We start from the raw sequence: 461373 nt of genomic DNA, 5'->3' as shown, positions 1-461373 counted from the left end.
TTCAGCAGCATTGCCCTTCTTTTTTATTCAATATGGTTTATCTTCAGCTATATTTGTACAGGCAATCGTTGCAGTTGTGGGTGGGATCATATTTCTACTTTTTTATAGAGATCGTAACTGCAATAAACAGTATGAAGAAAAGCATAGTTTTATGGAAAAGATAACAAAGATCAAAAACAACTTTGAGCTTTATCCTTTATTTTTTATTGGGTTTACGATGATTTCCTTACAAATGATCATCGTAGCGCATTTAATGAGTTATTTTACAAATACCTTGCAAGTATCGCTAAGTGCAGCAGGGGCATTTTTAAGTTTCGCTTTGGTAGGAGGTATGATAGGGAGGATTATTTTAGCTTGGATCAGTGATACGATTTTTAAAGGGAACCGTAGTAAACCTTTACAGTTAACCATATTGCTGACGGTATTTACTATAGTCTTCTTGATCTTCTTACCATCATACTTGCCAATGTGGGGTATCAGTCTTTTATCCTTTTTTATCGGTTTTCTAGGAGTAGGATGGTTTAGTTTATTCATTGTGCTTGTTTCTGAAAAATCTAACCCGAATTTCATTGGGTTAACGGTGAGCTTTGCCTTAACCGTAAATCAAATCGCAATCGTCATTTCACCTTCTTTATTTGGTTTACTAGTTGACTATTTTAAAAGTTATAACATCCCTCTTTTTTTACTGGCTTTATTTATATTTATCGGAGGAATATGGTTTACAATTACAGAGCGTAATAGCCACTATAAAGAGAGCAGAATGACAAATATTTCTCATAAACAATAAAAAGATCAAAAACTATTATTTTTGATTTCTAAATGTGGTAGAACCCAAATAATGAATCTTGGTTGTTCAACAATCGGGCGCGATTGTGGAGCAACACAGATAGAAAATGAACAAAATTTTTATAATAGAATAATTCAATTGAATATATTAAGAGCATGTTTTGATCAATCTTTTTTTCAAAACACGCTCTTTCTTTTTGTTCGTTTATAAAGTTTTTTAGAATTGATTTGATCAATCATTATTCCAAAGCTACAAAAGTTGGATGTGCAAAGTAGCACTTAAAATAAGCGCAAATTACCTCCTAAAGTGACAGGACTGGTAAGCAAATGTAAAATACTATGTTAGATTTCCTTACATTAGTAGTGACAAAGGGCAATAATATTTATATGATCAATTCAAGAACTAGAAGCAGCAGGTGAGTATGGGTGAATTCTTCTTTTAAAAAGCAGCTGTCGCAGTTATATAATGACGTCAACCAAGAAATTTATAGTGCGGGAGTTAGTAAGCAAAAAATTGACATCCAGGATAATCGCATTGTCATTTTTGCGCAGACGAAGCGCTCGCCTTTAATCTCAGTATTAAGTGAAAGGTATTCTGAGCTGACCTTATCCGTCGATGGGGCTTTAGCCATGGAATATAAACTTCGATTAAAAGAAAACTTTGAGAAGCGATTTGGAATGAAGGTCAACACCATATTTAAGGATTACGATTCTACAAGTGAGCATGCTTGTACGGTGATTTACCTAGAACAATCGCTTGGTATCTAACCAACCTTATTATTGGAGAAATTTTGATTTATCATTTTTTCTTCACGGACTTGTTTCAAGGATTCAGGAGCTTAAATTTCGTTATACGTGGTTTAGGAGCCGTAGATATAGGAGGAGACCCCTTCTATTTCTGCGGCTTTTTTTTATAAAGCAAATTAAGGGGGATTAAAGATGAATTCAAAAGTATTCTCGTTAGGATTCCAGCACGTCATGGCCATGTATGCTGGGTCGATTCTTGTTCCATTGCTTGTTGGGAGGGCATTAAACCTTACTCCGGAGCAATTGGCTTACTTGGTCGCCATTGATTTATTAACCTGCGGTATCGCTACCTTACTACAAGCGTGGAAAAACAAATATTTTGGTATTGGTCTACCCGTTGTATTGGGTGCTTCGTTTGTTGCCCTGTCGCCGATGATCGCTATCGGATCACAATATGGTATTCCTGCCATTTACGGATCCATTATAGTAGCAGGACTCTTCATTTTTTTATTTGCTCGCTATCTTGGAAAACTCGTAAAGTTCTTTCCACCTGTTGTCACGGGAACTGTCGTCGTGATCATTGGACTATCGTTAATTCCATCGGGAGTTAGAAATATGGCAGGCGGAGCAGGGAAGCCGGACTTCGGTAGCTTAGCTAACTTGATGTTGTCCATGGGTGTCATCGCTATTATTCTTATTATCAATCGTTTCTTTAAAGGGTATGTCCGCTCTCTTTCCGTGCTCTTAGGGATTGTCGCAGGTACAGCACTAGCAGCGATGATGGGGAAAGTAGATTTCCATGAGGTTTTAGAAGCTTCATGGTTCCGTATTCCTCAACCGTTCTATTTCGGTGCCCCATCCTTCGAGATCGGTCCAATACTGACGATGTTAATTGTAGGATTAGTCATTGTAGTTGAATCAACAGGTGTGTTTTTTGCCTTAGGGAAAATTTGTGATCGTCCTGTTACACAAGATGATCTCACTCGAGGATATCGAGCAGAAGGCTTGGCTATCACCTTAGGAGGGATCTTTAATGCCTTTCCCTACAACACCTTTGCGCAAAATGTAGGGTTGGTTCAACTATCTCAAAACAAATCAACGAACGTTGTGGTTGCAGCAGGTAGTATCCTAGTATTTCTTGGTTTAGTTCCTAAAATTGCGGCCCTTGCTACCATTATTCCTGCCCCCGTACTTGGCGGTGCTACGGTTGTGTTGTTTGGTATGGTCGTGTCTTCAGGAATTAAAATGCTAGGTTCAGTAGATTACAACAATCAACATAATGCACTTATTATTGCTTGCTCAATTTCGTTAGGACTAGGATCAACCGTCGTACCTGAGTTATTTAGTCAATTGCCTCCAGCCCTGCGAATCATCGTTAGCGATGGAGTGATTACCGGAAGCCTAACTGCTATCTTTATGAACCTATTTTTTAACTTCCGTACGGTTCTAGCTCCAGCATCCCTCCAGCATGAGGAAGCTAACGAAGCACATGTTTAATGAAAAAAAGATAAAGGGGTTATGATACATGATTACTTTGAATGCTTTAAATGAAATTCCATTGTCTGAGTTTGTGGAAAAGTTAAAGGACATATTTGAACACTCTCCTTGGGTAGCCCAAAGGGTAGGGGAGTTTCGTCCTTTTAGTTCCCGTGAGTCGCTTTATGAGAGGATGGTCAGCGTTGTCCAAACAGCGAGTGAGGGAGAAAAGCTGAACTTAATTCAGGCCCACCCCCATTTAGGAACACGAAAAACGATGAGTTCATTTTCCCAGAGTGAACAAAAAACTGCTGGATTGAGTCAACTATCAGAAGCAGAATATGAGCTTTTGCTGGATATGAATAAAGAGTATGTCCATCGATTTGGTTTTCCATTTATTTTAGCTGTTCGTGGAATAAACAAAGAAAAAATTCTTCAAGCGATGGAGGATAGATTGAAAAATTCAAAGGAACAAGAGTTTAACCAAGCCTTATCAGAAATCTATCAAATTGTTCGATTTAGAATAGAAGATCAAATTATTTAAATGAGGAAGTTGATTAGATGAAGGGACTTACTACACATATATTGGATCTAACACATGGCCAGCCTGCTTCAGAGGTAGACATCGAGCTCTATCGTTGGGAAGAATCTACAAGACGTTTGTTAAACACCGCAGCAACTAATTTGGATGGTCGATTAGATTATCCCCTTCTCGCTTTGAATAACATGCAATCAGGGGAATATGAACTACTGTTTTATATTGGGGACTATTTCAGGAAAAAGGGGCTGCAACTATCCGATCCTGCCTTTCTCGATAAGGTATCAGTGCGAATCGGCATCAATAACTCGTCGTCACACTATCATGTCCCGTTACTCGTTTCACCATGGGGTTATCAGGTCTATCGGGGAAGTTAAAATTCTAATGATTGGTTCGGCTGACAACAAGTAATATGTTGAGAGGAATGAAAAATCATGAGCTTAGAAGCTTTAAATGAACAAGTAAAAATTGATCTTTCTTATCTTGCGTTCGGTGGAGAGGACTGGGTACGTCCGACCCACCATCCTGAGGGTCATGTCTATGATGCAGTGATCATAGGCGGTGGCCAATGTGGCTTAGGTGCAGCCTTTGGCCTTTTGCGTGAACGAATATCTAATATCCTTATCATCGACGAAAACCGCGAAGGCTATGAAGGGCCGTGGGTAACCTATGCCCGTATGGTTACGTTGCGTACGCCCAAGCATTTGACCTCAATTGACCTTGGGGTTCCTTCTCTGACTTTCCGCTCCTGGTGGGAAGCGCAATTCGGACCAAAAGGTTGGGAGGCTGTGAATAAGATTTCACGGGACGATTGGATGAACTATCTGCGATGGTATCGGAAGGTTCTCAACTTGCCCGTGGTTAACGAGGTGAAGCTGAAGCTCGTCGAGCCTATAGAAGAAGGGATTCACCGGCTGCATATTGAAGGAGCGGGAGCACCTTCCAACGCATTACTGGCTCGCAAGGTTATTCTGGCCACTGGTATTCAGGGCGGCGGTGAATGGCATGTTCCACCTATGATTTCTAAAAAATTGCCTCGTAATCTCTATGCCCACACCTCTGAAGCTATCGATTTTGAGGCACTTAAGGGCAAGAAGGTTGCTATTTTGGGCGGCGGGGCCTCGGCTTTTGATAATGCCAATTTCGCATTATCGGAAGGTGTGGCCGAGGCTCATGTGTTTGTCCGCCGCAAGGAGATGCCGCGAATTAACCCAATCCGCCAAATGGAGGGTTCAGGCCTAATTGAGCGTTTCCATGTCCTATCTGACGCTGATAAATATGCAGTTATCGCCCATTTCTATAAGCATAATCAGCCGCCTACGAATGATACCTTTGAACGCGCAGCTTCATGGCTCGGTTTTAATCTGCACTTAGGAGCGCCATGGCTTGATGTGGAGGCCAAAGGTGAGGGAGCGGCGGTGGTGACCACCCCTCAGGGTAAATTTGCTTTTGATTTCCTAATCATCAGCACCGGTCTTATCACCGATCCGGCCTTGCGTCCGGAGCTGAAGCTTTTCGAAAGCCATATTGCTCGCTGGGGCGACCATTATAAGGCACCAGCTGAGGTATCTAATCATGTGCTCGATGCGCACCCTTACCTCAGCCCTGGCTTTGCTTTCACAAGCCGCGATGAAAAGGCTAAAAAGCGCCTGCATGGACTTTTTGCTTTTAACTATTCCGCTTTAATTAGCTGTGGTATCTCGGCCTCCGCGCTTTCAGGCATGAGATATGGAATACCAAAGCTCGTGTCAGCGGTGGCGGATCAGCTTTTCCTTGATGATCACGAAGAGATTCTGAAAAACTTCTTTTCATATAGTGAGGCTGAATTTGTTGGTGAATGGACGGAAAAGAGTACGGTAAAAGCTTAGGGACTTATATGCTCAATAACACATACGGGTGCCAGGGCAGAGGGTTCACCGCGAATTTTACACGGAAATGAGGTGCTGTTTGAAGGTACAATTATATAAAGGGAATTGGGTTTGAAAATAAATTCGCTGTTAGACCCGTTAAGGTGAACCGTATCACAAGTTAAGCATATGTATTACCTTGTTTTCAACAATCGGGCGCTTTGATGGAGTAACGAAAAAAGCCCAATTTCTCAATTTTCTTGCTGAGAGATTGGGTTTTTTATATAGGAATTTCCATAACGTTGTAAATCCGGATTTTCCTGAAGTAAGATAATCTTACAATAATATACAAATAATATCATAATTGCGTTAATGTTACTAAATTCCATAAATAATATTTTTAATAATAAAAATTCATATAAATTTCGATTGATTAATTCTAAACTCATTTTTTAAAAATTGAGAGGCGAAGAGTTTCTAAAGGACTATGTTTCTTTATTTATTCGCCCCTCCTGTTTTCTGAATTAGAAGACAGGAGGGGCTTTTGTTTTTTCTTATTAGTTATTTTTCTTTAAACATTTAATGTAGGTATTCCAATGAATACAACACGTTTACCAAGCTACATTACACTTAGCTTTTACCTATTTAATTTTTGGTCATATAGGTATTTTAGGAAGTCAAGATCATGCTGGAAATGTCGTACTTTAACGTTTTTAAAGAAGTTTCATTTATCAACTAGGTCCTACTTGAGGAAATGAAAGCGAAGAATCTAGGCATTATAGTTATGTAAGAGAAGTATTTATTCCTCCTTAAGAATTTTCCTGGATTTACAAGAAGAATTACATCATAAGTCGGATGTGTGTTCGATAGCTTATCATCGTTGGTTAAAAGAACTTGGAGTTAAGGTTTGATTAGCTTAAATCGTGATACCAGTTCTTATACTTTTTATCTAGTTATTCAAAAAATTGATGTTATTTATTAGAAAGGGTTGGTGTATTTGAAAAGCGAGAAATTAAGTATTGGGCAATTAATTATTCTAGGATTTCAGCATATGTGTGTCATGTATGGTGGTGCTATTGCAGTTCCATTAATTATTGCACCAGCTATCGGACTAACACAAGAACAACTTATTTATTTAGTTTCCTTTGATTTATTTGCTTGTGGAATTGCAACTCTCTAGCTGTATAGAAGACGTTTGATTACCCTGTTTCGACAGATATTTGAAGATTCGAAAGGAACTGTCTTTTCTTTGAGAAATGAGTCATGTAACTCATTAATCGTCTATTCAAGAGCTGCTACTGATTTTTCTAAACTTAGACTATCTTGACAGGCACTTGATTCTAAAATACTATATATTGGTTAATAGGAATAATTACGATTTGAGGTAGATAGAATCATAGGTAGCTCTAATCTAACTCATATTGATTCTATATTTCTAATAACAAATAATTGAGTAAGGGGAGGAATATTTGTATGAAACATATATGGAGTATTTTTATGGTCAGTTTGTTTTTAGTGTTGTCTGCTTGCAGCTCTGCTACTGAAACAAGTTTGAAGGGAGAGGTAGAATCTGGAAAAGGAAGATCGGTGACTGTTCTTGATGATACAGGAACTGAAATTAAATTTGAAAAAACACCTGAAAGAATCGGGTGTTTGACTGAAATTTGTGTAGATACCTTATATCAGCTAGGTCTAGAACCGATTGCCGTTTCACCAGGTGGTATTACGACAGAACCAGAATTTTTTGGTGATAAAGGAAAAGATTTTGCTTCTATTGGCGGTTCTTTCTTTGAGCCAAATATAGAGGATATTTATAGTAATGAACTTGACTTAGTAGTAGGTCTTGAGGGAGTGCATGATAGCCTCAGAGAGAGTTTAAAAGGATCAGTACCATTATATATTACATCTCCTACCACGTATGAAGAATCACTCAAATTCGTGCTGGAATTTGGAAAGATACTTGGAAAAGAAGATGAAGCAAAAAAAGTAACAAATGATTTTAGAGAAAAGCTAGAGAGCTATAAAGAACGTTCTCCAAAAGATAAGACTGCTTTAATTATGTATGGATCAGACACGAGTTTTGGAATAGATACTAGTAAATCTGTTATGGGATCATTATTAGGAGAATTGACTAAATATCCTTGGGAAGCACGTAAAGGATCCAATGAAGAGGGAGCTCAATTTTCGTTAGAAGAAGTTTTAAAACAAGATCCTAACGTTATTTTTGTGGAAACGTTTTCCTTTGGAGCAGAAAAGGGTCCCGCATTGTCTGAGCAGCTTGCAAAAAATCCGATTTGGAGGGAACTTAAAGCGGTAAAGAACGGAGAAGTTCATGAGGTTCGCACGAATATATGGGCTAGTGGAAGAGGCGTTGGATCACTTAACATTGTATTAGAGGATGCTATGTCTATACTGTATCCTGAAACAGTGAAGGAATAAGTAAATGGCACAGCCTTCTAAAAGAATGATGGATTTACCAAGAAAGGTTTTATGGATACTGTTATCTCTTTTTTTAGTGAGTTCTTCTTTATTTGTTGTTTCGTTAAGTATCGGAGAGCCTTTCATTTCGTTACACGACATATATATGAATCTTGTCCATCATCATCCTATGGACAAGATTCAACATTTAGTTAGCTACGAGATTCGAATGCCAAGGGCTGTTATTGCCGTAATGGCTGGAATTATGCTTGCTTTAACAGGAAGCCTTCTACAGGATGCCTTTCAAAATGACTTAGCAGGACCAGAATTAATCGGGGTGTCTGGTGGTGTGTCCTTTATGATTGCCATTTTAACGGTGTTTCATCTTTCCGTTCCATTCTCAATGTACCCACTCGTGGGAATGGTGGGAGGCGTTATTAGCGGGACGGTTGTCATTATAAGTGCTAAAGGAAGAATGGATAAAGGAAGTTTTATCCTAATTGGTACTGCAATAAGTGCATTTCTGAATTCCTTGGTTATCATTGTCATTACACTTGGAAGACAGAATGATATCTCCCTGTTGTTTTTTTATTTAACTGGGAGTTTGGCAGGAAGGAATTGGAGCCATGTCCAAAACCTCTTACCGTGGTTTCTCATTTTTGTTCCTATCGCTTTATTGTGTTCACGGATATTGAATGTTATGAAGTTGGGTGATGATGCTGCCAAAGGACGGGGTGTTCCTGTCGTCAATATGAGAGTGTTTTTGTTACTGATTGGTGTGGGATTAATTGCATCTGTAGTAGCTAACTGTGGACCAATTGGCTTCATTTCTTTACTGGCACCGCACATCACTAAAAAACTACTCAATTCTGAAAATGCTTATTTTGTATTACCTGTATCTGCTTTGATAGGTGGAGTTCTCTTGTTGAGTGCGGACTTTTTACTAAGAGTCATCTTCTATCCATACGAAATGCCCGTGGGGCTCTTGACGACCATAATTGGTGGAATTACTTTATTATTTTTCTTACGACAAAGGAGGAGAACAGTTTGATAACGACTGCTAAAGAGAAAAAATTTTATCTCCTGCTCTTCTCATTGTTCCTATTTACTATGGTCATTCTATTGATAAATATTATGACAGGAAAGGTAACTTTTTCTCCAGTGGAGTTATATCAAGCCCTTATAGGAGAGCCTATCTATCCTTATCATGAACAAGTTCTATGGGAATTAAGAATCCCTAGAGTTTTAATTGCTATATTAGCAGGAGCCATGTTGGGATTAGCTGGAGCGATTCTTCAGAGTGTCACAAGAAACCCTTTAGCAGAGCCTGGGATCATGGGTGTAACAGCAGGGAGTGTCTTTTTTGCTGTCTTGGGAATAACGTTAATCCCTCAAATTTATAAACTTTCCTATTTTTTGCCACTACTTGCATCGCTTGGAGGTATTTTAGTTACTCTTTGTGTATTATTCATCAGCGCTAGAACGAAACAAAATCATGTGCAAATTGCTCTTATTGGAGTGTTACTTTCTTCGATTACTCAAGCTTGTACGTCATTCATTCTTTTAAGTAACCAAGAAGCGATGGGAAGTATTCTTTTGTGGATTATCGGTTCTTTAAACGGCCGTGGATGGATTCATTTTGAAGCTCTTCTTCCAGTTGCCATTTTCACCCTCACCCTTGGATTACTGAGTGCAGGATTAGCAAATGGATTAAGGCTAGGTGACGCACAAGCAAGGTCATTAGGTATTGATGTTAAGAATGCTAGGTTCAGTCTCTTGCTTCTTGCTGCTTTACTTACTGCAGGGGCCGTTTCAACCATCGGTGCCATTAGCTTTATTGGCTTAATCGGACCTCATTTGGCTAAACAAATGATTGGAGAAGATGCTAGAAGGTTCTTTCCTGTCAGCATGTTGGTATCATCATTCCTTCTTCTTTTATCTGATACTGTTGCTCAGAATTTAATTATTTATCTTCCATTTGATTTCTTTAGTAGTGAATCCCAGGTTCCGGCAGGTGCAATTACAGCTTTATTGGGTGCCCCATTCTTTATCTATTTATTGAGAGCGACAACAAGGAAGGGGATACGATCGTGAAAGATGAAAAAATTAGCATAGATCAGCTAATGGTCTCTTTAAGTGGGAAGGTTATTCTAGAAGATATCACCTCACACATTAAAGAGGGGAAAATTACGGTTTTACTAGGAGTAAACGGGAGTGGTAAATCCACTCTTCTCAAAGCCATTTCGAATTTGATTCCTTCAAAATCCGGACATGTTTACTTAGACGGAAAAGCTATTTCCACTATGCCAACAAGAATGGTAGCCAAGAAAATGGCCATGCTCCCACAAACACATGATGCAAACTTGAACATGACTGTTTATGAATTGCTGGAACAAGGGAGGTTTCCCCATGTAGGTGCGTTAAAGATGTTGAGGAAACAAGATCACATGGCTATAGAACATGCACTGAAATTGACGAATTTATTCCTTTTTAAGGACCGTCCAATGGATGAACTATCTGGAGGCGAGAGACAAAGGGCCTGGCTTTCCCTGGCATTAGCCCAGTCGACTGATGTGTTATTACTTGATGAACCAACAACATTTTTAGATGTGCACCATCAAATTGTCTTATTAGATTTGATTAGACAATTGAACCGAGATGAGGGAAAGACAATTATTATGGTGTTACACGACATCAATCATGCTTTAAAGTATGCTGATGATGTACTCATTATTAAAGACAAACAAATATATGATAAGGGAGATCCTAAGGTTGTACTTAATGAAAGAACACTACAAGAGGTTTATGGGATAAAAGCTAGTCTTTTTGAAGATCGAGTGAGCAAAGAATGGGTTTGTGTTCCTTATGGTATAACTGATCACTAGACAAAGCATTATTGTCTAGGCTAGATCAAAATTGAAAATCTTTGTTAGGACCCAGTCCGGCACACTTCACAAAATGATAAGGAAAAGTACTTGAAAGCAGCTTAAATAAATAGACAATTTAACGAATCAGTTAGTCGCCTTTAGGCGGCTTTTATTTTTCTTAAAGATTCTTCCTTCAGAGGATTAATAACAAGACCAATATACATACAACATTTATAAAAAGTTACCTAAATCTTAGTTGCTTTGCTCTTTATAATAAATATATAGTATAATTTAAATCGAAACGATTACGTTTTGAATTAAGGAACGTGATTCAGGAGGTGCTAATGTTGTTGAACGAAAAATTAATGAATATCTTTACGCGTGATATTATTGCAAATCTTCCACATAAGAAAAAGAGTGTTTATCAATACATTGAAAGCATGGAGGATAAGTTGGCATCACAATGTGAAACAAAAGAGCAGTTTTTAACCCTCCTTGTAGAGAAGTCACCCTATCAGCAAGCAGCCACTCATTTTCATATGTCAGTGGATGAGATGTACAAACTTATGAAAGATATTGAAAATGAGATAAACACTAGACTCGACATGAAGATTGAGAAATACAGGTGGATTGACTATACAGAAAAAGTACAGGATGGTTTAAAACAGAACATGAAATTGTTCCTATTTGTCTCTTGAATTTGTGCTTAATCAAGACTTGTATACCCTGAAAAGAAACTTTGTAATAAATAAGGGGATTTTATAGTTAATACTTCTAAGAGTTAGAAGTTATTTTTATTTAACATTAGAGTATGAAACAAGAAAGTTTATTGGGAAGTGTCTATTTGTGTAAAACGATATTTTATGTTTAAATAGTAATCATTACGATTTGATGTAAATTTTTAAATACTTCAAATGAAAGGATGAGGATTGTGGCAAAAAAATCAAAAGTTGCAAAAGAAAAAAAGCGCCAAGAGATGGTTGGAAAATATAGAGAACTACGAATTGAGCTAAAAGAAAAAGGTGATTATGAAGCATTAAGAAGGCTCCCAAGAGACTCTTCTCCAACTCGATTAAAGAACAGATGCGCAATAACTGGTAGGCCAAGAGGCTATTTAAGAAAGTTTAAACTTTCGAGAATTGCTTTCCGTGAATATGCTCACAAGGGGCAGATTCCCGGCGTTAAGAAAGCTAGTTGGTAACGAATATCTGTCATGTGGATGAACCATAAAATAAAAATGCTTCATCCCTTTTTAGGAGGATTCTGTTCATAAGAGCTAGAGGATCGGTCCAGTTCCTGAAAAAAAGGTAATAAAAAGGAAAGAAATAAATAAGATGTATGTTAGGAGTGAACTCTATGTATGAATGGACCATTATTGGAGGGGGAGTGCAAGGAGTTACAATGGCTACCTTCCTCCTTCAGAGCAATAAAACGTCATCTGATAAGCTACGCATCATTGACCCCCATTCTGGCCCTCTTGAAAACTGGGAAAGGTGTACTCAAGCGATATCAATGCCATTTTTGAGATCTCCATCTGTTCATCATATTGAAATAAATCCGTTCGGTCTCGAGCGGTTTGCCAAACAGATTCAAGGTGAATCGTTTTATGGACGGTTTAAAAGACCATCATTGGCTGTATTTAAGCAACATTGTGATCTCTTATACAACGATCTAAATATGAAAGAATGTTGGATTCAAGGACGTGTTAAAGAGGTTCAAAAAATAGGTCAAGGTTGGGAAGTCGATTATGGAAACGGAAACATGATCACAACCAAAAATATTGTCATTGCTATTGGGGTTGGAGAGCAGCCTCATTGGCCTGATTGGGCTATAACGCTAAAAGACGATTCCTTTGACATTTATCATGTATTTGAGGATGATTTTAATATTGAAGCACTATCTGGCCCAATTGTAATCATTGGGGGAGGGATGACAGCAGCTCATCTCGTCAATAAAATGGCAAACATATTTCCTGGTGAAGTAACCATGGTAAAAAGGCACCCTTTCAGAGTCAAACTGTTTGATAGTGATCCAGGTTGGCTTGGACCGAAGAAGCAACGTTCATTTAGGGATGATCCAGATTATTCAAGCCGACGCTTGAAGATTATGAATGCCAGACATCGAGGATCAATTACTCAAGATCTTCACATGAAACTTCATCATTTAAAAAGACGCGGGCATATTGACTGGGTAGAGGAAGAAATTACAGCTTATAAGCAAATTGAAGATGGAACATTATTAATTACTAAAGACGGTAAAGAGATTTATGCTCAATCAGTTGTGCTGGCAACTGGTTTTCAGCCTACAACGCCAGGACAAGAATGGATTGCCCCCCTAATGAAAAGAGAACGACTGAGATGTGCCGATTGCGGTTATCCGATTGTAACAGACGGTCTTAAATGGGCTGAAGGTTTGTACGTAACCGGTGCTTTAGCTGAGCTTCAAATTGGCCCAATTGCCAGGAATATTTCTGGGGCGAGACAGGCTGCAGCACAAATCTTATCAGGCATTTAAAAGGTGAAAAAATATCAAATGTGATATTTGGTGTGAAACAATTGGGAGGTAGCTTGACTGTACTGTAATTAGAACTAGATGTTCAGCCTTTGTTAATAAAAAAATAAAAAAGCCAGGGGAACCCTGGCTACCAAGGATATAATCTCAAAACACCAAATTTTTGGGGTGCCTTTATGAAATTACTATACCATTTTGGAAAGTGAATTATTCATAATATGCTCTTTGATTTCTTATAATCCTTTGATGTGTGAAAGTTGATAATCATAGAATTTCAAAGCTAGGAACCAATATCAGGAAGAGTACATGCGTTCTTATCACCAAGGGCAATTAAGTATGCATTTTTAATTCACTGCTTGCTGCACTGTGTCGGTGTTGATGAATTTTTATATAGTTGGTTTAAAAATGTTCATCATACACTCGTTCAATTAAATGCACTCTCCTAATCCTTCTATCTTAAATCCTTCCGTATCTCCCTTACTACATGAGACATCTCAGGAATTATGATCTTTTCCATGGCTAGTTTTACTGCGCCACTCGATCCTGGCATCGAAAAAACAGCTGTATCATTAGCCACACCTGCAGTTGCTCTGCTTAAAATGGATGCAGATCCAATATCTTCTAAATAACTCAACATACGGAAGATTTCACCAAATCCTGGCAGCTGTTTTTCTACTAAACTCTGGATAACCTCAACTGTAACGTCACGTTTTGCTATACCTGTCCCTCCATTCAACAAAATAACATCAATTTCGTTGTTTAAACATCCTGTCATGATTGCTTTATAGATTTCTGCAAAGTCATCTATCACAATTTGATAATCAAGAATAGAATGTGAGGATTCTTGCAACATCTCGATAATTAAGCTGCCACTTTTATCTGTCTCTTTTGAGCGAGTGTCACTAACTGTGATAACCTTACAGTTCACGTTTTTAGGTGCTTCTTCTTTATGTTGCTTCACACTCATTTTAGTTCCTCTTTTCTTTAGAGATATAAATTTGCCAAACAATGTTTAACACAGTAGAAGTGGAATTATTAGCTATTCAATTAATCGAATTCTTTAAATTTCTTGTTCCTCTTTTGACTCAATTCTTCTGCGTCCTCATCAAGATAAATTTTGCTTTCCGTTGCTTTATTTTGCCCATTGTATTTGCCATTATAGGGGGTACTTTCTTGATCCAAGGAAGCTAATATTAATTGGCACAAGCGCCTTCCTGCCTTTAACTCAATGGGCACACAGTTCGCGTTGTAAAGTTCTAAAGTGATGTGTCCTTCAAAACCAGGATCAACCCATCCAGCGTTTTGAATAAACAACCCTAACCTTCCAATCGAACTTCTTCCTTCTACAAAGGCTGTCATAGTAGCAGGTAAGCGAATATATTCAATGGTTGTTCCTAACACGAAGGCTTTAGGCGGTATAATAATCTGCTCTTTGCAAATTTCTTTATACATAGGTGGTTTGTCCAGCGAAATGAGAGGGGTAGAATGCTCATCGATGGCCAAAAAGTGACCTCCTATACGTAAATCAATAGAAGCTGGTTGAAGCTGGGATGATAGAAGTGGTTCAATCATAATCTCTTTTTCTTTTATTTTCTTTAAGATCGTTTTACTAGACAGGATCATAACCGTGTACCTCCGGATCGCTATTTTCTACAATTATCTGTAACGGATACTTACAAGCTTTGCTGGCGCATTCTGCGCTTCATTTTTCTATTGAAAGTTAGTATTACCTTCTGACTGACAAACCCAATAAATAAGATGATGACCAATAATAAAGTAATGGTAGCGCCTGGGGGAGTGCCTAAGGTATAGGAAGAGGCTAACCCCGAAAAGATGCTAAACATGGCAATTAGAATAGCGGTCAAAATAACTACTAGAAACCCTTTTGCGAATCTGATTGCAAAAGCAGCCGGCAAAACCAATAGAGCTGAAACCAAAAGTACGCCAATCGTTGGTATAATGACTGAAATAGCTAAACCAACTAAAATACTAAAGGATAGGGACAATAGATTTGTATTGATGCCACTTGTAAAAGCTGTATCTTCATCGAATGTCATTAAGTATAATGGCCTCTTTAACATAAAGAAGTAAAGGAGTGTTAGTGCGGTGACTCCACCCATTACATAAAGTTGTTCCCAACTGATCGTGACAATTGATCCAAATAAATACTGCTCAATGCTGGGTGTCATTCCACCTTCACTTATACTAAGTAAGAATAAGGCGAAGGATAGACCTGCTGCCATTAAAATCGCAATTGAAACCTCTGAATAGCTTTGATAGGCACGCCTCATGTATTCAATACCTATTGCTCCTGCTATTACAACAAGAATGCTTGATAGGGTAATATCTGTATGAATAAAAAAACCAATGGCTACGCCAGCCAGAGATATATGGGACAACGTATCCGCCATTAAGGCTTGTCTTCTTAATACGAGGTATACGCCTAATATAGGCGCAAGAATGGCGATTAATCCGCCTGCCCAAAATGCTCGCTGCATGAATTCCAAGTTAAACATTTCCATCCACCTTTTTCACCCCTCTCTAAGCGAATCATTTTATCTAAATATTTCTGTGCTTCATTCTGTTCATGTGTGACCATCACAACGGTCCTACTATGTGTTTTCACCTGGTGGGACATAAAGTCATAAAACCCTTTTCTGCTCTCTGAATCCATTCCAGTTGTCGGTTCATCTAACACCAATAAATCCGGATCGGCAGCAAGGACTCTGGCAATAATTATTTTTTGCTTTTGGCCTCCAGATAAAGCACCAATTTTATGATGACGAAATTCCCACATCCCCACCATTTTCAAGGCATTTTCTATCTTTTCTTCATCTTCACGGTTTAATCTTTTAAACCATTTATACTTAGTAAATCTTCCTGAACGCACAAGTTCCAAAACTGTACTTGGAAAACCCGTGTTAAAAGAGGCAATTTGTTGGGGGACGTACCCAATAGAAAGGCGTTTTCCTTCGGCATTATTTTTACTTAGTGTTACCGTTCCTTCCCAAGGTTTTAGTAAACCTAGCATGACTCGTAGCAATGTTGATTTGGACGCTCCATTAGGACCGGTAACGCCAACAAATTCACCACTTTGAATTTCAAAGGACACTCCGTTTAATGATGGAGTATGGGAATATCCAAAAACGACATTAGACAAAGAAACAAGTTTCACTTTTTTATTCCTCTCTGAAATGATTAAAAAGTGTGGACCTTAAATAAAATTGGACGCACACTTTTTAAAGTTCATTAATTCTACTTCAATTTATTTAAACGACTTTTCAAGGGACTTTAAGTTATTCTTCATCACTTCAATATAACTGAGCCCTTTCTCCTGATCTTCTTTGCTTAAACCCTCTAATGTATTTAACACTTCGGTTTCAGCTCCTAATTCCCCAGCTAATGTTTGAGCTACTTTAGGAGAAGTTGTTTCTTCAAAGTAAATCACGTTTATCTGATGCTCCTTAGCAAATTCCTTGAGTTCAGCAAGTTTAGATGGACTTGGCTCTTCTGATGGAGATAACCCAGCGATTGGTACCTGTGTTAGGCCATACTCTTTTGCTAAATACCCGAAGGCAGCATGTTGGGTAATCATTTCCTTGCTAGAAGCATTTTGCAGTGTTGTTCGGAAAAGTTCATTTAGTTCTTTCAATTGTTGAATATACTCTTTACTATTTCTTTCATAAAATTCCTTGTTTTTTGGGTCTTGTTTTACTATAGATTCTGTAATCGTTTGTACCTCTTTTTGAGCAAGGACAGGGCTTAACCAGACGTGTGGATCCATTTGTTCACTGTCTTCTTCATGATTTTCATCCTCGTCATGATGGTCAGCCTCCTGATCATCGTGCTCTGACTCCTCGTCATGATGATGGCCATCTTCATCATGGTGATCGTGTTCGGTACCTTTCATTAAATTGATTCCCTCACTCGCTTCGACAAACAGGGGTTGTTCTTCATCCAAACTTTCTTGGATAGAGGAAATCCAGGTTTCCATAAAAGGACTGTTATAAACCAGTAGATCGGCCTTTTGAATGGCAGCCATATCTTTCGGAGTAGGTTCCCAATCATGTGGTTCAATATTGGAAGGGATTAAGAGGTCCACTTGAGCCTTATCTTTAGTAATGTTTTTAGTAAACTCATACATAGGATAAAAGGTCGTGACGACATGTAGTTTCTCCTCTGATTTTGTGGCTTCTTCATTTTGGCCTGACGTAACATCCTCTTTATTGCTACATCCCACCATGACTGTAAAACAAGCCATGGCTACTAACATTGCTTTTACGTTTAATCGATTCATATTTTCTCCTCATTTCTATCCATTTAAATATGTGTACTCCCTGATATTTTACAAATCGTAATAATTACGATTTAAGGATAACCATTGATAATTTACCACTTAATTTTAAAAAGAACAAGGGGAATCTTGGCATAGGGTAATAAAAAAATCTATCGTTTAGAACGATAGATCGGCTAAAATGGTAACATTCTTTTTATAAAATCTTTTTATAAAACTAGATTGTTACTCTTCACGTTAGAAATCATTGGGGAATGAAAGAAACAGATCTTTGGTCAAATCTTTTCCAATCAATACTAAAATAGGTTGTCTCTGATCACTTTTCTCTGTTGATGTATAACGTACCAGCTTATCTGCATACTGGATGTGTGTAAGATGTGAATCCCCCTTGAATTGTACGAGGCCTTTGACACGAATTACGTCTTTCGGTAGATTGTTTAGCCACTTGGTTAATAGCTGCTTGTCCATCACGGGCACTTTTTCCATTTTTATTGTCTTTATGGTACTGTGATGCGACTCAGGCTCATGGTGATGATCATTGGCTGTTGTTGGGGGCCTTGAATTTTTAGGTTCAAAGCGATTTTTCAAGATCTCCCTAAAATCGGTGTCACCATAGGAAGTCATCAATACGGGAACCTCATTCTTTTTTAACGAATCAACTTTCTTGTGAATTTTAGGGAGGAGCACGTCATCCACACAGTCTATTTTATTTAGTAGAACAATAGATGAATGTAGTACTTGCTCCTTCATTAGAGTTCGAATCTCTTTTGAACTTGAAAAAATACTTAGGTAATTTAAAAAATGACTGGCATCCACTATGCCGATGATTGATTTCAAATCAAACACTTCTTTCATGGAAGCAGGTGCAAATGCCTCTGCTATTTCAAGAGGATGGGCGACTCCCGTTCCTTCTATCAACAAAACATCAATGGGCTCGCTTTCATGCTGAATTATTAAAGATTGGAGTGTTTGGTGTAGATCATTTTGAATGGTGCAGCAAATGCATCCATTTAAAAGCTCAATTAATTGCTGGCCCTTAAACAAATGACCTTCAACATTAACTGCCCCTAATTCATTTAAGATAATAGCCACTTTCTTGTTTTCTTTTTTATATTGTTCTACCAACTTTAGCAACATGGTTGTTTTCCCACTGCCTAAAAAACCATTTATCACGTAAACGGATACCTTTTTCAATTCCATTCCTCCTCATAAATAATTCGTAATGAATACGATTTAATCCAATGATTTATGTCTATGTTTAAAAAAGATGACTATTCTTCAATTTTTCGCGTGAACCATACATTTATCGTTATTTGACCTAACATAACCTTATAGATTGGATAGCTTTTTATTCCATGAGAATGTTTTTGCATTTGCTAATAAAGAAAAGAAGAGATAAAATAACATTATAAATCGTAATTATTACGATTTGTAGTAATGATACATGTTAATCTGAACTTTAACAAGATGAATTTATTAAAGGTCTTCATTTCGAAAATAAAAGAGGCCTATTAATGGAGGGAAGTCATATATGGCGACATGGGATTTAAGCAATACAAAGCATCATATCCTTATTTGCAATGGCAGCAGTTGTAATCAGGTCGGAGCAGAAGAACTAACACAAGCTATTCGAAAGGAAATCTCAGAACGAGAGATGGACGATACCATCCACACAACGCGGACCCGTTGCAATGGAAGATGCCATGATAAATGCGTTGTCATCGATTATCCAAAAGGAACATGGTATAAGGGTTTGAAACCTGAAGATGCCTCTCCATTTGTTGATTCTCTTCTTGCCAATGAAGATTATCTAGAGAGAGTAAGCCATACATTTCATGGACATGGTTTTAATCGCGAAGAGGAAGTTGTCACTGGGATTCCAAAAGACACAGAAAAAGTTAAAAAAGTATCGAAAATATTGTAGATAAAGGAAGTGATGACGTTGATCAAATCAAATAAAATACCTGTTACTATATTAACGGGATATTTAGGTGCAGGGAAAACAACTCTTTTAAATCGGATCCTTACTGAAAAGCATAATCAAAAAATTGCCGTTATTGTTAATGAGTATGGAGAAGTAGGGATAGACAATCAACTAGTCGTTGATGCCGATGAAGAAATCTTAGAAATGAACAATGGCTGCATCTGTTGTACAGTACGAGGAGATTTAATTCGAATCTTACGGACTCTAGTTTTTTCAATGGACCAAGGAAACGTAAAATTTAATCGAGTTTTAATCGAAACAACGGGTTTAGCTGATCCAGCACCTGTTGCTCAAACCTTTTTTATGGATGAATTACTATCTGAAAAATTTGAAGTAGACAGTATAATCACCGTAGTTGACAGTAAGCACATCACCAAGCACTTAGATGGTCATGATGAAGCACAAGAGCAGATTGCATTTGCCGATGTGATTATTTTAAATAAAACAGACTTAGTAACAGAAGATAATCTAAACTTTTTAGAGCGAAGAATTTCCAAGATGAATCCAGCAGCTAAGAGAATGCATGCTCAAAATTGCAATATAGATCTAAAAGATATCCTAGGGATTCATACATTCGATCTCAACCGTAAACTTGAAATTGATCCTCATTTTTTGGAAGATCATCACCATCACCATCATGATGATAAGGTGTCATCGATTGCCTTTAGGGAAGAGAAACCACTAGACTTTGAAAAAGTAAATCGATGGATTAGCTACCTTGTTCGAGAGAAAGGAGAAGATCTCTTGCGTTATAAGGGGATTTTATATATCCAGGACAGTGAAGAGCGATTGGTTTTCCAAGGTCTGCATATGTTGTTTTCAGGGAGTCCGGATCGTAAGTGGAAAGATAATGAAACGAGGATCAGTGAACTTGTCTTTATCGGGAAAAATTTAGACAAAGAGGCGCTTGAGCAGCAATTTAAACATTGCATAGCAACCTAAACTAACCTAACCTCTATATCCTGGAAGAACGAAAACGATACTATCCAAACAGAAGAGCCATTTAATTTCGTTAAAGGAGATTTATGATTATGCTAGATAACCTGTACCGCCAAGTTATCATGGATCATTATCGATATAAAAGAAACTTCGAAGAGTTAACAGGAAAAAATGTGCGGAGTATCCATTATAAGAATCCTACGTGTGGGGATGTCATGACGTTATATTTAGATCTTGATTGCGATCTGGTCAAAAAAGCAACGTTCTTGGGTGAGGGGTGCAGCATAAGTATGGCATCTGCATCTATGATGACTGAGCTTATACAAAACAGGACTCTTAAAGAGATTTATATCTTTAGAAAAGCATTTGAGCAGTTAATAGTCCATGGAGAAGTAGTGGACGGAGTAGATCTAGGTGATAGTCTATCGCTTGAAGGTGTCCATCAATTAAAAGCAAGACACAATTGCGCGTTAATGACTTGGCAAGCACTAGACAAAATTTTAAACGATCAGGAGGCATACGATACCGTATAGTTCATAAAAAACATTTTAATATGGACTATAAATGGTTTCAAAGAATATAACATGAGCTCTACAATATTCCCTTTTCAACTAGGAACATTTAGGTTAATGGTACTATCAGATGGAGCCTTCCCAGTTACCAAGGACTTCTTTTTCGCGAATACGCCGGAGGACATCATTCATCACATTCCGACTGATTTTCATGTTCCACTAAATTTCATGCTTATAGATACGGGTGACAAAAACATTTTAATTGATGCAGGGTTTGGAAAGGATCATCTACCAACAGCAGGGAAGTTACTTGGCCAGTTAGAAACACAAGGGATCTATCCAGAGGATATCGACATTGTTATTATTACTCATGGGCATATGGACCATGTTGGAGGCCTCTCGTATGACGGATCACCGACTTTTCCAAATGCAGAATATATCATACGAAAAGATGAGTGGGACCTATGGGAAAGCAATCCTCAATCAAAGGAATTCAAAAAATTAGAGCCTTTAAGGAACCAGATGACCGTAATTACATCAGATATCGAGATAGTTCCTGGTGTTCATCTTCTTCTTGCACCTGGGCATACAACAGGTCATCTTTCCTTAACTCTCTATTCGGACGGGAACTATTTATTGGTGGCTTCGGATATTTTAAATGATCCGTTATCGTTGCAGCATCTTCCTTCTCATATTCGTGCAGAAATGTCACCTGATTTAGGGTTAAAAACACGAAAACGTTTTTTGCAGGATGCAATAGAGAAGGAAGCTTTATTGTTTGTGTGTCACTATCCTTTTCCAGGAGTGGGACGTGTTAAAAGGGAAGGTTCAACATGGGTGTGGGTGCCAGTAATGGAGAATACAAAATAACACACGAGATAGTGAAAGTCGTTCCTTGCCACCATCTGTAATAGTTGGCTTTAGTAGTAGAGATTAATCAATTGAATGAACATTCAGATTGAGATAATCGATTGGAGCTGAACAACTTGAATCTAGACGTATATCTAAAACATATAAAAGAAAATGGTTATAAATGTACTCCGCAGCGCTTGAAGATCCTTTCTTATTTTATTGAGCAGAAAAACCGACTAGTTTCAGCAAAGTCTGTAACAGAACATCTCCGTACTTTTATTGGAAATATTAGTGTTGATACTGTGTACCGAAACCTCTATTTATTTAAAGACATTGGTCTCATAGAGATTACGTTTAGGAATGGAGAACATCTATTTCATTTGAAAAATAATCTTTATAACCATCAGCATTTATTTATTTGTACGGAATGCCTAACGACAACCGAAATAGATGTATGCCCAATGAAAATGTTGGACGCTACTCTTACTAATTACAGAATAAATCATCATAAATTCGAAATATACGGTTTATGCCCAACATGTGTGTAGGAGACTCGTGTTTTTTGAACAGTCTACTTTATACAGCTTTTAATACCTTAAACTAGCAAATAAATGATAACAGAGAGAATTATGTTGAGTTTATCGAGGAGAGACCAACTTCCTACTAAAAAGAAACTCATATAAATGGCATAAAATTGCTATTAGTGTTCATAAAAAAACTGACCTGATAACAACAAAAAGGGTCAGCTTTTTTATGTAATATCTAAAAAAATGGAAACGTCCTAAGCACCGATCACTAGGGCAAGAATAATGGGTACTAGAAATAACGAGTATTGAAAAATCATTTTAAGTGAACTAGAAGAAGTATCACATACATCACAATCGCAATCCGCCCCACTCATATCACTATTTATTATCCTGAAACATCCAAAGATAAAAAGCGAGCCCATTGTAATTGAAAGTAAAGGTGATGTGAAGGAATCCAATAATATAGATAGATGAGATTTTATTTGCAGTTTCATAAGAACCAGACTTAATCCTATAAGCAAGATTCCTTGCAGTTCATTCTTCGTTTGCCAGAACGGTGTCTTGTTTTTTATAGGTCACCCCTCCATAAAAAATATTGCGAATGAAATAGACAAAACAAATATAGAGACTGTTACAGTTATGATGTAAAAAAAGATAAATCGTAGTCTGAAACAGGCGAACATAGCAAGGAAGTTTTTTAAATCCATAATGGGACCAAACACTAAAAACCCTAAAATAGCTTCTGGCCGGACCAGGTTGGAAAAAGAAGCTGCAATAAATGCATCTGCCTCGGAACAAATGGACATAAGGAAAGCGAGGCCCATCATAAACCCTGTCTCTGCAAGAGGATTCGCTACACCATTAAACACTTTAGAATCTGCCAGATAATACTGAGCGAGACTTGCCAAAAAAGCGCCGATAATAAAATATTTTCCCACCTGGAAAAATTCATGTGAAGTATGATGAATAATTGCCTTCCACTTCGATTGACCTTTCTTATTTTCATTGATCTTTTTTGTCGATATGAAGTCGTCTTTTTTCACTCTTAGAACGTTAGAGCGAAAGAAAATTAGATACATGACCCAGCCAGTAATGAGGGCTGTTATCAAACACAAAAATAATCTTCCTAGATAGATTTCAGGCTGATTGGGAAAAGCATAATAAGTGGAAGTGAATACAGTGATGTTCAAAATGGGTGCTCCTGTAAGGAGAACAGCCCCTGCATGAACAGGAACTCCTTTATGAATTAATCTTCGTACAACTGGAATAATGGCACATTCACAAATTGGAGTAAGAGCAGCTATGCATACAGATGCAATAATGGAAGCTAAGGGGTTTTTTGGAATAGATCTTAAAATCATTTGCTCACTAACAAATAACTGGATGACGGATGAAAAAAAAGCTCCAAGAATAATAAAAGGAAGCGCCTCTACTAAAATAGTAAGGAATGCAATAAAGATGGATTTTGCCTCTTCATCGAAAGAAAATGGTAAGGAGGTAAGCATATTCTCGTTTCCAAGGAAAAACAAATAAATGAGGAAGAGGAATAAAGTATATAAGAACAGGTCTTTCATTCGTGAAGAAACGGACATAAGAAGTACTCCTTTTAATGCGAAATGATTACGGTTTATTCCTAGGAGTGTATGCCTGTCTACAAAAATTCATTCTTATATTTCAATGAAAATAGAAATATTATTGGTAAAACGAATTTTCTGTGCGGTGTTTTTCAGAACATGACTTTATTTTTAGGCTTTGACGAGGAATGATTTTGTTTAGCTTTACATTTTGGTGTATCTATCATATATTTAAATCGTAACCATTACGATTTAAGGAGATGTTTTCTTTGACTAAAAAAATTCCTGTAACCGTGTTAAGCGGGTATCTAGGGGCCGGAAAAACTACGATACTAAACCATATTCTTCAAAATCGGGAGGGGTTAAGGGTTGCAGTCATAGTTAATGACATGAGCGAAATAAATATAGATGCCGAAACGATTAAGCAAGGAGGAGGCCTGAAGAGAACAGAAGAAAAATTAGTGGAGATGTCGAACGGGTGCATTTGCTGCACGCTACGTGAAGACCTGCTTGTTGAGGTTGAAAAGCTTGCTCTTGACGGCAATATAGATTACATCATCATTGAATCAACCGGGATAAGTGAACCAGTGCCGGTGGCTCAAACCTTTTCTTACATAGACGAGGAGCTGGGCATAGATCTTACTCGTTTTTGCAAGTTAGATACCATGGTCACAGTCGTAGACGCCAATCGCTTTTGGCATGATTTTAGATCAGGAGATAGTCTGATTGATCGAAAAGAAGCATTAAGTGATGAGGATGATCGTGAAATTGCTGACTTATTATTGGATCAGATTGAGTTTTGCGATGTGCTTATCTTAAACAAATGTGACCTTGTTAGTGAGGAAGCAATAAGTAAGCTTGAACAGGTTTTAAGAAAGCTTCAGCCAGAAGCACAAATCATTCGAACAATGAAAGGGCAAATCCATCCAAGTGAAATTCTTCAAACGGGTTTATTTGACTTTGAAAAGGCCAATGAATCTGCTGGATGGATAAAAGAGTTGAATGCTGGGCACCAAGAGCATCAGCCGGAAACCGAAGAGTATGGCATTACATCGTTTGTGTATAAGAGAAGACTTCCTTTTCACAGTAATCGATTCAACCAACTCATGCATTCTCTTTCAGAAAATGTTGTTCGGGTGAAAGGTATCGCTTGGTGTGCTACAAGAAATGAGTTCGCACTTTCTGTGTCTCAAGCAGGTCCTTCTATTTTAATCGAACCGGTTTCTTACTGGGTAGCAACATTGCCACACTTAGAGCGTGAAGCTATATTAAATGAAAACCCTCAAATTGAAGGAAATTGGGACCCTGAGTTTGGAGATCGAATGACCCAAATGGTGTTTATTGGCGTTGATATGAATGAGGGCGACGTAACGAAACAGCTAGATGCTTGTTTACTAACGAGTGAAGAATTTAATTTAGACTGGGAGAAGCTTGAGGATCCGTTTGAATGGGATATTCCTTCCATACATTAACAAAAGCCCTTTACAGGGTTTTTGTGTTATTACGGCTTATTGTAGGGCAATTTCTATTCTCAATATTCTAACCATCCACTGTGTTTACCATAAAAGCTAGTTGGACTTTACTTATATGAATATTGATTTTTCAACCAGAGAAACGAGAAAGAAGGAGTTATTATGCAGAAAAATGTTGAAGTCTATATCTTAGCTGGATTTTTAGGGAGTGGCAAATCTACTTTATTAAAGAACTTATTAATAGAAGAGAAAGAAAAAGGACGTAAAGTGGCTGTATTGATGAATGAACTAGGAGAGTACTCCGTTGATACAGGGATTATTGGCACAGATGTAACCCTTAGGGAACTTTTAAATGGTTGTATTTGCTGTACGATGAAGGATGAAGTGGAGATTCAACTTTTGATGTTGTATCAGCAAGAAGAGCCTGATGTTATTTATATTGAAGCTACAGGAGTGGCTCATCCTATAGAAATTTTAGATGCGTGTTTATCACCAGTTATTGCACCTCACGTAAATGTGAAATCCATTATTAGTGTTGTAGACTCGAAAAGATGGATGGATCGTAAACGATTAAGCAATCAGCTTCAAAAATTATTAGAAGAGCAAGTAAAGTATGGTGACCACATCTTAATAAATAAAGCAGACTTTGTGTCAGAGGAGGAACAAACCGATATTCGGGCGGAAATAGCAGATCTAAATCCAAGGGCTAAGCTTTTCACGACCACCTTTGCAGATATACCTTTAACTGAAATCAGGACAAGCCGAGAAGAGAAAAATGACCAAGACCAAGAAAAGCTGCATGTTCACAATCACCTACATATTCAATCGATGACCTATCAATTTCAAGGGGTGATACGCAGAGAGTCATTCGAGCGATGGCTTGAAACGATTACACCTACCATTTATCGGATAAAAGGATTTGTTCGTTTTGAAGGCGATGCTCGTACACATTTGATTCAATATTCATATGGAGTTCCGTATATGTTTGCTCAGTCAATCAAGTTCCCATCTAACATAGTGTTAATTGGAGATAGCTTGGATAAAGGCAAACTAAAACAGGGGCTACTGGCACTCGAACAATCATGAGCAAAGCAGTTGGCTTTTCCTTAGATTAGATCATTTAGCAAAGGGGTAATTCTCATGAGTGAAATGCTACGTAGGGCTGTGGAAAGGAGAAAGAAGTTACTTATCCATCATCTGTTGCAACATGAAACCTACAAAAAAGATGATAAGCAGCATATAAAGCTTTAGGGAAGCAAGCAAGTCAACCAATTGTAAAGAATAAGTCCAATATCGTGACTACTGCAAAAAAATATTTAAATGTACCCTATGTTTGGGGCGGAATGTCTCCAAAAGGGTTTGATTGTAGTGGATACTTAAATTATGTTTTTAATGAAAGTGAAGATAAAAAGCTTCCTAGAACAGTAGCAGATATTTATAAGCAGGGGGTTAAGGTTTCTTACCTCAGGTAGGAGATTTAGTATTCTTTGAGACATATAAGCCAGGGGCTTCTCACGCAGGTATATATTTAGGGAATAATCAATTCATTCATAGTTCTTCTTCTAAAGGTGTAAGTATTACTTCAATGAACAATTCCTATTGGTCTGAGAGATACTTAGGGGCTAAAAAATATTAAAATAGGCGAGATTTAGCTTTATCGAAATTGAATTATATATTAGGAAGTAATTTCTAATTCCCTTTAAATGCTAACTATCAATTGATGGTTAGCATTTTTGTATCTAATCTTAAACTGTGTGTTGCTTTTTTTTATCTTGAAAAAGGAAAAAGCATCTCCCTTGTATTTAATAAATATTACTAGTTAAATTCAAAGTTTACTTACTAACAAAGGACCGATTATCTTTCTAACTAAGAATACCTCCTTCTATTAATATTTTCTAAAACTCTATCATATAGTTTAGTGAAGGAGGTTGTCCATGAAAGAACTTAAAAATCAGGGTATATCTTTCGTTATTGGCGGAGTAATTACTATAATACTTATTTTCTTTTTTATAGGGTTTTTAGTTAACTCAGAGGTGAAATATAAAACTGGATTTATACAAAGTGTAATGGAAGGATTGGAATCCGAAGATATTTATACTCATTTTTTAAGAGCTGAAAATCATTACTTTTATCAGCCTCAGGAAAATGAAAAGGACTTGTTCTCAATGAGCCATATCTCTAAGGTTCTTTTTAAATTAGGAACAAATGTAGTACCAGAAGATGCTAGAACATTCCTAGGAAGAGAATTACCTGGACTTACTCTCTATGACACAAAAATTGTAATTGCTGGTGAAGGTACGAATTTGGCTACTCTACCATTTGAGTCTTCTCCTCCCACTGAAGTTTTATTAAAGGAAAGAGAGATAGTGGAGGAAAAAATAAAAGGGAGAGAAGAAGATACAACTTCATCTGAAGAACACAAAAAAGTAAATGACAAGAATAATCCCGTATATATTTATCAAACTCACAGCTGGGAATCATTCCTTCCCTTATTAAAAAACGCAAAGGTTCCAAATGATGCAATTAGTAATGATCAAAGGGTGAATGTTATTGCTCTGGGAAGCCGGCTATCGAATAAACTGATGGAAGAAGGTATTGCTGTAAAACACGATCAAACAAATATGACCCAAGAACTGCTTAAAAGAAAATGGAGCACGACAAAATCTTATAAGTTGTCTGGGGACATTATTCAGGCAAGTGTGAATGAGACTCAGGAATTAGAATACTACATTGACATACACCGTGATTCGGCTAGAAAGAAAATGACTACTAAAACGATTAATGGAAAAGAATATGCAAAGTTATATTTTGTTGTTGGGGAAGCAAATAAAAATTATGAACAAAACTTAAAGTTTGTAGAGAAGATTCATAATGAAATTGAAAAAAGGTATCCTGGATTAAGTCGGGGTGTTTTTCTAAAACCAAAAAGTATGGGCAACGGTGAATACAACCAAGGTATTTCTGATAAAGCGATTCTTATTGAAATAGGCGGAGTAGATAATGATTTCGATGAATTGGATCGAAGTGTTGATATTTTCTCAGAAGTCTTTTCAGATATCTATTGGGGGGAAAGTCAAGCTAAAGAGGTAAACGGAGATGGTTAAAAAGCTTTCTTCATCAATTAAATGGCTTATATTGACCTTTCTTACCACAACAATTAGTGTAGTAAGTATAGGAGTTTCTGCAATAACCATTTCATTTTTCGTTACTGGCCTTTTCTTTTCAGTAGCTTATTTATACAAAGAAGAGTTATCTAGAAAAATTTAAAGAGGCCAGATGCGGTTATCTAACGAATAACTAACTAAAAAAGACCAGTTTAGGTCTTTTTTAGTTGTGATTTATCCGTTGAGCATTAGTCACAAAACGTACTAGAATATATGGATTAGCAAGAAAAAAACGGATAGAATTAGTAACAAATACAACTCTACTAATAGTTTAACACATATTGAGGTGACATCTTATCCAAGAAGAATTAATTCAGATTTTTGAAAACCACTCCTCTATAGCAATTATAATAAGTATCCTTATAAATATTATGGTTTCAATTGCAGGTGTAGTGCCGAGCGTGTTTGTTACAGCTGCTAACCTTATTTTTTTTGGTTTTTGGCAAGGAACAATCATATCTTTTATTGGTGAAACAATAGGTGCTTTAATTGCCTTTTATTTATATCGTAAAGGATTTAAACGTATATATCATGAAAAGCTAAAAGGGCATCCCCGTGTTAACTCACTCATGCATCTTAACGGCAAAGATGCATTTTTACTGATCCTATCATTACGAATTATGCCTTTTATTCCATCGGGAATTGTTACCTTTTTTTCTGCGATTGGTAGTGTTTCTATAATTGTTTTTTTCCTTGGGAGCACAATAGGTAAATTACCAGCGATGCTTATGGAGTCCTATGCTGTTTATCAAGTCACAACTGTAAGTGTGCAAGGAAAAATAATCCTGAGTTTAGCTGCTTGTTATGGGATTTTTATTTGCTATAAAAAGATAAAGAAAATGAAGTGAGGACCTATAAAAAGAAGAGAACCCTCTGTTAAAAAGGTCCCACATTAAGAAAGTTGATCGATACATCTAATTAAACGTGCCATAAAAACAAGCACCTGAATGAATAAACAGGTGCTTTTGAAGTTGCAAGTATTTATTACGCTGCCATTTTCCGGCATTCTTCGGCACATTTATAACAAGCTTCGGCACATTTTTGACAATGATCATGGTCGTGTTTCTTACACTCATTCCCACATGCTTCACAAATCTCTGCACACAATTGGCATATTTGTTGAGCAAATTCGCTGTTTCTCATCATAGCTTAAGCTGCAAATGAACAAATATCAGCACATTCTCGATCAAGGCGAATGCATTCTTTCATCATGTTTACATCTTCTTCTGATAAGCATTTGTCGAAACAAACATTACAAGCCTCAACACATTCCAAACAGGCTTTAATACATTCATAATGGTTCTGCATGTTAACATCTCCTTTTAATTCGCTTACGCCTACTATATTTCCCATTCAAAGAGATATAAAACTTAAAATTGGTCCTAATGAAAAACTCCATTAATTCTGCACAATTACAATTCATAATAAGCTAATGAATGAATTGAAGGGAAGGGAGATTCTTTGAATTCAATTCTATTAATTGGAGAAGAAACATATAATCAAAACACTTATTACCGATTCTTGTAAAGAAAGGGTTTCGTGTTAAACAAACACTGGATTTACTTGAAACAACCGAGCTTCTTCATGAAGATGCCATAGACCTTATTTTATTAGATGTAAAAGAGGAAACTCAATATGGAACAGAATTTAGCCATAAAACAAGATCGATTTCAAATGTCCCTATCTTTTTAATATCTCCTAATAAGAATAAAAATGATATCTTGAATGCATATCACTCAGGAGTAGATGATTTTATTAGCAAACCATATGATATTGAATTACTATTGGCTAAAATAAACACAGTTTTAAGAAGAACATATAGAAATTCCGCTTTAAAATTTAAAGGCCTTGAATTAGACGATAAATCGTATGAAATTAAATATCAGGGTGAATTAATCTATACCACTAAAAAGGAATATTTCATTATAGTAAATTTTCTGCAGAATATTAACTAAGTTTTTTCTAGAGAGGAATTAATCATGCAATTCTGGGAATACAAGTATACCGATACTCGGACGGTTGATTCACATATGAGGAATATAAGAGAAAAGTTGCGAAGCGTTCAGTTTCCTGTAGACGAGCACTTGAAGACTGCAAGGGGAATCGGATATAAATGGATTGAATAATCCTAATATAAAAAATAGTATGAGGTCGATTGGGAGCTTTTAAAATTAATTTGTTATAAAGAATGCTGTTTGATCCTATTAATAGTTGTTCATGGTTATTTGAATAGCCAGTGAATATATGAATAATTATTGGGTTATAGCATCAGGAAGTAATTAGTACTTTCCTAATTTGGAGAGGATTTATGTTATCAAATGGGGAAACAGAGTATAGTGCTCTTTTTTGTATTGACCTGAGCGCACTCCACACTTTCTGCAAATCTTATTGTTATGATATTTATTAAACTATAAAGGAGGACATTTTAACATGCTGAAAAAAAGAATGAATAAATCCATGAGCTTATCATTATTTGCAGCCCTTTTCTTAATTTTGGGTGCCTGCTCAAATGATGATGAAAACACTGAAAAAAAAGAAAACACAGAAGAAAAAGAGAACATGGAAGGCATGGATCATAGTAATATGGACATGGACAGTTCCGGAGAGGTACCAGAAGGTTTGAAAGAAGCAGAAAATCCAACTTTTGAAGTTGGAAGTAAAGCGATTATTGAATCAGATCACATGGAAGGCATGAAGGGTGCTGAAGCAACAATTGTTGGTGCATATGATACCACTGTTTATACGATTTCATATACTCCAACAACTGGTGGAGAAAGAGTGGAAGATCATAAGTGGGTCATTCATGAAGAGATTAAAGATGCAGATGAGGAGCCTTTCGAACCAGGAGCAGAATCTACAATAGAGGCAAGCCATATGGAAGGTATGGATGGGGCTACAGCTGAAATTGATTCAGCCGAGAAAACGACAGTGTATATGGTTGATTTCACACCGACAACCGGTAAAGAAGAAGTTAAGAACCATAAATGGGTAACTGAGAGCGAATTATCTCCGGCTGACTAAAATTAAGTCAATGTATTTTTAAAAGAGCTTATTCCTAATATAGGATAAGCTCTTTTTATGTAAAGTATATTAGCAAATAGAAAAAAGAAAAATTGAAGAATATATTTAGAAAGTCCATAATTTCTTTAAATATACATTTTATATTAAGATTATTCAGGGGAGAAAATTCTTAATCTTAATCCTTTTTTTATCGGAGGAAGTCAATATTATTAGATAATCAATAAAATTCAGCAGATAAGTAAATTTCAATAGAGGAGACATTGATGAAAAAACTATTAATTGTAGATGATGAATGGAATATGAGAAATCTATTAAAGATATATCTCTCAGCTGATTTTTCAATCTTTGAAGCAAGTGATGGAGAGGAAGCTATAGACTTAATAAGGACTTCACAATTTGATCTTATCATTTTAGATATTATGCTGCCTGGTATGGATGGGTGGAAAGTTTGCAGTGAAATTAGGAAGATCAAATCAACGCCAATTCTTATGCTTACTGCAAGAAATGAGCTAAAAGATAAGGTTTATGGTCTGGAAATTGGTACGGATGATTACTTGATAAAGCCATTTGAGCCTGAAGAACTTTCTGCCAGGGTCAAAGCATTGATAAGAAGAACGGAAATGAATATTGAGGAGTCTCAAGCTGCTCTTTCCTTTGGGAATGGTTTTTTTACCCTTAATACAGACGGCCGTATAGTCACAGTAGCTGGAGATACATTAGATCTTACGCCAAAAGAATTTGAATTGCTGCATACAATTGCAGCAAATCCTAAACGAGTTTTTACAAGAGAAGTGTTATTAGATGTTCTTTGGGGTTATAACGACTACAGAGATACAAGAACGGTGGATTCTCATACCAAAAATATTCGTGTTAAGATTAGGGAAAAAGGCCAGGATTATAATCCGATTCAAACCATTTGGGATGTGGGATACAAATTTCAAGAGCCGGATGAATCTCTATGAAATTAAATAGTATTACCGTTAAGCTTGGCGGGATCATTATGATTCTTTTCTTGGCAGTTTTATTTCCGATGGTTTATACAATCGATCAGTTATTTAGAGGTTTTTACTATAATCAGAAACAAGAGGAAATTAATTATTTCGCCAGTAAATATACAGAAACAATTAAAGATGTTGAAGATGAAAGTTCCTATCATATGTTTGAAATGTTGTCTAATATCAGTAACTCGGATTTATTTGTTTTTAATAGAGAAGGTAAAATACTAAAAAGTACAGGAATTATGGATTTTAGAGAAGGAAATGAGGTAAAAGAAGAAATTTTGTCTCCTATATTAGATAAAAAGGATTTAAAAATGGAGTATAGCGATAGAAAGACGGACAATCGTTATTTAATAGCTGCTAAACCAATCATAATAAACAATGAGATAAATGGCGGATTAGTAGTTGTTTCGAATATGGAGAGCATTAATTCTTCTGTAGAGCAAGTACGTTCTTGGCTTTCAGTTTCGGTAATAGGGTCACTGCTAATAGCAGTAGGTTTTATATTTTTTCTATCGCGTAAATTATCAGCTCCTCTTTTACAAATGGAGCTTGCTACGCGAGAAATAGCAAAAGGAAAGTTAACGACTAAACTTATTCATTCTTCTCAAGATGAAATTGGTTCACTTGCTAAAGCCATTACAGAACTTGGGAATGAGTTAGAAGAGTATCGTACAAACAGAAGAGAATTTTTTGCGAATATCTCACATGAGCTGCGAACACCAATCCAATCTCTTATATAAAGGGATACGCACAAGTTATAAATAAAGGTTTATATAACGATGAGAAAGAAAAACAGCTTTATTTAGAAATTATTAGTGATGAAGCCACTCGTTTAACATCACTGATAAATGATTTATTTGAATTAGCAAAAATGGAAGAGGGTAAGCTGGATTTACATTTTGAATGGCTTGATTTATCCGATATTATCTCCAGTTCAGTTAACAAAGTACATTTAAAAGCAAAAGAAAAAGGGATAAAATTAGAAATGGATATTCCGCGTAATTGTCCACTGGTTTTTACGGATGGCAGGCGGTTAGAGCAGGCATCAACTGCATCTTCTAATTGATCAATTGTTATCGTGACATGTTTTAAATTCCCTTCAAGATCTACAAATTGCAAGTGCAGTAATTCTACATGTGTTTCTGCTATTTCTCTATGGATTTCTTCTAAAAGTTCAATCGCTGCTAACATAAGATCACCTCGATTTTTTTTATGAAACTAAATACATTTGTTTTAGAAATCGAAGTTTAGTATCGCTAGTATCATAGGGCTGCTGTCTTATCAGCAAACTCTATAATGATCGCACCTTCCTCTCTCCAACAACGCATACGGGGTTAGCTGACGGATTAGGACGGTTAGAGTCGCCCTGCCAGATATTACTTGGCTTCCCCCATGCAGCAAAAGCTATGCTGCTGATTGGTTTCCCCGCTCCAAAATAGGATTCTGCGATTTAGGAATAAAATTGTTCCTATCATATACTTGGAAATCTAAGCTTGTAAAGAGAGGGATTTAGCTTGTTTTTCTCCAAAATTCTTGTTTTTTCCATATTCTCTCTCTTTATCTCGCAATCTCTCTCTTTCTTGCAAAATAAGAAAATGAAAATAAAACTGTGTTTACATAAACTTTATAATTTGAAATTCTATGTATATTTAGAGAGATTAATTTATAATACATACGTATTCAGCAGTAAAATGATGAATTAGTTAGTGTGAGTCCTATTTACTCTGATTTTTGAATTTATTTGAGGATATTTACATATTTTTTGCGATTTTTCAAACTTTTTACGTTCTTTACAACCAGCATACACAGGAGTAATATTACTCTCATGAAATGCAAATCGCTTAATCCTGAATGGAGCGGGGGACCCAATGAAGTGTGATTTCATGCACGCGGGGTGAATCGATCGCAAACAGCGAAAGACGGGCAACTCTTATGCCCGAACCCGACAGCTAACCTCGTAAGCGTCATAAGAGAAGGGACGGTGTAAGAACCAACGATTTTATAAATTAAATTCTATAATCGCTTAATCCTATTAGTAGGAGCGGGGGACCCAAGTTTTTGTGACACATCGTCACTAGGGGTGAGTCCATTTGAATCTTCAAATGGTAGGGCTACTCTCAATGGCCCGAATCCGACAGCTAACTTCGTAAGCGTTCGAGAGAGGATACCTTTGTGAAGAACACTGCGTGTAAGCCTCAGTGTTCTTTTGTGCGCTTTGTTAATGTTAAAAAATTGAATAATTTCAAAAAATACCTAATCGCTTAATTTCTTTTGAAATCGGGGGACCCAATTTTGTGTGACGAATTGTCACTAGGGGTGAGTCCATTTTAAAAATGGTAGGGCTACTCTCATAGCCCGAATCCGACAGCTAACTCCGAAAGCGTTGTGAGGGAAAATCAAAATCGCAGTGGTAAAGCACGTTTATTTAGTGAAGCCTAAAGCCACGGAAGAGATCCCTCTTCCGTGGCTTTTTTGATGTTTCCGAAAGGGAAGGGAATGTGAATGTCGACAATGCTCATATGTATTCCAAGTTATTCAAGGATTGGGTGCTTGGAGGGAATTGATCCGGAAGTATCATCCCTGGCATTTATTACGGGTGATTATAGTGTACAAAGTCATTTGAAGAAGCGGGGATTTAAAGACATTTACTTTATTAAACAAAATGCTCAGTATCTTTTGATTCACTTACCGGTAACACGAGTTTTATTACTAGAGGATAAGATTGCTGATACGTGCAATCTAATTCAAATTCTTCAAGCGAGTATACGCGCTCCAATCACGGTGATTACTAGAAATTCTCACTATCCGACTAAGCTGTATGAGCTGATTGGAGCAAAACAAGTTCTATATTCAAAACAAGATCACTTGGGTTATTTTCTGAATCAATGAGAAATGGGGGAACCACTATGCTTGATGGAATCATGATCATCATATTTGCAACTCTTACACTGACAATGGCCGGGTTCGTTACATGGTCTAGTCATGTTGTTAAAGAAGGAAGTGAAGAGAAATGATGATCGTTTTAGCAGGCTGCATTGTAGCAGTAACCATTTATTTATTATATGCATTAGTAAATCCAGAAAAATTTTAACTTGCGGAGGGAAAGACGTTGAGCGTACTATCCATCATTTCTATCATTCTTACATTAACGGCAGCCGTGCTGCTGGCAAAACCAATGGGCCTCTATATTGCTCAGGCTTTTAACTACAATTCTACTAAACTGGATGCCGTATTTCATCCATTTGAAAAGGTAATTTATAAAATCAGCGGCATAAAAGAGAAAAATCAAACCTTTAAACAATATGCAATTGCACTCCTATTAACCAACATATTTATGATATTTATCGTTTATCTCGTATTTAGGTTTCAAGGAAGCTTGCCGCTTAATCCTAGTAAAATAGCAGGAATGGATCCAACTCTTGCTTTTAATACAGCCATCAGCTTTATGACTAACACAAATCTGCAGCATTACAGCGGAGAAAGCGGATTGTCTTATTTATCCCAAATGCTTGCGATCACCTTCATGATGTTTGTGGCACCGGCTACAGCATTTGCAGCTGCAATTGCTTTAATAAGAGGTCTTTCAGGAAATAGCCTTGGTAACTTTTTTGTTGATCTAATTCGATCGATCACTCGTGTTTTCTTGCCGATTGCTTTTGTGACAGCTCTTATATTCGTTTTCTTAGGGGTTCCGCAAACGCTTGATTCAAGTGTTACTGCAACAACAGTAGAGGGCGCTGAACAAACGATAGCACGGGGACCTGTTGCCTCCCTTTTGTCCATTAAAGAGGTTGGCAATAATGGCGGAGGATTTTTCGGAGTAAACTCAGCACATCCATTTGAAAATCCAAATGGGGTGAGTAACCTGCTGCAAATTCTATTGATGCTATTAATTCCAACATCCCTTCCGTTTACCTATGGAAAAATGGTTGGCAACGCTAAACAAGGGAAAATTCTTTTTGCGGCAATGGCGATGATTTTTGTGGTATTTCTTGGAACAGCGCTCCTTTCGGAATTCCAAGGCAATCCAAGATTATCAGAATTAGGTCTCGAGCAAACGGACGGAAGCATGGAAGGAAAAGAAGTTCGCTTCGGTACCGTACAGTCAACACTTTACGCGATTGTCACAACAGCATCAGAAACAGGGGCAGTCAATACGATGCATGATACCTTGTCGCCAATTACAGGGATGCTTACATTATCAAACATGCTGCTGAATACGATATTTGGCGGAGTTGGTGCAGGCTTTATGAACATCATCATGTATGCGATGATTGCAGTTTTCCTATCAGGATTGATGGTGGGGCGCACGCCAGAGTTTCTGGGCAAAAAAATAGAAGGAAGAGAAATGAAACTAATTGCAGTTACGCTGCTTATTCACCCATTTTTAATTCTGGCTTCTACTGCACTGGCTTTATATACACCTCTAGGATCAGGCGGGATTTCAAATCCGGGATTTCACGGCTTGTCTCAAGTGCTTTACGAGTATACATCTTCTGCAGCCAACAATGGTTCAGGATTTGAGGGACTCGGTGATGCGACTCCTTTTTGGAACATTTCAACCGGCATTGTCATGTTCATAGGCAGATATTTTGGAATCATTGCCATGCTTGCGGTTGGAGCATCATTGGCATCTAAAAAACTTGTACCAGAGACAACAGGCACATTCCGTACAGACACTAGTTTATTTGGAACGATCTTTGTCGGAGCCATTTTTATAGTATGCGCTTTGACATTCTTTCCAGTTTTAGTTCTTGGGCCTGTTGCTGAATTATTAACATTATAAAAATTTATTGGAGGATCCAAAATGAGCAAGCCATCCGTTTTGACTGAAGAAAAACTTGAACGTGTCATCCCTATAAAACCTGATCTGAATCATGATAAAAAGCCTGATAAAGAAAAATCTATGGATAAAGCGCTCATCACAAAAGCGATAAAAGATTCATTTTTTAAACTGGATCCGCGAATCATGGTAAAGAATCCGATTATGTTTATTGTTGAAATTGGGTTTGTGCTGACGCTGTTTCTGACTTTTTTACCGTCTGCCTTTGGGAATAGCGAAATAGATGTCTGGTTTAACCTGACCGTTTCAATGATTTTGCTTTTCACTGTGCTGTTTGCCAATTTTGCTGAAGCTCTTGCAGAAGGCAGGGGAATGGCTCAGGCGAATTCCCTTAAGAATTCGAAAAAAGAAATGAGAGCCAACAAAGTAAAACCAAATGGAGAAATTGAACAAACAGATTCAACCGAGTTGAGAAAAGGGGATGTAGTGATTGTTTCACAAGGGGAGTTTATACCAGGTGATGGAGAAGTCATCTCAGGGCTTGCGTCTGTCGACGAGTCAGCAATTACTGGAGAATCTGCACCAGTCATAAAAGAAGCTGGAGGAGATTTCAACTCAGTAACAGGCGGAACAAGAGTGGTGAGCGACCAGATCAAAGTAAGGATTACGAGTGATCCTGGTGAATCATTCCTTGATAAAATGATCTCCCTTGTTGAGGGAGCACAGCGTCAAAAAACACCGAACGAAATTGCGTTGAATACCGTTTTAACGAGCCTGACGCTTATTTTTATGATTGTCGTTGTAACATTGCCTTTTTTCACGAATTATTTAGGATTTCAGCTCGAAATTCCTGTTTTGATTGCCTTGCTCGTTTGTTTAATTCCAACAACAATAGGGGGCTTGCTTTCTGCAATTGGTATTGCCGGCATGGACAGGGTTACCCAGTTTAATGTGATTGCGATGTCAGGGAAAGCGGTAGAAGCAGCAGGAGACATTAATACCATTATCTTAGATAAAACAGGCACGATCACGTTTGGGAACCGGATGGCAAGTGAGTTTACTCCGGTCGGAAATCAAGCTATGCAGGATCTCGCCCAGTGGACGGCCATCAGCTCGTTAGAAGATGAAACGCCTGAAGGGCGTTCTGTTCTTGAACTGCTGAAAAAGAAACAGCTTTCCTATAAGACGGATATCGCGATAGGCGGAACATTTATCGAATTTAAGGCAGAAACGCGGATGAGCGGAATGGACCTGACTGATGGAAGAGTGGTCAGAAAGGGAGCAGTAGATGCCGTTAAGAAATGGGTGTCTTCTATAGGGGGTACGATCCCATCTGATTTAGATAATAAAACAGAGGAGATTTCAAAGGCAGGAGGCACACCGCTTGCGGTTGCAATGAACGATCAAATCTTTGGTTTAATTTATTTAAAAGATACTGTTAAACCTGGAATGAAAGAGCGTTTTGACCAGCTGCGGAGCATGGGGATTAAAACAGTCATGTGTACAGGAGACAATCCGCTGACAGCTGCGACCATTGCAAAGGAAGCGGGTGTTGATGAATTTATTGCGGAATGCAAGCCTGAAGACAAAATTGAAGTGATTAAATATGAACAGTCACAAGGAAAGCTTGTTGCCATGACTGGTGATGGAACAAATGATGCACCAGCTCTTGCACAAGCGGATGTAGGACTTGCGATGAATAGCGGAACAGCGGCAGCAAAGGAAGCTGCCAATATGGTTGATCTTGATTCCAATCCTACTAAAATTATTGAAGTCGTCTCAATCGGCAAGCAATTATTAATGACGCGCGGTGCGTTGACAACGTTCAGTATTGCAAATGACATTGCAAAGTATTTTGCGATCATCCCTGCCATGTTTATGCTTGCGATACCGGAAATGAATGTGCTTAATATTATGAGACTTGATTCCCCAATCTCAGCGATTCTTTCAGCTCTGATCTTTAATGCTGTTATTATTCCGATTCTGATTCCGCTCGCGATGAAAGGGGTAAGCTACAAGCCGATGAGCTCGAATGCATTATTAAGCAGAAACTTGCTGATATACGGGTTGGGTGGAGTGCTTGTGCCGTTTATTGGAATCAAAGTGATTGATTTAGCTCTTGCGCTTATTTTATAGACTGATATTTAAATAGGAAGAAAAGAGGTATTTTAAGATGGAAGAAAGACAATCAATTGTTGGTCCGATCATCCGTATGACCGTGTTTTTAATAGCGATATGCGGCATTCTTTACCCGCTCGCCGTAACAGGCATTGCTCAGGCTGTTGCACAGGCAAAAGCTGATGGAAGTTTGATTTATGATGAAAGTGATAAAGTAATAGGTTCAGAGCTTATAGGGCAATCATTTACTGGGAATGCCTATTTTCATGGCAGAGTTTCAAGCATTGAATATAACGGTGCAGGTTCGGGATCGAATAACTATGCGCCTTCAAATGAAGATATGATGAAACGGACGCAAGAATCAATTGATGAATGGAAGAAAAACAACTCTGAAACACCAATCAGCGATGTACCAAATGACCTTTTGACGAATTCAGGTTCTGGGCTGGATCCTCATATTAGCCCGGATGCTGCCTATGTTCAAATAAAGCGGATTTCTAAAGAAACAGGTATTGAGTCATCGAAACTAGAAGAATTAGTGAAGAAACATAGTCAGGGCAGAGAGCTTGGTCTTTTTGGAGAAGAGAAAGTGAATGTTCTTCAATTAAATTTAGATTTAAAAAACATGATAAATGAATGATGAGTGCACCTCAGCTAGATTCAGCTGAGGTTATTCATCTTCCTGAGGTGAGAGGGATGAGTAAAAAACATCCATACTTTAGAAGGAAAACTCCGCAAGAACTTTTAGATGAAATTGCTGAATCAAAACGGGGAAAGTTAAAGCTGTATGTAGGTGCGGCGCCTGGGGTTGGAAAATCATATAAAATGCTTCAGGATGCCCATGATTTAAAGATGGAGGGAAACGATGTTGTAATTGGTCTGATCGAATGCCACGGAAGAAAAGAAACAGAAGAACTGATTAAAGATATTAAAATGGTTCCTCTGAAAGAGATGAAGTATAAAGGAAGTATTTTTAGAGAGTTGAATGTAGAGGCCATTATACAAAGAAAACCAAAGGTTATTGTAATTGATGAGCTGGCCCATACCAACATTCCGGGCTCAAAAAATAAAAAGAGATACATGGATGTAGAAGAAATCTTAAATGCTGGCATTAATGTGATGTCTGCGGTAAATATTCAGCATTTAGAAAGCGTTCACGATATTGTACAGCAAATAACGGGAGTGGCAGTAAGAGAGAGGATACCGGATTTATTTGTTCAGGATGCCCATGAAGTTCAGCTCATTGATGTTACTCCTGAAACCCTTCGGAAGCGGCTGGAAGAAGGGAAAATCTATGCTTCAGAAAAAATTGAGCAGAGCCTTACTCATTTTTTTACAGTTACCAATTTATCATCTCTAAGAGAACTTGCCTTGAGAGAAGTAGCAGATGATGTAGACGAAAAAATGGAGCAGATCAGCGGGAATTTGATGAACGGCCCAATAGGTGTTCATGAAAAAATCCTGGTATGTGTAGGGTATGGACCAACTGCTGAGAAATTAATCAGAAGAGGATGGCGGATGGCGAACCGGCTAAAAGCACAGTTGTTTATTCTGAATGTAACGAAGAATTCCCCTGAGGCGTTTACACAGGAAAAACGGGAAAGAACGGAGCAATGGAAAATACTTGCCTCTCAATTTAATGCTGTATTTTTGCTGGAGCAGGAAGGCAGCCGCAAGCCTGCTCAGGTCATTATTGATATTGCAAAACAGTATCACATTACACAAATTCTTCTCGGGCAGTCAGCGAGAACAAGATGGGAAGAGATTAGAAAGGGTTCCATTGTGAATACCATTATGAGAAAGACTGAGAATATTGATATTCACATCGTGTCAGATGGACAATCTTAAAGGAGTTAAAATAAATTGAATATTGCTTTTTTCCTAATACCAAAAAAGGAAGTTGTTTATTTAAATATACATGCCACCATGAGACAGGCGCTTGAACGAATGGAATATCATCGCTATTCAGCCGTACCATTGCTTGATAATAAGGGGAAGTATATAACAACACTCACAGAAGGAGATTTATTATGGAAGCTTAAGAACACACCTGATTTAAATTTTCATAATACAGAAAAAATCCGGTTAACAGACATCCCGTTTCATCGTAAAAATGAACCTATTTTCATTGATGCTGAAATGGAAAATATCATTTCGAGAGTGATGGAACAGAATTTCGTACCTGTTGTGGATGATCAGGGAATCTTTATAGGGATCATTAGAAGAAGGGAAATCATAGAGTATTGCGCAGATAAGTTTTTTGCAGTGAAAAGGAAATAAAAAAGGCTGCATTAAACTAACAGGTTCGGTTGAAATAACAAGTAAAATAACTTAAGAATTAGCCTACCAATTAGCTTTATAATTGGTAGGCTTTTTTTGATTTATAAGGGATTTCAGACAATATTAGGTCATTTTTAACATTTAAATTAGCATAGTAATTAGCAAACATCTGCTGAATAGCAGATTCGGGCTATTTGCCTCGCTATTTATATCTAAGCGGTGTCACAGCCGGGTAACAAAAAAAGGGAACTCCGACTTGAAAATCCAGCTCGTGCATTAAGTGTATTAGATACAGGCGTCGAGCCTGTTATTATTTTTATTTTTATCCAATTAATATTTTTTCTTCAGCATATCGAATTTTTGCTTGATTATTTGACCGAATTGCAAGTGCAAATGCCATTGTTAATGGGCCGACTCTTCCGATGAACATCATGACAGTGATGAGTATTCGACCCATTGGACTTAACTCCGGTGTAAACCCTGCACTTAATCCAACAGTTCCAAAGGCAGAGACTGTTTCAAATGCCAGCTTAGACATATCAGCTCCTTCTTCTGTAATGGTGAGTAAGAAGAAAATAATAAAAATAAAGATAATGCCTGAAACAGCAATGGAAAAAGCTCTAAAAACAAGAGACTTTGGAATCCTGCGGTTATAGACATTTATATCATCCTTATTTCTTAATACTGACCAAAGTACAAAGAGCAATAAAGCAAAAGTTGTTACTTTAATTCCTCCTCCTGTAGAACCAGAAGAGGCTCCTATAAACATTAATCCAGTCATATAAACTTGTGAGCTTAGGCTTAATTGACTTATATCAACAGTATTAAAGCCAGCTGTACGCGGTACAACCCCCTGAAAATAAGCAGCCCACCATTTATCAGCCAATCCTAAATTTCCTAAAGTCGCTGGATTATTAAATTCTAATGCAAATATTATCAGTGTGCTTATTACATTAAGCAGGATGGTAAATATAAGAGTAATTTTCGTGTGGAGCGATAACTTCTTAAAATTCTTCTTTTCATAAATATCTGCTACTACAAAGAATCCGATACCGCCAAGAATAAATAATAAAGTAATGAAGATATTTACAGTTGGATCGCCTACCCATTTACTCAAACTGTCTGGTTCTAATCCAAATCCTGCATTATTAAAGGCAGAGATGGAATGGAATATTCCATAGTATATGGCTTTTTCCAAACTCATTTCCTGTGACCAGCGAATGGCAAGCGCTATTGCTCCAATTGCTTCTACGATTAAGGTAATAATAATGATGCGCTGAACTAATTTGATAATTCCTTGTATAGAAAAGGAATTTAGTGATTCCTGCAGTAATAGTCTTTGTTTCAGCCCAATTTTTTTCCCAAGAATAATAAACATAAGAATTCCACTGGTCATAAACCCCCAACCGCCTAATTGGATCAGCACCAGTAAAACTATTTCCCCGAAGATAGTAAACGTGGTGCCCGTATCAACAACAGCTAGCCCGGTGACACAAACAGCAGAGGTTGCTTCAAAAAGAGCATCAATGAAACTAAGATGATGCCGGTCACTCGTAGCAAAAGGAATCATTAACAAACAGGTTCCAAGTATTATTAATCCCATAAATCCAAGCAGCAATATATGTGCAGGATGCAATCGTATTGTTCTTCTTTGGTTTTGATTGGCTTTTAACATGATATCTCCTTTACTACATTTATTAGGTAAATATCTTATAATGGTTTATCTTTCACTTGCTTTAGGAGGTTTTAGAATTATCCCCAACTTCTTGGCTGCATATGGTGTTGTACTTGCTTGAATAAGAATAGTCACCAGTATAGCATAAATGTGACAGAAGAGATTTCGTTTGCATAATTTATGCCTGCAGCAACAATCATTGCCGAAAGCGCAGCCGGAATTACGCCTGTTTCACGAACCCAAAACATAAAAATGATCTCATTCCAACTCCAATTTGCCTTTTTATCTGGCAGGGTACAAATTAGTACGGAAAGTGGCCGTGCAATAAACATAAAAACAAATACGATAAGAACTCCCTGCATCCAGAATTTGCTTAATATATGGAAATTCACTTGGGTACCAAGCAACATAAAGATAAGTGTCCGTAATAGTAACGTTAAAGTTTCAGAAAATTGATATGTAGATAAATTAACTTCTTCTGAAGTACGAATTTGAAACAGATGAGAGTTACCAGTGACAAGTCCAGCAGTAAATGTTGCCATTAACCCACTAGCTTCTATTGTTCCTGCAAGTAAATAAGAACTAATCGCCACAACAATACTTACAACTGTACCGTGCTGCTGTAACAAACCCCATTTATGGTCTGCAGTTAAAAAGGATCCAATTAGGCCAATAAAAATTCCTATTAACCTGATACTCCTAGGTTGTACATCTTCAGTTAAAAAATTAATAAGTAAGCAAAAGAATATTTAGTGATTTAGGAAGAGAAATTAAAAAAGGATTCATTTCAACTTAAGCAATCTATGTTTATTGAAAGGTAAGGAGGAAAATAAAATTGAAGAAACAATTTGCAGTTCTAGGATTAGGCAGTTTCGGTGGTACCCTCATTGAAGAGCTCTCTCTTCTTGATGTTGAGATTATCGCTTTAGACAAGGATATGGAAGTTGTTAACAAATATGCTGACAAAGCCACTATTGTTGTGCAGGCAAATGGTATTAACGAAAGAGAGTTAGAATCTTTAGGGATAAGAAACGTCGATCAAGCCATTGTTTCTTTTGGAGATGAAGTAGAAAACAGCATTCTTGCTACGCTGGTATTAAAGGAAATGGGAATTAAACAAGTATGGGTTAAGGCATCTAATCTCTATCACAAGAAAGTGCTTAAGAAGATAGGTGCGGATCGTGTTATATTACCTGAACATGATATGGCAAGGCGAATTGCTCATTACATCGAATCAGAAAAGATTATTGATTATATTGAACTTTCCTCCGATTATAGTCTTGTTGAAATCAAAGCTACAAAAAAATTGAGTAATAGGAGCCTTCTTGATTTAGATGCTAGAGCGCGGTATGGTTGTACCATTATTGGAATTAAAAGAAATAATACAATGATTATTTCACCTTCGGCTAAGGAAATAATTTTAGAAAATGATATATTGTTTGTTATTGGTGATAATGAGGGTTTGACGCGTTTTGAGGAAAATGAGGTATAAACGTTAAATACCTAATTAGTATAGCGTACTAGGATAGATACATGCTTTAGTTACTACTGAGCACTATCTATTCTACTGTTTCCAATGGATAAGATCTAAGAATCAATTTATAAAAACAAATGCTTTTTTCTCTTTATCCCATTAATCAGTCACTTTATATACATAACCTATTTTTTTTGTTTTTTTCTTATACTAGAGCTTATCATTTCTATAAGAACATCATTTTTAAAAATCACTTCATCAGCACCTGCACATTTAGCTTTTTGTATATTTTCCCTTAGTAATATTTGAGCAAGGCAATGTGCCTTTTTATTCAAAATTCTTATTGATAAAAGATTAATAAGAGTTTGATTGTCTACTTCACGTTCAACTTTTTCAAATCCTGAAGTTACGACAATAAATTCTGCAGTATCTGCATTAGCATATCTGTCGGATCCCCTTGTATTAATTTCACAAAAGTCAGGGGATAATGATCAATTTCTGTATTTTTTAGTGTGATCTCGGCATTTTTATTTACAGTATGACCGAATTATACTCATTGAAACAGGAGACGGCTTTTTACTTAAAAAAGTTAATGAGCAAGTAGTGAATAAGATAATCGAAAAATAATGGAGGGGATAGAATTGCCATATTCACATGTACAGCTGCTGGATGGGAATGATCCGCGGTGTAATCATTGTGAAATAATCATAGGAGGAAGTAAAAGCTCCATAAAGAAAATCGGCTGTATCCAATGGGGATAGCTGGTTTTAAAAATATTTAGAAAATCCAGTTGACAGTCAATCTACTACGTGTTACGATATACCTGTAGTAGGTCACACTGGATACCGACACCACTGAATAGCGTGATTTCCCAAAATCTATTCAGTGAAAATTTTCCTTTAGTACTAAGTTATACTGAATATAAGTCAGACAAAATAGAGGAGGCTCTGAACATGGAAAATTTAACTGAAATGTTGAAGGGTTCGCTGGAAGGCTGCGTGCTGGAAATCATCAGCCGCCATGAAACCTATGGCTACGAGATTACCCGCCGCCTGAACGAGCTTGGGTTTACCGAAGTTGTGGAAGGAACGGTCTACACCATCCTCGTGCGATTAGAAAAGAAAAAACTGGTGAACATGGAAAAGAAACCGTCAGATATAGGGCCGCCCCGCAAGTTTTACTCACTTAATGAGGCTGGCCGCCAGGAACTTGAATTGTTTTGGAAAAAATGGGATTTTGTATCATCAAAAATCAACGTCTTGAAGTCAATCTAGCTTCATAAGATATTCCGTCAGATATTTTTGGAGTGTCTTGTTCAGCTTTATAAAAAAGGAGGAAAAATAACATGATGGAAATGTTCAAAAAAATGATTGGTGATAAAAAAGAGTACAAGATGATGATGGCACGGGTTGAAGCCCTGCCAGAGGACTACCAGTTTGTATTTAAGAAAATTCAAAACTACATGTGGAATTTCTCAGCAGGCAACGGGATGGATATGCTGCACATACAGTATGAATTAATCGAGTTGTTCGAAGCCGGTGCGGCGGAAGGCAGACAAGTGCTGGAAATCACTGGGAACGACGTGGCGTCCTTCGCCGACGAACTAGTGGCAAACGCTAAAACCTATGTCGCCAAGTATCGTGAAGATTTGAATCAGAGTATTATGAAGCGATTGGGAAAAAAGTAAATTCAATAGATAATACCGACTGAATAGCTGGTTACAAATGTGAATTGCCACCTTCGTTATTCAGTTATATTTTCAACCCGGTAATAAGTTATACAGATTATCAGTCAGACTAAATAGAAGGGTATAGGCAATCTAGCTCCGCAAGGCGCTTTTTATAAGGAGGAAAAAAGTATGAGCAATGCAGCGATTTCTGTAAAAGGGTTAAAAAAATCCTTTAAAGACAAGGAAGTCTTAAAGGGGGTGGATTTTGAGGTGCGGCGTGGCGAAATTTTCGCACTGCTGGGCTCAAATGGAGCGGGCAAGACGACGACGGTCAACATCCTCTCGACGCTGATGAAGCCCGATGGCGGCGAAGTAGGTATTTGCGGCTTTGACGTCCAGCGTCAACCGGATCATGTTCGCCAGAGCATCAGCCTGACAGGGCAGTTCGCAGCTTTAGACGGCATGCTCACCGGGCGGGAAAACCTGATGATGATCGCCAAGTTGCGGGGAGTTTCCAATCCCGCTCAAGTCGCCGACAATCTGCTTGCAAGATTCAGCCTGACCGATGCGGCCAACCGCCGGGCGGACAAATATTCCGGCGGGATGAAGCGCCGGCTTGACATCGCCATGAGCCTGATCGGAACGCCAGCAGTCATTTTTCTCGACGAACCGACGACAGGGCTTGACCCCGAAGCGCGGATTGAAGTCTGGGATACCGTCAAGGAGCTTGCCGGCGGCGGCACGACCATCTTGCTGACGACTCAGTACCTGGAGGAAGCCGAACAACTGGCGGACCGTATCGCCATCCTGCATGGCGGAAAAATCATCACGACCGGTACCCTTACCGAACTCAAAGAGATGTTCCCGCCAGCGAAAGTGGAGTACATCGAGAAGCAGCCGACATTGGAGGAAATTTTCCTCGCGATCATCGGCAAAAAGGAGAAGATGTAAATGAAAAGCAAAACAGGGGTATTACTAGGGCGTTTAATGCGCAACATCATGCGCAGCCCGGATACGATTATCACGGTGGCGATTACGCCGATTATGCTGCTGCTGCTGTTTGTCTACGTATTTGGCGGCGCCATAGAGACAGGCACGGACAACTACGTTAATTATTTATTGCCGGGAATCTTGCTGATGGCTATCGCATCCGGCGTCGCTTACACTTCCGTGCGGCTGTTTACGGATGTAAAGAGCGGGCTGATGGCGCGTTTCATTACCATGCCCATCAAGCGCTCGTCGGTATTGTGGGCTCACGTGTTGACCTCGCTTGTTTCCAATGCGCTTACTGTCGTGGTGGTTATCCTCGTCGCGCTCTTGATGGGCTTCCGTTCCAGCGCTGATATCCTGGATTGGCTCGCGGTAGCTGGGATACTCGGGCTGTTTACGCTGGCGCTGACATGGCTGGCGGTCATTCCCGGATTGACAGCGGGGTCTATGGAAGGGGCGACAGCCTACTCGTACCCGCTGATTTTCCTGCCGTTTATTAGTTCGGCCTTTGTCCCCACCGAAACCATGCCTAAAATTGTCCGTGCGTTCGCTGAGAACCAGCCCGTGACTTCAATCGTGAATGCGATTCGTGCCCTCTTGTATGAAGGGTCTGTTGGCAACGGTATCTGGATCGCGCTTGCCTGGTGCGTCGGCATCATGGTCATCGCTTACTTCTTCGCCAGTAAAGCATTTAAACGCCAGTTAGGGTAAGTACACCATCGGTTCGGTGTCTTGTGGCAACTAAATCTTCCGAAATAAAATATATGTTTGGAAAAGCACGGAAAAATTTTCCGTGCTTTAATTATTTGTCGTGTTCTCAGGGTGACTATTGTCGATATAACTCCTTCATGTTATTCAACAATCGGGCGCTTATCTGTAATAAGGTAAGTGTCCATTTTAATGGAATAAAAGATTGAGTTAATCACCTAATTTTGAAATAATTGGTATTAAGCAATCGGGCAGCATTCCTGTAATGAAGAAAAATGGGGTTTGAACAAAAAATAAACCTCTTGGTAAGATATGAGTGTCCAGTGCTTGCCGGCAAAAAGGACGAACTCAAATAACCAGGAGGCTGTTCAAATGAATTATAACCAAAATAAAAAGATTGCTCAAATAACTTCTCAAACACTAATTGTAGGTGTAGATATTGCGAAGTACAAGCATGTAGCTCGTGCTCAAGACTTTAGAGGCCTAGAGTTTGGTGCACCTTGTCATTTTGAAAATACCAAATCACATTTTAATCTTTTTTTAGGCTGGATAAAACATTTGATGGAACAACACGGCATGGATAAGGTGATTATTGGAATGGAGCCGACAGGTCATTATTGGCTCAACCTCGCTCATTTTCTTAAAGAAGAGGAGATAAAGTTTGTCGTGGTAAATCCTATGCATGTGAAGAAATCTAAAGAATTAGATGATAATTCTCCAACCAAAAATGATGTGAAGGACGCTAAAGTCATTGCACAGCTAGTCAAAGATGGGAGATATGCCGAACCTAATATTCCACAAGGAGTTTATGCAGAACTTCGTGTGGCAAGGAAAATACGCGATCTCTTATTTGTTGACTTACAAGCTGTGCAGGGGCAAATTCATAACTGGTTAGATCGATATTTTCCTGAATTCCTTACAGTGTTTAAGGATTGGGAAGGAAAAGCAGCATTACAATTATTAAAGTTAAACGTATTACCACATGAGTTAGAGATAGTCTCGGAACAAGAGATCCTCATTCACCTCAGAAAAGCTGTAAAACGTGCGGTTGGACTCAGTAAAATTCAAGAACTTAAACGAGTAGCCAAAGACTCTATCGGTATTCGTGAAGGTTCAAGGATGGCTAAATTAGAGCTTCGCACTTTACTAGACAAGTATGAGTTAATAAATGAAAAGTTCGAAGAACTAGAATCTGATATTGATGGACTCCTTGAACGGATACCAGGTGTTCAACAAATGTTGGCCATCACAGGAATCGGCAAGGACACTGTAGCTGGCTTCTTTTCTGAAGTAGGGAATTTAAGTTACTATTCTCACCCTCGACAAATCATCAAGTTAGCTGGGTTGAGTTTAAAGGAGAACACCTCTGGAAAGCACAAAGGGCATACGAAGATTACAAAGAGAGGCAGGAAGACACTAAGGGCTCTCCTCTTCCGAGTAGCGATGCCTTTAGTAGCTAAGAACACTGCTTTTAAAGCTTTACATGAGTATTTTACAACACGTAAAAATAATCCTCTAAAGAAAATGCAGTCTCTTATAGCGATATGTAATAAGCTTATACGTATTCTTTTTACGATTGGTACAAAACAATGTGAATTTAGTGAAGATAGAATGTTGAAGGATATTCCTCATATGGCTCCTTTACTGAAAGCAGCTTAGGGTTCATTAGTTAATATTCAAAAGGTTTTATTTAGATTATTATTTAGACATTTGAAGCACGGATTAGTCAGTAAAACAATTAAAGTAAGGACTTTGATCCTGTCGGGCAGCATCACTGACATCCACCTCATGGAAAGGTTGGACGAAGGAATTTTGGAGCGTAGACTCTGTGAGACATGGGAGGGTTGACCTCCATGAGACATGTGGACATCCACCAGTGCAACCATACTTTAACTAGATAACCACTTTTTGGATAGGAGTGGTTAGGCAGTTAAGGACTTTTTTTCTCTAACGCACCAAAAATATCCTTATTTTCAACTTACATCCATAACTTTGATGTCTAATTAAAATAAATCATAATGAAATCTTAAGAAAAAGCTAGAAATCCAGAGTTATTCCTTTCTTTATAGAGGGAGTTTAATGGAGGATCCGAAATTATTTTTTCTTCAGCAAACGGGCCATTTTCTTGAATAAGAGAAAGATCGGTGATTTTGGAAAATGTGGACTTATCGATTCCAAGGAAGTTTAGTTGAACAAAAGATAAAGTTGTTATGGGGTCTAATAAAACTTTATCCATAATACTTTTTTCAAAATGGATTCTTTTTATTTATTTTAAATATGGGCTTGCGAGGTATTTTTGATCAGACTTTATTTCAAAGCAACATTTACTGATTAAAAATAAAACAACATTATTGTTACTATACACAAAGTTTGTAAGCGTGCGGCAAACTCTCCATATAAGAAAATTGGGTATATACGAAAAAATGGCGGTTTGCTTCCTCATTTCACTGAAGAATTTGGAAGTATCCGCTCATTTCATTCGCACATGGACACTTTTCCTTATTTCGATTGCAGGAATTCGAGCACGGCGCTCAGGAATTCGGCTTGATACTCCACATTCGACAGGTGAACTGCGGGCAGCATGACGAGCTTCGCGTTCGGCACCGTCTCGGCGATCAATTCTCCGTGGCTGGGAAGCGTCACTATATCATACTGGCCAGCAATGACTAGTGTCGGGCTGCTGATAAGGGCGACAGTCCGGCGCATATCCATGTCACGGATCGCAGTCCAGCTTCCTGCAATTCCCTGAGCACGAGTAGCGAGCACCATCTTGCGAAACGACGTGACGAGCGCGTTCTTCGACTCCAGCATATGCGAAGGGAACCAGTTCTTCATGAACATATCGGCGAATTCGGTCAGGTTCTCTGGTTGCAGCACAGAGGCGATTAGGCCCTCCCATTGCTCGGCCGGCCCCAGGTAGGAGGAGGTATTGCTCAGAATCAGCCGATCGATCCGCTCGGGAGCGTAGATGCCGAGCCATTGTCCGATGGCACCGCCTAGCGACAGCCCGAGGAAATGCACACGGTCGATGTGAAGCGCGTCGATCAGTTCGATTACATCCCGTCCCAGTCTGTCGAACGAATACGGACCGGCGGGCGTATCCGAGTCGCCATGCCCCCGATAGTCGTAGCGAAGCACTCGGAAATGCCGAGAAAATTCAGCTAGCTGGCCATCCCACATGTTCATCGAGGTGGCGATGGAGTTCGCAAGCATCAATACCGGCTTACTGGCTGATCCATCGATTCGATAAGCAATCCGAACTCCATCACCGGTCGTTAAAAGTTTAACCCATCAGTCGCTCTGGTTTCGTTTAATGTCATTGTCATATTTCTCAATCTCCTTTAAGGTTTGTTATTGTCATTTTATTAGGGATAACGTACATTTTAAATAAGATTATTAAGGAGTATTGGACTTCAAAACTTAATTTTTTATTTCAGGCCAATAACTTTTAAAAATGAGGTGTCGTGTTTATGGATCAAATCGATTATAAAATCTTGGCCACGCTGCAGGATAACGCCCGGATTCCCATTTCCGAGATGAGCAGAATGATCGATGTCGCAGCCAGCTGTAACGGAAAGACTTCGGAAGCTGGAGGAGCGAGGGGTCATAACGGGCTATCGGGCAGAGCTTTCTCCACATAAGCTTGGCAAGCATACAATCGCATTCGTTTTGTTTAAAACGAATAACTGCAAGGATTTCGAAACTTTCGGTGAAGCGTCCCCTGAGATTATCGATCTTTACAGAACCAGCGGAGAGTATAATTATCTAATGAAGGTGTTAACAGAAACGAGTGAATCATTGGCAAGATTTCATGATGCTTGCAACGCATTTGGATTTTCAACGACCCTAATTGTTCTCTCAACGAGATTTGAGGATAAAAGTCTTGTAGGATGCGATGTTTTGAAAAAAGTTTAACCGTTTATATGTGGATTTTTGATAATGTAGGATTTTTTCTTATTAAGCAAAACCAGCTAATAGTTTGTCAACATTTTTCATTAAAAAACTATATTTCTTCGTGCTATACTAAAAATGTCATGACAAATAACCTTCCTTAATTTATACATTTGGAAGGTTTTTCATTTTATGTTTGGATGTAGTACTTAAACTATATCTTGGAAGGTTGATTTACTTTTTAATAGGGCATAGATCCAGTGTAAAAGCTTATTTACACAGGCAATGACGGCGACTCGAAAGGGTTTACCTTCATCGCGCTTTTTATCATAAAACTCTCGTAGTTTCTTATTTCTTGCGATAATGTCATCGGTCGTCTTTTGCTTTCTGGCATCACGAATTCCACACCGTACAGCCATATATAACGCTCGTCTTAATCGACTAGACCCTCGTTTGGTGATTTTGTTTTGAGTGGCGGTAAATCTGCCAGAAGAATAAACACTAGGATCTATTCCTGCAAATGCAACTAACTTTTTTGGGTGATTAAACTATCTCCCCAATTTCTGAGATGATTGTTGCTGCAATCTTCTCTCCGATACCAGGGATAGATTGGATAATCTCATTTTCTTTAATTTCTTTTGCGAGGGCATCTATTTCTGCTGCTAACTTTGATAGATGCTCTTCGTATTGAAGAACCATGTTAATTAATATTTTCAGATTAAAGATGTGACTATCATACATATGTTGTTGAAATGGGTTTCTTCTAGCCGCCTCAATAAGTTTATCAGTTTTTTCTTTTGCCCACTGATCCGATCGACTCTTACATAGTGACGAAATAATGTCGATTAAATCCAACTTGGGTACCTTTAAAACAGACTCTGAAGTAGGAAATTTTTCAAGCATTTTTAAAGAGACTTTGGAATATAAATTCCCAAAAACACCTCGATATTCAGGGAACACTTGATCCAATAGAGACTGCAATTGTAGTTTGGTTTGAGAAGAAACACTTGCAATAGCTTCCTGTTGCCTTGTTAGATTTCTCAGATTTAAAAGTTGTATTCCTCTTTTTCTATGTGGTGCTAACTCTTCCTTATAAAATAGTTCACAAAGTTGGTACGCATCTACTGGGTCTGTCTTTACTTTCCTCAAGTTGGTACTTCGTGAACGATGAGAAATAAGAGGGTTCACAATAATATACACATAGTCATGGTCATCTAAGAACTGCACGGCAGGTGAATGATAAGGACCAGTTGATTCTAAGATAACCGAAGGTTTAATTCCATCAGCTACTTTCGTAACCTTCCAAGTAATCTAGTAAGCTATCTAGCCCATCCAATGTATGCCTAATACTAAAGCTTTTCCGATAAGGTTTTCCTTTATCTAAAAAAGCTTGTACCTGACTTTCTCCTTTTGAAACATCCAGACCGATCACTGGATTCATCTATCAATCTCCTCCTAAAATGAAATTAGTCGGTAACCCCTAAGCTCCTTGTAATGTCATAGGTTCGCTTGTTTAAACGGGATCAGTGTCCCAACCAGCCAGAAACATGCTTTAAGCGAATAAATTTCCATGTCAAATACCTATTTTAAAACTTTTTATAAAAAACCCTTCACATACCATAGAGGGGTATGGTAATATGTATTTAAGGAGGTGAGGCAATGTCGATGAATTCAGAAAGTCTTGATAAAATTGTTGAAATCGATCAATGCTGCTCATCAGATGGTGAAAGAAAAAGCCACCACTCAGATAAAGTGAAAAATAATTTAACAACAAGATTAAATCGAATTGAAGGACAAATTCGAGGAATAAAAGGGTTAATTGAAAAAGATACGTACTGTGATGATGTTATTACTCAAATATCTGCTACTCAATCTGCTTTAAATAGTGTTGCCCGAATTTTGCTTGAAGGGCATATGAAGACATGTGTTCTAGAGAAAATTCAAGAAGGAGATACGGAGATTTTAGATGAGGTAATGGTAACAATTCAAAAACTAATGAAAAAATAAAAGGAGAATATGTGATATGGAAAAAATGACTCTAAACGTAAAAGGAATGTCATGTGGGCATTGTATTCATTCAATTGAAGGCAGTGTAGGGGAATTAACCGGAGTTACTAATGTTAAAGTAAACTTGGATTCAGGAACTGTTAGTGTCGAATTTAACCCAAATGAAGTTACCCTTGATAAGATCAAAGAAACAATTGATGATCAAGGTTATGATGTTCAATAAATTCGAATAAAGAACGTGCAAATAAGCACGATTTCTTTTTTAAATGAAATATACTATACCTAGGTATAGTAATATGAATATAAAAAGAGTAAGGGGAGTAAAGAATGGATAATGAAAAATTAGTAGTTAAAGGAATGTCATGTGGGCATTGTGTGAATTCAATTGAAGGAAACGTAGGAAAATTAAATGGTGTTCATTTTGTAAAGGTTCACTTAAATGAAGAAAAAGTAGATGTATCATTTGATTCAAAAGAAATTTCCTTAAAGGAAATTACTGACGTTATAGAAGATCAGGGTTATGATGTAGTGCTTAGTAAATCGCCTAAAGATCAAAGCTGTCATTAAGGAGAATAAAACGTGCTGTATAGGCGGCACGTTTTATTCTCCAAAAAATATACCCTACTATAGTATGTGGGGATAGGAGTGTAAGGTTATGAGCGATAAAAAAGAAACAACACTTCAAATAGCTGGCATGACATGTGCAGCTTGTGCAGTGAGAATAGAAAAAGGTCTCAAAAAAATAGATGGAGTAGAGGATGCGAGCGTAAATTTCGCATTAGAAAAATCAAAAGTAACATTTGATCCGTCTAAATCAAACGTAAATCAGCTTAAAGAAAAAGTGGAATCTTTAGGATACAAAGTAGTAAGTGAAAAAGCAGAATTTGATATAAGCGGAATGACATGTGCAGCGTGTGCTAATAAAATTGAAAAACGTTTAAATAAGTTAAATGGAGTACAAAATGCAACGGTAAATTTCGCCTTAGAATCTGCGTTAGTAGAATATAATCCGGATGAAATTTCTATCGTTGATATGAAAGAGGCCATTAAGAAATTGGGCTATAGCTTAGAACAAAAGCAAGAAACTACAGGCGAAAAGGTTGATCATAGACTGAAGGAAATTGAGAAACAAACAGGAAAATTCATTTTCTCTTCTATTTTGTCTATCCCTTTACTTTGGGCGATGGTCAGTCATTTTGAATTTACATCTTTTATTTGGCTGCCAGAGATGTTTATGAATCCATGGGTACAGCTCGCGCTTGCGACACCCGTTCAATTTTTAGTCGGCGGCCAATTTTACGTAGGCGCCTATAAAGCTTTAAGAAATAAAAGTGCAAACATGGATGTTTTGGTGGCGCTTGGCACCTCTGCAGCTTATTTCTACAGTATCTACCTAAGCATTCAAACAATAGGTTCTGATGCACATATGGCGGAATTATATTTTGAAACAAGTGCTGTGTTAATTACCCTTATTATATTAGGTAAACTGTTTGAGGCAAAAGCAAAGGGACGTTCATCTGAAGCCATTAAGAAGCTTATGGGCATGCAGGCGAAAACGGCCACAGTGTTTAGAGACGGCCAAGAATTGAATGTGCCAATTGAAGAGGTAATCGCTGGTGATATCGTATACGTGAAACCAGGTGAAAAGGTACCTGTTGATGGTGAGATTTTTGAAGGAAGATCTGCTCTTGATGAGTCAATGATTACAGGTGAAAGTATACCTGTCGATAAAACAGCTGGAGATGTAGTAATAGGATCAACGATTAACAAGAACGGATTTTTAAAGGTAAAAGCAACAAAGGTAGGAAAGGATACCGCCTTAGCTCAAATCATTAAAGTAGTCGAAGAAGCTCAAGGATCAAAAGCACCAATCCAACGTTTAGCTGATGTTATCTCAGGAATATTCGTCCCAATAGTAGTTGGGATAGCCATTGTAACATTTCTAGTTTGGTACTTTGTTGTAAGTCCTGGAGAGTTTGCAGTAGCTCTTGAAAAGTTAATTGCTGTATTAGTTATCGCTTGTCCATGTGCTCTAGGTCTAGCTACGCCTACGTCTATTATGGCAGGGTCGGGCCGTGCTGCTGAATATGGAATTTTGTTTAAAGGCGGAGAGCATCTTGAAACGACTCATCGATTGGATACAGTGATCCTAGATAAAACAGGAACTGTAACAAATGGAAAACCAACACTTACAGATGTTATTCTTTCAAATGGATTTGAGGAAAAGGAATTTTTAAAGGTAGTCGGTGCTGCAGAAAGAAATTCTGAACATCCGTTAGCTGAGGCAATTGTCCAAGGCATTAAAGAAAAAGGGATTGAACTAGGCAGCTCTGAACATTTCGAAGCAATTCCTGGTTTCGGAATCGAATCTAAAGTTGAAAGCAAATCCTTGCTTATCGGAACGCGCCGACTTATGGAGAAACATAACATTGATGTTGGGAACATATTACCTAAGATGGAAAACTTAGAAAAGCAAGGTAAGACCGCAATGCTAGTCGCAATTGATCATCAATTTGCCGGAGTGATTGCTGTTGCAGATACAATTAAAGAAACCTCTCAAAAAGCGATTGAAAGGTTAAAAAAGATGGGTCTAGAGGTTGTTATGATTACAGGAGATAACAAGCAGACAGCACAAGCCATTGCAAATGAAGTCGGAATTGACCATGTTATTGCAGAAGTTCTGCCAGAAGGAAAGGCAGAAGAAGTTAAAAAGCTTCAAAAAGCTGGAAAGAAAGTGGCGATGGTCGGTGACGGTATTAACGATGCACCAGCGTTAGCTACTGCAGATATAGGCATGGCAATCGGTACTGGTACTGATGTAGCAATGGAGGCTGCTGATATCACCTTAATCAGAGGAGACTTAAATAGTATTGCCGATGCCATCTATATGAGTAAAATGACGATTCGGAATATCAAGCAAAATCTATTTTGGGCCTTTGCTTATAATGCTTTAGGAGTTCCAATTGCAGCACTGGGCTTTCTGGCACCATGGCTTGCAGGAGTAGCAATGGCATTTAGTTCAGTTTCCGTTGTTTTAAACGCACTCAGATTACAAAGGATTAAGCTAAAAGGATAATTTATCTATTAAAAAGAGAGGAGTGTTTTTATGAAACAAAAAAATATTTTGACTTGGGCGATTTCAGCCATTGTTTATCTCGGGTTAGTAATTGGCGGATATACCGTATATGCAAGCATGAATCATAATAATGATCACACTGATACCCATTCGGCTGCATCAAATAGTAACGAGAAAAAAGAAACGAGTACTGAGGAAGAGCATAACGATGATCATACTAGTCAAAAAAGTGAGGGTACGGATTCAGAACATTCAGATCATGCGGCTCGTTCAGAAAGTGAAGTGGTCACAAACGTAAAATATGAGGAAGGCTTAATTACCATTGATTTAAAAGATAAAGATCAAAACTCACCTGAATTAGAAATTTCACACGAAAAAATAATGCATTTCATTATTGTAAGTGCCGACTTAGAAGATTATTATCATTTACATCCTGAGGAAAAAGGAAATGGCATGTATACTCTAAAATTCGACCTACCAGAAAACTCTTATAAAGCATTTGTTGATATTAAACCAAAAAACCTTGCCTATCAGGTTAGTCCGATAGAACTGAATGTGGGGAATGGTCATGGTGAACATGAGGATAATACACTAAAGGCTGATACAAACTTAACAAAAACAATCAATGAAAAGACAGTTGAATTAACAACTACAGAGCTAGTATCAAACAAAGATGTTACGTTAAGTTTTGATACGAAAGGGATTACTCCAGAGCCCTATCTAGGGGCTTTAGGCCATGTTGTTATTTTGGATGATAAGGGTGAGAAATTTGTACATGTGCACCCTGCATCAGAAGAAAAGACAGTATTTAAAACAAAATTTGATAAACCTGGGATCTACAAAGTGTGGGGAGAATTTAAATTTGATGGTAAAGTCAATATCTATCCATTTGTTATAAAGGTCAAATAAAAAGGAAGAACAAAGGGGAATTTTTATGAACTTAGATGGGGTTAGCAAACATCTATTAATCTGCAACGGGAAAACATGCACGAAAAATGGAGCTGAAGAAGTAACAGAGACCATTAGGGGAGAATTGAAAAACTTAGAGCTGCAAAAGGAGATTCACACAACAAAGACATTATGTAACGGCCAATGCAAACATGGTCCGATCGCTGTTTTATATCCACAAGGAACCTGGTATAAAGAAATGAATAAAACAAAAAGTGAAGAACTTGTTCGTCAATTGAAAGAAGAAGGAGATGTTCATTTAGGTTCTGAACTTTACTACCATAATGGGAAAACATTTAAGAATCATGAGGGTGAACGTTAACATCTTATATCTTTATCGAAAATGGCATTTCTGTACTAACAGGGCACTTTTCTATGTAATAAGTGTTGAATGACAATAAAGTCGATAACACATTCCTCATGTATCTATAAATCGTTCTTCTCAGGGAGAAGAAAAATCGTAATTATAATGGCCATGGAAACCCAATCGGGCTACCAAAATGGTCGAGACGTTTGATATAACAGTGGATCCAATAGAGAAGATAATTGACAGAATCCATTGTGAATAACTGGAATGGTTGAATAAGGGAACTCTCTAACTAATAAAATCTATTTTAGTCAAACTCCTTCAGGCGATAGAGGTATTTCTTGTACTTAAATCAGAAGGAAAGCTTGCAATTTGATTTAGCGAAATAGCTAGTCTGTCTCAGGTGGATTTAAAGAAGTACGGTTTTACCGATACATCCTCGAAAAAGTTAAAAGTTTACTAATAGGAACAGGGTACTATAGTACCCTTTTTGAATTATCTCTCATATACCATAGAGGGGTATCCTATAATATTTTAAGGAAGGAGGAAATGAGATAAAAGCTTATGCTGAAAATTAAACGATCTTACTAAAATTAACGGAGGGATGGATATGTCAAAAACAAAGTGGCATTTACAAGGAGAATGGTTTGATGTCTGCAGCTGTAAACTTCCTTGTCCTTGCACATTTGCACAAGAGCCTACACATGGTGATTGTCTCTTTACTTTGGTATGGAAAGTTCATAAGGGGTATTACAATAACATAAATTTGGATGGTTTTGGAGTGGTTGCTCTTGGTGAATTTGCAGGAAATATGTGGGTAGGCGATCCAAATGCGATGATGAAGTTGATGTTCTATATCGATGAGCGTGCTGATCAAGAACAGCGTTGGGCCCTTGAACAAATTTTCACTGGTAAGGTAGGCGGATGGGCCGGAGAATTTGGCAGTCTCATTGGAGAACTACGTGGAATAGAGTATGTACCAATCAAGTTTGAGGCTGCAGATGATTTAGCCTATTGGCGAGCGGAGATTCCAGGTAAGGTGTCTGTTGGTGCTGAAGCTCTAACAGGCCCAACAGCAGATCCGAATCGCCGAGTTCAGCTGCATAACCCACCTGGTTCTGAAACAGGTCCAGGACAAATTGCCACTTGGGGAGTCGTAATAGATGATAAAGCCATTGGATTTGATTTTTCTCATGAATATAAAGGGAAATCCAGTAAGCATATCCCTTTTGACTGGAAAGTTGAATTTTGATGAATACAGAGGTAAAACAATCTTTGATTGTTCGTTTGCTAAGTACACGGACGATCGGTAACATTCCACTAGCTGCGATTCTTTTGGGAATAACAATCATAGCGTGGATTATTACACTAGATCACTTTGGAAAAATGGATAGTGGTCCTGGAATGGAGCTTGGTACATTAGGTTGGTATGTAGGGATGTGGGTAACGATGACGGCAGCGATGATGCTGCCGTCTGTCACACCAATGGTATTGACATTTGCCAAAGTGTCGGCAAATCGTGCCCGAAGTCAGCAGATACCGATTGTACCAACATGGATCTTTCTGATGGGATATTTGATTGCCTGGATTGTATATGGTCTAATCGCCTATGGACTTTATTGGTTCATCGCCTCATTAGATCTTTCCTTTCTAGCATGGGATCAACAAGGACCGATCGTTGCCGGTCTCACTGTTGCTTTAGGAGGTCTTTACCAAATTACTCCTCTTAAACAAGCATGTTTACGTCATTGCCGTAATCCTCTTCACTATGTGTTAAATGGGTGGCGTGGGGGCCGGATGGGTGCGATTCGTATGGGAGTCGAACATGGATTTCATTGTGTGGGTTGCTGCTGGGGGCTGATGGTAATTTTGTTTGCAGTCGGTATGATGAATCTGTTCTGGATGGGAATTGTCACGCTGCTTACCTTCCTTGAGAAAACTCTACCTACAGGTGAACGTTTTTCAAAGGTGATCGGGATAGGTCTAGTTTTATTGGGAATATGGATAATGATAGATCCAGGTAGTGTACCATTCTTCGTAGAACCAGATACGAGTACTAATGTTCCATCACATAGTAAGCATAGTGAATAGTTTGAATTACTCCAGTCATTCGTATTTTTAACGGGGGTGTTAGTTGAATAAGAAATTGGTATACAACGCATAAATCCACGGATTTATCCGACATGTCCTGATTTATCACCCAGAAAAACACTGAGGGATAAATCGAACATGTCTTTCTTAGGCGTAATTCCGACTGGCGATACTCGGGATTAAATGGATTCAAAAACAATAGGATGTTCGAATATACTTCACGCATTGGGTTCAACCTTTCTATTTAAATTTAAGACTTGTTCAATTCATTGGATATGAATGGTAGTTGAGTAAATAACAATGAATCTAACATAATAGATATTTTGTTAAATTTATATGATCGCTCTAAAATCATTGGAATCCTTGTTGTTTAAGGGTTCTTTTCTTTTTGTTGAGAACCCTAAGAAAATGAATATAACGTTTTGTTCTAATAAGTTTTTTAAATAAAACGTAATGATGAATGAGGGGGTTATAAGAGCAAAAAGAACCGATAGCAATGCAATTCAACTAATTGGGGACAAAGAGTAATTCAGCACGTGAAAGAGGAAATCTTGCATAGTAACTAACGCATAGATTGCTAAAGATAACTTTTAATTTTATTCAGCAATCGGGCCAATTAATTTATGTTAACTAGCTTAGTATAGAATATTCATTTTTTTATACTATTTTCGGTACTGTTTTTTATTTTATTTTATTTTCAGTTTCGTTTTTAGTATTATTTGAAGTTTCATTTTCGATTTGTATAAGGAAAAGCCTAAATTCAATGTCACATAAATATATATACTATGGTGGTTATTTTATGGAGGTGAGTGTATGCACCAATGCCGTTGTTGTCACGGTGCAGGATGTTGTCGTTATTGTGGTGGGGCTGGTATGTGTTGTTGTTGTAGTGGACGTGGATGTCACCACTGTCAGGGAAGTGGATGTTGCCCTTGTTGTCACGGTGGCAGAAGATGTGGTTGTTGTGGTGGATCGGGTGTTCAACCAATGTAAAGCTTATATTTCTATTAAGACGGGAGCTTATCTAAGCTCTCGTTTCTTATGTTTGTTGTGTTAGAAACTATAAATTAACTTGATAATAAAACGATTAACGAAATACTAACCGTCAAAAACATTCTGTTTCCACTTTTCTTCGTGGTTCACCCACTAAACTATAAATATTATAGATTTTAAGTGTTAGTGAAAACAATGAACAATTTGTGACAGCCAATTTTATACGAAAGGGTAGAGTTATGTAGACTTTATATAAATAGAGTATACATTCACATATTTCTTTATTTCTTTTATACTTAAGTGGAATCATATAAGCTATTCCGAAAGTAGGATGAGTAAAATTGAATAACCCTGAAAATAAAGCATTATTAAAAATTCTAGGACCGCTGGAGCTTGAAGTAATGAAAGTAATCTGGTCTAGAAAAGAAGGAACGGTTCAACATGTGTTAATTGAATTAAATAAGCAAAATAGCTATGCCTATACTACTATTATGACAATCATGAATCGATTAGATAAAAAAGGAATTCTCACACGTAGTAAGTTGGGAAAAGGATATGAATATAAGCCTTGTTACAGTCCAAATGAACTCATTCAACAAAATTCCTCTGAACAAGTGGAACATCTCCTTCATCATTACGGAGATATTGCTATTACACAGTTTGTCGATGCTGTTGGTCATAACCCCGATCAACTTAATAAGCTGAAGGAACTAATCCAAAAATTAGAGCAGGATGAAAAATAATGTCTCGATTATTTCAACTTTCAAATGTATACGTTTTATGGATGGTTGGTGTAATTACTTTAGTTATCGGATTTTGCCTATTTTTACATTATCAAACGATGCCGGGGTATATGTATTGGATGTTGGAATGTTGTAACATTCAGCGTTATCAATTGCTTACATTTACCTTGATTACTTTTGGGATCCTCTTTGTATGTTCCGCTATGTACTTTTTATTTCTGTCTAAAAAGACGAAAAAATTTATTACTAAATTAAATTTATATAGAACAGATTGTTATGAATCAAATGAAATTGAGGTCTTTCAACAAAAATATTCTGTACAGGTTCAGGTTGTTGATTATACTCAACCTTTTGCTTTTACGTACGGATTTATTCATCCTAAAATTCTAGTTAGTACTACCTTAATCGACTTATTACAGCCATTTGAATTAGAGGCTGTATTGGAACATGAGTATTATCATTGTCAAAACAGAGATCCATTTAAATTATCAATTTGGTTTAGCTTAGCACGTGTATTTTCATTCTTACCCATCTCTCGAAAGTTGTATGAACGCTATATGATGGAAAAAGAAATAAAAGCAGATACTTTTGCGATTCATAAGGTAGGAATTAAAGCTGTTGCATCAGCATTATACAAATTAATGACAAATGTACCGTCTTCTTCATTTGCAACGGCACACTTTCAAAACCACTCTTTTCAAGATGCGAATACGAGGATTGAGGTTCTTATAACAGGAAAATATAAACGTCCACCTATTTCTCTGTTAGTGTGGATGAGGTCCATCATTCATATACTTTTCATTGCCTTCCTAATAGGATGTGTGTCACTTTTGTGAAAACGGACTCTCCTATGTATTTTTTAAATACTACAATCATGTAGTATGTTATTGACTGAATACAGACCATCTACTACAATTGTGTAGTAGATGGTCTGGTTACTATCTGTATGACAAGATGATGGAGGAGAGAAATCATGAAAAAGTTTATTTTCGGTGCATCATTTATTGCTTTAATGGCATTTGGCGCAACAGCTTTTGCTGCTAGTCCAACGGAACACAAAACGACAAGTCATGAAGATTGTATGACAATGAGTGAAGAAGATTGTGCGACAATGAGTATGAAGGACTGTATGAAGATGATGAAAGATTCTAAAGGTATAAGTATGAAAGACTGCATGAAAATGATGAAGAACATGCAAAAATAAATCAGAAAACAAGGGCTGGTTAATTGTTAACCAGCTTTTGTTTATATTTGTTTGTTTTATATCGCAAAGTTACGACAATCTTTTGCTCATTCTAAACATATATTTGATTTGTGATCCATATGTTTTAAACATTCGTTTCCACAAACTTCACATACATATGAACAAAGATGGCAGAGAGATTTTGCATCCATGCTATGACGGACCATATATTTCATACATAGGTCATAGATACATGGACTAATAATAATCCCGGTTATGACTAATAGAAGATACTCATTTATTCCAGGGCGCTTTTTTTAAATAAGAAAACATAAATTATCTTCCAAAATACCAGCTAATAAGGGCTTCTTGCTTATTCAAGAAAAGGGCGCGATTCTTAAGTAGTGCATCGGGTTTTGTGAAGTTTATTAAGGTAAAAAGATGGTTATGACATTCAAAACGTGCAACAACTATTCTAGGTTGTTTGCACGTTTCTTTCTAATTTCCACATATAATGTTGCTTTAGGCACACTAGTGAGTTTCACAATGTCTTTTACACTTAACCCATTCGTGTTTCTACTATTATATAGTCGTAAGGCTTCTTCTATATTCTTTCTCGGTTGTGAAGGACGACCCATGTGTTTTCCTCTCGATTTTGCTCTTTCTCTACCTTCAGATGTTCGTTCAACGATTATATCTCTTTCAAACTGCGCAAAAGAACCTAAAACATTGAATAATAAAGATTGTAGTGGGTTTGCTGTTTCAGTGACCTTAAATGATAAATTATCTTTGATAAAATAAATATCAACTTTTTTTTCTTGCAGTGTTTCTATAATTTTATTTAAATCAATAATCGATCTGGCCAAACGATCTATTTTTGTCACCATCACTGTATCTCCCGGTCTCACGTTTTCTAATAACTTTTTTAGCTCTTCTCTATTTTTAGTGGTCGTGCCAGTAATTTTTTCTACATAGATACGTTCGCAACCATTTTCTTTTAAGGTCTCTTCTTGTGATGCTAAATCTTGGCCAACAGTTCTGACTCTCGCATAACCAATTTTCATAATTAAGCTCCTTTTGTCTATAAATTAATAATCTTTTATACTTTAAATTATAGACTATCTTTTAGACTGATTTCTACTAAAAAATACATAAAAAATACCTTCTAAACATAAGTGTCTAGAAGTTACAACTTTTAGACAAACTATTTTGGTTTTAAATGGAAAATAAAAATTGATTTAAATTATTAATTTTAAAATAAATATTTCCAATGATATATCTAATGGAATTTACAAAGGGTAAATTTTACAAAAATTTTAAAAGAGGAATAGGAAAGAAAGTACAAAAGGAAAATAAACTGAAGGTTCGTAATTTATTTTGTTTTCATACGAGTAAGTAGCTCAGATCAAAATGAGGGAAGTCAACATCAAGCCATGCTGGAAAATGGTCTCAACGAACGAGATATCTTTTTGGATAAACAAAGTGGGAAAAATTTCAATCGAGAGCATATCAGCTGCTAAAACGGATGATCCGAAAAGGAGATATTCTTTACATTCATTCCCTGGATTGTTTTGGCCGGAACAAAGAAGAGATACTTCATGAATGGAATGACATTACTAAGAATATTCAAGCAGATATTGTAGTGATGGATATGCCGTTATTTGACACTACTCAATATAAAGATAACCTTGGTACATTTATCGCAGCTTGGTTTTACAAATACTTTCCTGGATAGTTCAGGAAGCGAGATCGTATTCGAAAACGTCAGCGTGAGGGAATAATGTTGCTTTAATGAATGGTGTAACGTTTGGGCGACCAAAAATACAGACTACAGATGACTTTAATTAAATCTATACCAGATGGAAGGCCGGAGAGATGACAGCTGTAAAAGCTATGAAAGAATTAGGTGAAAAAGACGACCATTTATTATTGGTTAATGAACATGAAAAAGGCTATAAAAAGTTTACTTTATAATAGTAGAAACTCGGCAAAAAACATAACCAATTTCCATTATGAGATGTTAAAAAGTCTACATTTTATAGGTTGGTTATGGAATACGAAAAGTCTTTTAGAAGTTCAAATATATAATAGGAGAAACTCGACATTAGAAGTTTAAAAGTACTCTTCTAACAACTTTTTATTTGTAGAAATAAAAATGTAGTCTATAGATGGTTATGGTACTATTTGCTAGAATAGGAATTAGTATACTTTATTTTATTAAATTTTGGGATTTCTTCAGAAAAAGGAGATTGAATGGATGGTAACATACAGAATTATGAGATGCTTATAACTGGAACAGTAGCTCCATTTATTGGCACTGGGCTATCAGAAGAATTTAAAGAAATATTATACTCGTTGGAAAGTAGGGGAGATGACAGTTGTTAAAGCCAAGCGAGAACTCAACGTAAAAAAGGAAACTTTGTATTAGTTAGTTAAGGAATGTGAACAAGTCGTAAATATTAGCGTTATATAATAGAAGAAACTCGGGTAACAAAAGACTTAATTTATTAAGAAATAGAAAATAAAAATATAAAATCAATACATATTATTGGTAATTAAATATGGTAAAAAAAACAATACATAAATTGCAATATAATCAACACAAATTAATATATGTTGAATTCTACCAAAAAAGTATATCATTATGAAACTAATTAATAACTAGGGGATAATAGTAATGAAAATAAAAGTAAATTTATTTGATAAAGGCTTATTAAAAAGTTTTTTTTCAATTTTATCAGTAATAAGTGTTTTAATTTCTTTTGTTTTAATTGTAATTGATATTCCTAGCAAATATAAACTTATTACAGGAATAGTGTTTTTTCTGTTGTTAATTATTACTTATCTCGTAATGTGGGTTCTGGCTAACCTCTCGAATAACGTTAAATTAAATATCAATAATTCAACAGTACGCGTTATGGTAGGAGATATTTTCGAAGAAAATGAATTAAAAGTGATTCCTTTCAATGAGTATTTTGATACATGTGTAGATAATAGAATTATTTCAGAAAGAACTATTAATGGCATGTATATAAATAATTTAGTAAATAACGTTGAAGAGCTGGATCTACTAATTGATTCTGATCAAAAATTAAATGAAAAAATCATTACCGTATCAAATGATAGACAGGCAGGGAAAAAGAAACAATATAGGCTTGGTACAATTTTTCAGCACGGAGATTACCTGCTAACTTCTTTTGCTAGATTTGACGAAAATAACAGAGCTTATTTATATATGAATGACTATATTAATTTCCTTATAAATTTATGGAATGAAATTGATATTGTTTATGGAGGGCGTACAGTGACAATACCTCTGATAGGTTCAGGAATAACAAGATTTAAAGAATATAATATGGTATCTGAACAAGAATTGCTCGAATTATTAATCTGGTCATTTAAAGTAAGTAGGATTAAGTTTACCCATCCTTCTCACGTTTCAATAGTAATACATGAATCCAAAAAGGATAAAATAAATTTTTATAGATTAAGGAGTGTAGAGAATGGCTTATAGAAATGGTGTTTATGCTGCATTTGATGGTCAGGGTACGGTGGGATCTTATTCGTATGAGAAAAGAAATTATTCAACAAGTCATGTTCATGCGATGCTCTCTGCAGCTTTAAGCTCAATGATAGATAAGTCTGAATGCTTGATTTTCCTAAATACCCCCAATTCAATCAATTATAAAGATGTAATACAACAGCAAACTAAGTCTCCTTGGATTTATTTGGAGATAGCTATGTCTCAAATAGTAAGAAAAAAGACACCGAATAGAAAAGTCTTTTCCAAATCATATTTTGAAGCTGCTGGGAAAGAACTAGCTATCAACTATAACCTGGATATGAGACATCTTCAGCCTCTAACATTACAAGACCTTACTAGATGGAAAGACGCCTACAATAATGCTACGAATATAATTCATCCATTAGATGTATTATACAAGCAACATAAGCTCACTGACGATTTTTCTTTAATTCCCGGTTAAAACCTGAATTTGAAGATTCAAATTATTTCACTAGTTGCTAAGAAAGAAATATTTCAGTCAAGGTATTGCCAAATTAAATATGTAGATGAATGATCTTTGAGGGATGAACTAATTTTAAATTTTAAGGAATTTGTGAACAGTGAAAAGTAGTAAAGGCGGACGAACTATATAAATTCTTGGATTAAAGTAACTGGCTACAGGGTAGGGAATCGTTTAACAAACGGATGTGCTATAACTTATCTTGGGAGGTTACATCAAAAATCCGGAACCCATTTTAATAATTATCGCTAGGACTTCCCCTAATGATTGGAAATTCGATACCTTTGTTTTCTACAGTAATCAAAAACATACATCGTTAAAGTGTATTGATGATAAATCTGGTGTTTCTTTATATACTGCAGTAAACCACTACGATATGATTTGCACTATTATGAGGCCTTGCCGGATTCGGTTTGTTCGTCAAAAAGGGTATTTTAACCATTTACCAGGGATAGTCTGTTCACGGGATAGAAAAAGAATGAAAAAATCAAAGAAGTCAATAAAACGTTCCAGCATGTGGTATAATTTATGTATTGAAAACCCTTTTTGGAGGCCGTATGAGTCAAACTAAGTCAAAAATATTTATAGGATCTGCTAGTGAATCACTTGAGTATGTAGATGCAATTCACGAAGGATTAGGTCGTATTGCAGAAGTTACACCTTGGTCCACAGGGGTATTCAGAGCACTTGAATATAGCATGGAAAGCCTAGAACGACAATTAGACCAAAATGATTTTGCTGTATTTGTATTTTCACCAGATGATATTGTAAATATTCGGGGGAATGTAACATATATCACCAGGGACAATACATTGTTTGAAATGGGATTGTTCTGGGGAAGACTAAGAAGAGGTAGAGTTTTTTATATAATTCCTAATCAGATCCCGTCAAGTGATGAGGCAAAAGGGGTTCGTTTACCAACTGATTTAGATGGAATCACTGTTTTGTCATATGAAATTCGAACAGATGATAATTATGATGCAGCTGTAAATTTAGCTTGCAGGGCTATTAAACGTACGATTGTAGAAAAAGGACCGTTCCAAGATCCAGCAAAACTTTTAGCTGAATCACAATCCGAAAGAGAACAAGACTACACACTAATTCGAGTTCTTCGAACCTTATCAAAGCGTTTGTTATCTGATCAGTCACAGAAATTTGAATTTCTTCAGGAAGCTGTTAGAAATGGTTATCAAGCACCTAATAACTACTTCGTTGAAGGAATTGGTGTCTGGAAACCAGAAGGTACAGATGGACTGAGGCAAATTGCCGGAAATGAAGGGCAAGGAAAATTTTATCCATTTAATATAAATGATGATATTGAATGGACGGACCGAATTGTTGTTATAGATTGTTTTCTGCAAAATGAAGAACTGGTTTTCGAAAAGAACACATCACCTTATGATAATACTTATGTGTTATGCTATCCGATAGAGGAAAAACTAGTATTGACTGTTGCAATAACAGGCAGACAGGGTTTAAATAAAGAAGAGATAGATCTAATCTTCTTAGATAATTACAATCTTTTGAATACTATTAATAATATTTACGGAGGTGCTTCTTTATGAAAAGAATAACAATTGGTCCTAGTCGTGATTCTTATAAGATTGGAGAAGTAGTAACAGGAAATAAAGCAGTTATTACCTCCAAAAATGGAAAAGAAGAGACTGGACGAGTAATATATAAGCGGAAAGCTGAATATAGAGATGATCCTTTCAGGAAAAGAGCATAAGATTTACAAGAGTGGAATTGGCCTCCACTCTTTTTTATTTCTTAAGATATATAAGTGATAATGGAAGGTGTCTTAAAAAAAACTTTTACCATGAAGGTTATTTTACCTTCACTTACATGAAACAGAAATGGCAATAGACTCTGTAATGCAGCTTGATGAATATATTACATGAAGATAAAAGAAAAATATTTAATGCTACCAGTATATTTACTTAAGAATTTCTGATGAAAAATGATTTTATAAATTTATAATGTTCTTGTTTACATAATACAGATTATAAACAGCAAATTAATTTTAAAAGAGCAGTGAGTACTGCTCTTTTTGTGGTGTTGAAAAGTCTGATGTCAGCTGTTGAACGACAATAAGATGTTTCATTACAAATAAGATTAAACTCCAGTTATTCAACAATCGGGCCATTTTATTGAATAAGAGAAGGTAAAAATAGAGTTGTGTATAAATATCCTGCAATTCGAATTTTAAACAAGTAGATAAGTTGGGTTAAAGAAAAGTTGAGAAGAGGAACTTCAAAATGATAAATATTATAAATTAACACCCCATAAATGGTTGAGTTTCAAATGTACCAGGCTCCAAAAAAATTTGAACCTATCTTTGAATCAATCTTGCATTGGTAAATCAAGGGTTAAAGAATATGGACCAAATTAATTCAATCTTCTAGAGGTTTTTCTAGTAGTTTTCCTTCAATTAAAACAACTTTATTGTTATACATTAGTCTTTAAATGCTCCCAAAGTTAATCATTCTCTCCCGATTTACAAGATACACCTCTTTAATGATGGACCTAACCTTCTCATACTCTCTACTTTCTATTGCTTCAAAAATCAGTTGATGTATTTCATTGGCAGAATAATGTTTTTGTGTTGGAGTTAGCTTCCAATTGACAATCCCCATTTGAATAATTTTGTCTTTTATTGAGTCATACATCTTTATCATTAAGTTATTTTTCGATGAAGAAACCATACTTTGAGTAAAAAGTATAGAATACTTCACATATTCATGATACTCGTCACGTACTTCTGCTTCTATTTGCTTTTCTAAATGACTGCTTAACTCTTCTAAATCAAAAACACATCTTTTTTCAATTACTGCATCTATGGAATAGGACTGCAAGAAAAAAAGCACCTCAACTGAATCTATTAACTCTTTCAAGGAAATTTCCTTAACTAATATTCCCCTTTTGGATAAAGAAGAAACAAATCCTTCAGATTCTAACCGTGAAATTGCTCCTCTAATGGGTGTACGGCTCATGTTGAGTTTTGCAGCGAGTTCATTCTCTGACAAGAGGGTGCCAGGCATATATTGAGCATTTATAATATCTTTACGGATCGTTTTATAAGCAATTTCTACAAGTGAAGTAGAGGACATGTTTTTCCAATTCCTTTCAAACTTTATATGTAACCATATTACAAGAACGATTATGCCCCTGCAAGGTTAATAGAGTGTGTAAAGAAAATTCTATGAACTCTATAATTTCTTATTATTAAATAAACTAATTCTTAATATTGTGTTTACATTCCTCAATTAAAATGAATTTTGTATTCATCTTGTATACAAGATTTAATTTACTCAACCTTAGGAGGAAAATCATGAAAAAGCTAATTTCTACTCTATTTATTGGTTTGTTAGTATTAGGAGTTTTATCAGCATGTTCTAACACAAGTTCATCAAAAGAAATGGACAAATTTGTTATTGCTTATTTACCTCAAGAAACAGATGAACAAATGCAAAAAACTTATGGTGATTTTGAAAAGAAATTATCAGAAAAACTAGGAATGGAAGTAGAAGCTTACCAAGCAAATAGTTACAATGCTGCGATTGAGGCGATGAAAAACAATAAAGCAGATTTAGCCATGTACGGTCCATTTTCTTATATTGTAGCTGAAGAAAGAGCGAATGCAGAAGTGATTGCAAGTCTTAGCTTACAAGCTTTAGAAGGTAAACCAGCTTCCGTTATTGTTGTACCAAAGGATTCAGATATCCAAACGATTGCTGATTTGGAAGGAAAAACGATGGGGTTTGCCGATCCGGTTTCTACAACTGGCCACTTATTACCGAAAGCTACGATTGTAAAAGAGTTAGGAATTGAGGCTGAGAAGCTTGAAAAAGATGGTGCATTTTTTAAGAGTGTTCAATTTGCGGGAGGTCATGATAAAGCACTTCTTGGCGTAGTTCGTGGACAATATGATGCAGCAGGTGTCTCGGCAATGATGCCTTCTATGTTAGAACAGAAAGGGATTATTGAAAAAGGATCATACAAAGTTATTGCTGAATCAGAATCGATTTCAGCAGGAGGTGCTTTTAGTATTAGAGGGAATATCGATAAAGAAGTAAAAGATATTGTAAAGGAGTTTTTATTAAGTTACAACGATCCTAACTATTTTAAAAGCATTGTAGGAACTGAGGATGCTAAATTTATTGAGTCTACTGATGCTGATTTTGATCAAATTCGAGATATTGCAAAATTAATGAATTTAAGTCCTGAACAATTACTTGAAAACTAGGGGAGTATTATCACATGAATACTACTAAAAATGCTTCAACAAAAGTTGAAATGAAAAAGATGAAACGTACATTCTCTTTCATATTATTCATTGTGTTATTTGCTTTTTCGATTTGGTTTGTGAAAATGAATCCTATTGAATTAGTACAAAGCTTACCAACATTTATACAGTTTTTATTTACTGATTTCTTTCCACCAAACATTTCGGACATTAAAACCTATATTGGGCCAGTAGTAGATACGATTATCTTTGCTGTCATTGCAACATGCTTTTCTTCCTTGTTTGGAATTGTTATTGGTTTCTTAATGGCACATAATACAACCCCTCACCCAGTCTTTCGCATCGTTTTTAGAGGTGGGATTTCCTTCCTAAGGAATATCCCTTTCCTTGTTTGGGCTTCTATATTGGTTGTGATTTTTGGTGTAGGAACTATGCCGGGTCTGTTTGCATTAGTGTTGTTCGGAACAAGCTTTTTATCCCGTGTATATGCTGAAGCTATTGAAGAGTTAGATAAAGAGGTCGGGGAAGCCTTGGATGCTTGTGGTGCGAGTTATCTTCAAAAATTAAAACATGCCATCATTCCACAGTTTCTCCCAAGCTTCTATTCTTGGTCACTATTCATGTTTGAAATCAATATCCGTGCATCTGCTATCCTTGGATTAGTAGGAGCAGGTGGTTTAGGCAGTATTATAAAACAGACGATGGACCTATTCCAATACAGTAAAACCTCTACGGCTATTGCGATCATGGTAGTCCTTATCTTAATGGTGGAATATGTTACACATCGGGTAAGGGAGAGATTAATCTAAATGTCAAAAAATCAAATTCCAATTTCCAATTCAATCGCTATTGATAAAAATCCTATGTATCAAAAGAAAAGAATTCCAATTGCTCATAAACAAACCCAGCGTCAGCAACGAATCTTTTTTTCTACAGTAATAGTTCTGTTCTTATTTTGTTTAACGCAACTGGATATAAGTATTATTCAATTTCAAGATGGTTTAAGTAGAATTCCAACAGTATTATCCCAAATGGCCCAAATCTCGTTTGTTAATTTTGCAGAATTATCAAGAGAAATGATTGTATCCCTTGTTGTGGCCTTTTTGAGTCTAGTATTTGGTGTAGTGATTTCAGTCGTACTAGCTTTTATAGCGGCACGAAATATGACACCGAACCGTTATATTGGAATGGTTTTGCGCTTTACTTTTATGATTATTCGGGCTATACCCTCTACAATTTGGGTATTAATCGCTGTAGCAAGTCTAGGATTTGGTTCAATGGCAGGTGTTTTAGGGCTTATTTTCCCTACTACCTCTTTCCTCGTTAAATCATTTTCTGCTCAAATCGAAGAAGTAGGAGAAGAAACGATTGAAGCTATGCAATCCGTTGGTGCTACATGGTGGCATATTGTTTTTAGAGGCTTAGTTCCAACATTGTTTACGAACTTTTTAGCAATAACAGCATTTCGTTTTGAAATGAATGTGGCCGAATCTGTCATCCTTGGAATGGTTGGCGCTGGGGGTATTGGTTTATTAATACAAGGATATATCTCATTTTATGATTTTAATCATTTAAGCTTAGGGATTCTGATTGTTTTTTCGACGATGATTTTAATGGAATTTACATCTAATCAAATCAGAAAACGTATATCTGTTTAATACGAATTTTATGGGAGGAAAAAAGATTGAAAACCATTCTGAAAGTTAATAATTTAGTAAAACAATATAATGGAGAAACGATTGCTTTGAACGGGATAAACTTAGAAGTGAAACAGGGAGAATTTATTGCTGTTATTGGTCCAAGTGGTGCAGGGAAATCAACACTTCTACGCTGCATCAATCGCCTTATCACTCCTTCAAAAGGAAGTATAGAATTTTTAGGACAAAGAGTAGACTCAGCTTCAAAAAAAGATCTTCGTAAAATCAGGGCAAATATGGGTATGATTTTTCAACATTATAATCTTGTATATAGATTAAGTGTATTAGAGAATGTTTTACATGGCAGATTAGGGTATATGGGTTCACTTGCAGGAGTTTTTAATAAATATAGTGAAGAGAATAAAATTGAAGCTATTGGTCTACTTAAGAAGGTAGGTCTAGAAAAAGAAATATATAAACGTGCTGATGAACTATCTGGTGGTCAAAAACAAAGAGTAGGAGTTTGTCGAGCTTTAGCCCAGAAGCCTGAACTAATTCTTGCTGATGAACCGATTGCTTCATTAGATCCGAAATCTTCTTCGATTGTAATGGATGCTATCTATCAAAACTGTACTCAACAAGGAATTGCTTGTTTAGTGAATCTTCACCAGGTGGATGTTGCAAAAAAATACGCGACAAGAATTGTTGCAATTAAAGCTGGAAAAGTAGTTTTCGATGGAAAAACGAGTGAGTTAACAGATGAGATGATTCAATATTTATATGAAGGTAAAGAGCACGAAATGTATCAAGTGGCAAGTAAGGCCAATTAAGAAGGATTATAAATTTTTTTAGATTAACTTGTACTCATCTTGTATACAAGATGAGTGAATTTATCAGTGGAGGGATAATAATGATAGTTGAAAATAGAAGTGCGAATAGTGAATCATCAAACCGAGTCATACCTTTTGAGGGTATCCGAAATTTCCGTGACATGGGAGGCTATAAGACAACTGATGGTAGAAGAGTAAAGCGTGGATTGTTTTATCGCTCCGCTGAGCTAACTGGCATAACTGAGAAAGATTTAGAGCTTTTTAAAACACTTGGGATTAAATACATTTTTGATTATCGTGATGAAAATGAGGCTAAATTAAATCCAGATCCTATTATTGCAAATGTACTAAATGAAAGAATTCCAGCAATCGAGGCAGAACAACTTGCGCCTGTCCTCTCAATAGAAGAACTAGTAAAAAGTGAATTTTTTAAGCAAATGAATGGGAATATGCTTACTGATTTCTATTCTAAGATGGCGATTAATAATGCTTCATATAAAAGACTAATGGACATTATACAAAATGCAGATCATTTAGGATTAGTGCACCATTGTGCAGCTGGAAAAGATCGTACAGGAGTTGGAGCAGCTTTAATTTTACTAACATTAGGTGTACCGAAAGAAACGGTTTTGGAAGATTATTTAATAACTAACGAAACATTAAAAGATTTCAATGAAGGAATCAAGATGAAGGTTTCAAATTTTTTATCAGCTGAAGATAATAAAAAATTTGAAGGAATGATGACAGCGAAAGAAGAATATTTAGAAGCTGTTTTTAAAAAAATTGAACAGATTTATGGGGGTTTGGACCGTTATTTACTTGAAGAATATAATCTTACATTTGATAAAAGAGAACAGCTTAAAAGTAATTGTCTAGAATAGTAACTTAAGTGGGGACGATTGTCCAGATAATAAAAAAGCCGAACTTTCCTTAGAGTAGGAAAATCGGCTTTTTTTATGTCGAATTTTGCTTAGCGTATGTTTTCCGTGTTTTGCTACCGGGACCCCAATAAGAAGGATCGCTTTTTTTGTTTTTGTAGCTAACTAGGTAGTTAGTTGAAGAAGGGAATTTTATCTTAAAGGTAATAAACAGTTCTTTTGTTCATATACATTCAAAGGAGTACAAGTCCAGGTATGTTGAAAGAGGTGGTTTTCCTTTGTCAAAGTGGTATGATCCTTATTACCAACAGCCCAGTGGTCAGTATTATCGTCAATATTATTTCAACGTGCCTCAACCCCAACCATTAAGGCAACCTTACGGAACATATTTCTCACAGTTTCGTCCAATCCGTCCTTCAACTAAGGACGAGTTGATTCTTCCAAAAGGGTACAAATACGATATTGTAGCCACTTGGGGTGAAGATTTAGGGAATGGAGAAAAGTTTGGGTATAACAATGATTTCACATGTTATTTTGGCAATAATCCGAATGAAGGTTTGTTATGGGTCAATCATGAATATATCGGTCATATGAGTATTTTCGTCACTGGTTATAAGGAAGAACCGGGAACTAAACGGACAGCAAAACAAATAGCCATTGAAAAATATAACCTAGGTGGATCTGTAATCCATATCCGAAAAGGTGCTGCGGGTAATTGGAGTATTGTCAAAGGTTCTAAATATAATAGACGAATTACAGGCAATACACCTATCAATTTAACAGGACCAGCCAAAGGGGATGCTGCAGTAGGTGGAGTTACCAAAGTAATCGGGACTTTTGCGAATTGTTCAGGTGGAAAGACACTTTGGAATACAGTTTTTTCAGGTGAAGAGAATTATGAGGGGATAGTAGAAGATTGGTCGGAAAGTCCTGAAGTTCCACCTTTAAACCCTACTCATTATGGATGGGTGGTTGAAGTTGATCCTAATGATCCAACCTCTATACCAAAAAAACATACAATGCTTGGTCGATTTGCACATGAGAATGCGGTTATGACACTTGGAAAAACAGGACGTTTGGTCGTTTACACTGGCGATGATGCGAACGATCAGTGTGTTTACAAATTTGTAAGTGATGGGGTGTATAAGCCCGAATTAGGAAAACAAAATGGTCATCTTCTTGAAAACGGAACTCTATATGTTGCAGATATGGGTTCAAATAAGTGGATTCCACTTGATCTTAATAAAACTCCTAAATTAAAGGACAACTATAAAACACAAGGGGAACTGTTAGTAAATACTCGTGAAGCAGCAAAACTAGCAGGCGGTACTCCTCTAGATAGGCCAGAGGATATAGAGATTCATCCACGGGACGGATCAGTATTTATTGCTTTTACAAACAATTTAAAGCACGGAAATTATTATGGTCAGATTTATCGCCTCGTAGAAGGAGACAATAATCATGAAAGTACCTCTTTCGTTTATGAAATTTTTGTATCAGGGGGACCGCAAAGTGGCTTTGCCTGTCCAGATAACTTGATGTTTGATCAGTCAGGAAATTTATGGGTATGCACGGATATCTCTTCTGATAAGACGAATCAAGGGGCTTACAGCCCATTCAAAAACAACGGGTTGTTCATGATTCCGACAGAAGGACCTAATCGAGGTAAAGCGATACAATTTGCTTCTGCACCCGTACAGGCGGAGCTAACAGGAACATGGCTGGCTCCAGGGGGGGAAACATTATTCATGTCAGTTCAGCATCCTGGAGAAGAGAGTAAAGATGTCAATAACCCGACAAGTCGATGGCCATACGGAGATATTCCAAGACCATCTGTTGTTGCGATTTCAAAGCAGTAAAAAACGAAAATAATAAACAGATGTAGGGTATATAGAGTAAGTCTCTGAAAAAGAAAAAACCTCAGAACAAACAAAGAAATGCTGAAGACTAACTTCAGCTTTTTATTATTCAGTCCAATGTTTGAATTATATTTAGGTTGAATAAGGTAAATGTATGAAAATAAAGGGACGTACATATTAGACATATCTAATATGTACGTCCCTTACTTTATTTCTTGCTGCACTAACGAGTTGAAGAAGATGGTTGAACGAATTACTATTAAACATTTTTGAATTGTTATAGAAAACGTATTGTAAAGTGACAGTAAAGTCATTTATTTTTAAAACCTCAAACACGCATAACCCCGTTCTAGTTTTAAAACGGGGTTAAAATAAAGTTTGGTTAATTTTTAATGTAAAATCTTCACGAGGAGAATTGTATTGAATGTGTTGATTACAGGTGGAAATCGAGGTTTAGGTTTAGAATTAGTGCGAGGTATTTCATGAAAAGGGTCATACAGTGTTTCCTGTTGTAAAAAGGAGAGAATCCCTAGTTTTCCTAAATGAAATGTTCACTGACAGATGTCACCCCATATTCTCAGATATAAGTAAAGATGAGAGTATTGCAGAACTAACTTCTCAAATTAGCTCTCACACAAATTATATTGACACTGTTATTAACAATGCCGGTATACCAGGAAAAACATACGAAATAGAGAAAGTAAGTACACAAGAGTTAATGGATTTATTTAATGTCCATTGTTTAGGAGTAGTTAGGACTGTACAAGGAACTTTAACGTATTTACGTAAATCTTCAAATCCTCGTATTATTAATCTATCATCTCGACTAGGTTCATTATCTAAGATGACCAGTGGTGAATTTGCAAAAGGAAAGTTTTCATATTCTTATCGGATTGCAAAAGCAGCACAAAATATGCTAACGCTGTGTTTAGATCAAGAATTGGAGGATATTCCTATTTCAGTTACAGCTATTCATCCAGGAAAGTTACAAACATCCATGGGAGCTTACGATGCAGATATGAGTCCGGGAGATGCAGCTACTGGCATATATTCTTGGCTTATAAATTCTAAACAAGATATATCCGGTAAGTTCTTTGAACCCTTAGTGACAGAAATAAGCTGAAAGGTGTATATATTATTTTCATTCCATATCCAGATTTTATAATAAAGGGATAACTCCGATAACTGTACTTATGTTAAAAAGGCAGAAAAAAATGCTTTTCTTATTCCACAATCTGACGCGCTTCTTAAGCAAGAAGGCGTTCTTTTTATTTTTTACAAAAAATTTATAAAAAATTAAAACCTTTTTTACATAGGAATGATAGATTAGTTGATGTCAAAAAACGTATGGAGGGGAAATAATGGCTAATCTTCGTAAAAAGATAATGGGATTAACATTAGCAGGAACGGTAACACTAGGTTCATTAGGTGTAGGAAGCATGATGAACAGCAAAGAGGCAAAAGCCGAACCGAAAACAGCAGGACAACAACCTAAAAATGTGATCATGATGGTCATGGATGGGACAAGCTCTACATCTACAACATTAGCTCGATGGTATAAAGGTGCACCTCTTGCCCTAGATCAAATTGTATCAGGCGGAGTTCGCACTTATTCGGCAGAATCAGCTATTACCGATTCAGCGCCGGCAGGAACAGCTTTAGCGACAGGAAATAAATCTAACTCCGGTTACGTTGGCGTATTACCTTCTGTTGTGAATTCACCTGGCGTAGAACCAATCAAAGAAGAAGACAAGTTTCGTCCGGTTGCCAACGTCTTAGAAGGTGCGGAACGTTCAGGACGCGCGACAGGAATAATTGCTACATCTGAAATTCAGCATGCAACACCGGCTGGTTTCTCGGCCCACCACGCTAACCGTAATAATTTTGAAGTGCTTGGTGAACAACAAGTCTATCAAAATATGGAAGTTGTATTGGGTGGAGGAAAGGGAGCGCTTCAGCCTGCGGCAAGCAACGGAATCCGTAAAGACAACGAAGATTTAGTGAAAGTTATTCAAGACAAAGGGTACGATTTTGTTGAAACAAAGGATACTTTATTAAACTCTAAATCCGATAAAATCTGGGGCTCTTTTTCCAATGCTGCTCTTGCATATGATATGGATCGTGAAGTAACCAATCCTGAACAGCCGACGCTCGCTCAGATGACAGACAAATCGATTCAAACTCTATCAAAAGATAAAGACGGTTTCTTCTTATTTGTAGAGGGAAGTAAGCCGGACTGGGCGGCACATTCAAACGACCCAATCGGGATAATCAGTGATGTATTAGCTTTTGATGCCGCGGTTGCAGAAGCACTAGAGTTTGCTAAAAAAGATGGGAACACTATGGTAATTGCTGTAGCTGACCATGGCAACAGCGGTATTTCCATCGGTAACAGTAATACCACAAAAGGATATGATACAACACCGGTATCAGCTTACATTGATCCTTTGAAAAAAGCAAAAATGACACTTGAAGGTGCTACAAGCAAACTAAATAATGATTTATCTAATTTAGAAGAGGTAGCGGCACTTTACGGCTTAGACAACTTAACAGCTGATGAAAAAGAAAAGTTAAAAGCCGCACAGAAGAAAACGGATGTAGGTCCAATCTTGGTTAAATTATTAGCCAATCGTGCAAACCTCGGCTTTACAACAGGTGGTCATACCGGTGAAGATGTATTCTTATACTCTTACGGTCCGCAAAAACCGTACGGTTTAGTCCAAAATACGGACATTGCGAAGACAATGGGCCAAGCAATGGGCTTTGATTTAAAGGCGTTAACTAATGAATTATTTGCAGACGCTGGACCTGCCTTCAAGAAAATTGGGGCAGACGTTACAATAGACAAGACAGATGCAGCAAACCCGGTGCTTGTAGTAAAACGCAATAAAGCGACAGCTCAATTGTTTGTTAATAAAAATATTATTCGTATCGACGGAAAAGATTATGAATTAGGAAGCGTCGTCGTAGAAAGTAACGGCAAATTCTATGTACCTGAAAAAGCAGTTCGTCTATTCACGAAGCATTCTCGCTAAAACTAAAGGAAACAAAGAGCTGATCCAAAAGATCAGCTCTTTTTATAGCTATGGCTACCCTTTTATAAGGAGGACTACACAGAGATACCATGGAGTAATTGATCATAATATAACAAAGCACTAATGCGTTAAAATGTAAATTTGATCTATTCCTTTCAATGATATATACACTTTTATTAACACAAAAAGAGTCCTTTTTCATCAAGGGCTCTTTAGCATTTTTTAAGTTCCTGTAAGAATGATTATGTAAAATAAGACAAAGAATTGTGTTTTTCTTATTCAACATATCAGCTAATAGAAGTATTGTTGATTATTCAAGTATCGGGCGCAATTCACAAATAGTGGATCGTGTCCTTTACTCAACAATCGAGGCCGATTGCTTAACAAAGTGTCGTCTCTTCTTATTAAAGTTAAGGGCAGGATTATGGAGGTTTTGAAATTATTCCTTCTTCCGCTATCGGGCCAGATTATGGAATAAGGGGTTGTTCCTAGAAAGAATGTTTGAAATAATTGTAAGTGAATTATTATATAAATATTTTCATATTTAAATTCAAGGGCTTGTAATCATAGTGATATAGGTTTCAACAAGTCAAAGTCAAAGTCATTTTGGAGGGATGGACATGAACCAAAACAACGCAACAAACAAAATCGCAACGCAAGTAAGTGAACGCGAGATTGTGATCACCCGCGTATTTGATGCTCCACGCGATCTTGTGTTTGATGCTTGGACGAAAGAGGAGCACCTGTCGAAGTGGTGGGGACCTCGAGGTTTTACGACGACTTTTCAGAAGTTTGATATGAAACCGGGCGGTACATGGCAGTTTATCATGCACGGTCCTGATGGCTTTGATTATCCCAACACCAACGTCTTTGTCGAGGTCGTTAAACCCGAGCGATCATTTTTACCCCATATTCCGGTTAAGCTAAGGAATGTCATAAGAAAAGCTTTATCAATTAGTCCTCAAGATAGATATGAAACTCTGCTTGACATGATTAATGACATTAGTTTAATTGACGAAAATTTAGATTGATCTTATAATAATATTACGAACGAACATTCGGAATTAGTTAAAATTGATGAGGATTCGTCTTTTACATTAAAAATTGTTCTTTCTAAGCATCATGATAAAAATAATTGGACTACAGAAGGAATAAAAATTAGAAATGCAGATGGTAAACAAACAAGAGTAACTAAATGGAACTCTGGAGAATATACTACTAAAGAAGTTGCATTCAAAGCCATAGAAAAGCTCATTATGATGTAAAATCTAAATGGAAAGGAGATATTGATTTATGGCTGCTAAATTTAAATTTAAAAAGTCAAAGAATAATCATTATCCATTTCCTCTAGAAACGCTAAATGAGAGGTATTTAAAAGAAAAAGCTACAAACCCTAAAACCCAGTATACTGTTGAAAAAAGTGAAGACGAATACTTTATATTTAAAACAGTTGATTCATTTAAAAAATAAGACCCTCACACTAACCAGTGGGGTCTTTTTCGTATGCAATAAAATAAAAATACCCATAATTTTACATAATAATAATTTTCTAATAGGGTTTCTTGCTTACTTGTTGAATATTAATTGATAAGGGAAGGAGGAATTGATATTAAAGAGTTTAATAGTATTAAAATGAATGGAACTCATTATAATGGATACGGATATATTGAGAAAGTTGACAAAGCAATTGTAATTGAATCAGCAGAGTTATTAAGCCTATTTGAAAATTTTGAAAGAAATGGGTATTTAATTAAAGAAGTAGACTTTATTAAGTCAGAGGAAATGGTGGATTCATTTAAAGGTGATTTTATAGTATACAGAATCAATAAATTCGAAATTATTATTTATCCATTTCCTTATTAATTTCACCTTAATTTAATTGTTGATGTTATCTTGAACTATTAAAGACACTCTAACTTATTACTCCGAGTAAGTCATATGGAATATATGGGTGAAGGGAGGGATGCATTATGGATAGGATCATAATTACATTTAATTTTGTAGATGGAAGTATTAAAAAATATGATTTAAGCATTGATGAATTTAAAAAGTTTGAAGAAGAAAATAACGAAATTCATTCAAATTGGTTAAAGTTAGAAGATGTCAGAATTAACTTAAATAATGTTTTATATTACAACTCAATTCTTTCTGAAGAAATTTAAAGTATTAACGCAACTGCATTTGATCGTATTTAATGCATCCTTTCGAGGGTGCTTTTATATTTAGAGGAGCGACAATTTGATCATTCTGTATTGGTGAAAGAAATAATGAAATTGAATGGCTTAGAAATGTGATTGTTTGGAAAATGACTAAATTATAGAAAATAAAGGAAATAAGTCACTTGATGTCGTAATGTATTGACAAAAGGTGGAGATGGATAAATGAGAAAAACGGAACTGATAATAAAAGAATTTCATGAGTGTATCGAAAATTTAGGTAGCATGCCATTTGATAAGGCTTTACCTCTAATGACTGAAGAAATGCAGAGGATTGGAGTCAAGTATAACACTACTGGAGAGGAAGTGTTCGCAAAATACATGTATTGGAAGTCTAGACAAAAAGTAACAAGCTAAAGCACCCTCAGTTGGTTCTTTTTTTTTGTCTAAAACAGGCTTTTAGAATTAACAAAGAACAACCATTACCGCATACAGTATACTAAAACTTATTGGTGGTGGATGTGATGAGCATGAAGGCAAGGGCTGGTCTGAGTTAGACATTTTTATTCGTATTGGCTTTTTAGCAGAAGAAACGGGCGAAGTTGCACGAGCTATAAGAGCCCTTGAAATTGGTAGGGATAGGCCTGATGAAGTTAAGGGATCTTATGAGGAAAATATACAAGAGTTAACTGAAGAATTAGGAGATGTATTAGGTAATTTAATTGTGATTGCAAACAAGTACAATATCCCTTTAGAAGAAGTGTTTCACTCACATAAAAAGAAACTGTCAGAACGTTATTCTAATGATTAGGCTAAAAAGCCTTTATTCAACAATCGGGCCATTTAATTGAATAAATCTAACCGTTTCTAGAGGAAACGATCAGATTGACGAGAGTAAGATTATTCACTCGTATTTCTTTAAAACAATAGCTGCATTGTGACCTCCGAAACCAAATGAGTTAGATAGACCCGTATTTATTTTCACTTGGCGAGCAACAGATGGTACATAATCTAGATCACATAATGGATCAGGATTTTCTAAGTTAATTGTTGGAGGAACTATCCCTTCCTTTAAGCTCATTGCTAAAGCAATTGCTTCAACTCCACCAGCTGCCCCTAACATATGACCAAGCATAGATTTATTAGCTGTTACTGGAATCTGATAAGCTTGTTTTCCAAACAGCTGCTTAATTGCCATCGTTTCAGAGATGTCACCCACTTTTGTACTTGTTGCATGGGCACTAATAACATCAATTTCTTCAGGCGATATATTGGAATTTTTTAAAGCTGATCTCATTGCAAGATAGGCACCTTTACCTTCCGGATGTGTAGCTACGATATGGTGTGCGTCTGAACTTGCACCATATCCAATGACTTCTGCATAAATCTTTGCCTCTCTACGTAAAGCATGAGATAAAGATTCTAAGATTAGAATTCCAGCTCCTTCTGACATGACAAATCCATCTCGATTTTCATCAAATGGACGACTAGCTTTAGTGGGATCATCGTTTCTTGTTGATAATGCTGTAGCATTACCAAAGCTTGCTATTGATAAGTCTGTTATAGCTGCCTCTGTTCCACCCGCAAACAAAACGTCAACTTCTCCAGAACGAATTAGTCTAAAGGCTTCTCCGATAGCTGTATTTCCAATTGCACAAGCAGAAACAGGCGACATAGAAGGTCCCATCGCGTTCCACTTGATACTAATTTGTGCTGCAGCAGCATTAGAAATCATGGCAGGGACTAGGGTCGGGCTGACTCTTCTTGGCCCCTTCTGCCTAAGCGCATCAATATTTTCAATCAAAGTTTCAATTCCTCCTATACCTGAACCTACGTATACGCCTAACCTTTCTACATCTATACGATCGAGGTCTAACTTAGAATCTGCCCATGCTTGTTCAGCTGCAGCCAAAGCAAATTGAGAAAAACGATCTAAACGTCCTGCTTCTTTCTTTCCTAAAACTTCATCTGCATCAAAATCTTGGACGATACCTGCAATTTTTGTCTTATGATTAGTAACATCAAATGTATCAATAGTGGATATACCAGATTCCCCGTTAATCAGATTGTTCCAAAATGTTTTGATGTTGTTTCCTATAGGAGAAACTACTCCCATACCGGTAATCACAACTCTTTCCACTTTTCATTCCTCCAAATCAATAATATACTTGTATTTTACAGACCTTTTATCCTATTACAAGGGATTGTTTATCCTGGTATAATTACTACTAGGTTAAATTGATATGATGAGGAGTTTTAAAAATGAATGATAAAACTAGGCTTGAAGCTTTGTCGACATTCTTAAAAGCTAAGCGTGCCCAAATTAAGCCAGAGTCTATTGGTTTGCCTGCCGGAACCCGGAGAAGGACACCTGGGTTACGAAGAGAAGAGGTTGCACAATTAGCAGGTGTAAGTACCACTTGGTATACATGGCTAGAGCAAGGAAGAGATATAAAAGTTTCTTCAATCGTACTTGATTGTATTTCTGCAGCTTTGCAATTAAATAATGATGAAACAGACTACTTATATGACCTGGCATTAGAAGCAAAATCGGAAATTACAAATCTAAATAAGGATCAATCAGAGATTAGCCCTTCTTTAAAGCGAATACTAGCTGAATTAACATATTGTCCGACTATCATTACGGATCGACATTGCCATATTGTGGGCTGGAATCCTGCAGCTGCTCATGTTTTTTTAGATTTTGAACAAATACCGAATGATCAAAGAAATTTGATTCGTTTAGTGTTCACTAGAAAAGAATTAAAAGCATTAGCCGTCAATTGGGAACATTTTGCGAAGGGTTTTCTTTCTATTTTCCGTGCTTATTATGGACACTATTTAGGCGATGAATGGTACAGCCAATTTATTAAAGAAATGAGTCATGCACATTCAGAATTCCAGGAATTATGGCAAGAAAGTCAAGTGAGTAAGGCTCCAGAAATGATAATTGAATTCAGACATGCTAAAGCAGGCAAAATGTTGTTTAATTTAACTTCTCTTCAAGTTCAAGGTGATATGGATTTACGGTGCAGTATCTATACACCAGTAGAGGAAACAGATACAGAAAATAAATTAAAGCGATTAATGAAGAGGGTTTCCATTGAAAATTAATAAAGTAATTTCATTACACTAGCGAAATGAAACTGATTACTGAACGAAGTCATTATTCCTTATAGGGGGTACCACCACATGCCCATCAAGCTAAGGCAAATCATTACCGCAAAAACGAAAAAAACGCTATTCTTTCTGTAATATCATGGAAAGGCTGGTGTTTTTTTATGTGTCGAGAGATTTCAGACGAAATCGCACCAGAAACGACTCAAATCTATTATTCACGTTCATCCTAATATTAAAAAACTTCCTAACTATTAGGAAAATGTATATGCTTGGTAAAGGTGAAGCGCTTACATTAAAATAAATGTGAGGAGGAAATCCTAATGAAAAAACGTTACATTAAGATATTAGAGCATTTAGAACAATCTGAGAATGACTTTGTAAGTGGAAGCGAACTTGCTAATCTATTTAATGTAACGACAAGAACAATTAGAAATGACATTAGGGAAATAAATGAAAATTATTTAGATAAAGTAATAATTACTGGTAATACTCAAAAAGGATATAAATTAGTTGGGGATTTATCAAATATTCATCAAAATGAAGATGATTACGAAGAACGAGCTTTTCACATAATAAAAACACTTTTATCTGAAACTGATTTTATAACTTATGATGAATTGGCAAAAAAACTTTATTTTTCTACTCAAACAATTAGGAAAGACGTACAAAAATTATTTCAAATAATCCAAGCCGAAAAACGGAACATTGAGGTTGAAGCAATTATTTTCCAAGGGATAAGGCTTAATGGAAGTGAAGTAGAAAAACGTCTATTACTAAAAAAATTAGTAACAACAAATTGTTTAAAGAGAATGTCGCTTGATGAAGCGCTGCAATACTATTTTGGTGATTGGTTTAGTCAGTCCTCAATTCAATTAGTATATTCTTGTATTGAAGAAGAAGTTACTAAGTATAATTTATTACTAAGCTCTCAAGAACTATTCTCAATATGTGTGAACATAATTATTAGTTTAAAACGAGTAGGCCTTGATCAAAAAATTGCTGAAAAAGACATGAGGTTAGATAATACTTGCTTTGAAGAATTAAAAATAGCAAAGTTAATCCTTACTCGTTTAGCTAAGGAAATGAATGTACAGTTTGACGAATATGAATATCAGTATTTATGCTACTTGTTAATCGTTTTACAAATATTACCGAAGAAAAATGAAGTAATTGAACATGAACACTCAGATGAAATAGAGGAAAAAGTAAAATCGGTTATAAAAAAAGTTGGGGCTCGATATGGTTTTTCAAGTCGAAAGAATGAAAAGTTATTTAATCTCCTATTGGAACATATTACAAAGTCATTATATCCATTAAAATATTACTTTCCTGTAGAGAATCCATTTATTTCTCAAATAAAGTCGGAATATATGAATGCTTATAATATTGCAGTGGTTTTAGCGAAAGAATTACAATTTTGCTTAAATATAAAGATACCAGAAAATGAAATCGGTTACTTGACACTTCATATTATGAATATTATCGAAAATTCCCAAGAAACAAGGAAAAGAATTGCAATTATTTATGGGAAAAATCCGTTAGTAGGTAAGCTATTAGAAAGAAAAATAAATTTATACTTCCCAAATATTAAAATTGATGGTTTATTTGCAAATCATGAAATCCATTCACTTCCTGAAGGGATAGAAACTATAGTAACTACTAGTGAAATCCTTGAGGAGCAGCACCTAAATGTGAAAAATTGTATTCGTGTTAGTGAAATGATCACAAATGAAGATATGAAGACTATTTATATTCAAATAAATCGTGGCTTACTGAAATACTATTTATCTCCGAATGATCTTTGTTTCTTAGATGAAGAGAATCAAAAAGATTTATTGAAAACCCTTACGAAGTTTGGCGATATTCAACATCTGTATACAAGCATTAATGAAAGAGAAAAGATGTCGAGTACTAATATTGGAAATTTAGTGGCGATGCCGCATCCATTTGATTGTGGAAATAACAAAAAATTACGAGTGTTAGTGGCAATAAATAAACAAAAAATTTTGTGGGGAGATAAAATGGCTCAGATTATCTTTCTATTTATCCCTCCAAAAAATCAAAAGGTGAATAATACAAAGTTTTTTGAAGAGATTCATGATGTGTTTAAGCAAACAAATATGACAGAAAAATTATTAAATGTAACCAATTATGATGAGTTTTTGGAAGTTTGGTCTTCCAAATAATATTAGGAGGAATAGAAATGTTAGTTAATATGAAAGATTTACTTCAAGTAGCTTATGAGAATAAATTTGCAGTCGGGTCATTTAATGTAGCCAATAGCGAATTTGTCAAAGTTGTAGTAAGTGCTGCAGAGGAGCAAAAATCTCCAGCTATACTTCAAATTCACCCGAATGAAATTAATTTAGTGACAGATGAATTTGTGGCATATGTACGAGAGGCGGCGTCAAAGTCTAAAGTTCCTTTTGTGATTCATTTAGATCACGGGGCAACAATCGAAGATATTACTCGATCTATTAGAAATGGCTATACGTCTGTGATGATGGATGCGTCACATTTACCATTTGAAGAAAATATGGCATTAACAAAAAAAGCAGTAGAACTTGCTCATATGGTAGGTGTGTCTGTAGAAGGTGAACTGGGTACTATTGGAAGTAATGAGGGTAGTTCAGAAGGCGGAGCAGATGAGATTTTATATACGAATCCTGATGAAGCAGCTATTTTCGTTGAAAAAACAGGAATTGATACCCTTGCTGTTGCTGTTGGAACTTCACATGGCTTATATCCAAAAACGAAAGATCACTCTATTAAAATTGATCGATTAATGAAGATTCATGAAAAAGTAAACATTCCTTTAGTTCTTCACGGTGGATCAGACAACCCAGATGAAGAAATAAGAGAAGCTGTGAAACATGGTATTGCCAAAATTAATTTATCAACAGATATGAAGAGAGCGTTTTATAACCAATTAAGAGCTACGCTGGATGAAAATCCAAATGCATATGAACCAGATCTATTAATGCCTGAAGCAACGAAGGCAGCTATTGAATTAGTAAAGAAAAAAATGGATCTATTTGGTTCAACTGGAAAAGCATCACTCTATAAATTAGGAGAAATTTAAGAGGAGGGATCATATATGAAGACTTCTAGTGTCTTAAGGCCAGAAAACATAATATTAGATCTAGTTGCTGAAACGAAAGAGGACTTAATTAATGAGCTTGCAGAAAAATTAAATAAAAACGGCTATTTACATGATCTTAAACAATTTAAACAGGATATTTGGGCTCGTGAAGATCAGGTTCCAACAGAAGTAGGGTTTGGTATTGCTATTCCACATGCAAAATCTGATGGAGTTAAATCGCCTGCTATTATTATGGGAAGATCTTTAAGTGGAATTAAGTATAGTTCAGAAAAATGTAATTTATTTTTCATGATAGCAGCCGGCAAAGATTCTTCAACTGAGCACTTAAAGACTTTATCTAAAATCTCCACTTTTCTAATGGATGAAACCTTTAGAGCTAAGCTTATTCTTGCCAAAGATAGTCATGAAGTTGTCCAGCTATTTGCAAATGCTGAAGAAAAAATGGGACAGGTAGATACGAATGATAAGAAGTATTTTGGTAAGAAATTGGTCGGAGTTACTGGATGCCCTACTGGAATAGCACATACATTTATGGCTGCAGAAGCATTAAAAAATGCTGCTGAGGAGCTTGGCGTTCAAATAAAAGTTCAAACCAATGGATCGACGGGTATACAGAACAGATTAACTCAAGAAGATATTGATGAAGCAGATGGCATAATTGTTGCTGCAGATGTTAAAGTGGACATGGATGTCTTTGGTGATCGTAAGGTTATTAAAACGTCTGTTAAAAATGGGATACATCATGCAAAGGATTTAATTGAAGATGCTATTTCTGGAAAAGGTACGGTTTTAAATCAGGGGAACAACAAGTTAAAGGAAGCAAAAGAAAAAACACGATTAAAACAACCTAAAATATACAGCCATATAATGAATGGGGTATCTTTTATGATTCCATTTGTTGTCGCTGGCGGTATATTAATCGCAATCTCCTTTATGTTTGGTATTCATGCTTCTGACCCGACTAGCTCAGAATATAATGCATTCGCTGCTTTTCTAGGTACAGCAGGTGGTAGCGCAGCCTTCGCACTAATGGTTCCAGTACTAGCAGGATATATTGCGTATAGTATTGCGGATCGTCCAGGTTTAGCACCAGGTATGATTGGTGGTATGATGGCAACCCTTGGTGGTTCAGGATTTTTAGGAGGTATGATTGCAGGTTTTATTGCTGGTTATACAATCTTAGGATTGAAAAAATTATTAAAAGGCATTCCAGATTCATTACAAAGTCTTTCACCGGTACTTATACTTCCTTTAATAGGTACGTTTGTAACAGCCTTTATTATGCACTTTGTAATTAATAGTCCGATGGCGTGGATTAATGAGTCGTTACAAGGTTGGTTAAATGGTTTAACTGGTTCGAATGCAATTTTATTAGGAGCGCTTTTGGCAGGAATGATGGCATCTGATATGGGCGGCCCTATCAATAAAACAGCATCAGCATTTGGCTTAGCGATGTTTGCAAATCATATTTACGAACCATCTGCTGCACTAATGGTTGGAGGGATGGTCCCTCCATTAGGGATTGCATTAGCAACAACACTATTTAAAAATAAATTCTCACTTGAAGAACGAAACGCAGGAAAAGCAGCTTATATTATGGGGGCATCTTTTATTACTGAAGCAGCAATTCCGTTTGCTGCAAGTGATCCATTAAGAATAATTCCAGCAAATATTGTTGGTTCAGCAATTGGTGGAGGGATTTGTATGGCATTAGGAATTTCTTTACAGGCTCCTCATGGTGGAATCTTTGTAATTCCTATTGCTGCAAGCAGTCCATTGCTATACATTGCATGTATTTTAATTGGTTCAATTATTACAGCTTGTATAATTGGAGTATTAAAAAAACCTGTTTACAGAACACAAGGTAATACTAGTGAGAAGTCAGGAAATATAACAGTAGCAATTAAAGCAGTATAATTTATACGAGTGAAAAATGACATCGGTACAGTACGGGGCTACTGAAAAGTCCCTGCACAAAACTAAAGGTAGATCCCTTGAAAATTCCCAAGGGATTCTACCTTATTTTGTTATACAATGAGGGATAATAGTCTGACTAGAGAGTATTATCACAGCCGCAACTACTCCCTCGATGTGATACGCATCTGATTTATTTCCAGCATCAATCAAAATATTTTCTCCCTTAGGTGTCTTGATATAGATAGCATCAGCACCACCTTGGCCAATATTAATGTTATGGACGGTTAGTTTGTTTGTTGCTGCATGAGTCCGCATTCCATATGGGTTCATACTTACAGTTGGCGGTACCCCGGTATCAAAACAAAAAGTCTCAATAGGGTAAACCCTATTGATACAAGAGTTTTTACCTTAACGTTGTAAAATGTCAAAATCCTGACGCTACCCCATACCCATCAAGCGAAGTTAAAATCATACCCTCAAAATGAAAAAACGCTATGCTTATCGTAAGAAGTTTACGAGAAAGGATGGCGTTTTTAATGAATCCTATCATTTCAAATGAACTGAATCTTTTCGCACAAGAACTACAATACTTTTTATCTCCAGTAGTCCTACAAGATATCGCCAAACAAGTTGGCTTTGTACAGCGATCTAGTAAGTATCAAGCAAACGAACTCATTGCCCTTTGCGTATGGCTTAGTCAAGAAATCGCTAGCACATCACTTACACAATTGTGCAGTCAGTTAGAAGCTTCCACTGGGGTACTGATGAGCTCAGAAGGACTGAATCAACGCTTTAATCCAGCAGCTGTCGCATTTCTTCGAGAAGTCTTTACTTCTCTTCTCACACAAAAACTCTGTTCAAATCAATCGCTTTCTGCACACATGATCTCTACTTTCAATCGTATCCGTATTTTAGATGCGACAGTGTTTCAACTGCCTGATCATTTCGCCACTGACTATCAAGGTTCAGGTGGGAGTAGTAATACGGCAGGCGTGAAAATCCAATTGGAATATGATTTACTTAGTGGTCAATTTCTTAACGTGCAGCTTGGACCAGGAAAGAATAATGATAAAACATACGGTACCATCTGCCTTGAAACCGTAGAGGCGGGCGATTTGTGTTTGCGTGATCTTGGTTACTTCGATTTAGGAGACTTACAAGCGATTCATGATAAAGAGGCTTACTATATCTCGCGGTTGAAGCTGAATACACGCATTTATATCAAGAACCCTGAGCCAGAATACTTCAACAATGGCACGTTAAAAAAGCAAACAGAATACATCCAGCTTGATATGACACAAATGATGTCTGGTCTAACCCCTGGTGAAACGATCGAAATCCCCGAGGCATACATTGGCCAAAATCAGAAGCTTCCAGCACGTGTCATTATCCATCGTTTAACAGATGATCAAACGCAAACACGCCTGAAAAACCAAGCGATACGTGAAAAGAAGAAAGGCATTGTCATGAAGGATAAAAGTAAACGTTTAATGGGCATGAATGTATATATCACGAACACGTCGCTAGAAGAAGTACTGACGAATTACGTCCATTCATTGTATTCACTTCGTTGGCAGATTGAGATTTTGTTTAAAACGTGGAAGTCATTCTTTGAAATTGATGAATGTAAAAATATTAAAAGAGAACGCCTAGAGTGCCATTTATATGGACAACTCATTGGCATTCTCCTCTGTTCTTCTACGATGTTTCAAATGCGACAGCTTCTGCTTGAAAAGAAAAAGCAGGAGCTGAGTGAATACAAAGCGATTTATATGATTAAAGATTACTTTCCGTTACTGTTTCAAGCGATAGCAGTTGGCACAGAAGAACTTTTGAAAATTCTGCATCGCCTTTATCAGCTGCTAAAAAAGAACGGTCGTAAATGTCATCGGTATAAGAAGATGACCGTCTTTGATATTCTAGGGGTTGTGTATGAAACGACGGTGAAGCATAGACAAGCTGCCTAGCGAAAAAATCGCGTTTTAATGGGCTTCTTTGGCATGCCTACTTTTCCATCACTCGCTAGTTTTGAAACAAGGATCATTTCGTATCTAGTAATTTACTTTGTTAGCTTGATGGGCATGGGGTACCACCAGCAAAACGCGAATTTACAACGCTAAGGAAAACTGAGTAAAAAAATAACCGGTTTTCACCACGATAAGGTGTAACCGGTCAAAAAGTGTCTCATTTTCTAGTACTACAATATCTGCGTTGTATTTTTCAAAATGGACCTTTCGAGGGATTGAGCAAAAACACCCAATTTACAAATAGTAGGGATAAATTTAGTTAAAATTGGTTAAAATTGGTTAAAATTGGTTAAAATTGGTTAAATTAATAAGAAGATTAATAAAGGATGATAAAATGATCGAAAACGATAAAATATCTGCACTTCAATTGATGATGTTAGTAGTTTTATTTAATATTGGTACAACGATTTTGATTGTACCATCTAGCCTTGCTCAAGAAGCGAAACAAGACGCTTGGATAGCAAGCATTGTTGGGTTAGGAATAGGCTTATTGTTTATTCCTTTATATAACGCCTTGGCGAAACTCTCCCCAAATTTGACGTTGTTTCAACTTAGTGAAAAAATTCTTGGAAAATGGTTAGGAAAAACGATTTCCGTATTGTATTTTACGTTTTTCTTTATTATATGTGCATTTTTGGTTAGGGTAATCGGGGATTTTATCACAACACAAATTATGCCTCAAACCCCCATACAAGCCATTATCATAATATTTCTCTCCATTGTCATCATGGGTATTCGCCATGGACTTGAAGTATTTTCACGATCCTCCGAGATTTTGATGCCTTTGGTTATCTTTCTTTTATTTATTGTTGTTCTAACTACTGCTCCTCAAATCGACTTTAAAAAAATACAGCCTATATTTGAAGCGGATATCAAAACTTTACTAAGAGCAAATGTTGTCCATATCGGAGTGCTGTTCTTAGAATTAATTGTGTTTTTAACCATTTTTCCTTATGTAAATGATCCGAAAAAAACAGGAAATGTCCTCTTGATAGGAACTCTAATCGGAGGAATCGTTACCATTTTGATTACATTTCTTTCAATTAGTATTATTGGAGCTTATCATACGGCAGGAATTCAGTATCCAACCTATATGTTAGCTAAAAAAATCAATATAGGTGAATTTCTGCAAAGGATAGAGGCAGTGATAGCTGTAATTTGGTTTATTTCTATCTTTTTTAAAATGACTATTTGTTTTTATGCTTCCGTTTTAGGACTTGCCCAAACATTAAATTTGAAGGAATATCGCTCGCTAACTTATCCTCTAGGGATGATAACCGTTGTATTATCCCTTGTCATAAGCCCTAACATTGTTTATTACGAATTCTTTACCGCCAAAATATGGACACCCTATGCTTTAACCTTTGGGTTTTTCTTTCCCTTGCTACTACTTGTAGTAGGAATATTACGAAAAAAGGTGTGCTAAATTCGTATTCAACTATCGGGAATCGAGAGTTGAAAAGACGATACTACTACACAATAAACGGGTCATAACTGGAAGTAAAATCCAGCTTATGACCCATTTTTACACGTATCTCGGCTTAACCCCGTTATGGTGCAAATTTCGAAAAAAAGCGAATCTTATGATGTTGAAATTACTGGGAATGCAGTCATGTTAAAGATTTCGATGTTTATTTAGAAGATGAATAAAGTTACTCAACGAACGGGTACTAATGCTATATAAGTACGTACCAATTCTAACAGATTTTGATCTTCCCAATACCAGCTTCTAAAAGCATATTAGTTATTCAAGAAAAGGGCGCGATTGTTGAATAATTAAATCCCAATGTCTCATTTATATCACTGAGACATTGGGATTTTTAATACTGGAATATCCTAAACGTTGTAAATCCGCGTTTTGCTGGTGAAACCCCTATAGGAAAAAGAGTTAACTTTACTGTTGCCCTCTTGTTCCACGGTCGGATGGCGTTAGTTGAAGAAAAATAAGCTAATTTGCATTCGTGTTTCTATTTTCGTTATTCCATTATAGGGCGCTATTCTTCGATAAGACAACATAAATGATCTTCAACAATCGGGGGCTTTAATTGAATAAGGATCATAGAAATGATCAAACTTTATTCTAAAGTAACATGCATAAACACCCTTTTTTTTATGCAGCCAACCGGCTTCTTCCGCAGTTGAAAACGTTGATCTATCAGCCTTGTATAAAAACGTGCATAAATGATAAATCCGGACAGTGAAAAACCCCTTGGTAATCAAGGGGTTTTCTTTTTTGCAACTTCCTCTAGGATTGATTATGTTAACTAGATTTGTATAGAGTATTCATTCGATCCTTTGGATCTTCTTCAACAACGGGTGCAGTTATGCCAAGACGTGACTTAAATATCACAATCTTTTCCGACGAACAATTCATAATGGTTTATCAGATACGCAGGTAATACCTTTATCACCAAATGGTATTTTAATATCTAAAAAAACTTGACTTTAACACTAGTGTCATACTTTATGATGAAATTAGTAATTTTAAAATAAGGGAGGTGGAGCTTTGAAAATAAGTCAAATAGCTAAAATGACCGGGATCAGTTCTCGATCCTTACGGCATTATGAGAAAAAAGGGTTGTTAACTGTTTCTCGTCTTAACAATAATTATCGTGAATTCGATTATCGAAGCTATTAATACGATCAAACTATATCTTAATTTAGGTCTAACAACCGACCAGATTAAAGATATTCTGCATTGCCCTGAAGATCAAGAGTACGACAAAAAAGACGAGTATTGTGAAGAATTGCTGCAAATATATGAAACCAAGTTGAATGAAGTGATACGGCAAAAAAAGGCATTGGATGAGGCGCAAGTCCGTTTGGAAAAGCAAATCAACCTAATGAAGGAAAACCGGGATAAGTGGGTACCCGTAGAGGAGGATGAACAATGACAATTTTAGTAACGGGAGCAACGGGGACAGTAGGCCGGCACGTCGTGGACCAACTGATTCGAAGGGGGCAAAAGGTACGAGCATTGACACGTAATCCACTGCAAGCCAATCTTCCTGCTGATGTGGAGGTTGTCGCCGGAGATTTAAGTGATCCGAGTACGCTAGTTTCTGCGTTGGTTGGCGTAAGCAGCATGCATTTGATTACAACAGGTGCAGAATATACCCCGTTGGAAACGGGACCGGAAATCGTAGAACTTGCTGTGAAGGCTGGAGTACGCAGAGTTACTGTTTTATGGAACGGCGAGAAGGGTTCTTTCGAGAGGGCAGTTGAAGCAAGCGATCTAGAGTGGACCCAACTTCAAGCCTTTGAGTTTATGGCAAATGCGCGGAAATGGGCAGACTCCATACGCTCTGAGGGGGTAGTTCGAGATCTGTTTGGGGGATCACGAATTGCTCCTGTTCATGAAGCCGATATTGGAAGAGTCGCAGCAGTCGGACTGACTGAGGACGGTCATGCAGGTAAAGTATATACATTAACAGGGCCTGAGAGTTTGTCCGTTCAAGATAAAGTTCGGATTATTCGTGAGGTCATCGGACGTGACATTCAATTTGTTGAGAGTTCTGAAGAAGAAGAACGTGAGCAGATGAGGAGGATGGGGGTTCAGGAGGACGCTATTGATTACGTAATTCGTTGGCACCTTAATCCGCCTAAATCGGCTTATACGGTGACTCCAACTGTCGAAGAGATTACTGGTCGGCCCGCACAAACCTTCACTCAGTGGGTCTCTGAACATGTGCAATATTTTTAAAAACCATAATTGAGGTGTTCCAAAGTAGCAACTAAAGATTGAGCTAACGAGTGCGATTGTTTAATAAGCAGCAAAAAGGATCTTCCAGTGAAGATCCTTTTTATGTACCGATAATTGCAATTATGTAAACTGAAATTGTATAGAGTATGCATGTTTAATATCTCGTTCAATAACCTATATTTCTGATGTTTTTCGTATTAACCTTAAATGCCAGGGTAACCAAAATCCAAAAATAACAAAACTTTATTACAACAACAACGAATAAACAGGTATAATCCTTCATTAAAAAACAAGAATAATATGTTAAAATTTTGAATGTTAGTTAAAAAAAGGAGGTTAAAGTATGAGGAAAATAAAGATTGGAGCATGGATTTTAACATTAATTATGATTGTCAGTTCCCCCTTTTCTGCTTTAGCAGCAGTAACAGCAGGAGAAGGAGATTGGGATAATCAAGGGAGCGATGAATTTACCAACCAAAGTGAAATCTTTCTATCAGGTGGAGGCGATTTTAAAATTTGTCTCAGTTCTGATAGTCAACCAGGTGATTATCAGTTATATGAAGAAGATCCGTATAATCCAGATGATAAAGTATATTCTAATGATGGTACTATAGGTCTCAACTTTAAAACACCAGGTAGTAATGATTTTCCAAATGGTTGTCATGTCTTTAAAAATATCAGTGGATATGTCGATGGTGATCAAGCCGAATTTTATCTTGCTAAATATTCTGGCGGAAATTCCACTGTAACAGCCTGGGATTGATTTATACTAGTCAAAGAGGATTAGGATAATTGGCCATTAGAATGCTTCCTAGAACGGTTGTTATAGTAACAACAAAAAGGATTGGGACCCTTTTGGATACCCAACCCTTTTTGTTGCCGATAATTTTGATTATGTTAACTAGATTTGTATAAAGTATTCATGTGATACTTTGACGTTTTGTTGAACTAAAGGGCATTGTTTCTATTCAACAATCGGGCCATATTCTTGAATAACGGATAACCCCAAGATATCTGTAATTTCTACATTTAAACCTTAGCGGAAATAATAAAATCCTTTTTTGTTAGAGGACATTAGAACCTTTAATTCCTGGTGTTAATGTCCTCTATCCTTTTTTATCGAGCATCAGAAAACCGTTGCTAAAAAATATTTTCAATATTCCTTGACAGGAATATTCCTTTTAAGGTATATTGAATTCATGAAAACAACTTTGAATGCTCTTGCTGAGCCTAACCGACTACACATTGTCGAACTCTTACGTAACGGCCCTCTCACGGTAGGGGAGATTGCCGATCGACTTGAGCTCAGTCAGCCACAAACTTCCAAACATCTTCGTGTACTTAGTAATGCAGGGCTCGTCGAGGTGAATGCAATCGCCAATCGACGGATCTACAAGCTGAGGGCCGAGCCGTTCAAAGAGCTTGATTCCTGGCTAGAGTCCTACCGCCACATTTGGAACGAGAGATTCGACCGCTTGGACGATTACCTGCAGGACCTACAAAGAAAGGATGTGAACCATGACGACAAGTAGGAGTCCTGCCAAAGATTATTAAAAAAACGATATTGGAGGAATGAGGTCATGGCAAACCTTTTGACGTCTGTAGAAGATCGGAAACTTATTAGGAATGACCAAACCAAAGAAGGAAATAAGGTATCTCTGAAGAAAATAACAATCGGATACTGGTTTTTTACGGGGCTGTTGATAGCATTAATGCTTTTAGGTTCTATTGGTGATATAATGTCCGCCCCTGAAGCAGTTGCTTTATTCAAACATTTAGGGTACCCCGCATACCTTCTTCCCTTTATTGGCGTTGCCAAATTGTTAGGTGTAATAGCGATACTGATGCCCGGCTTTCCGCGAATTAAGGAATGGGCGTATGCCGGATTTGTCATCGATTTGACGGGTGCCATGTATTCAACTATAGCAGTAGGCGATCCTTGGGTATTTTTCATTATTGGGTACATTTTGATTGCTGGATCCTATGTTTTCTACCATAGAAAACGAAAAGCCGTTTCATTAAGTCATGCGAAATAACTTAACAAAAATTGATTAGGAGGAATGGAAATGTCAAAGGAAACTGCAACAAACAGCATTACAATGAACACCGAGAAATGTGAATTGGTTATCACGCGTACCTTCAATGCACCACGCGAGCTTGTGTTCAAGGCGTGGACCGAGGCTGAGCATCTAAAGCACTGGTGGGGGCCGAAAGGCTTTACAATTACGGTTCAAGAAATAAATGTAAAGCCAGGCGGTGTATGGACTTACGTCATGCATGGACCCGATGGTGTCGATTATAACAATAAAATTGACTTCATAGAGGTCGTGAGTCCTGAGCGACTCGTTTACTCCCATGGCGACGGAAAGGAGGAACATTTTCGAGTAACGGTAACATTTTCCGATCAAGGAGATAAGACCGAACTCACTATGTGGATGCTCTTTAAGTCAGCAGAGGAACTTGACAAAGCGGTTAAGGAGTATGGAGCCATTGAGGGTGCAAAATCAACGCTTGATCGACTTGAGGAAGAATTAGCTAAGATTTGAGGGGCACAACATATACAAAAAGGAAATGGGAATGGACGGATGCAACTGCCGCGTCTGGGAAGAAAGATTCGACAACCTGATCGAATACTTGTAGGAACTGCAAAACAAAGAAAAATCTTAAGATCTATCATTTATCTGAGGAGGAATTAGAAATGTCCAACAACGCAATGATTTCGAGGGTAGAGAACGATCGGATACTCGTGCTGGAGCGTATTTTCGACGCGCCGCGCGACCTCGTGTTCAAGATGTTTAAAGAGCCCGAGCATCTCAAACACTGGTGGGGTCCCAAAGGGTGGGAGCTTCCAGTCTGCAACGTCGATTTCCGGCCGGGCGGCGTTTGGCACTACTGCATGAAGTGCGTCGACCAAAACCAAGGTGACTTTTACGGTATGGAATCTTGGGGCAAAGGGGTTTATAAGGAGATCATCGAGCCGGAGAAGATAGTATACGTCGATTTCTTCTCGGATGCTGAAGGAAATACGAATGACGCCATGCCATCGACTGATGTTACATTGGAATTCATTGATCTCGGCGGCAAGACGAAGCTGATTAACCGTGGTGAATATGCGTCAGCGGAGGGCCTCAAGACTGTCATGGATATGGGCATGCTGCAAGGAATCACCGAAACTTGGGACCGCCTAGAAGAAATTCTCAAGCAGCTGAACGTCAGTCAACATAAAAAAAGAGAATTCATAATGTCTTCCGAGGTTACGACAAATAATAATTCTGAAGCGATCTCAGACCGCGAGATCGTCAATACGCGCATCTTTAATGCGTCGCGTGAACACATGTTCAAAGCGTTCAGCGATCCGGATCACCTGGTGCATTGGTGGGGGCCTAAGGGCTTTACGAACACGTTTCATGAGTTCGATATGCGGCCGGAGGGTATCTGGCGCTACGTCATGCACGGACCCAATGGCGTCGACTACGAGAATAAGAGCGTATTTGTCGAGGTGGTGAAACCTGAACGGATCGTCCTCCGTCATCTGGAGCCGATCCACGAATTTTTGCTGACCGTCACCTTTACCGAGCTAGGAGGCAAGACCGAGCTTACTTGGCGCATGCTTCACGAGTCGGCCGCTGAATGCGACAAGGTGAGGAGATTCGCCGTCGAGGCAAACGAACAGAACTTCGATCGTCTTGAGGCGCAACTGGCAAAAATGGTCTGATACCTGAATTCTATCAATCATAAAATAAGATGAACATATGGGGGCTTTTCAGGAATAAAAGTACAGCCAACATACAGTAAAACGATCTTCCGCAATCGGGCGCATTTCTATAGGAAAGTTACTTTATACTTTTGGGTTATATTAAAATAAAGACCCTTCATTATTGATTAATTGTAAACCTCGTTGAATCTCAACGAGGTTTTTGACACTTTAGCTGTATTTGTTAATAAGCAATAATTTATGAGTTTACCGAATTTATTTTTCCCTTCCGTTTACCCCATGGCTTCAAAACAGAAATAACAATGACAAAAACCAATAATGAGGTCTGAATGGCGGCACTGATTATTAGCATATTTCGGTCATGAAGATATATTGGATCATCCAGCGCATTTAATCCTTTTTCAGTAGTAATTTTAATTGAACCTTGAACCCAGATATTTAAAATACTACCTATCCCTATAGTAATTAAAGTTATGATTTCTTTAGTAATAATCCAGTAATGTTTAAAAAATCCCCAGTGTGTCTTGAGGGACAGGAATATACCAGTAATAATAACTCCTAAAAGACCAGGTATTATCAATGATAGGTCCACAATATGCATTAGATGATGAGAAACCTTTAAAACATCAGGCGTAATTGTTGTTAAAGCTGAAATCAAAAGAAGCCATTGAGTAAAGCTGCCTCCAACAAATAGAACGGTTGAAATTAAATGAAAAATTAGTAACCAATTTCTTTGATTTAATTTGTTTTTCTTATTATTCCCTTTCAATATTTAATCACCCCATTAATTTAACACTGTTAAATTTTTGTTTAACAGTGTTAAGTTTAAGGCATAAATGTTAATATTGTCAATGGGTATAGGAGGTATACAAATGGCTAGAAAAAAACAAAATTCAGAATATGAATCGCTGGATCAAAGTAAAATTATTCAAACAGCGATCGACTTGATTAATAAAGATGGCTTAAAAAAACTGTCTATGAGAAATGTGGCGAATGCCCTTAATACAAGTGCTGCATCTCTATATTGGCACATCGAAAATAAATATGAATTATTACAGTTATTATCTGAGCAGATCTCTAAAAATATCTCATTTCCTGATTCGTCTAAAGAATGGTATGAGCAGCTCATTGAACTTGGGAATGAGTTTCGACAAGCATTGTTGTCTATTCGGGATTCAGTAGAAATAATGACCGAAACAGTACCAATGACTCCTGATCGACTTCAATTAATTGAGAATATATACCGAATTCTTATTAATGCTGGTTTTAGGTCAGAGGATGTTCCAGCTACGGCTAGTTTATTTAATAATTATGTTCTTTCATTTGTAAGAGATGAAATGATACAGGTTCAAATAGCTAAAATCCAAGGATTAGAGGTTAATGAAGCTTTTGAACAGGCAAGAAATATGTTTCAGTCTTTACCTGTTAGTAAATATCCGTCTTTAGTTGAACTTGCTGATTATTCAGTATCCATAAATAGTGACAAACAATTTGAATTTGGTCTTCAAGTTTTATTAGATGGACTTAATAAACGATTACAGCAATAGCTAATTGAAGCTCTTCTGTTATTCCAGAATAGGGCGCAATTCTGCAACTGGTATGCTCCCCTTATAGTAGACACATTTAAAAAAGCGCATTAATCTGTCTACTAGGAGGGGGTATTTTTTATGGAGAAAAAAGCAGAGACTTATGATATATCGTTTAAGAAAAAAGCGGTGGATTTATATCATCAAAAGAAGAATTATTCAGCTGTTTCCAGAGAATTAAACATTCATCGAAAAAACATACAACGGTGGGTTAAACAGTTTAGTGAAGATGGAATTGTTGGTCTTAGAGAGAAACGCGGAAGAAAAAGTGGGTCTGGTAAAGTCTCTCCATCTACTATTGAAAATCCTCAAAAGAAAATAAAGCGATTAGAAGCTGAGAACGAACTGTTAAAAAAGCTTTTAAAGATGTGAAAGGGGGAATTGATTTAGAACCTAGTAATCTATTTCAAATCATTGATGATTTATCTAATCATTCTATACAGCTACTTTGCCATCTGGCTAAAGTATCAAGAAGTGGATACTACAAGTGGGTAAAGCGTAAAGCATTACCTTCGGAAAAGCTGCGGACAACATCGGCCATCTCACCCACCTCCATGCACGAAACACGTCACTGGCTCTGATATCTCCATTTCCCAAGCTCCAACGCTACAAGGAACGTATGGGATGGAACATTCCTTGGTACTCCCCCTTCGATAGCGACTTTAACTATGACTTTCATGCTACGCTGGACGAATCCGTCGCTCCGATTCATACCTCCTTCTTTATATAGCTTTACTGCATAATTCATTCCTGCGTGATTTTTGTGATATTTCTTTAACCGACCTTTAAACTTTCCTTCCTTCTTGGCCAGCTCAATCCCTTCATGCTGTCGCATGCGGATAAGATCCCGTTCTAGCTGATTCACACCCGCCATAACTGTAATCGATGCAGCAATAGAATCAAATGACTTACCTAAAGAAGTAATGATTACTGGTGTGTTGGTCGGCACTTGCTCGAACAACCATTCTACTTTATTATCGAACATTCGAACACAACCACTACTAACGTATCCGCCAATTGAGTTCGGATTGTTATTGCCATGAATGGCATACGTTGTACAAGTATGTTCCCCTCGCATTTAATCCAAGCCAGCGGTTGCCAAGAGGATTTCGCGGATCACCACCTGGAATGTTGTCCTTGTAGTAAGGTCTGTTCACAATTTTATTCACAATCTTAAATTTCCCTTCAGGTGTAAGTGATTGACTTCTGCCTGTGCCCACCCTAAACACTTTTTTCAGCTGACTGTTTTCATAATATTCAAGCTGATTATTGCTCTTGTTGATGATTCCTGCTGCAGATGCAGAACTCAAATCTAAACTGAAAATCATAAGAAAAGATAACATAAAAAGAATAAACATTTTTTTAATCACAGTTACCATCCCCCTAATTCTAATTCACTCTGTATTCAACCTATATAACGAAGTTAATTTCAATATTATTCCATAAATTAACAATATTTTGAAAATAAAAAAGCACTAAGATTCTATTTCCTAGCGTTGATACTCATACCATCTATACTCTTTCCAAAAGTTCAGCAAAATCGATTAACGATTTATTGAACTAAAGGATCAAGTTACTTAAAAAAGGAAATATGATTCTTTTGAAGAATTATTTTGTTGATAAATTATTTGAAATTTGTAAATGGTTTAGTAATGAAAGGGGAATTAGGATATGAAAATGTTGCAAGCCATTCCAGCTTTACCAGTGAGAGATATTAAACGAAGCTTAGATTTTTATTGTGAAAAGCTTGGTTTTTCCCTGGGCTACCATGAGGGTGGTTTCGCGGTGCTTCTTTATAATGATGTTCGCCTAATCCATCTTTGGGAAGCCAGTGATGAAAGCTGGCGTACTCGCAGCAACTCAACACCGGTCGTTTCAGGTGCAGAATCGTTTATTGCAGGAACTGCCAGTTGTCGAATAGAAGTAGAGGGTGTTGATGAACTGTATCAACACATACAGCCGTTGGGTATTTTGCATTCAAATGCGAAACTAAGTGACCAGTGGTGGGGAGTACGTGATTTCGGTGTATCTGACCCCGACAATAATCTAATAGAATTTTTCGAAAATTTAAAAATTGATAAGTAACTCCACTTGTCATTGAATTAACAGGTGCATTTGTTGAATAAATTAATCCTAATTTCTCATTTATGAAACAGAGAGATTGGGATTTTTCTTGCTGTAATATCCTTAACGTTGTAAATTCACGGCATTCTACAACCAGCAGTTAGCGATAAAGATCCTTCTTTAATCATTGTTATTAATTGGCTATTGATTCAAGAGAAAAAGCGTCGTATATGATATAATAGAAGAAAGAATATTTTCAAAGAAAGAGCCTTAAACTATGATCTATAATATAAAAACTGGACATTTAGAAAATATTTGTTTTAAGATCCTTAATAAAACTGATGTTAGAAAGTACAGATTAAATCAAAGAAACGGCTGGTTTGATTGGGATACCATTATTAAACATGAAATAAATAAAGTGTTTGGATTGTTTGTTGAAGGGAAAGATGAAATACAAGGGGTTATCGCAATACAAGAGCAGACAGAGAACCAAATTATCCATATAGTACTAATGGAATCTGCACCTCACAATAAATTTCAATCTTCAAAACAAGTTTATAGCAGTGTTGGAAAGAATTTATTAGCATTTGCGATGTGTGTCAGTTTTTCTTATAAGGAATTTGAAGGATATGTAGGACTCTATGCGAAATTAAACTACAATGAACTTTACTATAGTAAGTTAAAAGCCAATTTAGCAAATTATCATCAAGGTAGGCCATATATGTATTTCGATACTGAAGCCTCACAAGAATTAGTTTCTAAGTACATGCCGGGAGGTTATAGACTATGCCAAAAGTAAAGGATTTTGTCTTTGTTAAAAGTCCAAGAGGTATAACGGCATTGAGGGAGGAACGAAAGATATTGAGAAATAAAAATCGTGTTGTAGATGATATGGATCAAGCCTTTCCAGATGGGATTTTTACCGATCCAACAGTAAAATTACCTAATATTCGTTTTAGAGATATGGACAAATACTGCAAGGCAACTGGAAAAAAGCCTGATGAACTATCAGAAGAAGAACTCGATAACTTTAGAATAAAATAAATAAAAAGAGCATGATCATAAGCGATTATGTTCTTTTTTGTTGTATCAGAATCTAAACTTATTTTAAAATCTTCCGCCCATATCTAACGTTCATAAAACCTCCCACTTCTTGAAAAGAACTTAATGGGATACCACCAGCAAAACGCGGAAAACGTACGTTAAGCAAATACGACACAAATCTACTATTTATAGGTAATTAATTAAAATTTTGTAAATATGTGTAGAAATATTAGTAAAAATGTTATATATTAGGAGGGTGCTAAATACATAGAAAGTTGGCGATGAGAATTGAAAAGAATTTATGGATTACTTGGCGTTGCTTTATTGGCTTCGACTATTGCAGGTGGTAATACCTATGCAGCTAGTAAAAGCTCAAGTGATGAGCTTAAATTTAATTGGGAAGAGGCTTGGGAAAATATAGAGAACGATCCTAATTATTATCCACAAACTGTTGATTTTGTAGAAGAAGACACTAGTGATTCTTCTGAAATGAGAACTGCAAGCTTTAGTAATTATGCTACTGGTACTACAAATTTAAGATTTAGTAATTACTATGTATATAGCAAGGGTGTAACAAACGGACAGCATCTTTGGACAACTACATCAGCACAAACAAATCTAAGAAATGTTGATGCTGGATATATTACTATTAAGGGTCCGAGAGATACAGCAGTTGCTTTCGGAGATGCAGTCTCTGAAGCTAAAAAGAAATATATTCCACTTGATGGAAATTTCTTTACTGGTATGACACTCCATACTGCAACAATGAATGGAGCAATATATGAAAAAGCTACTTCCGATAGCGATATATTTTAATAGGGGAATTTAAAAATTGTAGCGCTGTTATTTACAGCGCTACAATTTTTAATGAAAGGAATATATAATATATGAAAAAAGTTCATATGGTTATAACACTATTCTTATTATTAGTGTTAACATCTTGTAAAACTGATGAAGAGGCAGTTGATAGAAAAATGAATAATAAAGAAGACCTACTCTATCTTAATAAAGATAATGAGAGTGTTATCGTATCAAAAAAAATGGAAATGTTAAATGAATCTCATAAAGTTGCATCAACATCATCAGGTGATTTCACAAAAGTCTTAAGTTTTGTTCCAAATGATGAGTATATAAAAAAACAATCAGTACGTGGAGATGAAATTTCTTATTTAAAATTACCTATATCAAAGTCTACTATGTCAGGTAAATTAATTTATGAAAATAATACAAAAGACAATATCACTGTTCAGCCTATATTTCTACAAGGAAATGATAATATTTTAATAAAACCTTCAAGTTCTTCAAAATGGGTTCCTTCCATTTTATATGATGTTCCTCCTCATACATCAATTACTATTAATATTGATTTAAAATGGGGCAAAAATGGAATGCAAGAACTAACTTTTTTTCCTTTAGAAAAAACCAGTGACGTATATCGTTATAATGGCAGTATTCTTTCTAGCTATCGTTTCTTTGCACAAAGCGAAGATATTAATTTAACTAAAGAAATGCTACAAGATCAATCTTTTAGCTTAGAACAGAATAAAATGACTTCTGAACAAAATTACTTCCCAGAACCTGATTGGATTGGAGAAAATAATAACGCATTAGATTATTTAATTAAGAAAGATTCTCCCCTAACAAGTGATAAAATCAATGGTTTAAAATTTGATGCTGTTCCATATAATACGACTTTTGATTTATTGCTTGTTGACGAATTTGGGAACAGTAGTTTACTTAAAGAAGATGTTAAGATTAAGAAAAATAAGACAACGTATGTAGCTTTAGATCAAACCGATTTAAATAAAATGTATAAAAAATCTATAAGACAATTTATATTCATAATGAATAATCGGGAAGAAAAAATTATGGCTGATATAAAAGCTGTGGAATTAAACATAAAACCATTCCCTACCACCTATCAAAGAGTTATTGAATTTTACAAAAGTGATAAATGAAAATTTGAATTATTTATTAAAAATAAATACTCTTCAACACTTGAAACTTCCGTTCGAAAAAATTGACGGAGTTTTAAGTGTTTTTTGAAGTGGTGATTTTTTGTTAGTTATCTTCTTCAGTATGTAAAATAAATTTTATTGTAAGCTAATACAACACAATATTAATTGTGTTGTATTAGCTATATCTAAAGGTTATAGTTAAGTTGGTTAATGCAACACAATTGGTATCAAATATGTCTAATTCTAATGCAACACAATTATTCTTAGCGAGGTCAATGACTATGAACTTAATAGAGGGTTTCATTTTTTATCTGCAGCAAGAAAGAAAAAGTATAAATACGATTAAAGGCTACCTCTTAGATGTTCAACAATATCGTAAATGGTTTGAGGAATCGTATGGATTAGAATGCAGCGCATTATATCGACAAAATATCTTAGAATACATAAGTTTTTTAAAAAATGTTAAAGTCCAAAATGCTAGAACCATAAATCATAAGATTAGTAGCCTTTCAAAATTCAATACGTTTCTTATTGATCAAAATGTACAAGAGGAAAAAGTGATTTATAAAACGGATATGCTTAAAGTTCAAAAAGCTTATGCTTCTCCTACAAAAGTTACCGAGATAGAAGTAAAGCAGTTCCTGCAAACCATCTTGGAAAGCAAAAATAAACGAAACTACGCAATTGTTGTTCTGCTAGCATACAGCGGACTAAGGATCTCTGAAGCCTTATCCATAAAATTAAGAGACATGAACCTACAGACTGGGGAATGTATTATCAGAAATGGAAAGGGAGAAAAACAGCGTATCATCCTTTTAAATAGTAGGATTACTCATGCAGTAAGGGAGTATCTCAAAGAAAGGGATTGCTCCGTTGTTGCTCAGGAATCGCCTTACCTCTTTATTAGTAAAAAAAGAGCAATACTAGATCGCACGGTTGTTAACCGCCTTTTTAAAACGTATAGCTCAACTATTACACCCCACCAACTCCGTCACTTCTTTTGTACGAATGCAATTGAAAAGGGGTTTAGTATCCATGAGGTTGCCAATCAAGCAGGTCATTCGAATGTAAATACGACTCTTTTATATACAAATCCCGACCAAAAAAAATTAAAAGGTAAAATGGAATTGTTATAAGAGATAGGAGGATACGTATGAGGGGAAAAGAATTACTTACGCCGGAACAACGGGAAGAATTTTTGCGTCCATCCGATATTACAGAATGGGATCTAGCCACCTTTTACACCTTTTCCAACCATGATCTAGAAATAATCAACCGCCATCGAAGGAATCACAATCGTTTGGGGTTTGCTGTTCAATTATGTCTGCTTAGGTATCCCGGGTGGTCCTTAACCGATGTAAAAGAAGTAAATCCATTGATTTTATCTTATTTAGCAAAACAGCTAGATGTAAACCCTGATTCATTTTCATTGTACGCTCAAAGGGAGCCTACTAGGCGTGAACATCTTGAAGAAATTAGACAAGAATACGGATATCAAAACTTCTCATTAAGTGAGTATCGGTATCTCTCCCGTTATTTATTTCAACAGGCCATTGAAAATGGAAATACGTTGCATCTGATTCGTCAAGCTATTGAGAAGTTGCGTAAGAGAAAAGTTATTTTACCTGGTATGACTACCATTGAAAGGATTATTTGGGAGGCTCGAGATCGTGCAGAAAAATGGATTTTCAAAAAAATCAACAATGCACTTTCAACGAAACAAAAACAACAATTAGATTCTCTATTAGAACCTACAATGAAAAATGGAAAAACTCCATTAGCGTGGTTAAAAGAATATCCAGGCACTTCCTCACCTGATACATTCTTAAAGGTAATTAAACGATTAGAGCTTATTCGAGAACTCGAGTTAAAGATCAATACCCATGCTATTCATCCCAATCGCTTCCGCCAATTATCTCGATTAGGTGCTAGATATGAACCGTATGCTTTTCGTCGCTTTAAACCGGACAAGAAATACAGTGTATTAGTAACTTACATATTGGATTTGAGCCAAGACTTAATTGATCAGGCGATTGATATACATGATAAACAGATTGTTTCTCTTCAAAGCAAAGGTCGAAAAGCACAGGATGAAATGCAGAAGCAGAATGGAAAAACTGTAAATGAAAAATTAATTCATTTTACAAATTTAGGATTAGCTCTTATAAAGGCAAAAGACGAAGGTCTTGATCCTTTTGAAACGATTGAAACAGTTATGCCTTGGGAAGAAATGATTCAATCAGTTGAAGAAGCTAAGGAGCTTTCACGTCCGTCTAATTATGATTATCTTGACTTGTTAGAACAAAGGTTTTTTTATCTGAGAAAATATACACCAACTTTACTTAAATCTATAGAATTTCGTTCTACTGCGGCAGCTCAACCTTTGCTGAAGGCTCTGGATACAATACATGAAATGAATGAATCAGGAAAACGCAGGATACCAGAAGGCTCACCCTTAGGATTTGTTCCATGATGGGAGAAACATGTTTATGATGAAAACGGTACTATTAATCGACATTATTATGAAATGGCAGCATTAACAGAATTGAAAAATCACATTCGTTCCGGAGATATTTCAGTAGTTGGCAGTAGGCAACACAAGGACATTGAAGATTATTTTGTTACAAAAAAACAATGGCAAGATGATTACTCCAAAGGTATTAAACTGGCTGTACCGATCTCTGCCGAAAACTACTTAGCTGAGAGAGAAAAATCGTTGAATCAACGTCTTCATTGGCTATCAAAAAACAGTAATGACTTGGAAGGTATTAGTTTGGATAAGGGAAAACTACATATCCAACGACTAGAGAAAGATGTTCCTGAGGAAGCTAGAGATTTTAGTTTATCCCTCTACGCTATGCTTCCTAGAATTAAACTTCCTGATCTATTAACGGAAGTAACCAATTGGACTGACTTTGATGAGCAATTTATCCATGCTTCAACGGGACGAATTCCTGACAAAGATGAGAAGAGAATACTCCTGGCCACCTTAATGGCTATGGGCACCAATATTGGGTTAACTAAAATGGCTGAAGCCACTCCGGATGTATCTTATCGCCAAATGGCTAATACCTCTCAATGGAGAATGTACGAGGATGCGATGAATCGGGCTCAAGCGCACCTTGTCAATTTTCATCACAAACGGGCACTGTCATCCTATTGGGGTACTGGAACGACGTCATCTTCTGATGGTATGCGTGTCCAGGTAGGCGTTTCATCTTTACATGCTGAGGCTAATCCTCATTACGGAACAGGAAAAGGCGCTACAATCTATCGCTTTACAAGTGATCAATTCTCTTCCTTCTATAATAAGGTTATTAATACCAACGCTAGGGACGCTGTTCATGTAATAGATGGATTACTTCATCACGAATCAGATTTAAGCATTGAAGACCATTATACGGACACAGCAGGATACACCGACCAAATTTTTGGTTTAACCCATCTATTAGGTTTTCGGTTCGCTCCTCGACTTCGAGATATATCAGACTCAAAGCTATTTACAATGGATCCACCTAGTGCTTTCCCTGAACTTCAATCCCTTTTAAAAGGGAAGATTGACCGTAAAGTAATTCGTGAGAATTACGACGATGTATTACGCGTTGCCCATTCCATTCAAGTTGGAAAAGTATCAGGCGCTCTTATAATGGGAAAGTTGGGTTCCTATGCTCGGCAAAATAAGGTTGCAAAGGCTTTACGAGAAATGGGAAGAATAGAAAAAACCATATTTATTATGGATTATATTGCGGATGCCTCGATGCGACGGAGGATACAAAAGGGACTAAATAAGGGAGAAGCCATGAACGCATTAGCCCGAGCAATTTTCTTTGGCAAGCATGGAGAGCTTAGGGAACGTGCCTTACAAGATCAGCTTCAACGGGCTAGTGCATTAAACATCATCATTAATGCCATTTGTGTATGGAACACTGTCTATTTGGAAAAAGCTGTTGCCGTTTTAAGAGAAAAAGGAGAATTAAAAGAAGAACTATTGAATCATATTTCACCATTGGGGTGGGAGCATATTAACTTCCTTGGAGAGTATCGATTTGAATCTAAAGCTCGGACAACCGTCGATTTACTTCGCCCTTTAAATATGAAATAAAAAATAGCCGGTTTTCTTCTTAACGTACTGAAGATCGGCTATTTTCATGTCGAATTTTGCTTAGCGTACGTTTTCCGCGTTTTGCTGGTGGTACCCCGTATAGAGTCTGTTGTTTTAGTTGATCGAGTTGTTGTAGTATTTTCTATTTTCGGTACTGTTTTTATTTTATTTTCAGTTTCGTTTTCGGCTTGTAACGCCTAAATTCAATGTCACATAAATATATATACTATGTGTGGTATTTTATGGAGGTGAGTGTATGCACCAATGCAGTTGTTGTCACGGTGCAGGATGTTGTCGTTATTGTGGTGGGGCTGGTATGTGCTGTTGTTGTAGTGGACGTGGATGTCACCACTGTCAGGGAAGTGGATGTTGCCCTTGTTGTCACGGTGGCAGAAGATGTGGTTGTTGTGGTGGATCAGGTGTTCAACCAATGTAAAGAGAGATAAAAAATCAGCCAAGCGCTTTTTAAGAAAAGCCTTGGCTTTTTCTCATGTTTTCACTCATCGTATGAAAAGAACGTTTAATGTCACTTTGTAGGGATTTAAATAACTGTAGCATCAATACAAGAACATCCTACAGACAAGAAAAAGGCACTTGAGGAATATGAGTTCATCTATACTCTAAGCTTAGCTTGATAGGCATGTGGTGGTACCCCTTAAAGCGCTAAAATTGCAGTTGGAACGGATCGGTTCAACAAGTCGAGAGGATTATGATTTATTCAAGAATCCCAGCCAGCTATCAAGCAGTGCCATTTGTCGCCGGTTAGATATGAGCTGGCGCGATATAGTCGCACATATCGGCTTGAAACCGGCACGAGTGCTTTTGCCTAAAGAAGAATTATTAAAGGTATTGGAAGACGAATTTGAGCGTTTAGGAAGCTTTAAAAAGGAAGTATACCGAGAAAAACGCAATAAGAAGCAGTTTCCGGCTCAAGAGTTTTAACCAATCATTTGAAAATGTCGTGGGCAGAAATCATAAACCCGTGTGGTGCTTCAGAAATTAGGGAATATGTGGCTGATGATGTGAGTGATCAGGAATTAATAGATGAGTATAAAAAAATTAGCGCGGAAATCGGACAACCGGCTACCATCGAGGAATTGAAAAAAAGTACGGCGTATACAAATGAGATTTACAGACAGCATTTCGGAAGCCAATTACGAAAAGCTTGTGGATTTAAGGTGAAAACAAAGCGTGCAACCCCTGTTATTACGAAAGATGATTGTAAAAGAGAATTGTTAGGAATTTACCGTAAGTATGGCCGTGTTTCCTATAGTCAGGTAAAAGAGAAATCGACTATATCTATGTCAACAATCATCCGGAAATTTCATACGACCAAAATTAATGAAATATGGGAAAAAGTCTTAACAGATGAAAATAAGGAATAGACTTTTGCAAGTTGTGTTTTCACTTTCGCCGTGGTTTACGCGCATCTTGAAAGCTATGTTTCTTCCTATGTTTTCAATCAATAAAAGAGCGCTGAAGATGCCCTTCAGCGCTTTTATTGTGCTGTCCATTTCTCGAATGATGGGATCCGTAGATAGCCCTTTTTGGTGAGGTTGCGATATTTCACAACCCCTTTTAATTTTGAATCCAAATAAATAAAATCATCCGTTTCTGTCCGGATATGTTTTTTATATTCCGCATATAGTTTTTTTCGGTCTGCTGGTTTCATAAATTCCATTAAGCCAGCAGGTGATCCATCTTCAAAAGAGAGCAGCACACCAAATTCTTTTTTGCGCAAGCCAGTGATCAATATGTTTTCATACTGATAGTTGATTACTTTCAGCCATTGATCAGAGCGAGTACCAGGACGATACTTTGAATCAGCTTTCTTTAAAACGATCCCTTCAAGACCTTGTTCCTTGATCAAATCAAAGTATTGACTGCCGTGGCCTTCTATATGCTGCACATAAGCAATTCTATTGTCTGTAGGAAGAATGCTTTCCAGAAGCGTTTTTCGTTCAATTAAAGGCTTATTCATCATGTTTTCGTGCTTATAATATAAAATATCAAACACGCAATATTGAATGGCATGCAATGATTTTGAAGACTGAAATCGTTCCATCATTAGTTCCCAATTGGGCTTGCCTTCGTGATCCGTTACAATAATTTCACCATCGAGAATAGTACCGGAAGGAATATCGATCGTATGCAGCTCTTTGAATTTCGAGCTTACATCGTTTTTGTGCCGTGTATATAATTTCACCTTTCCATCGAATTTAGAAAGGGTTAATCTGATGCCATCAAGCTTTAGTTCCGTTAAAAACTTTAAATCAGAAAAAGCTTCATTCGATTTATGAAGCAACATAGGAGAAATATACAAATAAACCACCCCATTTTATTATAAAGGTTTAAAAGAACATAGTAATTAGTGGAGTTTTGGAATTGCAGGGGGAAGTTGATAAAAATACAGCTGTATCTAACCAACAATTTTGACCTTCAGGTCAATAGGGATAGTCTTTAGGCTTCGATCTTCGATCGAATTAAAAGCTGTCGGTGGTCCTGTTTGTCTGCCTTTCGTCGTCTAATCGTAGCATGGCAACGGGGCGAGTCAAGGCACGTAAAAAAATTTGATAACAATTTTTTCCTTTTCGCCTTGACTAGCCCCTTTCTGCCATGCTGTTATTCGTCTCTGACGAAAGGAGGTGACATGGAGATCATCTTCCAAGCAATCGCAACGATTGCCAGCTGTATCAGCGCGGCTTACGCGGTTCGGAACTTCCACCGGACGCACCCCAAGAAGAAGGGGAAGCACCGCAAGTAAAACAGGAGCCGGGGCGAGAGAAACCTTGCCCCGGCTTCAGTACGTTCTGTAAGCCATAGGTACAGGTATCCTACAAAACAATTAGTCAAAGATAATCGCAATTGTAAATTATATATTTTTACATTCATCTAATATGCACCTTTATTAATACTAATAAAGGGATTATCTGAAATGAAAATATTAAAATACATAGCATTACTGGTGCGGTTTCTATATCAACTAATGCGTCAGCAATTTCTTCAAGTTCTTCAGGTTCTAGTTCATAAATTTTTCTTTTGGGATATTTTTCCACTTATATCCTTTTCTTGAATTGTAAATAATTGGATGATGAGAAAAGACATAATAATGACTTTAATAATCAAAAGGAGTAATGCGCATGTCTAAAAAATTCTTAGATTTGCAGTGTGACATATTAGTTTTAATTGGAATATTCTTTGCTATTCGCTTTATCTACACAAAGGAAATATTTATACAGATAAACGGCTATACGATTAATACACTTGTTATGCTCATACATACAATTGTAGTTGTTGGACTATATAGAGTAAATAGAGTGCAAATAGAGCAAATGATAAGGAAACAAGCAAAGAAATAAATCAATAAAAAGAAGAGTATCTTGAACCTGTAACAGGGTAAGTGTCAGCATAGAACGTTTAAATGAGGGTTATCATTGCATATCTTAATTTCGTTATGGATTTTATTAGCTTCGTGGCGTTGGGGGGATTGGAAGAATTTTAATTTATACTATCCAACCATGTTATACATAGCATTATCGAATTTTTTATATCACTTTTTTGCAGATGAATATTTCCACCTATGGTCATTTGAACCGGATATGTTAATAAAGCATCCAGTTACATTTATTGTCCATTCGTTTATCATTAATCCTTTTTCGGCATTTCTTTTCTTATCAAATTACCCAAATAAAATTAAAAGCCAAATTCTTCATACATTAAAGTGGATTTTTCTATTTTTAATCGTCGAGTGGATAGGCTACAAATTAGGAAAAATAGTTTATTTTAACGATTGGAATTTTTGGTGGTCAGTATTATTTATAATTGTTATGTTTCCTATGCTACGGCTTCATTATGTTAAACCTTTATTGGCAATATTTTTGTCGGCATTATGTACACTTATTCATTTATGGATATTTGATTACATTTAAGTTTTAAGGTATTTAATCTAAAACAAAGACCTCTTAAAATAAGGGGATTTTGCAGTGTAGATAGACGTAATTTAGATGGTTTGCTCACTGATTTTAACCACCTAACTTTAATATATGATAAATAAATTCACGTGTAGCTTATTTAATACGGAAAATTGGCTTTATGTAAGCTGCTGGATCTTTTGTAAATTTATAGGTTATTATACTTTGGAAGGAGGTTAATAATTTGAAAGCAAATATAGGTGATGAAATAATATCTAAAGCAGGAATCAAAGGAATTGTAGAAAAAGTAAATGAAAACTCGGTGATTATCAATATTACAGAAAACCACTCGCAGCAAGAATTTGAAGGGAATAAAACGGTGGTTGCTCATAAAAATTACAAAATCCTAAATATCCATTAATAAAAAAACTAAAACGCCATTGGGGCGTTTTTTACTTGTTTACTGATCATAAAGGGAAAGGAAATTTCCTGACTGATTAACAATTTTTTTCGAGAAAAATAGTGAAAGCAATCCAACAATGAGAACACAAATACCGATATAAAATGAGTTTGCTTCAATAAAAGTCCAAAAGAATAAATAAATGCTAAAGACTAAGAAAAGCCATCCTATAATTAATAGGATGTTCGAATATACTTCACGCATTAGATTCAACCCTTCTATTTAATTGCTTTTTATTTCATCTTAACTATTATTCTATGAATTGGGAAGTATTTCTGTAAAACTTTTTGTTCATTTTGGGTATACCCTAGACGAACATTGGGAAATGGAGGTGATAAATAGATGTGAAAACATGTATATAGAAATGGCCATCTTATCCAAATCGATAAAAAGTTTTCTGCTTTAACCAAAAAGCAAAAAGAGTGGATTACAAAAGAATTGAAAGAAAGATACATCCAAGCGATGAAATATTCAGATGTAAAACTTCGTCCTAACAAAAGAGATCAAATCTTATATGATGTGTATGACATGATTGAAGAAAAAGACATATGGATACCCTTTGGTGAGGTACAAAGATACTACTACAGTAAAATTTCTTCCTTTATTCGTAGTCACCGAAAGCAACAAAATGAAGAAGAATAAAATGTATAGATGAAGATGAATTTATTTATACTCCCACCTATTTTTCCATTCTAATTGTTTTTTACTAACCAGCTAGCTTTATGCTAGCTTTTATTCTTCAGAAACAAAGACTTCAGGAATTTTAAGCTAGGGGAAAACCTGATTGAAAGTAAAAACATACGTTTACAAACCTTGATGTAAACCTTATTTAATTCCATGCAATATAGTACAGATGACCTCAAATGACTAAGTTCACAAATGAAAATTATAAATACCATTTCTCGTATAGGAGACGATGTTAAGTAACAATAAAGTCGTTTAAAAAACGCCAGTCATGCTATTCAACAATCGGGCCATATTGTTGAAGAAGAAATTAAGAGGATTCTGTTTTATGTTACAATTTGATATTGAGAATACATATCTATTGGAGGAAGAGCAATGAAAAAAGTTTTAGTTACTTTAACTTTGCTGGTGGGTTTAATTATTGCTGGGTGCAGTAATGATACAAAGGAGCAAACATCCGGTGAAACAGCTGACGTAAAAACAGAAAAGCCTAAGCAAGTTGAACCAATTGATGAAAAGGAATATGAGGAATTTTTAAAAACTTTTCAAAATGGGAATTTTACGGGATTCGCATTTATACTATACAGTTATGACATTAATGAACAAGGAATAGTCCCAGACGTCTTTAAAGAACCCTTTAAAAAAGCAAATGCAACGTTAACTTTTGTTGATTTGTATAAGGAACCAGATGAAGTGCGGCACAAATATGGTTCTGATGATTCTCATGACCCGATTCTTAATGATGTTTCTGATAATATTGTTTATATGAAGAATGGTGAACCTATTGCAAAGATTGAAGTAGAAGAACGTCTTGAGGGCATCATTGAGGAGAATGAATATAAAGCTGAAGTTCAGGAAGAATTAGAAATCTTTCAAAAGGAACTAAGAGCATTTATAGATAAATATAAGAACTACGAGTAACCAATACAAGTTGATATCAGTCCAAGTCTATTCCATTAACGGGCGCAATTGTTGAATAATTAAATCCCAATTTCTCATTTATATCACTGAGAGATTGGGATTTTTAATGCTGGAATATCCTTAACGTTGTAAATCCGCGTTTTGCTGGCGGTACCCCATGCCCATCAAGCTAACACATATGAATTCTTAGATAGAGCCGTTTCCACAGATCAACATTCTAAGCTACTGAATAATGACATGCAAAATAGGCCTAGTCACAGGGTTGCTGCTGTATTCCGTCAGATGTTTTACATAAAATGTATATCTTACTCTCGATCTTTGTTATCTGCTCCCTACATGTAGTACCAAAAACGATGTTCGATAGTAAAAATGTTACCTTGTTTTAGGGAATGAGTTTTGGTACTGCAAATTAGCATTAATAAACTATTTGTTGATTAAGTGATGGTAATGCCCATAAACGGTCATTTATGGTACCAAATCACTTGTTTCTTAACAGGAAAACAGCCATTTCATAGGTTTAAGACTCATGTGACGGATTAGAGCAGCAACCCTGTGATCAAGCCAGATACATGTAAAAATAGGACATAGCCTAGGAATTTTTACCAATAGGCTTAAAGGCAGCAGTGACATTGCTATACAATCCCAAAATTTTCGAGGAAACGATTTCCTATATTTAACAAAATATTACATATTATCTACGTTTTTTTGTGTATAATGACAAAGTTAATATCAATTTAAAAAAAGTGGAGGAATGCGAAATGAAAAGAATGAGTTTTTTGTTCTTTATCCTGTTAGGAGTGGTTATCGCTCCCTTATCGTCAGCTTTTGCAAATGAATCAAAAGAAGAAGTCACAGTAGATATCGTTCCGATAAATGAATTAAAAGCTAGTGGAGAAATAACAGCAATGGCAGGCAATGGAGGTTGGGACGATGTAGGATATTCGGCAATATTACAATATTCTTCCAATACTGGTTTTGATAACATCACTGATTACAAATATTCCACTGGTGGAGACTTTATGTTTTGTATTAACAACTCAGCATGGGATAAAAATCAAAGGATTGGATATCAATTGTTTGAGTATGACCCAAACAGTCTAACTTCTGTTGGAGGTGTAATAGATGTAAAAGAAGGATATTGCGCCATATATAGAGATATTAATTCTCGTGTTGATGGTAGTAATAAAAAAGCAGAATTTGCTGTAGGTCGAGAAAATCGTAAAAGTGAGAATTATAATCATGTTTATGTAAATATTGATTTTTATGATTAATCTCATCTAATCACGCCGAATAGTAGATATAATCTACTATCGAGTAGGGATCTAGGTTTCAGGTTGACCGATTGAGTTCTATGACGTTTTTTTCTTTGTTTAAATAACAAGTTCATAAGGTTTTTCACCCTGATTCCCCTTGCATAAGTGACACAGAATAATAGATCTACGCCACTTTATTACTTTGCGGTCTACAACATTTACCCAGCGAGAAATGAATGAGAGCAACAAGGATGCTCTTATTGAATCACTGAAACGGAAGGTCAAGAAATTAGAAGATGATAACAAACAACTTAGAGAGCAATTGAAAGTGGCTTACGCAGAGGTGTAAAAAAAGTTTTAGTATTGATTGGAGAAACAGTAAAATGCTATTAATCGAATAATAGGTTCCATAAACGGACGTTTATGGAACTTACAATTACTTTATCAGAAAACAACCTATTTGTATTAATTTATAGAACCAAAACTCATTCCCAAAAACAAAGTAACATTTTTAATATCTAGCACCGTTTTTGGTGCTAAAATAAGTTCACAAACAACTTTTAGCAGGTGATGTATGATGATTTTTGGTTATGCACGAGTGAGTACGGAGGAACAAAACTTAGATATGCAAGTTGATGCACTAACACAATTTGGAGTACAAAAGATTTATAAAGAAAAATTGACCGGAACAAGAAAAGATAGACCCCAACTAGAAGAACTTCTGAAAGTTTTACGAAGTGGCGACAAAATCAAAAAACATTGACGATTTAAACACGCAGATAACATCAAAAGATTAAAGAAAGACAGGTTTCAAAGAGAAACCTTGATATGATTTTTCGGGCAATGTATGCAGCGATTGATTCATCTACAAATGTATTAAATAAGGATGAGATACTAAGAGTTTTTAAGTACCTAGAACCTCTTGTGATTGTGTATAACCGAGATAAATTAGTTGAAGCTTATAGTGGAAAGTAGATAAAATAACCCTAATAATAGGTAGGGTATTCATTAATTTGTTATATGCAACAACACTGTTCTTTAATTTATTGCCACTGTATCTCTGCCCTAATAATTCTGTAAATCTACTTTTCAAATCAGGGGAGATTGGATCAGACAAAAATCCGTTGTCACTATGCCATTGACAGATTTTAAAGTGGTGAGTGCTATTCTTTTTTTGATTACAAAAAAACCTTCAGAAGTTAGTAAATGAATTTTATCCTTATCAATTTGTTGAAGCTGCCTCAATAACACAGTTAAATCTCATGAAGCATAAGTATAGTTATTCTCAATTTTGTTAACCATTCTTAAACCAGTAAGTAAGTTAGAATAATTGACCAAAATCTCGACCAAAAAATGACCAAAATAATTTAAAAAGATTAGATATATTTTGAAAACCTAAAAAAGTAATCTGCTGTTATTACAGCATTTTTGCCATATTTTAAAAAGAAATAAAAGGGAGAGATATGTTCCGTACTCAAGTTCACCCTTGGGAAAGAGAACAGTATATGTCTCAATATTAAAACCAGCAAACCCCTGATGCCATTGGTGTCAGGGGTTTTTTATAATTCTTAAAATTTATTTAAAATAGCGTTGACCACAAATCTGCCCACTTTTTGATCACCAAATTTTTATGAATGACTTTTTTAACAAAGACTATTCTTAAAGAAAATATTCAATTAGTAAAAGTTTAAAGTTTAAGTAGGAAGGAGCATGTAAAGCGAGTGAATATAGAGTAACATGATTGATTCCTCATTCATCTCGAAAAAAGCTAGGTATAATAACCTTCAGGTAGAAAAGTCTTTAAAGCAACTAGCCTGCGTTTTAATTCAAATAGAATCGTTTTTTAATGGCGTCCCATGATAGTATTGCTACGCTCACGTTTCATATTATTCGTAAAGTTTATTCATATATAATTCATATTTTTCCATAGATGATTGATCTATCTTCTTACTTACATGAGCATAAACATCTGATGTAATTTGAATGCTCCCGTGTCCAAGGCGATCTTGTACAAATTTCATGTCTGCACCTGATTCTGATTTTCCGTTTAACATAAAGGAAATAAGAGAAATTGAAAAAGTAAAGGCTTTCTTAGTAGAAGCATGTAAAAAAATCAATGGACTTTCAAGTTCCATTCTAAATATCAAGGATGGAATGAGGAAAATTTCAAGGATGAACATTTTCGGGATGCTTTTGTCTCAATATTAGTATCAATCGCTTATAAGAGGTGGAAAATCAAAAGATAAATCGGGAAGGGATGATTTCTTGAAAGTCGTTCTAGATCATGCTGGTCTATATTGGCTTCTTGATCATGAATCCCTCAATCAAAAACAAGGTATTAATATGGAAAAGCCACTTTCGGATGAAAGAGGCTAATCACGCATCATTGATTTCTTAGTTTAAAGTCAAGATATGAATTTCTATTATGATTTGAACTCCGGATCTTCATAAGAATGAGCAATCCAGCCCGAAGCATCAATAAACAAGCGAACGGCTACAACTTTACGATTTTCCATTAAAGTAAAGAAATGGGGGATATTTACCGGAACAGAAATCACATCTCCAGCAGATAATTCTACATCGAAATACCCGGAATCCCCCTTGATAGTAAAGATCCCATTTCCTGCTGTGATGGCACGAACTTCATCTTCGGTATGAACATGTACCTGTTCAAACTTCTTTAGGAGTTCGTCTAGATTAGGAGTTGCTTCGGACAATGCAACAATATCCCATTCTTTATAGCCACGTCGATTTGCAAGGGACCTAATTTCAGAATCAAAGATGTTAAGAATCTCTTCTTTATTCTCATCAGACAGTATAAATGTGTCACGTAAATTTTTGGATATTTTTTCCGTATTCCAATGTTCGTAAAGAACGCCCTGTTCATTCAAGAATCTTTTTACCTCTTGTTCTTCTGTTAGTCTTTCATTAGTATTTCGCATTCGAATGTTTGCCATAGTAAAATACCCCTTTTAAAAAGTTTATTAAGTTTGTTTATATTTTTTTAGAAAATACAAATTAGTTTGATATTCAAATAGAAATTCAAATGCCTCTAAATGTCGTTTGGCAGTAAAGTCACTATCTCCCCAAACATAGATTCCATGGTTGCGGATTAATACTCCCGGTACCTCGGGTTGGATTACACGAAGGATTTCTTCTGCTAATTTAGGGATACTGGAGTAATTTTCTATAATCGGAATGGTTATGGAAGCGTCTTCTTCCCAAATATCAAATGCTTTAATCAGTTCATGTTTTGTAAAGGTAATCTTTCTTTGATCACCGTAAAGATCCGAAATGAGATTATTAAAAATAGTATGGACATGAAAAACCGCTTTACAATTAGGAATCAATTGATAAATGGAGCTGTGAATTAAAGTTTCAGCAGAAGGTTTTAAATTGGTAGGAAATACAGGATTTCCATCTGAATTAACTACAAGAAAATCCTCAGGAGTATGAATCGATTTGTCTTTTCCACTAGAGCTTATGGCGATAATTGGCTGGTTATGCTCGAATGAAGAACCTTTTACAAGAACGGATATGTTCCCACTCGTTGCTGGAAACCACCCTCTTTCCGATAGGGTTCCTTTAACTTTTTGTAATGTTTTAAAAGCTTGTTGGATTGCTTCAAGGTTGATTTTTTCAAAATCATTTTTGGTTATAGGTCTTCACCACACTTATTGGAATTGGTTTAAAATGTTCATTACATCGAAAAATGAATTAAACTCTTTGTAAGGAAGAGATTGTTCTTTGCATTTTTGTAAAAGAAAATCTCTTGCAATGACAAGTTCAGCCATTTTAGCAATGGCCAAATCTGTGATGCTGTCTCCGATGACAATATTCATAGAATCGTTAGTCGATAGGGAACGGAGAATACTTGGTTTGCACATTCCACAATCATTGCTACATTGTGTATCACAAGAAAAAGGCCATAGAATTCTGATTTGTTTGCCGCTAAAATCACTGGCATTGCAAAAGATGTCATTTTTGGAGATATGGTATTGCGATAAAATAGGGTAAACGAAAAAGTCAATTCCTCCACTAGTAATAAGTAGACGGATATTGTGATTCTGACAATATTGAATAAATTTATCAAAACCCGCTCGAATCTTGGCTTGTTTTATAGCGCAATGAACGATTTCTTCTCGGTATGCTGTAGGTAATAATAAAAACATGTGCCCTACTCCTTCTCGGACGCTCATTTTTCCCGCTAATGTATCATTCTTAATCGTTTCCCATCCAGGCGGATTAAAATATTTCATAATATTGATAATGTTATCATTTATTGTAATTGTTCCATCAAAATCGCAAAATATAATCATTTTTTTGAATGTTTCCATGGTTTTAATGCACCCCATTTTTGAATCGCTGAACGAAGCTCAGGTGCGTTTTCTACGGCTTTCTCCAGAGAAAGGCCTGAAACGGCTGCTTTAATCGCATCAATAAAGGCTTTTCCTCCAGCTGAGGTGCCTTGAGGATGCCCATGAATTCCTCCCCCTGCATTAATAATGAAATTTTCACCTAAATCTTGATATAGTGCTGGAACGAGACCAGGATGAATTCCTGCAGAAGGTGTTGGAAAAGCGGGACGATGAATATTGTTAGGGCAATTTAATTGTTTTGCTATATTCAAAGCTTCATCCTTTGGTATTGCTACAGAACCGTAAGGAGATGGGTAGAGAACAATGTCGGCACCTGACAAACGCATTAATTTACCTAGAAGCAACGGAGCAGATAGACCATAGTATGGTGATGGATAAAACGAACCGGTAAAAGCAGGATGGGCGATAATCGGAATATTTACATCAGGATCTGCGGCTATTCGGTGGAGAACATCAAAACCATACGGAGCCACATTCAGTAACAAGCAAGATGCACCCACCTGACAAAAATGTTTGGCTTGTTCAACTAATTGAGTAACTGGTCCGGTTAGGTTAACTGCATAAAGTACTTTTTTACCAGTTTTATCCATTTGATGTTGGTTACGTTTTTCAAATGAATCTATTCGTTTCAAAGCGGGTGCATAATCATCCCGAAAGAAAATCTCGTCATCTTTTACAAGGTCCACTTTTCCATCGATCTGGTTTTGATATTCGTTTTCCAGTTCATGAAGAGGAAGCCCGATACATTGTTTGAAGATGCTCATTAGTAATGGACGATCGTTAACTCCTATCAGCCTTCTTATTCCATCGATACCAAAACGAGGACCTGGAAATTGCTTGAGAAGAGAATCTGGTATGTGCAAATCCATTAATTTAATCTGGCCGTCCATTGATAATTTGCCAAAGACTGTTGTGAGGATAGATGGAATATCCGGATTCATATTAACAAGCGGGTAACCGATCATTAATAGAGCCTTAGGTATTTCATCTGAATTGTCATTTAACACTTTTACTTCGATTACTTTCCCCAAATGCGGTCTCATTTGTTCTTTTTTTGCCTTTGGGAGCTGTGTCCAACTTCCGACAGTAAGTCCTACAGCGATTTCTTCTGCTTTTTTGTGAAAATCAAAATGACCATGAATTAAATAAGTAGCTATAACATAATCTTGGTCGGTTGTCACAAACATTTCACCTCCTGAATATAAAGGATGTAAAAAGATAAAAAAGATGGGGCTGTTATTAAGTATTGAAGATCAACTATGTTTTTTACTCATTCGTGTGAAACATCGTTGTACACTTAAAAATCAACACTTTAACAGAGCCTAAAAGATAGATAATTTAGAAATTCGCTGTACAGCTTCCCGAATTCGTTCCTCTTCTGTAAGAAGTCCTATTCGAACATAACCCTCTCCACATTTGCCAAAACCGATTCCTGGAGCCACAACAACTTTCGCTTTTTCTAATAACGTGTCAGCAAAATGGCTTGATGTGTATCCCTTTGGAATAGGCAGCCAGGCAAAGAAGGATCCGTTAGGAAGCGGCGCATTCCAGCCAAGTTTTTTTAGTTCTTCAAATAATACATTGCGCCGTATTTCGTAAGTGTCAACTAGTTCTCGGACACATTCTTGAGAGGAGGTTAAGGCTGTGATAGCAGCGTCTTGGATCCCTCCGAACAAGCTGACAAAATAGTGGTCTTGAATTTCATTGATTAAGCGAATCAGCTCTTGGTTACCAAGAGCGAATCCAACCCGCCATCCTGCCATATTATAGGTTTTTGACAACGTGTAAAATTCGATGCCAACATCCTTGGCACCCGGTCGGGACAAAAAACTAATTGGTTTTTGCCCGTCAAAGCCGATTGCTCCATAGGCAAAATCATGGGCTATGACAATATTGTTTTTCTCTGCGAAGCAAATGGCTTCATCAAAGAAGGAACTAGTCGCACAAGCGCCTGTCGGGTTTGATGGATAATTAAGAAACATTAATTTTGTGTGTTTGCATTGGTACGGTGAAAGTGTTGAAAAATCAGGGAAAAATCCTTTGGTAGAATGAAGCGGCATAGGGACCATTTCAGCACCGGCAATTGCGATTCCTGACCAATAATCAGGATAGCCTGGGTCAGGAACGAGAGCCATATCACCTGGATTCATCAAAATTTGTGATAGTTGTATGAGTCCGGTTTTTGTTCCAAACATTATAGCTACTTCCTTCTCAGGATCCAATGTAACCCCATGCTCGGTTTGATACCAAGTACATATAGCTTTCTTCAGTTCAATTTTTCCTGAAAACGGCGGATATTTATGATTGATTGGATTTTCCACAGCCTTTTGTAACGAGTGAACAATATGTGACGGTGTAGGAAGGTCTGGATTGCCTTGTCCGAGATTAATAACATCATATCCTGCACTGATAAACCCATTCACTTTCCAAACTAATGTGGAGAAAAATTGATTAGGTAGGCGATTCATTTGATTGGATGCTTTGATTATAAAGTTGTTATTTTCGATAATTAATCACCTCTCTTTTAAAAACAACATATGATGACATGACCTTTTTAGTGAGTAAACTTAAAAAAACAATTGTTTATCTATCTTTTAATAGCGTATGGTGCTATGACAAAGTTGTTTTTACTCGGGAAAAGGAACTTAAAAAGAGAAGAGAAGATTAATGTCAAATTCAAGTTACCGTCTGCTAAGTGAGTTAGAAACAATACAATATGTTAGAAAGTTTCCTGATTTATTTTCTGAAAATGCTCAACTAATTTGCAAGGAATTGGGGGATGGGAATCTAAATCTAGTATTCCATATTACTGAACAGGGTTCGTCAGGTAAAAGTATTATTATAAAACAAGCACTGCCTTATGCTCGCGTCGTTGGAGAGTCTTGGCCGTTAACATTGGACAGGGCACGTATTGAGAGTGAGGCGTTAATAATACAAAATAGTATTTGTCCAGGATCAGTTCCAAAAGTTTATCATTATGATAAAGAATTGGCATTAACTGTCATGGAAGACTTATCTACACATATCATAATGCGCAAAGGACTAATTACTCGTAATCGTTATCCTTATTTTGCAAAACACATTGGTACGTTTCTAGCTAGAACTCTGTTTTTAACTTCAGATTTAGCGTTAGATCCTCAAGATAAAAAACAGAAAGTAGTGCAATTTATAAATCCTGAAATGTGCAAAATTACTGAAGATCTTGTATTTACCGATCCATATTACGATGCAAAAACGAATCAATTTAACCCGCTAATTAAGGTAGTGATTGAAGAGATTTGGGGTCATGGAGATCTTAAACTTGAAATCACTAAGTTAAAGGAGAAATTCCTCACCCATGCTCAGGCACTTATTCATGGAGATCTTCATACAGGAAGTATTATGGTCTCAGAGAAGGATACAAAGGTATTTGATCCAGAGTTTGCCTTTTATGGGCCAATGGGTTTTGACATTGGAGCAGTGATTGCCAATCTATTACTCAATTTTTGCTCTCACGTGGGACATACTCTAGATCGAGAAGAACGGCATCAATACCAAGATTATCTGTTAAATACAGTAGAGGAAATTTGGACAGTCTTTGAAGAGGAATTTAGAATTTTGTGGCAGGGAAAAGCTAGTGAGCCTTATGCATCCATACAGGGATATGAAGATGATTATATGCTACGTTTGCTTCAAGATTCATTAGGATATGCGGGTTGTAAAATGATGCGTCGAGTGATCGGTTTAGCCCATGTTCCTGATTTGGAAAGCATTAAAGATCCCAAATTAAGAGCAAAAGGAGAAAGGTTAGCCCTCGCTATTGGACAACAATTGGTATTAAAAAGGGAAACAGCAAGGAAGATCGGTGATATCACATCTTTAGTCAGGTTTCTTAATAATCAGGAGGTAGATGAAGATTAGTAAGTTTATTCAATCCATTCAATGGAAAAAAGATCAATTAATTTTACTCGATCAGACCCTCCTTCCTGAAGAAACGGTGTTTCTGTCACTGTCTACTATAGGAGAGGTATGGGAAGCAATTCGATATCTGAAAGTACGTGGTGCACCTGCTATTGGGATGACAGCTGCCTATGGTCTCTATTTGGGAGTTCGATACGGCCAAGAAGAAAATGTGAGTGCCTTCATTGAAGATTTAGAAAAAAAATCGGATTATTTAGCAACAGCACGGCCGACAGCTGTGAACCTGTTCTGGGCATTAAAACGTTTAAAAGAGAGAGCTTATCAAGAACAAAAACAAGGATCAAATGTAGAGTTTATTAAGAAAATTCTTCTTAAAGAAGCTTTACAGATTCAAGAAGAAGATGAAAAAGTCTGTCGTAAGATTGGTGAACATGCTCTTAGTTTATTTCAAGACGGTATGGGAATTCTCACACATTGCAATGCGGGAAGTTTAGCGACTGCCAAGTATGGAACGGCAACATCTCCATTTTACATCGCTAAAGAACGAGGGTGGAATTTAAAGATATTTGCAGATGAAACTCGTCCTGTTCTTCAGGGTGCACGTCTTACTACTTGGGAATTGCAGCAGGCAGGAATTGATGTCACACTTATTTGTGATAATATGGCAGCAGTTGTTATGGCAAATCAATCAGTACAGGCTGTTATTGTTGGAACGGATCGGGTTGCTGCAAATGGTGATGTTGCTAACAAAATTGGAACTTATACAGTAGCTATCTTAGCAAAAGCGCATAGACTACCATTTTATGTGGCAGCTCCACTATCTTCTATTGATTTAAGTACACCAACCGGAGAAGAAATTCAAATAGAAGAACGTTCGGAAGATGAAATTATTGTTGGATTAGGAAAACGGATTGCACCGCATGGAATAAGAGTGTATAACCCTGCATTTGATATTACCCCTTCTTCACTTGTAACAGCCTTTGTGACCGAAAAAGGTATTGTTTATCCTGATAAAGCAGGACAGTATGCGAGTAAACTTCAAAATTTAAAATGAAAATTGATTATGGAAATTACAAACACGGATGATAGAATTATTAAAAAAGAGGCAGAAAAAATAATTACAGAGAATTGAAGGTTTTTAGACCACTTAGAAAGATATAAATATTGATACAAGGGTTCAACGTCCTGCAAAGAAGAACATTCAAGAGACTAATTAATTGAGCTGATGTTCCTGAAATCCGCTCTTACGATTTAAGACATACACACGCAATATTGCTTCTTACAAAGGGAATATATATAAAGGTCATATCTGAAAGATTAGGACACAGCAATATAAAAGTTACGCTTGATAAGTTTGCACACGTTCTTCCAACCATTTAAGAAGAAGTGGCTCGTAAATTAGATGAAATCATTAAATAATGAAGTTTATGACCAAAGTATTACCAGCGAGATGATTTTCACTTAAGTCAATCACGAACAAAAAGAAAAACCCTTGCTACACAAGGGTTTTCGGATATGGAGCATAACGGGATCGAACCGATGACCTCTACGCTGCCAGCGTGGGAAGTGAGATTTCCTGTAGTTTCTTTATATATCCGTAAATGGCTTTATATCAAGGTTTTTAGGGATATTAATATACTTAAAATGAACTATGATTTCCGGTGGTTTTCAGCTGTGTGTGACCACCATGTGACCAGAGCGTGACTAATATTTAATAAACTTGTATTAATGCAAATTAGTAAAAATTTTGAGATGTGATAGTATGCCGAATACTTATAGAAGAATAAAAACCGATTATATAAAGTATATCAAGAAGTAGTATTTTACGTTAATGACGTTAAGTATTGCTTCTTTTTTGTATCTTTAAGGGACAGGATAGTTTAATAAGTTTTTTCTTAAAAAGTTTATTTTTTATAGGTTATAAGACTTTCAATTTTTTGTTTAGGTTCACTCTAATCTACCTATGAAAATGACAAATTATGATAATTTTGCTACAATATATCTAGAACATAATAGAAAATTTATGCAGTATTGGGAACATACAAGTTCCATTACACAAAAAGAAAGAATTGGAAATTGTTGCATTTTGAAATTTGAATATGAGAACAAATTAAATTAGTAGAAATTATTAATCATGATTTTAGCAATCTAAGCGAAGTAATTCCAGTTTAATAGTTTTGTGAAGTAAGGTACTTAAACAAACAGGGCGTTCCTTTAAGAAGGGATTGTTTATTAAACAAACGGGGCAGTAAACACAATCCTTCACAAGAAAAAAGCCGACCTCCACATATGGAAAATCGACATTTCTTTCTAAATATTAACTTTTAATCGAGACTTTCGGCTAAGCATTTAACCTCTGTTCATGTTTCTCTCTAAGACGCTTCATATCTTCTATTGGCGGAAAACCGAACATGCGTGAATATTCACGGCTGAATTGCGATGGACTTTCATAGCCTACAAGATACGCCACAGCAGCGGCATCCGAATTATCGGAGTAAAGGAGTTAATACGAAAATTTAGAGGGGGCTCTGCCCCTTATTAAATAACTTTTATGAATTTTATCAAAAATCGTCTTGAATATTTGAATTTGTATAAATTTGGAATCAATTGTTAGACAGACTCACGTACGGTGGTGTGAGAGGGATAAATGGAGGTTAGTTGCCTCCTCCCATCTCAATTATCAAAGAACTAGGTGAATCTACTTAGAAACCTGAAATTCCAAAGACACAGATTCAGGCCGCTCACAGGTACTTTCCATCATATAGTGTTTACCATTTTCCGAGGAATCATGGAACCCATGCATAGCTTCTAACACATGATAAGCCAATTCACCATTTGCCCGGTATTTACTGCCCTCGAGGATTGCTTTTGCCATATCTGCAACACCAAGGCCTCTGCTGTTTTGGGAACTGTAAGATAGCGGAACCTCAGTAAATTCATTTTCGTCACGTTTTCTGAACCGTACAGGACTTCCAAACGTATTTGGATCAGGAACAAGCAAAGTACCTTCACTGCCATAGATTTCAATGGGAGGAAGGGAAGTGCCGCCAAAGGCATCGAAGCTTGTTGTAATGGTTCCAATTACCCCCGATGCAAAATCAATGACACCGGATATATGAGTTGGGGTAGAAACCTCAATTTTAGTGCCTGCTTTTGGTTTACTTAGCACGGTTCTTTCCGGATAACTTATACGAGTGGAGCCGGAAATTCGTTTAATCGGTCCAAGAAGTGCCACCAATGCCGTTAAATAATAAGGTCCCATATCAAACATTGGTCCGCCGCCAATATCATAATAGAAGGCAGGGTCTGGATGCCAATGTTCATGCCCCCGGCAAATCATGAAGGCAGACGCACCAATAGGTACTCCAATTGCACCTTGATCAATTAAATGGATAGCTGTTTGAATACCGGCCCCTAAGAAGGTATCTGGCGCACTGCCAACGAGGAGATTACATTTCGTGGCTGTTTCTAAAATTTGTTTTCCTTCCTCGCGTGTAACAGCTAGTGGTTTTTCCGTATAGATATGCTTTCCTGCTTCCAGTACCTGGATGCAGACAGAGGCATGAGCTTTTGGAATCGTTAAATTGATGACTAGTTCAATCTCAGGCTCTGATAACAGCTCTTCCACGGAACAAGCTTTAGGAACACCGAATTTTTCGGCCTGAGATTGTGCACGCTGTTCATCCAAGTCCGCACAGGCAACTAGTTCGAGGTGGTGGAACTTCTGACAATTTTCCATATAAATGGAACTAATGTTCCCGCAGCCAATGATACCGATTTTTAACTTTTTCACGATTAGGTCCTCCATTTTAATATACTTGTCACAGATCAGCTATCTTTATTGACTGTCACCCATACCTGTATAAACACGGCCATTTCCATAAAGAGCGGCTACATCCACTCCTGCAGCACGTTTCTTTCCTTCAGCAGCCCACAAAAATCCGCGGCGCATGATAAGAGAGACTTCTGGCATGGCGATAATGTTGGCATGATGTCCCAGTGAACTATAAAATATATTTCCGAGACCCCAGCGTTTTGTCCAAATAACAGGCATATCAACGGCTTTATTGGCTGCATGAGGACCATGTACCACCGGAAAGCGAGTAGTAGCTAACACTTCGACTGCTGGATCATAATGAAGGTAATACTGCTCACTGACAACTTTAAAATCATCGATGCCCTCTAATAGCGGACTAGTCGAATGCTTTATGTTAACCATGTACTCCACACCATCATTTCCAGGATGTGCAACCCAATTTCCACCCGTCATAAATTGCCAGTCCACATTGTTACGGAAGGAGTCACACATTCCGCCGTGGCAGCCAGCTAAACCGACACCTGACATAACCGCTTTGGAAATATTCAGGGCATATTTATTTTCAATTATTCCCATTGTCCAGTGGGGAACGATTAAGTCCAAAGATTTCAACTTTTCTATGTCTGCATAAGAATCTAGCGTACCGGAAACCTCTACATGGAAGTTTTCTTCCTCAAGGATGCCTTTAAAGATTTCAGCTACCAGGTCTGGCTGATGGCCGTCCCATCCGCCCCAAACGATCAATGCCTTTTTTTTCATCATTTATGCACTCCATTTCTTTTTTTATATTTTATACTTCAGAAATTTGGATCCATTGTCGTTTGTATATCGATAAAACAACCGCTTCCAAAACTTCTTGACACTTTACGCCATCGCGGAAGTTTGAAACAGGCTGACGATTCTCCCGGAAAGACTCCATAAGCTCCACTACTTCATGAATAAACGTATGTTCATAACCAATCGTATGTCCTGGCGGCCACCATGCTTCTGCAAATGCGTGGGCAGGGTCTATGGCTAATACGAGGCGGAAGCCTTGTACGTCGTCTCTGTCATCAGTGAAATAGACCTGCAGCTCATTCATGCGTTCAAAGTCGAAGATGACGCTGCCTTTACTGCCGTTGATTTCAAAGGAATTCTTACAGCGGTGCCCTGTGGCAAAACGTGAGGCTTCAAAGCTTAAAGCGCCGTTAGCGAAACGAGCTAAGAATAGGGTTGCATCATCAACCGTAACTTCGCCTTTTTCATCACTATCGCTGCCTTTCGCAGATAAACCAGTCATCTGCGTACGAAGTGGTCTATCCTTAATAAACGTATCGTTCATTCCAGTAACCTCTGTAATATCACCAATGAGATAGTGAGCCAAATCGATAAGATGGGCCCCAAGATCTCAATGAGAACCTGAACCAGTATTATCCTTCTGAAGTCTCCAGACATGGGGGAAGTTTGGATCGACGAGCCAGTCCTGTAAAAACCAAGCGCGGAAATGATAGACATGACCTAACTTACCTTCTTCAAGAAGCTTTTTAGCCAGCATCACAGCTGGTGCAAAGCGATAATTAAATCAACCATATGCTTAACCCCAGCAGTCTCAACCACTTCAAGCATTTCTCTGGAGTCCTTCAACGTAAGCGCTAACGGTTTTTCGCAAAAAACATGTTTTCTGCCTGTGCAGCAGCAATTGTAATTTCTTTATGTACATCACTCGGTGCATTGATATCGATTAAATCAATATCATCTCTTACTAAAAGACTTTTCCAGTCGGTCGTAATTCCTCCCAGCCGAATTGCTTGGCAGCAGCAGCCACACCATTTTGGTCACGGCCGCAAATAACCTTTATTTCAGGATGAAACGTATTTGAAAAAAAAGGAAATATCCCGGTAAGCATGACTTTGTGCTTTTCCCATAAATTTGTAGCCAATCATTCCAATTCTAACTGTTTCCATCGCTTATTTCCTTTGTCTATTTAAAAATGAAAAGAATTAGGCAGTACTAGTTTTAGATAGAAATCAATTGCCCGATATTCCAGGCATGGGAGTGTGTCTTATGCTAAAGTTTTGGGTGCTTGTACATAAGTTGTGAAGAGACTCGTTCAATAAAAGTAACGGACAATTGTACATTCGTTTGTTCTATGGCATCTTGAGAGATTAATTGGAGTACCTTTTCAGCCGCCAATTGGCCCATTTGAAAGAGGGGTACTCTCACTGTGCTAAGTGGAGGTGTTGTCATTCTAGCAATTTCAGAGTCATCATAACCAACGAGAGCGTAGTCGCGGCCAGCAAGATAGCCATGTTCACTTAATCCCTGCATAAGACCGATGGCCATTCGATCATTCGCGGCGAAAATAGCATTTATGTCTGACAGTAGGGGAGCAATCGATTCAGCTGCTTGAAAACCACTTTTCCGACTGTAATTCCCTTGAAACACTAATTTCGGGTTATAGGGAATTCCTGCCTTCATAAGGGCTTTTTCATATCCTCTAAAACGTTCAATACTATTGGAAAACTCCATCGGCCCATTTAAAAAGATCACCTGTTCATACCCCTTCATTAGAAGGGAGGAGACAGCTTGAAAACTCCCATTTACATGATCTGCACCAATGGAATGAAAGGAGGTGCCCGTAAAGGTTTGGTTCACAAGACAGTATGGAAGTTTTAACTGATGCATTTTTTCGAGAGCTTCCACTTCCCCTGAAACATCTTTTGATCCAAGGATGATGCATCCATCTACTTTCTGAGTACGAAAAAGCTGTACATAATCTTTTGGCTCATCAGGCGATTGAAATAAAAGGAGCAAACCGAATCCAAATTCACCAAGCTTTGAACCAATCCCACTTAATAGTTCAGAGAAATAATGCGTGCTCATCAAGTTAACCTTTTGCAAATAAGGAACAATGACGCCAATGTTGTTACTTTTACCCCGTGCAAAGCTTTGAGCAATGGCATTTGGGTGGTAGTTAAGTTGTTCGGCTGCTTGTAAAACCTTCTGTTTTGTTTCTTCACGCAAGGGAACAATATTATTAAAAACCCGTGAAACGGTGGCTTCAGATACACCGGCTAATTTTGCAACATCCTTCCTGTTAGCCATGATATTCACCTCCATGATTAAAAATGTACACGCGTTCATATTATTTACTTTTCTGATAATTGTCAATAATAAAAATTAAAAAAATATTCAAAAATGGATGTTGATATTCAAATATTTACAAAAGTCCTACATGATAATGATACAAGTGCCCCTGCTTCATCAGAAGCTTGTATTACCGATTTAACAATACCGCCATTTTCAGATAAATTAACAATGTTTCTTATGTCATTGTTAAGTTCAATTGGAATAGGTAACTATGCAACGGCAGCTTCTGTAAGTCAGCGAAGTGATTTAGCTTTGAATTACGAACGTTTCTCGCTTGAAATCGGTCAATATGCGAAAGATGGTGCTGATATTATGATTCAAATTGAATGGTTAGAACAGCCGCCTGGGACTATGGATAAAGAGCGACTTACAAAAAGTTAGAATCAAAATAGTTGAAATTCATCATAAGTTCTGGAAGGAGATCAGTTTGTCAACAGGAAATGAATGAATGTCAAGGAAAGGACGAATTTAGAAAGTCCTATGGAGTAAGAGCTTTATCTAGTAAGCCTCTTCAACTAACAGGCGAGATTGTGCAATAACACTAGATTTAATATACTTTATTGTTATATTTTTTAAGTGCATTGTTATACAACTTTATTTTAGACCTGCTCTAAAATCAGAAATGGTTATTGCATGTTAGAGGTTTTAATATTAAAAAATTTTATTGCAGCACATGGAAGAGCGGATTATGACCAAAGTAATTGCTTTTTATTGCAATTAGAAACATTTAGTCAGAACCTTGAACGATTGGAAGATATCTATAGCACTATTAAACAAGGTAATATTATCTTTGGACGATTAGAACGGAAAATCTCTGCATTTCAACGATTAACAGGATTTATGTTGATAACTCTAGGAATGAAATTAGCTTTTGAAAAGAGATAATTTAAGGTTATTTCTTCAACTAACAGGGGCTTTTCTTTAATAAGATATTAATAGAAGATCTTCAACAATCGGGCGCTTTAATGGAGGAAGCATCACAGAAATGATCAAACTTTTTTATAAAAGAATGATTCAATTGAATATATTAAGAGCGTGTTTTGATCAAACTTTTTTCTCAAAACACGCTTTTTTTGTTCGGTTATTAAGGTTATTATTACCAATTTGATCAAACTTTATTCTAAAGCTACAATGGAATGACCTGTTTCTATATGAATTTCACATTCATAAATCAAAATCCGATAAAAAAACCTTATATATATAAGTATTAACTAACGGTCGGACTTACATCCTTCTAAACTTATAAGGAAGCAATTGGAAGGTCTGCGCCATTCTTAAGAAACAATGGAATTCGCTCCAAGGGTGCCTCTATTGTTAACCGTTTCCCCCCTTCATGTATCTGGCCAGAATAAGGATTCGTCCATACTGCTCCCTTCGGTAAATATACACTACGGCTTCTCTCTCCTTCATTTAATACAGGTGCTACCAAAATATCTGGGCCAAACATGAATTGATCATCCACATCCCAAGCAGCCTTGTCCTCTGAAAAGTCATAGAATAGCGGCCTCATAGGAGGAGTCCCTTTTTCATGGGCTTCCTTCATCAGTTCCTTAATATAAGGGCGGAGTCGTTCCCGTAAATGTAAGTAATCCTTAAATATGTCATAAGCCTCCTCTCCATAACTCCATACCTCATTCGCAGCTCCACTATGACATTGCCCTCCACCAGTGGTTCCTATAGGTTTTTGCGTAGGCAATCTGTCACCATGGAGTCGGAATACTGGACAAAATACACCATACTGGAACCATCGAATAATACATTCCCGGAACAATGGATCATCTGGATTACCACCGTGGAAGCCTCCTATATCGGTTGTCCACCAAGGAATTCCTGCTATGGCCATATTTAATCCAGCTCGTACTTGTAGGCCTAATACCTCAAAGCTAGAATGAATATCGCCAGACCAAGCTAGAGCACCATAACGCTGACTACCAGCCCATGCGGCTCGGACTAGGTTGATAATATTGGTTTGACCTTCCGCAGCCATACCTTCGTAGAACGTCTGACTATATTTACTTGGATAAATATTTCCTACCTGTAAACTGGAGCCAAGGTAATAGCGATAAATGTCATGATCGTAAACAGTAAATTCCGGTTCTGCTTCATCTAGCCAGAACACTTTAATACCTTTGTCATAATAATTTTTCTTGATTTTTTTCCATAAGTATTCTCGTGCTTCAGGGTTAGTGGCATCGAATATGGCATTTTGCCCTAAGAACTGAAATTGGGTTCGAACCCCTCTATCTGATCTGACTAGATAACCTTTTTCAATCATTTCCTGATAATTTTCACTCTCTGTCTGAACAGTAGGCCATACTGAAATCATAAGTTCGATGCCCATTTCTTTTAATTCTTTAACCATACCTTCAGGATCAGGCCAATACTCCGGATCAAATTTCCAATCGCCTTGGTTTGTCCAGTGGAAGAAATCAATGACTATAACAGAAATCGGAAGGTCTCTTCTTTTGTACTCCCTTGCAACCTCTAACAACTCTTCTTGAGTTTGATATCTTAGTTTACATTGCCAAAAACCCATGCCATAGTCTGGCATCATAGGGACAGTACCGGTAACAGATGCATAAGATTCTTCAATCTCTGCAGGAGTATCTCCTGCTGTAATCCAATAATCTAGTTGCTTGGTGGAAGGTGCTGTCCATTCGGTTATATTAAGATTAAAGTTCACTCGACCAATTGCAGGGTTATGCCATAGAAATCCATAGCCTAAGCTAGACATAACGAAAGGAACACTGGACTGACTATTTCGGTGTGTAAGTACCAACATACATCCCTTCAGGTTAAGAAAAGGATGCTGGTACTGACCCATCCCAAAAAGTTTTTCTTTTGGATCTGACTCTAAGCGCAGTGACAAGCGATAGTCACTTCTTCCAGGATGAGGGATTAACTCTCTACCACCATACTTAAGCTGATAGGTGTTTTCTGTTTCTTTTAATAAAACTTCACCTTTCTGATTATAAATAGTCACTTGACCATTTCTCTTAACTTCTGCTTTTATTTTTCCATTAACAATAGTTGCTGCTCCCTCTTTAACAGTAATATCTGGTTTTATTTCCCGAACAGGCAAGAGTGCCCAATCGGTATCTTCTATTGTGGTGTACGATGCACGGACCCGTAGGGCATTCTCTCCCCAAGGTTCAATCCATAGTTTCTCCGAATCAAACTCCCTAATAAGTCGATTTCCTTCGATTTTAAACATAGTACTATTCTCCTCCTTTTAGATACTATCTTCATTTATCTTTATAGCCTTGTTGTAAGATGAAACTTATATTAATATCAAATATACTAAGTATATATGTTCCTTACCATATCGAGGATTAAGAAAATATCATACAATATTACGTTTTTTTAGGAGATTTAAAGATGGAAGAGCCACTTGAGCATACGTTTTTGAAAAAGGAACACACAGAAATCCCTGATCGTACTTTTCCAATAAATATCTTTTATATTCATTACCCTGAACCTAAAATAATTCCATTACATTGGCATGACCATCTAGAGTGGATTATTATCACAAGAGGATCCTATCGAGTTCAAGTAGGATCTGAGTTCCACGACTTATATGATGGAGACATGGTATTTGTAAATGCCAAACAAATACATTCCGCCTTTCCAGAATCAAAAGAAAGTGAGCTGTATGCCATAGTCTTTAATGAAGCTCTTCTTCGAAATAGCGGATTGGATAACACCGAAAAGAAATATATATTACCGTTACTTACCAATGACTTGCGAATTCCCACATATTACATAGCTAATCAACCTGTATCACTTATGATTCAAGAAAGTCTAAAAAAAATAATAACAAACTACGTAAATAAGCCATTAGGTTTCGAACTACTTGTAAAGTCACATCTGTTCGAATCTCTCGGCCATGCTTTTAAGCTAGCGGAGGTCACTTCCAATCAAAGGAATAAAAAGAATAAAGGAGTCATTGACCCTGTTCTTCTCCACTTGAGCAATCATTTTCATGAGCCACTTTCTATCGAACAAGCTGCAAAAATTTGTTGTATCAGTCCTAACTATTTTTGTAATGTTTTTAAAAAATCTACAGGAAAAACTTTAACCGAATACATCAATATGCTAAGGATTCATGAAGCTGAGCGTCTGCTACACACCAATAATTACAGTATCCAACAGATCGCTCATATGGTTGGGTACACAAACCTAACATATTTCGGACGAGTATTTAAAAAATTCAAAAATGCAACACCAAGCGAATTCATAAAGTAAATATAATATTAGCAGCGAAACAACTATTTCCCTTGAAGACTTAAATTAGGGAAGTATGTTCAAACGAGCAGGATTATCGAATAGGGAGTTGTTTTCTGAGGAAAATTCCGTAGATGTTCATTTTGTTTAGTATTGTTTTTGCTATGACAGTTTGTAAATCAGAAAAAACTATTAAAGAAGGATGGAAAGATAATAGTCCATACTTTATTACTGAGTATGGTGAAATTAAAATTCACGCAAATTATCGGTCAAAGTGACAATAAAAATCATCTCTTTTTTAGTTTTCTTAAAAACTATGGTTTTTGAGATGCAGCCTATTCCGTTCCGGGCGCTTTTATGGAATAACGAAATTCTTATTTTATCGTAGTAAGTCTTAATATTGTTGTAGTAAATGAGGTCAAAAGTAGTACAAAAAAGGAGAGATAAAGCTGATAAAGTTCTGCTTTTATCTATCCTTCTATTTTACCTTAAATACACAAACGTTTGTTCGTTTTTAGCGAGGTATGTGTTTCAGCCGATTGATAGTCTTTTTTTCATTTTAGTTGTGTTTTGACCAGCCAAAACATGTAGACTGTCTTTTTCTTTAGATAGAAAGGCTTTAATCGATTTTAGAACAACAGCATTCAGAGCATACTTTTGGCGGCAGCACTACGGCTTGATCAGAAAGGGAAGAGCATTTTTCTGTCAGTCCGTACATGTCGCTTCGGTATTAAATGGTCAGATACCCTACGAGTGTACGGCTAGCGCCAACATTCATTACGTTCCTGTTCCATTTGCTGCAAGCCGCCATACCGAACGAGCCGAAAACAAGAAGATGAAAAGAATTAAAAAAATAAGAGATCAAAAGGAGAGCAGCCATGAACTGCACCCCAAATGTTAGACACGACCTAACATTTGGAGGTGCAGTTTTTTTATGGCTAAATTTACAGAACAGGAAAAGGTAAATGCCGTTAAGCGATATCTTAATGGCATTGAAGGACACAAAGCGATCGCAAAATCCATAGGAGTAGCTCATGGGGTTTTTCACAGGTGGATCCAGCAGTATCAATATAACGGAGAAAATGCGTTTAAAAAACGATATACAACCTATTCTTTGGACGATAAACTAAAGGTACTTACCTATATGAACGAACACGGGACGTCCCTCAGTGAGACAGCTGCGATCTTTAAAATTCAATCTCCCTCTACGATTAATCGATGGAAGAGGTTATTCGACACACAAGGAGTGGACGGCCTTATTCCAAGGGAAAAGGGGCGGTCATCGATGAAAAAAGAAAACCCTAAAGTAAGCGAGATAAAAGAACCAGTGACAGGTTCTATTGAAGCTCTTCAGGCTGAAAATGAACGTTTACGTATGGAGCTTGCTTATGTAAAAAAGTTGAATGCCTTAGTTCAGAACAAAGAAAAATCACCAAACAAGACAAAGCGAAAGTAGTCTATGAATTGAGGCAGGAATTCCCGGTGAAATCACTCTTAAAGCTTGCGGGTATTCCTCGCAGTACCTATTACCATTTGACGAAGCAGCTTGAACGCCCAGATAAAGATGCTGAATTAAAAACGGCGATTAAAGACATTTTTCATGAACATAAAGGCCGATACGGGTACCGGCGTATTCGTGCTGAGCTAGCCAACCGAGGACTGCATGTTAATCATAAGAAAGTTTATCGACTTATGAGAGAACTAGGATTGAAGTGCCTAGTCCGCATAAAGAAATATCGGTCGTACAAAGGTGAAGCAGGCAAGGTTGCCGAAAATGTGCTAAATCGGAACTTCAAGGCGTCCAAGCCGAATGAGAAATGGGTAACCGATATTACCGAGTTCAAATTATTTGGAGAAAAACTGTATCTTTCACCTATGCTAGATTTATACAATGGCGAAATTCTCACCTATACGATTGGCTCTAGACCGACCTATTCCCTTGTATCGAGTATGTTAAATAAAGCCCTAAGAAAAATGCGCAAAGAAGATACGTTACTCATTCACTCGGATCAAGGATGGCACTATCAAATGAAGAAATACCGTCTGGCTTTGAAGAAAAAGGACATCACTCAAAGCATGTCTCGTAAAGGGAACTGTTACGACAATGCGGTCATTGAAAATTTCTTTGGCATTCTAAAATCAGAATTCCTTTTTTACCAAGACTTTAAAAATGTGGAACATTTTAAAGAAGAACTAAGGAAGTACATCCATTACTATAACCACAAACGAATTAAGACAAAATTAAAAGGCAAGAGCCCGGTACAATACCGGACTCTTGCCCAACAAGTAGCTTAACGAAATTATGTGTCTAACTTTTAGGGGTCACTTCACCACAGGGGCTGCTTTTTATTGTGCTTTTTTCCCTTTTGCAAGGTGGGTCAGAAGGACCCTATTAGCCCTAGATGGATATATAAGAAGAAGGTTAAGGGTAGCTTTTATTCATAAACATTTTCACAAAGAAAAGAGAAAAAGATGCGTAGTCTTTGGAATAATTGAATTAATCTGATTCCTGCATATTGGCTTTATTTAAACAAGGTATATGGTTACACAAAGGAACAGTATCTAAATGAGATAACCAGTAAAGCGAAAAGTGACTTATAGAATAGAATCAAACGTGCTAAAGCAAAAGGTGAGGAATATTATACTCCTCACCGACTCCAAAAGATGCAAAATGCCTAAAATGCATCCTCTTGATAAATATTGTAACATATGGAAAAATCGTATGACTTAATAGGGCATGTACGGTTTGATAAGGGGGTACCCTTGAGAAAAGTTACCCGATTATATTAAGATTAACTTTTATAAATCTGAGCATCCGAATGGCTGCTCTCCTTTCAATCTTTTATTCTAGAAAGACCCCTTCACAAAGGAGTTTCCAATCAATCATTTCATTTTTCTATGGTTACAATACTCTCTGCCATCTCTGGAAAATCAATAAATGGGTTCCGATTGCCTTGAAGTTCATGGATAGCTAGGTTACGATGCTTTTCATAGATGGATACCGGAAATGTTTGATGCCATTTTAGCAATAATGAGACATTCTCTAGTTCTTTTTTTATTGTGTTTGGATAGCGAATTAGGAAATAGAGTGTTGCTCTGGCAACGATTCCTTTGCCGTATTCTGGTTCGAATTTACTTTCTTCAGCCTTGCCGCAGCCATCTTTGATTCCTAGAATCCATCCTTCAGGGACATAATCGTGGAAATCATAGTAAGGATGGTTGCTGCGACTGCTATTGCAGGTGGGTTCGCAGGCAAATAGATGATGCAAGTCTCCTCTCATCGGTTCTTTTTTATCGAACCATGATTGAGGAACTACATGTTCACAGTTTAATAGGTCTTCCGAGAAGCTGCCAATTATCCCTTTTGCCTGCATTTCATGGAGCCGAACGTCCTCCTCTATGACAGAAAGTGGATTCATCCCTTTTCCAGAATAAAGGCTTTTTAATGAACCGTTTTCCTGCAAATCAACCCAAGGGTACACATATCGGTGCGGGCTGTAGTTTAACTGATCTGTATGTGTTTTTTCAAGCAATGTATGAAGGCTGTCTGACAGATTATCATCCGTGAATGAAATGCTTTGGTAATATTGGTCCTTGACTTCCTTATCTTTCTTTTCGTCATAATAGGGTCGATTTTCTTTATATTTTAAAAAGTCTGACTTGGCCGTTTCCCATTCACTGTATAGCAATTCTAGCTTTTCCATTATATTTTCAACTCCTGAGCAGATCTTTTTTGGTTGAACACATCCGATAAGTAGTCCTCTGCTGTTAAGTACAGCAATCCGTTGCCTTCGAGTTTTGGCGAGTTTCCTAGAGGAACCGTTCTCTTTATTAATTGTGCATACAGCTCAGGCTCTGTCAGATTTCGCTCAAAGTTTTTGTTGGCAATCTCTTTAATGAGCGCAAGTGAACCGGATATATGCGGTGCTGCCATCGAAGTTCCGCTTAGTTTTGCATACTTTCCGTTTAAATATGTTGAAAGGATTTCTTCACCAGGAGCTACTAAGTCGACTTCATTATTCGAATTTGAAAATTCAGAAGAACGGCGCTGCAGATTAATGGCTCCAACGCTGATGACTTCGTTGTAGCAGGCAGGATAGGCCAATTCATCTGAAGAATCCTGTCCATCTCCCTCATTTCCAGCAGCGCAAACTACTAGAATTTGCTTAGCGATTGCGTTTTGAATAGCTTGATGCAACTCAGATACATCCTCAGAACCACCGAGGCTCATGGAAATGATATCCGCCTTTTGTTCAACTGCATAGTTAATTCCATTTATGATCCAGTCGTATTGACCTGATCCATTTTTATCAAGCACCTTTAAAATCAGCAAACTTGTTTCAGGTGCAACCCCAACTACACCTGTATCGTTATGGACAGCAGCAATTGTGCCAGCCACATGGGTTCCATGGCCATTATAGTCAGTGTATACATCAGGATTTCCATTATCATCACCAGTGAAATTCCGTCCCCCGATAATCCGCTCACTCAAATCAGGATGGGTGACATCGCAGCCTGTGTCCAATATCGCAACCGTGATTCCCTTCCCTTTCGATTTCTCCCAGATTTTTGGAGCCGCAATAAGCTCAATACCTTTTGGCACCTCAGACACCGTTTCGACCACTGCATTCACTTGATACGGAATTAAATGTAATTTTCGCTCCATTTATATACCTCCTGACAGAATTAATTTTCTGTGTATTCTTGGTAGTTACTAATAGTTTAACAATTCAAAATCCATATAAACAGTTACAATAGATGTGTTTTTATCGAACTAATGTTCTTGTTTTCCGTTTGTCCCAGGTTATGAAAATCATGACTGACTTCTTAGATAAACACGTCATCTAGCTGGTTTAGATACAAGTTGGTTTAACCATGAAATAAAAACCAATAACACTGATATTTTTCCAACCTATGAGATTTAAAAACTTGAGGGGCTTTATCGAATTTTAACAGAAAAAGAAAATAGTATTAGTATCTATTAGTCAATCACGCATGACTAATTCTTCAACAATCGGGCGCATTAATTTAATAAAAGGAGAGCACATATTATACATGACTAATATGTGCTCTCTTTTATTTTTTAGGTTTTTTATAATTTAGGTCTTGATAACTTTTAGAGATAAGGTAGTAAATGGAAAGTATTTTTCTTTTATTAATGGAAGTTAACAGTTCATTTACAAATAGGTGAATATTGGATTAATCGACAAATTTTTAAGAATAACTTGATTATAATGACTTTACCTTTGAAGGAAGGGAGTTGGACCCCCATAATCAAATATCTGGGAGGATGACTTATTAAAAAAAAGAGGAAAAGCTTACCTAATCATCAATCTCTTATTAACTGCTCATCATCTAACAGTATGTTACTTACCAATCCTTCGTGAGCAGTTCATATCGATGATCATGCTGTGATCATCTGAATTGAGAGATAAGTTCTTTGGTCAACAAGTTCTAACAAATAGTGAAGCAAGGGATTGTATCAACCCTTGATTAACAAGATGAGAAGGGATCCGTGATCATGATGGAGGTTTTACCCTATCTAGGTATTTATCTCTCGGGTACCCTTGCTATTGTATGGCTGATTGCCATCGCTTTTGATCAATTATTTAAATAAGGAGCAAGGGAATCAAACATTTTTTGTAGAAGATGTTCAGGACCGATAATCAGAAACGGTTGGTCGGAAGGAGGAAAGGAAATGCATGATAATAGTAACATTCTGGAAGAAAAGGAGAGAAGATTAGCCCGATATTTTGAAGCATATACAACAGAGGAAGTGTTGAAAGATGCTCAGGAATACATTCCATCCCTTTGTTCTCATTTAGGTATTATCCGTAAGTTGAACGAAATGAAGTTATCACAACCAGTCATAAACACTCTCATTTATTACGTTCTTGCCACAAACAAACAAAAATTCGTAACTGATAAATTATTGAATTTAGCTAATTTATGCAGAAAATTCAACATAAAGAATGCTCAGGCAGCTATTACATTCTTTAAACAGTACTATTCATATCATACTCTTATAGGTCAAAAGGATAAACTCGTTTCCCTTAAACCGACTCTGTTCGGTGACTGAAGGATGGTGACTTTCCATGAAAAATCATGATATTAGAAGAAAAAAGAAACGTTACTTTTTATAGAATTATTTAAAAATTGGAAGCCTAATAAATCTGGTAAAGGACCTGCCTCCAACCATAAAGCGTCGGCATATCAGAAGGGCCACAAAACATGTCCACTTTCCTTTTCGTTAAATGTTTTTATGCTATTCCAATTAATTGTTTTCTTTTTTATGTACAGCTGCAACTGCCGATTCTATGTGTTGTTCGATGCAAAAAGGAACAGACAGCTAACCTACCTAGATCTTCATGGTATTGAAACTGAAACGTTCGGAATTCCCCTATAGTAGAGCTTCCTCCTTAGATGAGTTTTATTTGTGTGTGTAAACTTATCATACTGAGGGGTTCTTCTTTTTTCAAAGCTGAAAATTAACGCTCTACAGGAATGCTAAACCAGCTAATAGAAGATTCTTGATCTTCAACAATCGGGCGCACTTCTTAAAAAAGAATTGCGTATAATTTATAATCACCTAGTATTAATATTGAGGTGAATTTATCCAATCGTTTCTGGTGAGTATTATGAATAGAAAGACACGTGTTATTTCAATAACAGCTGTTTTCGGTGGAGGAAAGACAACGATAATAAACCAATTGATTAGTAAATTTAATTAATTCTAAAGCTATATATTTTGATGACTTTGTATTTGAGGAGTGTCCAGACGACATCTGTAAATGGGTTGATGAAAATTTCCTTTAATCTGAGTGGAAATGCTTTAACAAACAAAAGGGATTGTGAAGATAAAAAATGGAGTACCGATAAAGAAGGTATTGCGGATAAATCTTCATTAACAATCGGTTGCTTTTCTGGAATATCCGTGCAGCGCGGATGTTCAAGGACAATCTTCAACAATCGGGCGCACTTCTGGAACAATAAGGCGCCCATATTAATTTAATTGAATCTATTAAAAGAGGAAATATCTTATCTTAATTGAATTGTTTAAACGTTAATCGAGGATGAAGGCTAACGACTCTGAGGTTTTTTAAAAGTTTAATCAAAATGTATCCCTAATAAAACATTGGATATAAAATACCAAATGGCTAGCCTTTTTAGAAACAAGCACCAAAATTCAAGCGCATATTTTCACTCACACAGGTAACATTACTATTTGTACGATCCAAACACATCCCTTAGGAGGTTTTCATCATGGGCTTTTTTGATTTATTTAACGAAGAAGGAACTCAAAAGGAAACTCGAAAAAAGGTACGTGAAGTAGATCGCACTGCCGATACAGAATTTGCAGCAGAAGACGTACATCTTGATCTTCGTGCTGAAGAATTGGACATCGACAAACATCGTGTGGAGACTGGTGATGTGACGCTTCATAAGGACATTGTTGAGGAAGAACAATCAGTGAATGTCCCTGTTTTACATGATCAAGTCGTTATTGAACAAAGAGCCGTTGATCACAAACCAACAGATGAACCAATTACAGAAGAAGAAACGGTTCACATTCCAGTAACTGCTGAAAAAATTGATGTAGAAAAGCATACGGTCGTCACTGGTGAAGTCTCTGCTCATAAACGTTCGGTTCAGGAAACAGAACAAGTACGCGACGTACTTCGTAAAGAAGTTGCAGATGTTGAATCGCATGGTAATACAGATATTATCAAAGAGGACTAATTGTGCCTACCTACTTAACTTCTAGTTAAGTAGGTTTCTTTTTTCCATCCTCATATATAAAAAAGAACTTCAGGAGGTCCTATGGGAAAGTATATTACTATTGGTGCGATAATCGGTAGCATAATCGGTTGGGTAACAGGTTTTACAATCGTAACAGGACTCGTTATAGGAGCAATCGTAGGCGGCATTAGAACTTCGAATTCCTCTGAAAGAAGAAGAAATTGAAATAAACAAACACCCTGTGCAAGTAAATAAAGTATTGGATACAAAACGTCAAATAGAAGAAATAAAACAAATAAAGGAAAAGCTAAAAAAAGAAACAGCACAAGTTTACGTTACAGGTGATGATGCGGATGTCATAAAAAAGCAGCCTTCTGTAACAAAGGACTAAACCATTTCCCGCCTTATTCGGGTAGGACAGGTGAAGGCGCTAACCAACTCCTGCTCCTTTTACGTAACCTTCGAGACCACCTTCGCCTCCAGCAATCAACAGCGCTGCATTGATAACACTATTGCAGTCAACTGCATCACAATCGAATGAGGAAGGTCACTCATCAAACACAATCGAATGAACATTCTCATGTTCCAGAGCCTCATCAGCCTACATAAGACCTCAAGATCTTCTGGTTTTTCTCTTTCAAAGAAGTGGTACCGTCTCCCCGATAGGAAGACAAAGATAATTTGTGGTGAAAATTCACTAATATGGATTGATATGGATTGGGTTTTTTCATGACATCTTTATGCATTCGCTGGTGAGATAAACTAGATTGAATTTCCTGTCAGTTACAATTTTATATATATTAATCAGTTTGTACATTTTATTGATAATGAAATTAGTCCATATCAAAACATTGCCAGCATCATCAAATCCATGATAGCAAATATTAGATGATGGAAGGGGAGTTTTTTTGCTTTCCAAATTTAAAAAGAGGAAGTGCTTGAAAATGAATAACTGGATAACCGCGCTTTTGAATACAGGGAGAAGACAAAATATTTTAAAGATGTTTGGCAGGAAAAGAAACAATAGAGGCATGATGTGGGCATCTTTAATAGGTCTTGGAGTTAGTGCAACCGCTTTTGGATTAGGGAGGAATCGAAACAGAAATATGCTGCGTCCTGTTCAAAATGTAATGAATAATATTCGAACTCGAACAGCTGGCCAAATGCCAAACGCTGCTGCTATAACAGAGTTTTCAAAGGAATTAGTACCTTACAAAAATCCTTTAAAAAACAAATGAATTTCAGTTCACATAAAAATGCCTACTTCAATGTAGGCATTTTTATGTGTGGAAATTGGAATCAGTAAAAAACCAATCAAGATTTTCTCTGCAAAAAAACAGATTACTGTTACAACAAATAATAATCATACATGTTTTCGACAAAAATATAGCTACTATTAGAATCCTCTTCACTTTTAAGCTGTTGTTTTACAAACTGCTCATACATGTATTTTTTAATTTCAATCGGGCATGCTGTTATCAGGAATTAAACTGATTAAATTTTGAATAGGTGAACGGCCGAATTTTAAAACAAAACTGCTTTCTGCACTATCATATGATAAATCAAAATCTGTATAGAAAAGGGGGAGAATTATATGTCTGAGCATCCAATTCAAGGGCTAATGACAACTGCTATGGAAAATCTGAAAGAAATGATTGATGTCAACACTATTATAGGAGACCCTGTTGAAACCCCTGATGGCAGTGTGATATTAACTGTTTCTAAGGTTGGTTTTGGATTTGCAGCAGGTGGAAGCGAATTTATGCTTGATGGAGATTCGAGTGGCAGTGGTCAAGGGCAATCAAGGGAACAACCTTTCGGTGGAGGAAGCGGAGGAGGTGTTTCCATTACCCCAATTGCCTTCTTAATTGTGAATTCCAATGAGGTGAAAATGGTTCATCTTGATGGAAGCACGCATTTATATGAAAAGATACTCGATCTTTCTTCTCAAGCAGGAGATAAGATTCAGCAGATGTTCAATAAGAACGGCAACGCCAATAGTAGTCAGAACCAAAAGAATCAAAGCTCCAATCCGCAAGACTATAATGGACCAAAGCAGGATTTAGATCTGTAAACGAAAGAAGTTAACTTTTACTCTGAGAAGGTTTAACATTTTTTATCCTATCAGAAATTATAACTTTCTGAAGTTAGACAGTTCTCTAGGGTCCTGTGATAGGGCAGGGAGATCATTAGCTAATCCGTCAAGAAGTTAATGAACACAACCTCCTGCTTGGCTCCCTTATGCTTGTCGCACCTAACCACGGCGCTATATATACTTATTTAGAAATGACTGTTTTTAATTTTTGCTATTTCCAAAAGGTGTTCAATACCCTTTTCGACACTACTCTGATCGTTCGGAAATATTTATATGTAATTTACATAACAAATTATGCCTTAAGTTGATAGCTATAGGCTTTCTGTTCTTTATAAATAGTTTTTATATTGTGTTAAAAAGATTGAAAATCGCGTTTATTTTCGGTTTTAAAGCGAATATTAACCAAAACACCTTAATTTTCTAAAAAAAATTGAGGTGTTTTAGTGCTGAAAATGCAACTTTTAGATTTACCCAATGTACTCATTTTTTATTTAAGAAAATCAATGATGTTAAAATTCGCTTAAAGAAAAATACAAGAGATTCGTAATGAGTGGAAACAATTAATTAGATATCGTAGTCCTCAATAGGACATTTTGGTCATGAGAATATAAGGAACTAGAAGGGGTTGGTCAACTAGTATCGGACCTTGTTTTAAACTTTTTTCGTGGATGGTAGATGAAGAACGAAATCGAATCAAGACAGCTTAACGTGAAGGCATCGAGATTGTGAAACAAAAGGAATATATAAAGGCGGCAAGAAGAAATATCGCGCAGCTGCAAAGGGCAAGAAGAAAATCGTTTATGATGGAGTAGTTCATATATCTAATAAAACAGGAATAATTCCAGTTGCAATTTCTTTGGACAATGTTACGTTTCATCTTCAAGACCATTAGATTTTTCAGGGAATCCCCAAGGTGCGGTAACACGATTACAGAGGGCAATACCATTATACAGTACTTTAAGACATCCACATCTTATACATTTGGTTGATCACTGCCATAAGGAATGTGGGTATGCAGCTGTATTTGAATGGTTTGAAGGGGAGTGTCTACATTCACATTGGTCTTTTCCACCTCCAGCAAAATACCATCACCCTGAATCACCATTCTATCGGTTTAGACATTTGCCCATTAAAAAACGGTTGGAGTCCTTGGATGCCATTTTCTCGTTTCATGATTTCGTCGTTCTATAGTGAATATTGAAAAGATAATAAGTTTGCGGTTCTAGTCAATCTGGCGATTTAGCCGGGGTTATAAATTGTATCTCTATACACATAGCAAGTGATTATTTGCAAATGGGAAAGCTATATTGGCTTGATTATAGCATCAAGCAAACGCAATGAAGTTGGTATAAAAAACCTAAAAAAGTCCTCATTGAGGACTCTTTCCTATTTAAGTGATTTGTGTTAGTCGTCTTGCCTATCTTTATCGTTCATATCTTCTGGGTCTTCTATTGGATCCTCTGGATCTGATTCGGCATCTTCTTCATCATCCTTGTTGATAGTGTCATTTTCATCAACACCCGGAACACCTTCTGTATCATTATTTTGTTCTTCCTCTGGAGGTGCAGGATCCTGATCCTGATTATCTCCAACATTACATCCCGCTAATATTAAAGCAGAGAAAAAAACACTTGTAAGCAAGTGGAACCATTTTTTATTCATGGTAATACACCTTCCTTAATTTATTTTTAATTGTAAATCTTTACTTAAACTTCCCAATGTGAAAGATAATATGTGTTATATCTTTTGGAGATAAAGTGAATTTTTGTAATCCGTGTTAGAGCCAATACTTCAAGCGTATAGTAGTTGAGCATTCTTCTTCAACTCTCTCAGTTAGATAAGTATTTCTCACGAATACTCACGTATTCGCATGATTTCATTTCACTTGATAGAATGTGATTGAATGATTAACGTTTTTACAATGTAAAGGCAGGTGGAAATAGAGGATCAGATTAAAATCCTATAATATTCACAAGCTTTTAATAGCGATGTTTATCAAGCAGCTGCTTCTATATGGCATTACAAGCGAAAAGTGTTAGGTTTAACATTACGCTGCGAAATTCGTTCTAATAATTTCCCGTTATTTGTTGATCACATTAGCAGAGAAGCAGCTTACTTTGCTAATCGATTAAAAGACATCAATGAAGGTAAACTAACCCCAAAACCAGAAGCAATTATAGAAGAAAATGTTTTCTTTCTTAAAATCATGGCAGATCATGCTAAGTTTATCGGGCATCTTTTAGATCCTTCTGAACGAAAATTAGTAGATCAGGCGAGAGAGTTTAGTCATGATTTTGATCAATTGGTTTTTCAAGCAGTTGATTTGGATTCTATGCGGCCACAATCAGAAACTAGGCCTATCCTAAGCCAATTCTTAAATCAAAATAGAGTATCAGTAGCCTCGTTAAGGGATTTTAAGAAAACAGCAAGAGAGTTAATAGAAGCATGCCGTATTAAAAGCAATATTCATCCCCTTTTAGCTGATCATACTTTTAGAGAAGCTGAGAGGTTTCTTGAGATCATTGATTTATTTGAAGCGAGTCTAGAATAGACCCAAAATTATACGTTTTTAAAATGGCATTTACTTATTCAATTCAAGGGAATGATGACAGAATAGATCTATGCTTTATTTAACTAAATGGGGGGCTTTAGTGAACTTACAAAAGGACAGTAATTGGTCCTTTTTTTGTTTGTTTTTATAAAAAATATCCCCCTGCTATATTGAAAAAACTCAAAATCTGGGGACCGATGGGGGGAGGTTCGTAGGACTCTCGACGTGCGCGCATGGAGGGGGTGTAGCTAATTTTCGAAAATAGGAGGAAGTTTTATGGATGATTTGGTGAAAAAGCGTGCTACCAAAGTAAAAAAGGAAGTCAGCAGATTAAAAAAGATTTTTGCAAGTTTAGCAATAGATAAAATGAATACTGCACAATCCATGATTCAGAATGCATCATTTATGACTGTGGTGCTGCAGGAATTACAAGATAAAATGGAAACCTTCGTCCAATCAAGGGTGTTAGCCAGAGGGCACGTATAGATGGAGCCATTGCTTTAATAGTGGCTTATACAGTCCTCTAACAATATGGAAGATTACATGAACATGTTCTAATGCTCTTAATTTCAAGGATGACATTAATTTTATTCTACATCTAACGTAGAAGGTTAGTTGTAGATGAGACATTTAAAATCATAAAGAATAAAGGAGTTGGAGAGAGAATCTCCAACTCCTTTCATTAACTTAAACCTAGTAGTTGCTATCATAATCATATGGGTAAAAGTCATCTCTTGGGCGACAACGGCGAACCCACCTACATTCACGAACCCAACGACAACGAGGAGGTCGAGGGGGGTAATAAGGCTGTCCATAAGGCTGTCCATAGGGCTGTTGTTGTCTATTAAAAGTATCAAGGTAAAAAAATTGTTGTAGATCGTTTGGGTTCATTTCAGGTTGGTATTGGTAATTCAATGAAATCTCTCCTTTTAATCGATTCCTAAAATTTTCATTGTTACTTTGTTCTACACAATAACTATATGTTTAAAGAATGAATCGATATGGACTTATACCTAAAAAACGAGCCTGATTTTAGGTATTTAAACTAAAGAAGTTTTAAAACACTGATTTTTCTTCAATTATTTTTCTCAAAGTCAGCATTTAAAGGAGGTGAGAAATTGAGAAAAGAAAAGCGGTCAATTTGGGATAGGTTGTTTGGTTAGCCTCCTTCAAGTCCGATTCCGGGTGAGACAACCTTTCAAATGATGTCCGGATATACTCCGGTATTCTCGAGATTGGGAGACGATCCTTATACTTCTGTTGTAGTAAGAAGTGCAATTCATGCTATTGCAACAAATGCGGCCAAGCTCCAACCGAAACATATTAGGAAAACAAGCGCAGGTATTGTCCCAGTGAATGGAAATATTTCTAAGCTACTTAGCTTACGGCCGAATGAATTTATAGCAGCCTTTGATTTTTACTACAAGATTGTCACTCAGCTGATGATTCACAATAATGCTTTTGTCTTCTTGAAGTATGATGACCGCAGCCAGCTTGAAGCTCTTTATCCTGTTGAGTGCAGTCATTTGGAATTGGTTGAATTACAACGTCAGCTATTTGTTAAATTCCAGTTTCCTAATGGCCGAAAAATCACGGCACCGTATGAAGATTACATAAATCTCCGCAGATTTTTTGCTCATTCTGATTTATTCGGAGAGTCAAATGCAGATGCTTTAATGCCAACATTGCAGCTGGTGAAGACTGCAGATGAAGGGATAATCAATACTGTTAAATCATCGGCCTTTTTACGGGGCCTTTTAAAGTTCACAGGTATGTTAAAAGAATCCGATATTCGGTTAAATCGCGATAAATTTGTTGCGGATTATATGGACGTTACGAACAATGGTGGGATTGCTGCCCTTGACAGCAAAGCTGAATATCAAGAATCGAAAAACGATCCTAAAATGGTGGACAGCAAGCAATTAAAAGTCATCCAAGATAAAGTTTATCGCTATTTCAATATAAACAAGGCTATTGTGACAAGTGATTATAACGAAAATCAGTGGAACGCTTTCTATGAATCTGTATTAGAGCCGATTTCAATTCAAATGTCTCAAGAGTTTACAGAGAAAATATTCACCCGTGAAGAACAAGGGACAGGAAATGAGATCATCTTTGAGGCCAATCGCTTTGCCTATGCTTTTAATACAACAAAGATATCGCTCCTTTACCTCATTTGATTCTGAGATTGAAGACCTAATTGCAGCCGCCCGGCACGACCCTAGCTCTGTCGGGTGTTTCGCGTGAAATAGCAAATGCAGAAACCAATGTTGACCCACTGATTAAAAGGGCAATTGTCACTTATTGCAAAGCTAATTTTGGCTATGACAATCCAGACGCGGACCGATTTACAGCTTCTTTTAATATGTTCAAGTCGCATTTAAGTCTGGCAGGTGATTATACAAATGTCCCGGTGGAGTGCTTCCATTGGGCGTGTCACTCATATTTGAGCCTTTATCATCTGTCGCATACTTTACCTATGTATATAAAGAACTTCCGTCTTCTCCGGGAATACCAGGAACACCTTAATTACAGAATTAAAAACTGAAGTGAAAAATCTTGAAAGTCGAGTGCATATTTTAGAGAGAACCACTGACAAGCATGTAGTTTTACAACGATAAGGAGGAAAAGAAGATGATAAAAGATACATTCACTTAACTAGGAGGGTTCCTAACGGCAGTCCTTTTCTTTTTTGGTACAGTGGGAATTCATTTGAGTGGTTTACTGAAGCAAGTATCAATGCCTTTGTGTTTGTTGCAGCTGCATTTGTAGCACTTGTCGTAAACCTATATGCTGTTTGGAAAAACACATTTGTCAGCAAGAAAGCACGAATACAGAAAAAAGGACTCCAAGCACAAAATTTAATGAAAAAATAAGCTGCCTCCGGGCGGCTATTTTATTTGGGGAGGAAAACCATGTCCATTTCTAAAAATGTATCTTATTGAACGCAGGTTTATCAAGAAAGGGAAAGAACGTTCAGGTCAAAAATTAGTAATTTTTTGAGAAAATCTGAGCGTTTGTCCAAACAATCGCAACTTTTCCACATAATGTATTAGTAGCTTATTTAGGGAGGAGGAATTTTAAATGGGTGATTTTCAAGGTGGTAGTTTCAAAAAAGACAAAAATTTTGAGTTAATCGTTGTCCTATTTATTTTGTTAATTATTGTAGGCGCTTCTTTCATGAAAGATTGCTACTAAAAACTGTTAAGCCGACACAATACAGTTTTAGTTTAATTACAAAGAATTCTTTCTATTCATCTGTGTTTTGGCGTTTGCACTACACAAATGGGGTATACCGCCAGATATCTCATTTTTTAGGCTGCTGATAAAATATCGGCAGCTATTTTCTATACCTTATGCAATATAGGACGTTTAAGTTAAAAGGCGTTGTAAAATACCGTAATTTGACCCAATAAGGAATTGGAGAAGGGCTTTATGATTAAAATCTAATAGTACTAGCATGGTCAATAAGAATCTTTTGTTGTTTAAAATTAAATTTCTTTTGTAGTTTAGGTAACATCCCAATATAAGCATCTTCAACAATTTTAATATAATTATCTTTCCTTGAATAAAATCCCCATTGTATAAACATCCAATGAATTCCTAGTGTTGTATCTACCCTTATAAAAAGGGCATCCAACTCAATGTTTGTTTTTTAATCGTGATACAAAACTTTAAATACCCTATCATTCACTTCATTTCATCATTCATTTCGAATACATAGGTCATGTTCATTTTCACAGTATCAGCTCCTTTCCTAAATATAAAATATAGGAAAGAGGAGAATCTGCAAAAACGACAAAATCGTATTTTGTAGATAAAAATTAGTTGGAAAAGGTCATTTTCCTAGGGGGTATATCTGATTTCTACTCCCAATTAAAGATTATTTCCTGTAAAAGTACATTTTCAACCTTTTGTTAACATGATGTGCAAGTGCATATATTCGACAGTGAAGACTTTGCCGTTAAAGAGATAAGTGAATCGGTATGGAAGAAAGGTGAAAAGATAAAATTGGAACTAAAAAATCGTTCCTTCTATTTACCGAAAGAAAAAGGTATGTACGTGATTGAGGTAGAACTTCTTACGGATAGAGGAAGTGCTCAATATGTAGGGAATGTCGCTATTAAGTGATAGGAAAACATACAAGAGATATACTTTTCTCTTTCGACAAACGGGGGCGATTGTAGCGCATTGGCATTTACATAAAAAAACAAGCCTACGATCCTTTTTATGCAAGGGAGTAGGCTTTCTTTATCTTTATTTTTGCATGAATAACAGATATAAAGGATTGGAGACGACAGTTACCTGGGAAAAAGAAATGATTTTTGATCTATCGTTTTTAACATGGAACATCATTCAAGGTGCAAACTATTTTTGTCTTCTCATCCATTGTGTTGCAACCCATTTTTCTCCAGTAATAACTGGTGCTCCACCATGTAAAGTTAGTTCGTTTACGTTTTTATCGTTATAGAAATATTCGAAATACACCGCCATCCCTTTTTGAGGGGATACTGAAAAATTTAGTTTTGGAAAAAAAGTTTCTCCTCCATGCTCCACATCATTTAAGTACATGATGATTGTGCTAATTCTATTATTTTTTGTTACTTTACTTGTAGGTGTAAAAAAATCAAAATGAGCTTTATACTCTTGACCAGGAGTATATTTAAGAATTTGAATACCATCCCCATGTTCAATGGGTATATTCATAATAGATGATATTCTTTTTTCAATTTTGGTAATGATGTCATTTTCATTTTCTTGAAAAAACATACTGCTACTTGTTCTTATCTCATTTACTTCGTGTGTAACTCCAATTTTAGAACGATGCATTTTATCTTTTGACAATCTAATTAGTTCGTCACATTCTTCGTCACTCAAAACATTTCCTAAAATTACTATTAGTGGTTCTTCTAATCTAGCAATTATATTAATTTCTCTATCTTCTGTTTTGATTTTATTTCCAATGTGATTAAAAATAGTTCGTTCTTTACTAATTGTTTTTTTACTATCCATTGTCAACTTTCATCGACCCCTTAAAAGATTTAATTTTCTGAATTATTAATTCGTTTTGTTTCTGTAAGCGGTTATCTATGATAATTATATCATGAACCTCCCGAAATATAACTGTTCCTTATTCAGCTAACAATTGCGTTAGTTAAAGGAACATGTATCAAGATATGATGTTTCAGGTCGACAGCCATATGGAGATCAGTGGCTCGCTTCAAACGAAGTGCTACATCAAGGGTTATGATCATTTTATGGAACTAGCAACGGATACTGGCAGCACGTTTTGGGCAACAAAACAGCTGGGTGATGGTGAAGGGTTCTTTATTGGAAGTACAGTAATTTTTAGTTGGTCAAACCGATAAAGAAGCATGTTGTAACTTATTTCTAAAATAAGTTACAACATGCTTTTATTTATAGGAATTTCATATTAATATAGTTGGAAATTTTGGTTTTGAATCAGTATTATACGTTCGTTTTTCTCTCTTCCAAAAAGCACTCTGAGTGCTTTTTGGAAGAGGTTAAACTAAGCCTGCATAGCTTTGCGGGAAACTCATAATGAGAACTTTTAGCTAGATGTATGCCCCATCTTTAGCCACCGCAATCATCAATAATCAGTCTTCTTTCTCTGAATCTTTGTGAAAATAGTGGACTTTTTGGATAGCCCTTTCTATTTATATTCTTATAAAGAGTGACTATTCGATTGGATAAAGAACTGGGATTGTTCATAGTTATAAGTGACTTTTGAAAAGTCGAAAGGCTGACCATTGGTTAAATGAAAAATGGTTTCATTGTATAATGCAGGTGCTCCTTTTTCTAAGCATAAATGCTTTGCTTCTTCCACCTTCAGCTTTCCTACTTGAAGGTACACATCCGAAAAGCCGATCTTTAATCCTAAGCCTTCCCGAATATAATCAAAGATGGATTCAGAGACAATCTCTTTATTCAAATAGGTAATGATGGATTTATTATAATAGGATTCTTCTAGACACAAAGTTTGCCCGTTAATATACCGAACTCTTTTTACATAATAGACATCGTCATCGAGTTCAATATTTAAATTATTTGCCGCTTCTTTTGTTGGTTTCTTCACTTCTAATTCAATGACTTTTGAAGTTATATTAAAATCCTCAAGATCCTTTTTAAATCCTTGATTAGAAAGCAGACTAATATATCCTTTTCTCTTATGCCTTCTCACAAAAATTCCGCTGCCTCTGACTTGAAAGACAACGCCTTTTTTCTCCAACAGATCTAACGATTTCGTAATCGTACTCTTACTTACTTCAAAACGGGTCATTAATGCTTCTAATACAGGCAGTTTATCGCCTTGTTGAAGCGCATTCGCTTCAATATCCTTTTCAATTTCCGCTGCTATTTGCTGGTACTTTAACATATACAATCCTCATTCATTCGCTTATTTCAATCTTTATGAGCATTATAGCATAAATTAAATCAAAGCTTATCCAATTAAATTAACACCGTATAAATATTTTATTTATTTATTGATTAATTATACCGGTACAATTATAATGTGAATATTCAAAGTTATTAGGGGGTTTTAAATTGTCGGGAAAAGTGAGGGATTATTCTAAGCTTGCAGCAGGTATTTTAGAAGCAGTTGGCGGAGAAGAGAATGTGATTGGAGCTACACGTTGTGCTACAAGACTTCGATTGGTGCTAAAACGCTCTAATCCAAAAGCGAAGGAACAAGTATCGTCAATGCCTGGTGTTATTACCGTAGTAGAAAACAGCGGTCAGTTTCAGGTTGTCATTGGGCAGCATGTAGGGGAAGTGTATGAAGAGTTTTCAAATTTGGTCAATATTGAAACCTCTGATGTAGAAAGTGAAAACAAAGGAACGATCGTAAACCGCGTTATTGCAACGATGTCGGCAGTGTTTGCACCTTTTATTTACATTTTAGCTGCCGCAGGTATTTTGCAAGGGGTGTTAATCTTAATTAATTTACTGTTTGACAGCTTTGCCGAAACAGGGACTTATCAGGTTTTAAGTTTTATCTCTTGGTCGCCATTTACATTTTTGCCGATTTTCATTGCGATTACTGCATCAAAGCACTTTAAAACAAATACATATATCGCAGTCGCATGTTGTGCTGCGTTAGTGAGTCCGACATGGGCAGAAATGGCAGCACAAATTGCAGAAGGAAACAATATTTCGTTTTTAGGGCTTGCTTTAACTAAAACGACATATACGTCTTCTGTTCTGCCTCCGCTATTTTTAGTGTGGATTTTGTCTTATCTTGAAAGATTATTAAACAAGAGAATGAACGAAGTCATTAGGCCGTTATTTGTTCCATTATTATGTATGGTCATCATGGTGCCTTTAACGATTGCCTTAATCGGTCCTATTACAACAATGGGTGCAAATGGAATTGCAAACGGATACAACTTCTTGGCAGAAAACGCACCTGCTTTGGCTGGAGCGATCATCGGCGCATTCTGGCAAGTCATTGTTATTTTTGGTGTGCATTGGGGAATCACACCTATGGTATTAGCGAATTATGATTTATATGGCCGGGATTCATTCCAGGCGTATCAAACGATCGCCGTTATCGCACAAGTTGGAGCGGTACTAGGTGTTGTTTTAAAAACAAAAAGCCAGGAAACACGAAAAGTCGGCGTTTCTGCAGGTATTACCGGATTATTCGGCATTACAGAGCCAGCCATTTATGGGGTGACGCTGCGATTTAAGAAGCCGTTTATTTTCGGCTGCGTCTCCGGTGCGATTGGCGCCATCGCAGCAAGTTTCTTTAATCCCTATTATTTTGCATACGCTGGGCTGCCAGGGCCGCTCACCATTGTAAACGGCATAAATGCAGATTATCCAATGTCGATTTGGGGCATTTTGCTGGGATCTGCCATTGCCATTGTTCTTCCAGTTGTTTTAATCCAGCTTTTCGGATATGGAGAAGATAAAGCGAAAGAAGCAGGCGGAGACAATATAGAAGAAGCGCAAGGAAAAAGCGGCATTCCTGTTTCTCAAATGAATGAAGAAGCAGTACACGCGCCATTAAGCGGCAAGGTCGTTCCTCTTTCAGAAGTCCCGGATGAAGTATTTAGCTCTGGCGCAATGGGAGAAGGCTTTGCCATTCTGCCATCAGACAACAAAGTGTATGGACCTTTTGACGGAACTGTCGTCATGGTCGCGCCGACAAAGCATGCAATCGGCTTGCGTTCAAAAACAGGTGTAGAACTGCTCGTGCACATTGGATTGGATACGGTTAAATTGGATGGAATACCTTTTGGTTTGAATGTAAAAGAAGGGGATGAATTCAAAAAAGGAGATTTTCTAATCGAATTTGACCAAGAATTCATTCAAAATCAAGGATTACAAACAATCACACCAGTCATCATGACTAATTCAGCAGCTTATGAAGAAGTGATCATGGAAGATATTGATGAAAGTGTATTGCATCAGAAAATGATGACAGTTGTAAAATAAGGAGGACGAAATAATGGCGAAAATAGCGAAATTACCAGATGATTTTTTATGGGGCGGTGCTTTGGCTGCTCATCAATTTGAAGGCGGATGGAATCAAGGCGGTAAAGGACCAAGCGTCGTGGACGTGATGACAGCAGGTGCGCATGGCGTGCCAAGAAAAATCACCGAAACAATTGGAGAAAACGAATTTTATCCGAACCACGAAGCAATTGATTTCTATCATAAATATAAAGAAGATATCGCTTTGTTTGCTGAAATGGGCTTAAAGTGCTTGAGAACATCGATCGGCTGGAGCAGAATTTTTCCTAAAGGAGATGAAGCTGAACCGAACGAAGAAGGGCTTCAGTTTTATGACAACGTCTTTGATGAATTGCTGAAGCATGGCATTGAGCCGGTAATTACGCTGTCCCACTTTGAAATGCCTCTCCATTTAGCGCGAGAATACGGCGGTTTCAGAAACAGAAAGGTAGTCGACTTTTTCGCTCGGTTCGCTGAAGTTTGCTTTAAACGCTATAAAGATAAAGTAAAGTACTGGATGACCTTTAACGAAATCAACAACAAAATGGATGTAAACAATCCGCTGTTTTTATGGACGAACTCGGGCGTTGTTGTCCGCGAAAACGAGAATGCGAAAGAAGTGATGTACCAGGCGGGGCACCACGAATTGCTGGCAAGTGCATTGGCGGTATCAAAAGGAAAAGAAATCAACCCGGATTTCCAGATCGGGGCCATGGTGTCGCATGTGCCGATTTATCCGTATTCATCAAACCCTGAAGATGTGATGCTGGCGGAAGAAATGATGAGACAGCGCTACTTTTTCCCTGATGTACATGTTCGCGGCTACTACCCAAGCTACGCTTTGAAAGAATTTGAACGAGAAGGCTACTCGATTCCATTTGAAGACGGCGATGAAGACATCTTGCGAAATGGAACAGTTGATTATTTAGGCTTCAGCTATTACATGTCAACAACGGTTAAAAGTGATGTGCAAAACGAAAACCTGGGTAATATTGTGAACGGCGGATTGCCAAATGGTGTAGAAAATCCATATATCAAATCGAGTGACTGGGGCTGGGCAATTGACCCGACCGGCTTACGCTACACATTAAATCGCTTTTATGATCGCTATCAAATTCCATTGTTTATTGTAGAAAATGGATTCGGTGCTGTAGATAAACTGGAAGAAAACGGCTCGATTCATGACGCTACAAGAATCAACTATTTAAAGTCTCACATTGAAGCAATGGAAAAAGCCGTAACGTATGACGGCGTTGATTTAATGGGCTACACGCCATGGGGAATTATCGATATCGTATCCTTTACAACAGGCGAGATGAAAAAGCGGTACGGCATGATTTACGTGGACCGTGACAATGAAGGAAACGGATCAATGAAGCGATTTAAGAAAGATTCATTTGACTGGTACAAAGAAGTGATTGCATCGAATGGAGAAAAACTGGAAATGGAAGAGTATGTTAAATAAGGAAGCTGTTTTGAACATTTGCTGAAGGAATTAATACACAAAGATGAATTAAAAAGAGACGCTACTAAAGAAGAGATTGATAAAGGCGATTACACGGAAATAACAACTTTATCTCTTGATGAGAACGATCCAGGTTAAATAAAAACACCGTACTTCACGGTGTTTTTATTATGCTTTTGGCAAGTGATAACATGACATTCAATTGGAAAAAGTTAAATCAAAGCATCGTAAAAGCCATTTTTTATGTTGGGTTTAGGATCAATAATGCCCTATATATACACACCGGATGTTATTTTAATCATTGCCGGAGTATTTACAACTAAGTGAAGCGATTAGAGCATGAGAATTAGGATTTACGTGAGCAATTAAAGGCAGCGTATGCCAAAAGTTTACAATAAAATATCAGCTAAGGCACTTTTCTTTTCTTGTTCAATTAAAGGGCCATATTCTTGAATAAGAGAAGGAATTATTCGTAAGTAAAATCGAACTAAAAGTATTCAATTAACGGGGAGTTTAGTATAAGAAGCTAGTTAATGAGAAGAGGCTTTAATGGACATCAATCCAAAAATTGGTTATGCTAACAGCAAATCTGTTATCAAACAGAGTAAATAGAAATCCGGTGATTGTCCGAAAAATCTGTTTACAAAAAAACAGAAAGGAAGGTTGATTCCACATGATAGGAACGGAGAGTAAAAAACAAGAAATTTTAAAAGCTTACCAGTTCAGACATGCTTGCAAGGCATTTGATACCAACAAAAAGGTTTCGGATGAAGATTTTCACTTTATTTTGGAGACAGGAAGATTGTCTCCAAGTTCATTTGGGTTCGAGCCGTGGAAGTTTGTCGTGATCCAGGATGCAGCGCTTCGCGAAAAATTAAAACCTGTATCCGGCGGTGCCCAGGGACAACTGCCCACTGCCAGCCATTTTGTAGTTATATTGGCCAGAAGAAAAGAAGGCTTAAGGCATGATTCGGTTCACGTGATCAAAATGATGAAAGACATTCATCATATGCCTGAAGAAGTTGTGCAAGGTCTTTCCGGTTTCTACAAATTCTTCGTAGAAAGAGAACTCGAAGATAATGACCGTCTCATTTTTGAATGGGCAAGCAAACAAACATATATAGCATTGGGAAACATGATGACAGCCGCGGCTCAAATCGGTATTGATTCCTGTCCGATCGAAGGTTTTGATAAAAAGCAGGTGACCGCTATTTTACAAAATGAGGGTATCATTAATGCCAACGATTTCGGTGTAGCCTGTATGGTCGCCTTCGGATATCGGCAAGAGGATCCCAAACGTCCGAAAACAAGACAAAATCTTAATGAGATTGTTGAGTGGCGATAAACTTAAGATGATATTTCTCAGCATCAGGGGACATGTTTCGCTAACGGATGGCTTGAGTCTAAAGAATGAGGGTTGCTGCGGCAACTCCTTTTTTTATGGTGCTAACGACGGGGTAGGTTCAATAAGAAACAATTTAAAGATGAAATGTAACCCCGCGAGATAAAGAAATTCAAGGACATGCTCGTTCACAAGTATTGATGAGGTTAAGAACTAATCATTTCTTTAGCTAAAACGGGGGCGTTAGTTCAAGAAGAAATAGTACTAAATATTGATTCTTTAATATTAAGATCTTCAACAATCGGGCGCTTTTCTTCGATAAGACAACATAAATGATATTCAACAATCGGGGGCGATTGCTGCACAAGGTAATCGTTTTTCCTTATTAAAGACTTGGGCAGGATTAGGGGGCTATAATTAATCAACTGGGTTAACGCATTGTTTTGTTATAAAACAACAAAAAAATAACAATAAACCATTTTAAATTAATAAAAAAAGCATACCAATTAATAAAAACGACAAAGGGCTTGAAAACGAAAATGTATGAAGCGGTTTAGGCCAAAGACAATACGCTACTGCTCATATAGAAGCTGCACAAGAAGGGTATAAAATTGATAAATGGGTTCTTGCAATTGAAAACGATAAAGGGGGTTTGGAATTTATTGAAACAATGAAAACCTTAGTTAATGAGGACAGGTTGGAATCGGATTCCAGAACTGAAAGATTGGAACGATCAATTAAAAAAGCAAGAAGCTGAGAAAATAGAAAATAAAGCTGAATATGAGTCTTTTCCTAGCAAGGTTCAACATAGCGCAGCGTTAGAAAGATAATATAGGGTCTAGACAGTAAAAAGGAAAAATAAGAGATGAAATAGGATGGACTTGGCTTTCCCCGACTTTAGAATACAGAATGTGAAAAAATCACTGTGTATGTTTCAGATATAAATTGGAAAAATGCAGAAGGCTAATACACAATTCGATTATTTAACGAAAAAAAATGAAAGTTCAATATTCAAGTAATTTAAAGACACCCTCGTAATACATGTAAATACCAAGTAGTATCCACCAAAGAAGAATAGAAAGTATGAATAATGAGTATTTTAGTATGGTTTTCATGATTATAAGTTGCCTAATAATCCAAAAAATATTCTTAATATCAGAACAAAATGATAGGTCAGACATTTTGAATCACGAGTTAGGAGGAGTTGTCTTGGAAACAAAAAATGCTCCTAAAGTATATAATCTATTTTATAACAATTATTAAGGTAGTATATACAGTTGGTGATTATGTCGTAGTTCGTAATCAATATGCAATATAAGAATAGCTTGTTCAACAATAAGGCGCTTATCCAGATGGAGGGAATTAATAATGAAAAGTACTGGGATTGTTCGTAAGGTTGATGAATTAGGAAGGCTTGTAATTCCAATTGAACTACGAAGAGTATTAGATATTGATGTGAAAGATGCCGTTGAAATATTGGTTGACGAGGATTTAATTATTCTCAAGAAGTATAGTGCGAATATGGCTTGTTCAATAACAGGTGAAGTTACGAATGAAAACAAGGTTTATGCAAATGGAAAACTGGTTTTAAGTCCAGATGGTGCAGATCAATTATTAAAAGAAATATCTTTAACCAATGTGCATTCATAAGTGTTGAGGAAACTAATAAAAATATTTAAGAGACAGGAGTGTGTTCTGTCTCTTTCCTTTTGTTAATGTGTATTTTGAAAAAAGGTTGATTATTTATAATAAAGTCTGATGATTTATAAAAAAGATTGATAATTTGTAATAAGGTTGGATCAAAAATCCTGTATTGACATGCAGGGTTATTTTCTTGTTCAGCAATCGGGCCATATTCTTGAATAACGGATAACCCCAAGATATCTGTAACCTCTACATTTAAACCTTAGCGGAAATAATAAAATCCTTTTTTGTTAGAGGACATTAGAACCTTTAATTCCTGGTGTTAATGTCCTCTATCCTTTTTTATCGAACATCAGAAAACCGTTGCTAAAAAATATTTTAAATATTCCTTGACAGGAATATTCCTTTTGGGTTATATTCAATTCATGAAAACAACTTTGAATGCTCTTGCTGAGCCCAACCGGCTACACATTGTCGAACTCTTGCGTGACGGCCCTCTCACTGTAGGGGAAATTGCTGACCGGCTTGGGCTAAACCAGCCTCAAGCTTCCAAACATCTTCGTGTACTTAGTAATGCAGGAATCGTCGAGGTAAATGCAATCGCCAATCGACGGATCTACAAGCTGAGGGCCGAGCCGTTCAAAGAGCTTGATTCTTGGTTAGAGTCCTACCGCAACATTTGGAACGAGAGATTTGACCGCCTTGACGATTACCTGCAGGACCTACAAAGAAAGGATTGAACCATGACGATAAGTAGGAGTCCTGCCAAAGATTAAAAAAACGATATTGGAGGAATGAGATCATGGAAAACCTTTTGACGTCTGTAGAAGATCGGAAACTCATTAGGAATGACCAAACCAATGAAGGAAATAAGGTATCTCTGAAGAAAATTACAATAGGATACTGGTTTTTTACGGGGCTGTTGATAGCATTAATGCTTTTAGGTTCTATTCCTGATATAATGTCTGCCCCTGAAGCAGTTGCTTTATTCAAACATTTAGGGTACCCTGCATACCTTCTTCCCTTTATTGGCGTTGCCAAACTGTTAGGTGTAATAGCGATTCTGATGCCTGGCTTTCCGCGAATTAAGGAATGGGCTTATGCCGGATTTGTCATCGATTTGACGGGTGCCATGTACTCAATTATAGCAGTGGGTGATCCTTGGGTATTTTTCATTATTGGGTACATTTTGATTACAGGGTCCTATGTTTTTTACCATAAAAAACGAAATGCCGTTTTATTAAGTCATTCGAAATAACTTAACAAAAATTATTGGGAGGAATGGAAATGTCCAACAACACTATGATTTCAAGGGTGGAGAACGATCGGGTACTTGTGCTGGAGCGGATTTTCGATGCGCCGCGCGACCTCGTGTTCAATATGTTTAAAGACCCCGAGCATCTCAAACGCTGGTGGGGGCCCAGAGGCTGGGAGCTTCCTGTATGCAACGTGGATTTCCGGTCGGGCGGCGTTTGGCACTACTGCATGAAGTGCGTCGATCAAAACCAAGGTGAATTTTTCGGTATGGAATCTTGGGGAAAAGGGGTTTATAAGGAGATTATCGAGCCTGAGAAGATCATCTACGTCGATTTCTTCTCGGATGCCGAAGGCAATACGAATGATGCCATGCCATCGTCTGATGTTACATTGGAATTCATCGATTTGGGCGGCGGCAAGACGAAGCTGATGAACCGTGCTGAATATGCGTCGGCGGAGACCCTCAAGACCGTCATTGACATGGGCATGATGCAAGGAATCACCGAAACTTGGGACCGCCTGGAAGAAGTTCTTCAGCACCTGAAGTAAGGAAATACCACGCGCACGGCAGGCCGGTTCAGTAAAGAAACCAGTATCTATAGTAATGATTAGGAGCATGGAGTTTGGTAATTACTTATACAAGGGAGTGGGAAAATCAATGATTAGTAAAGTCGGTCAAATTATGTTGTATGTAAATAACCAAGATGAGGCAGTGAATTTTTGGACAAAAAAAGTAGGGTTTAGCGTAATTTCTGATGAAGATAACGGTCAAGGAATGAGATGGATTGAAATGGCTCCAACAAAGGACACAGAAACAAGCATCATTCTGCACAATAAGGAATTCGTTGCTAAAATGTCACCTGGATTAAATCTTGGTACACCTTCGTTAATGTTTTTCTCGGAAAACTTTGATGAATTATATACCGATTTATCCAATAAAAATATCAAAGTCGGTGAAATTGTAAATATGCCTTCTGGTAGGGTATTTAACTTTGCCGATAATGAAGAAAATTACTTTGCAGTCATGGAAAAAAAGTAAACCACAATGAAAAAATAATAAAGTAATTCATACACCGTTCATTGTTGGACGGTGTTTTGGATTTATAGTAATAAAGTTAAACTAATCCTATATATTATTTTTCTATCCTCCTAAATTAATATTAAGCCTCTTATTTCTTATTGAACAAACGGGGGCTTTTCAGGAATAAAAGTACAGCCAACATACAGTAAAACGATCTTCCGCAATCGGGCGCATTTCTATAGGAAAGTTACTTTTTACTTTTGGGTTATATTGAAATAAAGACCCTTCATTATTGATTAATTGTAAACCTCGTTGAATCTCAACGAGGTTTTTGACACTTTAGCTGTATTTGTTAATAAGCAATAATTTATGAGTTTACCGAATTTGTTTTTCCCTTCCGTTTACCCCATGGCTTCAAAACAGAAATAACAATGACAAAAACCAATAATGAGGTCTGAATGGCGGCACTGATTATTAGCATATTTCGGTCATGAAGATATATTGGATCATCCAGCGCATTTAATCCTTTTTCAGTAGTAATTTTAATTGAACCTTGAACCCAGATATTTAAAATACTACCTATCCCTATAGTAATTAAAGTTATGATTTCTTTAGTAATAATCCAGTAATGTTTAAAAAATCCCCAGTGTGTCTTGAGAGACAGGAATATACCAGTAATAATGACTCCTAAAAGACCAGGTATTATCAATGATAGGTCCACAATATGCATTAGATGATGAGAAACCTTTAAAACATCAGGCGTATTTGTTGTTAAAGCTGAAATCAAAAGAATCCATTGAGTAAAGCTGCCTCCAACAAATAGAACGGTTGAAATTAAATGAAAAATTAGTAACCAATTTCTTTGATTTAATTTGTTTTTCTTATTATTCCCTTTCAATATTTAATCACCCCATTAATTTAACACTGTTAAATTTTTGTTTAACAGTGTTAAGTTTAAGGCATAAATGTTAATATTGTCAATGGGTATAGGAGGTATACAAATGGCTAGAAAAAAACAAAATTCAGAATATGGATCGCTGGATCAAAGTAAAATTATTCAAACAGCGATCGACTTGATTAATAAAGATGGCTTAAAAAAACTGTCTATGAGAAATGTGGCGAACGCCCTTAATACAAGTGCTGCATCTCTATATTGGCACATCGAAAATAAATATGAATTATTACAGTTATTATCTGAGCAGATCTCTAAAAATATCTCATTTCCTGATTCGTCTAAAGAATGGTATGAGCAGCTCATTGAACTTGGGAATGAGTTTCGACAAGCATTGTTGTCTATTCGGGATTCAGTAGAAATAATGACCGAAACAGTACCAATGACTCCTGATCGACTTCAATTAATTGAGAATATATACCGAATTCTTATTAATGCTGGTTTTAGGTCAGAGGATGTTCCAGCTACGGCTAGTTTATTTAATAATTATGTTCTTTCATTTGTAAGAGATGAAATGATACAGGTTCAAATAGCTAAAATCCAAGGATTAGAGGTTAATGAAGCTTTTGAACAGGCAAGAAATATGTTTCAGTCTTTACCTGTTAATAAATATCCGTCTTTAGTTGAACTTGCTGATTATTCAGTATCCATAAATAGTGACAAACAATTTGAATTTGGTCTTCAAGTTTTATTAGATGGACTTAATAAACGATTACAGCAATAGCTAATTGAAGCTCTTCTGTTATTCCAGAATAGGGCAGTTTAACGGAGTAAGCGGATTCAGAAGTTATTCCACATAAGGGCCATATTGTGGAGGAAGGAAGGAAAGGGAACACCTTGAAATTGTCATTTATTCAAGAAAAGGACAGCTAGAAATCCCGAGTTATTCCTTTCTTTAAATAGGGAGGATGGTTGAGTAACTTTAAAGGTATATGTGGAAGGCAAAATGGCTGTATGATGTTTTTCTATAAACAAAGATGTATCAATTCATTTTCTTGAATCTAGACTATTCTCCTGATCTGACATCTTTGGTTTATGTCCTTGGAGCATTAGGATTTAATACAATTTTTTCAAGAATACACAGTGAAAAATGGTGTAATTTTCATATGGGCTTTTCTTTACAGATTTAAGAAAATATCTTCGACCAAAATACATTGGATGTTTATTTGTTAGATTTGCTTAGGAGCAATAGAAATTTTTTGTACTTATTTCTCGGAAGAATTATTACAAATGTTGGAGACAGCTTTTATTATATTGCTGCTATGTGGTTTGTGTATGAAAAAACAGTAAATATTAAAAGGCTGCAGCAATAGCAGCCCGTCTCACTAATTAACTTATGTGACACTATTATAACTTTAGATAATACCTGAAGTTTTACTAAACAGGCTATTGAACATTTTTACTATTTGGCTGCTGAATAGATACATGTTGTGGTTTTTCTGGATAGGGTCGCTTACCTGGATCGTCAGGACCGGTAAGGTTATTTCTTTGATCCAAAACTTTCCCTGTATACTCAATAGGATTTATGTCTGCCATTGTTTTCACCTCCATTATTAGGATGGTTGAAAATTAAATTCCCATGACAGGTAATTTTTCCTTATCAATAAATGAGTTTTTATCTAAAGCATAATAATTGGTAAGCAGGTTGTGCTAAAGGGGAAGTACCCAAAACTTCTTTTATCTCGGTTTATTTTTGAACGATCTTCCATTAAAGGGAGCTTTTCCTCGATAAGACTACATAAATGATATTCAACAATCGGGGGCGATTGCAGAATAGTGTGATCGCTTTTCATATTGAGGATTTGGGCAGTTTAAGTGGGTAACAACTTTCTTATTGAGTTAAAATGAGGTGATTTATTGGCCAAAATTATCTTAACGACAAATGGTTTTTCCTCTGAGAACATAAAAAAGAAATTTCTTGAACAGATTGATATCGATAAAAAAGAAATAAGAATAGCTATTATTACTACTGCTTCTCATCATAAGGAAAATAACAAATATGCAAAGAAAGCCAAAGTTGATCTGACTAACTTGGGTTTTCAGAAAATAGAATTTTGTGATGTAGAGCACGATAATTTAGATTATCTTAGTAGTTCAAATATTATCTATCTCTCAGGTGGCAATCCTTTTTATTTGTTGCATCACCTACGAAAAAGTGGAGCTGATAATAAATTAAAGGACTTATCAAAACGAAACACGGTGTTTGTTGGAGTTAGTGCAGGAGCAATGGTACTAGGTCCGGATATCGGAGTGGCAAATTTTTTCACTCCAGAAATGAATTCCATAAAATTAAACAATTTCAATGCATTAAAGATAACTAAAACAGCAATATTTCCACACTATGATAGGGAAGAGTTATTTATTGAGAAAAACGGAAAATCAATAGAAGAAAGATTGTTCAAATATGAAAATGATAATAAAAGTACCGTAGTTAGATTACGAGATGCAGATTTTATAGTTGAAAATAGTTAATGTTATTTAATTAAAGGGGGCGATTGCTTAACAAAGTGTCGCCTTTTCTTATTAAAGAAAAGGGCAGCATTCCTGTAATGAAGAAAAATGGGATTTGAACAAAAAATAAACCTCTTGGTAAGATATGAGTGTCCTGAAGCTGGCCAGCGAAAAGGACAAAACATATATACCAGGAGGCCTTCAATATGAATTATAACCAAAATGAAAAGATTGCTCAAATAACTTCTCAAACACTAATTGTAGGTGTAGATATTGCGAAGTACAAGCATGTAGCTCGTGCTCAAGATTTTAGAGGACTAGAGTTTGGAACACCTTGTCACTTTGAGAACACCAAAGATCATTTTGAACTCTTTTTAGGCTGGATAAAACATTTGATGGAACAGAACGGCATGGAACAGGCGATAATAGGAATGGAGCCGACAGGTCATTATTGGCTCAACCTCGCTCATTTTCTGAAAGAAGAGGAGATAAAGTTTGTAGTTGTAAATCCTATGCATGTGAAGAAATCTAAAGAATTAGATGATAATTCTCCAACCAAAAATGATGTGAAGGACGCTAAAGTCATTGCACAACTAGTCAAAGATGGGAGATATGCCGAACCTAATATTCCACAAGGAGTTTATGCAGAACTTCGTGTGGCAAGGAAAATACGCGATCTCTTATTTGTTGACTTACAAGCTGTGCAGGGGCAAATTCATAACTGGTTAGATCGATATTTTCCTGAATTCCTTACAGTGTTTAAGGATTGGGAAGGAAAAGCAGCATTACAATTATTAAAGTTAAACGTATTACCACATGAGTTAGAGATAGTCTCGGAACAAGAGATCCTAATTCACCTCAGAAAGGCTGTAAAACGTGCGGTTGGACTCAGTAAAATTCAAGAACTTAAACGGGTAGCCAAAGACTCTATCGGTATTCGTGAAGGTTCAAGGATGGCTAAATTAGAGCTTCGCACTTTACTAGACAAGTATGAGTTAATAAATGAAAAGTTCGAAGAACTAGAATCTGATATTGATGGACTCCTTGAACGGATACCAGGTGTTCAACAAATGTTGGCCATCACAGGAATCGGCAAGGACACTGTAGCTGGCTTCTTTTCTGAAGTAGGGAATTTAAGTTACTATTCTCACCCTCGACAAATCATCAAGTTAGCTGGGTTGAGTTTAAAGGAGAACACCTCTGGAAAGCACAAAGGGCATACGAAGATTACAAAGAGAGGTAGGAAGACACTAAGGGCTCTCCTCTTCCGAGTAGCGATGCCTTTGGTAGCTAAGAACACTGCTTTTAAAGCTTTACATGAGTATTTTACAACACGTAAAAATAATCCTCTAAAGAAAATGCAGTCTCTTATAGCGATATGTAATAAGCTGATACGTATTCTTTTTACGATTGGTACAAAACAATGTGAATTTAGTGAAGATAGAATGTTGAAGGATATTCCTCATATGGCTCCTTTACTGAAAGCAGCTTAGGGTTCATTAGTTAATATTCAAAAGGTTTTATTTAGGATTATTATTTAGACATTTGAAGCACGGATTAGTCAGTAAAACAATTAAAGTACGGACTTTGATCCTGTCGGGCAGCATCACTGACATCCACCTCATGGAAAGGTTGGACGAAGGAATTTTGGAGCGTAGACTCTGTGAGATATGGGAGGGTTGACCTCCATGAGACATGTGGACATCCACCAGTGCAACCATACTTTAACTAGGTAACCACTTTTTGGATAGGAGTGGTTAGGTAGTTAAGGACTTTTTTTCTCTAACGCACCAAAAATAACCATACTTTCAACTTACTTCCATGACTTTGATGTCTAATTAAAATAAATCCTAATGAAATCTTAAGAAAAAGCTAGAAATCCAGAGTTATTCCTTTCTTTATAGAGGGAGTTTAATTGAAGAGTGGTTTCAATTGTTCTGATCAACAATCGGGCCTAAATGTAAAGAAATATCAGTTTACTACTCCTTACGTTTATGAAGTATCAAGTCATTGGGGAATTGAGATTACGGAATATATGAACCCAAAAACGTGTGTCCAATCGAAGAAGAAGCTAATAGAACTATGTAAAATTAAGGACAATTACCTCAAGAAAGGCGATTTTTTTGAACTGTATAGTTGTTGGGTAGGAGAAGAAGCTGAAAAGCGAGAGGGTGAAATAACCCTCCAAATCAATAATTTTGATATTAACCAAATTGAAATACCCGAAAAAACGTTAGTTAGATTTGAAAAATGAATTTTTCTTCTTCCCCTAACGGGTGCTTTTGTTCAATAAGGCTATATAATGATCTTCAACAATCGGGCGCTTTTCTTCGATAAGACAACATAAATGATATTCCACAATCGGGGGCTTATCTTGAATAAGATAAGCTTCTTTTTCTGTGAAAATAATCATTGTGATTACAGCCTTGTTTTGAAATGATTGGTATTAAGCAATCTGGCAGGATTGTTAAGAATTGCTTAAAGTGAAGGGAGAATTATAACTTGTCTAAAGGATTACTTCATCACATTGAAATCTATGTATCTAATCTCAAAAGGTCAATTGATTTTTGGAGCTGGTTTCTTGAAGAATTAGGATACACTCCTTACCAGGTATGGGAAAGTGGTCAAAGTGCTGATTCACGTCAACAAGTTGATGAGATTACGGAAAAATTAAAAGATACAGGTGTTAATATTCTTTATCCAAATGCTCACCCATTTGCTGGTGGAAATGAGCATTATGCAGTTTATTTTGAAGACCCAGACAGAATAAAAGTTGAGTTTGTAGCACCTTAGTTTATTCAGTAATCGGGGGCGGTTGTGTAGTAAGATGCACTGCTGAGAGAACGGGGGATAAATATGAAAAGAATATTTCTTACAGCTTTATTATTGTTGATTTTGACTGGATGCAGCAATAAATTTATAAACCTTACCGGAGAAAGTAAGAATTGGACTGGAAAATACTCAGCGAATATCGATGGTAATGATGAGGACGGTAGTTACGAGTTTCATTTTAAGAATGGAGATGGCAACACTCAATTTCAGTTGCTTGAAGTAATAATAAACGATGGAAGTACAACAAAGTCAGAAGAAAATTTCAAAGGTGCTACAATTAATATTACATCTAATTGCAAAGGATGTTATGTAACGAAAAAAGATGAAAAACAGAAGGTTACTATTATATGGGACGATAAAAATGAGGAAACATTCTATTTAAAAGACAGTAAAGCTGAGTAGGGAATTGAAAATTTAATTACTCAACAATCGGGCGCGTTTTTAGAGTAACGAAAAAAGCCCAATTTCTTAATTTTAATACTGAGAAACTGGTCCGTTATCAAAAAATTTACGATATATTAACGGGAATTTATAATGGAACTGAGGCAGATCCCTTTGGCTGACTCTTAAGTTGTAGACTTAGAGGTTGAAGCAGGAATTAATTATTTGGTTCCTATTTCTGTACTTAATATCGTGGGGAAGAAGGTAGTACTGTGAAAACAACAGGAAATTTTACCGACAAGGCCGATATATATGCGAAATATCGCCCCAGTTACCCTAATGAATATATTGATTATTTGTTTTCAGAGAACCAACTGAAAGAGGATCGGATTGTGGCCGATATTGGTTCAGGTACGGGGATATTTAGCCGCCAGCTGCTTGAAAGAGGTCTAAATGTTTTTGGAGTAGAGCCAAATGATGACATGAGAAAGATGGCTGAGCAATCGTTAAAACTATATTCTCGTTTTAAATCAATAAAGGCAACTGCTGAAAATACCACTTTAAAAGGGAAAAGTGTAGATTTAGTAACCGTTGCCCAGGCATTTCATTGGTTTGATAAAGAAGCATTCAAAATCGAATGTCAACGGATTTTGAAACAAAAGGCAAATGTCGCTCTTATTTGGAATAGCAGAGATTTAACTAGCCCGCTTATTAAAGAGAACGAAGAAATTTGCCAAAAGACCTGTCCAAAATTTAAGGGATTTAGCGGTGGAATGGAGGAAACTCCAGAAGTATTTAACAGCTTTTTTAAGGATGGAAAGTATGAGTTTAAAAAGTATCAAAATGATTTGCTATTTGATTATGAAGGATTTTTAGGAAGGAACTTATCAGCGTCCTATGCTCCTAAAAAAAATGACGAAGAGTATGAACGTTTTGTTTTTCTCCTGTCAGAGTTATTCGAAAAATACAGTAAGAATGGAAAAATTGTTCTCCAAAACATAACGCGAAGCTATCTAGGCAATGTCTAAACAGCCGAACATAAGGGGGCTTTAATCGAAGTTCCCTTTTGAAATTTAGATTATCATTTACTAATTACGATCTTCAACAATCGGGCGCGATTCTGCAGCAAGAGTTGTGCTCTTTCTTTATGTAAAGGGGCATATTGTTGAGTAACTCATTTTCAAATAAGATATTTTAGAAGAGATTGTGAAGAAATGTACTTAAACTAAAGTAAGCAGTTTAGTTAAATAAACTTTCATGCACATTCAACATAAAAAACCATCCTCTAAAATATTAAAAGTGATGGTTTTTAAGATATTTTATTTAAGATTTTTCCAACAATAAATCCGAATATTAATCCAGGAAAAACAAACAACATTGGGAGCCATACAGGACCCAATAACACTCCAAATATCGTTAAGTCTGAGGAGAAAATTAATCCAACAGTTACAAAAAACGCAGTGAACACATACGAAAGGAAAGAATAAGGGGCTTTGTCTCCTCCTGCGTCTTTAACTGCATCCCACATAGAAAAAAAGTACAAACAAGGATAAAACATCAACCACTGATAGTTCGCATATTTTATTGCATTGGCAATTTCTCCGTGAAAACTCATAAGTATAATCTGATTGAAATTGGATTGTATATTAATCAGAAATTCAAGTATTAATAAAACTGTGCCTTTAAAATACTTTCCGTTTAAATACTGTCCAAATCCAGGAAGTGCAATGCTCCATATTAATTTTTCAAATATGCTCTTATTCACTCAATAACCCCCAGCAATTGTGCTTACTAGACTTCATTTGCAATTTCTTTTCTGTTAGGAGCAAGTGGGGGTTGTTCTAACCATTTATTTTGTGCCATAATATTAAACCATTTCTTTGTTACCATAAGATTTTTGAGAATAGTACCCTCATAAGCGGTCACAAGGTCTGAACGCATGGCTGATGCTAGTCCTGCCCCATGATAGTTTTGTGCAGCTTGAAACAAAAAACCGATATGATACATCATTAACTTATCGGAAAAAGGAGAGTCCGTTGAAGTTGTAACTTCTGTTTCCCAAGATTTCGGAACTGGTAAGTTATCTGTTTGCATTATTTTTGAAAAAATTTTTATTTGACCATCAGTCGTGTTCTGGGAATCAGTTAAGAACTTTCTTTCTTCTTTTATTTGAGCGACTTGACTGAATGCGATAGAAAGGGTTTTAGCCATAATGCTTTTTTTAAGGTTGAAAGAAATACAAATGATATCTGTCGCTGATAATTTTCTACTTTTTCCGAAAAATCCATCTGTGAAATCTTGGCTGGACGTCTGCTCACTTGGGGAGCATGACGCGGTGGGTGTCGCTTATGGAATTCGTGTAACTGGCCGGATGGAAAGTGTATTAAAAAAGATTATTTAACAAAGCCCTGTATAGAATAGGCGGAATGCCTCTGGTGTTCGAAAAGGTAAATTTAATCTCTTTTGTTTTTTTGCTATGGTAAATTTCTTACGATCATCATACTAAAGTAAGGAATTAAGCATAAAAAATTATGTTCAAGAAAAACAATCTCAAACTCAGTACTCTGTTCATATCTTATTGAAAATCCACAGTAAAGAGAATTTCTGTTTAGGCCGCAGAAAAGAAGTTTTAACAAGTAATATCCTTTCGCGGAAAAAATAATTTTTTTCTGAGATATCAAGATGTTTCTTACCATCTTAGAATTCTCTTGTTCACTAAAAGTAGCTGCCTTTAATCATTTGTTGTATTTCTTATACAATACCATTTTTCTGATTGTTACCATCCCTAAAGTATGTGCCGAGAAGTTACCATTTCTTGATTAGCACCTGCCACCGTTTCTATTTATGTGACCAATTAGACACAGGTGGTTCATTAAACCAATTTTTCCTTATTAATAACTTCAGCCCTTTCTCTGAGTAGTCTTCAACCATTTTGATTAGTTCCTTTAAAGAATCTATATGATCCTTTTTATAACTGGATACCACTGCATTTTGTAGATTGCTTATACTTACTGGATTTAGGAACATTATTAAGTTTGCCATTAATTTATCTGAAAAAGGTGATTCCTTTACTTTATTAACGTGAGCCTCTAGTCCAGTTGTAGTTGGAATTCCATTTTCTCTATAGATATCGGATAAAGAGGCTGATTGATAAAATGCTAACTTTTTCCCTTCTAGTATAAATTTCTTTGTGTCCATATCCTCTACGACTTCAGAAAAACCGATACAAAGAGCAACTCCAACATTGTTACATTGAAGGGAACTGAACATATTTGCCAATTCTACCGCATTAAGTGGCCGTTGCTGAGTTGATGCAACTTTGAATAGTTTCCCATCCCTTTCATCTGCTTTTTTATAAGAGAAGGAATTATTTTGTAATAAATCTTTATCATTAAGCAATTTTAATAAAGAAAAATCTAATTGAATTACATCATTGAGTAGTTTTTTATAAAAATTTTTTACTTTATAATCTGTTAATTCAACATATTGAACAGCAAGCGCTCGCAATCCATTACTCGTTATATGCTTTAAGATTTCTATAATTAATTGGTCTGAAAATAGCTTTGTTGTTGAACTATATATATCATCTTCCATGAAGAACGGTGTATCTTTATAACCTTCCTCAGACAATAATTGAGTAGCCTCTTGTTCTTGATATGTAGAGATTTCATATATTTCATTTAAAATATTCCTTAAATCAGTATCCTCAGAAGTTTCACTAAGATATTTTAATAATAAATTGATCATGTTTGAACTTGATTGTAAGTACCAAAGGAATCCTAATTCATTTACGTTCATTTTATACCCCCTAAAGACTCAATTTCTTTTTTTAGTTTGTCAATAAAATTCTTTATTATTCATGAATCAGTAATTCTTCCTAAACACACATAGAGTTTCCGTGTATAGGATTGAACCTTTCGAAAAGGAACAACATTTTAAAGATTTGTTAAATGATAGGAAAGTGTGAGAGCTGTTTGAAAGTTTCTTTAATGGTAGCAATGGACAAAAATCGAGTAATAGGTAAAGACAATGATATACCCTGGAGGTTTCCGAAAGATTGGGAATATGTAAAGAACACAACTTTGGGACATCCAATTATATTAGGAAGAAGAAACTTCGAATCAATTGGGAAGGCTCTATGTAAAAGAAGAAATATTGTTTTGACAAGAGATAAATTTCATATGAAGGTTGTGAAATGACTAATTCAGTAAAAGAGGTTTTTGAATTATGTAAAGGTGAAGAAGATATTTTTATTTTTGGTGGAGAAGAAATATATAAGTTATTCTTACCTATGGTAGAAAAGATGTATATAACAAAAATCCACGAAGAATTTGAAGGTGATACGTTTTTTCCAGAAGTTAACTTAAGTGAATGGAATGAAGTGTCTGTAAAAAGAGGAATAACAGACGAGAAGAACCCATATAAATATGAATTCTACGTTTATGAGAGGGCAATTTAATTATTCGGCAATCGGGGGCTTCGTATTATAAGGTCAATCAGAAGTTATATCTGGTTGGTCTATTTTTTATAGGTTATATTTTATCTGGAGCCGGGGTAGAACGTACGGGGGCATGGGACATTTGATCCCTTCCGATAAACTGTTCACCCCCTACTTGTTGAAACATGTTTGAGGCTGGTTAGGACACTATTGTGATCTCGAATAACAAGCGAAGATATGAAACTAACCTTAAGCTTGAATTCTACAGAATAGTATTGTTTGGCCACATAAAAAACTCCCCAGGTAAACAGATTTTATATTTGATCTGTCTACCTTTAGGGGAGCATATCACTATCAATGGGTATGCCATTTATTCAATAGCAACAATCTTTTAGAGACAGCTTTTAATATAATATTCATGAAATAGCCAAGTTTGAACCCACTGTACAACCCATAGTTCCGGCAGTGTTCAGTTTTTTTACCAGACAGTCGAAAAGTAAACATAGAAAAAACTTTTAAATTACTTAAACACCAGATTCTTCAAAGTAGCTATTTTCTAGGTTTTCATTGAACTTAATACTCAGAGCTTTTAAATTTGCTTTTACGTAGGGAATAAATGATAAATAAAAGTGGAATGTAGCTATATATAAAATAGAAACCTACCTCTGAGGTGAATTTCCCTAGTGCATCTACTTTCAGACGGTCATCAATAAAGATGCTACAAAGTAATATGAATAGCATAATCGTATATAATGATTTCCTTGGTTTAATTTTCGTTATTTTCTTTAATATCCTCGTACAACACCAGATTGGAATACAGACGGTTGGAAGTATAACCAAAAGCCAAGTAAAGATAAAAATAAATTCAATTCGCATGATAAAAGGAATTTCAACAATCTTAATCATGGCTAATGTCGGCCATAATGTATGCTTAAGTCGACCTTGGCTAAAATAAACGAAGGTTATTAATGTAACTAATAGATATATGAAAGTTGTAAATGCTAATGCTCCATGTGCCCATTTTGCAGATTTAGAAGGGTGCTTAATAAATGGGAAGTAAATCAACAAGGACTCAAACCCAATAAATATAAGGGAAGATGCTTTAGAGGATTGAGCTATTTCCAGAATTGAATGGTTAAAAACCGGCATTAGGTTTCTAAAATTAGCATATTGTAAAGGAAAATATAACGTTAACAGAAGAATAGAAGGTAGAACCACTCCTAGGAAGCTTATTCCCGTCAATGTTCGGAATCCTCCGGTAATGATATAAATGATTAGACATGCTAACCCTAGGCTAAGCTCCCAAGTTTTGATCATTGGGAATACCCATACCTGTATAGCTTCTATATAAGTACGAAAAACGGTAAGAGCCAAAAGTAAAAAGTATCCAATTACAATAACCGATAAAAAATTCCCGATTTTTTCACCAAACGAAATTTGATGGATTTTTAACAAGTCTTTGGTAGGGTTACTAACCATTTTTAGTATCATCCATAATATAATATGAAGGCTTAGACCAGCGATAATAACTGAGATCCATGAATCATGTCCAGCATTTTCAATAATCGTATTCTGAAAGCTCAGAAGACCAATTCCTGTTTGAGAGGAGTGAATCAAAAAGAAAACAAAAAAAGTAGAAACTAAATAGTTTTCTTTATTATTTTGCTCCACTATCCTTCCACTCCCGTCTGTAGAAAGTTCACCTTCGTTTCAATTTCAAATTCTAAATTTGGGTATTGATCATTAAAGCTATCTTGCGTCCAATCCCGTTTTTCACTTCTAACTAAATCTCCAAATCCCACAGGATCTACTTGTTCCTCTTTAAACTCTTCCAATAACCTTTCAATTTTTGTGCGTAATTCTTTTTCAATCTTTGTGGATAATTTATCTACATCTTTCTTTTTAGAAAGATCAAGAGATCTTGGGTAATCTTCAATATGAGCAAACAAATCAAGTTTAATTTTCACCTGTGGCTTTTGATGAGTATTTTTAATGGAGACTTTTCGTTTTCCATACATAATTTTTAGAAAGATTTTCTCTTTCTGTTGGCTGATGAATTCATAAGTACCACTAATATTTTTGTCTTTAATGATCTTAAAGAGGAACGCTTCCCTATCCTGAAGGAGCATCATCAATTTGTCACCCTTAAAAATTCCTAAACCATCAACCATTATCTTCTCAGATTCATAAATGGTTAAGACCGGCAAGTAAACATCTTGCCCAGCACCATAGTATTGATTTAATACTGTATCAATGTTCGTTTGTGGCGTATTCCCGTATGTTATATTTTGTTCAATTACATCAGAGAGATAAAAGGGTGGAAATCTCATAGAAAGATTAAGGACTTCAGCAGCATCCACCTTTGATATTGCCATTTTTGCATTGTTTTCCATGATTGGATTTCTGACAAGAGTACCAATTAAATCTTTAATGCCTTTTTTTGCAAAAGGTTCACCCATTAATATTGTTCTTGTTTTTCCAATTGCAATAGGGTGTGGTACTTGTTGCGTAAACGTCGTAAATATTCCATTTGCAGTTTCGGATTCTGCTGTAAGAAGCTTTACTGGTGCCCCTGCTGGTACATCATAATGAACATGGAAAGAGGCGCTCCCTTTTATTTTATCATCTTCAAGATCATAGCCTAATGATTCAATTATTTTTAAATCCTCGACTATTTTATTCCTAGAGCATCCTACTATTAACAACAGGACATATAGGATTTTTAAAAATTTCATCATGGCCCACAACCTCTTGAAAAAGAAATAAGTTATTCGTTATTATAGTCATCCTCGATGTCTTTATGCTTTTTGACATTGTACCTATGCAACTTTAGAGGTCTAAAGAAGGTATACCGTTTAGTCGTGACGCTTAAAGAAGACCGAATAAAACTATCGTTTAAATCTCTGTACCTGAATGGGTATAGAGGTGCCAAATAGGGTGTGCCAAGAGATTTTAACCTTATTAGATGGCACAGGATAAAAGTAAGACCCAGGGTTACCCCAAAACCTCCCCAAATTGCAGCTAAGAGAATAAGTGGGAATCTTAATATCCGAATGGTATTAGACATCTTGAAAATAGGAGTAGTAAAAGAAGCAAGTGCTGAAAGAGCTACGATGATTAATAAAATGTTACTTGTAAGTGCAGCTTCAACAGCAGCTTGCCCAATTACAATACCTCCAACAATTCCCAGAGTTTGGCCTACTTTTGTCGGAAGTCTGGCTCCTGCTTCTCTCAAGAGTTCTATTGTAAGTTCTAAAAATAAAGCTTCCAGTAAAGGAGGAAACGGGACATTTGCCCTTGACATGATTAACGGAGTTAACAGATCTTCCGGAATGATTGCATAATGGTGTGTTAATACTGCGACATATATTGGTGTTGCAAAAATTGAAAAAAGGACACCTATAAATCGTATTAATCGAAAGAAAGTCCCTATTGACCACGGTGAGTAATAATCCTCTGCTGATATAAAAAAGTTAAATATACTAGTAGGTCCTGCGATAACATAAGGTGAACCGTCACTAATAACGATTACTTGTCCACTTAAAAGCATATAGATTGTACGATCCAAACGTTCTGTAGACATGAATAGCGGAAAAGGTGTATTTGCGTTATCAGAAATAATCTGATCTAGAATTGAACTATCGAATATAACATCCATATCTAAATCCTCAAGACGTTGTTTCATGGTTTGAATGTGCTGTGGATTTGCAATTCCATCAATATATCCAATCATAACCCGAGTGTTTGAAAGAGATCCTTTAGTAATTTCTTTAAAAACAAGATCTTCGGATGTAATTTGCCTTCTCATTAGGCTGAGGTTTGTATCAAGATCTTCGACAAAGCCCACCTTTGGTCCGATGACACTATATTCATTTTCAGCATCATTAAAAACTCTATAACCTTTCGTTCCATTCGAAAGATTAACCAAAATACCTTTCTCAGGAGTTTTCGTTAAATGAATGAATATGTAGCCTTTTGTAAGTTTGTTTATGAATACTTTAGCATCGGAAGTGATTTCTCGATCTTCTATAGGTATGGCATTCATTACATCCGTAAGTTCTGTAAATACCTCCTCTGCAGATTGAATATATGGAAGGAGATGATGATGAATTTTTTTTTCATCAATAAGGCTCTTATAATAGGAAAAATATATGGGTGACTCATTGACGCTTTTAGTGGAAAATTGGTAAAAATCATCAGATTTAGAAACCTCTTTAAACAAATCATGTATTGAATTGTTTTTTTGTTTTATGAAATTCCGCAAGGAACCATCACCTCCCCATATGAAAACAATCAAGTATTATTCTTGGCTAGTTTAGGCAATTTCTGGTGTTTTCATGTATTTGTGTTCGATGAATACTCATGCTGATAGGGCAGTTTAACGGAGTAAATGGATTCTACAGATCCTAAACAACCAGCTCGAAAAATGGGCGAAACTGAACAAAGAATTTATTGTTTAAATGCTTTCCACAATCGGGCGTAATTCAATAATTTTGGATTACATCCTTTGTTCCGTTAAAGGGGGCTTTTCTTCAATAAGACAACATAAATTGATCTTCAACAATCGGGCCATTTTCTTGAATAAAAGAGAAGGGATTATTCGTAAGTAAATCGAAGTTAATAAAAAAGATGTTATTTAGTTTAGCATTGGGACGTACTACTCAATATTAAGGAGGAAATCGATTATGAGCGACATACAGACATTACGAGGACTCACCACAGTCAGTTTTTGGACGGATGATCTAGCAGCGGCAAAGAAGTGGTACGCTGAGCTATTAGGCATCGAACCATACTTCGACCGGCCGGGATATGCTGAGTTTCGCCTCGGCGACTACCAGCACGAGCTGGGCCTGATCGATAGACGCTACGCGCCCGATGGTTCAGCGACCGGCCCGGCCGGTGCTGTAGTGTACTGGCACGTCGACGATGTAACAGCAACTTTCAAGAAGCTGCTCTCTATGGGAGCGAAAGAGTACGAGGCACCCACAGAGCGCGGAGAGGGGTTCTTCACTGCTTCCGTGGTCGATCCTTTTGGGAATATCCTAGGCATTATGTACAATCAGCACTATTTGGAGGTTCTGGGTTCGACCAGAAAAGCGTGACCCTCCCCGTCGGCATTCACAGTTCACCTAGGCTTGGCGTTGCACTGTGGGGCGTAACAATTATCTGCGCAGTGGCAGCTGACTCGATTTATGTTATGCTTATTACCACAACTGTTCGGTATTCGAATGCCGTTGGCAGAATATTCGAGTATTTAAGCGGCGGATAAGATTGACTCATGCTTCGTAAAGTCCTATATAAACGAACTAAATAGAAACTGCAGCTTCCTTTTTATGTTCAAATTTCCGATAAACAAGCGCAACCATCATCGACGGAATGGTACAAATAATCATCCCGATAAAGGCGTATCTTGGCTCGATTTCGTATAAATAACCGCCGAAAATCGTGAACACCGCAGTGCTCCAGCTAAGTGCCAGAGCTGAATACATGCCTTGTGCTTTCGGTATCTGCGCATGTGGAATATTTTTGATTAAGTATTTCATAAAGGCATAATGCCCCATTGCAAATGAACATGCATGCAATGTTTGCGCGATACAGAAAACAATAACATTTGGAAAGGCAAATACTAATATCCAACGTACGGATGAACCAAGTGCCGCTAGTGTCAGTAAGGAGCCTACTGAAAATTTATGAAAGCTCTTATCAGCGATTGAGAAGAAAATGATTTCTGCGATCACGGCAATGTTAATAATCACGCCAATTAAATATTTCGGTGCATGGGTTTCTTGTAAAAAAATATAGCCATAGTTGTAATAAGAAGCGTGTGCCGATTGCAGTAAAATTACAATGATGAGCACCAAACCAAAGTGTTTGATGCGAAATAATTTCAGCATGTCGCCTTTTTTTGTTTGATCCGCTTGCGGTTTTTCAGATAAAACAACGGGTGCACGCATAAAACCAAGACACATGAATACCAATGTGCCGAGAAACAGCGCCCATAAAATCACTTCATCCCCAAGCGCCCCTGTAAAGACGGTTAAGATCATGCCGGCCACGACAAACCCGATGGATCCCCACGAACGGCTCTTCCCGTAGTGTCTTAATTGTTTACTTTGCACAAGGAAGCCAGCCGCACTGTCTAAAGCAGGCATCAAAGTTGGGTAAAAAAAATGCAAAAGTATCGTTACCACAAGTAAGCTAGCAAAGGAACTTGCTGGAATACAACACAGAATGGCAATTAGCGTGCCGATTGCCATCCCATTTATTAAAGTTTTACTACTAAATTTCCCCGATAAATAAGGAAACGCAACTAATGTAGAAAGGCCTCTTGCAACCAAACCTAAGCTCATAATCAAACTAGCTTGTGAAACCGTAATCCCTTTTGTATGAATCATCCATCCTGTCCAATAGGGTAGAAAAACGCCCCATGTCATATAAAAACTAAAAAACTGTCTACTCATCCAGCGTTGTGTGTTCATTCTGTATTCCCCCATTGTTTGCATGATATCATGGAGACACGTACAATAATATGAGATATCTCATTTTTTTGAGGTGGGTTATGGAAATTTATAAAAATGAGAAAAGGCAACGCTATTTGGATGAGTACTCCATTACTCATTTATTTTCTTTTCCGATTGAAGAGTTTATACAAGTGCATGAATATAAACGCGATGAATGGATTATTCAAGAAGGCATGCGACCGGATTTTTTATTTTATGTCATTGAAGGAAAAGCAAAAATTTATGTAACGCATCAAAATGGGAAAGTTTCCTTAATTAATTTTATCAACACGAATGATTATATTGGGGAAATGGAATTATTAAATGAGGTGTACTATACAAAAGGGATTCAAACCTCCACTAAGACCGTTTGCTTTGCGCTTCCTTTTCATCACTGTCGCGCACAAATGCTAGAAGATGCGAGATTTCTACGTGAACTAACTAAGTTTTTAAGTGTAAAAGCAACACAAATGGCTGCAAAGTATTCGCAAAGTCTCGCCTTCCCGCTTGAAAACCGGCTTGCGGATTTTATTTTGCAAACCGCTGCTGAAGAGGTCTATAAGGAGAAACACGTAACTGTTTGTGATTTTTTAGGCGTCTCCTATCGACACTTATTGCATGTGCTTGTACAATTTTGCGATAAAGGGTATTTGCAAAAGGAAGGACGTCACTATCGCATTCAGCAGCACAACCCACTATATGAACTTGCTGAGAAGTTGAGGAATAAATAACGGGCGCTATCCATGAAAAAGGGTAGTGCTCTTTTACATTTAAAGGGCCAGATTATTGAAGATTGGCAGTTCTTTTTACAAAGGAATCGAAGTTGAACTCATAAAACGCAGACTCTCAGCCAAAAGAAAAAACACCAATTATCGGTGCTTTTTCTTTGATACACAAGGCAGCTATTATCCAATTCGTCACACTCTAGTCAAGTAATTGTCGAGCTGATCAAAGGTTCCACCAAAACCTTGCTTCATTGATTCAAACTCTTCCACAAATCTCTTACGTTCTGTCTCAGATGCATTTATAGGACCACCTCGAAGGGTGATTGTGGTTTTGCCTTCATTTTCTGAAAGCGTCAGTGTATTTAATACTTCTAGCGGCCAGATCGGGCTAAATGGTGCACGGATCGTATTGCCCTCTTCATCAGAAAATGAATTAATGAAGACGATTTTCTCTGGTGCAATGATTTCGCGATAAACAAACTTGCCCCACATTTCGTGGCCATCAGAGGATCGCATGCAGTAGTGAAAGACGCCATCTGGGCGGAGATCGAACTTAGTTATATCTATCGTGAAGCCTTTCGGTCCCCACCAGTGCTTCAGATGCTCAGGCTCGGTCCACGCCTTGAACACAAGCTCGCGTGGTGCATCGAAAGTACGCGTGATAACCAATTCGCATTCAGCAGTGTTCATTGTAATGCTGTTTGTTACATTTTCCTTTGACATTCCAATTCCTCCTTAAATGTGTAGGTTGATACTATTTTAGTTACATTGTTAAGCTATTCTTACTAATCAATGAAGCGGATTTTATTTTTTTGTGATGGAAAATATAAGAGCCGGCTATCAAAATGAAGCCGATAATAAAAAGCAGCCATCCACTGGCAGGGTCGCCAACAGATATGCTTGAATACATAGCACCCGTTAAATCAAATACAAAACCTGCATAAGCCCATTCCTTAATTCTCGGAAAGCCAGGAATAAGTATCGCCACAACACCTAATAGTTTGGCAATTCCGAGAAAGGGTAGGAGGTAGGTTGGATAGCCTAAATGATTAAATAAAGCAACTGCATCGGGAACAGACATTATATCCGGAATAGAACCAAAAATCATTAATGCCACCAACGGCCCTGTAAAAATCCAGTATATAATTTTTATTTTTTTCATTTACTCATTTCCTCCCTTAGTTTTGTATATTAACCGCATATTGCAAATTTCCTGTTTTGGTGTGTTTTTGTTCCTTAAATCTTCGCCAATTGTTCCTCAAGACGATCAAGCGTGGATTTTGCTCCCTCAATGGCGCCGTACTCCTTGACCACCTTATCCAATTCGGCAGCAGACTTGAAGAGCATCCGCATGGTGAGCTCGGTCCTATTTCCTTGCTCTGCAAACGTTACAGTCACTTGAAATTGTTCGTCCTCTTCTCCCCCGCCATGGGAATAAACAAGTAGTTCGGGGCTTTCAACTTCGATGTAGACGATCTTATTGTCATAATCGACACCATCGGGACCGTGCATGACGTAATGCCATACACCGCCTGGCTTTACGTCTATTTCTTGAACCGTAATCGTAAAGCCTTTTGGTCCCCACCAATGCGGTAAATGTTTAGGGTCAGTCCAAGCCTTATATACCAGCTCACGTGGAGAATTAAAGACACGATTGATAATGAGTTCCCGATCTTCTACAGACGTAAAAGTGTTATTCGTTGTTTGGCCTTCTGCCATGATTTCATTCCTCCAATTTCGTTTTTTTAATGCACTTTTGCAGGACTACTGCTTGTCGTCATGGTTCACTTCCTTACTTTGCAGGTTCTGCAGGTAATCGTCTAAGCGGTCGAATCTCTCGTTCCAGATGTGGCGGTAAGACTCCAACCATGCATCAAGCTCTTTGAACGGCTCGGCCCTCAGTTTGTAGATCCGTCGATTGGCCATCGCCTGCACCTCTACCAGCCCGGCATTATTAAGTACACGAAGATGTTTGGAAGCTTGCGGCTGGTTAAGCCCAAGTCGATCGGCAATTTCCCCTACTGTGAGAGGCCCGTCACGCAAGAGTTCTACGATGTGTAGTCGGTTGGGCTCAGCAAGAGCATTCAATGTTGTTTTCATGAATTAAACATACACAAATAGGAATATTCCTGTCAAGGTATATTGTGAAATTTTTTTCCGAATTTACGTTCCTTGTTGCCTCTGTAACCGAAAGGGGGTTTTTCAACATCTATTTTAATGGGTGCAGTTCAGCGATGAGCATGTGGCTTATATTTTAGAAAGAAGTTGTGGTGCAACAACAGGATTTTCACCTCAATTACCCATTTTAAATAAAGATGATGATTTTCAAAATGAATCGGGAAATACATTTAGGTCAGATAAAGATTTTTCGGTTGAATGGCTGAAAAGAATCTTAAAGTCATTTATGATAAATCTGCTAAGACTTACGAAATGGATAAAAATGTGAGTGGGATTAAGATTGAATATGTAGTACTCCATTAAAGGGCGCTTTCCTGTAAGAGAGGGTACTGCAAAGTCCATTTTTTAAAAATGAAAAATGGTAAAAGAAAAACGAGCCTCCAGAATCGTTTTTAAGGCTCGTTTGGCATTGAAAGGGAGACATTTTTGCCCCCCCTAAAATCGCTCTTTTTCGAAAACTACCACTTTTGCAGGACCCTCGTAAGAAGGATCACGCCCATTTTTAAGGGCCAGATTGTTAAGGACACTTTAAAAAGCTAAAAAGGTTCGTTAATTTAGAAACTTTGTTATTTTATTCTATAAAAAATGGTTAAACTATTTTATTAAAAGCAAAATTGAGGTGATAGCATTGAAAAAACTCATTTTCACACTAATCTTTATTCTCTTTATTTCTGCTTGTTCATCTGAAGATAATTATCAATCCGAAAAGAATGAAAGGGAGGCAATTGAAGTATTTTCAAGACAAACTGAGGTAATTGCAAGAGATTTAAATATTCCTTGGAATATTAACAAACATGACAATACCTTTTATTTGAGTCAACGGGCAGGTAATATTATTAAAGTTGATGGTGTTAGCGGTTCAAAAACAGTTCAAAATGTAGAAGTTACAAAGGAAGTCCTACATGAAGGTGAAGGAGGATTTTTAGGGTTCATTCTTGCACTCGATTTTGACATTTCCCGAGAAGCTTTTGCCTACCATACATATAAACAAGATGGAGAAGTTTATAACCGAATAATCGTCCTTAAGCTTAATCAAAATACGTGGAAGGAAGAAACGATATTACTAGAGGGAATTCCGGGTGGAAGAATTCATAACGGTGGTCGAATCAAAATTGGTCCAGATGGGAAATTGTATGCTACCGCTGGTGATGCCGGGAACTCAGAAAATGCTCAAAATGTAGAAATTTTAGCAGGGAAAATTTTACGTATGGAATTGGATGGTACTGTTCCTAAAGATAATCCATTTAAAAAATCATATGTTTATTCCTATGGGCATCGAAATCCACAAGGATTAGACTGGGATGATGACGGAAAACTATATAGCTCTGAACATGGTCAAACGGCTCATGATGAAATTAATCTGATTGAACCCGGAAAAAATTACGGATGGCCGATAATTGAAGGTGATCAGCAAGCTCCTAATATGGTCTCTCCATTATATCAAACAGGAGATGACACGTGGGCTCCATCAGGAATTGCAATTAAAAGAAAAAAAATCTATGTGGCCAATTTACGAGGTGAAAACATTAAAGTATTTAATCTAACTGACCGTACCGTGGATACTTTATTTGAAAATGCGGGGAGAATGCGGGATGTGCTGATTGAAAATGATACATTATTTATGATTACGAACAATCGTGACGGGCGAGGAAATCCCCGAGAAGGTGATGATAAATTATTCAAGATTTCTTTACTCGAGTAGGTGAGTGTTAACTTTTCCATTTTATTTTAGATTAAACTACTTTTTTGTTATCAACAATAACTGACTAAGTTGTTGGTGACATCCTGAGCATTATATTATAGTTTCTCCCTTCTTCCACAAACGAGCGCTTTCGTTGAATAGCGCTGAGCTGTTTATGCAGCTCTTTTTTATTTAATAAATGGGCAGGATAACGGAATTAAGTTCAAGAATTTATGAAGATGGAAATGTTGAAAAGAGGTAGTGAAAATATGGGATGACCGTTCTGTTTTCCTGGATCAGATACAGAACAAAGAGTCGTTCTCAGTAATGAATATTATTTATTCGTTCAAAAACCTCAAAAAGTATTATTAGGTTCAGGTTTAATTGAACCAAAAGTACACAGGGAAAATGTATTTGATCTAATTTCTCTGGAATGGCAAGCTACTTTTGATCTTTTACATCAAGTTAAAGCATTGCTTGATAAAGAATATAAGCTAGATGGTTACAATGAAGTGGGTATGATTATAAAGGAGGGAAGTGCAAAACGATGGATTTCGAAATAGTTATGCAGGAACTGGAAGCGCTCGGTAAGGAACGAATCAAAAAGACTTACATAAGCAATGGTGCACACGAGCCGCTTTTTGGTGTGGCTACAGGCGAAATGAAGCCGCTCGCAAAGAAAATCAAGGAAAATCAGCCTTTGGCCGAGCAGCTTTACGCCACCGGGAACTACGATGCCATGTATTTTGCCGGCATCATTGCGGACCCAATGACAATGACTGAGGCGGATTTTGAGCGTTGGATGGATGCGGCGTATTTTTATATGCTGTCCGATTATGTGGTTGCAGTAACTTTGGCAGAAACCGATTTTGCGCAAGTTGTTGCCGATAAATGGATCGCAAGCGGTGAAGAACTTAGAATGTCGGCAGGCTGGAGCTGTTACTGCTGGCTTTTGGGTAATCGCCCGGACGGTGAATTTAGCGCAAGCAAGATTGCCAGTATGCTTGATCAGGTGGAAAATACGATTCACGATTCTCCAGATAGAACGAAATCCGCTATGAATAATTTTATCTACACAGTCGGGATTTCATATTTGCCGCTCCATGATAAGGCGGTTGAAACCGCAAAGGCAGTAGGCCCAGTCGAAGTCAGGCGAGGCAAGAAAAAAAGCAGTATCCTGCTTGCTTCCGAAAATATTCAAAAGGATATAGATAGAGGGAAGCTTGGTTTCAAACGCAAAAATGTAAGGTGTTAGCATAGTTTAATAGTGTAACTACGCTAACTGGAACGAGAGCTCAATACATCATTCAGTATCGTTAGTTATTCCAAAGTTGCGCATTTTTGAAGAAAGGGGAACTTTAAAAACTGGAAGTTCCCTTCGCTCTATTAATGATAGAAAGATTCTAACTGGTCCACTTTATTGTTTTAAACTCACCATGTATCAAAAATATAAATGTTGTTTTTTATAACTAGTTCGGTCATTAATTTATTGCATGAATTCAGTTATCTTTCTATAGGAAATAACGCCATCTGTCATTTGATGAAAGGTCTGATGGTTTACAATCTCTTCGCTGATTGTCCGTAACAACGTTAAGGTGGCTCTGAATGGGCCGGATCCGCAGCTGAGCCTTTCGATTCCGATATTCGATAACTCCGTTAAAGAAGGCATCTCAGGGTCAACCAGTAAGTTGATAGGACAAGAAATTTCCTCTCTAATGTTTTTAATAGTCTTCCTATCATTTAAGCCTGGAATAAAAATGCAATCTGCACCTGCATCTTGATAGGCTTTTGCTCGCTTTAAAGCTTCCCGAAAACGTAATGAGGCATCCCCGACATTTAACCAATATATGTCTGTTCGTGCATTGATAAATAATGACGTATTGTTGGATTCCGAAAGTTCTTTGATAGCTGCTATTTTTTCCTTTTGTGATGAAATATCAAATACAGGTCGGTTAGAATCACCTGTACCGTCCTCGAGATTTATGCCGATAGCTCCAGTAGTAAACACTGTTTTTACCGTTTCTAAAACCTCTTCAACCGTCTGTCCATAACCTGCTTCAATGTCTGCGCTAACTGGAACATTTACTGATTTGGCTATGTTTTCAATAGTTTCAACCATTTTGTTAAGAGGTAAACTTTGCCCATCCGGGTACCCTAAAGAAGCAGCAATGCCAGCACTTGTCGTTCCAATAGCTTTAAAACCACTTTCTTCAAACATTTTTGCACTGATGACATCCCATGCATTTGGCAGAACAAATGTAGACGATTGCTGATGTAAGTGATGAAAGTTTTTTGCCTTTAATGATTGATCTTTGTTATTCATAAAGTTAAACTCCTTTCATGATTTAGATTATAAATCCTTTTTGCTTTATATCTATTGTAAGAGCTAAATTATTCGACTATCATCGAAATATGGAATTCATATTAAGGGGGAGTTGAGATGAGTTCGAGTCCAGACGCTTCAACGATTGCTTCGTTAATAAGCGACCCATCACGTGCAGCCATCTTAACAGTACTCATGGATGGAAGAAGCCATCCAGCAGGAGATTTGGCTTATGTAGCAAACATAAAGCCACAAACTGCAAGCTTTCATTTAGCGAAGATGCTTGAAGTGAATGTGGTGTCTCTAGAAAAACAAGGAAGGCATCGATATTATCGAATTGAAAATATTGAAATAGCAAAAGCCCTCGAAACGTTGCTAGCCATTTCACCTCAACCAAAGGTTAAATCATTCAAACAAGTAACGGAAAATGAAAACTTGCGTTTTGCACGTACTTGTTATGATCATCTCGCCGGAAAACTCGGAGTAAAACTTATGGATGCTCTAGTAGATAAGGGGTACGTCATTGAGAAAAGCAATGATATTTTGATTACGAAGGATGGCGAGATATTTTTCGAGTCATTTGATATCCGCTTAGATATCGTGAGAAAAAAGCGTCGATCATTCCTCCATAAATGCTTAGATTGGAGTGAAAGGCGCCATCACCTTGCCGGTGCATTAGGTCATGAACTTTTTGAACGCTTTTTCGAATTAAAATGGATCGAACGAATGGAAAAAACAAGAGCGATAAGAATAACTTCTGCAGGTAGAAAAGGGCTTAATGAACTTTTATCAATTACATTATAATAAGTGTTAATTTAATACCTATGAAGAAAACTGTCTTCAGCAATCTGGCGCTTATCTGTAATAAGGTAAGTGTCCTTTTTAATGGAATAAAAGATTGAGTTAACCACCTAATTTTGAGGGAGGATTCTTGAATAAGGGTTATGCAATTTTTAATCTCCTTATTTTGTTTTAAGAGTAGCAATTTACCAAAATAAAAATGGTTTACATCCCATAAATACCCTATAATTGGAGCAATACGAAAAATAAAAAAAATAGATGGGAAGAAATCCAAAATGAATACTATTAATGACATGATTATGAAGATTTCGTCTGTTTTCTCTCAGTTAGAAGAAGTGGAAGGTGTTGTACTCTCTGGCTCTCTTTCAACAAATACCCAAGATGAACATTCTGATATAGATTTGTATATTTATAGTGATCAAGAAATCCCTACCAGCACTCGCAAAAAATTGTTAGAACCGTTTTCGGATTATATGGAGATTAATAACCAGTATTGGGAAACAGAAGATGATGGAACGCTAAATGAACCAAATATTGGCATAGAAATTATATATAGAAATTATGCTTGGATTGAAAACGAACTTATGAAAACGGTAGTGAATTTCCAGGCTCAGGTCGGTTACACTACATGCTTTTGGAGCAATTATTTAAATTCCAAAATATTATATGATCAAAATGGTCAATTAAAGAAGCTACAGGATAAAATTAACGTAGCCTTTCCAAAAGAATTAAAAAAAAATATCCTTAACAAAAATTACCCTTTATTACGAGACAGTGTTACATCCTACTATTTCCAAATCGAAAAAGCACTAAAAAGAAAAGACTACATAAGTGTCAATCATAGGGTTGCTGCGTTACTTGCAAGTTACTTCGATATTATATTTGCGATTAACGAGTTGCCACATCCTGGAGAAAAGAAGTTAATTAAGATCGCACAAAAAACATGCAAATATCTCCCAGACAAGATGGAAGAAAACATAATCATGATTCTTAGCAACAATACCATAACACTATTAAGTGACATAAATGATCTGGTTGACAATTTAGATGATTTGGTAAAAAGTAATAACTTATAACCTTTTCCTGCTGAAGTTCCAGTCCATAAATAATCAATACAAAGATAACATCCTGGCTGTTAAAACCGAGAATCGGTTGAGTTAATAGCCATCTATTAGAAGCTTCATAGTTTATTCCATTTTCGGGTGCTTATCTGTTATAAGGTAAGTGCCCTTTTTACTGGAATAAAAGATTGTGTTAATCATCTGAAATAATTGGTATTAAGCAATCGGGCAGCATTCCTGTAATGAAGAAAAATGGTGTTTGAACAAAAAAATAACCTCTTGGTATGATATGAGTGACCTGAAGCTGGCCAGCGAAAAGGACAAAACATAAATACCAGGAGGCCTTTAATATGAATTATAACCAACATGAAAAGATTGCTCAAATTACTTCTGAAACACTGATTATAGGTGTAGAAATTGCGAAATACAAGCATGTAGCTCGTGCTCAAGACTTAGAGGCCAAGAGTTTGGTGCACCTTGTCATTTTGAAAATACTAAATCACATTTTGATTTTTTTTTAGGCTGGATAAAACATTTGGATGAAATCTTAAGAAAAGCTAATAATCCAGAGTTATTCCTTTCTTTATAGAGGGAGTTTAGTTGAAGAGTGGTTTCAAGAGTTCTGATCAACAATCGGGCCATATTCTTGAATAAGAGAATGAAATATTAGTAAGTGAATCGAAGCTCAAGCAGAAAACTTTGATGTATCAACGATGTAAAGAATCCTGTATAAACGGCTAAAACGGTTAAATTATTAACTAGGTACTAATATTCTGGACAGCCAGGGGTGCCTTAATTATATTCTTCGCTCTTTATTAATGGTATAATATGGGTGATTGTATCAGTGAAAGGGGAGAAAGAGATGAACAAACTTGTTTTTAAACAATTTGAAATGACAAGTGAGTACTTCATCAAGATCGTAGGGTCTGTTTCCAAGGATCAAACTGATGTGCAGCCAGAAGGTTTCAATAACACAATTCATTGGCATACTGGTCATGTTTTGACAGTTACTGAACAAACTATGTTTGGTTTTCCTCATGCAACAACCCATCTTCCTGCAAACTATATGGAATTGTTCGGGAACGGTACGAAACCAGCTGATTGGACGGGGAATGTACCTACTATGGATGAACTTATGGTACAGCTAAAAGATCAATTGGTTCGCCTTCAGGAAATTTCAGCTGAACAGCTAAACCACACCCTGGAGACGCCATTCATGGGATGTCAAACCTTTGGAGAGCTGGCGGGTTTAACACTAATGCATGAAGCAGCTCATATGGGACAGATTCAAGCAATGAAGCGAATAATTGAATATACGAGTGTAAAAAACTGAATTTGACAAGATGGCATAACAATAAGAAAGCTATCAATAGGTATGGTCATTTTCCTCCCTTCTCTTCACGATAGAAGAGGTGTTTCACGTTATTAGAGTGTATTAGATAGGCTTTATAAGCTGTCTTGTTAAACAACGGTAGCTATAAGTGCCAAGCAGGCACTAAAGCTTTCTTCCACAATCGGGCGCCATTCTTTAATAAGAAGTCGCCTTGCATTTGGGCCAGTTTGTTGAAGAATATTGTCTTGTTTTTTCTTAACTTATAATGAAATAAATGGTATATTACTTAAAATATCACCAAAATAAATAGGGAGTCACTTATGGGGAAAATTAGCTATTCTATTGTTGATGTTTTTTCGCAAGGGAAATATACAGGAAATCAACTTGCTGTTTTTAAAAATGCTGGAAATATTTCTGATAGTGAGATGCAACAAATAGCCAAAGAAATTAATTTTTCTGAGACTACTTTTATATTATCTGATGCAAAGAATGACAATGGTTATGACGTTCGTATCTTTACACCTAATGAAGAGGTTCCTTTTGCTGGACATCCTACTTTAGGAACTGCATATATCATTCAAAACGAAGTATTAGAGGGACCCTTGGATAAACTTATTTTAAAATTTAAAGCTGGAAAAATTCCAGTTTCGTTCGATAATCAAGAAGAAATTCTATGGATGAAACAAAATGAACCCACATTTGGTAGTATCTTAGATTCGAATAAGGTTTCAAATGTTTTAAATATAGATAAGGAATACATAGATGAAAGGTTTCCTATCCAAGAGGTTTCAACTGGACTTTCAGTGATTGTTGTACCATTAAAATCTTTAGAAGCCATTAAAAAAGTAAAGATAAATAAAGAAAAATACTTTGAGTTAATTGAATATACTGATGCAAAAGCAATTATGGTTTTTTCTCCAGAAGCGTATAATTCGGCAAATGATTTAAATGTTCGAGACTTTGCAGATTATTATGGTATTCCCGAAGATGCAGCTACTGGAAGTTCTAATGGTTGTTTAGCTTCTTACTTGGTTAAATACCGATATTTCGAAAAAAGTGAAATAAACATTCGTGTAGAACAAGGATATGAAATCAAAAGACCTTCTTTGTTGTTTTTAAAGGCAAGTGATGATAATGGAAAAATCAACGTTTATGTAGGAGGCAGAGTAGTGAAAATTGCCCAAGGTGAATGGTTTCTATAATCTTCAAACGAAGTGACAATGTGACTCATCAAAGTGCTTTGGTGAAACTAGATCACTACGATGCTTTAAGACTTTTTCCAATTGATTATCATGACTTAAAAGCTTAATAAAAACACCGTGAGATACTTACGGTGTTTTTATTTAACTAGGATCGTTCTCATCTATAGATAAAGTTGTTACTTCCGTGTAACAGGTATTTGGTTATCTGAGTTTGCTGAAGCATATATTGAATTCACCAAGAAAGGATACAATATTATAGTAGCAAGTCCTCTTGGTGGAAGAAGTATAGTTGATCCCGGCAGTGTAGATGAAAATACCCCGAAAGAGATCTTAGATACAAAAATATTTGCAAGCCACGCTGAAACTTGATGAAGTATCAGACGAAGATTTCGACGCTATTTTCTTGCCTGGTGGTCATGGAACGATGTTTGATCTCCCAGATAACCAAAAACTTCAGGAATTATTACGTGATTTCTATGAAGGGGATAAGATTGTTGCTGCTGTTTGTCATGGTCCTGCTGGCTGGGTGGGTGCAACATTATCGAATGGTCAGCCACTTGTAGCTGGTAAACGTGTTAATACGTTTACAGATAGAGAAGAGGCAGATACAGGTTTAGGTGAGCATTTACCATTTTTATTGGAAAGCAAAATTCGTGATTTAGGAGCCATTTTTGTGGCTGCTCCAAACTGGTCAACCTATTATGAAGTCGACGGTAACCTGATTACAGGACAAAACCCTCAGTCCACGTTATCTGTAACCGAAGCAGTGATTGAAAAATTAAGTTAAGAGTTAAGGAGGCTGATAAAGAAAATATCAGTCTCCTTCTTTCTTCGAAGATTTAGCTTTTATTAAAGCTAAGTAATGAAAATTTAAAAGGGAGGGTTCTAGATGAGCTCAATTGAAATAATCATGATTTAACAAATAATGCAACGCAGAAAGGGTCTACGGTTGCTTTAAACTCCCTCACACTAGGATCATTTGCTATTGGGTCTTTCATTCAATTTCTTTTTGACTCTTCTGTGACCAAAGTAGTGGTAGAGCAGTAAGTATACCAGTACCATTTATAAATTATTTCTTTAATGCCTGGATAGTATGGTGTATACCTATTTCAAAGGGTGTTTGAATAATAGGGCCAATATGCTGTTCATATTTACTTCCGTCAAGAAAAACAGGTGTTTCAGTTAAATAAGACATTTCTACCATTTCACGCATGACAGGACTAAACCATCCAATTATTTTGATGGTTGTCTTTTTGAGAGGAATCACTGGTTTTTTTTGTGCAGCGGAAGTTTGTGCAAGTTGGACAAGCTTTCTACCTGTTATTTTATTTCCAGGTATGTTCCAATTTTGTCCATATGCCTTTTGGTTTTCAGCAAGTTCAATAATCATTTTTGCTGCATCGGGCAAATAAATATATTCTCTATGCATATTTAAAGAGCCTATATATGAGGATAATTTTCCTTTTGAAATATTTAAGATGGTCATGCCTAAATAAGAGTTAATATTAGCAGAGGGGCCATAATAATCTGGCAATCTTACAATTACTGGATTTGCCCCGTTCCACTGATCGCTAAAAATAAGCTTTTCTAATTCAAGTTTTATTTTCCCTTTTTTTGTATGAGGTTTTTTTGAATGCTCTTCATCTACAAACTTTTTTGTTGCTTTACCATAAGGATAAATCCCATCTACAAACACAATTTTTTTTCCTAATTTATTTGCTGCAGTCATTACAGCTCTACCTAAAGTTAGTTGTGACGTTTCCATTTCATGATAAGGAACAGATACACATTGAAAAATAACATCAACTTCTTTTGATGCTTCATAAATACTCATATAGTCAAATGCATTTCCTTCTTGCAGGGATAATAACTCAGAATTACCGAGTTTTTGTTTTAACTGATTAAGTTTAGTTATGGAACGTCCAAAGGCTATTGTTTGAATCTCTCTTTTTATTAATTCTTCTACAATAGCCATCCCAGTTCCACCAGTTGCACCTAGGACTATGACTTTCTTCATGTAAATTCCTCCCTTATTTTAGTTAGTGATTAATCAATAACAAATAATTTTTTAAAATAGACGATTCTTAATCGTCTATTTTCATTAGTTCTGGAAGTTGCAGAGATAAAGAAATATTGCATAACATGCCTCTTGCTAAAAATAATAATGTTTTTTCAGAGGGATTCTCCATGCCAGAAGTTTTAAAAGCATTCAGTACAGTAGATTGAATCTTCATAAACTCTTCTTGCATAACCTTTATAATGTTTTCTTCCCTTATTGTTTGTGCCTGCATTTGTAATAAAATTTCATTTTCATTATGGTTCATAATCTCTGTATAAGCTGCAATAAGTTCCTTTTCAAGATTTTCGACTTTAGCTGATCGAATAACTTGTAAAAAGGAATCATTAATTCTTGACCAAGAAACCTTTAATGCCTCCTCAAGTATAAGCTCTTTTGAGGAAAAAAAACGAAAAATATATGGTTGAGAAATTTTAGCCTTTTCTGCAATTTTCATTGTAGTTGCCCGATAATAACCTTCTTGTGCAAAAACTTCAATAGCTGCTGAAATAATTTCTTCTCGCCTGTTAACTGTATTTTGCCTTTTTTTTGACAATGAATTTACATCCTTTATTATTTAGTGATTGATCAATTACTAATATAATATAGATAAAAAGAAATAGCAAGTGTATATATATGCAAAGTTCAATACTACTTTTCCTTTTCTCAACTATCGAGTGCTCAAGTCAACAAGCATAGCATAAGGATCTTTAAGGTTATACTGGCGTTTGAAAAAGTGTACTTTTACATCAGTATCACTGATTAATTGGGTTTAAATGGAAATATATTATGGGATTTATGGAAGATGTTGAGTTATACTGAATTCAAGACTAAGGGAGTTTTGAAGTAGAAAGGGGCATATTTAGGACCGAAATAAAAATTTTCATTGGATAGATATTATTGAATATATTACTATGAATTCCAGATTATAAACAATTAAAAAGGAGGGAATTTATTATGAGCAAGCTGTTAAGCTTCGGAAATTTTTCTTTTGCTATCCTTTATGCTCATTTTCTTAACAATTAGAAAGACGAAAAAAAATATTCTCCTAATACCCTTGCCCATTATTGGAGGCGTTACCTGGATATATAGTGTAATTGCTTTTGTCATTGCCATCATTATCATAGTAAATAGGAAAAGAACTAATAATATTTCAAAAGATCAGTAATTAGGTTCTGGTGCAAAAATCTATTCCTAGAAACATAGAGAACCAGTTTCCTTTAAGTTGCTAGCGAACGTTTTTTTGCGCCAGAACCCAAAGAGACGCTCTTTTTAAAGAAAAAGCGCCCGATTGATTGTATTTAATGATTAAAAGAGATCCCAACATTCGTAGATTAGCTTTTATAGGATGTCGACTTCTTAACATTTGTTTGTTTCTTACTCTTTTTCTTCTGATTGGTTAATATAGCAAACCCTACTTTAGGGTGGAAAAGGTGCAAGGGAGGCCGCATCAAATTCATTACTCTAACTAATCTAAGATAAACTTCCGGATCAAAAGCCGAAAGCTGATATACTTTTTTACTATACCATTGTTTAATCGGCTGTATGAGAGGTTTGTCTCCATTAATATCGGGGTGGCGAAATGCCTCTGTAATTGCCATCTCCCATGGAGTTGCAATCAAATTAGAAAATCTCTTGTGAAGTGTTTTGGTGAACTTTTTATCAGGATACGCAAAATTTTTAAAATAACTTTTTAACTCTAAGGCTTCCATAGCAGCGACAGATATCCCTTGTCCAAATACCGGGTCAAAGCGACAGTGAGCGTCTCCAACAACTAGGAAACCCTCCGGGACTCTGCAAGGTCAAAACGTCGACGCACCTGATAAGGAATCGTATGTATTTTTATTTCTGAAATTGGCTCCACTTGTTCTAGAAATTGAACCACATTAGGGACGGGTAACTTTTGTGCATAAGAGAAAAATTCCTCATTTGTTCTTGGCGCACTTTCATTGGCATAACCACTAAAGGTAACAGAAAAACGATTCTCTTCAATCGTTTGAATAAATGCACCGTAAGGGTTTTCAGGGAAACTGGGAGAAATCAGAAGATTACACCAGTCTGGACGGTCCTGATTTTTCAGACGAAAGAGTTTGGTGGCATAAAAAAGTTGAATCCACACCTTTTCTTCCTTAACCTCTATACCAAATGATTTTAGCCAATCTACACTCTTTGAACCAAATCCGCTAGCATCAACAACCATATTTGCAAGAAGTTCTTTTTCTCTTCCTGTCTTAAGGGAGCGCACCCGTACTCCAGATATTTTATTATGTTGATGATCTAATAATAGTTGCTCGGCCTTTGTTTCGTACTCGGTTGCAATATTGGGAATTTGATCAATACGGTGTTGTAAATGCCACTCTAACATAGGGCGGCTTTGTTGAACCATTTCTAATTCTCCTAGAAATCGTTTTTTCCAGAAACCAAAATGATGCCACTTCAAATCTCTTGTAAAGTTATTTACAATACTCCCGTCCTCTATTAATTGATCAAAGAAGTGTGGAAACAATTTCACAATTGCTTCTTCTCCTCCTTTTAATAAAACATGAGGATGATAGCTTTGTGGCACTCTCTTGCAAGGGGCTTTTTCCCTCCATCTTTCACCTGCTTCCAAGATGATTACTTGTCGAAAAGTATGTGATAGGGCTTTAGCAGCTAGTTTCCCAGCGATGCTTCCTCCGATAACTATTACTTTCTCCAATATGATTCTTCCCCCAATCTCCCTGCAAGTATTCTCCTTCACTCGATATAATGAAATTTTATCTTCCTTCTGTAGATTTCTTAAACCATACATTCCACAACCTCTAATTAGCATAAAATACCGACTGTGATTTATTACCATTATGCTTCATAGAATGTAATTTTGAAACTAATTAGTATTAATTAAACAATCTTTTTTCATTCAATAGCAGAATTCATTAAGTAATTTTAGGATTAGGCCCTATAACACATAAAACTCTTTTTTTCAGTGTTTTGGCATGGGGTACCCCATCGATTGAAAAAGACCAATCCGGATAAAGAGAAATTCAATATTAAAAGAGAAGATCTTGCATTAACTAAAGGGCGCGTTTATTTAGGAACGCGTCTCTTTCGTGTATTGGACCAGGATTCTGGAGTAAGAAAGGAAATTAGATGGTTCATCTTGAATTTTTGAGTTATGCCAAAAAAGGTGCATGATAGTTGAAGAATGAATGTATGGGTTGTCCGAAACTTTTAGCTAAATAATTCGTATAACTATTAACTCTAATAAAGGCAGGGTGTTATCTTGGAAACCAATATTCAAACTTCTAAAAGTGTTGAACCTGTAATTAAAAAAGAAGTTAGTTTGAGAACAATACTAAATGTATTAGGTATTTTTATCATTGGTGGATTAATATTCACTATTGTAACTGGTCCAGTTTCTTTGAATGAAAAAATGGAGTTTTATATAAATGAAGAATTGAAAATGGATGGGAAGGAACTCAAAGAATTTATGCCATTTACTTTTGGGAGTGCTGTAATCTATTACTTTTTAGTGAATATATATTTCATAGGACGTTTATGGAGAAAGGTATTTTTTACAACGCTTATCCTTCTAACTGGTTTAAGTTTATATATGGTTTTTTATCTTATAACCAATTCAACACCACATTAATTTTTATATTCTTATTCAAGTAAGGGGCGCTTTTCTGTAGCGAGGGAAGTGCTTCTTTTACATTTTTAGACAGAATGTAGAATTATAAAAGGATTATTCAAAAATGAATCCAATTTAAATAGGAGAGATTTTGATGGAATTTTGGGATATATATGATAAAAATAGAAATAAAACTAAAAGAAAACACGAACGTGGAATCCCCTTATCTGATGGTGATTATCACTTAGTTGTTCATGTTTGGATAATGAATGACAAAGGTGAAGTTTTGTTAACGAAACGACATCAGAACAAACCTCACCCTAATTTGTGGGAATGTCCGGGTGGATCTGTTTTAGCAGGTGAAGATAGTCTTGAAGGCGCTATAAGAGAAATAAAAGAAGAAATAGGGATTGACCTTTCTTGGCGTGATGGTAAATTGGTTAAAAGCGAACGTCGTGACGCTTTTAATGATTTTTATGATGTGTGGTTGTTTAATCAGAGTTTTGAAATTACAAATACCACACTTCAACAAGAAGAAGTGAGCGATGCTAAATGGGTATCAAAATCAGAACTTGAAAACATATATAAAAGTAATAATTTAGTTCCTACCCTTAGTTATTTTTCAAATACTCTACCATGAAATCACTCTGTAGATTTATCTAATAATTAATACACAATCGGGCGCAATTCTGCAGCAAGAATTGTGCTCATTCCTTTTGGATAAGGGTGCGATTACTGCAAATGTTAATTAGTTTTTTTAACTACTTTGGAAGGGATTCAGTCAAAAAAGGGCAATGCTGAAATAATCAGTTCGCCCTTTTTTGCATAATTATATACTATTACATCCTAATACCTTTACGAAAAAAATCATTCAAGAATAATTTATATTGGAAAAACTCTATTTAAAAGCATAATTAAATAATCCAAAGTATAAAGGTCCAATTAAGATAAGTAGTAAGCATACAATAATTACTGTCCTAATAGCAGGCGGTATATCTTCATTCACTGTCTCTTCATTGAATTTCTTTATACCAAAAACTACATCCCATATTAAACCTCCTACAAATACAAATTTCCAAATAAGAGGAGTAAAGATTTGATTATTTGTCACATAGCCAAATAAACCTATCCATGTGACTATTGAGAACACAAAATCTAATTTAGCAACAGTTGTATTATAGCTACCTTTTACTAATAAGCCAATCGCTGTTATACCCAAAAATGCTAGGTATATTGACCACAATATATTAAGCATAAACTACCTACCTTCTCTCTAATATCCTTAATATAATAATATAAGTTTAGAATTTATAAAAGATATTATTGTTAATGAGAAGTTCATTGTGTAAACGATAATTTAATTAAGAAAGATGGATATTTGAAAGGAAGCTAATCGCCAGCATTGGTGCTTTGGGGAAATCTTCATAATAGTAGCTCATTTCTTATTCCAATTAAAGGGTGCTTTAATGGAATAAGAAACCCAAAAATGATCAAACCTTTTTATAAAAGAAAAATCCAATAGAATCTTCAAAAAAGCGTGTTTTAATCAATCTTTTTTAAAAACACGCTCTTTCTTTTTGTTCGTTTATCAAGGTTTTTCGTATCATTTTGATCAAATTTTATTTTAAAGTAACAATATGCCGCAAAGAAGAAGGGCAAGCGTACACCATATTCTGCAATAAAGCCACCGATACCAGGTCCTATAATAAAGCCAGTGCTATGGCGGCAGAAATATAGCCCATCGCTTTTGCCCGTTCCTGAACTTATGTAATATCTGCAACATATGCAGTAACACCTGGCATAATAAAGGCGGCACTAATTCCCCCTAAAAAAATCTTCCACAATCGAACGCCATTCTCTAATAAGAGATGCGTTTATTTTTTATTAGGGCTAGATTGATGAAAAAACCTAAAATATTTAAAAATTTCTTAGAGTTAATTTTTTAAAAGATAGGAAAATGTTTAAACACTATATTTACCCTTTTATTGCAATTGATGAAATTTACTCTTGAAAAGCCCTATTTATTAGGTTACCCTTATAGTGGTAACCTAAATGGAAGGGAGTTTTAGTATGGATAAACGAGTTTATTTATTAACGATTGTCTCGTTTGTTGTAGGTATGGTTGAGTTGATTATAGGTGGCATATTAGACTTGATCTCGACGGATCTGAGAGTCAGCCTCGGGCAAACAGGATTCCTCATAACTGTATTTTCGCTTGTGTTTGCTATTGCAGCACCCATTTTATTGACTATCACGTCAGGAATGGAGCGGAAGAGTTTAACATTGTTTGCCTTATTCGTATTCTTCATAGGGAACGGTGTAGCTGTAATAAGCTCATCCTATAGTATGTTATTAATCGCACGCATTATTTCTGCTGTGAGTGGCTCTTTGCTAGTAGTTTTATGTGTAACTATAGCTTCAAATATTGTTTCCGAAAAATATCGCGCACGTGCAATCGGAGTGGTATTTATGGGGATCAGCGCCTCTCTTGTACTTGGAGTACCAATTGGGTTGATGTTGGGAAATGCCTATGGTTGGCGAGCTCCTTTTATCATGATCTCAATATTAACCGTGCTTTCAATGGCTGGTGTACATTTCTATATGGGGAGAATTGATCCTAAAGCTTCAATACCAATATGGAAACAGTTACGTACGTTAAAAAATAGGAAAATATTATTTGCCCAATTGACCTCTTTTCTTTTTTTGGCTGGCCATCTAACGTTATATGGATATTTAACTCCATTCTTAAAAATGACGTTAGGGCTCGACGGAACATGGGTTAGTATTGTGTATTTAATCTTCGGTGTTGCAGCAGTAGTTGGTGGAGGTTTTGGAGGTATGCTAGCGGATCGATTCGGCACCAAACCTGTAATTCTATCTGTGATTGTTTTCTTTGGATTATCTATCTTTGCGATTCCCTATACTACATTCGCTTTACCGCTATTTTTAGTAGTTATGATCATATGGAGTATGCTAAGTTGGGCGATTACACCAGCCATACAAAGCTACCTCATTGAGTCGTCTCCTGAAACTTCTGATATTCAGCAAAGCTTAAACAACTCTGCACTTCACTTTGGGATTGCTTTTGGCTCTTTAATAGGTGGAATTGTTATTGAGTATGCTTCTGTCGAACTAAACGCTACAGTGGGTGGTTTATTTATCATTTTAGCTCTAGCGACAGCAACTTTTTCAATGTCTAAAGAAAGAAGAGGATCCTTGTCCTTCTCTGGAAATAGCGAAGTGAATTAGAGGGTAAATACAAAGATAAGATTAAAACATAAATTACTTTTAAGACACTGCCAAAATTATGTTGTTTTAAATGATAATAAGTATAAACTTAGTTTTCGTGTCTAGCTTTAGTGCCTAAGCCTTGAAGTCATAAGCTACTTAATAGTTGAAGGTAATGACCATCTACACTATTGATTATCTAATTTGTTCCAAGTCTGATCAAGGTCTTTGAGCTTTCCTAATAAAGGTTTTTGTAAAAGAAATAGATCGAAGCCATTCAAATTTCAGGGAGGTGAACACCGTTACAATTGGATCTATCGTTTTCCAGTTTGTAATGGTAGATAATGAGTACTCATATTAACGCTAAACAAGGTGAAATCGCAGAAAATATCCTATTACCAGGTGACCCGCTTCGGGCAAAATATATTGCAGAGACGTTTTTGGAGAATGTAAATTGCTATAACAATGTAAGAGGAATGCTAGGTTTTACTGGCACATTTAATGGAAAACGTGTTTCGGTACAAGGAACGGGTATGGGAGTTCCATCCATTTCTATCTATGTAAATGAGCTAATTCGTGACTATGGTGTTAAAAACTTAGTTCGAGTAGGTACATGTGGTGCCATTCAAAAGGAAGTATGTGTCCGTGATGTTATTTTAGCGATGGCAGCTTGCACTGACTCTAACATGAACCGTCTTACATTTCCGGGTGTTGATTTTGCACCTTGTGCAAACTTCGATTTATTAAGGAAAGCATATGACACCGGAGTCGAAAAAGGTTTGTTTGTACGAGTTGGAAATGTATTTACAGCTGACGTTTTTTATCGTGATAGCATGGAAATAGTAGAGAAATTAGGGGATTACGGGGTCCTTGCTGTTGAAATGGAAACAACAGCACTATATACCCTTGCCGCAAAATATGGTGTAAACGCGTTGTCAATTTTAACTGTAAGTGATCATATCATTACTGGTGAAGAAACAACAGCAGATGAACGCCAAACTACATTTAATGACATGATTATTATGGCTTTACAAGCTGCAATTTCATAATTTAAATAAATGAAAATATGAAGTCCTATTGAAAGGGAGGCTGACTCACAGTCATTATCTAACGACATTTTGAGTTAGCCCTTTTTTCGTATTCTATCGTCGCTTTTAATGAAATTATCAATTAAATTAAACAAATTTAGTAATTTTAATATTCACACGACTTTGAGGAAATGATAATAAAATGTATTAATAGCGCAATTTCATTAGGATGTTTCTTATCTCTTCATCATTCATTAACAAGTCGTAATGCTTTTCATTAATTTTCGCTAGTGCAACATCATGATAGAAGAACTCAGTAAAAATCTTTATAAATGGTTTCGACATTGTCTTCAAAGCTTGCCAAGAGTGATCTTCCATACCAGCAAAAATAACTTCTCTATCATCGACTATAATTAAACGAAATCGTTCTAATTTCTGATGCTCATTTGCAGGAATTAGTGTATGGATGTTTGATAAATTTGTCTCCAAGTTACCTACCACAAGTACCTCAACATCTACCCCATGTTCCTCTTTGTCAATTAATAATGGCAAATATTCATTAAGGTCATCTTTCCAAGCGGATATCCGGATAGATTTTTTTCCTTCTTGAACAAGTTGTTTACTTTGTGCCCGAATAGATGAATCAACTTTTAAACTCCATACATGTTCATCATAATAGGACTTTTTTTTAAGGCTGTTGTTTTTTAATTGATTAACGTTATCCTGAAATTCAGTTGTTAATTTTTCAATAGCAAGTGGTAACGGCAGCCCAGTATAAAGCTTTTTATTTTCAGAAACAGAATCCAATATCATACCTTTTTCAATCATGCGTGATATTACTTCATATACTTTTGATTTTGGAACGCCTGAATATTTAACAATGTTAGTAGCATCCATCGGTTCCTCATTCGATGCAAGGACTTCATAAATTCTACTTTCATATTGTGAAAAACCGAATTTTTGTAACATATTTCCTCCTATATATTTTCTTTTATGTATAGAAAATCCTTCTAATTGTAATGGATTCTACAAGTGCCATTCAGCTTAAAAATGAGAAGGGAAAACGATTCTATTAATCATAATAATGTAAAGCTGAAACCCATTTATTATCTGTATTCATTATCATAAATTAATTGATGTTAAATTCATACTACAATTTATCCCTTCTCATTTCTACATCTTTACATTCAACTAACGTTATTTTATTTCCGTTTTATGATATTTTCGCAAGGTGGGAAAAGGGGACTCCAAGTTATGTGTTTTTCATTGAAGTGCAATTGGGTTCCATCTAATTCAACAATTGGAGGAATATCTGGAAGATCAGTGCAGCAGGATGAACATCGAGCGGTCATCAATTATCAGGCGCATTTCCTTAATAAAGAATGCGTCTAGATTCATTTAAGTCCAGATTATTGAATAGACGTTCGAACAAACATTTGATATTTATGTTAATACCAGTATGAGAATTGTGAATAAGAAAATCAATCACCTGGTTATTACTTTGATACTGATTTATCGATTTTAAACAATATAAAAGCTGAAATAGAGATTTTTCTTAATCAGTGTTTAGTTTATATGTACATTAATAAATTAGTTTTATGAAATTAAACTTTTTCTAATATCTCTCTTCTTGTAAGAGAGATATTTTTTATTGCTAGACATTTTTTGAATGTTGCTTATTAATAAATCCAATACAATTTTCAATAGTAGGAACATAAACAAAAGTTTGATGCATGATGTTAAAGATGAATAAATGGGATAGGGTAAAAATCAAGCCGGTTACACCTTAGCGTGGTAAAAACCGGCTATTTTTGTATTTGGATCCCCTTAACGTTGTAAATCCGCGTTTTGATGGCGGTACCCCATGCCCATCAAGCTAAGAAACTCTAACACTTTAAAACATAAAAATAAGGCCGGGCTTTTGTGAATTATTACATAAGGAATAGCTTTTTTCTGTTTGGTGGTATCAGAAAATTTGCACTTACTGCTAAAGAATTTACGTTAAATCTTCCTACTCGATAAAAAGAGTCCTCTGTAAGTCATTAACTTCATCAGCAACCCGTATACCTGATTCAATTGCACCTTGGATCCAACCGTGAACGGTTGAAGCGTGTTCACCAGCAAAGTGAACCCGTCCTTCAGGAGATGCGATATAGGGAGAAAGTTCTGTTACCTGTTCCGGTTTAAACATAGCAAAAGCTCCACCAGAATACGGATATCGGATCCAACTGTGGCTCGTTCCTGTTACAAACTCACGATATACCTGTTCACCGTGGATGGTGGCCAAATTTTTCAATGCATATTCCAGTCGATTTTCATTGGTCAAGCTATCCCAAGGTAACGCATCATCTTCCCATGTGTAACTAGCCAAAATGACACCCGGCCCCGATGTACCCACCCCATGGCACGGATATTGACTATATGTGATAGGCAGGTCAGAAGCTGTGTTTCCCCCAAACATACCTTCTCTTTCCCAGAACCTGCTTTTAAACTGAATGCCGGTTTTAGTGGAGCCAACATAATGAAGGTCACGAATCGCCTGCCATTTGTTTTCGGAAAAAGAATTCCGTGGTTCAACTTCGATAAATTGCAAAATCGAAAAGGGAATAGTCACGATGGCAAGATCACCGGTGATTTGAAATGGTCTCAAGATTTTGGTATGGATGGAGTCAATCGTTACTTGGTTGTTATGCTGCACTATTTTCGTCACTTTTTGTCCAAACATAATGTTATCCTTTAATTGTGGGAGAAATGCTTTAGGAAGTTGGTCGTTTCCCCCCGGGATCTCATAGAATCGAACATCAGGGGTAAATAAAATCATCACCTCACGCAATAGTTCCAGGAAAGAAAGCTCCGGAAATCCTCCTAGAGAAAGAAGTACTTTAATCATTTCGATGGCAGCCGGAGATAAAGTGACACCAAGCGGGTTATATCTTAAATAAGCATCCATCGAGTATTTATCAAATTCTTTTATGACTATAGGCCAATTTCTCTGCGGGTTTTGGTTGATAAAATCTGTAACCGGTTTTGTTGCTAATGTAAGCAACTCTGCAGCCGTTTTACCTCTTTCATGTGGCGCAACCGGATAGCCAAGAATGTCAGGGTTCTGTTTATAAAACTTCAATCGGGTCTTAATTCCTCTAGCATAGATGATATCGTTAGGAGTACTGCTAATAAACCGATTAACCGATAGGTGAAATTTGTTTATGTATTCCAATGTTAAATAATGAGTATGAGGAATACGCATTGCGCCTGCTTCAAGATATAATCCATCAGTAAAATCAGATTTCAACGTGTAGACACGGCCTCCCACTCTTTCGTCTGCTTCAAGGATTGTAACATTGTGTCCGGCGTCCTTTAATAAAGAAGCAGCGACAAGTCCTGCCATCCCTGCCCCGATAATGATAATCTTTTTGGGGTTTTGTGTTTTGTTAAGTCCATTTCTGATGAACGAAACCATTTGATCGGGTGGTAATTGAGGAAATACGTATTTTAACATACTTTGTCTCCTTTGCAATTACTCAACACACCCTGTGGATGATAGGTGTAAACCATCCTTTAAGGATGCTTACTGTCATCCTATTCAAATAATGCATGTCCCTATGTGAGGTAGAGCCAACGTTTTGAAGGTGGGGGAAAAACGAAGAAAAAGATGAGAATATAATGAGAAATTATTTTTTTGTTATAGAACCTAGCAATCTAGTTTACATAATTGACCTTTTGGGAACCAACGAAAACAACAAAACCCTGGATTCGGCCAAAATGGGTCAAATTCAGGTGTTTTGTGTGGGGAATAACATGAAAAAAGCACCCATAAACGAAGATCACGTTCTTCTGTTTCGCCGGTTCTCTCTGAATTACTGTCTACTTTCAAATTTGCCTGAAGCTCCCTATGCCCATTAGGCTCATTTCATATCTAGTAATTTACGTTGTTAGCTTGATGGGCATGTGGCGGTACCCCTATATACTTAAGGAAATAAATTACAGTAAAATAATATTATTACCATTTTGAAATAAAGAAAATTTTCAACTAAAATATAAGATCTAATAAAATCAGCTTATAGAAAATTATAAATAATTTAAATTGACTGAAAAATATAATTATATTATTATTTTACTTATAAAATTTTTTTCGTATATCGAAATATTTGTAAATCAAACAAAGAAAAGGAAGAGATTCTTATGTCCCAGATGTTAGCTTTAGTTATTCTTATGCTTATTTTATTTATAGGAGATTTTGTTTCTGTTCGAACAAAAGCGTGGGTACCGTCCATTTTCGTATGCGCAGTCCTGTTCCTTCTAGGATATTGGACGTTCTTTCCGCAAGACATCGTAGCATTGGCAGGTGTGCCGCCAGTTGTTGCAATAATGATGATGTACTTATTAATTACCAATATGGGGACGTTGTTATCGATTCAGGAATTGAAAAGTCAGTGGAAGACAATTGTCATTGCCCTCTCTGGTATTTTAGGAATTATCGCGATTTTATTTAGTATTGGAACACTAATCTTCGGTTATCAGACAGTAGTCGTGGCCATTCCCCCTTTAGTGGGTGGTGTAGTATCTGCCTTAATCATGTCAGAGGGTGCAAAAGAAGCCGGTCTCGCATCATTATCCGTGTTTGCCATCGTCATTTATGTCATGCAAGGATTTGCAGGATATCCGATCACGTCTATCATGTTAAAAAAAGAAGGGAAGAGACTTCTTGCACAATATCGCCGTGGACAATTAGCGTTAAGAGAACAGGAAATAGCTACTGAAGAAGTAGCTGCTACAGCAGCAACAGCAAAGATGGAACTTAAGTTATTTAAAAACATTCCAGAGAAATATAATACCGATTTCTTTAAATTTTTAAGACTGGTAATTGTCGCTTACCTTGCTTATCTTGTTTCTACTCTATTGGCGCCAGTTGTGGCCGTCAGCCCGTTTGTTCTTTGCTTATTGTTTGGGGTAATCGCAAAAAGTATTGGTTTTCTCGAAAAGCAGGTTTTACAAAAGGCAAATGGTTTTGGGTTTGCCATCATGGCTCTAATGCTCTTTATTTTTGACGGATTAAAACAAGCAACACCAAGTATGATGCTTGAGATAATATATCCGCTTGTAGGAACGATTTTATTGGGTGTCATTGGTATGTATATATTCTCATTGATCGCAGGGAAAATTTTAAAAGTGAGCAAAGAAATGGCGTTCGCTGTTTCACTGACTGCGTTATATGGATTCCCTGCCGACTACATCATCACGAATGAAGTAATTAAGTCATTAACAGAAGATGAAAAAGAAAGAGAAATGCTGACCAGCTACATGTTGCCACCTATGCTTGTAGGAGGTTTTATAACAGTCACAATTGTATCAGTCGTATTAGCAGGTATTTTTGTAGGTTTATTGTAGGAAGGATGGAATGACATTATGAACGATGTTCAAGACCGAATTGAAAGACATATAGATACATTGAGTACATTTACCGCAACACCTGATAAAGGTACAACCAGGCTTACTTATAGTAATGAGGACTTGCAGACACGAAACTATCTAAAAAATAAAATGAATGAGTACGGTTTACATGTCAAGGAAGATGGTTTTGGCAATATTTTTGGCAAGCTTGAAGGCACATTAAAAGATGGGCCTAGCGTTCTCATCGGTTCTCATTTTGACTCAGTCCCAAACGGCGGTGCCTACGACGGTCCTGCAGGCGTAGTGGCGGGGCTTGAAGTGGCTGCTCTCTTTGCGAAGAATAAAGTAACACCGAAATATCCTTTGGAAATTATTGCACTTGTGGAAGAAGAGGGAGCAAGATTTGGCGGCGGACTAATGGGTTCGAGAGGAATCGTTGGATTGCTAAGTGAGGAAGATTTTAAAAATCTAACCGATAAAGATGGTATCTCTACAGAAGAAGCGATGGAGAGTATCGGACTGGATTCGTCTTTTCCTAAAAAAAGAGATCCAAAAACTATTAGAGCATATCTTGAATTGCATATTGAACAAGGACCAATACTTGAAGAAAAAAACGTTCCGATTGGCGTGGTGGAAGCAATCGTCGGTTTGACACAATTGGAAGTGACAATAAAAGGACAGGCAGGGCATGCAGGGACAACTCCGATGAACCGCCGATCGGACGCATTAGTCGCTGCAGCAAGGATCATTGCTCAATTGCCTGAGCTTGCGAGTGGTGAAGGGGAAGGAACGGTTATAACAAGCGGACGACTCAATGTATTTCCAAACGGAGCCAATGTCATCCCCGATAAAACAGTATTCTCAGTGGACATCCGATCAGCTAGGGAAAAAAATGTACGCAATGTTATCGAGAAAGTGAAAGAAATAGTAGATTCATATAGTGAAAATGGTATTGATACATCCGTTGAGGAGCTTTTATATATGAAGCCAAAAGCAATGAATCATGAGGTTCTTTCTCTTTTGAAGCAAAAGAGCAGTGAATTAGAAATCCCGTACTGTTCAATTAACAGTGGTGCAGGTCACGACGCTATGGTCTTTTCCGATTTTACCGATGTAGGGATGCTTTTCATTCCAAGTAAAAATGGACTAAGCCACTGTCCGGAAGAATGGTCAGATTCACGCCATTTAGCAAATGCTGTCCATATTCTATATGAAACAGCCAAAAAGTTAACGGAGGCAGAGTAGAATGATTCATCCAATAATAAAAGATCGAATTCATATGAATAGCGAAGAACTAATCGAATTACGGAGAAAGCTCCATAGCGAGCCTGAATTACCGTGGGAGGAAGAAAAGACAACTGCCTTTATTTGCGAGTATCTCGAAAATCTGGGGATTCCTTTTCGAAAAATGCAACCGACCGGGGTAATTGCTGCTATCGAAGGCGGAAAGCCGGGGAAAACGGTAGCTTTAAGAGGTGACATGGACGCATTACCAGTACAAGAGCAAAATAAAGATTTACCTTTTGCATCAAATGTAGACGGAAAAATGCACGCCTGCGGCCACGATGCCCATACTGCGATGTTGCTGATTGCCGCCAAAGCCTTAATTGAAATAAAAGACGAATTGCCTGGAAAAGTCCGCTTACTGTTTCAGCCTGCCGAAGAAATTGCAGAAGGTGCAAAAGCAATGGTGAAGCAGGGTGCGATGGACGGTGTAGATAACGTCTTCGGCATTCACATATGGTCACAGATGCCTACTCACAAAGTTTCCTGCACACCAGGACCTTCTTTTGCTTCAGCGGATTTATTCAAGGTGACTTTTAAAGGCAAAGGTGGTCACGGTGCCATGCCGCAGAATTGTATTGATGCGGCAATCGTTGCATCTTCCTTTGTCATTAATGTGCAGACGGTCGTCTCTAGAACTATTGACGCCAAAAGCCCTGCTGTTCTCACTATAGGAAAAATGGTGGTGGGCACAAGGTTCAATGTCATTGCCGAAAATGCGGTAATTGAAGGAACTGTCCGTTGTTTCCATCCTGTAACAAGAGAACATATTGAAAAACAGATCCAGCATTATGCTGAACAAGTTGCAGCCGTATATGGTGCAACGGCGAAAGTAGAATATACCCGCGGCACTCAGGCAGTAATCAATGATGAATACAGTGCTAAGCTAGTCCAAAAGGTTGCTTCAGAAGCATTTGGCGAAGATGTGATATATAATGAAGAGCCGACAATGGGCGGAGAAGATTTCAGCTTCTACTTGGACCATGCACCTGGCAGCTTTGCTCTCGTTGGAAGCGGCAATCCTGAAAAAGATACCGAATGGGCCCATCATCACGGAAAATTCAACATCGACGAAGACGCTCTGGTAACCGGAGCCGAATTATACGCTCAATATGCTTGGACATATTTAAACGCATAAAGGATGAAAAAAGGTGTGTCTCATACTACGTTTCCGGAGAAAAGATTAACATAGAGGTTATTGGCTCAGATCATCTTTATCCCTGCTGCGTATTATGTTGTTTGGTTTGCAAAATGGATATAACAATCTTATTTCCCAATCTGGGGCGATTGCAGCAGACAGTGATGGCCTCTTTAAGTAGCATGCAACGTGTTTGAATAAAAACAGAAGCTTGGTATCATTAAGAATACAGCCGTTTTCCTTTGGAAAACGGCTGTACCTTATTGTACAAGGTTTTTTTAAGAAAGTTTAGTAACTCTCACGTTTAAGAACAAGCAACCTTTCTGCTTTCATTCTGTGCCGGGGATACCTTCATCATTTCGACTAAATCACGAAAACTATAGTAGAAACTCGTCAAAAAAAACAAATCAATGAAGTTGTACTTTAATATTCAAAATGGGGTACCGTCACATGCCCATCAAGCTAACGAAACGAATTCCCCCCCTTTTTTACTACAAAATCATGGAGGAGAATAAAATGACTAGATTAGATAATTATGACATTTTAAATCAACTGAAATACATTGATGGTATTACAATTTTAGATACCAAAGGGACAATCTTGTTTACAATCAAATTTAATCCGCAATTCCACTCAGAAATTCGTGAACGTGAGGAAATATTAGGAGAAAGCTTATTTTCTGTATTTCCTACTTTGAATAAGAAATCGAGTACTTTATTAAATGCAATGAAAACAGGTCGTCCTATTTTTAGAGATAAGCAAGAAATTGTTGATTTTATGGGACGGAAAATTGAAACTACAAATATTTCTTTACCAATCAGGGCCCATGGGAAAATTATAGGAGCAATTGAATTATCGAAAGAAATAAAAAAAGAAAATACAAATAATGCAATCGAAATAAATTCAGAAATGTTTAAAGCTGATAAACGATTACTAGAAAATATTCAGCCAGAACGAGCAAGATATACATTGAAGGAAATTATTACAAATAATGAACAAATGAGGAATCTAAAGCGCTTAACCGAAAAAATTGCAAAAGGAAGCTCCCCCGTATTTATATATGGTGAAACAGGAACAGGAAAAGAATTATTTGCTCAATCACTGCATAATGCCAGTAATCGTGCAGAAAAGCCTTTCATTGCGCAAAACTGTGCAGCCATTCCAGAAGCCTTAATTGAAAGTATTTTGTTCGGTACAATAAAAGGAAGTTTTACCGGAGCAGAGAATAATCCAGGTTTATTTGAAATAGCGGAAGGAGGAACCATTTTTCTAGATGAGATTAACTCAATGCCCATTCATCTACAGTCCAAGCTATTAAGAATATTACAGGACGGATATATTCGAAGGTTAGGAGATAAAATTATTAGAAAAGTTGATGTACGAGTCATCACCGCGTCTAATAAACGCCCTGAAGATTGTGTAAAAGATGGAGATATGAGGCTTGATTTATATTACAGATTGTGCGTAATGACGCTCAATATTCCGCCATTACGTGAACGGAAAGATGATATTAAGATTTTATTGGAATTTTTTATCTCTAAATATAATGTGCTGCTGAACAAAAATGTAAACAATGTATCGAAGGAGACATATGACTTTCTCTTGAGGTACAACTGGCCGGGGAATGTACGGGAGTTGGAACATATTGTTGAATTTGCGATCAATCAAATAGATGAATGGGAAGATACACTTAAAATGAAAGATATTGAAGAACGTGTGAAAAATTTCATTCGACATAGTGAAGAAGAGATTCAGATTGAACCATTAAAAGAAGCAGTTGCTAGATTAGAAAGGAAAATGATCGAAAAGACAATTCAACAAACAAAAGGCAATGTATCACAAGCAGCTAAATTACTCGAAATCCCAAGACAGACTCTGCAAAATAAGATCAGATTGTACGAAATTGTGCCCAAAAGCTAACAATAGAGAAATAAACTTATGTTCAAAGTGCCCAAAACATAACATCTACTGCTCAAATATTAACAATTTAATCATTTTTATATCTCCAATCGACATTTTTATCAAGAGAAACTCTCATTTTTTCCGATTTTCCTGCTTAAATCAGCGGAAAATGATACGTTCTATTGGCATGCTTCTTGCTTTAATAAAGACGATACGAAATAGAATTGCGTCCTTATAAAAAAGTAGAAAGAAGGGGTATAGTTATGAAAATTGGTATGCCAAGGAAAATAAAATCTTGATGTTAAGAAAATGGATTGTAAATAATTAGGGTTTATATTCAGAAAAAGAACTTTGTAATGAAATTTAATCGTCACCAGGAAAACACAGCCGGTATTAACTAGGCAATATGTTGCTGTACATATTGAAACTGGGGAGGAAGGAAAATGATATTTGGTGTATTGAAAGACATAAAAGTGGGAGAGTCCCGAGTAATTGCAACTCCATTAGAAGTCGAAACTATTATAAGCGATGGTCATACTGTTCTTGTTCAAAAAGATGCTGGAATCCAGGCGGGATTCAGTAATGAAGATTATGAGGAGCAAGGTGCTAAAATAGTAGAAGAATTAGAAGAAATGTATGAAAGGTCTGACTTTTTAGCAAAAGTGAAAGAAATTGAAGAAATCGAGTACAAACTACTTAGAGAAAATCAAATTATCTACACATGTATCCATCCAGCTGCTAATGAAGAAGAAGTCCAAGCCATTCTCGACAGCAAATGTATTGCATTTACGGCAGAAGATTCACATAGATTCGGTTCAGTGAATTGTGAAGCAGCAGGTAAACAAGGAGCTTTAATGGGCTTACAATCGATGCTAACAATTAATGGGGGCAAAGGGAAATTTGTAAGCGGATTAGCAGGAGCACCTGGCATTAAGGTCCTCATCCTCGGAGGGGGTATAGTCGGAAAATCCGCATTACAAGTTCTACAATCGTTAGGAGCTTGGTGTACTGTAATGGATGTAAACTTCGGTACATTAAGAGAAATTGGAAAGATATACAACGAAAAAGTAAACACTCAATTATCAACTAAAGAAAATATCAAAAAATCACTTCCGGAAATTGATATGGTCATTAATTGCGTGAAATGGCCAAAAGGAAGTAAGGATTATTTGATAGATAGAGACATGCTCAACCTAATGGAAAAAGGATCAGTCATTGTTGATATTAGCAATGATGCTGAAGGGGCAATCGAGTCTTTCCGTGAAACCACTCATGATAATCCCACGTATATTGAAAACGGTGTCGTTCACTATTGTGTAGGCAATATTCCAGGGGCTATTGCAAATTCCACATCCGTAGCATATGCTGCTTCTGTATTAGGCCACCTTAGATCCATTCTCAACTCAGGTGTCACAGAAGCCTGTATCAAAGATGGTTTTTTAAGACGGAGCTTGACGGCATATAAAGGGTATCTCACTCATGAAGAAACCAGTGCTATTCAAAACAGACCATGGATAAAACCGGAAGACATCCTTGATATTACAAACAAGAAATTGGACATCGCACCGCCCGCTACAGTTACAAGATCAAATAACTTTCTAAAATTATAATCGGGAAAGGTGGATACATCTATGACGTTAAATACGCTATTAGTAGACTTCACTCTCGCCAGCATACTTATATTAATAAGTATGCTAATGCGTTCAAAAATCAAGTTATTGCAAAGGAACTTTATTCCTGCAAGCTTATTGGCAGGTTTTTTAGGTTTGGCGTTAGGTCCTGGATTCCTGAATATCCTGCCTTTTTCAGAGGACATCGGTTCTTATGCAGGAGTCATCATAATTTTTGTGTTTGCTTCGGTAGGGATCAATGGATTTTCATTTTCCCCAGGTAATATGAAGAAAGACCTGAATAGAATGGGTGCATATGCTTCATATAAAATATTGATCATGTGCGTCATCATTTTTATTCCCATTGTATTTTCAATATTAGTTATTTCTAAATGGGTTCCGGATATTAATTATGGTTTTGGATTACTATTAGCAACGGGATTCTATGGTGGTCATGGAACAGCAGCTGCAGTAGGATCAACCTTTGAAAGTTTAGGTTTTGCAGACGCAACAGATTTAGCTATGACATCCGCCACCGTTGGTATTTTAGCAGGTATTTTTGGTGGACTAATATTTATAAAAATGGCTACAAAAAAAGGATATACCCACTATGTTAAAGACTTCTCCCAAATCTCAGAGGACATGAGGACAGGTTTAGTAAAGCCTGAGAATCGAGTTTCCATAGGAAAGGGGACGATTTCACCCATAGCACTTGACCCACTAGCATTTCATTTGGCGCTCTTACTTATTCCATCCGGTTTAGGTTACTTGCTAAATACATATATTGCTGATACTTGGGGGCTCGACTTTCCAACATTTACAATAGCATTCATTGTTGCATTGGTCATGTATGCGCTCATGGGTAAGGGGCAAAAAGGTGTATATAAATATGTAGACGAAGAAGTGGTAAATAGGTTAGGTAGCTCAGCTACCGATTACCTTGTATTCTTTGGAGTAGCCTCAATTAAGCTACCTGTTGTTCTTGAATATGCACTCCCACTTGGATTATTAATGCTTTCAGGTTTGATCATTGTTATTTTACTATTATGGGTAGCTGGGCCTGCCATGAACTATGAAAGTTGGTTTGAACGTTCAATATTTGTTTATGGATATGCAACAGGCGTCTTTGCGATCGGCCTGACTCTATTAAGGGTAATTGATCCAGAGAATAAATCTAAGACAATTACAGATACGGCTATTGTTGGTCCACTTAATACGCCTATAGAGTTATTTGCATGGTCAGCTGGACCAGCCATGCTACTAGGAGGACAACACTGGTTATTTGTTGGCATTTACGCTGCCATTTCTATCTTATGTATTGTAATATCTATCAAGTTTAAATGGTGGTACTGGAAAATACCTTTAGGGGATAGACCGGATGTATCTGCATCTAATCGCGATGGATGACGCAGATGAGTATCAACGCCATTGAAATTCACACTATAATTGCATGGAATAATCGGTAATGATCCCCTAGCATTGCACAGAAGTAATTTTATAGTATAAAAGGACTTTTTCCTTGCAGGGAAAAAAAAACACCACAGAATCAAGATCTGTGGTAGGCAAAATTATATACGCTTATCTTTTCAAAAAGACGACTTTCATTCAAGCTTCGAATGTAAAAGTCGTCTTTTTTTAGAAAGTCATAAAAAATAAGTTCTTCAGTGCCTTCCTTTAATGTAGTGTGGGACTGGCCCTTACATTCATGAAATCGCGCCAAGTAATCTTAAGAAAATGGCTTTACAACACCCGTCCTGTCATAGCCCATACGGATATAGCAGTTTCGTTTGAACGATTAACAAACCTATGGGGAGTTGTACTTTTAAAACGAATAGAGTCCCCTTCACATAAAATATATTCTTTATCTCCTAGAATTACAGTCATTTTGCCTTTTAAAAAATGAGGCCACATCCTTCACCAGAATGCTCTACGAGTTGTTGATCTTCCTGTCCTGGTTCTAAGTGAATCATAATCATTTCAATGGTTCCCTCTGTAATTGGTGTTAATAATTGATATTTAGAATGGGATTGGGGAAATATAAGTGTTTTTCGCTCATTTTTTCGAATAATATGAGTAGATTGCTCATCGTTTTCTATAAGTCGGGCCCTACCAACGAAACGCTGAAAACATACGCTAAGGTATTGTTCAGAAAACCTTATGAATATAGACGCAGGTATATCAGAAAAAACAGCAAATCAAGTATTGGAAAATCTTAAATTATTTCACGAAGGAAAAAAATATATAGCAGATTGCCATCTAGACGAAAGCAATAACTTTATTGAAGACGGTATCGAAGAATTTAAAAAAGGGAACCTTGCTGACGGAGCTTTACAAATATTTGGTGCAGGGTTAAATTTTGCTGGTTTTTCAGCTAAGGCTATTTCATTTAAAAATATTAATCCTCATGAAATGATCAATGAGCGATTCAAATTAATTAAAAAACCATTAGGATAAAAATGGTAATCCAGTTCGGAATAAACAAACCAATTCAATCTTAAACAATCTGGCGCTTTCCTATAGGAAGGTGTTTTTATAAAATGAAATAACAAAGCAGTTCTAAATGATCTACGATTTAGACTGCTTTGTTAGTATAAGATATCCTTTAATTTAAATTAATGTGCGGTATAGCCCCCTTCAGCAAGAAGGGTTGTACCATTAACAAAACTAGCATCATCACTTGCTAAAAATAAGACAGCCTTTGCTATTTCTTCTGTTTTCCAAGTCTGCCTTGTGGATGAAGAGAAACTAAATATTCTTTCGTTTGAAGATCAACACTTGCAAGTAAAGGAGTGTCAATATAACCAGGGCAGACCGCATTAATACTACCATCTTTTGCATAAGTAGTACATAAGTTTTGAGTTAATAGCTTCACGCCACCTTTTGCAGAGGAATAGGCTGTTGGATTTGGTAATGAAACAAAACTATGAATAGAACCAGCGTTAACAATGACACCGCCTGTACCTTGTTTAAGAAACTGTTCAATCGAATATTTATCAAAAAGGAATACCCCTGATAAATTAATATCGATAGTTCGTTTCCATTTTTCATAGGTGTTGGTGCATCATCAGCAACTCCAGCATTTGCATACATAATATCTAGCTTACCGTATTGATTCACGGTTTCATTGATCATCTGTTTAATATCTTCTTCTTTTGTTACATCTGTTTTAACAAATAACGTATCATATCCATTCGTATTCAATTCTTCTAATATGTCTTTACCTCGTTTTGAAATGTCAGCAATGACCACTTTTGCGCCTTCTTCAGCAAAAAGGCGAACAGTTGCTTCACCAATTCCGCTTGCTCCACCTGTTACGATTGCTACTTTGTCTTTTAATTTCATATCAATCTCTCCATTCATCAATGAATTCAAGTCAATATCCATTTTTAACATTGCTCAACTGTTGCTCCACCATCAATCACAAATTCTGCACCTGTCGAGTAAGCTGATTCATCAGAAGCAAGAAATAACACTGTATTTGCTAAATCTTTTACAGATCCTAGATGTCCTAAAGGAAATAAATTTGCAACTAATTGTTCTTTTGAATTTCCAGTTACCTCAGAAGCATAGTCTGCCATTCCATTATTTCCAGAGAAGAGTAGCGAGAGCTACTCTTCTTTTCTTGAAATTGGCTTGAAGCTTTGATAATCAATAGTGACCTGATCTGTATTGAGTGTTCAAGGAAGATTTTGTCGAAAAATTTCAGACTCTTTAATGTTAAATTTTGTAATAAATCCATTACATTTTATCTGGTATAAAAGTATAATATAGAAGTTTGCTAGATTATATACAGGGGGATCTTTTATGAAAAAAACAATCGTATTATCAGCTCTATTCGCTTTGAGCCTTCCTTTTGCTCAGGTAAGCGCAGCTGAAACAGCGCCTACTTACCGTTATGCAGGAGAGGACCGCTTTAAAACATCAGTAGCACTTGCTGATGAATGGGTAGAATCAGATGTTGCTGTACTTGCAACTGGAAGAAACTATCCGGATGCCTTGAGTGCAACTCCGCTTGCAGCTAAGCATGGAGCACCGCTGCTGTTAACAGATAAGAATTCTGTTCCAAGCAGCGTAATTACGAAGTTAAAAGAACTTGGTGTGACGAAGGTTTACCTGATTGGCGGAACTGGCGTTATCTCAACTGCTGTTGATACACAGCTGAAAAATGCAGGAGTGAAAACTGTTACACGTATCGCTGGAACGGACAGATATGATACATCTGTAAAAGTGGCGAAAGAGGTAGGATTGGAAACAGGGACTCTTGTGGTAGCTTCAGGTGAGAATTACCCGGATGCCCTATCCATTGCTCCATTCGCGGGAATCATCCAATCCCCAATTCTATTAACTAGAAGCACAGATCTTCCGGGTGTCGTTAAGAATTATGTCAAAGCTGCAGATGCAGATTTTGCCATAATTGCGGGAGGTTCAGCAGTCGTATCAGAGAAGGCTACAGAAACGTTACCAGAAACAATCAGATTGGGCGGAAGCAACCGTTATGCTACGAATACCCAGATTGTAGACTTTGCAGTTGAATCGGGTATCTATGATATGGATTCTCCATTCATTGCTACAGGAACAAACTTCCCGGATGCTCTTTCTGCCTCTGCACTTGCTGCTGATTGGTTTAACGGTGTGATTCTGACTGATCCAAATGAGCCTAAAGCGACAACAAAACAGACTATACAGAAATATGCTGACTTAGCAGTAGAATATGAAATCGTCGGGGGAGTAAAAGCATTGCCTGACAGCACGATTGCAAAACTTTTTCAAAAATAATGGATTGAAAAGCTCTGATGAATGATCAGGGCTTTTTTCTATTTGTCAGGAGCTTTGGAACTTTTTTAAAATTTTTCAAGACTAAAAAAAATATTAAAGAGCTGTGATAAAATGGAAATATCAGTTATTCAATTAAAGGGCAGGATTGTTGAAGAGTGGTTTCAAGAGTTTGATCAACAATCGGGCCAGATTGTTGAGTAACTCATTTTCAAAATAAATGGATATTTTAGAAGAGATTGTGAAGAAATATACTTAAATGTAGTGTAGTGCTTTATTAAGTACATAGATCATATTTAGATTATTTTTATATATTGTTATCTCTTTTAAAAGTTTTAGAAACCTTGCGATGCAACACCCTTTTTTGCATGCATAAATGCTTAAAATAGTGTATGAATGCACTACTCGTCTGTAATCCATATGTTCCAATGCTTGTTGTACTATATATGTAAAATCTTATACACGTAAAGCTTTACTTTAGTCGTAAACAAATTCAATATTGATAGACACCTCATACACTAATTTTATCTTGTTAAACAAAAAGAGTCCCCAGGATAATTATGAGACTCTTCAAAATATTAAAAAAGAGGGATACGCGTTCTAAGAATATTTAATAAGGATTACCCTCCAAAAGCATATGTTGGAAGGCCTCTTACTTTGGTATTGACAACAAATAATCCACCAGCATAAGGTTCCTTCGCCAATATTTTTTCTTCTAAACCGATTCGAGCGGAAGTAATATAGAGTTCGTGCAAATCGTCACCGCCAAATACGCAAGAAGTCGTGCGTGTTGCAGGAACATTCACTATTTCAAGAAGCTTCCCTGTTTTCGGATTCCACCTTGTTACAGCACTACCGTTCCACATCGCGACCCAAATCATTCCTTCTTCATCCGATGTCATGCCGTCAGGGAAGACGAAGTTGTTGGGAATTGAGACGGCAACCCGCGGATTACTGATTGTTGCGGTTGCTAAATCATAGTCGTAAGCCATCACTTTATTTGTCAGCGAATCGATATAGTACATCGTCGAATTGTCTGGACTCCAGGCGATACCATTCGAAATACTGACATTCTCCAACACCTTTTTGATGCTCCAATCAGTATCCAGGCAGTAAAAAGCCCCGACATTCGGCGTCGAGTCATGGCTCATAGTACCCGCCCAGAAACGTCCAGCCGCATCGCATTTTCCATCATTGAATCGGTTATTCGGCTTATCTAACTCGACAGCACCAATAAATGTCATATTCCCCGTTTCGAATTCGTAGGCATAAAACCCATGTTTTAGTGTCATCACAATACCACCTGATTTTCTAGGAACAACTGAGCCGATATACTGCCCGGTATCAAAGATCGTATGTGTCTTCTTCGTTGGATTATACAAATGCAGCTTTTGCCTTGTAATATCTACCCAATACAGCACTTTTCTTCGTGAATCCCAACTCGGCCCCTCACCGAGTTCAGCTTTTGCATCCAGAACCAATTGAATTGAATGCATTTTTTTCCTCCTTTTTAATCATCATGTGACATGGGTAATCCTCCTAATAAAACGTCTTTGGGATTACTCTATGTTACAACGGCCCATCTAGTGCAAGGTTCTTATTTTTATTGAAAGCATACAAAAGAAAGTGGTTTTGGTACGGGCTCAATACTGTAAAAATTGAATATTGTAAGAGAAAGTAATAAAGCGTAACTAGGCGGGAGCATTTTGACACTTACCTAATTTTATACTTTCGTTCTTCCGTAAAAGGGCGCTTATCTGTAAAAAGGTAAGTGTCCTTTTTACTTGAATAAAAGATTGAGTTAATCACCTAATTTTGAAATAATTGGTATTAAGCAATCGGGCAGGATTGTTGAAGAGTGGTTTCAATTTGATCAACAATCGGGCCAGATAATTGAATAAGCTTCCCCTTACTTTTACAATATGATAGAGGGAAATAAAATAAGTCTCTGGAGGTATTATGGATAGAAACAGATATTCAGCAATAGCCCATCAAAGCCATACTTTTTATAATCCGATTAATCCATCAAAGATAGACAAAGTTATTGAGTTACTTGCTTTAAAAGATAATGACAAAGTAATAGATATAGGTGCTGGGAAAGGTGAAATTCTTCTTCGGATTATTGAAAGGTATAGATCTAAATGTATTGCTATCGAGAAATATGGTGATTTCACGGAACAACTTCAAGTAAATGCTAAAAATAGAGGGGTTTTAAATAATATTGAAATCATTACAGAAGATGCTAAAGTAGCAATTAAGACAATAAATGAGCAGTTTGATGTAGCGATTTGTATTGGTTCAACTCACGCATTAGGCGGATTGCATGAAACGTTGGATACGCTGAGGAAGTGTGTAAAAAAGGGTGGATATGTGCTCATCGGTGAAGGCTACTGGAAGCAGCAGCCAAGTAAGGAATATTTGGAGGCGCTCGGAGGAGCGGAAGAATCCGAATTACGAAGCCACTTCGAGAATGTGAAGGTTGGCGAAAAACTAGGCCTAATTCCACTCTGGTCTTACACTACTAACGACGATGAATGGGATGAATATGAGTGGCTTTATGCTATGTCCATTGAGAATTATTGCTACAAACATCCTGATGATCCAGATTGCGATGCGATGTTACAAAAGATCCGGACTTGGAGAAGTACATATCTGAAATGGGGCAGAGATACCCTTGGATTTGGGATATATCTTTTTAGGAATATGTAAAATTCAATTAAAGGGCGCTATTCTTCGATAAGACAACATAAATGATCTTCAACAATCGGGGGCGATTGCTTAACAAAGTGTCGCCTCTTTTTATTGAAGTAAAGGCACGATAATTGAACAAGATGTTTAGAGGCATATTAATTATTAAATAATTTCCACTGTTTGGAGATGGTTTAATGATTACAATTGCAAATGCTGAAAATAACCTCAAAAAAAGATTTGGTGAAAACACAAATGATGTAATAAATATTTGGAAAGAGTTTAAGTCATTTGCATTAGAAGACGTTGATGGTGAAGAAGAAAAAGCCCTACTATTTCAGTGTGGGATCTATAACTTTACTGGAGAAAAACTATTTTATTTCGATTTTGTTAGACAATTTACTGATAAAGAAGATGGGAACATTCAACAACTTCACTGTGAATTCGTTTTTGAACATATAAAGGAGTTTAAGAAGTTGGAAACGTCAGAATGGTATTTTGAAACCGATGGTGATATAGAAGATTTTTTTAATGAAATAGAAAATCTTGAGGAATTTAAAATTCCGCTTAAACATACGCCTAAACAATTTAACTTATATCAAGAAAAGGCTTAACATCTTTTTAACTAAAGTGTGCTTTTCTAGAACCTTAAACCAAATTACAATATAATATGATCTTCAACAATCGGGGGTGATTGCTGCACATAGTGACTATACCCCAAAGTTAAGAATTGGGCAGGATTGTGGAATAAGGATCTATTGTTAATTACGATTCGGAGGAAAGAGAAATGGACTTACATCAATTCCGATATACCTTTTAAATCATCTTTTATCAATTTTGTTCTGTTTATGAAACTAAACATACAATGAATCTCCTTTATCAATTATCTTCAAAATGTAATGTTTGTAAATAAACCTTCTTTTTCATTTGATGGAGAGCTCATTGTTCCTGGAGAAAAAGGAAAGCCTGACTTTGAAGCCATGATGGAAAGGTTCCAATCAAAGAAATCTAATCATCACATACAGTTTTGTGTTTTCGATATTGTTTACTTTAAAGGTGAAAGAGTTAATCTAACGCTATACGAAAGAAAAACCCTTTTAGATGAAGTGCTGAACGACTCCCCTTCTATCTGCAAGTCTCAATGGTTATATGGAAATGCTGCAGCATATTTTGATCTGGTGCAGCAGAATGGCTTGGAAGGTATCGTTCAAAAACGAGCTGATTCCAAATATCAAATTAATAAACGCTCTGCAGACTGGCTCTTCTGCTTCGCAAGGGCTTCTGCTTCCTCAGCACCGCGTCCAAATACAAACGGATCTCCACCTTTTAAACGGGTTACGATCTTACCGCTTTTCGCATAACGGATTAAGAAGTGATGAATCGTTTCCTGCTTCATTAAATGATAGTCAGGAAGCTTGCCGCAATATATGAGATCTGCTTCCTTTTTGGCATAGGAAAGCAATTCTTTATTGACCAGGCGATCATACAAAATAACATCTGCCTTCTGGATGCATTTGATGGCTTTTAACGTGATCAGCTCAGGATCACCTGGGCCTGCTCCAACTAAATAGACCTTTCCCATGTTCTGACTCTCCTAACTAACATGCAATTGACCGCGTGTTCATTTGAGGACAATTACCTTAAATGATGTATTGCTATTCTTATAGAATAATATATCAATAAATTCAAACTTTTCGAGAGTTTTTTTCTTTAATCTTCAGTCCATAAAAGGAAACCTTTAGATTAAACCCTTTTCAATCAAGGCTTTCGTCAATTGTTTAACACATTCTTCTATTGAATATTTTTCTGTATCCAGGACAATTTCCGGATTCGCAGGCTCTTCGTATGGTGCGCTGATGCCTGTAAAATGTTTGATTTCTTCATTTCTCGCTTTTTTATAAAGTCCTTTGGGATCGCGTTTTTCGCATTCTTCAATCGAACATTTAATATAGACTTCGAGGAATTCATCCTTTTCAACCAATTCTCTGACAAGGTCACGATCAGCACGGTAAGGGGATATAAAAGCTGTTAAGACGATTTGTCCGCTCTCAACAAACAGTTTCGAAACCTCTCCTATCCGTCTGATATTTTCCTTGCGGCCGGTCTCATTAAAGCCAAGATCCTGATTGAGGCCATGCCTCACATTATCACCATCCAGGACAAACGCCTGAGCGCCGCGGTCAAATAAAGTCCGGGCAAAAGCGTTCGCAACAGAAGATTTACCGGATGCTGATAAACCTGTAAACCAGAGAATAAAGCTCTGGTGTTTATTTTTATCTCGTCTTTCTTGTTTTGAAATAGAGGATTCGTGCCATACAATATTGCTGCTCATCGATGTTTCTCCCTTCTTATGAAACGACTTCTTTTTTAAGTCCGTTTATTAAAACTTCAATGACTTCCGGGCGGCTGAAAGTGCTTGGAGGAACCTCGCCGTTCCTGAGCATTTGTCTAACCTTTGTTCCTGATAGAATAATATGTGCCGAGCTGTCGTGAGGACATGTTTTCGTTGTCGCCATTCCTTCGCATTTGCTGCAGTAGAAGCTGTGATCGAATTTCAGCGGCTTGATTCCAAGCTCCTGCTCCTCAAATTGATCAAAGATTTTCTGAGCATCATAGGTGCCGTAGTAATCACCTACACCTGCATGATCTCTGCCAACAATAAAATGGGTGCATCCGTAATTCTTCCGGACGATAGCATGGAAGATCGCTTCTCTTGGGCCTGCATATCTCATTGCTGCCGGAAAGACACCGAGCTCAACCCGTTCTTCCGGATAGTAGTTTCTTAGAAGAACCTCATAGCTCTCCATTCTGATGGATGCTGAAATGTCATCAGATTTTGTTTCACCTACAAGCGGATTTAAGAATAATCCATCCACTGTTTCAAGGGCTGATTTCTGAATATATTCATGTGCTCTATGCACGGGGTTTCTTGTCTGGAATCCAACGACCGTTTTCCAGCCTTTGCTTTTGAAAATTTCACGCGTTTCAATTGGATCAAACGTGTATTGTTTAAATGGCTTTTCAGGTCTCTTTAAAAGAGTAATTTTGCCGCCTACATAGACGTCTTCCCGTTCGTGCATTTTTTTCACGCCCGGGTGAGCAATGTCTGCCGTTCCATAAACATTTATGGCTTCAAGTGTTTTGTCAGGCTCATAAACATCTTCAACCTGTATCAGGCCATATACCTCGCCTTTGTAAAGCAGTCTCGCTTTTGCGCCGACTAGTAATCTCTCAGCCGTTACCTTTGAAACAGGCAGTGTGATCGGTATACTCCAGACAGTCCCTGAAGCAAGCCTCATATCATTTACGACCTGCTCATAATCTTTCTGTGAAAGAAATCCTTCAAGCGGGCTATATGCTCCAATTCCGATTAATTCCAAATCACTTAATGCCATTGCATCGATTTCAATTTCTGCAGAAATCTCCTGATATTTTTCCTCTGGGTTATACGCTTGTATTAATAATCCTCCGTGCGGCTGTAAACTCATTTTCTTTTTTCCTCCTAAACATACCCTTTTAATTAGTTTTAAAGCTAAATGCCTCCGCCTTCTTGATGAATTCGGCTTGCTGCTCGGCATTCAAGAAGAATCTAGGATCCGGCCTGTGGGTCCTTGGTGGAGGAAAATCTTTGGCTAAAAAGAGTAGCTACCTTAATAAGCTACTTTTTTTATTTTTCAAGTAAGTAAAAACGCCAAACTCTTATGTATCAAGGGATTGGCGTTTGTCCGTTTTTTATCGTTTATGCTTTTCTGAAGCCATCCAATCTATTTTTCCGCAAACAGAAATTCAACTGTGCGTGATTCACCAAATCTGCAACTCTATGAAATATGTCTCATACAAAGAAATGAATATATAATTTAAATATTTTGTATTTTATCTTTTAATATATTTTTTGCATATTTATATAATTCCAAATCTAGTGTGTTATTTTGTATTATTTTATCAATTGTTTTTGTTGGAAAATCACTTTTTAATTTTCGATTTTTAGTTACATTTCTTTTTTGATATTGAACACTTTTCCAACCTAATTCATGTTTCATAAGAGAGAGAGAATCGTCGAATAGTTCAGTAATTCCTACAATAGAGAAATGGTTATAAAGATTTTTCTTCGCTTGCTCCAAGTTAGGAGTTTGCCCGTCACAGAAATAACGTGTTTGCAAATTAACATTCTCGTGTTCAAACTCTTTGTTAGTAATGAATTGATCCAAACTAAGCTCTTTTACTTTGCTGTGCCAACGATGATTCTCATTTCTGCGAATATAATAGTACAAAGAAATAATACGCTCAACTGGATCACGCATCATTGTAATATAGATACACGGTTTTGAAAAATGACGATGTAATCCAAAACCAGTCTTTCTTTGATAACATTGTACATTTTCATTGTATTGGTTTTTAAGGAAATAATGTAAAGTAGTCCCTCCAGTTTTAGGGATATGCATAAAAATTAATAATTTATCTTTATGATTCATTATTTCACCTCCGATCAAGGGTATTTTTATATTCTTTTTTATCTAGCACCACGGGTTACTTTAGGTTGATAGTAACCTTTTATCTAAAATTTTAATAGAATACTCTTTCGTTAATAGTTTATGTAGTATAGAGGACAAGTGCTCACGGTATTTGCGGAAATATTCAATTTTTTTGAAAATATGGTGACGATGTCTATAGTCGTTGTTGCTGTTGTTATTGTGGTTTCTTTTTCAACTTCAATATTTTTTGCAACCATGCGGGATAAACCGTCCTCGATATCCGTTGCGGTTAGGTTGCGTTTAAATCCTTCCGCAATGAACCGCAACAATTCCACAGTTACTTTTTTACCTGCAAGCAGTATCTATTGAATCCATTTCACTATTACTAGTAGCATCAATTTTAGTTTTGCTTTTAGTTTCACTCGTACGAGTCCTAGTAATTTCACTTTTACTTTTATTGATTTCACCCATAGAAATGTTGTTGTTTTTTCCGAACAACGTACTAAAATCAACATCGGATGGCTCAGGTGATTCCCCTACGTAGTTATAAATACTTTGCTTGCTATCCCATTCATAACCTAATTTTTTAATCTTCATTTGAATCGTTCGATCACTTACATTATATAATTCGGCTAGTTCTTTGATGGTCATTTCTTTTGCCGTAATTTTATGAATGATTTCACTTACTAGCATACGTAAAAGCCACCTACTTTCATCTTACTTTTACGTTTATATATTCATGCTAGCTTATTAAATGTCCTGTCTGAAAGTTTCTTAATTTACATAATTAGGTATTTTAGGAAGTGAGCAAAAGAGCCAATCCCTTGTACGTTTCAAGGAATTGGCTCTTTTGCTTTTTAGTATCAATATCAATTAATAATACTTTACGATTTGTTGGTACTAGTCTTCTGGGTTCGGATCGTTTTTGTCCACTTCATCACCGTCTGGATCTTCGAACGGCTCTTCTATGTCTTCTTCAAGCTCTTCTGCAGGAGTTTCTCCTGGATCTGGATCCTGCTCTTCTTCAACGAAATTGAACTTTAATTTATCATAACTAGGTTATATTAGAAAAAATAATTACAATTAATTCTAAAGCCTAGATACATTTTTTCTTGTACAGCTCTATTTTGATTTGATTATTCACATTTATATCCATGCATTTTACAGAAATTAATAAACTCATCAACTAAATTTTGGTTGCAATTATCCTTTATGAACGATAAATTCATTGGAGGATGACTTCTTGCATTCACTTTATTATTTATTTTTTCAGTTGGAGCTACTTGATGCCTATTTTCTATTTTTTTAAAAAAATCAGACAAAACTTTTTCGGGTGCTTTATCTACATAAACCTTTAAATTTGGTTTTTGCAATTCTATAATTTTATACCATTCTAAAACACTTTTTACAGTCATCTCTAATTTGTTAATACCTTCTAAATTTATATGTTTTTTTCGAAATATTAAACTTAGGTCCGATGTAGTGTAATAAGTACTACATACAATATCAATTGGATTTCTCATACACATAATTACATAATCAAAAGTGAAGTCTTTTTTATTAAGACCCTTAACACCACAGACCTGATTATCTTCAACTGCAAACATCCAGCTACTAATTCCATCTTTACCCATCCTTTCATGTTTAACATCAAATCCAAATTCCTGAAATAATTTAGCCATAAATCCTGTGCCACTTCTCGGATGTCCCAAAATTAAAAAATTTCTTTTTTTCATTAAAAATAAACTCCTTGTTATTCTAAGTTCATTTATTATATGTGTCGTTAATTTATAATTGACGGCATTTACCACATTCTAAAGAAATATCATGTTAAAAGTTTTAACAGACTAATCGAGCTTTCCTTTGAAGATAAAATGATAGTCTAATAAAATCTAAAAACTAAAATAAGGATAATAAGAAAGTGTAATCCTATCGTAAGAATATAAGAGAGTTGTAATAGCCATAATACTAGACGATAAAACACAAAAACAAAGCATTAAAGGATATGAGATGAAAAGCAGCATGTCTAGGGAAGGAATTTGTTAGATAACACAGTTATTGAAAACTTCTTTGGCTTATTAAAATAGGAGTTACTATATCTCCAAGAATTTGAGAGTATAGAGCAGTTTAAACAGGAATTAGAATACATTCTTTATTACAATTACAAGCAAATAAAAGAAATTGCAATGATTTCTCTTCTTTTGGCATCTTTGAAAAAGGTAAAATTGAATTAGAAGAAATTAGTGAATGGAAGATTGTCTACATCTGCTTAGAAAGAGAATTAAAAAGAATAGAAGAGAAAATTAAATTTTATTCAAGACTTAAATACGAAGATAGGGAAAAAGATTTAATTCGTTTTAATGAAAACAAACAACAGCTGCAGGAAATGATTCATGTCTTGGAATATGGGAATGAATTAAAGTGGCTCATTAAGAAAGATTCAAAACAAGACAATACATCAGTTTGGAAATAACTCTGAACACACGAATACATAAGTAGCAATAGAAAAAGCCTTCCGTTAGGAGGGCTTTTATGCTGTACAATGCTCAAAATGTAAATTTAAAATAAAGTTTAACCGTTTGTAATAAAGTTGCACCGTTTATAAAAAAGATTGATCAAAAGTCCTGTATTGATTTTTTTTGTTCCGCAATCGGGCCAGATTGTTGAATAAGGAAGGAATTTTGAAAGTCATTCTTGAAATGATAGTTATTCTTAAGTTGGGAGGAATGGAAATGACACAAAATCAAGGTACAAAAACCGAAGTAACGACCGCCACTGAAAATCAAATTGTGCAAGGAGAATCGCCTATGAGCGGAACTAATTTCAGCGTTGTGGAAGCAGGTTCTTTTAGTAGCCTATTAAGTATGTCAAAGGATCCCATCCCGGGTAAGAATTTTCTTAAAGAAAAGCTTGGACTGACAGGCATGGAGGTTTCACTGAACCAACTACCGGAGGGGGGTACTGTCCCGTTCTATCACAAACATCGCGAGAACGAGGAGTTATACCTTTTCATTGGCGGACGAGGTCAGTTTCAGGTTGATGGACAAATTTTTGAAGTCAAGGAAGGAACTGCAGTTCGCGTAGGGCCAGAGGGAGTACGCACGCTACGCAATAACGGTAATAAGGATTTGTATTTCATCGTTATTCAAGTCCAGGCGGGCAGTCTCCAGCAATGGGTGGAGACTGATGGCGTTATTCTGGAAAAACCGGTGACTTGGTCGGAATAGCGACCATAAGGTTGCATTGATCTTCAACAAACGGGTAGCGTTAGTTTAACAAAAATGACCTTATAACAAGCAAAAAGAGAGCAAACTGTAAATTAACAGTCTGCTCTCTTTTCTACCCAAAGAATTAGAGGTCACCCCTAGTATACACAATTTTATGCAAAACTATTGATGATTTCCAAAACCTAAAACCGGCAAAACCCTTGAGAATACTAGAGTGTATAAAATCCTGTATAACCGATAAAAAACGAATAGGAGCCAAACCCTTGGTAGATAAGGGTTTGGCTCTTTTGCTAACTTCTTAAAAGTTTCATTATGTCAACTAAAAATGTATAGAATATTCATTCGATCCTTTGGATCTTCTTCAACAACGGGTGCAGTTATGCGCAAGACGTGACTTAAATATCACAATCTTTTCCGACGAACAATTCATAATGGTTTACCAGATTACGCAGGTAATACCTTTATCACCAAATGTTATTTTAATATCTAAAAAACTTGACTTTAACACTAGTGTCATACTTTATGATGAAATTAGTAATTTTAAAAGAAGGGAGGTGGAGCTTTGAAAATAAGTCAAATAGCTAAAATAACCGGGATCAGTTCTCGATCCTTACGGCATTATGAGAAAAAAGGGTTAATAACTATTTCTCGTCTTGACAATAATTATCGCGAATTCGATGATTCGATTATCGAAGCTATTAATACGATCAAACTATATCTTAATTTAGGTCTAACAACCGACCAGATTAAAGATATTCTACATTGCCCTGAAGATCAAGAGTACGACAAAAAAGACGAGTATTGTGAAGAATTGCTGCAGATATATGAAACCAAGCTGAATGAAGTGATACGGCAAAAAAAGGCATTGGATGAGGCGCAAGTCCGTTTGGAAAAGCAAATCAACCTAATGAAGGAAAACCGGGATAAGTGGGTACCTGTACAGGAGGAGGATAACGAATGACCATATTAGTGACAGGAGCAACGGGGACAGTAGGGCGGCACGTCGTGGACCAACTGATTCGAAGGGGGCAAAAAGTACGAGCATTGACACGTAATCCACTGCAAGCCAATCTTCCTGCTGATGTGGAGGTTGTCGCCGGAGATTTAAGTGATCCGAGTACGCTAGTTTCTGCGTTGGTTGGCGTAAGCAGCATGCATTTGATTACAACAGGTGCAGAATATACCCCGTTGGAAACGGGACCGGAAATCGTAGAACTTGCTGTGAAGGCTGGAGTACGCAGCGTTACTGTTTTATGGAACGGCGAGAAGGGTCCTTTCGAGAGGGCAGTTGAAGCAAGCGATCTAGAGTGGACCCAACTTCAAGCCTTTGAGTTTATGGCAAATGCGCGGAAATGGGCAGACTCCATACGCTCTGAGGGGGTAGTTCGAGATCTGTTTGGGGGATCACGAATTGCTCCTGTTCATGAAGCCGATATTGGAAGAGTCGCAGCAGTCGCACTGACTGAGGACGGTCATGCAGGTAAAGTATATACATTAACAGGGCCTGAGAGTTTGTCCGTTCAAGATAAAGTTCGGATTATTCGTGAGGTCATCGGACGTGACATTCGATTTGTTGAGAGTTCTGAAGAAGAAGAACGTGAGCAGATGAGGAGGATGGGGGTTCAGGAGGATGCTATTGATTACGTAATTCGTTGGCACCTTAATCCGCCTAAATCGGCTTATACGGTGATTCCAACTGTCAAAGAGATTACTGGTCGGCCTGCACGAACCTTCGCCCAGTGGGTCTCTGAACACGTGCAATATTTTAAAAAACCATAATTGAGGCGTTCCAAGGTAGCAACTAAAGATCGAACGGGCGATTGTTTAATAAGCAGCAAAAAGGATCTTCCAGTGAAGATCCTTTTTTAGTACCGATAATTACGATTATGTTAACTAGATTTGTATATAGTATTCATTTGATTTCTTTTTTAATTTATTTTCAGAAAATTAATACTTTAGTACCTTTTTTGCTTAGTTGCTGTCTAAAAAATGGTCGTTTTATATAAATGTAAATAGTTCCTTAGTTCATCGTAATACAAATTTTTACATGGTAAAGTTTAGAAAAAAGGAGAGTTGTTATAATGAAAAAATTATTGAATATTGGGATGATAGTTACTCTTGTCGTTGGTCTGTTTTTTGCAATTACACCAACTACCTTAGCTGGAGGCTGGGATAATCAAGGGAGCGATGAATTTACCAACCAAAGTGAAATCTTTCTATCAGGTGGGGGCGATTTTAAAATTTGTCTCAGTTCTGATAGTCAACCAGGTTATTATGAGCTATATGAAGAAGATCCATATAATACAGATGATGTAGTATATTCTAATGGTGTTAGAGGTCTCTACTTTAAAACAGCAGGTAGTAATGATTTTGATTCAAATGGCTGTCATGTCTTTAGAAATATCGGTAAACATGTCGATGGTGATCAAGCCGAATTTTATCTTGCGAAATATTCTGGCGGAAATTCCACTGTAACAGCCTGGGATTGATTTATACTAGTCAAAGAGGATTAGGATAATTGGCCATTAGAATGCTTCCTAGAACGGTTGTTATAGTAACAACAAAAAGGGTTGGGTATCCAAAAGGATCCCAACCCTTTTTGTTGCCGATAATTGACATTATGTTAACTAAAAATGTATAGAGTATACATATACGATCCCTTAGATTCTATCGAACTGGTAGTCTCAAAAGTGTTACACATAGGAAAAAGAAATTATATAAAGGTACTTGAAGAAATTGAGCAAGAAAATTGGGAGGGATAATTCCCATTTAAATGGTACTTTAAGGCACTCAAATGAGTGTCTTTTTATTTTCGCAATATTTTGGAAATGGAGATTTATACCCTTATGGACACAACCTATCTCATGATATTATTTTACTTGTTTGTATTAATTTTGAAATTGGAAAGGAGGTTAAAATGATGAAATTTAAAAAGATCTTTATGTCCCTGGTTTTAGCATTCGTAGTAGTGATTTCTGTATATGGGGAAGCATCTGCGGCAAATCAAACTGTATATTTGTCTCCTTCTACGGGTTCTGGTCCGAGGTATTCAAATTGGATAGACGGTAAGGGAGATTCTTTGTTTTTAATTGTAGAGAATTATACTAACAAAAATGTTGGATACGATGTCTATGACAGTAAGGGCAGAGTTGTTGCTAATGGTACAATTACAGATAAGGGAACCGTTAAAAAATATGTGACGAATAACGGATACAAATATAAAGTTCGACTACGTTGTCAGGAACCTTGGTGGAATGATACTAAATGTGAGGCTTATTCAATTCTTGACGATTAAAACAAAAAAGGCGGTCCTTAATGGACCGCTTTTTTTTGATACATTAACGGATCATCAAAAATCCAAAAATATATATTTATAATCTATCTAGCAAGTTACAAATTGACTCTAATAGGGGTGGCGTCAACATTAGTTAAATAAGCAGCTAAAAGGATCTTCGATTGGAAGATCCTTTTTTAGTGCCGATAACTGTGATTATGTAAATTAGATTTGTATGGAGTATTCATGCCATACTTTGGGATCTTTCTTTAAGCGGACTTCATCCTTAGAGTACGAAATCCGCGTTTTGCTGACGGTACACCGAGTAAGAAAGGAAATTAGATGGTTCATCTTGAATTTGTAAGTTATTCCAGAAAAGGGCAGGATTGTTGAATAAGCCATTCAAGGTAAGTTTAATTGAAATGGAAGGCGTTTCTGCCGAAGAGGCTTCACTAGCAGCACAATAAAAAAGCACCCGATAATTCGGATGCGTACTTAAATATTCCATGAAAATAAACTTTCTTTTGTAGACTTAGGAAACTCTACTGAAACAAATTACCTTGACTGGTATTGTGTAAATTTTTTTATAAACCAACTTTATTCATTGGGTCATCCCCACATATTCAAATATTATTTTTCTTTTGCAATTTCTTTTCTATTAGGAGCAAGTGGAGGCTGTTCTAACCATTTATTTTGTACCATAATATTAAACCATTTTTTTGTTACCATTAGATTTTTTAAAATGATGCTTTCATAAGCCGTGATAAGGTCTGCTCGCATGGCTGATGCTAAACCTAATCCGTGATACGCCTGTGCAGCTTGGTACAAGAAACCAATATGATACATTATTAGCTTATCGGAAAAAGGAGAGTCCGTTGAAGTTGTCACTTCTGTTTCCCACGATTTAGGAGCTGGTAAATTATCCGTCTGCATGATTTTTGAAAAGGCTTTTATTTGTTGATCAGCCGTTTTCTCGGAATCCTCTAAAAATTTTCTTACTTCTTTTGATTGAGCGACTTGACTAAATGCGATAGAAAGAGTTTTAGCCATAATACTTTTTTTAAGGTTGAAAGAAATACTTATGATTTCTGTTGCAGCTAATTTTCTACCCTTTCCGAAAAATCCATCGGTGAAATCTTGGCTAGAAATAAATTCAGGATTTTTGGTAGGGTAAAAAAGCGGATCTCTCTGAAAACTCCCTTTCTCAAGCAATAAATCAATTGTTTGATGATACATCCTTTTCCCATCATTATCACAAGAGTCGTAAAAATACCGTAAGTCCTCTCTTACAGAAACGCCCAATGAAGTTGAGTGTCCTAGCAAACCATGTAATGTCATGATATGTAAATAATTTAGGCAAAATATATCCGTGAACAACCTTTGTTTACCTTTAAAGAGGTCAGATTCAGTAAATCCAATTGGAACTGGAAATTTCTCGTTCTCCAAAAAAGTAACGATTTGTTTCTTTTGCTTTTCGAAAGTCTTGATAGCATCCTCGAAAATCGCTTTTATTGACTCGTCCTCAATAATAGAAATCATATATCTATTTACAATATCAACAGCTGTTCCATTTACATACTCTCCCCACAAAGTTCCTATTTCGGAAGATGTGAGTTTTAATTTATCCTTTTCCATCCTGTCACCTCTTGGCTATTATTTACCAATTCACAAAGAGATATGAATTTCTGATTTATAAAAAGATGACCAGTTTTAAGATTAGATGTAAAGTTTAATTTAGAATAATTAGCCGATTTTTCACTTGCGATTTTTCCAAGAATAATTTTACTTTACTTAAAATTAATTTAAAGATTGTGAAGAATTACACTTAAACAAACGGGTGCTTTTCTTCAATAAGACAACATAAATGATATTCCACAATCGGGGGCGATTGTTGAACAATAAGCAGTTGCTTTTTTACTAAACAGATCAGAATAATTCTATAAATGATTTACATGAAAAGCTTGACCTCTTATTAGCTGGTATTGTTGAACATAGTTTGCGGGTTTTAAGGATTGGGATAGAAAATAATCTTCATTTAATAAGAGCATGTTTTGATAAAATTTATCAAAACATGCTCTTTCTATTTATATCTTATATATATATGGATTGACGATAATTTAATCAAACATTTCATTGAGGTACTTAATAATCAGATTTTTTCTTTTTCATACCTTCACTCTAATCGGTCAATCCTATCTGTCATTTCCGCCATGACATACATTCTTATTTTGATTTCCATTTTTCCGCTCTCCTTCTTGAATAAATAACAAATTTGTGTTTTTCTCTACTCTAAATGAGAAAGAGCATAAGGAAAAACTGACCCCAACTATGTTGTGGTACTAGGCAAAGCCTAGTGTTTTAATGGGTACACAAAATATATCTTAATGTCCCCTTTGTGTCCCCAATTTTCTTGGTTATGTCACTTCTACGTCCCCCACTATAATTACCAATGTCCTCTTTACGTCCCTATAATTGATAAAAAAAGAGAAGGATAATACCGAAATCCCCTTCACTTTTCCGCTTGTTTTTTATTTTTCTTCTCGATTTTCCCTACTGAATTTAGCGATATTTCTTATGACACTTTCACCTGTATTTTGTCCAATTTGGTAGGTACGTTTAACCGTACTTACTGATGGATTGTTAAGGGTTTTATCAGAAGCAATTTGTCCAATATGAGGAGTTTCCCTGTCTGTTCTTTTTTCTTGTAGTGGAATTACATTTTTTGATTGTTCTTGCATTTCAGATGAAACCGAAGGGAAATTTGATTGTGAAAATGAAAGTGATGAACTGATTGAACCGTCAGATTCACCAGACATTTTCTCATTTTTTTGTATATCGCGATTGTTCATTTGGGTTGGCAATCCAGAAGAAATGGAGTGTGGACTGCTTACAGCTGCACTCTGTTTTCCGTTGCTGGAAAAACCTTTTGAAGCCATTTCTTGATGAAGCCCTGGCACATAGTTTCTCTCATTATCTTGTTCCTGTTGCTCCATGTCTTGTTCAAGAGAAGAAGCGACTTCCAAGGGCTATTTCCTAAAAGTGAAGATAGCCTTTTTGCTTTTGAATTTTTAATTGGATCACAGGCTATTATCGAGCTGTAAAAAAAGAACGAAACAGTATGAAGAAGAGCTTCTGTTCGCGAGCCATTATAGTATAGGTAATTCTCTAACTCTAACTCTAACTTCAAATCAACCTCTCTTTTTATTTAAAACTTACGTAGATTTCTTACGTGATGAAGAAAATGTACAAATAGTCTAAATTGATACTGTAAATTTCACGTTTTCTCCAATGACTTTTAAAAAGAATTTTTATAAAATAAATCCATGTTATATTTAATAACATGAGAATGGTATTTTATCTAACATTTTCAATTGATCATGAATATAAAACCTTTTATTTTGATGAATTGTGTTTTGCGATGATTCGAAAATAGATTTAATCAATGAGGGGAGGTAGATGAGAGATTGAAAAATTTTGATGGAGACCATGAAGATGCTAGCAAGGAATGTAACCACATGCATTTCTATTTAAAATTCACTGGATACTCACGTACTAAATTTTCATAACATTCGAAATTACTTGAAAATGTATCCCTGTATGCCAGCTTCCTGCTTTGAATAATGAAAAAAAGATACAAGGATTTTCGTTTTCCAAAAAATAATAAGAAGGAGTGGAAGAGATAATGTCGAAAAATTTGGCAAGTCATCCAATAGAAGAAGTACAGCTTCCCTATGCCAAGGGATTGGACGAATCACTAAAGCCGAAAACTGAAGAAGGCAGAACAGTAGGTTCCATATCGTATATGTTTATGTGGATTGGAGACGGTGTCAATTTAGGGAATATGACACTTGGTGCTAGCTTGATTGTAGCGGGAACGGCAACGCTGAACCTTTTTCAAACATTTATCGCAGCCGCCATCGCAATTGGCATTATTTCTATGTTTTTTGCTTTAAATGATCGTCTCGGATACAGAACAGGTATACCATACGTATTGCAGCTTAGAATGTCTTTCGGAATAAAAGGTTCTGTCATTTCGGCACTTTTGAGAGGTATTCCGGCCATCGTTTGGTATGGCTTTCAAAGCTGGATTGGCGGTACGGCATTAAATGAAATTGCAAAGATTGTAACAGGCGGCTCCTTTGATAGTATTGTCATTTGTTTTGTTGTCATTCAACTGGTGCAAATTGTGCTTTCTTTGTACGGATTTCATGCTATCAAATGGGTGGAAATTCTTGCGTCGATTGTGATTATGCTGGGGCTTGTTTATGTATTTGGCGTTCTTTTGGCATCCCACAGTGAGGTTATTGCAGAAAAATGGATCCGTGCAGAAGGTTCATGGGGCTTACCATTCTTTGCATTCATTATGATATTTTTAGGAAACTATGCAGCTATCTTTTTAAGCGCAGCGGATTATTCGCGTGAGCTTAAAACTGGAATAAGCGACACAAAGCGTGGATTTTTATACTTCTCTTCTATTTTAATAGCATACGGATTTGTCCTTACAATCGGTGCCATGCTTGCTTCTGCCACTGGCATCTCTAACCCGGTTAAGGCTTTTGCTGTCGTGGTCGACAATCCTTATATAACAGTTGCTGTATCGGCATTTATTGTCATTGGTGCTGTTGCCGTAAACATGGTGGCCAATATTATTCCACCGACTTACGTTATTACATTGCTAACAAAAATAAAGTACAAGCCGGCTGTTGTAATAACTGGGTTGCTTGCGTTTTGCTCATTCCCTTGGGTACTTGTCCAGGATGATTCAGCAAAAGGTCTTGGCACGTTCATTCTTATTTATTCCGCCTTCTTAGGCCCGATTGTTTCAATTTTACTTGTTGAATATTACCTATTAAGAAAGCAAAAAGTAAACGTTGCTTATTTATATGAAGAAAACGGTCCATTTGCCGGATTTAATCCATGTGCGATACTTGCCATGCTAATTGGTGCTGCAGCAGCCTTTATAGAAGTAGAATTGGGATGGATAGTAGGCGTTTTTGTGGGAGGTACTACTTACTTTTTGTTGATGAAGTATACCTTCAAAGGCTCAATGTTTAAAAAAGGCACGATTTTCGAGCAGTAATTGTCATTTCACTGATGCAATTAATGCAAAATTGGCTAAAAGAAACACCCCTCGTATTGAATTAGTGGCTAATTCGATAAGGGGGGTGTTTTTTTATTTCTTGCTAGCGTCTGATCAATTATTTTGAAGCAATGCTTTAATCTGGAATCCAATCCGGAGGCAAAGTGTTTGTTCGGGGTCTTTTAAGCTTCGTCCTAGCAGTTCCTCGCACTTTTCCAAACGGTAAATGACCGTGTTTCGATGAACAAAAAGGCGCTTTGCTGTTTCAGAAAGCTGGCAGTGTGACTCCAAGTAAACCGATAGCGTTTGAAGAAGGAGATCGTTGTCTTTTTTCGGCTCTTTCACCAGTCCCTTGAATGTATTTTGATAAAATTGCTTCATTTGTTCGTAAGGAAGCATACGCAAAATTTCTGGTACTTCTTTCGGTTGGTATGCTTCGATGAATTGTGTGTTGCCAAGCATGGTGCCGTAATAAAGAGCGTTCATTGCTTCTTTGTAAGCTTCTGGAAGGCGAAGGGGTTGTTCGGCATAACTGCTGATACCAAAAGAAATCGTTTTGTTAAGAAGAAGGAAAACTGCCGACTGAATAGTTGTTAAAAAAGTGAAAAAGTCATTTTCATTTTCTTTCCAATTTCCCTTTGCTTCCATAAGAATAATGTATTTATTGTCTGCAGCAAATAACTGCATCGCTCCGGCGGTTGCTTGTACTGCTTCTTCAATCGCGTCGTAAATGTGCTCTATTTCTGATTGGTGTTCTGAAAGTGAAAAACTTTTTTCGATAATGTCTATTTTGCCAACAGCGCAGAAATAGCGATATTCGCCAAACAGGCCAAATTCCCTCCCGCGATTAAGTACTTCCTCGGAGGAGGAAAAAGCGCCATTCATGAAGTTTGTGAAAAATTCGTTTCGAAGCCGTTGCGTTTTTTGTTTTAATGCATTTTCTTTCATTAATTCAAAAGCTATCACATTTGCTGCCTGTTCCACAGTTAAAACAGAAGCGCGGTCTGCCGGTGGGATAAACCGGTGAACAAAAAGATAACTTGGTTGTTTTTTGTGAGTATAAACCGGAAATATCGTAAAGGTTCTGTGATTCTCTCCTAAGGGTGAAAAAGCGGTAAAACCGGCTTTTGGCAGGAAAGAATAAATACCTGTGAGCAAAGAATGAAAGTCGTTCGACATTCCGCCAGTACAGTGAAGCTGACGCAATTGATGATTTAACAGTGTCACCGGACTGCCAATCAAAACAGATAGGCTTTCAAGAATTTTATCAAGTCCCTGGCCGTTGATGATTAAGTTCGTGAACTGCTGGTGAGTCTTCATCGCCTGGTGAAGTTCGTTTGTTCGCATATCCAAAATACAACTGAGGGATTGATGTACAATATCCCCTAAGGTTGTCTCAACCGGTATATCGATAATGGGAATGTTCCGTTCATTAGCAAGTTTGATCGCTTCTATTGGAAGGTCATGCAAAAATCGTTTGGTTTTAATGCCAAGGCCTGCGCATCCTTGTTTTTGCATTTCCTTTATTTAGTTCTAATAGAGAAGGAAGATTGTCTTTTAAATGAAAAGCAGTGGTAACGAGCAGCTCATCTTTTTTCAAGTATGGAATAATATCCGGCGCATCCATCATATTTACCGTATTAACTTCACGATCTAATCCGTTGTTACCGGCAACAACGACTGCGCCTGAAAAGACTGGAAGACGTAATAAGTTTTGCAGCAACATCGTTATTCACTCCCTGTATGTTTCTTTTGAATAGTTAAACCTTTTAGTTAAATTAAACAACAAAATCAGTAAAGTTTCTACATTTTTGTGAATGTTTTTTGAGTTCCTTTCTATTAAAATGAATATAGACAAGAAAAGAGTGGGGGATAGTTATGATGAAGACAGATCCGTCTGTATTATCGAAACCAGCAAACCAAATGATTGAATGGCTGTCTTCCTACGGACAGACGGAAAGAAATGGCGTTACCCGCCTTTTATACGATGAAAAGTGGCAAGAAGCCCAGCAGGCGTTAAAGAAAGAGATAGAAGCTGTCGGACTCGCTTCTTACTTTGATGACGCGGGGAATTTATACGGACGGCTGGAAGGGTCTGAAAAAGCATCGCCTGTTATTTTAACAGGTTCTCATATCGACACAGTAAAGGATGGCGGGAAATACGATGGCGCTTATGGTGTTGTTGCCGGTGTTGTCGCGCTTGATTATTTATCCCAGAAGTATGGACAACCAAAACAAACAATCGAAGTTGTGTCACTTTGCGAAGAAGAAGGAAGCCGGTTTCCATTAACATATTGGGGTTCCGGGACCATTACGGGGCTTCGGACACAGGAGCAGGTAGGAAAGGTAGAGGATAATCTCGGCATTCCATTTATCCGGGCAATGAACGAAGCTGGTTTTGGGCTCGGCCGCTTCCGTGAAGCAAAGCGAAACGACATTAATTGTTTTATCGAACTTCATATCGAACAAGGAGAAATACTCGAGCGGGAAAACAAATCGATTGGCGTTGTCAGCCACATTGTCGGTCAGCGCCGGTACAATGTAACGGTATCAGGGGAAAGCAATCATGCGGGTACCACGCCGATGCCATACCGAAAAGACGCTGTCCACACGGCGGCCGTACTTATCCAAGCTTTAATGGAACAGGCAAAAGAAACAGATCCTACGCTCGTTGCGACTGTCGGCAGAATGGAGATCAAACCAAACATACCGAACGTCATTGCGCGCCAGGCCGTGTTTTCAATTGACATCCGCCATAGTGAAGAAGCTTTACTTGAAGGATTTAGCGTCAAGGTTTTTGAGGCATTCAAGCAAATTTGCCAGAAACATCAAACAGAGCTTCATATTGAAAACTGGATGAATGAACAGCCAGTGAAGATGTGTGAAAAGCTAAGTGCTTTATCAACAGCGATTTTAGAAAAGGAAGAAGTACCCTATAAAGTTATGACAAGCGGTGCAGGGCATGATTCCCAAGTATTCGGCCAATACATGCCTGCATGCTTGTTATTTGTGCCAAGTCATCGGGGCATTAGCCATTCACCTGATGAATATACAAAAGCGGAGGATTTGGAAAAAGGCATTCAGCTTTTAATCAAAATCCTTTATGAATTAGCCTATTAAGGAGGACACCAATGTGACAGTATTTCGTGAATTAAATACACCTTTACGTACGATTATGACACCAGGGCCGGTGGAAGCTGATCCCCGGGTATTACGTGCAATGAGTACACCGATTTTAGGACAATTCGACCCGGCTTTTACCCTTATTATGAATGAGACAATGGAAATGCTTCGCCAAGTGTTCCAGACAAAAAACCAATGGACATTTCCAATTGACGGCACTTCACGTTCTGGGATTGAAGCGGTTTTAACCAGCATTTTGGCACCAGGAGATAAAGTGTTGATTCCTATTTTTGGGCGGTTTGGCCATTTACTGACTGAGATTGCTGAAAGGAACGGCGCAGAAATTCATACAATCGAAACAGAGTGGGGCCATGTGTTTGATCAGGATGAAATCATTAAAGCCATGGAGCGTGTAAAGCCGAACGTGCTTGCGATTGTACACGGCGAAACATCGACCGGATGCATGCAGCCGCTTGATAAAATCGGAAAAGCCTGCCGGGAAATGGATATTCTTTGTGTCGTTGATGCGGTAGCTACCATTGCTGGAACAGAAGTGAAAGTAGATGAGTGGCAACTTGATGCTGTTATTGGCGGAACGCAAAAATGTTTTTCAGTTCCTTCCGGCATGGCACCAATCACCTACAATGAGCGGGTAGAGAAAATTCTCGATTCCCGGAAAAAAGTAGAAAGAGGTGTGCGGACAACTGGAGATGCAGTGTACGTACGGAATCCTATTCAAAGTAATTATTTTGATCTAAGCCAACTGCAGGATTATTGGGGGCCGCGCCGTCTCAATCACCATACGGAAGCGACTTCCATGCTGTATGCTTTGCGGGAAGGTGCTCGAATTGTGCTTGAAGAAGGGCTGGAAGCGCGTTTTGCCCGGCATCGCCTTCATGAAAAAGCAATTATTGAAGGGATTAAAGCGATGGGGCTGACACTCTTTAATGATGTACCGTGGAAATTGCCGATGGTTACATGCGTCACTATTCCAGAAGGAATTGACGGTGAAGCAGTCCGGTCTATGTTACTGGCACAATTCGGTATTGAAATTGCCAGTTCGTTTGGTCCGCTTCATGGGAAGATTTGGCGCATTGGCGCTATGGGATACAGCTGCAGGAAAGAAAATGTCTTCGCTGTATTGGCTGGTCTTGAAGCTGCACTTATCCGGAACGGGGCATCTATTCAAAGAGGCGAAGCGCTCCAGGCAGCTCTTGATGTGTATGAGTCTCCCCGCTGGACAGTTATGATTTAATAGCATGCCGGATCTTATCCAAGTTTGTTCTATGGTTAAGCCGGCTTTTTTCCTTCTGTAAAGAAAAAAAGCTGGTATAGTGATATGCATTTTTGAAAAGAAGGTGGACATATGTGGGAATGGATGAAGGTGAAAAATTGGACAGCGGGGCTGCAATGGCTGTTTTTCCTTTTTACCAATACGGTTGTGATTCCGATTACCATCGGGAGTGCGTTTCAATTGGAACAAGGAAAAATAATAGCGCTTCTTCAGCTTTCTTTTCTTTTTACCGGGATAGCTTGTATTATTCAAGCGCTATTTGGTCACCGCCGTTCTATTATGGAAGGGCAGTCGGGCCTTTGGTGGGGTGTTATTTTAAGTATGTGCTATATAGCGCCGGCACAAGGTTTGCCGCTGGCAGTACTGGGCGGCAGCATTTCAGCCGGCATCATTATTTCAGGCATGATTACCATGTTGGTCGGACTAACAGGTTTATCAAAATTCATTGCAAGATGGTTTAATGCGGGGGTCATGGCTGTATTTACGTTTTTGTTGGCCATCCGGCTGAATACAATTTTTTTAAAAGGAATGCTTGGCATTCCTTTTAGTGCAGAAAAAGCACCTGCGCAGATTGACATTCCGATCTTTCTATTGTCATGCATGGTGGTGCTGCTCACCATTTTCCTTAGTGTAAAAGGACGTAACAGCATTAGCCAGTATTCGCTCCTCATCGGCATTATTGCTGGTTGGATCGCTTACGAAGGAATTTTTAAATCGGTGGGGGAAGCGGTCAATATGAGCGGTGAACCAGCCGTTGGAATGTTTCTTCTTGGAGAACTTTCTTTTGATATCGGCATTATTATAACGGCTGTGGTCGCGGGCATGTTAAACCTTTCGAATACATTTGGTGCATTAAAAGGAACAGATGAATTATACAAAAGCGAAACAACCAATTGGCAATACCGTCGCTCGTTTACGATTTCGGGCGTATTTACAATCATTTCTGGCTTGTTCGGCATGGTTCCATATGCACCGTATGTGTCGTCTATCGGGTTTTTAAATCAAACACGCATTTTAGAACGGCTGCCTTTTATTCTAGGAGGCGTTATGTTTATTGTGATGGGTGTGATTCCTGATATCGGCAACCTGATGGTAAAAATGCCACTTAGTGTCGGAAGTGCTGCGCTGCTTGTCGCTTATATGCGCTTGCTGCAATCAGCGCTTGGCTACTTTGCACAAATTGAAATGACGGAAGCCAACTTGTACCGAGTGGCCGCACCTCTATTTATTGGTATTATTTTCATGGCTTTTCCGGCTGAATACTTTGTTTCTGTTCCAGCCTCTATTCGCCCTTTGGTCAGCAATGGCCTGCTGATTGGCATTTTATTGGCACTCGTTTTAGAAAATACTCATTTTGGAAATTACCAGGGTAAATAGAGATATTAAGCTTATTAAGAGGGAGGCATTATAAAATGAATGATCAGTGGAATGCTTTTATGAACAAAGAACTAACGCTTGCACCAACAGGGACTGGAGTACTGGATCGGCGAACATTTGCTGTAAAAGATGTTTTTTCTATTAAAGGACACACATGCACTGCAGGTAATCCAGACTGGCACGGGACACATGAGCCGGCTGATGAGACAGCGAGCACCATTCAAAAGCTGCTCTCTGAAGGAGCAAAGCTGACAGGCACCTTGCAGACCGATGAACTGATGTACAGTTTAAACGGTGAAAATGCCCATTATGGTACCCCGGTAAATCCGAAAGCCCCAGGCAGGATACCAGGAGGCTCATCGAGCGGGTCCGCTTCTGCGGTATCCGCCGGCCTTGTTGATTTTTCGATTGGAACCGATACAGGCGGTTCGGTGAGAATTCCGTCATCTTACTGCGGATTGTACGGGATTCGTCCGACACACAATGTGGTAAATAGTGATGGTGTAATTCCCTTGGCGAAGAGTTTTGATACCGTTGGATGGATGGCGCAGGATGCCCGGCTGCTTGCCCAAGTTGGGGAAGTGTTGCTGCCCTCTTCGGAAGGCGGGTTCTTTCGACGCATTCTTCTAGAAGAAGATGCATGGACGTTGCCGGATGCTGAATCCGCTGAAGAGCTTAAGAGTCTGTTGCCATCTGTAAAAAGTAGAACAAACCACTTTGAACCGGTCCGGGTAGCGGAAGAAGGATTGACAGCCTGGACCAATATATTCAGGACTATTCAAGCGCTGGAAATTTGGGAAGAACACGGTCCATGGATCACGAAGGAGCAGCCGACATTTGGGCCAGGAATTGCGCAAAGATTTCAGATGGCCGGCATGTTGAAGAAAGAAGAGTGCCAAAGCCAGTTTGAACAATGGAAGAGTATCCGGCATCGGATGGATAAATTATTGGCGGATGATGCACTTCTCGTTATTCCGACTGCGCCAGGTCCCGCACCGCTTTTGAATTTACAAGGCAAAACAGCCGAGCAGTACAGGGCAAGAACGATGCAGTTAACATGTATTGCTGGACTCGCTGGTCTGCCCCAAGTAACACTTCCGCTGGCAGAGGTCGGCGGTCTGCCGGTTGGCCTGTCAATTATAGCGGGACGAAACCAAGACAAGCGGCTATTGCAGTGGACTGTTTCTTTTGCTGAAAATTACAAGAACGAGGAGGCAAAACGATGAAATTAGCAACGATCCGTCATAATGGAGAAGAAATCGCTGCCCTTATTGAAGGGGACAGAGTTTTTTTAATGAATCAGGTCAACGAGCTGTCTGGAAACCAGTGGAGTGAAAAATCACTTCCACTCTTGCAGAATGGAGAGCTTAACGAATTGACTGCATGGTATAACAGTGAGGGCAAGCCGCAATTGCAAAAACAAAATGGTCTTGCAGTAAAAGAAGTTTTATTTGCGCCGCTGTTCCGCGCTCCGGAAAAAGTACTGGGTGTAGGCATGAACTATCTGGAAAAAGCGCTGGAGTTATCGGGAAAGCCTCCGGAAGCAGAGCCGGTTGTATTCATGAAGCCAAACTCAAGCTTGATTGGCCAAGGGGAAACAATTGAAATTCCGTCTCAATCACCGAATGTGGCAGGGGAAGCGGAACTGGCAATTATCATCGGACAAACATGTGAAAATGTGGAGGAAGCAGATTTCCACAATGTAATCGCCGGTTTTACGACCAGCCTTGATATGACGGCAAAAGATATTCAAAATCAAAATCCTGTTTTTCTGCAGCGGGCTAAAAGCTTTAATACGTTTTGCAGCTTTGGACCGTATTTGATCACGGCAGATGAATTTTCCGATTTAACATCCGTAAAAGTGGAAACGGTATTAAACGGAGCTGTATGTCATGGGAATATCATTGCCAACATGATGTACCAGCCGGCATTCATTGTGTCTTTCTTTTCCAAAATCATGACTCTTCAGCCTGGAGATGTGATATTAACAGGAACACCGGGATCGGTTTTAATCCGAGAAGGAGATACCTTGGAATGCCGTGTAACGGGATTTTCAAGTTTAACCAATACGGTGAAAAAGCGTGCTTAAGAAAAAGTGAAAAAGCTGTGTTTTTCGGACATTACATGCTTTTTGGGGAAGGTTCCGTTAAGTATCAAGGCCAATAACAGAAAACTATGGAAGGATTTTAAAGTAGATTCGGCACTACAAAGATCACAAGAAATGCGTTGGAAAAATTATTGCATTGACCATTTTAAGAGAAAAAGATTTATATATAAAACCAAAAATACATAAAATCCGAAAACAGGGGGAAGAAAAATGGAACAATTTGATATGATTATTAAAAATGGGACAGTTGTTTTTCCGGATAAAGTTAAAAAAACAAATATCGCCATTAAAGATGGGGTAGTCGAGGCTATTAGCGACGATCTTACATTTGGGGCGGAACGTATCATTGACGCATCAGGCCAGTATGTATTTCCCGGCATGATTGATGTACATGTTCATTTTAGCGATCCGGGTCGTGAGTACTGGGAAGGGATCAGCACCGGCTCTCAGATGATGGCGTCGGGAGGCTGTACAACTTTTTTTGATATGCCATTGAACGGCATTCCTTCCACAATCGATAAAGAAGCCCTTTATGCTAAAAGCGACAAGGGCAATGAAGAGTCTTATACTGATTTCGCTCTCTGGGGAGGACTTGTACCAGGGAATGAAGCCCATTTGGCGGAGTTGGCCGAAGAGGGCGTTATTGGATTTAAAGCATTCCTGTCAACGACCGGCAACAAGGAATTTGAAAATGTGGATGACTTAACATTATTAAACGGGATGAAGATCATTGCCGGGTTAAACAAAGTGCTGGCGCTTCACTCAGAAAGCGGCCCGATTACTGACTGGCTTACAGCAGAAAAAGTAAAAGCAGGGCAAGTATCAGCGGACGATTATTTGGCGACCCGTCCGGTTGCTGCTGAGGCAGAAGCGGTTCAGCGTGCATTATATTATGCGGAAGTGACGGGCTGTCCGCTGCATTTTGTCCACATCAGCTCGGCGGAAGCGATTGAAAAAATTGAGAAAGCGAAGCGAAAAGGTATGAATGTTACAGTAGAAACATGTCCTCATTATTTACTTTTTAACCATAATGCCTTGCGTGAACACGGAGCGGTCGCTAAATGTGCTCCGCCGCTTCGTATGCCGGAAGAGCAAGAGAAACTTATTCAACTGCTCATTGACCAGAAATTTGACATGATTTCTTCTGACCATTCACCATGCACGAGCAATTTAAAAGATCCGGCTATTTATAACCTTTTCCAAGCATGGGGCGGCATCAGCGGCGGCCAGTTTTCGTTTCTTTCCATGATGGAATTGGCTTTGAAATACAACATACCATTCGAACATATTGCACAGTGGACAGCCTTGAACCCTGCTAAACGATTTGGACTTTCATCTAAAGGGAAGATTACAGAAGGGTATGACGCGGACATTGTCCTAGTTTCTGTTGACGAATCTTTTACCGTTACAGAAGATAACTTTTTCGCTAAAAACAAAATCAGCTTGTACATAGGCCATACGTTTCCATGTAAAGTGATGAGCACGATTAACCGTGGACAGGTTGTCTACGAGGATGGTGTCATTTGTGCGGAGCAGCCTAGTGGACAATGGATAAAACCAAACTAAAACCAATAGTGAAAGCTGCCGGCTCATTCTTAAACTAGAATAAGCTGGCAGCTTTTTTAGCCCTCCTTGAGCTCTTTAATATATCTTATAATATTATATTGATTATGAAATGCTTAAATTTCTCAAAAGATGGGTTGAAAGTTGAGGGACTTTACTTAATATGTGAAACTTGGAAATACTGGCTTAGATGTATCACGGGTTTGCCTTGGATGTATGAGCTTTTGGTGATGCAAAGGGGTGGGTTCGTCAGGGGTACTTGATGAGGAGCGCAGTCGCCCTATTATTAGTACTTTGTGCTTGGTGTATATAAGCGATTAATTATTTGATAAAAGTATATTTACCAGTGAATTAGTAAGAATTGCTTTTCTTATTCAACTAACGAGTGCTTTTCTTCAATAAAGACTTTAAAAGGATCTTCAACAATCGGGCGCAAGAGTTGAAGATCAATTAATAGATCTGCAGCTCTTTTTTCTTATTGTGCTAACGAAGCATTAGTGTGCTAGAAGAAAATTTAGCAAAACATATTTATTTTTCAGATATTTACAGTAAACTTAGGGTGGAATAATCATCTTATTGCGCTAACGAAGCAAATATGAGTATATTTACGGTATTTAACGTGTATAGTGATGATTGAAAAGGGGAGCGATTTAATGATTGAATTAGGAACATTAGGAGCCTTTGCTCTAGTATCTTTAGGGATGGTCTGTTCACCTGGTCCTAATATGATTTATTTAATATCTAGGACAATTACACAAGGTAAAAGGGACGGGGTTATTTCTCTTTTAGGAGTAATCACGGGTTTTTTGATTTATATCATCGCTACAATGTTGGGCTTATCCTTCTTGTTCGAATTAGTCCCAGTAATGTATGACATCATTAAATGGTTAGGTGTTATCTACTTGTTGTGGTTAGCATGGAATGCAATAAAACCAGGAGCAAGTTCAATCCTGGAGCCACAGCATTTAGCTGTAGAGTCACCAAAAAAACTATATGTTATGGGCCTTATGACAAATTTGTTAAATCCAAAAATTGCGGTCTTGTACGTTTCACTTTTACCTCAATTTATGGATCCTAATAGTGGTTCACTGTTTGTTCAAACTGCTCAATTAGGAGCGGTGCAAATTTTTGTTAGCTTTGCTGTAAATCTACTCATTGTTTTATTTGCTGGGCAGGTCGCGGTTTGGGTTGGAAGAAGACCCTTTTTGGTTAAAATTCAACGCTGGTTCATGGCATCTGTTTTAGGTGCCTTAGCTGTAAACTTAGCTTTTCATGAAAAAAAATAAAACTTTGAAGAGTTTTGGTAAGAGAAGAGTAATCCATTTTTTCTTCAAAAAGGTGACGTTTGTTGAGGGGCGAGAGCTGTTTACATAGCTCTTTCTTTGAACTAAAGAGTGCTATCGTTCCGTAAGCACGAGTTGCTTTAACAACCTTTATAAATATTATTGATCTTCCACAATCGGGCGCAATTCTGCAGCAAGAATTGTGCTCTTTCTTTATTCTAAATGGCCAGATTCTGGATTAAAGAAGGAATTTAAAGGATGTCTCTTGAAAATTGTAAGTTATTCCAGAAAAGGGCAGGATAGTTGAAGAGTGGTTTCAAGAGTTTGATCAACAATCGGGCCAGATCGTGGAATAACTTATAGTAAGAAAAATTAAAATATGTAAATTTTAGATAAAAATGAGTACAGCCTCCCAATCATAGGGAAGATTGGGAGGTAAGTCTGTTATTAACCGAAATATTATTTTTTTACAGCATGGATATAATGAATCGTTTCAAATGCAGACAAATAGTCTGTACGACTATGAAAGAATTGTTTATTAATAGTAACAGGTGATAAATGTTCATAAATGAGTAAACCTGAGTTTTCTAACATTTTCTCCATTTCATCATAAGTAAAACATGATTTCATGGGCTCACCACTAGCTGAAGCCATTTGAACCATATTTTGAACTCTATCAGACATTCCTTTTTCTTCAAAAAGTTTGTCGTCTGCATAATCAAAAACGATAGAACTTACTGATGGAACTTTGGTAAATAATTTATTAATCAAGTTGGCATTTTCCTCTTTTGTTAAATAATAAGAAACACCTAAAAGACTAAAGAAAGTTTTTTTGTTAGGCATAAAACCTTCTTCAACAAGATTTTGAACAGTAAATTCTTTGGTGAAATCCATTGAAACAAAATGAAGATTATCTAGAATTTGATAATTAGCATTTGCTAACCTTATCTTTTTAAAGTCTTGTGTGGCTGGATAATCAACTTCAAATATTTCTAAGATGTCGTTTAATTCTGGGTGTCGGAAACAAAAGGTATCTAATCCAGCTCCTAGAATGACATACTGTTTAACGCCTAGCAACATTTCATGAAATAATACATTTTCGCAATAGGCAGCACGTGCTAAAGGAGTTGGAGAAAGTTGAACTTGTGTAATCTATTTTAAAATTTCATCTGGATGATCTTGAAACTTCTTTGCAATTTCATTATTAAAGAATTGAATTCCTTTAATCAAGTTCTCACGAATATCTGCAAATTCTTTTTGGGTAATTAAATCTTTTGCAATAAAATCATCAAAAATTTTGGGTGTGTCATATTTACTGTGGTATGCTCGACCAAAGGATGATATTAAGGAAGTTAAACTTGATTCATTTTTCTTCATACATAAATCCTCCCATATAACAAAAATAAGATTCCCCTGGCCAGGAGAATCTTATTATACACAAGAATATTTTAACTGTAAATTATAGCATAAATAAAATTTTTTGTCAATAAAAAACGTTTTGTTTTATAATAACTAATAAATTCCCTTGTAGTAAATTAAGATATTTTTCTATATTATGGTATTAAATTTTAAATAATAAATGATATTGCTCAACAATCGGGCGCAATAATTGAATATTAATGGACAGCAATTCATCTTTATATTCTTTTGAAGATAAAGTTGCAGGGGATGAAAAAAGACCTTATTTGGTTTAAACCAGATAAGGTCTTAAAATTACTTTTCTAGTAGTACCTTTTTAATACTCACTAGTTTTATACATAAACATAATACTTCTATAGCTGTTTTTAGTTCTTTTAGAGTTGGGAAAGTAGGAGCAATACGAATATTTCGATCTCTAGGATCTATACCGTATGGGAAGGTAGCTCCTGCTTTTGTAAATGTAACACCTAGTTCAGATGCAAGATTAACTACTTCCGTAGCACATCCATCCAATGTATTTAAACTAATAAAATATCCACCGTTTGGTTTGCTCCACGATCCAATTTTATAATCACCTAATTGAGCATCTAGTACGTTTAATACCATATCAAACTTAGGTTTAATTAATTGAGCATGCCTTTTCATATGTAGTGTTATATTTTCAAAGTCCTTAAAAAACCGGACATGACGCAGTTGATTAATTTTATCGGGACCGATTGTTTGAATTGCAAGTTGTTCTTTAATAAAAGTAATGTTTTCTTCACTAGCAGCCATCACAGCAACACCAGAACCTGGAAATGTTATTTTGGATGTAGAAGCAAATATAAACACACGGTTTGGATTTCCAACATGCTTACAAGCAGTTAATATATCTTTCAAAATGTCGGGTTCATCCGTTAAATGATGGACAGTATAGGCATCATCCCAAAAGATTTTAAAATCTTTTGCTTTTGTAGGCATGCTTACAAGTCGATTTACAACATTATCACTGTAAGTAATCCCCTCTGGATTACTATATTTTGGTACACACCAAATCCCTTTTATCGATTCATCCTTACTAACCAATTCTTCAATTTGATCCATATCAGGCCCATCACTTAACATATCAATTCTTATCATTTCTATGTTGAATAATTCACAAATAGCAAAGTGTCTATCGTACCCGGGACTTGGACATAAAAACTTAATTTTATTCTCTTTCCCCCATGGGATTTTACTATCTACAACACCTTTAAGTAATGCTCTAGAAATTGTATCATGCATCATACTAAGACTTGAATTTACTGGTACTTACTTGAAGTACTTGTGCAAAAAGTTCTTTTGCTTCTTTTAAACCATCTATTGATCCGTAGTTTCGAATATCTATATGTTCTTCAACTTTAAGTGACTCTTTAGAATTCAATGTATCAAGTATATCCATGGACAAGGCAAGTTGTTCAGGTCCTGGTTTCCCCCTAGACATATCTAAAGAAAGATTTCTAGTCTTATAACTTTCATAATCTTTCTGTAACTTAGGATAAGACTCAATTAATTTTGAATTAATCAATGCGTTTAAGCCAGTCATGTGTATACCTCCAATATTTTAAAACGATTGTTTAATATTCAATATTGTGTAAATAAATACCTTCCAAAGTTTTTTGAAAATTTACGGATTTGTAATATACATATGCTAATGATAATGCAATCCTTTTTTACAGTCTTTGATCTTCAACAATCGGGCAGGATAGTTGAAGAGTGGTTTCAAGAGTTTGATCAACAATCGGGCCAGATTGTGGAAGAACGTCCCTCTGATAATTGGGTATTTATGTCAAAATATAGAATGGAAATTGTGAAGGTTTTCACTAAAACGAACGAGGCAGGTTAGCTTTATAACAAAAGCCGAAATTTTGTCAGATATAAAAAACAAAGTAAAGAGTTCTTTCAAATCCAATTGATTTAATGTAGGGAGGAGAAGTTACAAAACATTAACAAAACAATGCTCTTAATTTAACAAATTAAAGATATTATTTTTAGGACATACAACAAGAGAGGATATGATTTAGGAATGAAATTACGAAGGAAGCATTTATCAGTTGCTTTATTATCCCTGCCATTACTACTAAGTTCCCTGGGAGGGAGTTATGCGAGTGCTGAAACAATACCAACAACAGTAACTCCGCCATCACCCCCATCTTCGGGGTATTTCGTAGATAATTACAAAAATAATAGTTCTGCTAATAAGACGGAAAATTCCAATCCGACACTCGGGCTGCTTTCCGGATATAATCAGCTTTGGACTCCTGGAGCTACCTGGGATACAGGTACCAAACTGAACAGTAGCGTGTTGGATGCCAACATTCAAAAAGTTGTTGACATTGCTGATAGCCGTACTTCCAGTGAGGAAGATGCCGCATATTTCGATGATCGTAGAAAACAGAGCTACAGCGTCATCGATGGCCTTGGTTCGCTTACTGATGTATATCGAATGAACGCGGGAGCGACTACAACGATCAACAGTATCCCAGCAGATGCCACTACTATAAAATATGATGATCAAGGAACCAATGCAGGTAGCACGAGTTCTAGTCTTGGTAATATAGTGAGTTTGGTAAATACTTTACGCGGTAGCAATTCTTCATCGAACCCGGCTAAGGAGTACTTTAATTATCCTCGCCCGTTTCGCTGGAGTAGCAATTCAATCGTTGTTCCAACCCTTATTCCCGCTATAAATCCTGATCCGAGCAAGGATGGAGGCTTTCCTAGTGGCCATACCAATGCCTCATACCTCGCCGCTATTGCTATGGCCTATGCCGTACCAGAGCGTTACCAGGAATTGCTTACACGAGCTTCGGAACTCGGTAACAACCGTATTGTTGCCGGTATGCATTCGCCGCTTGATGTAATGGGAGGACGTGTCATGGCAACTGCGTTGGCAGCTGCTATCCTGTCTGATCCAGCCAATGAAAGTTTGAAGAAGGCTGCTTATGATGATGCTCAAAGTAAATTGTTAACGCAAACCGGTACAGCAGCAGATAGGTTCAGCAATTATTCCAAGAACAAAAAAGAATATACCCAACGATTGACATATGGATTTAGTCAGATTAATTCAACTACTAACCCAATGGTGGTTCCTAAGGGAGCTGAAGTCCTACTTGAAACACGTTTGCCTTACCTTGACAGCACGCAACGTCGCTGGGTTTTGGCCACTACTGGACTTCCATCCGGCTATCCCGTGCTTGATGATGCTGAGGGATGGGGAAGACTTAATCTCTTTGCCGCCGCAGATGGTTATGGAGCTTTTGCCAATGACGTTAAAGTGACAATGGATTCTTCCAAAGGTGGTTTCCATGCATTGGATCGCTGGCGCAACGATATCTCCGGCACCGGAAAGCTGACCAAAAAGGGGACAGGTACTTTAAAGCTGGAGGGTAACAATACATACTCCGGCAGTACACAGATTGACCAAGGCACACTTGAGGGTAATTCGGAGACAGCTTTCGGGAGAGGCGATGTTACGAACAACGGGGGCACCCTTAGTGAAGATGTTTCAGGAAAGCTGATCATCGGAGGAGATTACATACAATCTGCCAAGGGCACACTCGAGCTCAACCTTAGCAGTAAAAATGATCTGCTCAAAATTAAGGGCGAGGCAATGCCTAAAGGGAAATTACGTCTCAATTTTTCGGACAATTATGTACCAGCTGACGGCTCCACTATCATAACCTATGATAAGCGTCATGGAGTATTTTCTTCTATTGAGACCGTGGGTTTACCAAGCAAGTACAAAGTGAAGGTTATCTATAAGTCCAACAGTATCCAGTTAAAAGTCACAAGAAAATAAACTCGGTACACATCACCCAATCATCTCCTGCCTTTAGCAGAAGAAGTTAATCCGCAACAATCCTTCCCATTAGTGGTTATGTTGCGAGCAGTTCACGCCATAAAGAATATTAAAACAAGCTGGTGCTAACTGCCGCTAGCTAAGACAACATAAATGATAAACAATCGGGGGCTTATCTTGAACAAGATAAGCTTCTTTTTCTGTGAAAATAATCATTGTGATTACAGCCTTGTTTTGAAATAATTGGTATTAAGCAATCGGGCAGGATTGTGGAGGATCCGAAATTATTTTTCTTCCGCAAACGGCCCATTTAATGGAATAAGACTTTCAAACGAAACTGGATATTTATGTTAATGCTGGTATGAGATTGTTAAGAAATGTACTTACACTAAAGTGCAGTTTAGCGACAGAGTAACGACTAATACGTAGGAGGAAGATTGAAATGGGGAGTCTACAAGCTGGATATGGGCTAGACTCGGATGGGTACATTATCAGTGACGTTGCTTTGGAGAAGATTGATAATGCCTACTTTCCATGTATTCGAGAGTGTGTCGAAAAGTTAAAAGCATTGTTTCCACATCTAGTGCATAGTGTCTATGTATATGGCAGTGTTGCAAGAGGTGAAGCTGTGGCGGTTAAGTCAGATCTGGACCTTTTAGTTATGTTCAATGGTACGCTGAGTGCTGAAGAGTTGGCGGAGTTAAAGACGCTTACTAAAGCATTGTCTCGAAATTATCACTCTTTGGTTCGCGATGTTGGAATAGCAGTTGCAAATTACGACTATGCGGTTGATCCGGCGAATTACTTCGAACAGGCATTTCTTAAGGAACTCTGTGTTTGTGTCCACGGAGAGGATCTTCGAGAACGATTCGGTCCTTACAAACTCACATCGGAGATAGCGATAAGTTTTAATGGAGATATTCGCGAAGTTCTTTCTCGGACAATAAGCCGGTTACAAGCAGCCTCCGAAGAGGAGTTTAAAACACTGTTACAAGGCTTTGTTCGTAAGATTATTCGAACTTACTATTCAATGGTGATGGTGCGATCTCAGATTTGGTCCACACGACTTCACGAGCAGTCTGAGGTTTTTATCCATTACTTTCAACATAAGGAACCTATCATCCGCACCTTACTGAAATGGATAGAGAAGCCACCAAGCAACCGAGAACAAGTACTAGAGCTCTTTCGGAGCGAGGGTAAGTGGGTTTCTGCGAACTTTGAACGTGAAGCCTGTATCTCTTCTTGAACTACCATGAAAATAAACTTCAATGATTATGGAAAAAAGGCAACACTTAATAAAAAGCAGCGATGGAACTCCATCCTCTAAAAAAGGAGAAGCATTAGAAATTCATCAAGTCGTCTTTGTAGGTGAATTCAATAATGAAAAAGTATATTTAATTATTTTAAATATCGTACCGGAAAAAGTGACTGATTGATTTCGAAGTAACAAAAGGAGCTTATTCAACAATCGGGGGCGTTAACTGAAGAAGGGTTAACGCTCCTTCTTGTTGAATTGTATTAATTTATTGGTCAACACGAAAAAATGATGGAGGAAATATATATATATGACACCACCAAAACATATCGTTTCAGCAGCTACTATAGTATTAAATGAACAAGGACATATTCTATTAATTAAAGGACCACGGAGGGGATGGGAAATTCCTGGCGGTCAAGTTGAAGAAGGAGAGTCTCTTAAGGAAGCTGCCATTAGAGAAGCCAAGGAAGAATCAGGTATAGACATCCAAGTTCTTAAATTTTGTGGAGTTTTTCAAAATGTAGACCGTTCAATTTGTAATACACTATTTTTGGGTAAAGCTATTGGAGGAGAACCCACTACTAGCTCTGAGAGTTTAGAAGTTGGTTTTTTTCCAATAAGTGTAGCTTTAGAAATGGTCACTTGGAAAAATTTCAGACAAAGAATTGAGTATTGTTTAAACGATGATGTTCAGCCTTTTTACGTAGAATTCCGTGGTAATGAAGTTGAGGAGCTTATTTTGGAGTTATAACTATTTCAAAGAAACCTTATTCCGCTATCGGGGGCTTATCTGGAACAAGATAGGCTTTTTTTATGCAAATAGATATTGTTATTCTGACTTCAATTTGAAGGTGAAAAAATCTAATCTAAAGAGAGGTAATGACTTAGTGAAAATACGTTGGTTCATCTATATAGTTATTGGAATAGTATTTGGTGTATTTGATTTTTATTTCCATAGTTTTGTTTCCCGTTTGCTAATTCAAGGGGAGAATTTATGGACAATACTAACATATGGTATCTGGTTAGTACCTCTATTCCCAATTGCTCTCTATGAAGCACGAATTTCCAAATCAAAAGTAAGGTCCGCTCTTGCGAGTTCGATAACGTGGCTTGTATCAATAATTTTTTATTATTTATACAATGCCATTCAGTTAGGGATCATAGGGATTTCAACTAGGCCAGAACTACATATATCTAATAGTAATGATCCATTCTTTTGGGGAAATTGGAAAAGCGTATTCTGGAATGATATTGTAGTACGAGGTATTTTTGAATGGAGTGGCTTTGCCTTATTAGGTGGATTCATTGTAGGCTTTTCAATGAGTTTTATTTATCTTAGTATTGAGAACCCTAGGAGTTTTGGAAGCAAGACAAATAAAAATACTTGAAAACAATTTCATCTTTTTTTATTGCTCCAATCTAAGTTTCCCTGAGTATGGTTATTTATTGATGGTTGCACTCCTCAACAATCGGGGGCTTATCTGTAATAAGGTAAGTGTCCTTTTTAATGGAATAAAAGATTGAGTTAATCACCTAATTTTGAAATAATTGGTATTAAGCAATCGGGCAGGATAGACAGGCCAAATTATTCAATTAAGAAAAATGCAGGGGGCGTGGCCATCAAATCGTTGACCGAAGGAAGAATTATTTTTTGGTGAAATAAATTTAAAGATAGGACTTCATAGTTATTTTATTAAAGGGCGCTATCCTGGAACTGGTATGCTCCCCTTATAGTAGACACATTTAAAAAAGCGCATTAATCTGTCTACTAGGAGGGGGTATTTTTTATGGAGAAAAAAGCAGAGACTTATGATATATCGTTTAAGAAAAAAGCGGTGGATTTATATCATCAAAAGAAGAATTATTCAGCTGTTTCCAGAGAATTAAACATTCATCGAAAAAACATACAACGGTGGGTTAAACAGTTTAGTGAAGATGGAATTGTTGGTCTTAGGGAGAAACGCGGAAGAAAAAGTGGGTCTGGTAAAGTCTCTTCATCTACTATTGAAAATCCTCAAAAGAAAATAAAGCGATTAGAAGCTGAGAACGAACTGTTAAAAAAGCTTTTAAAGATGTGAAAGGGGGAATTGATTTAGAACCTAGTAATCTATTTCAAATCATTGATGATTTATCTAATCATTCTATACAGCTACTTTGCCATCTGGCTAAAGTATCAAGAAGTGGATACTACAAGTGGGTAAAGCGTAAAGCATTACCTTCGGAAAAGCAGATAGAGGATGAGAAGCTAAAGCAGAAAATAATAGAATGTCATCAGAAATATAAGGGCATCTATGGCTATAGAAGAATACAAATTTGGTTAAAGAGGACCTATGATATTCACATTAATCACAAAAAAGTTCAACGGTTACTAAGTGAGCTAGGTATTAAAGCAATTATCAGGAAGAAACGAATTTATTACGGTAAGAAAGAACCTTATCTTATCTCGAATAATTATTTAAATAGAGCCTTTTACGCTTCTCGCCCTAATGAAAAGTGGGTAACTGATATTACGTACCTCATTTTCAATGGACAGAAACTATATTTGTCTGCCATCAAAGACCTATATAATAACGAAGTTGTTGCGTACCAAATTAGTAGACGCAATGATTATAAGCTAGTCTTGGATACTCTTAAAAAAGCCATAAAAGGAAGGAATGTAAAAGGAATCCTTCTCCATAGTGATCAAGGATACCAATACACGTCCCATAACTATAATCAGCTACTCACAAGAAATAAAATGAAAGCTAGTATGTCTAGAAAGGGCAACTGTTGGGATAACGCTAGTATGGAAAATTTCTTTAGTCATTTAAAAACAGAATGTTTTAACCTTCATACTTTTAAAACTTCACAAGAGGTTAGAAGGGCTATTAAAGACTACATTCTCTTTTATAACCACGAAAGGTTTCAAAACAAGCTAAACAACCTGACTCCTATCGAATATAGAAGTCAGGCTTCTTAACTGCGCTTATTTTTTGTGTCTACTTGACAGGGGTCAGATCAGAACAAGGATAAGCGCTCATTTTCCTTTTTAGGGCCATTTTCTTGAATATGAGAAAGATCGGTTATTAAAAAACATTTTGGAAAATGTGGACTTATCGATTCCAAGGAAGTTTAGTTGAATAAAAGATAAAGTTGTTATGGGGTCTAATAAAACTTTATCTTATCCATAATACTTTTTTCAAAATGGATTCCCGCCCATTTCATTCGCACGTGGACCCTTTTCCTTATTTCGATTGCAGGAATTCGAGCACGGCGCTCAGGAATTCGGCTTGATACTCCACATTCGACAGGTGAACTGCTGGCAGCATGACGAGCTTCGCGTTCGGCACCGTCTCAGCGATCAATTCGCCGTGGCTGGGAAGCGTCACTGTATCATACTGGCCAGCAATGACTAGTGTCGGGCTGTTGATAAGGGCGACAGTCCGGCGCATATCCATGTCACGGATCGCAGCCCAGCTTCCTGCAATTCCCTGAGCACGAGTAGCGAGCACCATCTTGCGAAACGACGTGACGAGCGCGTTCTCCGACTCCAGCATATGCGAAGGGAACCAGTTCTTCATGAACATATCGGCGAATTCGGTCAGGTTCTCTGGTTGCAGCACAGAGGCGATTAGGCCCTCCCATTGCTCGGCCGGCCCCAGGTAGGAGGAGGTATTGCTCAGAATCAGCCGATCGATCCGATCGGGAGCGTAGATGCCTAGCCATTGTCCGATGACACCGCCTAACGACAGCCCGAGGAAATGCACACGGTCGATGTGAAGCGCGTTGAGCAGTTCGATAACATCCCGTCCAAGTCTGTCGAACGAATACGGACCGGCGGGCGTATCCGAGTCGCCATGCCCACGATAGTCGTATCGAAGCACACGGAAATGCCGAGAAAATTCAGCTAGCTGGCCATCCCACATGTTCATCGAGGTGGCGATGGAGTTCGCAAGCATCAATACAGGCTTACTGGCTGATCCTTCGATTCGATAAGCAATCCGAACTCCATCACTGGTCGTGAAAAAGTTTAACCCATCAGTCGCTCTGGTTTCGTTTAATGTCATTGTCATATTTCTCAATCTCCTTTAAGGTTTGTTATTGTCATTTTATTAGAGATAACGTACATTTTAAATAAGATTATTAAGGAGTATTGGACTTCAAAACTTAATTTTTTATTCGTTTCAGGCCAATAACTTTTAAAAATGAGGTGTCGTGTTTATGGATCAAATCGATTATAAAATCTTGGCCACGCTGCAGGATAACGCCCGGATTCCCATTTCCGAGATGAGCAGAATGATCGCGATGTCGCAGCCAGCTGTAACGGAAAGACTTCGGAAGCTGGAGGAGCGAGGGGTCATAACGGGCTATCGGGCAGAGCTTTCTCCACATAAGCTTGGTAAGCATACAATCGCATTCGTTTTGTTTAAAACGAATAACTGCAAGGATTTCGAAACTTTCGGTGAAGCGTCCCCTGAGATTATCGATCTTTACAGAACCAGCGGAGAGTATAATTATCTAATGAAGGTGTTAACAGAAACGAGTGAATCATTGGCAAGATTTCTTGATGTTTGCAACGCATTTGGATTTTCAACGACCCTAATTGTTCTCTCAACGAGATTTGAGGATAAAAGTCTTGTAGGATCCGATGTTTTGAAAAAACTTTAACCGTTTATATGTGGATTTTTGATAATGTAGGATTTTTTCTTATTAAGCAAACGGGCGCTTTTCTTCGATAAGACAACATAAATGATATTCAACAATCGGGGGCGATTACTTAACAAAGTGTCGCCTCTTAGTATTGAAGTAAAGGGCCAGATTCTGGAGGAAGAAAGGAAATTAGATAGTTCATCTTGAATTTGTAAGTTATTCCAGAAAAGGGCAGGATTGTTGAAGAAGAATTAAATGTCGTTACATAGATGGAGGGATTTATTATGGAGAAAATTTTTGTTAAAACTGCTATATATTCATTTATTACTTCTTTTTCATTGTTGTTAGTATTCTTAGATAGAACAAAGATCACAGAAGATGTAAACGGTATGGGTTCATATGAAGAAACTTCTTATCCAGATTTTTTCTTTATGATACTAGAATACTCAATAATAATTTCGATAATTGCAATCCTACTTGTATATGTTAATTTGCGATTCAAAAAGAAAAAATTGTAAAAATACTATTCCGTTAAAGGGGGCGTTTGTGTAGTAAGAGCACTGCTGAGAAATTGGAGGCTAATATGAAAAGAATATTTTATACTGCTTTATTGTTGTTGATTTTGACTGGATGCAGCAATGAATTTATAAACCTTACCGGAGAAAGTAAGAGTTGGACTGGAAAATACTCAGCGAATATTGATGGTAACGATGAGGACGGTAGTTACGAATTTCATTTTAAGAATGGAGATGGCATACTCAATTTCAGTTGCTCGAAGTAATCATATACGATGGAAGTACAACAAAGTCAGAAGAAAATTTCAAAGGTGCTACAATTAATATTCCATCTGCTTGCAAAGGATGTTCGTTAACTTTACATAAATATCAAACAGACTTTTATAACTTAAACTTCTTTCAGATTAAAGGCTTGGTCTTACCTGAGTGAGATTGAATCTTCGAAACTGAACTCCTGGTTATTTAGAGTAGGGGTACCGCCAACATTTCGGAAATTTTGTACGCTAAGCGAATTTTAACCTGAAAAAGTCGAATTCCCGTACGTGAACTGACCCCATAAAGTTAGACAGGTTATTTCATTAGGCAGCCCGTTGGGCATGAGCTCGGTATTGTACCGGGCTCATGCCTTTTAATTTTGCCTTGATTCGTTTGTGATTATAGTATTCTATATATTTTTCTAGTTCTTGTTTAAAGTGTTCCACACTTTCAAATTCTTTTAGATAAAGAAGTTCCGATTTCATGATACCAAAGAAATTTTCCATAACAGCGTTATCGTAACAATTCCCTTTGCGAGACATACTTTGCGTAATGCCACGTTCCCTAAGGGCATTACTGTATTGTTTCATTTGATAATGCCAGCCTTGATCGGAATGAATAAGGAGAGTAGCGTCGTCTGTTAAACTTTCAAAAGCTTGATCTAACATCGTTGAAATGAGTGAGTAGGTTGGTCTTGAACCGATTGTATACGTAATGATTTCTCCATTAAATAAGTCCAATATCGGCGATAAATATAGCTTTTCTCCAAATAATTTAAACTCTGTAATATCCGTAACCCATTTCTCATTTGGTTTTTCAGCTTTGAAATTACGATCTAAAATATTTAGAGCAATCTTGCCCACAGTTCCTTTGTAAGAGCGGTATTTTTTCATACGGACAAGACATTTTAGCCCTAGTTCTTTCATGATACGCTGTACCTTTTTGTGGTTTACTTGGTGTCCGCGATTTCTAAGTTCATCACGAATACGACGGTAACCAAACCGACCTTCATGTTCATCGAAAACAGATTTAATCAATACTTTCAGTTCTGCATCTGGATCAGGACGACCGAAGTTTTTCACCCAATAGTAATACGTGCTACGCGGAATGTCTGCTAGCTGTATAAGTGCTTTCACCGGGAATGCATTCCTTAATTCATAGACTACTTGTGCTTTGTCTTGTTTGGTGATTTTTCCTTGTTTTGAACTAAGGCATTCAACTTTTTTAAATAGGCATTCTCTATACGTAAACGTTCATTCTCTGCCTGTAAAGCCTCTATTGACCCTTCATCGGGTACATGAGTATTTGATGTCTTATTATTTTTATTTTTCATGGATGGACGCCCCTTTTTCTTTGATTGTAGGGCATCAAATCCTTCTGTTTCATAAGCAACTTTCCATTTTCGAAGCGTTTCATAAGATGGAATATTAAAAATCGCCGCAGTTTCCCTGATAGACGTCCCGTGTTCGTTCATATAATTGAGTACATCTAGTTTAAACTGTGCGGGGTAGGGTGTATAGCGTTTTTCAAAAGCATCATCACCAAAAAGTGCAAATTGTTTAATCCACTGATGGAGTAAACTCGGATGAACACCAATAGATTTAGCAATTGTTTGTCCTCCCTCATTACCATCTATATATTGTCTTACTGCCTGTATTTTTTCTTCTGAAGTAAATCTCGCCATAAAAAACTGCACCTCCAATTGTTAGTTGTGTCTAACAATTGGGGTGCAGTTCAACGCTAAGGATTCGACTTTTTTAGATTGGCTTGTTCCACTAAAGCACCCGCTTAAGTAAAATGATTCACAATGTGATTTTAATGAATACTAAGAGACAGGTATCCTAGTAAAAGCCTCGTCCAAAGAAATTATCCTTTTCTTTTTCACTAATTTAAGGGAGGTTTTTCATAGTAGGTAACTATACAATTCTCTCTAACAAATCCCCCACTTTTTCTGCCATGACACGAGGTGGATAAGGCATTCCATTCTTTAACCACCATTCCACTACCCCTACGTAAGCATTTGCAACAAATTGAACAATTACATCTTCATTTTGACCGTCATTTTTTCCTTTTGTTATGTCCACATCTTTCTTGAACTCTTCGATATTAAACTTAAGGAACTGACTACGAAAATATGGAGCTCCTTCACTCGCTAACATCGTCGAAAAGAATAAATAATTACTCTCAAAGTATTCCATACAGTGTACAGTCGATTCTATAAAATCCATTTCAGTTGCCGACTCGCAAAAATTACTCATGTTGTTTATATGTTCTTCCATGATTTTATCTAATAGATCAAATTTATCTAAGTAATGAAGATAGATGGTTCCTCGGTTCACGTTTGCCCTGTCAGAAATGTCCTGAATAGTTATGTTATCAAAATTTTTTTCAGACATCAGTTCGATAAGAGCCTTTTTAATGGCTTCTTGGCTTTTGGTTATTCTTCTATCTACTTTCGGCATTGTTTGGTCACCAGACTTTCCTAAGATAATCAACAATTTTTATTGATTTGTTGAGTAATCAACGAATTGCGTTCATTTAACCATTGTGAGCATCGTGTTTCTATTTATAATTATAAACAGATGTTGATTAATCAATCAATGATGCTTTTCTTTTTTGAACGAAGTCAATGTACACCATGATAGTTACAAAAGAATTATTTTCAAAACAAAAATAAGAAAGGGTGTTATTTTAAAATGAAAAAAAAATCTATTATCACGCGTGTACTCACAGTGATAGCACTGGGCTTGCTTTTATCCGCGACCATCGTTGCATCCAAGACCAGCGTTGGCGCTGCATACACGCCGGACATGTCCAATGGAGCAGACAATTTTTACAAGAGCAACAAGGTAACCATGAAGAAGGTTGAGTTTAAAAATCAATACAACATGAATGTTGTTGGGAATCTTTTTATTCCCAAAGGTTTGAAGAAGAACACCAAAAATCCCGCGATCATTGTCGGGCATCCTATGGGCGCAGTAAAAGAACAAAGTGCGAATCTGTATGCCCAGAAAATGGCTGAACGGGGATTCGTTACTTTGTCCTTTGATTTGTCTTCCTGGGGAGAGAGCGAGGGTCAGCCTCGCAATGCTGTTTCGCCGGATATCTATGCCGAGGATTTCAGTGCTGCGGTGGATTTCCTGGGCACCCGGCAGTTTGTTGACAGGGATCGGATTGGTGTTATCGGGATTTGTGGCAGCGGAAGCTTTGCCATCAGCGCAGCCAAGATCGACTCGCGCATGAAAGCCATTGCGACAGTCAGTATGTACGACATGGGCGCTGCCAACCGTAATGGGCTTAAGCATTCCCTGACACTTGAGCAAAGAAAGAAGATCATTGCAGAGGCAGCCGAGCAACGCTATGTAGAGTTCACGGGCGGTGAAACCAAATACACCAGTGGGACAGTACATGAGCTAAATGAAAACTCTACTGCCATTGAGCGTGAGTTTTATGACTTCTACCGCACTCCAAGGGGCGAATTCACTCCTAAGGGCTCGTCACCTGAACTCACGACACACCCGACACTGACCAGTAACGTCAAGTTCATGAATTTCTACCCGTTCGAAGACATAGAGACGATTTCTCCTCGTCCGATGCTTTTCATCGCGGGTGAAAACGCTCATTCCAGAGAGTTCAGCGAAGACGCCTACAAGCTAGCAGGCGAACAGAAGGAACTCTACATTGTTCCGGGCGCAGGTCATGTGGATCTGTACGACCGGGTGAATTTAATCCCTTTTGACAAGCTTGAGTCCTTCTTCAAAGAAAATCTGAAGAAAAAATAATGCTTGTGTTGAAGATCGTAGAGAGCTTTGTGTGCCAATGGTACTTTGAGTGAAATCGCTGTGTGAATCCCGCATATCTTGTCGGGATTCACACTTTTTTGTCTGAATAGAATTCCATACGTTATGTAGATTAGAAGGGTGTTGTTAATCATTACCATATAATGGAGTTTTTTATGCTTGGCGGATATAACGAATAGAGAAGAAATCAGTATGAAAGTAATTCCCTTACCATCTAAAGACAACGATATTCAACTTGGATTAATAGTCAGGTAGAAGCCAAGTCACGATGAATTTACGAGACAATAAAACGAAACTTGGAGGAGGAAAACGGGATGAAAAAACGATTATTTCATTCATTTGCGTTGCTGCTAGCCCTCACCCTTACTGCTTGCAACAACAATGATACTGGTACAAAGGACATTTCTCAACAAGAAGAGAATTCCTCTGGGGCTAAATCTGGGGAATACGCTGAGATTGGATCTGGGGCTAACCTTGTTAAATTCCCTGAAGACCTTGAAAAGGGGATCGTGTTTGCCACTTACGATCGAGGAGATATTCATGAAGACATCTATATAAATAGTAAGGAAGCGATTGAAGCAGTACAGAACGGAGAGGAGCTTCCGAGCGGCACCGTTATTACTCTTGTAGGATATAAGGACGGAGAGCTTGATCAATATTTAGTGATGGAAAAACGTACCGGATGGGGTTCCCAATATTCGCCGGAAGAACGTAATGGGGAATGGGAATACCAAGCATTTACTCCTGATAAAAAAGTGAGAGAAGATAATATTGGTCGCTGCTTTGCCTGCCATGCCAATCAGTTAAGAGATGACTATTTGAATTCGATGGATCAGATGAAAGAGTTTGATTTAGGAGAGATTTCACAATCAAAAAACGGCAGTTCAGAAACCACAATCGCAGCTATTCCTTCTGAGCATTGGAAGATATCCGCCAATATGAAAGATGATAAGGAGGATGTTAATAAAGAAGAAATTAGTTTAATAGATGATGAGGAAAAAACGAATAAAATTCAGGAGGTACTTTTGAGGTTGTATTTACAGCAATATAAAAGCTAATGGATATGTTGCCATTAAAGGTATTTACGGGTCTACTATGGACACATCCAATCCAGCGTTAATATTTAATAGAAAGAGGTACACGCTTTGAATTTAAAGATGTTATTCAAGCTAGGAAATGACCTTGTTATGACATTTCTCATGTTGATAGCCATTGCTTACCATATTACCGGAAATACAATTCATGAAATAGTAGGAGTTGTGGTACTGATATTATTTTTCGTCCATAACTTATTAAATCGACGTTGGTATAAAGCAATTTTTAAGGGAACGCATAATTTACGGCGCATTCTACAAATAGGGATCAATATCCTTTTTCTTGTAACTATGGCTTTGATGATGATAAGCGCTGTGCTGATTTCAAGTGATTTATTTCCCAATATTCCTATAAAAAACGACATGACGCTACGGCAATTACATGTTCAAACTGCCTATTGGGGATTCATCATCATGGCAGTTCATATAGGTTTTTCCTGGGCTATAGTTGTCAATTCAGTGCGGAGGATGACGGGAATTACCGGCACTAGCCGTATTCTCACCGTAGGGTTGCGTATTTTGGCGGTGTTAATTGTTGCTTATGGGATGCATACTTCCTTTGAGAGAGAGATTGGTTCTAAGCTAATCATTTATAACCCATTTGGTAGTTGGTTCAATGATGATTCCACTATAAAATTCTTAATTGACTACCTATCTATCATGGGAATCTATGTTTGTGGGACACATTATGCTTTGAAATTTATACAGAGGCAAGAGAAAAAAGCAGTTCAAAAAAACTGAAATAACTTTAAAAGTGAAGGACATCAAATGAATTATTGAATCGGATTTTCAGAAATCAGTTCAATAAAATCCTTATTAATGGCTTCTTGGCTTTTGGTTATTCTTCTATCTATTTTCGACATTTTAGGTCACCAAACTTTCCTAAAGATGGCGATTTTACAGTGAAACTTGAAAAAATGGATTAAATGTAGTTGCTAATCATCCAAGGCTTTAATTCAATTTTTTTCAAAGGAAACTGTATTCCTTAGTCCTGAATTGATTTATGAAGGATAGAGATAAGTGAAGTTAAAAAGCAGTATTTTGCTGACTTTCATTGTGTGCTGTTCTGAGAATGAAGAAAAAGCTAGCTAGGTATGTTCTGTATGATTTACGTTCCTCTTAATAACTTCTAGACTTATCATTAAAGGAGGTATAAATATTGGCTAAAGGAAATAATTTGCTTATATATATTTTGACCCTCGGAGTTTTCGGTATCATAAATACTGAAATGGGTGTTATTGGGATCTTACCTTCTCTTGCTGACCACTATAATATCAGTGTATCTACAGCAGGGCTGCTGGTGAGTCTTTTTGCCCTTACTGTTGCAGTAGCAGGTCCAACGATGCCGTTATTGTTTTCGGGTATAAATCGGAAGAAGGTCATGTTACTCGTACTTGGTGTTTTCGTTCTGGGGAACATTGTCTCCATCTTTACATCTAACTTTACCATTGCATTACTTGCTCGTGTAGTTCCAGCCTTTTTTCATCCCATTTATTGTTCGTTGGCTTTTACAGTAGCTGCTGCCTCAGTAAGCAAAGAAGAAGCTCCAAAAGCTGTTTCTAAAGTTTTTATTGGTGTATCTGCGGGTATGGTAGTCGGTGTACCAATCGCAAGTTTTATTGCTAGTGCAACTTCTTTACAAATGGCGATGGTATTCTTTGCTGTTATTAATACTATAGCATTTATTGCTACAGTATTATTTGTACCATCGATGCCTGTTAAGGAAAAACTTTCTTACGGAGCTCAATTAAGCGTATTAAAAAAATCAATTACATGGCTTTCCATTGCGGCTGTCATTTTATTAAACTCAGCCGTATTTGGAGTTTATAGTTATCTTGCTGAATATCTGAAAACTGTTACGAATATGTCTTCAAATGCAATTAGTTTAATGTTATTCATCTACGGTGGGGCCAATATTATTGGAAACATTGTGGCAGGGAAGTTACTTACTCATAGTGCCATCAAATCTGTAATATCTTTTCCTTTTGTATTGGGGGCTGTTTACATCATATTATTCTTCACAGGACAGTTTACCGTACCTATGGCAATCATTACTTTAATTTGGGGAATATTAGCTGGTATAGGGGCGAATATTAATCAATATTGGATTATGTCTTCGGCTCCCGAAGCTCCTGATTTCGCTAATGGTTTATTTCTAACATCAGCTAACTTAGGAGTAACATTTGGTGTAGCTGCAGGCGGTTTATTTATATCAGAAATGGGTACACAATATGTCGTATTGGTGGGAATCCTATCATTGATACTAAGTTTGGTAACTATTTTTCTAAGAACCTACATGTTTACTCCTACACAACAACTTTCTAGATAAGGACTTGATTCAACATTCAATAACATTATTTTATTGATTTATACCATATAACCAAAGAGCAAAAAAAAGAAAAAAGCGGCTTTAAGTACGACTCAATGGATCAAAAAAGGCTAGGCATGAGATTTACCTAGCCTTTTAATTATCGGAGCAAATTTAATTTTCTTAATGATACTTCGAATTCCTTCTTGAAATATCTATACGAGCCTCTCTAACAAATCTCCCACTTCATCTGCCATGATACGAGGTGGATAAGGCATTCCATTCTTTAACCACCATTCCGCTATCCCTACGTAAGCATTTGCGATAAATTGCACAATCACATCTGCATTATGCCCATAATTTTTTCTTTTTGTAATGTCCAGATCTTTCTTGAACTCTTCGATATTAAACTTAAGGAACCGACTACGAAAATATGGGGCTCCTTCACTCGGCAACATCGTCGAAAAGAATAAATAATTACTCTCAAGGTATTCCATACAGTGTACAGTTGACTCTATAAAATCCATTTCAGTTGCCGACTCACAAAAATTACCCATATTGTTTATATGTTCTTCCATGACCTTATTTAATAGATCAAATTTATCCAAGTAGTGAAGATAGACGGTACTTTGGTTAACATCTGCTCTGTCAGAAATGTCCTGAATGGTAATGTCATCGAAATTTTTTTCATTCAAAAGTCCAAGCAGTGCTTTTTTTTATCGCTTCCTGAGTTTTGACAACTCTTCTATCTACTTTCGGCATTGTTTCATCACCAGACTTTCCTAAAGATTATCAACAATATCGATTACTTTGTTGGATACACAACAAATTGCGTTAAATTGGATACTAACGAAGAAAGGAACATGGATTTTAAAAAAGAAAAAATTTATCGGTATTAGGAATTAAAGGTCGTAGATAAAACGCCTTAAAAATAATCAACAATTTTTATTGATTTGTTGAGTAAACAACGAATTGCGTTCATTTAACCATTGAAGGCATCTTGTTTCTGTTTATAATTATAGACATATGTTGATTAATCAATCAAAATTGATTTATAACAGGAATCAAATATATCTAAATGATTAATTAACCAAATTTTTCAGTCTTTTTAAGAAAGGATAGTGTTATAGCATATGTGTAATAATCATAAAAACATGACAATGACTCGTGTTCTAAGTGTCCCAAGTGCAAAAGCACCATTTGAAAAGACTATTATTGAGCGTAGAGAATTACGTCCACATGACATCTTAATAGATATTAAGTTTAGCGGTATTTGCCACTCTGATATTCATAGTGCATACGGCGAATGGTCTGGAGGAATCTTCCCAATGGTCCCTGGTCACGAAATCGCCGGAGTCGTGGCAGCGGTAGGATCAGAAGTTACAAAATTTGCTGTTGGTGACCGCGTTGGTGTTGGATGCTTTGTGGACTCCTGCGGAGAATGCGAATACTGTCTCAGTGGAGAGGAGCAATTTTGTACGAAAGGCGTTATCGACACATATAATAAATTAGACTACGATGGTAATCCAACATACGGTGGATATAGCCGAAAAATAGTTGTAAAGGAAGGTTATGCTGTCCGTATTCCTGATGCTTTTAATTTGGATGTAGCGGCACCTCTATTATGTGCAGGTATCACCACGTATTCTCCATTGAAACATTGGAACGCAGGACCAGGTAAGAAGGTTGCCATTGTTGGGATGGGAGGTCTCGGACATGTAGCGATCCAATTTGCCCATGCAATGGGTGCTGAAGTAACTGTCTTGAGTCGGTCTAACAATAAGGAAAGTGAAGCCTTAAGTTTTGGAGCAGATCATTACTTTGCTACAAGTGAGCCAGCTACATTCACTGAGTTAGCTGGTCGTTTTGACCTCATCTTAAACACCGTGTCTGCAAATATTGACGTTAATGCATATTTATCCTTGCTTCGCGTAGATGGAACACTTGTAAATGTCGGTGCACCAGCCGAGCCAGATCAATACCATGTATTTTCTTTAATCATGAAACGTCGTAGCCTTGCCGGTTCACTTATTGGTGGAATTCGGGAAACACAAGAGATGCTCGACTTCGCCGCAGAACATGGCATTTCACCTAAAATTGAGGTAATTAGTGCTGCCCAAGTAGACGAAGCGTATGAGCGTGTTCTGCGTAGTGATGTGCGTTATCGATTCGTTATTGACATATCTACCTTGTAAGTCGTAAAGATGCTATCTACCACCTTGAATCGACTCTGATAAAAGATGGGTTACCCAATTTTTCGAGCAGTAGGCGAGAAATGGAGGAGTTAAATGTCACACGATAAACAAGTTGCGCTTGTAACCGGCGGGAATCGAGGAATTGGATATGAGCTGACCAAACAATTGGCTTTGAATGGTTTTAAGGTCATTTTGACAAGTCGGGATTCAGAGAATGGTCATGAAGCTGCGCAGAAACTTAAGCAGTCAGATCTGGACGTTTCCTTTGTGGTGATGGACGTAGATAACCAAGAAAGCATCCATCAAGCTGCGATTACAGTAAATGATCGGTATGGAAGATTAGACGTATTGATTAATAATGCTGGCGTGTATTTGAATGAAAATGAAAAGTTATTGAATATGGGACCTTCAATTCTAGAGGGAACGATGGCAACTAATTTCTTCGGCGCTTACCATGTGATCCGTTCCTTTATTCCCCTCATGGAAAAACAAGGCTATGGGAGAATTATTAATGTTTCCTCAGAATATGGGGCGATGAGCGAAATGTCTTATCAAGGAGTAGGAGCTTATAAGTTGTCTAAATTTGCCCTAAATGGATTGACACAATTGGTAGCTGCAGAAATCAATGGTGATATCAAAATAAACGCGGTCGATCCGGGATGGGTAAGTACAGATATGGGTGGACCATCTGCTCCAAGAACTCCCAAACAAGCAGCTGAGTCTATCCTTTGGTTAGCGACTATTGGACCTGAAGGACCTAGTGGGGGATTCTTTAGAGATGGAAAACGAATCGATTGGTAACATTCCAGTATGAACAAATGAAATGATATTTAAGTGTGGTTCGATGAAATCATCTTTTGCAATTGTTATTGTTTAAAATTAATTAAAGAAAAAAAGCCGATTTCCTTTACCTAAGTAGGATGATCGGCTTTTTCTATAACTTTGTGAAGGAATGTACTTAAACTTAACGTACCTGTTAATTTAAGTATAATTCTTTACAATATTTAAGAAACTTTACCAGTTCTTTTTAAATGTGTTGTTCCATAATCTGGCCCATTAATTGGTCTCTTAAATCCTTGTTCTCATAATTATATGCTGAATACAAAAAGCACATTGTTAACGAAAACAATGATTTTATCTACCTTGAGCCTGAGATAAAAGGCGTTGTTAAATACCGTAATCTAACCAAAAAAGGATTTTGAGAATTCCTTCATTTGAACATTGGACAGCATAAAAAAAGCCCTTCTCTTAATAGAGAGGAGCTTTTTGCTATACTTTTACTTATGGCTTATCTCGATTAAAAATAAAAAGGGGGAATTTCGAATAGAAGTTGCTAAGAATTCATATGAATATATTAAGAGCATGTTTTGATCAATCTTTTTTTCAAAACACGCTCTTTCTTTTTGTTCGTTTATCAAGGTTATTATCATTAATTTGATCAATCATTATTCCAAAGCCATAAAAGTTGGATGCGCAAAATAGCACTTAAAATCCGTGCAAATTACCTCCTAAAGTGACACCTTATACATTACACCATACTTATGTATGACAATTAGGGTGGCAAAAAAACACGCCATTTTCCAAATCAAAATACATACATCTACTTATTTTTAGAGCTCGTTATAAATAAAACGGGTTATTTTTGTTGACACAAAATATATCCTAATGTTAGGATAAAAATGTACTAATTTTAGGATAAATAATATTAGGATAAAGGGAGAGAAAATAAATGACTATTTTATCAATTATTCTTCAAGGCATATTAGGGTTAGGATTCCTAATGTTTGGGTTTATGAAATTTAGTTCAAAGCAAATGGTGGATGAATTTAAGCGTTATGGGCATCCAGCAGGTTTTAGGGTATTTACAGGTCTGGTAGAAGTGATTTCGGCGGTATTAGTGATTTCAGGTATTTGGAATGATACATTAGCTGCGTGGGGTGCTTTGTTAATTGTAGGAACAATGTTGGGAGCAATTTTTACACACATGAAAGTTAAGGATCCTGCAAACAAAATGATGATGCCGATAATTCTGTTGATTTTAGGATTGATTGTATTACTTATCAATGTTGGATCTTTGCTTGGATAAATGCCTATTCACATCACGTATAGGAGAGATGAAAATGAAAATTCAAATTATCAAACCACAGGATCAAGCGTATGGGCAGTTCGATGGCGGTAAAATAGAAGAACAAAAACCGATTGGCTTTTCTGGAGAAGGATCATTAATAAATAGGCTAGGACCACTATTTTACTGGGCTTGGGGGCATACTCATGGACCCGCAGAGATTGGACTACATCCACATCAAGGTTTTGAAATCATCACTTATGTAATCAAGGGTAAAACGTATCATCGTGATACGCTTGGTACAGAAAGTGTTGTAGGTGAAGGAGAAGCCCAACTCATGCAAACTGGCTCCGGTGTGTATCATGCAGAAGCAGTAAAAGAACCTTCGGAAGCTTTTCAAATCTGGTTTGAACCACATTTAAGCCAGGCAATAAAACGTACACCAACTTATTTACAATACAGCTCTCAGGATTTTCCCGTAATAGATAAAGAAGGTGTGACGATTAAGACAATACTAGGAAACGATTCACACATGAAAATTGTGACAGATGCGGACATGTGGGATATCCGTATTCCAAATGGAACGGTATATACTCATAGACTTTCGCAAAACCGGACATTAGCTGGTCTAGCGATTAGAGGCGATGGAGCTTTTTCATTAGAAACGAATGAACCCACTCGTTTTGCACATAAAGATTTTGTTATCGTTCAATCAAGTCAGGAGGGAGAAGTAGCAATTCAAGCTTTAGATAAAGACCTTAGAATCTTCCTAATTGAAGTTCCGACTGAAGTTGACTATCCTTTATACAGAAAACCAAGATAACTTAAATTGAATTTTTAAAATTATTGTAATAGGAGGTTCGGTGAATGTATCAAGGAGATGAACAAAGTCAGTTGGATTTGAGATTGTTTCGTGTTTGGATGAAAGCTTCCAAAGCTGTTGCTGAAAACATACTGAAAGATATTGAAAGTCATAATATTAGTAAGGAAAATTTTATGATTCTTGAATTGCTTTACAGTAAAGGTCCGCATCCTGTCCAAAAGATCAGTGAGGCGTTCTCTATTCCAAGTGGAAGTATCACCTATGTCGTAGATAAGTTAGAAAAGAAAGGGCTTGTAGAAAGACAAGCAAACCCTAAGGATAGAAGGGCTTCTAATGTCGTCCTAACGGAAGAAGGAAGAGCACTTTTTGACGAGATTTTCCCAAAACACGTTGCAACAATCTCAGAAAATGTTTCATTCATTACTAACGAAGAGAAAGAGCAGCTAATTCATTTATTAAAGAAAATAGGAATAGGTGCACAGAATTTGGAAATATAAATTTAAAAAGCTATACAGGAGGAAGAAACAATGACAAATGAGAAATTAAATATTGGAATTATTTTAGGTAGTACAAGGCAAGGGCGAGTTAGCCCGCAAGTGGGAGAATGGGTTAAAGGAATTGCTGACAAACGTGGAGATGCAAACTATGAAATCGTAGATATTGCTGATTATCAATTACCTTTTTTAGGAACAACTGATGGGACTGAACCAGGAATTGCAGCTTGGAACGAAAAACTTAACAGCTTGGATGGATTCGTATTTATCGTTCAGGAATATAATCACAGTATAACAGGAGCCTTAAAAAATGCACTTGATTTCGCTCGTGAAGCCTGGAATAACAAAGCAGCAGGTATCGTTAGTTATGGTTCAACTGGTGGTGCTCGTGCAGCTGAACATTTACGAGGAATCTTGGGTGAATTAATGATTGCAGATGTCCGTGTACATCCTACATTGTCCTTATTTACCGACTTTGAAAACTATACTATATTTAAACCAGCTGACTTGCACCTTAATAATGTAAATGAAATGCTTGACCAAGTTGTTGCTTGGAGCGGTGCATTAAAAACCTTAAGAAAATAATCAAATATCATATTGAACTGTAATTCGAATATCAGATACTACCTAAAAGTAGTGTTTGATATTCGTTTTTTTATTTACATTGTCAGTTTACTCGATAAAAAGATTGAATGATTGTACTTAAACTACTGCTAGAAAGGAACTAGAGACAAATAACTCAAAAAGAGTTTTAGGGAAGACTGTTTCTAAAAGACTAGAGTTTATTCTAACAAAACAAAGTCAACAATAAGGATTATAAACATTGATGGGAAGTTGGACTATGGTAAATAATTTTAAAATTAGTACAAGGCAATTTGCAATATTTGTTATTTTATTTTCTATAGGTACGACCATCTTATTGGTTCCTGGAAGTCTGGCTAAAGAAGTAAAACAAGATGCTTGGATCGCAGCTTTAGTCAGTACTGGCGTAGGTTTATTATTGGTGGTTTTATACAATGCCGTAGGCAGGATGTTCCCGACGATGACAATCGTCGAAATGAATGAAATACTTCTTGGCAGATGGATAGGTAGGGCGGTTTCTCTTACTTTTGTTTTCTTTTCACTTTTGTCCGCGGCAGAACTATTGCTTTATGTGGGAACTTTCATGACTACACAGATCATGCCGGATACGCCAATCGAAGCTATCCATGTTATTTTCTCATGCATTTTAATTATGGGAATTCGTCTTGGTCTTGAAACGTTGGCACGTTCTGCAGAAATTTTATTTCCTGTCTTTGTTTTTTTATTCATAATTCTAGTGGTTACAGTCTTATTACCTCCTGTACAATGGAATTTTGAAAACATACAACCCGTATTGGAAACAGGAATAAACCCGATGATCCGTGCTGTTTTTCTTTTTACAAGTTTTTTTTCTTTACCTTTGATTGTTTTATTAATGATTTTTCCTGTTTCAGTGAATCAACCAAAAGCAGCTGAAAAAACCTTTTTTATCGGAATACTAATCGGCGGATTCTGTTTATGCATCATTATCTTTTTAACTATTATCGTTTTGGGCGCGGATAACTCAGCAAGGCAGATGTATCCGAGTTATGCTTTGGCCAGGAAGATAAACGTAGGGGATTTTTTGCAACGGATAGAAGCCATAATGGCCTGCATGTGGTTTATCACGATTTATTTTAAAATGACGTTTTATTTTTACGCGTCCGTTATCGGTCTTGCACAAACGTTGAAATTAAACAATTATCGCCCACTTACTATACCTTTAGGGATGATCGTCGTTTCACTTTCCTTAATTGTACATCCCAATGTGATCCACCAAGCAACATATGATAAAGAAATATGGCCACTATATGCCACAACATACGGACTTGTTCTTCCTTTACTCTTATTAGCAGTCAATGCTTTAAGGAAAAAAATACATCAAAATAAAAAAAAATAATGTTTTTTATAATTATTTTTCACCGTGATAAGAACCTCCATTTAGATCATCTACTCATGAACCCTTGTTAGCCATATATTTAAACAATATAAGTTGGTATATAGGTGAGGATGAACTGATCATGCTAACAAAAGAAATACGCTTATTGCGAATCCAACATCTCATGTTGATGAACTAATTTCAACATTAAATAAAGAATATAGATATACATATATGTAAGGGTCAACACGGATTTAGTGATCCATACACACCTAAATACAATGTAGAATCAGCACAAAGTACATTTAGAGATACATTAAACTAAAACTAGCTGATTTTTATTTCACAATCGGGCGCTTATCTGTAATAAGGTAAGTGCCCTTTTTACTGGAATAAAAGATTGAGTTAATCACCTAATTTTGAAATAATTGGTATTAAGCAATCGGGCGGTTTAGTTGAAGAGTGGTTTCAAGACTTCTGCTCAACAATCGGGCCAGTTTAACTGAGTAAGCGGATACTGAAGTTCTTCTACATAAGGGCCATTATATTAAATAAGAATTAGTTTCTGTACAAATTTAAATTCAAATGTTATTCAGCTTCATATCTGAAGCAAAATAAAGCCGTTTTCCTAAAATGACTAGGAAAACGGCTTTATTCTTAATGATACCAAGCTTCTGTTTTATAAAAACATGTTGGATGCTACTTTCTTATTTCTTAAAGATTCTTGCCAAAGAAATCTGTTAACTTAGGTACAGATTGACCTATATATTCTGGGATATCATACATAGCAACATGCGTTGCTCCCTCAACCCAGAACAATTCCTTTGGTCCATTCGACAATTCGTAGAATTGTTCGCTGTAAACGCGTGTGTCAGCCTCGGTTCCTACAATCAATAACATCGGTTGAGTCAGGTAGGTTCTGATTTGGTCTGTTGCTGAGAATGCCATGAGTTTGTCAACGCTTGTAAATAGGAATCGATTTGGAGAATTAGGGTGCTGTGCTCTAGGCGTTCTATAGTAGTCATAAGCTTCACGCATAAGCACAGGTGTATTTTCATCAATTTCTTCAAGCGTATCAGGTGCATAAGTAAGGAAATGCGCTTCTGTTCCATTTGCTTCTGCAGTACGCTGCTTCGCAACCGCCTCAAGTGTTTGCAATTGTGTTTCAATGCTACCTTCTCCTCGGAACATAGCACCGATATCCACTGCACTCACAGTCGCTACTGCTTTGATGCGGCGTTCAGTTGGAGCTGCTGAACTACCGAAGAAGAAAATCTCTTATTAGGCAGATTAAGACTCAAAACTTAAATAAATTCTTTCTCTTTGGAATTTCACGAATTTTTGTTATAATATAATAAGAATAACATTTTCACCGTACCATATGGTCTGAGCTTGGGTTTATTTTCCATATAAAATAAAAGCTCATGGCCCTCTATACAATTATATTTTTAAAGCCTCGCGTTTTTGCGAGGCTTTTTTATTCGTTTCATATTCAATAAATTATTGAGAGGTGTACATATGGAGACATTACCTTGTCAAGGTTGTAAAGGTTTGTGTTGTGGCCCTGTTCCTATTAGTGAAAGAGAAGTTAAGAAAATAAAAAAGAAAATAAAATCAATGCCTATAAAATTACGATCAGAGCTTGAGAATCAAAAAAGATATTATGGAACATGTATTTTCTATGATTTAAATAAAGATAGATGCGGTATACATTCTGTTAGACCAGATATTTGTCGAAAGTTTGGGTATTACAAAGAACTAGTTTGTTTTCGAAAGCCAGAGTTAGCAACAAAAAGCATAAATCAACTTGGTAAAGAAAAACAGGCTGGAATATTAACACTCGATTTAACTTGGGATGACTTTAGATAACAAAGAATCACTCTTCGTTTAGAAGAAAAATTATTTGAATCCTATTAATTGAAATACACTCTTCAATTAAACTCCCTCTATAAAGAAAGGAATAACTCTGGATTATTAGCTTTTTCTTAAGATTTCATCATGTTTTATTTTAATTAGACATCAAAGTTATGGATGTAAGTTGAAAGTAAGGATATTTTTGGTGTGTTAGAGAAAAAAAGTTCTTAACTGCCTAACCACTCCTATCCAAAAAGTGGTTAGGTAGTAAAAGTATGGTTGCACTGGTGGATGTCCACATGTCTCATGGAGGTCAACCCTCCCATGTCTCACAGAGTCTTAGCTCCAAAATTCCCTCGTCAACCTTTCCATGAGGTGGATGTCAGTGATGCTGCCCGACACGATCAATGTCCGCACTTTAATTGTTTTACTGACTAATCCGTGCTGCAAATGTCTAAATAATAAACCATATAAAACTTAATAAATAACAAACTAAATGAACCCTAAGCTGCTTTCAGTAAAGGAGTCATATGGCCCGATTGTTGAAAGCGCCCGATTCTTGAATAAAAACAACAACTTAAATTAGAGGTAAGACCTACCGAAACCTTACCCTTCAACAATCGCCATCCGTTTGCAAAAAAAGGAAATGGGTGACGTTAAAAGGTAAATAAGATACCTTTTGGCCACTATTTGATAGGAAATGATTAGTTGAATTTTGACCTTAATCTATTAATACATTTTTCGCATGATACATCCCCTTTTTTATTTATTGTTGTAGTGCTTTTAAAATTGTACATGTTCATAAAGATACCAGCACATATTAGAAGTGCACCAATAATAATACCAATTGTTATGATCTCCCCAAGTTGTAGCCATCCAAATATAATACCTAGAATAGGAACAAACATTAATGCCATAGATGCTTTCGAAGCATCTATTTTTTTAAGTACCCAGAACCAAACTACAAATGTAAAGGCAGTTGAGAACAAACCATTAAATAATAGTGATAAAACTGCCTCATTAGACCACTCGATTGAATGGTTTGGTTCTAATATTAAAGAGAAAATGAATAAAAATATTGTTCCCATAATAAGTTGCCAAGCATTCATATGAATAATATCGATATTTTTGAACTTTAGTTTGCTAAAAACATTTGCTGATGCCCAACTAAGGGCTGAAATTAATACTAATAACTCTCCAAATACTGCTTTTGGATCAAAATTAATAATTTCTGTTCCTAAAATAAATAAAAGACCAACTAGACAAAATATCAATCCCACCATTTTATAAATAGTAACTTTCTCATTTAATTTAAAATGACTAATAATTGTAACAAATATAGGCATTGTGTACACTAAAACAGAAGTTTTTCCTGAATCAACAAATTGCATACCATAAGTCAATATTCCCATATAACCTAAAGCCATGAACAAGCTCATGATGAGATAGTTTTTATAATTCTCCTTACCTGCTTTAAGCCTTTTCCTTTGTATTATGAGAAGGATAAACAAAGGAATCGCTCCAATTAATAAACGTAAAGATGAAAATAAAATCGGGGGGATGTCACTAATTGCTATTTTCATCGTAACCCATGTATACCCCCAAACAAGAGTAACAGAGATGATTCCCAAGAAAACTTTAAACATAATTTAATCCCCTTTCTTCTAAAGTGATTTCATATTATGTTATATTTATTCATAACTCAAATACATTTATATTATAGGAGGTATAACCAATTGGTTATGAACATGAATAACCTAAAAATATTTATGAAAGTCGCCGAAAAAATGAATATTACAGAGGCTTCTAAAGATTTATTTATATCACAACCAGCAGTAAGTAAGGCGGTAAAAAATTTAGAAAAGTCCCTCAATATTAAATTATTCATTAGAGATAAACAAAAAGGATTAATGCTTACTGAAGTGGGAAAAGAAATTCTGATTTTGGGGAGACAAATGAAAGTTATTGAGAACAAAATATATCAAGTTGCTGATCGAGAAAATAAACTTCAAAGCGGCAAGATTAAAGTGGGTTCTTTTCCTGCTGTATCAACAAATATTTTACCAAACACCATCGCATTATTTAGGTCAAAATATCCACTTGTTACTATAGAATTAGTAGAAGGGACATCAAATCAAATAAAAGGATGGGTGGAGGATCGAACTGTTGATATAGGTATCGTTGCCTCTCCCTTTGATCCGTATGAATTTGAAATAATAAGCAATGATTATATGGTTGCAATAATTCCTGAAAATCATAGATTAAGTCAAGAAAAAAAGATTGATCTAAAAAAATATCAGAATGAAATTATTTTTTGTAAAGGTGGACATGAAATTGCAATATCAAAAATATTTCAAAAAAATAATATTGAGTTTAAAGAGAACCTAACAGTCCAAAATGCTCAAACTTTAATTAATATGGTCAAAAATAACTTAGGTATAGGCATTATTTCGAAATTTACACTTTCTTCTGTGTCTCATAATTTAATCATAAAAAACATTAATCCGAGGATAACCCGTGATATCGGTATAATAACACATTCATTTAATGAGGTAACACCTGCAACAAAAGAATTCATCAACACTATGATTCAATCTCATAATTCTGAGTCTTTTAAGGATCAAGAAGTTTCAGATATTGACAAATAAAGAGCTTAACCAGAAAATAAATTTATCTCACAATAGCCAAACTCCTATAAACGTTTGATTCTTTCTCGGGTACAAAGAAGAGAACCTAACCGTTAAAAGGTGTCGTTTTTTTATTATGAAGGCTTATTCAATAATGGCCCGATTTTTCCACAATCAGGGCCAGATTGTGGAAGATCGAATTAAAAGACTATATAAGTATATATGAAGAATGTTAATTATTACATTTAAATAAAACAGCAGTTAGTTAAATTAATTTTTAAATTTTGGGTTGACTATTCACTAAACAAATTATAAAATTACAAAAATCAGATAATTCAAAACACATTGATCGGGATTATTAAGGAATATTCGTCGTTTAGAGAGCTGTCGGTTGGTGAAAGACAGTCGATGACCTCCCCAACTCGCCCAGGAGTGGTAAGACTGATATGTAGGTCTTAACGGTTGACTGCCGTAATAAAGTCTTTAAGTGGGTTCGTTTAATTTTTAAAAAATGAATCAAAAAGAGTGGTACCACGTAGGCAAAGCCTGTCGTCTCTTATGAGATGATAGGCTTTTTTTATTTTAATTTAAAATAAATTAAGGAAAAGGTGGAAGTCAGAATGAAAAATATTGAAAATTATTCTAGAGGTTACTTTATGCCTCCAGTAAAAAGCTTGAAATGGACTGAGAAGGAGTATATTAAAGACGCTCCTACTTGGTGTAGTGTGGATCTTCGAGATGGAAATCAGGCTTTGGTCGTCCCTATGAGTCTGGAAGAAAAGTTAGAATATTTTCAATTGCTTTTGCAAGTGGGTTTTAAGGAAATAGAAGTGGGTTTTCCCGCTGCATCGGAAACAGAATATGCTTTTTTACGAACATTGATTGAACAAGATTTGATTCCGGATGATGTGACAATTCAAGTGTTAACACAGTCAAGAGAACACATTATAAGTAAAACATTTGAAGCGCTACAGGGTGTGAATAAAGCGGTGGTGCACCTTTACAATTCCACATCTGTGGCACAGCGTGAGCAAGTATTCAGGAAATCTAAAGAACAAATTATTGACATTGCTGTAACTGGTGCAAAAATGTTTAAGAAATATGCTGCTGAAACCGAAGGGAACTTCCAGTTTCAGTATTCCCCAGAAAGCTTCACAGGTACTGAAATGGAGTTCGCACTTGATATTTGCAATTCGGTACTTGACATATGGCAGCCTACAGCCGCTAACAAGGTTATTATCAACCTCCCAGCTACGGTATCAATGTCCATGCCTCACATTTACGCAAGTCAAATTGAGTATTTGAGTGAGCATCTTAACTTTCGGAACAATGTGATCCTTTCAATCCATCCACACAATGACAGAGGAACTGGGGTTGCAGACGCAGAGCTGGGAATGCTTGCAGGGGCGCAGAGAGTTGAAGGAACATTGTTTGGAAATGGAGAAAGGACAGGTAACGTAGACATTGTAACACTTGCATTAAACATGTTTTCACATGGGGTAGATGCAAAGCTAAATTTTGATAATATCCCTAAAATTATTTCCATGTATGAAAGATTGACAAAAATGACGGTTCACGAAAGACACCCATATGGAGGTGAACTCGTTTTTACTGCATTTTCAGGCTCCCATCAAGATGCCATTGCCAAAGGAATGAAATGGCGCAAAGAAAAAGAATGCCAGCATTGGGCCGTACCTTATCTATTGATTGATCCGCTGGATATTGGCAGAGAATATGAAGGAGATATTATTCGAATTAACAGCCAATCCGGTAAAGGCGGAATCAGTTATGTACTTCAGCAAAAATATGGACTTGACTTGCCTACCGAAATGTGTGAAAGATTTGGATATAGTGTTAAAAATGTTTCGGATCGTCAGCACATGGAGCTTATGCCGAATGAAATCTATGACATTTTCATCAATGAATATGTAAATATTAATACACCTGTTGAGTTTATCAATTACAATTTTACTCCAAATGAACATTACGAAACGATTGTATCGATCCGGATGAATAATGAAGAACATGAGTTTATCGGTATGGGAAATGGTAGACTAGATGCTATTAGCAACGTTCTTCAAAACCAATTGGGTATCCATTATACAGATTTAGTCTATAAGGAGCATGCGCTAGAAATAGGCTCAGGATCAAAAGCTGTATCTTATATAGGGATCACCACTTTAGATGGTACAGTATATTGGGGCTGTGGGATTGACGTAGATATTATGACCTCATCTGTAAAAGCTCTGTTTAGTGCTATTAACAACATGGTATCCAACTTACTTCCTGTTGAAAAAGAGTTTATCCCCTCAAAAAATTAACGAGAAATTGTTTGTATCTTTTAAGGCAACAATGTAGTTTAAAGCCTGATCCTCATTGTATCAACACAACTTGAACCATAAAAAAGCCGATAATACTAATTAAGTAGTATTATCGGCATTATAAAGGGATATTAGTGATTGTTTCTAGAGTAGAGTCGACATTTTAGTCATCGATGAATTAGGTAATTTTATTGCTTTGTTATACTTTCAATATATAAGTGGCCCGCGATTAATAAACTTGATGATATCTTGCTCTATCCCGAATTTCTAAAAAACCACTTAAAAAATTGCCATAAACAACTGAACATTTTATTTATCGGAGTTATATTGGGGTACTTTTCCTTAATAGTGATCTTCTACAATCGGGCGCTTTTCTTCGATAAGACAACATAAATGATCTTCAACAAACGGGGGCGATTGTTGAAGATCCTCACCCCAAATTATATCAGTGCTCTCTTACTGAGTTAGCAATTTCAGCTAATACTTCCTTTGAGACTGTTGTCACATCTTTACTAATGCTCAGAATGTATTGAAAGCCAAACTTTTCAAACACCAGAAGATTAAACTCATCTGTTCTTGTGGAATAAATAGCATTGCTACCATCCTTGTGTTTATCCTCAAATTTTATGCCGTAACTCGTCTAACTGTAATCATGTAATGATGATGCGGTTTATCCTCATTTATATATTCAATTTCAAACTGATCATTAATCAACAAATCTGCCAAAACTTAGGGGATACCTGAAGGCTTACTCGAACTAGGAGAAACTTTTGAAGAAGCTGTTTTAAGAGAAGTTCTTGAAAAATTAGGTCTGTCCCTGAATAAATTTGAGCTTTTTGGCATTTATTCAGGAGTAAAGGGATTTTCTAAATACTCTAATGGTGATCAAGTTTTCAGTGTTCAAATCATTTTTTATACAACAGATTATACTGGCATTTTAAAAACTACAATGAAAGTAAAGAATTAAGTTTTTTGCATCCCAAAAAGTATAAACCCTCACCAATCTCCATTTATTTTAGATTGGGAGAATGGCGTTCAAGCACCAATAATTAAGTAAAATCTTCTTTTTCTAACACCGCAGCCCTTGTATTTAATATTTTATTCCACAAACGGGGGCGTTTGTTTAAAAAAGGAGTTGTTTTTTAAACAGCTCCTCATTCCTATGGAGCTATTACGCAGTTTATACACCCTTATCCAATTTCTTTTTTTATTATTCGGGTTTTATTGACCCCTTAGACTTTGTAGTACCTATACGATAATTAAGAGGTAGATTTCTTGTTGAAACTAATGGGGTATTTAATAAGCCAAGTCCGGATTCAAGAACTTTTAATAATATTATTTATCTTCAACAATCGGGCGCCTTTTATTAATAAGAAGGCGTCTTAATGTATTCGGCCATTATGTGGAATAACAACTCAATAAGGAATTTGGATATTTATCTTAAATTAGAGAGGATTGGGAACAAATGTACTTAAGCTAACGTAAGCAAGTTAAATGAAGAAGGTATCAAAAGGTGACTGCATTTTAAAAAGATAATCAGCAGTTTGAAAATGGTATTTATAAAAGCATATTTTTTCTCTGAGCTTTTATTTTGTTAGTTTTTCAATACCTACATGAAAAAGTGCAATACCGAATAAAGGAAGAGAAAAAGCTATCAAAATTACTTAAGATATTTTATAGGATTACCTATGGCTTAATGGGAAATTCTAATGTTAGTGGAACTTTTAAATTGCATTTTAATTTTAGAAAGGGGAGAAGTTGATGGAGTCTCTATGGCTAGAGTATTCTTGGACATTGTTAATTCTAATCGGATTAGAAGGATTGTTATCGGCTGACAATGCTCTTGTACTAGCAGTTATAGCCAAGCATTTACCCGAAAATGAGAAAAGAAAAGCTATAAATTATGGTATCATTATGGCCTTCGTTTTTCGATTTATTGCTCTTTTTGCCATTTCTTTTATCGCAAACGTCTGGCAGATACAGGCGATAGGAGCAGCTTATCTTCTTTACTTAGGCATAAAGCATGTTATTCAGGCGCGTTTCGGGAAAAAGAATGAGGATATTCATAAGGACGATGAAAAGGAAGCCGCCGGAAAAGGTTTCTTGCCGACAGTAGGGAAGATTGCGCTGGCTGACCTCGCTTTTGCAGTTGATTCGATACTAGCTGCGGTTGCTCTTGCCCTTGGTCTTCCCGATTCACCGCTCGGCGATTTCGGCGGTATGGATGGAGGGCAGTTTATCGTTGTTCTTCTCGGCGGTATCGCTGGCCTTATCTTGATTAAGTTTGCAGCAACCTGGTTTGTTCAACTTCTTACAAAACGTCCAGCATTGGAAACAACAGCATATGCCATTGTTGCTTGGGTCGGTGTCAAACTTGCTGTCATTACCCTTGCCCATGAGGATATTGGGGTTTTAGATCATGATTTTCCCCACAGTCCAGCTTGGACTCTGATTTTCTATGGAATATTAGTCGGTATTGCCCTAGTTGGTTGGTTTGCACCGGAAAAAAAGGCATTTCAGATAAATCCTAAAGGGAATAAAAAAAGAGGACAGTGAGTGTAAGATTATCTAACCTTCCTCTCTCAGCAGGAGAATCAGTTTGGAATTTTATTTAATGAAACTGTACCAAATTTATTCAATAAGTTGTTTCTTCTGCAACTAAAGGTAGTCGTTAGTACAATAAGAAATACTAGTGAAATATTGATTTTTTTATATTAGGATCTTCCACAATCTGGCGCTATTGCGAAATAAGAGTAGGTTAGTTGAAGAAGAGTATCCTAATAAGAATCTTCATCAAATATCAGGACATCCTATTGGTAGGAGGGATGTTCTTGGGATATCGTATTTTATTACTGCTAATTTTCTTTGAGTTTTCACTTATCAATAATGGTAAGTGCAGAATCCCCACTCACTGCTGCATTTATCCGTGACCATCAGCTATGGATTAAAAAGGGAGAACAAGAAATGCAAATTACAAAGAATCGATATGTGTATTCTCCGAAATGGTCATATGACGGTCGTTTTATTGCTTATATTGATGGTGATGAACAAGGAGAAAAATCGGATTTATTCATATATGATACAAAGGAAAAAGAAAGCTACCAGCCTTATATAAGGGTAGTAACATCTGACTTTAAATGGTCACCGATCAAAAATCAATTAGCTTACACTGATCAAGGTTTATTAAACGTTACGAAAGTAATGAATGGTCGCCCACAGGGTTTTGAGAATGTCTCATTAGGGGTTAGTGGGTTTGAATGGTTTCCGAATGGGAAAGAATTTATCGTTTCCTCACAATCCAGTCTGCGTCCTACTGGATGGGGACCAATCCCACTTTATAAAATTCCAGTCAATGCTAATCTTGCAAAAGATAAAATGAAGCCATTTTATACGATTCAAACAAATGAAACTGATTTGTTTGCGATTTATGCTGACTATTTTAAGTGGAGTTACGATGGAAAATGGGTTAGTTTTATAGCTGTTCCTACAGCTTCCTGGTCTATGGATAGTAATACATTATCTGTTCTTTCAAATCAAGGAGAACAATTTCATGCAGTAGGAAAAATGCTAGGGTACGAAGACTGGATGAAGTGGGCTCCATCAGATAATCAGCTAGCATATATTTCAGGGGAAGGAAGATTTTTCGTTGAAAACAAGAAGACCACGATTGCCGACATGCCAACATCTATTCAACAAAAAGAATATACACCTAAAGGTTATGTAGACCTTGATTTAGAATGGTTCTCTTCAGACAAGGTTATTGTGGCGCGTGCAATAGAGAACAAGGAGTGGAAGGAAGGACCTGTTCCAACTATGTTAACAGCTCTATACGCTATTAATATAAGAACAGAAGACCAAAAACAAATATCCTTTCCTAAGAATAATGAAATTGATGAAGATCCTCAAGTTATTGGATCTTTTCTTACTTGGTTTCGCAAAAAGGCAAATGATTTTTACGGTGACGTATTGGTGAGGGATGGTTTAAGTGGTCAAGAGCATATATGGATTAAGAACGTTGATTCAGCTCCAATCTTTTTTACTTTGAATGGAAAGCCTTAAGAATGCAAATCCCTTCCCAAATTACGTTGAATAAACGAGATTTTGAAACAATACATTTAAACAAAAGAGGTTTTAGTTTAACAAGCTAAAGGCAGCAATCATAATCATATCTTAATCTTCCATAATCGGGCGCTATTATTGAAGATCATAGGTAGAAAATGATCAAACTTTTTTATAAAATTCAAACTTAAATCTACTGAAAAAGAATCCATTTTGATCAATCTTTTTTCAAAATGGATTCTTTAAAATATGGTTTGCGAGGTATTTTTAATCAAACTTTATTCAAGGCAACAACTGAATTTCTATTACGCAGTATGATTTTTTTAGCCATGGACATACTTATTGATGTTAGTTTTTAAGGCCTCATCTTAACTTTTAAAAAACGGAGGAATCAAATATATGCCTACTGAAATTGATCTTATAATGGAAAATGTTTGGCAAAATACTTGTGGATCATGGCAAAACTGTACGGAAACAACAATTAAGTCGTTCTTAGCACAATGCCAAGAAAATAATATAGACCCGCAATATTGTATGAGTTGGATCGAAGAACATAGATCACAAATTCCTGACTGGACTGCCGTTTCAAAAGTTTCGCTTGACTGGGTTAATCAGCATACTTCAACTGGTTCACCCATTTCATTTACTGAAAAGGATCTTCATTAATGAAAGGTCCTTTTTTAACTTTGATAATTTATAAAAAGTCTGCTCGTTTATAAAAAAGATTGATAATTTGTATTAAAGTTTGATCAAAATCCTGTATTGATTTATACAGGGTTTTTCTTTTTTGCTTTTGTTGATGTTGTAAAACTCATTCGTGTTACTCCAACTAAAGGGCCAGATTATGGAGCAAGGAATAAAGCTATTTTCTTGTAATAGAAGGTTAATTTTGAAAGGGGATAATGGTAAAATTAGTAAGAATATTTTTAGGAAGTTAATTAATTTATTGAAAGGGTTACTATATCTTGGAGGATGACATTTTAATTTTATTATGAAAAGCCTTAGGGGAGGGTGAAATGGAACCGAAAATAAATACTGATAATTTAGCATATTATTCCTGGCTGTCGCGTTGGCCGCAGTGGACTCGGTATGCAGCTGCTTTATGGTCATTGCTATACGGGTTACTCGTGCTGTACTGGTTATTAGGTGGCTACGGATTTCCTTTCGGTAAAAACGATACACGGGCAGAAATGATGGGATCATTTTTATCAAATTTTAATGTTGATGTCGGCTAATATCAAGATAACGGGGCTAAAGCTCAGTCCACAAATCATATTTATGCTGGTAAATGGCTCAATTACTCATGAAAATTGGGGGCAATTTGTTCCCTTTTTGTTCTGGTTGCCATGGGGAATATCTTTATGGATAGCAATTCTATCCTATTATTTAAAAAGGACCATATAATAGGATAGGGCGCATTTCTGTAGCAGGAAATGCGCTCTTCTTAATGAATTGGGCCAGATTGTTTAGTAAAGGAATCTTCAAAAATATATATATTTTGAACGATCTTAGAATTAGTTATGGTAATCTGATAGTAACTTTGTTAAAAAAGGGGAAATTATCCAATGAAAAAATTATATTTGATTTTAGGGCTAATTGGTACTGTATTTCCGTATTATTTTTTTATTCAGTTCCTCAGGGATAATGGACTTGATTTAGGTTTATTAATGGAATTATTATTTACTAACACGATATCGGCCTTTTTTGCAGTTGATTTTTTAATCTCATGTGTTGTTTTCTTGGTATTTATGTTCAATGAATCACGAAAGTATAACATTAAAGAAAAATGGATTTGTCTTTTATCTCTGTTTACAGTTGGATTATCTTTAGCTCTACCTTTATTTTTGTTTTTTAGACATTCTTATATTAATAGTAAAGATGAAGTATAAATTAGAAAATAAGCATGTTCCAGCTAAAATAAGTAAAATGTTTATTCAAGTATCGGGCGCTTTAATGGAGTAATGAAAAAGAACCCAATTTCTCTATTTTTTACAGAGAAATTGGGCTTTTTAGTATGAAATTTCCTTAATGTTGTATATCCGCATTTTCCTGACGCTGTCCCTTATCGAAGAAAAGCGCCTGATTGTTGAACAAAAAAGCTTATTTTTTTCTCCTTTCAATAAAATTCGTTATCGTAACTGCCATTACTTACTTAGTTGTCTATAGACATGGATTTATTAACTTCCTCACTCTGTACACGAGATCTTCTTTGATACTGCAGGACGGTAAGACCTAGCGAGATACCCCAAACTAAGAACAATGAATACCAAATGTAACCCCAAATTATAGGGTGTATCTCTGAATCTTGATAAGTAAACTGTGGGGAAGATGTCACGCGACCAATTTCTATAAAAAACCTTAAGTAAAAAAAACCGAGACCCCAAAACGTTAACCCGACTGATGTAATCCAACCGAGTATGAGTAGCATTAAACGAGGAAATCTTCGACCCCATGGTTGTATAAAAGAAAGTGCAAAGAGTGCTGCAAGAACCGCTAAGAAACCCATTATCCAAAATCCAATAGCTATTGACCAAACGTTATCAGGGAATGATTTATAATCGCCTGGGAAAGCTACAGATATTCCCATCCCCCACCAAAGATGGGGTGCGGCGTATAAGAGAGCCGAAATGCATGCCACATAACCCCAAGTTGTTGATTTCATTTTTACTAGTTGGGTCATCTTCTGTTGAAACATCAATAGATCCACTCCTTATATACCTTTTTATTCCATTTTATCATAGGCTGAGAAAGAAAATGAGTGATGTATATTATAATCATGTAAAGATTACATAATGATTCCCAACCGACCTATCACACGAACACCATTTGGCGCCAAGGAATTTCAAATTGTCACAATTTATAGTTATGCAGGATTTAATTTCATTGATAAATCAACGTTCACACGCTTAACTGCGCCTGATAGCTGAATAAAAAGTGAGGTTTTATGCAACGATTAAATGTTCTTGAAACCACTTTTCAAGTTTCTGGAATAACTTACAATTTCAAGAGGTACCCTTTAAATTACTTCCTTACTCCAGTATCAGGCCCTTTGACTGGAATAACATGATTGGGTTGTTTTAAAATGCAAAAAAAGTTTTTTGGAAATTACAATAAAAGGAAAAAGGAAAAATTTTGTAAATTTTAAGGGAATTTTGTCTGTATTCATTTATAATTATGAGGTATTACATAATAAAGAAGGTTGTGAAAACGTGGGGAAAACAAAAGTATTATCAGCAACAATCCTTTCTGCAGCAATACTATTATTAGCAGCTTGCGGAAATGAAGAAGAAGCTTCAGGATCAACAGAAAAAAAAGATTCTAAGCCAAAAACAGAGGAAACAACGAAAGCTGAAGAAACAACGAAAGCTGAAGGAACAGAAAATCCACCTTCTGAAAGCGCCGGAGAAGAATTGAACCCGAATATTGCAGAAGAATCTGAAGGTAATGTTGAAGTTATTTACACAAATAAAGAACCAAAATACACACATGATATGAATGGTTTTAAGGTTTCTGTTGATGAATACCAGATTGTTAAAGTAACAGATATGAACGAGTATTCTAAGATCCTATTTGACGATCAAATCGATGGATATGTGGTATCAACTAAAGTTACCATTGAAAATGGAACCGACAAACCTATGTATTATAATAATTATCACAGAATTCAACTAAGTAATGATTTAGATTTTATTCAGTCTGATTGGAAAAACTTTGTACCGGAAGATCAGCAAATTAACATAATCAAGAAGAATAAAGATGACTTCACTTTATTTGAAGCTGGTGAAAAGGTAACAGGTTTACAGACCTTCACTTTAACCAATGCTGAATTTGATAAACTAAAAACTGTTAAACCGAAATACATAATTGAAGGCGGGTTGGCAGATAACGACCAATATAAAAATAGTTTCCAACAGCAATCACCAGCTTATGATTTTATTTACAACGATGAACAAGCGAAGGAAACAGCAGGTCAACCTCAATTTTATCAGGATCGCTTGTCTACAGATAACTGGGCCGACAAGAAAATGATTTTTGAAAAATCCGGGATCAATGAAGTACAGCAGATTGGCGATGTGAAGGTAACCCTTGAAGGTGTGCAATACACTGATGTTATACCAACAGAAGCTAACAAAGAGATGTTCAATGATTTTGGGGATAGTGGAGTTGCGTCTTTGACGGTCAAATTAAAGATTGATAATCAATCGAGCTCACCTGTGAGCATTTCGAATCTTGGTACTATTCTTAATGTGGATGATAATCGGGCGAGAGTTTTAAGTCAGGGGATGGCTGAACCGAGTGATCCTCTAGAAATTGCAACTGGTCAACAAGGCGAGAAATTACACGTGTTCTTGTTCAGGAAAGATGAATTTCAGCTGTATAAGAAGTTTACTATGGAATTTGGACCGTTTATTGGTGAAGATGGGGAACCAGCGTTCAAAGGTAGAACAGCACCTTTTATTTTACCTAGATAAATAGAAAAAAGAGAAACCAGTGTCGGTTAAGACACTGGTTTTTTTAACTTAATTTATGAGGTCATAGTTTATAATGGTATGCGAGAGGTGAAGGTTGATTGCTGCATTTATATGATATTCCGGGTTTTATCATTCATCGGAAAAATGCAAAAATAACAAATTATTTTCAAAAAGAGTTAAAAAACTATGGTATTACTACAGAGCAATGTAATGTAATTTGTGCATTGGATAGTAAAAATAAAGGAATGACCCAAAAAGAGCTAGCAGAGTTCATTGATAAGGATTAAACTACGCTGGCTAGAATCATTAATGGTTGAAAAAAAGGGGAACCGTAAAAAGAAAAGAAAATGAAAGAGATAAACGATCTCATTTGCTTTTTCTAACACATAAGGGGCTCCCTCTACCCCTATAAAGCGTTCTTTTTTCATTGATAATTCCATTAAATCGACTCTTAAGTGTTGATTGACAATAAAGTAGTTTAAAAACGTGATATATTGTTAAAGATCTTATGGTATTAATTGGTAATATAGTCTAGGTTAAATATATGTATTTCGAACCTTTAAGAAAAAAATGAGTTCGGCTATATTTAAATGGTATGTAATTTATGAATAGGGAGTTGTTGAAGTGAAAACGATTTACAGTCTCATGATTGCTGTTTCTTTTAGCTTATTGGCGATTTTCTCCTTTTCTAATGTATCTTTTGCGGCTGAAAAAAAGATAAGTCAGTATGATTTAATTAATGGGAAACAGGTAAATGATTATACGATTGAATCTTTCCACTATTTAACTGTGGATGGAAAAGATGTGGATTCCCAGGTCAAAGTAAATAACACATCCAACAAAGACATAAAAGTAACCATGGTTTTGCCCAAACAGAATAAAAATGGCGATTGGTTAGCGTATGGATTTACGAGCAGGGAAACTTTGCAGGCATTTATCGAAAAAGATAAACAGAGACTTCAAAACAAAGTCGAGATCATGGGCAGCGGTCCTTGTTGTACCGATTTCTATGAGTATAAAAATAAAGGTGGGCAGTATATTTATTGGAGAGACGGGTTTACAAACTTGTCTTCCAGATGGAATGACAGAATTTCCTCCTTAAGTACGGCGTCACCTTCTTCAAGCTATTCGACGACGCTGTGGGAGCATACTTCATATCAAGGGTATGGCAGAGGAGTATTGTTTAGACATTCCGATTGGTATGGTAAAACTGCTAATATGGCTTCGGATTGGGACAACAAGGCCTCGGCGATCGAAATCAAATAATGGGAGATTGCCAATAACCAGGTGAAGGAGTTTCAAAATCACTATTCTCTCATCGATTTAGAAGGAATGGGAGAATAGTGATGTGATTTTGCTGATCAACATTGAACTCGGGTGGCATATGGTTAGCGGGTGTCATCTATATTGAGTAGATCCGCAGCCACATACCGGACACGGCCGACAGATTCTCCGCCTCGCCGCGATACGCCGATCACGTCCCAATCAGGGAGAGTAATTAGGTGATCAATGAGGTTGCGACCGATGACACCATTTGCGCCTACGACCAAGGCGACTTTGCGTGTTGATTGAGATTCATTTTTCATAGTGTTGCAGCTCCTTCTGTACTGTGCTTTGTTCACTGTTATTTTGCATCATGGAACCACACTTGAGAAGTACGCACTTTGAAGTGCCATAAGCACTTTTTTGTAATCCAGCAGTGCTCTTAAGACAAATATTTGGTGTTAATAACATCAAAAAATCCATCATTTAGAAATAATGCTAGTTTACTAAATTGTATATAATCCTATCTCTTCTCTTTTTCGTTCTTGCGCTAATGGGCACGTTAGTCAAATAACTTAGAAGTCATTTTTGCAGCTCTTTCGCATTTTTTTTCAATCTTCCGCAATCGGGCGCATTTCTGGAATAGGAAAAGCGTCTTTATTACTTTTCCCATGGGTTTTAAGACTATCAAACGAGGAGCATTTAAATTAACATCTTTGTTAGTAAATCCTTGTAGTGCAGGACACTTTTCTGCTTCTAAAAAAATTGGAGTTGCATTTTAAGTAGAAAAGGATAGTAAGTATCCCTTGTAGAATGGAATGTAGGATAAATGAAAACAATAAGGAGAAATTTATGTGCCGAAACATTAGAACATTATTTAATTTCGACCCACCAGCTACCGATGAAGAGATTCATGCAGCAGCTATTCAGTACGTCAGAAAGATAACGGGCTATAACAAGCCCTCAAAGGCGAACGAGGAGGCGTTTAATCGCGCAGTCAATGAAGTAGCAATGGTTTCTAGGAATCTATTGGACACTCTGGAAACCAGTGCAGAGCCTCGCAATCGTGAGGTCGAAGCTGAGCGTGCTCGTGCCAGAGCAGCTAAAAGGTTTGGTACAAGTTAGCGAGGAATAAAGAATAGAAAAGAGTTAAAGCAATTGTGTTAATCCTTTCCAATCATTGACATGAAAATTAGGAACTCTAAGTTTAAATGATGAAGTCATAAAAATGATTAAAACCCAAAATCACCAAGACGAAATCATCTCTTTTCCAACAGTTAATAATGAGTAATTTTAATTAAGCGTATGTGATAAGTTTTGCTACCATTCAGTGATGGATGAAAAAACCCCCGCTGAGTGAAGTCACACTTTATACAATGAGAATTAGAGGGGTAGAAAAATAAGCAATCTAATTAAACTTCGTGTATACCAACATCATCTTTTGTAATTTGAACATCAGTTACAACTAAATCAATTTCTTCTTCAACTAACATATATTCAATTGCAACATTAGTGGCCATTAAAAAATACCCTGATGCGAATATTTCTTTGACTGGCCATTCATTAGGCGATGCACTTGTTTCTTACTCCGCTGCAATGGGTAACGTGGAGGCAGTCACATTTAATTCGCCTAGTGTAGTGGGATTGTAAAAAAGTTCGATAATTTAAAATAAAGTTTGATAAAAACCCTGTATTAATTATAGGGTTTTTCTTTTGATCCATAAACTCCAGCTGTATTGTTCAATTAAAGGGCCATTATGTGGAATAAAAAGCTAAGTAAAGAAAATCCCTCGTATCCATTCTGAATACAAGGGATTTTATGTTGGCAAAATTACTTTTCTGTTGCAGGCTTGTAGTGTCCGGGTATGCTATTGGATGAAATGGCCAATCGGTTCCAGCCGTTGATCGTGATAATTATGGTAACGAGATCGATATATTGTTTTTCATCAAAATGAAGGCGGACCCGCTCATACAGATCATCTGGTACACCGTTTGCCGAAATAGTTGTGACTGCTTCCGTTAATTCTAGCGCTGCCCTTTCCGCCTCATGATAGAATGGTGACTCACGCCAAGCATTCAAACAGTAAATTCTTTGTTCGGTTTCACCATTTGCCCGGGCATCCTTTGTGTGCATATCCAAGCAGTACGCACAGCCATTGATTTGAGACGCACGAATTTTAATCAATTCGATTAATTTGTAATCAATTCCCGTTGTTTTCTTGTACTCCTCCAATTGACTCATTAATTTGACAACTTCCCAATTTGTCCGCATGTAGTTAATACGTTGCTCCATGTCTATCTCCTCCATTAAATCGTTTTAGGTTTCACTAATAAGACAAAACAGAGGATTGATTTGTGACATAAAAATAGAGAGCCCGCATTGAGCTCTCAGTATCTCCTTATTAAGGAACAGGAATATGATTTAATTTATCCGGATTTGAAACAATAAAGATTCTCCGGATATTTTTTTGTTTTGAATCTAATTCAAAGCAGATGACTTTGATAGGATACCCCTCTTTTACTTGCAAGATTCCTTTCTGACCATTGACTATCACAGGAAGAAGTTCTCCTATGAAACTTCCTTTAGCGGAAATTCCTTTAAGAAAGGCAGATACGCGCTGTTTGTTTACAATTGGATTTAATGCAGCAATCACTTTTCCTCCGCCGTCGGTAACAAGTACAACATCTTCTGTAAGAATATCAATAAATTCCTCAAAATTTCCGGTCATCGATGCTTTTATGAATGTTTTTGCCAGGAGATCAACACGTTCAGTATTCTCCAGATGGACAGGCATATCATTCTTTAATTTCCGCTTAGCACGGCTGTAGATTTTTCTGCAATTCACTTCAGTCTTTTCCAGTATCCCGGCAATGTCCCCATAGTCATAAGCAAATGCTTCTCTAAGAACGAACACTGCTCTTTCGACAGGTGACAGTTGATCCAGCAAAACGAGAAAGGCATAAGAAACTGTTTCGTCTGTTACAACCTTATCTAAAGGCTGCTCTGTTTGGTGTACCCGAGGTTCAGGCAACCAGGGCCCTGTGTAAATTTCTCTTCTCTTACGGGCTGATTTTAAAAAGTTTAGACAGCGATTTGTCGTTACTTTCACAAGATATGCCTTCAAGTCCTTAATTTGATCGGTGTCAAGCTTAAGCTGCAGGAATAAATCATGAACGATATCTTCTGCGTCGGTAACTGATCCGAGCATCCGGTACGCAATGGAAAAAAGAAACGGTTGATATGTCTTATATAATGTATCCAACTCCATCACTTGCTTCACCTATTTTCTATTACATTTATCCTCTAGTTTATACGATTCATAGATTGAGGACCATGTCTAAATATTAAAAAATAGCATGGATAAAAATTCATTTCCCTTATCAAAGGGTGTTTGCGTCGTCCCCATTAGCATTCTTCATAAATTCGATATGCTTAAATCCCCACCCGCACATGTCGGTCAAAACCGAACTTAACGTTCTTCCATGATCGGACAAAAAATATTCAACTTTGGGCGGAATCTCTTGATACACTCGGCGTACGATGAGTCCGTCCCGTTCCATCTCACGAAGCTGATTGGTAAGCATTCCTTGCGTAACATTCGGAAGTAGACGTCTCAATTCCCCGAACCGCTTTGTGCCTTGATGCAGTAAAATAAACAAAATGAGTGGCTTCCATTTTCCTCCGATCACATGCAGAGTGGCCAATATCCCCTGTGTCTTATTAGAATCGCGAATTTCCTCTCGCATGTTACCATCTCCCAATCACATGATCTTTACCTTCTTAGTTGTAATTTTATCAAAGTATTCAGAATGAAAACAGTACGATGATTTTTCATACTGAGTACGGTTTACCGTACTAACGTCTATGGTACGTTTCACAGGACCTAGTCTGAAAAAAAAGCGTACTTTGCAAAAGTGAAATTTCGTACAATAATGGGGGTGTAGATCGCGATACTATAAAAAATAAGAAAGGATGTTCGTTATGAAAATTATGGTTATCACTGCACATCCCAATCTAAATAATTCCCGGGCCAATCAGGCGTTGGCACGAAAGCTGAAAGATCACACTGACATCTATTTTCGTGACCTCTATCAGGAATACCCCCATTGGAATATCGATGTGGAGAGGGAACAACAATTACTGCTTCAATATGACCGGATTGTGTTTCAGTTCCCCTTTTATTGGTATAGTTGCCCACCTCTTTTAAAAAAGTGGTTTGATGATGTATTGACGTTTGGCTGGGCTTTTGGATCCGGAGGCGATAATTTGAAAGGCAAAGAGTTCATGGTAGCAACCACGACAGGCGGTACGGAAAGGCAATACCGTTCGGGGGGTTACAACTGGTTCACAATCAGCGAATTATTAAGACCGATACAAAGTACCCTCACCAGATGCAACGGCATCTATCTTCCCGCATTCGTCACCTATAATGCGAACGAAGGCACGGATGAATATCTCGAGCAAGAGGCTAAAAAGTATGCGGAACATATCCAAACTTCCATGCGTGTGCTTGTCCATTAAATTTCCATGCGCCGAATAACGCGGATGATTAGTTGTCGCCTAAAAGAGAATGAGCGTTCTGTATAAAAAGTTCTTTTCTTTGCAAAAAAGTTCTTTACTGGAACAGGCTATTGTTCTTCAACAAACAGGCGCTTTTCTGGAGTAAGATAATTATTTATGGGCTGAACGGTAAAAAACGATCAGTCTATTTTTATCAATAGGGTACACTCTATTGATATATAATTAGATTAATAGACTGTATACTTGATTAGAAATAAGATGAACCGAGATGACAATTGCGAGAGGAAGAGAATTGCTTACAACAGAACAAAGAGAGGTTCTGATGCAGCTACCTCTTCCTTTTGTTAACCTTAATGTTAATATTAGTATTATTTAATTATTAAAGAATGGGATTGCCTCAACACTAATTTTCATCAAAAATACATGTACATAAAATATCTAATCTGACAAAGATAATAAATATTCCCCCTTTTAAAAAGTATCTGCTTTCACCAAAGAGTGAAGGGAATTTATCAACACGTAACTAATTTCCCTTCCAACAAAGATTTAACCCGCATGGAGGGATAGCCACTAGACTAATGAAGAACATTCAACCATGTTCGACAGTTGAAGAATGTAGGAGGATTAGTTGAAAAGGATTATTAGTCTTAATTATAAAAAAACCTGCGAAAATTATATCTATGACAACTAAACATAGTGATATCAATAGTGATATTATTTTAATTGGACATTTGAATACTCAAATAGGGGAAGTTGTGGTAGGAAAATAAGTATAGCTTGATTGTACTTTTTAGCCTTGAGTATTATTCTAGATTGGCAATTCAAAAAGCACAGAATGATATAACGAGGTAATTAACAATTTCCTAATTTTATTTCTTAGGTGATGACAGCTTTGTTGTTGTACCTTTCATCGTTACAACAGTTCTGGTACAAAAATTCTATCAAACTAGGGAATTTTTATACTATTCATATTTATTAATGAATAAGACGCAGGTAATGGAGAGTACGAATCATCTGAGTTATTTATTAGTAACAAAACCCAACCGTCTTATTCGGAATTTTAAAAGGAGAAGGTATGAGCAAAGTACTTAATACAGGAGTAATTTGGCTAGGGATAGCTTTAATGTCTTTAAGTATCTCTATGTCACAATGGTTTAATTCGGAAAAGATAGGTTTAGGTACATTAATCAAGAATATGGAACAGAACCCGAGTGGGGACTCGCTACTAATCATTGCTTTTTTACTAGTTACGCTTAATACAATCCGTGCCCTTCCCTTTTATTTAGGCGCCTTTTTGGTAGGGGATCAGATAGGAGAGCGATTGCAGCAAAATTGGCCCAAAATAGCTATTCCTCTCATCCTCATTCCGCTTAGGTACATTATCATCAATGTATCGTATGAAACAAAATTTCATTTTGGCTCTCCAGCCCTCATTTTGCTCTTTTCCATTTTCTTACTGCAAAGGTTGGGAAAAGGAAGGTTGAATCTACTTATGAAATCGATTATTCTGGCTCAAGTTCTTTTTGGGTTGCAATGGTTAGATGAGGTGCCTTTTCTTACGGCCTATGGATTTGGTCATGGAGCCATTTCAACGCAAGTTAAGCAATGGGCGGTTCAAATTGGATTTGTCCAATCCCTTTCGTTATATGGTTTGGTTTTATGTTCCATATTTCTAATTAACTCCGTCATCCTGACTAACTATCTGGTTAAGTGGAGAATTAGTCAAGACCTTCATCTTGTAAAATTAAAAGCACTTGAAGCTCGTTCAGACAGAGAAGTGTTGAATCTGGTTCATGATCTAAAAACTCCACTAACCTCCATTGAGGGACTAATATCCCTAATTGAGATCCGTATTCAAGATGGAAAAACTAAGGAATATTGCCAGAAAATTTCGATATCCATTCGCGCCATGAATGAAATGATTTCCGAAATTTTGTATGAATCTCGAAAAAGGTGGTGTTCTTTAAAAGAGTTGATTGATTATGTTCATGCCAGTCGTTTGAGCAGTACTAACACTAAGGTGAATTTTGAATTGCCTGATAAATATGAAAACATCCAACTTAGAATTAATAAAATACGGATGACACGTGCAATGGTCAATTTGATTAATAATGCTTTTGATGCTATTGAAGGGCAAGCTGAAGGAAAAGTGACCATACAGGCCAAGGTTTATGACAAGCAGGTTTGGTTTGGCGTATCGGATAACGGGATAGGAATGACGGAAGAGGAAAAAGAGAAGGTTTGGAAAGCAGGGTACAGTACAAAACAGCATCCCGGTATTGGGTTATCTTTTGTTCAACAAGTAGCAGAAGGACATGAGGGAACTGTTTTTATTGAGAGTAAAATTGGGAAAGGAACCACTGTTTGGATTCGTTTAGTAGGAGGGAATAATAATGAAAGTGTTAATTATTGATGATGATGAATCCGTTCGCTATATGCTGAATGAGATTTGTGATTTTGCAGGATGGAAGGCAATAGTCTGTAGCAATGGAAAAGAAGGTGTATCCCAATTATTAGAAAACGAAGTGGACGTCGTTCTCGTAGATTTTCATATGCCTGAGATGGATGGTCTGAAAACGGTGGATGAGATCCGCAAGTTCAATGAAGAAGTTCCTATTCTCGTTTTAACAGTGGATGAACGACAGGAGATTGCTGATTGCTTTCTAAATAAAGGAGCAACGGATTTTGCACTAAAACCGATAAAAGCGCCTGACCTAATTTCTCGGATTCAATTACATAGACGTCTTTTTGAAGCAACAATGAAGAAAAAAGATGATGTTTTTGTAACAAAAGGAATTAGTCAAACGACCCTAACCCATGTTTCAGTTTTTTTACAATCGTCTAGTTACCCATGCGCAATAGCTGAAATTACGAAGGAAGTAGGTTTAGCTTATCCCACCGTTTACCGATGCTTAGTTCATCTAATACAACAAGAAAAAATTCGTTCAATTGTGAGTTATCAAAAGATAGGTAGACCTAAAAATCTCTATCAGTGGATATAACCTACTGTTTAAAGCATAAGTTTTGGCTCTGAAACCGTATTTGAGGTGAAAGAGCCAAAACTTAAGCTTTTTCTTTTTTTCTTTTTTTTCTATTTTTTACAAAAAAAAGAGTTGATATAATTTTTTTAGTTAGAAAATTCAATTATTAAAAAAGGTACAGACAACTAATCAAATTTTCCAAAAATAAAAATGAAAGGGGTTTCACGGATAGATTCGGACTAAACAAATTTTTATTGGGTTTATTTATGGTAGGAGCCGTTTTTAAAAAAGTCTTTTAATTCAATAATTCAATTATATGAAAGAGGGATTACTCCTAATGTTGATACAATTATTCTCTTAATGAACTTAGCTACTTTTAAGGCGACTTTTTTTCTTTTTTTTCTTGGTTGTGTGTGTAAGAAAGTCAGACACAATTATTTAATGAAAATAAATTAATGATTATGATAGTAAACAAGTTTTATAAAAAACTTGTTTAAAGAAGGGAGCATATATGAAAAGAATCGGACTTGCATGGCAAATTTGTATTGGTCTAATTTTAGGGATTATCGTAGGAGCAATTTTCTTTGAAAATCCAAAAGTAACAGAGTTTCTTCAACCAATTGGTGACATTTTCATTCACTTAATTAAAATGATAGTTGTTCCAATAGTTGTATCGAGTATTGTTGTAGGTGTAGCTGGTGTTGGTGATATTAAAAAACTTGGAAAGTTAGGCGGTAAAACGATTCTATATTTTGAAATTGTGACAACAATTGCTATTGTTGTCGGATTATTAGCTGCAAATTTATTTCAGCCAGGTGCTGGTGTAGATAAATCTGCTCTTGAAAAGTCTGATATCAGTAGTTATGTCAGCACGACAGAGGCAACGCAACATAGTGGTTTTGCTGAAACATTTGTACACATTGTTCCAACTAACGTTTTTCAGTCAATGGTACAAGGTGATATGTTAGCAATCATTTTCTTCTCCGTTTTATTTGGATTAGGTGTTGCAGCAATTGGTGAAAAAGGAAAACCAGTGTTAGTGTTTTTCCAAGGTACAGCAGAAGCGATGTTTGCAGTTACAAACATGATTATGAAGTTTGCACCATTTGGCGTATTTGCATTAATTGGTATTACCGTATCAAAATTCGGTGTTCAGTCATTAATTCCGTTAAGTAAACTTATTCTTGTAGCATATGGAACGATGACTTTCTTTGTCATTGTAATACTTGGATTAATAGCAAAATGGGCAGGTATTAATATTTTTCATTTCCTCAAAGTATTGAAAGATGAATTACTTCTAGCATTTTCAACAGCAAGCTCTGAGACAGTATTACCTAGAATTATGGATAAGGTGGAAAAAATGGGATGTCCAAAAGCAGTTACATCATTTGTAATTCCTACGGGTTATTCATTTAACTTAGATGGTTCAACATTATATCAAGCATTGGCTGCGATTTTTATTGCTCAAATGTATGGAATTGAAATGTCAATTGTACAGCAATTATCATTAATGCTTATTTTAATGGTCACGTCAAAAGGAATTGCTGGTGTTCCAGGTGTATCATTCGTTGTATTATTAGCTACGCTCGGATCAGTAGGTCTACCAGTTGAGGGATTAGCGTTTATTGCAGGAATTGATCGTTTATTAGACATGGGTCGTACAGCCGTTAACGTAGTTGGTAACTCACTTGCAGCAGTTGTCATATCAAAATGGGAAGGTCAGTTTAATGTAAAAGGGAAAGTAGACTACATAAACAAAATAACTAATAAAATATCATGATATATTGACTTTTTATAATTAGCTGAAACCAAATAGACGACTCGAAAAAAAGGTTCATAATTTCTTTCTCTAGGATCATAAGAGGGAAAAACAACGAAAATCTTAAAATCGTATAGTTTACTAGTGAAGCTATATAATTTAACAAAATTTTTCAAAAGGAGAACTATCTATGAAATATCTAAAGAGATTTATTTTAGTTACTTTTAGTTTTTTTTGTATGATTACACCCGCTCTTGCAAGTGTTCCTGGAGTGGATGATTCAATGAAAAAAGGAGAAACAAAAGGAATAGTATCAGCTTCCCACCCATTAGCTGCTGAGGCGGGGAAAAAAATATTAGAACAAGGTGGAAATGCAGTCGATGCAGCAGCAGCTATTCAATTGTCGTTAAACGTTGTTGAACCAATGATGTCCGGAATTGGTGGCGGTGGTTTTATGATGATTTACCTCAAAGATGAAAATAAAATAACAATGATTGATAGTCGTGAAATAGCTCCGAAGAACGTAACATCCGGACTTTTTTTAGATGAAAAAGGAAAACCAGTTCCTTTTAATGAACGTCATACTACTGGAAAAGCAGTGGCTGTTCCAGGAACGATAAAGGGAGTTGAAACAGCTCTTGATAAATATGGAACAATGAAATTATCTCAAGTTATTGATCCAGCCGTTGAGCAAGCTGAAAAAGGAGTTAAAGTCAACTGGTCGATGGCTCAATATATCGATGAAAATGAAAAAAAACTTCAAAAATACCAAACAGCAGCGAACGTATTTGTTCCAAATGGTAAACCCTTAAAAGAGGGAGATACCATCGTTCAACCGAATCTAGCAAAGACGCTTAAGTTAATTCAACAACAAGGGTCTAAAATATTTTATACAGGTGAAATTGGTGAAGCACTTGTAAAGGAAGTGCAAAAACGTGGTGGAACGATGACAACGGAAGATCTAAAAAACTATGCGGTGAAAGAAAGAGAACCTGTTAAATCGAATTATCGAGGCTTTGAAGTTGTAAGTGCAGCTCCACCAAGTTCAGGTGGTTTGACTGTTCAAGAAATTTTAAAATTAATAGAAGGTTACGATGTACAAAAGATGGGAGTGAACTCACCAGAGTATCTTCATCATCTAACAGAAGCAATGCATTTGGCTTATGCCGATCGAGCAGCTTATATGGCAGATGAAGACTTTTATGATGTACCGACAAAGGGACTTTTAGATGAAGAATATATAAAAGAAAGAAGAAAGCTTATTAATCCATATAAGGCTACTGCCGATGTTAAAGAAGGCGACCCATGGAAGTATGAAGGCAAGGAATCTTCTGCTCAAGTGACAGTAAAAGAAGATAATCCTATTGGACAAACAACTCACTTCTCTGTCATGGATAAGTGGGGAAATATGGTTTCTTATACAACAACGATTGAACAGGTGTTTGGATCTGGTATTATGGTTCCAGACTACGGGTTTATGTTAAACAATGAAATGACAGACTTTGACGCGACTCCAGGTGGCGTTAACCAAGTAGAGCCAGGAAAACGACCAAGAAGCAGTATGTCACCCACCCTTCTATTAAAGGACGGACAGCCGTTTATGGCTCTTGGTTCCCCAGGGGGACCAACGATTATCGCATCAGTCGCAGAAACAATTATAAACGTTATTGATCATCAAATGCCAATTCAAGAAGCTATTTTGACCCCTCGTATTTATTCCGGAGGCTATCCGACTGTTAGGTGGGAACCAGGAATTAGTCAAAATACAAGATTAGAATTAATGGCAAAAGGACATGTATTTGAAGAAAAGCCACAACATATTGGAAACGTTCAGGCAGTTGTCTTTGATTATGAAAATGGCAAAATGTACGGAGGAGCCGATAACACAAGAGAGGGAACGGTTCTTGGTGTAGATGCAATATCATATATGTCCAAAGAGCCAGAAGAAATAAAAGAAGAGAAAAAGGGACCGTTTACCTTAAAAGTAAATGGTGCAGTTTATCCATATACATCTGGCCAAATGAAGATAATAGACGGAAAACCTTATATTCAATCGGATAAATTGCTACTCGGTTTAGGTGTTATCGAATCAACGGATTTAATGATATACCAATCGGATAAAAAATCGTATTTACCTGTTATAAAAGTCGCAAAGTCATTAGGATATAAAGTGAACTGGAATGAAAAAGAGAAAGTGGTACTGCTAGAAAGAGATTTATCTAATTCTGACAGTCCGCATGATGATGAAGATGGCGATATTATTACAAACTAACTTTGTATAATAAATTTAAAGGTTGTCCTATATCTACCAAGCTAAAATAGATTCAAAGCATGGGTTTTGAATGAAAAGCCTGTCAAACTTAGACATAATATAAAAAAGAGTTCTGGTGCCAAAAAATAGCTACCTTTAAATTAATCTCTAAATCTTGGACACACTGATGCTCGAATCTAGAGGACGGTATTCAGTATGGAAAAGCAACATTTATAGGTTCTATTTTTTTATCAAATTATTTTCTCGCCAGAACCATTTTTCTCTTTTCTGTTTGTAAGACAGTCTGCCAAATTAATAAGCAAGAATTAATTGATATGATAATACACATGTTTTACCAAAATGTTTGGCGAAAAGCCATGCAGAATCGTCGAGTTGAAACTGTTTGAAAAAAACAGTTTCTTTTTTTATGCTCAAACCTTTAAAAATTGCCTTTTTCAATTTTTAGAAAGTAATTGTTGTAATTTTTAGAATATTATATATAATAAAGTTGAGAGGTGATTCAGGTGTCAATTAAAAATTTGGATGAGGAAAAAGTACTAACACAAAGAGGAATGGAAACACGTGAAAAGCTATTAAGGGCAGCTGAGGTGGTTTTTGGCCAGAAAGGATATTTTGAAACTTCCATCGTCAACATTTCACAAGAAGCGAAGGTTGCCCAAGGAACGTTTTATAATTATTTTCCATCAAAGAAAGATATTTTCGATGAGTTAATCCGAAATTACAGCAGGGATTTACGCATCGCGATTAAAGAAGGAATGGCAGGCAGTTCTTCCTTTGAGGAAGCACAGAGGAATGGCTTTTTTGCATTTTTCAGCTGGGTCAAAAATCATCCTAATTTATACAGTATCGTCCAGCAGGCTATTGTGGTAGATCAAGAGCTTTTCAGGTGGTATTACGGAAAGCTTGCAAATGGATTTTTAAAAAGCTTGTCTCAAGGTGTTGAGGCTGGTGAATTTAAAGCCCTGGATCAAGAGACAGTTGCTTATTGTTTAATGTCGATTGGACAGTTCTTGGGAATGAGATGGGTGTATTGGGAAAAAAAGGATGTTCCTGCAGAGGCGTTTGATTCTGCGATGACGCTCATATTTCAGGGGCTAAATAAGTAAAGGGGAAGTTCTATGAAAGGAATTGCCTATTGGATTCAGAAATGGGGAAACACACATCCAGATCGAATAGCGGTCATAACAGAAAAAGAAAAGGTGTCCTATAGGCAGCTGAATAGAATGATTGATTCAGCTGCTACAAAGATCCAGGAAAAACTTAAAGGAAAAAAAGGGGAACGAATTGCCATTTTATCACACAACCGGATTGAGTACATAGTTCTTCTTTTTGCGATAGCTAAAACAGAATGTATAGCGGTCCCTTTAAATATTCGATTAAGCGCGAAGGAACTTATTTTTCAGCTGAATGATAGCGGCTCCAAAATGATTTTTGCAGAAAAAGAAAATGAAGAGTTTGCAGCATCCCTAATCACGCATACTGCTCTGGAAAACTTGGAGTTTTTAGAAGAATTATTTCAAGAAGAGGGTTCTCCTGTCAGCAGTTCTTATTTTGAAGAAAAGATAGACGAAGAGACTCCATTCATAATTTGCTACACCTCAGGTACAACCGGTAAGCCAAAAGGAGCGGTTTTAACACAAGGCAATATGTTCTGGAATGCCATCAATAACAAGCTTGCTATCGATCTAACGTCGGAGGACCGTTGCATCGTTTTGCTTCCTCTGTTTCATATTGGAGGAATCGGGCTATTTGCGTTTCCGTCATTATTTTCAGGCGGAACGATTGTCATTCCAGGGAAGTTTGAACCTGAAAAAGCGATATCTATGATAGAAAAACAAAAGGTAACCATTGTGATGGGTGTTCCGACGATTCACCAGGCATTGCTCACTAGTCCGGCTTTTCAAAGTGCAGATTTGAGCGCAGTCCGCTGGTTCTATAATGGAGGAGCACCATGTCCGCATGAATTAATAGAAGCTTATTTTGATAAAGGATTTTTATTCGGCCAGGGCTTTGGAATGACAGAAACGTCTCCTACTCTTTTTATGCTTACAAAAGAGGATGCGCCACGTAAAAAGGGCTCTATAGGAAAGCCAGTTTTATTTTCCGAATACAAGCTGATAGATTCGGAGGGCAGTGAAGTTGAAAAAGGAGAAGTTGGTGAGCTGGCAGTTAAAGGGCCAAATATAATGAAAGAATATTGGAATCGGCCTGATGCAACAAATGATGCAATGAAAGATGGGTGGCTGCTGACAGGAGATTTAGCGAAGGCGGATGATGAAGGATTCCTATTTATAGTGGGCAGAAAGAAAGAAATGATTATTTCTGGAGGGGAAAACATCTATCCGCTTGAAGTGGAACAAGTTATCAGCCAAATAAAAGATGTTGCCGAAGTAGCAGTAGTTGGGCAGGCTGATCCTCATTGGGGTGAGGTCCCCGAGGCTTTTATTGTAAAGAAAAATGGAAGCGCTTTAACAGAGCGTGATGTCCTCATATATTGCAGAGAATATCTAGCAAAATATAAAAATCCAAAGAAAATTACTTTCTTAAATGAGCTTCCGAAGAATGCAACTGGAAAAATTCAAAAAACACAACTCATAGGAAGTAGGTGAAGTGGTGAATAGTTATAGAATTGGCCAGCAAGCCTCCTGCTGCAAAACGATTACAGAAACAGACTTTGTTCTGTTTGCAGGAATAAGCGGTGATTTCAATCCGATCCACATTGATGGGGAATACGCCAAAAAAACGAGGTTCAAACAGCGTATTGCACATGGTTTATTGACCTCAAGCCTATTATCACAGCTTTTAGGTGTTCATCTCCCAGGAAAAGGTTCCATTTATGTAGAGCAGAGCATCCGATTTAAAGCACCAGTATTTATAGGCGATACGATTACTGCAAAAGCAACTGTTCAAGAAATTGAACAGGAGAAAAGAATTATGACGCTGCTGACAGAGTGCTTTAATCAGGATGAGACACTAGTATTGACGGGTACTGCCAAGATGATGGTACCTGAGGATGGAGGTGGAATTTGATGGGAATCGGCATTGAAACGACAGGAGCCTTTTTTCCTCCTGGAATCGAAACAGCGAGCGACTTGGCTTTAAAGACGGGAATACCCGAACAGGTGATTATAGAAAAATTCGGTTTATTTCAAAAGTATGTTGCGGATGAGAGCATCCATGCTTCAGACCTTGCAATTGCTGCGGGCAGGCAGGCAATAGAACAGTTTGACCCGCTATCCATAGATGTGGTGATCTACTTTGGCAGCCCGCATAAGGATTATTACGTCTGGTCAAGTGCACCGAAAATACAGCATGAATTGGGTGCTAAAAATGCATATGCTTTTGAAATCATGAATGTCAGCTCTTGTTTTCCTATTGCCTTAAAGGTGGCAAAGGACATGATTGCTTCAGACCAATCGATACAAAACATCCTGCTAGTGGGAGGATGTAAAGAGTCTCAAATCGTAGATTATTCTAACCCGCGGTCTCGTTTCATGTTCAACTTTGCGGATGGAGGCGCTGCTGCACTGGTAACAAGAACTTCCTCTCAGAGTGAAATACTAGAAAGCGCCATACTGACAGACGGCTCTTTTCATGACGATGTACGGACGCCTGCTGGGGGATCCAAACATTTTGCCAGCGCTGAAACCGTCGAAAAACGCCTTCATTATATTGATGTTAAAGACCCATTATCGATGAAAGAAAGATTGGATCCTGTTTCTATTTCAAATTTTGACCATGTTATTAGAAAAGCACTTCATAAAAGCGGATATACTTCTCAAGATATTAAACTCCTATTGCCACTGCATACAAAACGTTCAATGTTCAAGGAACTTTTACACTCTCTAGAACTTCCAGAAGAAAAAGCAATATATCTCGATCACCATGGCCACATGTCTTCACTTGACCCCTGCATCGGACTGCATTTTGCCCAAGAACGAGGACTCTTATTACCTGGGGACATTGCTGTAACAGTTAGTGCAGGAACTGGATACACCTGGGCTGCTACGGTTGTTAGGTGGAAGGGAGAGAAAAAATGAAGAGAATAAAGCGAATAGTACTTCTCCTCATTCTATTTTCCTTTTTAGGAGGCAACAGCAGTTATACAGAAGCGTCCTATTACTTCCAGAATGCATGGGGAAATGAGACTGATCCTGCCAATCTGTTCCGGACACCTGTAGCTCTTGCTAAAGATAGCTTCGGTAATATTTACATGGCTGATATGGGAAATCATCGGATCGTAAAAATGGATTCTTCCGGGAAAATACTTAAGACATATGGATCGCTCGGAAATTCCCCGGGTCAATTTAATATGCCTTTTGGCATTGCAATTGATAGAGACGGCAATATTCTGGTTGCTGATACGGGAAACTATAGGATCCAAAAGTTCGATCCTGAATTCAATTACTTAAAAAGCTGGGGGGCAAAAGGGGTAGAGAATAGCCAATTCGGCTTTCCTAGAGAAGTTGCGGTAGATCAGCAGAATAATTATTACATCACAGATGAATTTAATCATCGAATTCAAAAATTTAATTCTGAAGGCCAATATCTTCTTACTATAGGTTCCTATGGTAAAGGCAATGGACAGATGGCGTTGCCTCAAGGCATTGCGATTAACAATAAAGGTGAAGTCTATGTAGCCGATACTTACAACAATCGGATTCAAGTGTTTGACCAGAACGGCAGCTTTAAACGGAAAATTGGCGGTCTTGGACCAGGAACAGGCTCTTATCAGTTTTACCACCCAAGAGGAATTAATTTTGAACCTAAATCTGGAGCTTTGTATGTAGCGGACACCTATAATAATCGAATAATGAAATTTGATGAATCAGATCGGTTTGTTTATACAACAGGGATTTTTCCAAATTTAGTTTATCCTAATCAGATACTGCCGGATGAGGATGGAGATTTATATATTACCGATACAGGCAATAACCGAATTGAGGTGTATAAGGAAATCGGTCTGAGTGTCTCTTATAAAATGTCTATTGGCATTGGAAGATACGGAGACAAACAATATGCAGGACCTTTTGATATTCAAAGTGATTCAAAGGGGAATGTGTTTGTATCTGATTCATTTAATCACAGAATCATGAAATATAACTCAAGCGGAAGTCTGATCAGTAAATGGGGGAGTATGTACGGTACTGGAGGGCCTTTTGGCTATGGCAGTTATGCAGGTCAATTTTTCGTACCAAGACAGATAGCTGTTGACCGCTATGACAATGTGTATGTTGCAGACTCGGTCAATCACCGTATACAAAAGTTCTCTAATTCAGGGACATTCCTTACTGCTTACGGCTCTTTAGGAACATTAAGCGGATATTTCCGTTTTCCTAGTGGGGTGGCTGTTGACAGTACAGGAAATATCTTTGTATCTGATTCTGAAAATAATCGGATCCAAAAGTTTAATCCCTTTTTCGTTTATATGAAAGAATGGGGAAGAAAAGGGACAGGAAATGGTGAATTCTCTCAGCCTATGCAGCTCGCAGTTGACTCTAAAGACAACGTTTATGTGGTTGACCGAATAAATAATCGGATTCAAAAATTTGATAATAACGGCCAGTTTATTGCTAAGTGGGGAACAAACAACGGAAACGGCAACCTGGATCCGCTGGAGAATTGGGGTGAAGGACCGGGAGATTTGTTTTTACCTACTGGGATAGCTATTGATGAACAAGACCGTGTATATGTTACCGACACTTCAAACAACCGGATGAATGTCTATGATGAGATTGGAAGATTTTTAGAGCATTTTGGTTCTTTCAGCGGAGACGACGGTCAGTTCTTCTCTCCTCAAGGTCTTGATATAGATAGCAACGGGAATATCATTATCGCAGATGGGCTGTTCCATAAAATTCAGTTTTTTAGAAAAGAAAATTAAAAAATAGGGGGATGCTTGGTGAAGTGTAATGTGCAAGGCTATAAATCCGTATTAACACTCTTTATTGCTCTCACTCTTTCATTCATCACAGGCTGTTCAGGAGACACTACAAGTTCAGAAGAAGAAACCATTAAAATTGGCGTTCTAGCTTCTTTAACTGGTCCGCTTGAGACGTACGGAAAGCAAACAGTAGCGGGATTTAAACTTGGATTAGAATATGCAACAGAGGGGTCAAATGAAGTAGCAGGCAAGAAGATCGAGTTTTTTGTGGAAGATACGGAAACGAAGCCTGATGTTGCTGTAAGAAAAGCAACCAAGCTCCTGGAAGAGGACGAAGTAGATTTCTTAGTCGGTTCTTCGAGTTCAGGAGACACGCTGGCCGTATTGCCGCTCGCTGAAGAATACGAAAAGATAATGGTAGTTGAGCCTGCGGTCGCGGATAGTATTACCGGGAAAAACTGGAACAAGTATATCTTCAGAACAGGGAGAAATTCTTCACAGGATGCAATCGCAGGGGCAGCAGCGATTGCTGAAAAAGATGTGCGAATTGCCACCTTCGCACAAGATAATGCATATGGAAGAGAAGGAATCGCTGCTTTTAAAGAAGGGGCAGAAAAGCTGGGAGCCACGATTGTGAATGAACAATATGCAGATCCAAATTCCACTGATTTCACAGCAAATATTCAAAGCATCATCAATGAAAAGCCTGATTACCTCTATATTGTTTGGGCAGGATCCAATGCGCCTTGGAAGCAGCTAAAAGACATGCAGCTGGAGGAACAGGGAATCAAAATATCGACTGCAGCACAGGACATTGCTTCTCTTAAAACAATGGATTCACTAATAGGCATGAGCGGATTTTCCATTTACTATCATACGCTTCCGGATAATGAAGTAAATGACTGGCTGGTTGAAGAGCATAAGAAAAAATTGGATGGAGAAATACCGGACTTGTTTACTGCTGGCGGAATGACGGCTGCCATATCAATTGTTGAAGCTCTCAAGAAGACTGATGGGGACAAAGATGTCGATGGCTTGATCAGTACAATGGAAAATATAGAGTTTGAGACACCGAAAGGAACGATGAAATTCCGGGCAGAGGACCACCAGGCCTTGCAGTCTCTGTATGCGGTAATCCTTGAAGAGCGGGAAGGCGTTGATCATCCAGTTCCGGTCCTTATCAGAGAATTGAACATGGAGGAAACAGAACCGCCGATAAGAAATGGCGAATAAATATTCAGAATAATTAGAATAAAGGAGTGAAATGCTGGTTCTTATAACTAACAAGGAGGTGTCGCCAAGATGGAAAAAATTTTGGAAACCAAAAACTTATCAGTTTCGTTTGGCGAACATGATGTCATAAAAGATGTGAATCTAGAAATACAGCGTGGAAAACTTATTTCCATTATTGGACCAAATGGTGCCGGCAAAACGACTCTTTTCAATTTATTAAGCGGCCAGATTACACCGACGAAAGGAGAGATCTATTTTAAGAACGAAAATGTAACAAGGCTATCGGTTCCATTAAAGGCTAGAAGGGGCATTGGCCGCTCCTTCCAGCTCACAAATATTTTTCCCGAGTTAACGGTTCTTGAAAATATCCGGCTCGCCATACAATCATCCAATAAAGATTTCTACTCGATCTTTCCACGGTTTTCGTTTATGGCTCGACAGCAGCATGAAGCAAAAGCTGTCATGAAAAAGTGTATGCTGAAAGGGAAGGGAAATGTACTGGCGCAAGATTTGGCACATGGCGAAAAAAGAAAACTGGAGCTGGCCATGCTGCTGGCTCTTAAAACGGAATTGCTTCTTCTCGATGAACCTACAGCAGGAATTTCAATCGAAGAAATTCCTGCCATCCTGGAAGTGATCGAGAATATAAAAAGGGAAGGAACTCACACGATCATTTTAATCGAGCACAAAATGGAGATGGTCATGCTTTTATCTGATCAGCTGGTGGTTTTATTTAATGGAGAGCTGCTAGCCAGCGGCAATCCTGAGGAAATCATTAAGGATCAAAGAGTTCAAACGGCATACCTGGGAGGCTTGCACAGTGAGTCTATTAAAAGTGGATAATCTAGAAACCTATTTGGGGCAATATCACATTTTACAAGGAGTGTCCTTTTCAGTAGAAGAGGGGAGCATTACCGTCCTTTTTGGGCGGAATGGAGCAGGTAAAACGACAACACTTCGCTCCATCATGTGCTTTAATGCATCAACTACTGGTTCTGTACACTATAACAGCCAGCTGATTAGCGGAATCTCCACACACCTGATATCCAGAAAAGGAATAGGATATGTACCTGAAAACCAGGGGATATTCAGCACATTAACAGTGGAAGAAACTCTTAGTTTAGCGCGCATTAAAAGCAAAGGAGAGACAGATGAAAAACTGGAGTGGATGCTGGAGCTTTTTCCGGATTTAAAGAAATTTTGGCGCAAAAAAAGCGGATTGCTTTCCGGCGGACAAAAACAGATGCTGGCAATCGCAAGGGCCTATATAAATGGAGATGGATTGCTGCTGATCGATGAACCAAGCAAAGGCCTGTCACCCATTATGGTCGAGAAGCTAATGGAATCAATCCTTAAAATGAAAGAAAAAACGACAATTTTGCTAGTTGAACAAAACTTTTTGTTGGCGAGCGAAATAGGCGATTACTTTTATATTATGGATGATGGGAAAATTGTACATGAAGGATGGATGGAGGACTTAAAAGAAGATAAAGAAACTTGCCAGAAATACTTGGGTATAGCGTAAGGAGCGAAGGGGGGCTGAAAATGGAAGTTTTTATTAATTTATTGGTAAATGGTGTTTCAACAGGGCTGCTTATATTCCTTCTGGCTGCTGGACTTACTTTAATCTTTGGGCTGATGAGTGTATTGAATTTTGCCCATGGAGGTTTATTTGTGTGGGGTGCCTTTTCCGGTACTTGGATCTTTAAGGAGACAAACAGCTTCCTTTTGTCGATTGCTGGTGCCATTGTGATCGGAATGGTATTGGGGTGGGTAATGGAAAAATTCCTAATCCGTCCTGTTTACGGAAACCATGTACGGCAGCTTCTAATTACATTAGGCGGTATGCTTGTATTATCTGAAAGCATCAAAATTTTCTGGGGTCCAAATCCGATACGTGTAAATCTCCCGCAATGGCTGGAAGGTAGCTATCAGTTTGATGGGATCATCATTATAAAATACCGCCTGTTTGTGATCGTGGTTGGACTCCTTCTTTACTTTGGATTATGGCTTTTGCTCAGCCGCACTCAAATTGGCCTTATGATCAGGGCAGGTGTTCTGGATAAGGAAATGGTTCAGGTACTTGGAATCAATGTGAAGGGACTTTTTACCTTTGTCTTCCTGCTGGGAGCGGCATTGGCTGCTTTAGGGGGAGCCCTTTTGGCGCCTTATTCAGGAGTTGTTTTTGCAGAAATGGGCATGAAGTATGCAATATTGGCTTTCATTGTTGTTATTATTGGAGGAATGGGCAGCTTGCAAGGATCAGCACTTGCTTCCTTGATCGTAGGAATAGCTGGAGCCTTAATGGCTTATTATATGCCTGATTTATCACTCGCTTTAAATATGATGCTGCTGGCAATCGTTCTATTAGTGAAACCAACTGGATTATTGGGAGAAAAGGGGAGTGCAGTATGAGAGGGCTAATTCATAAAGTGCCGCTATATTGGGGGTTCTCCATTCTGTTGTTAATGCTGCTTTTCCCCTTTGTCAACGACTCTCGAAGCATGCTGATTTTGTTTACGCAAATCTTCATCTTTGCTATTTTTTCCATAAGCTTTGATATTCTATTGGGGTATACTGGAATCGTTTCTTTTGGGCATTGTATGTTTTTTGGAATAGGTGCTTATAGTACAGCCCTTATTTTTAATCATCTGGAACCAACTCTAGTCAATTTCTTTCTAGGTTTATGTCTAGGCATCCTCCTGTCAGCTTTGGTGAGTTACATCATTGGCTTGCTGTCCTTAAGGCTCAAAAGCCATTTTTATGCGATGCTGACACTCGCTGTCTCACAGCTGTTCCTTGTTCTGGCAGAAAAGTGGCGGGGGCTGACACATGGCGGGGACGGATTTACATTCAGTGTTCCGGAAGTGTTCAGGGACCGCACTTCCTTCTATTATATAACCCTGCTAAGTGTAGCTATCATTTTTATACTGCTTAAGCTTTTTACCGAATCATCGACAGGGAAGGTGTTAAAAGCCATTTCGCAAAATGAGAATCGTGCAGAGGCGTTAGGGTATAAATCTCTTCATTATAAACTGATTGCCAGCGTAACTGCCGGAATAGCTGCCTCCTTCAGCGGGGCACTATATGCTGTATCACTGCGTTTTATCAATACAAATGTGTTCTCTATAGAAGTAACCCTGGATGCTCTCTTAATGACGATGATTGGAGGCCTGGGAACACTGGCTGGTGCCATTGTAGGAGCGGGGATTATTGAATTTTTAAGGCACTATCTGTCAGAGCTTGCAGCAACTTATCCTATTTTTGAACGATGGCCAATTATCCTTGGCTTCTTATATATTATTGTCTTGCTTGGCTTCCCTTCTGGTTTAGCAGGAGCAATTAGGAAATTACCTCTAAAAATGGGAAAGGAGGATAAAAAAGAGGAGAAGATGGAGAAGATTGCTTAGTATACGGTGTAATGTATATTGTTCTAGGAAAATAGAACTGAGTGAATCATTTAGCGATTTAGGCGTACATTTTGTATCAATTACTGACAGTATTGACACTTCAACTGCAATGGGAAATTTTTTCTTTCGTACAATGGCAAGCATTGCTGAATTAGAAAGAGATATTATTAGTGAACGAACAAAGTCTGGTCTGCAAGCAGCAAGATCAAGAGGAAAGAAAGGCGGTAGACCTACAAAGAAAGAATATAAAGTAGAAATGGCCGTTAAAATGTATAAGAGTAAGGACTATACCATTAAGGAAATTACTGCAGCGACTGGAATCAGTAAAACCTCACTGTATAGGTATTTGGACAAAGTTCAGTAGGGGCTGCCAAGTTAAGTTATTATGATAAATTACATTTTATGTAATCAATCCTTAAGGACCAAGAAGAATGGAACGTCTTATATCTTATGGAAGTCCTGAAACAGGTGTGTTTCTCAATGTTAAAAGAGGCCACTCACAAAAGAGTGGCCTTTCCTTTTAAGGTGTGAGTTCATCAATACGGACTAATTCTCTATGAACCAGACGATGAGCAGCTACAAGATTTTTGTTACTATCTTTACCAAATACACTAATTAATACAGCATCCGTTTCACTTCTTAGTTGAATTTGCATTTCGTATTGAACTTCAAGAGAAACATCAAATGTCCTAACAGTAGAAGATAATGGAGGTACAATGAATATAAACTGATTGATCAGCGTTTTTGCTCCATTTAGTGAGAAACCTTTGATATGAACTTCTGTAACTTCGTCTTGGTCATTATTCAGAACATTAATGAAAACACTTTCACTTTGCATCGGAAAGTTTTCCATTGGACCTGTAGAAAATATTTTTCTTCCCAATTTATCCTTCCTTATTTTCGAATATTAGTAATAGAAATCTATTACTTGTAGATATTATATGTTTGATTTATGTAATCTGAGAAAGGCATGTCCCCCACTCGATTAACACATTTCATAATAAAAATAGGCTTAATATAGGTTGTTGTAGTAGGACAACTATATAAGCTAAACTCCTACACAAACATAAAATGTATCATTCTTTAACTATAGGAGTGAAATATTGGGTAAATCTAAATGCAATTGTAAAAAATCACGTTGTGTTTTTGTATGTGTTTGAATTGCTAATTTATTAGAGTTTTCTATTTTCCGATCTCAAACTAAAGAGGGTTTGGTACTTGAAATTCAAAATGGTGTTGGTCAAGTATTAGCAACCTATCTTATAAACTCTGTTGACCTTGAGAATTGCACCATTAATGCTACGATTTTACCTTCTGGACAAAACGAAACAATCACATGTAATTATCTTGCAACCAAACAGTTTAGACTGATACTTGCAGGCTTATAATTAAACTTTTAATTTCAGCAATTGCATCCTCATTGGATGTCTTTTTTTATATTTATACTGCTTCTTTATTTTCACTACTTGTAGAAGCCGAATCTAAGTTCGGATCTGTCCTAAATGTATGCGGTGATTTAAAATAACAGCAAAGAAGATCGGAGGATGAACGCTATGGAAAGAACGGAAAGACCTCTAACATCCAAAGAGGTAACGAATCGTTTAAACATCAGTGACAGCACTTTAAGGAAATGGTGCCTGTAAAGGAAGGACTGCTTCAAATCATTGAGAATATGCGGGAGATAGAAAGAAAGCTCTCTGACATTCCGGCCAGCCCGAAAGTTCAGCACCGTGCAATGGGATATTTAAATGCAGAGGAATATTTTCAGCTAATCGAAATGCATTTCCGGCACCACTTACGGCAAAAAGAGCGTATCGATCAGTTTCTTTTAAAAGTAAGTAAGTAATTTATCTATATTGTTGAAGCAGCTTATTGACCGTCGTAATATCAGCAGGGGCCCAGTTGAGGGAGTCTAAAGAGCTGAGAGGGTGCCATTCAAGTTTTACGTGTTCTTTGGCGACTGATGTTCCTTCGAGCAACTTTGCTTCATAGGTAAGTAAATGTACAACAATGTTTAGATATTGGTGATAGACTTCTTCTTGGGTATGTTTGCATATCTCCAATAAGGTTCAAATAAATCTATATCTTGAATTTTTATAATGGGTTCATTAATGAAGATCTTCCACAATCGGGCGCGTTTATGGAGTAACAAAAAAAGCACAATTTCTCTATTTTAATGCAGAGAAATTGTGCTTTTTATTATTGGAAATCCGGATTTCCAAAGATACCCCTTCTTTGCTGTAATTATCAAAAACGATACTATGTGTGGTTATCTTATGGAGGTGAGGATATGCACAAATGTCGTTGTTGCCATGGTGCAGGCTGTTGTCGTTATTGTGGGCGTGGATGTCACCACTGTCAAGGAAGTGGATGTTGCCCTTGTTGTCACGGGGCAGAAGATGTGGTTGTTGTGGTGGATCAGGTGTTCAACCAATGTAAAGCTTACTAATTGTATTAAAACTAAAACATTATCTTAGGATTCACTTTTGACAAGCAGATATCGTTATTTTTATTAATTCGTCTAAGTGATTGATGACTTGTTGTTGTTTTACCGGAGCTAATCCTGAAATGTTAGCAATGATTTCTTTTCTTTTATCTTTCATACGTTGCATATATTCATCATCGATTCCGTGTAGTGAACACATGTTTTTATCAGACATTTTTTTCAATCCTTTCTTACTTACTAAGTACTTTATTATAATATATTAAATTGGTTTTTGTTCGTGATCAAGAACCCTACAGTATTTTGGTACACATTTAGTAGCTCCGACTAAAACCAGAGTAAAAGTTGAAGGAGAAGCCATAAACCTAATAGTTACAATAAATTGTTGCTCCTAGAGACAAAATTTTGGTTGCCTTAATGGCAACCTTTTAGCCTTTAAGGTAAATTAAAGTGTAGTGTTGCCAAACAAGAGCCAAATATTTGCAACTTCAACAAAAAAGGGCTCTGATAAAGATCCCTTTTTTCAACGAAGTTTGTTAATAATTTTTTTTAGAGGCTGCCAATATTTTAATTTTTTAATACTCTAAATGCATCTCTTACTTTTCTTGCAAATACAAGGGGGCTGTCATCTGTTGATTGGAAGTGCATATACATTGCACGAGGTTCCTCAAATAACCAATGGTTGTGAACGGCAGTAACGGTGATGTTTCGTCTTCGTAACTCTGTTAATAATGGATTTACTTCTTCCTGTAAAAGCACTGTTTCTCCTAAATTTAATACTTTTCCACCCCTGATTTCAAAGGTGAAGAATTGAGGATTCACTAGAGGTGATCTTGTTGGAACACCTTCTATAGTAAAATCAATGTCACGGAACTTTTGAACGAGACAAACATCTTGATCAGTTAACATACCTTCTCCACCAAGAATTTGGGCAAATTCTTGACATAATTTTTCTAGACTTCTTCGACTTAGTTTTTTAATAATGCCATTGTTGAAGAATTCTGGGTGGGGGTTCTTGATATAAATGCGTGTATTCAGCTTTAACCGAGAGATAAAATAAGCCTCTTTAACATGAATGGCTTGTAAGTCTCCTAAATCAAAGTAACCAAGATCACGTAAACATAAATCGCCTTTCTCAACAGTTCCAAGGCAGATCGTCCCGTAGGTTTTATCATTGTTCTTTCCTGGTCCTAGCTGTACGTTTAAAAATTGGCCACTTAATAAATCGTATTCCAATTGGATTTTCACCCCTGCAGTATTACTACTTCCTCCACAGCCTTGATAAAACAGCCTTTTAAGGGGTAGCGTCACATACCCATCAAGTTAAAGTTTTGTAGTACCACCAGAACGAAATTTTGGACTTTCTTGTAACTTATAAGCTCAATTTATCGTTTTGGTGGTGACCTATTTTCTTGGCTTGATGGGCATGGGGTATCGTCAGGAAAATGCACATTTACAACGATAAGCAATTTGATATAAGTCTTATGAGACATTATAAAGCTTAATTTAGACGCATTATGAATGTGTCTCAATAGGTTTATTCTATTGAGATTGTGAAGGTTTCTCCTTAAACTAACGGTAGCAGTTGAACAAGTTATAAATTGAATAGTTTAAAGTTATAGAGCATTTCTTGTAATGAGGAGTGCTTTTTATTAATTGAAGGAATATGATAATCGATAATAATATATTAAAAAGGAGCAAAAATTTATTGAAATTCAATAAATCATGTATTAAAATCAAATTGCAAACAATTTTTAGTGAGGTGCTTTTTATGAAACTAGGGTCAACACTATTTTTAAGGATGGCTGTTTTGCTAATTGGAACTCCAGTTCTTGCTTTATGTATATTTGGGTTACCTTGGATAGCTAATAATCCAGTAAATCCAGATTATGCCCATATACTATATCCCATTTTAATAGGTATGTATGTATCAGTGATACCGTTTTTCGTTGCATTGTATCAGGCTTTTAAACTTTTAAGCTATATTGACAAGAACCAAGCTTTCTCTGAATTGTCTGTAAAAGCTCTAAAGAATATCAAATTCTGTGCAATAACAATCAGTGGTTTGTATGTGGTAATTATGCCATTTGTTTATCTCGTAGCAGAGCTAGACGATGCACCAGGTCTCATCGTAATCGGAATTGTTCCTGCTTTTGCTTCAATGGTGATCGCAGTCTTTGCTGCTGTTCTTCAAAGACTTTTACAAGAAGCGATTAATATAAAATCAGAAAATGATTTAACGGTCTGAGGTGAAAACAATGGCGATTATAATCAATATTGATGTGATGTTAGCTAAAAGGAAAATGAGCGTAACAGAACTTTCGGAGAGAGTTGGAATAACAATGGCTAACCTTTCTATATTGAAAAATGGAAAGGCAAAAGCAATTAGACTTTCAACTTTAGAGGCAATTTGCAAAGCATTAGAATGCCAACCGGGGGATATTTTAGAATACCGAAGTGATGAAGACGCCCAAGATTAAATAAATAGGAATATTTAATCTTGAAAGGAAAAGAAAGATTTCTTTTTCAATTATTTAAATGAATCAAATTCATAAAAGGGAAGTTACTCATGAATTTAACCATTAAAAAAATTCTCAGAAAAAACCTTTGGAGGCCAAAAATCGTGAGAGCACTAAAACAACTCGTTCGTTTTGGTTGGGAGCAGGCCCTATCATGTTTGTTTCCTGTCGTTATTTTTGCCTCTTTGGCTTTTACACAAATTATGCCACTTCCCTTCCTATCACGGTATGACTGGCTGCTTATCATCTGCCTTCTGATGCAGTGGTGGATGGTGCGTTCTGGGCTTGAAACACAAGATGAACTAAAGGTTATCACATTGTTCCATCTTATTGGACTTGCTCTTGAACTTTTCAAGGTACATATGGGCTCCTGGTCTTATCCAGAGGAAGGGTATTTCAAAATTTTTGGAGTGCCTTTGTATAGTGGATTCATGTACGCAAGTGTAGCGAGTTATCTTTGCCAGGCGTGGAGGAGGCTTAAGGTTGAACTGGTTAAGTGGCCACCGTTTTTGGTAGTTGTACCTCTTGCAGCTGCGATTTATTTGAATTTTTTCACCCACCATTATTGGATTGACGTCCGCTTTTGGTTATCTGGACTTGTAATTATCGTCTTTTGGCAATCATGGGTCACATTCGAGGTTGATAGAACTCGTTACCGTATGCCACTCGCACTTTCTTTTGTGCTCATCGGATTTTTTATATGGATTGCCGAAAATATCGCAACGTTCTTTGGAGCTTGGGAATATCCAAACCAAACCGATGCATGGAGTCTCGTTCATCTAGGAAAGGTAAGTTCATGGCTCTTATTAGTGATTGTTAGCTTTCTTATAGTAGCGACGTTAAAGCAGGTTAAGGGGAAAAATTCCACTAAGATGGAAACTAATCAATTTTTATAACTGTTTAGAACCCTCTTTTAAAAAAGTCGGATCCTTAGTATAGTAAGGAATTCGACTTTTTTTTAGGTTGAAGTTTCCTAGCGTACAAAATTCCGAATAAGCTAAATTAGAAAAAGCAACGTTCGAATTGTTGCTTTTTTCTTTATAAATAAGCTTTTGATAATACTTTTTTGGGGGCTTATGTTAAATAATTTATTAATTAGTTGAGATGCTGTGTTAATATTTTTAATCCTATTTTTAACTCGTCTAATGAGTTTGTAGAAGAAAGTGCAATACGTAAATACTTTTCAGGGGTGGTCTGCCCGCTTAGAAAACGATCAGAATGAAAAACTCGAATACCGTGCCTTTTCAAATCCTTTTCCAACTGTAACGCATCGTTATGCCCTTGGATTGGAAGCCATCGATAAAAACTAAGAGGATGTCCAACATTCTTTCTTAAAGGAAAATATTCCGAATAAATATTATTTGCAGACTGTGCAAGCTGTTTCTTTTGGGAAACAATTTCATGAGCCTTCCCTGATAAGATGAGCTCTGTGATAACCTCTGCATCAAAAGAAGAGGTTTTTACATTGATGTTAAAAATAGCCTGCAAAATTTTTTCACGTAATACATCCCCATATACCATATAGGCAACTCTTAATCCAGAACATATTGACTTAGAGGTGCCGCAAATATAAACGCTCTGTTCTGGAAGTAAATTGAACATTGGCTGCTGGTAATCGGAGATAATACCTGCCGTCAGAAATGCATGAATATCATCCTCAATCAAAATTAAACGATGCTTACGAATAACCGCAGCTAATTCTTGCTTTCGACTATCTGAAATCATAACTGTGGTAGGATTACAGCAAGAAGGCATTAGGAAAATGCCGTGAATATTTATTTGGGAACACTGCTTTTCGAGTTCGTCTGGCAACATTCCAAACTTGTCTCCGAGAATGGGGACTAATTGAATATGGAACATTTTTGCCAACTCGATAAAATTTGCATACGTATATAAATCGGTTGCAATTCTATTACCAGGCTCAAACAAAGCAGCCAAGGCAATAGCCAACGCATTTTGGGCACCAGAAACAATTGCTATATGCTCTTGGTCCGTGTGAATACCGAAAGATTCCATCCAGTTTAGAGCTGCCGTTTTTTGATGTGGAATACCAGTCGGATCGTTGTAATTTAGTAGGTGCTCCAAATAACTTTTGTCCACAACCTTTGGAATAATGTCTGTTACAATACCATTGGTTTGCTCAAAAGATGCCACAAAACCAAGATCAATGCTGTTTGCCATTTTATCTGTGGAAATGGTTATAGAACGGGCGGCATTAGGAGCTACAAAGGTTCCGCTTCCCGTAACAGCATAAATTAACCCCTTTACCTCGCATATTTTGTAGGCACGGGTAATAGTGGTGAAGTTTAAGTCAAGAAAATCCGCTAATTCTCGTTGCGGAGGTAACTTGGTCCCAGGTGCTAAAAAGCCATTTATTATATCCTGTTCAAGTACTGATGCAAGAGATTTATAAAAAGGACGCTTTAATGCTTTCTTATCAGGTTTCCAAGACATTGGATAATTTTCAAAAGAGTTTACTGGCATACTACACCTCTATTATCTTATTCCATACAATCATATCATTTTTGTATGGAATTCTTAATGAAATGGTAGGATTTGAAAAGGTAAATTTATACGAGTTTGTTTATATATTTGGAGAAAAACATCTATCAGTACCCTCATTTTGATAAAATGGGGGAATTTTATTCTATGTAAAGATAATTGTAATCCATACAATTATCTTGTTTTTTGTATGGATTTTGTATGTTAAATTAAAATAAATTTAGCCTTTCAGGATGTGAATCATATGAAAAAAAATTATCAAATATGGATTGCATTTCGTTCGGCTTTTCCATATACAGTGCCGATTTTGGCAGGATTTATCTTCTTGGGAATTGCTTATGGGATCTTTATGAATTCGTTAGGTTTTAGCGCAATTTACCCGATTCTGATGAGTCTATTAATATTTGCAGGATCAATGGAGTTTGTGGCAGCCAATTTATTGCTTGTCGCTTTCAATCCGATTAACGCCCTTTTTCTTACTTTAATGGTGAATGCACGACATTTGTTTTACGGCATTTCCATGCTGGATAAGTATAGGGGAACCGGTAAGAAAAAATTGTATCTGATATATGGGCTTTGCGATGAGTCTTTTTCAATCAATGGTACCGTGGATGTTCCAAAGAATGTTGACAAGGGCTGGTTTATGTTCTTTGTGACACTTCTCAATCATTCATATTGGGTCATAGGATCAGCGATTGGCGGGATTTTTGGATCAACTGTTAAGTTCAATACGGAAGGGCTCGATTTTGTTATGACTGCTCTCTTTGTTGTAATCTTCATTGAACAGTGGATGAAAGAGGAAAGGCACCATAGTGCTCTCGCAGGGCTTGGACTTTCAATTGTCAGTCTTATTATTTTTGGCGGAAACAACTTCATTATCCCTGCTATGCTTGCGATTCTTGGGATACTTACCGTTCTTAGAAAACCATTGGAGAAAGTTGAGGTTAACACCATATGACAATGAATTTAACGCAGCAGTTTATCACAATTGCTATGGTTGTTTTAGGCACAATGCTCACAAGGTTTCTTCCATTTATCGTTTTCCCATCGGGTAAACCCACACCGAAGTATGTACAGTATCTCGGTAAAGTGCTGCCACCAGCGGTAATTGGGCTTTTGGTCATTTATTGTTTTAAGGATGTGAGTTTACTTTCTGGAAGTCAAGGCATCCCTGAATTTATTGCGGTAGCGGTAGTTGCACTACTTCACTTTTGGAAGAAAAAAATGCTCCTCTCTATAGCAGGGGGGACGATTGTCTACATGATTTTGGTGCAATTGGTTTTTTAATGACATTGGTAATGACTAATGCTCCATCTTCTATTACGTTTCCTTATATCAATGGTGGTGGAGTAAAATATTCAATAAATCAAAGGGGTAGATAAATAGTAAAGAAGAAAATTGATGAGTATCAAATTTATGAAAAACACTTCGAACAAATTTATAAACAAGTAATAAACGATCCGTATGCTCGGTCACTGGGCATTCAGTTAACAAAATTTGAGGCTGGTTTTGCAGAAGCAATACTAGAAGTGCAAAGCCATATGGTAAACGCATATGGAACTGTTCACGGGGCAGTCATTTATGCTTTAGCAGACCATGCTTTTTCGGTGGCCTGTAATGCATATGGAAAAACATCCTTAGGATACCTTTACCAGCAAAAGAATTAATCAATCGACTACGTAATAACTTCGAGTAATTTTTTAAAAATCATTATTAAAGAAAGAAACTATTCAGGAACAAACTCCAGTCTGCTATAGATAATGTAGCTAATAAGGAGAAGAATTATTCACTATAGTTAATCTATATATTCCGATATAAACCGAAGTTCCAGACAAGCCCAAGCAAAACAAGTGCGAATTGTGTTGAAATTTGCTTAGCGCACAAAATTGCGTGCTGCCCCGTGTTTAAAGAATAGTTCCTTCATTTACCGAAAATAGGTGAGAATTTAAGAAACAAAAGTGGGTAAGAAGGGTGAAAAGCGTAAAGGATCAAAGGACATCAGTAAGGTTTTAGAAAAATCGATATTTTCATTGACAATGAGGTTGTCAGCTTGTATAGTATAGCAATATATTATTTGTGCACATACATTACATGATAAAAATAACGAACACTATGATTAGGAGTAGTAGAAGAATGTTCATGATGAGCAGAGAGCTGCGGGGTGGTGGAACGCAGTCACATGGCACTTTGAACTCGCCTAGGAGTGGTAGAGCCGATTACGATATGTTTATTTTTGGTTCTAACGATTAATCTACGTTACAAGGTTTAGCATTTTATACTGTGCGCTAAGCTGGACTCTGTAAGAAAAGGAGTCAATAAGAGTGGTACCGCGGTTGGCCTAAAGCCCATCGTCTCTTTTAAGAGACGATGGGCTTTTTTGTATACTTACAACAAAGATTAGGAGATTAAAAGTATGAGTAACAAACAAGAGAGCTTAAAACGAACTATGACATCACGCCATATTATGATGATGGCGCTGGGAGGAGCTATAGGTGCAGGGTTATTTAAAGGAAGCAGCACAGCCATCGATATGGCAGGCCCGGCAGTAATTATTGCGTATATGGTTGGAGGAATTATATTGCTTTTAATTATGCAGGGCCTTGCTGAAATGGCAGTAAGAAACAAAGAGGCTAGAACATTTCGTGATTTAATTCAGCCGCTTTTAGGTGGTTATGCTGCGCACTTTCTTGACTGGATATATTGGAAAATGTGGGTGTTAAATATAGCAGCAGAATCAGTGGTAGCCGCTATTTTTTTGCAGTACTGGCTTCCGGACATTCCGGTTTGGATACTGGCTTTAATTGTTTCTGCCATTGTTACCCTTGTAAACTTATTTTCAGTAAAGCTATTTGCAGAAACAGAGTATTGGCTTGCCCTGTTAAAAATCAGTGCAATTGTATTATTTATCATATTTGGCTTAATCATTTTATTAGTACCGTTTCAAGACCATGCTGCAACAGGATTTTCTCATCTTACAAAGCATGGCGGATTTTTCCCTAATGGTATACATGGATTGATTATGGCTATGCTGGTGGTTATTTATTCATACGGCGGTACTGAAATGATAGGCGTTACTTTGGCAGAGGTAAAAAATCCAGAAAAGGTTATACCGAAAGCTGTAAGAGGCACATTGACACGGATTATTTCTTTTTATATTTTACCGTTTTTCGTTATTGTGAGCCTGATCCCCTGGAATCAAGTGAATGGCGTTCCGGAGAGCCCGTTTGTGACGGTGTTTAAAATGATAGGAATTCCATATGCGGATCACATTATGAACGCCATTATATTGTTAGCTATTATTTCTTCTATGAATTCCGGACTATATGCATCGTCGCGTGTACTATATACACAAGCGGTGGATGGACGTATTCCAAAACTATTCGCAAAATTGTCTAAAAGGCAGGTGCCTGTTTATTCGATACTGGCTTGTTCATCTTCGCTGTATGTAGGGGTGCTTATTTCTCTATTTGCTGGGAGCAAGACTTTTAATTATTTAATGGGTTCTCTTGGATATACAGTTTTATGTATTTGGATTATTATTGCGATGGCGCATTTGAAATCTCGCACAAATCAGACACAGCAAGTCAGCTATAATGTTCGCTTTTTTCCTTACACGACTTGGATAGCTCTATTGGCGCTGCTTGCTATATTGATTGGTGTAATTGCGACTACTTCTATTATTGTAACGACTATCACAATCTTAATTTATTTATTCATTACAGCGGCTTACTTTGGAGTCCGTTCACGTTTTGCCAGAAGACAAGCTGCATGATTTTCCTTTTATTAAAGAGAGACACTGCTTATTAAAGAAGCGGTGTCTTTTATTTATATTTTTTGCACTATGAAATAATTTTTAAGTGCATCTATAATTAACGACGTTAAATATCTTTTAAGTAGGAAACTATGAAATCTTTAGAACGAATCATTTGATTTGTGGAAACACTGTTGAGTAAAAAAAGTTGTTTATAAAATAAAAAAGCGTTTAAAAATTGCGTGCCATGAAGTACTGTTGACTGACAATAAAGATGTTTAATTACAAATAAAGTCGTTACATTTTGTTCGGGCCAGTGTGTAAATCAACAAGATGCTTGTTTTAATAGAAGGTTAGAAGTTTAAAGATGAGTAAGTTCATACAGGTAAAAAGAAGGTTTAGACATTCAAACCGTGCAATAACTATTCTATGTGTTTGAACGGTTTTTTCTAATTTCTACATATAAAGTTGCTTTAGGAACACTAGTGAGTTTAACAATGTCTTTCATACTTAATCCATTCGTGTTTCTACTATTATATAATCGTTATATCTCTCTCAAACTGCGCAAAAAGAACTTAAAACATTAATACTCCCCAGTTTTAATTTACTGACGGTATGAAATTCCAATTCATACCGTCTTTTTTTAACAAATATTTTGCTGTTCTATCCATTTAACGTAGTAGAAAAGCTAAAAAATTTATTTTCAATCGATCAATTAATACTAGAAGGTGAAGGAGGGGGCTTTTATTAAGTAATATAGAAAAAAAGCCTCGGCATTACTCAGTCGAGGTTTTCAGATTTTCCCTTATCAAAGTAGTCTTTAAGCAGTCTCATAATTGCTATCCCCGCAAGCACACTTCCCACAGCAATACCTGATAAAGCGACAACGAGCGATATATATTCAAAAACAGAATAACCGGCAAGCTTGCTCCACTCAATTTTCCCCCGCCAGTCTTCAATCACCAGATTCATTCCGTAAATACCGGAGATAACGGTATAAGTCGTTAAGATCAGCAAAAGAGAATTATGACGTTTGCTTGCAAGTTTTTCCTGATTTTGATAAAGACTGTCCATCGTGTTTATTACCTCTTTGTAAAGAGTTTCAATTTTAAAGCGATCTTTCATCATAACAGAAAGCTCTTGTCCTTCAGTCCGGCTGCTGATTTCAGAAAAAATATATTTGGCGGTAAAATTGGCGATCGATCGAATCAGTTTGTCCATTTTTTCTTGTTTTTGGTCAATATAGAGCTGTGAATAGCTGTATGAAAGCTTTAAAAGGACAATTTTATAAAATAAGTGCAGAATCAAGTTGTAATAAAGCTGGCCATACATTTCTTCAGCAATGAGTTTTTCATTTTTGGTGTCTCTGCTGATGCAAGTAAATGTATGGTCGCTGATAATATGAAAACTATCCGGGGACCATCTGTCATAAACATGATCATTTACGTATTTTTCGATATACTTTTGATTGCTTGCAGAGGTGTATGGCTGTTTTTTTTCTTTATATCCATTCATATGTCCGATTCTGAATAAATCGTTATTTGTTATTTGATCATCTGGAGCAGCCGTTAAAAAACTGGATACGAACATCCTTTCATCAATAAAATAAGGGAGGCTGCCCAGATAAGCTGATTGATCATTCTCGCTTTTTTCTATGAAGGGGACGATGAAAGGGCAAAGGTCCTGGAAGATAAAATCCTGTGTCTTGTCAAAACGCTTTTCTCCATTATAGAGAACAGTACCTTTTTCTTCTGTAATTGAGGGCTCTAGAACGCGAAAATGATCCATAAAATCCAGTGCATCACTTAAAGAGATATCTCCATTGGTATTAAAAGGGTCTGTTCGAATCGTTACCATGCCGATAGAGAAAGGACAAAGGTAGATATCAATTGAATGAACTTTCATAGAAAATGAATTGTGCACAGTCTCAAGTCTGCAAGTCAAATTTAAAGGCTTTGAATAACGGTTTATGGCTTTTTCTTTATATTTGTCAGGGAATAAGATTTGTTCTATGTAGGGCATAAAATAATGATTTAAACATTTATGCGGGATATCAATGCTCTCCCCGTAATATATATTTTGCTGATTAACATTTTCAATTGAAAAAAATTCAAACCCGTTGGCTAAGAGCTTCTCAGTTAACTCCTTAATGCCGTCATGAGCCCAAGAAAAGGGAAATATGAATTGGCAATTGGTTCGCAGAATGGTTATTTCATCATAGTTAATTTTGGGATTCATAGGTTACCTCTTCTAAGTTTTATCAACTATTATATTCCCTTTGCTGGAGCGTATAAAACCAAAAAATAAAGATCTTTGCTTAGCAGCAAAGATCTTTAATGAATATTCCGGTAAACCCCAATGACTTTCCCTAAAATCGTAACATTTCGCAGAATAATAGGATCCATAGTTGAATTTTCAGGCTGAAGGCGAATGAAGTCTTTTTCTTTAAAGAAACGTTTTACTGTTGCTTCATCATCTTCTGTCATGGCTACTACGATATCTCCATTATTTGCCGTCTTCTGCTGTTTAACGATAACCATATCCCCGTCCAGAATTCCTGCTTCTATCATACTGTCTCCCATAATTTCGAGCATGAATACTTGATCATCTGCTGCTGCAAACGTATCAGGAAGCGGAAAATATTCCTCAACATTTTCGATGGCTGTTATGGGAGATCCCGCTGTAACCTTACCGATAATCGGAACATTAATAACATTTGATCTTGGAATATGTGAAGTCTCTTCTTCTAAAATTTCAATGGCTCTGGGCTTAGTTGGATCGCGTCTGATTAGTCCCTTGCTCTCTAGTCTGGCCAGATGGCCGTGTACAGTTGAACTAGAAGCAAGGCCGACAGCTTCGCCAATTTCGCGAACAGAAGGCGGATAACCTTTTTTTTGAACTTCTAATTTGATGAAGTTTAAGATATCCTGCTGTCTTTTTGATAATTTTGTCATCTTTTGCACCTCGCGTCCTGTAATTTATGTTGATTATAGCATGTTTTTCTTGTGCATACAAACATAAGTTCGAGAAATCCGTTGACAGAAACGTTTGTTCTCATTATACTGAAAATATCAAAAGTACGAACAAACATTCTATTTCGAGGTGGGGATTATGTTGAAAGAATCATTTTCTTATTTACTCTCATTTTTTATCGTCGTTATTGTCGCTGTCTTTGCTTTGTCTTATACTGGTGAAAAAGACAGAATGGATCACTACGTAAATATAGAAGTTACTGAAGGGGACAGCATCTGGAGCATTGCTGACCAATTTAAAGATCATCACAATCTTTCTAAGACAGATTTTGTCGAGTGGGTACAGGAAAAAAACGGCATGGAGACAGCAGTCATTAAACCTGGTGAACAAGTCTTTATACCAATAGAGAAAACAGCCTATTATGAGGTCAATCAAATAGCCAGCAAGAAATAGGGAAGTGAGAACACTGAACGCCATCATCTATTGCAGAGTCAGCACAGTGAAAGAAGAACAGGAAACATCTCTTTTAAGACAGAAGGAAGAGCTTATAAATCTTTCTGAGCAGCACAGCATGAATATTGTAAAAGTGATTGAAGAGCAGGCCAGCGGCTACGATATAGAGAGAGACGGAATATTTGAACTGTTTGACTGCATCAAAAATCAGCAGGTGGATGCAATCCTGATCCAGGATGAAACAAGGCTTGGGAGGGGAAACGCCAGAATTGCAGTCATTCATTTTCTGCTTAAAGAGGGATTAACACTTTATTCCGTCACGCATAACGGCAGGCTTCTGCTCTCAGAAGCTGATTCCATGGTACTTGAAATCGTCAGCATTGTTGAAGAATATCAGAGAAAAATTCACAATCTGAAAATCAAAAGAGGCATGCAGCGTGCGGTCAAAAATGGGTTTAAGCCTCAAAATAACCTGTCTAATATTCATGGGAGCCCCGGAAAGGACAAGAAAGAGCTTCCTGTATCAGAAATTGTCCGCTTAAAACAAAACAAACTGACCTTTGCAGAAATTGCTGCTACTTTAAGAGGTTTTGGACATGATGTTTCAAAGGCAACGGTACATAGAAGATATCAGGAATATATAAAACAATCAGGAGACCAATAAGTTGTCTTTTACAGTCATTTTTAGTACGATAGCATAGTGAAATCTACAAAAAGGAGTTACCATCATGCTTTCAAAAGAAAAAATGGCTAGAATCAATGAGCTTTCAAAAAAGGCTAAATCAAGCGCTTTGTCACCTGAAGAACTAGCAGAACAGCAGAGCCTGAGACAGGAATACCTGCATGTGTTTCGCGGTTCTATGAAAAATACATTAAAAGGCGTTACGATCCTCGACCCAAACGGTACGGATGTAACACCTCAAAAACTAAAAGATGAGAAGAAGCGAAACCTTCATTAATAAGAGGAATACGTCAATTTGTGATGTATTCCTTTTCAATTTGCACATAATACATTAGAATAGTTTCTTACACATCTTAATGGACTATTACATTTCATGATTAATGGTTGTATCATAAAGTGTGTACCGCTATGATAAGAAAGTAGAATGTTATTTCTGAAAGGATGATCAAATTATGTCACATTCAATTCAAGACTTATCTATTGCTACGATTCGAACATTATCGATCGATGCAATCGAGAAAGCAAATTCAGGACATCCTGGAATGCCTATGGGGGCAGCTCCAATGGCCTACGCGCTTTGGACACAATATATGAATCATAATCCTAAAAACCCGGAATGGTTTAACCGTGACCGTTTTGTTTTATCAGCTGGTCATGGATCTATGCTGCTGTATAGTCTGCTTCATTTGTCAGGCTATGATCTATCTATGGAAGATCTTAAATCTTTCAGACAGTGGGGAAGTAAAACTCCAGGCCACCCTGAATTCCATCACACAGCTGGTGTTGATGCAACGACAGGTCCATTAGGCCAGGGAATCGGCATGGCTGTAGGAATGGCCATGGCAGAGCGCCATCTTGCACATACATACAATAAAGAATCATATCCTGTAGTAGACCATTACACATACGCTATTTGCGGAGATGGAGACTTAATGGAGGGTATCTCTTCTGAAGCAGCTTCTCTTGCAGGTCACCTGAAGCTTGGCAAATTAGTCGTATTATATGATTCAAATGATATTTCTCTTGATGGCGACTTAGATCGATCATTCTCTGAAAATGTTGAAGATCGTTTCAAATCTATCGGATGGCAGGTCATCCGTGTTGAAGACGGCAATAATTTAGAAGAGATTTCTAAAGCAATCGAAGCCGCTAAACAAGATGAAACTCATCCAACGTTAATTGAAGTGAAAACAACAATCGGCTACGGATCTCCAAATATGTCCGGAAAGTCTGACGTACATGGCAAGCCGCTTGGGATTGACGAAATTAAATTGACAAAAGAAGCTTATGCTTGGACATTTGAAGAAGACTTTTATGTTCCAGAAGAAGTTTATGCTCATTTCAAGGAATCTGCTGAACAATTCGGATCTAAGAAAGAGCAGGAATGGAATGATCTTTTCGAAAGCTATAAAAAAGAATATCCAGAGCTTGCAAAACAGCTGAACGCCGGAATCAATGGCGAATTGCTTGAAAACTGGGACGAGGCAGTACCGGTGTATGAAGAGGGAAAAGCTCTTGCATCACGTGCATCCTCAGGTGAGGTATTAAATGTACTGGCAAAAAATATTCCTTATATCTTTGGAGGATCAGCTGATTTAGCGGGTTCTAACAATACATCCATTAAAGGAGCTGCTGATTTCACAGCAGAAGATTACAGCGGCCGTAATATTTGGTTTGGTGTACGTGAATTTGCAATGGGTGCTGCATTAAATGGGATGGCTTTGCATGGCGGCCTGCGAGTATATGGAGGAACATTCTTTGTATTCTCAGATTACCTTCGTCCGGCAATCCGTTTAGCTGCACTTATGGGACTTCCTGTAACGTATGTATTTACACATGACAGCATTGCTGTTGGGGAAGATGGACCAACCCATGAGCCGATTGAACAGCTTCCATCTCTGCGTGCAATGCCTAATTTATCAGTAATCCGCCCGGCAGATGGTAATGAGACTGCTGCAGCATGGCGCATTGCATTAGAGTCAGAAACGTCACCAACTGCACTTGTACTGACAAGACAAAACTTAAAAACAATTAAAGGTACTTCTGAAACAGCTTATGATGGCGTTTCTAAGGGAGCTTACACGATTTCAGCAAGCAAAAAAGAAACAGCAGATGCCTTGTTATTAGCTACAGGTTCTGAAGTTGGCCTTGCGGTTGAAGCTCAGGATGCCCTGCTTAAAGAAGGTATAGATGTTGCTGTTGTCAGCATGCCATCATGGAACCGATTTGAAAGTCAATCAAAAGAGTACCGTGAATCCGTTCTTCCTAAGGCTGTTAAAAAACGTCTTGCGATTGAAATGGCAGCTCCACTGGGCTGGGAACGCTATACTGGAGATGAGGGCGATGTTCTTGCGATTAACCAGTTCGGCGCATCTGCACCTGGAAATAAAATTATGAAAGAGTATGGCTTTACTGTTGAAAACGTAATGGCAAGAGTAAAAGCGCTGCTTGAACAATAATCACCTCTGAGAGAGAACGATTTTGATCGTTCTCTCTTTTTCGACAAAAAAAGTGATGCATTTCTCTGTTATTTAGACAAATTTCTAATACTCTATTCTATTATAATTAACGATAACAGTTATTTCGGAGGGGTGGAAGAATGAGGCACTATTATGTCTATTTAATAGAAGAGGAATTTGCGAACCACTTTTTTGGCCGAGAAGCGAAACTGTTCCATCTTTTTCAGGAATATCTCCGGACAAGCCCTGAGCAGAAGGAATTTCATCACTTATACAAACAAATCAGATATGTAACTAAATCAATTTCAGCTGATTCAATGGATAATATGATTGAATCAAGTTTAATGAACCAATACAATTATGTTCATACTGAAGGTTATCACCGAATCGTCAGCGAATCGAAGCAGGGGAGTGCTATGCTGCAAGTAAGGGATCAATATATAGAAGTCACTTCTATTGGAAGTTTTGATATGGAAGCGATCTTTTTTGAAATACTGAGAAAAATTGACTCCTGTTTTTTAGCTATGGATTTTGAAGCAAAACGATACGGCTGGCTAAAACCGATAAAAGAAAGAAAATTTGTCTAAAAAGGCAGAAATTACGGAGTATTTGTTGTATAATATCCTATGGTTTAGTACACTGTAAAATAGACAACATGAAGGAGGAAATACGATGGATCTGTGGGTAGTCATTCTAGTAGGCGTTCTGGCATTACTTGCTGGAGTAGCACTAGGATTTTTCATTGCTCGCCAGTATATGATGAGTTACTTGAAGAAAAATCCGCCAATTAACGAGCAAATGTTAAAAATGATGATGATGCAAATGGGAATGAAACCATCTCAAAAGAAAATCAATCAAATGATGAAAATGATGAACAATCAAGCAAAATAAAAAAAGCTTATACATCAAGGGTTCCAACGGGTTTTAGGCAAGTTTTCCACGGAAATCACTTCATACATAAACCCTTTGAGTTAATCCTTCATCATATTTTCTTCAAAAAATGCTTAATCTTTCATTTTACCAATTCAAAACCGCTTTTTCTGTTGAGAAATTAACAGGAAGGCGGTTTTTTTAATGGAAATTGAAGATCTAGTTAATGAATATTTGTACCATTGTTTAGCGAGAGGTTATACAAAGAAGACAATGATTAATAAGCGCCAGGAGTATAGACATTTGGTGATGTATCTTAAGGAGAAGAGAGGGATTACAGAAATTTTTGGGAAGTAGAAGGTATCCGCGGGGGAAAATGATGACAGATCTACCAATCAGATTTGCTTACTATCCTAGCCATCTAATTGGTTCAACAGGATCGGGGATTATATTGGCAAGTTATACATGAGAAGATGATACACTCCCATGGGATAATTTGCCTGAAGGGGATCGCATACGAAATGCATTAGATAACATGGCCACAGTACATGGTAAACAAATATACGATCTTTTTTTAACTGGGGCTTCCCATAGTTGGTCTCAATACCAATTTTCAGGTGGCGCTTTCTCCATGTTTAAACCGGGACAGGAAACCGACTTATCCCATTTATCCCAACTCCTGAAGGCAGAGTACATTTTGCAGGTGAACATACATCGACTGCACCTTCTTGGGTTGAGGGAGCGATTCAATCTGGTATAAGAGTTGCTCATGAGGTAACAAACCTCTCGAGAACATTTAATCCAAGGTGAATGAGTCATGGTGTATGTGTCACTTCGATAACCGAAATAAAGTAGCAGACTGAACAAATTGTAGAAGCGATAAAATTCATCTATAGAGAGTATTTAGAACAAGAAGTCCAAGTCAACAATTGAATAATACCCTTACATGTTCAGCAATAGGAATTCTAGAGTTTAACTATCAATTTGTAAGGAAGTTGATAAATTTGTGAATACTCTTTAATAATTAAATGTTGGTTGTCATTCTGAAGATAGAAATATTTATTTATCAACGGTTGTAAAAATTGGGATTTTTTTCATAGTAGCGTGCATAATAAAATTACTTGATGAACAAGTAGTAATTCGTTATGCAGAGGTGAGAGTATGAAGATTTATCTTCCAGAAGATCAAAGTAATCGACTTAATGATTTAAAGGAGACTCAAGAAAAAGTATCAAATCAATGGATTGATTATTGGGTTGATTACTCATCATTTGATACATGGCAATTTTGGATAAATGTTAGTTTTATCATTATTCCATTAATTGTCCTTTATTTTTTTATTGATCGAAAGAAGATATTTTTATTGGGTTTCTTTGGATTCAATATTCATGTTTGGATGGCATATATTGATGCAATAGTGACAAGATATAATTTTTTTGAATATCCATATAAAACTATTCCATTTTTGCCTATTCATGTTGGGATAGACACCTCATTGGTTCCCGTCTTATTTATATTGTTATATCAATGGACATTAAATAAGAATAAGAATTTTTATTTATATTCTTTATTGTTAATTGCTTTTTTATCATTTATGTTTAAGCCATTGCTTGGCGCATACCATCTTATGCATTTGAAAAATGGTGCAAATTATCTCTACTTATTTCTAGGTTATATAATAATATTATTAATTTCAAAAGGGATAACGAATTTATTTATATACCTCCACAAGACAGAAAGAAAATAAATGGAAGTGCACAAAATAATTTCTACATTAAAGATTGGTGTGGGATTGATGGGATTAGAAGTAGGAGTAGGGCCGATAATGTTGTTTATTCTCATATTAATTGGAGTGGTAATCTTCATAATCAATTTTGTTAAAAGAACTAGGAATAAAAAGAAGAATAAAGAAATAGATCCAAATGAAATTGTGGTTAAGAATCAGGATGAATTATAAAATTACTTCACCCAAAGGGAATTCACAATAGGAAGGAGCCAATTGGCTCCTATGACAATGGATTGTGATTTCGAACCTTCAAACTGGATAATTCTCTCTAGGAAAGTGATTACATCGATCCTTGTAATTTCCAATAAAGTTGAACAAGTTGCATTTCATACTTTACATGTTGTTTGTAAAAATAAATGTGCTTTTCTGGATCAGAATGTTCCATACAAACTTGTCATTTGAAGAAGTTGAGCTAGAGAGCCTGTAAAAGGGCTCTTTTTCTATGCTCAAATGTAAATGAGCACCAAATTATAATATATCGGAGGAATATACATAATGATCACATTAAAACAAGGTATTAAATTATCAGCAATTATCGATAAGTTGGATCTGAAAATTAAAACGAAGATCAAAAACGAACAAGGTGAATTTGAGCATCTTTCACAAGAAGAAGTTGGAGCTGACCTAATTATGCAATTTGTTAGAAAAGCATATAAAGCTGAACAAGAAGTTTATAACTTTGTAGCTGAGTATCAGAAATGTAGCACACAAGAAGCAGAAAACGTAGATTTAGTTGATTTCGTAAAAGGTTTGTTCTCAGATGAGGCAACCGTCAGTTTTTTCAAATCTGCTGTTACGTCAAGTGTCCAAGATTAGTTGAATTACTATCAAAGACATACGACTTGACAGCAATTATGGATTTGCCTCTTTCTGTCACCATGGACTTTTTGAGTCATGGTTTTGATCAGGAAAAAGATAGCTCTGCTTGGGAACTATGGAAAGCTCTGTATCATTTGGGTCAATCTTTGTTGACAATGACAAGGACGAAACGATCATAAATGCGAAGCGATTAGGTGGAAGATTGAGTGCGTTGGGTGGGTTAGTCACTACCCTTGGAGGAATCATGGGTGGAGCTTTAGTTGCCGGGCTAGGTGCAGCTGTAACTGATGTAGGAGCTTTGGTTTATTTATCAGATGATTTACAGAAATCATTAAATACTTTGCAAGCGCAAACTGAAGCAACAGACAAAGATATATGCACCTAATGAAAATACAGCAAGAGAGAAAGCATTATTTAATCTACATGAGTTAGCAATTGCTCAAGGTTATCTTACAGTAATGCTTAATGAAGGTACAGTTGCATCATTGAAATTACATAATTGGGAATTATTAGATGGGGTAGAGGCAGTTTATGAAAATGAAGAGTAATTTTATAATAGATTAAGCGATAATATACCTCATTTCATTAAAAAAGTAGACATTTCCTTAGAAATGGGGTATATTTTTCTTAACAGAATAAGCGGTCGGTAAAGAAGGAAAAACCCTTGATATATAAGGGTTTGATGCAAATGGGAATGAAACCATCCCAAAAGAAAATCAATCAAATGATGAAAATGATGAACAATCAAGCAAAATAAGAATTCTGCGGGATTTTTATATGATAAAAAGCACGCTCAGAAGCGTGCTTTTTTGTATGGTATTTAAGAATAAGTCATTCGTTTCATTGAACTGTAGCTATAACGATTGTATTCATTCAGCAAGTGATCGAGTTCCTGACTGTATTGAATGGACACGTTTGAGTTAATTCCATTTTTCGTTGCAATATCGATCATTTCCGCTCGTTTTTTTTCAATAAGTTTCAATAATTCTTGTTTAGACACGAAAACTTGTCCTTTCTGTTTGTAAGTTCTATCCGATCCTCTTGCTAATAATTTCTATTATATCCTAATTTGGAAAATAATTCGAAGGGAAAATAAGGATATTTTCAATTAATATATGACTATTATAAAGGTAACGGCTCTATGAAGAAATCCCTTTGCATAGTTTTTAAGGAATTGACATAAAAATGTCACATAGTGAAACATATAATTCTCTGGATGTATTTGCTAAAATGTAATGTGACTCAACTAAGAGAGGAGGACAGCACAAATGACAGATTTGAATCTATTTATAGCCTTTGGAGCTGGTTTTTTATCTTTTGTCTCCCCTTGCTGCCTGCCTTTATATCCAGCCTTTTTATCATACATAACTGGTGTATCGGTCGGAGAGATTAAAACGGAAAATGCTATGCTTCAAAAGAGGAGTCTTCTTCACACACTGTTCTTTTTACTTGGATTCTCGATTATTTTTATCGCGCTCGGTTTTGGGAGTTCTTTTATTGGTGAGTTCTTTTTTGGATATTCTGAATTGATCAGGCAAGTGGGAGCTATTCTTATTATCTTCTTTGGACTTGTGATCGTGGGTGTTTTCAAGCCGAAGTTCTTAATGAAGGAACACCGCTTTGAATTAAAAAACAGACCGTCTGGGTATCTAGGTTCTGTTTTAATAGGACTTGCATTTGCCGCTGGCTGGACGCCGTGTACAGGACCAATCTTAACAGCTGTTTTCGCTTTGACGCTCAGCAACCCTGGTTCTGCAATGATCTATATGATAGCCTACATACTTGGTTTTGCTATTCCATTTCTTGTAATGGCTTTCTTTATTGGCAGGCTGGGATGGATCCGAAAACATAATTTGAAAATCATGAAGATTGGCGGCTGGCTGATGATTCTTATTGGAATCATGCTCTTTTTCGACTGGATGACACAGATCATTATCTTATTCAGCAGATTGTTTGGAGGGTTTACAGGATTTTAGACCTAATAAATTTTATTTTTAGGTCGATTTTACTACCTCTTGCTCCTTTTTTTGTTATAATAACTCATAGAATAGTAGAATTTGCTTTCGGTAAGACTGTGAGGAGGAGCTTGCATGGCTAAAGTACTGATCGTGGATGATGCCAAGTTTATGAGGGTAACATTATCTAAAATACTTACAAGCAATGGACATGAAATTGCAGGAGAAGCTGAAAATGGAGCAGAAGCCATTCGCCTTTATCAAACATTGCAGCCAGACCTGGTTACAATGGATTTCACAATGCCGGAGATGAACGGCATCGAGGTATTAAAAGAAATTAAAAAAGAATTTCCTCAATCAAAGATTATTATGTGTTCAGCGATGGGGCAGCAGAAAATGGTCGTTGAAGCTATTGAAGCCGGAGCGAAGGACTTTATCATAAAGCCTTTTGATGAAACAAGAGTGTACGACGCCATAAATCGTGTTTTGGGATAAACTCTCCATCTCCGTTAATATCAAAGAACCATCGGATATTTGACAAGATGGTTTTTTATTTATGACTAAAGTATATTATAATATAAGTAACTCCGTGAAAAGGATTGATCATATTGGTCATTTTCTCAACAATTATTGCAATCGTGATGGCATTAGGTGTCATGATGATACGCATGAGAGCTTCTAAAAAGCCTGCTAGTGCCAGAAAGATTATCTTGCCGCCAATCTTTATGAGCACTGGTGCATTGATGTTTTTGCATCCTATGTTCCGGGTGACTCCGTTTGAATTTATGGAAGCGATCACGATTGGATGTATTTTCTCTATCTTTTTAATTAAAACTTCAACATTTGAAGTGAAAGAAGACAAGATTTACTTGAAAAGGTCAAAGGCTTTTGCGTTTATATTAATCGGACTGCTGATTATCCGAATCGTTTTAAAATTTTACTTGAGCAATACGATAGACGTAGGTGAACTAAGCGGAATGTTCTGGATCCTTGCGTTTGGAATGATTGTCCCATGGCGAATTGCCATGTATCTTTCCTATCGGAAACTCGAAAATCAGCTCAATCCGCCAAATATTCAGGCTACATGAAAAACCCACCAGGAGATCTGGTGGGTTTTTAAATGATAGAGAAGGATAAAATTTTGCGCATTGTGGTCTAGTTTCAGCGCTTAACTCATCGGTCAGAACGGCACTGTCATGCCTGCGCTTAACAAGGCGCATGTGCTTTCCTTAGAATAAAGCTCTGTATGGTGTATGATCGATATCTTTTTCCTTAAGTCTTTTTAATAGGAATTTATGATCTCGTTTAGGAGTAGCTGTAATATAACCGCGAATCACCAAGTCCTGAGTGATTCGGTCTGCATTTTCTTTTAATGCAATTTCCCCGATTTTGCCTGCAATTTTAGCTCTTGCGACATCTCTGAATAATTCAGGCACAGGTTCTACAAGGTCTTCTAAAAGCTCTTTCTGCCTTGAATCCCATAGGTGCCTTGTTTGCTGTATGTAATAATCTTCCCAATCCAGGTCCGATTTTCCATCCTCTTTTGGTAAACGCTTTAAAAATTTGCGGAACATAAAAAATCCGCCTATTCCTAGCATTCCTGCCAAAAAAACGACCCAGAAAAGAATAAACCATAGGAACCAGCCGTCTAACATCTTTCAAACCCCCGATCCAGCCTGCAATCTGCCTCTATTATACACCACGAAATAGGGGTTGAAAAGTTGTCTTATCCGGACTGGACCTGTTTTGAGAGCTCCAGCAAGGATTTTTTTATCGCTTTGCGCTTATTTCGGTCTTTGCCTGATGAGAGGTGTCCCAGCAGCTCTGCATGTGCAATATAAAAAGAGCGTTTGTAAGAGAGGTCAATACGGATTGTTCCGGAATTTGTGGGAAGATACAGAATTTCATACAGTAACGTCATAAACGCACCTCCTCATTCAGCAGTTTCATATTCATTATATGATTAAAAACGACTATAAAAAAGAATTATTTTCCTTATTAATGTAATTTTTTTTAAAAGTTATTCGTTTTATAGTTCTATATACTCACAAAAAAACTTCCCTATCTCAGGAAGTTTCATCCATTTCTTGAGTTAATCGGAAATACAGGTTGCGGATAACAAAGGTTTTGTATAATTTCAAATTCCGTCTTTCAATTGGGTGTTTAGTGATCCCCATTTCTCTCAGTTTTTTAACATACCATCCTTTTGAACCGTAATAAGCCATAAGAAAACCCCTTTTTATATAGTTAGGAGAAAATATGATTAAAAGGGGTTTTTCAGAACAAGTACAGTCATTAATAAGAAACTTTCAAGTCTCCCCATCATATATTGATTTACAGGAGGCTAAGACATGGATAAGTATTATTGTACAAATTGTATGCTGCTTTTAAACCAAGACCAATTATGCAAACGCTGCGGCAACAAGGTGATTAATAAAATTGAAATAAATGTTCAAACCCACCATCCGAAAAAAACTGGCTTAAAAAAAGAATCGGACTCTTAATGGCGGCATCTTTTCAGGTGCCGTTTCGCTCGTTTCCTGCTCTGAATCCTGAACCGTCTTACTTGTTTCATTTGACCCTGTATGAATGGAATTCCCAAAATTCACTACGCCGCCTGTAATTTCATGAATGACGAGATTTTTAATAAATACACCCAATCCTTCCACGCTCCTTCTCAATACTTATATGCCAGATGGTAAGGACTTGTCTAAACCATTACCTAAACAGACAGAAAAAGGCTTGCTCCTGATTTTGGTCAACATAGCTATAAAGAAATTTAGCCAAAACAAAAAGCAAGACAAAATCTTGCTTTCAGAGTGTAGACAAACCCCTTTTCCAGAGAAATTATTGAATAAAAAGGGGTTTTTGTTTCTTGAATTTTGCATATATTGATATCTATTCAAAAAAATCATACTATATCTTGAACCTCATCTAGATAAGGAAAATAGCTGCCGACTTTGTCGACAGCCTGAAAGCAAGACAAAATCTTGCTTTAATTTGTAAATTGGACAGGAATGTGACATCCGTTGCGGGCACAGCTGCCTTCTTTGCATATTTTCACTTCCAGAATATCATTTGAAAAAAAGGCTTCTATCATTTTTTTCTCAAGCGAAAAAGGAAGAAGAATGGATCTTTCCAGCTGATCTTTATCTTCATTTGCAGATAGAGAAGGATGGGCCGAGATGATTAACGTTTCTTGATTGGTTACTATTTTTATATCTTCTGGATTTATATTTGTGAATTCTGCTTCTACAATATATTCATCACTTGTTTCAAATAAATCCACACGGAAAGAATGGTAATCAAGCAGAGCTGAGAATGGATCTGTGAAAAATTGATTCATCCAGTCTTCAATACAGCTTAGATCAGATGGCTTTGAACGTTTTTTTTTATCCATCTAAAATTGACCTCCAAAAACCATACTACTTAAATCATATTCAGTTCATAGACATTACGTGAATGAAAGTAAATGAAATATAGAAGAGTAATAATAATGAAAGGGTCATACTTTTTCTGGCGGATGATTATGCACAAGATAATTGAGCTTTGAGGGGATGTAATCTGTATATAATATTTTATTAACTATCAGGAACGATAATGCTTAGCCAAAAAAATAAAAAATAGATGAACGGATGCCTGAAGCAGAGCCGTTCATATTATTGATTACATGTCGTGGTGAGAGTTATGTTTTTGGCGGGTATGATTGCGGTTCTTCACTTTTTTAGATCCGCTTAAAGGTTCAGGCTGACCCGGATTATTGCCTTTAGGTGCATTCTTTCGCATATCTTTACTGTCATTTTTATTGGTCATGTTTTTTCACCATCCTTTCTAATTAGGATGAAACTTTTAAGATGCAATCATACAAATTAAAGCCTGTATAATATGACCATTTATATCCCACAATAAGCTACATATCAGCACCACTACTGGAGGGAATTATATGCCATACCATAAGGACAAACAACAGGCTTTTCAGGCTGCCCAGCAAGGAACCGCACAGGCGGAAAATATGTACCAGCAGCTTTCCGCTGACAGCTCAGATTACGGCATTCAGCTAAGCCACTTAAAAGAAGAAGTGAATGAAGCATATGAACAAATTAACAATGCACTTGAAGTGGCCTCAGAAACACAGCGTGCAACATTAGAGCAATACAGAAAAGATCTCTCAAGAATTGTTGCAGAGGTTAATATTGAGGATCAATAAGTTAAAAAACGACGGGAATTCCGTCGTTTTTCGATTACTGATTTTTTTTGCGTTTTTTATTATTCTGCTTTTGGGCTGCAGTTAGAGGCTCATTCGAAAATTCCTCATTATATCCTGTCCCTTTTCCTTGTGCTGATGCAGCGTTCATGCCTTCTATGACATGGTTTGCTTTGCGTTTTGCCATTCTCTTTCACCCCCGTGGATATAGTGTGTGTTTCTAAAAGAAAATGATGTGCGCGTTTACAATTCTATATATTAAAAAAGTACTGAAGTTTACAACTATAAGAACTACTTATGTAGTTTGATAACAGCATTGTTATTTACTTATGTTAAAACATGTATTAAGATGAAATTGTGCGAATAATTTGGTGGGAGAGACCGAGGTTTCGACACACTTCGATTTTGATTTAAAAGGGGAGAAAACATATGACGAAACAACAGCAATTATCACATCACGATGTTTTCCAAGCGCGTAAAAGTTTTACAGTAGGCGGAAAAACATACAACTATTATTCATTAAAAGCATTAGAAGATGCAGGAGTCGGCAATGTTTCAAAATTGCCTTACTCAATTAAAGTTCTGCTTGAATCAGTTCTGAGACAAGTAGATGGAAGAGTCATCACAAAAGAGCATGTCGAAAATTTAGCAAAATGGGGAACGGCAGAGCAAAAAGAACTTGATGTGCCATTTAAGCCATCACGTGTTATTTTGCAGGATTTCACAGGCGTTCCGGCTGTAGTAGACCTTGCTTCACTCCGTAAAGCAATGGCAGACATCGGCGGTAATCCTGATGTCATTAATCCTGAAATTACAGTGGACTTGGTAATCGACCACTCTGTACAGGTTGATAAAGCAGGAACAATGGATTCCCTTCAATTCAATATGGAACTTGAGTTCGAACGTAACGCTGAGCGCTATAAATTTTTGAGCTGGGCAAAGAAAGCGTTTAATAATTATCGCGCAGTACCTCCTGCAACTGGAATCGTTCACCAGGTAAACCTAGAGTACTTAGCAAACGTTGTTCATGCAGTAGAAGGCGCGGACGGAACATTTGAAACATACCCAGATTCACTTGTAGGAACGGATTCACATCACATACAACGATGATCAATGGCATCGGCGTATTAGGATGGGGTGTGGGCGGTATTGAGGCTGAAGCTGGAATGCTTGGACAGCCATCATATTTCCCGGTTCCTGAAGTAATCGGAGTGAAATTGACAGGCCAAATGCCAAACGGCACAACGGCAACAGACCTTGCCCTTAAAGTAACACAAGTTCTTCGTCAAAAAGGCGTTGTAGGCAAGTTTGTTGAATTCTTCGGACCTGGTGTACCGCAGCTGCCGCTTGCAGACCGTGCAACAATTGCCAACATGGCACCAGAATACGGCGCAACTTGCGGATTCTTTCCGGTAGACGATGAGGCATTGGAGTACATGAAGTTAACTGGCCGTGACCAGAAGCTTGTAGATGTTGTTGAAGCATACTGCAAAGCCAACGAACTATTCTTCTCACCAGATGATGAGCCGGTATACACATCTGTTGTTGAAATTGATCTTGCTGAGATTGAAGCAAATCTTTCAGGGCCTAAGCGTCCTCAGGACTTAATTCCTCTATCAGCTATGCAGAAATCTTTCCAGACAGCTCTTGCTGCTCCAAGCGGCAACCAGGGCTTTGGTTTAGAAGCAGCAGAAGCAAATAAAGAAATCAGCGTTATTCTTGCAAACGGTGAAGAAACAAAAATGAAAACAGGAGCTATTGCCATTGCCGCGATTACAAGCTGCACAAACACTTCTAACCCGTATGTATTGGTTGGAGCGGGTTTAGTAGCTAAAAAAGCAATCGAAAAAGGCATGAAAGTTCCTGCATATGTTAAAACTTCTTTAGCTCCAGGTTCAAAAGTTGTAACAGGCTACCTTGAGAACTCAGGATTGCTTCCTTATATGAACCAACTAGGCTTCAATGTAGTCGGTTATGGGTGTACAACTTGCATCGGGAACTCCGGTCCCCTAGCTGAAGAGATTGAAAAAGCAGTTGCTGAAAACGACTTGCTTGTTACATCTGTTCTTTCAGGTAACCGCAACTTTGAAGGAAGAATTCATCCGCTAGTAAAAGGAAACTATCTGGCTTCACCGCCGCTGGTTGTAGCCTATGCTTTAGCTGGTACAGTGAATATTGATCTTAAAAATGACTCATTAGGTAAAGATAAGGATGGCAATGATGTATTCTTTAACGATATCTGGCCATCAATGGACGAAATCAATGAGATCGTAAAACAAACAGTAACACCTGAGCTCTTCCGCCAGGAATATGGCAGAGTATTTGATGATAACGAGCGCTGGAATGCAATACAGACAACAGATGAGGCATTGTATCAGTGGGATCAGGATTCCACTTATATTCAAAACCCTCCATTCTTTGAAAACTTAAATCCAGAGCCAGGTCTTGTTGAGCCGCTTACGAATTTGCGCGTCGTTGCAAAATTCGGAGATTCTGTTACAACAGACCATATTTCGCCAGCCGGTTCAATTGGTAAAGATACTCCTGCAGGACGTTACCTTCAGGAAAAAGGCGTCAGTCCGAGAGAATTTAACTCATATGGTTCACGCCGCGGAAATCATGAAGTTATGATGCGCGGAACATTTGCAAATATCCGTATTAAAAACCAAGTAGCACCTGGAACAGAAGGCGGCTATACAACATATTGGCCAACAGGAGAAGTGACTTCCATCTATGACGCTTGCATGAAGTATAAACAAGACGGAACTGGTCTTGTCGTTCTTGCTGGCAAAGACTATGGTATGGGAAGCTCACGTGACTGGGCTGCAAAAGGCACAAACCTTTTGGGCATTAAAACAGTTATTGCTGAGAGCTTTGAGCGTATTCACAGAAGCAACCTTGTGTTCATGGGCGTTCTTCCTTTGCAGTTCAAGCAAGGTGAAAGTGCTGAGGTTCTTGGATTAACAGGTAAAGAAACAATTGAGGTCCTGATTGATGAAACGGTTAAACCTCGCGACCATGTGAAAGTAAGAGCAACTGATGAAGAAGGCAATGTAAAAGAATTTGAAGTGCTTGTACGCTTTGACAGTGATGTTGAAGTCGACTACTACCGCCATGGCGGCATCCTTCAAATGGTCTTACGCGAAAAAATAAAAGGCTAAATTGTGAAAAGGACGGAGTTTCCGTCCTTTTTTTGCGGGGTTTTATTGTCCTTTTTAATAAGAGATGATTTAATAAAATAGAACGTAAATAGGTGGTTGTCCTAATACCATCTTCCTTACATATAAATGAGATATAAGGGATATGCAGCAAGGGGGAAATGAAATTGAAACGAATACTTGCCATTTGTCTGCTTGTGTTTTTGGCGGGCTATGCAGTCTGGTTTGCGATCCTGCCTAAGGAACCAAAAGAAGGCCTTGAGATAGGAAATAAGCCACCAGAATTTGAACTTGAGATGCTAAACGGAGAAAAAGTTAATTTAGAAGACGTAAAAGGCAAAAAAGTGATGATCAATTTCTGGGCTACTTGGTGTCCGCCGTGCGAAGCGGAAATGCCGGAAATGCAGAAGCTGCAAAATGAGCACCCTGATGAATTGGTTGTTCTTGCTGTTAACATGACAAATGCTGAAAAAAGCAGGGAAGATGTTGAAACATTTCTTTCAAAACGGAAACTGACCTTTCCTGTAGCTTTGGATAAGGATGGAAGAGTAAGTGTTCAATACGAAGTTTATTCGTATCCGACAACTTATTTTCTCGATGAAGAAGGAAAAATCTTAAATATTTCCCGCGGTGCGATGACACAGGAAACGATGGAGAAACTGCTTGAAATCTAATTTTTAAAGACTGTTTAGGTAATCTAAGCAGTCTTTTTTTGTTTTTTCTAAAAACTTGTACTATTTTTCTTGTTTATGGCAAAACTGAATTTAATACTATGGAGGTGTCCAGCTTGAGAAAAATAAAAAAGATGACGTTTGAAGAGTTAGTACTTGAAAATAAGAAGGAACTGCTTAAGGATCAGGAGGCTTTAAACCGGCTTGAAGAGAGAGTGGAGCAGCGTCTGTTCGATAAGCTCAGCTAAATCCAACACTTGGTTGTCATGTTTGCTCCTTTACTGGAGAAGATAATGGTGAGGAGGCGAGAGAACATGACAAATTCAAATGATAAACAAAGCCATTTCACTCCAAATCACATTGGAACAAAATCCAGAGGGTTTGGCGGAAATAAAGGGAAAAAAATGCAAAATAAATCGAATGAACATCCACAGGTAATGCAAACAAAAGGTGAGTAGTGCAAATAAGTTTCCATAATATTATTATGTAAACTTATTGACTGTTTGCATTTATTCTTATTTTAATCAAACTTAATAAAGGATGTGTTCACATGGGTTATAAATCAAATCCAGATGATCGTTCAGATAATGTTGAAAAGCTGCAGGATATGGTTCAAAACACGATCGAAAATATAGAAAAAGCACAGGAAACGGCAGAGTTTTCAAGTGGCGAAGAAAGAGACCGCATTGAAGCTAAAAACCACCGCCGTGAAGAAAGTCTTGAAGCTTTCCGTTCTGAAATCAGAGATGAAGCATCTGCACGTGAGAATGGCTATAAATAATTAAAAAAATTATAAAGGATGACCCTCTAGTATAGGGCCATCCTTTATTTTTTGTTGCAAATGACAGCATATGGTATGATAATATTTATTCGTTGTCCTAAATTTGGATGCTTCATAAGGAGAGGGAACACATATGCATGTTTCAAAAAAAGAGATAGAAGTAAGGTACGCAGAAACGGATCAAATGGGTGTTGTGTATCATGCTAATTATTTAGTATGGATGGAAGTGGGCAGAACACAGCTGATTCAGGATCTGGGCTTTTCCTATGCAGATATGGAGAAAGAAGGAATTATATCTCCAGTCATTGATCTCCAGGTTCAGTACAAAAAACCGATGAAATACGGTGAAACCGTTAAAGTACATACTTGGATAGAAGAATATAATGGATTTAAAGTGGCATACGGCTACGAAATGTACACACCTGACGGAGAGCTTGCACTTCAGGCAGTTTCAAACCATGTGTGTGTCAAAAAAGAAAATTTCAAACCGATACAAATCCGCAAAAAATATCCGAAATGGCATGAAGCATATGAAAAAGCGAAAAAGTAGGGATGTCTGTGGCATTTGGAATTAAGCGCAAGGAACTGGCGGATTGGAAAGCACGAGTAGGAAAAGGAGAGCTTGCATTTCTGACCCATTTTTGGACTGACCCAAGATTTCCTGCTTCACATGCTGTTACAAAAGCCGGGTGCTCTGATTTGTCCAAGCTCATCGAGTGGGGAGAAACGTTTGGATTAAAGAAAGAGTGGATTCATCACAACAAGGATTATCCGCATTTTGACTTGATGGGAGCGGTACAGCTCAAAGTCTTAGAGGCACATAACCTGACTGACCACATTGAACGTTTCAAATTACGTTAAAAAACCGCAGATTAGTTATCTGCGGCTTTTTTATAATCAAAAACGGGTTCCTTTTTTTCTTCGTCAAAGTCAATCACCAAGTCGTTTTGATCAAAATACCAAATGTCACTTTCTTCAATAAAAAAGGTAATGCCGTTTTTTTCTGTTTTTGCACCAGCTTCCTTTGGCTGATCTTTTATTACACCTAATGAAAAACCTTTTTGAATGGTGCTGCTGCCTCCGTATCGGACAAAAAATCGAAACGAATCCCCGCTTGCAACATTCATTTCATTCTGATACCACTCTGCCGCTTTGTCACTAATATGTATGTTCATCCTGAGTATCACTCCTTCTCTCATACGATACCACGAAAAGGCAAATCAAAAACAAAACACGGCAAAATTCTTTTAATTTTCTTCATTTAAATTTTGGAACATATGCTCTTGTATCGCTTTATTTTGAGCCTGATCAACATTTTTCAGTTCTTTTACGCGGTATGCACGGTTGTTTTGATTGACGACAATTGTCGGAACAAAGCCCGGCTCAGTCAGCTCCATTTTTTTTGTTCCTTTTGAAAGTTCTTTCGTTATTTTTATGGAGAAAATTCCGCCAATTTCTTTGTATTCACCAACTTGACCTGATAAGAAGTTTCCTAAAGAGTAGATGACAAAGGTTTTTTTGCCATTTTGACCTTCTACCCATTCCATTGGCTGAAGGACGTGGGGATGATGTCCAATCACTAAATCAACACCCTGATCCGCCAAAAACTTTGCCAACTCCTGCTGTTCCTCGTTTGGAAGACGGATATATTCTACCCCCCAGTGCATGCTTACGATGACGGCGTCTGAAAGCTTCTTCATTTCTTCAATATCTTTTATCATTTTGGGTTTATCAATTAAATTAACGAGATGAGGTTTTCCCTCTGGAACAGGAATGCCGTTTGTTCCGTATGTATAAGCCAGAAACCCTAATTTCACGCCATTTTTATTGATTACCCGTGGTGTATCTGCATCTTGGCTGTTCCGGTAGCTTCCAACATAAGGCATCCCGATTTCATCATAGCGGTCAGTCGCGTTTAATATGGCCTTCTCGCCGCGGTCAAGCGTGTGGTTGTTGGCAATTCCCGCTATGTCAACACCGGCATCCTGAAATGCATCCACAACCTCAAACGGGCTGTTAAAAGAAGGATAAGTGGACAAACCAATTTCAGTGCCGCCAATCATTGTTTCCTGATTGGCGAATGTGATGTCGCTCTTGCCGATCAAAGGTTTTACATCTTTTATCATTGGTTTGAAATCATAAGTGCCGCTGCCTGTTTTTGCATCGTTATATACGCGCCCGTGGATCAATATATCTCCAAACGCTGAGAGTGTAACAGCGGATCTGAATGATTTGGGCTGCTGAGTCATATTCATTCCGGAATGCGCTTTCACAGGGTATTCTGTATCTTCCTGCGGCTCTGCCAAAAGAAAGAATGCTGCACCGATCGAGGCTAGCAGAACGGCAGCTGAGAGGATCCATTTCTTCATCATGTCATATTCTCCTATTAATGATCTTTTTTATTATCATAAACGATAGGATAAAAAAAGGAAATCTTATTTAGATCGGACCGAACATCAGAAAAAAGCAAGAGCCCTGGTCAGAACCAGCCGGACAGGTTAGGGGAGTATTATGGGCTGCCGTTCTGGCAGGGGATAAAGGGTCTTCTGCATGCTATTAATGCCCGTCTTAATACATGAAAAAAGCTGCCCTCGGGCAGCTTTAAATCCATTTTACTTTAGGTTCTGTTTTATCTCTGATACGTTTAATATTTGCGCGATGACGGTATATAACAAACAGGGACAGAACGCTGACGACTGCAATTAAAACCGGGTCACCGATGAAAATGCTGAAAATGATTGCATAGATGCCTGTGAGCATGGATGACAGTGATACATACTTTGATAAGTATAGGAACAGGAAGAAGACAGCAAGCATCGTTATGAACATCAGCGGTGCTGAGAACAAGAGAATACCGCCTGAGGTAGCAACTGCCTTTCCGCCTTTGAAATTGGCAAACAGCGGGTACGTATGGCCAATGACAGCGAAGATTCCGATCAGCAGCGGATGCACGTTCTCTATACCAAAAAAGAATGGGAGGGATGCTGCAAGCGTTCCTTTTAGAATATCCGCACTGGTTACAAGCAGTCCTGCTTTTACACCAAGAGTGCGGAATGTATTCGTTCCTCCCAGATTCCCGCTCCCATGTTCACGAATGTCAATTCCGTAACCGACTTTCCCGACGATCAGGCCAGAAGGAATGGAACCGAGTAAATAAGCTAAAATAATAATGGCTGCAATAATCAATGGATCCGCTCTCCTTAATTTATTTTTGAATAAAACTATTTTATCATGTAACTAGCACTTAAGACTACGTCATAAAAAAGAAACAAAAAAAATCATACAGAAGGAGTTTTAAACTATGAGTATATCCATCCCATCGAGAGAAGAAATTGGAAAAATATTAAAAAAGAGCAAACGAATCGCTGTCGTGGGCCTGTCAGATCAGCCTGAGCGCACTTCTTACATGGTCAGTAAAGCAATGCAGGATGCAGGATATGAAATTATTCCGGTGAATCCGACAATCAAAGAAGCGCTGGGAGTGAAAGCAGTGGGCTCTTTAAAAGATATTGACGGTCATATTGACATTGTGAATGTATTTCGCAGGTCAGAGCATTTGCTCCCTGTTGCAGAGGAATTTTTAGAGATTGATGCAGACGTTTTCTGGGCTCAATTAGGTCTCGTAAATGAGGATGCCTATCATTTATTGAAGGATAAAGGCTCCACGGTAATCATGGACCGCTGCATTAAAGTAGAACATGCTTTAACAAAATGAAATCACAGGGGATGACCCTGTGATTTTCTTATGCCAGAATGCTTTGGAGAAAGTGATGGTTTGTAAAATGCAGCAATTGCCCCTAAAACATCGTGCAGAACCTGCAACACCAGCACGCTTGCAGGGCAAATCCAATTAGAAATTATGGATCCCGCAGCTGGAGCAAAAAGCATAGCGAGTTTTTGCAGAGCCATGGCTGCAGCGGATACTCTGCCTGTGAGTTCTTTAGGGGTTTCAGACTGCAGCAAATTACTAAAAGGATTGGCAGAACTGAACCAAACAGACCTAACATGAACGCACCTGTCAAATCCAATGATCCAATACAAATATTTTTAATCCTCCGAGCCCTGTAAGCACAATTATGATGATGCGAAAGAAAGCAGCCATTGCCATAAAGCGAAGTGAATGGAGTCTATCGTCCCATTAAGAAAGAGCGACCACGCTGCCAATACCTGCAGCACTTATGTCAACCCCCTAGCTTCCATCATAAATATACAAAACAACATTACCTTCTTTTTCGGCAGCCAATCAACAAAGACGCTTGAAAAAGGTCCAATAAAAGCCCAGGGAAGTGCCATAATTGTTATAAATGCTGCAATTGCTCCAACCCCCTGTAAATTCATGAATTCAACTTGCTCTTGCGCCGTTTAAGAAGCTTTTGCTCTATGCCGCGGGGGTCTTGTGATGACGGCAGAGCACCATTTTTTAATTGTTCAACAGATTCAATTATCCAGCGGATTTCAGTTTCCAATTTCATTTCTGCATAGCGGATGCCGATCATTCCGATACTTGAAATAAATGAAGTGCCGTTTTGCTGCCAATGGCGGACGTATTGAAGCAGCTCTGTACTCTCTTCTTTTCTTTTCTCTAGATGGGATACTAGAAGATCTTCGTCCATTTCTGAATGCCATGCTGCCAATTTCATAAATAATTCATCTTTCACAGATGGATAGGACGGGGCTTCAGACAGCCAGTTTTCAAGTTCAATCCAGCCTTTTTTCGTCAGTTCATATTGCTTTTTCTGCCGGCCGCCATGTTCTTTTGAAACAGAGTAAATGTAGCCGTTCTCCTCCAGGTTTTTAAGCTTGGGATAGATGCTCCCATAGCTCATTCCCCAAAAAAGACTTGAAGCTTTGGTCTCAAATTCACTTTTTATATCGTACCCTGTAGCGGGAGTAAAACTGATGACGGCTAAAATAGAGTGTTCAATCGACAATGTGAGGCCTCCTTATGGATTGATGTATCAATCTGATATATCATTATGTTATGTCTAAAAAGGGAGCAAATTCAACATTTTTCCAAAATATTTTCAATTTTAGCGTGCATCTGCTAAGATTTAGTTTGCGAAATTTTCAGCAACAGATAAAATATAGCTTGGGTATTTATTTTTATACGCTACTTTTTCTAAACAATGGTAAACTTGAAAAAGAGTAAAGGTGCAGGTCTTGTCACGTTGCCTGATGGTAAGATATGATTATAGAAACATACGTTCTTAATATGCAGCAATCTCTTACGTGACATTTGTTTTTTTTGAAAGGAGCTTAAATCGTTTGGATAAGCAGCAGCAGCAGTTTGATTACAATGATGATGCGATTCAAGTATTAGAAGGATTAGAAGCAGTGCGGAAAAGACCGGGTATGTATATCGGCAGCACTGATGCGAGAGGCTTGCATCACCTCGTCTATGAAATCGTTGATAATTCCGTTGATGAAGCATTAGGCGGATTTGGTGATCACATAATTGTTAAAATACATAAAGATAATAGTGTGTCTGTTCAGGACAAAGGGCGCGGGATGCCAACAGGGATGCACAAGCTCGGTAAACCAACTGCAGAAGTTATTATGACAGTTCTGCATGCCGGAGGGAAATTCGGACAAGGCGGATATAAAACAAGCGGCGGGCTCCATGGCGTTGGTGCCTCTGTAGTTAACGCACTGTCAGAATGGGTTGTTGTCACCATCCATCGCGATGGATATGTCTATGAACAGCGATTTGAAAATGGCGGTAAACCTGCAACAACTCTAGAGAAAATCGGGAAGTCGGGAAAAACAGGCACAATCATTCATTTCAAGCCTGATCCAGCCATATTCAGCACTACAACATATAACGCTGAGACATTAAGCGAACGCTTACGGGAATCCGCTTTTCTTTTAAAAGACCTGAAAATTGAGCTGATTGATGAACGGAATCAGACAAAAGACGTTTACCACTACGATACAGGGATCGAAGCGTTTGTCTCCTATTTGAATGAAGAAAAGGATTCCCTGCACAATGTTGTCTCCTTTGAAGGAATACAAAACAGCATTGAAGTTGAATTCGCTTTTCAATTTAACGACGGATACTCAGAGAATATCCTATCGTTTGTAAATAACGTCCGGACAAAAGACGGCGGAACACATGAAGCGGGTTCGAAAACGGCCATGACCCGTGCATTTAATGAATACGCCAGAAAAGTCGGCATTTTGAAAGAAAAAGATAAAAACCTTGACGGATCAGATATACGAGAAGGACTTTCCGCGATCATTTCCGTCCGGATCCCTGAAGAGCTGCTGCAATTTGAAGGGCAGACCAAGGGAAAGCTCGGCACAAGTGAGGCAAGATCTGCTGTTGATTCTGTCGTATCGGAAAATCTTGCTTACTTTTTAGAGGAAAACCCGGAGACAAGCACGCTGCTTGTCAGAAAAGCGATAAAAGCTTTCCAGGCACGGGAAGCAGCCCGGAAAGCCCGCGAGGAAGCAAGAAGCGGAAAGAAAAGAAAACGTTCTGAGGCCACGCTCAGCGGAAAACTTACCCCTGCACAATCCAGAAATCCTCAAAGAAATGAAATTTATCTGGTTGAGGGTGATTCTGCCGGCGGTTCAGCGAAACAGGGACGGGACAGACGCTTTCAGGCCGTTCTTCCATTGCGCGGAAAAGTCATTAACACAGAAAAAGCAAAGCTTGCAGACATTTTCAAAAATGAAGAGATTAATACAATCATCCATGCCATCGGAGCAGGTGTCGGAGCCGATTTTAATGTGGAAGATTGCAATTACGATAAAGTCATTATCATGACAGATGCTGATACAGACGGAGCGCATATTCAAGTGCTGATTTTGACTTTCTTTTACCGCTATATGAAGCCGCTCATTGAAGCAGGCAAAGTTTTTATCGCTCTGCCGCCTTTATACAAAGTCAGCAAAGGAACAGGAAAAAAAGCGGTCGTGGAATATGCCTGGTCAGATGAAGAGCTTCAGGATGTTCTAAAGAAAGTTGGAAAAGGCTACATGATTCAGCGCTACAAAGGTCTTGGAGAAATGAACGCAGATCAGCTGTGGGAAACGACAATGGATCCCGAGACTAGAACATTAATCCGTGTCCGCATTGACGATGCCGCACGTGCTGAGAGACGCGTCACAACATTGATGGGTGACAAAGTTGAGCCTAGACGGAAATGGATAGAAAGCAATGTAGCTTTTGGCTTAGATGAAGAAACCAACATCTTAGAAAACGAGAACTTATCCGTCGCAGAGGAGGAATAACTAAATGACACAGCCAGAAAAATTTCGCGATCTCCCTCTTGAAGATGTGATAGGTGACCGTTTTGGGCGTTACAGTAAATACATCATTCAAGACAGAGCATTGCCTGATGCACGCGATGGGCTTAAGCCTGTTCAGCGCAGAATCCTTTATGCAATGCATGTGGATGGAAATACGAATGACAAAAACTTCCGCAAATCCGCAAAAACAGTCGGTAACGTAATCGGCAACTACCATCCTCATGGAGATACATCCGTATATGACGCCATGGTGAGGATGAGCCAGGATTGGAAGGTCCGCAATCTGCTGATTGAAATGCACGGAAACAACGGAAGCAACGACGGAGATCCTCCAGCTGCGATGCGTTACACAGAAGCAAGGCTTTCTCCGATTGCATCGGAACTTCTCCGTGATATTGATAAACGTACGGTTGAATTTGTGCCAAACTTTGATGATACCAGCCAGGAACCTCTCGTCCTGCCTGCCATGTACCCGAATTTGCTCGTAAACGGCTCAACTGGGATTTCAGCAGGCTATGCGACGGATATTCCTCCTCATCACTTAGGTGAAGTGATCGACGCTGTCATGAAAAGGATTGATCAGCCGAACTGTTCGGTTGATGAGCTAATGACGGTGATTAATGGTCCTGATTTTCCGACTGGAGGAATCATTCAGGGAATCGAAGGCATTAAGAAAGCCTATGAAACAGGAAAAGGCAAGATCATCATTAGAGGAAAAGCAGAAATTGAAAGCATCAGAGGCGGAAAGCAGCAAATCGTCATTACGGAAATCCCTTTTGAAGTGAATAAAGCCAATCTTGTCAAACGGATGGATGAGTTCAGAATTGAACGGAAGCTGGATGGCATTGCAGAAGTCCGTGACGAAACAGACCGCACAGGCATGCGAATCGTGGTTGAGCTGAAGAAGGAAGCAGATGCACAAGGCATCCTGAACTATCTTTATAAAAACAGTGATTTGCAGGTGCCTTACAATTTCAATATGGTTGCCATTCATAACAGAAGGCCAACGTTAATGACGCTTCCGACAATCTTAGATGCGTATATTGCACACCAAAAAGAAGTCATTACTAACCGCTCCAACTATGACTTGCAAAAAGCACGCGAAAGACAGCATATTGTTGAAGGTTTAATCAAGGCACTCTCGATTCTTGATGAAGTAATTGCGACAATTCGTGCTTCAAAAGACAAGCGGGATGCTAAAGATAACCTAATTTCTAAATTTCAGTTTACAGAGCTTCAGGCAGAAGCCATTGTCTCCTTGCAGCTATACCGATTAACCAATACGGATATAACGGCGCTTCAAAATGAAGCAAAAGAGCTTGATGAAAAAATCACAGCCCTTCTTGAAATCCTGAATAATGAAAAAAGATTATATCAAGTTATCAAAGCAGATCTGAAAAAAATCAAAAAGACGTATGCTGATGAAAGAAGATCTGTCATTGAAAATGAAATTCAGGAGATTAAAATCAATCTTGAAGTCATGATCGCTTCAGAAGATGTAATCGTCACGGTGACGAAAGACGGCTACATTAAACGCACAAGCGGACGGTCATATGCAGCATCAAACGGCCAGGACTTTGGAATGAAGGAAACAGACCGTTTACTCGCTAAATATGACGTAAATACAACTGATGTCGTCCTTCTCTTTACAAATAAAGGAAATTACATCTATTGCCCTGTGCATGAATTGCCTGATATCCGCTGGAAGGACCTTGGGCAGCATATCGCCAATATCGTAAATCTCGAGCGGGATGAACAGCTGATAAAAGCGATTCCGGTCAAAGACTTTACCACTGAACAATACTTGCTGTTTGTCACAAAAAACGGCATGGTCAAAAAAACGGAGTTAAAGCTGTACAAAGCACAACGATATTCTAAGGCATTGATGGCAGTAAACTTAAAAAATGATGATGTCCTGATTGATGTGCATGTTACATCTGGCAGAGATGATCTTTTTATCGCTACACAGTTCGGGTACGGCTTATGGTTCTCAGAGGAAGAAGTGAACATTGTAGGAGCAAGAGCAGCGGGTGTGAAAGGCATTAACTTAAAAGAGGGAGATTCCGTAGTCGGAGGCTCAGCATTTACAGCCGGTGAAATTCCTCAAGTTGTCATCGTTACACAAAGAGGAGCGGCGAAAAAAATGTCACTCAAGGAATTTGAAAAAACCTCACGTGCAAAACGCGGATTGATCATGCTGCGCGAGCTTAAAAATAACCCTCACCGGTTAGTCGGCATGCAGATCATTCAGCCGGAGGATACGATTATAATCAAAACGGAAAAAGGACAGATTGAAGAAATTGCACCTAAAACCTTAAGAGCAAATGATCGTTACAGCAACGGTTCATTTTTCATAGATGAAGGAGATTCAGGATCTGTAAAAGAAGTTTGGCGCATAACGAAATAATTAATGATAAAAAAGACATCCTCAGAAAATAGAGGATGTCTTTTCGTTTTATTTGTTCTTAGTAAAGTAATCAGTGAATGCATGCATAATCTCAATTCCCTGATATAAAAATAGACTGACAGCTGTTAATGAAAAACCTGTCACCATAATAAGTCTCAGCCAAAACATCGCGTCGCCCTCCTTTACATATAGTCTCTAGGATGGAAGCGATGCTTTATCGAAATAAGATGATTGGTAAAAAACAGCCAGTAAAAATTTTTTTCTGAAATTCCATCCTGACAGCATGGCAATGAAATAGACTGCAGCTAAAAGATAAGATTCAGTTTCTGCCAGACTGTGTTCAATGAAGAAAGGGAACTTCAGATCGTCTTTTTCATCAGCAGAGGATGGTTGCACATGTTCTTCAAGATCAAAAGCAGGTGCAGCAAATGATTGATGATGGATTTGCGGAACGGTTCCTGCAAGGAGTAAGGCAATGAGAATAAGTAAGATAGGCTGTCTCATAACTTTCCTCCTTTTTTTATAATAGAACTATCATAACGCACAATTTCAAATTAGAATAGTAGAAATTTTTTTGTTTTTTCTCGCTATATCGACAAAAAGTGATATAATATTATTTTATTATGTAAGATAAACTGACATAAAAAATGAATATTCATTATTTTCAGGAGGTTTTAAATGGATTTTATTAACGGAATTATATCAGGCGGAAATACAATTTTATGGTCTTACTTATTAATTTATATGCTGGTAGGTCTGGGATTATATTTCACTATTCGATCAAAGTTTGTGCAGTTTCGCTATTTTGGAGAAATGTTCAGGCTTTTAAAAGAGCCGGGCATGACCTCAAAGGAAGGAAAAAGAGGCATTTCATCCCTTCAGGCATTCTTTATTAGCGCAGCTTCGCGTGTGGGCACAGGAAATCTTGCCGGGGTGGCTATTGCGATTGCAGTCGGCGGACCGGGAGCAGTCTTCTGGATGTGGCTGATCGCACTTGTCGGAATGGCATCAAGCTTCGTCGAAAGCACTCTTGCTCAAGTCTACAAAGTGAAAGACGGAGATCAATTCCGAGGCGGACCTGCCTATTATATGGAAAAAGCACTTAATGCAAAGTGGATGGGAATTCTTTTTGCCGTATTAATAACTCTATGTTTCGGATTAATTTTTAACGCGGTTCAGGCTAATACGATCGCTCTTGCTTTTGAAAGCGCGTTTAACGTGGACAAAACCGTTATGGGGATTATCTTGGCAATCTTTACAGGAATCATCATTTTCGGAGGGCTGAAACGGATCGCTGCAGCTTCTCAAATTATAGTGCCAGTAATGGCTTTAATCTACATAGGTGTAGCACTAGTAGTTGTTATCACCAATATCGCTGAGATCCCATCTGTTATAGCCGTTATCTTCTCAAATGCATTTGGTTTTGAGCAGGCTGTCGGCGGCGGAATCGGAGCAGCCATTGAAAACGGAATTAAACGAGGCTTGTTTTCAAACGAAGCGGGTATGGGAAGTGCGCCGAATGCAGCTGCAACGGCAAGCGTAACTCATCCGGCTAAACAAGGCTTTATCCAGACACTTGGTGTATTCTTTGACACCATCATAATCTGCAGTACTACTGCATTCCTAATACTGTTGTTTGATACGACCCCTGACTCGGCATTAGACGGAATTCAGATTACACAGGCTGCATTGCAATCGCATATCGGAGATTGGGGAGGAACATTCCTGGCAGTCGCGATCCTCCTGTTCGCATTCAGTTCGGTTATCGGAAATTACTACTATGGTGAGACCAATATTGAATTTTTGAACGGGAACAAATCAGCACTTTTCATTTATCGATTAGCTGTCATCGGTATGGTGATTTTTGGGTCTGTATCAGGTTTCCAGCTGATATGGGACATGGCAGATCTATTCATGGGTCTTATGGCCGTTACAAATCTGATCGCCATAACACTTCTTTCAAAGCTTGCATTTGAAGTTTTAAAAGATTATGGACGCCAGCGTAAAGAAGGAAAGAACCCTGTATTCAGAGCAAGCTCCATTAAAGGTCTTAAAAACACGGAATCCTGGGGAGACAATGAGATAGAAGAATCTAAATAGTCGTTAAAACACCGATTTTTTATCGGTGTTTTTTTGTCTTTAAATGAAGGAGTTCAGCCAGTTTATCCGATAAATATTTTTATGATTTAGTAAATATTATCTAATTTGTATTATAGAATAGACAGGACTGAAATACGGAATTCACTATTATCTTTAGACTTAGTCGATATTAAGAGGCTATTTTTTAGAAAGCATCAAATTACGATCAATCTTCAGATGATATTTTTCAGTTTCAAAGCCTCTGGAAGTATTTAAATCCAGGACATCAATTGAAAGAGAAACATCTGAATAAGCTGTGCCTCTTAAATAATCCTCTAAAGGTACTTTTAATTCGCCAGTTTTATCAGAAGAAATCTTCAAAAGCTCTTTTGATTCCTTTTTGACACCATCTGCATAAAAAATAAGATTGAATTTATAGGCTATTTGATCTTTATTGGCTATTCCAAACCGCAGCTCCTGATCCTTGATGCCAAGGAGGTCAGGAGTTTTTATATAGCGGGAATCATCTATCTTCAAACCGCTTGCTTCTTCCAAGTACCGAAACATCTTTTTATTATCCAGCACATTTGGAATTCGTTCATTCTCATGCTGCGTTCTTAAATAAAAAGGTTCATTGCTGCTCTTGACCTCTTGTATATCAGTTTCTTCGGCAGTTCCGTATAAGAGGACATAATCCTCGGCAATTATCTCCTGCGGGTACCATTGGTGAGCATCATCTGCATAATTCCAAAACGCATCCCATCGAATAGGGGAATCATCAATTTTTCTGATTTTACTCCACTCAGAAAAAGGCAAATGATGAGACAACACGTAATGATAAGCAAAATGATGGCCATATTCATGGGAAAGAGTGTCCCTGTACGAAGATACTTCCGTATATTTATCCCCTTGATATAATGTAATGCTGTCTGTCAAGGCATGAAAGCTTCCTTTAGTTGAAGATTCTCCAAAAGAACCCCCTCTGATCCGCACTTCCTGAAGCAGGGAAAGCTCATCTCCATGCTTATTTTGAATCAGCTCTTTGTATAACTGCTGAAGCTTCGTTTCATCCCAGCCATCTGTATAGCTTAGAAACATGATTCCTTCCGGAGATTGATAACTTGCATGATAGTCAGAATCATAGACCAAAGGATCCAGACTGAGCAAAAACGGGAAAGAAAGGAGAAGAATTAGGACCATTTTCATCTTATAATCACTTCCTCAAATGTCATTCTATCACGCATTCCAGCACAAATAGGCTGCATGATTTTTCCAATAAATGTTTGTAAAGGAAAGCATGCTAAAACTCCTAAACTTATTCACAGTAAAGAAAATATTATGATATATCCTCTTCACATTACATATACAATGATCTATTAAACTAAAGCTGTTGGAAAAAATAGCGAATGGGAGACGATGAAATGAATAAAAAGTGGGCAGCGGGAGCGGGTATTGCACTCGCATTGTTAGTTGGTCCAATCACACAGCCAACTTCAGCAGAAGCAGCGGGAACCAAGATTGATAATGTAGCACATCGGGGAGCTTCAGGATATGCACCTGAGAACACGATTGCAGCGTTTGACAAAGCTGTCGAAATGAAGGCTGATTACATTGAAATTGACGTTCAAAGAAGTAAAGACGGGGAATTAGTCGTCATTCATGATACTACAGTAGACCGTACCACAGATGGCAGCGGACCCGTTCAAAGTTTAACGTACGAAGAAATAAGAAATCTTGATGCAGGCAGCTGGAAAGGCACAGAATTTGCAGGTGAAAAAATTCCATCATTTGATGAAATTCTTGATCGCTATCACGGGAAAGTAGGAATACTGATTGAACTTAAAGCACCAGAGCTATATCCAGGAATTGAAGAGAGCGTTGCTCTTGAGCTAAAAGAGAGAAACTTAGATAAACCTCAAAATGAAAAAACAATTATCCAATCATTTAATTTTGAATCAATGAAGAAAATGAATGATCTTCTTCCAAAAGTACCGATTGGTGTCCTGACATCATCTCGATTACATACAACACAGCAAGCATTAAAAGAATTCAGTGCATACGCTGACTATTTCAACCCAAGCTATACAATCGTCACAAAAGAGCTTGTTAATCAAGTACATGAAGAAGGAATGAAAATTCAATCATGGACGGTTCGAAGTCAAGAAACGGCTGATTTTCTTTTAGAGATGCAAGTGGATGGAATTATAACGGATTATCCGGATTATGTAGATCCGAGATAAGGAATAAAAAAAGATTGGTCCTTTTTTGAAGGATCGATTTTTTTTTATTGAAATAGAAAAATCCATATTTTTTAATTAATCTATGTTCTAAATAATCATAAATAAAATCGCCGCTCAGACACCATCAGCTAGATAACCATGTTTAGAAATACTTCATTGTCATCAGCAGAACCAGAATGAAATCTCTATTTATTACTTATTTTGCAAGAATAAATACAGGGATTTACTTGATATATAGAATCTCAAAGTAAATATTCTTAATATTGACAATAATTTGAACATAACCTATTATTGGAACTGAAGTTTTACATAGTGAAACTAGTTCTTGGAAAAAGGGAGGTTTTTATCTTCAGCGTGGTTATTAAAACAGTAGAAAAATCCTTCGGAATTTTAGAAGTGATCGCACAGAAGCCAATGACATTTATTGAATTGGTCGAAAAGCTGGACAGCAATAAAGCAACTGTACACCGATTTTTATCTTCGCTTGAGCAGCTTGGATATATTACAAAAAATAACCAAGAAAAATTCATCTTATCACAAAAATGGTTTCAACTGGCATTTCAGGCACAAGATCAGCTTGATATTGTGGAAACAGCAAGGCCCTTCTTAGAAAGCATAGCCAACAAGGTGCAGGAAAGCGTTCTTTTAGCGCAGTATCTTGGAGATCAAGTGCTCTATGTAGAAAAAGTTGAAACAAATCTGGCTGTCCGCATTGTCCTTGATGTAGGAAAACAAGCACCTCTCCATTGTGTAGCTTCAGGAAAATTATATTTGGCTCATTTGTCGCCGCAGCTCCTCGAGCGTTATTTATCAAAAAACCAGCTAAAGTCTTTTACAGAAAACACAATAACTGATAAAGAATCCTTGGTTCCTGAATTAAAAAAGATTTATGAAATGGGATATGCAACTGATCAAGAAGAATGGGAGAAGGGATTAAAAGGTATTGCATTTCCCATATTTAACGGAAGAAAAGAATTGGCTGGGGCACTTTGTATTGCTGGTCTGGCTTTTCGTTTTACAGATGAACAGATTGAGCAAATCATCGAACCAGCATTGTGCGCCACTCAAGAAATTTCAAAGAGATTGGGTTATGTGAGTAAAGGAGGAATTGTAATCAGATGAAAAAGATCATGTACATTTTTGTAAGCGCTATCTTTCTTGTGGTTACAGCTGGCTGCAGCAGCGTAATCACAAGTGTCCCAAATGAGAAGAAAAGCTACAATTTAAAAATGTCGGTAACAGTAAATGATTCTTCCACCTGGTACCTGGCAGCTGAAAGATTTGCTAAAGAAGTTGAAGAAAAGACAAATGGCCGAATTAAAACAAAAGTATATGCAAATGAACAGCTATCTGCAGGAGATTCAGCAAAAGGGGTAGAGATGCTCTTAAAAGGCTCAACAGATTTTAGTTATCATTCACCGATTATATATTCCGTATTTGAAAAGCGTCTAGGTGTAGTTAGCGCTCCTTTTCTTTTTAAAGATTTAAATGAAGTGGATGAAAAAATGAACGGTGAAGGAGGGAGGGCATTAAATGAAATTCTTGTTGAAAACGGGATTGAACCGTTAGGCTTTGGTCAAAATGGGTTTCGTCAAGTAACAAATGGTGTCAGACCGATTCAAACTCCTGAAGATATAGAAAATATGAAAATACGAATTCCAGGAATAAAGATGTATTCAGATCTTTGGAGAGGCTTAGGAGCAGATCCTACAACAATGGCTTTTTCAGAAGTATTTTCAGCCTTGCAGCAAGGCACAATTGATGGTCAGGAAAATCCAATTGATGTCATCCGTTCATCAAAATTGGAAGAGGTTCAACAATATATTACAATGTGGAACTATTCATATGACCCCCTCATTTTTGGAATGAACAAAGAAAAATTTGACAGCATGCACGTTGATGACCAAAAAATTATTAAAGAAGCAGCTAAACATGCAAATGAATTTCAAATAGAACTTGCAAGAGAAAAAGAGAAAGAGCAAATTGAGGAATTAAAAGCAGCCGGGATGGAATTTGTGTATCCAACAGAGGAAGAACTAGAAGCCTTCCGAAAAGCTTCTGAAAACATTTATGAAGTGTATGAAGATGTTTGGGGAAAAGAACTGCTTGATGCGTTTAAAAATTAAAAAAGGAGATGATCGGTTATGTCAAAAGTGATCAGCTGCATCGAAAATTTTATTCTTGCCGCAACCATGTTAACGATGTCTGTCATTACGTTTGCAAATGTAATAACCAGGTACTTTTTTCACTACTCTCTATCCTTTACAGAAGAGATCACAATAAACCTCTTTGTCTTACTCACTTTTCTAGGTGCTGCTGCAGGACTTAGGAAGAATGCTCATCTTGGTTTTTCCTTGCTGTTTGAGAAATCAAACGTATTAGGCCAAAAAATACTGATCATTTTTGGAACCGCTCTCATTTCAGCTGTTTTTATCCTTTTTGCTTACTACGGTTATGAGATGGTCCGTTTTCAAATGGAAAGAAATTTAATAACTCCTTCCCTTGGAATCAAGCAATGGATGTTTTCACTTGTTTTCCCTATAGGCTGCCTGTTCTGTCTCTATCGGACCATTGAGGCAGGTGCCATTGAATGGGCAACTATAAATAAACATTCAGAAAGAGGGATGAAAGCATGAATGCTCTTTTATTATTCGGACTCTTCGCTTTATTGGTCCTTATTAGAATCCCAATCGCAATTGCACTTGCGGCATCATCTATTTCAGTTCTCTTATTAAATTGGGGTCCTTCAAGCTTAACCTTGCTTCCTGATGTTTTATATCCCAGCATAGCAAAATTTACTTTACTCGCGATTCCATTTTTTATTCTTGCAGGAGTCATTATGGAGTATGCAGGAATATCCCGAAGGTTAATCCATTTTGCAAATGTGTGTGTTGGGCATTATAAAAGCGGAATTATTTTGGTTACTGTCATAACAGCTATCTTTTTTGCGGCTATCTCCGGTTCAGGTCCCGCTACTGTTGCCGCAATTGGAGGGATCCTGATTCCAGCTTTAGTGAAGAATGGCATGAAAAAAGAATCTGCCAGTGCGCTGTTAGCCAGTTCAGGCGCGATTGGAATCGTTATTCCGCCAAGTATAGCCATGATCGTTTTTGCTGTTGTAGCCGGTGATCAATTAAATGTTTCAATAGGCAGATTATTTATTGCAGGTGTCATACCGGGTCTTTTACTAGGTGCAGGTTTTATAGTTGCTGCAATATATGTGAAAAAACGCGATTTATTAAAACAAAATATCGAAGTAAATGAAGTTGCTGCAGCCCTTGAGGCTAGAGTTAAAGCAACACCAAAAGAAACATTTCAGGCATTCAAGGATGCAATTTGGGGTCTGTTAATGCCGGTCATTATTCTTGGCGGGATTTATGGAGGTATTTTTACTCCAACTGAAGCAGCAGTCGTAGCTGTATTTTACGGATTTTTTGTAGGAATCTTTATTTATCGAGATTTGAAATTATCGAATATTTACCGGATTCTTTATGAATCAGCTGCTCAAACAGCAGTTATCATGTTGATCGTAAGTTCTGCCTCCTTGTTTGCCTACATCATTACTACAGAACAAATAGCTGACAATATGGCTAATTCCCTGTTATCCATCAGTTCAAATCCAATTGTCATCTTATTGATTTTAAACTTGATTCTGCTGATTGCGGGCGCCTTTATAGATGCTATTTCAGCATTTTACATTTTTGTGCCTATCTTAATTCCAGTCATTATTCATTTCAATATTGATCCTACCGTTTTTGGCATCTTTATGACTGTTAATCTGGCAATCGGTTTATTTACACCTCCTGTCGGAATAAACCTTTATGTTGCCTGCGGTATAGGGAATGTAAAGCTTCATAGTATTTCAAAAGCTATTCTGCCATTTTTAATAGCGGCTGTCATCGTGCTGTTATTAATAACATATATCCCAGCTATTTCAACATTTTTACCGGATTTATTTGGAGTTTAAAAATTAAGATTTTTATAAATTGGAGGTTATCATATGGGAAAGCTGAAAGGTCAAGTTGCTATTGTAACAGGAGGTTCAAGAGGAATAGGCGCGGGAATAGCGTATCGTCTTGCAGGAGAAGGTGCTCACATCGTGATTGTAGATGTACTTGAGGCTAGCGAAATGATTGAAAAAGTCACTAATCATTTTCCAGACATTCAAGTTAGATCTCATCAAGCGGATATTCGAGATATTGCCGCAATTGAAACTCTAGTAAAAAAGACCATTCATGAATTTGGCCGGATAGATATATTAGTTAATAATGCAGGAACATGCAGCAGGTTCGACTTGGAAGAAATGACAGAAGACATGTGGAATCAGGATATAAATACAAACCTAAAAGCAACGTTTTTCTTCATGCAAAAAGTCGTTTATCCCCATATGATTTCACGCAATTATGGAAGAATCATAAATATAAGTTCGATTTCTGGGATGAATGGGGGGCATGTTTCTAGCTTTGATCCAAATAGTTTAAAAGGAAGATCCGGGCCAGCCTATGCAGCAAGTAAAGGCGGAGTCATTGCGCTCACGAAATGGGCTGCAAAGGAGCTTGGCTCTACTGGGATTACATGTAATAGTGTTGCTCCTGGAGCAGTGGAGTCAGAAATCACAAAAGGAATTGCATATAATCTCGACAATCAGGTTGTGAAAAGAATGGGAATTCCTGAAGATATTGCTGAAGCCGTCTGTTATTTCAGCTTGCCGGAAGCAAGCTACACAACAGGTCAAATCCTGCGGGTATGCGGAGGGGCTGTATTTGCATAGTAAAGAGAAAAGAAAAGAAAAGGAGGAAAAGGATGCGGAAATCTCATTCAGTTTTTGATGCTGATAGCGGCGTTCTTATAGGATCTCTCTCAAAAGATGATGATTTGCTTTTAGGAATCTTAAAGCAGTGTGAAATACATGGCATAAGAGCTGGCAGTTTTTCCTGTATAGGTTCTTTGAAAACAGTCAGCTATATGAAACTCAAGAATGAGAACGGCGTACTTTCTTATACAGATCCAATAATAGAAGAAAAGCCTATTGAACTGCTAAATGGGACTGGCTTTATTGGTACCAAAGAAGATGGAAGTTTGGATATACATTTTCATGGAGTCTTTATAGATGAGGCAGGGATTATATCTGGAGGACATTTTATTGAAAGTGGAAATAAGGTTGCGATTACAATCGAATTTTCAGTGGCTGTTCTATCAAATGCAGTTGTCAGAAGAGAGAAAGATCCTGAAATGGGCTTCCGGATTTTTAATTTTTACAGAAAAGAGGGGCTTCCTGAATGGAAACAATAGCTGGCTATGTGCAGAAGGCCTTTGTTCAGTTTGGTCATAAGGTGGCAGTAAAAGATCGTTATCGTTCATTAACCTATTCCCAATTGGGAGAACGTGCTAACAAGCTTGTAAATATGCTGAGACAAAAAGGAATGGAAAAAGGTGATCGCTTAGCTACGTTAATGTCAAACCGCCTTGAACATATCGAACTTGATCTGGCGTGTGCATTTGGCGGTTTCATCAAAGTTCCGCTGAATTATCGGCTGCATCCAAAAGAACATGAGTATATGTTGAAGCAATCTGGAACAAAAATTGTCATTGGTGAAGATATTCTCCTGAATAAAATAGAAAATGATCTAATTAAAATCACTGCCGGGAGCCATTATGAGGGATTGCTTGCAGAAACAGAAAAGTGTGTTATTCATGAACGAGTAAATGAAGATGATGTGTTCGCCATTATGTACACCTCTGGTACAACAGGAAAACCGAAAGGCGTTATGCTTACTCATCGCAATATCATCTCAAGTGCCTTATCACTATCAATGGCTTGTGAAATAACATGGGGTGATGTCATTGGCCATGTTGCACCATTAACGCACGGATCCAACTTTCTTTCTCATGCTTCATGGATATTTGGTTTAACCCAAATTGTTTATGATAAATTTGATCCTGAAGATTTTTTGGAGGATATATACAAGGATAAAGTAAGCGTCATATTCTTAGTTCCAACTATTGTAAATTTATTATTTCAAAGTTCAACATTTGATCCTAGGAAACTTCAACATGTAAAGACCATTAATATGGCAGGCTCTCCAATCGCGTCAACCAAACTGAGTGCAGCCTTATCCCAAGCGGGAGACATTTTTGTTGAGACATATGGTCAAGTTGAGGCTCCGATGACCATTACGGTTATGCCGAGAAAAGAGCTGAAAAATCACTTAGAATCATGTGGTTTAACTGGTTCATTTGTGGACATGAAAATTGTTGATGACGCTGGGAATGCCGTTCCGCAGGGGGGAATCGGCGAAATCATATGCAAGGGATCACTCGTTATGAAAGGCTATTGGAATAATCCAGAGGCCACTTCAAAAACACTTCAAAAAGGGTGGCTTTATACAGGTGACTTAGGATGGGCAGATGAAAATGGATTCTTGCACCTTGTTGACAGAAAAAAAGAAGTCATTATTTCAGGAGGAATGAATATTTATCCCCGTGAAATAGAAGAAGTGTTAAATAAACATTCTTCTGTAAAAGAAACCTGTGTCATCGGCTTGCCTTGTGAACAGTGGGGTGAAAAAATCGCAGCATTTGTAGTTCTTAAAGAGGGTGAAACTGCAGATGAAGAAGAGCTGATCAATCTGTGCATGCAGCATTTGGCAAGCTTTAAAAAGCCAAAAGTCATTCGAATTTTAGATCACCTTCCAAAAAGCTCATACGGAAAAATTTTAAAACGTGAAGTAAAACAGCTGTATGGAGGTGTTAATGCATGAAACAGGTATTAGTATCAGGGATAGGTATGACGAAATTCGGGACACATAGAGACCGTTCTGTAAAAAACCTGCTTTTAGAAGCCAGTTTAACCGCACTGAAAGATGCAGAATTTCCTCGCATAGACGCAGTTTTCGCCGGGAATTTCATGTCAGGTGTTCTCGCAGAACAAGAAATTTTGGGCTCCGTCATTGCTCATGATTTAGGCTTAGGACCCATTCCGACAGCAAAGATGGAAGGTGCTTGTGCAAGCGGGGGAATCGCATTCAGGCATGCTTATGAAATGATAAGGGCAGGAGTCTATGACACGGTATTAGTGGCAGGAGTCGAAAAAATGAAGCATGCTTCAACTGAAAGGGTTATGCAGGCAATAAACGGTGCTATGGACACAGAATCCAATGAGAAAAAAGCGGGTCTTACATTTCCCGGATTCTTTGGTATTTTAGCAAATCGGTATTTTTATGAAACAGATGCTTCAAAAAAACATTTAGCCATGGTGGCTAAGAAAAACCGGGACTATGCCATTCAGAATCCTAAAGCACAATATCGGGAACCTGTATCGATTGAGGAAATTATGAATGCAAGGATGATTACGGATCCTCTCGGCCTCTTTGATTGTTCACCAATAACTGATGGAGCCGCAGCTATTATTTTAAGCAGAGGGGAAAAAGGTATTATTGTTCGTTCATCGTCCCAAGCCTCTGGTCCTACTCAAGCACAGGAAATTGAAGATCTTCTATCCATTACAGCGATAAAAGAATCAGCGGGACATGCCTATGAACTGGCAGGTCTCGGACCGGATGATATTCATGTCGTCGAGCTTCATGACTGTTTTTCAATGACAGAAATATTAGCAATTGAGGCCTTGGGATTAGCGAAAAAAGGTGAGGGCTGGAAAGCCATCGAACAAGGTTTAACAAAACATGGGGGCAAGGTGCCGGTTAATACTAGCGGAGGATTGCTCTCCCGAGGACATCCAATCGGTGCAACCGGGATTGCGCAAATTTATCAGATTGTTAGACAATTAAGAGGAAACGCATGTAATCAAGTAGAGAATGCTAAAATCGGACTGGCACAAAATTTAGGCGGAACAGGCTCTTATTCAACCGTCCATATCTTCGAGAATAGAGGGTGAGCATTTTGAACTTCGAAAAATTTGTTTGCGCAGGATGCGGGAAATCATCGGTGCGATCTCGAATTGTATGTCCAGCATGCAAGTCTACTGAATTTATTAAAAAACAAACAGTAGGAATTGGCAAGGTTTATTCTTTTACAAAGATTAATATTTCGTCTGAAGAATTTAAACATTTAACTCCTTATTCTATAGTAGTAGTCGATTTAACATCTGGAGATCGAGTTACTGGAAGGATTAAGGAAAACGTAAGTATAAATGACAATGTTAATTTATCTTCAATAGAAGATGGAGCCTATATTTTTAGTCTGAGAAATGACTAGTAATGCAGGTACCCATAAATCACTGGGATTAAAGTGTTTTATGGGTTTTTTATTAGTCAAAAACTGTAATTCTAATAAAATTATGATCTAAATAATCATAAATAGATTTCATATACACAGAACGATGAGTATGCCTATTAATTTCTATTTCCGTTTCACAATTACTATTGAAGTGAAAATAATACATTCAAATCAAGTCAAGTAACTTTCTAAATTAAACACGTAGTTTTGCAGCGCTAAAAGAAACAAATTAATTTTTAAATTAACTGGAAATTAAACATTGACAATATTCAGAATATAAGATAAATTTTAGTTAATCGATTAAATAACAGTGAAGGTTGATCTAATTTGGATAAGAAAATAAAAGCAACACTTAAAGATGTAGCAAATTTAGCAGGAGTATCTACAGCAACAGTATCTAATGTAACAAATAATACAAAGTTCGTAAGTGAAGATGTAAAAAGAAAAGTTCTCGATGCAATGAAAACACTTAATTACCGTCCAAATACATTAGCGAAAAGCTTAAGAGTTCAAGAGACGAAATTAATTGGTGTGTTGATATCAGATATTACGAATCCATTTTTTTCAAAAGTAGTAAGAGGGATAGAATATGAAGCAAATAAAAATGGATACAATATCCTCTTATGCAACACAGAGTCAAATGCAGAGAAAGAACAGGAGTATTTAGACATTCTGATAGGCAAAAGAATCGACGGATTAATCATTTCATCTTCAGGAAATAAAGAAGAATATATTAAACACCTAGAGAGTGCTAATATCCCTATTGTGTTTTTAAACCGATCTCCTGAAAGCGCTTTAATGAAAACTGTCATGACAAATAATATCCGAGGGTCTTATCTTGCAGCTGAACATCTGATTAATCATGGATATGAAAAGATTTCTATCATATCAGGCCCGCAAACATACAGTACTGGCAGAGACAGACTGATTGGATATAAACGAGCTATGGAAGATTATGGCCTCCAAATAGATGAGAAGTTAATAAAAATTGGCAATTTTGATATCGAGAGCGGCTATCAATTGATGAAAGAACTTATTAATAGCGGCGAAAAGGTAGATGCCTGTTTCATTGCAAACAACTCTATGACTTTAGGTGCTTATAAATATCTGAAAGAAACAAACTTGAAAATAGGAACGAATCTTGCAATTGTTGGATATGACGAATCTGATTGGGCAGATATAGTTGAACCGCCATTATCGACAATAAGTCAGCCTGCATATGAGCAGGGTACGCAAGCTGCTGAACTTGTTATCGCTAATATAAATGGAAAAGAGCTTACAAACCAAAAGGTCATCTATTTAGAACCAAAAATGATCATTAGAGAGTCTTGCGGTTGTAAGAATGAATGAAAAATATAAGTTTTTCGCCATTTTAGTTAATCGATTAACCGATTTAAGGCTTTTATTGCTCAAATCAGTTAATTGTTTACTGATAATTTGTTAAGGAGGATAAAAAGATGAAAATTATTGTAGGAGGAGACCATGCAGGTTTTCCTTTAAAACAGGAAGTTGTAAACGCTATCAGTAAATTAGGGCATGAAGTTGAAGATTTTGGCTGTTATAACAGTGAGCCGATTGATTTCCCGGATATTACAAAAAAAGTATGTGAGGCGGTTCTGAACGGGGAAGCAGAAAGAGCCATATTAGTTTGCGGAACAGGAGTAGGCGCCTGTATTGCCGCAAATAAAATTCCAGGAATTCGTGCATCTGTTTGTCACGATATTTATTCTTCCCATCAATGCGTCGAACATGACGATGTAAATGTTATGTGCATTGGTGCTCAAATCATCGGGTCAGTCATTATGGCAGAACTTGTTGAGTCTTTTTTAAACGCTGCATTCAGTACTGAAGAAGAATTTAGAAGAAGAGTTCGGAAGCTGCATTTGATGGAGAATGAATATGCTCAAAAAATTGTAAATCTGAAAACTAATTAAAGGAGGAATCCGAATGAATATTCCTATGAAAAGGTATAGAAGCTATTTCATTGTATCACTGTTTCTTGGATTGCTTTTAGCTGGGTGCGGTGCTAATTCTGCAGGATCAGTTAATTCTGGGAAAGATTCATCTAATACAGTTAAGGATTCTGAAAAGGTGGTTATTAAATTAGGACATGTAACGAATGACCAATCCGCCATTCATAAGGGATCTATAAAATTCAAAGAAATTATTGAAGAAGAATCAGGCGGTAAAATGGAAGTCCAGGTCATACCAGGAGGGCAGCTTGGAAATGAAAAAGATCTCGTTGAAAGCACTCAAATCGGTACAATTCATATGACAATTCCCTCTGCAGCTGTTCTCTCAAATTTTGTACCTAAGGCTTCAGTATTAACACTTCCTTATATTATCGAAGGGGAAAATGAAAGAGAAAAATATGAAAACTTTCAAAAACTCGCAAAAACTGATGTTTATAAAGAAATTGCATTACAAAGCAATGAAGCAGGATTAGAAATATTTCCTGAAGCAGTTTGGTGGGTTGGAGATCGCCATGTGACCACAAAAGATAAAACAATTGAAATACCAGAAAAAATAAAAGGATTAAAAATTAGAACTCCAGATGCAACAGCACACACAGAACCATTTAGATTATTAAAAGCCAATGTTACTCCAATGAATATTACAGAAGTATACATGTCACTTAAAACAGGGACTATTGAAGCTCAAGAAAACTCCATAAATCAAATATATACAAATAAGTTTCAGGAAGTACAGAATGTTGTCAATCTAACTGGCCATATGACACAAAATGAATTGCCGGCGGTTAATCTTAACTGGTGGAAGGGATTAACTGAAGATCAGAAAAAAATGATCACTGATGCTATGGCTGTATCTGGGGAATATATGTCGGAATTGCAATTAAAAGCAAATGAAGATGAATTAAATCTTTTAAAAGAAAGCGGCATGAAAGTTGTCGAAGTTGATCTTGATGCATATAAAGCAGCTACAAAAGAAACTTACAAAGCATTTGAGGATAAATTAGGAAATGGATATTACGAAAAGATTAAAGATGCTCAAAAGTAAACATCATATTAAGCTGGATCTATTTTCTTTAGAAGATTCAGCTTAATAAAAAGGAGATAAAAAGATGACACGAGGAAAATGGATGTTAAAAAACATTGAAGAAATAACGGCCTGTCTTTTTTTTCTCATCATGTGCATAGCTGTAGCACTTGGAGTTTTTGCCCGTTTTTTTGAAGTGCAGATTGTATGGACAGATGAACTGGCCAGATATTGCTTTATTTGGACTGTTCTTTTGGGATCTGTAGCTGCATTAAAAAGTAAAAAACATATAGCGATTGATTTTTTATTAACGATTATGCCAAAGAAAATACAAAAAAGCATCTATTTTTCGATTCAAATTGGCTTGCTCACTTTATTTGGATTTATGATTGTATACGGTTGGACCATAACACAACAAACCTGGATGGTACCGACTACAAGTTTAGGCATTCCAACCGGAATCATCTATTTATCAGTACCAGTATCTTGCAGCCTAATGTTTATTTATACCTTCATTGATGCATGCAGTGTTTGGAGAAGCGACTGGACTCTGAATAACAATATAAACAAAGGTGTTGAAATCTAAATGCTGATCTTATTGATATGCGGACTGCTGCTATTGCTGATACTTGGAGTACCCGTTGGATTTGCTTTATTAGGTTCTTCCTTTATAGCCGTAATTTTTGGAGGATCAATTACATTAGAGACACTGCCTCAACGGCTTGCGCTTGGATTGGATTCTTTTCCGATATTAGCCATACCTTTGTTTATTCTGGCAGGAGGGCTTATGGAAGCAGGTGGAATTACAAAACGGTTAATTAACTTTTCAGAAACACTTGTAGGGCACATAAGAGGAAGCTTGGCACATGTCACAGTTGTATCCAATGTTTTTATGTCAGGAGTTTCAGGCTCAGGAGTAGCCGATGCTGCTGCAACTGGCACAGCTTTAATTCCTTCGATGATAAAAAGAGGATACGGCAAAGGCTTTGCATCAGCAATACTTGGTGCCAGTGCTACAGTAGGCCCTATTATTCCTCCAAGCATTCCAATGATTTTATATGGGAGTATAGCAGGAGTTTCAATCGGAAAGCTGTTTTTAGGAGGGGCAGTTCCAGGCCTTATGATGAGTTTATCTTTAATGGTGATCGCCTACATTATTGCCAAAAAGAGAAACCTTGAAAAAAGAAATAAGGCTGGCTTTAAGAAAATAATGTTCGCTTTTAAAGAGGCCATTTGGGCACTTTTAATGCCCATAATCATTATCTATGGCATTTTCTCAGGATTATTTACAGCAACTGAATCTGCAGTAATCGCAGTTATCTATTCTTTATTTGTCGGAATCTTTGTCTATCGGGATCTGAAATGGCGGGAAATACCGAAAAAATTATTAGAATCTGTTAAAATGACAGCTAGTGTTGGAATCATTATAGCTGCTTCAGCACCTTTTGCATGGATCATGGCATTTGAACAAGGTCCGCAAAAACTGCTTGAATTATTTCAATCCATATCGGATTCCTCTATCATTATCTTGCTTTTGTTGATGATTATATTACTAGTTCTAGGATGTTTTTTAGATGGTACGGCAATTATTATTATAACTACACCAGTTGTTCTTCCTTTGCTGGCTCAATTTCAAATTGATCCACTGCATTATGGAGTTATACTTGCCATAAACGTTATGATTGGGACGATCACGCCGCCTGTAGGCGTAATTATGTATGTTGCAACCGGCATATCAAACAGCAGCATCATTGAATTCACTAAAGAAATAATACCTTTTTTACTGACTTTGTTAGGATTGCTGCTATTGTTTGTGTTTGTTCCGGAAATCATTACTTTTTTACCTGATTTATTGTTAAATGAATGATCGTTTTACTTGTGTATTAATGGAGGTGGAAGATTGATTACGCCGAAAATAACCGTTGTAGGAAGTATAAACATGGATTTAGTAACAACAGCTTCATCATTTCCTATGCAGGGAGAAACAATCAAGGGGTCAAAATTTAGAACATGTCCAGGAGGGAAAGGAGCAAATCAGGCTGTTGCCGCCTCCAGACTTGGTGCTGATGTAACTTTAATAGGCTGTGTCGGGTCTGATGATTTCGGAAAAGAGTTAAAGGGCCGTTTGCTTAAAGAAAATATACAGGTAGATCATTTGAATGTTATTCAAGGAAGTTCAACCGGAATTGCTTCCATTACAGTAAGCAATCATGATAACAGCATTATTATTGTTCCAGGAGCAAACGATTTTCTTTCTCCAGAAATAATAAGTGAGAAAGAAGAGTTAATAGCTGAAAGTGACCTTTTATTACTTCAATTGGAAATACCGATCCCCACAGTCATTAAAGCTGCAGAAATAGCAAAAAAACATAGTGTGAAAATCCTTATTAATCCTGCTCCTATCGAGCAGCTTCCAAACTCACTGCTCGAGATGGCTGATTATTTAACACCAAACGAACATGAAATGACCTATTTTAAAAATAATAAACCAATTCAAGAAAAAATGATTGTAACTCACGGATCTAAAGGTGTTATATTTACTGAAAATAGTGAAGAAAAACGTATTGAGGCACACCGAGTAAAAGTTGTTGATACTACAGGAGCAGGGGATACCTTTAACGGAGCATTAGCAGTTTCTTTGAGTAAGGGAGATTCATTAGAACAGGCGTGCCGTTTTGGAAATGCTGCAGCTGCCCTAAGTGTGATGAAATTTGGAGCCCAAGGCGGAATGCCAGTCATAGAAGAAGTAAAAAAGATTTTATTGAATGATAAACCTGGTTAAGAACATTGCAGAAAGCAGTGTTTTTTTCTTTTCAAAATGGATTATTAGGAAAAAGAAATACTTGAAATTTGCTGCTTTCATGAAAAGAGTCAGAAAAAGAGAGCAAACTAAGTAGAGGATCACAGTAAAACTAAATTGAGCTATAAATATCAAATTAAACTATGTTCTAAATAATCACTTAAAAATTGTTCTCAGACTAAATTAAGAGGAATCAGATTATTTCACTTAACTTAAAGTTGCTAAATAAAAAAAGATTCAGCTAAGAATTTAAAAAGGTTTCGTGTATTATGTAAACTAAAAAGGAGGGTTACGTTAATGTATAAATTGAGACTCAGCGTGAAAAAGAAATATTATATAAAATAAACATGCGATCAAAATTTAAAGTAATGAAACCAGTGCAAACCAAACCGAAATTTAAAATGTATTTGAATTAAAGAAAGATTTTTTTAATCACTTAATAAGCAATTAATATTAAAAGATGAAGCTAATTTAGATTTTGGCTTTTTCATTTTGTCTCACTATCTTAAGTTTACTTGGGTTATGAGACGATTTATACAGCTTATTGTGCAACTGCCTATAATATATATTATGTAAACAATAAAAAAGGCCACCTGGTATATATGGTTTGTCCTTTTCGCTGGCCAGCTTCAGGACACTCATATCATACCAGGAGGTTATTTTTTTGTTTAATCCTCATTTTTCTCCATTACAGGAATGCTCCCCGTTTGTTTAAGTACAAATTTTCACAATCTCTTTTAAACTTTAACATAAATATCCAATTTCATTTAAAGATGTTATTCCATAAACTGGCCCTTTTGCGGAAGAATTAAAAAATCTTAAAAAGACTTCATACCCCTATTTTAACGACATATTTACAGCTTCAAAAGCATGTATGTAGGTTGTGTCAAATAGAGGAACATCAGAATCCTCCGGCTTTACCAATAATCCAATTTCTGTACAGCCTAATATAATCCCTTTAGCTCCAGATTCGATTAAACCTTGTATAACTTTTTTATAATAATCCCTTGATTCTTGATGAATCTTACCCAAACATAACTCTTCGTAAATAACCTTATTTATAATCTCCCTTTCATTGTCATTTGGCACAATAACTTGTATACCGTTAATCTCCAAGCGTGATTTATAAAAATCTTGCTCCATTGTGTACCTTGTACCAAGTAACCCAACAGAATTAATTCCTTTCTCTTTAATTTGGGTTGCTGTTGTATCTGCGATATGCAAAAGGGGGACATTAATTTTCGACTGGATGTCACCTATAACTTTGTGCATCGTATTAGTACAAATGACAATAAAGTCAGCTCCCCCCTTTTCCAAAGAATGCGCAGCATTACCTAACACTTCACCTGCCTTTTCCCAGGCGCCTTCTGATTGGTAACGTTCTATTTCATGAAAATCGACACTATATAAAAGACATTTCGCTGAATGTAATCCCCCTAATCTTCTTTTAACTTCTTCATTGATAATTCGATAATATTCAACAGAAGATTCCCAACTCATTCCACCAATAAGACCGATAACCTTCATTTTATCCTCTCCATTATTCTTTTTTTATCTTCAGGATTAGCTTCGATTAACCTACAAACAATTCCTTTTTTTATTCAACAAAATTGCCCTTTTGGAAGAACGTCTTCTTATTCAAGAAATAAGGTAGGTTTAAAATTTTTGCCCAACGGTGAACCATAGTTGTAAATTTTCCGTAGCGCCAGTGGGGTCTATTTCAGTTTGGATATGTAGTTTTTGTTCTTTGATTTTATAAATTGGAGAGAGCAATTCTAAAATCTCCTTTTCTGTAAAGAAGTGTAAATAATTCCCGTGATTAGCAAAAGTATTTTTCTCTACTACTTCACCTTTCCCGTAATTCTTTGAATCTGATGTTTTTTTTTACAATTTACTTGGTTTGCTTGTTTTATTGCGTGATTAACGGCGACATCAGATATATCAGATCCTCTTTATAGTACAGTTCACATAGATGGGAAGCATCAATTGCGTCTGTTTTCACCTTTCTCATACTCGACTTTTTTGCACCATGAGAAACAATAGGATTCACCATGATATAGACGATTTCTTCCCTTTTTAAAAATTGCACTACTGGTTCATGATAATGACCAAAGATTACAATTGGAGGTTTGTCTGCCTCGTCTTCTACTTCTTTATAAAACGTGTAAAATACATTCAGTCCATCTAAATGATGTTCAAATTTGAAACTCTTTTTGTAAGGATGTTTCCTTTGTAAAAAGGCTTAAACCTGACTCTCTTCTTTTGCAATGTCCAGACCTATAACTGGATCCATGCTCTAAACACTCCCTCTCTACTTCATCATTGCCGGTACCTCTAAACACCCTTGTAGTATCATTTCTTCGCTTGTTATACGAGATCTATGTCCCAACCAGCCTCACACATGTTTCTACAAGTAGAGGGTGAACAGTTTTGTGGACGGGATCTAGTCCCACTGGCCCGAACGTTCTACCCCGGCCACTTCAAGAATAGTACCTAAAAAAAATAGGTCAACCAGAAATATAACTGGCTAACCTCATAATACGATCTGGCCCGATTGCTGAACAAGAAAAAATCCTGCATTTTAACACAGGATTTTTGATCAATCTTAAGCTACACCTCCTAGCCGGATAATGCTTTCTTTTCTAGGTAACGATATAAAGTTGTAGCTCCAATCCCTGTGGCTGCTTTAATTTGAGATAAGGAGTAATCTTTACTCTCATACATCTTTATGGCAAGATCTATCTTTTTCGATTCAACTTTGGGTCTTCCCCCTTTTCTCCCTCTAGCTCGTGCTGCCGTCAATCCATCTTTTGTTCTTTCACTAATAATGTCTCGTTCTAGCTCGGCTATGCTCGCCAACATTCTGAAGAAAAACCGTCCCATAGCAGTAGTCGTGTCAATTTTGTCTTGAATTGATACAAAATGAATACCTTTTATTCAAAATGTTCTATAAGCTCAATTAAATGTTTGGTACTTTGACTGATGCGATCTAATTTATAGACAACCACCGTGTCGCCTTTACGTAAAACCTTAAGAAGCTCGTCTAGCTGAGGGCGATTTTTTCTCTTGCCTGATTTCTTTTCTTCAAAAGTCTGGTCCACTCCAAAATGATCCAAAGCATCGTGTTGTAATGATAACGACTGATCTTGTGTACTAACACGTGCATATCCAAATTTCATCACGAATCCCCTCTTTCCTAATACCCAAAAAGGGGGTTGAAATAGATATCTTGGTCTTTTGATTTTGGTTATATTTTTGGTTATAAGTTTAAGTAGTTTTTGAGGTTTTTAGAGAAGTTCTTTAATGATAACCATAAACGGTCGTTTATAGAACTATCATTATTTACCGACGGGACAAAATAGTCTATAACTACTTAATGCAAGGATATAATACATATCCTCTTTTTATATGCACATAATAATTATAGCCAATTAACTTAAAGCAAGGAATTATATTGCAATGGAACGGTTGACCCTTTTTATTACCTTATGTAGATATCAGTTAAGGCCTATAGGGGGTAGCTCCAAACCTTTTATCACATTTTCCACGCTAAGGATAAAACCATTGATGAATAAGGGCTTTCCCTAAATCCCTTATTTAAAATCCCTATATAAAAACAGAGAAACGTTACAGGAACTTCTTTAGCGTGGGTTTTAGGTCAAATTGTTGGCGGGACCCCTATAGGGACCTAGATGATGTTTGTTTGTCCCTGGTATATTAGTGGGAATTTTCAGCAAAAAAATTGGATTAAAGAGTTTACCAAAGTGATTCATAAATAAGTGAGGAATGTCTGTGCCATTTTTAAGAGAACTTCTGAATAAAAAGAAGCTTAAGAACCAATCTGAACCAAAACCAATTAGTGTTATCTTTCAACAAGCTAGTAAGTCAAGCGATTTTCATCAATTCTCTCCTATTGAAAATCAGGATAAAATTCTAATCAGTTATTATAAATCCATGGTAGATGCAGAGAAAATCAATCGACTCCTCCTCCCGGCCATTCAAAAGAACGTTGAAATAATAAAACAGTTAAATGATATAAAAAATCTAATACCATTTGATGATATAAATGTTACAAGTAATACTTCAGATGTTGAAAAAAGGCTTATTAAGGGATATGTCATTATCCAGTTAAAGGAATTAGACAATAACTATCTTACTGTAAATGTTGAAAACGGTAATCTTGGCTACCGCCAGAACAATGACACAGAAAATGAATTTAGTGTTGTCGGGCCAAAAATCGGATTTGTAGAAAACATTGATATCAACATACATTTATTGAGAAAGCAAATTGCTATCCCTGATTTAGTTTTTGAAGAGATTACGATGGGGTCTATGTCTAAAACAAAGGTAGTAATCGCCTATTTAGATGGAATTACCAATCCACAACACATCCAAACCGTAAGCCAGCGGCTAAAGAATATAGATTTCGATGTGATATTTGATAGCTCTCAAATTGATCAAATGATTTCGGATAACTCTAATACACCTTTTCCCATTTTTTTATCTACAGAGCGAATTGACCGTGTTACTTATGCCGTTATAAACGGACAAGTTGCTATTTTGACGAATGGTTCCCCCTATGTCATTACTGGACCGTCAACGTTAATGGATTTTTTTATTTCACCAGAAGATTATTATCTGCCCTGGGTAGTGGGATCTTTCTTTCGAATTATACGCTTTATTGGTGTGATTTTCTCGATCTTTGCCACTCCGTTATATGTTGCCGTATTAACATATCATTATGAAATTATACCAGGAGATTTACTCGGACCTCTTATCAGTTCCAGAGCAAATGTTCCGTTTCCACCCGTATTGGAGGTCATTTTTTTAGAAATTACGATTGAATTGCTGCGTGAAGCCGGGGCACGTTTACCAACCAAGATTGGACAGACGTTAGGTATTGTAGGAGGTATTGTTATTGGGCAGGCAGCTGTAGAAGCAGCACTAACAAGTAATGTATTACTTATCATTGTTGCGTTATCTGCACTTGCCTCTTTTACAACACCAATCTTTAAGATGTCTAATACCGTCCGTCTTTTACGTTTTCCATTTATCCTAGTTGGAGCTTTTTGGGGTGGTTTTGGAATTGTTATCGGATTTATTTTTCTTTTAGGTCATTTATTAAGATTAAAATCTTTAGGAACTCCCTACTTGGTTCCTCTTTATCCATTCAGAATAAAGAATTTTCGAGATAGTTTTATTCGTTCGTCATATCAATATACAACAACTCGAAGCAAGTTTTTAAAACCTCTTTCACTAAGACGATATACACCGCATCAGGACAAGGAGGATCTTAATAATGAGTAACCAAAAATGTAAAATCATTGGTATATTTTACAGCCTTAGTTTACTCATATTTATTTTGACAGGTTGTGATCGTGCGAAAATTGTTGATGATATACAAATGCTTTCAATAATAGGTTTCGATAAAGAAGATCACGATTATATTGGAACAGCTCTTTATTCCGACTATACAGAAGAACAAAAACAAGGGAAAATTTATTCTTTGCAAGGACATGAAAAAAATACGAAATTGATTCTAAAAGAGATGAACAATCAATCATCAAAGCCTATTGAAATCGGTAAGTTAAAACTATTAATGTTTAGTGAAAATTTAGCGAAAGATGGTATCTCGCATTTTATCAAAACGATTTGTAGAGACCCTTTGATTGGTAGCAACATGATCATTGTTGTTTCAGAAGAACCAACAGAAAAAATTTTAAACAATCTTACAAAAGAAGGAAATGACTACCTTCCTAAATTGATCGAACAAAACTTTAAATCAGGAAATGTACCCATTTCTAATCTGCAATTATTCTTGTTTGATTACTATGGAGAAGGAAGAGATGTATCTGTTCCTTTTATAAATCTAAATGAACATGGGAAAGTTGGAGTTGACGGATATGCTGTTTTTAAAAAAGACCATTTGTCACTCGTCTTAAATCAAAAAGAGATGCTTCTCTATAAAATATTACACAGGGAGATCAATGAATGGGGATATGGCTTTTAAGGTAAGTAAAGGACAACAAGAGGGTCAAGCCGTATTAACAAGTATTTATGGAGAGAAGATTGAATCTGTATCAAAACATGAATCCGAGACAAAGGTAACATATAACATTACATTACATGGAATGGTTAAAGATTATCCAGGTTGGTTAGATTTGAGAAGAATGAAAAACTATAAATTATTAACAAGGCAGTTGGAAAAGCAAATAAATAACGACCTTTTAAAACTTTTGTTAAAATTCCAAGATCATGAGGTTGATCCCTTAGGTGTTGGGGATTTGGTCAGGGCACACAGCAAAAAATGGAATGAAGAAGAATTTTATGAAACCGTATATCCAAAGGTAACATTCGATATTAATCTTAGCATTAAACTACATAAATCAGGGATTGGAGAGTAGTCATTTTGGTGGTTTATTATGAGTAAACAAGTAAAGGAAAGTCTAACTGTCTCTCCCTTTTTTTTATTTTTTCTTATCCATGGCGCACAGACAGGCGTAGGCATGCTGAGTTTTCAAAGTAAAATAGTAAAAGATGCAGAACAAGATGCATGGGTTTCCGTATTATTAGTTGGTTTCAGTTTTCATCTCATTATTTGGTTGCTTTATTTTCTGTTAAAGAAATCAAACAATGGAGATATTTTATCCTTACATCACCAGCTGTTTGGAAAATGGATTGGCAACATTTTCAACCTTTGTTTTTATGGATATATCATTGTAACGGTTTCAACAATAGTACGTTCGTACGTAGAAATTTTACAAGTTTGGGTTTTTCCATATGTCCATCTATGGGAGTTGTCACTAATTATTGTGTTGGCTTCAACATATATTGTTTCAGGTGGATTCAGAGTTGTTACGGGCATATGTTTTTGGGGTGTAGTGTTGCCCAGTGTTTTACTTGTGACCCTTTATTTCCCATTAAAATATGCAAACTGGAATAATTTACTTCCCCTTTTGAACCATAACATAGGTGATTATATCGTTTCAGCAAATCAAACAATCACCAATTACTTGGGACCCGAATTATTGTTAATCTATTTTCCCTTTATTAAAAATAATCATGATTCCCAGAAATGGGCTCATATTTCAATCGCCTATACAACCATTTTATATCTTATTATTACAATTGTGTCGTTTGTATATTTTAATATTCGACAGTTGGAACATACAGTATGGCCTACCCTGATTTTATCAAAAATAATCCGGTTGCCCTTCATTGAAAGATTTGAATATATTTATATATTTGCATGGCTTTTAGTCATCTTACCTCCATGTTGTGTCTTTTTATGGGGTGGAACAAGAATTTTAAGGACAACAATCAACCTTAAACCTAAAACATCTTTATGGATATCAAGTGCCATAGTCTTTGTTAGTGTTATTAATTTAAAAAGTGAAATTAGTATTGAGAAAATTGGTTCATTCCTTTCAACTGCAGGCTTATTTTTTTTATACTGTTACATTCCAACATTGTTTATTTGGTTGAACATCATCAACTTTTTTAAGAGGAGAAAAAGCTTAGAAAATTAAGCTTTTGTACCGTATTTTATTTATAGTTATCAATTAGAAGAGGATTATTTCTAAAAAGAGCTAATCGAATATTTTCGATTAGCTCTTTTTTATTTATTGATTCCCTTTCTTTACCCATTCTGCAACAGTCACTGTACGTTTAGCTTGATGTTTAACTGCTGCTTGTACGTCTTCAATCATTTTTCCATCTTGACCAACTGTTACACTAGTTCCATATGGGTTACCACCTGCTCCAAAGGTGACAGGATCTGTATAACCAGGAGCTGCTACAATGGCTCCCCAATGATACATTGTTGTATAAAGTGATAAAATTGTTGCCTCCTGTCCCCCATGTGGATTTTGTGCAGAAGACATTGCACTTACTACTTTATTGGCTAACTTTCCGTTAAACCATAGACCGCCTGTCGTATCTAAGAACGATTTCATTTGTGAAGGCATGTTTCCAAATCTTGTTGGTACACTAAAAATCATTGCATCTGCCCATTCTAAATCAGCAAGAGACACTTCAGGAATACATGCTGCTTCTATTGAATGTTCTTTCCAAACTGGATTTGACTCGATTGCTGCTTGTGGAGCTGTTTCAGGAACTTTTAGAACCTTCACTTCAGCACCAACTTCTTTTGCCCCTTGCTCTGCCCATTGAGCTAACTGATAATTTGTACCAGAAGAACTATAATAAATAACAGCTAATTTTACATTTGGCATTATTTTTGTCTCCTTTATTGAAGAATCCTTGAATAATTTGGATAAAAAACCCATTCATAAAATATTATTTGTATCTATTTCAATTTTTATTCCTACTACAAATACTATTTGGTTTTTAAATTTCTTACAAAACCTTTAAAGATATTTTTATTTATATTACTAAAGATTAAAAGATCATACGATACCAGTGGGCCGCAGCTTCAACTTCTTCAGCGGTCAATTGATGCCCCCTATTTTCCCAATGAAGTTCAACTTTTGAATTTGCCTTTTCCAATAAAGATTGGAGTTCAGTAGATTCCATCGGTGAACATATCGGATCATTTGTTCCAGCAGCAATAAAAACTGACTTCCCTGACAAATCGGGAAGTTCAATTCCTTTTCTCGGTACCATCGGGTGATGAAGAATCGCGGCCTTTAATGCATTTTGATAGTGAAATAATAAACTGGCAGCTATATTGGCCCCATTTGAGTAGCCAATTGCAATTATATTATCTCGGTCAAAATCATACTTTTCAGCTGATTCATCAAGAAACTGATTCAATTCTTTTGTGCGGAATATAAGATCTTCTTCATCAAATACTCCTTCAGCTAATCTCCGAAAGAAACGAGGCATTCCATTTTCTAATACATTTCCTCGTACGCTTAATATGGAAGCCTCACCGTCAATTCTTCCTCCAAGAGGCAACAAGTCTAATTCATTTCCTCCAGTTCCATGAAGCAATAGTAAAGTTGGTTTTGATTGATCTTTCCCTTTTTGAAAAATGTGTTTCATCCTTTATCTCCTTTCAAAACACGAACCTCTACAGGAGGTAAGGTCTCTTCTAATTCTTTTCGTTTAGACTCTAACCATGAAGGTAACATGAGTTTCTGTCCCAGCTTATTATTTGGTTCATCAACAGTAAAACCTGGTGGGTCGGTCGCTATTTCAAAAAGAATACCACCTTCTTCATGGAAATAAACAGCTTTAAAGTAATTTCTATCACGAATCTCTGTTGGGAAATACTCCTTACTTTGAAGGAGTTTTCTCCATCTTAGAAGATCTTCTTCATCCTTGGCTCTCCAAGCAATATGATGAACAGTTCCAGCTCCCATCAGACCACGTACTGAAGGAGTTAGCTTAATATCAATTGTATTTCCAAGCTGTGCTTCCGATTTAAACCTAAGAAAGCCATCTTCTTGCCCAAGGCATTCGAGTCCCAATAAATTTTCAAGTACATCCGCAGTTTTATTAGGCTGTGCTGAATTTAAGGTAGCTCCACCGAAACCTTTAATGGCAATCTCTGATTGGATTTCTCCAAAGCTCCAATTATTTATTGGTCCTTCATTTCGTTCTACCAGTTCAATTTCGAGACCGTCTGGATCTTGGAATTTCAAATACTTTTCTCCAAAGCGTACTGATGGAATAAACTCAACTTCAAATTTTTTTAAACGATTTTCCCAAAATGTAATGGAATTATTCGGAATGATGAAATTGGTAACTCCAACCTGTCCTGTACCAATGCGTCCTTTTAACTGTTTAGCCCATGGAAAGAATGTAATGACAGTTCCGGGTTCACCAGATTTATTTCCAAAATAAAGATGATACACTTCTGGACGATCGAAATTAATGGTTTTTTTGACCAGCCTTAATCCAAGTACCCCTGCATAAAAATCAATATTTCTTTGTGTATCGTTAACCATCGCTGTAATATGATGAATACCTGCTGTTTTTTGCATTCTACACTCTCCATTTTACCAATGGGATTTAGTAATAATTATTTTGGCCTTTCTATAGTGAAGATTTCACCAATTTTCGCATAATTTTGACCAGCCATTCTGCTTACGGCGGCTAATCCAATTGGATCAATTCTTCCATTTTCATAAATGTTATTTTCAATATGAAATTGAACAACTTTTCCTATAATAAGATCACAGCCAGGAGAATCCAATCCTCCTAATTCTAAGTAATGTTCTAATGAACACTCCATTCGAATTTTCGCTTCCCGCACCCCTGGTACAGAAATTTTTACACTTTCAATTGGAGACAATTTCCCTAACTCTATTTCACTTTGATCAGGAGGGAGATTTGCAGCCGTTTTATTCACTTTTTCAACATTTTGTTCGTCCACTATATGAATAACAAATTCTTTTAAATCGATGATATTTCTTGCTGTATCCTTTTGACTCCCCTCTGACCGTTGAATTGCTAATGAAATCATTGGGGGATTGGATGAAACAATATTAAAGTAACTGAAGGGTGCACCGTTCAAAATACCATCCTTTGACATCGTTGTGATGAAAGCAATGGGTCTTGGAATAATACTGCCTATTAGAAATTTATAATTTTCTCTTTCAGTATTTTTGGATGGATCTATCGAAAGCAAGGAAATCACTCCTTTCGCAAAATTAGTCTAATTCTCTTACTTCAAACGGTAACAATACTCGTTCAATCTGCTCTCTATGAGGCTCATACTGTTTAGGCAACATCAATTTTTCTCCCATAGTGGCTTGTGATTCATCATGACCAAATCCTGGAGGGTCAGTTGCAATTTCAAATAGAATTTCCCCATGTTCTCTAAAGTAAATAGCATTAAAATAGTTTCTGTCCTGAACTGGAGTGACAACATATCCATTCGCTGAAACATGTTTTTGCCAATCCAATTGATCTTTGTCATCAATAGCTCGCCATGCAATGTGATGGACTGTGCCGACACCCATTTGTCCACGTCCAATAGGAGTTAGTTTTAGGTCAATGATATTTCCAATTTCAGCTGAAGAACGAAAACGAACAAAATCTCCTTCTTCCCCAATTCGTTCAAGCCCCATTACGGTTTCTAACAATTCAGCAGTTTTGTTAGGTTGAGCGGATAAAAGGGTTGCCCCACCGAATCCTTTAATGGCAACTTCAGATGTTACTCTGCCAAAGTTCCATGTGTTAGCTTCGCCTTCTTCTCTTTCAACGATTTCCAAATGAAGTCCATGTGGGTCATCAAATTCCAAATATTGCTCTCCAAATCGTTCCATTTTTACAAACGAAATATTGAACTGTTCTAATCTGTTTTCCCAAAATCCCATAGCCCCTTTTGGAACAACGTAAGAAGTTACCCCTACTTGACCATTTCCGATTATCCCTTGGCGAGCATCTGCCCATGGGAAAAATGTGATGATGGTTCCTGGTTTTCCTCCTTCGTTACCAAAATAAATATGATACGTACCTGGATCATCAAAATTTACAGTTTGTTTGACTAAACGTAAACCTAAAACTCCAGAGTAGAAATTAATTTCAAAACGGGAATCGGCATGGGTCCTCGAATGGATTGAAGAATCTAAAAATAGCCATGCCACGATCACAGCGGGCGGAAAGCTGCTAAGCGGGATCCTGGAGCCTACTATTATTATAGACGCCGACCGTTCATTAAAAATATCCTGTCAGGAAGCATTCGCTCCGATTGTCATTGTCAATAAAGTGAGGTCCATTGAAGAAGCAGCAGAGCTGGTCAATGATTCTCGCTTCGGCTTGCAGGCAGGAATATACACGAACAATGTGAAACATGCTTTATACGCGGCAAAGCAATTGCACGTAGGCGGGGTCATAATCAATGATGTGCCGACTTTCCGAGTTGATCAAATGCCGTACGGCGGCGTTAAAGATAGCGGTACAGGACGAGAAGGTATTAAATACGCAGTCGAAGAAATGACGGAATTGAAATTGGTCGTATGGAACCAACAATGAAAAGGATGGTACGAGAGTGAAAGTATATAAGATAGCGGTTATTGCCGGTGATGGCATCGGACCTGAGGTTATACAGGAGGGAATCAAAGTGCTGGAGAAAGCGGCAGAGTGGGATGGGGGTTTTCGCTTTCAATTTACCTATTTCCCATGGGGTTGCGAGTTCTATACGGAAAAAGGGAGAATGATGGATGAGGACGGAATTGAGCAGCTAAAGGCATTTGACGCAATCTATTTAGGGGCAGTCGGGTTTCCCGGCGTCCCTGACCATATCTCCCTTTGGGATCTGCTGCTGAAAATCCGCAAAAGCTTTGAACAGTATGTCAACATCCGTCCGGTCAAACTCCTAAAAGGAGCGCATTTACCACTAGTTGATGTAAGGTGCGAAGACATCGACATGCTTTTCATCCGGGAAAACAGCGAAGGAGAATATTCAGGTGCCGGGGACTGGCTTTTTAAAGACAAGGAGCATGAAGTCGTCCTGCAAACCGGCGTCTTTTCCAGAAAAGGCACAGAGCGCATCATACGGTATGCCTTTGAAACGGCGAAAAAAGAAGGCCGGTCGCTGACAAGTATTTCAAAAGCGAATGCCCTTAACTACTCCATGGTATTTTGGGATCAGGTATTTGAAGAAGTGAGCGCCGATTACCCTGAGGTCAAAACAGCTTCTTACCTTGTCGATGCTGCTGCGATGCTCATGATTAAGGACCCAAAACGGTTTGAAGTCGTGGTGACCTCAAATTTATTCGGAGATATCTTAACCGATTTGGGTGCAGCCCTCGCAGGCGGAATAGGTCTTGCTGCCGGTGCGAACCTGAATCCTGAACGAGACTTCCCGTCGATGTTTGAACCGATTCATGGCTCAGCGCCAGATATTGCCGGCAAAGGACTTGCCAATCCACTCGCGGCGATTTGGTCCGCCAGCCAGATGTTGGACTTTTTCGGATACGAGGAGCAGGGTAAAGTTATTTTGAAAGCGATCGAGCAGCTTCTTGAGGAAAAGGAAGTGCTGACACCGGATATGAAGGGCTCCGCTTCTACTTCTGAAGTAGGGGACAGGCTGGCGTCTATAATTGAGTCTCTTTTTTCCACTAAAAACATCTCGGTTAATTAATAGGCAGTCTCCGAGCTTCATTGGGGGCTTCATCTGAAATTAAATGAGGGAAAGCGTTTCCATTAAAAAGGAGTGATTAGATGAATAGCAAGAAATCAGTTTTTTATACGTCACTGGCGTTTAGCCTAGCATTAATCAGCATCGGTGTTTTTATGCCAAAACAGCTGGAGGCCTTTTCGAATTTCTCTCTTTCTTTTATATATAATAATTTAGGCTGGTTTATTCTTGGCAGCGTCTTCGTCTTTTTTGCATTCTGCATGTATATCGGACTATCAAAATTTGGCCATATCCGATTGGGAGACGATCACGATCGCCCTGAATACAAAACAGCGACATGGATCGGCATGCTTTTCAGCGCTTCTATCGGAATCAGCCTGGTCTTCTGGGGTGTCGCAGAGCCCGTTTCCTACTATATCGATCCTCCTTTTGGAGAAGCATCGTCTGATCAATCGGCAAAGCTCGCGATGCAGTTTGTTTACCTGCACTGGGGCGTTTCTGCTTGGGCGTGTTATGCGCTTGTCGGCGTATCGTTAGCCTTTTTCCAGTTCAGAAAAAAGCTTCCATCTTCCCTGAGCTCAGTCTTTTATCCTTTACTAGGAGACAAGATTAGAGGCCCAATCGGCAAGGCAGTTGATGTTATGGTCATTCTCTCAATTGTTATAGGGATTGCCACTTCACTCGGCTTTGGGACGCTGCAGGTTAATACGGGCATCAATGTTCTATGGGGTCTTCCGATCAATATTAATACGCAGGCCATAATCATTGTGGCCGTAACTTGTATTTATGTCGCATCAACTGTTTCAGGTTTGCAGGGTGCCATGAAGCACCTGTCAAACCTGAACATGATTCTTGCATTTGCCCTGCTTGGATTTGTACTATTTCTCGGACCAACCCAAACAATCTTTAAAATCTTTTTCCAGGGAGTTGGCGATTACGTTCAAAACTTCATCAGCATGTCCTTTAGGACGGAGCCTTACAGCGATGGTTCCTGGATCGCCAGCTGGACACTCTTTTATTTTGGCTGGTGGATCGCTTGGGCGCCTCTCGTTGGCAGCTTTGTAGCCAGAATTTCTAAGGGAAGAACAATTAAAGAATTTATGATGGGTGCTATATTTATCCCCGTGCTCGGCTCTTTCTTCTGGTTTGCAGTAATGGGCGGTTCGGGCATTCATCTCATTAAGAACATGGGGGAAACAGCGCTTGCTACTGCTGTATCAACCGATGTAACATCTGCGTTGTTCACGTTTTTTGAATATTTCCCGTTCACGACATTCCTAAGTATCCTGGCCATGGTTCTCGTCCTAGTTTTCTTTATCACATCCGCCAACTCGGCTGTATTTGTACTGGGCATGATTAGTGAAAACGGCAACCCGCACCCATCTCACCCCCGAAATAAACTAAAAGGTTGCCGCTTTAGCATTTGTCACATGTTTCTTCTTGTACGGCTTTGGGAATAGGATGACGTGATTCGAGCGGATGATACAAGCAAGAGCGATTTGTGAGGGCTGGACATTATATTTGGCTGTAATATCTTGAATTGTTGATCTTTTTCATCTTCTTTATTAACTCACAAAGCACACATATTGCACTTCTTTTAGGAAATAATTAAATAAGAGGTGATAACAATAGAATGCTCTCAATTAATTAGTCGTATTAATAATATATTTCATGCACTTCATAATCCTCCTGATCTAAAAGTAAGATACATACATGAAGAAGAAATTTGTTTAGTCTATTTTGAAGGAATTGTTGACATAAACCTTTGTCAAGAATCCGTAATTAAACCTTTGTTTATTCTTGGTAAAGAAAAATTGACGTTACATAGAATTGCCAACTCATTAACTGCTTTAAATATTTCGATTCATGATAATGAAAATGATATTCCGAAATTACTCTTAAATGGTTCCCTAATTCTATTTGAATGCACTTCAAAACAGTTTCTTGAAATTAATCTTGGAAAGTTCGACAAGCGAGCTATAGAAAGCCCAGATGCGGAAGTAACTTTACGTGGTCCTAAAGATGGGTTTGTAGAAGATATTTCAACCAATAGATCTATGATTAGGAGGAGATTAAAGTCAGAAAAATTAAAGATAACTTCTTTAAATTTAGGCTCCCTTTCAAATATTTCAGCAGAGATATATTATGTGGATGGCATAGCTGATCCCAAACTAGTGTCTGAAATAACAAGTAATATTCAAAAAATGAAAATTAGCTCTATTACAGACTCCAGTTTGATTGAGAAATATTTAGATAATAGAAAATTTAAAGTCGTTCCGATCATTCAGAATAGTCAACGACCAGATACTGTTATAAGTAATCTTGTCGAAGGAAGAATTGCGATAGTGGTTGATGGGTCACCAGATGTATTAATACTTCCAGCAGTTTTTTGGCAGTTTATTGAAAGTCCAGAGGATTATTACTCACCGCCATTTTTCTCTTTTTTTGTAAAGATATTGCGCATATTTGCTTTGTTTTTTTCTTTAACACTTCCTTCAATTTACGTTGCTGTTACAACTTTTCATTGGGGGTTAATCCCAACAAAACTTCTAATTAGTTTTGCTTCAGCAAGATCCGGAGTTCCTTATCCGATAATAATTGAGATTATTCTATTAGAGATTATGTTTGAAGTTCTTAGAGAAGCAGGATTGCGTTTTCCAAAGAATGTAGGACAAATAGTAAGTATTGTTGGGGCATTGGTTATTGGTGATGCTGCTGTACAGGCAGGACTAGTTTCAGCTCCTACTGTTATTATCGTTGCTTTTACAGGAATTTCCTCATTTATTATTCCAAAGACTAACTTTGCGTCTACTGTAAGGCTATTGAGATTTCCCCTATTAGCTACTGCTTCTTTTGCGGGCTTACCTGGTTTGATATTAAGCATTACAGTTATACTCACTTATTTTATTAATATTAATTCATTTGGAATAAGCTATATGACTCCAGTTAGTAACGTTCACTTACATTCAACAAAAAGATGGTGGTTTAGTAATAGTTTTACAGAGAAAAAGTAGCGAGGGATCCAAACTTGAGGAAACTAATTGTATATTTTACGCTTCTTTTATTACTATTATCAGGTTGCAGTACTGGCACACAAATTGAAGAATTGGCTATTACACTTTCTACGGGTATTGATGAAGGTACTAATGGAGTAACCATAACGTCAGAAATATTAAATACTGAATCAAAAGGCGGGGAAGAAAAAGGTGGCAAATCAGCAATGTCCTATTATATAGAATCTGTATCAGGGGAGAATGCTAACGATGCCTTTTCTAAACAAAAATTTCTTCATCCTAAAGAAATAACAGCCTTGCATAATAAGGTTTTAGTTTTTGGTGAAAAAACTCTTCAAAATGGAATTACGGAAATCGTGTCTGGTTTTCCACGTACAGATTACCTACGCGGAAGTAACTATATAGTAGCAGCAAGAGGGGAAGCCCGCGATATAATAAATTCAAGTTCTATCGAAAATCAATCTATATCTGAATCAATTGTTCAGCTTATTAACCGTCAGGGTATTAAAACCAAGGCAGTTGAATTTTTCAAAAAATCATCCAGCAGAAATAAGAGAGGATCAATTCTGCCTTTGCTTGATAACGTAGAAACAGATGGAAAGAAGAGATTGATTATTTCGGGTGTAGCTTTATTAAATAATGGCAAGTTAACAGGTTATCTCAATGAAAAAGAGATGTCGCTTGTAGCTGTACTGCTAAATCAAGGAAAGAATTTACGTGTTAAGGTTAAGTATAAAAACAAACCTGTTGAGGTAATTTTAAGTAGTGGCAATATTAAAAGAGATTGTATATTTTCTTATAGTAAACCTAAATTTATATTTAAAGGAGATTTATTTTTTAAGGTTGATATTGCATCATTTGGTGAAGTTACTAAGACAAAAGACATATCTAATTTAGAATTATTGGTAAGAAAAGAACTGAAAAAAAGATATACATTATTAATGAAAAAAATCTTAGTTGAATATCAATGTGATGCTTTAGGGTTTGATGATTACCTTTATCGCTACCGTCCTTCTTATTGGAAGGTAAATCACTACAAGTGGAATAGTATTTTACCAGAGGTTGAAACTGACTTTAAAATGAACGTCACCATAAAACATGTAGGAATTCATTCTTAGAAAGGAGAAATATCACATGGTAAAAACGATATTTCTTACCCTTTTGATGCTTTTATGTTTGGTTTACAACAGAAAAATAAAACATGAAAAACATAATCAAATATCTTACTGGGCCGTGTCTTTAATTGGGATTGTAGTATATATACTAGCATTAGTAAGGATAGATACCTCAATAAGCTTCTACTTGACCAAATTTGTAGAGCCTATTGTTTTGTGGATTTTTGGAGGAAGTTTTGAATGAACAATAAGGCATTTGCTCAATCATCCTTTCTTGTTTATGGAATCGTTGTGGGTACAAGCACGTTAATTCCTTTTAGCTACCTTTCTCAGCCTCAAGATCAATGGATAGCAATATTAATTGGAGGAGTGTGGACGTTAATATTGTTTTTTCTTTATCGATCTTTATTAAGTTCTGGAAACAAGGGGGGGGATTTCATTGATCTTATCAGAAGCAGTTTCGGCAGGATAACTTCCATAGTATTTTTAAGTGTTTATTGGCTTTTTATCGCATTCGTCACAGCAAAAGATTTAGCAATTGTTTGGGATACAATTGTAAATTTAACTTTACCAAAACATACTACTACGTTTATTGCAACCCTTGTAATAATACATATTTATTTGATATGTGTTCAGGGTGGGATAAAGAGCATCCTTCAATTGAGTGTGTTTTTATCTACCATTTGTTTTTTCCTCAATGTTGTTGTGATTTTATTGAGTTTTAGCGAAATAAAGATCGCTCATTTTTTTCCTATCCTTTATGATGGTTTTCAACCTTTAGTTAGAGAAGCTTATTTGATTTCCACTAAGTCTTCAGGTGAAATTCTGTTACTTTTGTTTCTTCCGCAAATATGTGATGAGATAAGATCGAATATAAAACCATTATTAATACCAATTATTTTTATAACATTAACAAATTTATTTAAGTTCATCGTTTCAGTTGGATTATTAGGAGAATATATAAAGTATATTCCTCTAACGACTTCTGGCACTGCTACAGGTGTGTTAACGTTTGGAAACGCTCAATTAAGAATCGAACCACTCGTTATCCTAGCTTGGTTTGTTACTGCAGTCATCAAACTGTCTGTTGAATACTACATATTAACAAAACTCTCTACAAAGTTTCTAAAAAATTTTAATGTTAATACTTATCTCTTTCCTGTCGGGTTGATTGTTTGGTCTTTATCATTACTTGCATTCAAAAATCAACTGGAGATTATACATTTCCCTAAAACATATGCGATATATGCCACTATATTTCAATTAATTATTCCATTATCAGTATGGCTATGTCTTAAAATAAGAAGAATGAAGGGTCCTTACAGAATTTAGTAAATATGCCTATCGAAATCAGTTCGCATTATGAATAATTAGTTGTGTTACTTGTTAAAATGTAAGATAGTTCTTGGTATTTTAGTTTTAGTAAAGAGATGATTCCTTTTTGATTTTGGTTTTCAAAATATAGATTAAACAGAAGATTGATAATTGCGAAAAGAATTTTAGGAGGTAAAATTATGAATTTAATTGTTACGGATGAAGCCAAGAGAGCACTCAAAATGGATGATCATGATAAAATGATTCAATTGTCTTTTGACCAGGGCAGCTGTGATATAGTCAACACAATTTATGAGATAAAAGTTATTCCTAAAAGGGGTACCGTCAGGAAAATGCGGATTTACAACGTTAAGGAATTTTCAATACTAAAAAGCCCAACTTCACCGTTAATTAATAGAGAAATTGGGCTTTTTCATTACTCCATAAGCATTTTTAAGTTATATTCAAAAACCATGCTTTGACATTGTCTAAAGCATGGTAATTATTTAAACTAATATAAATCTGCTAAGTTGATTTTTTTAGCTCATCTATTTATTGAATTCATTAACTGGAAGAAGTATTCAGGTTTGTGAGTCTTATTTAGGTTATACCATGAATGTAATGTATCTGGTGCAAATACATCTAATTTTTTCAGTACTTCCATCGCAAATTCCAGAGGAGCTACTCCTGATGCAGTAACCAAATTCTCACCAGATACCGCAGGTCCCATCTCATAAAATTTTTCTCCTTTATAATTAGGACAAACCATTTTAATATACTCTAAGTTATTGCTTGTATGCTTTCTAGAATCTAGGTATCCCATATTCGCAAGGGCCTCATATTAACCCGTTTTTTAATCTGATCGGCTTCTATCATGATCACCTCAAAAGTAATTTGTTTCTAAAAACAGTTTAGTATGAATATCTTGCATGTTGAGAAAAACTGAACTATTTTAAATGGGAAAAACCCTTCGTGTGTCTTATTTTCTTCAATTAGGTAACGAATAGCGGCAAATAAAAAAGACACCTATAAAGGCGTCTTCAGTATAGAGAATATCTATCTTTAGAATTTCTGTTCTATATGAGATATCTTACAAGTCCTTTTCTATTCATGAATGATCTCGTTATCGATGAAACCGATAAGTCACGCAGATATTTAATACAGTTTTATCCTATTAGGGCCTATAATCCGCAGTAATATGCTCTTCACACTTCTTCTCCCATCAATACAACCTCTAACAAATTTAATTCTCCACTTTCCAGCGCTTCCGTCAGTACTTGAGAAAATTCTTCAGCATTTTTTGCACATCTATAGGCAATCCCAAAGCTTTGAGCAAAGAGATTAAAATCCGGGTTGGTGAAAGCGATCTGAGTAACTGCCAAATTGGCGGCACGCTGGTGTTTTTCAATTAAACCGTAACTCTGATTATTAAAGATAATAATGGTAAAGGCTAGGCCAAGACGCTTTGCAGTCTCAAGTTCTTGAGAATTCATCAGAAACCCTCCATCACCCGATACGACGATGACTGGAGAATTTGGTTTGGCCAAGCGACTTGCTAGAGCGCCCGGTAGCGATGCTCCCATTGAGGCCAACCCATTGTAGATAATCGTTTGACCTGGCGCTTTTGGTTGATACCAACGAGATACCCAGACCTTGTGCAGGCCAACATCAGAAATTACGATACTATCCTTTGATAATTTCTCACTTAAAGTCCACATCACCTTACGCGGCAATTCCTGTTCTGAAGAAGGGATAGTCTGTAGTTCTTCCACCCTACTTGCACGTATTTGATTATATCCTATAGGTTCAGGCCGTTGATCCACTAATTCTAATAATGCCTTGAGTGTATCTTGTAAATCCCCTACAAGATCTAACTCAACCGGAAAATGGGCATCAGTTTCCGCTTGAATTGTGTGAATGTTTAGCACTTTACGGGACTGCTCCTTATTCCACAACACCGGATCATATTCAACCAAATCAAATCCAATAGCAATCACTAAATCAGCTTCAATTAAAGGGCGGAGAGTATCAGTATTAGGCTTCCCACCGATAGTAAACAAATTTCGAGGATGGTCGAATGGCAGGATGCCTTTGGCCATAAAGGAGTTGACCATAGGTAGATTTGCTTTTTCCACCAGCTTCCGAACTTCTTCCCACGCACGATTACGAATTACACCGTTTCCTGCTAGAACGATTGGTCTCTTTGCCTCCATTATGAGCTTTGCCGCTGCTTGTAGTGACGAGCTATCCGGCTTGATTTTAGCTTGCTTGCCAATTAGAAGCGGAGAGCTAATTACCTCATGCCGAGCAACGTCTACAGGCAACTGTATATGAACAGCACCAGGGCTTTCATTCGTAGCGAGATCAAACGCCTTACGTATGATTTCTGGAATCGTATACGCGGACAAAATCTGTTGATTATATTTTGTAATACCTTTAAATAATTGAATCGTATCTATATGCTGATGAGATTCTTTGTGTAGTCGTGTGAGATCAGCCTGACCGGTAATAGCAATCAACGGAGATCGATCAAGATGTGCATTAGCCACACCGGTGATCAAATTTGTTGCACCTGGCCCTAAGGTTGCCAGACACACCCCTGGCTTGCCTGTTAACCGTCCGTACATATCTGCCATGAAGGCTGCACCTTGTTCGTGCCGTGCGAGCACAAATTGAATTGATGATCGCGTTAATGAGTCCATAAAATCAATATTTTCTTCACCAGGGATACCAAAAATGTACTCGACTCCCTCGGCTTCCAGGCAACGTACCATAAGATCACTTGCTTTCATGTGGCTCCTCCATTTCTTGTGTTTTGTAAAAATTTTCCATTTATAATCAACCTAAGACTATCGCGATATCACTTATCTTTCTAAATGGTGTTTCTATAATTTTGAATCGCTCTTGTTTAAAGAACTATTCTCCTTAAGCCCATACTTAGCGATTAGATAGTTGCCCTATCTTCTTATAAGATCATCTCAGCAAGCTTTGCTTGCTCTCGCTAACGCTGATTTACATGCAAAAGGGTGACTAAATATCTTTACTCATATTAGTTCTTCTTTTTGTTTGTAATAAACATATTCTCTATTTTGACAAACAAATTTATACCACAGTCTCTTCTATGAGAAAGTATGAACTATGTGCTACCTCACTATGCTTTTGTATACGTAAAAACCGCATTGCCTTTAGAGAGAAGCGCTTATATAATGCAATCTTTTCTACGCGAATCTTTTCCATTATCTGATCATCACTTTTGTTTTATCAATGTTAACAAAAGAAAATCCCCTCTAAGTATAGAGTAATACCACATATGAAAAATGGGATCTTTACACTACTAGAAAGGATATATGATTCATGAGAATGTACTTCATATCTTGTTAAGATTAGGCAAAAATTACTGATGTTTCACTTGAAATGGGTGAGAGAGACAAATATATCGATTAACTATTACTTCTTCATATTGTTCAATTAAGGAGTATGGAGCGCGCGTATTGAAACCCTTGAGCTATTTTCTCCTTAATTTAGCATAGCATTTGCTCCTTAGGAAATTATGACTTTCGGTTCGGAGATAAACCTTAGGACCTGAACTCTAACTTTAGACGTACATTTTAGTTCAGGGGATAATTTTTTCTAATTCGCTTTTAATAGCTTTGTACGTCTGAAGTCGTCAACTTCTAATCAAATTATTTTATAAATAGATTCTTGCATTTCGGATAAACGCTTCAAAAATGCTCAGGAAAATCAATAGCTAATTGCTTATGGGTGAACAGTGCATCCCTTACTCCTTGTGTTTTTATTATTTTACTGTCTTATAATAGACAGACGGGTCTGTTTAATTATAGGCTGCTAAAGGACATCGTTATTGCCGATGAATTAAATCAACAATTGTTTTACAGACACGTAACTGCCTCATCCTTGTTTTAAGATTATTCATCACGCAAAAATCATTACCATTTTCTATAAGGTAAGAATTTTCCATTAAATGTGATTACTACACGATCACCTTTTGAATCTGCTTTCTTCTGAATATCTAGTTCGAAATCAATTGCACTCATGATCCCTTCACCAAATTTTTCGTGAATAAGTTCTTTAAGTGTAGGTCCATAAACTAATAGTGCTTCATAAAAGCGATATAATAAAGGATCTGTAGGAGGCATTTGCATCACTGTTCCTCTATGAGGGATTTGAGTTAGTGCCTCAACAACTTCTTGATCAAGTTCCAAAAGCTTTCCTACCTTTTCTGCTTCTGTACGAGACATAGTAGCTTGTCCTAATAATGCTGTAACAACCCAGCTTTCAGAGTTCTCTGTAACAGCTGCAATGTCAAACCAAGTTAATCCTTTTGCTACTTTTGCCTCAATAATTTTTTGAGTTGCTTCTTGTCTGTTCATGTATAATCTTCCTTTCATCTATTTAACATAAATTTATTTATTTTCAGTTGTAGATATTTCTTTATAACCATCTATAATTAGGTCTAATTTACCTGTGTCTGGTGCGATAGCTAGACCATGTACAGGAACATCTTTAGGAATTAACGGGTGGTTGCGTACCAACTCAATATTGTTTTTAATCGAATCAACGACATTGTCAAAACCGAACAACCATTTTTCTAAATCAATTCCAGCATATTCAAGGGTATTGAGAACGTCTTGTGTTGCTACGCCCCGTTCTTTAGCTTTTTGCAGTGTCCCTTTTGGATTAGTTTGGCTCATCCCACATCCATGATGGCCAATAATAAAGATTTCATCAGCATTCAATTCGTATACAGCAGTAACAATACTGCGCATAATACTTCCAAACGGATGAGAGATAATTCCGCCTGCATTTTTGATAATTTTGGCATCACCATTGTGTAAATCTAACGCTTTGGGTAAAAGCTCAACCAATCGCGCGTCCATACATGACACGACAACCATTCGTTTTTTCGGATATTTTGTCGCCTCATATTGCTCGTACTCTGCATCGTTTACAAATTGATCATTGTGTTCAAGAATATCATGTAATAGCACTTATAAAACCTCCTTTTATACACTAGTTTAGTAAAATGTTTTACCTTCCCCTCTTCCTCTGTGCTATAACTAAGAATAAGATCTAGACAAGTTGTTTAGCGAGGATAATTTAAGTCTAATCCTCCACTTGTTTCATACTTTGGGTATGTGAATCAAAGGGGTATTTTTTCATGTCCCATCTCTGTGGTTAACTCCACATCGGAACGGTGTTTTGTTTATAACAATAATATAGTTTGTTTTATAATTACTTGCCGGTTATAGTTCTTCTTTTTATTTCACATTCTAATCAAAAACAAATTAATCTTTACTGTTAATTATTCTCTTAATATTTTTAATCGTCGCAAAGTGCAATGCTTCATGGTAAATAGAAAAGCTCAGTAATTGTTCTACTGTTGTAAAGGTAATTCCTGTAGAAGCCGACTTATAGTGAGGATTGATTTCTTCTTTCAATTTGTTTGAAAGTGCTGATTCAATCCTTTCAATTTGTTCCGTTAACAAATCATTCAATTGAGACATCGTTGGAGGCTTCATATCCCAATCAGAAGGTTTCGTTCCTGGATCAAATAACTTGTTAATATTAGCAGGGAATTTAGTTTCTTTTCCAGTAAGTTGGAAAGCAAATCTCTCTTGAACAACATATAAATGGCCTAAATTCCATTTGATATTGTTTCTTAATCCTGCTGGAATGATTTCTGCAGCAGAATCACTTATGTCTTTTACATAATTAATTGTCTGACGGCGAATAACTCCTAATTGATCTAAGATAAAATCACTCATTAATTTCGGACCTCCTTACAAGTTACTGATAACGTTAAAATACATATGCAAGACAAAACAACATACTCTATCTACATACTTGGCACTTCTTTTATTTGGCATAGTGTTACTGATAATAAAATTTATATTTGAGTTTTGATAATAACTCTTTCATTGTTCATTCAAATCATGTCCGAAATTTCTTTTGTGATGTTGCTCTAAACTTAAGCTTACTTGTTGAATAAACCTGGAACACCTCAACTAAGTAACAGTTTATTTGTAACGACGATCAATTTCATTAATTGGGTAATCGTTTCCACTCATATCACGTCTCTTCATCAAACCGTCTTCACCGAATTCCCAAAGTTCATTCCCGTGACATCTCATCCATTGACCCGTTTCAGCATCGCGGTATTCATATTCAAAACGAACCGCAATTCGGTTGCCAGTAAAGCACCATAGCTCTTTCTTCAATTTGTAATCGAGCTCTCTCTCCCACTTCTTAGTCAAAAATGTTTTAATTGCTTCACGACCTGTGAAGAATTCAGTACGGTTGCGCCAGTTAGAATCAACGGAATATCCTAAAGATACACGTTCTGGATCACGTGAGTTCCAAGCGTCTTCTGCGAATTTTACTTTCGCCAATGCAGTTTCAAGTGTGAATGGTGGGCGAATATCTTTACTCATGTTTCATCATCCTTTTCGATTTTAATATTGAATACTAAGCGAATCTTAGAAGTATCGGTGTTTTCAAAAATTATTTGAATTTCCGGTCTGCTTCATCAATTGGATAGTCGTTTCCGGCCATATCACGTCTCTTCATCAGACCATCTTCCCCAAACTCCCAATATTCATTTCCGTGGCATCTCATCCACTGACCGGTATTTGCATCACGGTATTCATACTCAAAGCGCACTGCAATTCGGTTATCAGTATAGCACCATAGTTCTTTCTTCAATTTATAGTCAAGTTCTCGTTTCCACTTGTTCGTTAAGAATGTTTTGATTGCTTCTCGACCTGTGAAGAATTCACTACGGTTGCGCCAGTTGGAATCAACGGAGTATCCCATGGATACACGTTCTGGATCACGTGAGTTCCAAGCGTCTTCTGCGAATTTCACTTTTGCCAATGCAGTTTCAAGTGTGAATGGTGGGCGAATGTCTTTACTCATGTTTCATTCTTCCTTTCATTTGTTGTTATTTATAAGATTTTGGAGCAACTTTTCGTGCTCCTTGACTTTTATTATACAGACAAGTCTGTATAATTTCAAGGATATTATTTTTTCCTTTTCCTTCTTTGATTGACTTTTTCTGCAGGTATGCAGTTATTGGTAAATGATGAGGAATAAAGGAAGTTCTTTATTACTTACACATTTTATTTGCCATACATAAAGTTGATTATCTATAGAACATATAAGTAATGCATGTACTTTATCTCTTAAATACTTACTAATCTTTTCAGTAGTAACAATTTTTGATACTTGAATATTAGTACATCAAGCTCCTGACTTTTCTCTACAATTTGGAAATCCGTAAGTGCCCTGATTACTCATAATTAGTAACTTTTCTCTTATCGAATTAATTTCCTTTAAAAGAATGTCGCAGTTATCTATCTTAAGCACCCTTTCTTTGTATCAATTTTAATTACATAACTTCTTAATTATACAGAAATTTTCGTGCAACCATGACATTATGATCCTCACAAAGAACATAAATCACTCTTCAATTTCTATAGGTAAATTATGACTATATGTTTGGTTGGAACTTTTAATTTGGAATCCATCAGAATAATCAATTGTTAAGTTGTCATCAAGGAAGTCTAAAGAAGATTTATTTAAATAAATTAGTTTCCAATTCGTTTGAACTTGTTCAAAGCCTACATTTAACTTAATAAGTTGTAACCTTAAAACTCCATCCAAAGGAAGCCCACATCCACCCATTTCATAATGAAGAAATCTAAAATGGTTAGGAAATTTATTTTCCAGCTTTTCAAGCTCATCTACCGCAGCTTCTGTAATAATAATATTTATAACTATTCCCACCTTATCTATTTTGGATTAAATGGCGAATACTTCATAAATTCCCATTGATAAGATTTAGAAGTATTGGTTTGTAGAACTTCAGCCACTTGAATTTGTATTAAACGTTGTGCACCAGGGAATTTGGATACAATATTTTCATTAATTTTCCAGATAATTTGCGCCTCACCGGTAAGCTGTAGCGTATCTCCAGTATCGAAATCAAAAAATAGCAGTCCAACATTAGGATTTTGCACGATATTTCCTAAAGTATTAAATAACATATTGCCCGGATAATCTGGAAACAACAGTAAGTCTTCACTAATAGTATGGACAAAACCTGGCATTCCACCTTTGTGAGAAATATCCATTTTTCCTTCTGAGCTTGAACTTGCAATAATGAAGGTATCTGAATTGCGAATCCAATCTTGTTGATTCTTATTTAAAACATCTCGATGATAAGATACCTTATTTACATTTTCTTTAGCAGGATTATATGTGAACTTCCTAGCTTGGATAAATTTTGGACAATTCCCGTATACTTGCTCAGTTTTTACTTCGAACTGCCTATCTAGGGAATAACGCAAAATAACACCGTTAATTCGAATTCTAATCCTGGAGACAAAATCGATTATAAGAATTCCAACCTCTTTGTTATGTTGAATATTAGAAAACAAAGGATCAAACTCGTTTATCCGACCATTAATTCTGACTATATCCGGCCCAATTACTTGTATGATACCAGGATCACCAGCCAAAAATGAACTCCACACTCGCCCTGTGCTATCCATGGACCCAATCATTAATACAGTTTGTTGATTTAAAAAAGATTCAAATTGTTTTGATATGGTTGGCTGAATCATTGTACCTACAGAATCCGCGAACTTCTGTACACTAAGTAGGTCATGTACAGCACGTTCTCCTGAATGGAAGACCTCCATCATTCACACCACCAATCTTTTTGCAGATACTGCGAGTTAACCAAATATTTATTTTATAAGAAATTCGAATAGAACTTTCACAGCACAGCGTCATTTTTTTGTAAAATTTGATCTAGTTTAGTTTTTCTAATGTCCTAATAGTTCATTTATTGTCTTTTCATAAATCCGACCTCCTTTCTCCCCATTTCATATACTTTGTACAACGTCGGAAATGGGGAGAGTATGTCCTAAAACAAACTACAGAGGCTGGAGCAACTCAAATTTATATTACAATCAGGAACAATTATGCTTTACATTCTTACCTTAAAAGGTCAGCAAAATTATTTTGATACTCCTTTTAAATAAACATCTACAAGGACCTGAGCGGTTATACGGCTATAATGAGCAGCTTTATGATTTCCCTCCATCATTGCAGTAACAATCGCTCCCTCAGTTAAAAGAAATAAACCGTTGGTTAATTCTTCTATTTCTTGTATCTCAGTTTCTTCTACAAGTCTTTTGATAAAGCTTTTTAAAAACGATTTATGCTCAAGGGACACCTGGTGAAATGAGTGATCAAGTTCTGTGAATTCTGCAGCAGTATTTATAAAAGAGCATCCGCGAAAATCTGATTGCAAAAACCACTCTTCTAATACATCAAACAAAGCAATTAAGCGCTCTTTCGGCGTACTTCCTTTTTCAAGAACTGTAGATTCAAACCAATTTCTCCAAATTGAATCTCTTCTTTGAAGATAAGCTATAACTAGATCATCTTTGGACGGGAAGTGATTATATAGGGTCATTTTGGCCACCCCCGACTCCGCTACAATTTGATCCACCCCTGTAGCCTGAATTCCTTGTTTGTAAAATAACTCCGAGGCAACATCGAGAATATCCTCTTTTTTACTTCTTTTCATATTTTCTCACCTATTTCAATCGTTCTCCTAAAAATTGTTTTATTAATGCAGCACTAATTTCCAAATCCTCTTCAAAAGGAAAATGGTCCGTATTTAATAAATGTACTTCACAATCTTTAAGGTCTTTTTGTAATGCTAGGGCTCTTTTTTTCTCCAAAGAATAAATCGTTTTCCCCCATGCTACTAATGTAGGAGGCTGATATGTTCTAAAGAATTCCTGCCAGCTAGGGTATAGTTTAAGGTTATTTCGATAATCATAAAATAGTGCAAGTTGGATTATTTTATTACCAGGACGATCTAAAACAAATTGATCCATGTTCCATACGTCAGGACTAAGTTGATCAGGATTACGAGTTCCGTTTGTAAATTGGAACTTCGTAAAGTCTGCTCCCAAAAGTAAAAGTTCATTCAAGTTATTTTTATTTTCTTCAGTTGGATTTTCCCAATATGTGTGCAGAGGATCCCAGGCTGATAATAACCCTTATTCATAGGCATTACCATTTTGAGATATAATAGCCTGAATGCGTTCTGGGTTCTTCATTGCTAATCTGAATCCTACTGGAGCACCGTAGTCATGAACATAGATACTAAATTTCCCTATTTTAATTCATGCACAAATTCATTCATCAAATGTACTAAATTATCAAACGTATATTCAAATTCCTCCATTCCGGGTTGATCACTATTTCCGAACCCTGGATAGTCCGGTGCGATAATGTGATATTCATCCATAAGTTTATTGATTTAGATTTCGGTACATATGAGAATAGGATGGAAATACATGAAGTAATAAAATTGTAGGATTACTTCTATCGCCTGCTTCTCTATAAAAAACCTTAATGTTATTAATATATACCGTTTTATATTGTACTAACATATTTTTAATCTCAGATTGGTTTATTTTTTCTTAACCTGAAAGCAAGAAGAAAGGCTAACGTTTTAAGTTATTGCTTATTACCTCCTCCCTAAAATGATTATACATACAGGTCTGTATAATTTCAAGCTTTTTAATTATCTCCAATTCAATCCAATGCCAATCAGTATTTGTTATTTATGACTCAGTCGAGAACACACGTGATTTCAATCATGAGATGACCGGCTTCTAAGTGTTTAGAAGCGTCAGCACGCTTTGTGAAACGTCCAGTTGATTCAACAACCACTTCAACACCCAGGTCACCCCAGCCAAGTTGAGCTGGATCACGTTCAGCTAAAACTTTAATTTCTTTGCCATCTACAACAAGAGCATTTTCCTTCACTTCTACAGTGCCAGGGAACTTGCCATGAACCGTGTCATGCTTTAAAAGAAAAGCAAGTGTGTCTGTATCTGTTAAGTCGTTTACAGCTACAACTTCCACCTCAGGGTTGTTGAATGCTGCGCGGAAAACATTACGGCCGATACGACCGAAACCGTTAATACCGATCTTTATACTCATAGTTATTCCCCCTATAAGTTATTTAATTAATCGAATATAACCTTTCTTCCAATCACATCTCTATACCTCAACTGCCATCTGTGATTTCGATTTTAAAGAAAAAAAGAGCATTTACACTCGTTTTCCTCTAAATTTTATCCTCTTTTGAATTACCAACTACTTAACAAGGAAACAAGAGAGAGCTATCCAGATTTAACAAAACTGATAAAATCACTATAGATTAACCCCTCTTGCTCCCGTTACGCAGACAGGTCTGTATAATTAAAAGGAGACAAGAACATGCTTAATATGTTTCAAGAAATGAAATTAATCCCTTAGCATGATTTTCAAGTACCCATAAACTACTCTAATTTAGTATTAAGTGATAAAAAACTATCCTTATAGGCTTTTTAGGAATTCCCTCACTGCTATAGGGTGTCTTGGTATTTGCTTTATCCCCCCAAAATATCACTTAAATCTACGGTCTTTTTCTTCAATTGGATACTCATTTCCGCTCATATCTCTACGTTTCATAAGACCATCCTGACCAAATTCCCAATATTCATTTCCGTGGCATCTCATCCATTGACCTGTCCCTGCGATACGGTACTCATACTCAAAACGAACAGCAATACGGTTATCCGTAAAACACCACAGTTCTTTCATAAGTTTGTAGTCTTGCTCTCTTTTCCACTTATTAGTTAAGAAAGTTTTAATTGCTTCTCTTCCAGTAAAAAACTCTGTTCGATTGCGCCAATTAGAATCAACTGAATATCCTAGTGACACTCGCTCCGGGTCTTGTGAATTCCATGCGTCTTCCGCAAACTTCACCTTTGCTAATGCTGATTCGTAAGTAAATGGTGGTTTGATATCTTTACTCATTCTAAACTCCATCCTTTCTTTACAATGGTTAATATTTATTTTGATCTATACCGACGATCCTTCTCATTAATTGGATACTCATTTCCACTCATATCTCTTCTTTTCATAAGTCCATCTTCCTCAAATTCCCATAGTTCATTGCCGTGACATCTCCTCCATTGTCCAGTTTGCGCATCACGATACTCATATTCAAAACGTACTGCAATACGATTATCTGTGTAACACCAAAGTTCCTTCATAAGCCTGTAGTCTAGTTCTCTCTCCCACTTTCCTGTTAAGAAAGTTTTAATCGCATCTCTTCCTGTTAAGAATTCAGTTCGGTTCCTCCAGTTTGAATCTTTTGTATATCCAAGTGAAACACGTTCAGGATCACGAGAATTCCAAGCGTCCTCTGCAAATTTCACCTTTGCTAATGCTGTTTCAAGTGTAAAAGGAGGTTTAATATCTTTACTCATTTTTTCTTCATCCCTTCTTATTATTCAATTTCCCTAAAAAGTAGTTTGTATTCTTTAGGTTCGTATTATTCAAACTGTTTTTTAAGGGGTTTAAACTAAGATCTTGGATAAAATAAATAGACGTATTTGATGAAGTTAAATCACCTCCTCTAAATTTTATTATACAGACAGGTCTGTATAATTTCAAGTTTTATTTGGTTTTTCCAATCTAAATATCTTTTTCTTCTAATACAACTTCAAGTAAGTTCAGTTCACTACTGTCTATCGCTTCCCTAACTGCTAATTGAAAACTGTCAACATTTGAAGCACGCCGGTAACCAATACCAAAGCTTCGTGCGTATAGTTCAAAATCAGGATTTGAAAAAGTAACTTGAGTTACCTCGAAATTTGCATTACGTTGATGTTTTTCAATTAAACTGTAACGTTTATCATTAAAAATAGTGACTATAAATACCAAACCAATTCGGTTTGCTGTTTCAAGCTCCTGTGAATTCATAAAAAACCCCCATTGCGTGAAACTACAACAATTGAGAATTAGGTTTAGCCAATCGACCTGTACTTTAGACACTCCTTTAGCATCTCTTAATACAGCTTTTCTTATCTTCATAGCTCACCTCTAGATAAATTGCTAACTTGTACTTCAATAAAAAAAGCACTTCTCCTCCTAGAAGAAGTGCATCCTTTAGTTGAATAACATTGGGGTAATAAAATAAAAACCTCCCCTTATGATGTTTTTTATTATTAAATTTCATTAGGGAACCAAGCTTTTTGAAGTAACTTGATCCCTTTATCTATTCTTTCTTCTGAAACCCCTCCAAAACCAATCATAATTAACGAAGGTTTAATTTCCCTTTCATTAAGGCAATAAAAAGTTGGGTCATAAACTTTTACACCAACTTTCTTCGCCTGCTTCACTAATTCTTTTGTAGACCTATTTTTAACTCTTATTAACAGATGAAGCCCTGCTTTTTGTCCAATTATTTCTATACGTTTTCCCATATATTCATTTAATGCATTCACAAGCGTTTGATGTTTGTTATCGTATATCTTTCTCATTCTTCGAATGTGACTTGTAAAATGTCCTTCATTCATAAGTATATATAATCCTTTTTGAATTATAGACGGAACGGATTGATAGTAATTACCATACATATGATTGTATGCATCCATTAGGCTTTGTGGCAAAACAATGTAGCTTACTCTCACAGCCGGGGAAAAAGATTTAGAGAATGTACCTAAATAAATTACATTATCTTTTGAATCTAAGGCTTTTAAAGAAGGGATTGGTTGACCTTGATATCGGAATTCACTGTCATAATCATCTTCAATAATAAAGCTACTGTTTTGATTTGCCCACTCTAATAATAACAATCGCTTTTGGATCGGAAGCACCATTCCATATGGGAATTGGTGAGAAGGGGTAATATAGGCTACCTTTGCCTCGACCTTTTTTAGCTGTTCTATATCAATGCCATCTTTTTTAAGTCGGATAGGTTTTATTGACCATCCATGGTTGTTGAAAACGGATTGCGCCCCATCATAGCTCGGATTCTCCATAGCAACTGAACGGTCTCCGTTAGAAAGTAATTGGAGAATAAGGCTTATTGCGTGTTGAGTGCCCGAACAAATAACTATTTGGTCCACTGAACAGACAACTCCCCGAGACTGAAATAAATAATTCATTAATTCCTTTCGTAGGCCCACATCTCCCTGTCTTTCTCCTGGACTTGTTAATTGTTCAGGTTCATCTGTCAACGCTTGAGTTAAACAGCGCTTCCAAATGCGGATTGGAAAAGAGTTTACATCTATATCACCGTACTTAAAATCATATTCAAATGTTTCTTCCTTATTATCCATAGGAACTTTTGATTTATATTTAATTCTCTGTAAAGAAGGAGATAGGGCGGGCTGCTCTAATGGGAGTACAATTAGCCCTACCCTAGACTTACTTGCTACATACCCTTCTGCTAACAATTGTTGATACGCACCTTCTACCGTGTTTTTGCTAATTTTTAAATGGCCTGATAAATTACGAATAGAAGGTAAAAGAGCTCCCTCGGGAATGTCACCATCTTCTATTTTTTGTTTTATGTATTGATACAACTGAACATAAATAGGAACACTACTGTGCTTATCTAGTAAAGGAATAAACTCTAACATATTACCTCCTGCTGACTATATGTAGTTCTCCATGCTAACCTTTTCAAGGACAATATTCCAATACAATTATTATAACCTCTTGGCTGAGAAACCTAGGTATTATAAGGGGTAAGCATTTGTTAAAACTGTATAGTGATTTGAACAAATAAGTACAGATGAGGACCAAAAAAACACTTTTTTATAAAAGGGATAGACTTGTTATCTAGAGTTGTTTAATTAAGATTTATCTTAGGATTATTGATTGGAATTTTATACAAAACAAAGGCAATACATATACAAGCAAAATCCTTTTTGTGCTTGCTTTGTTATACCTAAAAGTTTCTATACCCAACAAAAAATAAAGAAACAAACTTCTATGTCTTCACAGAGTAGTTTGAAGTAATAAACTAAACTATATCATATCCCTTCCCTTTGACCCCATCACATGTTTATAAATTGTACCTTTTCTTAGGGACAATATTTTAATAAGCTCTGTGTATCCGCCTGTAGACTTTCACAGCTAATCAGTTAAAGAGACATGCTTTATATTGGATCAGTTGAGAAATACGATAAGGAAAAATTTGTTATTGCCCTTGTTAATTTGTGCTAATCTAAGGTGAGTATTTATTAGTTATAGGAGTTGTATGATATGTTTGGCATTCATGATTTTACTTTATTCTTAATATCTTCACTAATTTTTATAGCGACACCTGGTATAGATGCTATGTTCGTTTTAAGTAGAAGTATTTCAAATGGGAGAGCAAGTGGCATAGCAGCATCTGCAGGTATTGCAACAGGTGCATTTGTGCATACTATACTTTCTACTATCGGCTTATCCATTATCTTATCTCAATCAGTTGTTTTATTTACTACAATTAAAATTATTGGTGGTATTTATTTGATATACATTGGAATTAAATCTCTCCTCACGAAAGGTAAGGGAATAAGTTTAAATAATACGTCTAATGTATCTTCTATTAAAAAAAATTACCTACAAGGTGTAATAACAAATGTTGCTAATCCAAAAAACATTCTGTTCTATTTATCATTTTTACCACAATTTGCATCAACAACTAGTGGAAATAAATCGTTATCATTCTTACTACTGGGTACAACATTCGCTGTAATAGCGCTGCTGTGGTATGTATTGGTAACATATTTTTCAACTATAGCGACTAAAACAATTAAAGATAACAAAACCTTCAATAATATTCTTAATAAAGTTTCAGGGATAGTTTTTATAGCGCTTGGGATGAAATTAATGATAGCTAATGATAGATAATCGTTTTCCCTATTGGGAAAAACGTTGGATTTGTGCCAGTGTTAAACGAAATGGAACTACATTATCGCGTATAGGATTAGAAATCACTCAAGTTTACAGCACTGGTGCCTGCGTATGCAGTTGGGGCCTCCGTCAAACATATCAGTAACCGTACATTTAGCTCGGGGTAATTTGAGATTACTTGGACAGAACAAAGAGATGTTATGATGGCTGGTTGCGCTAATAGTTTGTCATGGAATTTATTATTAACTAACCTAAATTGTTTACTAATTAAGGCAAACTCCCCTATTTAGGTATTCGATTAACGATAAAACACAAGATATTTAATTTTAGAATCTATTTATAAAGTTGAAATATAGATACATACATTATTTGATTATTAAAATTATATGAGAGCGAGGTAAATTCACATTGGATCGAAAAGTTATTACTTTGGCTATTGGAAAACCGAAGGAATATGATTGGAATAATAAAAAAGAGGTTTCAGCAATAGGAAAATCTTTTGTACAAGTTGTTGAATTGAAAAAATCCGGTTTTGTCGGTGATGATGTTGCAAACCACAAGTTTCACGGTGGTATTGATCGTGCGGTATGTTTATATCCTTTTGAGCATTACTCTTATTGGGAAAAGATATTTCAAAAAAAACTGGCTCCACCTGCTTTCGGGGAGAATATTACAGCAACAGGGATGTTGGAAGAACAGGTTTGTATAGGTGATATATTTAAAATAGGGGATACTATTCTTCAAGTAACCCAAGGAAGGGTACCTTGTGCAACTATCTCTAAGTATAATCAGGAAAAACAATTTTTAAAGAAAGTGGTTGAAACGACTTTAACTGGTTACTTTTTTCGAGTATTAGAAGAGGGGACCATGGAGTGCGATTCGGAAATAAATCTTGTGGAAAAAGACTCAAAAGAAATATCCGTTTCTTTTGCTACCCAAATTCTTTTTCATCAACAACAAGATAAAACATCAATTGAAAAAATATTGACGGTTGATGCTCTTGCAGAGGACTGGAGAAAAAGATTTTTAAAATTGTTATGATTCTTTTCAAAAATTGTAGGTACACAAAAAAACTAGCCTAAAAAGCTAGTTTTTTTGTGTATCCTTGTTCAACTTTCCTGCTTCGTTAGTTTAAGTGAGAAACTTTACAATCTTACTCCATATTTCAACAGAAATATCCAATTTTATTGAAAACGTTCCTCAATAATTTGGCTCTTTTCTTGAAGAAAGAAGCTTTCCTTATTTTAGAAAAGTGCCTTTTCGTTGAAGAACAATGAGTAAGTAAAATAAATACCTACCCTAATAAAATAGGGCTTCTTTGTAGTAATCTCAGATCCTATATTCCTGGGATTACATGTATTTTATCTATTTAGATAACCACAAATTAGCTAAATCAATCGCACTACGTGCAGCATTTGTATTTGCTAATGCGTTTAACATCACAAAGTCATGAATTATCCCTTGGAACCGAACAGTTGTTACCCCAACACCTGCCTCACGAAGTTTATTACCGTATGCTTCTCCTTCGTCACGTAGTACATCCGCTTCAGCTGTAATAATTAATGCCTTCGGTAAGCCTTTTAATTGTTCAGTTGTTGCACGGAGTGGAGACGCTGTTATTTCATTTCGTTCGTTCGGGTCAGTTGTATACTGATCCCAAAACCATTTCATGGCATCCCGACGAAGAAAATAGCCTGTTTCGAATTGATTGTAGGATTCAGTTTCAAAAGATGCATCTGTTACTGGATAGAATAGTAGTTGTTTTTCGATTTTTGGACCTTTTCTATTTTTAGTCATATGTGTTATAGCCGCAGACATATTTCCTCCAACACTATCTCCAGCTACAGAAATTTTCTCTGTATTCATACCATACTCTTTTCCATGTTTTTCAATCCATAATAATACAGCATATACCTCTTCAATCGCTGTTGGATATTTTGCTTCCGGAGAAAAATATATCATATACAATTAATATCTATAATGTGTATTATTTTGATAATTACATAATTTGAACTGAATGACTTATGGCAACTAACATTTATCCTGAATAGTATAATACTAGCCACCTTTATTATAGTTCAGTAAAAAAAACACACTGGAATTTATCCAATGTGTTTTTTTTACTACTCATAAGAGACTTTATGTTAACTAGTTTTGCATAGTGTATACCCTATTGATACAAGGTTTTCTGCCTTAACGTTGTAAATCCGCATAATCCTGATGCTACCCCTTGTAGACTGTGGAAGCCCACACCACGTTCATTTAAGCTATTCACAATTTGAATTAAATCTTGCATATTGCGTCCTAATCGATCCAATCGCCAAACAACAATCGTATCGCCTTCACGTGCATACTGAAGCGCTTCCTCTAAACCAGGACGCTGTCTTTTTGCCCCACTCATTTTATCGTGAAAAATTTTGGAACAGCCATATTGCGTAAGAGCGTCCATCTGTAAATTTAAATTTTGTAATCCCGTCGACACACGTGCATATCCAATTAACACTCAAATCACTCTTTCTTATTTTTCCTTAATATTTATTGTAACATAAGATAAAAATAGATAGGTTATTGAACATAGAATAATGAACAGAGTTTTGTTACGAGAAAGGCAATAAAAAACGTCCTTTTCAAATCGAACAGTGGTGTGTTCAGAAAAGGACGAGTTTTGGAACAAATAATAAATTGTGTGCTTTTTTAATTTTGTTCAGCAATCGGGCCATTTAATTGAATAAATCTAACCGTTTCTAGAAGAAACGGTCAGATTGACGAGAGAAAGTTTATTCACTCGTATTTCTTTAAAACAATAGCTGCATTATGACCTCCGAAACCAAATGAGTTAGATAGACCTGTATTTAATTTCACTTGGCGAGCAACAGATGGTACATAATCTAGATCACATAATGGATCAGGATTTTCTAAGTTAATTGTTGGAGGAACTATCCCTTCCTTTATGCTCATTGCTAAAGCAATTGCTTCAACTCCACCAGCTGCCCCTAACATATGACCAAGCATAGATTTATTAGCTGTTACTGGAATCTGATAAGCTTGTTTTCCAAACAGCTGCTTAATAGCCATCGTTTCAGAGATGTCCCCCACTTTTGTACTTGTTGCATGGGCACTAATAACATCAATTTCTTCAGGTGATAAATTGGCATTTTTTAAAGCTGATCTCATTGCAAGATAGGCACCTTTACCTTCCGGATGTGTAGCTACGATATGGTGTGCATCTGAACTTGCACCATATCCAATAACTTCTGCATAAATCTTTGCGTCTCTACGTAAAGCATGAGATAAAGATTCTAAGATTAGAATTCCAGCTCCTTCTGACATGACAAATCCATCTCGATTTTCATCAAATGGACGACTAGCTTTAGTAGGCTCATCGTTTCTTGTTGAAAGTGCTGTAGCATTACCAAAACTTGCTATTGATAAATCTGTTATAGCTGCCTCTGTTCCACCCGCAAACACAACGTCAACTTCTCCATAACGAATTAATCTAAAGGCTTCTCCAATAGCTGTATTTCCAATTGCACAAGCAGAAACAGGCGACATAGAAGGACCCATCGCGTTCCACTTGATACTAATTTGTGCTGCTGCAGCATTAGAAATCATGGCAGGTACTAGGGTCGGGCTGACTCTTCTTGGCCCCTTCTGCCTAAGCGCATCAATATTTTCAATGAAGGTTTCAATTCCGCCTATACCTGAACCTACGTATACGCCAAACCTTTCTGCATCTATACTATCGAGGTCTAACTCAGAATCTGCCCAAGCTTGTTCAGCTGCAGCCAAAGCAAATTGAGAAAAGCGATCTAAACGTCTTGCTTCGTTCTTTCCTAAAACTTCATCTGCATCAAAATCTTGGACGATACCTGCAATTTTTGTTTTATGATTAGTAACATCAAATGTATCAATAGTGGATATACCAGATTCCCCGTTAATCAGATTGTTCCAAAATGTTTGGATGTTGTTTCCTATAGGAGACACTACCCCCATACCGGTAATCACAACTCTTTCCACTTTTCATCCCTCCAAATCAATGATTTAATAGTATTTTACATCTCTTTTATCCTATTACAAGGGATAGTTTATCCTGGTATAATTACTACTAGGTTAAATTCATAATATGAGGAGTTTTAAAAATGAATGATAAAACTAGGCTTGAAGCTTTGTCGACATTCTTAAAAGCTAAGCGTGCCCAAATTAAACCAGAGTCTATTGGTTTGTCTGCCCGAACCCGAAGAAGGACACCTGGGTTACGAAGAGAAGAGGTTGCACAATTAGCAGGTGTAAGTACCACTTGGTATACATGGCTAGAGCAAGGAAGAGATATAAAAGTTTCTTCAATCGTACTTGATTGTATTTCTGCAGCTCTACAATTAAATAATGATGAAAGAGACTACTTATATGACCTGGCATTAGAGGCAAAATCAGAAATTCCCCATCAAAAAAAGGATCAATCAGAGCTTAGCCCTTCTTTAAAGCGAATACTAGCTGAATTAACATATTGTCCGACTATCATTACGGATCGACATTGCCATATTGTCGGCTGGAATCCTGCAGCTGCTTATGTTTTTTTAGATTTTGAACAAATACCGAATGATCAAAGAAATTTGATTCGTTTAGTGTTCACTAGAAAAGAATTAAAAGCATTAGCCGTTAATTGGGAACATTTTGCGAAAGGTTTTCTTGCTATTTTCCGTACCTATTATGGGCACTATTTAGGCGATGAATGGTACAATCAATTTATTAAAGAAATGAGTCATTCACACTCAGAATTCCAGGATTTATGGCAAGAAAGTCAAGTAAGTAAGGCTCCAGAAATGATAATTGAATTCAGACATGCTAAAGCAGGCAAAATGTTATTTAATTTAACTTCTCTTCAGGTTCAAGGTGATATGGATTTACGGTGCAGTATCTATACACCAGTAGAGGAAACAGATACAGAAAATAAATTAAAGCGATTAATGAAGAGGGTTTCCGTTGAAAATTAATAAAGTAATTTCATTACACTAGCGAAATGATACTGATTACTGAACGAAGTCATTATTCCTTATGGGAAAAAGAGTTAACTTTACTGTTGCCCTCTTGTTCCACGGTCGGATGGCGTTAGTTGAAGAAAAATAAGCTAATTTGCATTCGTGTTTCTATTTTCGTTATTCCATTATAGGGCGCAATACTGGAACTGGTATGCTCCCCTTATAGTAGACACATTTAAAAAAGCGCATTAATCTGTCTACTAGGAGGGGGTATTTTTTATGGAGAAAAAAGCAGAGACTTATGATATATCGTTTAAGAAAAAAGCGGTGGATTTATATCATCAAAAGAAGAATTATTCAGCTGTTTCCAGAGAATTAAACATTCATCGAAAAAACATACAACGGTGGGTTAAACAGTTTAGTGAAGATGGAATTGTTGGTCTTAGAGAGAAACGCGGAAGAAAAAGTGGGTCTGGTAAAGTCTCTTCATCTACTATTGAAAATCCTCAAAAGAAAATAAAGCGATTAGAAGCTGAGAACGAACTGTTAAAAAAGCTTTTAAAGATGTGAAAGGGGGAATTGATTTAGAACCTAGTAATCTATTTCAAATCATTGATGATTTATCTAATCATTCTATACAGCTACTTTGCCATCTGGCTAAAGTATCAAGAAGTGGATACTACAAGTGGGTAAAGCGTAAAGCATTACCTTCGGAAAAGCAGATAGAGGATGAGAAGCTAAAGCAGAAAATAATAGAATGTCATCAGAAATATAAGGGCATCTATGGCTATAGAAGAATACAAATTTGGTTAAAGAGGACCTATGATATTCACATTAATCACAAAAAAGTTCAACGGTTACTAAGTGAGCTAGGTATTAAAGCAATTATCAGGAAGAAACGAATTTATTACGGTAAGAAAGAACCTTATCTTATCTCGAATAATTATTTAAATAGAGCCTTTTACGCTTCTCGCCCTAATGAAAAGTGGGTAACTGATATTACGTACCTCATTTTCAATGGACAGAAACTATATTTGTCTGCCATCAAAGACCTATATAATAACGAAGTTGTTGCGTACCAAATTAGTAGACGCAATGATTATAAGCTAGTCTTGGATACTCTTAAAAAAGCCATAAAAGGAAGGAATGTAAAAGGAATCCTTCTCCATAGTGATCAAGGATACCAATACACGTCCCATAACTATAATCAGCTACTCACAAGAAATAAAATGAAAGCTAGTATGTCTAGAAAGGGCAACTGTTGGGATAACGCTAGTATGGAAAATTTCTTTAGTCATTTAAAAACAGAATGTTTTAACCTTCATACTTTTAAAACTTCACAAGAGGTTAGAAGGGCTATTAAAGACTACATTCTCTTTTATAACCACGAAAGGTTTCAAAACAAGCTAAACAACCTGACTCCTATCGAATATAGAAGTCAGGCTTCTTAACTGCGCTTATTTTTTGTGTCTACTTGACAGGGGTCAGATCACAGGTGAACTGCACCCCAATTGTTAGACACAACTAACAATTGGAGGTGCAGTTTTTTATGGCGAGATTTACTTCAGAAGAAAAAATACAGGCAGTAAGACAATATATAGATGGTAATGAGGGAGGACAAACAATTGCTAAATCTATTGGTGTTCATCCGAGTTTACTCCATCAGTGGATTAAACAATTTGCACTTTTTGGTGATGATGCTTTTGAAAAACGCTATACACCCTACCCCGCACAGTTTAAACTAGATGTACTCAATTATATGAACGAACACGGGACGTCTATCAGGGAAACTGCGGCGATTTTTAATATTCCATCTTATGAAACGCTTCGAAAATGGAAAGTTGCTTATGAAACAGAAGGATTTGATGCCCTACAATCAAAGAAAAAGGGGCGTCCATCCATGAAAAATAAAAATAATAAGACATCAAATATTCATGTACCCGATGAAGGGTCAATAGAGGCTTTACAGGCAGAGAATGAACGTTTACGTATGGAGAATGCCTATTTAAAAAAGTTGAATGCCTTAGTTCAAAACAAGGAAAAATCACCAAACAAGACAAAGCACAAGTAGTCTATGAATTAAGGAATGCATTCCCGGTGAAAGCACTTATACAGCTAGCAGACATTCCGCGTAGCACGTATTACTATTGGGTGAAAAACTTCGGTCGTCCTGATCCAGATGCAGAACTGAAAGTATTGATTAAATCTGTTTTCGATGAACATGAAGGTCGGTTTGGTTACCGTCGTATTCGTGATGAACTTAGAAATCGCGGACACCAAGTAAACCACAAAAAGGTACAGCGTATCATGAAAGAACTAGGGCTAAAATGTCTTGTCCGTATGAAAAAATATCGCTCTTACAAAGGAACTGTGGGCAAGATTGCTCTAAATATTTTAGATCGCAATTTCAAAGCTGAAAAACCAAATGAGAAATGGGTTACGGATATTACAGAGTTTAAATTATTTGGAGAAAAGCTATATTTATCGCCGATATTGGACTTATTTAATGGAGAAATCATTACGTATACAATCGGTTCAAGACCAACCTACTCACTCATTTCAACGATGTTAGATCAAGCTTTTGAAAGTTTAACAGACGACGATACTCTCCTTATTCATTCCGATCAAGGCTGGCATTATCAAATGAAACAATACAGTAATGCCCTTAGGGAACGTGGCATTACGCAAAGTATGTCTCGCAAAGGGAATTGTTACGATAACGCTGTTATGGAAAATTTCTTTGGTATCATGAAATCGGAACTTCTTTATCTAAAAGAATTTGAAAGTGTGGAACACTTTAAACAAGAACTAGAAAAATATATAGAATACTATAATCACAAACGAATCAAGGCAAAATTAAAAGGCATGAGCCCGGTACAATACCGAGCTCATGCCCAACGGGCTGCCTAATGAAATAACCTGTCTAACTTTATGGGGTCAGTTCAAGGAAATCGGCTTTTTTTAGGTGGAGTATTTGCATAGCGTATAAAATTCGCATTTTTGCTCTGGACTCCAACTTGGAAATAAAAGTAAGACTATGACCCATTTTCACACGTATCTCGGCTGAATCCCTCAATTACTCCGTCTCTATTTTGTTTTCCCATCCAAGAACTAGCATCACGCCACTTTAGACTCTTGGAAGAAATCCAGCTATTAGTGCCAAGTGTATAATCTTTGGGTTCCCAATCATAGTCATCAGCCCAATAAAATAAACCTTTTTGTAAAATCAGTTTTGCATCATAAATGATTGAATCGTAATTAATTGGACTTGGAACGATGTGAAATTGGGTTACACCTTCAAATAATAACTCAATTGCAGAAGGGTCACGAAACTGCCTTTGGAAATGTATTCGTACATTAATATCGAGTTGGGTGACATACCCATCGATAAATTTTCATCAACATAACTCTCAGTCCACATATATAATTCCTTTAAACAACTATCATGAAATCTACTAAATTTGTCCAAAAGTTTTTCAATATCTTTACTATCTTTAACTTCTATCCAATCCATCGGATACCACCCACTTATTAGGTATTCTTTTCACATTAAATAATAGGACTCCATCAGTTAGATAAATATGGAAAATCAACATTTCAATTTACAGGAATTTTAGATGATGTAATAAGTGGGTTTTTCCATTCCATTCGATGATACATTGCTCTACACCTAAAACGGCTGTTCTGGTTTCGTGATTTGCTTATGAATCCATTCCTTAATTGAAGGCAATATCTCATTATTAAAAGGGCAGCCATGATAATGGTCGTTTCTTCTTTATCTGGCTTTCGATTATTGGAAGCATGAGTGAATTGCTCATGAAATCCTGTTAAATAAGCAATATCCATGAGTAAATCGGTTAATTTTATTCTTGGGAGCATCTGATAAAGACTTGCACTAAATTTCTTTGCTTCTTCTGGAACATCTTTTTCTAAGCGTGAAATTGATAACTTTCCTTTTTCAAGAGAAACTCCATCTAACTTGTTGGAATTTGCAGATAACCACTTTAATCTTTCATTAAGGCTGCTGTTTCTCTCTGTCATATAGTCTTCGAATGATAAACTAACTGATAACCTCGTATTTCCCTTCGTTTGATTCCATGTATCCTCTGAAAACAAATATTCCTCAAAATCTCTATATTGTCTACTGCCCACAATGGATACATCACCAGCCCGAACATGTTCCCTTAGTTCTGTTAAGACGGCCATTTCATAATAATGACGATTGATTGTACCGTCATCCTCATATAAGTGTTTTTTCCAACGCTTTGAGATAAAGTCCACAGGTGAGTCGTCAGGTACTTTTCGCTTTCCAGATTCGTTCATTCCTCGGATAATCTCTACAGCTTGTATAAGTGATTCATTTGCCTTTGTAGAATGAAATTCCAATACCCTTAATAGCGTTGGCGTATATTTTCTAAGTGAATAAAATCGTTTTTGCAGTAAGTCTAAATAATCATAGTCGGCAGGACGTGCAAGCTCCTGAGCTTCTTCCACCGAAGAGACAAAAGAATTCCATTCAATAACGGATTCTAAAACCTCAAATATGTCTAATTTTTCCTCTTTTGCTTTGATTAAAGCTTGTCCGATGTTCGTAAAGTGTATAACCTTTTCATTCAGCTTTTTACCGTTTTGTTTCTGAATTTCTTCTTGAGCCTTACGGCCTTTTGATAACAGACTGAGTATTTGTCTGTCATGAATTTCAAAAGCTTTATCCGTTAACTCCTGAGTAAGATGTAATAAATAGACGGTTAATATCGAATATCGTTTATTTTCTTGAAAGTCACGAAATGCATAAGGCTCATATCTTGAACCTAAGCGAGATAGCTGTAACAGACGATTGCGATGCAAATGACTAATTTGTACTGTTTCTAATTCCATATCTCGTATGTATTCGAGTCGTTCTATTACTTTTAGAAATGTTTCGGGTGAAGGATGACCCGGTGGTTCTTTTAACCAACCTAATATCGTTTTATTAGATTCGGATGGATGCTGCGAAGTAATGATTTCTTCAAGCTTTTCTTTTTGCTCATTTGTCAGAGATTGACTAACCGTATTAAATAGCTTCTTTTCAGCCATTGCCCTTGCCTCCCACACCATTCTCTCAAGTGTAGTGATAGCAGGCAGTATGATTTTGTTTATTCTTAGAAAATTTATGCATTCATGTAGTAGATGAATGGCATCACCATTTTCCAAAGCTAATTGATGAAGATGCTTAAATATCATTCGATATTCTTTTAGAGTAAAAGTTACAAAGTCGTATTCACTTCGAATTTCTTTCAAATGATCCCAAAGTGTATTTTCTCTTTGAGGATAAAGACTAAGCGAAGATGGACTGGAACCGATTTGTTTCGATATATAATGTATGAATGAATCCGGGATGCTTTTGATATGAGTGTATGGCCAACCGGGATACCGAAGAACGGCTAATTGAACGGCGAACCCTAAACGGTTTTCTTCTCTCCTTCGTTTATTTATAATTTCTAAATCTCGTTTGGAAAAAGTGTAGTAGGTTCCTAGCACCCACTCATCTTCAGGAATTTGCATAAGGGCCTGCCGCTGTTCTGGTGTAAGCAATTCTCTACCTCTCGCAATTTTCATACAGTATCATCTCATTTCTGTAATTATTCAGTTAATTAGTTCAATTATATATCAATAGAGTGTACTCTATTGATACAAGTGTAGGAGACTGATAAAATCATAGTTAAGAGCGTCTCATAAGACTTGTCTCAAAAACGAGGTGATATTTTGCGAAAAATCGGTTATATACGTGTCAGTTCAACTAGCCAGAATCCTTCAAGGCAATTTCAGCAACTGAACGTAATCGGAATGGATATTATTTTTGAAGAAAAAGTTTCCGGAGCAACAAAAGATCGTGAGCAACTTCAAAAAATGTTAGAGGATATACAAGAAGGTGACATCATTTATGTAACGGACTTAACTCGGATTACTCGTAGTACACAAGATTTATTTGAATTAATCGATAACATACGGAGTAAAAAGGCAAATTTAAAATCCTTAAAAGATACATGGCTAGATTTATCAGAAGATAATCCCTACAGCCAATTCTTAATTACTGTTATGGCGGGTGTAAACCAATTAGAACGTGATCTTATCCGTATGCGGCAGCGTGAAGGGATTGAACTGGCTAAGAAAGAAGGAAAGTTTAAAGGTCGGTTAAAGAAGTACCATAAAAATCATGCAGGAATGAATTATGCAGTAAAGCTTTATAAAGAGGGAGAAATGACTGTAAATCAAATTTGTGAAATCACAAATGTGTCTAGGGCCTCATTATATAGAAAGCTATCGGAAAGGAACATTTGATGAGATATACCAAAAATCGGAAATATATAATAGAAAATAAATTCCATATAGAGGTGGAATTATATGCCTAAAATTGACAATATGTTAGCAATTCTATGGATGCTTCGTTCAGGTGAAAAAATTACTGCAAAACAAATTTCAGAAAAGTTAGAGATGAATATAAGGACTGTGTATCGTTATATTGATACAATTTCAACAAGTGGCGTACCTATAATTTCAGAACCAGGACATAACGGTGGATACACTTTATTGAACAATTTTATTGAGGCTCCTCTTTTTTTTGATTTTGAAGAGCAAACTTCACTATTTCACGCTGCTGTTTTTGCAGAAGAAGCCGGATATTATGGAGGTGAAGCAATAAATAGGGCCATTTCAAAACTAAGTAAATACTCAAATCAAGAGCAGGAAACAAAGATAAACCAACATTTAACTAGTCTTGAAGTAATAAGTCGATTAAGTTCACTCTCTATGGAACCTTTTTTGAAGGAGTTGGAGCAGGCTGTAGCTGACGGGTACTCAGTAAAAATTCTTTACCATAAAAGTGGCGAAAAGCAATTAAATTATAGATTGGTCGATCCGTACAGAATTATCTATTGGAATAATAAGTGGTATGTGATTGGATTTTGTCATCTTAGGAATGATATCCGTAGTTTTAGAGTAGATCGAATTGAAAGTCTAATGCTAACCGAAAATAAGTTTAACCGGCCAGAAAATTTTTCAGCACGTGACTTTTTTATGAAAAACCTCCTTCCAACTATAGAAGATAAGGAAGGGATTACTTCTTTAGTTATTAATGGAAATGAAAGTACGCTGAATGATGTTTGCCAACATTGGTTTTTAGGACATTATTTACATGAACGAAATTCAAATCAAGCAGTTTTCCTTCTTGAAAAAGATATAGTACATACATATATACCTTATTTACTTTTACCGTACGGTAAATCTATTCAAATTATCGAGCCAATAAGTCTAAAGAAAAGACTTATTGAAGTTCTGTCGGAATTAATAAAATTTCATCAAGTATGATAACTTCCCTGACGTTAGCTGTCAGGGAAGTTATATTATAATTGCTATATAAATTGTGATTGGGAGTGTTATTGGATGCAAACAAAAAAAGTTTATCTATATGTATTTAACACAATGTCAGACTGGGAATATGGATATTTAATTGCCGAACTAAACACAGGAAGATATTTCAAAAAAGATATAGTACCTTTAAAAGTAGTTACAGTAGGAGCTAATAAAGAAATGATTACTACGATGGGGGGACTGAGCATAAAACCAGATATTTCCCTTGATGAGTGTACTCTTGAGAGTAAAGATCTTTTAGTTTTGCCTGGAGGGACTACTTGGGGAGAAGTTATTCATCAACCAATCATGAAAAAAATTGGCGAAGCCTTAAAGCTCGGCACTATTGTTGCTGCAATTTGTGGTGCAACTGAGGCTCTTGCGAATATGGGATACTTAGACTCTAGAAAACACACAAGCAATGACTTAGAGTATATTAAAATGGTCTGCCCTAATTATAAAGGAGAAAAATATTATGAGATGAGACCTGCGGTATCTGGTGAGAATTTGGTTACTGCATCAGGGGTTGCGCCTCTGGAATTTACGATGGAAGTATTTAAAAAATTAGATGTATTTGCACCAGATACATTACATTCATGGTATAACCTAAATAAGACTCATAAACCTGAATACTTCTTCCAGTTAATGAATTCAATAAATAGATGAGCTAAAAAAATCAACTTAGCAGATTTATATTAGTTTAAATAAAAACCATGCTTTAGACAATGTCAAAGCGTGGTTTTTAATGAAAAAGCCCAATTTCTCTATTAATTAAAGGTGAAGTTGGGCTTTTTAGTATTGAAAATTCCTTAACGTTGTAAATCCGCATTTTCCTGACGGTACCCCATCTATAATAAAAACGCTCAGGAAAGATTATCCTAAGCGTTTCTTCACCAAACCTCTTTAAGCGTTCCCCTGAAAATTGCGTTTAATTTAGAAGTAGGATCTTCCTTCTTTAAGTTCAACTGTTTTGCGTACTCTTTGAGTCTAATGATTTCAGAATCTAAAAACCCGTTAATAACTTCAATTTTAGGTTCTCTATCTAATTCATCTCCCATCATCTTCCGTTCAAGCAAAGTTAATATTTCATTCTTCAATAATCCATCCGGCAGCATTTCTTCTAATAGGATTTGAAATTCTATTGGTGGAAACTCTCCTTTTAACTCAATCCATCGTGCTGCAAGTAAAGGCCGGAGCACATAGAAATATTTTTTAATTTTCACGGTATCCCCTTGCAGGTAATCCCGGTAGTTCTTGCTCGCCATGTTCAAGTAGTGATAAATAGCTGAATGCGGGGTGAATACCTCTGATTGCAAATCAGCGATTTTATCAATTGCTGAATAAGCTTGATAATAAACAATCGGTGATTTCATCCACTCCATTAAAGGCGGATTTGATTTTCGGAAAAGCTTAAGTGCCTTAGTCAGGTCCCAGCCTGAAACATCCAGGAGGTCATTTATTGGACGTTCTATGAAATCACGATTGGAGCCGACTCCAATTGGATCAATGCTCAGGTAGTGCTCTGCTTTATGTATATAGATAAACCTTACGTCATAGTCACTGTCTTTTGAAGGAAACCCCCAGGCTCTGCTGCCGGATTCACATGCATAAAGAATTTTCACTTGATATGTTTCTTCAATTTCTTTAAGGACTTCCAGAATTTGTTCCCTCATTGTTGAATTCTCCCTTATCTTTTTTCTTTTAAGTATACATGAGTTTTTTCATACTCTAAATGGTATTCAATTTTATTTTCATATAACTAAAAAGAAGCTGCCGGAACAGCTTCTCCTTAACCTTCTTATTTCAATTCCTCAAGAACTTCATCCAAACAGTCAAACTGAGAAGACATACCCTGTACGGCTCCCATTTCAACGATTTTCTTCAATTCTTCTTCTGAAGAGAATTGGGAGCGGATCGTGAGGTTTGTTTTTTCGCCCTGATCGTCAAACAGCATGGTAATAATCATTTCAGGCATTTGATCTGATGTGCTGCCGTCTTTGTCGGAGAATACATCGATATAGACAATTTTTTCAGGGACAACAATTTCTTTGTAGGTAGCTTTGCCCCATGATTCCATACCATAAAAGTCTCCCTGGTTTTTATCCTCGCAGCGCATGCAATAGTGCCAAACACCCTCTGGTTTAAATTCAAACGTTTTGTTTTCTGTTTTCCATCCTTGCGGCCCCCACCAGCTGGCCAGATGTTTCGAATCAGAGAATGCTTTAAAAACAAGCTCTCTTGGTGCATTGAACGTTCTTTCCATTATAAGTTCTTTTCCCTCAACACGTGAAGTCATGTTTACAATCCCTTTATTTGCTGACATCCTAATTCCTCCCAAATTTTTATTTTACCCTTTGTCATTCTACTCGCTATCCTTTAATTCCTGCAAATAGTCATCAAGCCGGTCAAATCTGTCATGCCAGAGACGCTGAAATGAATTTAGCCATCCTTCGAGATCCTGAAATGGCTGCGGCCGCAGCTTATAAATTCGCCTGTTGGCAGCCGCCTCTGCCTCTACAAGACCTGACTGACTGAGAATACGGAGATGTTTGGACGTCTGCGGCTGAAGCAGCTGAAGCCGTTCAGCAATTTCTCCCACCGTAAGCGGACCATCACGCAATAATTCTACAATTCGCTGTCGATTGGGCTCTGCAAGTGCTTGCAAAGTTGCTGTAATGTTGATGCCCATCATTCATTCTCCTTTCTGTTTTTAATATACCCTAAAAGGAATATTCTTGTAAAGGGATATTTGAATTTAAATGAGTTTTTTTTCAGCACATAAAAAATACCCCCGAATTTTCAGGAGCATTTTCTTTTTAAAACGTTATCTTTCTTCTCCAACTTTCACAACTTGCTGAGAAACAATTGTATTTTCTTTTAATTTAAATAGCGGGAGAATCAGTATTGTTCCTAATAAGAACAACACTCCTGAAACCGTGTAAACGCCAGATAGAGTAAGCGGAGCCTTGAGAAGGCCTGAGAGTGACATACCGGCAACCATCATTCCCATAAACAATGGATTAAGAACACCATTCACACGGCCGACAAAGGATTCATCTGTATTTTTAAGAATCAGAGTATTGATTCCAATGTGTATGCATGGGAAAAAGAATCCGTTCAGCAGCTGAAGGGCAATAGTAATCGGGAAGCTTGTTGACCAGCCGATGCTGATGGTAAAGATCATGCTGGCAAAAATACCTATTGCGAGCAGCTTTTGAGGCGAGATTTTTTTAGAAAAGGCAATGACAATACCGCCGCCGGCAAGCATTCCAATTCCGTTCGCCATGATCAGCCACTGAAGATAATCCTTGGACAATCCAAGATTTTCGATTGTAATAAAAATCATCAGCGGAGAAATTAACCCGACTGCCAGACCGCAGGCAGCAAAAACACCGCCCATTGTAGTCAAAACTTTTTTCCCGATAACATAACGGAAGCCGTCTGCGAGTTCTTTCTTGAAACTTGTTTCTTCCTCTGTTTTGGCTTTTTCAAGATCACGCGGAAGGAAGGTTAAAACGGCAGCTGATAGAAGGAACATAATGCCCATTACAATGATTGATGTGTAGATGCCGTATGATTGGTATACAAGTGTCCCGATGACTGGTCCGATGACCATAAAAACAGCCATTAGGGATTGAAAAATAGCCATTGCGGATTGCAATTGCTCTTCTGGTACGTGCTGCTTTAACAGTCTCATAGCAGAAGGCATCGAGAATTGCGACAAGATCGCTGAAACCAATGTGGCAAAGAAAATAGCATGCCAAGAACCGTATATTAAAGTTAAAAGAACAACAAAGATGGATACCGCTGAAAGGACGTCACACCATACCATGGTGAGTTTGGGCTTCCACCTGTCGGCAAATGTTCCTCCGATAATAGAGAAAATAAAAATCGGTGCGAACTCTGCAATTGATATAAGGGATACATACACTGGATCATTGTTGGTAAGATCAGTTACGTATAATAATATGGCAAAGTTTCTGATCCAGATGCCGAGCTGCAGCAAAAAGTTAGAGCCCATGATCGCAAGCACGATCCTGTTTTTAATTAAGTTTCCTGAAGACTTACTCTGCGCGGGCAAAGCTTCAGATATGTTTTTTTCCATTTTTATCAGCCTTTCCAGCTATTAAAATTAGTACTTTAGTGATGCGATAAATTTAAAATCGTTTATCTTACATGTTCCCCTTTCATATATCAATTCAGACCTAGAAAAAAACAGACACTTTCTAATTATAATGTCATTTCCCAGAATCATTCGTCATTTATATTCTGTTCCTTTACCTGAAACCCCTCTTTCTTTTTTCTTAAAAAAAGAGATCCTGAGAAGTTACAGAGTAAATTATATACGATTCTATTAACAAATAGATATTTCTTTTTTTAAAACAAAAAAAGGGCTCAGCCCTTTCTTTAAATGATTATTTGATTTTTCTCGCCATTCCATGCCAAACATGATAAACGTCATTGCACAATGCTGCAGAATCCTGCTGAATCCAGCCTAAAAGGTCTCTCATTCGCCGTTCCTCTTCGGAAATGGGAACGATGCCTTTTCCTGTTTCCAGCATAATCAAAATGACTTCCTTCTCAAGCTCCAGTACTTCTTTCAAAAAAATCCGGTAGACTTCTCTCAATTTGGAAGCATCCCGGTTGTCTTCCATTATCCATTGTTCAAATCCTTCGAAAACAAGCGGTGCTTTCAAAGAATTTTCTTCCTTCCATTGCAGCAAATGCTGCCCCTCATATGCTGAAATCCACGAGGCATCTTGCCACTTCCTTTTCACAAAGGCTCTTTTTCCGCAGTAGGCTCCACCGATAATGAGATGCATTTCCAATTCCTCCTTTCTTCTTCTTTTAACTCAAGGACGAGCGCTTTTCCAAAAGGCGCAGAAGTGTCCCAGAATGAGGCTCCATGAACAAGGTCAGAAACGATTTTTCTAATAACCCCTCCATGAGTCATAATAGCTGCGCTTCTAAGGTTCGATTTGAGGATTTCCGATAAGAAAGATGAAACACGTTCTTGAAATGCCATGCCGCTTTCTCCGCCAGGCGCGCTGGTTATCTCCCAATTATCGAGCCAGCAGGAATAATGCGGGTCGTTTTTCAGATCTTCATATGTTAGGCCTTCCCATACCCCAAAGCTGATTTCCCGCAAGCGCGGGTCATTGATAATGGACACTTCTGGGAACAAAAATGCTGCCGTCTGCTGACACCGGAGTAAATCGCTCGAATAAACGGCTTCAGGATGATTATGTATTATGTATTTTTTAAGAGGTTCGTACTCTATTAACGAATCTTCTAGTACAGGAAGGTCCGTGTGGCCTAAATATCGTTTTGCTTTATTCCATTCTGTCATACTATGCCGAATAAAAATAAGCTGTAAAGAACGGCAAGATTCCATAACTCAGCCCCCTCAATTGAAGCACCGACTGTGTCTCCGTTTACTCCCTGAAACTGTCTGACAGCCCATTTTCCGAAGATAAAGGAAAAGCAGATTTGCAGGCTGAACAAAATAATTAGCGTTACTTGTGTGATTGCAAATGGCAGAAGCCAGCAGGCAGCGATTATCACGTCCCGCATGGATAAATGCTGTTTCCAGTAATGCGCCATTCCCTTGTTTTGGAAAGGGTGAAAAATGAAAAGCTGCAATAAAGCCTGAAATCTGGCCATCATGGGGATGGCTATTATAAACAGTTCGTTCTCACTGGAATCTAAAACTGCATACAACAGCACACTTTTCCAAAGCAGCAAAAAGATAACGCTCAGCACTGCAAAGCTCCCTACGCGCGAATCTTTTAAAATCTCAATCTTTTTTTCTGTGCTCCCATTTGAACCAACGGCATCTGCCACGTCCATGACACCGTCTAAATGGAGGCCTCCTGACAGGAAAACCCACAGAGTGAGTAGAATCAGTGTGAGTATATAAAGGGGCAGGAGTCCATTCAATAAATAATAAATGAGATACAGTGTTCCTCCTATTGCCAAACCCGCAAATGGATAAAACCGCAAGGCCCACTTAAGGGTTTTGTGATCCATAGAGCAGTTCACCGGGAGAGGAAACCTTGTAAGAAACTGCAGAGCAAGAATCGCTCCATACACCATACTTTTCATACTTGTCCTCCAGATGAAATCATTGAAACATTTTTGCTCAGGACGCCATTGATCTTCCAGGGGACTGGTATTCCGCAGATTACTTCAAGTACTGTGTCTGCTTCTCTGACAGCGATTTTATGTAACTCTTCAAGACAGCTTATGTAGTTTGCAACATGTCTGTCTTGAATGGGAATTCCTTCATTTACATCGTTAGAGACGATGAAAAGGGAGAGTTCTTTTCTCCGGGCAGTGGATAATGTCCAATCGAAACGCTTCAAAATCTTTTTTAGAGACAGGTTTTCACTGAACATTAAGCTGCTGGTCCAGACGGTCAAGCAATCAATCATGACGACGGCTTTATTTGGAAGGAGATGAAGTGCCTGATCAATATAATAGGGTTCTTCAATGGTTTCCCATGTTTCTCCCCTGTCCTTTCTATGCATCTCAATCCGCTCAGCCATTTCCTCTCCAGTATCTTTAGCTGCAGTTGCAATATAGTATGGCTTCTTATCTCTAACTGCGTCCAATGCCATTCTTTCTGCTAAACTGCTTTTCCCGGACCGTGCTCCGCCTGAGATAAAGGTAATCATGATTGATCTCTCCATTTCCTTAATGCAGAAAGCAATTTTTTATTTTCTTCACTTGTCCGAATAGCGAGTCGGACAGATGACCCTTCTATACCATGAAAATTCATCGTATGCCGTGCAAGGATTCCTTCATTTGCAAGAAATAACAGCAGAGGCTCATGGTTTTCAAGAAGCGGATCGTTTAATAAATAAAAGTTGACCACTGATTCTGAAACGCTGAAGTTTAAAGTTTGAAGCGCAGTTCTCAGCTGCTCCCATTCTGCTTGCAGCCATTTTTTTGTTTCTGACAAATGATCGTATGTATGTGGCAAAGCATGAATCATGGCTAGAGCAGCGCAATTGACGCTCCATGGAACGGACATGGCTTCAAGTTTCTGGATGAGAGAATCATTGGCCAATATGTAACCTGACCTTATTCCCGGCACTGCATAAATTTTGGTAAGTGAACGGATGATGATGAGATTGGAATAGAGCTGCAGCAGGTTTTCAAGACTCTCGTCACTCTCCGTAAAATGGATGAAAGCTTCATCAATGATGACTGTTTGTTCATTCATGGAAGCTGAATCCAGGAGGTTTAGAACGTTTTCCTTAGAAATCATTTCTCCAGTAGGATTGTTAGGTCTGCACAAAAACAGGACATCACCATCTTCTTTTTGAATCCTTCCGGAACCCGTCTTTAATTCCTCATGGCTCAGATCTGTCACTTGTAAGTCGTGGCTGCGGCAGGCACGCTCATATTCGCTGAATGCCGGCTGAAAGATGCCTGCTTTCCCGTTTTTAAAAAGAATCGTGACAAGGAAAATAGCTTCTGCTCCACCATTTGTCAAAAGAATGTTTTCAGGTTTTACCCCTTCAAATGCTGCCAGTATAGCTCTTTCTTCCGAATACTCAGGGTCAGGATATACATTGCTGGAATGAGCGATGCTTTCTTGCATGGCTTTAAGAATTAATGAAGGTGTTCCAAGCGGATTTAAATTTGCACTAAAATCGATGAACTCTTTTTCGTTAATTCCCTTACTTCTTAGAACTGCTTTAATGCTTGCTGTTTTCCCGCCGTGCTGTGGCCACATTTTTTTACCTCCCTAATCCAAAAAGGATTAAATAACCTGTCAAAAAAAGAATCCAGGCACCGTTCATAATAAGAATCGTTTTTTTTATATGGATAAAAGACAAAGGTTCGAGCGGATCACCAAGCCTTGCACGTTCTGAGACAATTTTGCCATATATATTGACTCCTCCCAGCTGAACGCCGAGCAGCCCGGCTGTCATGGCTTCCGGCCAGCCGCTATTTGGGCTGGGGTGCTTTGATGCATCTCTTCTCGTGATGGAAATTGCGTACTTTCCTCTCATTTCTTTCATAAAATAACTGCCCAACCACATGCACACAGTGCAAATACGAGCCGGCAGCAAATTCATCAAATCATCAAGCCTTGCCGATCCGAATCCGAAGTCTTTAAATCTTTCATTCTTATACCCGACCATTGAGTCCAGCGTATTGACTGCTCTGTATGCAAGAGCAAGCGGCGCACCGCCAATGATGGCAAAAAAGAGCGGGGATATTATGGCGTCCACGGTGTTTTCTGCAACGGTTTCTACCGTTCCCCTGACAACTTCAGGGGAACGAAGCCCGTCAGTATCTCTTCCTACAATAAACCCCAGTTTTTTCCTGGCTTCGGAAAGATCTCCTGACTTTAGAGGATGATAGACTTCCATTGCTGCATCTCTCAGCCCCTTAATGGCGATGGTCGTTGAAATCAGATAGATTTCAATCGCAGTTCCCAGGAGATACGAAATCGCATAAAGCAGTTTTAGTAGAAACAAAGAAATAATGAAAACAGAAAAAGGCAGGAACGCAGCAAGAATGATGCCTTTAAGCTTTTTCCTGCTCCCTTTATTCCATGCTTTTTCAATGGTGCTGATGATTTTTCCAAACAAAATGACCGGATGCGGCAGCCATTTCGGATCGCCGATTATAAGATCAAGCATCACACTCATCAAAATGAGCAGGACAGTTTGCTCAGCGAAAGGCTGCATGAGGAGTTTCCATCCTTTTTAAAGCCGTCTGCAGAAGATCTTCGGCTGCTTCAAAGATACGTTCTTGATCAGCTTGATTTTGCTGTTTTTTCTGCATGCCAACCACGATTTTTCCAAAGTTCTTCTCAGAACGGCTTTTGATTGCATTTATTTTTAAAGCCAAATTAATTAAATCGGAGTCATCCAGAGGTGCATCCGTCAAGATAGCAGCGTGCACTTTCCCGTCATAAGGAGAATGGGATACTATGGCACAAAATGTGAACCCGCTTTGATTTACGATAAACGAATTCTGACGCAGCTCTTTTTTAGGCAATTTCGCATCGATAGACCACAGAATATAAGGCTGTTTGCTTGAGAAAAAGATGGATTCTCCATTCTCTGCCTGTTCTGCTTGAGAAAAAATCCACTGCCTGCTCCAATGAAGACCTTTGCCGTCTGCTCCTGCAGAAAGTGTTCTGAAAGGTTTATCCATTTTTATGTACGCTGTCTCCTCTGTTTGCTGAATTTGGACGGCAGACAGGAGATTTACAGGTTTTTCTTCCATATATTCAGGAGAGAGTGAAATTTGAGTTTTTGAAACAGATGGATGAGAGGTAAACTTGAGCTTAACTTCATACACATTCGAAAAGGAATTCTCGTTTTGCTGATGAAGTCCCTCATACTCCCCTTCCAGTTCTCCATTTTTAAGCAATCCGATCGAATCAGCATAGAGGGATGCCAGATTCAGGTCGTGCAAAATGGCGAGGATGGTCAAATTCATATCTTTCTGCAATTTTTTCAGTAATTCCAAAAGCTCCTTCGTATGCTTCACATCTAAATGATTCGTTGGTTCATCGAGCAAAAGCAGTTCTGGTTCCTGAGCGAGCGCTTTAGCAAGCAGCACTCTTTGTTTTTCCCCGCCGCTTAAGGAATGATAAGGGCGTTTGCGGTACTCCCAGACGGAAGTCTGCTTCATGGCAGTTTCTGCTGCTATCATGTCAGCCTGAGTGTTTTCTCTAAAAAACAGCGCTTTTTGATAAGGATACCTGCCGAGCATGACAATCTCTTCTACTGAAAAATCCAGCCCTGCTTCATTTTCCTGGGTCATAACTGCCGCTTTTTTTGCAAGTTCCCTTTGTGAATAAGATGCAAGCGGCTTTGCACCCAGCGCGATTTCTCCATTGTGAACGGGCAATGCGCCCATGATCAGCCGGATAATCGTTGTTTTTCCGCTGCCGTTTGGTCCGATTAAAGCAAAAAAACGTCCTTTTTCAATAGAAAAAGAGAGATCCTTGATGACCGCTTTTTTATCATCGTAACCTCCCGTCAGATTTTTGACTTGCAGCATATGCATTCTCCTTTCCTTTAAAGATGTGCCTTCTTCTGTTTTCGGTTTTTGACAAGCAATAAAGTGAATATAGGCGAACCGATTAGCGCAGTTACGACTCCTATCGGAAGTTCTTTAGGTGATATAATGGACCGCGCGAGCAGATCGGCGAGAACAAGATACCCTCCTCCTATCAGCATGGAAAGCGGAAGAACATGCCGGTGATTCGCTCCGGCCATCAAACGGACGAGATGAGGAATAACAAGCCCGACAAATCCAATCGCACCTGAAACAGCTACAGCGCTTCCTGTTAAAATGGATGCCGCAATCAAGACAATGGTTTTCTTCTTTTTTACATTCATTCCCGAAAATTGGGCTGCCTGCTCACCTAATGCCATGTTGTTCAGTTCACGGTAATGGAAAAGAATGATCGCAGCTCCCAGAACAAAAAATGGAACGATTAATTGAACATGCCCCCATCCTCTCATCGCAACGCTTCCCATAATCCAATAGAGAATTTGACTGATATCCTTACGGGGAATCAGGGCAATCAGCAGGGAAATGAACGCACTGATGAACGAAGAGATGATAATGCCTGCGAGGATAATGGTTTCATTTGTAAGCTTTCCGCTTGCCAAATGAGTCAGAGCAAAGACGATGAGCAGCGTGATCATACCAAAGAGAACTGCGATGATCGGCAGTGTGAAACTGCCCAGAAGCGTAACTTGAATTTGAAAAAAGATAATGATAACTGCTCCCAGAGAGGCTCCCGATGAAACACCGATTGTATACGGGTCAGCAAGCGGATTTTGAAGCAGTCCCTGAAAGGCAGCTCCGGCTAGCGACAATGAGGCTCCAACAAAAAAAGCGAGCAAAACTCGTGAGAACCGGATCTCCCAAATAATCATTTCTGTACTTTTTTCTCCCTGATACAGTTGAAGATGAAACATTTTGCCAGTAATGATGTTTAAAATATCAGGGACGGTAACATTTACCGCCCCCACAAAGACTCCTGATATTATGCTGATAATAGCAAAGACTGCTGCAAATAAAATGAGAAACTGATGTTTATTTTTTGAAAACATCTGGATAAATGAGTTTTCCAAGCTCTTCAACTCCATCCGCTAAACGGGGTCCAGGACGGGTTACCATGTCGCTGTTTACGTCAAACACCTGTTTTGACTGAACAGCTTTTACTTCTTTCCAGCCGCTTCTGTTTAGAACTTGCTCAGCTGGATTGTCGACGTAGTAGCCATATGTAGTGATGATCACATCCGGATTGCTGCTGACGATTTTCTCTTCGTCCATTTTTACCCAGCCTTCTTCAGATGCAGCTACATTGAACGCTCCAATCATTTCAAGCATTTCATTCATAAACGTTCCTTTGCCTGTTGTGTAAATATCAGGCTGTGGAGAGACTTCAATCCAAACTCTTTTTTTGTCTTTGACAGCTTTTGCCTTTTCCTTGATGGCCTTAACTTTTGAATCCATATCTGCGATGATGCTGTCTGCTTTATCTAACGTGCCTGTTGCCTTCCCTGCAGTACGGATGGCCGTGTAAACCTGTTCAAACGAATTTTGGGAGCCGACAATAAACACCTTGATGCCTGCCGCTTCAAACTGTTTGATGATTTCCCCGTGATTTTTTGCATGGTACTCCTGAAGAAAAGCTATATCCGGCTGCAGAGCAATGATTTTCTCTGCATTAAGATCCTGTGCTCCTACTTTTTCCTTTTTTGAAGCTGCTTCAGGATAGTTGTCATAATCAGAGACACCAACGATTTCCTTGTCCAATCCAAGAGCAAAAAGCATTTCAGTCGTGCTCGGAAGCAGCGAAACAATTTTCTCAGGTTTTTTCTCAAGCGTTATTTCGTTTCCGGCATCATCTGTGACTGTTATCGGGTAAGCTTCTTCCTTTTTTTCAGCCTGCTGTGTTTGTTCCTTGCTCTTGCTCGCTTGCTGCGTCTGATCTCCCTGTGTACATCCCGAAAGGATTCCTGCCAGCAAAAGCAGCATAAGGGCAATACGATGAAAATAGGTGCCGAAAGATGTTTTCATTTGTTTTCTCCGCCTTTTATGTAATTGTCTTTTTTATTTTAATGCACGTTCCTTTGATACACCTGCCGTATCAAAGGTTGCCATTCCTTTTACCATTTCAGCGGCTGCTTCAACCAGCGGATAGACAAGGACAGCTCCGGTTCCTTCTCCAAGCCTCATCCCCAGTGACACCAGCGGCTTTTTTCCGAGCAAATTCAATACATGAAGATGTCCCGGTTCAACCGATAAATGCCCGGCAATCATGTAATTACGCACATGCCGATTTAATTTAGAAGCAACGAGCGCAGCCGTTGTGCATATAAATCCATCTAAAATAACCGGAATTTTTTTAGATGCTGCGTAAAGCATGGCACCTGTCATCGCTCCGATTTCAAAACCGCCTACCTTAGAAAGAACATCGATCGGATCATTGGCGTCAGGCTTCAGCTTATTCAGAGCTTTTTTAATAACATCGGCTTTATAAGCAACCTGCTTCGACTCAATTCCTGTTCCTCTGCCCGTGATATCCTCAGGCTTTAATCCGCTCAGGGCGGCTGCAATGGCACTGCTTGATGTTGTATTGCCAATGCCCATTTCTCCGAGGATCAGGAGCCTTGCGCCATTATTAATCATAGCTTCAGCCCTTTCCATTCCCAATTCCAGTGAACGGAGTGCTTCTTTTCTTGTCATGGCAGGTTCAACCGCGAAGTTTTTTGTTCCATAGCTGACCTTTTCAGAACGGACTCCTGGAATATCTGTTTTCACTCCTGCATCCACGATTTCCAGTAACCCATTTATCCGTTTAGTAAAAACGTTTATGGCTGCCCCTCCGCTCAGAAAATTGTTTACCATCTGAGAAGTCACCTCTTGAGGATAAGCAGAGACTCCTTCCTCTGCTACTCCGTGGTCTGCAGCAAAGACGATTACACCCGGGGGAAATACTTCAGGTTTTACATCAGTTGTGATTTCTGAAAGCTGCACAGCAATTTTTTCTATTTCTCCAAGACTGTTCATTGGCTTTGTTAAGGAATGTATGTAGGCTAAAGCTTCAATCCCTTTTTGTTTACTGACAGGCTCTATTGCATCTATCTGCTGATAAATATCAATCATTTCTAATTCTCCTCCTTTTTAAAAAACGTTTTCATTGCTGAATATATCTTTTTCATTTCAATAGAGCCTTTAACGTGGGCAGCAAGTCTGTCGTATTCGCTTTCTTTAAAAGAACGAAAGCGGAGCGAGCGCTCAATCGGCTTCAGGCCTTTTTTCTGGCGCAGCTTATTCAAATAAAGCCATCTGAATTCATCGTTATGAAAAACATCATGCAAGTACGTGCCGAACACCTGGCCATCTCGAGCGGTACAGCCTTCCTCTGTTCCGGAGAGGACTGAAAAAGGATCTACTTTTCTTGTTTTTGCTGTTTGTCCCATATGGATCTCATACCCTGATAAAGAAATTCTGCCAAAATCTTTTAGTGAGCAATAGCCCTCTGAGCGGATGGTTTTCTTTTCGGAATAGATGGTTGTACGGACAGGAAAAATACCAAGTCCACCGAGTTCCTGATGATTTGATTCAACACCGTTTGGATCCATCAGCTTTTCGCCGAGCATTTGAAAGCCTCCGCAAATGCCTGCTAGTTGAGTTCCTTTTTCATAAGCAGATCTTATTTTGTCAAAGAGTCCTGTCTCCTTAAGAAACAGCAGGTCTTCAGCTGTGTTTTTCGTTCCAGGCAAAATGATGAGATCTGGACTTCCAAAATGCGCAGCTTTTTTAACAAAACGGATATTCACATCAGGCTCCAGTCTTAACGGATCAATATCTGTAAAGTTGGATAATCTCGGATAAGAAAGGACAGCGACGTCAAGTTCTGCATCGTGATTGGTACCGTTTGAATACTGGCTTAAAACAAGGGAATCTTCCCCATCTATTTCAAGGTCAGGCAAAAAGGGAACAACTCCAAGTACCGGAAGCCCCGTATATTCTTCAAACCAGTCCAATCCCGGCTGAAGCAGTGAAAGGTCCCCTCTGAATTTATTTATAATGACACCAATAATCCGCTTGCGGTCACACTCGCTAATGAGCTGAAGGGTCCCGACCAGACTGGCGAAAACGCCTCCTTTGTCAATATCTCCGATTAAAATCACTGGAGCTTCTGCAATTGCTGCTACTCTCATATTGACAAGCTCACGGTCATTTAAATTAACTTCTGCAGGTGAACCTGCGCCTTCTATCACAATGACCTCGTATTTGTTCGACAGCTTCCTCAGCGATTCTTTGATCGCCGCAAGGCCTAACTTGAAAAAGTCCTCTCTGTACTCGGATGCCTTCATATTTGCATAGGGCTTCCCGTGAAACACGACCTGAGATTCCGTCTCTTTTGAAGGTTTAATTAGGATAGGATTCATATCAGTTGTGGCTTCAATTCCGGCAGCTTCCGCCTGAATTCCCTGAGCTCTGCCTATTTCCTTGCCATCACTCGTAATGTAAGAATTCAGAGCCATATTTTGTGATTTAAAGGGCGCTGTTTGATAGCCATCCTCTCGAAATATCCGGCATAGTGCCGTGACGAGCATGCTTTTTCCAGCGTCAGAGTGTGTACCCTGAATCATCAGTTTTAATGTTTTTTGCTCATTAGTATTCAATCCCATATATGGCATCTACACCTTCTTCATAGTAGTGCTTTTCAACATTGATAACAGACACAAGGTCAGCGATTTCTTTTATTTCATCCTTTGCATCTCTTCCAGTCAAAACAATGTGAACATGATTTGGCCGGTTTTGAATTGTCTGTATGACGTCCTCAATAGGCAGGACGTCATCGATCGGAAACGTATGAATAGCAAGCGCATTATTGATTTCATCAAGAATAACGACATCATAATCACCGCTCAAAATCTTTTCCTTAGCGATTTGCCAGGCTGATTTTAACGCTTTCCGGTGCACATCAGGTGTTTTAGTCCAAGTGAATCCTGCTCCAAGCTGATGGATTTCAGCACCGCTGAGTTTTTCAAGCACGTTTTTTTCTCCATAGGTTCTCTCAGGTGATTTTATAAACTGCAGGATGGATACTTTCATATCTCTTCCAATCGCCCGGACAGCAAGACCGATGGATGCCGTTGTTTTTCCTTTGCCATTACCCGTATAAACAAGCAATCTTCCTTTTTGATCATTTCCTGTCATTCACGCATCTCCTCTTTTTGTCTATAAACATAAAAAAGACCTTGAACTGAATGGAAGTCAGTCAAGGCCTTTAATAAGCAAAGTCACACACACTAAGGGTACCTGACTTATTCTTCCCACCGAAAAACAAGCAATCAATCATTAAAAGCAGGTCTCCTGGCTTGCGCTTCATTTTTCATTGAACCTTCCCAACTTGAAAAGTCAGTGGCGTCTCAATGAATCTGCGCTTACAGTAGCGGGGGCTGCACCGGATTCTAACCGGTTTCCCTATTATCCTGATCACATCAGGCACTTTTAAAGAATCATATTTTTTGTTCATTGTAATCTATAAATCTGGAAATGTCATCAACTTCTTTTTCCTGAATCTGAAATAGAACTTATTTATTCAGGCTATTTCTCGATTAAGCTAAAATCCTCAAGCTCCAGGCGTGTCGTTGTTTCCATTTGAATTCTCTCGCCAAATTGCAGTTGGATCAGCTTCTTAAATAACGGGCCATCATACACAAAGGTATGATATTCTCCTGCCTCACCCATTGGACATATCTGTGTGGACTTCATTCTTTCTATAAGCTGCTGATCAATTTCCTGGCCGAGCCATGTCCCATCAAGCACATCATCCTGAGTTCTGATGATGACTGCTTTGTATCCGCTATCTGCAAAAGCATGAAGGGCTTGAGGTGCTTCATCCTTCTTCATCCATAAAGGGTACAGTGCTTCTAAGCCAGCTGATTCTGCCGCATTTTCTCCCCAGCTGCGGTGTTCATCAAGATATAAATCTCCGAAAGCTGCACTTGTAAGATGGTACTTCTTCTTCAAATCTTTAAGTGAATCTATAAAACTTTGAGTATATCCTTTAAATGTGCATCTAATAAAATGTACAGGAATACCTAAGGCTTCGCTTTGTTTTAGTATTGCTTCCATTTTCTCACCATGTCCGAACGTTCTTTCAAGCTCAACAGGTACAGTGGTTATAAGACAGGCAATTTCATGACCTTGGCCAATGAGCTTATGCAGTGCCATACAGCCATCTTTGCCGCCGCTCCATGATAGAGCAATTTTTTTCTTCATTTTTATTTCACCCCTTATGTAAGATGGTTGACCATTTATTAATCATTATGATTTATCGGAAACCTTGTGTCAAAATGAATATTAGATCACAAAAATGGCCATTCGATAAAAATCAATTCGTTTTAAAATTGAATTAATATACACCGGCTTGATTGACTTTACCGATAATTTTATAAAAAAAAACGCCGGAATGAATATTTATCCATTTAAGCGCCAAAAAGAATTGATGTTGTTTTGTTCTTTCATCTCTGGAAATTAATCAAGTGCCATTTTCATAGCCGTTCTGTATAATAGCTCCGTTCCAAGTGAGATATCCTCCATTGTTGAAAATTCTTTAGGATTATGGCTGATACCGTCTTTACAGCGGACAAAGATCATCCCATACTCACATTCGTACGACATCGCTAATGAATCATGAAAAGGGCCGCTCATCAATTCAATCGGATTCAGTCCGATATGTGCACTCTCCTTTCTCATTACCTTCATAATTCTTTCAGAGCAATACCGCGGTTCACTATTTGTATCTTCTGAAATGGTATAAGTTAAACCATGCCGTTCAGAAATGGTGTGGATTTTTTTTCTCAGCAGATTTTCAATAAAATCGCGTCTTTCAATCTCAATATCTCTTAAATCGATTGTAAAGCTGACTTTTTCCGGAATGATGTTTCGGGAGTCAGGGAAGATCTTCATGCTTCCGACTGTACCGACTGTAGGCGCAGTGACATCCTCACTTGTTAATTCATTAAGGGCAACAACAATTTTTGCAGCTCCTACCAGCGCATCCTGCCTCATATGCATGGGAACGGATCCTGCGTGACCTGCAAAGCCCTCGAGTTCTACCGTCAGCCATAATGGTCCTGATATGCCTGTAACGATTCCCACTGGTGTATCTTTTGCTTCAAGAATCGGCCCTTGTTCAATGTGGAGCTCTATAAATGCGGAAATGCTTCCAGCAGGATATTCTGAGTCCTTAAATTTTTCGGGATCACATCCAAATTCAATCAATGACTCTTTTCGCGTGATTCCATTTTTATCTGTCCGGTCTAACTCCCCTGCTTCCAGTTTGCCAAGGATTCCCCTCACTCCGAACAATCCTTTATTAAAGCGGCAGCCCTCTTCGTCACAAAATGCGACGATTTCAATTGGCATATTGGGAGTAATATTCAGCTCTTTCAATGTTTGAGCGGCCTCTAGTGCACCTAAAACACCGATTACTCCGTCAAATCTGCCCGCATACGGCTGTGAATCAATATGTGAACCAATCATTAATACGGGAGCTTCAGGATTCCTTCCTTCAAGCCGTCCGATCAGATTTCCAAAGTGATCAATTCTTGCGGTTAATCCTGCTTCTTCCATCCAGCCTTTTACTGTTTCGACTGCTTCTTTGTCTTCAGGTGACAGGGCAAGCCTGCAAACTCCGGTCTCACTGATTTTTCCTATCTGTGCAAGGGCATTTATTCTTTCTTCAAGACGTACTTTGTTTATTGTCAGAGTTTTATCAACCAAAAATATTCCTCCTTTATAATTAATAGAATATTCTGTATTAATAGTATAGGAAAAATCCTCTTATTACATGTTTCGTTATGTAAAAAGAATAATGATGAAATGTTACATTTTGTCCAGAAGAATCTTTCGCTTGTTCTCTTTCAATAATTCATCAGCTTCGTTGTGCTTTTCTTTCCATACCTATAAAATAGTAGATATAATCTAAATGACCACTGGAGGTTCCTTTCAGCTATGAAAGCAAGATATGAACTGAACAATATGAATTTGACACTCAGCAATGTCACATTACGTGATTCTGTAGATAGCTATGTTCTTTTGAAAGCTGCAGATGAAAATAACAATGAAGTAACGATTAAGCTCTCACACCATCAGGCAGAATTTCTTGAAGCAGAATTTAAAGACTTAAACCGCAGAAGAAAAAACAGCTGCTCGGGTTCCTCCCTGCATGAAAAGGATAAAACTGAGGATGAAGCTTATGATCTTTTTAATAACGAGTTTTTTAGTGAGGAAAAGTGATCCATTTTATAATTAGTTTCATACGCAAAGAAAAAAAGGTAAGTCATAGTTGACATACCTTTAGTCTTTTTTTTCGATCATTACAGATACCCCATTAAGGACAGCGTTCCCGGAAATCTCATCTATTACTTGTTCATCCGTTAAAAGATTAACATTTACAACAGCATGTTTGCTTGCTGTCTGCAGACGAGTTCCAGTTAGGCTGTGGCCCCATCCATGCGGCAGGCTCACCGTTCCAGGCATAATGTCTTCAGTAACTTGTACGATCACTTCTACTTTTCCTGTACGGGATTTCACAATAGCCTTATCCCCTTTTAGCAACTCCAATCGTCCCGCATCTACAGAATGAACCCAAAGCGTGCAGCGGTTTTCTCTTTTTACGAGTACAGGAAGATTATGCATCCAGTACTCGATAACACCTTTTAATCCCAATTACCTTCTGTATAATTAATTCCTTCGTCAGCGCCTAAGGATGCAGCAAGTTTCAATTTTTCAGAGCTGCTTGCCGTGGCAATAACCGCACCTGCACCCATCAGCTTTGCCAGTTGGACGGCTAATGTACCGACACCACCTGCTGCAGCATGAACTAAAACGGTTTCGCCTTTTTTTATTTGTCCTGATGTTTTGAGGATATGATATGCGGATAATCCTTGCCCCAATATGGATGCTGCCTGGTTAAAATCTACCTGATCCGGTATCTTTACAAGCTGAGATTGATCAAGGGAAGCAATCTCTGCATAACCGCCATCCTCTGTTAATGCAACAACACGGTCTCCCGGTTTAAAATTTGTTACTTCCGGCGAAACTTCGGCAACAATACCTGCAACCTCTGCTCCGGGTATATATGGAAGAGGTGTTTTTGCTAAATATTGACCATAACGGCGAGCTGTGTCTGCAAAATTCACTCCAGCTGCCTGCACCTTTATCAGTACTCCGCCCGCTTTTAGCGGGGGAACGGGTACATCCACTACTTGAAGGACATCTGGCTTGCCATATTCATTAAACTGAATCGCTTTCATACAGATTCATCTCCTTTTAGATCCGCTCAAAAAGATTTAATTGATTTTAAAAAACGTTTTAGCTAACGAAAAATAGCCAACATACCGACTGATTAGTATTGTATTGTTATATAAATATTTATCAGATTATTCAATTATTATTTTAATTAACAGAAAAAGAGCTGCCTTGAAGACAGCTCTTTAGACAATTGCTATTTTATTAACAAAAAACAAACTTTCACAAATTTTCATTCTGCTGCTTTATTTCATCTCCGCTTAACATAATATTCGCTTCTTCCAGATTTCTGAGTTTATCAACAGAATCTCCTTCAATATCCATTTGATTTGGAGGAGCATCATCTATTTTAGTGGAATTCTGTTTTCTGGCTGATGAGGCAGCAGAGAAATGTTGATCATTTTTTCTTTCCATGATATCCAACTCCTTTTTTAAAAGGATTTGATAATATAAAGCAGTTTATTCAAAAAAGCGTTCTGCTTCGTTTATCAATTGTCTGTAATAAATAGGTTTCCTTATTTATCCTTTTAGCATTTTTAAAATTTAAAAGCTTATAGACAAGTTTTCCTGAGCATCAACATATAGATTAGAAAACATAGATTTGATTTGGAGGAGAAATTATGCGTTTTGTCTTAATAAAAAAGAAATGGATTTTATTTGGAGCAGCTCTCTTCGCATTGGCAGGCATTGGCGGCTGGTATTACTTCAATCCTTTAGCCAACCCTGCTTTAAAAATGGAAAACAGCAGTATGAACTTAGAGATTCATATGGTGACTGGAGAATTTAAATCAAAAACGGCGGATGGCAAAGAAATTGAGGCTTATAGATGGGACCCAGGCACGATCTATATTCCTCAAGGAAAACAAGTTACATTAAATATTCATGGTGTGAATGGCAATGAACATCCATTTCGTATTGAAGGAACAGAAATTAAAGGCATTGTAAAGAAAGGCTCTAAAACGGCAATTCCTTTAAAATTTAAAGAAGAAGGCATCTATCGTCTCATTTGCGATACACATTCGCATCACGGACAAGGCGTCCCGATGGTTGCATATATAGTTGTTGATTAATAGGAATAAAAAAAGAGCTGACATGAAGTGACCCCAAAATGTTAGACACGTATCGTAAGCTGCTTTGGGCAAGAGTCCTGTAATGTACCGGGCTCTTGCCTTTAATTTTGCCTTAATCGTTTGTAATTATAGTAATCAATATACACGAGCTCTATTGTTTAACACTTTCAAATTCAAGGTGATAAAAAAACTCAGAGTTTATCGTCACCGAATAGGTTGTATAGCGTTTGATAAAAGCTCTTTCCCTGTGAAAGTGATACTGCTGGATCCAAGCGTGTAACACCCCATCTGATGCTCCAATGGATTTAGCGATCGTTTTATGTCCTTCTGTTCCTTCTGAATATCGCTTAACGGCTATAATTTTTTCTTGCGCTGTAAATTCAGCAAAAAAAACTGCATCTCCAAATGGTAGATTGTGTCCATCATTTGGGATGCCGTTCAACATCAAACTCTTTTTTTATTCTTTATCCTCTCCAAAAATCGCGATGCTTTGCCGATCTGTCACAAATTCACGTCCGTCCCACTTCAAAACATTCATCATGTATCCCAGCCCATCTGCACTATACCTGCCTGCAATATTCTGATACGCATCCAGTTCATATATACCGTCACGTTCAAAATCAACAGGGTACAGCCCTGACAGCGGAGCTACCCACCCCTCTATAGGTTCCTTTAAAGTGCCGTCTTTCTTGTAAATTTCGTTTAGGTACTCTTCCCCTTTATACCGAAGATCAAGTATATATCGTTTAGCAGGCTTTAAGCTATCCACTTGTGCTTTGAATTGATCTAGATATAAAACTTCATATTTTTTTGAATCATTAAAAGCTTCAGAGTCGAAAATCTGCTTGAAGCTCCTGTCCGTGTACGAAAATACATAGGTGTATATATAGCCGCCGCTGCCGCCGGAATTAATGACTACTAAAATATCTTTCACTTTATCGCCAGTAAAATCACCCAAAAATAAAGATGGATCATATCCTGCATTTTCTTTTAAGGGAATTTGCTGTACCTGGCCATTTCTTCCCTTGATATTAAGCGTAATATTGTTCAGATAAGAACTGTCAGGGGCAGTTTGATTGGCCGTCAAAAAAACAGTATCAGGAATGCCATCTCCTGTGACGTCTCCTATTTCTTCTGTCACAATAAATCTGTCATACTCTGCAGCAGAATAGAATTCTGCGAAAAAAGCGCTGTTTCCTTTCATATTCGCTGCCTGGTGCCATGTGTTATGATTATTTTTTAAGATCATAACATAATGCTCGCTATGCAAACGGTATGCAGCAGCTATTTCAAAAATCTGATCGCCATCTAAGTCCGCTGTAAAGATAGCGATACGATTATCTGGCTCGGTCAGCTCAAAGACCTCTGCCTCAGGAGGCAAAAATTGTTTTACAAGCGGCAAATAATGATAATTCTCACTCATTGTGCACCTCACATAAGAACATTTGTTAAACTATGATATGCACAGGCATGGTCAGTTAGGCAGAAATTAAAAGAAGTAATATAAAACTTCATGTATCGTACTAAATATAGTCAAAGGATGAATGGTATGAAAAAAATCATTATTGTAGGTGCAGGCATATTAGGTGCATCTGCTGCTTATCACTTAACAAAGCTCGGGGCTGATGTCACAGTCATTGACCGTAAAGATGCAGGACAAGCAACTGATGCTGCGGCAGGAATAGTTTGTCCCTGGGTGTCACAGCGCAGGAATCAAGCCTGGTATAAGCTTGCCAAGGGAGGAGCGAGGTACTATCCCGAACTGATTAAAGAACTTCAAAAAGATGGAGAAACAGACACGGGTTATAAACAGGTTGGCGCGATTATCCTTCATCGTGAAGAAGATAAAATCAAGAAGATCCAAGAACGGGCCTTGAAAAGAAAAGAAGATGCACCAGAAATCGGCAGCATTACTCCTTTATCCAAAGAAGAGACAAAAAATAGCTTTCCTCCACTCTCAGAAGACTTTTTCTCTGTTCATATTGAAGGAGCTGCACGTGTAGATGGACGTGCCCTAAGAGACTCCCTTTTGAGAGCTGCCGTGAAAAAGGGAGCCGTTTATATTCATGGGAATGCTAAGCTCCTATTTGAATGTGAACACGTTAAGGGAGTGTATGCTGATGGTAAAAGTCTTTATGCAGATGAGGTCATAATCTGTGCAGGAGCTTGGGCAAATGAACTATTAAAGCCACTTGGCTTGACCTTTAAAGTCACCTACCAAAAAGCTCAGATCGCCCATTTGAAAATGGAAGATGCAAATACGTCCGCCTGGCCGGTAGTCATGCCTCCCAGTGATCAATATCTGCTTGCATTCGATGAGCAGCGGATCGTGGCCGGAGCCACTCATGAAAATAATATTGAGGGGTTTGATACGAGAATCACAGCCGGCGGACTTCAGGAGGTATTTAATAAAGCTTTAGAAACAGCACCCGGCTTAGAAGAATGTACCTTTCTTGAAGCTAGAACCGGCTTTAGGCCATTCACTCCGGGCTTTTTGCCTGTTGTTGGATTCGTTCCTGGCTGGAGAGGCTTAGCAGCCGCAAATGGACTCGGAGCATCCGGGCTGACGATGGGGCCTTATATTGGTCGTGAGCTTGCAAAGCTTGCACTAGGCATGGAGCTTGAAATTGATCTTAAGCAATATGAAATAAATGGTGCATTGGGGGACTGAATCTCCCCCTCCCTATAAGAATTCTTTCAGTACTAATCCCTGATTATTCCGTGACTTGTTCCAATTAATACTTCTTTCCCTATTTGATTCCGATAAACAATTTCATATCCTGCACTCCCTTATTAAATAATAACTAAAATATACCATGTCAAGCTCATGTAAATGAATACTCATTCATTTATTGCTAAAAAAAAAGATATACGGTTACCGTATATCCTTTAAATTAGCCCGATTAACTTTAATCCGATGAAAACAAAGATCCAGCTGTCCAGCCTGTCCAAAATTCCACCATGTCCAGGAAGCAGCTTGCCCGAATCTTTTACTTTGAAGTGGCGTTTTAAAGCTGATTCTACCAGGTCCCCAACTTGACCGGCAATAGAAACGACGAAAATGAGCAGAACCGTTTCACCGTAATTGTCAAATGGCTGAAAACTCATTTGCATAATAAGGCCAATAATAAGAGCAATGATGATTCCCCCGATTGAACCTTCAATCGTCTTATTCGGGCTCACCTTTTCAGCAAGCTTCGATTTACCAAACTTTCTGCCGACAAAATAGGCTCCTGAATCAGTTGCCCAAATTGAGATTAAAACAGCTAACGTCCAGCTAAGTCCTTCATCAATTCTTGCTTCGGCCAAAAACACAAAGCCAAATCCGATATACAGAACACCGATCAGCAGCGTTCCAGCCTTTTCAATCGAATATTCAGTATTAAAGACAGTGGATGTCAAGAAAAACAAAACGAGTGCCAGCAGCACTTTAATTTGGATAATCTCAAACGTTACATTCAAAAACGGAAGCAGCGGGAGAAATAACAGGACGATTCCTGCAAGACCTACGAAATATTTCGTCCCATATTTCCGTATTTTTATGATGGTAGTTAATTCATGAAAGGCAATTATGGCCAGTACCATTGCTAAATAAGTAAACCAGAATGCCCCAATGTAAAATGGAATCATGAATAAAATCAAGATAATAATGCCGGTGATGACGCGTTCTTTCATTTGTTACACTTCCTTATCTTTTTTTCCATTAGAATTGATTGTACTATAAAGATAAGAAAAACGAAAAACAAATCTGTATTTTTATATAGATGTTTCCTGAATTCCTATTAATATCCATTAAAAAAGACCAAATGCACAAATGCACTTGGTCTGTCTTGGTATATGTAAATCAATCTTCTTCTTCTTCCATCAATTCGTCAAATGCAGCAGATACTTTATCGAACTCATCGTCGCTCTCGATTGCAGTGAAATCTCCTTCTTCGTCTACTCGAAGAAAATAAATATCAATGTCTTCTTCAGTTTCCTGCTGTATTTCTTCTACAAACCCGACTGCAACATATTCTGTGCCTTCTACTGTTAATACCCCAAGAACTTCTACTTCCTGCTCCTGATCGTTCTCATCGCTGATTGTGAAAATCTCGCCTACTTCAATTTTATCCATCGTAAAATCTCCTTCCATTAGTTGAAATTCATATGAATTCTTTGCTTTAGTTTATTTTCCCTAACTCAAGTAATAAAATCCTCTTTTAGAACCAATTTATTATAACACTTTGAAAGGAAATTACCTATTAAACGTTAAACAGCCGCAGATTCACTAATGAAGCTGTTTTTCTTTTCTTTAAACACAAATAAAAAGTAGAGAGCCCCAATAAAATAGATCATGCCGGTTATCAAAAAAACATAGGAGTAGCCCCAATAAGATCCATACTTTGCAACAATGAAAGTTGAAAGCGGCCCCATCGTTGCCCAGCCGAATGAAAACATGGATACTTGAATAAAAGACATAAAAGCTCCGCTGGCAAAAGCGAGGATGAGGAGCATCATCTCCCATTCAAAAATAGATCGGCCAAGCAGGGTCATGGAGGCAAATAATGCACCGATCAGCATCACGTTTTTTCTGCCGGTCCTATCACTCAGAAAACCAGCCGGTACCAAAAAAATCGTTTGGGCAAGTGCTGTCAGTGCAATCACATTTCCATTCGTTAATTCACTGTATCCAAGATCACGCAAATATAGATTATAAAGGGTCATGAAAATGCCCATGCCGATTTGAGTCATGATATTTGCGGCTATGGCAAGCTTGATGTTCCTGTTATACGACTGATAATTATTGATTAATTCATGCAGATACATGCTCATAAAAGTATTTCGCCTCACTAAATTTTCGTCTTCTTAAATAATAAGGCATTTATTAAAATTAACATACAATTTTTTCATTGACTGTAAAAAAAGAGCATACGGAAGCGCAGATGAGGTTCTTTGTGAATTTGCTGTCAGAGTACATCAGAATAATGAGCAAAATTACTCAAAAGCAATCACTGTCTGTCAGCATTATATTTTCAAACGCCAAGGAAATATAAAGATACAAATTAAAAAGCGGTGACATCATAGTCACCGCTTCTTGCTTATTATTATTTATAGAAAACTTTATCTACATTATATTTAGCCTGAAGCTCATTAATAATGTAAGTCTCGTAAATTTCACGATCCACTGCATTGTCTACGATGCAAACAGCAATTTCATGTACTTCATCACGGTTATTTTTGATTGGAGATACGGTATCTTCAAAATGTTTTTTGATTCTTTGTCTAAGTTTGCGAGCTTTTCCTACAAACAATAGCTCATCATTGATATTGTAAAACATAAAAATTCCGCCTTTATCGCGGGGAATTCTGTTGTAATCAGTAAAACCGTATTCACTGCTTAATGGAGCCTCAACAGGCTGGCCTTTAACCGGATTTCTAGTCAAAACAACATCTGCTCTAGGTATTTCAATTTTGATCATTAAGATTCACTTCCTATAATATGTGACTTGTTCTTATCGATTTCGTGCGAAAAATGAACTTTTGTATTATCTCATACGTATAGCGGAAAATGCCACCAAATCTAATAAAAAGACTATTCAATATATTAATTTGTTTTCGGCTATAAGGTACACATGATTTTGTTTTTCTGCGAATACGGCTGATTGCCCGGTATTGAGAGAGTCATAAACAAATGCTGAAACTGACAAAAGCGTTCCTGATGAAAGCTTAATGTGATAAACCTGCTGAGATATGACATTTATTCCTGATTCTGCAATGTCTGTTGTCTGATATTTTTCCACAACATATCCTTTATGAGTTGTGACTGTCAGTTCACTTTTAACAAAGCCTGCCCAGGCAAAGTAGAGTAAAAACGCTGATATGAATATGATGATTGTTCCAATTGGCCGCTTCATTGAAATCACCTCTGTTTAGTTATATCCAATTTCATAAACGGCATAATAAAAAGCTGCGATTTATTCCGCAGCTTTTTTCAATTTTATATCTTTTACTTTTTGATGTATTTCATCAGGCCACCATGCCCCGCAATCATCAGAAACTACGCATGCTGCACACTTTTCGAGATCATACACCTTCATTCCGGTGATTGGCGGAGAATAGAGGTGAAGCGTCACCAGGTTTGTGCCCTTAGACTCCCCCATTTTATGCACCCCTCCTTTTGGTGCAAAAAAGCTCCTTCCTTTCTCCTTTATTTCTGTAAATAATTCAGAAGGCAGCTGATTTTCTATCACTTCATAAACCGTGTTTTCAGAAACCCCGTTTATGACTTGAATCCAACCATGCGACTTCCCGTGATCATGGGGTACACATTCCAGTTCAGACCAGTTCATCACAAGTAATTCAAGTCTTTCATTTTTATATAGAAGCTTTCGGTAGTATGGTTTATTCCGTTCGTTTTTTAAGAAGGGCTTCAATTCTTCTATCTGTATGTTCAGACTTTTTAAAGCTTCCAATAATTCCATTTTCGATGCTGAATGAACACTTCCAAGAATGGTTTGCATCCTTTCAGAGAGATTCAATTCTTAAAACCTCCTCGCAAGTTCAAGTATCACTTTAAACAATATGATCAGATATCTCATCCATATGTAAAAAATTTTTTCTTTCTTCTTTATTCACTCTGTCACAACATTCGTTCTAGGTGAATAACCTAAATCGCAGAGGAGGGATTATGATGAACAATTATCAATATGGGTATTACCCTAATAATTGGCCGCAGGAAGAACCATTCGAAAATAGAGAAGATGCAATGAGCACATGCAGAAGGCATATGAATTTTTACGTCATTGCAAAAATGTCGGATGGTTCTCAAGTTGAAGGAATTATCGAGGATATGGATAATGAGGGTGTCACAATGATGATTCCTGAAGAAGTGGAAGAAAGTGAAATGAATGCAAACAGACAATATGGATATAGAAGAAGATTCAGACGGTACCGCAGACGCCGCTTTCCCTTTTACGTATTTATCTATCCATTTTTCTTCCCGTATCCATTCTATTATTAACAGCTAAAACTAAGGCAGTGAAGAGGCTTCGTATAGAAGCCTCTTTCTTCTTCTATTCATTACAAAGCAAAAATCCTGTGCTATGATAGGTATGAAATCGATACATAGTAAGGAGTTTTAAAAATGAATTCAAAAGAAACACAAGAACAAATTATCCGCAATTATCAGCGGGACGAGCAAATGATGATTCTTGTCTTTGCGCAGTGGTGCATTAATTATGATCTTGATCCTGCAGAACTTTATTTACGCGCATATCCTAACCAGGCTGAAAATCACGAATTAAGGCAAGCAATTGAGTTAACTGTGTCCAAAGAGGAAGCTGGTGAAATTTCAAACGATACCCTTCTTGGCGTACTATCCTTGTTTGGAAATGACGATCTTGCGTTTGTAGTAACGGAGGAGATTGCTAAATTGAAAAATAAATCATAATAAAAACCAACAATTAAGTTGGTTTTTTAGAATCAAAGGTTTGAAAGGTCTTTTTTCTTAGGTGGTTTTGTAATGGTATATTCTTTAATAGATCCACTCTTTGAGAAAAGATTGAATATATACTCTTTTGTCACCTTGAAATTCTCTTCAACTTTTTCAGCGATATAAGAAACTCTCTCATAAATAACCGATTTTAAGTGATCTATATCTCTTGAAATTTTCTCGGTCAAAGCTTCTTGATGACTGATTCTCTCGATTACACTCTGATGAAACACTTCTTGCAGTTCCAGCCTGTCTTTAATCTGTTCTTTAAGTTCAGCATGCGAATCCAACTGGTCTATTATTTTTTCCTGCAAACTCTCGTACGTTTTAAATCTCCCTGAAAGTTCTCTTATGGACTGATCCTGGAAAGTGAGCTGATCAATAATTGCCTGGCTTATATGACCTTCACTTAATAACTTATTCATCAATTCTTTGTTTGATTTTTCTAGACTTTCCAAACGTTCACTCATTATTCTTGATGCAGACTGCTGTGTTTCTATATTTGACAGCAGCGGTGAAGTCGCAGCTTCCTGTTTTTCTAATTGTCTGTATACAGCATGAAAGTGTTGGGTTTGCTCTGATCTAGATTCATGCAGCAAGCTGTTTAAGGTATCTGCAGCATGTGAAAGCTCAGTATTAATATGCTGCTGGTGTTTCATAAACTCTTGCATATAATTTACACGGAAACATTCCTGGTTTGAAGTACTCGCTTTTTCAGGAATCGTTATATAAGCCTTTGATTGACCTTTATTGCTGTCATTTTTGGACACGTTTTTCCTCCTTTCTTCCCTATTCATTCTTTATAGTCTATGTAGGTGTCTTTGACCATGTGACCCGCATCTATTTGTGCTCCGTTTAAAAAAATGGGAATGTGAAATAATGGGAAACAGAAAAATATACGAAATCGAGGAATACAGGAGACTTCTTAGTTCGGATAGATACCAAGAAATGATTTTTCATGTTGAACCAATTTTCAGGTTGGGGATAAATCTTTGCCGGCATCTTTTTTCATTTGAACGTGATCAAGATGCCATTCCTTAAAGTCATATGATTTGATGCGGTGTAAGGGCTTTCAATTATGAAAGCATCGATTGTTTTTGTTATGTGATTACATGATTAATCTATAAATTAAATGGCACTGATTTTACAGGAGCTCTAATTTAAAAGAATCTGGGACATATGTCAGTTTGAAAAGCCTAAAACTGCCAAACTATTTAAGTAAGGACTTAAATTTATTATTTACGCAGACCTTTATTTCTCTTTCAAGTTTTTTTGATTGAACGAACACTTTGAAATCTTCTTTTGAGACATCAGATTTTATTGCTGTTTCGACCAAGAATGCCAATTCTTTATTTGATATTATCGTTTTCATTATAGTCCTCCTGTATCTGAATTAGTATAATATTCGTTTTTAAGAACGCTTTTCCGAGGGTTCATTAAAATTTGCTATTTAAATCCATGATTAAGGGCATAATAGGTGTGGAGGTGAATGAAAATGAGCAGTAAATTTACAGGATCAAACCGCGGTAAAGCAGCACCAAGCGTGAATCCACAAGGCCAAGGAAAAGATACTGAGTTTTCAACTGAACCTAAAAGCGAGCTTGAGAATCGAGCTAAAAAATCCAATACGAAAATTTAGAAACCAGGAGGCACTGCTGCCTCCCTTCCCTTCACTCTATATCAGTCTTTTATGACCTGATAATTGGTTTAAATTACCTCATTGTTAAATCTTTCTTCCTATTTTATAATTTTCTAGGTTTATAAAAATTATATAAAATGAGGAGAACAGTATGAAAAGACAACTGGGGGCATTTTTACTATCTATTATTATGGTTATAAGTTTATTTCCGCATTTAACATTTGCTGCTCAAAACTCAAAATTCGAGCTTGAACTTTCGGAATATTTAAACGAAGTAAGTAAGACAAGAGGATTTAAAGTGACGAAAGCAGACATCGAAGCCTCGCTCTCATATTACGGTGATAGTCTTCTGAATTATCAATCTGCAGCAGATCTTAAGGGTTTCTTAGGAGAGGTTATTGAATCAGATTATAGCAATCTTGCAGATTTATATGATGAATTTCATTTAGATCATGAAGAAATGGTATCCCTATTAGAAGAAAATGGAGAAAGTTTAGAAGATTATATATTCATTGATGATCTTTCTCAAACTATCCATTTTTATACGGAAGATTTTGAGTTTGAAAGAGATCCAGACTTTGACATGGACTTCGCTGCTTATCTTGCGGAAGCGAGTGCTGAGAGAGGATTTGAAATAACTAAAGAGGATGTTGAAACTGCTCTTAAAATTTATGATGAAAGCATTGCAAATTTTGAATCTGTTAAGCAGCTTGAAGATTTTCTTGGAGAAGTTATAAAAGCTGATTTGAGCAACTTGGTTTACTTTAAAGAAAATTATGATCTTGACCTGCAGTCATTGCTTCAATTGCTTGCTGAGAATGATAAGGATCTTCATGATTACATCTATATTTTCGAATTGGAAGAAACAGTATGGACTTTAATGGGAATGGAAGAAGAAATAGCTGAGGATCTTTTGCCTATTTTTGAAGATGAGCTGGGATTAACGGAAAAAGAACTTCAAAATATTGAAGAACACTTGATTTCGCTAGAGGATCACCTTTCAGACCAGGCAACCATTGAACGACTTGATAATTTAGGAAACCGGATGTTGGCTATCGGAGAATTTGAAGTTACAAAAGATTTATCAGCAGGTCAAATAGCTGAGCTTGCTTCTATCTATGATGAGATTCTTTCTATTTTTAAATTAAAGGCATCGTACAGTCTTGTTAAGGATGGATCAGAAACCTCATTGTCACTTGCAGACTTAATCAGATTAGATGAATTAAAAGGAGCAAATTTAAAAGTAACCCTCTTTTCAGTAGATGGAACGTTTCTTGCTGACCTTATCATTTCCGGTGAAATGGTAAGTTCTGAAGTTCTTGAAGTAACGGGAGAGCAAGTTGAGGAATCTGCAAAGCAAGCTGCTAAAACAATTGAAACTGCCGAACAGCCTGTAAAAAAACACATCTCCAAACAAATGGATCATGCAGAACAGAAAACCGTAAAAGGCGCTAAATTGCCAAAAACAGCAGGTAATTACCTCACCTATGCGGTAGTTGGGATAATCCTATTGGCAGCTGGAAGCTTCTTATATCGAAAGGTTCGCTATGTTTAAATTGGAAAGAAGAATCAGCAAAAAGCGGTTGATTCTCCTTTTCTTTCCTGTGTTTTTAATCCTGATCGGTTTGCTGTTTACTGCAACTAATCTCTATAAATTTGCTGCGGGATCCTTTCCTGCTTCCCCTGATTTCAATTCAGGAGAAGTAAAACAAAAAAGCATACCCGAAGAAAAAGATCCGGAAATAAAAAAAGTGCTGTACCCCAGCCGGCCTGAACTTGGAGAAGAAATGGGAGAACTTTATATCCCAAAATTAAAGGCGGTCCTCCCAATTTTTCATGGCACTGATGAAAATGAGCTCGAAAAAGGTGTTGGCCATTTTGCTGAAAGTGTACTCCCTGGCGAAAATGACAACTCTGTGCTCTCAGGTCATAGAGATACAGTATTTAAAAGGCTTGGCGAAGTTGGCGAGGGTGATTTGCTGATTGTCAGAACTGCTGCCGGTGAATTCATATTCAAAGTACAAAAAGTAAGAATTGTTGATGAGGATGACCGCACAGTAATTGTTCCAAAGCCGCGGGCAACACTTACAGTGAGCACATGCTACCCATTTGAATTTATTGGTTCCGCTCCTGAACGATATGTTCTTGTAGCTTACTTGACATCTAAAACAATTTATAAATAGTCTGCAGGAAAGCCTCTCTTGGTAAAAAGAGAGGCTTTTTAATATGGCATTATGTATTTTTCCTCTTTCAAAAAATGCTTAGTCAGGAAGGATTTGTTAGCTTTAAATTTATGAAAAATACAGAACCTATAATTGCAATGAAAAGTAATTATGAAACGGGTGATTTAAAATGAATAAAAACAATATCCAAATTCTTCCCATCATTGCTTCCATCGGCATTGGTGCAGCTGCTTATAGTTTGATGACAGGCCGCGGAGGACAGCTACAGAATATGATGCCTCAATTAACAGGAATGAGCAGCCAAGGGGCAAATAATCAATTTTCTGCTCAGCCGGATCAAAATCAGTAAAATTTGCATGATCAGGAGAACAATTCATGGATGAACTCTCCTGATCACATAAAGGAGAAGCGATATGGATATTCATATATCTAACATGATAAATAAAACGAAAATGAATCTGATTCAGGCGGCTGCATATGTTAAACAGCGAATTGATTCTCTTACAGGAACTCAGGCAGTTACAGTTGAACAATTAGCTGCTTTTATCAAATACCATCCCGATACTAAAAAAGAGACCAAGAATCTTTTAGGTCTGACCTTTTCGTTTTATACATTGGACCAAGTTGATGTTCATTACAAACTGGAAACCAAGGGATCTGACATCTTACAGCTTGACGTCCGGACTTTAGAGCATCATGTTGTGTCATATCGTTCTTATCGTGATCAGAATAAATTGAATGTACCGATACGCTTTTTTAAATTAACCATATAGAAAAATAGAGCTAAATGTTAGTTTAGCTCTATCTTCCCTTTCATGTTTGTTTCAAATATAGTTTTATCTCATCTGCAATTAATTCGTTTAGATCAATAAAACGAAAAGAGGTTTTTTCACCTTTGATTTCCTCCAGCTGATCTACCAGTTCTTTTGCTTCTGACAGGTAAGTGATTGCTTCTTTCATTTTGTCCTTATAAGCTTTCGTTGTTCGATTGATTTCGGCTGCGAATTTTTCATCTGTCCCGGGCGTTATGCAAGTTTGATACATATCAATAATCTCATCTGTTTCTCGTTCAGGTTCATATTCATGAGGTGCCGTGCTGTCAAATATTGCAATGCCTTTTTCGCGAAGAATGACCATGTCCAAGCTGTTTGGATCAAATCCGCAATGATAAATTTCAACGTCATATCCCTTTTCTTCTCCAGCAGCTGCAATCTTTTTCAGCATAGTAGATTTTCCTGAACCTGCTCTGCCTTTTATAAAATACCGTTTTCCGATATCTTCTGTTAAGTTTTGGATAAAATCTACTGCTCCATTGGGTGTAGCAGCGCCTAAGAAGCGGTGTTTTACATTCGAAGGTTTGTCAGCCTTTTCCTCTCCAAAGAAAAGTTCAATCAAATCATTCGACAATTGATTGGCTTTAGTAAAATCCATATTTGCGATGTAAATATCTTCAATATCATCATGTGCTTTCAGTGATGCGGCAAACGTTCTGTACGCCTCTTGAAATTTAGAAGAGATATCGGCGGTTAGCTGTCCTATTACATCCCTATTTGCAGAATGAAGTTTCATTTCATTTTCAAGAACAATTACTTGCATGTTTTCAACCGAAATATGTTTGCGAATCTCAGGCACCTCATCATCGATTATCCCGATACCGGCATCAGCAACAATAAATCCTTCAATCCAGTCATTATTAGAAGGGCAGTGTAAATATTCAATCGAATGACCTGCTGAAAGCAATGATTCACTTATTGTTTTCATGTATTCAGATCTGCAGGCTCTTGACCCTCCTTGGAGCAAAAATACCCGATTTAATTCTTTAACTGCAAATTTATACAGACTGAAATACCCTTTAGCCGTATTGCCGCTAGCATAATAATGGATAGCTTTTCCTTTCATCCAATTCATCCTCTCCCTCTTTTCTACTAACATATGTTAAGAGTGAATAAGGGTGAACGCCTAATTTATCAAAAAATGAAAAACCTGCATTTCTGCAGGCATAGAGTACTCTTTTATTGTCCTTTCCTATCTAATTCCTTCACAAGCTGAAAGAGGAAATCATAGATTAATTCAAAAGCTGCATTAAGCGATAAGGTTTCGTGAAAACCATCTATCAGATCACAGTCGAAATTAACATCCCATAAACCGTCTTTGTCATTAAAAAGCAGCTGGAATTTTGTTGATTCACCATTTGCCTTTTCATTAAACCATTCGCGGATGCTGCTGCCTGCAGCTTTTTTTTGTTTTAAACCAAGAAGGCCTTTATAGGACCCAAAAACGTCATCATGCTCAAGGGTTAATCCATCAATTTTAATGATATCAAACCATTCAGATTCTAAATAAACAAACTCTTTTTGATTGGTTTTTAAGAAACTTACTTTTTTGTGAAGAAAATCAGATGGCTTCTCAGCAGCAATCAATTCCTCTGTTTCTTTATCCACTCGTTCAATATAGGAATGCATAAAACGGGAAAGATCTTTCTGCTCTTCTAACGTAACATGTTCAGGAACCAGACTGTGTGCCTCTGCATATTCCTTTTCTGCTTTGTAAATGCCAATTGATTGATTTTCAGGATGATTGGCCATTTCTTTTTCAATATATGCTTTTATTGTTTTTTTCAGCAATTTTTAGTCCTCCAGTTTTTTTGCGGGAATTCTATTACTTATCATAACCTAACATAATCATACTTCAAACAAAAAAAGAACCCGTTTCATGGATTCTGAAGAACTGTATAATTTTACGAGAAATTATCCTGAATAGCCTTATCGAGAAGTTTTTGACACCGATCCAATTCTGTTTTCAGCTGTTTTTTGTATAGCTTTGCCTTCTCATAATCTTCAAACTTGTAATAAACGACTTCCTGCAGCTTCATGCCTTCTTTCTTACGCTTCACTTGCTTTAATACACCATCTTCAATTAATTCGTGTAATGATTTATAAACTTCAGAATGATTAGGCCTGTATCCATACCTTCTGAATTCATCCCGCAGCACATCCAGAAGCTTTAATCCATAAAGCCGATCCTGTTCTGTCATGCGAATCATGTAGAGCTTTAAAAAAGCTCTCTGTTTTAACAAAAATCCGCTCGCACTTCTCTTTTCACCCAATTTAACCATCTCCTTTTTGAAGATCGATTACATGCACTATGTTCTAATAATTCAATGTTTTTAGAAATTTCCCTGCGTGAAGACGAAAATTGAGTCTTTTGACCCTTTATATACTTTTTTAGTTAGAAAGTGAAATGGAGGTGTGATGGGAAATATAGTCTGAGCAATTTTTATTAGTATAATGATTATTTAGAACATAGTTTAATTTGAAATAGCTTCTTTCAAAACAGGAATGAATCTACTAATTTTTATATTAGATTTGTTACTTTTGAATTATAATTTAAGAATGATTTTATAAAAATAATCGAGAGGAAGGATTTTAGAATGTCAATTGTACTAGTTAAAGGTCAAAAAGCTGACCTGACAAGACTTGATCCAAAATTAAGGTGTGTAAATATTGAGTTAAGCTGGCATACAGCTATTGATCAGGAAATAGATGCTTCTGCATTTTTAGTAGGTTCCAATGGAAAAGTTTTTAAAGATTCAGATTTTGTCTTTTACGGACAGACTTCCTCTGGCTGTGGATCTGTTATTAAAAGGAACTCCTTTTCGAGCAGCCAGCCTTTTCAGATTTTTTTAAATAAAGTTCCTTCCGAAATTAGTAAAATCGTATTTTCACTTACTATCTATCAAAAAAATGGAGCTAAGGGTTCATTTAGACAAGTTTCGGATATCACTTTATCTATTGTTGATGAACAGTCTGGAAAGGAATATTACTGCTTCCCTCTTCCAAATACATTTTCAGAAGAAACGGCAATAGTTGCCGGGGATCTATATAGACATTCCGTACAATGGAAGTTTAATAGTGTTGGAGCAGGTTATTTTGGAGGACTTGCTTCATTATGCCAGGATTTCGGAGTTGAAATAGAAGAAGAAACTCCTGCTCAGCTGGCTCCCAAAGAGGTAAAATCAGTTAATCATATACCTGAACCTATTTCGAAAAAGCCAGCTTCAAAAATAAACTTTTCTAAAATCGAATTAAAGAAAAAACAATCGGTCAATATTCAGAAATCTCAAAGAATTACCGCAGTTCTTGAATGGGAATCAAATAAGGATCTTGATCTATATTGTTTTTATGTTACTAAAACAGGTTTTCAAGGGAAGATCTATTACAAGGATTTAGGAAGCAGCAGTCAATTTCCTTTTATTCGTCTTGATGGAGACTCTCAGAAATTTGGAACAGAAACAATTGAAATTTATCGGACTGATGAATTGTCATATGTTATGTTTGCTGCATATAGTGCTGTTGGAAATGGTATAGGAAGCTTTAAGTCAATGAAAGCCAAAGCTGTGGTTGATAATCATATGGGTAATGTCGTCGTCGCTCCGCTGCTGGAACGTAATAATTTAGCTTATTGGGTTGCCATAGCTCATATTGATTTCACAGACTCAAAGGCGATGAAAGTATCACATGTTGAACGTTATTCACGTGATCATTCAGAGGCTTCACCACTTCTGTACTCAGATGGCAGCTTTAGAATGGATGTAGGACCGATAGAATTTAAAAATGACCAGGACTATAACAATTATTTTGGGAATTAACCTGATTATTTAGAACATAGTTTAGATAGATGAAAAAAGCAGCAGTAATATATACTTCTGCTTTTTTCGTATGTTTGCTGATATCAGCTAATAATCAGTATTTGAAAACAAAATACTTCTGTCCCAAAAAATTTAAGATCGTATAAAAACCTGTCCCTGCTAGTACAGCAAGCATATCTTGAGTCAGAATAAAGGCTTGGGGGAATCCAGTATAAATGAATTCAGCTGCCGCTTTGGCGAAGGAAAATGACACAAAATAACAAAAAACAATCACTATTATAAACCGCGGGAGACTCCTTTTGATGCTGGCCTGGCTTGAAAAGGTGAATGAACGATTTAAATAATAGCTGACGGCTGCACCTATGATATTACCCAAAAAAGTTGACAGCCAGTAAGAAACGTTTATAACGTTCAGCAAAAGAAAGATTGCTGATAAGCCTGCGGCTGTATTCATAATTCCGACGAGAATGAATCTTAATAAAAGCGGATCAAGTCGTATGAAATTACTTTCTGAGCTCATAGCGATAGTCTTCTTCTTGAATCAGATTGTTTTTTTGGATGGGAAGATTGAATAAATCAATCTCTACAATATATTTGGGACGCTTTTTTGTTTCTTTGTACACTTTTCCGATATACTCCCCAACTAATCCTGTAGCAATCATCTGCAAACCGCCTATTAACCATATAGAGGCAATTAAAGACGTCCATCCTGTGTGAGTCCATCCTAGATATTTCATCGTCAGACAGTAAACGCCAAATAGAAGACTAATAATAAAAGTAATCAAACCCATTGATAAAACTAAACGGATAGGTGTAACAGAAAAGGAAGTGATGCCATCGAAAGCAAAGGAAAGCATTTTTCTAAAAGGATACTTGGTCTGGCCTGCAAGCCTTTCTTTCCGGTCATAATAGACCTTAGCTGATTTAAACCCTATGAGCGGAACGATGCCCCGCAAGAACAAATTTGCCTCCTCAAATCCTTTCAATTCCTGTACAGCCCGATTGCTCATCAGCCGAAAATCCGCATGATTGTATATGAGCTCTACTCCAAGCTTTTTCATTAACTTATAAAACCATTCAGCCGATTTGCGTTTGAAAAGAGTATCTGTTTCTCTTTTCTTTCTGACTCCATATACGATTTCATACCCTTTTTGATAGTTGTCAATAAATTCATGAATGACTGTGATATCGTCCTGAAGATCTGCATCAATAGAGATAATGCAGTCGGATTCATCATTTGCGGTGAACATGCCTGCAAGCAATGCATGTTGATGTCCTGCATTTCGTGATAATTTTAACCCTGCCACCCTCTCCATATGAAGGCATGCTTTATTAATAATTGACCAAGTAGAGTCTTTGCTGCCATCATCAATGAACAGGACTTTGCTTTTTGATGATATTTTCTTTTCTATAAACATACTGTCCAGCAATTGACTGAGTTTATGAATGGTTTGAGGAAGAATTTCTTCTTCGTTATAGCATGGAACTACAATAGTTAGCGTTGGTGCATTCATTATGTGAAGTCCCCCATGGTGTTTATTTGACCTTATAAAGATAAATTCTCCACACAGATTCGTGAGAATGAAATACTTTATCCAAAATTAAATGGTTCTTTTCAGGATGTTCGATCGGCAAGCTTGAAAAAATATACCTTCCCCCCATTTTTTTAAATGGTTCCATATTCAAATCAAGATCTTTCAATTTAATTGTTGAATTTTTAGTAAACATATACCTTTTCCCGAGCTCGCTGCTGAAAAGATAGCATCTACCTCCCCACTCATCAAAGTAAATCCGCAGTCCCTTATTTTTACTAAGTTCTTTTTCAATGATTTGCCGAAATTGATATTTATACGAGAGCGGGTAAAAGTTGTTATACGTATCGAGAGTATAAAATCCGTTGTATTGAGCGATAGCAGGATGAAGCCCTAGGCTTGCAACTCTGTAACCCTCAACAGGTATGCCGATATGTTTTTTAATTTCGGCGAATTGTTCCACTGCGTAGAATTCTTTTACAGATGGTTTTTTTTGATAGATAATTTCATCGTTAAAGGTGCCAAGCAAAAATACTTGAGCTAGAATACACGCCCCGATTACCCATTTTCTCCGGAATTCACTGTATAAAATTTTGAGTCCGAGAGCAAATCCAATATAAATAATGATAGGACGCAAAAAGTGAAATCTAGCAAAGTTGAAGGTATCCAAGAAATGAAAACGTTCCGTTAAAGGAAGCCAGCCTTTATAAAACCAGAAAGCATACCATGCTGATAAACAGAAATTCAAGCTTAATAAAAAGACAAAAGGCTTTTCTAGTTTCCATTTTCTTTTACGAATAATTATGTATAAAGCAATCAGCGTAACCGGCAGGATAATCAAGCTATGGACTGTCATGACATGTGTATGGCCTAATACAAAGTTCTTAAATGTGAGCCTTATGACTCGCCATAAAGGAAGTCTCGCATGAAAGTATTCATCACGGCTATTTGGTTCAGATGAAAATAAAAAGGAATACATTAATCGGTATTCAACTATAAAAAAGACAAGTGTCATGTATCCGATGGAGACAATAAAAGGAAAATTCCATTTCTTTTCTTTCATCACATCCATTATCCATAGAATACCCATAGCCGCTAAAAAAAAGAAAAAACCTAAGACGAAGCTTGAATAAAAAGGAAGCAAGGTTAAAACTGTAATGTTGCGCCAAGAACGATTTCCCTTTCTGATATTTAAAAAGGCCCATAATGCAAGAGGCATTCCAAGCGTACTGAGCATCCCCTGGGGCCAGAAAGGTGTCAGGGCAAATGTTAAGGCCGTCCCTGCGACAATAAATAAATATTTCCTTTCTATCATAAAATGGTCCTTCAAGAGAAGAAACATTCCCAAAAAGGCAAAAACTCTTGTTATAGTTTGTGAAAATGCATAAGCTGTCATAGTCGGAAACCAGTTATACAGCCAGATTTGAAGATTCCATTCTGAACCAAGAGCATTTCTTGGAAGTCCGTTTATGATTTTCGGCAAAGTTCCATTCAGTCCGCTGAAAAGATAACCATTTTCGGTCAGCACTTTATACCAGGCAAGGTTAGAATCCAGGTTATCATGAACGCGGATGTGCGCATTTTCATTTAGGATATAAAGTGGTGACACATATAAAGCAATGGCCAACATGCATAAATAGATCAAAATGCGTTCAATTTTTTTATTCCTTTTTTGTTCCATAAATTCACCTCGGGGATAAAGCAGGTGTGTTTCCTTTAATTTTTACAACTTCAGATAAAATATTCCGTTTTTATTGCCGTATAAAAAAAAGGGCTTGTTTTCACAAGTCCATCTCGATTTTATTCATTGCTGTCAGAAAAATAAGGATTAAATCCAAGGTTTTTTCTAATTTTATCTGTTATTATGAGTTGGTTCGTTCAAACGGATCTCCTCATCAGATACAGCATGTTTTTATTAAGTATGATGGCTTACTGCATTAGATGCAGATGTGCGATTTATATCACGAACTTTTTTTATATTGATCCTTATTAGAAGAGAAATAGCTAAAGCAGCAACAAACGCACTTCCAAAAATATAGAGGGTCAAAGAATAGCTGTTAGTCGTTTCTCTGATCCATGAAACAACAAGCGGACCTGCAAGCCCTGCTGCCGCCCATGCGGTCAGAATGTACCCATGAATAGCCCCAAGCTGTTTTGTGCCAAAAAGATCGCCAATGTAAGCTGGAATGGAAGCAAATCCTCCTCCATAGCAGGTTAATATTAAAAAGATAAGGGCCTGAAATACGCTGGCGTTTGTGACATTAGGAAGTAAAAGGAATGCAGCTGTTTGTATGGCAAAGAATGCAGTATATACGTTAGGACGGCCAATATAGTCTGATACAGTTGCCCACCCTATTCGTCCAAAGCCATTAAATAACCCCATAATACCTACCATAGCTGCGGCTGCAGCTGTGCTTAAACC

The 461373-nt window shown here is 37.1% G+C and carries 449 protein-coding genes, 50 pseudogenes, 5 riboswitches and 2 other annotated features (2 of these 506 running past the window's edge); of the genes and pseudogenes, 324 read left to right on the top strand and 175 right to left on the bottom strand.

All coding sequences use genetic code 11. The features are described 5' to 3' along the window. The 14 genes from QFZ72_RS17150 to QFZ72_RS17085 form a co-directional block, all read left to right on the top strand. On the top strand, positions 1–787 hold the 3' portion of the coding sequence (locus QFZ72_RS17150) for an MFS transporter (protein WP_307435519.1). Its footprint begins 467 nt before the window's first position; only the last 787 of its 1254 coding nucleotides appear in the window; the start codon falls outside the window, past its left edge; it ends in the stop codon at positions 785–787. A gap of 425 nt (positions 788–1212) precedes the next feature. Further along, positions 1213–1554, top strand: a complete 342-nt coding sequence (locus QFZ72_RS17145) for a Na-translocating system protein MpsC family protein (protein ID WP_307435516.1) — start codon at positions 1213–1215, stop codon at positions 1552–1554. A gap of 171 nt (positions 1555–1725) precedes the next feature. Further along, the gene (locus tag QFZ72_RS17140) at positions 1726–3030 is read left to right on the top strand and encodes a nucleobase:cation symporter-2 family protein (protein WP_307435512.1); all 1305 of its coding nucleotides are present in this window, start codon (positions 1726–1728) and stop codon (positions 3028–3030) included. A gap of 28 nt (positions 3031–3058) precedes the next feature. Then, positions 3059–3553, top strand: coding sequence for a 2-oxo-4-hydroxy-4-carboxy-5-ureidoimidazoline decarboxylase (gene uraD, locus QFZ72_RS17135; RefSeq protein ID WP_307435509.1), 495 nt, complete (start codon positions 3059–3061; stop codon positions 3551–3553). Between the two features lie 17 nt (positions 3554–3570). Next, complete coding sequence (uraH, locus tag QFZ72_RS17130) at positions 3571–3924, top strand: hydroxyisourate hydrolase (RefSeq protein WP_307435506.1); 354 nt, start codon at positions 3571–3573, stop codon at positions 3922–3924. A gap of 57 nt (positions 3925–3981) precedes the next feature. Next, positions 3982–5415, top strand: coding sequence for a flavin-containing monooxygenase (locus QFZ72_RS17125; RefSeq protein WP_307435501.1), 1434 nt, complete (start codon positions 3982–3984; stop codon positions 5413–5415). A 976-nt stretch (positions 5416–6391) separates the two neighbouring features. After that, a complete protein-coding gene (locus QFZ72_RS17120; RefSeq protein WP_307435498.1) occupies positions 6392–6574 on the top strand; it encodes a solute carrier family 23 protein in 183 nt (60 codons plus the stop codon). A gap of 293 nt (positions 6575–6867) precedes the next feature. After that, on the top strand, positions 6868–7833 hold the full coding sequence (locus QFZ72_RS17115) for an ABC transporter substrate-binding protein (protein WP_307435495.1): 966 nt from the start codon (positions 6868–6870) through the stop codon (positions 7831–7833). Between the two features lie 4 nt (positions 7834–7837). Then, positions 7838–8863: a FecCD family ABC transporter permease gene (locus QFZ72_RS17110; RefSeq protein WP_307435492.1), complete on the top strand. Its 1026-nt coding sequence runs from the start codon at positions 7838–7840 to the stop codon at positions 8861–8863. After that, positions 8860–9906: a FecCD family ABC transporter permease gene (locus QFZ72_RS17105; protein ID WP_307435489.1), complete on the top strand. Its 1047-nt coding sequence runs from the start codon at positions 8860–8862 to the stop codon at positions 9904–9906. The genes QFZ72_RS17110 and QFZ72_RS17105 overlap by 4 nt, the downstream gene beginning before the upstream one ends. Beyond that, a complete protein-coding gene (locus QFZ72_RS17100) occupies positions 9903–10697 on the top strand; it encodes an ABC transporter ATP-binding protein (RefSeq protein WP_307435487.1) in 795 nt (264 codons plus the stop codon). Before QFZ72_RS17105 ends, QFZ72_RS17100 begins: the two co-directional genes overlap by 4 nt. A gap of 329 nt (positions 10698–11026) precedes the next feature. Then, a complete protein-coding gene (locus tag QFZ72_RS17095; protein WP_307435485.1) occupies positions 11027–11377 on the top strand; it encodes a hypothetical protein in 351 nt (116 codons plus the stop codon). Between the two features lie 233 nt (positions 11378–11610). After that, positions 11611–11880, top strand: coding sequence for a 30S ribosomal protein S14 (gene rpsN, locus QFZ72_RS17090; protein ID WP_307435483.1), 270 nt, complete (start codon positions 11611–11613; stop codon positions 11878–11880). Between the two features lie 155 nt (positions 11881–12035). Continuing rightward, positions 12036–13193 (top strand): FAD-dependent oxidoreductase, encoded by a 1158-nt coding sequence (locus QFZ72_RS17085; RefSeq protein WP_307435481.1) that lies wholly within the window; start codon positions 12036–12038, stop codon positions 13191–13193. Positions 13194–13641: 448 nt separating this feature from the next. Here QFZ72_RS17085 and QFZ72_RS17080 read toward each other — a convergent pair whose 3' ends face one another. The 6 genes from QFZ72_RS17080 to QFZ72_RS17055 form a co-directional block, all read right to left on the bottom strand. Then, positions 13642–14157 carry a MogA/MoaB family molybdenum cofactor biosynthesis protein gene (locus QFZ72_RS17080; protein WP_307435478.1) on the bottom strand — a complete coding sequence of 172 codons (516 nt, stop codon included), beginning with the start codon at positions 14155–14157 and terminating at the stop codon, positions 13642–13644. A gap of 80 nt (positions 14158–14237) precedes the next feature. Next, positions 14238–14813, bottom strand: coding sequence for a dCTP deaminase (gene dcd / locus QFZ72_RS17075; protein ID WP_307435474.1), 576 nt, complete (start codon positions 14811–14813; stop codon positions 14238–14240). A 50-nt stretch (positions 14814–14863) separates the two neighbouring features. Next, the gene (locus QFZ72_RS17070) at positions 14864–15712 is read right to left on the bottom strand and encodes a metal ABC transporter permease (RefSeq protein ID WP_307435471.1); all 849 of its coding nucleotides are present in this window, start codon (positions 15710–15712) and stop codon (positions 14864–14866) included. Further along, on the bottom strand, positions 15658–16365 hold the full coding sequence (locus tag QFZ72_RS17065) for a metal ABC transporter ATP-binding protein (RefSeq protein ID WP_307435469.1): 708 nt from the start codon (positions 16363–16365) through the stop codon (positions 15658–15660). The genes QFZ72_RS17070 and QFZ72_RS17065 overlap by 55 nt, the downstream gene beginning before the upstream one ends. Positions 16366–16455: 90 nt before the next feature. Then, on the bottom strand, positions 16456–17487 hold the full coding sequence (locus QFZ72_RS17060; protein ID WP_307435467.1) for a metal ABC transporter substrate-binding protein: 1032 nt from the start codon (positions 17485–17487) through the stop codon (positions 16456–16458). A 234-nt stretch (positions 17488–17721) separates the two neighbouring features. Further along, positions 17722–18678, bottom strand: a complete 957-nt coding sequence (locus tag QFZ72_RS17055) for a CobW family GTP-binding protein (protein WP_307435466.1) — start codon at positions 18676–18678, stop codon at positions 17722–17724. Positions 18679–19015: 337 nt separating this feature from the next. Here QFZ72_RS17055 and QFZ72_RS17050 point away from each other — a divergent pair, with 337 nt between their 5' ends. From QFZ72_RS17050 to QFZ72_RS29570, 5 genes are all read left to right on the top strand, one after another. After that, positions 19016–19408 (top strand): (2Fe-2S) ferredoxin domain-containing protein, encoded by a 393-nt coding sequence (locus QFZ72_RS17050; RefSeq protein WP_307435464.1) that lies wholly within the window; start codon positions 19016–19018, stop codon positions 19406–19408. 12 nt (positions 19409–19420) lie between these two features. Beyond that, positions 19421–20410 carry a CobW family GTP-binding protein gene (locus QFZ72_RS17045; RefSeq protein ID WP_307435462.1) on the top strand — a complete coding sequence of 330 codons (990 nt, stop codon included), beginning with the start codon at positions 19421–19423 and terminating at the stop codon, positions 20408–20410. A gap of 83 nt (positions 20411–20493) precedes the next feature. Continuing rightward, entirely contained in the window at positions 20494–20940 is a 447-nt protein-coding gene (gene sufU, locus QFZ72_RS17040) for a Fe-S cluster assembly sulfur transfer protein SufU (protein WP_373464603.1), read from the top strand. A gap of 96 nt (positions 20941–21036) precedes the next feature. Further along, complete coding sequence (locus tag QFZ72_RS17035; RefSeq protein WP_307435458.1) at positions 21037–21789, top strand: MBL fold metallo-hydrolase; 753 nt, start codon at positions 21037–21039, stop codon at positions 21787–21789. A gap of 101 nt (positions 21790–21890) precedes the next feature. Continuing rightward, positions 21891–22319: a Fur family transcriptional regulator gene (locus tag QFZ72_RS29570; RefSeq protein ID WP_373464602.1), complete on the top strand. Its 429-nt coding sequence runs from the start codon at positions 21891–21893 to the stop codon at positions 22317–22319. 233 nt (positions 22320–22552) lie between these two features. Here QFZ72_RS29570 and QFZ72_RS29565 read toward each other — a convergent pair whose 3' ends face one another. Together QFZ72_RS29565 and QFZ72_RS17030 are read right to left on the bottom strand one after the other, a co-directional pair. Continuing rightward, the gene (locus QFZ72_RS29565; RefSeq protein ID WP_373464601.1) at positions 22553–22819 is read right to left on the bottom strand and encodes a DUF1980 domain-containing protein; all 267 of its coding nucleotides are present in this window, start codon (positions 22817–22819) and stop codon (positions 22553–22555) included. 54 nt (positions 22820–22873) lie between these two features. Further along, positions 22874–23890: a permease gene (locus QFZ72_RS17030; protein WP_307435457.1), complete on the bottom strand. Its 1017-nt coding sequence runs from the start codon at positions 23888–23890 to the stop codon at positions 22874–22876. A gap of 251 nt (positions 23891–24141) precedes the next feature. On the opposite strand from QFZ72_RS17030, the gene QFZ72_RS17025 reads away from it, so the two are divergent. The 6 genes from QFZ72_RS17025 to QFZ72_RS17000 all read left to right on the top strand — a co-directional run bounded on the left by QFZ72_RS17025 (position 24142) and on the right by QFZ72_RS17000 (position 29356). Further along, positions 24142–25344, top strand: coding sequence for a GTP-binding protein (locus QFZ72_RS17025; protein ID WP_307435455.1), 1203 nt, complete (start codon positions 24142–24144; stop codon positions 25342–25344). A gap of 162 nt (positions 25345–25506) precedes the next feature. Continuing rightward, on the top strand, positions 25507–26430 hold the full coding sequence (locus tag QFZ72_RS17020; RefSeq protein ID WP_307435453.1) for a CobW family GTP-binding protein: 924 nt from the start codon (positions 25507–25509) through the stop codon (positions 26428–26430). Positions 26431–26639: 209 nt separating this feature from the next. Next, positions 26640–26816 (top strand): C40 family peptidase, encoded by a 177-nt coding sequence (locus QFZ72_RS17015; RefSeq protein ID WP_307435450.1) that lies wholly within the window; start codon positions 26640–26642, stop codon positions 26814–26816. Positions 26817–26866: 50 nt separating this feature from the next. Then, entirely contained in the window at positions 26867–26980 is a 114-nt protein-coding gene (locus QFZ72_RS17010; RefSeq protein ID WP_307439833.1) for an NlpC/P60 family protein, read from the top strand. Between the two features lie 298 nt (positions 26981–27278). After that, complete coding sequence (spoIIP, locus tag QFZ72_RS17005; protein WP_307435448.1) at positions 27279–28448, top strand: stage II sporulation protein P; 1170 nt, start codon at positions 27279–27281, stop codon at positions 28446–28448. 461 nt (positions 28449–28909) lie between these two features. Then, entirely contained in the window at positions 28910–29356 is a 447-nt protein-coding gene (locus QFZ72_RS17000; RefSeq protein ID WP_307435445.1) for a TVP38/TMEM64 family protein, read from the top strand. Between the two features lie 136 nt (positions 29357–29492). Here the strand turns inward: QFZ72_RS17000 and QFZ72_RS16995 are convergent. Further along, positions 29493–29816: pseudogene (locus QFZ72_RS16995) on the bottom strand (four-helix bundle copper-binding protein). A gap of 209 nt (positions 29817–30025) precedes the next feature. On the opposite strand from QFZ72_RS16995, the gene QFZ72_RS29560 reads away from it, so the two are divergent. The 13 genes and pseudogenes from QFZ72_RS29560 to QFZ72_RS16935 all read left to right on the top strand — a co-directional run bounded on the left by QFZ72_RS29560 (position 30026) and on the right by QFZ72_RS16935 (position 41711). Then, entirely contained in the window at positions 30026–30463 is a 438-nt protein-coding gene (locus QFZ72_RS29560) for a response regulator transcription factor (protein WP_373464703.1), read from the top strand. A 12-nt stretch (positions 30464–30475) separates the two neighbouring features. Further along, positions 30476–30634: pseudogene (locus QFZ72_RS16990) on the top strand (winged helix-turn-helix domain-containing protein); the annotation flags it as partial. 304 nt (positions 30635–30938) lie between these two features. Next, entirely contained in the window at positions 30939–31529 is a 591-nt protein-coding gene (locus tag QFZ72_RS16985; protein ID WP_307435442.1) for a YdhK family protein, read from the top strand. Between the two features lie 263 nt (positions 31530–31792). Then, positions 31793–32491 carry a response regulator transcription factor gene (locus QFZ72_RS16980; RefSeq protein WP_307435441.1) on the top strand — a complete coding sequence of 233 codons (699 nt, stop codon included), beginning with the start codon at positions 31793–31795 and terminating at the stop codon, positions 32489–32491. Beyond that, positions 32488–33270: a HAMP domain-containing protein gene (locus QFZ72_RS16975; protein WP_307435438.1), complete on the top strand. Its 783-nt coding sequence runs from the start codon at positions 32488–32490 to the stop codon at positions 33268–33270. The genes QFZ72_RS16980 and QFZ72_RS16975 overlap by 4 nt, the downstream gene beginning before the upstream one ends. Continuing rightward, positions 33258–33596: a histidine kinase dimerization/phospho-acceptor domain-containing protein gene (locus QFZ72_RS29555; protein WP_373464702.1), complete on the top strand. Its 339-nt coding sequence runs from the start codon at positions 33258–33260 to the stop codon at positions 33594–33596. The genes QFZ72_RS16975 and QFZ72_RS29555 overlap by 13 nt, the downstream gene beginning before the upstream one ends. 242 nt (positions 33597–33838) lie before the next feature. After that, positions 33839–33988: riboswitch (cyclic di-AMP (ydaO/yuaA leader) on the bottom strand. Positions 33989–34358: 370 nt separating this feature from the next. Then, positions 34359–34510: riboswitch (cyclic di-AMP (ydaO/yuaA leader) on the top strand. Positions 34511–34540: 30 nt separating this feature from the next. After that, positions 34541–34698, top strand: a riboswitch (cyclic di-AMP (ydaO/yuaA leader). 80 nt (positions 34699–34778) lie between these two features. Further along, positions 34779–34927: riboswitch (cyclic di-AMP (ydaO/yuaA leader) on the top strand. 105 nt (positions 34928–35032) lie between these two features. Then, complete coding sequence (locus QFZ72_RS16965; RefSeq protein ID WP_307435435.1) at positions 35033–35419, top strand: hypothetical protein; 387 nt, start codon at positions 35033–35035, stop codon at positions 35417–35419. A 121-nt stretch (positions 35420–35540) separates the two neighbouring features. Next, entirely contained in the window at positions 35541–35621 is an 81-nt protein-coding gene (locus tag QFZ72_RS29550) for a potassium-transporting ATPase subunit F (protein WP_373464701.1), read from the top strand. Between the two features lie 18 nt (positions 35622–35639). Then, entirely contained in the window at positions 35640–37316 is a 1677-nt protein-coding gene (kdpA, locus tag QFZ72_RS16955; protein WP_307435431.1) for a potassium-transporting ATPase subunit KdpA, read from the top strand. A gap of 120 nt (positions 37317–37436) precedes the next feature. Continuing rightward, positions 37437–39449, top strand: a complete 2013-nt coding sequence (gene kdpB, locus QFZ72_RS16950) for a potassium-transporting ATPase subunit KdpB (RefSeq protein ID WP_307439831.1) — start codon at positions 37437–37439, stop codon at positions 39447–39449. Positions 39450–39486: 37 nt separating this feature from the next. Next, on the top strand, positions 39487–40071 hold the full coding sequence (kdpC, locus tag QFZ72_RS16945) for a potassium-transporting ATPase subunit KdpC (protein WP_307435428.1): 585 nt from the start codon (positions 39487–39489) through the stop codon (positions 40069–40071). Between the two features lie 56 nt (positions 40072–40127). Next, positions 40128–41279 (top strand): KdpD-like non-kinase potassium sensor, encoded by a 1152-nt coding sequence (kdpDN, locus tag QFZ72_RS16940; RefSeq protein WP_307435424.1) that lies wholly within the window; start codon positions 40128–40130, stop codon positions 41277–41279. A gap of 15 nt (positions 41280–41294) precedes the next feature. After that, complete coding sequence (locus tag QFZ72_RS16935; RefSeq protein ID WP_307435422.1) at positions 41295–41711, top strand: CBS domain-containing protein; 417 nt, start codon at positions 41295–41297, stop codon at positions 41709–41711. Between the two features lie 322 nt (positions 41712–42033). Here QFZ72_RS16935 and QFZ72_RS16930 read toward each other — a convergent pair whose 3' ends face one another. Together QFZ72_RS16930 and QFZ72_RS16925 are read right to left on the bottom strand one after the other, a co-directional pair. Continuing rightward, on the bottom strand, positions 42034–43386 hold the full coding sequence (locus QFZ72_RS16930; RefSeq protein ID WP_307435421.1) for a TrkH family potassium uptake protein: 1353 nt from the start codon (positions 43384–43386) through the stop codon (positions 42034–42036). Positions 43387–43517: 131 nt separating this feature from the next. Further along, positions 43518–44066: a cation:proton antiporter domain-containing protein gene (locus tag QFZ72_RS16925; protein WP_307439830.1), complete on the bottom strand. Its 549-nt coding sequence runs from the start codon at positions 44064–44066 to the stop codon at positions 43518–43520. 155 nt (positions 44067–44221) lie between these two features. Between QFZ72_RS16925 and QFZ72_RS16920 the strand changes: the two genes are divergently transcribed. The 6 genes from QFZ72_RS16920 to QFZ72_RS16895 all read left to right on the top strand — a co-directional run bounded on the left by QFZ72_RS16920 (position 44222) and on the right by QFZ72_RS16895 (position 49886). Then, positions 44222–44878 carry a potassium channel family protein gene (locus QFZ72_RS16920; protein WP_307435419.1) on the top strand — a complete coding sequence of 219 codons (657 nt, stop codon included), beginning with the start codon at positions 44222–44224 and terminating at the stop codon, positions 44876–44878. 935 nt (positions 44879–45813) lie between these two features. Next, positions 45814–46134, top strand: a complete 321-nt coding sequence (locus QFZ72_RS16915) for a PadR family transcriptional regulator (RefSeq protein ID WP_307435417.1) — start codon at positions 45814–45816, stop codon at positions 46132–46134. Between the two features lie 71 nt (positions 46135–46205). Next, positions 46206–46547, top strand: coding sequence for a DUF1048 domain-containing protein (locus QFZ72_RS16910; protein WP_307435414.1), 342 nt, complete (start codon positions 46206–46208; stop codon positions 46545–46547). A gap of 171 nt (positions 46548–46718) precedes the next feature. After that, the gene (locus QFZ72_RS16905) at positions 46719–47480 is read left to right on the top strand and encodes an ABC transporter ATP-binding protein (RefSeq protein ID WP_307435411.1); all 762 of its coding nucleotides are present in this window, start codon (positions 46719–46721) and stop codon (positions 47478–47480) included. Further along, positions 47481–48230 (top strand): ABC transporter permease, encoded by a 750-nt coding sequence (locus tag QFZ72_RS16900; RefSeq protein ID WP_307435408.1) that lies wholly within the window; start codon positions 47481–47483, stop codon positions 48228–48230. A 369-nt stretch (positions 48231–48599) separates the two neighbouring features. After that, a complete protein-coding gene (locus QFZ72_RS16895; protein WP_307430751.1) occupies positions 48600–49886 on the top strand; it encodes an IS110 family RNA-guided transposase in 1287 nt (428 codons plus the stop codon). Positions 49887–50726: 840 nt separating this feature from the next. Here QFZ72_RS16895 and QFZ72_RS16890 read toward each other — a convergent pair. Continuing rightward, positions 50727–51440 (bottom strand): alpha/beta fold hydrolase, encoded by a 714-nt coding sequence (locus QFZ72_RS16890; RefSeq protein ID WP_307435406.1) that lies wholly within the window; start codon positions 51438–51440, stop codon positions 50727–50729. Positions 51441–51697: 257 nt separating this feature from the next. Here QFZ72_RS16890 and QFZ72_RS16885 point away from each other — a divergent pair. Further along, positions 51698–52142: pseudogene (locus tag QFZ72_RS16885) on the top strand (Lrp/AsnC family transcriptional regulator). Positions 52143–52327: 185 nt separating this feature from the next. Here QFZ72_RS16885 and QFZ72_RS16880 read toward each other — a convergent pair. After that, a pseudogene (locus tag QFZ72_RS16880) lies at positions 52328–53559 on the bottom strand (IS110 family RNA-guided transposase). Positions 53560–53783: 224 nt separating this feature from the next. On the opposite strand from QFZ72_RS16880, the gene QFZ72_RS16875 reads away from it, so the two are divergent. The 12 genes from QFZ72_RS16875 to QFZ72_RS16820 all read left to right on the top strand — a co-directional run bounded on the left by QFZ72_RS16875 (position 53784) and on the right by QFZ72_RS16820 (position 63487). Continuing rightward, entirely contained in the window at positions 53784–54125 is a 342-nt protein-coding gene (locus QFZ72_RS16875) for a metal-sensitive transcriptional regulator (RefSeq protein WP_307439828.1), read from the top strand. 16 nt (positions 54126–54141) lie between these two features. Further along, the gene (gene copZ / locus QFZ72_RS16870; RefSeq protein ID WP_307435403.1) at positions 54142–54348 is read left to right on the top strand and encodes a copper chaperone CopZ; all 207 of its coding nucleotides are present in this window, start codon (positions 54142–54144) and stop codon (positions 54346–54348) included. A gap of 104 nt (positions 54349–54452) precedes the next feature. After that, a complete protein-coding gene (gene copZ / locus QFZ72_RS16865) occupies positions 54453–54692 on the top strand; it encodes a copper chaperone CopZ (protein ID WP_307435400.1) in 240 nt (79 codons plus the stop codon). 88 nt (positions 54693–54780) lie between these two features. After that, positions 54781–57201 (top strand): heavy metal translocating P-type ATPase, encoded by a 2421-nt coding sequence (locus tag QFZ72_RS16860; protein ID WP_307435397.1) that lies wholly within the window; start codon positions 54781–54783, stop codon positions 57199–57201. Positions 57202–57231: 30 nt separating this feature from the next. After that, the gene (locus QFZ72_RS16855) at positions 57232–58110 is read left to right on the top strand and encodes a hypothetical protein (RefSeq protein ID WP_307435394.1); all 879 of its coding nucleotides are present in this window, start codon (positions 57232–57234) and stop codon (positions 58108–58110) included. A 25-nt stretch (positions 58111–58135) separates the two neighbouring features. Continuing rightward, positions 58136–58471, top strand: a complete 336-nt coding sequence (locus QFZ72_RS16850; RefSeq protein ID WP_307435391.1) for a (2Fe-2S) ferredoxin domain-containing protein — start codon at positions 58136–58138, stop codon at positions 58469–58471. Positions 58472–59066: 595 nt separating this feature from the next. Continuing rightward, positions 59067–59708: a DUF1326 domain-containing protein gene (locus tag QFZ72_RS16845; RefSeq protein WP_307435389.1), complete on the top strand. Its 642-nt coding sequence runs from the start codon at positions 59067–59069 to the stop codon at positions 59706–59708. A gap of 35 nt (positions 59709–59743) precedes the next feature. After that, positions 59744–60547: a DUF2182 domain-containing protein gene (locus QFZ72_RS16840; RefSeq protein ID WP_307435387.1), complete on the top strand. Its 804-nt coding sequence runs from the start codon at positions 59744–59746 to the stop codon at positions 60545–60547. 799 nt (positions 60548–61346) lie between these two features. Further along, complete coding sequence (locus QFZ72_RS16835; protein ID WP_307435384.1) at positions 61347–61604, top strand: hypothetical protein; 258 nt, start codon at positions 61347–61349, stop codon at positions 61602–61604. A gap of 277 nt (positions 61605–61881) precedes the next feature. Then, entirely contained in the window at positions 61882–62283 is a 402-nt protein-coding gene (locus QFZ72_RS16830) for a BlaI/MecI/CopY family transcriptional regulator (protein ID WP_307435382.1), read from the top strand. Beyond that, positions 62283–63119, top strand: coding sequence for a M56 family metallopeptidase (locus QFZ72_RS16825; RefSeq protein ID WP_307435379.1), 837 nt, complete (start codon positions 62283–62285; stop codon positions 63117–63119). The genes QFZ72_RS16830 and QFZ72_RS16825 overlap by 1 nt, the downstream gene beginning before the upstream one ends. A 137-nt stretch (positions 63120–63256) precedes the next feature. After that, positions 63257–63487, top strand: a complete 231-nt coding sequence (locus tag QFZ72_RS16820) for a hypothetical protein (protein WP_307435378.1) — start codon at positions 63257–63259, stop codon at positions 63485–63487. Between the two features lie 86 nt (positions 63488–63573). On the opposite strand, the gene QFZ72_RS29795 is transcribed toward QFZ72_RS16820, so the two are convergent. Continuing rightward, complete coding sequence (locus tag QFZ72_RS29795; protein ID WP_483862254.1) at positions 63574–63702, bottom strand: four-helix bundle copper-binding protein; 129 nt, start codon at positions 63700–63702, stop codon at positions 63574–63576. A 234-nt stretch (positions 63703–63936) separates the two neighbouring features. Continuing rightward, complete coding sequence (locus tag QFZ72_RS16815; protein WP_307435375.1) at positions 63937–64530, bottom strand: recombinase family protein; 594 nt, start codon at positions 64528–64530, stop codon at positions 63937–63939. Positions 64531–64836: 306 nt separating this feature from the next. Between QFZ72_RS16815 and QFZ72_RS29545 the strand changes: the two are divergent. The 5 genes and pseudogenes from QFZ72_RS29545 to QFZ72_RS16790 all read left to right on the top strand — a co-directional run bounded on the left by QFZ72_RS29545 (position 64837) and on the right by QFZ72_RS16790 (position 69220). Further along, positions 64837–65440: pseudogene (locus QFZ72_RS29545) on the top strand (recombinase family protein). 703 nt (positions 65441–66143) lie between these two features. Next, entirely contained in the window at positions 66144–66980 is an 837-nt protein-coding gene (locus tag QFZ72_RS16805) for a macro domain-containing protein (RefSeq protein ID WP_307435370.1), read from the top strand. Then, complete coding sequence (locus QFZ72_RS16800; RefSeq protein ID WP_307435367.1) at positions 66970–67452, top strand: hypothetical protein; 483 nt, start codon at positions 66970–66972, stop codon at positions 67450–67452. Before QFZ72_RS16805 ends, QFZ72_RS16800 begins: the two co-directional genes overlap by 11 nt. A 596-nt stretch (positions 67453–68048) precedes the next feature. After that, positions 68049–69056, top strand: a complete 1008-nt coding sequence (locus QFZ72_RS16795) for a nucleotide-binding protein (RefSeq protein ID WP_307435364.1) — start codon at positions 68049–68051, stop codon at positions 69054–69056. After that, positions 69053–69220, top strand: a complete 168-nt coding sequence (locus QFZ72_RS16790; RefSeq protein WP_307435361.1) for a hypothetical protein — start codon at positions 69053–69055, stop codon at positions 69218–69220. The genes QFZ72_RS16795 and QFZ72_RS16790 overlap by 4 nt, the downstream gene beginning before the upstream one ends. Before the next feature lie 733 nt (positions 69221–69953). Here the strand turns inward: QFZ72_RS16790 and QFZ72_RS16785 are convergent. Next, a complete protein-coding gene (locus QFZ72_RS16785; protein ID WP_307435359.1) occupies positions 69954–70601 on the bottom strand; it encodes a GntR family transcriptional regulator in 648 nt (215 codons plus the stop codon). A 221-nt stretch (positions 70602–70822) separates the two neighbouring features. On the opposite strand from QFZ72_RS16785, the gene QFZ72_RS16780 reads away from it, so the two are divergent. From QFZ72_RS16780 to QFZ72_RS16715, 14 genes and pseudogenes are all read left to right on the top strand, one after another. Next, complete coding sequence (locus QFZ72_RS16780; protein ID WP_307435357.1) at positions 70823–71737, top strand: phosphate/phosphite/phosphonate ABC transporter substrate-binding protein; 915 nt, start codon at positions 70823–70825, stop codon at positions 71735–71737. A gap of 14 nt (positions 71738–71751) precedes the next feature. Continuing rightward, positions 71752–72546, top strand: a complete 795-nt coding sequence (phnE, locus tag QFZ72_RS16775) for a phosphonate ABC transporter, permease protein PhnE (protein WP_307435355.1) — start codon at positions 71752–71754, stop codon at positions 72544–72546. Next, positions 72547–73395, top strand: coding sequence for a PhnE/PtxC family ABC transporter permease (locus QFZ72_RS16770; RefSeq protein WP_307435353.1), 849 nt, complete (start codon positions 72547–72549; stop codon positions 73393–73395). It abuts the gene before it with no gap. 26 nt (positions 73396–73421) lie between these two features. Further along, positions 73422–74204: a phosphonate ABC transporter ATP-binding protein gene (gene phnC / locus QFZ72_RS16765; RefSeq protein ID WP_307435350.1), complete on the top strand. Its 783-nt coding sequence runs from the start codon at positions 73422–73424 to the stop codon at positions 74202–74204. Between the two features lie 80 nt (positions 74205–74284). Beyond that, entirely contained in the window at positions 74285–75085 is an 801-nt protein-coding gene (locus QFZ72_RS16760) for a tyrosine-protein phosphatase (RefSeq protein WP_307435347.1), read from the top strand. A 275-nt stretch (positions 75086–75360) separates the two neighbouring features. Beyond that, positions 75361–76941, top strand: coding sequence for a PhoX family protein (locus tag QFZ72_RS16755; RefSeq protein ID WP_307435345.1), 1581 nt, complete (start codon positions 75361–75363; stop codon positions 76939–76941). A 420-nt stretch (positions 76942–77361) separates the two neighbouring features. Beyond that, positions 77362–78064: pseudogene (locus QFZ72_RS16750) on the top strand (SDR family NAD(P)-dependent oxidoreductase). A 238-nt stretch (positions 78065–78302) separates the two neighbouring features. Then, positions 78303–79976: an alkaline phosphatase gene (locus QFZ72_RS16745; RefSeq protein WP_307435342.1), complete on the top strand. Its 1674-nt coding sequence runs from the start codon at positions 78303–78305 to the stop codon at positions 79974–79976. A gap of 620 nt (positions 79977–80596) precedes the next feature. After that, a complete protein-coding gene (locus QFZ72_RS16740; protein ID WP_307435338.1) occupies positions 80597–81007 on the top strand; it encodes an SRPBCC domain-containing protein in 411 nt (136 codons plus the stop codon). A 262-nt stretch (positions 81008–81269) separates the two neighbouring features. Further along, on the top strand, positions 81270–81446 hold the full coding sequence (locus QFZ72_RS16735) for a hypothetical protein (RefSeq protein WP_307435335.1): 177 nt from the start codon (positions 81270–81272) through the stop codon (positions 81444–81446). Positions 81447–81560: 114 nt separating this feature from the next. Further along, a complete protein-coding gene (locus QFZ72_RS16730; RefSeq protein WP_307435332.1) occupies positions 81561–81839 on the top strand; it encodes a hypothetical protein in 279 nt (92 codons plus the stop codon). A gap of 107 nt (positions 81840–81946) precedes the next feature. Then, positions 81947–82138 (top strand): hypothetical protein, encoded by a 192-nt coding sequence (locus QFZ72_RS16725; protein WP_307435330.1) that lies wholly within the window; start codon positions 81947–81949, stop codon positions 82136–82138. A 219-nt stretch (positions 82139–82357) separates the two neighbouring features. Continuing rightward, positions 82358–82549: a hypothetical protein gene (locus tag QFZ72_RS16720; protein WP_307435326.1), complete on the top strand. Its 192-nt coding sequence runs from the start codon at positions 82358–82360 to the stop codon at positions 82547–82549. A gap of 79 nt (positions 82550–82628) precedes the next feature. After that, complete coding sequence (locus QFZ72_RS16715) at positions 82629–82943, top strand: MazG nucleotide pyrophosphohydrolase domain-containing protein (RefSeq protein ID WP_307439826.1); 315 nt, start codon at positions 82629–82631, stop codon at positions 82941–82943. 93 nt (positions 82944–83036) lie between these two features. Here the strand turns inward: QFZ72_RS16715 and fabF (QFZ72_RS16710) are convergent, their stop codons facing one another. Beyond that, positions 83037–84272, bottom strand: coding sequence for a beta-ketoacyl-ACP synthase II (gene fabF / locus QFZ72_RS16710; protein ID WP_307435324.1), 1236 nt, complete (start codon positions 84270–84272; stop codon positions 83037–83039). 122 nt (positions 84273–84394) lie between these two features. Between fabF (QFZ72_RS16710) and QFZ72_RS16705 the strand changes: the two genes are divergently transcribed. From QFZ72_RS16705 to QFZ72_RS16690, 4 genes are all read left to right on the top strand, one after another. Beyond that, positions 84395–85246, top strand: a complete 852-nt coding sequence (locus QFZ72_RS16705) for a helix-turn-helix transcriptional regulator (protein WP_307435321.1) — start codon at positions 84395–84397, stop codon at positions 85244–85246. Positions 85247–85572: 326 nt separating this feature from the next. Then, positions 85573–87438 (top strand): BglG family transcription antiterminator, encoded by a 1866-nt coding sequence (locus QFZ72_RS16700; RefSeq protein ID WP_307435318.1) that lies wholly within the window; start codon positions 85573–85575, stop codon positions 87436–87438. Positions 87439–87455: 17 nt separating this feature from the next. Further along, positions 87456–88334: a ketose-bisphosphate aldolase gene (locus QFZ72_RS16695; RefSeq protein WP_307435316.1), complete on the top strand. Its 879-nt coding sequence runs from the start codon at positions 87456–87458 to the stop codon at positions 88332–88334. Positions 88335–88349: 15 nt separating this feature from the next. Beyond that, entirely contained in the window at positions 88350–90272 is a 1923-nt protein-coding gene (locus QFZ72_RS16690) for a PTS fructose transporter subunit IIABC (protein ID WP_307435313.1), read from the top strand. Between the two features lie 189 nt (positions 90273–90461). Here QFZ72_RS16690 and QFZ72_RS16685 read toward each other — a convergent pair. After that, positions 90462–90554 (bottom strand): annotated as a pseudogene (locus tag QFZ72_RS16685) (ComEC/Rec2 family competence protein); the annotation flags it as partial. A gap of 254 nt (positions 90555–90808) precedes the next feature. Between QFZ72_RS16685 and QFZ72_RS16680 the strand changes: the two are divergent. The 11 genes and pseudogenes from QFZ72_RS16680 (at position 90809) to QFZ72_RS16630 (ending at position 99717) form a co-directional block, all read left to right on the top strand. After that, the gene (locus tag QFZ72_RS16680; RefSeq protein ID WP_307435311.1) at positions 90809–92239 is read left to right on the top strand and encodes an IS4 family transposase; all 1431 of its coding nucleotides are present in this window, start codon (positions 90809–90811) and stop codon (positions 92237–92239) included. Between the two features lie 394 nt (positions 92240–92633). Beyond that, positions 92634–93725: a GerAB/ArcD/ProY family transporter gene (locus QFZ72_RS16675; RefSeq protein WP_307435308.1), complete on the top strand. Its 1092-nt coding sequence runs from the start codon at positions 92634–92636 to the stop codon at positions 93723–93725. Between the two features lie 1104 nt (positions 93726–94829). Then, the gene (locus QFZ72_RS16670) at positions 94830–94937 is read left to right on the top strand and encodes a MerR family DNA-binding transcriptional regulator (RefSeq protein WP_307439824.1); all 108 of its coding nucleotides are present in this window, start codon (positions 94830–94832) and stop codon (positions 94935–94937) included. Then, positions 94912–95193, top strand: a complete 282-nt coding sequence (locus QFZ72_RS16665; protein WP_307435306.1) for a MerR family transcriptional regulator — start codon at positions 94912–94914, stop codon at positions 95191–95193. Before QFZ72_RS16670 ends, QFZ72_RS16665 begins: the two co-directional genes overlap by 26 nt. Beyond that, the gene (locus QFZ72_RS16660) at positions 95190–96002 is read left to right on the top strand and encodes an NmrA family NAD(P)-binding protein (RefSeq protein ID WP_307435303.1); all 813 of its coding nucleotides are present in this window, start codon (positions 95190–95192) and stop codon (positions 96000–96002) included. The genes QFZ72_RS16665 and QFZ72_RS16660 overlap by 4 nt, the downstream gene beginning before the upstream one ends. A gap of 343 nt (positions 96003–96345) precedes the next feature. Then, positions 96346–96765, top strand: a complete 420-nt coding sequence (locus QFZ72_RS16655; RefSeq protein ID WP_307435300.1) for a hypothetical protein — start codon at positions 96346–96348, stop codon at positions 96763–96765. Positions 96766–97201: 436 nt separating this feature from the next. Next, entirely contained in the window at positions 97202–97534 is a 333-nt protein-coding gene (locus tag QFZ72_RS16650) for an ArsR/SmtB family transcription factor (protein ID WP_307435297.1), read from the top strand. 48 nt (positions 97535–97582) lie between these two features. After that, a complete protein-coding gene (locus QFZ72_RS16645; RefSeq protein WP_307435294.1) occupies positions 97583–98038 on the top strand; it encodes a DoxX family protein in 456 nt (151 codons plus the stop codon). Positions 98039–98068: 30 nt separating this feature from the next. Beyond that, positions 98069–98548 (top strand): SRPBCC family protein, encoded by a 480-nt coding sequence (locus tag QFZ72_RS16640; RefSeq protein ID WP_307435292.1) that lies wholly within the window; start codon positions 98069–98071, stop codon positions 98546–98548. A gap of 152 nt (positions 98549–98700) precedes the next feature. Further along, positions 98701–99210, top strand: a pseudogene (locus QFZ72_RS16635) (SRPBCC domain-containing protein); the annotation flags it as partial. Positions 99211–99243: 33 nt separating this feature from the next. After that, positions 99244–99717: an SRPBCC family protein gene (locus QFZ72_RS16630; RefSeq protein WP_307439822.1), complete on the top strand. Its 474-nt coding sequence runs from the start codon at positions 99244–99246 to the stop codon at positions 99715–99717. Positions 99718–99955: 238 nt separating this feature from the next. On the opposite strand, the gene QFZ72_RS16625 is transcribed toward QFZ72_RS16630, so the two are convergent. Next, positions 99956–100486 carry a DUF2269 family protein gene (locus QFZ72_RS16625; RefSeq protein ID WP_307435289.1) on the bottom strand — a complete coding sequence of 177 codons (531 nt, stop codon included), beginning with the start codon at positions 100484–100486 and terminating at the stop codon, positions 99956–99958. Positions 100487–100589: 103 nt separating this feature from the next. Between QFZ72_RS16625 and QFZ72_RS16620 the strand changes: the two genes are divergently transcribed. The 3 genes from QFZ72_RS16620 (at position 100590) to QFZ72_RS16610 (ending at position 102033) form a co-directional block, all read left to right on the top strand. After that, positions 100590–101264: a TetR/AcrR family transcriptional regulator gene (locus QFZ72_RS16620; RefSeq protein ID WP_307435285.1), complete on the top strand. Its 675-nt coding sequence runs from the start codon at positions 100590–100592 to the stop codon at positions 101262–101264. Positions 101265–101384: 120 nt separating this feature from the next. Continuing rightward, positions 101385–101675: a helix-turn-helix domain-containing protein gene (locus QFZ72_RS16615; RefSeq protein WP_307435283.1), complete on the top strand. Its 291-nt coding sequence runs from the start codon at positions 101385–101387 to the stop codon at positions 101673–101675. Between the two features lie 133 nt (positions 101676–101808). Beyond that, positions 101809–102033 (top strand): DUF899 family protein, encoded by a 225-nt coding sequence (locus QFZ72_RS16610; protein WP_307439820.1) that lies wholly within the window; start codon positions 101809–101811, stop codon positions 102031–102033. On the opposite strand, the pseudogene QFZ72_RS29540 reads toward QFZ72_RS16610, so the two are convergent. Both QFZ72_RS29540 and QFZ72_RS16595 read right to left on the bottom strand, forming a co-directional pair. Continuing rightward, a pseudogene (locus QFZ72_RS29540) lies at positions 102013–102381 on the bottom strand (L,D-transpeptidase); the annotation flags it as partial. The gene QFZ72_RS16610 and the pseudogene QFZ72_RS29540 sit on opposite strands and share 21 nt — an antisense overlap. Next, positions 102335–102673 carry a L,D-transpeptidase gene (locus tag QFZ72_RS16595; RefSeq protein WP_307435280.1) on the bottom strand — a complete coding sequence of 113 codons (339 nt, stop codon included), beginning with the start codon at positions 102671–102673 and terminating at the stop codon, positions 102335–102337. The gene QFZ72_RS16595 and the pseudogene QFZ72_RS29540, both read right to left, overlap by 47 nt. Before the next feature lie 301 nt (positions 102674–102974). Between QFZ72_RS16595 and QFZ72_RS16590 the strand changes: the two genes are divergently transcribed. The 10 genes and pseudogenes from QFZ72_RS16590 to QFZ72_RS16545 all read left to right on the top strand — a co-directional run bounded on the left by QFZ72_RS16590 (position 102975) and on the right by QFZ72_RS16545 (position 111856). Further along, positions 102975–103388, top strand: coding sequence for a bleomycin resistance protein (locus QFZ72_RS16590; protein WP_307435277.1), 414 nt, complete (start codon positions 102975–102977; stop codon positions 103386–103388). A gap of 256 nt (positions 103389–103644) precedes the next feature. After that, the gene (locus QFZ72_RS16585) at positions 103645–104166 is read left to right on the top strand and encodes a hypothetical protein (RefSeq protein ID WP_307435274.1); all 522 of its coding nucleotides are present in this window, start codon (positions 103645–103647) and stop codon (positions 104164–104166) included. Beyond that, entirely contained in the window at positions 104154–104411 is a 258-nt protein-coding gene (locus QFZ72_RS16580) for a nucleoside triphosphate pyrophosphohydrolase family protein (protein ID WP_307435272.1), read from the top strand. The genes QFZ72_RS16585 and QFZ72_RS16580 overlap by 13 nt, the downstream gene beginning before the upstream one ends. Before the next feature lie 288 nt (positions 104412–104699). Next, positions 104700–105227 (top strand): hypothetical protein, encoded by a 528-nt coding sequence (locus QFZ72_RS16575; protein ID WP_307435269.1) that lies wholly within the window; start codon positions 104700–104702, stop codon positions 105225–105227. Between the two features lie 71 nt (positions 105228–105298). Further along, the gene (locus QFZ72_RS16570; protein ID WP_307435267.1) at positions 105299–106369 is read left to right on the top strand and encodes a hypothetical protein; all 1071 of its coding nucleotides are present in this window, start codon (positions 105299–105301) and stop codon (positions 106367–106369) included. Positions 106370–106650: 281 nt separating this feature from the next. Continuing rightward, positions 106651–107505 carry a tyrosine-type recombinase/integrase gene (locus tag QFZ72_RS16565; RefSeq protein WP_307435264.1) on the top strand — a complete coding sequence of 285 codons (855 nt, stop codon included), beginning with the start codon at positions 106651–106653 and terminating at the stop codon, positions 107503–107505. Positions 107506–107522: 17 nt separating this feature from the next. Next, positions 107523–110471, top strand: a pseudogene (locus QFZ72_RS16560) (Tn3 family transposase). A 242-nt stretch (positions 110472–110713) separates the two neighbouring features. Further along, positions 110714–110917, top strand: a complete 204-nt coding sequence (locus QFZ72_RS16555; protein WP_307435261.1) for a hypothetical protein — start codon at positions 110714–110716, stop codon at positions 110915–110917. A gap of 223 nt (positions 110918–111140) precedes the next feature. Continuing rightward, a complete protein-coding gene (locus tag QFZ72_RS16550) occupies positions 111141–111413 on the top strand; it encodes a hypothetical protein (protein WP_307435258.1) in 273 nt (90 codons plus the stop codon). 80 nt (positions 111414–111493) lie between these two features. After that, complete coding sequence (locus QFZ72_RS16545; RefSeq protein ID WP_307435256.1) at positions 111494–111856, top strand: homing endonuclease associated repeat-containing protein; 363 nt, start codon at positions 111494–111496, stop codon at positions 111854–111856. Between the two features lie 113 nt (positions 111857–111969). Here the strand turns inward: QFZ72_RS16545 and QFZ72_RS16540 are convergent, their stop codons facing one another. Next, positions 111970–112794, bottom strand: coding sequence for an ATP-dependent DNA ligase (locus QFZ72_RS16540; protein WP_307435254.1), 825 nt, complete (start codon positions 112792–112794; stop codon positions 111970–111972). 817 nt (positions 112795–113611) lie between these two features. Between QFZ72_RS16540 and QFZ72_RS16535 the strand changes: the two genes are divergently transcribed. The 9 genes and pseudogenes from QFZ72_RS16535 to QFZ72_RS29530 form a co-directional block, all read left to right on the top strand. Next, entirely contained in the window at positions 113612–113830 is a 219-nt protein-coding gene (locus tag QFZ72_RS16535; RefSeq protein WP_307435252.1) for a hypothetical protein, read from the top strand. A 75-nt stretch (positions 113831–113905) separates the two neighbouring features. Then, positions 113906–114400, top strand: a complete 495-nt coding sequence (locus QFZ72_RS29535; protein ID WP_373464598.1) for a CBO0543 family protein — start codon at positions 113906–113908, stop codon at positions 114398–114400. A gap of 226 nt (positions 114401–114626) precedes the next feature. Beyond that, positions 114627–114803 carry a DUF2187 family protein gene (locus QFZ72_RS16530; protein ID WP_307435249.1) on the top strand — a complete coding sequence of 59 codons (177 nt, stop codon included), beginning with the start codon at positions 114627–114629 and terminating at the stop codon, positions 114801–114803. A 477-nt stretch (positions 114804–115280) separates the two neighbouring features. Continuing rightward, entirely contained in the window at positions 115281–115484 is a 204-nt protein-coding gene (locus QFZ72_RS16525) for a hypothetical protein (RefSeq protein ID WP_307435246.1), read from the top strand. 417 nt (positions 115485–115901) lie between these two features. Beyond that, positions 115902–116447, top strand: coding sequence for a hypothetical protein (locus QFZ72_RS16520; RefSeq protein ID WP_307435243.1), 546 nt, complete (start codon positions 115902–115904; stop codon positions 116445–116447). 758 nt (positions 116448–117205) lie between these two features. Next, complete coding sequence (locus QFZ72_RS16515) at positions 117206–117718, top strand: hypothetical protein (protein ID WP_307435239.1); 513 nt, start codon at positions 117206–117208, stop codon at positions 117716–117718. A gap of 205 nt (positions 117719–117923) precedes the next feature. Continuing rightward, positions 117924–118049 (top strand): annotated as a pseudogene (locus QFZ72_RS16510) (DUF6262 family protein); the annotation flags it as partial. Positions 118050–118277: 228 nt separating this feature from the next. Then, a pseudogene (locus QFZ72_RS16505) lies at positions 118278–118451 on the top strand (recombinase family protein); the annotation flags it as partial. A 691-nt stretch (positions 118452–119142) separates the two neighbouring features. Then, positions 119143–119220 (top strand): annotated as a pseudogene (locus QFZ72_RS29530) (hypothetical protein); the annotation flags it as partial. Positions 119221–119586: 366 nt separating this feature from the next. Here the strand turns inward: QFZ72_RS29530 and QFZ72_RS16500 are convergent. The 6 genes from QFZ72_RS16500 to QFZ72_RS16475 form a co-directional block, all read right to left on the bottom strand. Further along, positions 119587–119835 carry a site-specific integrase gene (locus tag QFZ72_RS16500; protein WP_307435236.1) on the bottom strand — a complete coding sequence of 83 codons (249 nt, stop codon included), beginning with the start codon at positions 119833–119835 and terminating at the stop codon, positions 119587–119589. A gap of 288 nt (positions 119836–120123) precedes the next feature. Continuing rightward, positions 120124–120657, bottom strand: a complete 534-nt coding sequence (locus QFZ72_RS16495) for a 1,2-dihydroxy-3-keto-5-methylthiopentene dioxygenase (protein ID WP_307435234.1) — start codon at positions 120655–120657, stop codon at positions 120124–120126. A gap of 27 nt (positions 120658–120684) precedes the next feature. Further along, a complete protein-coding gene (gene mtnB, locus QFZ72_RS16490) occupies positions 120685–121335 on the bottom strand; it encodes a methylthioribulose 1-phosphate dehydratase (protein WP_307439818.1) in 651 nt (216 codons plus the stop codon). 39 nt (positions 121336–121374) lie between these two features. Beyond that, positions 121375–122037 carry a 2-hydroxy-3-keto-5-methylthiopentenyl-1-phosphate phosphatase gene (locus QFZ72_RS16485; protein WP_307435230.1) on the bottom strand — a complete coding sequence of 221 codons (663 nt, stop codon included), beginning with the start codon at positions 122035–122037 and terminating at the stop codon, positions 121375–121377. Then, a complete protein-coding gene (locus QFZ72_RS16480; protein ID WP_307435227.1) occupies positions 122016–123260 on the bottom strand; it encodes a 2,3-diketo-5-methylthiopentyl-1-phosphate enolase in 1245 nt (414 codons plus the stop codon). Before QFZ72_RS16480 ends, QFZ72_RS16485 begins: the two co-directional genes overlap by 22 nt. Before the next feature lie 141 nt (positions 123261–123401). Continuing rightward, positions 123402–124586: a pyridoxal phosphate-dependent aminotransferase gene (locus QFZ72_RS16475; RefSeq protein ID WP_307439816.1), complete on the bottom strand. Its 1185-nt coding sequence runs from the start codon at positions 124584–124586 to the stop codon at positions 123402–123404. Between the two features lie 160 nt (positions 124587–124746). On the opposite strand from QFZ72_RS16475, the gene mtnK reads away from it, so the two are divergent. The 3 genes and pseudogenes from mtnK to QFZ72_RS16460 form a co-directional block, all read left to right on the top strand. Continuing rightward, the gene (gene mtnK, locus QFZ72_RS16470; RefSeq protein ID WP_307435224.1) at positions 124747–125979 is read left to right on the top strand and encodes an S-methyl-5-thioribose kinase; all 1233 of its coding nucleotides are present in this window, start codon (positions 124747–124749) and stop codon (positions 125977–125979) included. Continuing rightward, positions 125969–127033 carry an S-methyl-5-thioribose-1-phosphate isomerase gene (gene mtnA, locus QFZ72_RS16465; RefSeq protein WP_307435222.1) on the top strand — a complete coding sequence of 355 codons (1065 nt, stop codon included), beginning with the start codon at positions 125969–125971 and terminating at the stop codon, positions 127031–127033. Before mtnK ends, mtnA begins: the two co-directional genes overlap by 11 nt. 167 nt (positions 127034–127200) lie before the next feature. After that, positions 127201–127359 (top strand): annotated as a pseudogene (locus QFZ72_RS16460) (tyrosine-type recombinase/integrase); the annotation flags it as partial. Positions 127360–128320: 961 nt separating this feature from the next. Here the strand turns inward: QFZ72_RS16460 and QFZ72_RS16455 are convergent. The 5 genes and pseudogenes from QFZ72_RS16455 to QFZ72_RS16435 form a co-directional block, all read right to left on the bottom strand. Beyond that, a pseudogene (locus QFZ72_RS16455) lies at positions 128321–128482 on the bottom strand (AraC family transcriptional regulator); the annotation flags it as partial. Between the two features lie 195 nt (positions 128483–128677). Then, positions 128678–129772, bottom strand: coding sequence for a Gfo/Idh/MocA family protein (locus QFZ72_RS16450; protein WP_307435219.1), 1095 nt, complete (start codon positions 129770–129772; stop codon positions 128678–128680). Positions 129773–129817: 45 nt separating this feature from the next. Next, the gene (locus QFZ72_RS16445; RefSeq protein ID WP_307439814.1) at positions 129818–130555 is read right to left on the bottom strand and encodes a ThuA domain-containing protein; all 738 of its coding nucleotides are present in this window, start codon (positions 130553–130555) and stop codon (positions 129818–129820) included. Between the two features lie 31 nt (positions 130556–130586). Beyond that, positions 130587–131739 (bottom strand): annotated as a pseudogene (locus QFZ72_RS16440) (Gfo/Idh/MocA family protein). Between the two features lie 103 nt (positions 131740–131842). After that, a complete protein-coding gene (locus QFZ72_RS16435) occupies positions 131843–132880 on the bottom strand; it encodes a LacI family DNA-binding transcriptional regulator (protein ID WP_307435216.1) in 1038 nt (345 codons plus the stop codon). Positions 132881–132973: 93 nt separating this feature from the next. On the opposite strand from QFZ72_RS16435, the gene QFZ72_RS16430 reads away from it, so the two are divergent. Both QFZ72_RS16430 and QFZ72_RS16425 read left to right on the top strand, forming a co-directional pair. Continuing rightward, positions 132974–133306 (top strand): DUF3231 family protein, encoded by a 333-nt coding sequence (locus tag QFZ72_RS16430; protein WP_307435214.1) that lies wholly within the window; start codon positions 132974–132976, stop codon positions 133304–133306. A gap of 252 nt (positions 133307–133558) precedes the next feature. Next, on the top strand, positions 133559–133810 hold the full coding sequence (locus QFZ72_RS16425; RefSeq protein WP_307435212.1) for a hypothetical protein: 252 nt from the start codon (positions 133559–133561) through the stop codon (positions 133808–133810). 355 nt (positions 133811–134165) lie between these two features. On the opposite strand, the gene QFZ72_RS16420 is transcribed toward QFZ72_RS16425, so the two are convergent. Further along, complete coding sequence (locus QFZ72_RS16420; protein WP_307435209.1) at positions 134166–136139, bottom strand: glycoside hydrolase family 31 protein; 1974 nt, start codon at positions 136137–136139, stop codon at positions 134166–134168. Between the two features lie 164 nt (positions 136140–136303). Here QFZ72_RS16420 and QFZ72_RS16415 point away from each other — a divergent pair, with 164 nt between their 5' ends. Then, positions 136304–137170, top strand: a complete 867-nt coding sequence (locus tag QFZ72_RS16415) for an AraC family transcriptional regulator (RefSeq protein WP_307435207.1) — start codon at positions 136304–136306, stop codon at positions 137168–137170. A gap of 913 nt (positions 137171–138083) precedes the next feature. Then, positions 138084–139444 (top strand): IS3 family transposase gene (locus QFZ72_RS16410; protein WP_307433983.1). Its coding sequence is split into 2 segments (ribosomal slippage): positions 138084–138540 and positions 138540–139444, totalling 1362 coding nucleotides; the frame shifts between segments, so codons are not numbered across the junction. A 593-nt stretch (positions 139445–140037) separates the two neighbouring features. On the opposite strand, the gene QFZ72_RS16405 is transcribed toward QFZ72_RS16410, so the two are convergent. Both QFZ72_RS16405 and QFZ72_RS16400 read right to left on the bottom strand, forming a co-directional pair. Beyond that, the gene (locus QFZ72_RS16405) at positions 140038–140853 is read right to left on the bottom strand and encodes an endonuclease I family protein (RefSeq protein WP_307435204.1); all 816 of its coding nucleotides are present in this window, start codon (positions 140851–140853) and stop codon (positions 140038–140040) included. Next, positions 140853–141815 (bottom strand): S8 family peptidase, encoded by a 963-nt coding sequence (locus QFZ72_RS16400; RefSeq protein WP_307435201.1) that lies wholly within the window; start codon positions 141813–141815, stop codon positions 140853–140855. Before QFZ72_RS16400 ends, QFZ72_RS16405 begins: the two co-directional genes overlap by 1 nt. 1032 nt (positions 141816–142847) lie before the next feature. On the opposite strand from QFZ72_RS16400, the gene QFZ72_RS16395 reads away from it, so the two are divergent. From QFZ72_RS16395 to ytfJ, 7 genes and pseudogenes are all read left to right on the top strand, one after another. Then, positions 142848–143228 carry a replication initiation and membrane attachment family protein gene (locus QFZ72_RS16395; RefSeq protein ID WP_307435198.1) on the top strand — a complete coding sequence of 127 codons (381 nt, stop codon included), beginning with the start codon at positions 142848–142850 and terminating at the stop codon, positions 143226–143228. 559 nt (positions 143229–143787) lie between these two features. Next, positions 143788–143953 (top strand): annotated as a pseudogene (locus QFZ72_RS29790) (nucleoside/nucleotide kinase family protein); the annotation flags it as partial. A 459-nt stretch (positions 143954–144412) separates the two neighbouring features. Beyond that, positions 144413–144889 (top strand): YsnF/AvaK domain-containing protein, encoded by a 477-nt coding sequence (locus tag QFZ72_RS16390; protein WP_307435195.1) that lies wholly within the window; start codon positions 144413–144415, stop codon positions 144887–144889. 81 nt (positions 144890–144970) lie between these two features. Continuing rightward, a complete protein-coding gene (locus QFZ72_RS16385) occupies positions 144971–145114 on the top strand; it encodes a hypothetical protein (RefSeq protein ID WP_307435191.1) in 144 nt (47 codons plus the stop codon). Between the two features lie 16 nt (positions 145115–145130). Further along, entirely contained in the window at positions 145131–145280 is a 150-nt protein-coding gene (locus QFZ72_RS16380) for a hypothetical protein (RefSeq protein WP_307435190.1), read from the top strand. 553 nt (positions 145281–145833) lie between these two features. Next, positions 145834–146127 carry a hypothetical protein gene (locus tag QFZ72_RS16375; protein WP_307439812.1) on the top strand — a complete coding sequence of 98 codons (294 nt, stop codon included), beginning with the start codon at positions 145834–145836 and terminating at the stop codon, positions 146125–146127. 356 nt (positions 146128–146483) lie between these two features. After that, positions 146484–146963, top strand: coding sequence for a GerW family sporulation protein (gene ytfJ, locus QFZ72_RS16370; RefSeq protein WP_307435188.1), 480 nt, complete (start codon positions 146484–146486; stop codon positions 146961–146963). Between the two features lie 1425 nt (positions 146964–148388). On the opposite strand, the gene QFZ72_RS16365 is transcribed toward ytfJ, so the two are convergent. After that, a complete protein-coding gene (locus tag QFZ72_RS16365) occupies positions 148389–148646 on the bottom strand; it encodes a hypothetical protein (RefSeq protein ID WP_252200981.1) in 258 nt (85 codons plus the stop codon). 310 nt (positions 148647–148956) lie between these two features. Between QFZ72_RS16365 and QFZ72_RS16360 the strand changes: the two are divergent. From QFZ72_RS16360 to QFZ72_RS16340, 5 genes and pseudogenes are all read left to right on the top strand, one after another. After that, positions 148957–149535: pseudogene (locus QFZ72_RS16360) on the top strand (DUF2935 domain-containing protein); the annotation flags it as partial. Positions 149536–149811: 276 nt separating this feature from the next. Further along, positions 149812–150021, top strand: a complete 210-nt coding sequence (locus tag QFZ72_RS16355) for a hypothetical protein (protein WP_307435184.1) — start codon at positions 149812–149814, stop codon at positions 150019–150021. Between the two features lie 749 nt (positions 150022–150770). Next, positions 150771–151715, top strand: coding sequence for a phage portal protein (locus QFZ72_RS16350; protein WP_307435183.1), 945 nt, complete (start codon positions 150771–150773; stop codon positions 151713–151715). Beyond that, positions 151672–151936: pseudogene (locus QFZ72_RS16345) on the top strand (phage head-tail connector protein); the annotation flags it as partial. The gene QFZ72_RS16350 and the pseudogene QFZ72_RS16345, both read left to right, overlap by 44 nt. A gap of 683 nt (positions 151937–152619) precedes the next feature. After that, complete coding sequence (locus tag QFZ72_RS16340; protein WP_307435182.1) at positions 152620–152733, top strand: YjcZ family sporulation protein; 114 nt, start codon at positions 152620–152622, stop codon at positions 152731–152733. 1170 nt (positions 152734–153903) lie between these two features. Here the strand turns inward: QFZ72_RS16340 and QFZ72_RS16335 are convergent. Next, complete coding sequence (locus tag QFZ72_RS16335) at positions 153904–154548, bottom strand: 2OG-Fe(II) oxygenase (protein WP_307439811.1); 645 nt, start codon at positions 154546–154548, stop codon at positions 153904–153906. Between the two features lie 164 nt (positions 154549–154712). Between QFZ72_RS16335 and QFZ72_RS16330 the strand changes: the two genes are divergently transcribed. Further along, positions 154713–154904 carry a hypothetical protein gene (locus tag QFZ72_RS16330; protein WP_307435181.1) on the top strand — a complete coding sequence of 64 codons (192 nt, stop codon included), beginning with the start codon at positions 154713–154715 and terminating at the stop codon, positions 154902–154904. 317 nt (positions 154905–155221) lie between these two features. On the opposite strand, the gene QFZ72_RS16325 is transcribed toward QFZ72_RS16330, so the two are convergent. Then, positions 155222–155932: a GntR family transcriptional regulator gene (locus QFZ72_RS16325; RefSeq protein WP_307435180.1), complete on the bottom strand. Its 711-nt coding sequence runs from the start codon at positions 155930–155932 to the stop codon at positions 155222–155224. Positions 155933–156102: 170 nt separating this feature from the next. On the opposite strand from QFZ72_RS16325, the gene QFZ72_RS16320 reads away from it, so the two are divergent. The 8 genes from QFZ72_RS16320 (at position 156103) to QFZ72_RS16285 (ending at position 164763) form a co-directional block, all read left to right on the top strand. After that, a complete protein-coding gene (locus QFZ72_RS16320) occupies positions 156103–157998 on the top strand; it encodes a beta-glucoside-specific PTS transporter subunit IIABC (protein WP_307435179.1) in 1896 nt (631 codons plus the stop codon). Positions 157999–158011: 13 nt separating this feature from the next. Continuing rightward, positions 158012–159481, top strand: a complete 1470-nt coding sequence (gene bglA / locus QFZ72_RS16315; RefSeq protein ID WP_373464594.1) for a 6-phospho-beta-glucosidase BglA — start codon at positions 158012–158014, stop codon at positions 159479–159481. Between the two features lie 673 nt (positions 159482–160154). Continuing rightward, a complete protein-coding gene (locus tag QFZ72_RS16310; protein WP_307435178.1) occupies positions 160155–160826 on the top strand; it encodes an NAD(P)H-dependent oxidoreductase in 672 nt (223 codons plus the stop codon). Positions 160827–162191: 1365 nt separating this feature from the next. Beyond that, complete coding sequence (locus QFZ72_RS16305; protein WP_307435177.1) at positions 162192–162473, top strand: AbrB/MazE/SpoVT family DNA-binding domain-containing protein; 282 nt, start codon at positions 162192–162194, stop codon at positions 162471–162473. A 419-nt stretch (positions 162474–162892) separates the two neighbouring features. Then, positions 162893–163207: an ArsR/SmtB family transcription factor gene (locus tag QFZ72_RS16300; protein WP_307439806.1), complete on the top strand. Its 315-nt coding sequence runs from the start codon at positions 162893–162895 to the stop codon at positions 163205–163207. Positions 163208–163269: 62 nt separating this feature from the next. Continuing rightward, positions 163270–163725, top strand: a complete 456-nt coding sequence (locus tag QFZ72_RS16295) for a DoxX family protein (protein WP_307435176.1) — start codon at positions 163270–163272, stop codon at positions 163723–163725. 29 nt (positions 163726–163754) lie between these two features. Then, positions 163755–164273, top strand: a complete 519-nt coding sequence (locus QFZ72_RS16290) for an SRPBCC domain-containing protein (RefSeq protein WP_307435175.1) — start codon at positions 163755–163757, stop codon at positions 164271–164273. 109 nt (positions 164274–164382) lie between these two features. Beyond that, positions 164383–164763: a VOC family protein gene (locus tag QFZ72_RS16285; RefSeq protein ID WP_307435174.1), complete on the top strand. Its 381-nt coding sequence runs from the start codon at positions 164383–164385 to the stop codon at positions 164761–164763. 349 nt (positions 164764–165112) lie between these two features. On the opposite strand, the gene QFZ72_RS16280 is transcribed toward QFZ72_RS16285, so the two are convergent. Then, positions 165113–165643 (bottom strand): DUF2269 family protein, encoded by a 531-nt coding sequence (locus QFZ72_RS16280; protein ID WP_307435173.1) that lies wholly within the window; start codon positions 165641–165643, stop codon positions 165113–165115. 103 nt (positions 165644–165746) lie between these two features. Between QFZ72_RS16280 and QFZ72_RS16275 the strand changes: the two genes are divergently transcribed. Then, complete coding sequence (locus QFZ72_RS16275) at positions 165747–166421, top strand: TetR/AcrR family transcriptional regulator (RefSeq protein WP_307435172.1); 675 nt, start codon at positions 165747–165749, stop codon at positions 166419–166421. Between the two features lie 662 nt (positions 166422–167083). Here QFZ72_RS16275 and QFZ72_RS16270 read toward each other — a convergent pair. Next, on the bottom strand, positions 167084–167233 hold the full coding sequence (locus QFZ72_RS16270; RefSeq protein WP_252202086.1) for a hypothetical protein: 150 nt from the start codon (positions 167231–167233) through the stop codon (positions 167084–167086). Positions 167234–167554: 321 nt separating this feature from the next. Here QFZ72_RS16270 and QFZ72_RS16265 point away from each other — a divergent pair, with 321 nt between their 5' ends. The 6 genes from QFZ72_RS16265 (at position 167555) to QFZ72_RS16240 (ending at position 172389) form a co-directional block, all read left to right on the top strand. Beyond that, the gene (locus tag QFZ72_RS16265) at positions 167555–168169 is read left to right on the top strand and encodes a Type 1 glutamine amidotransferase-like domain-containing protein (RefSeq protein WP_307435171.1); all 615 of its coding nucleotides are present in this window, start codon (positions 167555–167557) and stop codon (positions 168167–168169) included. Positions 168170–168354: 185 nt separating this feature from the next. Beyond that, positions 168355–169641, top strand: a complete 1287-nt coding sequence (locus QFZ72_RS16260) for an IS110 family RNA-guided transposase (RefSeq protein WP_307435167.1) — start codon at positions 168355–168357, stop codon at positions 169639–169641. Between the two features lie 422 nt (positions 169642–170063). Continuing rightward, the gene (locus QFZ72_RS16255) at positions 170064–170402 is read left to right on the top strand and encodes a hypothetical protein (RefSeq protein WP_307435165.1); all 339 of its coding nucleotides are present in this window, start codon (positions 170064–170066) and stop codon (positions 170400–170402) included. Positions 170403–170650: 248 nt separating this feature from the next. Next, positions 170651–170941: a VOC family protein gene (locus QFZ72_RS16250; RefSeq protein WP_307435164.1), complete on the top strand. Its 291-nt coding sequence runs from the start codon at positions 170651–170653 to the stop codon at positions 170939–170941. Positions 170942–171004: 63 nt separating this feature from the next. Continuing rightward, positions 171005–171382, top strand: a complete 378-nt coding sequence (locus QFZ72_RS16245) for a lipoprotein (RefSeq protein WP_307435162.1) — start codon at positions 171005–171007, stop codon at positions 171380–171382. 251 nt (positions 171383–171633) lie between these two features. After that, positions 171634–172389, top strand: coding sequence for a class I SAM-dependent methyltransferase (locus QFZ72_RS16240; protein ID WP_307435160.1), 756 nt, complete (start codon positions 171634–171636; stop codon positions 172387–172389). A gap of 281 nt (positions 172390–172670) precedes the next feature. Here QFZ72_RS16240 and QFZ72_RS16235 read toward each other — a convergent pair whose 3' ends face one another. The 3 genes and pseudogenes from QFZ72_RS16235 to QFZ72_RS16225 form a co-directional block, all read right to left on the bottom strand. Continuing rightward, complete coding sequence (locus QFZ72_RS16235; protein WP_307435158.1) at positions 172671–173126, bottom strand: hypothetical protein; 456 nt, start codon at positions 173124–173126, stop codon at positions 172671–172673. A 26-nt stretch (positions 173127–173152) separates the two neighbouring features. Beyond that, positions 173153–173677: pseudogene (locus QFZ72_RS16230) on the bottom strand (DUF3231 family protein); the annotation flags it as partial. A gap of 522 nt (positions 173678–174199) precedes the next feature. Then, positions 174200–175159, bottom strand: coding sequence for a DUF3231 family protein (locus QFZ72_RS16225; protein WP_307435157.1), 960 nt, complete (start codon positions 175157–175159; stop codon positions 174200–174202). A 176-nt stretch (positions 175160–175335) separates the two neighbouring features. Here QFZ72_RS16225 and QFZ72_RS16220 point away from each other — a divergent pair. Then, a pseudogene (locus QFZ72_RS16220) lies at positions 175336–175820 on the top strand (dihydrofolate reductase). Between the two features lie 552 nt (positions 175821–176372). Here QFZ72_RS16220 and QFZ72_RS16215 read toward each other — a convergent pair. From QFZ72_RS16215 to QFZ72_RS16205, 3 genes are read right to left on the bottom strand one after another with little or no spacing between them, the layout of a single operon-like run. Then, positions 176373–177470, bottom strand: a complete 1098-nt coding sequence (locus QFZ72_RS16215) for a GerAB/ArcD/ProY family transporter (RefSeq protein WP_307435156.1) — start codon at positions 177468–177470, stop codon at positions 176373–176375. Then, positions 177470–178537, bottom strand: coding sequence for a Ger(x)C family spore germination protein (locus tag QFZ72_RS16210; RefSeq protein WP_307435155.1), 1068 nt, complete (start codon positions 178535–178537; stop codon positions 177470–177472). Before QFZ72_RS16210 ends, QFZ72_RS16215 begins: the two co-directional genes overlap by 1 nt. 29 nt (positions 178538–178566) lie before the next feature. Beyond that, a complete protein-coding gene (locus QFZ72_RS16205) occupies positions 178567–180063 on the bottom strand; it encodes a spore germination protein (protein ID WP_307435154.1) in 1497 nt (498 codons plus the stop codon). Positions 180064–180484: 421 nt separating this feature from the next. On the opposite strand from QFZ72_RS16205, the gene QFZ72_RS16200 reads away from it, so the two are divergent. After that, positions 180485–180901: a VOC family protein gene (locus QFZ72_RS16200; RefSeq protein ID WP_307435153.1), complete on the top strand. Its 417-nt coding sequence runs from the start codon at positions 180485–180487 to the stop codon at positions 180899–180901. A gap of 204 nt (positions 180902–181105) precedes the next feature. Here QFZ72_RS16200 and QFZ72_RS16195 read toward each other — a convergent pair whose 3' ends face one another. Then, entirely contained in the window at positions 181106–182278 is a 1173-nt protein-coding gene (locus QFZ72_RS16195; RefSeq protein WP_307435152.1) for an MFS transporter, read from the bottom strand. A gap of 80 nt (positions 182279–182358) precedes the next feature. Here QFZ72_RS16195 and yeiL point away from each other — a divergent pair, with 80 nt between their 5' ends. Then, the gene (gene yeiL, locus QFZ72_RS16190) at positions 182359–183030 is read left to right on the top strand and encodes a transcriptional regulator YeiL (RefSeq protein ID WP_307435150.1); all 672 of its coding nucleotides are present in this window, start codon (positions 182359–182361) and stop codon (positions 183028–183030) included. A 186-nt stretch (positions 183031–183216) separates the two neighbouring features. Here the strand turns inward: yeiL and QFZ72_RS16185 are convergent, their stop codons facing one another. The 4 genes from QFZ72_RS16185 to QFZ72_RS16170 form a co-directional block, all read right to left on the bottom strand. Beyond that, entirely contained in the window at positions 183217–183747 is a 531-nt protein-coding gene (locus QFZ72_RS16185; RefSeq protein ID WP_307435148.1) for an SRPBCC family protein, read from the bottom strand. Positions 183748–183787: 40 nt separating this feature from the next. After that, positions 183788–184186 carry a DoxX family protein gene (locus QFZ72_RS16180; RefSeq protein ID WP_307435141.1) on the bottom strand — a complete coding sequence of 133 codons (399 nt, stop codon included), beginning with the start codon at positions 184184–184186 and terminating at the stop codon, positions 183788–183790. 74 nt (positions 184187–184260) lie between these two features. Beyond that, positions 184261–184743 carry an SRPBCC family protein gene (locus QFZ72_RS16175; protein WP_307435140.1) on the bottom strand — a complete coding sequence of 161 codons (483 nt, stop codon included), beginning with the start codon at positions 184741–184743 and terminating at the stop codon, positions 184261–184263. A 45-nt stretch (positions 184744–184788) separates the two neighbouring features. After that, positions 184789–185124, bottom strand: a complete 336-nt coding sequence (locus QFZ72_RS16170; RefSeq protein ID WP_307435139.1) for an ArsR/SmtB family transcription factor — start codon at positions 185122–185124, stop codon at positions 184789–184791. 697 nt (positions 185125–185821) lie between these two features. On the opposite strand from QFZ72_RS16170, the gene QFZ72_RS16165 reads away from it, so the two are divergent. Both QFZ72_RS16165 and QFZ72_RS16160 read left to right on the top strand, forming a co-directional pair. Next, positions 185822–186904, top strand: coding sequence for a PQQ-dependent sugar dehydrogenase (locus QFZ72_RS16165; RefSeq protein WP_307435137.1), 1083 nt, complete (start codon positions 185822–185824; stop codon positions 186902–186904). A 526-nt stretch (positions 186905–187430) separates the two neighbouring features. Next, positions 187431–188138 (top strand): DNA alkylation repair protein, encoded by a 708-nt coding sequence (locus QFZ72_RS16160; protein ID WP_307435130.1) that lies wholly within the window; start codon positions 187431–187433, stop codon positions 188136–188138. A 231-nt stretch (positions 188139–188369) separates the two neighbouring features. Here QFZ72_RS16160 and QFZ72_RS16155 read toward each other — a convergent pair whose 3' ends face one another. Next, a complete protein-coding gene (locus tag QFZ72_RS16155; protein ID WP_307435128.1) occupies positions 188370–189206 on the bottom strand; it encodes an isocitrate lyase/PEP mutase family protein in 837 nt (278 codons plus the stop codon). A 117-nt stretch (positions 189207–189323) separates the two neighbouring features. Here QFZ72_RS16155 and QFZ72_RS16150 point away from each other — a divergent pair, with 117 nt between their 5' ends. From QFZ72_RS16150 to QFZ72_RS16125, 6 genes and pseudogenes are all read left to right on the top strand, one after another. Beyond that, entirely contained in the window at positions 189324–190010 is a 687-nt protein-coding gene (locus QFZ72_RS16150) for an ArsR/SmtB family transcription factor (protein ID WP_307435126.1), read from the top strand. Between the two features lie 272 nt (positions 190011–190282). After that, the gene (locus QFZ72_RS16145) at positions 190283–191083 is read left to right on the top strand and encodes a nucleotidyltransferase domain-containing protein (protein WP_307435122.1); all 801 of its coding nucleotides are present in this window, start codon (positions 190283–190285) and stop codon (positions 191081–191083) included. 335 nt (positions 191084–191418) lie between these two features. Next, positions 191419–191606: pseudogene (locus tag QFZ72_RS16140) on the top strand (IS110 family transposase); the annotation flags it as partial. 324 nt (positions 191607–191930) lie between these two features. Then, positions 191931–192401 carry a DinB family protein gene (locus QFZ72_RS16135; protein ID WP_307435120.1) on the top strand — a complete coding sequence of 157 codons (471 nt, stop codon included), beginning with the start codon at positions 191931–191933 and terminating at the stop codon, positions 192399–192401. 320 nt (positions 192402–192721) lie between these two features. Further along, entirely contained in the window at positions 192722–193603 is an 882-nt protein-coding gene (locus tag QFZ72_RS16130) for a PhzF family phenazine biosynthesis protein (RefSeq protein WP_307435119.1), read from the top strand. A 195-nt stretch (positions 193604–193798) separates the two neighbouring features. Next, positions 193799–194390, top strand: a pseudogene (locus QFZ72_RS16125) (type 1 glutamine amidotransferase domain-containing protein). Between the two features lie 282 nt (positions 194391–194672). Here the strand turns inward: QFZ72_RS16125 and QFZ72_RS16120 are convergent. The 3 genes and pseudogenes from QFZ72_RS16120 to QFZ72_RS16110 all read right to left on the bottom strand — a co-directional run bounded on the left by QFZ72_RS16120 (position 194673) and on the right by QFZ72_RS16110 (position 198360). Beyond that, complete coding sequence (locus tag QFZ72_RS16120; RefSeq protein ID WP_307435118.1) at positions 194673–195620, bottom strand: NAD-dependent epimerase/dehydratase family protein; 948 nt, start codon at positions 195618–195620, stop codon at positions 194673–194675. Between the two features lie 67 nt (positions 195621–195687). After that, positions 195688–196215 (bottom strand): TetR/AcrR family transcriptional regulator, encoded by a 528-nt coding sequence (locus tag QFZ72_RS16115; protein ID WP_307435117.1) that lies wholly within the window; start codon positions 196213–196215, stop codon positions 195688–195690. Between the two features lie 778 nt (positions 196216–196993). Beyond that, positions 196994–198360 (bottom strand): annotated as a pseudogene (locus QFZ72_RS16110) (Rossmann-fold NAD(P)-binding domain-containing protein). A 561-nt stretch (positions 198361–198921) separates the two neighbouring features. Between QFZ72_RS16110 and QFZ72_RS16105 the strand changes: the two are divergent. Both QFZ72_RS16105 and QFZ72_RS16100 read left to right on the top strand, forming a co-directional pair. Next, positions 198922–199290, top strand: a complete 369-nt coding sequence (locus QFZ72_RS16105; protein WP_307435116.1) for a hypothetical protein — start codon at positions 198922–198924, stop codon at positions 199288–199290. A 133-nt stretch (positions 199291–199423) separates the two neighbouring features. Then, positions 199424–199909, top strand: coding sequence for an NUDIX hydrolase (locus QFZ72_RS16100; protein ID WP_307435115.1), 486 nt, complete (start codon positions 199424–199426; stop codon positions 199907–199909). A 258-nt stretch (positions 199910–200167) separates the two neighbouring features. Here the strand turns inward: QFZ72_RS16100 and QFZ72_RS16095 are convergent, their stop codons facing one another. Both QFZ72_RS16095 and QFZ72_RS16090 read right to left on the bottom strand, forming a co-directional pair. Next, the gene (locus QFZ72_RS16095; RefSeq protein ID WP_307435114.1) at positions 200168–200524 is read right to left on the bottom strand and encodes a hypothetical protein; all 357 of its coding nucleotides are present in this window, start codon (positions 200522–200524) and stop codon (positions 200168–200170) included. Between the two features lie 383 nt (positions 200525–200907). Continuing rightward, positions 200908–201098 (bottom strand): annotated as a pseudogene (locus QFZ72_RS16090) (MFS transporter); the annotation flags it as partial. Positions 201099–201339: 241 nt separating this feature from the next. Here QFZ72_RS16090 and QFZ72_RS16085 point away from each other — a divergent pair. Then, positions 201340–202518, top strand: coding sequence for an MFS transporter (locus tag QFZ72_RS16085; RefSeq protein ID WP_307435113.1), 1179 nt, complete (start codon positions 201340–201342; stop codon positions 202516–202518). Between the two features lie 323 nt (positions 202519–202841). Then, positions 202842–203546, top strand: coding sequence for a purine-nucleoside phosphorylase (gene deoD / locus QFZ72_RS16080; RefSeq protein ID WP_307435112.1), 705 nt, complete (start codon positions 202842–202844; stop codon positions 203544–203546). A gap of 186 nt (positions 203547–203732) precedes the next feature. Here the strand turns inward: deoD and QFZ72_RS16075 are convergent, their stop codons facing one another. Further along, positions 203733–204494 carry a TrmB family transcriptional regulator gene (locus QFZ72_RS16075; RefSeq protein ID WP_307435111.1) on the bottom strand — a complete coding sequence of 254 codons (762 nt, stop codon included), beginning with the start codon at positions 204492–204494 and terminating at the stop codon, positions 203733–203735. Positions 204495–205536: 1042 nt separating this feature from the next. Further along, entirely contained in the window at positions 205537–207024 is a 1488-nt protein-coding gene (locus tag QFZ72_RS16070; protein ID WP_307435110.1) for a flavin monoamine oxidase family protein, read from the bottom strand. Positions 207025–207707: 683 nt separating this feature from the next. On the opposite strand from QFZ72_RS16070, the gene QFZ72_RS16065 reads away from it, so the two are divergent. The 6 genes from QFZ72_RS16065 (at position 207708) to QFZ72_RS16040 (ending at position 216257) form a co-directional block, all read left to right on the top strand. After that, positions 207708–208913: a hypothetical protein gene (locus QFZ72_RS16065; RefSeq protein ID WP_307435109.1), complete on the top strand. Its 1206-nt coding sequence runs from the start codon at positions 207708–207710 to the stop codon at positions 208911–208913. Between the two features lie 18 nt (positions 208914–208931). Next, complete coding sequence (locus QFZ72_RS16060; protein ID WP_307435108.1) at positions 208932–210161, top strand: Zn-dependent hydrolase; 1230 nt, start codon at positions 208932–208934, stop codon at positions 210159–210161. Position 210162: 1 nt separating this feature from the next. Continuing rightward, the gene (locus QFZ72_RS16055; RefSeq protein ID WP_307435107.1) at positions 210163–211338 is read left to right on the top strand and encodes a M20 family metallopeptidase; all 1176 of its coding nucleotides are present in this window, start codon (positions 210163–210165) and stop codon (positions 211336–211338) included. Positions 211339–211854: 516 nt separating this feature from the next. Beyond that, entirely contained in the window at positions 211855–213258 is a 1404-nt protein-coding gene (locus QFZ72_RS16050) for a sigma-54 interaction domain-containing protein (RefSeq protein ID WP_307435106.1), read from the top strand. A 425-nt stretch (positions 213259–213683) separates the two neighbouring features. Then, positions 213684–214850: an alanine dehydrogenase gene (locus QFZ72_RS16045; RefSeq protein ID WP_307435105.1), complete on the top strand. Its 1167-nt coding sequence runs from the start codon at positions 213684–213686 to the stop codon at positions 214848–214850. A gap of 21 nt (positions 214851–214871) precedes the next feature. Continuing rightward, positions 214872–216257, top strand: coding sequence for a sodium/glutamate symporter (locus QFZ72_RS16040; protein ID WP_307435104.1), 1386 nt, complete (start codon positions 214872–214874; stop codon positions 216255–216257). Between the two features lie 333 nt (positions 216258–216590). On the opposite strand, the gene QFZ72_RS29525 is transcribed toward QFZ72_RS16040, so the two are convergent. Next, positions 216591–216761: a cupin domain-containing protein gene (locus QFZ72_RS29525; protein ID WP_373464593.1), complete on the bottom strand. Its 171-nt coding sequence runs from the start codon at positions 216759–216761 to the stop codon at positions 216591–216593. Between the two features lie 246 nt (positions 216762–217007). Here QFZ72_RS29525 and QFZ72_RS16035 point away from each other — a divergent pair, with 246 nt between their 5' ends. Then, the gene (locus QFZ72_RS16035) at positions 217008–217304 is read left to right on the top strand and encodes a hypothetical protein (protein WP_307435103.1); all 297 of its coding nucleotides are present in this window, start codon (positions 217008–217010) and stop codon (positions 217302–217304) included. 158 nt (positions 217305–217462) lie between these two features. Here the strand turns inward: QFZ72_RS16035 and QFZ72_RS16030 are convergent. Further along, positions 217463–218210, bottom strand: a pseudogene (locus QFZ72_RS16030) (SDR family NAD(P)-dependent oxidoreductase). A gap of 26 nt (positions 218211–218236) precedes the next feature. Then, a complete protein-coding gene (locus QFZ72_RS16025) occupies positions 218237–218428 on the bottom strand; it encodes an SDR family oxidoreductase (RefSeq protein WP_373464592.1) in 192 nt (63 codons plus the stop codon). 226 nt (positions 218429–218654) lie between these two features. Between QFZ72_RS16025 and QFZ72_RS16020 the strand changes: the two genes are divergently transcribed. Continuing rightward, positions 218655–219626, top strand: coding sequence for a cell wall-binding repeat-containing protein (locus QFZ72_RS16020; RefSeq protein WP_307435102.1), 972 nt, complete (start codon positions 218655–218657; stop codon positions 219624–219626). Between the two features lie 617 nt (positions 219627–220243). On the opposite strand, the gene QFZ72_RS16015 is transcribed toward QFZ72_RS16020, so the two are convergent. Further along, a complete protein-coding gene (locus QFZ72_RS16015; RefSeq protein ID WP_307435100.1) occupies positions 220244–221119 on the bottom strand; it encodes an SMP-30/gluconolactonase/LRE family protein in 876 nt (291 codons plus the stop codon). A 463-nt stretch (positions 221120–221582) separates the two neighbouring features. Here QFZ72_RS16015 and QFZ72_RS16010 point away from each other — a divergent pair, with 463 nt between their 5' ends. The 3 genes from QFZ72_RS16010 (at position 221583) to QFZ72_RS29520 (ending at position 223672) form a co-directional block, all read left to right on the top strand. Further along, positions 221583–222332 carry an SAM-dependent methyltransferase gene (locus QFZ72_RS16010; RefSeq protein WP_307435099.1) on the top strand — a complete coding sequence of 250 codons (750 nt, stop codon included), beginning with the start codon at positions 221583–221585 and terminating at the stop codon, positions 222330–222332. Positions 222333–222508: 176 nt separating this feature from the next. Continuing rightward, positions 222509–222925 (top strand): hypothetical protein, encoded by a 417-nt coding sequence (locus QFZ72_RS16005; protein ID WP_307435098.1) that lies wholly within the window; start codon positions 222509–222511, stop codon positions 222923–222925. A gap of 285 nt (positions 222926–223210) precedes the next feature. Then, positions 223211–223672 carry an ATP-dependent DNA ligase gene (locus QFZ72_RS29520; RefSeq protein WP_373464591.1) on the top strand — a complete coding sequence of 154 codons (462 nt, stop codon included), beginning with the start codon at positions 223211–223213 and terminating at the stop codon, positions 223670–223672. On the opposite strand, the pseudogene QFZ72_RS16000 reads toward QFZ72_RS29520, so the two are convergent. From QFZ72_RS16000 to sat, 3 genes and pseudogenes are all read right to left on the bottom strand, one after another. After that, positions 223579–223893, bottom strand: a pseudogene (locus QFZ72_RS16000) (SAM-dependent methyltransferase); the annotation flags it as partial. The gene QFZ72_RS29520 and the pseudogene QFZ72_RS16000 sit on opposite strands and share 94 nt — an antisense overlap. 156 nt (positions 223894–224049) lie before the next feature. Then, the gene (gene cysC / locus QFZ72_RS15995; RefSeq protein ID WP_307435097.1) at positions 224050–224643 is read right to left on the bottom strand and encodes an adenylyl-sulfate kinase; all 594 of its coding nucleotides are present in this window, start codon (positions 224641–224643) and stop codon (positions 224050–224052) included. 16 nt (positions 224644–224659) lie between these two features. Beyond that, positions 224660–225799: a sulfate adenylyltransferase gene (sat, locus tag QFZ72_RS15990; RefSeq protein ID WP_307435096.1), complete on the bottom strand. Its 1140-nt coding sequence runs from the start codon at positions 225797–225799 to the stop codon at positions 224660–224662. Between the two features lie 257 nt (positions 225800–226056). Between sat and QFZ72_RS15985 the strand changes: the two are divergent. Then, positions 226057–226152, top strand: a pseudogene (locus QFZ72_RS15985) (transposase); the annotation flags it as partial. A 16-nt stretch (positions 226153–226168) separates the two neighbouring features. Here the strand turns inward: QFZ72_RS15985 and QFZ72_RS15980 are convergent. The 3 genes from QFZ72_RS15980 to QFZ72_RS15970 form a co-directional block, all read right to left on the bottom strand. Beyond that, positions 226169–226783 (bottom strand): sulfotransferase family 2 domain-containing protein, encoded by a 615-nt coding sequence (locus tag QFZ72_RS15980; RefSeq protein ID WP_307435091.1) that lies wholly within the window; start codon positions 226781–226783, stop codon positions 226169–226171. A 345-nt stretch (positions 226784–227128) separates the two neighbouring features. Further along, complete coding sequence (locus QFZ72_RS15975; RefSeq protein ID WP_307435090.1) at positions 227129–227476, bottom strand: HTH domain-containing protein; 348 nt, start codon at positions 227474–227476, stop codon at positions 227129–227131. A 443-nt stretch (positions 227477–227919) separates the two neighbouring features. Further along, complete coding sequence (locus QFZ72_RS15970) at positions 227920–228519, bottom strand: hypothetical protein (RefSeq protein WP_307435088.1); 600 nt, start codon at positions 228517–228519, stop codon at positions 227920–227922. Positions 228520–228799: 280 nt separating this feature from the next. On the opposite strand from QFZ72_RS15970, the pseudogene QFZ72_RS15965 reads away from it, so the two are divergent. The 6 genes and pseudogenes from QFZ72_RS15965 to QFZ72_RS15940 all read left to right on the top strand — a co-directional run. Further along, positions 228800–229017, top strand: a pseudogene (locus tag QFZ72_RS15965) (IS3 family transposase); the annotation flags it as partial. Between the two features lie 573 nt (positions 229018–229590). Beyond that, positions 229591–230010 carry a cupin domain-containing protein gene (locus QFZ72_RS15960; RefSeq protein WP_307439804.1) on the top strand — a complete coding sequence of 140 codons (420 nt, stop codon included), beginning with the start codon at positions 229591–229593 and terminating at the stop codon, positions 230008–230010. A 562-nt stretch (positions 230011–230572) separates the two neighbouring features. Beyond that, positions 230573–230971, top strand: a complete 399-nt coding sequence (locus tag QFZ72_RS15955; protein ID WP_307435085.1) for a MerR family transcriptional regulator — start codon at positions 230573–230575, stop codon at positions 230969–230971. Next, positions 230968–231789 (top strand): NmrA family NAD(P)-binding protein, encoded by an 822-nt coding sequence (locus tag QFZ72_RS15950; protein WP_307435083.1) that lies wholly within the window; start codon positions 230968–230970, stop codon positions 231787–231789. The genes QFZ72_RS15955 and QFZ72_RS15950 overlap by 4 nt, the downstream gene beginning before the upstream one ends. 302 nt (positions 231790–232091) lie before the next feature. Continuing rightward, positions 232092–232499: a hypothetical protein gene (locus QFZ72_RS15945; RefSeq protein ID WP_307435081.1), complete on the top strand. Its 408-nt coding sequence runs from the start codon at positions 232092–232094 to the stop codon at positions 232497–232499. Positions 232500–232930: 431 nt separating this feature from the next. After that, positions 232931–233305 carry a hypothetical protein gene (locus tag QFZ72_RS15940; RefSeq protein WP_307435079.1) on the top strand — a complete coding sequence of 125 codons (375 nt, stop codon included), beginning with the start codon at positions 232931–232933 and terminating at the stop codon, positions 233303–233305. Between the two features lie 609 nt (positions 233306–233914). On the opposite strand, the gene QFZ72_RS15935 is transcribed toward QFZ72_RS15940, so the two are convergent. Together QFZ72_RS15935 and QFZ72_RS15930 are read right to left on the bottom strand one after the other, a co-directional pair. Further along, the gene (locus QFZ72_RS15935; RefSeq protein ID WP_307435077.1) at positions 233915–234919 is read right to left on the bottom strand and encodes a DUF3231 family protein; all 1005 of its coding nucleotides are present in this window, start codon (positions 234917–234919) and stop codon (positions 233915–233917) included. 893 nt (positions 234920–235812) lie between these two features. Next, on the bottom strand, positions 235813–236307 hold the full coding sequence (locus QFZ72_RS15930; protein WP_307435075.1) for a hypothetical protein: 495 nt from the start codon (positions 236305–236307) through the stop codon (positions 235813–235815). A gap of 659 nt (positions 236308–236966) precedes the next feature. Between QFZ72_RS15930 and QFZ72_RS15925 the strand changes: the two genes are divergently transcribed. Next, positions 236967–238364 carry an NCS1 family transporter gene (locus QFZ72_RS15925; RefSeq protein WP_307435072.1) on the top strand — a complete coding sequence of 466 codons (1398 nt, stop codon included), beginning with the start codon at positions 236967–236969 and terminating at the stop codon, positions 238362–238364. Positions 238365–238478: 114 nt separating this feature from the next. Here the strand turns inward: QFZ72_RS15925 and QFZ72_RS15920 are convergent, their stop codons facing one another. Further along, a complete protein-coding gene (locus tag QFZ72_RS15920; protein WP_307435067.1) occupies positions 238479–239882 on the bottom strand; it encodes a helix-turn-helix domain-containing protein in 1404 nt (467 codons plus the stop codon). Then, positions 239848–240090 carry a PucR family transcriptional regulator ligand-binding domain-containing protein gene (locus tag QFZ72_RS15915; RefSeq protein ID WP_307435048.1) on the bottom strand — a complete coding sequence of 81 codons (243 nt, stop codon included), beginning with the start codon at positions 240088–240090 and terminating at the stop codon, positions 239848–239850. The genes QFZ72_RS15920 and QFZ72_RS15915 overlap by 35 nt, the downstream gene beginning before the upstream one ends. A gap of 152 nt (positions 240091–240242) precedes the next feature. Here QFZ72_RS15915 and allC point away from each other — a divergent pair, with 152 nt between their 5' ends. From allC to QFZ72_RS15880, 8 genes and pseudogenes are all read left to right on the top strand, one after another. Next, positions 240243–241484, top strand: coding sequence for an allantoate deiminase (gene allC, locus QFZ72_RS15910; RefSeq protein WP_307435046.1), 1242 nt, complete (start codon positions 240243–240245; stop codon positions 241482–241484). Positions 241485–241539: 55 nt separating this feature from the next. After that, complete coding sequence (locus tag QFZ72_RS15905; RefSeq protein WP_373464700.1) at positions 241540–242742, top strand: pyridoxal-phosphate-dependent aminotransferase family protein; 1203 nt, start codon at positions 241540–241542, stop codon at positions 242740–242742. A 111-nt stretch (positions 242743–242853) separates the two neighbouring features. Beyond that, positions 242854–244158: a uracil/xanthine transporter gene (locus QFZ72_RS15900; RefSeq protein ID WP_307435042.1), complete on the top strand. Its 1305-nt coding sequence runs from the start codon at positions 242854–242856 to the stop codon at positions 244156–244158. A gap of 35 nt (positions 244159–244193) precedes the next feature. After that, positions 244194–245384, top strand: coding sequence for an amidase (locus QFZ72_RS15895; protein WP_307435041.1), 1191 nt, complete (start codon positions 244194–244196; stop codon positions 245382–245384). Then, entirely contained in the window at positions 245381–246247 is an 867-nt protein-coding gene (locus QFZ72_RS15890; protein ID WP_307435036.1) for a fumarylacetoacetate hydrolase family protein, read from the top strand. The genes QFZ72_RS15895 and QFZ72_RS15890 overlap by 4 nt, the downstream gene beginning before the upstream one ends. A gap of 228 nt (positions 246248–246475) precedes the next feature. Further along, positions 246476–247831, top strand: coding sequence for an allantoinase (locus tag QFZ72_RS15885; RefSeq protein ID WP_307435034.1), 1356 nt, complete (start codon positions 246476–246478; stop codon positions 247829–247831). Positions 247832–247993: 162 nt separating this feature from the next. Beyond that, positions 247994–248116: pseudogene (locus QFZ72_RS29515) on the top strand (aldo/keto reductase); the annotation flags it as partial. A gap of 365 nt (positions 248117–248481) precedes the next feature. Continuing rightward, positions 248482–249114 carry a LysE family translocator gene (locus QFZ72_RS15880; RefSeq protein WP_307435031.1) on the top strand — a complete coding sequence of 211 codons (633 nt, stop codon included), beginning with the start codon at positions 248482–248484 and terminating at the stop codon, positions 249112–249114. Between the two features lie 456 nt (positions 249115–249570). On the opposite strand, the pseudogene QFZ72_RS15875 reads toward QFZ72_RS15880, so the two are convergent. Both QFZ72_RS15875 and QFZ72_RS15870 read right to left on the bottom strand, forming a co-directional pair. Next, a pseudogene (locus tag QFZ72_RS15875) lies at positions 249571–250488 on the bottom strand (class I SAM-dependent methyltransferase). A 336-nt stretch (positions 250489–250824) separates the two neighbouring features. Then, positions 250825–252094, bottom strand: a pseudogene (locus QFZ72_RS15870) (aspartate aminotransferase type Ic). 480 nt (positions 252095–252574) lie between these two features. Here QFZ72_RS15870 and QFZ72_RS15865 point away from each other — a divergent pair. From QFZ72_RS15865 to QFZ72_RS15835, 7 genes are all read left to right on the top strand, one after another. Then, a complete protein-coding gene (locus QFZ72_RS15865; protein ID WP_307435029.1) occupies positions 252575–254350 on the top strand; it encodes an acid phosphatase in 1776 nt (591 codons plus the stop codon). Between the two features lie 442 nt (positions 254351–254792). Beyond that, positions 254793–255596: a nucleotidyltransferase family protein gene (locus QFZ72_RS15860; RefSeq protein WP_307435026.1), complete on the top strand. Its 804-nt coding sequence runs from the start codon at positions 254793–254795 to the stop codon at positions 255594–255596. Positions 255597–255618: 22 nt separating this feature from the next. Further along, the gene (locus tag QFZ72_RS15855) at positions 255619–255786 is read left to right on the top strand and encodes a hypothetical protein (RefSeq protein WP_307435024.1); all 168 of its coding nucleotides are present in this window, start codon (positions 255619–255621) and stop codon (positions 255784–255786) included. 129 nt (positions 255787–255915) lie between these two features. Beyond that, complete coding sequence (locus QFZ72_RS15850; RefSeq protein ID WP_307435021.1) at positions 255916–256359, top strand: NUDIX hydrolase; 444 nt, start codon at positions 255916–255918, stop codon at positions 256357–256359. 136 nt (positions 256360–256495) lie between these two features. After that, on the top strand, positions 256496–256996 hold the full coding sequence (locus tag QFZ72_RS15845) for a hypothetical protein (RefSeq protein ID WP_307435018.1): 501 nt from the start codon (positions 256496–256498) through the stop codon (positions 256994–256996). A gap of 399 nt (positions 256997–257395) precedes the next feature. Beyond that, positions 257396–257686: a helix-turn-helix domain-containing protein gene (locus tag QFZ72_RS15840; protein WP_307430193.1), complete on the top strand. Its 291-nt coding sequence runs from the start codon at positions 257396–257398 to the stop codon at positions 257684–257686. Further along, positions 257683–258567 (top strand): IS3 family transposase, encoded by an 885-nt coding sequence (locus QFZ72_RS15835; protein ID WP_307430190.1) that lies wholly within the window; start codon positions 257683–257685, stop codon positions 258565–258567. The genes QFZ72_RS15840 and QFZ72_RS15835 overlap by 4 nt, the downstream gene beginning before the upstream one ends. 265 nt (positions 258568–258832) lie before the next feature. On the opposite strand, the gene QFZ72_RS15830 is transcribed toward QFZ72_RS15835, so the two are convergent. Next, positions 258833–259660: an alpha/beta fold hydrolase gene (locus QFZ72_RS15830; protein ID WP_307435015.1), complete on the bottom strand. Its 828-nt coding sequence runs from the start codon at positions 259658–259660 to the stop codon at positions 258833–258835. A gap of 148 nt (positions 259661–259808) precedes the next feature. On the opposite strand from QFZ72_RS15830, the gene QFZ72_RS15825 reads away from it, so the two are divergent. The 3 genes from QFZ72_RS15825 to QFZ72_RS29510 all read left to right on the top strand — a co-directional run bounded on the left by QFZ72_RS15825 (position 259809) and on the right by QFZ72_RS29510 (position 261018). Then, a complete protein-coding gene (locus QFZ72_RS15825) occupies positions 259809–260255 on the top strand; it encodes an Lrp/AsnC family transcriptional regulator (protein ID WP_307435012.1) in 447 nt (148 codons plus the stop codon). A 266-nt stretch (positions 260256–260521) separates the two neighbouring features. Further along, on the top strand, positions 260522–260755 hold the full coding sequence (locus tag QFZ72_RS15820) for a hypothetical protein (RefSeq protein WP_307435010.1): 234 nt from the start codon (positions 260522–260524) through the stop codon (positions 260753–260755). Between the two features lie 65 nt (positions 260756–260820). Continuing rightward, complete coding sequence (locus QFZ72_RS29510) at positions 260821–261018, top strand: lipoprotein (RefSeq protein ID WP_373464590.1); 198 nt, start codon at positions 260821–260823, stop codon at positions 261016–261018. Positions 261019–261330: 312 nt separating this feature from the next. Here QFZ72_RS29510 and QFZ72_RS15815 read toward each other — a convergent pair. Together QFZ72_RS15815 and QFZ72_RS15810 are read right to left on the bottom strand one after the other, a co-directional pair. After that, positions 261331–262691 (bottom strand): IS3 family transposase gene (locus tag QFZ72_RS15815; RefSeq protein ID WP_307435008.1). Its coding sequence is split into 2 segments (ribosomal slippage): positions 261331–262235 and positions 262235–262691, totalling 1362 coding nucleotides; the frame shifts between segments, so codons are not numbered across the junction. A gap of 232 nt (positions 262692–262923) precedes the next feature. Continuing rightward, positions 262924–263469, bottom strand: a complete 546-nt coding sequence (locus QFZ72_RS15810) for a TetR/AcrR family transcriptional regulator (RefSeq protein ID WP_307435006.1) — start codon at positions 263467–263469, stop codon at positions 262924–262926. Positions 263470–263703: 234 nt separating this feature from the next. Here QFZ72_RS15810 and QFZ72_RS15805 point away from each other — a divergent pair, with 234 nt between their 5' ends. The 4 genes from QFZ72_RS15805 (at position 263704) to QFZ72_RS15790 (ending at position 268230) form a co-directional block, all read left to right on the top strand. Next, positions 263704–264789: an alpha/beta hydrolase gene (locus QFZ72_RS15805; RefSeq protein ID WP_307435004.1), complete on the top strand. Its 1086-nt coding sequence runs from the start codon at positions 263704–263706 to the stop codon at positions 264787–264789. Positions 264790–265121: 332 nt separating this feature from the next. Beyond that, positions 265122–265865, top strand: coding sequence for a cytochrome P460 family protein (locus tag QFZ72_RS15800; RefSeq protein ID WP_307435001.1), 744 nt, complete (start codon positions 265122–265124; stop codon positions 265863–265865). 87 nt (positions 265866–265952) lie between these two features. Continuing rightward, positions 265953–266642, top strand: a complete 690-nt coding sequence (locus QFZ72_RS15795; protein ID WP_307434999.1) for a DUF4405 domain-containing protein — start codon at positions 265953–265955, stop codon at positions 266640–266642. Between the two features lie 418 nt (positions 266643–267060). Next, complete coding sequence (locus tag QFZ72_RS15790; protein ID WP_307434996.1) at positions 267061–268230, top strand: MFS transporter; 1170 nt, start codon at positions 267061–267063, stop codon at positions 268228–268230. A gap of 194 nt (positions 268231–268424) precedes the next feature. On the opposite strand, the pseudogene QFZ72_RS15785 reads toward QFZ72_RS15790, so the two are convergent. Further along, positions 268425–268971, bottom strand: a pseudogene (locus QFZ72_RS15785) (TetR/AcrR family transcriptional regulator). A 371-nt stretch (positions 268972–269342) separates the two neighbouring features. Here QFZ72_RS15785 and QFZ72_RS15780 point away from each other — a divergent pair. The 7 genes from QFZ72_RS15780 to QFZ72_RS15750 all read left to right on the top strand — a co-directional run bounded on the left by QFZ72_RS15780 (position 269343) and on the right by QFZ72_RS15750 (position 275746). Next, positions 269343–270404, top strand: coding sequence for an NAD(P)-dependent alcohol dehydrogenase (locus QFZ72_RS15780; protein ID WP_307434993.1), 1062 nt, complete (start codon positions 269343–269345; stop codon positions 270402–270404). A 93-nt stretch (positions 270405–270497) separates the two neighbouring features. Beyond that, positions 270498–271205, top strand: a complete 708-nt coding sequence (locus tag QFZ72_RS15775) for an SDR family oxidoreductase (RefSeq protein WP_307434991.1) — start codon at positions 270498–270500, stop codon at positions 271203–271205. A gap of 928 nt (positions 271206–272133) precedes the next feature. Next, on the top strand, positions 272134–272490 hold the full coding sequence (locus QFZ72_RS15770) for a DoxX family protein (protein ID WP_307434988.1): 357 nt from the start codon (positions 272134–272136) through the stop codon (positions 272488–272490). A gap of 34 nt (positions 272491–272524) precedes the next feature. Beyond that, a complete protein-coding gene (locus QFZ72_RS15765; protein WP_307434985.1) occupies positions 272525–273292 on the top strand; it encodes a pirin family protein in 768 nt (255 codons plus the stop codon). Positions 273293–273336: 44 nt separating this feature from the next. Next, entirely contained in the window at positions 273337–273789 is a 453-nt protein-coding gene (locus QFZ72_RS15760; protein ID WP_307434982.1) for a MarR family winged helix-turn-helix transcriptional regulator, read from the top strand. A 30-nt stretch (positions 273790–273819) separates the two neighbouring features. After that, positions 273820–274371, top strand: coding sequence for an NADPH-dependent FMN reductase (locus tag QFZ72_RS15755; RefSeq protein WP_307434979.1), 552 nt, complete (start codon positions 273820–273822; stop codon positions 274369–274371). 256 nt (positions 274372–274627) lie between these two features. Continuing rightward, positions 274628–275746 carry a GerAB/ArcD/ProY family transporter gene (locus tag QFZ72_RS15750; RefSeq protein WP_307434977.1) on the top strand — a complete coding sequence of 373 codons (1119 nt, stop codon included), beginning with the start codon at positions 274628–274630 and terminating at the stop codon, positions 275744–275746. A gap of 693 nt (positions 275747–276439) precedes the next feature. On the opposite strand, the gene QFZ72_RS15745 is transcribed toward QFZ72_RS15750, so the two are convergent. Further along, complete coding sequence (locus tag QFZ72_RS15745) at positions 276440–276940, bottom strand: alpha/beta hydrolase (protein WP_307434974.1); 501 nt, start codon at positions 276938–276940, stop codon at positions 276440–276442. A gap of 303 nt (positions 276941–277243) precedes the next feature. On the opposite strand from QFZ72_RS15745, the gene QFZ72_RS15740 reads away from it, so the two are divergent. Then, complete coding sequence (locus tag QFZ72_RS15740; RefSeq protein WP_307434971.1) at positions 277244–277594, top strand: YkgJ family cysteine cluster protein; 351 nt, start codon at positions 277244–277246, stop codon at positions 277592–277594. A gap of 689 nt (positions 277595–278283) precedes the next feature. On the opposite strand, the gene QFZ72_RS15735 is transcribed toward QFZ72_RS15740, so the two are convergent. Further along, positions 278284–279225, bottom strand: a complete 942-nt coding sequence (locus QFZ72_RS15735) for a DMT family transporter (RefSeq protein ID WP_307434968.1) — start codon at positions 279223–279225, stop codon at positions 278284–278286. Positions 279226–279315: 90 nt separating this feature from the next. Between QFZ72_RS15735 and QFZ72_RS15730 the strand changes: the two genes are divergently transcribed. From QFZ72_RS15730 to QFZ72_RS15695, 8 genes are all read left to right on the top strand, one after another. Then, positions 279316–280227, top strand: coding sequence for a LysR family transcriptional regulator (locus tag QFZ72_RS15730; protein ID WP_307434965.1), 912 nt, complete (start codon positions 279316–279318; stop codon positions 280225–280227). A gap of 315 nt (positions 280228–280542) precedes the next feature. Beyond that, positions 280543–280766: a binding site (T-box leader), on the top strand. A 60-nt stretch (positions 280767–280826) separates the two neighbouring features. Next, on the top strand, positions 280827–282527 hold the full coding sequence (locus QFZ72_RS15725; RefSeq protein WP_307434962.1) for a 2-isopropylmalate synthase: 1701 nt from the start codon (positions 280827–280829) through the stop codon (positions 282525–282527). A gap of 736 nt (positions 282528–283263) precedes the next feature. Beyond that, positions 283264–283494: an NUDIX domain-containing protein gene (locus QFZ72_RS15720; protein WP_307439803.1), complete on the top strand. Its 231-nt coding sequence runs from the start codon at positions 283264–283266 to the stop codon at positions 283492–283494. Between the two features lie 794 nt (positions 283495–284288). Next, positions 284289–285083 (top strand): TerC family protein, encoded by a 795-nt coding sequence (locus QFZ72_RS15715; protein WP_307434959.1) that lies wholly within the window; start codon positions 284289–284291, stop codon positions 285081–285083. 408 nt (positions 285084–285491) lie between these two features. Then, complete coding sequence (locus QFZ72_RS15710; protein WP_373464589.1) at positions 285492–286586, top strand: translocation protein TolB; 1095 nt, start codon at positions 285492–285494, stop codon at positions 286584–286586. Positions 286587–286985: 399 nt separating this feature from the next. Beyond that, positions 286986–287252, top strand: coding sequence for a hypothetical protein (locus QFZ72_RS15705; RefSeq protein ID WP_307434956.1), 267 nt, complete (start codon positions 286986–286988; stop codon positions 287250–287252). Positions 287253–287602: 350 nt separating this feature from the next. Then, complete coding sequence (locus QFZ72_RS15700; protein ID WP_307434953.1) at positions 287603–287821, top strand: hypothetical protein; 219 nt, start codon at positions 287603–287605, stop codon at positions 287819–287821. 330 nt (positions 287822–288151) lie between these two features. Continuing rightward, positions 288152–288475: a DUF2834 domain-containing protein gene (locus QFZ72_RS15695; protein ID WP_307434950.1), complete on the top strand. Its 324-nt coding sequence runs from the start codon at positions 288152–288154 to the stop codon at positions 288473–288475. 263 nt (positions 288476–288738) lie between these two features. On the opposite strand, the gene QFZ72_RS15690 is transcribed toward QFZ72_RS15695, so the two are convergent. Next, the gene (locus QFZ72_RS15690) at positions 288739–289281 is read right to left on the bottom strand and encodes a DUF3995 domain-containing protein (RefSeq protein ID WP_307439800.1); all 543 of its coding nucleotides are present in this window, start codon (positions 289279–289281) and stop codon (positions 288739–288741) included. 403 nt (positions 289282–289684) lie between these two features. On the opposite strand from QFZ72_RS15690, the gene QFZ72_RS15685 reads away from it, so the two are divergent. The 3 genes and pseudogenes from QFZ72_RS15685 to QFZ72_RS15675 all read left to right on the top strand — a co-directional run. Continuing rightward, complete coding sequence (locus QFZ72_RS15685) at positions 289685–291058, top strand: DUF5068 domain-containing protein (protein WP_307434947.1); 1374 nt, start codon at positions 289685–289687, stop codon at positions 291056–291058. Positions 291059–291156: 98 nt separating this feature from the next. Beyond that, on the top strand, positions 291157–291345 hold the full coding sequence (locus QFZ72_RS15680; RefSeq protein ID WP_307434944.1) for a hypothetical protein: 189 nt from the start codon (positions 291157–291159) through the stop codon (positions 291343–291345). Between the two features lie 475 nt (positions 291346–291820). After that, positions 291821–292324 (top strand): annotated as a pseudogene (locus QFZ72_RS15675) (hypothetical protein); the annotation flags it as partial. Positions 292325–292449: 125 nt separating this feature from the next. Here QFZ72_RS15675 and QFZ72_RS15670 read toward each other — a convergent pair. Then, positions 292450–292644, bottom strand: a pseudogene (locus QFZ72_RS15670) (NAD-dependent epimerase/dehydratase family protein); the annotation flags it as partial. A 529-nt stretch (positions 292645–293173) separates the two neighbouring features. Between QFZ72_RS15670 and QFZ72_RS15665 the strand changes: the two are divergent. Both QFZ72_RS15665 and QFZ72_RS15660 read left to right on the top strand, forming a co-directional pair. Continuing rightward, positions 293174–293446 (top strand): DUF2277 domain-containing protein, encoded by a 273-nt coding sequence (locus QFZ72_RS15665; RefSeq protein ID WP_307434938.1) that lies wholly within the window; start codon positions 293174–293176, stop codon positions 293444–293446. Positions 293447–293833: 387 nt separating this feature from the next. Continuing rightward, entirely contained in the window at positions 293834–293971 is a 138-nt protein-coding gene (locus QFZ72_RS15660; RefSeq protein WP_307434936.1) for a Tle-like phospholipase domain-containing protein, read from the top strand. A gap of 181 nt (positions 293972–294152) precedes the next feature. Here the strand turns inward: QFZ72_RS15660 and QFZ72_RS15655 are convergent, their stop codons facing one another. From QFZ72_RS15655 to QFZ72_RS15645, 3 genes are all read right to left on the bottom strand, one after another. Beyond that, positions 294153–294614 (bottom strand): carboxymuconolactone decarboxylase family protein, encoded by a 462-nt coding sequence (locus QFZ72_RS15655; protein WP_307434933.1) that lies wholly within the window; start codon positions 294612–294614, stop codon positions 294153–294155. Positions 294615–294723: 109 nt separating this feature from the next. Then, positions 294724–295590, bottom strand: a complete 867-nt coding sequence (locus QFZ72_RS15650; RefSeq protein WP_307434930.1) for an RNA polymerase sigma-70 factor — start codon at positions 295588–295590, stop codon at positions 294724–294726. 112 nt (positions 295591–295702) lie between these two features. Beyond that, complete coding sequence (locus tag QFZ72_RS15645; protein WP_307434928.1) at positions 295703–296068, bottom strand: winged helix-turn-helix transcriptional regulator; 366 nt, start codon at positions 296066–296068, stop codon at positions 295703–295705. Between the two features lie 235 nt (positions 296069–296303). On the opposite strand from QFZ72_RS15645, the gene QFZ72_RS15640 reads away from it, so the two are divergent. From QFZ72_RS15640 to QFZ72_RS15565, 16 genes and pseudogenes are all read left to right on the top strand, one after another. Further along, complete coding sequence (locus tag QFZ72_RS15640) at positions 296304–296843, top strand: NAD(P)H-dependent oxidoreductase (protein WP_307434925.1); 540 nt, start codon at positions 296304–296306, stop codon at positions 296841–296843. A gap of 1075 nt (positions 296844–297918) precedes the next feature. Beyond that, a complete protein-coding gene (locus tag QFZ72_RS15635; protein WP_307434922.1) occupies positions 297919–299256 on the top strand; it encodes a HAMP domain-containing sensor histidine kinase in 1338 nt (445 codons plus the stop codon). Further along, positions 299237–299845 (top strand): response regulator, encoded by a 609-nt coding sequence (locus tag QFZ72_RS15630; protein WP_307434920.1) that lies wholly within the window; start codon positions 299237–299239, stop codon positions 299843–299845. Before QFZ72_RS15635 ends, QFZ72_RS15630 begins: the two co-directional genes overlap by 20 nt. A 490-nt stretch (positions 299846–300335) precedes the next feature. Next, positions 300336–301604: a cation:dicarboxylate symporter family transporter gene (locus QFZ72_RS15625; protein WP_307434917.1), complete on the top strand. Its 1269-nt coding sequence runs from the start codon at positions 300336–300338 to the stop codon at positions 301602–301604. A gap of 169 nt (positions 301605–301773) precedes the next feature. Next, on the top strand, positions 301774–303855 hold the full coding sequence (gene ggt / locus QFZ72_RS15620; RefSeq protein ID WP_307434915.1) for a gamma-glutamyltransferase: 2082 nt from the start codon (positions 301774–301776) through the stop codon (positions 303853–303855). 551 nt (positions 303856–304406) lie between these two features. After that, on the top strand, positions 304407–304961 hold the full coding sequence (locus tag QFZ72_RS15615) for a TetR/AcrR family transcriptional regulator (protein WP_373464699.1): 555 nt from the start codon (positions 304407–304409) through the stop codon (positions 304959–304961). A 12-nt stretch (positions 304962–304973) separates the two neighbouring features. Next, positions 304974–306464, top strand: coding sequence for an o-succinylbenzoate--CoA ligase (locus QFZ72_RS15610; protein WP_307434911.1), 1491 nt, complete (start codon positions 304974–304976; stop codon positions 306462–306464). A gap of 1 nt (position 306465) precedes the next feature. Further along, positions 306466–306885 (top strand): MaoC family dehydratase, encoded by a 420-nt coding sequence (locus QFZ72_RS15605; protein WP_373464588.1) that lies wholly within the window; start codon positions 306466–306468, stop codon positions 306883–306885. Beyond that, positions 306885–307895 carry a 3-oxoacyl-ACP synthase gene (locus tag QFZ72_RS15600; protein ID WP_307434909.1) on the top strand — a complete coding sequence of 337 codons (1011 nt, stop codon included), beginning with the start codon at positions 306885–306887 and terminating at the stop codon, positions 307893–307895. Before QFZ72_RS15605 ends, QFZ72_RS15600 begins: the two co-directional genes overlap by 1 nt. Then, on the top strand, positions 307892–309739 hold the full coding sequence (locus QFZ72_RS15595; RefSeq protein WP_307434907.1) for a 6-bladed beta-propeller: 1848 nt from the start codon (positions 307892–307894) through the stop codon (positions 309737–309739). Before QFZ72_RS15600 ends, QFZ72_RS15595 begins: the two co-directional genes overlap by 4 nt. Positions 309740–309769: 30 nt before the next feature. After that, positions 309770–310972: a substrate-binding domain-containing protein gene (locus QFZ72_RS15590; protein WP_373464698.1), complete on the top strand. Its 1203-nt coding sequence runs from the start codon at positions 309770–309772 to the stop codon at positions 310970–310972. Positions 310973–311041: 69 nt separating this feature from the next. After that, entirely contained in the window at positions 311042–311815 is a 774-nt protein-coding gene (locus QFZ72_RS15585) for an ABC transporter ATP-binding protein (RefSeq protein ID WP_307434905.1), read from the top strand. Continuing rightward, positions 311793–312497, top strand: coding sequence for an ABC transporter ATP-binding protein (locus QFZ72_RS15580; protein WP_307434902.1), 705 nt, complete (start codon positions 311793–311795; stop codon positions 312495–312497). Before QFZ72_RS15585 ends, QFZ72_RS15580 begins: the two co-directional genes overlap by 23 nt. A 20-nt stretch (positions 312498–312517) precedes the next feature. Next, positions 312518–313387 (top strand): branched-chain amino acid ABC transporter permease, encoded by an 870-nt coding sequence (locus tag QFZ72_RS15575; RefSeq protein ID WP_307434899.1) that lies wholly within the window; start codon positions 312518–312520, stop codon positions 313385–313387. A 41-nt stretch (positions 313388–313428) separates the two neighbouring features. Then, positions 313429–314382, top strand: coding sequence for a branched-chain amino acid ABC transporter permease (locus QFZ72_RS15570; RefSeq protein WP_307439796.1), 954 nt, complete (start codon positions 313429–313431; stop codon positions 314380–314382). Between the two features lie 31 nt (positions 314383–314413). Beyond that, positions 314414–314746 (top strand): annotated as a pseudogene (locus QFZ72_RS15565) (recombinase family protein); the annotation flags it as partial. A 156-nt stretch (positions 314747–314902) separates the two neighbouring features. On the opposite strand, the gene QFZ72_RS15560 reads toward QFZ72_RS15565, so the two are convergent. Then, the gene (locus QFZ72_RS15560; RefSeq protein WP_307434897.1) at positions 314903–315265 is read right to left on the bottom strand and encodes a hypothetical protein; all 363 of its coding nucleotides are present in this window, start codon (positions 315263–315265) and stop codon (positions 314903–314905) included. Positions 315266–316012: 747 nt separating this feature from the next. On the opposite strand from QFZ72_RS15560, the gene QFZ72_RS15555 reads away from it, so the two are divergent. Next, entirely contained in the window at positions 316013–316228 is a 216-nt protein-coding gene (locus tag QFZ72_RS15555; protein ID WP_307434894.1) for a hypothetical protein, read from the top strand. 634 nt (positions 316229–316862) lie between these two features. On the opposite strand, the gene QFZ72_RS15550 is transcribed toward QFZ72_RS15555, so the two are convergent. Together QFZ72_RS15550 and QFZ72_RS29505 are read right to left on the bottom strand one after the other, a co-directional pair. After that, on the bottom strand, positions 316863–317042 hold the full coding sequence (locus QFZ72_RS15550; protein ID WP_307434891.1) for a hypothetical protein: 180 nt from the start codon (positions 317040–317042) through the stop codon (positions 316863–316865). A gap of 350 nt (positions 317043–317392) precedes the next feature. Beyond that, positions 317393–318109, bottom strand: a pseudogene (locus QFZ72_RS29505) (DUF1259 domain-containing protein); the annotation flags it as partial. Between the two features lie 487 nt (positions 318110–318596). Between QFZ72_RS29505 and QFZ72_RS15535 the strand changes: the two are divergent. The 3 genes from QFZ72_RS15535 (at position 318597) to QFZ72_RS15525 (ending at position 320240) form a co-directional block, all read left to right on the top strand. Beyond that, a complete protein-coding gene (locus QFZ72_RS15535; protein ID WP_307439793.1) occupies positions 318597–319073 on the top strand; it encodes a DUF2975 domain-containing protein in 477 nt (158 codons plus the stop codon). 10 nt (positions 319074–319083) lie between these two features. Then, positions 319084–319305, top strand: coding sequence for a helix-turn-helix domain-containing protein (locus tag QFZ72_RS15530; protein ID WP_182502401.1), 222 nt, complete (start codon positions 319084–319086; stop codon positions 319303–319305). A gap of 143 nt (positions 319306–319448) precedes the next feature. Continuing rightward, on the top strand, positions 319449–320240 hold the full coding sequence (locus tag QFZ72_RS15525) for a DUF817 domain-containing protein (protein ID WP_307434886.1): 792 nt from the start codon (positions 319449–319451) through the stop codon (positions 320238–320240). A gap of 199 nt (positions 320241–320439) precedes the next feature. Here the strand turns inward: QFZ72_RS15525 and QFZ72_RS15520 are convergent, their stop codons facing one another. Continuing rightward, positions 320440–321828: an aminotransferase-like domain-containing protein gene (locus tag QFZ72_RS15520; RefSeq protein WP_307434883.1), complete on the bottom strand. Its 1389-nt coding sequence runs from the start codon at positions 321826–321828 to the stop codon at positions 320440–320442. A 262-nt stretch (positions 321829–322090) separates the two neighbouring features. On the opposite strand from QFZ72_RS15520, the gene azlC reads away from it, so the two are divergent. From azlC to QFZ72_RS15500, 4 genes are all read left to right on the top strand, one after another. Continuing rightward, the gene (gene azlC / locus QFZ72_RS15515; protein ID WP_307434880.1) at positions 322091–322804 is read left to right on the top strand and encodes an azaleucine resistance protein AzlC; all 714 of its coding nucleotides are present in this window, start codon (positions 322091–322093) and stop codon (positions 322802–322804) included. Beyond that, positions 322801–323133 (top strand): branched-chain amino acid transporter permease, encoded by a 333-nt coding sequence (locus QFZ72_RS15510; RefSeq protein WP_307434877.1) that lies wholly within the window; start codon positions 322801–322803, stop codon positions 323131–323133. Before azlC ends, QFZ72_RS15510 begins: the two co-directional genes overlap by 4 nt. Before the next feature lie 95 nt (positions 323134–323228). Then, positions 323229–323513 carry a PaaI family thioesterase gene (locus tag QFZ72_RS15505; protein WP_307439791.1) on the top strand — a complete coding sequence of 95 codons (285 nt, stop codon included), beginning with the start codon at positions 323229–323231 and terminating at the stop codon, positions 323511–323513. Between the two features lie 436 nt (positions 323514–323949). After that, positions 323950–324205, top strand: a binding site (T-box leader). Positions 324206–324259: 54 nt separating this feature from the next. Then, positions 324260–325618, top strand: coding sequence for an amino acid permease (locus tag QFZ72_RS15500; protein ID WP_307434874.1), 1359 nt, complete (start codon positions 324260–324262; stop codon positions 325616–325618). A gap of 759 nt (positions 325619–326377) precedes the next feature. On the opposite strand, the gene QFZ72_RS15495 is transcribed toward QFZ72_RS15500, so the two are convergent. Further along, on the bottom strand, positions 326378–327835 hold the full coding sequence (locus QFZ72_RS15495; RefSeq protein WP_307434871.1) for a magnesium transporter CorA family protein: 1458 nt from the start codon (positions 327833–327835) through the stop codon (positions 326378–326380). A 95-nt stretch (positions 327836–327930) separates the two neighbouring features. Beyond that, positions 327931–328551: a transcriptional repressor LexA gene (gene lexA / locus QFZ72_RS15490; protein WP_307434868.1), complete on the bottom strand. Its 621-nt coding sequence runs from the start codon at positions 328549–328551 to the stop codon at positions 327931–327933. A 160-nt stretch (positions 328552–328711) separates the two neighbouring features. On the opposite strand from lexA, the gene yneA reads away from it, so the two are divergent. The 12 genes and pseudogenes from yneA to QFZ72_RS15430 all read left to right on the top strand — a co-directional run. Then, entirely contained in the window at positions 328712–329023 is a 312-nt protein-coding gene (gene yneA, locus QFZ72_RS15485; RefSeq protein WP_307434864.1) for a cell division suppressor protein YneA, read from the top strand. Positions 329024–329036: 13 nt separating this feature from the next. After that, complete coding sequence (locus QFZ72_RS15480) at positions 329037–329687, top strand: YneB family resolvase-like protein (RefSeq protein ID WP_307439789.1); 651 nt, start codon at positions 329037–329039, stop codon at positions 329685–329687. Positions 329688–329751: 64 nt separating this feature from the next. Further along, positions 329752–329982 carry a DUF896 domain-containing protein gene (locus QFZ72_RS15475; protein WP_307434862.1) on the top strand — a complete coding sequence of 77 codons (231 nt, stop codon included), beginning with the start codon at positions 329752–329754 and terminating at the stop codon, positions 329980–329982. A 175-nt stretch (positions 329983–330157) separates the two neighbouring features. Next, a complete protein-coding gene (gene tkt / locus QFZ72_RS15470) occupies positions 330158–332164 on the top strand; it encodes a transketolase (protein ID WP_307434860.1) in 2007 nt (668 codons plus the stop codon). A 140-nt stretch (positions 332165–332304) separates the two neighbouring features. Continuing rightward, a complete protein-coding gene (gene sirA, locus QFZ72_RS15465) occupies positions 332305–332751 on the top strand; it encodes a sporulation inhibitor of replication protein SirA (RefSeq protein ID WP_307434858.1) in 447 nt (148 codons plus the stop codon). Positions 332752–332836: 85 nt separating this feature from the next. Then, positions 332837–333055 carry a YneF family protein gene (locus QFZ72_RS15460; protein WP_029281123.1) on the top strand — a complete coding sequence of 73 codons (219 nt, stop codon included), beginning with the start codon at positions 332837–332839 and terminating at the stop codon, positions 333053–333055. Positions 333056–333530: 475 nt separating this feature from the next. Further along, positions 333531–333844: pseudogene (locus QFZ72_RS29500) on the top strand (flavin monoamine oxidase family protein). 351 nt (positions 333845–334195) lie between these two features. Further along, positions 334196–334780 carry a CBO0543 family protein gene (locus QFZ72_RS15450; protein ID WP_307434854.1) on the top strand — a complete coding sequence of 195 codons (585 nt, stop codon included), beginning with the start codon at positions 334196–334198 and terminating at the stop codon, positions 334778–334780. Then, on the top strand, positions 334781–334990 hold the full coding sequence (locus QFZ72_RS15445) for a hypothetical protein (RefSeq protein ID WP_307434852.1): 210 nt from the start codon (positions 334781–334783) through the stop codon (positions 334988–334990). A 324-nt stretch (positions 334991–335314) separates the two neighbouring features. Further along, positions 335315–335635: a hypothetical protein gene (locus QFZ72_RS15440; RefSeq protein ID WP_307434849.1), complete on the top strand. Its 321-nt coding sequence runs from the start codon at positions 335315–335317 to the stop codon at positions 335633–335635. 247 nt (positions 335636–335882) lie between these two features. Continuing rightward, entirely contained in the window at positions 335883–336023 is a 141-nt protein-coding gene (locus QFZ72_RS15435; RefSeq protein ID WP_307434847.1) for a hypothetical protein, read from the top strand. 294 nt (positions 336024–336317) lie between these two features. Continuing rightward, positions 336318–336395: pseudogene (locus tag QFZ72_RS15430) on the top strand (YneF family protein); the annotation flags it as partial. Positions 336396–336458: 63 nt separating this feature from the next. On the opposite strand, the gene QFZ72_RS15425 reads toward QFZ72_RS15430, so the two are convergent. Then, positions 336459–336638: an aspartyl-phosphate phosphatase Spo0E family protein gene (locus QFZ72_RS15425; protein WP_133310952.1), complete on the bottom strand. Its 180-nt coding sequence runs from the start codon at positions 336636–336638 to the stop codon at positions 336459–336461. Positions 336639–336906: 268 nt separating this feature from the next. Here QFZ72_RS15425 and QFZ72_RS15420 point away from each other — a divergent pair, with 268 nt between their 5' ends. From QFZ72_RS15420 to QFZ72_RS15410, 3 genes are all read left to right on the top strand, one after another. Next, positions 336907–337614, top strand: a complete 708-nt coding sequence (locus QFZ72_RS15420) for a cytochrome c biogenesis CcdA family protein (protein WP_307434841.1) — start codon at positions 336907–336909, stop codon at positions 337612–337614. A 114-nt stretch (positions 337615–337728) separates the two neighbouring features. Continuing rightward, on the top strand, positions 337729–338088 hold the full coding sequence (locus tag QFZ72_RS15415) for a response regulator (protein WP_307434838.1): 360 nt from the start codon (positions 337729–337731) through the stop codon (positions 338086–338088). 110 nt (positions 338089–338198) lie between these two features. After that, on the top strand, positions 338199–338681 hold the full coding sequence (locus QFZ72_RS15410; protein ID WP_307439786.1) for a CcdC family protein: 483 nt from the start codon (positions 338199–338201) through the stop codon (positions 338679–338681). A gap of 141 nt (positions 338682–338822) precedes the next feature. On the opposite strand, the gene QFZ72_RS15405 is transcribed toward QFZ72_RS15410, so the two are convergent. From QFZ72_RS15405 to QFZ72_RS15395, 3 genes are all read right to left on the bottom strand, one after another. Further along, positions 338823–339248, bottom strand: coding sequence for a DUF2621 domain-containing protein (locus tag QFZ72_RS15405; RefSeq protein WP_307434835.1), 426 nt, complete (start codon positions 339246–339248; stop codon positions 338823–338825). A 71-nt stretch (positions 339249–339319) separates the two neighbouring features. Next, positions 339320–339514 (bottom strand): hypothetical protein, encoded by a 195-nt coding sequence (locus tag QFZ72_RS15400; RefSeq protein ID WP_307434832.1) that lies wholly within the window; start codon positions 339512–339514, stop codon positions 339320–339322. 145 nt (positions 339515–339659) lie between these two features. Next, positions 339660–339770, bottom strand: coding sequence for a DUF2639 domain-containing protein (locus tag QFZ72_RS15395; RefSeq protein ID WP_373464697.1), 111 nt, complete (start codon positions 339768–339770; stop codon positions 339660–339662). A 174-nt stretch (positions 339771–339944) separates the two neighbouring features. Here QFZ72_RS15395 and QFZ72_RS15390 point away from each other — a divergent pair, with 174 nt between their 5' ends. Further along, positions 339945–340097 (top strand): hypothetical protein, encoded by a 153-nt coding sequence (locus QFZ72_RS15390; RefSeq protein ID WP_307434827.1) that lies wholly within the window; start codon positions 339945–339947, stop codon positions 340095–340097. Here QFZ72_RS15390 and QFZ72_RS15385 read toward each other — a convergent pair. From QFZ72_RS15385 to QFZ72_RS15375, 3 genes are all read right to left on the bottom strand, one after another. Next, positions 340074–340253, bottom strand: coding sequence for a hypothetical protein (locus QFZ72_RS15385; protein WP_307434824.1), 180 nt, complete (start codon positions 340251–340253; stop codon positions 340074–340076). The genes QFZ72_RS15390 and QFZ72_RS15385 overlap by 24 nt on opposite strands. Before the next feature lie 335 nt (positions 340254–340588). Beyond that, positions 340589–340993 carry an Hsp20/alpha crystallin family protein gene (locus QFZ72_RS15380; protein WP_223442885.1) on the bottom strand — a complete coding sequence of 135 codons (405 nt, stop codon included), beginning with the start codon at positions 340991–340993 and terminating at the stop codon, positions 340589–340591. A gap of 266 nt (positions 340994–341259) precedes the next feature. Continuing rightward, a complete protein-coding gene (locus QFZ72_RS15375; protein WP_252205450.1) occupies positions 341260–341406 on the bottom strand; it encodes a small acid-soluble spore protein P in 147 nt (48 codons plus the stop codon). Positions 341407–341536: 130 nt separating this feature from the next. On the opposite strand from QFZ72_RS15375, the gene QFZ72_RS15370 reads away from it, so the two are divergent. Beyond that, the gene (locus QFZ72_RS15370; protein WP_307434820.1) at positions 341537–341800 is read left to right on the top strand and encodes a hypothetical protein; all 264 of its coding nucleotides are present in this window, start codon (positions 341537–341539) and stop codon (positions 341798–341800) included. Positions 341801–341834: 34 nt separating this feature from the next. On the opposite strand, the gene sspO is transcribed toward QFZ72_RS15370, so the two are convergent. Continuing rightward, complete coding sequence (gene sspO, locus QFZ72_RS15365; protein ID WP_070877357.1) at positions 341835–341984, bottom strand: small acid-soluble spore protein O; 150 nt, start codon at positions 341982–341984, stop codon at positions 341835–341837. Between the two features lie 242 nt (positions 341985–342226). Here sspO and acnA point away from each other — a divergent pair. The 7 genes and pseudogenes from acnA to QFZ72_RS15330 all read left to right on the top strand — a co-directional run bounded on the left by acnA (position 342227) and on the right by QFZ72_RS15330 (position 347268). Continuing rightward, positions 342227–344958: pseudogene (gene acnA / locus QFZ72_RS15360) on the top strand (aconitate hydratase AcnA). Between the two features lie 158 nt (positions 344959–345116). After that, complete coding sequence (locus QFZ72_RS15355) at positions 345117–345629, top strand: TlpA family protein disulfide reductase (RefSeq protein ID WP_307434817.1); 513 nt, start codon at positions 345117–345119, stop codon at positions 345627–345629. Positions 345630–345742: 113 nt separating this feature from the next. After that, positions 345743–345874, top strand: coding sequence for an FbpB family small basic protein (locus QFZ72_RS15350; protein WP_252205454.1), 132 nt, complete (start codon positions 345743–345745; stop codon positions 345872–345874). Between the two features lie 66 nt (positions 345875–345940). After that, on the top strand, positions 345941–346084 hold the full coding sequence (locus QFZ72_RS15345) for an acid-soluble spore protein N (RefSeq protein ID WP_223442901.1): 144 nt from the start codon (positions 345941–345943) through the stop codon (positions 346082–346084). A 92-nt stretch (positions 346085–346176) separates the two neighbouring features. After that, on the top strand, positions 346177–346407 hold the full coding sequence (tlp, locus tag QFZ72_RS15340; RefSeq protein ID WP_307434813.1) for a small acid-soluble spore protein Tlp: 231 nt from the start codon (positions 346177–346179) through the stop codon (positions 346405–346407). 133 nt (positions 346408–346540) lie between these two features. Continuing rightward, complete coding sequence (locus QFZ72_RS15335) at positions 346541–346957, top strand: acyl-CoA thioesterase (RefSeq protein WP_307434811.1); 417 nt, start codon at positions 346541–346543, stop codon at positions 346955–346957. A gap of 8 nt (positions 346958–346965) precedes the next feature. Further along, a complete protein-coding gene (locus tag QFZ72_RS15330; protein WP_307434809.1) occupies positions 346966–347268 on the top strand; it encodes a hypothetical protein in 303 nt (100 codons plus the stop codon). Positions 347269–347279: 11 nt separating this feature from the next. Here QFZ72_RS15330 and QFZ72_RS15325 read toward each other — a convergent pair whose 3' ends face one another. The 3 genes from QFZ72_RS15325 to plsY form a co-directional block, all read right to left on the bottom strand. After that, positions 347280–347582, bottom strand: coding sequence for a HesB/YadR/YfhF family protein (locus QFZ72_RS15325; protein ID WP_307434806.1), 303 nt, complete (start codon positions 347580–347582; stop codon positions 347280–347282). A gap of 72 nt (positions 347583–347654) precedes the next feature. After that, the gene (locus QFZ72_RS15320; protein ID WP_307434803.1) at positions 347655–348779 is read right to left on the bottom strand and encodes a CapA family protein; all 1125 of its coding nucleotides are present in this window, start codon (positions 348777–348779) and stop codon (positions 347655–347657) included. Between the two features lie 229 nt (positions 348780–349008). Further along, entirely contained in the window at positions 349009–349593 is a 585-nt protein-coding gene (plsY, locus tag QFZ72_RS15315) for a glycerol-3-phosphate 1-O-acyltransferase PlsY (protein ID WP_307434800.1), read from the bottom strand. A gap of 115 nt (positions 349594–349708) precedes the next feature. Between plsY and QFZ72_RS15310 the strand changes: the two genes are divergently transcribed. Then, a complete protein-coding gene (locus QFZ72_RS15310; protein ID WP_373464584.1) occupies positions 349709–350122 on the top strand; it encodes a CoA-binding protein in 414 nt (137 codons plus the stop codon). A gap of 2 nt (positions 350123–350124) precedes the next feature. Here QFZ72_RS15310 and QFZ72_RS15305 read toward each other — a convergent pair whose 3' ends face one another. Together QFZ72_RS15305 and QFZ72_RS15300 are read right to left on the bottom strand one after the other, a co-directional pair. Continuing rightward, on the bottom strand, positions 350125–350448 hold the full coding sequence (locus QFZ72_RS15305) for a hypothetical protein (RefSeq protein ID WP_307434797.1): 324 nt from the start codon (positions 350446–350448) through the stop codon (positions 350125–350127). A 293-nt stretch (positions 350449–350741) separates the two neighbouring features. Then, positions 350742–351338 (bottom strand): PadR family transcriptional regulator, encoded by a 597-nt coding sequence (locus tag QFZ72_RS15300; RefSeq protein WP_307434794.1) that lies wholly within the window; start codon positions 351336–351338, stop codon positions 350742–350744. 334 nt (positions 351339–351672) lie between these two features. On the opposite strand from QFZ72_RS15300, the gene parE reads away from it, so the two are divergent. Both parE and parC read left to right on the top strand, forming a co-directional pair. Then, positions 351673–353643, top strand: coding sequence for a DNA topoisomerase IV subunit B (parE, locus tag QFZ72_RS15295; protein WP_307434791.1), 1971 nt, complete (start codon positions 351673–351675; stop codon positions 353641–353643). A 4-nt stretch (positions 353644–353647) separates the two neighbouring features. Beyond that, positions 353648–356068 (top strand): DNA topoisomerase IV subunit A, encoded by a 2421-nt coding sequence (gene parC, locus QFZ72_RS15290; RefSeq protein WP_307434788.1) that lies wholly within the window; start codon positions 353648–353650, stop codon positions 356066–356068. 195 nt (positions 356069–356263) lie between these two features. Here the strand turns inward: parC and QFZ72_RS15285 are convergent, their stop codons facing one another. Beyond that, complete coding sequence (locus QFZ72_RS15285; protein ID WP_307434785.1) at positions 356264–356572, bottom strand: hypothetical protein; 309 nt, start codon at positions 356570–356572, stop codon at positions 356264–356266. Between the two features lie 174 nt (positions 356573–356746). Here QFZ72_RS15285 and QFZ72_RS15280 point away from each other — a divergent pair, with 174 nt between their 5' ends. After that, a complete protein-coding gene (locus tag QFZ72_RS15280; RefSeq protein WP_307434783.1) occupies positions 356747–358168 on the top strand; it encodes an alanine/glycine:cation symporter family protein in 1422 nt (473 codons plus the stop codon). 177 nt (positions 358169–358345) lie between these two features. Here the strand turns inward: QFZ72_RS15280 and QFZ72_RS15275 are convergent, their stop codons facing one another. Continuing rightward, the gene (locus tag QFZ72_RS15275; protein ID WP_307434780.1) at positions 358346–359353 is read right to left on the bottom strand and encodes a hypothetical protein; all 1008 of its coding nucleotides are present in this window, start codon (positions 359351–359353) and stop codon (positions 358346–358348) included. A gap of 215 nt (positions 359354–359568) precedes the next feature. Here QFZ72_RS15275 and QFZ72_RS15270 point away from each other — a divergent pair, with 215 nt between their 5' ends. From QFZ72_RS15270 to rbsK, 16 genes are all read left to right on the top strand, one after another. Continuing rightward, positions 359569–360387, top strand: coding sequence for a glycerophosphodiester phosphodiesterase (locus QFZ72_RS15270; protein WP_307434777.1), 819 nt, complete (start codon positions 359569–359571; stop codon positions 360385–360387). Between the two features lie 354 nt (positions 360388–360741). Continuing rightward, on the top strand, positions 360742–361509 hold the full coding sequence (locus QFZ72_RS15265; RefSeq protein ID WP_307434774.1) for an IclR family transcriptional regulator: 768 nt from the start codon (positions 360742–360744) through the stop codon (positions 361507–361509). After that, a complete protein-coding gene (locus tag QFZ72_RS15260; protein ID WP_307434771.1) occupies positions 361506–362513 on the top strand; it encodes a DctP family TRAP transporter solute-binding subunit in 1008 nt (335 codons plus the stop codon). The genes QFZ72_RS15265 and QFZ72_RS15260 overlap by 4 nt, the downstream gene beginning before the upstream one ends. An 18-nt stretch (positions 362514–362531) precedes the next feature. Continuing rightward, complete coding sequence (locus QFZ72_RS15255; protein ID WP_307434767.1) at positions 362532–363023, top strand: TRAP transporter small permease; 492 nt, start codon at positions 362532–362534, stop codon at positions 363021–363023. Next, positions 363020–364354 (top strand): TRAP transporter large permease, encoded by a 1335-nt coding sequence (locus QFZ72_RS15250; protein WP_307434765.1) that lies wholly within the window; start codon positions 363020–363022, stop codon positions 364352–364354. The genes QFZ72_RS15255 and QFZ72_RS15250 overlap by 4 nt, the downstream gene beginning before the upstream one ends. 33 nt (positions 364355–364387) lie before the next feature. Next, positions 364388–365158 carry an SDR family NAD(P)-dependent oxidoreductase gene (locus QFZ72_RS15245; RefSeq protein WP_307434763.1) on the top strand — a complete coding sequence of 257 codons (771 nt, stop codon included), beginning with the start codon at positions 364388–364390 and terminating at the stop codon, positions 365156–365158. A gap of 32 nt (positions 365159–365190) precedes the next feature. Further along, entirely contained in the window at positions 365191–365679 is a 489-nt protein-coding gene (locus QFZ72_RS15240; protein ID WP_307434760.1) for a PCC domain-containing protein, read from the top strand. Further along, a complete protein-coding gene (locus tag QFZ72_RS15235; RefSeq protein ID WP_307434757.1) occupies positions 365667–367148 on the top strand; it encodes a class I adenylate-forming enzyme family protein in 1482 nt (493 codons plus the stop codon). Before QFZ72_RS15240 ends, QFZ72_RS15235 begins: the two co-directional genes overlap by 13 nt. Further along, positions 367145–368281 carry a thiolase C-terminal domain-containing protein gene (locus QFZ72_RS15230; RefSeq protein WP_307434752.1) on the top strand — a complete coding sequence of 379 codons (1137 nt, stop codon included), beginning with the start codon at positions 367145–367147 and terminating at the stop codon, positions 368279–368281. The genes QFZ72_RS15235 and QFZ72_RS15230 overlap by 4 nt, the downstream gene beginning before the upstream one ends. Positions 368282–368286: 5 nt before the next feature. Then, the gene (locus tag QFZ72_RS15225; RefSeq protein ID WP_307434750.1) at positions 368287–368601 is read left to right on the top strand and encodes a Zn-ribbon domain-containing OB-fold protein; all 315 of its coding nucleotides are present in this window, start codon (positions 368287–368289) and stop codon (positions 368599–368601) included. 348 nt (positions 368602–368949) lie between these two features. Then, entirely contained in the window at positions 368950–369972 is a 1023-nt protein-coding gene (locus QFZ72_RS15220) for a LacI family DNA-binding transcriptional regulator (RefSeq protein WP_307434747.1), read from the top strand. Positions 369973–370079: 107 nt separating this feature from the next. Further along, positions 370080–370556 carry an RpiB/LacA/LacB family sugar-phosphate isomerase gene (locus tag QFZ72_RS15215; protein WP_307434745.1) on the top strand — a complete coding sequence of 159 codons (477 nt, stop codon included), beginning with the start codon at positions 370080–370082 and terminating at the stop codon, positions 370554–370556. A 13-nt stretch (positions 370557–370569) separates the two neighbouring features. Then, positions 370570–371640: a TRAP transporter substrate-binding protein gene (locus QFZ72_RS15210; RefSeq protein ID WP_307434742.1), complete on the top strand. Its 1071-nt coding sequence runs from the start codon at positions 370570–370572 to the stop codon at positions 371638–371640. Between the two features lie 64 nt (positions 371641–371704). Further along, positions 371705–372205 carry a TRAP transporter small permease gene (locus tag QFZ72_RS15205; RefSeq protein ID WP_307434739.1) on the top strand — a complete coding sequence of 167 codons (501 nt, stop codon included), beginning with the start codon at positions 371705–371707 and terminating at the stop codon, positions 372203–372205. Beyond that, positions 372206–373486: a TRAP transporter large permease gene (locus tag QFZ72_RS15200; protein WP_307434737.1), complete on the top strand. Its 1281-nt coding sequence runs from the start codon at positions 372206–372208 to the stop codon at positions 373484–373486. 33 nt (positions 373487–373519) lie between these two features. Continuing rightward, complete coding sequence (gene rbsK, locus QFZ72_RS15195; RefSeq protein ID WP_307434734.1) at positions 373520–374401, top strand: ribokinase; 882 nt, start codon at positions 373520–373522, stop codon at positions 374399–374401. Between the two features lie 855 nt (positions 374402–375256). Here rbsK and QFZ72_RS15190 read toward each other — a convergent pair. The 3 genes and pseudogenes from QFZ72_RS15190 to QFZ72_RS15180 form a co-directional block, all read right to left on the bottom strand. Continuing rightward, positions 375257–375946, bottom strand: coding sequence for an aspartate/glutamate racemase family protein (locus QFZ72_RS15190; protein ID WP_307434731.1), 690 nt, complete (start codon positions 375944–375946; stop codon positions 375257–375259). A gap of 415 nt (positions 375947–376361) precedes the next feature. Next, positions 376362–376712, bottom strand: a pseudogene (locus QFZ72_RS15185) (IS110 family transposase); the annotation flags it as partial. Positions 376713–377038: 326 nt separating this feature from the next. After that, positions 377039–377598, bottom strand: a pseudogene (locus QFZ72_RS15180) (recombinase family protein). Positions 377599–378211: 613 nt separating this feature from the next. Here QFZ72_RS15180 and QFZ72_RS15175 point away from each other — a divergent pair. From QFZ72_RS15175 to QFZ72_RS15160, 4 genes are read left to right on the top strand one after another with little or no spacing between them, the layout of a single operon-like run. Then, positions 378212–379726 carry a spore germination protein gene (locus tag QFZ72_RS15175; protein ID WP_307434730.1) on the top strand — a complete coding sequence of 505 codons (1515 nt, stop codon included), beginning with the start codon at positions 378212–378214 and terminating at the stop codon, positions 379724–379726. Continuing rightward, positions 379719–380429, top strand: a complete 711-nt coding sequence (locus QFZ72_RS15170) for a Ger(x)C family spore germination protein (RefSeq protein ID WP_307434728.1) — start codon at positions 379719–379721, stop codon at positions 380427–380429. The genes QFZ72_RS15175 and QFZ72_RS15170 overlap by 8 nt, the downstream gene beginning before the upstream one ends. Continuing rightward, positions 380407–380823, top strand: a complete 417-nt coding sequence (locus QFZ72_RS15165; protein WP_307434725.1) for a Ger(x)C family spore germination C-terminal domain-containing protein — start codon at positions 380407–380409, stop codon at positions 380821–380823. Before QFZ72_RS15170 ends, QFZ72_RS15165 begins: the two co-directional genes overlap by 23 nt. A gap of 18 nt (positions 380824–380841) precedes the next feature. Then, the gene (locus QFZ72_RS15160) at positions 380842–381948 is read left to right on the top strand and encodes a GerAB/ArcD/ProY family transporter (protein ID WP_307434722.1); all 1107 of its coding nucleotides are present in this window, start codon (positions 380842–380844) and stop codon (positions 381946–381948) included. Between the two features lie 93 nt (positions 381949–382041). On the opposite strand, the gene wrbA is transcribed toward QFZ72_RS15160, so the two are convergent. The 5 genes and pseudogenes from wrbA to QFZ72_RS15135 form a co-directional block, all read right to left on the bottom strand. Further along, entirely contained in the window at positions 382042–382707 is a 666-nt protein-coding gene (gene wrbA, locus QFZ72_RS15155) for an NAD(P)H:quinone oxidoreductase (RefSeq protein WP_307434720.1), read from the bottom strand. A gap of 112 nt (positions 382708–382819) precedes the next feature. Further along, positions 382820–383425 (bottom strand): alpha/beta hydrolase, encoded by a 606-nt coding sequence (locus QFZ72_RS15150; protein ID WP_307434717.1) that lies wholly within the window; start codon positions 383423–383425, stop codon positions 382820–382822. Next, complete coding sequence (locus tag QFZ72_RS15145; protein ID WP_307434715.1) at positions 383422–384369, bottom strand: ring-cleaving dioxygenase; 948 nt, start codon at positions 384367–384369, stop codon at positions 383422–383424. Before QFZ72_RS15145 ends, QFZ72_RS15150 begins: the two co-directional genes overlap by 4 nt. 38 nt (positions 384370–384407) lie before the next feature. Continuing rightward, complete coding sequence (locus QFZ72_RS15140) at positions 384408–385016, bottom strand: flavin reductase family protein (RefSeq protein WP_307434712.1); 609 nt, start codon at positions 385014–385016, stop codon at positions 384408–384410. 22 nt (positions 385017–385038) lie between these two features. Then, a pseudogene (locus QFZ72_RS15135) lies at positions 385039–385911 on the bottom strand (ring-cleaving dioxygenase); the annotation flags it as partial. Between QFZ72_RS15135 and QFZ72_RS15130 the strand changes: the two are divergent. From QFZ72_RS15130 to QFZ72_RS15100, 7 genes and pseudogenes are all read left to right on the top strand, one after another. Next, a pseudogene (locus QFZ72_RS15130) lies at positions 385910–386365 on the top strand (aldehyde dehydrogenase family protein); the annotation flags it as partial. The pseudogenes QFZ72_RS15135 and QFZ72_RS15130 sit on opposite strands and share 2 nt — an antisense overlap. Before the next feature lie 16 nt (positions 386366–386381). Further along, positions 386382–387476 carry a tartrate dehydrogenase gene (locus QFZ72_RS15125; RefSeq protein ID WP_307434709.1) on the top strand — a complete coding sequence of 365 codons (1095 nt, stop codon included), beginning with the start codon at positions 386382–386384 and terminating at the stop codon, positions 387474–387476. 80 nt (positions 387477–387556) lie between these two features. Beyond that, positions 387557–388933: a BCCT family transporter gene (locus QFZ72_RS15120; RefSeq protein WP_307434707.1), complete on the top strand. Its 1377-nt coding sequence runs from the start codon at positions 387557–387559 to the stop codon at positions 388931–388933. Positions 388934–389092: 159 nt separating this feature from the next. Further along, complete coding sequence (locus QFZ72_RS15115) at positions 389093–390487, top strand: spore germination protein (protein WP_307434705.1); 1395 nt, start codon at positions 389093–389095, stop codon at positions 390485–390487. A gap of 14 nt (positions 390488–390501) precedes the next feature. Next, positions 390502–391605: a Ger(x)C family spore germination protein gene (locus tag QFZ72_RS15110; protein WP_307434701.1), complete on the top strand. Its 1104-nt coding sequence runs from the start codon at positions 390502–390504 to the stop codon at positions 391603–391605. A gap of 237 nt (positions 391606–391842) precedes the next feature. Then, positions 391843–392934, top strand: coding sequence for a GerAB/ArcD/ProY family transporter (locus QFZ72_RS15105; RefSeq protein ID WP_307434698.1), 1092 nt, complete (start codon positions 391843–391845; stop codon positions 392932–392934). A gap of 182 nt (positions 392935–393116) precedes the next feature. Beyond that, the gene (locus tag QFZ72_RS15100) at positions 393117–393398 is read left to right on the top strand and encodes a hypothetical protein (protein ID WP_307434695.1); all 282 of its coding nucleotides are present in this window, start codon (positions 393117–393119) and stop codon (positions 393396–393398) included. Positions 393399–393460: 62 nt separating this feature from the next. Here QFZ72_RS15100 and QFZ72_RS15095 read toward each other — a convergent pair. From QFZ72_RS15095 to pdxR, 17 genes and pseudogenes are all read right to left on the bottom strand, one after another. Continuing rightward, a pseudogene (locus QFZ72_RS15095) lies at positions 393461–393748 on the bottom strand (type 1 glutamine amidotransferase family protein); the annotation flags it as partial. 373 nt (positions 393749–394121) lie between these two features. Then, positions 394122–395708 (bottom strand): acetolactate synthase large subunit, encoded by a 1587-nt coding sequence (locus QFZ72_RS15090; protein ID WP_307434692.1) that lies wholly within the window; start codon positions 395706–395708, stop codon positions 394122–394124. 1155 nt (positions 395709–396863) lie between these two features. Beyond that, positions 396864–397307, bottom strand: a complete 444-nt coding sequence (cynS, locus tag QFZ72_RS15085) for a cyanase (protein WP_307434688.1) — start codon at positions 397305–397307, stop codon at positions 396864–396866. A 33-nt stretch (positions 397308–397340) separates the two neighbouring features. Next, positions 397341–397925, bottom strand: coding sequence for a beta-class carbonic anhydrase (locus tag QFZ72_RS15080; protein ID WP_307434685.1), 585 nt, complete (start codon positions 397923–397925; stop codon positions 397341–397343). Positions 397926–398222: 297 nt separating this feature from the next. Further along, a complete protein-coding gene (locus tag QFZ72_RS15075; RefSeq protein ID WP_307434684.1) occupies positions 398223–398702 on the bottom strand; it encodes a DinB family protein in 480 nt (159 codons plus the stop codon). Positions 398703–398954: 252 nt separating this feature from the next. Further along, positions 398955–399368 carry a nuclear transport factor 2 family protein gene (locus QFZ72_RS15070; protein WP_307434681.1) on the bottom strand — a complete coding sequence of 138 codons (414 nt, stop codon included), beginning with the start codon at positions 399366–399368 and terminating at the stop codon, positions 398955–398957. Positions 399369–399438: 70 nt separating this feature from the next. After that, positions 399439–399852, bottom strand: coding sequence for a nuclear transport factor 2 family protein (locus QFZ72_RS15065; RefSeq protein WP_307434678.1), 414 nt, complete (start codon positions 399850–399852; stop codon positions 399439–399441). Positions 399853–400118: 266 nt separating this feature from the next. Continuing rightward, a complete protein-coding gene (locus QFZ72_RS29495; protein ID WP_373464696.1) occupies positions 400119–400226 on the bottom strand; it encodes a Spo0E family sporulation regulatory protein-aspartic acid phosphatase in 108 nt (35 codons plus the stop codon). 169 nt (positions 400227–400395) lie between these two features. Further along, the gene (locus QFZ72_RS15060) at positions 400396–400722 is read right to left on the bottom strand and encodes an iron-sulfur cluster biosynthesis family protein (RefSeq protein ID WP_307434675.1); all 327 of its coding nucleotides are present in this window, start codon (positions 400720–400722) and stop codon (positions 400396–400398) included. A 5-nt stretch (positions 400723–400727) separates the two neighbouring features. Next, positions 400728–401642 carry a pyridoxamine 5'-phosphate oxidase family protein gene (locus tag QFZ72_RS15055; protein ID WP_307434672.1) on the bottom strand — a complete coding sequence of 305 codons (915 nt, stop codon included), beginning with the start codon at positions 401640–401642 and terminating at the stop codon, positions 400728–400730. Between the two features lie 317 nt (positions 401643–401959). Continuing rightward, on the bottom strand, positions 401960–402535 hold the full coding sequence (locus QFZ72_RS15050) for a TetR/AcrR family transcriptional regulator (protein ID WP_307434669.1): 576 nt from the start codon (positions 402533–402535) through the stop codon (positions 401960–401962). 10 nt (positions 402536–402545) lie between these two features. After that, positions 402546–402947, bottom strand: coding sequence for an alpha/beta fold hydrolase (locus tag QFZ72_RS15045; RefSeq protein ID WP_307434666.1), 402 nt, complete (start codon positions 402945–402947; stop codon positions 402546–402548). A gap of 682 nt (positions 402948–403629) precedes the next feature. Further along, a pseudogene (locus QFZ72_RS15040) lies at positions 403630–403968 on the bottom strand (glyceraldehyde 3-phosphate dehydrogenase NAD-binding domain-containing protein); the annotation flags it as partial. Positions 403969–404415: 447 nt separating this feature from the next. Next, positions 404416–404829, bottom strand: a complete 414-nt coding sequence (locus QFZ72_RS15035) for a nuclear transport factor 2 family protein (RefSeq protein ID WP_307434663.1) — start codon at positions 404827–404829, stop codon at positions 404416–404418. A gap of 35 nt (positions 404830–404864) precedes the next feature. Beyond that, entirely contained in the window at positions 404865–405284 is a 420-nt protein-coding gene (locus QFZ72_RS15030; protein WP_307434661.1) for a nuclear transport factor 2 family protein, read from the bottom strand. A 208-nt stretch (positions 405285–405492) separates the two neighbouring features. Then, positions 405493–405780, bottom strand: coding sequence for a thiamine pyrophosphate-dependent enzyme (locus QFZ72_RS15025; protein WP_307434658.1), 288 nt, complete (start codon positions 405778–405780; stop codon positions 405493–405495). 245 nt (positions 405781–406025) lie between these two features. Then, positions 406026–407444, bottom strand: coding sequence for a MocR-like pyridoxine biosynthesis transcription factor PdxR (pdxR, locus tag QFZ72_RS15020; protein WP_307434655.1), 1419 nt, complete (start codon positions 407442–407444; stop codon positions 406026–406028). Positions 407445–408072: 628 nt separating this feature from the next. Between pdxR and QFZ72_RS15015 the strand changes: the two genes are divergently transcribed. Together QFZ72_RS15015 and QFZ72_RS15010 are read left to right on the top strand one after the other, a co-directional pair. Next, positions 408073–408705, top strand: a complete 633-nt coding sequence (locus QFZ72_RS15015; protein WP_307434652.1) for a LysE family translocator — start codon at positions 408073–408075, stop codon at positions 408703–408705. Between the two features lie 411 nt (positions 408706–409116). Next, on the top strand, positions 409117–409749 hold the full coding sequence (locus QFZ72_RS15010; protein WP_307434649.1) for an MOSC domain-containing protein: 633 nt from the start codon (positions 409117–409119) through the stop codon (positions 409747–409749). A gap of 324 nt (positions 409750–410073) precedes the next feature. Here the strand turns inward: QFZ72_RS15010 and QFZ72_RS15005 are convergent. The 3 genes and pseudogenes from QFZ72_RS15005 to fabF (QFZ72_RS14995) form a co-directional block, all read right to left on the bottom strand. Beyond that, a pseudogene (locus tag QFZ72_RS15005) lies at positions 410074–410658 on the bottom strand (alpha/beta hydrolase); the annotation flags it as partial. A 280-nt stretch (positions 410659–410938) separates the two neighbouring features. Then, positions 410939–411211 (bottom strand): annotated as a pseudogene (locus QFZ72_RS15000) (recombinase family protein); the annotation flags it as partial. A gap of 278 nt (positions 411212–411489) precedes the next feature. Further along, the gene (fabF, locus tag QFZ72_RS14995) at positions 411490–412725 is read right to left on the bottom strand and encodes a beta-ketoacyl-ACP synthase II (protein ID WP_307434647.1); all 1236 of its coding nucleotides are present in this window, start codon (positions 412723–412725) and stop codon (positions 411490–411492) included. A gap of 122 nt (positions 412726–412847) precedes the next feature. Here fabF (QFZ72_RS14995) and QFZ72_RS14990 point away from each other — a divergent pair, with 122 nt between their 5' ends. The 4 genes from QFZ72_RS14990 to QFZ72_RS14975 all read left to right on the top strand — a co-directional run bounded on the left by QFZ72_RS14990 (position 412848) and on the right by QFZ72_RS14975 (position 416594). Next, positions 412848–413699, top strand: a complete 852-nt coding sequence (locus QFZ72_RS14990; RefSeq protein WP_307434644.1) for a helix-turn-helix transcriptional regulator — start codon at positions 412848–412850, stop codon at positions 413697–413699. A 264-nt stretch (positions 413700–413963) separates the two neighbouring features. Continuing rightward, positions 413964–414254 (top strand): helix-turn-helix domain-containing protein, encoded by a 291-nt coding sequence (locus tag QFZ72_RS14985; protein WP_307430193.1) that lies wholly within the window; start codon positions 413964–413966, stop codon positions 414252–414254. Next, on the top strand, positions 414251–415135 hold the full coding sequence (locus QFZ72_RS14980; RefSeq protein ID WP_307430190.1) for an IS3 family transposase: 885 nt from the start codon (positions 414251–414253) through the stop codon (positions 415133–415135). The genes QFZ72_RS14985 and QFZ72_RS14980 overlap by 4 nt, the downstream gene beginning before the upstream one ends. 98 nt (positions 415136–415233) lie before the next feature. Further along, a protein-coding gene (locus tag QFZ72_RS14975; RefSeq protein ID WP_307434641.1) for an IS3 family transposase occupies positions 415234–416594 on the top strand; the annotation gives its coding sequence in 2 pieces (ribosomal slippage) (positions 415234–415690 and positions 415690–416594; 1362 coding nt in all). An 825-nt stretch (positions 416595–417419) separates the two neighbouring features. On the opposite strand, the pseudogene QFZ72_RS14970 reads toward QFZ72_RS14975, so the two are convergent. Beyond that, positions 417420–419282: pseudogene (locus QFZ72_RS14970) on the bottom strand (DUF4158 domain-containing protein); the annotation flags it as partial. Positions 419283–419429: 147 nt separating this feature from the next. Here QFZ72_RS14970 and QFZ72_RS14965 point away from each other — a divergent pair. From QFZ72_RS14965 to QFZ72_RS14955, 3 genes are all read left to right on the top strand, one after another. Further along, complete coding sequence (locus QFZ72_RS14965) at positions 419430–420005, top strand: recombinase family protein (protein ID WP_307434639.1); 576 nt, start codon at positions 419430–419432, stop codon at positions 420003–420005. 63 nt (positions 420006–420068) lie between these two features. After that, complete coding sequence (locus tag QFZ72_RS14960; protein ID WP_307434636.1) at positions 420069–421031, top strand: helix-turn-helix transcriptional regulator; 963 nt, start codon at positions 420069–420071, stop codon at positions 421029–421031. 75 nt (positions 421032–421106) lie between these two features. After that, positions 421107–421739, top strand: a complete 633-nt coding sequence (locus tag QFZ72_RS14955; RefSeq protein WP_307434633.1) for a type 1 glutamine amidotransferase family protein — start codon at positions 421107–421109, stop codon at positions 421737–421739. Between the two features lie 224 nt (positions 421740–421963). Here the strand turns inward: QFZ72_RS14955 and QFZ72_RS14950 are convergent, their stop codons facing one another. The 18 genes from QFZ72_RS14950 to QFZ72_RS14865 form a co-directional block, all read right to left on the bottom strand. Continuing rightward, entirely contained in the window at positions 421964–422746 is a 783-nt protein-coding gene (locus tag QFZ72_RS14950) for a nucleotidyltransferase domain-containing protein (RefSeq protein ID WP_307434630.1), read from the bottom strand. 125 nt (positions 422747–422871) lie between these two features. Further along, positions 422872–423396, bottom strand: a complete 525-nt coding sequence (locus QFZ72_RS14945) for an SRPBCC domain-containing protein (RefSeq protein WP_307434627.1) — start codon at positions 423394–423396, stop codon at positions 422872–422874. 39 nt (positions 423397–423435) lie between these two features. Continuing rightward, positions 423436–423762, bottom strand: coding sequence for an ArsR/SmtB family transcription factor (locus tag QFZ72_RS14940; protein ID WP_373464573.1), 327 nt, complete (start codon positions 423760–423762; stop codon positions 423436–423438). Positions 423763–423897: 135 nt separating this feature from the next. Next, positions 423898–425178: an MFS transporter gene (locus QFZ72_RS14935; protein ID WP_373464572.1), complete on the bottom strand. Its 1281-nt coding sequence runs from the start codon at positions 425176–425178 to the stop codon at positions 423898–423900. 310 nt (positions 425179–425488) lie between these two features. Then, complete coding sequence (locus QFZ72_RS14930; RefSeq protein ID WP_307434621.1) at positions 425489–425896, bottom strand: bifunctional adenosylcobinamide kinase/adenosylcobinamide-phosphate guanylyltransferase; 408 nt, start codon at positions 425894–425896, stop codon at positions 425489–425491. Continuing rightward, the gene (locus QFZ72_RS14925) at positions 425848–426468 is read right to left on the bottom strand and encodes a histidine phosphatase family protein (protein ID WP_307434618.1); all 621 of its coding nucleotides are present in this window, start codon (positions 426466–426468) and stop codon (positions 425848–425850) included. The genes QFZ72_RS14930 and QFZ72_RS14925 overlap by 49 nt, the downstream gene beginning before the upstream one ends. Continuing rightward, positions 426420–427178, bottom strand: coding sequence for an adenosylcobinamide-GDP ribazoletransferase (cobS, locus tag QFZ72_RS14920; protein ID WP_307434615.1), 759 nt, complete (start codon positions 427176–427178; stop codon positions 426420–426422). Before cobS ends, QFZ72_RS14925 begins: the two co-directional genes overlap by 49 nt. Continuing rightward, a complete protein-coding gene (locus QFZ72_RS14915) occupies positions 427175–427750 on the bottom strand; it encodes a bifunctional adenosylcobinamide kinase/adenosylcobinamide-phosphate guanylyltransferase (protein WP_307434613.1) in 576 nt (191 codons plus the stop codon). Before QFZ72_RS14915 ends, cobS begins: the two co-directional genes overlap by 4 nt. After that, positions 427747–428817: a threonine-phosphate decarboxylase gene (locus QFZ72_RS14910; protein WP_307434610.1), complete on the bottom strand. Its 1071-nt coding sequence runs from the start codon at positions 428815–428817 to the stop codon at positions 427747–427749. Before QFZ72_RS14910 ends, QFZ72_RS14915 begins: the two co-directional genes overlap by 4 nt. A gap of 4 nt (positions 428818–428821) precedes the next feature. Beyond that, positions 428822–429781, bottom strand: coding sequence for an adenosylcobinamide-phosphate synthase CbiB (cbiB, locus tag QFZ72_RS14905; RefSeq protein WP_307434607.1), 960 nt, complete (start codon positions 429779–429781; stop codon positions 428822–428824). Further along, complete coding sequence (locus QFZ72_RS14900) at positions 429765–431108, bottom strand: ABC transporter ATP-binding protein (RefSeq protein ID WP_307434605.1); 1344 nt, start codon at positions 431106–431108, stop codon at positions 429765–429767. Before QFZ72_RS14900 ends, cbiB begins: the two co-directional genes overlap by 17 nt. A gap of 17 nt (positions 431109–431125) precedes the next feature. Continuing rightward, entirely contained in the window at positions 431126–432193 is a 1068-nt protein-coding gene (locus QFZ72_RS14895) for a FecCD family ABC transporter permease (RefSeq protein ID WP_373464570.1), read from the bottom strand. After that, entirely contained in the window at positions 432156–433145 is a 990-nt protein-coding gene (locus QFZ72_RS14890) for an ABC transporter substrate-binding protein (protein ID WP_307434602.1), read from the bottom strand. The genes QFZ72_RS14895 and QFZ72_RS14890 overlap by 38 nt, the downstream gene beginning before the upstream one ends. A gap of 33 nt (positions 433146–433178) precedes the next feature. Next, positions 433179–434234: a nicotinate-nucleotide--dimethylbenzimidazole phosphoribosyltransferase gene (cobT, locus tag QFZ72_RS14885; protein WP_307434598.1), complete on the bottom strand. Its 1056-nt coding sequence runs from the start codon at positions 434232–434234 to the stop codon at positions 433179–433181. A gap of 2 nt (positions 434235–434236) precedes the next feature. Beyond that, positions 434237–435769 carry a cobyric acid synthase gene (locus QFZ72_RS14880; protein ID WP_307434596.1) on the bottom strand — a complete coding sequence of 511 codons (1533 nt, stop codon included), beginning with the start codon at positions 435767–435769 and terminating at the stop codon, positions 434237–434239. Beyond that, entirely contained in the window at positions 435753–436301 is a 549-nt protein-coding gene (locus tag QFZ72_RS14875) for a cob(I)yrinic acid a,c-diamide adenosyltransferase (RefSeq protein WP_307434591.1), read from the bottom strand. The genes QFZ72_RS14880 and QFZ72_RS14875 overlap by 17 nt, the downstream gene beginning before the upstream one ends. 129 nt (positions 436302–436430) lie before the next feature. Beyond that, positions 436431–436612: riboswitch (cobalamin riboswitch) on the bottom strand. Positions 436613–436691: 79 nt separating this feature from the next. Next, positions 436692–437369: a Dph6-related ATP pyrophosphatase gene (locus QFZ72_RS14870; protein ID WP_307434589.1), complete on the bottom strand. Its 678-nt coding sequence runs from the start codon at positions 437367–437369 to the stop codon at positions 436692–436694. A 255-nt stretch (positions 437370–437624) separates the two neighbouring features. Beyond that, entirely contained in the window at positions 437625–438875 is a 1251-nt protein-coding gene (locus QFZ72_RS14865; protein ID WP_373464566.1) for a M20 family metallo-hydrolase, read from the bottom strand. Between the two features lie 231 nt (positions 438876–439106). Between QFZ72_RS14865 and QFZ72_RS14860 the strand changes: the two genes are divergently transcribed. Beyond that, positions 439107–439391: a hypothetical protein gene (locus QFZ72_RS14860; RefSeq protein WP_307434586.1), complete on the top strand. Its 285-nt coding sequence runs from the start codon at positions 439107–439109 to the stop codon at positions 439389–439391. A gap of 60 nt (positions 439392–439451) precedes the next feature. Here the strand turns inward: QFZ72_RS14860 and QFZ72_RS14855 are convergent, their stop codons facing one another. From QFZ72_RS14855 to QFZ72_RS14845, 3 genes and pseudogenes are all read right to left on the bottom strand, one after another. Then, on the bottom strand, positions 439452–439793 hold the full coding sequence (locus QFZ72_RS14855; protein ID WP_373464695.1) for a molybdopterin dinucleotide binding domain-containing protein: 342 nt from the start codon (positions 439791–439793) through the stop codon (positions 439452–439454). 23 nt (positions 439794–439816) lie between these two features. Beyond that, positions 439817–440410: pseudogene (locus QFZ72_RS14850) on the bottom strand (quinone oxidoreductase family protein); the annotation flags it as partial. Positions 440411–440627: 217 nt separating this feature from the next. After that, complete coding sequence (locus tag QFZ72_RS14845) at positions 440628–440819, bottom strand: hypothetical protein (protein WP_307434578.1); 192 nt, start codon at positions 440817–440819, stop codon at positions 440628–440630. 206 nt (positions 440820–441025) lie between these two features. Here QFZ72_RS14845 and QFZ72_RS14840 point away from each other — a divergent pair, with 206 nt between their 5' ends. Next, positions 441026–441475, top strand: a complete 450-nt coding sequence (locus tag QFZ72_RS14840; protein ID WP_307434575.1) for a cupredoxin domain-containing protein — start codon at positions 441026–441028, stop codon at positions 441473–441475. Positions 441476–441626: 151 nt separating this feature from the next. On the opposite strand, the gene QFZ72_RS14835 is transcribed toward QFZ72_RS14840, so the two are convergent. Further along, positions 441627–441917 carry a transposase gene (locus tag QFZ72_RS14835; protein WP_307434571.1) on the bottom strand — a complete coding sequence of 97 codons (291 nt, stop codon included), beginning with the start codon at positions 441915–441917 and terminating at the stop codon, positions 441627–441629. 15 nt (positions 441918–441932) lie between these two features. Next, positions 441933–442679 carry a PliI family lysozyme inhibitor of I-type lysozyme gene (locus QFZ72_RS14830; RefSeq protein WP_373464694.1) on the bottom strand — a complete coding sequence of 249 codons (747 nt, stop codon included), beginning with the start codon at positions 442677–442679 and terminating at the stop codon, positions 441933–441935. Between the two features lie 345 nt (positions 442680–443024). On the opposite strand from QFZ72_RS14830, the gene QFZ72_RS14825 reads away from it, so the two are divergent. Next, the gene (locus QFZ72_RS14825; protein ID WP_307434566.1) at positions 443025–444146 is read left to right on the top strand and encodes an NAD(P)/FAD-dependent oxidoreductase; all 1122 of its coding nucleotides are present in this window, start codon (positions 443025–443027) and stop codon (positions 444144–444146) included. Between the two features lie 218 nt (positions 444147–444364). On the opposite strand, the gene QFZ72_RS14820 is transcribed toward QFZ72_RS14825, so the two are convergent. The 6 genes from QFZ72_RS14820 to QFZ72_RS14795 all read right to left on the bottom strand — a co-directional run bounded on the left by QFZ72_RS14820 (position 444365) and on the right by QFZ72_RS14795 (position 447996). Continuing rightward, positions 444365–445150, bottom strand: coding sequence for a phosphatidate cytidylyltransferase (locus QFZ72_RS14820; RefSeq protein WP_307434563.1), 786 nt, complete (start codon positions 445148–445150; stop codon positions 444365–444367). 169 nt (positions 445151–445319) lie between these two features. After that, positions 445320–445592 (bottom strand): DUF1292 domain-containing protein, encoded by a 273-nt coding sequence (locus QFZ72_RS14815; protein WP_307434560.1) that lies wholly within the window; start codon positions 445590–445592, stop codon positions 445320–445322. A 134-nt stretch (positions 445593–445726) separates the two neighbouring features. Next, entirely contained in the window at positions 445727–446290 is a 564-nt protein-coding gene (locus QFZ72_RS14810; protein ID WP_307434558.1) for an MFS transporter, read from the bottom strand. Positions 446291–446562: 272 nt separating this feature from the next. Next, positions 446563–446937, bottom strand: coding sequence for a nucleotide excision repair endonuclease (locus QFZ72_RS14805; protein ID WP_070877419.1), 375 nt, complete (start codon positions 446935–446937; stop codon positions 446563–446565). A 117-nt stretch (positions 446938–447054) separates the two neighbouring features. Further along, on the bottom strand, positions 447055–447372 hold the full coding sequence (locus QFZ72_RS14800) for a hypothetical protein (protein WP_307434552.1): 318 nt from the start codon (positions 447370–447372) through the stop codon (positions 447055–447057). Between the two features lie 60 nt (positions 447373–447432). Next, positions 447433–447996 (bottom strand): cysteine dioxygenase, encoded by a 564-nt coding sequence (locus QFZ72_RS14795; RefSeq protein ID WP_307434551.1) that lies wholly within the window; start codon positions 447994–447996, stop codon positions 447433–447435. A 152-nt stretch (positions 447997–448148) separates the two neighbouring features. Between QFZ72_RS14795 and QFZ72_RS14790 the strand changes: the two genes are divergently transcribed. Both QFZ72_RS14790 and QFZ72_RS14785 read left to right on the top strand, forming a co-directional pair. Continuing rightward, on the top strand, positions 448149–448478 hold the full coding sequence (locus QFZ72_RS14790; RefSeq protein WP_307434548.1) for a hypothetical protein: 330 nt from the start codon (positions 448149–448151) through the stop codon (positions 448476–448478). Between the two features lie 123 nt (positions 448479–448601). Next, positions 448602–448907, top strand: coding sequence for a hypothetical protein (locus QFZ72_RS14785; protein ID WP_307434546.1), 306 nt, complete (start codon positions 448602–448604; stop codon positions 448905–448907). Positions 448908–448939: 32 nt separating this feature from the next. On the opposite strand, the gene QFZ72_RS14780 is transcribed toward QFZ72_RS14785, so the two are convergent. Continuing rightward, positions 448940–449719, bottom strand: coding sequence for a hypothetical protein (locus QFZ72_RS14780; RefSeq protein WP_307434543.1), 780 nt, complete (start codon positions 449717–449719; stop codon positions 448940–448942). A 440-nt stretch (positions 449720–450159) separates the two neighbouring features. Continuing rightward, entirely contained in the window at positions 450160–450321 is a 162-nt protein-coding gene (locus QFZ72_RS14775; protein WP_307434540.1) for a hypothetical protein, read from the bottom strand. 123 nt (positions 450322–450444) lie between these two features. Between QFZ72_RS14775 and sspL the strand changes: the two genes are divergently transcribed. The 5 genes from sspL to QFZ72_RS14750 all read left to right on the top strand — a co-directional run bounded on the left by sspL (position 450445) and on the right by QFZ72_RS14750 (position 453544). Further along, entirely contained in the window at positions 450445–450588 is a 144-nt protein-coding gene (gene sspL / locus QFZ72_RS14770) for a small, acid-soluble spore protein L (protein WP_252205533.1), read from the top strand. 151 nt (positions 450589–450739) lie between these two features. After that, positions 450740–452143, top strand: coding sequence for a processed acidic surface protein (locus tag QFZ72_RS14765; protein WP_307434537.1), 1404 nt, complete (start codon positions 450740–450742; stop codon positions 452141–452143). Further along, positions 452136–452771: a class D sortase gene (locus QFZ72_RS14760; RefSeq protein WP_307434534.1), complete on the top strand. Its 636-nt coding sequence runs from the start codon at positions 452136–452138 to the stop codon at positions 452769–452771. The genes QFZ72_RS14765 and QFZ72_RS14760 overlap by 8 nt, the downstream gene beginning before the upstream one ends. 169 nt (positions 452772–452940) lie before the next feature. After that, entirely contained in the window at positions 452941–453120 is a 180-nt protein-coding gene (locus tag QFZ72_RS14755) for a hypothetical protein (protein ID WP_070877424.1), read from the top strand. A gap of 64 nt (positions 453121–453184) precedes the next feature. After that, positions 453185–453544, top strand: coding sequence for a hypothetical protein (locus QFZ72_RS14750; RefSeq protein WP_307434529.1), 360 nt, complete (start codon positions 453185–453187; stop codon positions 453542–453544). A gap of 40 nt (positions 453545–453584) precedes the next feature. Here the strand turns inward: QFZ72_RS14750 and QFZ72_RS14745 are convergent, their stop codons facing one another. The 3 genes from QFZ72_RS14745 to QFZ72_RS14735 all read right to left on the bottom strand — a co-directional run bounded on the left by QFZ72_RS14745 (position 453585) and on the right by QFZ72_RS14735 (position 455877). After that, positions 453585–454679, bottom strand: coding sequence for a PRK06851 family protein (locus QFZ72_RS14745; protein ID WP_307434527.1), 1095 nt, complete (start codon positions 454677–454679; stop codon positions 453585–453587). 104 nt (positions 454680–454783) lie between these two features. Beyond that, a complete protein-coding gene (locus QFZ72_RS14740) occupies positions 454784–455395 on the bottom strand; it encodes a hypothetical protein (RefSeq protein WP_307434524.1) in 612 nt (203 codons plus the stop codon). Positions 455396–455508: 113 nt separating this feature from the next. Next, positions 455509–455877 carry a replication termination protein gene (locus QFZ72_RS14735; RefSeq protein ID WP_252205539.1) on the bottom strand — a complete coding sequence of 123 codons (369 nt, stop codon included), beginning with the start codon at positions 455875–455877 and terminating at the stop codon, positions 455509–455511. Positions 455878–456201: 324 nt separating this feature from the next. Between QFZ72_RS14735 and QFZ72_RS14730 the strand changes: the two genes are divergently transcribed. Continuing rightward, positions 456202–457419, top strand: coding sequence for a TerD family protein (locus QFZ72_RS14730; protein ID WP_307434520.1), 1218 nt, complete (start codon positions 456202–456204; stop codon positions 457417–457419). A gap of 94 nt (positions 457420–457513) precedes the next feature. On the opposite strand, the gene QFZ72_RS14725 is transcribed toward QFZ72_RS14730, so the two are convergent. The 4 genes from QFZ72_RS14725 to QFZ72_RS14710 form a co-directional block, all read right to left on the bottom strand. Further along, a complete protein-coding gene (locus tag QFZ72_RS14725; protein ID WP_307434518.1) occupies positions 457514–457939 on the bottom strand; it encodes a GtrA family protein in 426 nt (141 codons plus the stop codon). Further along, positions 457923–458933 carry a glycosyltransferase family 2 protein gene (locus QFZ72_RS14720; RefSeq protein WP_307434516.1) on the bottom strand — a complete coding sequence of 337 codons (1011 nt, stop codon included), beginning with the start codon at positions 458931–458933 and terminating at the stop codon, positions 457923–457925. The genes QFZ72_RS14725 and QFZ72_RS14720 overlap by 17 nt, the downstream gene beginning before the upstream one ends. A gap of 22 nt (positions 458934–458955) precedes the next feature. Beyond that, the gene (locus QFZ72_RS14715; protein ID WP_307434513.1) at positions 458956–460632 is read right to left on the bottom strand and encodes a DUF6044 family protein; all 1677 of its coding nucleotides are present in this window, start codon (positions 460630–460632) and stop codon (positions 458956–458958) included. Between the two features lie 234 nt (positions 460633–460866). Then, positions 460867–461373: the end of an L-lactate MFS transporter gene (locus QFZ72_RS14710; protein WP_307434511.1), read on the bottom strand. The gene runs 765 nt beyond the window's last position; only the last 507 of its 1272 coding nucleotides appear in the window; its start codon lies off the right edge, out of view — the gene reads right to left on this strand; it ends in the stop codon at positions 460867–460869.

This window comes from Bacillus sp. V2I10, assembly GCF_030817055.1.
Lineage (GTDB): Bacteria > Bacillota > Bacilli > Bacillales > Bacillaceae > Bacillus_P.
The sequence above is the reverse complement of the archived record's forward strand: the minus strand, read 5'-3'. Positions and strand labels throughout refer to the sequence as shown.

Bases quoted from the DNA above. Each gene is read 5' to 3' on its own strand.
- QFZ72_RS17140 (WP_307435512.1), top strand. From the start codon at position 1,726: ATGAATTCAAAAGTATTCTCGTTAGGATTCCAGCACGTCATGGCCATG.
- uraD (WP_307435509.1), top strand. From the start codon at position 3,059: ATGATTACTTTGAATGCTTTAAATGAAATTCCATTGTCTGAGTTTGTG.
- uraH (WP_307435506.1), top strand. From the start codon at position 3,571: ATGAAGGGACTTACTACACATATATTGGATCTAACACATGGCCAGCCT.
- QFZ72_RS17125 (WP_307435501.1), top strand. From the start codon at position 3,982: ATGAGCTTAGAAGCTTTAAATGAACAAGTAAAAATTGATCTTTCTTAT.
- QFZ72_RS17115 (WP_307435495.1), top strand. From the start codon at position 6,868: ATGAAACATATATGGAGTATTTTTATGGTCAGTTTGTTTTTAGTGTTG.
- QFZ72_RS17110 (WP_307435492.1), top strand. From the start codon at position 7,838: ATGGCACAGCCTTCTAAAAGAATGATGGATTTACCAAGAAAGGTTTTA.
- QFZ72_RS17085 (WP_307435481.1), top strand. From the start codon at position 12,036: ATGTATGAATGGACCATTATTGGAGGGGGAGTGCAAGGAGTTACAATG.
- QFZ72_RS17080 (WP_307435478.1), bottom strand. From the start codon at position 14,157: ATGAGTGTGAAGCAACATAAAGAAGAAGCACCTAAAAACGTGAACTGT.
- dcd (WP_307435474.1), bottom strand. From the start codon at position 14,813: ATGATCCTGTCTAGTAAAACGATCTTAAAGAAAATAAAAGAAAAAGAG.
- QFZ72_RS17070 (WP_307435471.1), bottom strand. From the start codon at position 15,712: ATGGAAATGTTTAACTTGGAATTCATGCAGCGAGCATTTTGGGCAGGC.
- QFZ72_RS17060 (WP_307435467.1), bottom strand. From the start codon at position 17,487: ATGAATCGATTAAACGTAAAAGCAATGTTAGTAGCCATGGCTTGTTTT.
- QFZ72_RS17050 (WP_307435464.1), top strand. From the start codon at position 19,016: ATGGCGACATGGGATTTAAGCAATACAAAGCATCATATCCTTATTTGC.
- QFZ72_RS17045 (WP_307435462.1), top strand. From the start codon at position 19,421: ATGACGTTGATCAAATCAAATAAAATACCTGTTACTATATTAACGGGA.
- sufU (WP_373464603.1), top strand. From the start codon at position 20,494: ATGATTATGCTAGATAACCTGTACCGCCAAGTTATCATGGATCATTAT.
- QFZ72_RS17035 (WP_307435458.1), top strand. From the start codon at position 21,037: ATGGTACTATCAGATGGAGCCTTCCCAGTTACCAAGGACTTCTTTTTC.
- QFZ72_RS17030 (WP_307435457.1), bottom strand. From the start codon at position 23,890: ATGTCCGTTTCTTCACGAATGAAAGACCTGTTCTTATATACTTTATTC.
- QFZ72_RS17020 (WP_307435453.1), top strand. From the start codon at position 25,507: ATGCAGAAAAATGTTGAAGTCTATATCTTAGCTGGATTTTTAGGGAGT.
- spoIIP (WP_307435448.1), top strand. From the start codon at position 27,279: ATGAAAGAACTTAAAAATCAGGGTATATCTTTCGTTATTGGCGGAGTA.
- QFZ72_RS16985 (WP_307435442.1), top strand. From the start codon at position 30,939: ATGCTGAAAAAAAGAATGAATAAATCCATGAGCTTATCATTATTTGCA.
- QFZ72_RS16980 (WP_307435441.1), top strand. From the start codon at position 31,793: ATGAAAAAACTATTAATTGTAGATGATGAATGGAATATGAGAAATCTA.
- QFZ72_RS16975 (WP_307435438.1), top strand. From the start codon at position 32,488: ATGAAATTAAATAGTATTACCGTTAAGCTTGGCGGGATCATTATGATT.
- QFZ72_RS16965 (WP_307435435.1), top strand. From the start codon at position 35,033: ATGTCGACAATGCTCATATGTATTCCAAGTTATTCAAGGATTGGGTGC.
- QFZ72_RS29550 (WP_373464701.1), top strand. From the start codon at position 35,541: ATGATGATCGTTTTAGCAGGCTGCATTGTAGCAGTAACCATTTATTTA.
- kdpB (WP_307439831.1), top strand. From the start codon at position 37,437: ATGGATAAAGCGCTCATCACAAAAGCGATAAAAGATTCATTTTTTAAA.
- kdpC (WP_307435428.1), top strand. From the start codon at position 39,487: ATGGAAGAAAGACAATCAATTGTTGGTCCGATCATCCGTATGACCGTG.
- kdpDN (WP_307435424.1), top strand. From the start codon at position 40,128: ATGAGTAAAAAACATCCATACTTTAGAAGGAAAACTCCGCAAGAACTT.
- QFZ72_RS16930 (WP_307435421.1), bottom strand. From the start codon at position 43,386: ATGTTAAAAGCCAATCAAAACCAAAGAAGAACAATACGATTGCATCCT.
- QFZ72_RS16915 (WP_307435417.1), top strand. From the start codon at position 45,814: ATGGAAAATTTAACTGAAATGTTGAAGGGTTCGCTGGAAGGCTGCGTG.
- QFZ72_RS16910 (WP_307435414.1), top strand. From the start codon at position 46,206: ATGATGGAAATGTTCAAAAAAATGATTGGTGATAAAAAAGAGTACAAG.
- QFZ72_RS16905 (WP_307435411.1), top strand. From the start codon at position 46,719: ATGAGCAATGCAGCGATTTCTGTAAAAGGGTTAAAAAAATCCTTTAAA.
- QFZ72_RS16900 (WP_307435408.1), top strand. From the start codon at position 47,481: ATGAAAAGCAAAACAGGGGTATTACTAGGGCGTTTAATGCGCAACATC.
- QFZ72_RS16895 (WP_307430751.1), top strand. From the start codon at position 48,600: ATGAATTATAACCAAAATAAAAAGATTGCTCAAATAACTTCTCAAACA.
- QFZ72_RS16890 (WP_307435406.1), bottom strand. From the start codon at position 51,440: ATGCTTGCGAACTCCATCGCCACCTCGATGAACATGTGGGATGGCCAG.
- QFZ72_RS16875 (WP_307439828.1), top strand. From the start codon at position 53,784: ATGAATTCAGAAAGTCTTGATAAAATTGTTGAAATCGATCAATGCTGC.
- copZ (WP_307435403.1), top strand. From the start codon at position 54,142: ATGGAAAAAATGACTCTAAACGTAAAAGGAATGTCATGTGGGCATTGT.
- copZ (WP_307435400.1), top strand. From the start codon at position 54,453: ATGGATAATGAAAAATTAGTAGTTAAAGGAATGTCATGTGGGCATTGT.
- QFZ72_RS16860 (WP_307435397.1), top strand. From the start codon at position 54,781: ATGAGCGATAAAAAAGAAACAACACTTCAAATAGCTGGCATGACATGT.
- QFZ72_RS16855 (WP_307435394.1), top strand. From the start codon at position 57,232: ATGAAACAAAAAAATATTTTGACTTGGGCGATTTCAGCCATTGTTTAT.
- QFZ72_RS16850 (WP_307435391.1), top strand. From the start codon at position 58,136: ATGAACTTAGATGGGGTTAGCAAACATCTATTAATCTGCAACGGGAAA.
- QFZ72_RS16845 (WP_307435389.1), top strand. From the start codon at position 59,067: ATGTCAAAAACAAAGTGGCATTTACAAGGAGAATGGTTTGATGTCTGC.
- QFZ72_RS16835 (WP_307435384.1), top strand. From the start codon at position 61,347: ATGGAGGTGAGTGTATGCACCAATGCCGTTGTTGTCACGGTGCAGGAT.
- QFZ72_RS16825 (WP_307435379.1), top strand. From the start codon at position 62,283: ATGTCTCGATTATTTCAACTTTCAAATGTATACGTTTTATGGATGGTT.
- QFZ72_RS16820 (WP_307435378.1), top strand. From the start codon at position 63,257: ATGAAAAAGTTTATTTTCGGTGCATCATTTATTGCTTTAATGGCATTT.
- QFZ72_RS29795 (WP_483862254.1), bottom strand. From the start codon at position 63,702: ATGAAATATATGGTCCGTCATAGCATGGATGCAAAATCTCTCTGCCAT.
- QFZ72_RS16815 (WP_307435375.1), bottom strand. From the start codon at position 64,530: ATGAAAATTGGTTATGCGAGAGTCAGAACTGTTGGCCAAGATTTAGCA.
- QFZ72_RS16805 (WP_307435370.1), top strand. From the start codon at position 66,144: ATGAAAATAAAAGTAAATTTATTTGATAAAGGCTTATTAAAAAGTTTT.
- QFZ72_RS16800 (WP_307435367.1), top strand. From the start codon at position 66,970: ATGGCTTATAGAAATGGTGTTTATGCTGCATTTGATGGTCAGGGTACG.
- QFZ72_RS16795 (WP_307435364.1), top strand. From the start codon at position 68,049: ATGAGTCAAACTAAGTCAAAAATATTTATAGGATCTGCTAGTGAATCA.
- QFZ72_RS16790 (WP_307435361.1), top strand. From the start codon at position 69,053: ATGAAAAGAATAACAATTGGTCCTAGTCGTGATTCTTATAAGATTGGA.
- QFZ72_RS16785 (WP_307435359.1), bottom strand. From the start codon at position 70,601: ATGTCCTCTACTTCACTTGTAGAAATTGCTTATAAAACGATCCGTAAA.
- QFZ72_RS16780 (WP_307435357.1), top strand. From the start codon at position 70,823: ATGAAAAAGCTAATTTCTACTCTATTTATTGGTTTGTTAGTATTAGGA.
- phnE (WP_307435355.1), top strand. From the start codon at position 71,752: ATGAATACTACTAAAAATGCTTCAACAAAAGTTGAAATGAAAAAGATG.
- QFZ72_RS16770 (WP_307435353.1), top strand. From the start codon at position 72,547: ATGTCAAAAAATCAAATTCCAATTTCCAATTCAATCGCTATTGATAAA.
- QFZ72_RS16760 (WP_307435347.1), top strand. From the start codon at position 74,285: ATGATAGTTGAAAATAGAAGTGCGAATAGTGAATCATCAAACCGAGTC.
- QFZ72_RS16745 (WP_307435342.1), top strand. From the start codon at position 78,303: ATGGCTAATCTTCGTAAAAAGATAATGGGATTAACATTAGCAGGAACG.
- QFZ72_RS16740 (WP_307435338.1), top strand. From the start codon at position 80,597: ATGAACCAAAACAACGCAACAAACAAAATCGCAACGCAAGTAAGTGAA.
- QFZ72_RS16735 (WP_307435335.1), top strand. From the start codon at position 81,270: ATGGCTGCTAAATTTAAATTTAAAAAGTCAAAGAATAATCATTATCCA.
- QFZ72_RS16725 (WP_307435330.1), top strand. From the start codon at position 81,947: ATGGATAGGATCATAATTACATTTAATTTTGTAGATGGAAGTATTAAA.
- QFZ72_RS16720 (WP_307435326.1), top strand. From the start codon at position 82,358: ATGAGAAAAACGGAACTGATAATAAAAGAATTTCATGAGTGTATCGAA.
- QFZ72_RS16705 (WP_307435321.1), top strand. From the start codon at position 84,395: ATGAATGATAAAACTAGGCTTGAAGCTTTGTCGACATTCTTAAAAGCT.
- QFZ72_RS16700 (WP_307435318.1), top strand. From the start codon at position 85,573: ATGAAAAAACGTTACATTAAGATATTAGAGCATTTAGAACAATCTGAG.
- QFZ72_RS16695 (WP_307435316.1), top strand. From the start codon at position 87,456: ATGTTAGTTAATATGAAAGATTTACTTCAAGTAGCTTATGAGAATAAA.
- QFZ72_RS16690 (WP_307435313.1), top strand. From the start codon at position 88,350: ATGAAGACTTCTAGTGTCTTAAGGCCAGAAAACATAATATTAGATCTA.
- QFZ72_RS16680 (WP_307435311.1), top strand. From the start codon at position 90,809: ATGAATCCTATCATTTCAAATGAACTGAATCTTTTCGCACAAGAACTA.
- QFZ72_RS16675 (WP_307435308.1), top strand. From the start codon at position 92,634: ATGATCGAAAACGATAAAATATCTGCACTTCAATTGATGATGTTAGTA.
- QFZ72_RS16670 (WP_307439824.1), top strand. From the start codon at position 94,830: ATGACCGGGATCAGTTCTCGATCCTTACGGCATTATGAGAAAAAAGGG.
- QFZ72_RS16660 (WP_307435303.1), top strand. From the start codon at position 95,190: ATGACAATTTTAGTAACGGGAGCAACGGGGACAGTAGGCCGGCACGTC.
- QFZ72_RS16655 (WP_307435300.1), top strand. From the start codon at position 96,346: ATGAGGAAAATAAAGATTGGAGCATGGATTTTAACATTAATTATGATT.
- QFZ72_RS16650 (WP_307435297.1), top strand. From the start codon at position 97,202: ATGAAAACAACTTTGAATGCTCTTGCTGAGCCTAACCGACTACACATT.
- QFZ72_RS16645 (WP_307435294.1), top strand. From the start codon at position 97,583: ATGGCAAACCTTTTGACGTCTGTAGAAGATCGGAAACTTATTAGGAAT.
- QFZ72_RS16640 (WP_307435292.1), top strand. From the start codon at position 98,069: ATGTCAAAGGAAACTGCAACAAACAGCATTACAATGAACACCGAGAAA.
- QFZ72_RS16630 (WP_307439822.1), top strand. From the start codon at position 99,244: ATGTCTTCCGAGGTTACGACAAATAATAATTCTGAAGCGATCTCAGAC.
- QFZ72_RS16620 (WP_307435285.1), top strand. From the start codon at position 100,590: ATGGCTAGAAAAAAACAAAATTCAGAATATGAATCGCTGGATCAAAGT.
- QFZ72_RS16615 (WP_307435283.1), top strand. From the start codon at position 101,385: ATGGAGAAAAAAGCAGAGACTTATGATATATCGTTTAAGAAAAAAGCG.
- QFZ72_RS16590 (WP_307435277.1), top strand. From the start codon at position 102,975: ATGAAAATGTTGCAAGCCATTCCAGCTTTACCAGTGAGAGATATTAAA.
- QFZ72_RS16585 (WP_307435274.1), top strand. From the start codon at position 103,645: ATGATCTATAATATAAAAACTGGACATTTAGAAAATATTTGTTTTAAG.
- QFZ72_RS16580 (WP_307435272.1), top strand. From the start codon at position 104,154: ATGCCAAAAGTAAAGGATTTTGTCTTTGTTAAAAGTCCAAGAGGTATA.
- QFZ72_RS16570 (WP_307435267.1), top strand. From the start codon at position 105,299: ATGAAAAAAGTTCATATGGTTATAACACTATTCTTATTATTAGTGTTA.
- QFZ72_RS16565 (WP_307435264.1), top strand. From the start codon at position 106,651: ATGAACTTAATAGAGGGTTTCATTTTTTATCTGCAGCAAGAAAGAAAA.
- QFZ72_RS16555 (WP_307435261.1), top strand. From the start codon at position 110,714: ATGGAGGTGAGTGTATGCACCAATGCAGTTGTTGTCACGGTGCAGGAT.
- QFZ72_RS16535 (WP_307435252.1), top strand. From the start codon at position 113,612: ATGTCTAAAAAATTCTTAGATTTGCAGTGTGACATATTAGTTTTAATT.
- QFZ72_RS16520 (WP_307435243.1), top strand. From the start codon at position 115,902: ATGAAAAAAGTTTTAGTTACTTTAACTTTGCTGGTGGGTTTAATTATT.
- QFZ72_RS16515 (WP_307435239.1), top strand. From the start codon at position 117,206: ATGAAAAGAATGAGTTTTTTGTTCTTTATCCTGTTAGGAGTGGTTATC.
- QFZ72_RS16500 (WP_307435236.1), bottom strand. From the start codon at position 119,835: ATGGAACTTGAAAGTCCATTGATTTTTTTACATGCTTCTACTAAGAAA.
- QFZ72_RS16495 (WP_307435234.1), bottom strand. From the start codon at position 120,657: ATGGCAAACATTCGAATGCGAAATACTAATGAAAGACTAACAGAAGAA.
- QFZ72_RS16485 (WP_307435230.1), bottom strand. From the start codon at position 122,037: ATGGAAACATTCAAAAAAATGATTATATTTTGCGATTTTGATGGAACA.
- mtnK (WP_307435224.1), top strand. From the start codon at position 124,747: ATGTCAAATTCAAGTTACCGTCTGCTAAGTGAGTTAGAAACAATACAA.
- mtnA (WP_307435222.1), top strand. From the start codon at position 125,969: ATGAAGATTAGTAAGTTTATTCAATCCATTCAATGGAAAAAAGATCAA.
- QFZ72_RS16445 (WP_307439814.1), bottom strand. From the start codon at position 130,555: ATGAAAAAAAAGGCATTGATCGTTTGGGGCGGATGGGACGGCCATCAG.
- QFZ72_RS16435 (WP_307435216.1), bottom strand. From the start codon at position 132,880: ATGGCTAACAGGAAGGATGTTGCAAAATTAGCCGGTGTATCTGAAGCC.
- QFZ72_RS16430 (WP_307435214.1), top strand. From the start codon at position 132,974: ATGGATGTTGATATTCAAATATTTACAAAAGTCCTACATGATAATGAT.
- QFZ72_RS16425 (WP_307435212.1), top strand. From the start codon at position 133,559: ATGTTAGAGGTTTTAATATTAAAAAATTTTATTGCAGCACATGGAAGA.
- QFZ72_RS16420 (WP_307435209.1), bottom strand. From the start codon at position 136,139: ATGTTTAAAATCGAAGGAAATCGACTTATTAGGGAGTTTGATTCGGAG.
- QFZ72_RS16415 (WP_307435207.1), top strand. From the start codon at position 136,304: ATGGAAGAGCCACTTGAGCATACGTTTTTGAAAAAGGAACACACAGAA.
- QFZ72_RS16405 (WP_307435204.1), bottom strand. From the start codon at position 140,853: ATGGAAAAGCTAGAATTGCTATACAGTGAATGGGAAACGGCCAAGTCA.
- QFZ72_RS16400 (WP_307435201.1), bottom strand. From the start codon at position 141,815: ATGGAGCGAAAATTACATTTAATTCCGTATCAAGTGAATGCAGTGGTC.
- QFZ72_RS16395 (WP_307435198.1), top strand. From the start codon at position 142,848: ATGCATGATAATAGTAACATTCTGGAAGAAAAGGAGAGAAGATTAGCC.
- QFZ72_RS16390 (WP_307435195.1), top strand. From the start codon at position 144,413: ATGGGCTTTTTTGATTTATTTAACGAAGAAGGAACTCAAAAGGAAACT.
- QFZ72_RS16385 (WP_307435191.1), top strand. From the start codon at position 144,971: ATGGGAAAGTATATTACTATTGGTGCGATAATCGGTAGCATAATCGGT.
- QFZ72_RS16375 (WP_307439812.1), top strand. From the start codon at position 145,834: ATGAATAACTGGATAACCGCGCTTTTGAATACAGGGAGAAGACAAAAT.
- ytfJ (WP_307435188.1), top strand. From the start codon at position 146,484: ATGTCTGAGCATCCAATTCAAGGGCTAATGACAACTGCTATGGAAAAT.
- QFZ72_RS16365 (WP_252200981.1), bottom strand. From the start codon at position 148,646: ATGAATAAAAAATGGTTCCACTTGCTTACAAGTGTTTTTTTCTCTGCT.
- QFZ72_RS16355 (WP_307435184.1), top strand. From the start codon at position 149,812: ATGGATGATTTGGTGAAAAAGCGTGCTACCAAAGTAAAAAAGGAAGTC.
- QFZ72_RS16340 (WP_307435182.1), top strand. From the start codon at position 152,620: ATGGGTGATTTTCAAGGTGGTAGTTTCAAAAAAGACAAAAATTTTGAG.
- QFZ72_RS16335 (WP_307439811.1), bottom strand. From the start codon at position 154,548: ATGGATAGTAAAAAAACAATTAGTAAAGAACGAACTATTTTTAATCAC.
- QFZ72_RS16330 (WP_307435181.1), top strand. From the start codon at position 154,713: ATGATGTTTCAGGTCGACAGCCATATGGAGATCAGTGGCTCGCTTCAA.
- QFZ72_RS16325 (WP_307435180.1), bottom strand. From the start codon at position 155,932: ATGTTAAAGTACCAGCAAATAGCAGCGGAAATTGAAAAGGATATTGAA.
- bglA (WP_373464594.1), top strand. From the start codon at position 158,012: ATGGCGAAAATAGCGAAATTACCAGATGATTTTTTATGGGGCGGTGCT.
- QFZ72_RS16310 (WP_307435178.1), top strand. From the start codon at position 160,155: ATGATAGGAACGGAGAGTAAAAAACAAGAAATTTTAAAAGCTTACCAG.
- QFZ72_RS16305 (WP_307435177.1), top strand. From the start codon at position 162,192: ATGAAAAGTACTGGGATTGTTCGTAAGGTTGATGAATTAGGAAGGCTT.
- QFZ72_RS16300 (WP_307439806.1), top strand. From the start codon at position 162,893: ATGAAAACAACTTTGAATGCTCTTGCTGAGCCCAACCGGCTACACATT.
- QFZ72_RS16295 (WP_307435176.1), top strand. From the start codon at position 163,270: ATGGAAAACCTTTTGACGTCTGTAGAAGATCGGAAACTCATTAGGAAT.
- QFZ72_RS16290 (WP_307435175.1), top strand. From the start codon at position 163,755: ATGTCCAACAACACTATGATTTCAAGGGTGGAGAACGATCGGGTACTT.
- QFZ72_RS16285 (WP_307435174.1), top strand. From the start codon at position 164,383: ATGATTAGTAAAGTCGGTCAAATTATGTTGTATGTAAATAACCAAGAT.
- QFZ72_RS16275 (WP_307435172.1), top strand. From the start codon at position 165,747: ATGGCTAGAAAAAAACAAAATTCAGAATATGGATCGCTGGATCAAAGT.
- QFZ72_RS16270 (WP_252202086.1), bottom strand. From the start codon at position 167,233: ATGGCAGACATAAATCCTATTGAGTATACAGGGAAAGTTTTGGATCAA.
- QFZ72_RS16260 (WP_307435167.1), top strand. From the start codon at position 168,355: ATGAATTATAACCAAAATGAAAAGATTGCTCAAATAACTTCTCAAACA.
- QFZ72_RS16245 (WP_307435162.1), top strand. From the start codon at position 171,005: ATGAAAAGAATATTTCTTACAGCTTTATTATTGTTGATTTTGACTGGA.
- QFZ72_RS16225 (WP_307435157.1), bottom strand. From the start codon at position 175,159: ATGAACGTAAATGAATTAGGATTCCTTTGGTACTTACAATCAAGTTCA.
- QFZ72_RS16210 (WP_307435155.1), bottom strand. From the start codon at position 178,537: ATGATGAAATTTTTAAAAATCCTATATGTCCTGTTGTTAATAGTAGGA.
- QFZ72_RS16200 (WP_307435153.1), top strand. From the start codon at position 180,485: ATGAGCGACATACAGACATTACGAGGACTCACCACAGTCAGTTTTTGG.
- QFZ72_RS16195 (WP_307435152.1), bottom strand. From the start codon at position 182,278: ATGAACACACAACGCTGGATGAGTAGACAGTTTTTTAGTTTTTATATG.
- yeiL (WP_307435150.1), top strand. From the start codon at position 182,359: ATGGAAATTTATAAAAATGAGAAAAGGCAACGCTATTTGGATGAGTAC.
- QFZ72_RS16185 (WP_307435148.1), bottom strand. From the start codon at position 183,747: ATGTCAAAGGAAAATGTAACAAACAGCATTACAATGAACACTGCTGAA.
- QFZ72_RS16180 (WP_307435141.1), bottom strand. From the start codon at position 184,186: ATGAAAAAAATAAAAATTATATACTGGATTTTTACAGGGCCGTTGGTG.
- QFZ72_RS16175 (WP_307435140.1), bottom strand. From the start codon at position 184,743: ATGGCAGAAGGCCAAACAACGAATAACACTTTTACGTCTGTAGAAGAT.
- QFZ72_RS16170 (WP_307435139.1), bottom strand. From the start codon at position 185,124: ATGAAAACAACATTGAATGCTCTTGCTGAGCCCAACCGACTACACATC.
- QFZ72_RS16160 (WP_307435130.1), top strand. From the start codon at position 187,431: ATGGATTTCGAAATAGTTATGCAGGAACTGGAAGCGCTCGGTAAGGAA.
- QFZ72_RS16155 (WP_307435128.1), bottom strand. From the start codon at position 189,206: ATGAATAACAAAGATCAATCATTAAAGGCAAAAAACTTTCATCACTTA.
- QFZ72_RS16150 (WP_307435126.1), top strand. From the start codon at position 189,324: ATGAGTTCGAGTCCAGACGCTTCAACGATTGCTTCGTTAATAAGCGAC.
- QFZ72_RS16145 (WP_307435122.1), top strand. From the start codon at position 190,283: ATGAATACTATTAATGACATGATTATGAAGATTTCGTCTGTTTTCTCT.
- QFZ72_RS16135 (WP_307435120.1), top strand. From the start codon at position 191,931: ATGAACAAACTTGTTTTTAAACAATTTGAAATGACAAGTGAGTACTTC.
- QFZ72_RS16130 (WP_307435119.1), top strand. From the start codon at position 192,722: ATGGGGAAAATTAGCTATTCTATTGTTGATGTTTTTTCGCAAGGGAAA.
- QFZ72_RS16120 (WP_307435118.1), bottom strand. From the start codon at position 195,620: ATGAAGAAAGTCATAGTCCTAGGTGCAACTGGTGGAACTGGGATGGCT.
- QFZ72_RS16100 (WP_307435115.1), top strand. From the start codon at position 199,424: ATGGAATTTTGGGATATATATGATAAAAATAGAAATAAAACTAAAAGA.
- QFZ72_RS16095 (WP_307435114.1), bottom strand. From the start codon at position 200,524: ATGCTTAATATATTGTGGTCAATATACCTAGCATTTTTGGGTATAACA.
- QFZ72_RS16085 (WP_307435113.1), top strand. From the start codon at position 201,340: ATGGATAAACGAGTTTATTTATTAACGATTGTCTCGTTTGTTGTAGGT.
- deoD (WP_307435112.1), top strand. From the start codon at position 202,842: ATGAGTACTCATATTAACGCTAAACAAGGTGAAATCGCAGAAAATATC.
- QFZ72_RS16075 (WP_307435111.1), bottom strand. From the start codon at position 204,494: ATGTTACAAAAATTCGGTTTTTCACAATATGAAAGTAGAATTTATGAA.
- QFZ72_RS16070 (WP_307435110.1), bottom strand. From the start codon at position 207,024: ATGTTAAAATACGTATTTCCTCAATTACCACCCGATCAAATGGTTTCG.
- QFZ72_RS16065 (WP_307435109.1), top strand. From the start codon at position 207,708: ATGTCCCAGATGTTAGCTTTAGTTATTCTTATGCTTATTTTATTTATA.
- QFZ72_RS16060 (WP_307435108.1), top strand. From the start codon at position 208,932: ATGAACGATGTTCAAGACCGAATTGAAAGACATATAGATACATTGAGT.
- QFZ72_RS16055 (WP_307435107.1), top strand. From the start codon at position 210,163: ATGATTCATCCAATAATAAAAGATCGAATTCATATGAATAGCGAAGAA.
- QFZ72_RS16050 (WP_307435106.1), top strand. From the start codon at position 211,855: ATGACTAGATTAGATAATTATGACATTTTAAATCAACTGAAATACATT.
- QFZ72_RS16045 (WP_307435105.1), top strand. From the start codon at position 213,684: ATGATATTTGGTGTATTGAAAGACATAAAAGTGGGAGAGTCCCGAGTA.
- QFZ72_RS16040 (WP_307435104.1), top strand. From the start codon at position 214,872: ATGACGTTAAATACGCTATTAGTAGACTTCACTCTCGCCAGCATACTT.
- QFZ72_RS29525 (WP_373464593.1), bottom strand. From the start codon at position 216,761: ATGTGGCCTCATTTTTTAAAAGGCAAAATGACTGTAATTCTAGGAGAT.
- QFZ72_RS16035 (WP_307435103.1), top strand. From the start codon at position 217,008: ATGAATATAGACGCAGGTATATCAGAAAAAACAGCAAATCAAGTATTG.
- QFZ72_RS16025 (WP_373464592.1), bottom strand. From the start codon at position 218,428: ATGGCAGACTATGCTTCTGAGGTAACTGGAAATTCAAAAGAACAATTA.
- QFZ72_RS16020 (WP_307435102.1), top strand. From the start codon at position 218,655: ATGAAAAAAACAATCGTATTATCAGCTCTATTCGCTTTGAGCCTTCCT.
- QFZ72_RS16015 (WP_307435100.1), bottom strand. From the start codon at position 221,119: ATGCATTCAATTCAATTGGTTCTGGATGCAAAAGCTGAACTCGGTGAG.
- QFZ72_RS16010 (WP_307435099.1), top strand. From the start codon at position 221,583: ATGGATAGAAACAGATATTCAGCAATAGCCCATCAAAGCCATACTTTT.
- QFZ72_RS16005 (WP_307435098.1), top strand. From the start codon at position 222,509: ATGATTACAATTGCAAATGCTGAAAATAACCTCAAAAAAAGATTTGGT.
- QFZ72_RS29520 (WP_373464591.1), top strand. From the start codon at position 223,211: ATGTTTGTAAATAAACCTTCTTTTTCATTTGATGGAGAGCTCATTGTT.
- cysC (WP_307435097.1), bottom strand. From the start codon at position 224,643: ATGAGCAGCAATATTGTATGGCACGAATCCTCTATTTCAAAACAAGAA.
- sat (WP_307435096.1), bottom strand. From the start codon at position 225,799: ATGAGTTTACAGCCGCACGGAGGATTATTAATACAAGCGTATAACCCA.
- QFZ72_RS15980 (WP_307435091.1), bottom strand. From the start codon at position 226,783: ATGAATCATAAAGATAAATTATTAATTTTTATGCATATCCCTAAAACT.
- QFZ72_RS15975 (WP_307435090.1), bottom strand. From the start codon at position 227,476: ATGCTAGTAAGTGAAATCATTCATAAAATTACGGCAAAAGAAATGACC.
- QFZ72_RS15970 (WP_307435088.1), bottom strand. From the start codon at position 228,519: ATGAAAAAAAGAAATTTTTTAATTTTGGGACATCCGAGAAGTGGCACA.
- QFZ72_RS15960 (WP_307439804.1), top strand. From the start codon at position 229,591: ATGAGCGGAACTAATTTCAGCGTTGTGGAAGCAGGTTCTTTTAGTAGC.
- QFZ72_RS15950 (WP_307435083.1), top strand. From the start codon at position 230,968: ATGACCATATTAGTGACAGGAGCAACGGGGACAGTAGGGCGGCACGTC.
- QFZ72_RS15945 (WP_307435081.1), top strand. From the start codon at position 232,092: ATGAAAAAATTATTGAATATTGGGATGATAGTTACTCTTGTCGTTGGT.
- QFZ72_RS15940 (WP_307435079.1), top strand. From the start codon at position 232,931: ATGAAATTTAAAAAGATCTTTATGTCCCTGGTTTTAGCATTCGTAGTA.
- QFZ72_RS15935 (WP_307435077.1), bottom strand. From the start codon at position 234,919: ATGGAAAAGGATAAATTAAAACTCACATCTTCCGAAATAGGAACTTTG.
- QFZ72_RS15925 (WP_307435072.1), top strand. From the start codon at position 236,967: ATGTCGAAAAATTTGGCAAGTCATCCAATAGAAGAAGTACAGCTTCCC.
- QFZ72_RS15920 (WP_307435067.1), bottom strand. From the start codon at position 239,882: ATGCAAAAACAAGGATGCGCAGGCCTTGGCATTAAAACCAAACGATTT.
- QFZ72_RS15915 (WP_307435048.1), bottom strand. From the start codon at position 240,090: ATGTTGCTGCAAAACTTATTACGTCTTCCAGTCTTTTCAGGCGCAGTC.
- allC (WP_307435046.1), top strand. From the start codon at position 240,243: ATGATGAAGACAGATCCGTCTGTATTATCGAAACCAGCAAACCAAATG.
- QFZ72_RS15905 (WP_373464700.1), top strand. From the start codon at position 241,540: ATGACACCAGGGCCGGTGGAAGCTGATCCCCGGGTATTACGTGCAATG.
- QFZ72_RS15900 (WP_307435042.1), top strand. From the start codon at position 242,854: ATGTGGGAATGGATGAAGGTGAAAAATTGGACAGCGGGGCTGCAATGG.
- QFZ72_RS15895 (WP_307435041.1), top strand. From the start codon at position 244,194: ATGAATGATCAGTGGAATGCTTTTATGAACAAAGAACTAACGCTTGCA.
- QFZ72_RS15890 (WP_307435036.1), top strand. From the start codon at position 245,381: ATGAAATTAGCAACGATCCGTCATAATGGAGAAGAAATCGCTGCCCTT.
- QFZ72_RS15885 (WP_307435034.1), top strand. From the start codon at position 246,476: ATGGAACAATTTGATATGATTATTAAAAATGGGACAGTTGTTTTTCCG.
- QFZ72_RS15880 (WP_307435031.1), top strand. From the start codon at position 248,482: ATGATTGAATTAGGAACATTAGGAGCCTTTGCTCTAGTATCTTTAGGG.
- QFZ72_RS15865 (WP_307435029.1), top strand. From the start codon at position 252,575: ATGAAATTACGAAGGAAGCATTTATCAGTTGCTTTATTATCCCTGCCA.
- QFZ72_RS15860 (WP_307435026.1), top strand. From the start codon at position 254,793: ATGGGGAGTCTACAAGCTGGATATGGGCTAGACTCGGATGGGTACATT.
- QFZ72_RS15855 (WP_307435024.1), top strand. From the start codon at position 255,619: ATGATTATGGAAAAAAGGCAACACTTAATAAAAAGCAGCGATGGAACT.
- QFZ72_RS15850 (WP_307435021.1), top strand. From the start codon at position 255,916: ATGACACCACCAAAACATATCGTTTCAGCAGCTACTATAGTATTAAAT.
- QFZ72_RS15840 (WP_307430193.1), top strand. From the start codon at position 257,396: ATGGAGAAAAAAGCAGAGACTTATGATATATCGTTTAAGAAAAAAGCG.
- QFZ72_RS15830 (WP_307435015.1), bottom strand. From the start codon at position 259,660: ATGACAATGACATTAAACGAAACCAGAGCGACTGATGGGTTAAACTTT.
- QFZ72_RS15825 (WP_307435012.1), top strand. From the start codon at position 259,809: ATGGATCAAATCGATTATAAAATCTTGGCCACGCTGCAGGATAACGCC.
- QFZ72_RS15820 (WP_307435010.1), top strand. From the start codon at position 260,522: ATGGAGAAAATTTTTGTTAAAACTGCTATATATTCATTTATTACTTCT.
- QFZ72_RS29510 (WP_373464590.1), top strand. From the start codon at position 260,821: ATGAAAAGAATATTTTATACTGCTTTATTGTTGTTGATTTTGACTGGA.
- QFZ72_RS15810 (WP_307435006.1), bottom strand. From the start codon at position 263,469: ATGCCGAAAGTAGATAGAAGAATAACCAAAAGCCAAGAAGCCATTAAA.
- QFZ72_RS15805 (WP_307435004.1), top strand. From the start codon at position 263,704: ATGAAAAAAAAATCTATTATCACGCGTGTACTCACAGTGATAGCACTG.
- QFZ72_RS15800 (WP_307435001.1), top strand. From the start codon at position 265,122: ATGAAAAAACGATTATTTCATTCATTTGCGTTGCTGCTAGCCCTCACC.
- QFZ72_RS15780 (WP_307434993.1), top strand. From the start codon at position 269,343: ATGTGTAATAATCATAAAAACATGACAATGACTCGTGTTCTAAGTGTC.
- QFZ72_RS15775 (WP_307434991.1), top strand. From the start codon at position 270,498: ATGTCACACGATAAACAAGTTGCGCTTGTAACCGGCGGGAATCGAGGA.
- QFZ72_RS15770 (WP_307434988.1), top strand. From the start codon at position 272,134: ATGACTATTTTATCAATTATTCTTCAAGGCATATTAGGGTTAGGATTC.
- QFZ72_RS15765 (WP_307434985.1), top strand. From the start codon at position 272,525: ATGAAAATTCAAATTATCAAACCACAGGATCAAGCGTATGGGCAGTTC.
- QFZ72_RS15760 (WP_307434982.1), top strand. From the start codon at position 273,337: ATGTATCAAGGAGATGAACAAAGTCAGTTGGATTTGAGATTGTTTCGT.
- QFZ72_RS15755 (WP_307434979.1), top strand. From the start codon at position 273,820: ATGACAAATGAGAAATTAAATATTGGAATTATTTTAGGTAGTACAAGG.
- QFZ72_RS15750 (WP_307434977.1), top strand. From the start codon at position 274,628: ATGGTAAATAATTTTAAAATTAGTACAAGGCAATTTGCAATATTTGTT.
- QFZ72_RS15740 (WP_307434971.1), top strand. From the start codon at position 277,244: ATGGAGACATTACCTTGTCAAGGTTGTAAAGGTTTGTGTTGTGGCCCT.
- QFZ72_RS15735 (WP_307434968.1), bottom strand. From the start codon at position 279,225: ATGTTTAAAGTTTTCTTGGGAATCATCTCTGTTACTCTTGTTTGGGGG.
- QFZ72_RS15725 (WP_307434962.1), top strand. From the start codon at position 280,827: ATGAAAAATATTGAAAATTATTCTAGAGGTTACTTTATGCCTCCAGTA.
- QFZ72_RS15715 (WP_307434959.1), top strand. From the start codon at position 284,289: ATGGAGTCTCTATGGCTAGAGTATTCTTGGACATTGTTAATTCTAATC.
- QFZ72_RS15710 (WP_373464589.1), top strand. From the start codon at position 285,492: ATGCAAATTACAAAGAATCGATATGTGTATTCTCCGAAATGGTCATAT.
- QFZ72_RS15705 (WP_307434956.1), top strand. From the start codon at position 286,986: ATGCCTACTGAAATTGATCTTATAATGGAAAATGTTTGGCAAAATACT.
- QFZ72_RS15700 (WP_307434953.1), top strand. From the start codon at position 287,603: ATGGAACCGAAAATAAATACTGATAATTTAGCATATTATTCCTGGCTG.
- QFZ72_RS15695 (WP_307434950.1), top strand. From the start codon at position 288,152: ATGAAAAAATTATATTTGATTTTAGGGCTAATTGGTACTGTATTTCCG.
- QFZ72_RS15690 (WP_307439800.1), bottom strand. From the start codon at position 289,281: ATGTTTCAACAGAAGATGACCCAACTAGTAAAAATGAAATCAACAACT.
- QFZ72_RS15665 (WP_307434938.1), top strand. From the start codon at position 293,174: ATGTGCCGAAACATTAGAACATTATTTAATTTCGACCCACCAGCTACC.
- QFZ72_RS15655 (WP_307434933.1), bottom strand. From the start codon at position 294,614: ATGGAGCAACGTATTAACTACATGCGGACAAATTGGGAAGTTGTCAAA.
- QFZ72_RS15650 (WP_307434930.1), bottom strand. From the start codon at position 295,590: ATGGAGTTGGATACATTATATAAGACATATCAACCGTTTCTTTTTTCC.
- QFZ72_RS15645 (WP_307434928.1), bottom strand. From the start codon at position 296,068: ATGCGAGAGGAAATTCGCGATTCTAATAAGACACAGGGGATATTGGCC.
- QFZ72_RS15640 (WP_307434925.1), top strand. From the start codon at position 296,304: ATGAAAATTATGGTTATCACTGCACATCCCAATCTAAATAATTCCCGG.
- QFZ72_RS15635 (WP_307434922.1), top strand. From the start codon at position 297,919: ATGAGCAAAGTACTTAATACAGGAGTAATTTGGCTAGGGATAGCTTTA.
- QFZ72_RS15630 (WP_307434920.1), top strand. From the start codon at position 299,237: ATGAAAGTGTTAATTATTGATGATGATGAATCCGTTCGCTATATGCTG.
- QFZ72_RS15625 (WP_307434917.1), top strand. From the start codon at position 300,336: ATGAAAAGAATCGGACTTGCATGGCAAATTTGTATTGGTCTAATTTTA.
- ggt (WP_307434915.1), top strand. From the start codon at position 301,774: ATGAAATATCTAAAGAGATTTATTTTAGTTACTTTTAGTTTTTTTTGT.
- QFZ72_RS15615 (WP_373464699.1), top strand. From the start codon at position 304,407: ATGGAAACACGTGAAAAGCTATTAAGGGCAGCTGAGGTGGTTTTTGGC.
- QFZ72_RS15610 (WP_307434911.1), top strand. From the start codon at position 304,974: ATGAAAGGAATTGCCTATTGGATTCAGAAATGGGGAAACACACATCCA.
- QFZ72_RS15600 (WP_307434909.1), top strand. From the start codon at position 306,885: ATGGGAATCGGCATTGAAACGACAGGAGCCTTTTTTCCTCCTGGAATC.
- QFZ72_RS15595 (WP_307434907.1), top strand. From the start codon at position 307,892: ATGAAGAGAATAAAGCGAATAGTACTTCTCCTCATTCTATTTTCCTTT.
- QFZ72_RS15585 (WP_307434905.1), top strand. From the start codon at position 311,042: ATGGAAAAAATTTTGGAAACCAAAAACTTATCAGTTTCGTTTGGCGAA.
- QFZ72_RS15575 (WP_307434899.1), top strand. From the start codon at position 312,518: ATGGAAGTTTTTATTAATTTATTGGTAAATGGTGTTTCAACAGGGCTG.
- QFZ72_RS15555 (WP_307434894.1), top strand. From the start codon at position 316,013: ATGGTGCCTGTAAAGGAAGGACTGCTTCAAATCATTGAGAATATGCGG.
- QFZ72_RS15550 (WP_307434891.1), bottom strand. From the start codon at position 317,042: ATGTCTGATAAAAACATGTGTTCACTACACGGAATCGATGATGAATAT.
- QFZ72_RS15535 (WP_307439793.1), top strand. From the start codon at position 318,597: ATGAAACTAGGGTCAACACTATTTTTAAGGATGGCTGTTTTGCTAATT.
- QFZ72_RS15530 (WP_182502401.1), top strand. From the start codon at position 319,084: ATGGCGATTATAATCAATATTGATGTGATGTTAGCTAAAAGGAAAATG.
- QFZ72_RS15520 (WP_307434883.1), bottom strand. From the start codon at position 321,828: ATGCCAGTAAACTCTTTTGAAAATTATCCAATGTCTTGGAAACCTGAT.
- azlC (WP_307434880.1), top strand. From the start codon at position 322,091: ATGAAAAAAAATTATCAAATATGGATTGCATTTCGTTCGGCTTTTCCA.
- QFZ72_RS15510 (WP_307434877.1), top strand. From the start codon at position 322,801: ATGACAATGAATTTAACGCAGCAGTTTATCACAATTGCTATGGTTGTT.
- QFZ72_RS15500 (WP_307434874.1), top strand. From the start codon at position 324,260: ATGAGTAACAAACAAGAGAGCTTAAAACGAACTATGACATCACGCCAT.
- QFZ72_RS15495 (WP_307434871.1), bottom strand. From the start codon at position 327,835: ATGAATCCCAAAATTAACTATGATGAAATAACCATTCTGCGAACCAAT.
- lexA (WP_307434868.1), bottom strand. From the start codon at position 328,551: ATGACAAAATTATCAAAAAGACAGCAGGATATCTTAAACTTCATCAAA.
- QFZ72_RS15475 (WP_307434862.1), top strand. From the start codon at position 329,752: ATGCTTTCAAAAGAAAAAATGGCTAGAATCAATGAGCTTTCAAAAAAG.
- tkt (WP_307434860.1), top strand. From the start codon at position 330,158: ATGTCACATTCAATTCAAGACTTATCTATTGCTACGATTCGAACATTA.
- sirA (WP_307434858.1), top strand. From the start codon at position 332,305: ATGAGGCACTATTATGTCTATTTAATAGAAGAGGAATTTGCGAACCAC.
- QFZ72_RS15460 (WP_029281123.1), top strand. From the start codon at position 332,837: ATGGATCTGTGGGTAGTCATTCTAGTAGGCGTTCTGGCATTACTTGCT.
- QFZ72_RS15450 (WP_307434854.1), top strand. From the start codon at position 334,196: ATGAAGATTTATCTTCCAGAAGATCAAAGTAATCGACTTAATGATTTA.
- QFZ72_RS15445 (WP_307434852.1), top strand. From the start codon at position 334,781: ATGGAAGTGCACAAAATAATTTCTACATTAAAGATTGGTGTGGGATTG.
- QFZ72_RS15440 (WP_307434849.1), top strand. From the start codon at position 335,315: ATGATCACATTAAAACAAGGTATTAAATTATCAGCAATTATCGATAAG.
- QFZ72_RS15435 (WP_307434847.1), top strand. From the start codon at position 335,883: ATGGGTGGAGCTTTAGTTGCCGGGCTAGGTGCAGCTGTAACTGATGTA.
- QFZ72_RS15420 (WP_307434841.1), top strand. From the start codon at position 336,907: ATGACAGATTTGAATCTATTTATAGCCTTTGGAGCTGGTTTTTTATCT.
- QFZ72_RS15415 (WP_307434838.1), top strand. From the start codon at position 337,729: ATGGCTAAAGTACTGATCGTGGATGATGCCAAGTTTATGAGGGTAACA.
- QFZ72_RS15405 (WP_307434835.1), bottom strand. From the start codon at position 339,248: ATGTTAGACGGCTGGTTCCTATGGTTTATTCTTTTCTGGGTCGTTTTT.
- QFZ72_RS15400 (WP_307434832.1), bottom strand. From the start codon at position 339,514: ATGACGTTACTGTATGAAATTCTGTATCTTCCCACAAATTCCGGAACA.
- QFZ72_RS15395 (WP_373464697.1), bottom strand. From the start codon at position 339,770: ATGGGGATCACTAAACACCCAATTGAAAGACGGAATTTGAAATTATAC.
- QFZ72_RS15390 (WP_307434827.1), top strand. From the start codon at position 339,945: ATGGATAAGTATTATTGTACAAATTGTATGCTGCTTTTAAACCAAGAC.
- QFZ72_RS15380 (WP_223442885.1), bottom strand. From the start codon at position 340,993: ATGGATAAAAAAAAACGTTCAAAGCCATCTGATCTAAGCTGTATTGAA.
- QFZ72_RS15375 (WP_252205450.1), bottom strand. From the start codon at position 341,406: ATGACCAATAAAAATGACAGTAAAGATATGCGAAAGAATGCACCTAAA.
- QFZ72_RS15370 (WP_307434820.1), top strand. From the start codon at position 341,537: ATGCCATACCATAAGGACAAACAACAGGCTTTTCAGGCTGCCCAGCAA.
- sspO (WP_070877357.1), bottom strand. From the start codon at position 341,984: ATGGCAAAACGCAAAGCAAACCATGTCATAGAAGGCATGAACGCTGCA.
- QFZ72_RS15355 (WP_307434817.1), top strand. From the start codon at position 345,117: ATGAAATTGAAACGAATACTTGCCATTTGTCTGCTTGTGTTTTTGGCG.
- QFZ72_RS15345 (WP_223442901.1), top strand. From the start codon at position 345,941: ATGACAAATTCAAATGATAAACAAAGCCATTTCACTCCAAATCACATT.
- tlp (WP_307434813.1), top strand. From the start codon at position 346,177: ATGGGTTATAAATCAAATCCAGATGATCGTTCAGATAATGTTGAAAAG.
- QFZ72_RS15335 (WP_307434811.1), top strand. From the start codon at position 346,541: ATGCATGTTTCAAAAAAAGAGATAGAAGTAAGGTACGCAGAAACGGAT.
- QFZ72_RS15325 (WP_307434806.1), bottom strand. From the start codon at position 347,582: ATGAACATACATATTAGTGACAAAGCGGCAGAGTGGTATCAGAATGAA.
- QFZ72_RS15320 (WP_307434803.1), bottom strand. From the start codon at position 348,779: ATGATGAAGAAATGGATCCTCTCAGCTGCCGTTCTGCTAGCCTCGATC.
- QFZ72_RS15310 (WP_373464584.1), top strand. From the start codon at position 349,709: ATGAGTATATCCATCCCATCGAGAGAAGAAATTGGAAAAATATTAAAA.
- parC (WP_307434788.1), top strand. From the start codon at position 353,648: ATGACACAGCCAGAAAAATTTCGCGATCTCCCTCTTGAAGATGTGATA.
- QFZ72_RS15285 (WP_307434785.1), bottom strand. From the start codon at position 356,572: ATGAGACAGCCTATCTTACTTATTCTCATTGCCTTACTCCTTGCAGGA.
- QFZ72_RS15280 (WP_307434783.1), top strand. From the start codon at position 356,747: ATGGATTTTATTAACGGAATTATATCAGGCGGAAATACAATTTTATGG.
- QFZ72_RS15275 (WP_307434780.1), bottom strand. From the start codon at position 359,353: ATGAAAATGGTCCTAATTCTTCTCCTTTCTTTCCCGTTTTTGCTCAGT.
- QFZ72_RS15270 (WP_307434777.1), top strand. From the start codon at position 359,569: ATGAATAAAAAGTGGGCAGCGGGAGCGGGTATTGCACTCGCATTGTTA.
- QFZ72_RS15260 (WP_307434771.1), top strand. From the start codon at position 361,506: ATGAAAAAGATCATGTACATTTTTGTAAGCGCTATCTTTCTTGTGGTT.
- QFZ72_RS15255 (WP_307434767.1), top strand. From the start codon at position 362,532: ATGTCAAAAGTGATCAGCTGCATCGAAAATTTTATTCTTGCCGCAACC.
- QFZ72_RS15250 (WP_307434765.1), top strand. From the start codon at position 363,020: ATGAATGCTCTTTTATTATTCGGACTCTTCGCTTTATTGGTCCTTATT.
- QFZ72_RS15245 (WP_307434763.1), top strand. From the start codon at position 364,388: ATGGGAAAGCTGAAAGGTCAAGTTGCTATTGTAACAGGAGGTTCAAGA.
- QFZ72_RS15240 (WP_307434760.1), top strand. From the start codon at position 365,191: ATGCGGAAATCTCATTCAGTTTTTGATGCTGATAGCGGCGTTCTTATA.
- QFZ72_RS15235 (WP_307434757.1), top strand. From the start codon at position 365,667: ATGGAAACAATAGCTGGCTATGTGCAGAAGGCCTTTGTTCAGTTTGGT.
- QFZ72_RS15230 (WP_307434752.1), top strand. From the start codon at position 367,145: ATGAAACAGGTATTAGTATCAGGGATAGGTATGACGAAATTCGGGACA.
- QFZ72_RS15215 (WP_307434745.1), top strand. From the start codon at position 370,080: ATGAAAATTATTGTAGGAGGAGACCATGCAGGTTTTCCTTTAAAACAG.
- QFZ72_RS15210 (WP_307434742.1), top strand. From the start codon at position 370,570: ATGAATATTCCTATGAAAAGGTATAGAAGCTATTTCATTGTATCACTG.
- QFZ72_RS15205 (WP_307434739.1), top strand. From the start codon at position 371,705: ATGACACGAGGAAAATGGATGTTAAAAAACATTGAAGAAATAACGGCC.
- QFZ72_RS15200 (WP_307434737.1), top strand. From the start codon at position 372,206: ATGCTGATCTTATTGATATGCGGACTGCTGCTATTGCTGATACTTGGA.
- QFZ72_RS15190 (WP_307434731.1), bottom strand. From the start codon at position 375,946: ATGAAGGTTATCGGTCTTATTGGTGGAATGAGTTGGGAATCTTCTGTT.
- QFZ72_RS15170 (WP_307434728.1), top strand. From the start codon at position 379,719: ATGAGTAACCAAAAATGTAAAATCATTGGTATATTTTACAGCCTTAGT.
- QFZ72_RS15165 (WP_307434725.1), top strand. From the start codon at position 380,407: ATGAATGGGGATATGGCTTTTAAGGTAAGTAAAGGACAACAAGAGGGT.
- QFZ72_RS15160 (WP_307434722.1), top strand. From the start codon at position 380,842: ATGAGTAAACAAGTAAAGGAAAGTCTAACTGTCTCTCCCTTTTTTTTA.
- wrbA (WP_307434720.1), bottom strand. From the start codon at position 382,707: ATGGGTTTTTTATCCAAATTATTCAAGGATTCTTCAATAAAGGAGACA.
- QFZ72_RS15150 (WP_307434717.1), bottom strand. From the start codon at position 383,425: ATGAAACACATTTTTCAAAAAGGGAAAGATCAATCAAAACCAACTTTA.
- QFZ72_RS15145 (WP_307434715.1), bottom strand. From the start codon at position 384,369: ATGCAAAAAACAGCAGGTATTCATCATATTACAGCGATGGTTAACGAT.
- QFZ72_RS15120 (WP_307434707.1), top strand. From the start codon at position 387,557: ATGAATAGCAAGAAATCAGTTTTTTATACGTCACTGGCGTTTAGCCTA.
- QFZ72_RS15105 (WP_307434698.1), top strand. From the start codon at position 391,843: ATGAACAATAAGGCATTTGCTCAATCATCCTTTCTTGTTTATGGAATC.
- QFZ72_RS15100 (WP_307434695.1), top strand. From the start codon at position 393,117: ATGAATTTAATTGTTACGGATGAAGCCAAGAGAGCACTCAAAATGGAT.
- QFZ72_RS15090 (WP_307434692.1), bottom strand. From the start codon at position 395,708: ATGAAAGCAAGTGATCTTATGGTACGTTGCCTGGAAGCCGAGGGAGTC.
- cynS (WP_307434688.1), bottom strand. From the start codon at position 397,307: ATGAACAGACAAGAAGCAACTCAAAAAATTATTGAGGCAAAAGTAGCA.
- QFZ72_RS15075 (WP_307434684.1), bottom strand. From the start codon at position 398,702: ATGAGTGATTTTATCTTAGATCAATTAGGAGTTATTCGCCGTCAGACA.
- QFZ72_RS15070 (WP_307434681.1), bottom strand. From the start codon at position 399,368: ATGAGTAAAGATATTCGCCCACCATTCACACTTGAAACTGCATTGGCG.
- QFZ72_RS15065 (WP_307434678.1), bottom strand. From the start codon at position 399,852: ATGAGTAAAGACATTCGCCCACCATTCACACTTGAAACTGCATTGGCA.
- QFZ72_RS15055 (WP_307434672.1), bottom strand. From the start codon at position 401,642: ATGATGGAGGTCTTCCATTCAGGAGAACGTGCTGTACATGACCTACTT.
- QFZ72_RS15050 (WP_307434669.1), bottom strand. From the start codon at position 402,535: ATGAAAAGAAGTAAAAAAGAGGATATTCTCGATGTTGCCTCGGAGTTA.
- QFZ72_RS15035 (WP_307434663.1), bottom strand. From the start codon at position 404,829: ATGAGTAAAGATATCAAACCACCATTTACTTACGAATCAGCATTAGCA.
- QFZ72_RS15030 (WP_307434661.1), bottom strand. From the start codon at position 405,284: ATGAGTAAAGATATTAAACCTCCTTTTACACTTGAAACAGCATTAGCA.
- QFZ72_RS15025 (WP_307434658.1), bottom strand. From the start codon at position 405,780: ATGAATTCACAGGAGCTTGAAACAGCAAACCGAATTGGTTTGGTATTT.
- pdxR (WP_307434655.1), bottom strand. From the start codon at position 407,444: ATGTTAGAGTTTATTCCTTTACTAGATAAGCACAGTAGTGTTCCTATT.
- QFZ72_RS15015 (WP_307434652.1), top strand. From the start codon at position 408,073: ATGTTTGGCATTCATGATTTTACTTTATTCTTAATATCTTCACTAATT.
- QFZ72_RS14990 (WP_307434644.1), top strand. From the start codon at position 412,848: ATGAATGATAAAACTAGGCTTGAAGCTTTGTCGACATTCTTAAAAGCT.
- QFZ72_RS14985 (WP_307430193.1), top strand. From the start codon at position 413,964: ATGGAGAAAAAAGCAGAGACTTATGATATATCGTTTAAGAAAAAAGCG.
- QFZ72_RS14960 (WP_307434636.1), top strand. From the start codon at position 420,069: ATGCCTAAAATTGACAATATGTTAGCAATTCTATGGATGCTTCGTTCA.
- QFZ72_RS14955 (WP_307434633.1), top strand. From the start codon at position 421,107: ATGCAAACAAAAAAAGTTTATCTATATGTATTTAACACAATGTCAGAC.
- QFZ72_RS14950 (WP_307434630.1), bottom strand. From the start codon at position 422,746: ATGAGGGAACAAATTCTGGAAGTCCTTAAAGAAATTGAAGAAACATAT.
- QFZ72_RS14945 (WP_307434627.1), bottom strand. From the start codon at position 423,396: ATGTCAGCAAATAAAGGGATTGTAAACATGACTTCACGTGTTGAGGGA.
- QFZ72_RS14940 (WP_373464573.1), bottom strand. From the start codon at position 423,762: ATGGGCATCAACATTACAGCAACTTTGCAAGCACTTGCAGAGCCCAAT.
- QFZ72_RS14935 (WP_373464572.1), bottom strand. From the start codon at position 425,178: ATGGAAAAAAACATATCTGAAGCTTTGCCCGCGCAGAGTAAGTCTTCA.
- QFZ72_RS14930 (WP_307434621.1), bottom strand. From the start codon at position 425,896: ATGCATCTCATTATCGGTGGAGCCTACTGCGGAAAAAGAGCCTTTGTG.
- QFZ72_RS14925 (WP_307434618.1), bottom strand. From the start codon at position 426,468: ATGGAATCTTGCCGTTCTTTACAGCTTATTTTTATTCGGCATAGTATG.
- cobS (WP_307434615.1), bottom strand. From the start codon at position 427,178: ATGAAAAGTATGGTGTATGGAGCGATTCTTGCTCTGCAGTTTCTTACA.
- QFZ72_RS14915 (WP_307434613.1), bottom strand. From the start codon at position 427,750: ATGATTACCTTTATCTCAGGCGGAGCACGGTCCGGGAAAAGCAGTTTA.
- QFZ72_RS14910 (WP_307434610.1), bottom strand. From the start codon at position 428,817: ATGTGGCCACAGCACGGCGGGAAAACAGCAAGCATTAAAGCAGTTCTA.
- cbiB (WP_307434607.1), bottom strand. From the start codon at position 429,781: ATGCAGCCTTTCGCTGAGCAAACTGTCCTGCTCATTTTGATGAGTGTG.
- QFZ72_RS14900 (WP_307434605.1), bottom strand. From the start codon at position 431,108: ATGCTGCAAGTCAAAAATCTGACGGGAGGTTACGATGATAAAAAAGCG.
- QFZ72_RS14890 (WP_307434602.1), bottom strand. From the start codon at position 433,145: ATGAAAACATCTTTCGGCACCTATTTTCATCGTATTGCCCTTATGCTG.
- cobT (WP_307434598.1), bottom strand. From the start codon at position 434,234: ATGATTGATATTTATCAGCAGATAGATGCAATAGAGCCTGTCAGTAAA.
- QFZ72_RS14880 (WP_307434596.1), bottom strand. From the start codon at position 435,769: ATGGGATTGAATACTAATGAGCAAAAAACATTAAAACTGATGATTCAG.
- QFZ72_RS14875 (WP_307434591.1), bottom strand. From the start codon at position 436,301: ATGACAGGAAATGATCAAAAAGGAAGATTGCTTGTTTATACGGGTAAT.
- QFZ72_RS14870 (WP_307434589.1), bottom strand. From the start codon at position 437,369: ATGAAGAAAAAAATTGCTCTATCATGGAGCGGCGGCAAAGATGGCTGT.
- QFZ72_RS14860 (WP_307434586.1), top strand. From the start codon at position 439,107: ATGAAAGCAAGATATGAACTGAACAATATGAATTTGACACTCAGCAAT.
- QFZ72_RS14855 (WP_373464695.1), bottom strand. From the start codon at position 439,793: ATGCATAATCTTCCTGTACTCGTAAAAAGAGAAAACCGCTGCACGCTT.
- QFZ72_RS14845 (WP_307434578.1), bottom strand. From the start codon at position 440,819: ATGGAAAGAAAAAATGATCAACATTTCTCTGCTGCCTCATCAGCCAGA.
- QFZ72_RS14840 (WP_307434575.1), top strand. From the start codon at position 441,026: ATGCGTTTTGTCTTAATAAAAAAGAAATGGATTTTATTTGGAGCAGCT.
- QFZ72_RS14830 (WP_373464694.1), bottom strand. From the start codon at position 442,679: ATGAAAGGAAACAGCGCTTTTTTCGCAGAATTCTATTCTGCTGCAGAG.
- QFZ72_RS14825 (WP_307434566.1), top strand. From the start codon at position 443,025: ATGAAAAAAATCATTATTGTAGGTGCAGGCATATTAGGTGCATCTGCT.
- QFZ72_RS14820 (WP_307434563.1), bottom strand. From the start codon at position 445,150: ATGAAAGAACGCGTCATCACCGGCATTATTATCTTGATTTTATTCATG.
- QFZ72_RS14815 (WP_307434560.1), bottom strand. From the start codon at position 445,592: ATGGATAAAATTGAAGTAGGCGAGATTTTCACAATCAGCGATGAGAAC.
- QFZ72_RS14810 (WP_307434558.1), bottom strand. From the start codon at position 446,290: ATGAGCATGTATCTGCATGAATTAATCAATAATTATCAGTCGTATAAC.
- QFZ72_RS14805 (WP_070877419.1), bottom strand. From the start codon at position 446,937: ATGATCAAAATTGAAATACCTAGAGCAGATGTTGTTTTGACTAGAAAT.
- QFZ72_RS14800 (WP_307434552.1), bottom strand. From the start codon at position 447,372: ATGAAGCGGCCAATTGGAACAATCATCATATTCATATCAGCGTTTTTA.
- QFZ72_RS14790 (WP_307434548.1), top strand. From the start codon at position 448,149: ATGAACAATTATCAATATGGGTATTACCCTAATAATTGGCCGCAGGAA.
- QFZ72_RS14785 (WP_307434546.1), top strand. From the start codon at position 448,602: ATGAATTCAAAAGAAACACAAGAACAAATTATCCGCAATTATCAGCGG.
- QFZ72_RS14775 (WP_307434540.1), bottom strand. From the start codon at position 450,321: ATGAAAACGATAATATCAAATAAAGAATTGGCATTCTTGGTCGAAACA.
- sspL (WP_252205533.1), top strand. From the start codon at position 450,445: ATGAGCAGTAAATTTACAGGATCAAACCGCGGTAAAGCAGCACCAAGC.
- QFZ72_RS14765 (WP_307434537.1), top strand. From the start codon at position 450,740: ATGAAAAGACAACTGGGGGCATTTTTACTATCTATTATTATGGTTATA.
- QFZ72_RS14760 (WP_307434534.1), top strand. From the start codon at position 452,136: ATGTTTAAATTGGAAAGAAGAATCAGCAAAAAGCGGTTGATTCTCCTT.
- QFZ72_RS14755 (WP_070877424.1), top strand. From the start codon at position 452,941: ATGAATAAAAACAATATCCAAATTCTTCCCATCATTGCTTCCATCGGC.
- QFZ72_RS14750 (WP_307434529.1), top strand. From the start codon at position 453,185: ATGGATATTCATATATCTAACATGATAAATAAAACGAAAATGAATCTG.
- QFZ72_RS14745 (WP_307434527.1), bottom strand. From the start codon at position 454,679: ATGAATTGGATGAAAGGAAAAGCTATCCATTATTATGCTAGCGGCAAT.
- QFZ72_RS14730 (WP_307434520.1), top strand. From the start codon at position 456,202: ATGTCAATTGTACTAGTTAAAGGTCAAAAAGCTGACCTGACAAGACTT.
- QFZ72_RS14725 (WP_307434518.1), bottom strand. From the start codon at position 457,939: ATGAGCTCAGAAAGTAATTTCATACGACTTGATCCGCTTTTATTAAGA.
- QFZ72_RS14720 (WP_307434516.1), bottom strand. From the start codon at position 458,933: ATGAATGCACCAACGCTAACTATTGTAGTTCCATGCTATAACGAAGAA.
- QFZ72_RS14715 (WP_307434513.1), bottom strand. From the start codon at position 460,632: ATGGAACAAAAAAGGAATAAAAAAATTGAACGCATTTTGATCTATTTA.